The following is a 461373-nucleotide window of genomic DNA, read 5'->3' as shown; positions in this document are numbered from 1 at the left end:
GAACACCGACGCCGACGGCCTGGTGCGGCTGATTGCCGACAGGTTCTTCGCCTCGCACGTCGCCTGGCTGGTGCCGAAAATCATTCTGGTCGGCAACGATATCGATATTACCGATATCAATCAGGTGGTCTGGGCGCTGGCGACCCGCAGCCATCCGAAACGTGATTTCCATGATTTTAGCGACAGTCCCGGCATTCCTATGGTGCCGTACCTGGACACCGAGGATAAGCAGGCCGGCAGAGGCGGCAAAATGATTATCAACTGTCTGTTTCCGGAAGCATTCACCGGGCGGCAGCGCGCCGCCACCGCCAGTTTTGAACACTCCTTTCCTGAGACAATCAAGCAGCAGGTGAACCGCCGCTGGCGCGACTACGGCTTTTAGTGTTATGCCCGCCTAAAGGCGGCGCTCGATGTCCTGCACGCTGACAGTGTTGCCCCCCGCCGGCGGATCGGCGGGGAGAGCATGCCCGCCGTGACGCGTTCTTTTCGGCATCATATTGTTCATATCAATACCCGATGGCTTCTGATAAATGCCCAGCGCGAAATAGCGGGCCGTGGCGTACATGTATTCGAAAATTTCCGACTGCGTATCTTCGTACTCGCTCCAGAACACCTTGGAGGTAAAGCAGTACACCTCGATCGGCAGACCTTCTGAAGTCGGGCTCAGCTGACGCACCACCAGGTACATATCATTACGGATATCGTCGCGCGCCTTCAGGTATTCGAGCAGGTATTTACGGAACAGGCCGAGATTGGTGATGCCGTGGTGGATCAGCTGTTCGTCGGACAGCGTCTCCATCTTGGTGCTGAGATAGGCGCTCAGCCCGGCGAACTTCACCGGCGAGACCGTTTTCAGCCGCTCCAGCAGCGCGCCGTCGGCAAAGGTGATGCTGGACTGATCGATAAAGAAACTGCGCTTGATGCGCCGGCCGCCCGAGGAGAACATCGGCTGCCAGTTGGTATAGGTTTCGGTAATAAAGTTCTTGGTCGGCACCCGGGAGACAGTGTTGTCCCAGTTGCGGATGGTGATGGTATGCAGCGCAATATCCGTCACTTCACCGCTGATATTGCCCTGCGGCATCTCCACCCAGTCCCCCAACTGAATCACGTTGGAGGACGACAGCTGAATATTGGCCACCAGCGAAATCAGCGTATGCTGGAACACAAACATCAGCACCGCGGCAACCGCACCCAGGCTGGAGATAATGATCACCGGCGACTTGTTGGACAGCGTGGCGATCACCAAAATGGTGGCGATCGACGACACGATGATCTTGCCGATCTGCACATAGCCTTTGATCGAATGGGATTTTTCGCCGTGTTTGCGAATGTAGGCGCTGTTGCTGATATCCAGCAGTTCATTAATCAACATCGCCGAGTCGATAATAAACAGCACGCCGCAGATCGCCTGAATGGTTTCCAGCAGCCCCGGCGGCAGCCCCACCACCAGGCGCGACAGGAAATAAACCGTCACCACCGGCACAATATGGGCCAGCCGCTTGGCGACCCGCATATCCTTATCCAGCGGATCGGACTTGTGGGTGTGTAAGATAAAGCGTCTGACAATGCCCAGCAGGAACAGTTTACAGACTACAAAGGAAATGAAGCCGGCGAATAACAGAAAGACTATCGACATCAGCGAGTAAGTCAGCGGATTCGCCAGTAACCAGTTCCAGACAGATAACAGCTCTTGCATGTCAGAGATCTCAATCAAGGAAAAATGCCCTGCCACAAGAATAGCGATTCTCCGCCGCTTTTTTTCACCAATTATGTGGTCAGCTTATGATTCAGCCCGCCACCAGCGGCTGCCGGCGTGCGGCTGCGTCAGATCGAGACGCTCGCCCATCATCGGCGTTGACAGTGAGATCGCACGCTCGGCGGCCAGGCGCGTCACCCGATCGAACGGATCTTCCCAGAGATGCATGCTTAGATCAAAGGTGCCGTTATGGATCGGCACCAGCCAGCGCCCGCCCAGATCCTGATGCGCCTGCACCGTCTGCTCAGGGTGCATATGCACATAGGGCCACTGCTTGTCATAGGCGCCGGTTTCCATCAGCGTCACGTCGAATGGCCCGAACCGCCGCCCGATCTCGGCAAAACCGCTGAAGTAGCCGCTGTCGCCGCTGAAGAACAGCCGCATATCGTCGTCAATGATCACCCAGGAGGCCCACAGCGTACGATTGCCGTCGCGCAGGCTTCGGCCGGAAAAGTGCTGCGCCGGCGTGGCCGTCAGCTGCAGACCGTCCACCTCCGTTCCCTGCCACCAGTCAAACTGCTGCACCTTCTGCGGCGCAATACCCCAGTCGATCAGACGGTCGCCCACGCCCAGCGGCGCCAAAAACAGCGCCGTCTTGCCGTCCAGCGCGCGGATTGCGGCGGCGTCCAGATGATCATAATGATCGTGCGATAAAATCACCCCGCGGATCGGCGGCAGATCGGCCAGCGCAATCGGCGGCGCATGGAAGCGCTTCGGGCCAACGAACGACAGCGGCGAGGCGCGCTCGGAAAACACCGGATCGGTCAGCCACCACTGGCCGCGCAGTTTAATCAGCAGCGTCGAATGGCCCAGCCGGTACAGGCTGCGGTCCGGCGCCTGCCGCAGCATCTCCCGCGTCAGCGGGCTGAGCGGGATGTCGCCGTCCGGCACGGTGCCGCGCGGTTTATTGAAAAAGAAATTCCACCACACGCGTAGCGTCGAGGTCGGCAGTTCATCCGGCGCGGCGGCGCGGGCATTGCGAAAGCGTTGATCCACCGCCTGCGGCGACCACGAATAATCGCCGATAACGCGGCGGAAACGGGAAAATAGGCGCAATAGGGTTATCCTCAGGGCTACGGGCCGGCAACACGCGGGCAACACAGGATGTTAGTCCCTCGCCGCCTCCGCCACCAGAGGGAAATCGTGCTCTGCATCGGGCGCAGCATAGCGCTGCGCCCCCGCCCGCGTTACAGCGCCTCTTTGGCCCGGCGGCGCAGCGAGAACGGTCCGGGGCCGCTGAGGGTGAACGCCGACATCAGCGTAAAGCCCAGCGTGACCAGCCCCAGCACCAGATACGCGCCCTGGAAGCCGATGCTTTCATACATATTGCCTGCCAGCACCGACATAAAAATCATCGCCAGCTGTTTGAAGAAGCAGAAACATACCAGATAGACGGTGGCCGAAAAGCGCACCTCAAACTGACTGGTAATGTATTTGAAGCAGCCGACAATCAGGAACGGCACCTCAAACATATGCAGGGTTTTCAGGATCACCACTTCCAGCGCCGAGGTGGCGAACGAGGAGCCGATAATACGCACCGACATAATGGCGCCCGCCAGCAGCAGCGCATTCTTGCCGCCGATGCGGTTAACGATCAGCGGTGCAAAAAACATGATGGTGGCGTTCAACAGTTCGCCCAGCGTAGTGACATAGCCAAACACCCGGGTGCCCTGCTCACCGGAGGAGAAGAACGAGGTGAAAAAGTTGGCGAACTGCTGGTCAAACACATCGTAGGTACAGGAGACGCCCACCACATACAGCGACAGGAACCACAGTTTCGGCTGCCTGAACAGCTCCAGGGCCAGCTTCAGGCTGAAGGCGTTCTGGTTGGCGCCCACGGCATCCGCCACCGCCGCGGAAGAGTGCGTCTCAGTGCGCGAAAAGAACAGCAGCAGCGCCAGAATAACGGCGCAGCCGGATCCCAGCCAGAACACAAATTCATTATTGATGGTGAACATAACGCCGACGATCGAGGCGCACAGCGCCCAGCCCACGCAGCCGAACATGCGCGCGCGGCCGAATTCAAAACGGCTGCGGCGGCTGACCTTTTCGATATAGGCTTCGATCGCCGGCGCGCCGGCGTTGTAAATAAAGCCGAGATAGATCCCACCGACGATCGACCCCAATAAAATATTAAACTGTAATAACGGCCCGAAGATGTAAATAAAGAACGGGGCGAACATTACCAGCATGCCGGTGATCGTCCACAGCAGGTGTTTACGCAAGCCGAGCTTGTCGGAAAGCAGGCCGAAAACCGGCTGGAACAGCAGAGAAAACAGCGAAATACAGGCAAAAATCACGCCGGTGTCCCGCTGGCTGATATGGTTGATCTCGTGCAGCCAGATGGGGAAGAACGGGAAATAGGCCCCCATAATAAAAAAGTAAAAGAAGAAGAAAAAACCGAACATCCAAAAATTAGTATTTTTTAAATAATACATCATGGATTTCCTCAGTTAAAAAATAGGCAGGCCCAGGCCTGCCCGCTTATTATTGTTGGCCCCAGACCAGCTGGTAGCGATAGCGCCCGGCGCTGAGCAGGTATTCCGGCGCGACGGAAGGGCTCCAGGAGTCGTCGCCGCCAATCCCCATATGGAAGCCGTCAATATTCAGCCAGACGCCCTCCTCCGGCTGCAACAGATGGCGATGGCTGGTCTCCATCAGCTGCCGCTGGCCGTAACGGCTGATATTGAACTGGAAGTCGCCGCGCCAGCGGTGCGCGCCATACTGCAGCTCGCGAGTGCCGCAGCGCAGGCCGTTTTCACACGGGAAGACGTACGGGGTGTACATCGCCTCCAGCGGCTGTTCCCAGCGGTCGAAACAGGCGGAACTCAGGCGATCCGGGTAGTTCTCATGCGGCCCCAGCCCCAGCCAGCTCACGCGCGACGCACACTGCGCCAGCCGGCAGCTCAGGCCGATGCGCGCCGGCGGCGGCGTGCCGTTGGCGATCTCCACCTCCGCCGTTATCCGCATCTCGCCGAGGCCGTCAATACGGTAGGTTTTGCGGCTGATAAACAGCGTTTCGCCCTGATGCTTCCAGGCATGCGCGGTGGTAATCAGCACCGCGCGCGACAGCGCTTCGGCCTCGCACTGCAGCAGCACGGCTTCCGCCCGGTAGTGGCCGGCGGCCTTCCAGCGCTCGACCCAGGCGTTCGGGTCGATGCGGGTCACCTCGCTGACGCCAATATCATTATCCAGCGGCGCGCGGGTGAACTGATCAAGCAGCGGGCTAAGCAGCTGCGGCTCTTCATCCATCCAGTACTGCGTCAGCACGCCCTGCCGGCGGCAGAACGCCCAGCGCTGCCTGCCCAGCGTAATGCTGAACTGCGCCTCACTGCTGGAGAGCTGCGGCGCCTCGCCGGCGTGTACCACGGGCTGCGCGTCGAGTTTTTCTTCCAGCGCCCACTGCTGCCAGGCGCTGAGATGCCCGGCCGGCGACCATGCCGTCGCCTGCGGCTGCACCACCCGCACCGTCAGCCACAGCTGCCCCGCCGTTTCCGGCAGCGGCACCGCCGGCAGGGTAATTGTCTGACGTCCCTGCGGCGCGATGTCCAGCACCGCTTCTCCCGCGGCCAGCGGCCGGCCATCCTGTGCAATCGACCAGTGCAGCACTTCGTTATCGCTATGGCGGAACAGGTATTCGCTGGTGACCTCAATCCGCCGCTCCTCGCCCGGCAGCAGCGTAAACTGGAACAGCTGCTGCGCATGCTTGGCCTCATACAGCGAAGGATGCGGCGTGCGATCCGCAAACAGCAGCCCGTTCATACAGAACTGGCGATCGTTGGGCGTATCGCCAAAGTCGCCGCCGTACGCCGACCACGGCGTACCGTCTGCGTCATGCTTGATCAGCGACTGGTCCACCCAGTCCCAGACAAAGCCGCCCTGCAGCCGCGGATACTGACGGAAGGCCTGCCAGTATTTGGCGTAACCGCCCAGGCTGTTGCCCATCGCATGGGCGTATTCACAGAGGATCAGCGGGCGCTGCTCGCCCGGCATCGACAGCCACTTTTTGATCGACCACTTCGGCGCAACGGGAAACGGCTGATCCTGATCGACGCGCGCATACATCGGACAGATAATATCGGTCGCCGCGCTATTCGCGCCGCCGCCTTCGTACTGCACCGGGCGCGACGGATCGGCCGACTTCAGCCAGCGGTAAAGCGCGTCGTGATTGGCGCCGTGGCCGGACTCATTGCCCAGCGACCAGATAATAATGCTCGGGTGGTTGCGATCGCGCTGCACCATCCGCGTTACGCGCTGGCTCATGGCCGGCAGCCAGTGCGGATCGTCGCTCAGGCGGCTCATCGGCGTCATGCCGTGCGTTTCGATATTCGCCTCATCCACTACATACAGGCCGTAGCGATCGCAGAGCCTGTACCACAGCGGGTGGTTCGGGTAGTGCGAGCAGCGCACCGCGTTAAAGTTATGCTGCTTCATCAGCAGGATATCCTGCAGCATGGTCTCTTCATCCATCACCTGCCCGCGCTGCGGATGATGCTCATGGCGGTTGGTACCGCGGATCAGCAGCGGTTTGCCGTTCAGCAGCAGCAGACCGTTTTCAATACTCACCTGACGGAAGCCGACGTCGCAGGCTTCCGCCTCAATCAGCGTGCCGTCGGCGCGCTGCAGCAGCACCAGCGCGCGATACAGCTGCGGGGTTTCCGCACTCCACAGCGCCGGACGCTCCACCTCCAGCCGCAGCGTGGTGCGCTCGGCATAGGCGCCGCGCTCATCGATAAGCGCGCTGCCGAAAGGCGCGCTGGCCTCCGCGCTCAGGGCGTTGTCCCGCCACAGCTGCACGGTGACGCGTAAGTCATCACTCACTTCCCCCGCCATGCAGACCTCGGCCTCCAGCTGCGCGCGGCTGAAATCAGCATTAAAGCGGGTAGCGATATGCAGATCGCGGATGCATACCGCCGGTTTATGCAGCAGGGACACATCGCGGAAAATACCGCTCATCCGCCACATATCCTGATCTTCCAGATAGCTGCCGTCGCTCCAGCGCAGCACCATCACCGCCAGACGGTTTTCCCCCTGCTGCAGAAAATCGCTGAGATCAAATTCGGACGGCAGCCGACTGTCCTGGCCGTAGCCCACCCAGCGCCCGTTGCACCACAGGTGAAATGCGGAGTTAACGCCGTCAAAGATGATGCGGGTCTGCTCGCCGCTTACCGCCCGCTTGTCGAGACTAAATGTGAGCGAATAACAGCCCGTCGGGTTATCGGCCGGCACGCGCGGCGGATCGACCGGGAAAGGATAGGTGATGTTGGAGTAAATCGGTGCATCGTAACCGTCCATCTGCCAGTTGGAGGGGACGGTTACGGTGTCGGCATCGGGCAGATCGCTCAGGCGCCAGCTTTCCGGCACCGCCTCCGGCGCGGCAAACCAGTTAAATTTCCAGTCGCCGTTCAGGCTGCGCAGCCGATCGGAATGCTGGTCGCTGCGCGCCGCGTCGGCATTGCGCCAGCTGTAAAAAGGCGGGTGCGCCTCCAGACGGTTAAGCTGCGTCACGCCGGGATTTTCCCAGTCGCGGCGCGCCAGTACCGCAGCGAGTGAGTCCGTATTCAGGGTCATGGCCGTGTCCTATTACAAATTGATATCCGCTCACAATTAACCAAGAACATACGGAGACGGGACAAACACTGTAAAGGAGCGGCTGTTTAATGAGTGAGCCGACTCACATTAATGATGATTGACGACGAGAAATGTGAGCGCTTCGCCACACGGTTAACCCAGGTGATGGATGACGCCTGCGCTTACAGACGTGACACCTGCCGTGCAAGCTGCAACAGCGACTCGGCCAGCGCCTGGGGAGAGGAGGTCTGCGCGTCGGGCGGCAGGACGGTTTTGCGTTTGACCAGCGTGACCGGCAGCAGCTGGTTGCCGGTCACGGCTTCACCATGGGAGAGCTGCAGCAGCCTGTCGACGCTGCTCTGCCCCAGCTGCGGAAAATCCTGCTTGATAGTGGTCAGCGGTGGGATATAGCAGGAGCTGTCTTCGGTATCGTCATAGCCGATCAACGAGATATCGGTCGCGACGCGCAGGCCAAATTCGCTTATCGCACGCATCGCCCCCAGCGCCATCTGGTCGTTACCGACCAGTATCGCCGTGGGAAGCGTGCCATCATTCAGCATCTGCGACGTCTGCTGGAAACCGGACATTGCGCTCCAGTCGCCTTCGATTTGCGCCACGGGCTGCAGCTGATGTAGCGCCAGATACTTGTGCCACCCCGCCAGCCGCAGCCGCGCCGAGATGGAAGTCAGCGGCCCCGTCAGCAGCGCAATGCGTTGATGACCGTGCTGCAGCAGGTGCTCAACCCCCAGCCGCGCGCCGTCGTCATGGGAGAAAATAATACTGTTAACGGGATAACTATCGGAGACATCGAGGAACACCACCGGCACATTGCCGCAGGCCGCGGCCACCGCAACGGCGTCTTGTTCATCCAGCGGGTAGTTAACGATCAACCCGTTGACCCGCTGCGTCAGCAGGTTGTGCACCGCCGCCTGACACGCCTCTACGCCGCTGCGTTCCACCATGCCGACCACCACGCCGGCGCCGACGCGATCGGCGCGGGACTTAATGGCGGCGACAATCTGCGACGGCGCATGCAGCGCCAGGTTGGCGGTAACGACGCCGATCAGCGGCAGCTGCTTGCCCGCCAGCTGCTGGGCGACGCGGTTGGGAATGTAATTGAGCGCCGCCATCGCGGCTTCAACTTTCTCACGGGTTTTGGCGGAAACGTGGTTGGCCTGATTAACGACGCGGGAGACGGTCTGATAAGAGACGCCCGCGTGCGCTGCGACATCGTATAGCGTTACCGGTTTCACATTCATCCCCTGATTCCAAAGTGGTCCGCAGTATCATGCCACAGCCGGGAATATTTTTCGTCACCGGGCAAGGGAGCGCCGCACGCCCCCGTCGGTTTACGGCTCAATACGCACCGGCGTACCGGTCGGCACCAGCGACCACAGCTCCTTCATCTCGGCGTTGGTCACCGCAATGCAGCCATCGGTCCAGTCCAGACGCTGTAGCAGCGGCGCCAGCCATCCCCAGCCGTTGGGCTGGCCGTGGATCATAATATGACTGCCCGGAGAATAACCGCCCGCTTTGGCCCGTGCGCTATCGTCAGCATCCGGGTAAGAGATATGCAGGCTGAGATAATACTTGGAGCGGGAATTGCGCCAGTCGATGCTGTAGTCGCCTTCCGGCGTTTTCTGATCGCCCTCGCGCATTTTAGCGCCGCCGTCCGCCGCGCCGCCGAGCGCGACAGAATAGCTGGCCACCACCTGATTATCCTTCAGCAGGCTCAGCGTGCGCGACGCCTTGCGAATCAGCACCTGGTCAATCTGCTCTGCCGCGGCGCGCTGCGCCGGCGGATCGCCGTAGCCAAAGCGCGCCATCAGCCAGCTATAGGCCAGCGGACAAAGCACCAGCAGCGTGAAAAAAACCAGCAGGTAGCGGCCGACGCGGCCGGGACGCTTGAGGCGATGCATAACGGTGAAATCTCCATAAAATGGGCTGAACAAGGCGCTCAGCCGCTGTCCTTGCGCCCGCTTCTCCGCCGCCGTTCGGCATGCCACAACCGACATGTGCTGATAAACGCGCGGAAAAAATAACAACGGGCCTTGCCATGATAACAAATCAGGACATATATCCGCAGTCCTTAATCATAATATATATAAATCTTTTCCTATCAAAACGGATAAATAACAGCGTTGCGCTCTGAAGCAGAGCATAAAAACAGCCTTGCGATGTCAAAAAGCAAGTGAAAAACACTTAAGCGCAAGTATACTACGGAAGGCTATAAACGGGATTAACAGTAGCCATTTAAAATATCAATAAATTAGATTGCATCATTCAAAAAGGGAATATTTAATGAAGAAAATAATGACTGCCGGCATGTTGGGCATGGCATTTTTGTTATCAGGCTGTTCATCTGAGCCTTCAGAGAGTGACATCACCAAAGCGATACAAGAGTCTTACGATGAAAGCAATAAACAGCGCGAAGAACTGATTGGTGAACTTGCTAAAGAAGAAAGCAATAGAATCTCCCTTGTTTCTGCCAGAAAAATATCCTGTTCAAAATCCGGAGATACAAAATACAGCTGTGAAGTAGAAATGGAAACCAAAATGCCGCTGGTAGGCATATCGAAAACCATCAGCACGTTACAGTTTATCAAAGACAGCGGCAAGTGGAGGCTGGTCTTAGGCTAACGCGCAGTTAATGAAAATACTGGTCGTGTTTGGCCAGTATTTTTATTCCTGTAAGAAACCCCATAATTAAGATAAACCCTCTCGTTGCATTTTTACTTTATCACGTCCATATCAACCATATATGTTCCGTGATATAACAGTCGTTACCACCCTTTCAGTTTCACAATGTCGCTATTATCTTTTATCATATACCGCCCATTATTCACGGTGAAAAATACACTCCCCGCACGGTTATTACTCACAATAAGCACGGCATCTTTTTCAATGCAGTTCACATCTTTCTTCATCTCAGGAAAACAAAGCCTGTCGTATTTTTCTTTCTTTTTATAATCGTCACTAAAATCCCAAAAAGTAATGGAGAAACGCCCAGAATCAGGAGATGGGGTAGGTATACCATAGTTTTCACTTAACTTATTCTTATTCGCCAACCACCAGTTTATTTTACCTTTGTCAGTTAGCGGGAAATTGGTCACCAAGACGTCACTGAAGTTATCATTAGTATGAACTGCAGCAATCTCTGCCGTGCGTAACGATAAAGAGATCGCATATCCGACAAGCATGCAACCAACCAGCAATAATGATGCATAGCGTAAAATATTATGCCTTACTTTCATTACCTCCTCCATGTATGGCTTAACAGCAGCTAATAATTCCAACACTGGACGCCATATAAACTCTCTGTGTAACGTTCCTGTCTAACATGAAAGCTATCTCCTATGACAACCCTTTTCAATACTACCCCCCCCCCTGGAAAACACCGGATATACTATGGTTTGCCGTATGTTTTTGTTACCTTTTTATGATCATCGGTTATAAATTCAAATCGGTAATGCTGGTCACTAAGTGCGTAGATAAGCTCATAGCTCGTACTCTTCTTCAATAAGAATGGAATACAGGTATCAGGATATCTCTTTACGATCCCATCCTTCATCGCCAGTGGTTTTTCATAATTATTTTCTGATGATGTTAATGAGTAATACTCCAGCGTATTCCCAGGAGTAGAAGTTATGCATATGCGGTTTTTATCTACGGTAGCATCACCCTCCTGATGAAAAGTAAGCCTATCGCCGCCACATCCCGTTAGAAGGACAAACAAAAAACATAAAGAAAGATGTTTAATCATATTCACGCTTAATCTTGACCACTTCTCCCTTATCGTTCAGTGAATAACGTCCATCATATGTAATAAAGAGCAGGCGATCGTTCTTGATCTGTCTAACGGAAAACAGGGGGTTTTTATCGATACAATTATTCTTAGTTTTCATATCATCAAAGCACAGCCTGTCATATTTACCTTCTTCTTGATAACCGTTACCAAAGTCCCAGAAGGTTATGGTAAAACTGCCGTAACTTGCCGGCTTGGGAATGTTAAAGCGCTCCTTTAGCATGGCTTTATTGTTCAGCCACCAGTTTATTTTTCCGTGGTCCGTGAGAGGAAATTCTTTGACCAAAACATCACTAAAATTATCATTTTCATGAACAGCGAAAATTTCAACCGTACGCAGCGAGAACCAAAAGAAAGAGCCAACAAGGAGAAAGGCAATCATTGCCAGTATATAGAGCAGATTTTTATTTTTTACTTGCATTTCGTTCCCCGCAGATCTCTACTGTAGTTTCCATATTAGTCATAAATGGTCTGAAACCAAACTGGTTATAATGTTGTAACACAAACCAGATACGAAAAAAACGAAACTGTTTAAATTTCGCATTCAAAATATCGTTACTGTCTAACCCAAAGTGATCTTGTGCTCTGTAGTGTACTACAGCACGATAACGATCATTATCAAAAGATAGTGACTTTATCGTGATGTGCATAGACCAAATGTCATGAACTGTTATCCCCATACCATTAAAATTATCTTGAAACCTGTTAAACTTGGGTAATTTACCTCTAAGAATCGCTCCCTTCACCTCACTCAGTGATTCCATAGGATAACACTTATTACTCCAATCAATATAATAGTCAAAAGCATTTTTTAGTAATAGAAGTGTACTATTTTCTGTTCTATCGGTAAGTATCTGCTCTTTTAATGCGGCATTTAAATGTAGACTACTGAACGGCGCCCCGTTACCATTCTGCATATGAGTTATCATATTCTCAATCAAGTATTTATAAGGACCATAAAGTGCGAAGATACTTGATAGATAACGGAACTCATCAAAAAGAATTTTTGTACATGCCTGTTTGGTTAACTTTTCTCCCTCCCCACGCATGATAGGAAACATCGAATGGGAGTGGGTAAACGGAGATATTTTAGTCAACGTGTAAGGATTAGCTCTAGCAGAAACATCTAGCAAATTAAAATTCTTTTTCAGTTGAGACTCTGACAAATCCCCATACTGCATATCGTCTGCAGCATAGTCATCCATTATCTTTTTAGTTTTAAATATAACACAAGGGAATTGTAATGCGGCCATAGGTAGAAATCCTTATCATCGTACATTCCATTACTCACCGAACAGGAGTATCTACCAGCTAATTCCCATTAAGTAAATTACCCAAGAAAATCAATCTTTAATTAAGGAAAATTCTATTTAATATGTTCGCACATACAAGATTCAACTTAGAACATTCAAAAATATAATCATCGATGAGTACCATCCATAATGACCATACTACGAGTTACATTTACCTCAGCTATTAAAGCTAACGAATAAATCCAACCACTAACCAAATTCATTTAGCATAATTAAAAAACAGATAATAAAACAATACTTTTTGGTTAACTATTCTTTGTGGTAATCTTCTGAGAATAGAACAGAATAGGAAGGATCGGTGCTATTAGGTGGCTGAGAAACGAAACTAAATACCCTGAATACTCACCAAGTACTTTATATATATGACCTAGCAGAGACAGAGTCTATCTGTATGCATTATAATGCCGCTACGAACGCGACAAGAAATATGGGCCAGTAACGACAGATACCTTGAGGTGATTCAATGAATAAACTTTTACTGATTGCCGGGCTGATGTTCGCCATCTCTGCCGGAGCAGCATCCCCCGGCTGCACATCATGGCCGATGAACATGGCCGAAGTCTGGATGAAAAATGAAAAAATTGTTGATATCGCAGATATTGACGAGACGAAAACAGAATCCAAGCTGCTGGCTATTGAGAAGCATGACAAGGGAGAGTACACACAAATTTATCACTTTGTATTCCATGATAAAAATGGGAAAGAATACGAAGTGATCACGCAAAATGACGCATCGAGCGATGAGTGTTCTGTAAGTGACGTCACAGTGTTCTTGGTATCTAAAAGCACCCTCAACCATTGACAATATAAATGCTCTACAGGGCGCAAGATGCGCCCATTTCATTAAAATAAATCAGGAAACTAATACAGCTTGTAATTTTGCCGCAACGGTCAAAATAAATTGTTGTTGACCTTCCATTGAACCAGATAGTTCATAGTGGCCGTTGCCGACTTCTATTGATGATAAATTAAGATAAAAGCTATTAATGTTGCCAAAAACAGATTGGGGGTTCAGTGAACTTTAGTAGACTTGGGAGACGTTGAATGGTGCCGATAATAGGAGTCGAACCTACGACCTTCGCATTACGAATGCGCTGCTCTACCAACTGAGCTATATCGGCTTTGAGGGGGTGGATCTGCGGGGCAGATCGGCGTGCGTTGAACAACTTATGCAAAAGCCGGCGATGAGTCAATAGGCGGCTAATCGTTCGCTGAATATCTCATCAACCGTATACTTATTGTGGGCTAAATCCGGCGTTGGCGGCCAAAATAAACGGGGCGCAGCTGCTGCGCCCCGCCGTCTTGGTTAACCGCTGGGTTACGCGTCAGCCGCGCACCAGATCGTCACCGTAGCCGATCCACTTATAGGTGGTCAGCGCGTCCAGCCCCATCGGGCCACGGGCGTGCAGCTTCTGCGTGCTGACCGCCACTTCCGCCCCCAGGCCGAACTGGCCGCCGTCGGTAAAGCGGGTGCTGGCGTTGACGTACACCGCCGAAGAGTCCACCGCGCGGACAAAGTACTCGGCGTTGCGCAGCGAACGCGTCAGGATAGCGTCGGAGTGGTTGGTGCCGTGGCTGCGGATATGCTCAATCGCCTGGTCGATATCCTCCACCAGCGTCACGTTCAGGTCCAGCGACAGCCACTCGTCTTCGTAATCTTCCGCCTTCACCGCGGTAACCTGCGCCGGGCCGCCCTGCAGCAGCGGCATCGCGCTGTCGCTGGCGTGCAGCGTCACGCCGGCCTCCGCCATGCGGGCGCTGAGCGCCGGCAGGAAGCTGTCGGCAATGCTGCGGTTCACCAGCAGCGTTTCCACCGAGTTACAGGCGCTGGGGCGCTGAATTTTGGCGTTTTCAATCACCGTCAGCGCCTTGTCGTAATCCACATCGTCGTCAACGTAGATATGGCACACGCCGATACCGCCGGTAATCACCGGAATGGTGGACTGTTCGCGGCACAGCTTGTGCAGGCCGGCGCCGCCACGCGGGATCAGCATATCCACATAGCGATCCATCCGCAGCAGCTCGTTCACCAGCGCCCGGTCCGGGCTGTCGGTCGCCTGTACTGCCGCCGCCGGCAGGCCGCACTGCTCCAGCGCCTGCTGGATCACCTTCACCGTCGCCTGGTTGGTGTGGTGCGTCTCTTTACCGCCGCGCAGGATCACCGCATTGCCGGTTTTCAGACACAGGCTGGCGACGTCGATGGTGACGTTAGGCCGCGCCTCATAAATTACGCCGATCACGCCCAGCGGCACGCGGCGACGTTCCAGCTTCAGGCCGCTGTCCAGCAGGTTGCCGTCCAGCACCTGGCCGACCGGATCGTTCAGGCGGCACACCTGCCGCACGTCGTTGGCGATCGCCGTCAGGCGCGCCGGCGTCAGCAGCAGGCGGTCCAGCAGGGCTTCGCTCATCCCGCTGGCGCGCGCCTGCGCCATATCCTGTTGGTTAGCCTGTAAAATGATGTCGCTGTCGGCTTCCAGTCTGTCGGCCATCACCGACAGCACCTGATTCTTTTGCGCCGTGCTGAGCACCGCCAGTTGCCAGGAAGCCTGCTTGGCGGCCTTCCCCATCTGCTCGAGCATGCTTACTCCTTAACTTACGATCATATCGTCGCGGTGCACGGCCACCGGGCCGTATTCATAACCGAGAATATCACTGATTTGCTGCGAGTGATGTCCGGCAATCATGCGCATGGCGTCGCTGTTGTAGCGGCTGACGCCGTGGGCCAGATCGCGCCCCGCCAGGTTGCGGATGCGGATCACTTCGCCACGGGAGAAGTCCCCCTTCACCTCGCGGATGCCCTTCGGCAGCAGCGAGCTGCCGCGCGCCATAATGGCGTCAACCGCGCCGTCATCCACGGTGATTTCGCCGGCCGGCGGCGCGCCGAAGATCCAGCGCTTACGGTTCTCCAGCGGGGCTTCCAGCGCGTGGAAACGGGTGCCTACCGGGTTGCCGTCGATCACGTCGGCCACCACGCCCGGCTTGCCGCCGGCGGCGATCACCACGTCGATACCCGCGCGGCAGGCCACGTCGGCCGCCTGCAGTTTGGTGCCCATCCCGCCGGTGCCCAGGCCGGAAACGCTGTCGCCGGCAATCGCCCGCAGCGCATCGTCAATGCCGTGCACTTCACGAATCAGCTCCGCCTGCGGGTTGTTGCGAGGGTCGGCGGTGAACAGGCCCGGCTGGTCGGTCAGCAACAGCAGTTTGTCTGCGCCGGCCAGAATCGCCGCCAGCGCCGACAGGTTGTCGTTATCGCCGACTTTGATCTCCGCGGTGGCAACCGCGTCGTTCTCATTGATCACCGGCACGATGCGGTTATCCAGCAGCGCGTTCATGGTGTCGCGCGCGTTAAGGAAACGTTCGCGGTCTTCCAGATCGGCGCGCGTCAGCAGCATCTGCCCGACGTGGATGCCGTAAATCGAAAACAGCTGCTCCCACAGCTGGATCAGGCGGCTCTGCCCCACCGCCGCCAGCAGCTGTTTCGAAGCGATGGTGGCGGGCAGCTCGGGGTAGCCCAGATGCTCACGCCCGGCAGCAATCGCCCCGGAGGTGACAATAACAATGCGGTGACCCGCAGCATGTTGCTGTGCGCACTGGCGCACCAGCTCGACAATATGGGCGCGGTTCAGACGCAGCGATCCGCCGGTCAACACGCTGGTGCCCAATTTCACAACCAATGTCTGGCTGCCGTTCATAATCATTCGCCGTTGAAATAGAAGAAGTGCAGAGGTCTTTGTATCAGGAGAGACGCGTTATGCCAACAGGCACAACGCGAATTCAGTGCAATTGCCGGGGAAACCGCCTAAGCAGAAAGTTTGATCGGCTGCTCGTTAAAATCGTCAGCAGGTTCCAGCGACAGCTCCATCCCGTTCAGCAGCTCCGTCAAACGCTGATGGAAATCCCGCAGCGTGGTTTCCAGCTTGCCTTTTACTTCAGAATCTTTAATCTTTTCCGGCTGCCATACACCTTCTTTATTAAACAGCCCGAACTGATAGGTATAGGTAAAACGCGTATCGTCCGCCTGCAGCTCAATCCACCAGCCCCAGAACTCTCGCTTCTCCGGCGCGGGTTTCACGTTGACGCATACGGCCAGACAGTCAAAGAAAAACCGGTCGTTCTCACATTGCCCTTCACGCAGGTACGGCCCCAAGCTGGCAAATCGTTTCATTAGTCGGCTTTTAGGGTGACCACTCGGTAACGTCATACTTCAACCTCCTTAATGTAGACCCCTCTTTTTAACAAACTGTTAAAAATTAGCAACTATTTAACGCATTTTGTCGTGCAGCCAGCGGCTCATCTGCTGCAGCGCCTGATGGAAGCTGCGGTAAATCGGCGCGCGCGGGATCGCCAGCAGTTTACCGTCCAGTGAGGAAGAAACGATCAGCTGCGATTCCGCTTTCGAACTGAGCGGGTCCTGTTCCCAGAAGCCGGACAGCATCGGCGTGTAGCAACGACGGCCGAGCAGGCCCTGCATTTTCAGCGAGTAGCGGTTCAGCTCCATTTTCAGCACGTGATCGGATGCGTCGGCCATGCCCATCCGGCTGGCCAGCACGTCCATATACATGTCCGGCACCTGCTGCTGGTTGCGGGCATCGCACAGCACGCCGTGCACCACCGGCCCCAGGCAGGCGACGCCGCGCAGGCGCTGCGGCTCCAGATATGCCAGCCGCACCGCCACGTTGGCGCCAAAGCGGAAGCCGAAGGCGGTCACCCGCTGATGGTCTATCCAGGGCACGCCGGGCAGCTGGCTCAGCACCTGCTGGTGCAGGAAGCTGGAATCCTGCGTCAGCTTCCATTTGGCGGAAGCGCCGATCGACGGCATATCGATGGTCAGCATCGCAATGCCCAGCGGCGCCAGATAGTCGTTAAACAGGCGGTGATAGTCGGTCTGCAGCGTATCAAGGCTGCCGCACATCAGCACCGTCGGGAACGGCGCCTTGCCCTGCTCCGGCATATGCAGGAAGCCGGTGATCGGGCTGCCGCCGTCAATCTTGAACTCCAGCTCCTTGAGCTGATACGGCAGCAGCAGCGCCGCTTCCTCATAGGCGCGGTTGGCCAGCACTTCGGCCTGCTCCGCCAGTTCATCGCCTTTCAGGTGCGGATAGCCGGCGATGCTGTAAAAGTTGGCGGCGCGCAGCCAGTGTTTGCCCGCCAGCAGCGGATCCTGCTGCTCGAGCGCGCGCTGCTGCCACTGCATGCCCTGATGCACCCACTCGTAAATCCAGTTGCCGTTGCGGTAGCCGACCACGGTATCGAGCAGGCGCTCGTCGCTGTGCTCCGCCGCAGAGGCGGCAATGCGCGACAGCACCTCCACGATCTCCACCGCGTCCACGCCGCGCCACGCCCACAGCAGGCGGTTAAGCATGCGGTACCAGTTATTGGCGGTGTCGCCTTCCAGCGGCGAGTGCATGGTGGCGGAACGGGCGTGCGGCGCACGCCGGATCAGCGTCGACGTCTCGCGGTGCTTGAATGAGGGCTTGAATAAAATCTCGGAAAGGTTGGCTTGTGCCATGGTAACAACAGCCTCCGTAAATCGGACGCAGGCGAAAACGGCCTGATGACTACCCGTAGTGTACCTAACTCTGGCGCGGGAAACCAAACTATCTCATTGTTAAATAGGCGTTAATTTTACGCTTCACTGCGGCGACGACATCCGCTAGCGCACTGATAACTAATCCGTTTATTGGTAATAACGGCGGAAAGGCAGCGCCGGACGGCAGGAAAAAAACGGCGGGAATTTACAAAAATAAAGGCGGGAAATGACAACGCCCGCATTACCGGGCGTTGCTGCGGTCAGGCGCTTAGCGGCCGCCGATAGGCGGCAGGAAGCTAACGCCCATATCCCAAGGCTGTTCGATCCAGGTATCCTGCGGGATGTCGACCACATAGTCGTCCACCAGCGGACGTCCGGCCGGCTTGGCGAAAATGGTGACGAAGTGGGCTTTCGGGTACATCTCGCGAATGGCTTTCGCGGTGCCGCCGGTATCCACCAGATCGTCAACTACGATGAAACCTTCGCCGTCACCTTCAGCGCGCTTGAGGATTTTCATCTCGCGCTGGTTGTCGTGGTCATAGCTGGAAATGCAGACGGTATCGACGTGGCGAATCCCCAGTTCGCGCGCCAGCAGCGCTGCCGGCACCAGGCCGCCGCGGCTTACCGCGATAATGCCGGTCCATTTTTCAGCCGGCAGCAGGCGATGCGCCAGTTTGCGCGCTTGCATTTGCAACATATCCCAGGTAACAACGTATTTTTCGCTCATAAAAGGTGTCCCAGCCAGTGTAAAATCGGCTTACTCAAGTGTTCAGGGGAAAAAAGGTTGCGCGAGATTATAGAGATTGGGCGCGCTGAATACCAGTTGAACCGAGGAATTCATCGCGAATTCCTTACCAGGCTCTTCTGGTAATTGATGCTGTAAAAGTCGGCAACTTCCTATAAAACCGCGCCCTTTTGTCGATTATGCAGTGCGATAGCACGCGCGCACCGGCGCCAATAAAATGATATTCTCTGACTATCGTGCCGACGCGGCACACACTAGCCACGCTAACGGCAGCCGTCCCGGCCACGCGTTTATCTCCGCCGGGCATTGCCCTTAACTTAACCGCACGGCTTCCGCCATCCGAGCCGGAAACGCCGTCAACAGGAGACTCAACGTGTCTGAATTGTCTCAACTTTCACCACAGCCGCTGTGGGACATTTTCGCTAAAATCTGCTCAATCCCGCACCCTTCTTACCATGAAGAAGCGCTGGCGCAGCATATCCTCGACTGGGCCAAAGAGAAAAACCTGCACGCCGAACGCGACCAGGTCGGCAACATCCTGCTGCGCAAGCCTGCCACCAAAGGCATGGAAAACCGTAAGCCGGTCGCGCTGCAGGCGCACCTGGATATGGTGCCGCAAAAAAACAATGACACCGTACACGACTTCGCCAAGGATCCGATCCAGCCGTATATCGACGGTGAGTGGGTCAAGGCGCGCGGCACCACGCTGGGCGCGGACAACGGCATCGGCATGGCTTCCGCACTGGCGGTACTGGCGGATGACAGCGTTGAGCACGGCCCGCTGGAAGTGCTGCTGACCATGACCGAAGAAGCCGGCATGGACGGCGCATTCGGTCTGCAGCCGAACTGGCTGCAGGCGGATATCCTGATCAATACCGATTCGGAAGAAGAAGGCGAGATCTACATGGGTTGCGCCGGCGGGATTGATTTTATCACCACCCTGCCGCTGCAGCGTGAAGCGCTGCCGGCCGGCTACCAGACGCTGAAGCTGACCATCAAGGGCCTGAAAGGCGGCCACTCCGGCGCGGATATCCATCTGGGCCTCGGCAACGCCAACAAGCTGCTGGCCCGCTTCCTGTTCGCCCATGCCCCGCAGCTTGGCCTGCGTCTGCTGGAGCTGAACGGCGGCACGCTGCGCAACGCCATCCCGCGTGAGGCCTTTGCCACCGTCGCGGTCGCCGCGGACCAGGTTGCCACGCTGAAGGCGCTGAGCCAGGCGTTCCTGACGACGCTGCAGAACGAACTGGCGGCGAAAGAGAAAAACATCACCGTACTGCTGGAGCCAAGCGACAGCGCGCAGCAGGCGCTGACCGCCGACAGCCAAAAGCGTTTCCTGGCGCTGCTGAACGGCACGCCGAACGGTGTGATCCGCATGAGCGACGCGGTGCAGGGCGTGGTGGAAACCTCGCTGAACCTCGGCGTGGTCACCACCAGCGACAGCGAAGCGGAAATCATCTGCCTGATCCGCTCGCTGATCGACAGCGGCAAAGACTACGTGGTGGAAATGCTGACCGCGCTGGGCCAGCTGGCAGGCGCCAAAGTAGAGCCGAAAGGCGGCTACCCGGGCTGGCAGCCGGACGCCGATTCTCCGGTGATGCATCTGGTGCGCGAACTGTACCAGCGCCTGTTTAACAAGACGCCGAACATTATGGTGATCCACGCCGGTCTGGAGTGCGGACTGTTCAAGAAACCGTACCCGGATATGGATATGGTCTCCATCGGGCCGACCATCACCGGGCCGCATTCGCCGGACGAGCAGGTGCAGATTGAAAGCGTCGGTCTGTACTGGCAGCTGCTGACCGAACTGCTGAAAGCCATTCCGGAACGCGACTGATAACGCATCAGGGCCGGGTTCTCCGGCCCTAGCCATCCCACGGCAGCAGCAGCTGCCGTTCTATCTGCGGATCCAGCAGCGTCACATGCAGCCCCACCAGCCGGACGCCGCGCCCTTCGCGCCGCTCGCGCCACACCTGCTGCGCCACCGCCAGCAAATCCTCCCGGTTCAGCACCGGCCAGACGTGCTCCTGCGTTGTCAGCTGGAAATCCTGAAACTTCAGTTTTACCCCCTGGCGGGCAATATGCAGATCGGGTTTTACCTTACGCAGGCGCGCTTCCAGTTCGGGGTAGAGTTTGTCGACAATCAGCGCTTCGCACTCCGCCCAGTCGTGGATATCCTCCGCCAGCGTACGCTCCACGCCGACCGATTTACGCAGCCGCTCCGACGATACCTGTCGCTCGTCAATGCCCTGACTGCGTTCCCACAGCACCCGGCCGAACTTGCCGAAGCGCTTGAGCAGCGCGGCCAGATCGTAACGCTGCACGTCGGCGCAGGTGTGCAGCCCCAGCTCTTCCAGCCGCTTGGCGGTCACCTTGCCCACGCCGGGGATTTTGCCGAGCGGCAGCTGTTGCAGAAAGGCGCCCACCTGCGCCGGCGGGATCACATACTGCCCGTTGGGCTTATTCAGATCGGAGGCGATCTTGGCCAGAAACTTGATCGGCGCCACGCCGGCCGAGGCGGTCAGCTGCAGTTCATCAAAAATGGCCTGCCGGATCTCCTCCGCCATCAGCGTGGCCGAACCGTTGCACTGCGGGCTGTCGGTCACGTCCAGATAGGCTTCATCCAGCGACAGCGGCTCAATCAGCGAAGTATAGCGCGCGAAGATCTGGCGGATATGCAGCGACGCCTCTTTATAAGCCGCCATGCGCCCCGGCAGCAGCGTCAGCTGCGGGCACAGTTTCAGCGCCATGGCGGTCGACATCGCGCTGCGCACGCCGTAGCGGCGCGCCGGATAGTTGGCGGTGCTGATCACGCCACGCCGTTCGGCACTGCCCCCGATCGCCAGCGGAATATCCCGCAGGCTGGGATTGTCGCGCATTTCCACTGCGGCAAAGAAGCAATCCATATCGACATGAATGATTTTACGCATCGCGCCCTCCAACAATACTGGATAAGTATACAGCAAAATTGCGCACTCTCAAGACGGGCCTAGGCAATCTCCGAATACAGACGGCGGAGGTTAAAAAAAACGTCATTTTTCAGCCGTATAATAACGCCAGGTCAATTTCAGGAACGTTCTCATGCCGCTTCTCCGCGCCCTGCCCGCACTGCTGCTACTGCTGTGCGCCCCGCTGTATAACGCCGTCGCCGCGTCGCAACCGGCCATTATCGCCCACCGCGGCGGCACCGCCGATGCGCCGGAAAATACCGTGCCGGCCATCCGCAGCGCATTGGCTAACGGCGCCGACGCCGTGTGGATCACGCTGCAGCTGAGTAAAGACGGGGTGGTCGTTCTCTATCGCCCTGCCGATCTGCAAGCACTCACTAACGCCCGCGGCCCGGTCTCCGCCTATAGCGCAGCACAACTGGCGCAAACGGATGCCGGCTGGGCCTACACCCGTGGCGACGGCCACCCGTACCGTGCCCAGGGCATCGGCATTCCCCGGCTGGCAACGGTGCTGCAAACCTTTCCGCACGCCACCTTCTATCTGGACATCAAGTCGCCGGACGCCGATCCGGCCCGCTTCGCCGACGCGCTGCTGACGACGTTGGAAGAGCAGCACGCGCTGGCGCGCACCCGGATCTATTCCACCGATGCCCGCTACCTGCAGGCGCTACCGCCGCAGATCGCGCGCTTTGTCAGCCGTGATGAAACCCGCAGCCTGCTGGCTAACGTCGCCATGGCGCACCGCTGCCAGCTGCAGCCGCACGACGCGACGCCCCGCTGGTACGGGCTGGAGCTGACGCGCGAAGTCGAGGTGGTGGAGAAATACACGCTGGGCGAAGGACGCTCCAAGGCGCAGCTCAGCTGGGATGAGGAATCAATGGCCTGTTTCCGTTCGCAGGGTCCGGCGCGGATTGTGTTATTCGGCATTAACTCGCCGGAGGCTTACCAGCAGGCGCAAACGTTGGGGGCTGACGCGGTGATGGTGGATTCGCCCGAACAGGCGCAGCAGTGGCGGAAGAGGAATCGGGACGCGGCCAGCCGCGCCCCGGAATAAGAGTGAACGGTTATAAAATGCGGTGCTTTTCCAACTGTTCCCGGCGCAGCGCCTCTTTAGCCAGACGCTTTTTGCGCGCATCGCACGGTTCCGGGCAGTCGCAGACTTTCTCCATCCCCAGCGCGGTGATGCCGCCGCAGCTGCCCTGCAGGCTTTTGCGTTTGAACACATAGCCCAGCGACATGCCGCCGATAATCAGCAGAAACAACACAAAGGTGGCAACAAATACCGTCAGCATAGCGGCCTCACAGGATTTTATTCATATACGGTTTAAAGGCCTCGGAATAGCGCTCTTCAAAACCGTCGTCGGTTTTCACGATCATATAGACCGGGATCCCCAGCAGGTTGGCCAGCGCCATGCCACGTTCCGGCCCCATTACGTCCAGCCCGGTAGACAGGCCGTCGGCGGTCATGCAGGTCGGGCTGATCACGGTAATCGACGCCAGACGGTGTTCAATCGGCCGGCCGCTGCGCGGATCGATGGTATGCGAATAGCGTACGCCGTCCTGCTCGAAGTAGTTGCGATAATCACCCGAGGTGGCAATCGCCATATTACCGGGCTGAATCACCAGCTGCGCACGCTGCTCCCCGCCGCTGGCCGGCCGCTCAATGGCAATCCGCCACGGCTGCTCCTTGCCGTTCAGACCGCGGGTGCGCACCTCGCCGCCGATATCCACCATGTAGTTTCTTACCTGCTGGGAGTGCAGGTAGTTCACCACCACGTCAACGCCATAGCCCTTGGCGATTGACGACAGGTCGACATACAGCTCCGGGATATGCTTCACCAGCGCATTGCCCTGCACCGCCAGCTTGTCGATACCGGTCCAGGCGCGGCGCTGCGCCAGCTCTGCGGCGTCCGGCACCTGGCTTCTGCGCCCTTCCGGGCCAAAGCCCCACAGGTTGACCAGCGGCCCGACGGTGACGTCCAGCGCGCCGTCGGTCACGCGGTTAATGCGCAGCGCTTCGCTGACCACCTGCGCCGTCGCGGCGGAGACCGGGAACGGCGTGTCGACCGCGCGGCTGCGGTTAAAGCGGCTCAGCTCCGAATCCGGCCGGTAGGTCGACATCTGGTCGTTCACCAGCTCCAGACGTTTGTCGATCTCCGCCTGAATCTTGCTGGCCGACGGCGTATCGTCGCCGGGCAGATAGCGGATCGAGTAGGAGGTCCCCATGGTTTTACCATCAAGGTTCACCTGCGTCGGCCCGCATCCGCTTAACAGCAGGGTGGCGCCAAGCGCCACCAGCGTTATCCAGCCTTTCATCGCTGACGCGCGCATTTAGCCACCAAAGTCATCAAGCATGATGTTTTCATCTTCAACGCCCAAATCCTTCAGCATCTTGATCACCGCGGCGTTCATCATCGGCGGCCCGCACATGTAGAACTCACAGTCTTCCGGCGCCGGATGGTTCTTCAGGTAGTTCTCCAGCAACACGTTGTGGATAAAGCCGGTGTAGCCGGTCCAGTTATCCTCAGGCTGCGGATCCGACAGCGCCACGTGCCAGGTGAAGTTTTCGTTCTCTTCCTGCAGATGATTGAAGTCATCTTCATAGAACATTTCACGCAGCGAGCGGGCGCCGTACCAGAAGGTGATCTTGCGCTTCGAGTGCAGACGTTTCAGCTGATCGAAAATATGCGAACGCATCGGCGCCATACCCGCGCCGCCGCCGATAAAGATCATCTCGGCGTCGGTCTTTTTGGCGAAGAACTCGCCGAACGGCCCGGAAATCGTCACCTTGTCGCCCGGCTTCAGCGACCAGATGTACGACGACATAATGCCCGGCGGCACATCCGGATTGTTCGGCGGCGGCGTGGCGATACGCACGTTCAGCATGATGATGCCTTTCTCTTCCGGGTAGTTCGCCATGGAATACGCGCGCACCGTGGTGTCGTCCACCTTGGAGCGGTAGCGGAACAGGTTAAACTTGTCCCAGTCGCCGCGGTACTCTTCCGGCACGTCGAAATCGGCATAGCCGATATCGTGCGCCGGCGCTTCAATCTGAATAAAACCGCCGGCGCGGAAAGGCACATCCTCACCGTCCGGGATCTTCAGCTTCAGCTCTTTGATAAAGGTCGCTTTGTTGTCATTGGAAATGACTTCGCATTCCCATTTCTTCACGCCGAAGATCTCCTCCGGCAGCTCAATTTTCAGGTTCTGCTTCACGTTGACCTGACAGGCCAGACGGCAACCCTCTTTCGCTTCGCGCTTGGTGATATGCGACAGTTCGGTCGGCAGGATATCGCCGCCGCCTTCTTTGATCACCACCCGGCACTGGCCGCAGGAACCGCCGCCGCCGCAGGCCGAGGAGACGAAAATCCCCTGACCGGACAGCATATTGAGCAGCTTGTCCCCCGCCGGCGCGTGGAAGCTTTTATCCAGGTCGCCGTTGACTTCAACGGCCACGTCGCCCGTGTTCACCAGTTTGGACTTGGCAAACAGGATCAGTAGCGCCAGCACCATGACGATGCAGGTGAACATCGCTACGCCTAAAATAATTTCCATAAATTTTCCGCCTTTATCTCTGGGTTATTACAACTGAACCCCGGAGAAGGACATAAAGCCCAACGCCATCAGCCCGGTGGTAATAAAGGTGATGCCCAGACCGCGTAACCCTGCCGGCACATCGGCATACTTCAGTTTTTCGCGGATCCCCGCCATCGCCACAATCGCCAACATCCAGCCGGTGCCGGAGCCGAAGCCGTACACTACGGATTCCGCGAAGTTGTAGTCACGCTGCACCATGAAGGACACGCCGCCGAAGATGGCGCAGTTCACGGTAATCAGCGGCAGGAAGATGCCGAGGGCGTTGTACAGCGACGGGAAGAAGCGATCGAGGATCATCTCCAGAATCTGCACCAGCGCCGCAATCACCCCGATAAAGGTGATGAAGTTGAGGAAGCTCAGGTCCACGCCATCCATCAGCGCGCCGTCGCGCAGGATCAGGTTGTAGACCAGGTTGTTCGCCGGCACCGCGATGCCCAGCACGATGGTGACGGCAATCCCCAGACCAAAGGCGGTAGAGACCTTCTTCGACACCGCGAGGAAGGTACACATGCCGAGGAAGAACGCCAGCGCCATGTTTTCAACGAAAACGGCGCGAACAAACAGACTGATATAGTGTTCCATCGCCGATTACTCCTTTTCAACCTGCGCAGGCTTCAGCGTGCGCAGCGCCCAGATCAGCAGGCCGATAATAAAGAACGCGCTCGGCGCCAGCAGGAACAGACCGTTCGGCATGTACCAGCCGCCGTTCTGCAGCGTTTCCAGCACCGGCACGCCGAACAGCTTGCCGGAGCCGATCAGCTCACGCAGGAAACCGACCAGGATCAGAATCACGCCGTAGCCCAGCCCGTTGCCGATGCCGTCCATAAAGCTTTCGATCGGCGGCGACTTCATCGCATAGGCTTCGGCGCGTCCCATCACGATACAGTTGGTGATGATCAGGCCGACAAACACCGACAGCTGCTTGGAAATTTCAAACGCGTAAGCGCGCAGCACCTGGTCAACCACGATAACCAACGAGGCGATAATCGCCATCTGCACGATAATGCGCACGCTGTTGGGAATGTGGTGACGAATCAGGGAAATAAAGAAGCTGGAGAACGCCGTCACCAGCGTTACCGCAATGGTCATCACCACCGCCGTTTCCAGCTTGGTGGTCACCGCCAGCGCGGAACAGACGCCCAGCACCTGCAGGGCGATGGGGTTATTGTCAAACAACGGCCCCAGCAGGACCCGTTTAATCTCTTTGGAATCAGCCATTTTTCAGCGCTCCTTCACGGACTTTTTTCAGGAACGGGCCAAAACCGTGTTCGCCCAACCAGAAATCAAAAGTGTGCTGTACGCCGTTGGAGGTCAGGGTCGCGCCGGACAGGCCGTCCACGCCGTGAATATCCCCTGCGGGCGCGCCGCCTTTCACCACGCGGATCGCCGGCTTGCCGCCGTCGTCAAACAGCTTCTTGCCGATCCACTGCTGGCGCCAGGCCGGATTTTCCACTTCACCGCCCAGCCCCGGAGTTTCCCCCTGGTCGTAGTAGGTGATGCCTTTGACCGTGTCGCCGTCGCCGTCAACGGCGACAAAGGCGTACATCATCGACCACAGGCCGGTGCCGTACACCGGCAGCACGATTTTGCTGACCGCGCCGGCCTCATCGCGCACCAGATAAATTTCCGCCTGGTTGCTGCGACGTTTGATGCCCGCCGGATCCTGCGCCGCCGGCAAGGCGATGCTCTTGGCGTTATCGCGCAGCGCAGCGGCCCGATCGAACGATGCCGCATCGCCCTGCACGAAGTCGCCGCTGTTCAGATCCACCAGCCGCGCCTCGATACGCTTATCAAAGGTTTGTTTTACCTGCTCGCTGGGCATGGCCGGCTGCAGCAGCCCCGCCACGTCCAGGATATTGCGCTGCTTATCCAGCAGCTTTTGCTCCTGCTGTTTGGACTTCAGGCCGACGGCGGAGCCCGCCACCACCACTGAACACACCAGACACAGCAACAGTACTACCAGCAGCGTTTTACCGATGCCGTCATTTTTTGCTTCACTCGCCACGGGCTTTTCTCCGCTTGATGTTAGCCTGCACCACCAGATAATCGAACAGCGGCGCGAACAGGTTGGCGAACAGGATCGCCAGCATCATCCCTTCCGGATAGGCCGGGTTGACCACGCGAATCAACACGCACATCACGCCGATCAGGATGCCGTACCACCACTTCCCTTTGTTGGTGAAGGCGGCGGAAACCGGGTCGGTCGCCATAAAGATCATGCCGAAGGCGAAACCGCCCAGCACCATATGCCAGTACCACGGCATGGCGAACATCGGGTTGGTGTCGGAGCCGATCGCGTTAAACAGGTAGGCGGCGGCGATCATGCCGAGCATCACGCCGGCGACGATGCGCCAGGAAGCGATGCGGGCAAACAGGATTATCGCGCCGCCGATCAGGATCATCAGCGTGGAGACTTCACCGACCGAGCCTGGAATGTTGCCGAGGAAGGCGTCCATCCAGGTGATGGAGTGGCCGGTCGCCACGTTGCTCAGCCCCTGCGCGCCGCCGGCGCTCCACTGGGCCAGCGGGGTTGCGCCGGAGAAGCCGTCCGCCGAGGTCCATACCAGATCGCCGGAAATCTGCGCCGGGTAGGCGAAGAACAGAAATGCGCGCCCCGCCAGCGCCGGGTTGAGGAAGTTACGCCCGGTGCCGCCGAAGATCTCTTTGGCGACCACGACGCCGAAGGTGATCCCCAGTGCCGCCTGCCACAGCGGCAGCGTCGGCGGTACGATCAGCGCAAACAGAATCGAGGTGACGAAGAAGCCTTCGTTAATCTCATGTTTGCGGATGATGGAGAACAACACTTCCCAGAAACCGCCGACGATAAACACCACGGCGTAAATCGGCACAAAGTAGGTTGCCCCCAGCACCATTTTACTGACCCAGCCGGCATCCGGCGCCAGCGAGGCGCCCAGCCACTGCGCCAGCACGTAGTGCCAGTCGCCCGCCAGCACCTGTTGCAGCTGCTCGCCGCTGTACATCTGGTGCAGCGCGGGAATCGCCTGCTGGCCTACGTTGTACATGCCCCAGAACATCGCCGGGAATACCGCCATCCACACCAGAATCATCATGCGCTTCAGGTCGATGGCGTCGCGCACGTGCGAAGCGCCGTGCGTCACCGTGCCCGGCGTGTAGAATACCGTGGTGGTGGCTTCATATAACGGGTACCACTTTTCCAGCTTGCCGCCCGGCGTGAAGTGATGCTCGATTTTCTCAAAATAATTCTTCAGGCCCATGGGTTATCCTTCCAGCTCAATCTTGGTCAGCACGTCGCGCAGCACCGGAGCGTATTCATACTTGCCCGGGCAGACAAAGGTGCACAACGCCAGATCCTCTTCATCCAGCTCCAGGCAGCCCAGCGCCTGCGCGCTGTCGGTATCGCCCGCCAGCAGGTCGCGCAGCAGCAGCGTCGGCAGAATATCCAGCGGCATCACCCGCTCGTAGTTGCCGATCGGCACCATCGAGCGCTCGCCGCCGTTGGTGCTGGTGGAGAAGGCGAACAGCTTGTTCTTCAGGAAGTGCCCCAGCGTGGTGCGGGTAATGGTGAACTTGTTCGACGAAGGCAGCACCCAGCCGAGCAGCTCTTTTTCACGTCCCTCTTCCAGCACCGACACCTGGCTATGGAAACGGCCAAGATAGGCTTTCGGCCCCGCGGCATGCGCGCCGCTCAGCACCGAACCGCTGATAATACGGTTCTCGCCCGCTTTCAGGCGGCCGGCGGTCAGCTCTTCCAGGCTGGCGCCCAGACGGGTGCGCAGCAGCGTCGGCTGCTCCACCTGCGGCCCGGCCAGGGCGACCACGCGGCGCGTGTCGAGCTTGCCGGTGGTGAACAGCGTGCCGATGGCGATCACATCCTGATAGCCGATATGCCACACGGTTTTCTTGATGCTCACCGGCTCGATAAAGTGAATGTGAGTGCCTACTAGCCCCGCAGGGTGCGGACCGGCGAATTCGTTATAGGTGATTTGCGCGTTATCGGCGCCGGACAGTTTACCACCGGCCGCCTGGCAGACGTGCACCTTGCCGTCGGTCAGACGCGTCAGCACCGTCAGGCCGGCATTAAACGCCGCCAGCTGATCGGCGATGATCACCTGCGGGTCGGCGGCCAGCGGCTGGGTGTCGATGGCGGTGACAAAAATGGCGCGCGGCGTGCTGCCCGGGTGCGGCGTTTTGCTGAAAGGACGGGTGCGTAGCGCGGTCCACAGACCACTGCTCAGCAGCTCACCTTCCACCATGCCACGCTCCAGCTGCGCCAGATCGGCCGCCGAGTAATGGGCGAACTCCACCTGCTGCGCGTCGTCGTCAACGGCGATCACCACCGATTGCAGGACGCGGCGCTCGCCGCGGTTGATGGCGACAATCTTGCCGCCGGCCGGCGCGGTGAAGAACACGCCGGGATTCTTTTTATCTTCAAACAGCGCCTGACCAAGCTTAACGCTGTCGCCCTCCTGCACCAGCATGGAGGGACGCATGCCGATATACTCCTCCCCCAGCAGTGCCACATGCTTGAGATGCGGGCCGTCCTGAATCGCCTGAGTCGGTGCCCCGGCTATCGGCAGGTCTAACCCTTTTCTGATTTTAATCATAGGATTTATACGATGTTTTTATGGTTTCACATGTCGTCGTGGCCGGAGCCAGTACGGACAATGCCAGGATGATGAGACGCCACACGCCGCCTCCGGGTTGAATACCTGATACCGTATTCAACATAAATTCTCGCGTATTGACGCTATGAGCAGAAAACAGCATGTCCATTGTCAGTGACGCCCCCTTCCCTCGCCAACCCTGCAACCGGCGTAACGCTGCTTCATCGCTGGCGAAACGGCCGTTGAACGCGCACGGTTGGCTTGCTTGCCAATACCCGCCCCGCTGGCCACAGCCCAGCGGTATCAAGCCGAAGATGCTAACATTTTTCGCAACATTTTTCTCCATTCGTCAGTGACCTGAGTCAAGCAAACGGAATTAATTTGTTGCTTATTTTCCGTAGAAATCGTTAAAAATTGGCGGTTAATTCACTTTTATCGAGCTTTGTAGTTTTTTTATACATATCCTATATTGCTAAATATCAACACGCTGGTAATCTGGCGTGGCGTAAATGCAACAAAAAGTCAGTGGCACGCAGGCGGTGACTCACCGTCGGCACATATAATATTTACCCTGAATAATTCAAATCACTCCAGGAGGGCGGCCGCATATCGGTTCCGCAGCAGGCAACGGCCCGCGGCGGGGGCGCAACGGGATGGCCGGCACGGGAATGGCGCGACGTTATGACGGGGTATAGCAGGAATAATTGAATGAGCAGAATCGCGCTGTTATTTGCGATGCTGGTTTCTATGCCGATGATCACGGCCTGCAGCGCCAGCGAGCAGGTACCTGAAGCACCGGTTGTTAAACAGCAATTAATGGGTTCGCCGGTTTATATCCAGATATTTAAAGAAGAGCGGACGTTAGAACTTTACGCCAAGATGGGCAATGAGTTCCGTCTGGTGAATAGTTTTCCGATCTGCAACTATTCCGGCGGACTGGGTCCGAAACGCGTTCAGGGCGACTTTAAAAGTCCCGAGGGCTTTTACAGCGTCGACGTACGCCATCTGAAACCCGATAGCCGCTATTATCGGGCGATTAACATCGGCTTCCCGAATGAATACGATCGCGCGCAGGGCTATTCCGGCGCCTATCTGATGATCCACGGCGAATGTAAATCCATCGGCTGTTACGCCATGACCAACGGCTATATGGATGAAATCTATCGCTATGTAGAGGCGGCGTTCAACAACGGCCAGCGCTTGGTGGATATCAGCATCTATCCGTTCCGCATGACCGAGCAGAATATGATTCGCCACCGCTCATCGGTCTACGCCAGCTTCTGGCGTCAGCTGAAGCCGGGCTACGACTACTTTGCCAAAAACCACCAGCCGCCGACCGTGCACGTCGCCAACGGCCAGTATGTGCTGGGCCAGCCGCTGATGAGCGGCGGGCAGTCGAATACGCTGTTCGCCTCAACGACGCAGCCGGCAACCGGCACCAGCACCGGCGCGCAGTCCAGCAACCCGTTCAGCCAGTCACAGCAGCCGCTCACCGTAGTGAAATAAGGCAAACTCGCCTGGCGCAATCTTGTGCCAGGTTTCATTGCCGGTCAGCGGCTGGGTGGCAATCACCGTGACCACGTCGTTGGGCGTGGTCTGCTGCTGAAAATCAATTTCCACGTCCTGATCGAGCAGCGTCGCCTTGCCAAACGGCGCGCGACGCGTGATCCAGTACAGGTTGGTCGAGCAGAACGCCATCACGTACTGGCCGTCCGACAGCAGCATATTGAACACGCCCTTACTGCGCAGCTGCTGCGCCAGCAGTGCGATATAGCGAAACACCGCCGGCCACTGCCCCGGCGTACGCGGGTATTTCAGCGACAATTGATGCAGCAGCCAGCAGAACGCATATTCGCTGTCGGTCTGGCCGACCGGACGGAAGGTGCCGGTCTCCAGGCCGCGGTAGCCTTTCAACTGACCGTTGTGCGCATAGGTCCAGTTGCGTCCCCACAGCTCGCGGGTAAACGGGTGGGTATTTTCCAGCGCCACCTCGCCGCGGTTGGCCTGGCGGATATGCGAGATCACCGCGCAGGACTTGATCGGATAGTCCTGCACCAGACGAGCGATCGGTGAATTGAAGCTGGGCTGCGGATCTTTAAAGGTGCGGCAGCCGTTGCCTTCATAGAAGGTGATGCCCCAACCGTCTTTATGCGGCCCGGTGCGGCCGCCGCGCTGCACCAGGCCGGTAAAACTGAAACAGATATCGGTCGGCACATTCGCGCTCATCCCGAGCAGTTCACACATCGAAAACCACTCCTTCATAGTGGGCGCCGCGCGCCCCTACATCATGAATACGGGGGACGCGTGGCCCCCGTAGGCCCTTAAGCCTTAACCATCTCTTTTTCGATCAGCTGAATCAAGATATGAATCGCTTTAATGTGGATTTCCTGAATGCGGTCAGCGTAGCCGAAGTGCGGCACACGGATTTCCACATCGGCGGAGCCGGCCATTTTACCGCCGTCTTTGCCGGTCAGGGTGATCACTTTCATCCCTTGGGCGCGCGCCGCTTCAATCGCCTTGATGATGTTGCCGGAGTTGCCGGAGGTAGAGATGCCCAGCAGCACGTCGCCTTCACGTCCCACCGCTTCCACGTAGCGGGAGAACACGTAGTCGTAGCCAAAGTCGTTGCTGACGCAGGACAGGTGGCTGACGTCGGAAATAGCAATCGCCGGGTAGCCCGGACGGTTCTCGCGGTAGCGGCCGGTCAGCTCTTCGGCGAAATGCATCGCGTCGCAGTGCGAACCGCCGTTGCCGCAGGAGATCACCTTGCCGCCGGCTTTAAAGGAATCGGCCAGCAAAACGGCGGCGCGCTGAATGGCGTCGATGTTGGCGTCATCGCTGATAAATTTCGCCAGCGTATCCGCCGCTTCATTCAGTTCACTGCGAATCAGGTCGTGGTACATGAGATAGCCTCTTTTTATCGTCAATCTTCCGCCTTGCAGTGTAACGGATCGGGGAAAAACCGAGAAGCACTGCGCGCTAAACAGCGCATCGGTTGAGGACGTCCCGCGTTTTTTGACCTTTGGTGCTGTCAGTTTGTGACCTGAGTTGTAATTAAAGTGTAAATGCATTGATAAAAACAATCGCCTGAACTAAAACCAATCTATACACCAAACAGGTCAGACCTCTTACGACTTAGGAGCTGTAATCATGATGGTTCTTAGCATTGTTGTTTTACTGGCGCTTATCAGCGTGCTGTTTTACCACCGGGTAAGCCTGATGCTCAGCTGCCTGCTGCTGCTGGCCTATACCGCCGTCATGGGCGCCATCGGCCTGTGGAGTTTCTGGATGCTGCTGCCGCTGGCCGTAATCCTGCTGCCGCTGAACGTCACCTCGCTGCGCCGCGGCTGGCTGTCCGCGCCGGCGTTAAAAGCGTTCCGCAAAGTGATGCCGCCGATGTCCACCACCGAGAAAGAGGCGATCGACGCCGGCACCACCTGGTGGGAAGGCGACCTGTTCCGCGGCGCGCCGGACTGGAACAAACTGCACAACTACCCGCAACCGCAGCTGAGCGCCGAAGAGCAGGCGTTTATCGACGGCCCGGTGGAAGAAGCCTGCCGGATGGCCAACGACTTCCAGATCACCCATGAGCTGGCCGATCTGCCGCCGGAGCTGTGGGCATACCTGAAAGAGCACCGCTTCTTCGCCATGATCATCAAAAAAGAGTTCGGCGGGCTGGAGTTCTCGCCGTACGCTCAGGCGCGCGTACTGCAGAAACTGGCGGGCGTCTCCGGCATTCTGGCGATCACCGTCGGCGTACCGAACTCCCTCGGCCCGGGCGAACTGCTGCAACACTACGGCACCGAAGAGCAGAAAAACCGCTACCTGCCGGGCCTGGCGCGCGGCGAAGAGATCCCGTGCTTTGCGCTGACCAGCCCTGAGGCCGGCTCCGACGCCGGCGCCATCCCGGACGTTGGCACCGTGTGCATGGGCGAGTGGCAAGGCGAACAGGTGCTGGGCATGCGCCTGACCTGGAACAAGCGCTATATCACGCTGGCGCCGGTAGCCACCGTGCTCGGCCTGGCGTTCAAACTGTACGACCCGAATCACCTGCTGAGCGACAACGAAGCGCCGGGCATCACCTGCGCGCTGATCCCGACCAGCACGCCGGGCGTGGAAATCGGCAACCGCCACTTCCCGCTGAATATTCCGTTCCAGAACGGCCCGACGCGCGGCACCGACGTCTTCGTGCCGATCGACTACATTATCGGCGGGCCGAAAATGGCCGGTCAGGGCTGGCGCATGCTGGTTGAATGCCTGTCGGTCGGCCGCGGCATCACGCTGCCTTCCAACTCTACCGGCAGCGTGAAATCGCTGGCGCTGGGCATCGGCGCCTACGCCCATATCCGCCGTCAGTTCAAGATCGCCATCGGCAAGATGGAGGGGATCGAAGAGCCGCTGGCGCGCATCGCCGGCAACACCTATGTGATGGACGCCGCCGCCTCGCTGATTACCTATGCGCTGGTGCAGGGCGAAAAACCGGCGGTGCTGTCCGCTATCGTCAAGTATCACTGCACCCACCGCGGCCAGCAGTCAACGATTGACGCCATGGATATCGCCGGCGGCAAGGGCATTATGCTGGGCGAGTCCAACTTCCTGGCCCGCGCCTACCAGGGCGCGCCGATCGCCATTACCGTGGAAGGGGCCAATATCCTGACCCGCACCATGATGATCTTCGGTCAGGGGGCGATCCGCTGCCATCCTTACGTGCTGCAGGAAATGGCGGCGGCGCAGAACAACGATCTGGCCGGCTTCGACCAGGCGCTGTTCGGCCACCTCGGCCACGTCGGCAGCAACAAGGTGCGCAGCTTCTGGCTCGGCCTGACCAACGGCCGCACCAGCTTCTCGCCGACCAAAGACGCCACCCGCCGCTACTACCAGCAGCTGAACCGCCTGAGCGCCAACCTGGCGCTGCTGTCGGACGTTTCCATGGGCGTGCTGGGCGGCGACCTGAAGCGTCGCGAGCGGATCTCCGCCCGTTTGGGGGATATCCTCAGCCAGATGTACCTGGCCTCCGCCACGCTGAAGCGCTTTGAAGACGAAGGACGTCAGAAAGACGATCTGCCGCTGGTGCACTGGGGCGTGCAGGACTGTCTGCATCAGGCCGAACAGGCGCTGGACGATCTGCTGCGCAACTTCCCGAACCGCTTTATCGCCGGAGCGCTGCGGCTGGTGATCCTGCCGTTCGGCCGCGTGCACCAGGCGCCGTCCGATCGTCTGGATCATCAGTTGGCGAAGATCCTGCAGCAGCCTTCCGCCACCCGCAGCCGTCTGGGGCGCGGCCAGTACCTGACCGCCAGCGCGCATAACCCAATCGGCCTGCTGGAAGAGGCGTTGGAGGATGTGATTGCCGCCGAGCCGATTCACGCCCGCCTGTGTAAAGAAGCCGGCAAGAGCCTGCCGTTCACCCGGCTGGATCGTCTGGCGCAGCGCGCGCTGGAAGAAGGCAAAATCAGCGATGACGAAGCGCGCATCCTGACCAAGGCCGAAGAGAGCCGTCTGCGTTCCATCAACGTCGATGACTTCGCGCCGGAAGCGCTGGCGGCGCAGCAGCCGGAAAAGCCGCAGCCGCAGGAGAAACGCCGCCAGCATACTGAAGCGGCGTAAGCGTACTCTTCCTGAGAAAAAGGGGCGATCTTCGCCCCTTTGTTATTCCTGCCGCCGTTCCCTTAACTGTACTGGCGAATGCGCGCCAGCAGTTCATCGACGTTGGTTATCGGCGGCGCGTTAACGATCAGCGCCCGGCCCAGACTCAGCGCATTACGCTGACACTCCGCGCGCATCTCGGCATCCTCTATCGCATCCAGATCGGCGACGTGCGCCAGACCGATGGTGCGGCGAATCAGCTCGGTGCCGCAATAGCCCACCGCGTCCTGCCAGACCTGCTGCAGGAACTGCTCGGCATAGCCGGAGGCCGCCAGCGCGGCGTCTGCGGTTTTTTGCTGGCACAGCGCCAAAAAGCGATCGGCAAAAATCAGCCACAGCTCACGCACGTCCTGCAGCCGCTGTTCGCGGCCGGCGGCGGCGTCGCGCGGGCCAAGCAGCCCCGGCAGCCCGCAGTAGTTCAGCAGCAGGTTGCCCAGCGCGGTGCCCATGTCAAAGCCCATCGGCCCGTAGAAGCCGAACTCAGCGTCGATCGCCTTCAGCCGCCCTTCGGCGACAAATATCGACCCGCTGTGAATGTCGCCGTGCAATAACGCTTCGGCTTTGCTGAGAAAGCGGTGCTTCAGCCCGGCGACCGCCAGCTTCAGCGTGGCGTCGTGGCGCAGTTCGCGCACCAGCGGCAACAGCGCCTCATCAAACTGGTTGCGCTCGTGGTCGCAGTAAGGATCGCTGAAAAACAGGTCTTCAGTGATCTGGCACAGCTCAGGATTGGTAAAGCGGCTGACCTGCGCCTTTTTCTGCTGCGCGTCCTGGTAAAAATCAGAGGTGTGGAACAGCGTCTGCGCCAGATACTCCGCCAGCTGACCGACCGCCAGCGGATAATAATGCCCGGCGATCAGCGCCTGGCGCCAGATTTGGTGGTCGGAGAGATCTTCCTGCACCATCACCGCCAGTTCCGCATCATGATGCACTACGCGCGCGGTATGGCGCGGGCAGAACTCGCCGTGGGTCAGCAGCGTTTCCGCCTCGATGCGCGCCCGGTCGAGCGTCAGCGGCCAGGACTCGCCGACGCAGCGCACGTACGGCAGCGCCTGCTTGACGATAAGCCGGCTGACGCCTTCCCGATCGCGGATTTTAAACACCAGGTTCAGGTTGCCGTCGCCAATCTCCTCGGCGCTGACCAGCGTGTGCGGATCGGCCAGCTGTCCGAACTGGCGGGCGTATTCAACGGCATCGGCTGCCGTAAAGGTACGGTAAAGCGACATCTCAACCCCTCTGGTATCACTGACAAACAGGATCTTGTTTTTTTAGACGTAAAGGCATTTGGACATCTATACATCCGAAATTCATGTTGGCAGAATAGCGTTACAGATGCAATACGCTCGTAACAAGGATTTAACTGCTATGCGCCCTCTTAACACCACCAGTCTGACACTGCGCGACAACCGGCTGTGGATCCTCGATCAGCAGGCGTTGCCCCAGGAAAAACGCTGGCTGGCCAGCGACAGCGTCGAACAGCTCGTCGGCCATATCCACGCCCTGCGCGTACGCGGCGCGCCGCTGATCGGGCTGTCCGCCAGCCTGCTGCTGGCCCTGCTGGCCGAGCGCGGCCTGCCCCACGACGACGTGCTGCAGGCGCTGGGCACGCTGCGGGCGGCGCGGCCGACCGCCGTTAACCTGATGAATAATTTGGATCGTATCAAGCTGGCGCTGACGCAGCCCGACTGGCGCGCGGCGGTGGCCGAAGAAGCCTGGCGGCTGGTGGAAGAAGATCGCGCCCTGTGCGATCGCATCGCCGACCACGGCGCGGCGCTGGTCGCCCCCGGCAGCCGCCTGCTGACCCACTGCAACACCGGCGGGCTGGCGACCGCCGGCATCGGTACGGCGATTGGCGTTCTGCTGCGCGCCCACCAGCAGGGGAAAGTGGCGCAGGTATGGGTGGATGAAACCCGCCCGCTGCTGCAGGGCGGCCGCCTGACCGCCTGGGAGCTGGGCGAACTGCAGATTCCCTACCGGCTGATCTGCGATTCAATGGCCGCCAGCCTGATGGCGCAGGGCCAGGTTGATGCGGTGTGGGTCGGCGCCGACCGCATCGCCGCCAACGGCGACGTCGCCAACAAGATCGGCACCTACAGCCTGGCGGTGCTGGCGCATTACCACCGCATTCCGTTTTACGTCGCCGCGCCGCACACCACGCACGATCCGGCCTGCGCCGACGGCGCCGCCATTCCGATTGAGCAGCGCGCCGCCGAGGAGGTCACCGGCGTCAGCGGCAGCTTCGGTCAGTGCCGCTGGGCGCCGGATGACGCCGAAGTGTATAACCCGGCGTTCGACGTAACGCCGGCGGCGCTGATTAGCGGCTGGGTGCTGGACAGCGGCGTGATTACGCCGCAGCAGGTTGAGGCAGGGATGTTCCGGCGTACGCTGGGGTAACGGGGAAACGGGGAAACGGGGCCGCCGGCCCCGTTGATAACGCGGCGTCCTAATCCAGACGCGGAAATGCGCCGGCAATCGGGTCGCCGGTGAATTGCGCGATCCACCCTTCCGGGTTATCAAATACGCGGATGGCGGTAAAATGCGGCGCGGCCCCCATATCAAACCAGTGCGGCGTGTGGGCCGGTACCGAGATCAGATCGTTTTTCTCACACAGGATCTGGTATACCCGCTGGTTCAGATGCAGGCAAAACAGCCCGGCGCCCTCCACAAAGAAGCGGACCTCATCTTCGCCGTGGGTATGCTCCGACAAAAACTTCTGCCGCAGCGCCTCGCGCTGCGGATGATCCGGACGCATGGCGATCACATCCCAGCTTTGGTAGCCCTTTTCCGCCACCAGCCGATCGATGGCATGCTGATAGGCGGCGATCACCGCCTCCGGCTGCGGATCATCCCCTAACTCACGGTCGGCCTGCCAGCGTTCAAAGCGCACGCCGACCTGCTCCAGCTGCCGGCGTATCTGTTCGCCGTCGCGGCTCTGCCACAGCGGCTGCTGCGGCTGTTCATCGCTATAAATAGTCAAGGCGCTCATCAGCAAAACTCCCCTAAGTCGATGCGATCAAAACGGTTAACCTGCGGGTGGCGGCTGTCCGGATCCTCCTCGCCGCGAATCAGCTGGCAACCGTGCCAGCCGGCGTCGCACGCCGCATCCAGCTCCTGGCGGATATCGGACAGGAACAGCAGCTCCGACGGCGCCAGCCCGATGTCCGCGGCAATATTGCGGTAGGACCCCACCTCACGCTTGGCGCCGACGCGGGTATCAAAGTAGCCGCTGAACAACGGCTGCAGATCGCCGGCTTCGCTGTAGCCGAACAGCAGTTTCTGCGCTTCGACCGAGCCGGAGGAGTATACATACAGCCCGATGCCCTGCCGCTGCCACGCCGCCAGCTGTTCCGCCACCTCCGGATAGAGATGACCGCGAAAATCGCCGTTGTGATAGCCGCTGCGCCAGACGATGCCCTGCAGCGCCTTCAGCGCGGTGGACTTGCGATCTTCATCCATAAAACGGTACAGCGTGGCGATCAGCTGCTCGTCGTCGGCCTGCGGCTGGGCGATTTCAACCCGCAGCGCCGCCAGCGCGGCGGCCACTTCGTCACGATCCGCATGGCGGCGCACATAATCGGCCAGATGCCGGCGGGCATAGGGAAACAGCACCTGATGCACAAAGCGGATATCGCTGGTGGTGCCTTCAATATCGGTAACAATCGCGCGAATCATTGCGCCTCCAGTAAACGACGTTGCAGCTCACACTGGAATAAAAACTCCAGCCCTTCAAGATGGCGGCGCGCTTCCTGCACTTGCCGCCCCCAGCAGTACAGACCGTGGCCGCGCACCAGAAAACCGTACGCCAGCGGCGTCCGTTCGGCATAGGCCGCCACCTGCGCCGCCAGCCGGGGAATATCCTGATCGTTGTCGAAAATCGGGATGCTCACCACGTCCTGATGGCTGCGCTGGCCGCTGAGGGATTTTTGCATTTCATAGCCCTGCAACCGCAGCGCGTCGCCCTGTTCCACCCGCGACAATACCGTGGCATTCACCGAATGGGTATGCAATACCGCGCTCACCTGCGGGTAGAGCCGGTACAGCAGCGTATGCAGGCCGGTCTCCGCCGACGGCGTACGTCCGTCCGGCGCATGGTTGCTGGCGATCTCCACCGGCAGAAAATCCTGCTGCCGCAGGCTGCCCTTATCTTTGCCTGATTCCGTCACCAGACAGTATTCATGATTCAGGCGCAGCGACATGTTGCCGCCGGTAGCCGGGCACCAGCCCTTGTCGCCAATCCAGTGACAAGCGGCCAGCAGCGCGCTGAGTTGCTCATTTTCGCTCATGGGTATCCCGCAGTAGAAAAAGCATGGTGACGCCGGCGACCCGCACAAATAGCCATCTAAACGTCTTGATTGCCAGATACTAGCATCGTGCTATATTGTCAGCAACATCAGCATAATGGGGCACCACATCGCTTATGACGCTTTCCGCACCGACTCCCGACAGTAAACTGCCCGCTCTCGGCACCACCATTTTCAGCCAGATGAGCGCGCTGGCGCAGCAGCATCAGGCCATCAACCTGTCGCAGGGCTTTCCCGACTTTGATGGCCCGGCCTATTTGAAACAGCGGCTGGCCTGGCACGTTGAGCAGGGTGCCAACCAGTACGCGCCGATGACCGGCGTCGCGCCGCTGCGCACGGCCATCGCCGATAAAACCGCCGAACTGTACGGCTGGCGCCCGGACGCCGAGGCGGAAGTGACCGTCACCGCCGGCGCCACCGAAGCGCTGTTCGCCGCCATCAGCGCGCTGGTGCGGCCGGGGGATGAGGTAATCAGCTTCGACCCCAGCTACGACAGCTACGCCCCGGCGGTGCAACTGTGCGGCGGGGTGATGAAACGCATCGCCCTGCAGCCGCCGGCGTTTAACGTCGACTGGCAACAGTTCCGCGAGCAGCTGTCGCCGCGCACCCGGCTGGTGATCGTCAATACGCCGCACAACCCGTCCGCCACCGTCTGGCAGGCCGAGGATCTGCAGCAGCTGTGGCAGGCCATCGCCGGGCAGGAGATCTATGTACTCAGCGATGAGGTGTACGAGCACATCTGCTTTGCCGATGACGGCCACGCCAGCGTACTGGCCCACCCTCAACTGCGCCAGCGGGCTATCGCCGTCTCTTCCTTCGGCAAAACCTTTCATATGACCGGTTGGAAAGTGGGTTACTGCGTCGCCCCGGCCGCGCTGAGCGCCGAAGTGCGCAAGGTGCACCAGTATCTGACCTTTGCGGTCAATACCCCGGCCCAGCTGGCGCTGGCGGATATGCTGCGCGCCGAGCCGGAGCACTGGCGACAGCTGCCGGTCTTTTATCGCGCCAAGCGCGACCGCTTTGTGCAGGCGTTAAGCCGCAGCCGGCTGGAAATTCTGCCCTGTGCAGGTACATACTTCTTACTGGCGGATTACAGCGCCGTGTCGGATTTGGACGACGTGGCGTTTTGCCGCTGGTTAACGGAGCAGGCTGGCGTGGCGGCGATCCCGCTGTCGGTGTTCTGCGCCGATCCTTTCCCTCATAAATTGATCCGGCTATGTTTCGCCAAACAGGATGACACGCTGGATGCGGCTGCGGAGCGGTTATGTCGACTTTAAAAATTACCCTGTTGCAGCAACCGCTGGCATGGCGCGACGGGCAGGCCAACCTGCAGCACTTTGACCGGCTGCTGGCCGATATTCACGGCCGCGATCTGATCGTGCTGCCGGAGATGTTCACCACCGGCTTTGCGATGGACGCTGGCGCCAGCGCGCTGCCTGAACGTAAGGTGGTTAACTGGCTGCTCGGCTGGGCGATCAAAACCAACGCGGCCATTGCCGGCAGCGTGGCGCTGCAAACCGACAAGGCGGCGGTGAACCGTTTTCTGCTGGTAGAGCCGGGCGGCACGGTGCACGCATATGATAAACGCCACCTGTTCCGCATGGCCGGCGAGCACCAGCACTATCAGGCCGGCAAACGACGGGAAATCTTTGAGTGGCGCGGCTGGCGGATTTTGCCGCAGATCTGTTACGACCTGCGCTTCCCGGTGTGGTCGCGCTGTCAGCAGGATTATGATCTGGCGCTGTACGTCGCCAACTGGCCGGCAGCGCGCAGCCAGCACTGGCAGACGCTGCTGGCGGCGCGCGCCATTGAAAACCAGGCCTATGTCGCCGGCTGCAACCGGGTCGGCGAAGACGGCAACGGGCTGAGCTACAGCGGCGACAGCCTGATTATCAGCCCGCAGGGGGAAACGCTGGCCAGCGCCGAGTCCGGCGCGGCCGCCCGGCTGGACGCCGACCTGTCGCTGGAGAACCTGCAGCTCTACCATACCGCCTTCCCCGCCTGGCGCGATGCCGACGATTTTCTGCGCCACGATTAGCGCCCCGGCCACAACAAGACCTGTTAACAGGTCTTGTTGTGTGTATAATATGACCAGTTAAAGCGGTCATATGCGGAGGCAACGTGCCAAATATCATTCTGAGCGATACCAGCGCCAGCATCAGCGAACTGAAGAAAAACCCCATGGGGACGGTCAACGCCGGCGAAGGGTATCCGGTCGCCATCCTCAACCGTAATCAGCCCGCATTCTATTGCGTACCGGCAGCCCTGTACGAGCAAATGCTTGACGTGCTGGATGAGCAGGAACTGGTCAGGCTGGTCAATGAGCGTCGCAACGAAGCACTGATTGACGTCGATCTGGACCAGTTTACATGACCTACAAGGTCAAATTCCGCGAGTCTGCGCTGAAAGAGTGGAACAGGCTGGATAAAGCGCTACAGCAACAGTTTGCCAAGAAGCTGAAGAAATGCTGTGAAAATCCCCATATCCCCGCGGCGAAACTACGTGGCATGCCGGGGTGTTACAAAATCAAGCTGCGGGCCTCTGGATTTCGGTTGGTCTATGAAGTGATCGACGATTGTTTGGTGATAGCCGTCGTTGCCGTCGGTAAGCGGGAGCGAGGCAGCGTTTACCAATTAAGCAGCGAACGTCTGAAGTAAACGCCGCCAGCGATAATCTTCCCCACCAACAAGCCAACAAGCCAACAAGCCAACAAGCCAACAAGCCAACAAGCCAACAAGCCAACAAGCCAACAAGCCAACAAGCCAACAAGCCAACAAGCCAACAAGCCAACAAGCCAACAAGCCAACAAGCCAACAAGCCAACAAGCCAACAAGCCAACAAGCCAACAAGCCAACAAATTATTAGCTTAATAAGTCAATGGCAACATAAGCTTAAGCTCAGATACAAATAAGTTAATAGTTTATTAAGTTAATGGCACCAGATATAAATAAGGCCGATAACCCTATGTGTTATCAGCCTTATTCGCTTTTATAGCATTATTAAAATAATTACTTGTTAAGTTAATATCGCGCTTGTTTACGACGTTAGCACCAGTAAGCCATAAAGTTGACCGTGGAGCGATCCAGATCGCACTCGCCGATCAGATAGCGGCGCAGCGATTTCACCGTCGAGGATTCAGCGGCGACCCAGGCATAAAAGCTGCAGGCGCCCTCCGCCCTTTCCCACAGCACGTCGCCGCCCAGGCTGTTTTCCGCCAGCGACTGCGCCTCGGCGCGCGCCGAATCGGGAATGGTCACCCGACGGCGCACCGACTCCAGCAACAATGTGCCGTGCAGCTGCTGCGGCCCGACGTCGCGCGGCAGCCAGAACACCTCGGCAAACGGAAACTGCGCCACGCTGACGCAGTCGCCGGCCACTGGCACTTCAAAAAAGGCCTGCACCCGCGGCGGATTGTCCTGCTGCGCCAGCTGTTCGAGGATCCCCATCGCCGCCGGCAGCGCGGTTTCATCGGCAATCAGCAGCGCCTGGCGCATCTGCGCCGGCGGCGCCCATTCATAGCCGCCGCTGTCGCCGGCAAAATCGGCGTTGGGCGCCACGATCTGAATGGCGTCCCCCGGCTGCGCGTGCGTCGCCCAGGCCGAGGCCGGGCCGCCGTCGCCGTGCAGCACAAACTCAACGTCCATCTCCTGACGTTCGCGGCGCAGCGCGCGCAGGGTATAGGTGCGCATCACCGGCCGCTGCGCCTTCGGTATCGCCATATAGTCGCGATACCAATCATCGCCGTTCACCAACGGCGAAGCCTGCCCTTCCGCGCTCGGAAACAGCAGCTTGATACGCTGGTCCGGCGCTTCCAGCTTCATGCGGCTCACCTGCGGCCCGCTGAAAACACAACGCACCAGCGACGGGGAAATCTGGCGTTTTTCAATTAACTGCACATCAAAAATGCGATAGCTCGCGGACATCTGACTGCCTCTCCCGCTCGTTTATTTTTCTCGCCGGCGCCATAGCCAGCCGCTTACGCCGCCCAGCAGGACGGCCATCGCCAGCGCCGCCGCAATCAGCTGCGACTCGCCGTAAAATTTCGCCACCGCCGGCACCATCAGTGCGCTCAGCCCGTAGCCCAGCGTGTGGCTGGTGGCAATCACGCCGGAACCTTTGCCGGTAGAGAGTTTGTCATTCAGCAGCAGCTGGTAGCCCGGCGTGGCCATCGCCGCGCCGAATGACGTCAGCGCACAGCCCAGGTAAAACAGCGCCAGCGGCTGCACGCACATCAGCGCCAACCCTACCACCATCAGCGACGCGGCAATTAGCAGCAGCTGCGCCGGCGGAAAACGCTGCGGCCGCACCACCAGAAACTGCGCCAGCAGCGTACAGCCCGCCGCCACGCTCAGCAGGATCGCGACGTGGTGGCTGACCACCGTTGCAGAGTGCTGGAACAGCCGGGTCAGATGCGGCGCCAATCCCAGCTGCATCAGGCTGACCGCCGCCGCCAGCAGCAGAGCGCACAGCAGATACGGCAGCATATGCCACTGTAAACGGTTTTGCTGCTGCGCCACCGGCGGCAGCGGCGGATCGTTCTGCTGCCGGCACACCACCAGCAGGGCCAGCAACGGCGCCAACGCCATCAGCCACAGCGGCGCCATCGGATGCAGCGAGAGCGCCAGCGCCGCGCACAGCGGCCCCAATAGGCGGCCGCAGCTCAGCCCCGAGCTGATGGTGGCCAGCGCCGCCATGCGTCGCTCGTGACCGGCGCGCTGCAGCGCCCAGGTCTGGCTGGCGGGCACCATGCCGGATACCGTCAGGCCGTAAATGACGCGCGCCGCGACCAGCGCGCCCAGCCCCGCCAGCGAGGGCAGCCAGCCTGCCGCCAGCCCCCATACCGCCAGCGCCAGCAGTGCAAAGCTGAGCAGATAGCCGCCCAGCGCCATCAGCACCACATACTTGCAGCCGCGCACTTCGCACTGCCGTCCCCAGTAGGGAGAGCCGACTAAAAACAGCATCGAACCGAGCGTCAGTAACCCCGCCCAGACCGACAGTGACAGATGGGTCATGCTGACCAGCACCGGCAGCGCGACCAATAAACCATTTTGCCCGATGCCCAATAAACCGGCGCAAAACGCCAGGGGCCAGTTGGCTGGTGCGCTTTTGGCGCCGGCAAGGAGATCGGGTTGTGGGGATAGGCTCATGAAAAGTAAAGTAACCGTTAAGAAAGTAAGAGTTATATGTTTGGTTTATGATAAAAATTGTACCATGGGATTATTGTGAATGTTAACCATTCTTGATATAAGAATCATTCTCAATTGTTTCATAGTGAATCTGGGATCATGACTATTCAGTTTGCAACCGCAAAGACCGATGTGGCTGCGCAGTGTTTTCTCAACGCATTAATGCGCGAAACCCGGGATTGGCAAGTTATTCCGGCTACCGACCACCAGCAACATCCTCAGTTACATATTCCTCTTAATCAGCATCAGGCGATCCGCATTAATCTGCGCTACACCTCACCGACGCAGCACCACCACTACCTGTTCCCGGCCACACTGCATCAGTCAGATGACGGCCAGGCCACGACGCTCAGCGTTGAGCAACTGGTGGATCTGCTGCTGGCCAAGCCGGCGGTAAAAGGCGAACTGAACGACCAGACCGTGGCGCTGTTCCGCCAGCGCGTGCTGGAGAGCCACGACAATACGCAGCAGGCGATCGCCGTGCGCCTCGACTGGCCGACGCTGCGCGACCGGCCGCTGAACTTCGCCGAGGCGGAACAGGGGCTGCTGGTCGGCCATGCGTTTCACCCGGCGCCGAAATCCCACGAACCGTTTAACCCGCAGCAGGCGCGGCGCTATCTGCCGGACTTCGGCGCGCGCTTCCCGCTGCGCTGGTTTGCCGCCGATAAACGCGTGGTGTGCGGCGACAGCCTGACGCTGACGCTGCAGCAGCGCCTGCAGCGCTTTGCCGCCGAAAGCGCGCCGCAGCTGCTGGCGCACTTTACCGACGACGTCTGGCTGCTGCCGATGCACCCGTGGCAGGCCGACCATCTGCTGGCCCAGTCGTGGTGCCGTGAGCTGGTTGAGCAAGGACTGCTGCGCGATCTGGGCGAGGCCGGCGCGCGCTGGCTGCCGACCAGTTCGTCCCGCTCGCTGTACTGCGAAACCAACCGCGACATGATCAAATTCTCCCTCAGCGTACGCCTGACCAACTCGGTGCGCACGCTGTCGGTCAAAGAAGTCAAACGCGGCATGCGGCTGGCGCGGCTGGCGCAAACCGATCGCTGGCAAACGCTGCAGGCGCGTTACCCCACCATGCGCGTGATGCAGGAGGACGGCTGGGCCGGCCTGCGCGCCGCAGACGGCCAGATTCAGGAAGAGAGCCTGATGGCGCTGCGGGTCAACCTGCTGTTCGATCGCCCGGATACGCAAACCAACGTGCTGGTGACGCTGACCCAGGCCGCGCCGGACGGCGGCGATAGCCTGCTGGCGGCGGCGGTGCGCCGCCTGGCCGCCCGTCTTGATCTGCCGCTGGCGCAGGCCGCCCGCTGCTGGCTGGATGCCTATTGCCGACACGTACTGCTGCCGCTGTTCAGCGCCGAGGCGGATTACGGCCTGGTGCTGCTGGCGCACCAGCAAAATATTCTGGTGGAGATGCAGCAGGATCTGCCGGTCGGCATGCTGTACCGCGACTGCCAGGGCAGCGGCTTTACCTCCGACGCCACGCCGTGGCTCGATCAGATCGGCGAAGCCGAGGCGGAAAACCGCTTCAGCGAACAGCAACTGCTGCGTTACTTCCCTTATTACCTGCTGGTGAACTCTACGCTGGCGGTCACCGCCGCGATGGCCGCGGCCGGTTTTGACGACGAACAGCAGCTGATGACGCAGGTGCGCGACGCGCTGGCCGGCCTGCGCGCCACCGCGCGCAACACCCGTTGCCTGGACTACGTGCTGGACAGCAGCCACTGGAACTGCAAAGGCAACTTCTTCTGCTATCTGCACGATCACAACGAAAACACCATCGTCGATCCCGCGGTGATCTATTTCGACTTCACCAACCCGCTGCGCGCGCAGGAGGATAAATAATGTCGATCGCCAAACTGATGCATGCCGCCGGCGGCTTCCGCTGCGAAATGCTGGGGCAGAATCTGCCGCTGAGCCTCGGGCTGGACGGCAGCGCAGTGCTGCACCCGCCGGGCGTCGCCCTGCCCGCCGGCTGGCTGGTACAGGCGCTGGACCAGCTGCTGGTCGCCGCGCCGCAGCTGACCGGCATCGCCCTGCCGTATGCCGCATGGCGCGAAGAGCCGCAGGCGCAGGCGCTGTTCGCCCTGGCGCACGGCGACTATCTGGCGCGCGAAACCTTTTATCAGCTGCCGCTGTGGCTGACGGCGCCACGCGCGCCGGCTGACGGGCAGATGCAGTACGACGCCGAGCGCGAACTGTGGTTCCCGCAGCGCCCGGCGCGTCCGCAGGGCGAGGTCTACCGCCGTTTCGATCCGCAGATTAAGCACACGCTGAGCTTCCGCCTGCCGGACGTGGCGCAGGACGCCGAACGCTTCACCCGTTGGATGAACGCCCCGCGCGTCGCCGCCTTCTGGGAGATGGCCGGCCCGCTGGAGCAGCAGGCCGCCTACCTGCAGCGTCAGCTGGATTCCAGCTACTGTTATCCGCTGCTGGGCTGCTTCGACGATCAGCCGTTCGGCTATTTCGAAGTTTACTGGGCGGCGGAAGATCGCATCGGCCGCCACTACCGCTGGCAGCCGTTCGATCGCGGCCTGCATATGTTGGTGGGCGAAGAGGCATGGCGCGGCGCGCAGTTTATCCGCAGCTGGCTGCGCGGGCTGACTCACTATCTCTATCTGGACGAACCGCGCACCACCCGCGTGGTGGCCGAGCCGCGCGCCGATAACCAGCGCCTGTTCCGCCATCTGCCGGCGGCCGGCTATCAGACGGTGAAGGAGTTTGATTTCCCGCATAAGCGTTCGCGTCTGATCGTCAACCAGCGTCACGACTTCTTTCAGGGGCAAGCGGTATGAATCTCACGGAATACGCGGACTGGCAGCACGTTAACCGCCAGATGATCGCCAAGATCCTTGCGGAGCTTGAGTATGAGCGCACGCTGCGCGCCGAAGCCGAGCAAGACGGCTGGCGCATCACGCTGGGGGATGCGGTTTACCGCTTCCGCGCCCGGCGCGGCATCTGGGGCTGGCTGCATATCGACGCCGACTCGCTCTCCTGCGGCGACCAGCCGCTGGCGGCGGACCAGACGCTGCGTCAGCTGGCGCAGGTGCTGAGCATGAACGACGCGCAGATCGCCGAGCATCTGGAAGATCTGTACGCCACCCTGCGCGGCGATCTGCAGCTGCGGGCGGCGCGCCACGGCATGAGCGCCCAGGATCTGATTGCGCTCGATCCCGACGAGCTGCAGTGCCTGCTGGCCGGCCACCCGAAGTTTATCTTCAATAAGGGCCGCCGCGGCTGGGGTCTGGAGGCGCTGCAGCGCTATGCGCCGGAGTATCAGGGGCAGTTTCGCCTGCACTGGGTGGCGGCGCGGCGCGACAGCTTTGTCTGGTGCGCCGACGACGACTATCCGCTGGATAATCTGCTGGACAGCGCCATGGACGTCAGTGAGCGTCAGCGTTTCGACCGCCGCTGGCGTGAACTGCAGCTGACGCAGGATTGGATCCCGCTGCCGCTGCACCCGTGGCAGTGGCAGCAGAAGGTCGCCCTGCACTTCCTGCCGCAGCTGGCAAGCGGCGAACTGGTGGAACTGGGCGAATTCGGCGACGACTATCTGGCCCAGCAATCGCTGCGCACGCTGACCAACGTCAGCCGCCGCTCGGCCTTTGATATCAAGCTGCCGCTGACCATTTACAACACCTCCTGCTACCGCGGCATTCCCGGCAAATATATCGGCGCCGGCCCGGCGGCCTCCCGCTGGCTGCAGCAGATCTTCGCCGCAGACGGCACGCTGCGCGCCAGCGGCGCCCAGATCCTGGGCGAACCGGCGGCCGGCTACATGGCGCACCCGACCTACGCCAGCCTGCCGCAGGCGCCTTACCGCTATCAGGAGATGCTCGGCGTGATCTGGCGCGAGAACCCGTCCGGCTATCTGCAGGAAGACGAGCAGGCGATACTGATGGCGACGCTGATGGAAACCGACAACCACGGCCAGCCGCTAATCGCCGCCTATATCGAACGCTCCGGCCTCAGCGCCGAAGCCTGGCTGAGCCAGATGTTCCGGGCGGTGGTGATCCCGATGTACCACCTGATGTGCCGCTACGGCGTGGCGCTGATCGCCCACGGCCAGAACATCACGCTGGTGATGAAGGATCACGTGCCGCAGCGCGTGCTGCTGAAGGATTTTCAGGGCGATATGCGCCTGGTGGATCAGGAGTTCGCCGAAGCGGCGTCGCTGCCGCAGTCGGTGAAGGACGTCACCGTACGCCTGCCGGCCGACTACCTGATTCACGACCTGCAGACCGGCCACTTTGTCACCGTGCTGCGCTTTATCTCGCCGCTGATGGCCGCTTGTCAGCTCAGCGAGGAACGTTTCTATCAACTGCTGGCGACGGTGCTGCAAGACTATATGGCGCAGCACCCGGACATGGCGGAACGCTTTGCACTTTTCAGTCTGTTTAAACCACAAATTATTCGCGTGGTGCTCAACCCGGTGAAACTTACCTATTCAGAACACGATGGCGGCAGCCGTATGTTGCCGAACTATCTGCAGGATCTGGATAACCCGCTTTATTTGGTCACCAAGGAGTCTGCCCAATGAATCAGCCCCTCGATTTCATCGGCATCGGTATCGGTCCGTTCAACCTCAGCATTGCCGCGCTGGGTAGCGAAGTCGCCGGTTTCAACAGCCTGTTTCTTGAGCGCAAGCCGCATTTTTCCTGGCATCCGGGCATGATGGTGCCGGACTGCCATATGCAAACCAGCTTTCTCAAGGATCTGGTCAGCGCGGTGTCGCCGACCAATCCGTACAGTTTTCTCAACTACCTGGTGAAGCGCAAAAAGTTTTACCGCTTCCTGACCACCGAGCAGCGCACCGTATCGCGCGAAGAGTTTGCCGACTACCTCGACTGGGCGGCCAACGGCCTCGAGTCGCTGGCGTTCAGCCAGGAGATTGAACAGGTGGCCTTCAACGATAAACAGCGGCTGTTTGAGGTCACCACCCAGCGCGGCATGTTCCAGGCGCGCCACGTGTGCCTCGGCATCGGTAAAAAACCGCTGCTGCCGGCCTGCGTCAGCGAGCAGAACGATCGCTGCTTCCACGCCAGCGAAATGGCGCTGCGCAACCCGGATCTGGCCGGCAAACGCGTCACCGTGGTCGGCGGCGGCCAGAGCGGCGCCGATCTGTTCCTGAATATTTTCCGCGGTGAATGGGGGCAGCCGGTGCAGCTCAACTGGGTGTCGCGCCGCAATAACTACAACGCGCTGGACGAAGCGGCGTTCGCCAACGAGTATTTTACGCCGGAGTATGTGGAAAGCTTCTACACCCTGAACGACAGCGCCAAACAGCGCATGCTGACGGAGCAGAAGATGACCTCGGACGGCATTACCACGGAATCTCTGCTGGCGATTTACCGCGCCATGTATCACCGCTTTGAAGTGCTGCGCGAAACGCCTTGGGCGCGCCTGCTGCCGAGCCGTTCGCTGGCGGCGATGCAGCCGCAGGGCAACGGCTACCAGCTGGTGACCCACCACCATCTCGATCAGGGCAAAGAGACCTTTGACAGCGACGTGGTGATTTTCGCCACCGGCTATCAGCCGGAGCGCCCGGCGTTTCTGGCGCCGCTGGCTGGGCGGCTGCAGCTAACCGAGGATGACAACTATCGCGTAGCGCCGGACTTTACCCTGGCGTGGGACGGCCCGGCGGAAAACTGTCTGTTTGCCGTCAATGCCGGCATGCATAGCCACGGCATCGCCGAACCGCAGCTGAGCCTGATGGCCTGGCGCGCGGCGCGCATCCTCAACCGGGCGCTGGGCCGGGAAGCGTTTGATTTAACGGCAACCCCGTCGCTGATCCAGTGGCGCAGCCAGCAAGTCGGAGAAACCTCACGAAATAGTCAATCTATGCTGAATTATTCCGAATTTTAGTTTTTAATATCCATCCCTGCGGCGGACAAGACGCGCGAAGCCGCGTCGCCGCAGGGATGCGCAATAATCACAACCATGGGAAAGATTGGGAATAACGATGAAACGCAAGCACCTCTGGATACTGAATCCCTGCCTGCTGGCCATGCTGGCGCCGGCCGCCTGGGCAGACGATCAAAAAAATGAAGACCAGTTGGTGGTTTCCGCCAACCGTATGCACCGCAGCGCGGCGGAAATGGCGCAGACGACCTGGGTGATTGAAAGCCAGGAAATTGAACAGCAGGTGCAGGGCGGTAAAGAGATTAAAGAGATCCTCGCCCAGCTGATTCCGGGGATGGACGTCAGCAGCCAGGGGCGCACCAACTACGGCATGAACATGCGCGGCCGTTCGATGCTGGTGATGATCGACGGCGTGCGCCAGAACTCCTCGCGCACCGACAGCCGCCAGCTCGACTCGATCGACCCGTTCAACATTGACCATATTGAAGTTATTTCCGGCGCCACCTCGCTGTTCGGCGGCGGCAGCACCGGCGGCCTGGTGAATATCGTCACCAAAAAAGGCCAGCAGGAAAAACAGGTGGAGCTGCAAATCGGCGGCAAAACCGGCTTCGGCGGCCATAACGACCATGATGAGAACGTGGCGGCGGCGGTCAGCGGCGGCAACGAGCACGCCTCCGGGCGCCTGTCGGTCTCCTACCAGCGCTACGGCGGCTGGTACGACGGCAAAGGCAAAGAGGTATTGATCGACAATACCCAGACCGGCCTGCAATATTCCGACCGCATCGACGTGATGGGCACCGGCACCCTGAATATTGATGACCACCAGCAGCTGCAGCTGACCACCCAATATTACAAAAGCCAGTCCGACGGCGACCACGGCCTGTATCTGGGCGAAAATTTCTCGGCGGTCACCGGCAACGGCCAGGCCTCCAACAGCGGCAACCTGAATTCCGACCGTATCCCCGGCACCGAACGTCATCTGATTAACCTGCAGTACTCCAACACCGACTTCTGGGGCCAGGATCTGGTGGCGCAGGTCTATTATCGCGATGAGTCACTGACCTTCTACCCGTTCCCGACCCTGAGCAAACAGGGCGACGTCACCAGCATCGGCGCATCGCAGCAGAAAACCGATTTCTACGGCGGCAAGCTGACGCTGAACAGCAAGCCGGTCGACGGTCTGACGCTGACCTACGGCGTCGACGCCGAGCATGAAAGCTTCAACGCCAACCAGCAGTTCTTCGATCTGGACAAGGCGAAGCAGTCCGGCGGTATGGATCTGCAAAACAGCTACAACGTCGGCCGCTACCCCGGCTACACCACCACCAACCTGGCGCCGTTCCTGCAGGCCAGCTATGACATTAACCCGATCTTCACCCTGAGCGGCGGCGTACGCTATCAGTACACTGAAAACAAGGTGGATGACTTTATCGGCTACGCGCAGCAGCAGGGCATCGCCAACGGCCTGGCCAACTCCGCCGACGCCGTGCCGGGCGGTAAAACCAGCTACAACAATGCGCTGTTCAACGCCGGTCTGTTGGCGCACCTGACCGAGCGTCAGCAGGTGTGGTTCAACTTCTCGCAGGGCTTTGAGATCCCGGATATCGCCAAATACTACGGCTCCGGCAACTATGATCTGGTCAACGGCCACTATCAGCTGAAGAACAGCGTCAACGTCAATGACTCCAAGCTCGACGGCATCAAGGTCAACGCTTACGAACTGGGCTGGCGCTACACCGGCGACAATCTGCGCACCCAGGTAGCGGCTTATTACTCGCTGTCTGACAAGACCATTTCGATCAATAAGACCGATATGACCATCAACCTCGACGACGACAAGCGCCGGATTTACGGCGTGGAAGGGGCGGTGGACTACTTCTTCGACGACAGCGAATGGAGCACCGGCGCAACCTTCAACCTGATCAAGTCGCAAACCAAGGTTGACGGCAAGTGGGAAAAACTGACCGTCGACAGCGCCAGCCCGTCGAAAGCCACCGCTTACGTCGCCTGGGCGCCGGGCGACTGGAACCTGCGCGTGCAGTCGCAGCAGACCTTTGACGTTTCCGACGCCGACGGTAAAAAAATCGACGGCTATAACACCGTCGATTTCCTGGGCAGCTACCAGCTGCCGGTGGGGAAAGTCAGCTTCAGCGTCGAGAACCTGCTGGACAAAGACTACACCACCACCTGGGGCCAGCGGGCGCCGTATCTGTACAGCCCGACCTACGGCGCGCCTGAGCTGTATAGCTATAAAGGCCGCGGCCGCACCTTTGGTCTGAACTACTCGGTACTGTTCTGATCCCTGCCTGACCGGGGGCGCGCCGCGCCCCCGCATTTCCCTTATGACGAGATACCGGCGGTTTCGCCCTCGCCGCTTGCCTGACGGCCAATGCCCGGCTGCTCGACGCGAATCAGCGGACAGAGGAAAAACGCCAGCACGTACAGCGCCGTGTACGCCACTACCACGCCGATGGTGCTGAAGTACGGCAGCAGCACCACCGCAATCGCCGGCGCCAGGAAGTTCGACAGCCCGGCGGACAGGTTGTACACCGAAATCGCCGCGCCTTTATGCTTCGGCTCCAGCGCCGGGAACACCGCCGCCATCGGCACGAACGCCGCCACGAAGATCCCCAGCGCAATCGCCGGAATCAGCGCCATGGCGAAGTTATGGCCGAAATGCTGCGGAATGTAGTAAAACGCCAGGCTGGAGAGCGCCATCCCCACACAGCCGAACCAGCGCACCACCTTCATCCAGCCCATTTTCTCCGCCACAATGCCCCAGAATACGTTGGAGAAAATGGTGGTAAAGAAGAACACCGCCCACACCTGCAGCCACTCCGGCGTGGTGAAGCCCAGCTCATCGACGAACATCAGCGGCATGATGACCGCAAAACCGAACAGCGACAGCGTGTTGATGATGCGCACCATGCTGGAGAACAGAATGCTGCGGTTGGTGTACAGCAGCGTCACCGCGCGGCTCAGTTCGCCGAACTTTTCCCGGGTGGTGAGGTTGCGCATATGGCGCGGCGTTTCGGTATTGCGCAGCGCCACCATCGAGATAATGCCGCCGATCACGCAGAACACCAGCGCCAGCCACAGGGTGCCCAGTTCGCCGATCTGCGGAATGGTAAAGCTCGGGATATAGCTGCCGAGCACGCCGATGCCGATCGAATACACCGCCCAGAACCAGCCCAGCGCGGAGCTTGCCCTGTCGCTCGGCACGTTATGCACGATGGCGACGATAAACGCGTACAGGAACAGCGGATAGGCCAGCCCGCGGATACCGTAAAACAGCAGAATCAGCGGATAGTTGGCATTGCCCAGGCCGAACACCAGGAACAGCACGTGGAAAACGCACCACATGATGAAGCCGATCAGCATGGTTTTCTGCGGCGTGATAATCTCCGCCACCACGCCGGAGATCCAGGCGGCCAGCGCCGCCGCCAGTCCGTACAGGGTGAAGGCGAAAGAGGCCTGCGCCGGCGTAAAGCCCAGCTCTTTTATATAGTGCGACAGGAAGGCCAGCTCGAAACCATCGCCGGTCATAAAGACCGCAATGGCGATATATCCCCATATCAGGTTCAGGGGCAGTCCGAGCCACTGTTTGTTATTTACCGACATAATGACCTCGTTTTCAGGGTACTGAGGGCCGCTCTCCGCGAGCGGCCGCGATGTATTATTGTTATTAAAATCAGTGCTTACGGTAATTCAGGTCGTTGACATACAGCGCGTTGAACTGCGCATGGCGCGCCGTCAGCCGCTGATGCCGCGCCGGATCGGGACGCCAGGTCTGAAACACGTCCGGCTTGGCGCACACCGCCGCCAGCGGTTTGCCGGCCGCCAGACAGGCCAGACGCGCCGCGCCGAGCGCGCCGCCGGTTTCGCCGCCTTTATGCGTCACCACCGGCAGGTTCAGGGTATCCGCCAGCAGCTGCGCCCAGAACGGGCTGCGGGCGCCGCCGCCCACCAACGAGCACTGTTCGATTCGGGTGCCGCTTTGCGTAAGCACCCGCAGGCCGTCCGCCATGCCGAAGCTCACGCCCTCCAGCACCGCATAGCCCATCAGCGCGCGCTGGCTGGCGTGGTTCAGCCCCCAGAACATACCGCCGGCATCCGGGTCGTTATGCGGCGTGCGCTCGCCGGACAGGTACGGCAAAAACAGCGGTGCGGCGGCTTTTTCTTCCTCGCTCAGCTGGGCAATCTCTTCCAGCAGCGCGCTTTCCGTTACCCCCACCAGCCGGCAGAACCACTGCAGACAGCTGGCGGCGCTGAGCATCACGCTCATCTGATGCCACAGATTCGGCAGCACGTGACAGAAGGCGTGCACCGCCGACTGCGGCGCCGGCCGGTAGGCGTCGGTGACCACAAACAGTACGCCGGAGGTGCCTAGCGAGATAAACGCATCGCCCGGCGACACCGCGCCGACGCCGATAGCGCTGACGGCGTTATCCCCGCCGCCGCCGGCCACCGGCACGGACGGGTTCAGCCCCCAGCGCGCGGCCAGCTGCGGTTCCAGCGTGGCGGAAACCTCACAGCCTTCCACCAGCGCCGGCATATGCCGTCGCGACAGGCCGCACTTGGCCAGCAGCGCATCCGACCAGTCGCGACGCGCCACGTCCAGCCACAGCGTGCCGGCGGCGTCCGACATATCGGAGATTTTCTTACCGGTCATGCGATAGCGCAGGTAATCCTTCGGCAGCAGCACCGTCGCGGTGCGGGCAAAATTCTCCGGCTCATGGCGGCGTACCCACAGCAGCTTCGGCGCGGTGAAGCCCGGCATCGCCAGATTGCCGGCCACCTGATGCAGCTCCGGCGCAATCTCTTCCAACTCCACGCACTCCTGCGCGCTGCGGGTGTCGTTCCACAAGATGGCCGGGCGAATCACCTCGCCGCCGTCATCCAGCAGCACCGCGCCGTGCATCTGCCCGGACAGGCCGATCGCCTTGATGGCGGACCAGTGCTGACCGCACTTTTCCCGCAGCGTGGTCATCAGGTAATCCGTGGCTTCCCACCAGGCCTGCGGCGCCTGCTCCGACCAATGTGGCTGCGGCCGCTGAATGGTCAGCGGTGCTCTGTGGCTGGCGACAATCGCGCCGCTTTCATCCACCACCAGCGCCTTGACTTCGGATGTGCCAAGATCGATGCCTAAATACATAGCCGCCCCTCAGTTAATCAGCGCGTGAACCGCGGCAATCTTCTCACGCAACAGCGCGGCAAAATCGGCACGCTGCGTCAGTTCGCCAAACAGCGCGCTATCCTGCGCATAGACGGCGATCGGATCGTCCGCTTCGAACATCGCATGCACCGCCGGCGCATTGAGGATGCCGTCCTGGTATTCGTACGGCAGCGCGCCCTGATGCCACTTCTCCATAAACACGAAGAACAGCGCCGGCAGCATGGCGGTGGCCTCCGGCCGTACGCCGCGCTGGTAGCACTCCTGCAGAGTAGGCGCGATCATCGCCGGGATCTTGGAGAAACCGTCCGCCGCCACCCGCTGGTTGGTATCCTGAATATGGGGATTGGTGAAGCGCTTGAGCACCACGTCGCGGTAGGTCGGCAGATCGATGCCGTTGTCCCCCAGGCTGGGGATCACGTCCTGTGTGACGTAGCGGTCGGCAATGGCGTAAACCGCCGGGGTCAGCGTGCTCTCATGGATATATTGCTGGCCGAGCAGCGTGCCGGCCCAGGCGATGCAGCTGTGCGAGGCGTTAAGAATGCGGATTTTCGCCTCTTCGTAAGGGATCACCGACGCCACCAGCTCCACGCCCACCGCGGCCAGATCCGGGCATCCGGCGCGGAAGTTGTCTTCCACCACCCACTGGATAAAGCTCTCCCCCATTACCGGCGCCCGGTCGTCGATCCCGGTTTGCGCCTTGATGCGCGCCGGTAGATCCGCCGCCGGACGCGGCGTGATGCGGTCAACCATGGTGTTCGGGCAGCTGGCGTTGGCCGCCAGCCAGTCGCTGACCGCGCTTTTGCCGCTCAGCTGCAGGAACTCCGCCAGCCCGTCGCGGAAGCGGTCGCCGTTGTGGCGCACGTTATCGCAGCTCAGCAGCGTCAACGGCCCGGCGTTTTGCGCCATGCGCTGTTCCAGAATTTTGGTCACCGCGCCGTAAATGGTTTTGCAGCCGCCGTTCAGGTCGGCCGCCAAGTCGACATTGCCCACGTCCAGCCGGTGGCCGGTGTCCAGGTAGTAGCCGCCTTCGGTCACGGTGAAGGCAATCACCTTGGTCTGCGGCCGGGCGCCCTCGTCAATCAGCGGCTGCAGATCCGGTTGCCACGGCAGCAGTTTGCGGATCGAGGCGATCTCCTCATACTCGCGCTCGCCGTCCGGGCTGACGGTTTCCAGCACGTAGCGCCCGTCTTGCGCCGCCAGCGCCTGTACCACCTGTTCGGCATCGTTACGGATATTACCGGCGGCGATATGCCAGCGTTGGTCGCCGGCGGCGATCAGGCGGTGCAGATACCACGCCTGATGCGCGCGGTGAAAAGATCCCAGGCCGATATGCAGCCACGTGTTTTGCTCGTTCATGGTTCAACTCCCCAGTGCGGTTATGCCGCTCACTGTAGATGATCATTTGAGATGAATAAGAGCCGCAGATCACAAAAGAGCAAAAGACCAATAAAATTACATATGACCAATATCGAGCAAATAACTTGCCTGAAGACATTGCTACCGACACAATGAGGCTCTTATTTCGTCAGGCGTTGCCCGTTCGCATTGCGCGGCCATAGCTGCAGTACGGCGGCAGTTACTTGAGGCAGAGTTCGTGAGTAAAGAAGATGATATCCGGCTGGATCAGAAGGTCCGCGCCGCATGGATGTACTACATCGCCGGTCTTAACCAGAGCGAAATCGCCAGTCAGCTCGGCACATCGCGGCCCGTGGTGCAGCGGCTGATCGCCGCGGCGAAGGAAGAAGGCATCGTCTCGATCGGGTTGCACCATCCGGTGGCCAACTGTCTGGACTATGCGCAGCTGCTACAGGAAAAATACCGCCTGCTGGAGTGTAACGTGGTGCCGGCTTACGGCGGCGAAGGCACGCTGGACAGCGTCTCTTTCGGCTGTCAGCAGATTATGGCGCGCTATCTGCGCGACGCCCAGGCCAAGGTGATCGGCATCGGCTCCGGGCTGACGCTGAAAAAGACCATCCACCGCATCGACTTCGACAGCCAGAATACCCGCTGCGTCGCCCTGATCAGCGCCATGAACGAAAACGGCGAGTGCAACTATTACGACGACGTGCCGCTGCTGCTGGCGCGGAAAATCCAGGCGAAGTATTACCAATGGCCCGCGCCGCGCTATGCGCAGACCACGCAGGAGCACGCCATGTGGTGCGGCAGCCGTCTGTACCGCAACGTCTCGGCGGAGGCGGAAAACTCGGATGTGATTTTTGTCGGCATCGGCGCCCTGGGGACGCAAAGCCCGATCTTCAAAGACGGCTTTATCGATCGCCGGCAGTTGGATGAGCTGACCGCGCTCGGCGGCGTCGGTGAAATTCTGGGGCGCTTTATCCATGCCGACGGAGAGGTGCTCGACTGCGCGATCAATCGGCGCAACACCAGCTACGATATCCGCCGCAGCGATTGCCCGCGCATCGCCGCGGCCTGCGGCGAAGATAAGCGGCCGGCGATATTGGCGGCGCTGAAAGGCGGCTGGGTCAATGGGCTGGTGACCGACGAGCACAGCGCCCGCTGGTTGCTGACGCGCTGAGTCCGCGCTGCGCGGCCGGCGGGCCGTGCGGCGCAGTCCGGATGGCGGATGGCAAATACGAAAAAGCCCGATGTTATCGTTTGATAACATCGGGCCTGAATAGTGGCGGAACGGACGGGGCTCGAACCCGCGACCCCCTGCGTGACAGGCAGGTATTCTAACCAACTGAACTACCGCTCCGCGTCGTTCCCTCTTGCGGGGGAACGACGCGAATATTACGGATGAGCGCGCATTCCGTCAACGCCTTTTTTCCAGGAAAAATACCGTTTGCACAGTTTTTCAGCTAACCGGGCAAGCGGGTGATTTTGCAGTGCTTTTTTTCGCCGCGAAACGTCGTTATTCTGCGCGCCACAGACAGTTGCCGCCGCCCTTTTTCGCCACCAGATCCAGACGCGCCTCGTGGGCAACCAGCTCTTCATCGCTGGCGTACACCACTTTCATCGCATTGGCCGGACGCACGATGCGCTGCACCTCCTGCACCGAGTCGTTCTGCTGGGTGTCCCCTTCCATCTGGAATGCCATCGAGGTCTGGCCGCCGGTCATCGCCAGATAGACTTCCGCCAGGATCTCGGCATCGAGCAATGCGCCGTGCAGCGTACGCTTGCTGTTGTCGATTTCGTAACGGCTGCACAGGGCATCCAGGTTGTTGCGCTTGCCTGGGAACAGGCGGCGCGCCATCATCAGGCTGTCGGTGATGGTACAGAAGGTATCGGTATTCGGGATATTCCGCTGCAGCATGCGGAACTCGTGATCCATAAAGCCGATATCGAACGACGCGTTGTGAATGACAAGCTCACCGCCGCGGATAAAGTCGAGGAACTCGTCGGCAATCTGATCGAAGGTCGGCTTGTCGGCCAGGAATTCGTCGCTGATGCCGTGTACGCCGTAGGCTTCCGGATCCACCAGCCGGTCCGGTTTGACGTACACATGATAGTGGCGGCCGGTCAGGCGCCGGTTGATCACCTCTACCGCACCGATTTCGATGATGCGGTGCCCTTCATAGTGAACCCCTAGCTTGTTCATACCGGTGGTTTCGGTATCAAGAACGATTTGTCTGGTTGGTGTAGTGATCATATTGCAGTGCTCATCGCGCTCGTTTATGTCAGACTTGGCTTTTAAAACCTAATTAGGAAGAGTCTACCAGAGATGCTCAAACAGGTAGAAATTTTCACCGACGGCTCCTGCCTTGGCAACCCCGGCCCCGGTGGTTACGGCGCTATTTTGCGCTACAAACAGACGGAAAAAAGCCTCAGCGGCGGCTATCGGCTCACCACCAACAACCGGATGGAGCTGATGGCGGCGATTGTCGCGCTGGAAACCCTGACCGCCCCCTGCGCGGTGGTGCTCAGCACCGACAGCCAGTACGTCCGCCAGGGGATTACCCAGTGGATCCACAACTGGAAAAAGCGCGGCTGGAAAACCGCCGACAAAAAGCCGGTCAAGAACGTCGATCTGTGGCAACGGCTGGATCTGGCGATCGCCCGTCATACCGTGCAGTGGGAATGGGTCAAGGGCCATGCGGGCCACCCGGAGAACGAACGCTGCGACGTGCTGGCGCGCGAGGCGGCCGGCAACCCGACCCAGGAAGACAGCGGCTACCAGCCGGACGCCTGATTACGGCAGTTTGCGGTAACTCTTGGTCGCGCCGACCGCGCGGCCAAGGGACGGTTTGCGCGCCCCCATTTTCAGCGGCGTCGGCGTCAACGGCAAGGTCCGCTTGCGCGCCACAATCATGCTCATGCAACCCAGCGCCGGCAGATGGGTGCTGAGGAACTTCCCCCCCTTGCGGTGCCACGGCAACACGTGGAAGCGCGTCTGACACAGCACCTCATAATTCAGCAGGCTCAGCCAGTCCAGCAGCCGCATCTGGGTAAACATGCGGCTGGCGTACGGCTGCCGCTGACGCAGCCGCGGCACCAGCTTCGCCACCCCCAGCAGGCTGAGCGGGTTAAAGCTGCTGATCACCAGCCAGCCGTCGTCAATCAGAATGCGGTCCACCTCGCGCAGCATCCGGTGCGGATCGTCGGCGTAAGGCAGGCTGTGGGCCAGCAGGCAGGCATCCACCGACTTGGCGGCAAACGGCAGCTGATAAGCGTCGGCGCGCACCTGCAGCCCGGCGCCGCTCATCCCCACGTTGACCTGATGGGAAATGGCGCACTTGTCGGTGGTCAGCTCCGCGCTCAGGCTGCCGATTTTCAGCAGATGGAAGCCGAACAGTTTCGGCCACCAGGGTTGCAACTGCTGTTCCAGCGCGGCACGATAATATTCTCCCCATGGCAACTCGGCCCACGACTGCGGGCTTTGAAGCTTTTGTAGAGTGTGGGCTGGTTTCATGATTTATTATCTTCTTTCAAGCCGTTGCCAACGAGAGGTGTCCTATGAATCTTATCAGCATTCCTGCCTTCCAGGACAATTACATTTGGTTATTAGACGACCAGCAAGGCCACTGCGTCATTGTCGACCCGGGCGAGGCGCCGCCGGTGCTGGATGCGCTGCAGCGCCTGCAGCTGACGCCGGACGCCATCCTGCTGACCCACCATCACCGCGACCACGTGGGCGGCGTAGCGCAAATTGTCGCGCAGTATCCGGCGCTGCCGGTATACGGCCCGCAGGAAACCGCCGATAAAGGGACAACGCAGGTGGTTAAAGGCGGCGATAGCATCGATGTCGGCGGCAGACGCTATCAGGTGATGGCGGTTCCCGGCCATACGCTGGGCCATATCGCCTTTTACAGCGCCCCGTATCTGTTCTGCGGCGATACGCTGTTTTCCGCCGGCTGCGGACGCCTGTTTGAAGGCACCGCAGAGCAAATGTATCACTCATTGCAACAATTCGCGCAACTTCCCGATAACACTTTAATCTGCTGCGCGCATGAATATACGCTGGCAAATCTTAAGTTTGCGCGGGCTATTTTGCCGCAAGATCGACAAATAGAAACATATCAGCAACAGGTTGAGGCGTTACGGGCAAAAGGGCAACCCAGCCTGCCGACAACCCTGCAATTAGAGCGAAAAATAAACCTATTCTTACGTTGTCATGACACTGATTTACAAAAAGAATTAGGCTTTAACTCTCCGCCGAACGACCTTGCTTCAGCTTTTTCCGAATTACGCCGTCGGAAGGATACCTTTTAAAGCTTTTAGTTGTGTTGCCCGGCGAAGCACAGTATTATTGCTCGTCTTTTAAGCAACCATATTGACACACACATGAAGGCTAAAGCGATATTACTCGCCTCAGTCTTGCTTGTTGGTTGCCAGTCGTCCAAGCAGGACGCACCGGCTCCTGAACAGCATGCACAGAGTTTGTCTTCGGCAGGTCAAGAAAGTGAAGCAGGAAAGTACACAGCAAATAGTCGAGCGAGCTCGGCGCAGTGGCTGAATAAAAACGGCAACAGCGCCCAGCAGCAAGACCTGTGGAACTTCATTAGCGACGAGCTGAAGATGGAGGTTCCGGAGAATTCCCGGATCCGTGAACAAAAAAGAAAGTACTTAAAAAATAAGAGCTATCTCCACGATGTAACATTACGGGCTGAGCCGTACATGTACTGGATAGTCGAGCAGATTAAAAAACGCAATATGCCGATGGAACTGGTACTGCTACCCATAGTGGAGAGCGCTTTTGACCCACACGCCACATCGAGCGCCAACGCCGCAGGGCTTTGGCAGATTGTGCCGCAAACGGGTCGCAATTATGGTTTGAAAAACAACCAATGGTATGACGGACGTCGTGACGTCGTCGCCTCAACCACGGCGGCGCTGAACATGATGGAGTACCTGAACCGCATGTTTAAAGGCGACTGGCTGCTGACCGTTGCCGCCTATAACAGCGGCGAAGGTCGCGTTATGCGCGCCGTCAAGGCGAACCGCCGTCAGGGTAAACCGACCAACTTCTGGGCATTGTCGCTTCCGCGTGAAACGTCAATCTATGTCCCGAAAATGCTGGCGCTGAGCGAGATTATCAAGCACAGCAAAAAGTATGGCGTGCGCTTGCCGAAAACGGATGAAAACCGGGCGTTGGCGCGTATCGACGTCGGCCAGCAGATGCGCCTGACCCAGGCGGCCGAGCTGTCCGGGGTGTCGCTGACCAAGATTAAAGCGTTTAATCCGGGTTACAAGAAAGGCGTGACCGCACCTAACGGGCCCCATTACATCATGGTTCCCCAGGGGCATGCCGACCAGCTGAAAGGATCGCTGGCTAACCGCGACGTTGCCGTGACGCAGCCGACTACCCAGTTGGCGAAGAACAGCGGCCTGACCGGCGGCAGCACCTATAAAGTGCGCTCCGGCGACACGTTGTCGGGCATTGCCCAGCGGCTGAACCTCAGCACCAGCGATCTGCAGAGCTGGAACAACCTGCGCAGCAAGAGCACGCTGAAGGTTGGGCAAACGCTGCAGGTAGCCCGCAATGGCGGCAGCAACAGCAGTATCACCTACCGCGTACGCAAGGGTGACTCGTTGGCCAGCATTGCACGTCGTCACGGCGTTGAAATTAACGACGTGATGCGCTGGAACAGCGCGCTCGAACGCAAGAACAGCAGCTTGCAGCCGGGCCTGACGCTGACGTTGTTTGTCGACAACAATGTCTCGCCGGATACCTGACCGCGCGTAAACGTAAAAAAAGCACCTCTCGAGGTGCTTTTTTATTGCCCGCCGTCCGGCTAGCGCGCCGGCTGAAACTCCACCAGCAGCGGATTATGATCCGAAGCGCGCGTCACCAGCACCGAGGCCTCCGCCACGCCCAAATCGCGGTAGAACACAAAGTCCAGCGGGCGACCAAAGGCTTTGCGCCGATGATCGTCAGTAAAGTTAACTTCGCGCAGCGCCATATCGCCGGCAAACTGATACAGCGCATTGATGCGTCTGCGGCTCCAGGCGTTAAAATCCCCCGCCATGATCACTGGCCCGCGATGGCTGGCAATCTGTTCGCCGATCGGCCCCAGCTGCTTACTGTAAACGTCCACACCCAGGCTGAAATTAACCGCATGGATGTTCACCACCATCAGCAGCTCATCGTTAAACAGCGGGTAGACGGTGATCAGCGCCGACTTCGCCAGGCGCAGCAGCGGCTCCTTCTCACGCAGCGGGCAACAATACACCGGGTGCGCCGCCGCCAGCGTCATCACGCCGGAGGGATGCTGCGGCAGAGAAAAGGCCGGCACCTGATCGGCCGCCAGATAGTTGGAGGTGGCGAACTGCACCAGTTCCGGCGTGGTTTGCGCCTCCTGCAACAGTACCAGCTGCGCGTCCTTGCCGAAGCTTTTCAGCACCGACAGCCAATCGGCGCGCTGCTGTTTGAAGATATTCCAGACCATCACCCGCAGCGCGCCACCGGTGGGCAACGCGGCCCCCGGCGGCAATGGTGCGTTGTGGGCGCCAGGGAAAATCCGCTCTACCGGCTGGCCTGCAACATACCTCATGGCGTAAGTTCGTTTCGGCACGCTATTCGCCTATTTCCCATTAAAAGGACGGTAATTATTCCCGCCAACAATGAATTGATTATACGCCGCTCCTGGCCACTTGTTAGGCTTTCCGCTGCATAACCTTATCTGTTATAGGGGCGACGCGGCGGCTTTTCAATCGCCAAGGCGCTTTCCGTCTGTAAAGATAGCGCTGGTGGGCCGCTACGCCGGTTCAGATTGCTGACGCCCCTTATCCCCTTTATGCTTAACTGATAAAAATGCTCAAAGTTTTAAGTCAGCCTTGCTAGCGGAGCAACAATGAAAGCGAATTCGGACGAACTGATCACCTTTGTCACGGTGGTGGAAAACGGCAGTTTCAGCCGCGCGGCGGAACGCCTGGGGCAGGCCAACTCCGTGGTGAGCCGCACGGTCAAAAAGCTGGAAAACAAGCTGGGAGTGACCCTGCTCAACCGCACCACCCGCCAAATCAGTCTGACGCAGGAGGGGGAAAACTATTTCCGCCAGGTGCAAAAGGTGCTGACGGAGATGGCGGCGGCGGAAAATGCGCTGATGGAGAGCCGCCAGCGGCCGCAGGGGCTGCTGCGCGTCGACGCCGCTACGCCGGTGGTGCTGCACGTTCTGGCGCCGCTGGTGGCCGAATTCCGCACGCTGTACCCAGAGATGTCGCTGTCGCTGGTGTCGTCGGAAACCTTTATCAACCTGATTGAACGCAAGGTGGATATCGCCATTCGCGTGGGAGAGCTCACCGACTCCAGCCTGAAGGCGCGCAAGCTGATGAACAGTTACCGCAAAGTGCTGGCCTCGCCGGACTATCTGGCCAAACACGGCACGCCGACCACGGTGGAAGAGCTGCGTCAGCACTGCTGCATCGGTTTTAACGACCTGGTGGCGCTCAACCGCTGGCCGCTCTCCTGCGCCGACGGCCGTCAGCTGGAGATCGAACCGGGGCTGACCAGCAACAGTGGTGAAACCCACCGCCACCTGTGTCTGTATGGCAACGGCATCGCCTGCCTGTCCGACTTTATGAGTGATGAAGACGTCAGGCGCGGCGATCTGGTGCCGATCCTGACCGAACAGACGCTGCCGCTCGCCATGCCGATTAACGCGGTGTATTACAGCGACAGCGCGGTCAGCAACCGTCTGCGCAGCTTTATCGACTTTCTCAGCGCGCGTCTCGGCAGCGCTCAGCCGTAAAAAAGGCGCCTTGCGGCGCCCGTACGTCAATTGTCCAACCGGCGTTTAGTCCCACGCCGGCGCCAGCCCTTCCGGGCTGACCAGACGGCCGCCGCACTCCAGCGCAGCGATCTCGGCCATATCCTGCCCGCTCAGCGTCAGCTGCTGCGCCAGCAGGTTACTGGCCAGGTTGTCGCGCTTGGTGGATGACGGAATCACCGCATAGTCCTGCTGCAGCGCCCAGGCCAAAATCACCTGCGCCGCGGTGGCGTTATGGCGGGCGGCGATGGCGTTGATAACCTCATCCTGCAGCGCCTTACCGTAGGCCAGCGTCATGTAGGAAGTAATAGCGATGCCGTGCTGACGGGCAAACTCCACCACCTGACGGTTCTGCAGATACGGCGACAGTTCGATCTGGTTGGTGGCGATCTCCTCCGCCCCCACCGCGTCGATCGCCTGCTGCATCAGCGCCACGGTAAAGTTGGAAATACCGATCTGACGCGTCAGCCCCTGCCGCTTCGCCTCCAGCAGCTCCGCCATAAACTCCGCCACCGGCACCTCATCGTTTGGCGACGGCCAGTGGATCAGCGTCAGGTCGACGTAGTCGGTTTTCAGCTTTTGCAGGCTCTCCTGCAGGCTGGGGATCAGTTTTCCCTTTGCCAGGTTGGCGGTCCAAATCTTGGTGGTGATAAACAGCGCTTCACGCGCGACGCCGCTCTCGGCAATCGCCTCGCCCACCGCCGCTTCGTTGTCATAGATCTGCGCGGTGTCGATGGCGCGGTAACCCAGTTCAAGCGCGTTGCGTACGGAATCTTTCACCACCTGATCCTGCAGGCGGAAAGTGCCCAAACCAAATGCTGGAATGCTCATCATCTCTCTCTCAATTTGTTTAATGAAATACCACTGACGAGAGTATGACAGCGCTTTTGTTGATCAAAAACAGCAGGAAATGCAGAAGACTTTTAGCTGCAACGCAATAATGGCCGGAGATTGCTCCGGCCGGATGCGGCTACGCCCAGCGGCGCAGAATCAGCGAGGTATTGATGCCGCCGAAGGCGAAATTGTTCGACTGAACAAATTCGGTCTCGATGGCGCGGTAATCACCCATGATGTAATCCAGATCGCCGCAGGCGCTGTCCGGTTCCGTCAGGTTAATCGTCGGTGCAAACTGACCGTCGCGCATCATCTCCAACGCCAGCCAGGCCTCGAGCGCACCGCAGGCGCCCAGCGTGTGGCCGAAGTAGCTTTTCATCGACGAGATTGGCGTTTGGTTGCCGTAGATCGCCGCGGTCGCCAGACTTTCGGCAATATCGCCCCGGTCGGTGGCCGTGCCGTGCGCGCTGATATAGCCGATATCGCCAGCCGTCAGACCGGCGATATCCAGCGCCTGTTGGATGCAGATCTGCATGGTTTCACGCTGCGGCTGAGTAATATGCGCGGCGTCGCAGTTGGTGGCGAAGCCGACGATTTCGCCGTAAATCGTCGCGCCGCGCGCCTGCGCATGCTCCAGCGATTCCAGGATCAGCGTGGTGGCGCCTTCTCCGATCACCAGCCCGTCGCGCTGGCGATCAAACGGCCGCGGCGTCAGATCCGGCCGCTGGTTCTGCTGGCTGGTGGCGAACAGGGTATCGAACACCGCCGCTTCCGACGGGCACAGCTCCTCCGCGCCCCCCGCCACCATCACCGTCTGGTAACCGTGGCGGATGCTCTCATAGGCATAGCCGATCGCCTGACTGCCGGAGGTGCAGGCGCTGGAGGTCGGGATCACCCGTCCGCGCAGGCCGAAGAACAAGCCGGTGTTGACCGCCGCAGTGTGCGGCATCATCCGCACATAGGTGGTGCCGGTAATATTGTGGGTGTGCTTTTCGGTCAGCATGGTGGCGAATTCGCTGACCGAGTCGGTGCTGCCGCTCGACGAACCGTAGGCGATGCCGGTCGCGCCGCTGGTCAGCACCGCATCCTCCAGCAGGCCGGCCTGCTCCAGCGCCAGCTCCGTGGCGCGGGTCGCCAGCAGCGACACCCGCCCCATCGAGCGAATGCGTTTACGCGTGTAGTGATCCGGCAGGGCAAAATCGTCCACCGGCGCGCCCAGCCGCGCATTCAGCCCCAGGTACGCTTCCCACTGCGCCATATAGCGCACCGCGCTTTTCCCCTGCCGCAGTCGCGCATCAATCTGCCGCCAGTCGTTACCAAAGGCGGTGATGCCCGCCATGCCGGTGATCACCACCCGCTGCGTCATACCATGCCTCCGTTAATGGAAATCACCTGCCGCGTCACATAGCCGGCAATGTCCGACATCAGGTAGCTGGCGAGCCCGGCGACCTCCTCGGCCGTGCCCATGCGTTTTAACGGAATGGCGCGCATCGCTTCATCCCGCGCCAGCGGCTCCATATCAACCATACCGGTATCAATCAGCCCGGGGGCAATACAGTTCACGGTGATTTTGCGCTTCGCCAGCTCAACCGCCAGCGCCTTACAGGCGCCGATCACGCCCGCCTTGGCGGCGCTGTAGTTGACCTGCCCGCGGTTGCCCATCACGCCGGACACCGACGACAGCGCGATAATCCGTCCGCCTTTACGCAGACCGATCATCGGCATCACGCACGGGTGCAGCACGTTGTAAAAACTGTCGAGATTGGTATGGATCACGCCGTCCCAGTCGCCGTCGCTCAGCGCCGGGAAAGCGCCGTCGCGGGTGATGCCGGCGTTATTCACCACGCCGTAATAGGCGCCGTGGCGCTCGATATCCTGCTCCAGCCGCTCGCGGCACTGAACGCGATCGCTGATATCAAACTGAATCAGCCGCCCCTGACCGCCGGCCGCCGTAATCTGCTGCAGCGTCTGTTCTGCGCCGGCCCTGTCACGGTGATAATGCACCACCATATAAAAACCATCGGTCGCCAGACGACAGGCGATCGCCTGTCCGATTCCTTTGCTGGCGCCGGTGACTAAAACGGAACGCGTCATGCGTTGCCCCCTGGATTGGTTAGTTGAGTAATTTCCTGCTGGTCGGGCTGGTAGGTATTGAGCCTGCCGTGCGCAACCTGCTGCTCGTTCAGCGTCAGCGTGCATTCAAAGCAGGCCAGTTTCTCATCGCGGAACAGCTGCCGGGCGCTGACCACCAGCTCGCTGCCGGCGGCGAACGCCGGCTGCTCACAGCGAATGGCGCGGCCGCCCAGCAGCATGCCCAGCGCCGGCGGCAGACCGGACTGACGCCCGTGCCAGCCGCTCCAGACGCCAATGGTCTGCGCCATCAGCTCCACCGCATACCAGGCGGGCAATGCGCCCTGCTCATCGAGAAACGGCGCCAGCACGCCGCGATCGCTGACCCGGACCGTACAGCAGGCGCCCTCTTCATCCACGCTGATGACCTGCTCCAGCAGCACCATCGGCGCCGCATGCGGCAAATAGTATTCAGCAGCCTGATAACAACTCATGGCAGCGCTCCTAACAACAGGCAGGCATTGTTGCCGCCAAAAGCAAATGAATTCGACAAAATCGTCCGCCGCGTCAGCGCCTGCGGCGCGGTCAACAGATCGATCGCCGCCAGCTCGCCGTCACGCGGCGCCTGGCTGAAGTCCTGCGCCGGCAGCGGCAGATCTTCCGTCAGCAGCAGCCAGCTCAGCCCGGCCTCCACCGCGCCGGCGGCGCCCAGCGTATGGCCGGTCAGATGTTTGGTCGAGCTGCACGGCGTGGCGGCGCCAAACATACGCTGCACCACCTGCGCCTCCATCGCGTCATTCAGACGGGTCGCGGTGCCGTGCAGATTGATATAGCCAATATCCTGCGGCTGCAGCCCGGCGGTCTGCAGCGCCATCGCCATCGCCCGCTCCGCCCCCAGCCCCTGCGGATGCGGCGCCGACATATGCCAGGCGTCGGACGATTCCCCCACGCCCAACAGCGCCACCGGCGCCGGCTCGGCGCTCAACAGGATCAGCGCCGCGCCTTCGCCGATATTAATGCCGCTGCGCCCCTGGGCAAAAGGCGTGCAGCGCGTCGCCGACAGCGACTCCAGGCTGCGGAAACCGTTAATCGCCATCTGGCACAGGCTGTCGGCGCCGCCGACAATCGCCGCATCGACCAGCCCGGCGTCAATCAGGCGTTTGCCGCTGATGATCGCCCGCGCGCTGGAGGAACAGGCGGTCGACAGCGTATAGGCCGGCCCCTGCACGCCAAGCAGCGCGCTCAGGAACTGCGCCGGATCGCCCAGCTCCTGCTGAGCATAATCATAGCCCGCCGGCCACTCGCCGCGCTGCTGGTAATACTGCAGCCCCAGCTCCCCTTCGTGGATCCCCGAGGTGCTGGTGCCAAGGATCACCGCCACGCGCTCCGCGCCGTAGCGCGCTATCGCCTCTTCGACCTGCGGCGCGATCTGCGCCAGCGCCGCCAGCAACAGACGATTATTACGCGAGTCGTGACGGCGCAGCGCCGCCGGCAACGTCGGTAAATCTCCCGTCACCGCACCATACCATGACGGCTCGTCGCCCAGCAGCCACCGGGTTTGCGGCTGCATGCCCGGCGCGCGGCCGGTACGCAGGCTGTGCGCGGTTTGCGCCAGGGTCATGCCCAGCGCGCTGACCATACCCAGCGCGGAGAAATAAATCATCGCTTACTCCTCCAGATTCTCAATGGCGATCCGGTAGTGGAACGCCGACTGGCTGATGGACACCGGATGACGACGTTCTGCCGTCTGGTAGCGGATCTCGCTGATCAGCACCCCGCGATCGTCATACAGGCGGCGGCGATCGTCGCGATCCTCCAGCCGCCAGCCTGCCGGCAGCCGCGCCTGCCACTGCGCCTGCGGCCAGTAGCTCAGCATAATATCCGCCAGCACCTGGGCGGCCGGCGGCAGTTCGCCCAGCTTGATAAACTGCCGGCTGTGAATACCCTGCTCATCATAAACCAGATTAAACAGGCGAATGCCCAGCGGCGACATCCCCACCAGCGTCAGGCGCTGACCATCGGCATTGAGCAGCACCATCATCGTATGCCGCTGCCCTTTCACTTCGGCGGTCAGCAACTGTTGCTGGCTGAACGGTTCCGCCAGCGTCGGCGACGGCAGGGCCACCCGGGTGCCGGGCTTCAGCCAGGCGCTGGGCGCATCGGCCGTAGAAGATGAACCGGCGCAGCCGGTCAGCAACGCGCCAAGCAGCACGATCGGGAGCAATAGGCCGCGCATCAGACATTACCTCTTAACGTTTTTCTCAGGGTCAACGGCGCCAGCAGAAACGCCACCGCAATGCCGCCGCTCAGCACGATGCCAAAGCTGGCGATCGCCTGCGTATGGCTGAACACCAGCATGCCGAAGGTCAGCTGCGTGGTGAACACCGCCATAAAGATGGCAAACATCGAGGTGGTCGGCGTTCCGCGCGGATTGGTGAAAAACAGCGTGTAGTTAATCCCAATCCCCAGCACCAGCACCAGCGCCAGCAGTGAAAACAGATTCAGCGTATGGCCGCTTAACGCCAGCGCCGCAATGCCGCCGCCCAGCGACAGCAGGGTCGGCACCATACAGCGCAGCGCGTGACGCAGGCCGAAGCGCCACAGATAGATGACCGCGATAGCCGCCACCGACAGCATCAGTAAATAGGACAGGTACAGGCGGTAGTGGCCGAACAGCTCGCTGAACTCCGTTTTACGGTCGATCCAGCCGCCGCCGGGCACCTGCTGCGCCAGTTTCAGCATGGCGGCGCTGTCCTGCACGCCGCTGACGGGCACCAGCACCGCGCTGCGGCCGTCCGGCAGCGACAGCCATAATAGCCGCCACCCTTCGCTGACCACGCTGGTTAACCATTGTTCCGGCTGCACCCAGCGCGCCTGCAGATCGGGCGGAGCAACCTCAACGCCGGCCTGCTGCAGCTGCGCCGTTACCTGCGGGGCAACGCGCGCCAGCAGCGCCGCATCTTCACGCTGCTGGCGCAGGGAAGGCAGCGGCAGCAGGCGGTAATCCTCCAACAGCCCCCGCTGTTGCGCCTGCTGCAGTTTCGGCCGCAGCATTTCCAGCCGCTGCAGCGTCTGCTGGGCATTCTGCCCATACACCACCAGCCATTTCTGATCGTTATGCTGCCCGGTCAAGGCGGCGATCTGCCGTTCCTGCTGCTGCAGCGCGGCCGGCAGCGACTGCAGCTGGCCAATATCATCATCAATGCGCAGCTGGCCAATCCCCGCCGCCACCGTCACGGCGATCGCACCAGGCAGACCGAAGCGCAGCAGCGGCCGACGCCAGGCCCGCAGCCAGCGCATAATCAGCGTCAGTCCCGGCGCGCTACGCACCGGCAGGCGGCGCGACAGCTGCGGATACCAGCAGATTACCGTCATGCACGCCGCGCTCAGCCCCACGGCGGCAAATACCGCTAACTGCTGCAACCCGGGGAACGGTGCGATCAACAGCGCCAGATAGGCCACCACCGTCGTCAGCAGCGCCATCGACAGCGCCGGCAGCAGCTTGCGCAGGCTCTGCAACGGCGTCGACTGCCGGCCATGCACCATGCGTTCGCTGAGGAAGTACAGCGTATAGTCGGCGGAAATGCCGACGATGCTGATGCTCAGCACCAGCGTCATCAGGTGAATCTCGCCAAACGCCAGCAAGGTGGCGACCGTTCCCGCCAGCGCGCCGACGCCGACCGACAGCGCGCACAGCAGCAACGGCAGCGGCGAACGGAACATCAGCAGCACCAGCAAAAATACGCCGGCCACGGAGGCCAGCCCGATGGTGGAAATATCGTGCTCAGCCTGCTGGCTGGCATAGTCGCTGTAATACAGCGCGCCGCGCTTCAGTACTTTGCTGCCCGGAAAACGCTGCTGCAACTGCTGCTGCAACGCGTTCAGCGTCACCACCATCTGCCGCGCGCTGTGCATATCGTAAGAGGAGGCGCGTAATTCGCCATGCAGCAGGTACCAACTGCGCCCCTGCCGATCCTGCGCCGTCAGCCAGCCGTCCTGCAAACGCAGCGCGCCGCCGTTTTGCTGCTGCGCCAGCTGCGCGCCCCGCACCAGCAACAGCGGGTCGTGCGCCAGCTCTTTGCCGCTGACGCCGGCGAACGCCGAATACAGCTGGCCGAGGATCCACTGGCTTTGCGCCTCCGCGCCCTGCCGCAGGCGCTGGCGGGTGGCGTCATCCAGCAGCGCGTGGCGGTGCTGATAGAAAAACTGCCCCCACTGCTGCTGACGCCCGGCGTCCAGCGGGCCGGCGACCTGCTGCAACGCCGGCAGCGCCCGCAGCCGCTGATACCACCAGCTCACTGCGGCGTCGCCTTGCCCCGGCGCCGGGCTGACCAGCCACATCAGTTGGCGATCCAGGCGCTGGCTGAAGCCGTCCGCCAGCGCCTTCGGCACCTGAGACTGCGAGGAGTGCGGCAGCAGCGCCAGCACGCTGCTGTTAATCTGGCTGCGCGGCGCCAGCACGCACAGCGCCGCGAGTAATAATACGCAGACCGCCAGCCAGCCGTAGGCCAGCCGACGGTGGACGTTAGGGCGCAAAACGCTGCTGCTCCTCGGCGGTCAGCGTCGCCGGTTCGGTACGCTGATTAAAAAAGCGAATATGGGTGGCGTCGTTTTGTTTATCATCAATATCAATGGTGTTCAGGAAGCGGGCGCCGTTGAGCGTAATGCGCGTAAACAGCTTATCCAGCGGGGTGGTTTTCGGCGTCAGCACCAGACGCCAACGCTCGTCGCCCAGATCGCTGAACTGCAGGGTGAAGTTTTGCTCCAGCGCCTGACCGTCCGCATGAAACAGCGCGCTCAACAGATGGTTGAACTGAAACATCTGCGGGTTATTTTCCGCCGTCACCACCTGCGGCGCCTGCCCGGCCACGGTTTGCACCATGCGCCGATCGTCCAGCAGCAGCGTCAGCGGGAAGGGACGCTGCTGCGCCCACCACAACCCTTTCTGCTGGGAGATCAATAGTTCACCGCCGGACTGCAGCGGCTTGGCCATCCCGCTGATGCTGCGCTGCTGCTCAAATTCGGCGCGCAGCACCACCTGCTGGCTGAAGCGCTGTTGCAGCTGCGGCAGCGTAACGGCCTGCGCCCCTACGGCGAACAGACACAGCGCCATCAATAGCCACTTTTTCATCGCTTCTCCTCCAGCTTGTCCAGCAGCACCTGCGGCGCAACAAAACACATCTCCTGACTGCTCTCGTCCACCGCCACCTGAATGGTGTAACCGCTGGTGGTGCGCTGGCCGCTGTCCGCGTCCAGGATCTGGTAGCCGATACGCAGGCGATTCTCGTACTCCTGCAGCGTGGCGCAGACAATCACCCGCTGCTCAAAACGCAGCGGCGCGATGTATTTCACCCGCGTGTCCACAATCGGCCAGACGTAGCCTGAGGCCTGCATTTGCCGATAGCCGTAATCAAACTGCTTCAGCAGCGCTTCGCGCGCCACTTCAAAATAGCGGAAGTAGTTGCCGTGCCAGACCACGCCCATTGCATCGACATCGTGAAACGGCACGGTAATCTCCACCCGTACGGAAAAACGCGGATCGTCTTGCAGACTCATGCCTCAGGCTCCTGTCGTGCGGGCGGCTCAGCGGCCGCCAAGTGCCAGAAATCGAAAAAGTTAAACCAGTCGAGCGGCGCCAGCAGGCAGTAGTGCTCCAGCCGCGCCGCATAGCGATCCACCGCCTGCTGCAGCGCCCGCTGCCGATCGCCGCGCGGCAAAGGCAGCGGATCGGCGAAGGGTTCGAAATAGACCCGCAGCTCACCCTGCTGTTTAAGGCCGAACATCAGGAAAACCGGGCAGCGCAGCGCCGCGGCCAGCACGAACGGCCCTTGGGGAAACGGCGCCGCCTGGCCGAGAAACTCGCTCCAGACCACGCGCGGCTGCTCGCCGCGCTGATACTGCCCGGCGGAGGTGCGATCGCCGACGATGGCCACCCATTCACCGGCGTTCAGCTTATCCATCAGCCGCATGGCGGTTTCCGGCCCCAGCGAGGAAACCTGGATCAGGTTCAGATTGGCGCGCGGGTTTACCTCGCGCATCACCTGATTAAAGCGTTCGGCGTGTTCGGTAAACACCAACGCATTGACCTTAACCTCGGCGCCCAGCTCTCCCAGCGCGCGACAGGATTCGATATCGCCGAGGTGCGACGCCAGAATCAGCGTGCCCTTACCCGAGTTAATCTGCTGCTGGCAACGCTGGCGATCCACCAGCCGGATCCCCTGTAGCTCGCCCTGCCAGCTGGCTAGCTTATCCAGCATCGCGTCGCCAAAGCGCATAAAGTGGCGAAAGCTGTTCAGCGGCTGCGGCAACGGCCGCTGGCGCTGCTGCGCAAAATGGCGCAGGCGCTGCAGGTAATCGCGCGATGCCCGGCGCTGCGCCCGCCCGGTCAGCCAGAAATAGCCGATCACCGGGTACAGCAACAGTTGAAACGCCCGGCGGCCGAACAGTTTATAGACCTTGAGCATCAGACGGATGCCCCACAGCCCCTGACGTTCGCGCGCCGCCGACCAGTGCTGCGGCTCCGCCAGCCGCCGGCGCTGGCGTAATAGCCGCGGAATGCGCGGCAGCATGCCGAGAAACAGCCGGGTGTGCATCCAGGAAATACGCAGGTTGTCGCGCAGCGCGTCAAAATGGGAAATGCCGTCCGCCGGATAGGTCACGCGGGTGGGTAAAAAGCGGCTGGGCACGCCCCGCCAATACAGACGCACCATCACTTCGGTATCGAAATCCATACGCTGCCCCAGCCGGCGGCTGTTCAGCAGCGCCAGCGTTTCCGCCAGCGGATAGACGCGGAAGCCGCACATGCTGTCTTGCAGCGAAAAGGAGAGCGTCTCCAGCCATACCCAAAAGTGCGTGATATAGCGGCCGTACAGCCGCGCCTTCGGCACCGACGCATCGTAGAGCGGGCGGCCGGAGATCAGCGCCTGCGGATAGCGGCGAGCCTCATCCAGCATCGCGGGGATATCGCTTAACTGATGTTGACCGTCGGCATCCAGCTGCAGCGCATGGCTGAAGCCACGCTGCTGCGCCAGTTGCAGGCCGGCGCTCACGGCGCCGCCCTTGCCGAGGTTCTGCTCCAGCCGCTGCAGCGTCACCCACGGCCGCTGTGCCGCCAGGCGCTGTAACTCCGTCGCCGTGGCGGCATCGCTGCCGTCGTCAATCACCAGGCACGGCAGCTGATAGCCCGCCAGCTGATCCAGGACATCGGCCATCATCGCGCCGTGATTAAAACAAGGGACGAGCAAACAGGGTCGAAACTCATTATTCAGCGACATAGGGCAATCTTTCCGCTGCTGGCGATAACCTCACCGACGCGATAGCTGAACAACAGTTTCTGTCGGGTCGGCTGCCACTCCAGCGTCAACGTCACCGTTTCCAGCGGCAGGATCGGTCGCTGGAACTTCAGCACCTCCATACCCGAGAAGTCGCCCTCAATCGGCAGCAAGGCGGCGGCAAACTGCATCGCCCAGTTAACCTGCGCCACGCCGGGCAAAATGGGATGCAGAGGGAAATGACCGCGAAACCACGCCAGCTCGGCGGGCAGCCGCATCGTCACCACGGCATGGTTCGTCTCCGTTGTCTGTTGTTGCAGCACCTCGGGATGCATCATAAAAAGAGTTCCTGTAATTCGGCATAGGCGCGTTTACCCTGCGGATTGCGCGGGATCGCCGTGACAATCCGCCAGCTGCGCGGCAGCGCGACCGGCTCCAGCCACGGACGCAGCGCCTGATGTAAACGCCGGGTGAACAGACCTTCCGGCAGCGACTGACGCTCGGTGCGTCCCTGCGCGGACAGAACGATCACCGCGGCCAGGCTGGTGCGCCCCTTACGCCGCAGCGGCAATACCGCCGCATCGCTGATGGCCGGCAGCGCCAGCAGCCGTCGTTCAACTTCGCTGAGCGACAGGCGTTTTTCTTCAATTTTGATAATGCGATCGCTGCGCCCCAGCAGCTGAAAATAACGCGTATCCGCCGCCGGTTGCAAAATATCATTCAGCACCAGCGGTGCATCAAGTAGCGGAGAATCGATCTGCGCCAGCCCCTGCGCATCCACCTGCAGGGTGACGCCGTCAAACAGGCGCCACGGCGTCTCTGGCCGTTGCTGCTGCCGCCAGCCGATAACCCCGGTTTCCGTCGCGCCATAGATCTCCAACGGCAACGCGCCCAGCAAATGCTGTGAGCGCTGCGCCTCAGCGAACGTCAGCGGTCCGCCGGCGGAGAACACCTGCGCGCAATCCAGCGGGCTCAGCGCGCTATCCAGGCGTTTCAGCCAGGCCGGGCTGCTGATAAACAGCAGTTGTCCCACCTGACGTTTGGCAATCAGCTGTTCATGGTATTGCGTGAGCTGCGCGTCGAACGGCACGCCGCAGGCCATCGGCATAAACAGCCGGAAGCTCAGGCCGTATAAATGCTGATGAGAAACGGAGGCGACAATCCAGCGCCCCTGAAACTGCGGCAACCAGCAGGCAGCCAGCAGCGCGCATTCATCATCCAGCGCCGCAACCGACTTATGCACCTTCTGTGGCTCCCCCGTCGACCCGGAGGTATAGAGAACCAGACCGGCGTCCTCCGGCCATTCCGGCAATGCGGCGCGCGCTGTGCGTCCTTCTGTCACCGTCAGGCTCGGCACGCCAAGCATCAGCGGCAAATCACTCAACAACGCGTCAAAGTCCGCGCGCTGCTCTTGTAAAATGGCTTCCCGCTGATGACCAAAAATAATTGGCTCTTTACCGCAGTACAACGACGCTAGCAACGCGACCGTAAAACGGTAGCAGTCATCAAAACAGAGCGCCCAGCGCCGTTCCCTGCGCACATTCAGCTCGTGATACAGCCCGGCGACATCGCGACGCAGCTGGCCCAGCGTTATCCGCTGCTCGCCACGCCAGGCAACCACGCGATCGGACGCCTGCTCCTGCGCCAGCCAGCGGCTCATCGGCAAGGTCAGCGGCGTTTTATCCTTTGTCTCGCGATCCATTCTCCCCCCATCAGGGCGCCCATCAGCAGGTAACTGATCCCGCCGTTGTACAACGTCCATAGCTTGATATCCCCCAGTTGGCAGGTGATTAACGCTATTGAGGCGTTCACAATAAAGAACCCGCACCAAACCTGGGTGACCCGGCGCGTATAGGCTACGCCCGCAGCGGACAGATCCGGCTCGCGCAGGCGCGCCAACCGCTCGACCACCGTCGGGGGAAACCACAGGGAACCGGCGAACAGCGCCAGCAACAGCAGACTGACCAGCACCGGGTAATACAGCAGCCAGTGGGATTGCCCCAGCAGCCAGCTGCTCAGCGCCAGTACCATGCCGACCAGAGCCAGCATTTTCGCCAGGCCGCCGTGCTGACGCCACCCGCCGCGCAGTGACAGCAGACGCAGGGTGAACAGCACAGCCAGCAACGGCGCCAACAGCTGCGTGCCCCAGCGGCTAACGCCAAACCATATCGCAAACGGATACAGTACCAGCAATAGCCAGGTCAGCGCCTGCAACAGCGTTCGGCTACGCGCCAGCCAGCGTCTCACCGTACGCCGCCTGCGTCAGCTGCCCGGGTTGAGCAATTGATCGATTGCATCGACCACGTCTTGTACCGTACGCACCGACTTGAACATTTCCGGTTTGATCTTTTCGCCGGTGATCTTTTGCAGGTGCACTACCAGGTCAACGGCGTCGATGCTGTCCAGATCCAGCTCGTCATACAGGCCGGACTGCGGCGTAATCGTCTGGGCATCAAGCTCAAACAGCTTGGCCATCAACGTCTGAACCTCGACAAAAATCTGCTGCTTATCCATGAAAACCCCTTATTTGCTACGCCGTGCGGAAACAAACGCGGCCAGCGTTTCCACAGAATAAAAATGTTGACGCATATCGTCGCTTTCGGCCGACAACACAACGCCATAACGGTTTTTCAGCGCCAGACCCAATTCCAGCGCATCAATCGAATCCAGACCTAAGCCTTCGCCGAACAAAGGCGCCTGTGTGTCAATCTCATCCGGCGTCATACCTTCAAGATTGAGCGAGTCAATAATCAATTGCTTGATTTCGGTGCTCAATAAATGCATTCCACTATTTCTCATTATTTATAGAATCTGACTGTAAGGCGTCAGTTAAATGCTGGGTTAAACGTCTTGCTGCGCGGGCAGGAGAAACATCGTCCTCGTGCATAAAAGTGCGAGTGTCGATCTTATCCAGAACAGTTACGCGAAACTGCGGTTTTATCGCCGGGATATTATACCATTTGCCCTGTTTCGTCAGCATTGGCGGCTCGCAGCGGATCTGGACCAGCCGAATCGGACACTGGCTGCGAATCGCGATATTTGCGGCGCCGCGCTGCAGCGTCAGCGCACTTCCCGGTGTGGTGCGCGTTCCTTCGGGAAAGATAAGGATCGTGCCGCCGCTGGCCAGGCGTTGCTGACACAGCGCCAGCAGACGCTCGGACTCGGCATTAGCCAGATAGCCTGCCGCCTTGATCACACCGCGCACGAACACATTACGCAACAGCGCCTGTTTAACGATGCAGTCACAGCGCGGCATGCGCGAAGCCAGCAGCACATAGTCCAGCAGGCTGGGGTGATTGGCGATCACCAGACAGCCGGCATCCTCCTGCAGGCGCTCTTCATGTTCAAAAGCATAATCAAACACGCCGAAAAAACGGCAGGCGGACAGAAAAACGCGAAAGCTGTGGCGAATGGCATCCTGGGTTAGCTGGTGACGTCGGCCCGAGTCACGTACGACCAAGCGTAACAGGTTGAACCAAACGCAGGAGAGCAGCAAACCGCCGACGCCAAATAAGGCAAATAATCCGCCGGTTGCCAACACGCGCCAGCAGCGGTTCAGCCAGGATGAAGGGGCGGCCTTAGTTGCTGCGTTAGCCATGATGCGTCCAGCGCCAGTCGTGGCGCGGGCCTGGTACGATAAAATCGCGTTGCCCGCTTAGCCAGTTGCGCAGAAAGGATAAACTTTGCGGTAAGGGTTCCGCGGCCGGACGCCTGGCAACCGCCGCGCATTGCCATGACTCCCCCGCCTCCAACAGCAGCGCCAGCGCATAGGGCCGGGCGGTTAGCGCGACAAAAGGCTGATAGACCTCGGGCAGCGCGCCGTCAAAGTCCACCAACAAAACCCGTGTCGCCGCGCCGCTGGCTAATACCCCCTGCGCTTCAATCATTCCCTGCTGAAAGCTGTCTTCACCAGCCGCCAGCGAAGTGGTAGGTAACGTATTTTTAGCAATGATGGTTAACCAACCTGCGGCGGTATTATGCACCGACATGGCAAAATCGGTCGGCGATAGCGGCTGTTTCTGATGCAGGTGCTGCAGGATCTTATGGGTACGCTCCAGCTCACCGTGGCGGCTGGTAAAGATAGCCAGATCCACAGGCTGCTGCTCCAACAGAGTCAGCCCACATTCGACGGCCAATCGCGTACCTGCGCTCATGCGCCGTGAGGACATCATAGGGATATGCGGGCAAGGCGGTAACGCCTGCGGGGTGAGCTCAGCGAGCGGCTGGCTGGCCCATTGACGCCAGCTATCCGCGGTTTCATATCCGGCGGCCAACGCCCGCCAATTGAGTATCTTCATGCGACCCGCTTGTCACCAGAATATATCGTGCATAAATTTATGATATTTATCCTCGGATAACATGGTTAAAAGTCTGATTTTATAACCTGCGTTTATTTTAATGAAAATAAATTTTATTTATTAGTCAGTTAACTATATATCAACCGGCGGCGCGTTGCGCTAACGCATTAAAGTTAATCGAAGTGGCAATTAAATACGCGGATAGCCGCAGCTTTCTTCCAAAACCAGGTATTAAGCGTTTTAGCAGGCGGGGATTTTTGGCATATGAAAAAGCCCTGAGTCAGAGACTCAGGGCTTATCAATAAAGTGGCGGAACGGACGGGGCTCGAACCCGCGACCCCCTGCGTGACAGGCAGGTATTCTAACCAACTGAACTACCGCTCCACCGATTCTGTTACGTTGCTTTTTACAAAGCAGCAAGGTCTCTTCTCAACCTTGCGATTATCAGACGTCACGCTGATAACGTTTATTTGATGCCTGGCAGTGTCCTACTCTCGCATGGGGAGGCCCCACACTACCATCGGCGCTACGGCGTTTCACTTCTGAGTTCGGCATGGGGTCAGGTGGGACCACCGCGCTATTGCCGCCAGGCAAATTCTGTTTCATCCCGACCGCTACCTCGTAGCCATCAGAACCAATCTCGGAACTTCACTGAAAATTCAACCCGTCTCTCTAAAACACCTTCGGTGTTGTAAGGTTAAGCCTCACGGTTCATTAGTACTGGTTAGCTCAATGCATCGCTGCACTTACACACCCAGCCTATCAACGTCTTAGTCTTAAACGTTCCTTCAGGGGACTCGAAGTCCCAGGGAAGACTCATCTTGAGGCAAGTTTCGCGCTTAGATGCTTTCAGCGCTTATCTTTTCCGCACTTAGCTACCGGGCAGTGCCATTGGCATGACAACCCGAACACCAGTGGTGCGTTCACTCCGGTCCTCTCGTACTAGGAGCAACCCCTCTCAATCTTCCAACGCCCACGGCAGATAGGGACCGAACTGTCTCACGACGTTCTAAACCCAGCTCGCGTACCACTTTAAATGGCGAACAGCCATACCCTTGGGACCTACTTCAGCCCCAGGATGTGATGAGCCGACATCGAGGTGCCAAACACCGCCGTCGATATGAACTCTTGGGCGGTATCAGCCTGTTATCCCCGGAGTACCTTTTATCCGTTGAGCGATGGCCCTTCCATTCAGAACCACCGGATCACTAAGACCTGCTTTCGCACCTGCTCGAGCCGTCACTCTCGCAGTCAAGCTAGCTTATGCCTTTGCACTAACCTCACGATGTCCGACCGTGATTAGCTAACCTTCGTGCTCCTCCGTTACTCTTTGGGAGGAGACCGCCCCAGTCAAACTACCCACCAGACACTGTCCTCACCCCAGATTATGGGGCAGAGTTAGAACATCAAACATTAAAGGGTGGTATTTCAAGGATGGCTCCATGCAGACTGGCGTCCACACTTCAAAGCCTCCCACCTATCCTACACATCAAGGCTCAATGTTCAGTGTCAAGCTATAGTAAAGGTTCACGGGGTCTTTCCGTCTTGCCGCGGGTACACTGCATCTTCACAGCGAGTTCAATTTCACTGAGTCTCGGGTGGAGACAGCCTGGCCATCATTACGCCATTCGTGCAGGTCGGAACTTACCCGACAAGGAATTTCGCTACCTTAGGACCGTTATAGTTACGGCCGCCGTTTACCGGGGCTTCGATCAAGAGCTTCTCCTTACGGATAACCCCATCAATTAACCTTCCGGCACCGGGCAGGCGTCACACCGTATACGTCCACTTTCGTGTTTGCACAGTGCTGTGTTTTTATTAAACAGTTGCAGCCAGCTGGTATCTGCGACTGGCTTCAGCTCCATCCGCAAGGGACTTCACCTACGCGCCAGCGTGCCTTCTCCCGAAGTTACGGCACCATTTTGCCTAGTTCCTTCACCCGAGTTCTCTCAAGCGCCTTGGTATTCTCTACCTGACCACCTGTGTCGGTTTGGGGTACGATTTCGTGTTACCTGGAGCTTAGAGGCTTTTCCTGGAAGCTTGGCATCAACTACTTCTGCACCGTAGTGCATCGTCATCACGCCTCAGGGTTAACAGCGTTCCGGATTTACCAGGAACACCCCCCTACACGCTTAAACCGAGACAACCGTCGCTCGGCTAGCCTAGCCTTCTCCGTCCCCCTTCGCAGTAACACCAAGTACAGGAATATTAACCTGTTTCCCATCGACTACGCTTTTCAGCCTCGCCTTAGGGGTCGACTCACCCTGCCCCGATTAACGTTGGACAGGAACCCTTGGTCTTCCGGCGAGCGGGTTTTTCACCCGCTTTATCGTTACTTATGTCAGCATTCGCACTTCTGATACCTCCAGCAACCCTCGCAGGCCACCTTCAACGGCTTACAGAACGCTCCCCTACCCAACAACGCCTAAGCGTCGCTGCCGCAGCTTCGGTGCATGGTTTAGCCCCGTTACATCTTCCGCGCAGGCCGACTCGACCAGTGAGCTATTACGCTTTCTTTAAATGATGGCTGCTTCTAAGCCAACATCCTGGCTGTCTGTGCCTTCCCACATCGTTTCCCACTTAACCATGACTTTGGGACCTTAGCTGGCGGTCTGGGTTGTTTCCCTCTTCACGACGGACGTTAGCACCCGCCGTGTGTCTCCCGTGATAACATTCTTCGGTATTCGGAGTTTGCATCGGTTTGGTAAGCCGGGATGGCCCCCTAGCCGAAACAGTGCTCTACCCCCGAAGATGAGTTCACGAGGCGCTACCTAAATAGCTTTCGGGGAGAACCAGCTATCTCCCGGTTTGATTGGCCTTTCACCCCCAGCCACAAGTCATCCGCTAATTTTTCAACATTAGTCGGTTCGGTCCTCCAGTTAGTGTTACCCAACCTTCAACCTGCCCATGGCTAGATCACCGGGTTTCGGGTCTATACCTTGCAACTAGACGCCCAGTTAAGACTCGGTTTCCCTACGGCTCCCCTATTCGGTTAACCTTGCTACAAAATATAAGTCGCTGACCCATTATACAAAAGGTACGCAGTCACACCCCGAAGGATGCTCCCACTGCTTGTACGTACACGGTTTCAGGTTCTATTTCACTCCCCTCGCCGGGGTTCTTTTCGCCTTTCCCTCACGGTACTGGTTCACTATCGGTCAGTCAGGAGTATTTAGCCTTGGAGGATGGTCCCCCATATTCAGACAGGATAACACGTGTCCCGCCCTACTCATCGAACTCACGACCTGTGCATCTTCGTGTACGGGACTATCACCCTTTACTGTGCGACTTTCCAGACGCTTCCACTGACACACAAGCCGATTCAGGTTCTGGGCTGTTCCCCGTTCGCTCGCCGCTACTGGGGGAATCTCGGTTGATTTCTTTTCCTCGGGGTACTTAGATGTTTCAGTTCCCCCGGTTCGCCTCCTGCCACTATGTATTCATGACAGGATAGTGTGTCGAAACACACTGGGTTTCCCCATTCGGGTATCGTCGGTTATAACGGTTCATATCACCTTACCGACGCTTTTCGCAGATTAGCACGCCCTTCATCGCCTCTGACTGCCTAGGCATCCACCGTGTACGCTTAGTCACTTAACCTCACAACCCGAAGATGTTTCACTTCGCGTTGCAAACATTTGAGAGACTCTATGACAGGTTACTCCTTATCCCAAACTTCTACGGAGGGACAAGTTTCAGCCGTCATGTTTCAATTTTCAGCTTGTTCCAGATTGTTAAAGAGCAAATATCTCAAACATGACTCGCAAGTCAGTTTTGAGATATCGTTTGATACCGTCTTTCACCCGATATCAGCAAGTGGCGTCCCCTAGGGGATTCGAACCCCTGTTACCGCCGTGAAAGGGCGGTGTCCTAGGCCTCTAGACGAAGGGGACACGAAATTTTCTTAGCGAATCACTGATTCGCTAATTTCGTGTAAGGGTGAGATTTTCCCAGGAAAATCGAGCGACATTGTTATTTGTCACCGTACCCCCAACGCATCGACGCTTTGCTCGTTCTTTTCATCAGACAATCTGTGTGGACACTGCACAGTCAGGATATCTTTAGGTAAGGAGGTGATCCAACCGCAGGTTCCCCTACGGTTACCTTGTTACGACTTCACCCCAGTCATGAATCACAAAGTGGTAAGCGCCCTCCCGAAGGTTAAGCTACCTACTTCTTTTGCAACCCACTCCCATGGTGTGACGGGCGGTGTGTACAAGGCCCGGGAACGTATTCACCGTAGCATTCTGATCTACGATTACTAGCGATTCCGACTTCATGGAGTCGAGTTGCAGACTCCAATCCGGACTACGACGTACTTTATGAGGTCCGCTTGCCCTCGCAGGTTCGCTTCTCTTTGTATACGCCATTGTAGCACGTGTGTAGCCCTACTCGTAAGGGCCATGATGACTTGACGTCATCCCCACCTTCCTCCAGTTTATCACTGGCAGTCTCCTTTGAGTTCCCGGCCGAACCGCTGGCAACAAAGGATAAGGGTTGCGCTCGTTGCGGGACTTAACCCAACATTTCACAACACGAGCTGACGACAGCCATGCAGCACCTGTCTCAGAGTTCCCGAAGGCACCAATCCATCTCTGGAAAGTTCTCTGGATGTCAAGAGTAGGTAAGGTTCTTCGCGTTGCATCGAATTAAACCACATGCTCCACCGCTTGTGCGGGCCCCCGTCAATTCATTTGAGTTTTAACCTTGCGGCCGTACTCCCCAGGCGGTCGATTTAACGCGTTAGCTCCGGAAGCCACGCCTCAAGGGCACAACCTCCAAATCGACATCGTTTACGGCGTGGACTACCAGGGTATCTAATCCTGTTTGCTCCCCACGCTTTCGCACCTGAGCGTCAGTCTTCGTCCAGGGGGCCGCCTTCGCCACCGGTATTCCTCCAGATCTCTACGCATTTCACCGCTACACCTGGAATTCTACCCCCTCTACGAGACTCTAGCTTGCCAGTTTCAAATGCAGTTCCCAAGTTAAGCTCGGGGATTTCACATCTGACTTAACAAACCGCCTGCGTGCGCTTTACGCCCAGTAATTCCGATTAACGCTTGCACCCTCCGTATTACCGCGGCTGCTGGCACGGAGTTAGCCGGTGCTTCTTCTGCGAGTAACGTCAATTGATGAGCGTATTAAGCTCACCACCTTCCTCCTCGCTGAAAGTGCTTTACAACCCGAAGGCCTTCTTCACACACGCGGCATGGCTGCATCAGGCTTGCGCCCATTGTGCAATATTCCCCACTGCTGCCTCCCGTAGGAGTCTGGACCGTGTCTCAGTTCCAGTGTGGCTGGTCATCCTCTCAGACCAGCTAGGGATCGTCGCCTAGGTGAGCCATTACCCCACCTACTAGCTAATCCCATCTGGGTTCATCCGATGGTGTGAGGCCCGAAAGTCCCCCACTTTGGTCTTGCGACGTTATGCGGTATTAGCCACCGTTTCCAGTGGTTATCCCCCTCCATCGGGCAGATCCCCAGACATTACTCACCCGTCCGCCGCTCGCCGGCGAGGAAGCAAGCTTCCTCCCGCTGCCGCTCGACTTGCATGTGTTAGGCCTGCCGCCAGCGTTCAATCTGAGCCATGATCAAACTCTTCAATTAAAAGCTTGATTCGCTAAGTTAATAGCTGTTGCTCAAAGATTTACTGCATGAATTTTACTTCAGTTAGTCACTCTTCAAGACTTGATATTTTTTTGCATCCGAAGATGCTGGATATCGTCTTGTGAGTGCCCACACAGATTGTCTGATAAATTGTTAAAGAGCATCGCCGGAGATAATTCTCATCGGCGCGGGCTGCGTATACTACGCTTTTCACCCGGAGAGTCAAGCGTTTATTTCGCTTTCTTCTCACTGACCCGGCGCCTTGTCAGTCGTTGTTCCCGGTCAGTGGAGGCGCATTATAGGGAGTTCTCAGAACGCCGCAACCCCTAATTGCAAAAAAAATGCCAACCGAACAAAAAACACACAAAGACGCCATTTTAGGATATTTATTAGGCGGAAAAGGTGTGTTTTTCCTCCTATTCAGTAACAAACCCGGTAAAGCCCGCAAAAAGAAAAAGGAGCGGTTGCCCGCTCCTCTTTATAACTACCACTCGTGCCGCTTACTGTTTGGCGACAATATGGTCGTTTTCTACGTCCAGCGTCACCGGCTTGCCCGGTACCAGCTCGCCCGACAGGATTTGCTGCGCCAACGGGTTCTCGATCTCCTGCTGGATTGCGCGTTTCAACGGACGCGCGCCATAGACAGGGTCGTAACCGGTCTTGCCGAGCAGCTCCAACGCCGGTTCGGTAATGGTGACTTCGTAACCGCGCTCTTCCAAACGCTGATACAGACGGTCCAGCTGAATCTTGGCGATGGCGGCAATGTGTTTCTGCCCCAGCGGGTGGAATACCACGACCTCATCGATACGGTTGATGAATTCCGGACGGAAGTGGTGACCTACCATTTCCATTACCGACTCTTTCATCTGCGCGTAGTTCATCTGGCCAAAGTGCTCCTGAATCAAATCGGAGCCCAGGTTAGAGGTCATAATCACCACGGTGTTACGGAAATCGACGGTGCGCCCCTGGCCATCCGTCAGGCGACCATCATCCAGTACCTGCAGCAGAATGTTAAACACGTCCGGGTGCGCCTTTTCCACTTCATCCAGCAGAATGACGGAATAAGGACGACGGCGGACGGCTTCCGTCAGGTAGCCCCCTTCTTCATAACCGACATAACCCGGAGGCGCGCCCACCAGCCGAGATACTGAGTGCTTCTCCATAAACTCGGACATATCAATGCGCACCATCGCGTCGTCGCTGTCGAACAGGAACGATGCCAGCGCTTTACACAGTTCGGTTTTACCCACCCCGGTCGGGCCGAGGAACAGGAAGGAACCGATCGGCCGGTTCGGATCCGACAGGCCGGCGCGGCTGCGGCGAATCGCATTGGAGACCGCACTAACCGCTTCGTCCTGGCCAATCACCCGAGAATGCAGCTCTTGCTCCAGACGCAGCAGCTTATCGCGCTCGCCTTCCAGCATGCGCGCCACCGGGATACCGGTCGCTTTGGCCAACACTTCGGCAATCTCTGCGTCCGTCACGCGGTTACGCAACAGCTTCATGGTCTTGCCTTCGGCCTGCGTCGCCGCCGCCAGCTGTTTTTCCAGATCGGGGATCTTGCCGTACTGCAGCTCGGACATCCGCCCCAGGTCGCCAACGCGGCGCGCCTGCTCCAGTGAGATCTTCGCCTGTTCCAGTTCAGCCTTGATCGTCTGCGTACCGGACAGGGAGGCTTTTTCCGCCTTCCACTCTTCTTCCAGTTCAGAATATTCGCGCTCTTTCTGTTCCAGTTCGGTACTCAGCATTTCCAGCCGTTTCTTGCTGGCGTCGTCGGACTCTTTATTCAGCGCCTGCTGTTCCAGCTTCAGCTGGATAATGCGACGTTCCAGACGATCGAGCGATTCCGGTTTGGAATCCATCTGCATGCGGATGCTGGAAGCGGCCTCATCGATCAGGTCGATGGCTTTGTCCGGCAGCTGGCGGTCGGAAATATAGCGGTGCGATAACGTCGCCGCCGCCACGATCGCCGGGTCGGTAATCTGCACGTGGTGGTGCAGCTCATAGCGCTCTTTCAGACCGCGCAGAATCGCAATGGTGTCTTCCACGCTGGGTTCCGCCACAAAGACCTTCTGGAAACGACGTTCGAGCGCCGCATCCTTTTCTATATACTGACGGTATTCGTCCAGCGTCGTCGCCCCGACGCAGTGAAGCTCGCCGCGCGCCAGCGCCGGCTTCAACATATTGCCGGCGTCCATCGCGCCGTCGGCCTTGCCGGCCCCGACCATGGTGTGCAGTTCATCAATAAACAGAATGACGCTGCCTTCCTGTTTGGCGAGATCGTTCAGCACGCCTTTCAAACGCTCTTCAAACTCGCCGCGATATTTGGCGCCGGCAATCAGCGCGCCCATATCCAGCGACAGCACGCGTTTGTTCTTCAACCCTTCCGGCACTTCGCCGTTCACAATACGCTGCGCCAGCCCTTCGACGATCGCGGTTTTACCCACGCCTGGCTCGCCAATCAGCACCGGGTTATTTTTGGTACGACGCTGCAGCACCTGAATGGTGCGGCGGATTTCTTCGTCACGGCCGATTACCGGGTCAAGCTTGCCCTGTTCGGCGCGTTCGGTCAGGTCGATAGTGTATTTCTTCAATGCCTGACGCTGATCTTCAGCCCCTTGGTCTTCCACGCTGTCACCACCCCGCATTTGGTCAATTGCCTTGCTGATTTTGTCGCTCGTTGCGCCGGCGGCTTTCAGCAGTTCAGTCAGGGTGCCGCGATCTTCCAGCACCGCCAGAACGAATAATTCGGAAGAGATAAATTTATCGGCGCGCTTTTGCGCCAGTTTGTCGCACAGGTTCAGTACGCGCACCAGTTCGTGGGACGGCTGTACGTCACCACCGGTGCCTTCAACCTGTGGCAGGCGCGATAACGCCTGTTCGATATCAATACGTACGCGACCGGCGTCAATACCGGCGGACGTTAATAAAGGACGAACCGAGCCCCCTTCCTGATTAAGCAAAGCGCTCATCAGATGTAACGGTTCAATAAATTGGTTGTCGTGCCCAAGGGCGAGAGACTGGGCATCGGCGAGGGCCAGCTGGAATTTGTTGGTAAGACGATCCAGACGCATAACACCTCCAATATGGTCAAAATTGCTACTGGAGATTAAATGAGGTCATTCCTCAAATTTTCAAGGTTATTTCGACACTATATTATCGGTACTACGTTATGCGTCAGTGGATCGTCCTAATTCAATAGGTTATATCAGCCAGATTAAACTTGCCAGACGTCCGGTGACGCCGTCGCGCCGATAGGAAAAGAAATCGCTCTTTTCGCTAACGGTACAGCGGTCACCGCCGTAGACGGCGCTGACGCCGGCACGCTGCAAACGCTGGCGCGCCAGCAGATAGATATCGGCCAGGAATTTCTCCCCGTAGGGCGTAAAAGCCTGCTCAGCGTCGGAGTCCGCCGCGATAAATGCCGCCCGCACCTCTGCGCCGACTTCAAACCGGCGCGGACCGATCGCTGGCCCGAGCCAGGCGCTGATATCGCCCGGTGCAGCCTGAAACTCGGCGAGCGTCTGCTCCAACACGCCGTTACACAGCCCGCGCCAGCCGGCGTGGGCGGCGGCCACTTCGTCGCCGCGACGGGAGCAAAACAACACCGGCAGACAGTCCGCCGTCATCACCGCGCACACCTGCCCCGGCACACGCGTATACGCCGCATCGGCCTGCAGATCGGCGGGCGTCTGCCCGTCAAGGCGCACCACCCGCGTACCGTGCACCTGCTCCAGCCAGTGCGGCATCTGCGGCAGGCCGGCGGCGCTCACCAGGCATTCACGGTTCTGCTGCACCGACTGCGGCCGGTCGCCGACGTGCATGCCGAGATTCAATGAGTCGTAAGGCGGCAGGCTGACTCCGCCCCTGCGGGTCGTGCTGCAGGCCTGAACGCCCTGCGGCAGCGGCCAGTCGGGCAGAATCAACGTTTCCATCACCAATCCATCTGATCTTTAAATTCTTCGGTATCCGCTTTCAGCGCGTCGATCAGATCGACCATATCCTGCGGCAGCGGCGCATGCCACTCCATCTGGATGCCGCTGATCGGATGGTACAGACGCAGCATGGTGGCATGCAGCGCCTGACGGTCAAACCCGCGCAAGGTATGGATAAACGCTTCCGATGCGCCCTTCGGCGGACGCGGACGGCCGCCGTACAGCGGATCGCCCACCAGCGGGTGGCTGATATGCGCCATATGCACGCGAATCTGGTGCGTACGCCCGGTTTCCAGCCGCAGTCGCAGGCGCGTATGCGCGCGGAAGTGCTCCATAATGCGGTAGTGGGTCACCGCCGGTTTCCCCATCGGATGCACCGCCATATGGGTGCGTTTGGTGGAGTGGCGCGCAATCGGCTCTTCCACCGTACCGCCGGCAGTCATGGTGCCGATCGCCACCGCTTCATACTCGCGGGTAATCTCGCGCGCCTGCAGCGCTTCCACCAGACGCGTCTGCGCCGGTACGGTTTTGGCGACCACCATCAGGCCGGTGGTGTCTTTATCCAGGCGGTGCACGATGCCGGCGCGCGGCACGTCGGCAATCTCCGGATAGTGGTACAGCAAAGCGTTAAGCACCGTGCCGTCCGGGTTGCCCGCCCCCGGGTGCACCACCAGATCGCGCGGTTTGTTGATCACCAGAATATCGCCGTCTTCATAGACGATATCCAGCGGGATGTTCTGCGGTTCCCAACGCGCTTCTTCTTCAATCTGCGCATCAATGGCGACCGTCTCTCCTCCCAGCACCTTCTCTTTCGGTTTGTTTATCGTTTTGCCGTCGACCTGCACCCGATCGTCCAAAATCCACTCTTTTATGCGAGATCTTGAATAATCAGGGAACAATTCGGCCAAAGCCTGATCTAAACGTTGTCCGAGTTGAGATTCGGCCACCGTTGCGGTGAGTTGTACTTGTTGTGCCATATGCAGCTTCTTCGTTAACGTTGGGTTTTCACGGCGATGCCGTTTAATATAATGTGCTATTGTAACTGGTCTTTGTCGGGAGCTTAACGGACAGTCTCCCGGAATAACACCCTGAGGATAATCAAAACGTCATGACGCGTATGAAATATCTGGTGGCTGCAGCCACGTTGAGCCTGGCGCTGGCAGGTTGCTCCAGTTCCAAGGATGCGGTTCCCGACAACCCGCCTTCGGAAATCTATGCTAACGCCCAGCAAAAACTGCAGGACGGTAACTTCAAGGGCGCGATTACGCAACTCGAAGCGTTAGACAACCGCTATCCGTTCGGGCCTTACTCCCAGCAGGTACAGCTCGATTTGATCTATGCCTACTATAAATCGGCCGATCTGCCGCTGGCGCAGGCGTCCATCGATCGCTTTATCCGCCTTAACCCGACGCACCCGAACATCGATTACGTGATGTATATGCGCGGGCTGACGGATATGGCGCTGGATGACAGCGCGCTGCAGGGCTTCTTCGGGGTCGATCGTTCAGACCGCGATCCGCAGCACGCCCGTGCCGCATTCCGCGACTTCAGCCAGCTGATTCAGCAGTATCCGAACAGCCAGTACGCGACCGACGCGCAAAAGCGTCTGGTGTACCTGAAGAACCGTCTGTCCAAGTATGAGCTTTCAGTGGCGGAATACTACACTAAACGCGGTGCGTACGTCGCGGTTGTTAATCGCGTCGAGCAGATGATGCGTGAATACCCGGACACCAAGGCAACCCGCGATGCGTTGCCGCTGATGGAAAATGCATACAAGCAGCTGCAGCTGAACAGCCAGGCGGACAAAGTGGCGAAAATCATCGCCGCCAACCGCGCCTGATGCATCCAGCATGGCAGAACGACAAAACGGCAGCCCAGGGCTGCCGTTTTTTTTGGACGCACGCTCCACGCATGAGGAAAAATACGCCAGTGAAAACACGGCGTTAGCAAAGAACTTTCACCGGTTAACCTATCAATAATGCGCCATTGTGCGCCAAGACTCAAGCGCCAGTTAACGGTTTCCGAAAGCAAATCACAGATTGAACTAACTTTGCAAAAAGTGACAAAAAAAGGCGATTTTCCTCGCCCATTTACGCCAAAACGGGGGTATGCTGAATTCATCCAAAGACGGAAAGACAAGAGAGGTAAGTCATATGACAATCAACATTACCAGTAAGCAAATGGATATCACCCCCGCAATCCGTAGTCATGTCGAAGACCGTCTCACCAAACTGGATAAATGGCAGGCCCAGCTGATTAACCCGCATATCGTGCTGTCCAAAGAGCCGAAAGGGTTTGTCGCCGACGCCACCATCACCACGCCGAACGGCCCGCTGGTCGCCAGCGCCAAACATGAAGATATGTATACCGCCATCAATGACCTGCTCGCCAAGCTGGAGCGCCAGCTGAACAAGGTGCAGCACAAGGGCGAAGCACGCCGCGCCTACGCCAGCGTGAAAGATATCGTGCCGGAAGCGGCGCCGGAACAAGAATCATAAAATCAGGCAGAGACCACATCAAACGCGCCGGAAGGCGCGTTTTTTGTCTGTCGGTTTTTATTGACACAGGGAAAAGCCTGCGGTTACTTTAAAACCTGTTGGTTAAAGACTTGGATACCCAAATGCAGCGCACACCGTTCTTCTTCGCATTCTTTTTTACCTTCCCCTGATTGGGAGGCGTTTCGTCGTGTGATAAAGAATGCGAAGACGAACAGCAAAGCCTCCTGGAAACAGGGGGCTTTTTTTATGACTATTAGAAAAACATAAGGCAAACCTGATTATGACCGATAACCCGTTACTGGTGCTGCGCGAACGCATCAGCGCCCTGGATCTGAAACTGCTGGCGCTGCTGGCGGAGCGCCGTGAGCTAGCGCTGGAAGTAGGGAAAAGCAAGCTGCACTCCCACCGGCCGATTCGTGATAAAGAACGCGAGCGCGACCTGCTGGATGCGCTGATTGCCGCCGCCAAGCCTTATGACCTCGACGGTTTTTACGTCACCCGCCTGTTCCAGCTGATTATCGAAGACTCGGTGCTGACTCAACAGGCGCTGCTGCAGCATCAGCTGAACCAAACCAGCCAGCACTCCGCGCGCATCGCGTTTCTTGGCCCCAAAGGCTCCTATTCGCACTTGGCGGCGCGCCAGTATGCCGCGCGTCATTTCGACCAGTTAATCGAGCATGGCTGCCAGAAATTCCAGGACATCTTCACCCAGGTTGAAACCGGCCAGGCGGACTACGCAGTGCTGCCGATTGAAAATACCAGCTCCGGCTCCATCAACGACGTTTACGATCTGCTGCAGCACACCAGTTTGTCAATCGTCGGCGAGCTGACCAATCCGATAGACCACTGCGTGCTGACCGCCGGCAACAGTACGCTGGATCAGATTGAAACCGTCTACAGCCATCCGCAGCCGTTCCAGCAGTGCAGCCAGTTCATCAGTCGCTTCCCGCATTGGAAAATCGAATACTGCGAGAGCAGCGCCGCGGCGATGGAAAAAGTCGCCAAGCTCAATTCGCCAACGGCCGCAGCCCTCGGCAGCGAAGCCGGCGGCGCGCTGTATGGCCTGCAGGTTCTGGAGCACAACCTGGCCAACCAGCAGCAAAACATCACCCGCTTTATTGTGCTGGCGCGCAAGGCTATCGATGTCTCCGAGCAGGTGCCGGCGAAAACGACGCTGATTATGGCGACCGGCCAGCAATCCGGGGCATTGGTGGAAGCGCTGCTGGTGCTGCGCGAGAACGGCATTATCATGACCAAGCTGGAGTCACGCCCGATCAACGGTAACCCGTGGGAAGAGATGTTTTATCTGGACGTGCAGGCCAATATTCGTTCGGAGGCGATGCAAAAAGCGCTGCAGGATCTGACGCCAATCACCCGCTCGCTGAAGGTGCTCGGCTGTTACCCCAGCGAAAACGTGGTGCCGGTCAACCCGTCCTGACCCACATAAAAAAGGTCTGGCGCATGCCAGACCTTTTTTTCACCGAAACGTTTAACGGCGGCTGTCGTTCGCCTGTCGCAGCAACGAGCGGCTCTCCACCAGGAAACGCTGGGCATAATCGCCAAACCAGTGCTCGACCTTACGGAAGCTGTCGATAAACGCCTGCTTATCCCCCTGCTCCAGCAGCTGAATCGCCTCGCCAAAGCGGGCATAGTAGCGCTTAATCAGCTGCAGGTTATCGCCCGAGGACATAATAATATCGGCGTACAGCTGCGGATCCTGTGCAAACAGCCGCCCCACCATCGCCAGTTCCAGGCGGTAAATCGGCGATGACAGCGCCAGCAACTGCTCAAGCTGGACGTTCTCTTCCGCCAGATGTAATCCGTAAGCAAAGGTGGCGAAGTGGCGCAGCGCCTGAATAAACGCCATATTCTGGTCGTGCTCCACTGCGCTGATGCGGTGCAGCCTGGCGCCCCACACCTGCAGCTGTTCCAGCAGCCATTGGTAGGCCTCCGGCTGACGGCCGTCGCAGTACACCACCACCTGCTTGGCCACGCTGCCGACATCCGGGCCGAACATCGGGTGCAGGCCCAGAACCGGTCCGCTATGCGCCGAAAGCATCGCCTGCAGCGGCGGGTTCTTCACCGAGGCCAGGTCAACCAGGATGCAATCGTCCGGCAGTTTGGGCAGGCGGCCAATCACCTGCTCCGTCACGTGGATCGGCACGCTGACGATCACCATGCCGGCATCGCTAAGCAGGCTTTCCGCCTGCGGCCAGTCCTGCTGATCCAGCACTTTGACCTGATAGCCGGACAGCGTCAGCAGGCGGTTGAACAGACGCCCCATCTGCCCGTTGCCGCCGATAATTACGATGGGCCGCAGCTGCGGACACAGCGTTTTAAAGCCTTTGTCATTTTCGCTGGTGTACGATTCGCGCATCACCCGGCGCAGGATATCCTCAATCAGATCCGGCGGCACGCCGAGCGTTTCCGCCTCCTGCCGGCGCGACGCCAGCATGGCCGCCTCCCGCTCGGGGACATACACCGGCAGGCCGTAGCGGCTTTTTACTTCTCCGACTTCCGCCACCAGATGCAGGCGCTTTGCCAGCAGATCCAGCAGCGCCTTATCCACCTCATCAATTTGATCGCGTAATGCGGTCAGTTCAGCCACCATAACTTGCTACTCTCCAGTGCGGGTCATCAGCGCGGCGCCCAGTTGCTGGTGCATGTCTCGCAGCAGCGTTTCCGTGCTTTCCCAGTCGATGCAGGCATCGGTCACGGACACGCCGTAGCGCATATCCGCGCGCGGCTGTTCGGAAGACTGATTGCCTTCATGCAGGTGGCTCTCCAGCATAATGCCGGTAATCGAGCGGTTGCCCGCTTTAATCTGTTCAACCACGGAGGCGGCAACCGCAGGCTGACGACGGTAATCTTTGTTTGAGTTGCCATGGCTGCAATCTATCATCAGGGACGGGCGGAGTCCCGCATCGCGCATCTGTTTTTCACAGTCGGCGACATCCTCTGGGCCGTAGTTCGGCGTTTTGCCGCCGCGCAGAATCACATGGCCGTCCGGGTTGCCCTGCGTCTGCAGCAGACACACCTGCCCGGCCTGATTGATGCCGACAAAGCGGTGCGGCATCGCCGCGGCGCGCATGGCGTTAATGGCCGTACTCAGGCTGCCGTCGGTGCCGTTCTTGAAGCCGACCGGCATCGACAGACCAGAGGCCATTTCGCGGTGGGTCTGAGATTCGGTGGTGCGTGCGCCAATCGCCGACCAGCTGAACAGATCGCCCAGGTATTGCGGGCTGTTCGGGTCCAGCGCTTCGGTCGCCAACGGCAGCCCCATGTCCACCAAATCCAGCAGCAAACGACGGGCAATATGCAAACCCGCCTCAACGTCAAACGAACCGTTCATATGCGGATCGTTGATCAGGCCTTTCCAGCCGACGGTGGTTCTCGGCTTTTCAAAATAGACGCGCATAACGATATACAGCCGATCGCTCAAGTCGGCCGCCAGTGCTTGCAAACGGCGGGCGTAGTCCAGCGCCGCATCCGGATCATGGATAGAACACGGCCCGCAGACCACCAGCAGACGGGGATCGCGCCCCTGCAGAATATCGGCGATAGTTTTGCGCGCCGTAGCGATCCTGGCTTCATCCGCCACGCTGAGCGGGAACTGATTCTTCAGCTCTTCCGGCGTAATCAAAACCTGTTCTGCACTGATGTGCACGTTGTTGAGCGCGTCTTTTTGCATGGTGTTTATCCTGTCGTTTGCCGTTATGCATAAATGAAGTAAAACATTGAGCGTTTCGAGGACTACCTTATCATGCATTGTAAAGTTTTCAATCCATTTACTGTAAATAAAAAATTACCTCAATACAAAACAGGCAAGCAAAAACAAAAAATCAAATAAAAACAACAAGAAAAATAAATAAAATGTCCTGTAAGACATAGAATGAAAACAACTTAAAAACACACAATGCAAAGATATGTTTACACAAGAACGAGGTGAGTGAGTTAGCGGCAACGGCATAGATCAGTAGGAAGCAGCGCGTTATTATCACGTGCAAAGCACAAGATATAAATGTAATACATTGATTTTAAATAATTAAATAAGAAATGCATCAGTAATTACCGCCCACTGCTCGCATAAACATTGAGCTATCTCAAGATTTCATCCTCTCAATTCGTTAATGATACCGGTAAAACGGCTGATACCTCTTTCCGGTTAGCCCCATAAGATCGCCGGCGCCGACAGGTAACCGCATTTTTATTTAATGCTGCTCAGGGATTTGCATGATAACTCTGGAATTCATCATCATCATTGCCTGCCTATTGGTCGGCACGCGCTATGGCGGTATGGGGCTGGGATTAATCAGCGGCATCGGTATCTTTGTGCTGTGCTTTGTTTTTGGCTTACAGCCGGGTAAACCGCCCATTGAGGTGATGCTGACCATTCTGGCGGTCATTGGCTGCGCCTCGGTACTGCAAACCGCCGGGGGACTGAACGTACTGATGCAATACGCCGAACGTCTGCTGCGTCGGCACCCTCAGCACATTACGCTGCTTGCGCCGCTGACCACCTGGACGCTGACGTTTTTATGCGGCACCGGCCACGTGGTGTACACCATGTTCCCGATCATCGGCGATATTGCGCTGAAAAAAGGCATCCGCCCCGAACGCCCGATGGCCGTTGCCTCGGTCGCCTCACAAATGGCGATTACCGCCTCGCCGGTTTCCGTGGCCGTCGTCTCTCTGGTATCAATTATCGCCGCCGGGCACGGAATAGGCCGTGCATACTCCCTGGTGGAGATCCTGGCGATTTCCATCCCCTCCTCGCTGGTCGGCGTGCTGATCGCAGCACTCTGGAGCCTGCGGCGCGGCAAAGAGCTGGAGCAGGATGCCGACTTTCAGGCACGCATCCGCGATCCTGAACAGCGCGCCTATATTTACGGCGCCAGTGAGACCTTACTGGATCAGCGCTTTGCCAAATCTGCCTATGCGTCAACACTGATCTTTTTTGCCGCGATCGCCGTCGTCGTATTACTCGGCGCCTTCTCCGAGCTGCGCCCGTCCTTCACCGTCAACGGAGTGTTGAAGCCTCTCTCGATGAACCTGGTGATCCAAATGATGATGCTGATTGCCGGCGCCGTCATACTGATTAGCTGTAAGGTCAAACCGGGCGAGATCGCCAACGGCGCGGTATTTAAAGCGGGTATGGTCGCCATTTTCTCGGTATTCGGCGTCGCCTGGATGAGCGACACCTTTTTCCAGGCGCATATGGGGGAGTTAAAACTGCTGCTTGAAGACGTGGTCAAAAGCCAGCCCTGGACTTACGCCATCGTGCTGTTTCTGGTCTCGAAACTGGTGAACAGCCAGGCGGCCGCGCTGACCGCCATTGCGCCGATGGCGTTACAACTGGGCGTCGAACCGAAAATACTGCTGGCGTTTTTCCCGGCGGCCTACGGCTACTTTGTACTGCCCACCTACCCCAGCGATCTGGCCTGCATCGGTTTCGACCGCTCAGGTACGACGCGCATCGGGAAATTTATCATCAACCACAGTTTTATCATGCCAGGGCTGATCGGCGTGTCATCCGCCTGCGTTACCGGCTACCTGCTGGTCACCGCATTTTTGTAGGCCAACCTTTTATGCCTGCGGCGTCAGCGTCAGCCACACCATCCCCAGCGCCTTAACCGCATCGGTGCAGCACTGGAAATCGGCGCTGTTGCCGCTGACCTGCAGCTGATTGCCCGGTAAGCGGGCAATATCGTACACGTCCAGGTTACCGTCGATATCAAGCAGCCAGCGTCCGTTGGCGATATTCGTCACCGACAAATCCACCAGCCATGCGAGGCGGCCGCCGTCCACATACGCCGGCCGTTCAGCCGTGGACGGAATCAACGTTCGGTCGGCCACCCACTCACCGCCATCTTTCAGCTGACCGGCGATCAGTCGATACAGCGGCAGTACCCGCGCACCTTCAGCTTGTTTCGCCTGCGCCGATCCCGCCTCGAGCATTTCCCCCTCCCCGGTAGCCAGCCACTGCAGGGAAACGCCGGTATCCAACGCACAGGTCACCACGATATCCCCAGGGAAATAGTTGCGGCGCACCCAGGTGCTCATGGTGCCGGACGAAATCCCCAGTAAATCGCCCAGTTCTTTCTGTAGGCTGAAACCATAAGCGTCCAAAATGCGACGCAGCACGCCTTTACCACCGGATGCCAGCACGCGCTCGTACAGCGCTTTACCGTGAACCGCCGCCTGTTGTTTGGCCTTCGGTTTCACCGCGGTGGACTCTCCGGTCATTAACCAGGACAAATCAGCGCCGGTGGTCAATGAGCAATTGATAATGACATAGCCCGGTACGCTGCCGCGCTGCTGCCAACTGCTCACATTATTTGGCGCAATGCCCAAAATCTCACTCAACTCTTTCTGCGTCGTGATGCCGTAAGCGGACAGAATTCTTTCTATCACGGCCCCGACGGCGGCGCGCTCATTCACAGTATCTTCAGCCATATTTTCCCCGGTCACAATTAAAGCTTGCATAAGCAAGTCACACTTTACGACTTAGCCTGGATAAAATGCATTATCAACACCAGGCTAGCCTATTATTTAACCTATAGTTAAATGATGCGGTATGGACGCCGAAAATACAAATACCGTCACAGGCCACAAAAATCGGCCTATGATAATTAGTTGCCTATTTTGTCTGCACCGGAATGATAATTAAAGAAAAATATCAAGCTCGATTTTGCGAGAAATGACGGCATAAAATGCATGGCGGTCACTCTCTGCCTTGCCTCACATGGCTCAGAGCAGCAGTGCCCACTCACCGAGTGCTTTATCCCTCCTTATCATTTCAGATTAATCCGTATTTGCCGTCTTCAGCGTCAACAATTGGCGCGCAGAAGCATTGACCCATTTAGCATTTTGCTTAATACTGTATAAATACACAGTATATTTAAGCGAGGGCAAACACGGTGGAAATTATGGATAAACAACAACTAACACTGTCACGCATCCAGTTCATCGCCGATGTATCACAGGCTGCACAGTGCACCCCGTCCGAGTTCCTGGTCGCCATGTCACTGATTTCCGATCTGGCCGCGCAGGAACTCCCCGAGAACGATTATCAAACCGTCTACTATCCGGCAGACCAGCAACAGCGCTCCCGCTAGCCCCCGCGCCCTACATTTTGCTGCCAATTTTTACCCGCCGACCGGCGGGTATTTTTTTATCCGCACCACGGTAATTATCCCGATCCGTTGTGTCACTACGCCCACAACCCTATTGCATTGTGGCGACAAGACTCTGCCGGGAAACTACGGATAACCGGGCGCACTCCCTGCGTCCCTGACCAACAACCGCATCGCAGGATGGTAATGATGAAAATTTATGCACAACAAGGCGACACCATTGACGCGATGTGCTGGCGCTATTACGGCAGCACAGAAAACGTGGTGGAACAGGTTTATCGCGCCAATCGCGGGCTGGCGGCATACGGAGCACACCTGCCGCACGGCTATCCGGTAGAAATGCCCGAACTTAACGCCGCCGCCAGGCGGGAAACGGTGAAACTGTGGGACTAAACGATGGAAAAACTCACCTCAACGCTCTCCTACCTCTCCGCTGCCGCACTGGCATGGTTTGGCCGTTACTCAACGGCGGATATCACCACCATGCTCGGCGCAGCGGTCGGCGTAGGCACCTTCGCGGTGAACTGGTACTACCGCCATAAAAGCTACCAGTTACAAAAGTCGCTTAAAAAGAAAATTCTCAAACGGTGGAAAAACGATGAGCCCAACTCTTAAACGCTGCAGCGCCGTCGCCATTTTAGCGCTGGCCGCCACACTGCCGCAGTTCGGCCAGGTACGCACATCCGAACAGGGTTTACGCCTGATTGCCGACTTTGAAGGCTGTCAGCTGTCGCCCTATCAATGCAGCGCCAACGTCTGGACCAACGGCATCGGCCATACCGCGGGCGTAAAACCCAATACGGTGATCACTGAACGTCAGGCGGCAGCCAACCTGTTGGACGACGTACGCAACGTGGAAAAAGGCATCGCGCGCTGTATGAACGTGGACATGCCGCAACCGGTTTACGACGCGGTCAGCGCCTTTGCCTTCAACGTCGGCGTCGGCGCCGCCTGCCGCTCCACGCTGGCGGACTTCATCAAACAGCAGCGTTGGCAACAAGCCTGCGATCAACTGCCGCGCTGGGTATATGTCAACGGTGTCAAAAGTAAAGGGCTGGAGCGCCGCCGCCAGGCCGAGCGCGCTCTGTGTTTACAAGGGGTGTCGCCATGAACCGCTGGTTGCTCAGCCTCGGCGCGCTGCTGTTAGCCCTGCTCGCGGCATCACACTGGCAGAACCAACATCTGCAGCAGACGTTGGAGCATCAGCAGCAGCGTCTTGGCGCAGCGCAGGCCACGTTGACGGCACGCGACGCCCAAATCAGCCAACTGGAACAACAGCTCCAACAGCGTGAGCGCGCTGAACTGGCGCTGCGTCAGGCGCTGAGCGGCGCTCAGGGTTTAACGCTGCAACGTGAACAACGCTTACAGGGGTTACTCAATGAAAACAAAAAACTACGCGACTGGTATCGCACTGGGCTGCCTGATGATGTTATCCGGCTGCACCAGCGTCCCGCCTTCACCAAACCCGGAGATTACCTACGCTGGCTGTCCGAAAGTCAGCAGTTGCCCCATTCCCGGTAATCACCTCGCCACTAACGGCGATCTCAGCGCCGATATCCGTCAGCTCGAACACGCGCTCATACAGTGCGCATTACAGATAGAAGCGATTAAACAGTGTCAGGAGAAAACATGATGTTAAAACCCAACCAGCTGCGTGACGCCTTGTTCAAGGCGCTACCGGACCTGCAGGCCCAGCCGGAAAAACTGACGATGCAACTGGCGGACGGCCGGGTCGTCGCCACGCCGGGCCAATCGTTGTCATTTGAATACCGCTACTTGCTTAAGTTGACGCTGGCCGGACATGCGGCCGACTGCGACCTGGTGATGGTCACCGTATTGGCGTGGCTGCGTAGCCACCAGCCGGATCTGCTGGCTAATGTAGAAAAACGCAACAACGGCTTTGCGTTCAGCCTCGACGTTACAGAAAACGGCCAGCTCGACATTCAGCTGCAGCTTACCGAACGGATTTTGGTCGAGCAGCGTGAAGATGCATTGCATATCACGCCGCAGCCGGAACCGCCGGAGCCGCAAAACGTGCTGCGTTTTACCGACGTCTATCTGCATGGGGAACTCATCAGCCACTTGCAACATCCTTAACCCCGGACAGGGCGACGGGTTTTGTTGTGCTGTCAGCAGTCAAACCCCGCCGCGTTGCCGCCCTTTTCTCTTACCGGCATGGTAACCCTATGAACACATATAACCCCGATATTCAGCGCCTGGTGCGCAACCTGATCCGTATCGGCACCGTCAGCGAGATCGATCTCGAACGCGGACGCTGTCGCGTGACCACCGGCGGCAATCACACCGACTGGCTGAACTGGCTGACCAGCCGCGCCGGCAGCGCCCGCAGCTGGTGGGCGCCCAGCCTCGGCGAGCAGGTGCTGGTGCTGTCGCTGGGCGGCGAACTGGACACCGCTTTCGTGCTGCCCGGCATTTTCTCCCATGACTTCCCGCCGCCGTCGCATTCAGCCGAAGCGCTGCATATCGCCTTTGGCGACGGCGCGGTCATTGAGTACGAGCCGGCGCAAGGCGCCTTGACTGCCCGCGGCATCAAAAGCGCCACGCTGGAGGCAGCGGAAGCGGTAACGGTCAGCGCCGCCAACATTGTCTGCCGCGCCAGCAGCAAAATTACCCTGGATGCCCCGGAAGTGGAATGCACCCAACATCTGGTCACCGGTTCGCTCGCCGTCCGTCAGGGCGGTGATGTCACCGGCGACGTCACCCACTCCGGCGGCAGCCTCACATCTAACGGCATCGTGCTGCATACCCACACGCACGGCGGCGTACAAAACGGCGGAGGCCAAACGGATAAACCCTTATGAACAGTGAAAAATATATTGGCATGAACCGTAACTCCGGCCGTGCCATTAACGATATCGAACATATTCGCCAGTCGGTGAGCGATATTCTGATTACCCCGATTGGCTCACGCGTCATGCGTCGTCAATACGGTTCTCTGCTTTCCGAGCTGCTGGATCAACCGCAAAACGATGCGCTGCGGCTGCAAATTATGGCCGCCTGTTACAGCGCGCTGCTGCAGTGGGAGCCAAGGATTCGTCTGACCGATATCGCGATTAACACCACCTTTGACGGAAAAATGGTGGTCGACCTGACCGGCAGTCGTACCGACACCCCGGATAACTTTTCCCTTTCAGTTTCAGTGAGCTAATACCATGCCTACGATTGATTTGAGCTTATTGCCCGCCCCGACGGTGGTGGAACCGTTAAATTACGAAAGTTTACTGGCCGAACGTAAGGCCAGGCTGATCGCCCTGTCTCCTGAAGATCAGCGCGATGCTATTACCCGCACCCTGGCGCTGGAATCGGAGCCGCTGGTTAAGCTGCTGCAGGAAAACGCCTATCGCGAACTGATTTTGCGTCAACGCGTGAATGAAGCAGCGCAGGCGGTGATGCTCGGCTACGCCACCGGCAGCGATCTGGATCAGATCGGCGCCAATTTCCAGGTTGAGCGCCTGATGGTGCAAAAACCCGATAACAGCGTCGTGCCGCCGGTGCCGGCGATTATGGAGTCCGACAGCGACTTCCGCGTGCGTATTCAGCAGGCATTCGAAGGGCTGAGCGTCGCGGGTTCCAGCGGCGCCTATGAATACCACGGGCGCTCGGCGGACGGGCGCATCGCCGACGTTTCTGCCACCAGCCCCAGCCCGGCCACCGTTGTCATCGCCGTGCTGTCCCGCGAGGGTGACGGCACCGCCAGCGATGAGCTGCTGGCGATCGTCGAACACGCGCTGAACGACGAAGACGTGCGGCCGGTCGCCGATCGCGTAACGGTGCAGTCCGCCGCGATCGTCAATTACGCCGTTGATGCGACGCTGTACCTTTACCCCGGCCCGGAAGCAGAGCCAATTCGCCAGGCGGCCGAAGCCAAACTCAAGCAGTACATCAGCGCCCAGCACCGTCTGGGGCGCGATATCCGCCTGTCAGCCATTTACGCTGCGCTGCATGCCGAAGGGGTACAGCGCGTCGAACTGGCCAGCCCGAAAAATGACATCGTGCTGGACAAAACCCAGGCCTCTTACTGCAACAGCTATGCGCTGAAAGTCGGAGGATCGGATGAGTAGCCGCCTGTTGCCGGTCGGCACCTCGCCGTTGGAAGTTGCCGCAGCGCAGGCCTGCGCCGAGCTGGCCGAAACGCCGGCGCCGCTACGCGAACTGTGGAACCCGGCGACCTGTCCGCTCAATCTGCTGCCCTATCTGGCATGGGCATTCTCCGTCGATCACTGGGATGAAAGCTGGAGCGAAGAGACCAAACGCAGCGTCGTCTCCTCCGCGTTTTTCATTCACCGCCATAAGGGCACCATCGGCGCCATTCGCCGCGTCGTGGAGCCGCTCGGTTACCTGATTCGCGTCGCGGAGTGGTGGCAATCCGATGAACCGGCGGGAACGTTTCGTCTTGACGTCGGCGTACAGAATCAGGGGATTACGGATGAGATGTACCAGGAACTGGTGCGGCTGATCGACGATGCCAAACCGGTCAGCCGTCATCTGATCGGGTTGGCAATCAATTTATCCGTACACGGCCCAGCCAACGTCTTTGCCGGCTGTTACAGCGGCGATGAGCTCACCGTTTATCCCTACCTGCCTGAGCTTCTCAGCGTCAACGGCGGCAGCCATATAGGCGGAGCCATCCATATTATCGACAACCTAAGAGTAAACGCATGAATACCAAATTTATTGCCATATTAACCAATCAAGGTGCGGCCAAGCTGGCCAACGCCACCGCGCTGGGTACCCAATTGGAGATAACCCAAATGGCGGTCGGTGACGGCGGCGGCACGCTGCCCACTCCCAACCCTGAACAAACGGCGCTGGTGGCGGAAAAGCGCCGGGCCTTACTAAATTCCCTCAGCGTTGATGCCAATAACAGTGCGCAAATCATCGCCGAACAGATAATCCCCGAAAATGAAGGCGGCTGGTGGATCCGTGAAATTGGCCTGTTCGATAAAGAGGATACGTTGGTGGCCATCGCCAATTGTCCGGAAACCTACAAACCCCAACTGCAAGAAGGCAGCGGCCGTACACAGACCATCCGTATGGCGCTGATTGTCTCCAGCAGCGATGCCGTGACCTTAAAGATCGATCCTGCCGTCGTTCTGGCGACGCGTGCCTATGTGGATGATGAAATTCAAAAACATGCCAAGACCCGCAACCATCCTGACGCCAGCCTTGCGGATAAGGGATTTGTGCAACTGAGTAACGCAACGGACAGTACCGATGACACCTTGGCGGCAACGCCAAAAGCGATCAAAACAGTGAACGACGACGTTGCAAAACGCCTGCTGAGAACGGATATGCCCGTCGGTATTCCACTGCCATGGCCAACCGACACGCCGCCTGCAGGCTGGCTTAAATGCAATGGCGCAACATTTAATAAAACGAAATATCCGCTGCTGGCGCAGGCTTATCCTACATTGCAACTGCCTGACTTACGCGGGGAATTTATTCGGGGCTGGGATGATGGGAAAGGCGTTGATAGTGGGCGCAACTTACTCTCGTCACAAGCGGCGACGAGTATAGCAGTAGCACTTGGGGCGTTTAATCAGTACCACGGTATTGACACAGATAGTGCTGAGATAGGTGTATATAACCCTTCTTATGCTGTTTATAAAGCCCAGACAACACAGACATCAACGGGTACAACATACCGAGCCGTACGCCCGCGAAATATCGCATTTAACTATATCGTGAGGGCCGCATAATGGCTAAAGCAAAACTTACTAAAAAATTGATCGCGACCACCGCCGGGGATATTACCGTCTTTAACTACTCTGGTGATACGCGCGAATATCTCTCTTCATCCGTGGAATATCTTGCCGCTGGCGTTGGCCTGCCGGCAAACTCATGTATCGACGCGCCGGGAGACAAAAAAGACGGCTATGCCATCTGCAGAACGGCCGACCTCTTGGCCTGGGAATATCTGCCGGACCACCGCGGCGAAACGATTTACAGCACCCTCACCCGGGAGCCGCAGCTCATGACCACGATCGGTGATTACCCGCCCGACACCACGCCGGTTGCCCCTAGCTCGCCCTATGACAAGTGGAAACGGAAGAAATGGGTTACGGACAGCGCAGCGAAGCGCGACGGCAATATCGCCGCGGCAGAACAGCAGCGACAAACGCTACTGGCACACGCCGACGCCATCACCGCCGACTGGCGGGTTGAGTTGATGCTCGGTGACATCAGCGCCGGCAATAAAACAAAACTGTCAAAGTGGATGGCCTATAAAAAAGCGGTAAAAGCCGTCGATGTTTCGACTGCGCCGGATATCAGCTGGCCGGCACAGCCCAAACTGTAGGCCCGTTACCCGTTGACGTAACGTCACGACTCCATCACCAACAACGCCCCTCCCGGGGCGTTTTTTTTACCTTATTTTTCCTGATGTTGTGTCAGATTTGATACATACCCAATGACGTGCACGCCCGCCTTGAGAAGCGCATCCTACTCCTACCAACCAACAAACGGAGTAATACTATGGGTGACTATCACCACGGCGTACGTGTCCTTGAAATCAACGAAGGCACTCGCGTAATTTCCACCGTCTCAACGGCGGTCATCGGCATGGTTTGTACCGCAGAAGATGCCGATGCCAGCGTTTTTCCACTTAACCAACCGGTGCTGATCACCGACGTACTGGCCGCCAGCGGCAAAGCCGGTAAAAAAGGGACGCTGTCCGCCGCGCTGCTGGCCATCGCCGAGCAAGCCAAACCGGTCACCGTGGTCGTACGCGTCGCCGAAGGTCAGGACGAAGCGGAAACCACCTCCAACATTATCGGCGGCGCCGATGAGAACGGTAAATACACCGGCATGAAAGCCCTGCTGGCGGCACAGGCTGAACTGGGCGTGAAACCGCGTATTCTCGGCGTGCCCGGCTTCGATAATCTGCAGGTCGCCACGGCGCTGGCAGCCATTTGTCAGCAGCTGCGCGCCTTCGGCTATATCAGCGCCTACGGCTGTAAAACCGTTACGGAAGCCATTGCCTACCGTAAAAACTTCAGCCAGCGCGAGCTGATGCTGATTTGGCCTGACTTCGTCAGTTGGAACACCACCACCAACAGCAGCGATATTGCCTATGCCACCGCCCGTGCGCTCGGCCTGCGCGCCAAGATTGACCAGGAGACCGGCTGGCATAAGTCGCTGTCCAACGTCGGCGTCAACGGCGTCAGCGGTATTTCCGCCAGCGTCTTCTGGGATCTGCAAACGACAGGCACCGATGCCGACCTGCTGAATGAAGCCTGCGTCACCACGCTGATCCGCAAAGACGGCTTCAAATTCTGGGGTTCACGCACCTGCGCCGACGATCCGCTGTTCCAGTTTGAAAACTATACCCGCACCGCACAGGTGCTGGCAGACACCATGGCCGAAGCACACCTGTGGGCGGTGGATCGTCCCCTGACGCCAACGCTGATCCGCGACATGATCGACGGCATTAAAGCCAAATTCCGCGAGCTGAAATCCGCCGGCCTGATCATCGACGGCGACTGCTGGTACGACGAAAGCGCTAACGACCAGGAAACCCTGAAAGCCGGCAAGCTGTTCATCGATTACGACTACACCCCGGTGCCGCCGCTGGAAGACCTCACCCTGCGTCAACGCATTACCGATCGCTACCTGGCGAACTTCGCCGCGTCCGTAAACAGCTAAGGAGAACAACAAGATGGCATTACCAAAGAAATTGAAATACCTGAACCTGTTTAACGACGGCTTCAACTATATGGGCGTGGTTTCCTCGCTGACCCTGCCAAAACTGACCCGCAAGCTGGAGAAATACCGCGGCGGCGGCATGAACGGCGCGGCATCGGTCGACTTTGGCCTGGACGATGATGCGCTGGTGGTCGAGTGGACCATGGGCGGCATCGATGAACTGGTGCTGAAGCAATGGGGCCAGGTCGACGCGGTACCGCTGCGTTTCACCGGTTCTTTCCAACGCGATGACAGCGGCGACGTTTCCGCGTTGGAAGTGGTGATGCGCGGCCGCCACAAAGAGATCGACAGCGGTGATTTCAAGCAAGGCGAAGATACGGAAACCAAGGTCTCGACCGACTGTACCTACTTCAAGCTGAGCATCGACGGCAAAGAGCTGATTGAGATCGATACCGTCAACATGATCGAAAAAGTGGACGGCGTCGACCTGCTGGCCGCACACCGCAAGGCCATCGGCCTGTAATCGTTATACCGACGGCCAGCCGGGCGCTGGCCGCTTTACCCCATAGCCAACACAGTTAAGGAAAAAACAATGGAAATGAACACCTCTCAGGATACCAGCGTCGTACTCGATACCCCAATCAAACGCGGCGACAGCGAAATTAGCGAAGTCATGGTCACCAAGCCCACCGCAGGCAGTCTGCGCGGCATCGGCCTGGCGGCGCTGGCAAATGCCGACGTGGACGCGCTGATCACCATTTTGCCGCGCGTCACCTACCCGAACCTGACCAAAGAAGAGTGCGCCCGTCTGGAACTGCCGGACCTGATCGCGCTGGCTGGCATGGTGATCGGTTTTTTAGCGCCGAAGTCGGCGGAGTAAACATCGACCCGGTGCTGACCGTGGACGATCTGATGGCGGATATTGCGGTGATTTTTCACTGGCCGCCATCGGAGATGAACGGTATGGGGCTGGGGGAGTTGATCGACTGGCGCCAGCGGGCCCTTCAACGTAGTGGAGTAGAAACCGATGAGTAACCAACAGGCTGCCGACGATATTATTCTCAACGGCATTACGCTAAAAGCAGCCAACCGCGATGTCATTCTGTCGACCAAGCGGGTTCACTATGCGCAAAAACAGCTCGCACAGCTGAAAAAGTTGGCGGCGCTGAGGCGCCAGGCTGACGAGGTTCAACAACAGTTAAATCACAACCGGGCGGCGCGCGCATCGCAGCCCGCCACCATATCCTCTATGGAGGATATCAAAACTGGTCAGCAATTAATCTTCGATGCCGTCTTCCAACAGGCGCGGAGCAAAATGCTGTCCTTCCAGCAGGGCCGGCTGAGCAAAAAACTCGGAAAAAAAGGTGTCAACACCGCGCAACTGGATGAAGCCACGCAACAGCAAAGTAAGCGCCTGAATTGGGAGCAAATGTTGCTCGGGGCGAACAAATCCATACAAAACGACCAACGTCAGCGCAGTCGTGCACAAGTATTTGTTAACCAGGACCGCCGTCAGGGGCGTATTGATGCGCTGGGCAAATTTACCGAACCCGCAGCCGCAGTCAGCAATACGCTGTTCAGCGGCGGCAAGCAGCTATTTACGCCCGGCGTGCAGTTTGAGCAGCAGCTTTCTGCTCTGCAGGCACAGCTGGGATTGGCACAAAACGATCCGCACTTGCTGGCGCTGCAACAGCAGGCCAGCCAACGACAAAGCGGCGCCGATACGCCAGCCGATATACAGCAGGCACAGGCGGCGCTGGCAAACAGCGGCTATGACGCCAACGCAGTGCTGACCGCCGCGCCGGCCGCATTACGTTTAGCCAAGGCAAGCGGCAGCAGCATTGACGAGGCGGTAAAAGCGCTCACCGGCGTACAGCAGGCCTTCAAACTGCCGGTCGATCAGGCCAATAACATCGCCGACGTTATGGCCAAAGCCAGCAACAGCTATGCGCTCCCTCTGACGGACCTGAACAAACAGCTGGTCTCGGCAGCGCCCGACGCGCTCAGCCGGGGAACAGGCCTGGAACAAACGGCGGCGCAATTGGCTCCGGCCGGTAAACAGTTAGGCAATGTTGCCGGCGCCGCTCAGGCGATAGTGACGGTACGGGGCGACAACCTAGACGGCGATATACAAAAACTGTTCGCCAGCTGGGATCGCATCCGCATTGATCTGTTCGGCGGACAGAACAGCGCGTTGCGGGAGCTAACGCAAACGGCGACCAAGTGGCTGGATACGCTGCAGCAATGGGTAACCAATAACCCGGAACTGACCGCAACGCTGATCACCGTTGCCGGCGCTATAGCCGTACTGCTTGGCGGCCTTGCCGGCATCGGCACATTTATTGTTCCGGCCCTCAGCGCCATCAATATGCTGATGAGCGGCGCCGCACTGCTCGGCGGTATTTTCAGCGGTGTCGGCAGCGCCATCGCCGCCGCATTTGCCGCGCTTGGCCTCCCCATTGTTGCGGTCATCGCCGCTGTCATCGCGGGCGCGGCGGTCATTTATAAATATTGGGAGCCAATTTCCGCATTTATTGGCGGCATTATCGACGGTGTTCTTGAAGCACTCGCGCCGTTTAAAAGCCTGTTCGAGCCGATCGGTGAACTGTTCAGCTTCATCATAGGAAAAATCAAGGATTTCCTTACTCCGGTCAAAATGACGCAAGAAGGCTTAAACAAGATTTCAGACGTTGGGAGATCCATGGGGAAAGCCTTGGCTGAAGCCTTAACCGACCCGCTATCGCTCGTGAAAAGCGTCAGCGGTTACGTCGTCGGGTTGCTGGAGAAAGTGGGTTTGCTGAAGAAGGAGGCAAAACAGGAAAACAGCCTGCCACCGCCTGCCGCTCCCGTATTGGAACACGATACCCCCATTAACGCAGTGCGTTCTCCGCTAACGACCTATCAACCGGCCATAACGCCCGGCGTCGCTGCCACGGCCGGCAACAGAACGGTGACCAATAACGTGACGATTCATACCACGCCGGGCATGGACCGCGAGGAAATTCATAATATCTATTACCAACTCAATCAGGAGCAGCAGTGGGAAAGCGACCGTTTATCACAATCCCAATTTGCCCATAATTAAGGAGCCAACGCCATGATGCTAACCCTTGGGATCTACGTATTTAAGCTGCGTACGCTTCCCTACCAAACCATTAAACGTGATGTCACCTATCAGTGGCCGGAAAACAAACGCGTAGGCCAACGCGCGACTTCGCAATTCCTTGGCCCTGACGCCGAAACCATCACCCTGTCGGGGCAGCTGATGCCGGAACTGACCGGGGGCCGTATCTCACTCGCCGTTCTGCAGGCAATGGCGGACCAGGGGCGAGCCTGGCCGCTGATTGAAGGGAGTGGAACGATTTACGGCATGTTTGTGATTCAACGGTTAAGCCAGACCGGCACGCAGCTGTTCCCCGATGGCCAACCACGACAAATTAATTTTGATATCACGCTGAAGCGCGTGGATGAGTCGCTGCACGCCATGTTTGGCGATCTGCGTACGCAGGCGGAAGGCGTGTTGCATAAAGCCGGCGTGCTGTTGGACAAGGCAAAACAGGCGGCGGGACTTAACTCATGATCACCGACACCGCTTTGCCAATGGGGGGCAAGATTGCCCCTGATTTTATTATCACGTTGGATGACAAGGATATTACTGCGTCCATCGCACCTCGGTTGATTTCGCTGAAGCTTAAAGACGTCAGCGGCTTTGCCGCAGACTCTCTGAGCATCATTTTAGACGATAGCGACGGCCAGCTCATCATGCCCAGACGCGGCGCGCTGTTAACGCTTTATATTGGCTGGCAAGGTTCGGCGTTATTTGGACATGGCTCATTCGTCATTGACACCATTACCCATACCGGCGCACCGGACCAACTGACAATATCGGCTAACAGCGCTGATTTTAGACGCTCACTCAACCAATTACGCAGCCAGTCTTATTCTGATATTGCTCTGGGAGACATCATTAAACAAATATCGGAACGCAACCAGCTGCGCGCCCCGAATGTAGACACCGGGCTCAGCGAAATAACCATTCCGCATATCGATCAGACCAATGAGTCAGACCTGCAATTCCTGGTACGGCTGGCGACGCTCAATGGCGCCAAGGTGAGTTTACGCTTCCAGAGGATTTCATTCTTCAAGCCTGGAGTGGGCGGCGTCAGCAACGGTGAGCCTCTGCAAGTACAGGTTCTTACCCGCAATGACGGTGATAAGCATAGCTTCAACATCGCGGATAAAAACGCCTATAGCGGCGTCAGCGCCGTTTGGCTAAACACCGATAAACCTAACGACGCGAATAAAAAAATTCGTCTCGACCGCCAGTTGCCGGGAGGCTCCAAAAATACCGCCGGTTCACCACCAGCAAAACCTGGCGCTCAAACATCGCCAAACAACTATCTACTCGGTGCCGGAGACAACATATTTAATATCCCTAAGATCTTTCGGGATAAAGATGCTGCGATGCGCGGCGCCGAAGCCGTATTCAAACGAATACAGCAAGGATTGGCCAAGTTCACCATCAACCTGGCTATCGGGCGACCGGACCTGGTGCCAGGCACGCCAATCATCGTTCGCGGCTTCAAATCGCAGATTGATAGTCAGCGGTGGGCCATCAACACCATCACCCACATCCTGAGCAGCAGCGGATACACCTGCACTTTGGACCTACAGGTGATGCTTGATGACGTCACTTACCACACAACAGAAATGTGAACTCAATTACGAGTTAATATCTTGCATTTGCGAGATACGGATGTAATATAAATCACAGAGCTTGAATAAACGATAGAGGGATTTGATTATGATGCACTGTCCAGTATGCGGTAACGTCGCTCACACCCGTTCCAGCCGTTACCTGAGCGAATCAACCAAAGAACGCTACCACCAATGCCAGAACATTAACTGCAGCTGTACGTTTGCTACGCACGAGTCGGTTGCGCGCGTCATCGTTAAGCGTGGAGATAGCCCACAGGCACCGGCCGCAGTGGCCACGGGCAAAGCACGCTCGGCAACGCAAACCGCGGCCAAGGGGTAAACCATGCCACCGTTTGACGCCGATTTATTAGCAAATCAGGCAACCAACCGGCTGTTGCCGGTTGGTTCGACGCTGCTCGAAGTCGCCGCGGCGCAGGCCTGCGCCGAACTGGAACACGTATCGGTGTCACTGCGCGACTTATGGAACCCGGCAACCTGCCCGGTCAATTTATTACCTTACCTGGCCTGGGCCTTTTCCGTCGATCACTGGGATGAAACATGGCCGGAAGAGACAAAACGCAGCGTTATCGCCTCAGCCTTTTTTGTCCACCGGCATAAGGGCACGCTCGGTGCAATACGCCGCGTAGTTGAACCACTGGGCTACCTGATTAACGTTGACGAATGGTGGCACGGCGGCGATGACCCACCCGGCACCTTCCGGCTCAATATCGGCGTACTGGAAAGCGGCATCAGCGAAGACATGTACCTTGAGATGGAACGCATGATCGCCGATGCCAAACCCGTAAGTCGCCATTTACTTGGCCTGACAATTTCACAAGCCGTGGCAGGATACGTCTATACAGGCGCGGCGGCTCTTGACGGTGATGTCACCACCGTTTACCCCGGATAGAGATACCCAACATGACGAAATATAAAGCGATAATAACCACTGCCGGCGCAGCAAAAATTGCCGCCGCAACGGCCGGCGGGACACAGCTAAAGATTACGCATATGGCCGTCGGCGACGGCAATGGCACACTGCCCGAACCCACGCCAGAACAAACGAAGCTGCTTAATGAACAATACCGTGCTGCGCTCAACGCATTGGATATTGCCAATGCGTCGAAAGATCATATCGTCGCCGAACTGATCATACCGGCAAACGTCGGCGGTTTCTGGCTGCGTGAAATGGGGTTGTTCGACGAATCCGGCGAACTGATCGCCGTCGGCAATATGGCCGAAAGCTACAAACCCAAGTTGGAAGAAGGTAGCGGGCGTACGCAAACGCTGCGCATGATCCTGATCGTCAGCAATACCGACGCCATCCAGGTAATTGCCGGTGACGATACGGTGTTGGCGAGCAGAGACTTTGTCGAGAAAGCCTTATTGGATCATGAAGGCTCACGCCGCCACCCCGACGCCACCACCACGGCAAAAGGTTTCGTGATGCTGTCAAACGCCACTAACAGCCCGGATGAAAACAAAGCGATAACTCCGGCGGCGCTGAAACAGGTCAATGATGCCGGGTTGAAAAAAGCGTCAAACCTCAGCGACGTGCCAAATAAAGAAACGGCCCGACGTAATCTGCAGCTGGGTAGTGCAGCCACCAAAAACGTCGGTACCGAAAGCGGGCAGCTGATGGCCGTAGGCGCTTTCGGCCTGGGGGGAGCGGCAATTAACATCAGCGATGCTAATGCTGCCAGTAAAACCGGCTTTTACAAGTTAGCACCTGGAGCCGCAAATACACCTAATCCCGCAGCCAACTGGGAAATGCTGTGTATTAAATACGATGCAATATCCGCCAAACAGCTTTTTTGGCACGCTGGTGCAAATACTACCCGCACATATATACGCTACTGCACCTCTCCCGCAGGCGTATGGGGGCCATTTCAACAGTACTACAGCACGGAAAACAAACCGACGTCTGCGGATGTGGGAGCCTGGAGTAAAAATGAAGCGGATGGTCGTTACTTAATGAAGAGCGGCGGGCAGTTAACCGGCCCATTAAAAACCAGCGCTGAAATACAGTCAACGGTGCCTAATAATTACCGCTCAATCGGCGGTGACTATGGGACATTCTGGCGTAACGACGGCAATAGCCTGTATTTGATGCTGACAAATGCCAAAGACCAATATGGTGGATTCAACGATATGCGTCCACTGTACGTTAATATAAAAAACGGTGCGGTGACAATGGGGCACGACGTTTCCATCAACGGCACCCTGAACGTCGGCCCCGCGGTTCATGCCAGCGATGGTAATATTATGGGCAGTCGCTGGGGTAATAAATGGCTATGGGATGCAATAATTGAACAAGTCAATAGCCGTGTAGACTGGGAGTCGTTCAACCTACACGTCGGAGCCAGAGCCACTATTGATTGGGTTAATCAAAACTTTATTCAAAGTGTTAGGTACAGTGCTGAGAAGAAAGTTGGCGCCACAGGAATTTATACCTATCACGAAAACACCGTATTGACCGGATTTGATAACCGAGACGGCGACTATTCTGCTGAAAGTTTATTTTGGAGTTACATCCAAATATATAAAAATGGTCAATGGATAACTATTGGAAGATAAATCATGGTAAATATAAAAAACTTCAAATTAGGCGAACCAACGACGCCAGAACAGTTAAGCTTGCGCGAACAACATAATGCCATGTTTCTTTATGCCGAAGATGGTACCGAGTGGTATAGCTGCCAAAAAAACTTTGCCAAAGATAGTATCAAATTTGCTTACGACAAGCGTGGAGTTATTCGCAGTATAGCCGTAAACAAAGATGTATCTACATTATGGCCTGCCGATCTCAGCGTCGTTGAAGTCATGGATACTGAATATAATCGCCAAGCTGATATTTCCGGCGAATGGATATTTGATGGTGAAAAAATAAGCAAGCGGATCTATCTGCCACAAGAGTATCAAGAAAAAGCCATGGTGGAACAGGCTGCACGTTTAGCCACTGCCACTAAAGCCATCGCCCCGCTACAGGACGCCGTAGAGTTGAATATAGCGAATGAAACCGAAATCGCTTTATTAGCTGATTGGAAAACATACCGGGTCATGCTGAATCGCCTTGATCTCACTGCAGCTCCTAATATTGACTGGCCACCAGAGCCTCACTTGTAAAGAGTCGCCACCCAGCTTCGCGACACGACTGCCGACAAGCCTGCTCCTGCAGGCTTTTTTACCCTCAGCCACCAAAGTAGCAATTGCAAGCCAAGCTAAATAATCCGCAAAACAATAACTTACAGTATATTAAACTTACAATCAATCAGTTACCATGATGATAGTGTGGGAATAACATCATTCTCAACGCTCAGGCTTCGTTCAAAAATCACTCAGACAGGGAACATAGTCGAAATATGGCGGAACCGGATCCTCCCGCCCTTATCAATACTTCAATAAACTACACGCACAAAGAGGTTGTCATGCAAGTTAAAAAAACGCTGCTCGCCCTGGGGTTACTGCTGCCTATGGCGGCGATGGCTATGCCGAAAGGCTTTGTCGATCCCACCACCTTCAAAGGCAGCGAGGCGGAAAAACAGTCGGCGGTCAACTACATCAAAGCCAGAACGCAAAAAGATATGAAAACCATCGGGGTCGATAGCCCGGCCACATTACGCATGATGGAACAGAGCAATCTGGACGCCTTTAAACAGCTGACGGCGGCTACCGATAAGAAACTGCTGAAAAAAGTCATCAAGACGTATTGCGGCCAGATCGATATGTGCACCTATCAAAACCTGAAGATGATGTACGACCGCGATCTTGAGGCCAGCAAGCAGGACTTAAACTGGTAAGCTCCCTGTTTTTATTTGACCATAAAAAAAGGGTCTGCCATCAGGCAGACCCTTTTATCACTATTAACTTTCGGATGCAGCGTTAGCCGACGCGGTTCAGACGCTCTTTGATACGAGCAGCCTTACCAGTACGCTCACGCAGGTAGTACAGTTTGGCTTTACGAACGGCACCACGACGTTTCACAGTAATGCTGTCGATTACTGGGGAGTGAGTCTGGAATACGCGCTCAACACCTTCGCCGTTGGAAATCTTACGAACAGTGAATGCAGAGTGCAGACCGCGGTTACGGATAGCGATAACCACGCCCTCGAATGCCTGCAGACGTTTTTTGCTACCTTCAACGACCCATACCTTAACTTCCACGGAATCACCCGGACGGAACGCAGGTACGTCTTGCTTCATCTGCTCTTGTTCAAGTTGCTTAATAATGTTGCTCATAATATGTCTCTTACCCTAGGTAAACTGATATATCGGCGTCGTCTTAGACGTTGCCTTCATAGTCCTGTTGCGAAGCCCGGTGTTCCCGTTGGAACTCGGCCAGCAACACCTCTTGCTCGTCAGTCAGAGCTAGGCTTTCTAGAAGTTCAGGTCTTCTAAGCCAGGTTCGGCCCAGCGACTGCTTTAAGCGCCAGCGACGTATCTCGGCATGGTTTCCCGACAGTAAAACCGGCGGTACCTCCATCCCTTCCAACACCTCAGGCCGGGTATAGTGCGGGCAGTCCAGCAATCCGTCGGCAAAAGAGTCTTCTTCTGCTGACGCCTGACGTCCCAGCACGCCCGGGATAAATCGGGCGACCGAATCGATCAGGGTCATTGCCGGCAGTTCCCCGCCGCTGAGTACGTAATCGCCGATTGACCATTCTTCGTCAATTTCGGTTTGGATCACGCGCTCATCAATCCCTTCGTAGCGGCCGCACACCAAAATCATCTTTTGGTTGGCCGCCAGTTCGCACACGCCGGTTTGATCCAGCTTGCGCCCCTGAGGTGAAAGATAAATCACCTTTGCACCCTCGCCTGCCGCTGTTTTCGCCGCTGCGATGGCTTCCCGTAAAGGTTGCACCATCATCAACATTCCCGGGCCGCCGCCGTATGGGCGATCGTCCACGGTACGATGCCGGTCGTAGGTGAAGTCACGCGGACTCCAACACTGGACGCTCAGCAGGCCATTCTTTACTGCCCGGCCAGTCACTCCGTAATCGGTGATGGCGCGAAACATTTCAGGAAACAGGCTTACAATACCAATAAACACAAGCCAATCTCCGTACCGTTATTCCGCTTGCTTCGACCGTATAATCCGGAGGTCAAAAACCAGGATCCCAATCTGCCTCGATAACCTTGGCAGCGAGATCGACTTTCTTGATAACCTGCCCATGAAGGAATGGAATCAACCTCTCCTTCATACCGAATGCATCTTTCAGGTTTGCCCGCACGACCATCACGTCGTTTGAACCGGTCTCCATCATATCGATGACTTTGCCCAGATCGTAGCCGGAGGGGGTGACTACCTGGCAGCCCATCAGGTCTTTCCAGTAGTAATCATCCTCTTCCAACTGCGGAAGCTGATTGGAATCCACGACAATTTCGCAATTGGTCAACAGATTCGCCTCATCCCGATCGTCAATGCCTTTGACCTTAACGATCAGATCCTGATTGTGGCGACGCCAGCTCTCAAGCTCAACGTGCTGCCACTGACCCGCCTTCTGGATAAACCAGGGCTGATAGTCAAAAATGCTTTCGGCGTTTTCGGTGGATGAAAACACTCTGAGCCAACCACGAATGCCGTAACTGGAGCCCAGTTTGCCGAGTACAATCGGCTGCTCAGGCGCCAGCGGTTTATGTTGCTTGCTCATTGCCACCACCGCGACAGATTAAGCTGCTTTCTTAGCGTCTTTGATCAGCGCGTGAACGCGATCAGAAACGGTTGCACCCAGGCCGACCCAATGTTCGATGCGGTCCAGGTCCAGACGCAGTGCTTCAGCCTGACCAGAAGCGATCGGGTTGAAGAAGCCTACGCGCTCGATGAAGCGACCGTCACGAGCGTTGCGGCTGTCGGTCACTACTACTTGATAAAACGGACGCTTTTTAGCGCCGCCACGTGCCAAACGAATTGTTACCATAACATCCTCTTTAGTTAATAAAACAGCCGGGCCCCATTGAGGGACGGGGCCCGGTTGCAATATAAAAAGCCCGAAAATTTTACTCATTTTGGCGCAAAAAGCAATCTAAAGCGTAGATTGCCGCTAATTCGTTTTGTCACCATCACACTTTCGGACGTTTTTTTGCCGCAAGCGGCAATACGGTCAGCGTCGCAATCACTGAATAGCGGCGACGCTTAGCGGCCCGGGAAGCCCGGCGGCATCATGCCTTTCATGTTGCGCATCATCTTCGCCATGCCGCCTTTTTTCATCTTTTTCATCATGCGCTGCATTTCGTCAAACTGCTTGAGCAGACGGTTGACGTCCTGCACCTGCATGCCGGAACCCATCGCGATACGGCGCTTGCGCGACCCTTTGATGATTTCCGGTTTGGCGCGCTCTTTCAGCGTCATCGAGTTGATGATCGCTTCCATACGCACCAGCACTTTGTCATCCATCTGCGATTTGACATTATCCGGCAGCTGGCCCGCGCCCGGCAGCTTGCTCAGCATGCTGGCCATACCGCCCATATTGCGCATCTGTTTCAGCTGGTCCAGGAAGTCGGTCAGGTCGAAGCCGTCGCCTTTTTTCAGCTTGCTGGCCAGTTTCTCAGCCTGCTCGCGGTCAACCTTGCTCTCGATATCTTCGATCAGCGACAGCACGTCGCCCATGCCGAGAATACGTGACGCCACGCGGTCCGGGTGGAACGGCTCCAGCGCTTCGGTTTTTTCGCCGACGCCGAGGAATTTGATCGGTTTACCGGTGATATGACGGATGGAGAGCGCGGCGCCGCCGCGCGCATCGCCGTCAACCTTGGTCAGCACTACGCCGGTCAGCGGCAGCGCTTCATTAAAGGCTTTAGCGGTATTGGCGGCGTCCTGGCCGGTCATGGCGTCGACCACAAACAGCGTTTCCACCGGGTTGATCGCCGCGTGCACCTGTTTGATTTCGTCCATCATCGCTTCGTCGACGTGCAAACGGCCGGCGGTATCGACGATCAGCACGTCATAAAACTTCAGCTTCGCCTGCTGCAGCGCGCGGTTGACGATATCAAGCGGCTTGTCTTTGGCGTCAGACGGGAAGAAGTCGATGCCGACGTTTTCGGCCAGGGTCTCCAGCTGTTTGATCGCCGCAGGGCGATAAACGTCGGCGGACACTACCAGGACTTTCTTCTTCTGTTTCTCTTTCAGGAATTTGCCGAGCTTACCGACGCTGGTGGTTTTACCCGCGCCCTGCAGGCCCGCCATCAGCACCACCGCCGGCGGCTGGGCCGCCAGGTTCAGCTCGGTGTTCACCTCGCCCATCGCGGCGATCAGCTCGCCCTTAACGATTTTGACGAACTCCTGACCCGGCGTCAGGCTTTTGTTGACTTCATGACCGACCGCGCTCTCTTTTACGCGATTGATAAAGTCCCGCACTACCGGCAGCGCAACGTCGGCCTCCAGCAATGCCATCCGCACTTCGCGCAGGGTGTCTTTGATATTCTCTTCTGTCAGCCGCCCGCGGCCGCTGATATTGCGCAGTGTGCGCGATAATCGATCGGTTAAATTTTCAAACATCGTCTCAGGCTCAACGTAATGACAGGCCGCCATGGCGACACAATTGCGGCGATTATAACACGAAGCGTTAACGATCTCTGCCTCAGCGTTGGAGATCGGTTGGAGTGCGGCGCGCTCAACGCTATACTGACCTTTCGATTAACCACGCCGATGCCTAAAAATAACGCTATGCCAGTATTTTCCATCGTGGCTTTGATAGCCTACCTGCTCAGCCTTGGACTGATCATTCCCAGCTTGTTGCGGCAGAATAGCGCATACCGTCGGCTCGCCATCATTTCCGCCGTGGTGGCGCTGGTCAGCCACGCCATCGCGCTGCAGCAGCGGGTGTTCGACGTCAGCACCGGGCAAAACCTGAGCCTGCTGAACATCGGCTCGATTGTCAGCCTGATCATCTGCACCGTGATGACCATCGTCGCCTCGCGCAACCGCGGCTGGTTCCTGCTGCCGATCGTCTACAGCTTTGCCATGATCAACCTGACCTTCGCCAGCCTGCTGCCCGGCGAATTTATCACCCATCTGGAGGCCAGCCCCGAACTGATGGTGCATATCGGCCTGGCGCTGTTTGCCTACGCTACGCTGATTATCGCCGCGCTGTACGCGCTGCAGCTGGCCTGGCTCGATTATTTGCTGAAGAACAAAAAGCTCAGCTTTAGCGCGGATATGCCGCCGCTGATGAGCATTGAACGTAAAATGTTTCATATCACGCAGATCGGCGTCGTATTGCTGACGCTAACCCTGTGCACCGGGCTGCTGTATATGGATAATCTGTTCAGCAAGGAGAACGTGCACAAGGCGGTGCTGTCGATTATGGCGTGGTTTGTCTATATCGTCCTGCTGTGGGGCCACTACCACGAAGGCTGGCGCGGCCGCCGCGTGGTCTGGTTCAGTTTCGCCGGGGCGTTCTTACTCACGCTGGCCTATTTCGGCAGCCGGCTCATTCAGGAAATCATGGTGCGCTGAGCGCGCCATGCCTCATTCACCCATGAGGCTATTTTTCTCCATATATAAGGAATCTTGCGTTGGAGCACGTTTCGACCGCCACCCTAATCATCATTCTGGTGATCATGATTGTGGTTTCCGCTTATTTTTCAGCATCCGAAACCGGCATGATGACGCTCAACCGCTATCGTCTTCGTCACCTTTCCAAACAGGGCAACCGCTCAGCCCGCCGGGTAGAAAAGCTGCTGCAAAAGCCTGACCGCCTGATCGGACTGGTGCTGATCGGCAATAACCTGGTGAATATCCTGGCTTCTGCACTGGCAACCATCGTCGGGATGCGTCTGTATGGCGATCTGGGCGTGGCGATTGCCACCGGCGTGCTCACCTTCGCCGTCCTGCTGTTCGCCGAAGTGCTGCCGAAAACCTTTGCCGCCCTGTACCCGGAACGCATCGCGTTCCCCAGCAGTATGCTGCTGGCGCCGCTGCAAAAGGTCATGTTCCCGCTGGTATGGCTGCTGAACGGCATTACCAGCATCGTGCTGCGGCTGTTCGGCATCCGTATTAACCACCAGATCAGCGACGCCGTCAGTAAAGAAGAGCTGCGCACCATCGTCAACGAATCCCACTCGCAGATTTCACGCCGCTATCAGGACATGCTGATTTCGGTTCTCGATCTGGAAAAGGTCACGGTGGAAGACATCATGGTGCCGCGCAATGAGATCATGGGCATCGACGTTAACGATGACTGGAAGTCCATCATGCGCCAGCTGACGCACTCACCACACGGCCGCATTGTGCTGTATCGCGACTCGCTGGACGACGCTATCGGCATGCTGCGCGTGCGCGAGGCCTACCGCCTGATGACGGAAAAGAACGAGTTTAACAAAGAGAACCTGCTGCGCGCCGCCGATGAGATCTACTACGTGCCGGAAGGTACCCCGCTTAACGTGCAGCTGGTCAAATTCCAGCGTAATAAAGAGAAAGTGGGCATCGTCGTTGACGAATACGGCGATATTCAGGGGCTGGTCACGGTAGAGGATATCCTGGAAGAGATCGTCGGCGACTTCACCACCTCCATGTCCCCGACGCTGGCGGAAGAAGTTACGCCGCAAAGCGACGGCTCGGTGCTGATCGACGGCACCGCCAACGTGCGGGAGCTGAACAAAGCCTTTAACTGGAACCTGCCGGCCATTGAAGCGCGCACTATCAACGGGCTGCTGCTCGAAGAGCTGGGGGAGATCCCGGAAAGCGGCACCCGCATCCGCATCGGCCACTATGATTTTGATATTCTGGACGTGCAGGACAATATGATTAAGCAGGTGCGCGTCACGCCGATTAAACCGCTGCAGGAAAGCGTGCAAAACAGTTAACGCTCGCGCGGCATCCATAAAAAAGACGCGATAATCGCGTCTTTTTTATTGTCTGCGGCCGGCGCCTTATCAGATGTGCAGTTCCTGCAGCTTCTCTGCCGGCAGCGCCAGATCGTCGTTGCGGTTGACCACTACGTCGCGATCCAGAATATGCTTGGCAATATCCTGCGCTTCCTGCAGCGAGTGCATCTCATACGTCCCGCACTGGAATTCATTCAGCTCAGGGATTTTACGCTGGTCGGTCACCTTCAGCACGTCTGCCATCGCCGCTTTCCAGGCGTCGGCAACGCGTTGCTCTTCCGGCACGCCGATCAGGCTCATATAGAAGCCGGTGCGGCAACCCATTGGCGAGATATCGATAATCTCTACGCCCTGGCCATTCAGGTGATTACGCATAAACCCTGCGAACAGGTGTTCCAGCGTATGAATGCCGCGCTCTGGCATCACTTCTTTGTTTGGGATGCAAAAACGCAGGTCAAACACGGTGATGGTATCGCCATGAGGAGTTTTCATGGTTTTCGCAACGCGGACAGCCGGGGCTGCCATGCGAGTGTGGTCTACGGTAAAGCTATCCAGCAGTGGCATGTTGTCACCTCCTCGTAAAAGAAAAATTATTTAGGATTTTTTTTAGCGATCCAAGGAAACCTTTTCCCACCCTGCGGGTCTCAGTATATGAAAGACGCGCATTTGTTATCATCATCCCTGTCATCAGAGATGCATATTTGGCCACATTGATGTGGCCTTTTTCTTTTTCAGCCCCCGCCGTTTGCCTTCAGGAACTGTTCAAAGCTTAGCGTATCCGCCGCTTCTATGTCGCGCTGTCGTTGCCACGACTCGCGAGACTCCTGTGCAAACAGCTCGTCGCTGAGAATTTCCAGCGGTTCAGCGCGCAGCATCTGACGATAATGCTCCGCCAGTTCCAGCCCCACCTTACCGGTTCCGTCTTCCTGCATCGCCTTTAAGATGCGGGCGGAGAAGGTCTGCTCCGGATCGTCGAAAGCGGCGACCAGCCGATCGCACACCTGCTGATACGCCCGGTCGCCGGCTTCACTGTCCAGCACTTCCGCTACGCGCCGCAGATCGGCGAACAGCGCCTTGCCCACCTGGACCAGCGGCTTACGCGTATCGTTGCAGCCGATGCCGATGGTTTGTCCCGGCTTACGGCCTTCCAGAATCACGCGGTTCCAGTTTTTGCGCGTACACAGTAATTCATCGCTGTTCATTTCCGGCGCGTCCGCCAGGGTGCACCAGATCAGGAACAGGTCCAGGAAACGCGCCTGCACCGCATCAACGCCAATCGGCGAGAACGGGTTGATATCCAGCGAACGCACTTCGATATATTCAATGCCGCCGCGCAGCAAAGCATCGGACGGCGTCTCGCCGCTGCGGGTTACGCGCTTGGGACGAATCGGCGCATACAGTTCATTTTCAATCTGCAGCACGTTGGTATTCAGCTGCAGGTAATGGTCGCCCTGCTTCACCCCTAATTGCGCAAACTCTTCCGACGGCGTCACAATCGCCTTCTTCAGCCCTTCAACATAGCTGTGCAGGTCGTTGAAGGTAATCCCCAGATTGCTTTGCGACTTGTTGGTATAACCCAGGTCGCTCAGACGCAGCGAGGTGGCATACGGCAGATACAACATGCCGCGGCCGTTGCTTTCAAACGGCAGCGAGGTTTCCCGCCCCTTCAGGAACGAGGAGCAGATAGCCGGCGAGGCCCCGAACAGATAAGGGATCACCCAGCCAAAGCGGTAATAGTTGCGGATCAGGCGGAAATAACCGGCAGATATTTGCTCCTTACCGCTTTCCGCATCCTCAACCCCCGCCCAGGCCTGCCAGAACTCCATCGGCAGCGAGAAGTTGTAGTGAACGCCGGAAATCGTCTGCATCAAGGCACCATAGCGGTTTTTCAGCCCTTCGCGGTACAGCGTTTTCATCCGGCCGATATTCGATGAGCCGAACTGCGCCAGTTCAATATCCTGCTCGGCGCCGATAAAACACGGCATGCTCAGCGGCCACATGCGCTCTTCACCAATATTACGCGCCACATAGCGGTGGATATCGCGCAAGAACGTCAGCAGGTGATCGATATTGTCATCAACCGGCGTAATAAACTCTAACAGTGCCTCGGCAAAATCTGTGGTAATCCAATGGTGCGTTAATGCCGCCCCCAGATGTTCCGGATGTCCGGTCGTTGCCAGCTTGCCATCGGCCGTTACGCGTAGGGTTTCGCGCTCAATACCGCGGCGAATGCCTTTTAAGGCCTGAGGGTGGGCTTCCAGCCAAGAAAGCGCCTGTGATACGTCCGGGATCAAATTGACCTCCCGCTCCAAAAAACGATTACTCGTAAGCATACTGAAACCACGCCCGAAGAAGATTGTATTCATTCCCACCCATGCCGACCGCGGCAACGCGCACGTCGTTCACCGCCAGCCTGACAACGTTTAGGGTTATGTTTAACTTCGTTAGTGCCACCAGGAAATCCCCTGTAGCGTTATCATAGTCAAAATGACGTAACGCAGCGCTTTTCCGATCGTCAGAAACAGCACCACAGGTCCCCATGGCATGCGCAGCCAACCTGCCAACACGCACAACAAATCGCCCACTACCGGCAACCAACTGAGCAACAGCGCAGCCGGGCCAAAGCGTTGCAACCACTTCTGCGCCGTTTCCAGCCCGCGTTGCGGTTTCAACGCCGGTAACAGGCGCCCGATAATCACATTCGTCAGCCCGCCAAGCGTATTGCCCAACGTCGCCGCCAGCACTAACCATGCGGGGGCAACCAGACTTTTCGTCAGCAAGGCGACCAGAAGAATTTCTGAATTTCCCGGCAGCAGCGTCGCACTGAGAAAACTGCTGCCGAACAATGAAAGTAACGTTAGCGTACTACTCACAGCGTACGGACGTCTACCACCGCCATATTGGCGCTGCGTGCCGCCTGAATGCCAAAGTCCGCGTCTTCAAACACCACGCACTGTTCCGGCGCTACGCCTATCAGTTCAGCGCAGCGCAGGAACGTGTCCGGTTCCGGCTTGTGCCGTTGGACATCATCGGCACCGACAATCGCGTCAAAGCACTGATACAGCCCCAGATGGCGCAGCAGCCGCTCCGCCATGCGGTGTTCACTGCCGGTGCCCACCGCCATCGGACGACGGCCATGATAAGACTTCACCACCTCCGCCAGCGGCAACGGACGCACGCTGTCGAGCAGCATCGCTTCCACCGCGCGGGTTTTCTCCGCGGCGAGCTGATGAGGATCGAGATCGGCCTGATGAGCGGCAAGAATCGCTTCGGCGATGCGCCAGGCCGGCGAACCGTTCAGCGCCACCACGGCAGACTCGTCAAACGTCATGCCATAGCGCCCCAGCACGTCACGCCACGCCTGCCGGTGTGTGGGTTCGGTATCCAGAATCGTGCCGTCCATGTCAAAGATCAGACCTTGGTAGCGATCGTACATCGTTACTCCATGATCATTGCGGAAAGAAAACTACTTTATCGCAAAGCAGGGAAATTGTCGCCGATCGCGTGATGTCTGAAAATGCCGCGTTGTGGGTAAGGGCTTCATGGATGATGCGGAGAACAGAAAGCGAAAAACCCGCCGAGGCGGGTTTTTCTTAGAGGGTGCATCCGGGAGGATGATTCGGCTGCGCCTCCCCTGCGGGCCGTTGCTGACGCAACGTTGTCTCGCTGCGCTCGGCTCGAACCTCCAACCGCTCTCCTCGCGGTCGGAAAAGCGAAAAACCCGCCGAGGCGGGTTTTTCTTAGATGGTGCATCCGGGAGGATGATTCGGCTGCGCCTCCCCTGCGGGCCGTTGCTGACGCAACGTTGTCTCGCTACGCTCGGCTCGAACCTCCAACCGCTCTCCTCGCGGTCGGAAAAGCGAAAAACCCGCCTAGGCGGGTTTTTCTTAGATGGTGCATCCGGGAGGATTCGAACCTCCGACCGCTCGGTTCGTAGCCGAGTACTCTATCCAGCTGAGCTACGGATGCATTGTCTATTTTTTTGCTTTCCTGATAATCAGGTAAGACTTGAAGAATGGTGCATCCGGGAGGATTCGAACCTCCGACCGCTCGGTTCGTAGCCGAGTACTCTATCCAGCTGAGCTACGGATGCACAGTAATTCTTTTTGATACCGTATGGTATTTTGTTACTCACCCTACCATACTGCTCTATGGCGTGACACGGGTTCGAATTACGACGTTCAAACACATGTCTAAATATGGTGCATCCGGGAGGATTCGAACCTCCGACCGCTCGGTTCGTAGCCGAGTACTCTATCCAGCTGAGCTACGGATGCAAATGGCGGTGAGGCGGGGATTCGAACCCCGGATGCAGCTTTTGACCGCATACTCCCTTAGCAGGGGAGCGCCTTCAGCCTCTCGGCCACCTCACCAACACGCTTCTTTCGAATTGTGCCTAACTCGCTTTAGAGAAGCTCATCGGCACTGCGTGGCGCACATATTACTTTCCCCGACTTATAAGTCAAACAATTTTTCCCAACTTATTTTTGTTTGCACACTTCGCAGGCAATATGGGCAATTCGACGGCAAAAAGGGTGTTTTATCAACAGACAAACGGCAATAGGCCGGCAATAAAGTGAATAACGCCCAGAAGAAAAATTGTCAGCGAGAGAGGGAAAAACCAGAGGAAAGAGAGAAAAAAGGCAGAAGCGTCCCGTCAGAGGCAACGAGACGCTACGATTGAAATCAGTAAGTCGTCTGCTGAGACTTCTCGGCCTGGATACGTTGATAGATTTCTTCCCGGTGTACGGACACTTCTTTCGGAGCATTTACACCAATACGAACCTGGTTGCCTTTTACCCCTAGCACTGTGACCGTAACCTCATCGCCAATCATGAGGGTTTCACCAACTCGACGAGTCAGAATTAACATTCTTTGCTCCTTGAAAGATTAAAAGAGTCGGGTCTCTCAGTTTCCCCGCCATTATCCATCATATGTGGTGAAAAAGTAAGCCATAGAACCCACAATAAATGTAAGTAGACTTGGTATCACCCCAGTTAATGATAAGTTTAGCCGACCTGAAAAACTTTGTTCCCGTTATTATAACCGCATTGTTTTAGCACCCTGAAAAAACGCCATAATCAACAATAGGTTATGGCGTTCATCTGGGCTATTTATTTATATTCACAGTTTCGAAGCCACCCAGGCTTCTACGCTGCCTAATGCCGCAGGCAAGGCGTCGACGTCGCTTCCCCCCGCTTGCGCCATATCCGGACGACCACCGCCCTTGCCACCCACCTGCTGGGCGACGCTGCCGATCAGCTCGCCGGCTTTTACCCGGTCGGTCAGATCTTTGGTCACGCCAGCAATCAGGCTGACTTTACCGTCAGCAGCCGTAGCCAGAACGATGATTGCAGAACCCAGTTGATTTTTAAGATCGTCAACCATGGTACGCAGCATTTTCGGTTCAACGTTATCCAGCTGGCTAACCAGCAGCTTCACGCCGTTCACCAATTGCGCCTTACTGGACAGTGACGCGCTTTCCGACGCCGCCTGTTGGTCTTTAAGCTGCTGCAGCTCTTTTTCCAACACGCGGGAACGATCGAGCACCGCACGTACTTTGTCCGTCAGGTTGTTGCTGTCACCTTTCACCAGGTGGGCAACCTCCTGCAGTAAATCACTCTGCTGATGCAGCGAGGCTATCGCGCCTTCACCGGTCAGCGCTTCAATACGGCGGATCCCCGCGGCCGTACCCGACTCGCTCTGAATACGGAACAGGCCGATATCACCGGTACGGGACGCATGGGTACCGCCACACAGTTCGGTAGAGAAGTCGCCCATGGTCAGTACGCGCACATGGTCATCGTACTTCTCACCGAACAGCGCCATCGCGCCCTTCTCTTTTGCATCGTCCAGCGCCATCACCTCGGTCTGCACCGGCAGATTACGACGCACCTGCTGGTTGACCAGGTCTTCCACCGCACGCAGCTGTTCCGGCTTGATCGCCTCAAAGTGCGAGAAGTCGAAACGCAGATACTTATCGTTAACCAGAGAGCCTTTCTGCGCCACATGCTCACCCAGCACCTGGCGTAATGCCTCGTGCAGCAGGTGGGTCGCGGAGTGGTTCAGACGAATGCGGTTGCGACGCGCCTGATCGATCTCGGCATCAACGCTGTCGCCAACTTTCAGCGTACCTTGTGCCAGTTTGCCCTGATGACCGAGCGCCTGACCGTATTTTTGCGTGTCGGCGACGACAAATTCCGCCGCTGCCGCTTTCAACACCCCTTTATCGCCAACCTGACCGCCGGACTCACCGTAGAACGGCGTGCTGTCCAGCACCACCACGGCGTCTTCGCCGGCATGAATCGCCTCAACGGGCTGGCCGTCACGGAACAGCGCGGTCACCTTGGCCTGCAGCTTGTCATGGTCATAGCCGCAGAATTCGCTGGCGCCATCAACGCGGATCATACTGTTGTAATCAGCGCCGAAACCGCTGGATTCACGCGCACGGCGGCGCTGCGCTTCCATCGCCTCGTCAAAGCCAGCCTCATCAACCTTCAGGCCGCGCTCGCGGCAAACGTCTGCGGTTAAATCAACCGGGAAGCCGTAGGTGTCATACAGACGGAAGGCCGTTTCACCGTCCAGCGTATCGCCCAGCAGCTTGGACAGCTCTTCGTCCAGCAGCGCCAAACCACGCTCCAGCGTGCGGGCAAACTGCTCTTCTTCCGTTTTCAGCACCTGCTCAACCATCGCCTGCTGGCTCTTCAGCTCTTCAGCCGCCGGCCCCATCACTTCGATCAACGGCGCAACCAGCTTGTAGAAGAAGGTATCTTTTGCACCCAGCATATTGCCGTGACGTACCGCGCGGCGAATGATGCGACGCAGCACATAACCACGGTTCTCATTGGACGGGATAACGCCGTCGGAAATCAGGAAGGCGCAAGAACGAATATGGTCGGCGATAACGCGCAGGGACTTGTTATCCAGATCGGTCGCGCCGGTGACTTTGGCAACTGCCGCGATCAGGGTGCGGAACAGATCGATTTCATAGTTGGAATTAACGTGTTGCAGCACCGCGGTGATACGCTCCAGCCCCATGCCGGTATCGACCGATGGTTTAGGCAGCGGCAGCATCGTGCCGTCAGCCTGACGGTTAAACTGCATAAAGACGATATTCCAGATCTCGATATAACGGTCGCCATCCTCTTCCGGGCTGCCCGGAGGACCGCCCCAGATGTGATCGCCGTGATCGTAGAAAATTTCGGTGCACGGACCGCACGGGCCGGTATCACCCATCTGCCAGAAGTTATCGGAAGCAAACGGCGCGCCCTTGTTGTCGCCGATGCGAATGATGCGCTCAGCAGGGATACCGATTTCGTTCTGCCAGATAGCAAATGCTTCATCATCGGTTTCGTAGACGGTCACCCACAGCTTTTCTTTCGGCAGGTTAAACCAGTTTTCACCAGTCAGCAGTTCCCAGGCATAGGCAATGGCGTCACGTTTGAAGTAATCACCGAAGCTGAAGTTACCCAGCATTTCGAAGAAGGTATGGTGGCGCGCGGTGTAACCGACGTTTTCCAGGTCATTATGCTTACCACCTGCGCGTACGCAGCGCTGAGAGGTGGTCGCGCGGGTATAAGCGCGTTTATCCAGCCCCAGGAAAACATCTTTGAATTGGTTCATACCGGCGTTGGTAAACAGCAACGTCGGATCATTGTTAGGCACCAGGGAGCTGCTTGCTACGACCTGATGACCCTTACTATGAAAGAAATCGAGAAACGCTTGACGGATCTCAGCGGTGCTCTTGCTCATATTTTTCCCGGAAAGACTAGAATAACGATACGTGAGCAGGGCGCGCGTCATCCTTACGATGGCAGCCTGCTCACGAACTAAAGTGGGGATAAGATAAATTTTCTTCAGAGGGAAGTAAAACCCCGTGTGCGATGATTACGCAAAATCACGGTAAATCGACTGAATTTCTTCCTGGAAAAAGCCTCGATAAAGCAGATAACGCTGCACTTTGGCTTTGTCTTTCCACTCTTTCGGCAATGGTTCGCCAAATTTGCGCTGAGCAACCTCTTTGGCCTGTTCGCACCAGTCGATGTCACAGTCGGCCAACGCCGTCTGCACCACCTCTTTATCCACACCCTTTTGCATCAGCTCGGAACGAATGCGCTGCGCGCCGTAGCCCTTACGGCTGCGGCTGCCGATATAGCTCGTAGCAAAACGCCGATCGTCCAACCAATTATGCTGATAACAATAATCAATGACCTGTTCGACAACGGCTGGGTCGATGGGTTCATCGCAAGGTGGGGAGGAATTTTTGTCGGAGAATCTGGCGCGGGAGAAAAACGGCTGCGCCGCAAGCTTGCGGCGCAGTTCGTCTTCACTATGATCGCGTTGTGACAGCAAGCGCATCGCGCGGCTTAGCAGGTCATTCAGCGTGTTTCCGGTCTTTGGGGAAACCCGTTCGTTCATAGGATTACAACCTTGGCGTGCGGCGATACGCCAGAATCAGCACGTACCGCCACTGTCGCGATTAAAACTCTTCGCTGGTTTCAGCTTCGTCATCGAAGCCTTCATCCGCTTCAACGGCGCTGCTGTGCAGCAGCAGATCGCGCAGCTTCTTGTCCAGTTCGGCGGCAATTGCCGGGTTTTCCTTCAGGAAGTTGCAGGCATTCGCCTTACCCTGACCAATCTTATCGCCGTTGTAGCTGTACCAGGCGCCGGCTTTTTCAATCATCTTGTGCTTCACGCCCAGGTCAATCAGCTCACCGCGGCTGTTAATGCCTTCGCCGTACATGATCTGGAATTCAGCCTGTTTGAACGGTGCGGCAACCTTGTTCTTCACCACTTTTACGCGGGTTTCGCTGCCGACCACTTCATCGCCCTCTTTAATCGCGCCGATACGGCGGATATCCAGACGCACAGAGGCATAGAACTTCAGCGCGTTGCCGCCGGTGGTGGTTTCCGGGTTGCCGAACATCACGCCGATTTTCATACGGATCTGGTTGATGAAGATCAGCAGCGTGTTGGCATTTTTCAGGTTACCGGCCAGCTTACGCATTGCCTGGCTCATCATACGCGCCGCCAGACCCATGTGCGAATCACCGATTTCACCTTCGATTTCCGCTTTTGGCGTCAGCGCCGCAACGGAGTCGACGATGATCACGTCAACCGCGCCGGAGCGGGTCAACGCGTCACAGATTTCCAGCGCCTGCTCGCCGGTGTCCGGCTGAGAACACAGCAGGTTATCGATATCTACGCCCAGCTTTTTCGCATACACCGGATCCAGCGCGTGTTCGGCATCGATAAAGGCGCAGGTTTTACCTTCGCGCTGCGCGGCGGCGATAACCTGCAGCGTCAGGGTGGTTTTACCTGAGGATTCCGGCCCGTAGATTTCTACGATACGGCCCATCGGCAGGCCGCCGGCGCCCAGTGCGATATCAAGTGACAGTGAGCCGGTAGAGATCGTTTCCACATCCATGGAACGGTCTTCACCCAGACGCATGATGGAGCCTTTGCCGAATTGTTTTTCAATCTGGCCCAGTGCCGCAGCTAACGCCTTTTGCTTGTTCTCATCAATAGCCATTTTTGCTCCTTCGTTACGCAATGTCGGTGTTACCCCACACTGCCACTGAATGTATGTTGTGCAGGAAATGTCACTAATTATACTGTACAGTCATACAGTATCAAGCCTAATTTTATAAAAATTCGTCGAGCACGGTTTGCAGCGCGAAAACCGTCGCCTGCAGCCGGACGGCGTCGCGATCGCCACTAAAACGCCTCTCGCACGCCAGCACCCGCCCGGAACGTTCGGCAAAACCGAACCATACGGTGCCGACCGGTTTCGCCGCGCTGCCGCCGTCCGGCCCGGCGATGCCGCTGACCGACAGCGCGATATCGGCGTCGGCCGCATGCAGCGCGCCCTGCGCCATTTCACGCACCACCGCTTCGCTGACCGCGCCATGCACCTGCAGCGTGCTCTCGGAAACGCCCAGCAGCTGGTGCTTCGCCCGGTTGCTGTAGGTGACAAAACCGCGGTCGAAGTAGGCGGAGCTGCCGGCAATATCGGTGATCGCCTTGGCGATGCCGCCGCCGGTGCAGGACTCCGCCGCCGTGATCCAGCGCCCGTCGGCCTTCAGTTTTTCGCCGACGGCCACGCTAAGTTTACGCAGGTTTTCTTCGCTCATAACGCCCCTCAATGAATCATTGCTATATGCGTCCGATAGTAGCATTTATCAAGCGTCGGCGACGGCAGGATCGGCAAATTGCGCAGCGCAGCGCAAAAGCGGCGAGGTTTTAAGCTGCCAAGCAAACTGCTAGTATCAGAGGATGCGCCCAGGTAACGGGCAACACGCAATAGCGCACGCAACAAGGATGCTGGTGGCCGGCAATAATCAGCGCCGATGACTATAGGATGAGCGAGTGAAAAAGACGTTTGGCGTATTCTTTCCGTTATATACCACGACGCTGCTGATGCTGCTGGGATCCGGGCTGCTGACCACCTATATCTCCTTGCGTCTGACCTCGATTCACGTCACCGGCGGCCTGATCGGCGCCATCACCGCCGCCAACTATATCGGGCTGGTGGTCGGCGGCAAGGTCGGCCACTTTTTGATTGCTCGCGTCGGGCATATCCGCGCCTACGTCTCCTGCGCGGGCATTATTACCGCCGCGGTGCTGGGGCACGGGCTGACCGAATACATTCCGGTTTGGGTAGTGCTGCGCATGATTATCGGTCTGTGCATGATGTGCCAGTTTATGGTGTTGGAAAGCTGGCTTAACGATCAGGCCGAGTCCAATCAGCGCGGCGTGGTCTTCGGTTTCTACATGGCCGCCACCTACTTAGGCCTGTCCCTCGGCCAGGTGGTGTTGATGCTGCAGACCGATCTGGGCATCAGCACCCTGCTGATTATCGCCCTGTGCTTCGCGCTTTGCCTGGTGCCCATCGCCCTCACCACCCGCACCAACGTCCGCCATATGTCGCCAGCGCCGCTGGAGCTGCGCTACTTTATCCGCACCATTCCCAGCGTGCTGGCCAGTACGCTGGTGATCGGCATGGTGGTCGGCTCGTTTTACGGCCTGGCGCCGGTGTATACCAGCCAGCAGGATTTAAGCACCCAGCATACCGGCCTGTTTATGGCGCTGGCGATTTTCGCCGGCCTGGTGGCGCAGTTCCCGCTGAGCTGGCTGTCCGATCGCTACAACCGTACGCTGTTGATGCGTCTCAACGCCATTTTGCTGGTGCTGGCGGCGCTGCCGCTGGCGATTCTGCCGCACATCACTTTTCCGCTGCTGCTGGCTATCGGCTTTGTCGTCAGCATGCTGCAGTTTACGCTCTATCCGCTGGCGGTGGCGCTGGCCAATGACCTGGTCGAACCGGAGCGCCGCGTATCGCTGGCGGCCTGTCTGCTGATGGCCTTCGGCGTCGGCGCCAGCATCGGACCGCTGACGGTCGGCATGCTGATCCAGCCGCTGGGCGGCAATATTCTGTATGTGTTTTTCGCCCTGTGCGGCGTGCTGATTGTCGGCTTCAGCCGCACGGTGAAAGAGGACGAGTCGCAGTTCGTCGAGGATGCGCCGCTGCCGCATATTCCGATGCCGGACAGCCTGGTCAGTTCGCCGCTGTCGCCGGCGTTGAACCCGACCTTCGATGAACAAACGATTCATGACACCATGCCGCCGCCGGAAGCCGCGCCGGATCCGGTTGAAACAGAACCTGCCGAGGCCGAAGCGGAACCTGCCGACGTGGCAGCGGAGGAAGAGGAGCCGCCTGCGCAGGGGGCAGACCCGGATGAGGACACCGGGCTGAAGAAAGCCTACACCATGCTGTAAGCCAAAGAAAAAGGGCCGTCACCGGCCCTTTTTGCTGCTCAGAATACGCTGCCGCCGCGCCGCGCACGGCCGACCGCCTCACCCAATTGCCATACCGCCATCGCATAGTGCGTACTGTGGTTATAGCGGGTGATGGTGTAGAAGTTCGGCAACCCGTACCAGTACTGATAGTCGCTGCCCATATCCAGACGCAGCAGGCTCACTTCCTGATCGTGGCCCAGCCCGCCCTGCGGCGTCAGCCCCGCAGACTGCAGTGCGCCGACCGTATAGCGGGTCTTGAAGCCGTGCTCCATATATGGCGCCTGGCCGCTGGCCGGCACCGCAACCAGCGCATCGCGCTGCCAGCCGTGCGCGCGGAAGTAGTTTGCCACGCTGCCGATCGCGTCCTCAGGATCCCACAGGTTAATGTGCCCGTCGCCGTTAAAATCGACCGCGTAATCCTTGAAGGAGGACGGCATAAACTGGCCATATCCCATCGCACCGGCATAAGAGCCGCGCAGTTCCAGCGGATCGCGCTGCTCTTTACGCGCCATCAGCAGGAAGGTTTCCAGTTCGCCGGTAAAGTAGGTCGCACGGCGGGGATAATCGAAGGAGAGCGTCGCCAGCGCGTCGATAATGCGCGTTTTGCCCATCACCCGTCCCCAGCGGGTTTCCACCCCGATGATGCCGACAATGATTTCCGGCGGCACGCCGTAGACCCGGTGCGCGCGCTCCAGCGCATCGGCATACTGATTCCAGAAGGCTACGCCGTTGGGAATATTATCCGGAGTAATGAATTTATTACGGTACCGCAGCCAGGCGCCGTTCGGCCCGGAAGGCGGCTGGCCGGTCGGTCTTGGCGCCTGACGATCCATCAGCCGGATCACCCAGTCCAGTCGCTTGGTCTGCGCGAAAACATCATGCAGCTGCTGGCGATCAAAGCCGTGCTCGCGCACCATTTTGTCGATAAAGCGCTGGGCCGACGCGTTGTAGGCATAATCGCCGGACAGCATCGGATTGACGTGATCGGCTTCCAGCAGGAAACCGCCTTGCACCGCGCGGCCCTGCGGCGGCTGGGTGGTATTTTCCGGCTTGCTGCTGCAGGCGGAAAGTAAAACGACCAGGGGAATAAGAGGGGCAAATTGACGCATCAGGTATCCATACAGCCAGGCTAAAAATATTTTGGTTATGGTAAATCATAGACGGTGATGCACAAACAGGAATATCCGCGTCAAATAATCAGTCAAATACCGCCCATTTTTCCGCTACTGGCAGCCGTTATGCGAACGATTTAGCAGAAGCAGAGGAAAAAAGTGCCGGCGCTCGCAGATGCGTTTGAAACTGCGTTCTCACCTGTTAACATCTTCACTCTACAGAGCAGCCGGCATTTAGCCTTCTTGCAGGACGCTTCAACGTGGCTACGGTAAGCATCATGCTCATGACGCATAATCAGAACATAACGCAGTGAACATTATGGAAAACAAAGAATACGTCGAACACACGCCGATGATGCAGCAGTACCTGCGCTTAAAGGCACAGCATCCTGAAATTCTGCTGTTCTATCGGATGGGTGACTTCTACGAGCTGTTTTATGACGATGCCAAGCGCGCTTCACAGCTGTTGGATATCTCCCTGACCAAGCGCGGCGCCTCCGCGGGCGAACCTATCCCGATGGCCGGCGTGCCGCACCATGCGGTAGAAAACTATTTGGCCAAGCTGGTGCAGCTGGGCGAATCCGTCGCCATCTGTGAGCAGGTCGGCGATCCCGCCGCCAGCAAAGGCCCGGTGGAGCGCAAAGTGGTGCGCATCGTCACGCCCGGCACCGTCAGCGACGAAGCGCTGCTGCAGGAGCGGCAGGACAACCTGCTGGCCGCCATCTGGCAGGACGCGCGCGGCTTCGGCTACGCCACGCTGGACATCAGCTCCGGTCGTTTCCGCGTTGCCGAGCCGGAAGATGTGGAAACCATGGCGGCCGAACTGCAGCGCACCAACCCGGCCGAGCTGCTGTATCCGGAAAACTTTGAGCAGATGGCGCTGATCGAACAGCGCCACGGCCTGCGCCGCCGCCCGCTGTGGGAGTTTGAGCTGGACACCGCGCGTCAGCAGCTGAACCTGCAGTTCGGCACCCGCGATCTGACCGGTTTCGGCGTAGAGCAGTCGCAGCAGGCGCTGCGCGCCGCCGGCTGTCTGCTGCAGTATGTCAAAGATACCCAGCGCACCGCGCTGCCGCACATCCGCGGCATCACCATGGAACGCCAGCAGGACGGCATCATTATGGACGCCGCCACCCGCCGTAACCTGGAAATCACCCAAAGCCTGTCCGGCGGCAGCGAAAACACCCTGGCGGCGATCCTCGACCGCACCGTCACGCCGATGGGCAGCCGGATGCTGAAGCGCTGGCTGCATATGCCGACGCGCGACGTTAAGGTGCTGAACAACCGCCAGCAGGCGATTGGCGCATTACAGGATCTGACCGCCGACCTGCAGCCGCCGCTGCGCCAGGTGGGCGATCTGGAGCGTATTCTGGCGCGTCTGGCGCTGCGGACCGCCCGCCCGCGCGATCTGGCGCGCATGCGCCACGCCTTCCAGCAACTGCCGGATATTCGCGCGCTGCTGCAGGACGTTGAGGCAACGCACGTGCAGCAGCTGCTGGCGCAGGTCGGCCAGTTCGACGAGCTGCAGGACCTGCTGGAGCGCGCCGTGGTTGAAGCCCCGCCGGTGCTGGTGCGCGACGGCGGCGTCATCGCCCCCGGCTATAATGCCGAACTGGACGAATGGCGTGCGCTGGCGGACGGCGCCAGCGACTACCTCGATCGGCTGGAGATCCGCGAGCGTGAAAAGCTGGGCCTGGATACGCTGAAGGTCGGCTTCAACGGCGTACACGGTTACTACATTCAGGTCAGCCGCGCCCAGAGCCATCTGGTGCCGATTCATTACGTACGCCGTCAGACGCTGAAAAACGCCGAGCGTTACATCATTCCCGAACTGAAGGAGTATGAGGACAAGGTTCTCACCTCCAAGGGCAAAGCGCTGGCAATTGAAAAGGCGCTGTATGACGAGCTGTTCGACCTGCTGCTGCCGCATCTGGGCGAGCTGCAGCAAAGCGCCAGCGCACTGGCGGAACTCGACGTGCTCGCCAACCTGGCGGAGCGGGCGGAAACGCTCAACTATGCCTGCCCGACCATGAGCGAGCAGCCAGGCATCCGCATCACCGAAGGCCGCCACCCGGTGGTGGAGCAGGTGTTGAGCGAGCCGTTTATCGCCAACCCGGTCGCACTGTCGCCGCAGCGTCGCATGTTGATCATTACCGGTCCGAACATGGGGGGTAAAAGCACCTATATGCGGCAAACGGCGCTGATCGTGCTGATGGCGCATATCGGCAGCTACGTGCCGGCCGCTAAAGCCAGCATCGGCCCGGTCGACCGTATCTTTACCCGCGTCGGCGCGGCGGACGATCTGGCCTCCGGCCGCTCCACCTTTATGGTGGAGATGACCGAAACCGCCAATATTCTGCACAACGCGACCGAACATAGCCTGGTGCTAATGGACGAAATCGGCCGCGGCACCTCGACCTACGACGGTCTGTCGCTGGCCTGGGCCTGCGCTGAAAATCTGGCTAACCGCATCAAGGCGATGACGCTGTTCGCCACCCATTACTTCGAGCTGACTACCCTGCCGGAGAAAATGGAAGGCGTGGTTAACGTGCATCTGGACGCGCTGGAGCATGGCGACACCATCGCCTTTATGCACAGCGTGCAGGACGGCGCCGCCAGCAAGAGCTACGGGCTGGCGGTAGCCGCGCTGGCCGGCGTGCCGCGCGACGTCATCAAACGTGCGCGGCAGAAGCTGCGCGAGCTGGAAACGCTCTCCAACCACACCGCTGCCGGTACGGTAGACGCCACTCAGATGACGCTGCTGGCCGAAGAGACCTCGCCGGCGGTAGAGGCGCTGGAGACGCTGGATCCGGATTCACTCAGCCCGCGTCAGGCGCTGGAGTGGATTTACCGTCTGAAAAGCCTGGTCTAACCCGCCTTACCGGCCATAAAAAAACGGTGAGCGTTAGCTCACCGTTTTTATTTCATCCTCAGGCAACCGAGATTATTCGCGGAACAGCGCCTCAATGCTCAACCCTTGCGTCTGCAGGATTTCACGCAGGCGACGCAGCCCTTCCACCTGAATCTGGCGCACGCGCTCACGCGTCAGGCCAATCTCGCGGCCAACGTCTTCCAGCGTCGCCGCTTCATAGCCCAGCAGGCCGAAACGTCGCGCCAGCACTTCACGCTGCTTGGCGTTCAGTTCGAACAGCCATTTGACGATGCTCTGTTTCATATCATCGTCCTGCGTGGTGTCTTCCGGGCCGTTGTCCTTTTCGTCAGCCAGAATATCCAGCAGCGCTTTCTCCGAGTCGCCGCCCAGCGGCGTATCCACCGAGGTAATGCGCTCGTTCAGACGCAGCATGCGGCTTACGTCATCCACCGGCCGGTCCAGCTGCTCGGCAATCTCTTCGGCGCTCGGCTCATGATCCAGTTTATGGGAAAGCTCGCGCGCGGTGCGCAGATAGACGTTAAGTTCTTTGACGATATGGATAGGCAGGCGAATGGTGCGGGTCTGGTTCATGATCGCACGTTCAATGGTCTGCCGGATCCACCAGGTGGCATAGGTGGAGAAACGGAAACCACGTTCCGGGTCGAATTTTTCGACCGCGCGGATCAGGCCCAGGTTACCTTCTTCAATCAGATCCAGCAGCGCCAGGCCGCGGTTGCTGTAGCGACGGGCGATTTTCACCACCAGACGCAGGTTACTTTCGATCATACGACGGCGGGACGGCACGTCACCACGTAGCGCCCGCCGCGCAAAATAAACTTCTTCCTCTGCGGTCAGCAGAGGCGAATAGCCAATTTCTCCGAGATAGAGCTGCGTTGCGTCTAGCACACGCTGGGTTACCCCTTGAGACAGCAGCTCTTCTTCAGCTAAATCATTCTCGCTGGCCTCGGTTTCAGCCAGCGCTTTTTCATCAAATGATTCCGCCTCAACTCCGTTCTCGTCGAAATCTGCATCACTGTGTAACTCGTTAACTTTCAGCGTATTGTGGCTCATAAGCTGCTCCTACCCGTGATACCGCGAGCAGAATATCAGCATATTCTGCCCAATCTATCGCTGCGGAAGATAACGCAGCGGGTTTACGGATTTCCCCTTGTAACGAATTTCAAAATGCAAGCGTACTGAACTGGTTCCGGTGCTACCCATGGTGGCTATTTTTTGACCCGCCTTCACTTCTTGTTGTTCCCGGACCAGCATTGTGTCGTTATGAGCGTAGGCGCTCAGGTAATCATCATTATGTTTGATGATGATTAGATTACCGTAACCTCGTAAAGCATTGCCGGCGTACACAACGCGACCATCGGCGGTCGCAAAAATGGCTTGCCCACGAGTGCCAGCGATATCGACCCCTTTATTCCCACCGTCTGATGAGGAAAAGTTATCAATGACCTTACCGTCAGTCGGCCAACGCCAGGTACTGACTGGCGAATTATTACTGGCGGCGCTGCTCGCCGGAGGCGTAGCAACTGGCGCGGTAACAGGAGCAGTGGCGCTTCCCGCCGCGGCGGCTCCTGCTGCAGGTAACATCTTACCTACATTCTGTTTACCCGAATTGTCAGAATACGCGTTAGTTGGTTGAGAATCAACCGTTGCCGTTTGGATCTGACTGCTGGACGGTGGTTTAGGAATACCGCCAGCGGTGGCGTCCGTTGCCGCCACGACGCCGCCGCCGGCATTGGCTGAACCATTACCAAGTTGAATGGTTTGGCCAACATTCAGGCTATAAGGTTCAGGAATATTGTTGCGTTGTGCCAGGTCACGGAAGTCATTGCCGGTGATCCAGGCGATATAGAACAGCGTGTCGCCGCGCTTTACCGTATAGGTGCTGCCGTTGTAGCTGCCTTTTTGAATTGAGTCATAGCTGCGATTATAAACGATACGCTCTTGCGGCGTGGCCTGCGCAGCGGCACTGCCGCTGCCGGCCGTCATCGGGCTGCCGCCACCGCCGTTGACGCTGCTGATAGGGGCAGAAGACGAACCGCTGTTCGTACAACCCGCCAACCACATACCGATCATCGTACACACCGCTACCCGGCGAAAAGTAATCATTGGGCTTCCCGTGCTCATGCTTCCCCCATTACAGCATCTATAGCCAAAAAATATCCTATACAGCGTAGCTGAGCTTTAAGTCTTTTCTCAGTTTCTGGCTGGAAAGGTTCCCCTGACCGACGCCTGCATACCAGGCCATCTCCCGTCAGGGAGTCAAAAATGCGTTGTCAATGTAGCGGCCTCAACGCGTCCGCGCTATCAGATAACGCCGCAGAAAGGCAATTGTATTGAAAATTAGTCTTATTGGAACGCTAAAAACCGCTCCTGACGTATGAAAGTGCAACAGATTTTGCGTTTAGTCGATAAAACAGACAATCGGTTACGCCAGTTCGCCTTTTACCAGCGGAACAAAGCGCACTGCCTCCACCGCATCAATCACAAACTCGCTACCGCGACGTTGGATGCGCTTGAGAATCTGTGACTGGTCCCCCACCGGCAGCACCATAATGCCGCCGTCGTCCAGCTGCGCCATCAGCGCCTGCGGAATCTCCAGCGGCGCCGCCGTTACGATAATGGCATCAAACGGTCCGCGCGACGCCCAGCCTTGCCAGCCGTCGCCGTGGCGGGTGGAAACATTGTGCAGGTCGAGTTGCTTCAGGCGGCGCTTGGCCTGCCACTGCAGCCCTTTGATGCGCTCGACGGAGCACACGTGCTGAACCAGATGCGCCAGGATGGCCGTCTGGTAGCCCGAACCGGTGCCAATCTCCAGCACGCGCGAGGTCGGCGTCAGGTTCAGCAGTTCGGTCATGCGCGCCACCGTATACGGTTGGGAGATCGTTTGCCCCGACCCTATCGGCAACGCGGTATTTTCATAGGCTTTATGCTGGAGCGCTTCATCGACAAAGCGCTCACGCGGCACGGCCGCCATGGCCTGCAACAGTTTTTCGTCCTGGATCCCCTGCTGACGCAGCTGCGCCAACAATGTTTGCATTGGCTTACTCACCATTCCCCGCTGACCTCGGCTTTGGTTAACCATGTTTTTACCACATCCTGGGCGGCATACGCGGTTAAATCCACCTGTAACGGCGTCACCGCAACATAGCCCTGCTCAACGGCAGCAAAATCGGTATCCGGTCCGGCATCACATTGCTCCCCCGGCGGCCCAATCCAATAAATATCCCGCCCGCGCGGGTCCTGCTGACAAAATACCTGCTCCGCCGGATGGCGGCTGCCGCAGCGGGTCACGCGGATCCCTTTGATGTCAGCGAGCGGCACGTCCGGCACGTTGACGTTGAGAATTTTTCCGGTGCGCAACGGCTCGCGCAGCAATGCGCGCAACAGCCGGCAGGTCACGGCCGCCGCGGTCTCATAATGCTGGTGGCCGTTGAGCGACACCGCCAGCGCCGGCAGGCCCAAGTGCCGTCCTTCCATCGCCGCCGCCACGGTGCCGGAATAGATCACGTCGTCGCCCAGATTGGGGCCGGCGTTAATGCCGGAGACAACAATATCCGGCGCCGGGCGCATCAGGGCGTTTACGCCCAGATAGACGCAGTCGGTCGGCGTGCCCTGCAGTACGGCAATATCGCCGTTCGGCAACGTTTGGGTGCGCAGCGGCGCATCCAGCGTCAACGCATTGGAGGCGCCGCTGCGGTTGCGATCGGGCGCCACCACCATCACGTCGGCGAACTCGCGCAGCGCCGCCGCCAGCACCTGAATGCCCGGCGCGCTGACGCCGTCGTCGTTACTCAGTAATATCCGCATCACGGTTATCCTGCTGCATAATTTCGCGAACTACGCTGGTAGCGAAACTGCCGGCCGGCAGCCAAAAACGCAGTTCAACGGTGACATCATCCCACCAGTTCCATTGCATATTCTGCGGCTGCAACAGCAAAGCGCGTCTGGCGGGGTCTACGCGTTCGCGCTTTAAGAGACTAAGCAATTCCGGCTGTTGCGCCAAGCACTGTTGTTCAAAATCCAGCGCGGCGCCGGCGGTGCCAGGCTCGCCGTCGCCAGGTAACGGCGCAGTAATCAGCAGTTCGCCGTCATTCACACGCTGCTGTACGCTCTCCAGCTCGTCCGCCTTGGCGACAAACCAGCTGCCGCGTCCGCTCAGCTGCAGCGCGTCGCCTTCCAGCACGCTGCGCTGCTGCTGATTGGCCAGCCGCGCCGACGTCACCAGATTAAACAGGGCGCTGCGGCTGGCGGAGAGGTAAAAGCTACGCTTGTTGCGCTCTTTGACGCGGATTTCATCATTGGCCCAGCGGCGCGCCATCGTCAGGTTATTGCCGCCGTGACCAAAGCGCTGGCTGCCGAAATAGTTCGGCACGCCGTCCGCGGCAATCGCCTGCAGGCGCTGCTCGACGTCGTCACGATCGCTGATATGGCGCAGCACCAGCGTAAAGCTGTTGCCTTTCAGCGTGCCAATGCGCAGCTTACGGCGGTGACGGGCGGCGGCGAGCACTTCGCAGCCCTCCAGTTCGAAACGGCCGAGGTCGGGCGTCTCCTTGCCCGGCAGGTGCAGACAGAACCACTGTTCGGTCACCGCATGACGGTCTTTCAGGCCGGCATAACTGACCGCGCGGCCGTGAACGCCGGCAAAACGCGCCAGATAGTCGGCGACAAACTGCGTATTGCAGCCGTTTTTACGAATATTGACCAGCAGATGCTCGCCTTCGCCGTCCGGCGTAAAGCCCAGGTCTTCCACCACCACGAAATCTTCCGGGTTGGCCTTCAGCACGCCGCTGGCCTGCGGCTGACCGTGCAGCCAGGTCAGATTTGCCATATCCATCGGTTTACTCCTTGATTAACAAGGCAACCGCTTCGCAGGCAATCCCTTCGCCACGGCCGGTGAACCCCAGTTTTTCCGTGGTGGTCGCCTTCACGTTGACGTCGTCCATATGACACTGCAGATCTTCCGCCAGGAAAACGCGCATCTGCGGGATATGCGGCGCCATCTTCGGCGCCTGAGCGATAATCGTGACGTCCAGGTTGCCCAGGCGGTAGCCTTTGGCGCGAATCCGGCGCCAGGCCTCACGCAGCAGCTCACGGCTGTCGGCGCCTTTAAAGGACGGGTCGGTATCCGGGAACAGTTTGCCGATATCGCCCAGCGCGGCGGCGCCCAGCAGCGCATCGGTAGCGGCGTGCAGCGCCACATCACCGTCGGAATGGGCCAGCAAACCTTGTTCGTAAGGAATGCGGACGCCACCGATCACCAGCGGGCCTTCGCCGCCGAATTTATGTACATCAAAACCGTGACCGATTCGCATCAAGCCTGCTCCTGTTGGTTCAACTGGGTTAAATAAAACGCCGCCAGCCGTAAATCTTCCGGCCGCGTCACTTTAATATTATCGGCACGCCCCGCCACCAGCAGCGGATGGTAACCGCAATGCTCCAGCGCCGAGGCTTCATCGGTGACGTTCGCCCCTTCATCCATCGCCCGCTGCAGACAGTGCTTCAGCAACGCCAGCGGGAAAAACTGCGGCGTCAGCGCATGCCATAAATCCTGGCGCTCCACCGTATGGGCGATGGCCGCCACGCCGCTTTCCGCCCGCTTCATGGTATCGCGCACCGGCGCGGCGAGAATGCCGCCCACCTTGCTGTGTTCGGCGATCGCCAGCAGGCGCTCGAGATCGTCGGCATGCAGACACGGGCGCGCGGCATCATGCACCAGCACCCACTCGGCGTCGCCCGCCAGGTGCAGGCCGGCCATCACCGAATCGGCGCGCTGCCGGCCGCCGACCGTCACCACCACCCGCGGGTCGCGGGCAATCGGTAAACGGGCAAAATGGTCATCGTCCGGACCGATGGCCACGATCGCCTGACGGACACGCGGATGACGCAGCAACGCGTGGATCGCATGTTCAAGAATAGTTTGGTTGCCGATGGTGAGGTACTGCTTTGGGCAATCTGTTTGCATACGGCTGCCGATGCCTGCCGCCGGCAGCACGGCAACCACCTGCGGCAAGGAGCCTGCGGAGTGATTCATGTTTATTTTACGTTGTTTTGCGAGGAAGGCGTCACGCCGCGTCTGGCTTGGTCAGGAACCAGACGATAGAAAGTTTCTCCGGGCTTGATCATGCCCAGCTCGTTACGCGCGCGCTCTTCAATCGCTTCCTGACCACCGTTAAGATCGTCGATTTCGGCGAACAGCTGATCGTTACGCGCCTTCAACTTGGCGTTGCTGCCCTGCTGGACTGCAACATCGTCATTGACCCGCACGTAATCGTGAACCCCATTTTTGCCCAGCCACAGCGAATACTGTAACCAGCCAAGCAATGCCAACAATAGTAGCGTAAGTTTTCCCATCCGCGCCCCCTGAAAAACCGCCTAATCATCCCACAACTTTCCGTTGGACTCCACACTGAGAGCGGCATTTCGCCGCCAGTTTAAGAGTACGGATGAGAACTTATGTGCGTTTATAACCTAAAAATGCGCTGAAAGCGGCAAAAAAACCTTCGCGACCGGAAAAAACCGGATGAAAGCCCAACAACCGCGCACCCGCGGTGCATATTTTGTACAGAGCATAACACTGGCCGGGCGGCAAAGCCGCCACGGTTTCCACCAGCCAACCGCTGAAAATGAATATTTAACACCATAAACCAACAAAACCTACCGGTACGGTTGTAATTTTACCCTCGCATCATTATTTTTATGCAGCAAATATGAATAAACACCAACAAAGACAACCATAAACTTCCGGGGATCCACCATGTTAAAACACCTGCTGTTAATGGCAGCCTGCCTGACCGCCGGCTTTTCCGCCGCGGCTGAAACTACCTATGTCGTCGGCTCCGGCGGCACCTACCGCCCGTTCGAGTTCGAAAACAGCAATAAACAGCTGGAAGGCTTTGATATTGATATTATCAAGGCCGTCGCCGCGGCCGAAGGCTTCAAGATCAAGCTGGTCAATACGCCGTGGGAGGGCATTTTCGCCACGCTGAACTCCGGCGACCGCGACATCATCATCTCCGGCATCACCATTACCGATAAACGTAAACAGATGGTGGAGTTCTCCGCGCCGTACTTCCCGGCGGAACAGGCGATCGTGGTGCCGAAGGACTCGACGGTCGACGCCATTGCCGCACTGAAAACGCTGAAGGTCGGCGTGGTCAACTCCAGCACCGGCGATATCGTCGTCTCTGACGTGCTGGGGAAAAACAGCACCGCCATCAAGCGCTTCGACAACACGCCGCTGATGCTGCAAGAGCTGTATGAAGACGGCATCGGCGCTGCGGTCGGCGACGTCGGCGTCGCCAAGTTCTATATCAAAACGCATCCGGAAAAGCAGTTTAAGCTGGTGTCCGACGCCAAGTTTGAGCGGCAGTATTTCGGCATCGCCGTCGCCAAAGGCAACGATGAGCTGCGCGACAAAATCAACGCCGGCCTGAAGAAAATCATCGCCGACGGCACCTACGCCAACATCTACCAGAACTGGTTTGACAACAACGTCCCCACGCTGCCGGCCCAATAATCCGCTGCCTGATACGGGCCGGATGCCTCCGGCCCTGCAACTGCCAATAAGGAACTTACCGTGAATTTCCGCTGGGAGATCATCCAGGAATACGCGCCGCTGTTTATGGAAGGCGCCTGGATGACCATCAAATGCACCATTATCTGCGTGCTGCTGGGCACCACCTGGGGCCTGATCCTCGGTTTAGGCCGGCTGGCGCAGGCGCCGCACGGCGTCTGGAAACCCATTTTGCACTACGGCGTTCAATGGCCGGTGCGTATCTATATCAGCGCCTTCCGCGGTACGCCGCTGTTTGTGCAGATCATGGTGGTGCACTTCGCCCTGGTGCCGCTGTTTATCAACCCGCGTGACGGCCTGCTGGTCGCCTGGGGCATCATGAGCAGCGATTTCGCCCGCGAGCTGCGCGCCGACTACGGCGCCTTCCTGTCCTGCGTGGTGGCGATCACGCTCAACGCCGGCGCCTATGTGTCGGAAATTTTTCGCGCCGGCATCCAGTCCATCGACCGTGGGCAGATGGAGGCCTCACGCTCGCTCGGCATGAGCTACGGCAAAACCATGCGCAAGGTGATTTTGCCGCAGGCGTTCCGCCGTATGCTGCCGCCGCTGGGCAACAACGCCATCGCCATCGTGAAGGACTCCTCGCTGGCCTCCGCCATCGGCCTGGCCGATCTGGCCTACGCGGCGCGCACCGTGTCCGGCGCCTACGCCACCTATTGGGAGCCCTACCTGACCATCTCACTGGTCTATTGGGTCATCACCTTCTTGCTGTCGCTGATGGTGCAACATATGGAAAAGAGGTTCGGTAAAAGTGATTCGCGTACATAACCTGCAAAAACAGTTTGGCGCCACCCACGTGCTGCGCGGCATTGACTGCCAGATTGCCGCCAATGAAGTGGTGTGCGTTATCGGCCCGTCCGGCTCCGGTAAAAGCACCTTTCTGCGCTGCCTCAACGCGTTGGAAACGCTGTCCGGCGGTGAGATCGAGGTCAACGGCTTCGCCATCCACGATCAGAAGACCGATCTCAATAAAATGCGCGCCAGCGTCGGCATGGTGTTCCAGCGCTTTAATCTGTTCCCGCATATGACGGTGCTGGAAAATATCATTATGGCGCCGATGGACGTAAAGCGGCTCTCCCGCGCCGATGCCACGCAGCAGGCTGAAACGCTGCTGCGCAAGGTCGGCCTGCTGGATAAAATCGACGCCTATCCCGGCAGCCTGTCCGGCGGCCAGCAACAGCGGGTGGCGATTGCGCGCGCGCTGGCGATGGAGCCGAAAATCATGCTGTTTGACGAGCCGACCTCCGCGCTGGATCCGGAGCTGGTCGGCGAAGTGCTGGCGGTGATCAAGGCCCTGGCCCACGAAGGCATGACGATGGTGGTGGTAACGCATGAAATGGCGTTCGCCCGTGAAGTGGCGGATCGGGTGCTGTTTATCGATCAGGGTGTTATTCAGGAAGAAGGCACGCCGCAGCAGATATTTACCCAGCCGGCCAACCCGCGGACGCAGGCGTTTTTAAGCAAAGTTTTGTAACCTTCGGCACGGCTTTGCAATCAGTCGGCGCGCGCTGTGCGTCCGGCTGGTTACCAGCCGCTCAGCAGGCTGAACACCAGCCAGAACAGACAAAGCACCGCAACGCCGGTCAGCAGCAGCGTCAAAATCAGCCGTCCGCGCAGCAGCATGCTGAGCGTAATGCCGATCAGCACCGAAACCGGCATCAGCGCCAGGAAGAAAGGCCAGGTATACAGCAGGAAAAACAGCGTGTTGGAGCCATAGACCAGGAACGGCAGCGTAAACGCCAGCCAATAGAACACAAAGCCGCTGACGCCACCGAGAAACGAGTAAGAAGGCTCTTCTTTCTCTGATGTTGGATCAACCACGACGGGTGAGACATTTTGCATAGTAATCCCTGGTTATTCATCGCGCTCAGCACGCTCTGCGGCGTGTCAGAGTAAAAAGCGCATGGCAGATAACCGCCACACGCTTTTTGGGAACTCAGGGTTTGATAATAGCCTGACCACGCAGCACGTCTAACAATTGCGCAACCAAATTTGTTACCAATTGTTCGCCATCCAGGTGGATATCCGCCGCCTCCGGCGCCTGATAAACCGCGTCGATACCGGTAAAATTACGCAGCTCGCCGGCGCGGGCTTTTTTGTATAAGCCCTTCGGATCGCGCGATTCACAGATGGCCAGCGGCGTGTCGACAAACACTTCGACAAACTGACCGTCACCCAGCATCTCGCGCACCATTTGCCGTTCAGCGCGGTGCGGGGAGATAAACGCGGTCAGCACCACCAGACCGGCGTCCACCATCAGCTTCGCCACTTCACCAACCCGACGGATATTCTCGCGTCGGTCATCATCCGAGAAGCCCAGATCGCGGCACAGCCCGTGGCGTACGTTATCGCCGTCAAGCAGGTAGGTGCGCACGCCCATCGCGTGCAGCGCCTGTTCCAGCGCGCCGGCCACGGTGGATTTCCCCGAGCCGGACAGCCCGGTAAACCACAGCACCACACCGCGGTGGCCATTGCGCATTTCACGATCCGCACGCGTTACCGCATGCGGATGCCACACCACGTTTTCATCATCCGGCCCGGTCGGCCGTACTTCACGCTCGGCCACGCTTACCGGCCTCCGAGCAGGTCGCGCGCACCCCAGTGCGGGAAATGTTTACGCACCAGCGCATTCAGCTCCAGCTCAAAGGCGCTGAACTCGCCGGCAGCGGCGACGGTAGCCTGCTGCGCCTCGCGGATCAAGCCTGCGCCGACGGTGACGTTGCTCAGGCGATCGATAATGATCATGCCGCCGGTGTCCGGATTACTCTGGTAGCTGTCGAGCACCAGCGGTTCGTCAAAGGTCAGCTCCACCAGGCCGATGCCGTTCAGCGGCAGGCTGTCAGCCTGGTACTGCGCCAGAGAGTTGATTTCTACCTGATGGCGAATCGCCTCCACCCGGGCGCGGGTTTTCTTGCCGGCCACCTTGATATCGTAGCTTTGCCCCGGCTGCAGCGGCTGCTCCGCCATCCAGACCACGTCCACCAGCGCGCTCTGCGCCGCCTGCAGCGCGTCATCGGCCGCCACCAGCAGATCGCCGCGGCTGATATCGACTTCATCCTGCAGCACCAGCGTCACCGCCTCTCCCGGCACCGCTTCCTGCAGGTCGCCGTCAAAGGTGACGATGCGCGCGATGCTGGACTCCACGCCGGAAGGCAGCACTTTTACCCGCTGACCGACGTGTGCCTTGCCGGCAGACAGCGTGCCGGCGTAGCCGCGGAAATCCAGGTTCGGACGGTTGACATACTGCACCGGGAAACGCAGCGGCTGAGTGGCCGAACGGCCAACCACCTCGACGCTTTCCAGCACTTCCAGCAGCGTCGGGCCGCTGTACCACGGCATATGGACGCTCTGGCCGGCGACGTTATCACCGTCCAGCGCCGACAACGGCACAAACTTGATATCCAGATCGTTTGGCAACTGCTGGGCAAACGTCAGGTAGTCCTGCTTGAACTGTTCAAACACCTGCTCGCTGTAATTCACCAGATCCATTTTATTGACCGCCACCACCAGGTGACGAATGCCGAGCAGCGTGGCGATAAAGCTGTGGCGGCGCGTCTGATCCAGCACGCCTTTGCGCGCATCAATCAGCAGAATCGCCAGATCGCAGGTCGATGCGCCGGTGGCCATATTGCGGGTGTACTGCTCATGCCCCGGCGTATCGGCGATGATAAATTTACGCTTCTCGGTGGAGAAATAGCGGTAGGCCACATCGATGGTGATGCCCTGCTCGCGCTCCGCCTGCAGGCCATCCACCAGCAGCGCCAGGTCGAGCTTTTCCCCCTGCGTGCCCAGACGTTTGCTGTCGGTGTGCAGCGTGGACAGCTGATCTTCATAAATCTGGCGGGTATCGTGCAGCAGGCGACCAATCAGGGTGCTCTTGCCGTCATCTACGCTGCCGCAGGTCAGGAAACGCAGCAGGCTCTTATGCTGCTGCGCATGTAAATAGGCTTCCACCCCGCCCTGTTCGGCGATTTGTTGTGCAATTACGTTGTTCATCCGGTGGCTCCTCAGAAATACCCTTGACGCTTTTTCAGCTCCATCGAACCGGACTGATCGCGGTCAATCATCCGGCCCTGACGTTCGCTGGTGGTGGAGACCAGCATCTCCTCAATGATTTCCGGCAGCGTTTCCGCCGAGGATTCCACCGCGCCGGTCAGCGGCCAGCAGCCCAGCGTACGGAAGCGCACCATGCGCTGGCTGATCACTTCGCCCGGCTGCAGGTCGATACGGTCGTCGTCCACCATCATCAGCATACCGTCGCGCTCCAGCACCGGGCGCGGCTTCGCCAGATACAGCGGCACGATGTCGATATTTTCCAGGAAGATGTACTGCCAGATATCCAGTTCGGTCCAGTTCGACAGCGGGAAGACGCGGATGCTTTCCCCTTTGTTAATCTGGCCGTTGTAGTTGTGCCACAGCTCCGGACGCTGGTTCTTCGGATCCCAGCGGTGGAAACGGTCGCGGAATGAATAAATGCGTTCTTTGGCGCGGGACTTCTCTTCATCGCGCCGCGCGCCGCCGAAGGCGGCGTCAAAACCGTACTTGTTCAGCGCCTGCTTCAGGCCTTCGGTTTTCATAATATCGGTATGCTTGGCGCTGCCGTGTACGAACGGGTTAATCCCCATCGCCACCCCTTCCGGGTTTTTATGCACCAGCAGCTCAAAGCCGTACTCTTTCGCCGTGCGGTCGCGGAACTGATACATCTCCTGGAATTTCCAGCCGGTATCCACGTGCAGCAGCGGGAACGGCAGGGTGCCCGGATAGAAGGCCTTGCGCGCCAGATGCAGCATCACCGAGGAGTCTTTACCGATGGAGTACAGCATCACCGGGTTGCTGAATTCTGCGGCAACTTCACGGATGATATGGATACTCTCCGCCTCCAATTGCCGCAAGTGAGTGAGTCGTTTTTCGTCCATAACAGATCCTTTAAGCCAAATTCACTACGGCGGGACGCGCGGCCCCGTCCGTCTGAGGTTGATGCCCAAACCAGGCGATTTGATGGTGCAGTTCCACCACCTCGCCAATCACCAACAGCGCCGGCAACGGCGCCTGCTGGGCTAATTGTTCCAACTGCTGCAACGTGCCGGTCAGCACCTGCTGGTCAGCACGCGTGCCGCGGCTGATGACCGCCACCGGAGTCTGCGCCTCGCGGCCATGAGCAATCAGGCGCTGGCTGATATCCGCCGCCTTCATGGTGCCCATGTAAATCGCCAGCGTCTGACGCGCGCGCGCCAGGTCGGCCCAGTCCAGCCCGTCGCCGTCGGGACGACAGTGGCCAGTGATAAAAGTCACGCTCTGCGCATGGTCGCGATGGGTCAGCGGGATGCCGGCATAGGCCGTCGCGCCGGCCGCCGCCGTCACGCCCGGCACCACCTGGAACGGGATCCCCGCCGCCGCCGCAACCTGCAGCTCTTCACCGCCGCGGCCGAAGATAAACGGATCGCCGCCCTTCAGGCGCACCACGCGTTTCCCCTGCTGCGCCAGCTCCACCAGCAGGCGGTTGGTCTCTTCCTGAATCACCAGATGCGCGCCGGCGCGTTTGCCCACGCAGATGCGTTCCGCGTCGCGGCGCACCAGATCGAGGATCTGGTCGCTCACCAGATGGTCGTACAGCACCACATCGGCCTGCTGCATCACCTGCAGGCCGCGCAAGGTCAGCAGACCAACATCACCCGGCCCGGCGCCGACCAGGGCAATCTCGCCCTGCGTCGCCTCATCACCGGCGGCAAACGCGGCCAAATCCTGCTCCAGCTGCTGCTGCGCCTGCTGCGGCTGCTCATTAGCCGCCAGCGTGGCGAAGCGGCCGTTCAGGGACTTCTCCCAGAAACGACGGCGTGCGCCGATCGAACTCAGCTGCTGTTTTACCCGGGTGCGGAAACCGCCGGCCAGCTGCGCTATCGTGCCAAGACTGGCCGGTAGCAGCGCCTCCAGCTTTTCACGCAGCATCCGCGCCAGCACCGGCGCTTTGCCGCCGGACGACACCGCCACCACCAGCGGCGAGCGGTCGACAATCGATGGGAAAATAAATGAGCAGCGCGGCTGATCGTCCACCACGTTGGCCAGCACGCGGCGCTTATCCGCCTCGGCGTAAACCTGTGCGTTCAGCGCGGCGTCGTCGGTCGCGGCGATCACCAGAAACACCTCATCCAGCTGGTGCGGCGCAAACGCCTGCCCCAGCCAGTTGATGCCTCCAGACTGGCGACGTTGTTCAAGTTCAGGTGAAAGCGACTGCGCAACTATCCGTATTTCAGCCCCGGCGCGCGCAAGCAGTTCCACCTTGCGCGCAGCAACTTCACCGCCGCCAACGACCAGTACCGGACGCTGTTTCAGATCGGCAAATATTGGTAGATAGTCCACAACAGCCTTTTCATATAACGGAAAGATAGTGTGACTATACGGGCTGCGATTTAGCCCCTGAAATGACGAAAAGGAATGAGATGTGCATTTATGGAATATAGGCCGCAGCGCGGGCGCGGCAAGCACCATGCGCGCGCCGGGCAGAGGCGTCTTGCCAGCCGTTCAAAACAGGGCGAAGCGGCTCAGAACCACAGCTTGGCGGCGGTCATGCACAGTGCGGCAACGCCGAATATGCAGCTGACCATCCATTTGGTTTGGCTGACGACTTCTTTATTCACCAGCCCAATTTCCCGGTGCAGCAGAGCCACCTCCTTATGCAGATCGCCCTTGGTGACAAACTCCAGCGAACGCATATTCAGCGCCGCCAAATCCAGTTTAACCTGGCTGACATCCACCTCCACCCGTTCAACGCGCTTTTCCACGCCTTCAATACGCCGATCCATCCCCTCAATGCGCAGATCCATTCGCTCAACGTGCTGTTCCATCCGTTCGACACGTAGATCCATCTGTTCCACGCGCTGCTCCATCCGTTCGACACGCAGATCCATCTGTTCCACGCGCTGCTCCATCCGTTCAGCACGTTGATCCATGCGCTCAATCTGTTGCTCAACGACGCCCAGCCGGTTGTCCAGTTTATCCAGCATCATGCGCTCTCCCTGCCGTGAAAAATCATCTCGTCGGATAGTAGACCTATTATTCAGGCGGTTAAATAGCGATACCGCTAATTTGCCATACGTCTCGCAATCACCGCCGGCCCCTCCTTACCGCCACGTTCGCGGCATAAATTAAGAGCGGATGAAATTGTTTAATCCGGCATTGCGTTTCATACTAAGGCCGAAAAAAATAATCGGCGTGATTGAGCGCCTACGAGAAGGATTTTCCGCTATGTTTTCCCGCCAGAGTCTGAAAGCCGGTCTGTTGGCCGCGGCATTCAGCAGCGTTTTTTGCGCCTCCGCCGCCACTCAGCCCGGCCAGGACGCGCCACTGGGTAAATACGCCGCCGAAAAAATGCGTTATATCGCCACCTACTTCCCGGGACGTATGGCCGGCAGCCCGGCAGAGCAGCTGGCCGCCGACTACCTGAAACAGCAGTTCGGCCAGATGGGCTACCAGAGTAATATCCGCAGCATTAACAGCCGCTACCTCTACAGCAACAAAAACGGCAGCGAAAACTGGCGCAATATCCGAGTGAATTCGGTGATCGCTGCCAAAAGCGGCGATCAGCCGCAGCAGATCATCGTGATGGCGCACTTCGATACCTATACGCCGCGCAGCGATGCCGACGTCGACAACAACCTGGGCGGCCTGACGCTGCAAGGGGTCGACGATAACGCCTCCGGCGTCGGCGTGATGCTGGAGCTGGCGCAGCGGATGAAGGATATCCCCACCCGCTACAGCCTGCGCTTTATCGCCGCCAGCGGCGAAGAGCTGGGCTCGCTGGGCGCAAAAAATTATCTGCAGCGCATGAGCGCCGAAGAGCGGGCGAACACGCTGCTGGTGATTAACCTCGACAGCCTGATCACCGGCGACAAACTCTATTTCCACGCCGGCCGCAACACGCCGCCGAAGATCGCCAAACAGAGCCGCGATCGGGCGCTGGATATCGCCCACCGCTACGGTATCGCCGCCGCCCTTAACCCGGGCAACGACAAATACCCGCGGGGCACCGGCTGCTGTTCCGATCAGCAGGTGTTTGACGTCGCGCGCATCCCGGTGATGGCGGTCGAGGCCACCAACTGGACGCTGGGCAAAAAAGACGGCTATCAACAGCGTGCCGTCAGCCCCCACTTCCCGCAGGGCGTCAGTTGGCACCGGCCGCAGTACGACAACGTGCAATATCTGGATCGCCATCTGCCGGGGCGGATTGATAAACGCAGCCGGGACAGCGTGCAGGTACTGCTACCGCTGTTAAAAGAGCTGGCGCAGGCGCACCCGGCGGCCAAAGCGAAAAAATCATAAAAAAAGGGATGGCTGACGCCATCCCTTCCCGGTTATTCCGTGCGCATACTCAGCGCATCCGGTTTACTCATGCAGCCCGCATTCGCGTTTCAGGCCAAAGAAGCGCGTCTCTTCTTCATTCATGCCCGGCTCCCACTTGCGCGTGGTATGGGTATCGCCCACCGACAGGTAGCCCTGATCCCGCAGCGGGTGGTAGCTCAGCCCGTGCTCCGTCAGATACTGATAAATCTGACGGTTATCCCAGTCGATAATCGGCAGCACCTTAAAGACGCCGCGCTGCACCGCCAGCACCGGCAGATGGGCACGGCTGCCGGATTGCTCGCGGCGCAGGCCGGCGAACCAGGTGTTGGCGCCCAGCGTTTCCAGCGCACGGTTCATCGGTTCAACCTTGTTAAGCTGGTTATAGCGCTCAATGCCCTCAACGCCCTGCTCCCACAGTTTGCCGTAGCGCGCCTCCTGCCAGGCCGGCGAATGCTCGGCGCGGAACACCTGCAGGTTCAGGTTCAGCTTGTCGGTCAGCTGATCGACAAACTGATAGGTTTCCGGGAACAGATAGCCGGTATCGGTCAGGATCACCGGGATATCCGGCTGGATACGCGTCACCAGATGCAGACAGACCGCGGCCTGAATCCCGAAGCTGGAAGAGAGCACAAACGCGCCCGGCAGTTGCTCCAGCGCCCACTCGACGCGCTGCTGCGCGGAGAGCCGCTCCAGTTTGCCGTTGACCTCAGCCAGCGCCAACGCCTGCCCGGATTTCGGCAGCGCATTCAGCGCCGCCAGATCGAATTCAGCCATGTTGTCAGCCTCCACGGTTAGTCCCAGAAATCCTGCGCCGGATCCACCACCGGGCGAATAATGCCGGCGCGGATGGTGAAGTCGCCGAACCCTTCGCCCGCGTTGCGCTCTTGCGCCCAGCGGCCGACCAGTTGGTCGATCTCCTGCAGGATCTGCTCCTCATTGATGTTCTCGCGATACATGCGCGGAATACGCGTACCTTCACGGTTGCCGCCCAGATGCAGGTTATAACGGCCGACCGCCTTGCCCACCAGGCCGATCTCCGCCAGCAGCGCGCGGCCGCAGCCGTTCGGGCAGCCGGTCACGCGCAGCACCATGTGCTCATCGCCCACCCCGTGCTGATGCATGATGCCCTCAACCTTGGTGACGAACTGCGGCAGGAAGCGCTCGGCCTCCGCCATCGCCAGCGGACAGGTCGGGTATGACACGCAGGCCATCGAATTTTTACGCTGTTCGCTGACGCCGTCGTCGATCAGGCCGTGCGCGCGGGCGATGGCTTCAATATTGGCCTTCTCGCTTTCCGGCACGCCGGCGACGATCAGGTTCTGGTTGGCGGTCAGACGGAAGTCGCCCTGATGCACCCTGGCGATTTCCGCCACGCCGCTTTTCAGCGGACGGCCCGGATAGTCCAGCAGGCGGCCGTTTTCGATAAACAGCGTCAGGTGCCAGTGGTTATCCACCCCTTTCACCCAGCCGATGCGGTCGCCGCGGCCGGTAAACTCATAGGGCCGAATCGGCTCGAAGGTGATGCCGGCGCGTTTTTCCACTTCGGCGCGGAAGGTCTCCACGCCGACGCGCTCCAGCGTATATTTGGTTTTGGCGTTTTTACGATCGGTGCGGTTGCCCCAGTCGCGCTGGGTAGTGACTACCGCCTCGGCCACCGCCAGCGTATGCTCCAGCGGAATATAGCCGAACTCGCTGGCGTTACGCGCATAGGTTTTCTTGTTGCCGTGCTCAATCGACAGGCCGCCGCCCACCAGCAGGTTAAAGCCCACCAGCTTGCCGTTTTCCGCAATGGCGACAAAGTTCATATCGTTGGCGTGCAGATCGACGTCGTTCTGCGGCGGGATCACCACCGTGGTTTTAAACTTGCGCGGCAGATAGGTCGGGCCGAGGATCGGCTCCTCGTCGGTGGTCGCCACCTTCTCTTTATCCAGCCACACTTCCGCATAGGCGCGGGTGCGCGGCAGCAGATGTTCGGAGATTTTCTTCGCCCACTCGTAGGCTTCCTGATGCAGCTCAGACTCCACCGGGTTCGAGGTGCACAGCACGTTGCGGTTGACGTCGTTGGCGGTCGCCAGCGCGTCCAGCCCCAGCCTGTTCAGCAGCTGGTGTACCGGCTTCACATTGCCCTTCAGAATACCGTGGAACTGGAAGGTCTGACGGTTGGTCAGGCGAATGCTGCCGTACAGCGTGCTCTCTGCGGCAAACTTATCAATACCCAGCCACTGCTGCGGGCTGATAATGCCGCCGGGCAGGCGACAGCGCAGCATCATCGCATGGCGCGGCTCCAGCTTCTGCTCGGCGCGTTCGGCGCGGATATCGCGGTCATCCTGCTGGTACATGCCGTGGAAACGGATCAGCAGAAAGTTGTCGCCGTTAAAGCCGCCGGTCAGACCGTCGTTCAAATCGTCGGCGATGGTGCCGCGCAGGAAGTTACTCTCACGCTTCATGCGTTCGGCATCGGCCAGTTTGCCTTCTACAACCAGAGGGCCGGGGTGTTTATCACTCATCAGTAAACATCTCGCTGATAACGGCGCTCAAAGCGCAGCTCACTTAAAAATTCGTCGGCCTGCTCGGCATCCATTCCACCGTGCTCGGCGACCAGTTCCAGTAATGTATTTTCCACGTCTTTCGCCATGCGATTGGCATCGCCGCAGACGTAAATGTGCGCGCCTTGCTGGATCCAGCGCCACACTTCCGCGCCCTGTTCGCGCAGTTTGTCCTGTACATACACTTTGTGCTGCTGGTCACGTGACCAGGCCAGATCGATGCGGGTCAACAGACCGTCTTTCACATAGCGCTGCCACTCCACCTGATAGAGGAAGTCTTCGGTAAAGTGCGGGTTACCGAAGAACAGCCAGTTTTTACCGCCGGCGCCGTCGGCGTCGCGCTGCTGCATAAAGGCGCGGAACGGCGCAATGCCGGTGCCGGGGCCGATCATGATCACCGGCGTATCCGGGTTGGCCGGCAGGCGGAAATTGTCGTTGTGTTCGATAAACACCCGCACATCGCCGTCTTCCTCCAGGCGGTCGGCCAGGAAGCTCGAGGCGCCGCCGGCGCGCGCGCGGCCGTCAATGTCATAGCGCACTACGCCGACGGTCACGTGCACTTCGTTTTCCGTTTCCGCCTGCGAAGAGGCGATGGAATAGAGGCGCGGCGTCAGCGGACGCAGCAGGCCGAGCAGCTGTTCGGCGCTGAGTTCAACCGGCGCCTGACGCACCATATCGACGATCGGCGTATTGTGCGCATACTGCTGCAGCGCGGCTTTATCGGCCACCAGCGCCAACAGTTTTTCATCCCGCGCCAGCGCCGCATATTTTTCCACGATCGGCGTGGTGTTCTGGGTCAGTTCATAGTGGCTGCGCAATGCGTCGCTCAGCGACAGCGTTTTGCCGTCCACCTCGACCGTTTCATCGCCTTTCAGCCACAGCAGCTGCACCAGCTCGTCGACCAGCGCCGGATCGTTATCGAACCAGACGCCCAGGGCGTCGCCCGGCTGATAGCGCAGTCCGGAGTCCCCCAGGTCGATCTCGATGTGGCGCACGTCTTTATCGGAATTGCGGCCGGTGACCTTCTGGTTCACCGCCAGCTGCGCCGTCAACGGCTGCTCTTTGCTGTACGGGCTGCTGTCGAGCAGATCCACCGCACCGCCGGCCAGCACACCCGGCGCCACACTTTCCGTCGGCGCGCGATCTTTCAGCACCGTCACCACCTGCTTGCGCCAGGCGGTCGCGAGGTCCTGATACTCGACGTCGGCATCAACGCGCTCCACCAGACGCTCGGCACCCAGCTCCGCCAGTTTGGCGTCGAAATCCTTGCCGGACTGGCAGAAGTTTTCATAGGAGGTATCGCCCAGGCCAAACACCGCAAAGGCGGTCTCGTTCAGCTTCGGCGCTTTTTTGGAGTGCAGGAACTTATGCAGCGCCACCGCCTCTTCCGCCGGCTCGCCTTCACCCTGCGTGGAGGCCACCACGATCAGCAGGCGCTCCTGAGCGATCTGCTTGTATTTGTAATCTCCGGCACTGACCAGATTGACGCTCAGCTTGGCCGCCAGCAGATCGTCGCGCAGCTGCTCCGCCAGGCGGCGGGCGTTGCCGGTCTGCGAGGCGGAAATAATGGTAATGCTCGGCGCGGCAGCAGCGGCGGGCGCGGCCGGCAAGGCGACGGCTCCGGGCTGTTGGTTAACCATTCCCCAGAAGTAACCGGACAGCCACGCCAGCTGCGTCGGCGAATAGTCGCCAATCGCCGCCTGCAGGTTAGAGAGCTGTTCGGGCGTCAGCGGGAGCAAAGATGTTGGAGGAGCCTGAGTCGTCATTGCGGACATAATTCCTATGCTTAGCCAGTGTCATTCGCTGTCTTTTCGTTCAGTCTGATTTCCTGAAAAGATCAGGAGAGTTTGTAAGGTTACCGAGCCAAATAGCAACGAATAAATAAGGGATAGCAATAATTAATAACCAAAATGACTAAGCTGTTTTACTGGTAAGGCATAACGCTTAAAGCGCTAAGGATTCATTTTTATCACCATGAATTTAAAATGATTTTTTTGATGATTTTTGAATGAATCGCATTCAGCGGCTAACCGGCCCCGCCGATAAGGCCGCACTGCCGTCAATAAAAAAACGCAGAGGATGCATTGCGTGCGCAATCAGGTAGACCATAACGGTATAAATGGCAAGCGATGCGCCTTTCCGGTAGTATGCGTCGGTTTTTGAGTCAATGAGGCCGTAACAATGGCAACCACGCTGTTTAAAGATTTTCAATTTGAAGCCGCACACCGCCTGCCGCATGTGCCTGAAGGCCATAAATGCGGCCGTCTGCACGGGCATTCGTTTATGGTGCGTCTGGAAGTAACCGGTGAGGTCGATGCCCACACCGGCTGGGTAATGGACTTTGCCGAACTGAAAGCCGTATTCAAACCCGTTTGGGAGCGGTTGGATCACCATTATCTGAACGATATTCCAGGGCTGGAAAATCCGACCAGCGAAGTGCTCGCCGCCTGGATTTGGCAGCAGCTGAAGCCGCAGCTGCCGGAACTGAGCGCGGTGATGGTGAAAGAAACCTGCACCGCTGGCTGCGTATATAAAGGCTAACGGTGCGAAGATAACGGGCGCGCTGCGCCGCGTCCCGCTATCTGGCCCGACGGGCTCAGGCAATATTCAGATATTTATGCGTCTGCATCGACAAACGCCAGTTACGTTCAATGCAGGTGGCAATACAGAGTTTGGTCGCTTCATCTTTCTGACTGATCGGCTGCAGGGCGATCACCCGCCGTTTCTCATCGTGCAGCGTCGCCAGCAGCGCATCCAGCGCCTCAATATCCCGCTGACGCCCGACCGGGTGTTTGATCTCATCCGCGCGCGTTAGCGCCTGATCCAGCACTTTCATCCCGCCGCGCATATTCACCTTCGGTGAAACCGTCACCCAGGTATTCTCTGTACACCGCACTTCATGGGTGCCGCTGGTTTCAATTTGGCAACCGTAGCCGTGCGCTTCAAACAGACGGGTCAGCGGGAGCAAATCGTAAATGCACGGCTCGCCGCCGGTAATGACGATATGGCGCGCGCTGTAGCCCTGCTGGCCGATCACCGCCAGCAGCTGCTCGGCGCTGGCGCTGCCCCAGGCGTCGCTCTCTGAGGTTTTCACCAAAATGCGCTGCATGTCCACTTCCCGATGAGCATCCTTTTCCCAGGTGTGTTTGGTATCGCACCAGCTGCATCCTACCGGACACCCCTGCAGGCGGATAAAAATAGCCGGAACGCCGGTGAAATAACCTTCGCCCTGTAAAGTCTGGAACATCTCGTTAATCGGGTACTGCATGCATCTCTCAATTTAAACGGGTAAAACGCGATTATCTCAGATTCCCGTCCGGCGGCCAAATAACCTCATTGCCGCCCTTTTGCCGCACCGGCGCGCAACTTTCGATCCTGCGTCGCAAAAATAACAATTAGCCAACAAATAAGATAAATGTATTTGACATTAATCCCCGCAAACCTCACTGATGTATATACATGCAAGCACAAGCCGGACAGCCGTTCCGGCGCTAATCACAATAACCACCACCAGCACTTTTCGAGGGGACTATGGCTCATTCCACCAAGTTAAACATCCAGCAGGCGATCGACGACAGTAAGTTCTCGCTGTTCCACTGGACGCTGATTATTCTCGGTTTTTTGGTCCTGGCGATCGACGGTTTCGACACCGCCGCCATGGGTTATATTGCCCCGGCGCTGGCCGAGGACTGGGGGATCGTCAAGCAGGATCTGGGGCCGGTGCTGAGCGCCGCGCTGCTCGGGCTGTCGCTGGGCGCGCTGGTGGCCGGGCCGCTCTCCGACCGCATCGGCCGCAAGCGGGTGCTGGTGTTTTCCTGTCTGTTCTTCGGCCTGTCCAGCCTGGCGACCGCCTATGCCGGCTCGCTCGACAGCCTGACGCTGTGGCGTTTTCTCACCGGCCTTGGCCTGGGCGCCGCCATGCCCAACGCCATTACGCTGATTTCCGAGTATGCGCCGCAGCGCTGCCGTTCGCTGGCGATTAACACTATGTACTGCGGCTTTCCGCTGGGCGCCGCCGCCGGTGGCGCTATCTCCTCCTGGCTGATCCCCGGTTACGGCTGGCACAGCGTGCTGCTGCTCGGCGCCATCGCGCCGCTGATGCTGACGGTGCTGCTGGTGCTGTTGCTGCCCGAGTCGGTCAAATATCTGGTTAACCGCGGCAAGGATAGGCAGAAGATCAAACGCATTACCCAGCGCTTCAGCGGGAAAAACCTCGACGGCGTCGAACACTTCTATCTGTATGAAACGCCGCTGGCGGCGTCAAAAAGCAGCGTCGGCCTGCTGTTCAGCCGCCCTTATCTGCTCGGTACCCTGATGCTGTGGGTCACCTACTGCATGGGGCTGGTGATCTACTACATGCTGCTGAGCTGGATGCCGATTCTGATGCAGGGCCTGGGTTATCAGCTGGAGCAGTCCGCCATGCTGACTTCGCTGTTCACCTTCGGCGGCACCGCCGGCATCCTGATGGCCGGTTGGATGATGGACCGCTGGAACGCGCATAAGGTGGTCGCCGCCGGCTTTATCATCACCGCGCTGCTGATCGTCGGCATGGCTACCGAAGATCGCCATATCGTTCTGCTCGGCGGGTTTATTTTCCTGATGGGCATTACCATGAACGGCGCGCAGTCGGGGCTGCAGACGCTGGCTGCCACCTACTACCCGACCCACAGCCGCGCCACCGGCATCGCCTGGATGCAGGGCATCGGCCGTTTCGGCGGCGTGGCCGGCACGATGGTCGGCGCACAGCTGATGGCGATGCAGTGGGAAGTGCGCAGCATCCTGCTGTTCCTGTGCCTGCCGGCGGCCGTTGCCGCCATCGCCACGCTGGTCAAAATGGCGCGCCGCAAGACGCTGCAAACGGCCAGCTCATGACGCTGACGGGCGCGGCTGGCCGCGCCCGACTCTCCGGTCATAACGCTTTTTTATCCATCACGCCGACTTGTAATTCTTATGTAAATTAATTGTGATTTAACGCTCAAAAATGACGCGTTTTTTATTCATTTTTGCCTAGCAGCTCACTGTTCTGGCCCTTCCCCCCGGCCTGACAGCGCGCACAAAATCAAATAAAACACTGATTAATAACAAAAATAATTTTCTCTTATGCCACTTTTTCGCTTAAGCGATTCGCTATTGCATATGCTTGTACATACAAGTATATGTTAATAAAACCTGACGCACTATTCAGACGTGATAGGCAGGCAACAACGCCATCAATTCACACCGATTGAATTGCCATACTTCAAGTTGAGGAAAGAGCTGTGACTGCAAATAACAAAGTTCGCAATGTCGATGTACGCGCGCCTCGCGGCACACAATTAAACGCAAAAAGCTGGCTGACCGAAGCGCCGCTGCGCATGCTGATGAACAACCTCGATCCGGAAGTCGCAGAAAACCCGCATGAGCTGGTGGTTTACGGCGGCATCGGCCGCGCCGCCCGCGACTGGGACTGCTACGACAAAATCGTCGAAACCCTGAAAACGCTGGAAGAGGACGAAACGCTGCTGGTGCAGTCCGGTAAGCCGGTCGGCGTATTCAAAACCCACAGCAACGCGCCGCGCGTGCTGATCGCCAACTCCAACCTGGTGCCGCACTGGGCCACCTGGGAACACTTTAACGAACTGGATGCCAAGGGGCTGGCGATGTACGGCCAGATGACCGCCGGCAGCTGGATTTATATCGGCAGCCAGGGCATCGTGCAGGGCACCTACGAAACCTTCGTCGAAGCCGGCCGCCAACACTACGACGGCAACCTGCAGGGCCGCTGGGTGCTGACCGCCGGTCTGGGCGGCATGGGCGGCGCGCAGCCGCTGGCGGCCACGCTGGCCGGCGCCTGCTCGCTGAATATCGAGTGTCAGCAGAGCCGCATCGACTTCCGCCTGAAAACCCGCTACGTCGACGAACAGGCCAGCGATCTGGATGACGCGCTGGCGCGCATCAAGCGCTATACCGCCGAGGGTAAAGCGATTTCCATCGCGCTGTGCGCCAACGCCGCCGACATTCTGCCGGAGCTGGTCAAACGCGGCGTGCGTCCGGATATGGTTACCGACCAGACCAGCGCCCACGATCCGCTCAACGGTTACCTGCCGCAGGGCTGGAGCTGGGAAGAGTACCGCGAGCGCGCCCAGCGCGAGCCGGCGGTGGTGGTGAAGGCCGCCAAAAACTCCATAGCGGAACACGTCAAGGCGATGCTGGCGTTCCAGCAGATGGGCATCCCTACCTTCGACTACGGCAACAACATCCGTCAGATGGCCAAAGAGATGGGCGTCGACAACGCCTTCGACTTCCCGGGCTTTGTGCCGGCCTACATTCGTCCGCTGTTCTGCCGCGGCATCGGGCCGTTCCGCTGGGCCGCGCTGTCCGGCGATCCGCAGGATATCTATAAGACCGACGCGATGGTCAAGGAGCTGATCCCCGACGACGAACACCTGCACCGCTGGCTGGATATGGCGCGCGAGCGCATCAGCTTCCAGGGCCTGCCGGCGCGCATCTGCTGGGTCGGTCTGGGCCAGCGCGCCAAGCTGGGCCTGGCGTTCAACGAAATGGTGCGCCGCGGCGAACTGTCGGCGCCGATCGTCATCGGCCGCGACCACCTGGACTCCGGCTCGGTCGCCAGCCCGAACCGTGAAACCGAAGCCATGCAGGACGGTTCCGACGCCGTATCCGACTGGCCGCTGCTCAACGCCCTGCTGAACACCGCCAGCGGCGCCACCTGGGTGTCGCTGCACCACGGCGGCGGCGTCGGCATGGGCTTCTCACAGCACTCCGGCATGGTGATCGTCTGCGACGGCAGCGACGAAGCCGCCGAACGTATTGCCCGCGTCCTGCACAACGACCCGGCCACCGGCGTAATGCGCCATGCCGATGCGGGTTACGACATTGCTATCGACTGCGCCCGCGAGCAGGGTCTGAACCTGCCGATGGTCGCCGCCACTCAGGGGAAAAAAGCATGAAAAATCTAACCATCCGCCCTGGAAAACTGACGCTCGCCGAACTGCGCGACGTGTATCAACAGCCGGTCAAGCTGACGCTGGACGACAACGCCTATGCCGCCATTGAGCGGAGCGTCGCCTGCGTTGAGCGCATCGTCGAAGAGAACCGCACCACCTACGGCATCAACACCGGCTTCGGCCTGCTGGCCTCGACCCGCATCGCGCGGGACGATCTGGAGAATCTGCAGCGCTCCATCGTGCTGTCTCACGCCGCCGGCGTCGGCGCGCCGACCGACGACAACCTGGTGCGCCTGATTATGGTGCTGAAAATCAACAGCCTGTCGCGCGGTTTCTCCGGCATTCGTCTGGAAGTGCTGCAGGCGCTGATCGCGCTGGTGAACGCCGAAGTCTACCCGCATATTCCGCTGAAAGGCTCGGTGGGCGCCTCCGGCGACCTGGCGCCGCTGGCGCATATGAGCCTGCTGCTGCTGGGAGAAGGCAAGGCGCGCCATCAGGGCGAGTGGCTGTCCGCCGGCGACGCGCTGGCGAAAGCCGGCCTGAAGCCGCTGCAGCTGGCGGCCAAAGAGGGGCTGGCCCTGCTGAACGGCACCCAGGTTTCCACCGCCTTCGCGCTGCGCGGCCTGTTTGAGGCGGAAGATCTCTACGCCGCCGCCACGGTCTGCGGCAGCCTGAGCGTAGAGGCGGCGCTGGGTTCGCGCAGCCCGTTCGATCCGCGCATTCACGAGGTGCGCGGCCAACGCGGCCAGATCGACGCGGCAGCGGCCTACCGCCACCTGCTAGGCGAGCGCAGCGAAGTGTCCGACTCGCACCGCAACTGTGAAAAAGTGCAGGATCCGTACTCGCTGCGCTGTCAGCCGCAGGTGATGGGCGCCTGCCTGACGCAGATTCGCCAAGCCAGCGAGATCCTGGCGATTGAAGCCAACGCGGTGTCCGATAACCCGCTGGTGTTCGCCGAACAGGGCGACGTGCTGTCCGGCGGCAACTTCCACGCCGAACCGGTGGCGATGGCCGCGGACAACCTGGCGCTGGCGTTCGCCGAGATCGGCTCGCTGTCCGAACGCCGTATCTCACTGCTGATGGATAAGCATATGTCGCAGCTGCCGCCGTTCCTGGTGAAAAACGGCGGCGTTAACTCCGGCTTTATGATCGCACAGGTTACCGCCGCGGCGCTGGCCAGCGAGAATAAGGCGCTGGCGCACCCGGCCAGCGTTGACAGCATCCCGACCTCAGCCAACCAGGAAGATCACGTCTCCATGGCGCCGGCCGCCGGCCGTCGCCTGTGGGAGATGGCCGATAACGTGCGTGGCATTCTGGCGGTGGAGTGGCTGGCCGCCATTCAGGGGCTGGATCTGCGTGAAGGGCTGCACACCAGCGAAGGGCTGGAACAGGCGCGCCGCCTGCTGCGCGAGCAGGTCAGCCATTACGATCAGGACCGCTTCTTCGCGCCTGATATTGAAGCGGCCAGCCAGCTGTTGGCGGCCCGTCACCTGACAGCGCTGCTGCCTGCCGCGCTGCTGCCTAGTCTGGCATAACCCTACACTGACCACGCAGTTTGTTCTGCCCCGCCGGGTACGTTTCACCCGGCGAGGGCAGCATGTACCTGTTCCGCAAAACAACAACAACGGGAAGCAACATGCGTAGCGACACAACACAACTCAGACGCGGACTCAACGCGCGACATATCCGATTTATGGCGCTGGGCTCGGCGATCGGCACCGGCCTGTTTTACGGCTCCGCCGGCGCCATTCAACTGGCCGGCCCGGCGGTACTGCTGGCCTATCTGGTGGGCGGCGCGGCGGTGTTTATGGTAATGCGCGCGCTGGGAGAGATGGCGGTGCACCAGCCGGTTTCCGGCTCGTTCGGCCATTACGCCAGCCGTTACCTCGGCCCGCTGGCCGGCTTTCTCACCGGCTGGACCTATACCTTTGAAATGGTGATCGTCGCGCTGGCCGACGTCACCGCCTTCGGCATCTATATGGGGCTGTGGTTCCCGGACGTCGCCCAGTGGGTCTGGGTGCTGAGTATCATCCTCTTTATCGGCGCGCTGAATATGTGCAGCGTAAAAGTATTCGGCGAAATGGAATTCTGGCTGTCGCTGATCAAAGTGGCGGCGATCGTCGCCATGATTATCGGCGGCGCGGCGGTGATGATGTTTGGCTTCGGCCAGGCCCAGCAGGCCACCGGCCTCAGCAATTTATGGCAGCACGGCGGCTTTATGCCTAACGGCTTCGGCGGCGTGGTGGCCTCGCTGGCGGTGGTGATGTTCGCCTTCGGCGGCATTGAAATTATCGGCATCACCGCCAGCGAAGCGAAGGATCCCGCCAAGGTGCTGCCGAAGGCGATTAACGCCGTCCCGCTGCGCATCCTGCTGTTTTACGTGCTGACGCTGATGGTGCTGATGGCGATCTATCCGTGGAACAGCATCGGCCAGAACGGCAGCCCGTTTGTCGAGATCTTCAGCAGCCTGGGCATTGAATCGGCCGCCAACCTGCTGAACGTGGTGGTGATTACCGCCGCTATTTCCGCTATCAACAGCGATATCTTCGGCGCCGGACGCATGATGTACGGCATGGCGCAGGAGGGCCAGGCGCCGAAGAGCTTCACCAAACTGACCGGCAACGGCGTGCCCTGGATGACGGTGCTGGTGATGGCGATCGCCCTGCTGGTCGGCGTGGTGCTCAACTACCTGATCCCGAAACAGATCTTTATGATCATCGCCTCCATCGCCACCTTCGCTACCGTGTGGGTGTGGCTGATGATCCTGCTGTCGCAGATCGTGATGCGCCGCACCATCAGCAAAGAGGAAGCCGCCGCGCTGAGCTTCCCGGTGCCGTGGTGGCCGGTCGCGCCGGCGCTGGCGACGGCGTTTATGGTGTTTGTCATCGGCCTGCTCGGTTACTTTGAGGAGAGCCGCATCGCGCTGTATGTCGGGCTGGCCTGGGTGGCACTGCTCACGCTGGCGTACTGGCTGTGGGTACGCAAAAAAGGCGGGGGTTCACCCGTCGCGACCTTCTCCCAGAATATGTAGTCATCAGGCCCGCCGTTCCCGGGCCTTTATTCGTTACCCTCTACACAACGGGGAAATACTGCTATGCAAACAACAACATCGGGGTTGGTGAAAACACTGCGGCTACCGCTTATCACACTTGGACTGGCACTGGCCAGCGGCAGCGCCAACGCCGCCGGCTGGTGCGAAACCGGTAAACCGGTCAAGTTCGCCGGTCTGAACTGGGAAAGCGGCATGCTCCTGACCGACATCATGCAATACGTACTGCAAAAAGGTTACGACTGTAAAACCGACACCCTGCCGGGCAACTCGATCACGATGGAGCAGGCGGTCAGCACGGATGATATTCAGGTGTTTGCCGAAGAGTGGATTGGCCGCAGCGAGGTCTGGAAAAAGGCCGAAGCGGCCGGCAAGGTGGTCAGCGTCGGCGCCCCCATCGTCGGCGCTGAAGAAGGCTGGTACGTTCCGCGCTATGTGATCGCGGGCGATGCCAAGCGCGGTATCAAACCGGCGGCGCCGAACCTGAAAAGCATTGCGGATTTGACCCAATACGCCTCACTGTTCCGCGATCAGGAGGAACCCGATAAGGGTCGTTTCTATAACTGCCCCGCCGGCTGGACCTGCGAACTGGACAACACCGCCATCCTGAAAAAATTCAAGCTGGACGACAAGTTCACCAATTTCCGCCCCGGCACCGGCCCGGCGCTGGATACGGCAATTTTATCCGGCTACCGCCGCGGCGAACCCATTCTGTTCTACTACTGGTCGCCAACGCCGATGATGGGCCAGCTCGATCTGGTCAAACTGGAGGAGCCAGGCGCGGATAAGCAAATTCACATCAAAGTCGGCCTGTCTCAGGTCTTCAATCAGCAAGCGCCGGAACTGGTTACGGTGTTGAGCAAGGTAAACCTGCCGCTGGATCTGTTGAATCAGAATCTGGCGCTGATGAAACAAAAGCGCATCAGCTCAGAAAAACTGGCGCAGGCGTTCTTCAAACAGCATCCGGAAATTTGGCAAAAGTGGGTAAGCGACGACGCCGCGAAGAAAATTCAGGCGTCCTTGTAACACAGTCAAACCGATAACCATCGGGGCCATCCGGCCCCGCGCTCAGACAGGGGCTAACCATGTTTCCAGAACGCTTTACCTTCTCGATTGCCGATTGGATCAACGGCTGGGTTGAAACCCTGGTCAACAATTACGGCGATACCTTCCGCGCTATTTCCGACAACCTGCTGTGGGTCGTCATCCAATTGGAGAGCCTGCTACGCATGACGCCCTGGTGGCTGATGCTGGCGATCGTCGGCTTGCTGAGCTGGCATGCCACGCGCCGCTGGCTGCCGACGGCGGTCATGGTCGGCCTGACGCTGCTGGTCGGCGCCGCCGGCCTGTGGGATAAATTAATGCTGACGCTGGCGCTGGTGTTGGTCGCCACGCTGCTTGCCGTCATGATCGGCATTCCGCTGGGTATTCTGGCCGCCCGCAGCAACCGCGTGCGGGCCGTGATGATGCCGTTGATGGACGTGATGCAAACCATGCCCAGCTTTGTCTACCTGATCCCGGTGCTGATGCTGTTCGGGCTGGGTAAAGTCCCCGCGATTCTCGCCACGGTGATCTACGCCACGCCGCCGCTGATCCGCCTGACGGATTTAGGCATTCGTCAGGTCGATGCCGAAGTGATGGAGTCCGCCACCGCGTTCGGCGCCAACCGCTGGCAAAAACTCTTCGGCGTACAGCTGCCGCTGGCGATGCCAAGCATTATGGCCGGCATCAATCAGACCACGATGATGTCGCTGTCGATGGTGGTGGTGGCCTCCATGATCGGCGCCCGCGGGCTGGGGGAAGACGTGCTGGTCGGCATTCAGACGTTAAACGTCGGCATGGGGCTGGAAGCCGGGTTGGCCATAGTGATTCTCGCGGTAGTGATTGACCGTATAACTCAGGCCTATGGCCGCTCAGCCGTGGTTGCGGGGTAATGATGATGAACAAAATCGATATCAAAAACGTCTACAAGATCTTCGGCCATAAGACCGCAGCGGCGCTGGCGCTGAGCCGGCAGGGGAAAACCAAGCAGGAAGTGCAGGCGGAAACCGGCTGCGTGATCGGCGTGCACGATCTCTCCCTGTCGATCAAGGCCGGCGAGATATTCGTCATCATGGGACTATCCGGTTCTGGAAAATCCACTCTGGTGCGCCATATCAACCGGCTGATCGAACCCACCAGCGGAGAAATCCTGATCGATGGTGAAGACATTCTGCGTTACGACGAAAAACAGCTCGAGCATTTTCGTCGTCATCAAATCAGCATGGTCTTTCAGAGTTTCGGCCTGCTGCCGCATAAAACGGTGCTGGAAAACGTCAGCTATGGCCTGAAAATCCGCGGCGGCAAAAAAGAGGCCTATCAGGATCGCGCCCGCCACTGGATTGATACCGTCGGGTTAGCGGGATACGAGAAGTCCTATCCGCATCAGCTGTCCGGCGGTATGCGTCAGCGCGTCGGTCTGGCGCGCGCCTTGGCAACCGATACCGATATTATCCTGCTGGATGAGGCCTTCAGCGCGCTCGACCCGCTGATTCGCGCCGAAATGCAGGATCAGCTGCTGGCCCTGCAAAAAGATCTGCACAAGACGCTGGTCTTTATCACCCACGATCTGGACGAGGCGGTGCGCATCGGCAACCGCATCGCCATCCTGAAAGACGGCCGCCTGATCCAGGTCGGCACGCCACAGGAAATCCTGAGTAAGCCGGCGGACGAATACGTCAATCGTTTCGTCCAGCGCCGGCTGGCCCTGGATGAAAATATGCACAAACCCCGTCCGCATATCATGGCCAGCGCCTGAGGATACCGCCATGCATGATATTTCCGTTGTGGAGATCGGCAGCCAGCCCGTACGCTGGCAGGATGTCGTCGCCGTCGCCCGCGATGGCGCACGGCTGGCCCTCTCCGGAAGCGCCTGGCGGCGGATCGAAAACGCCCAGGCCATCGTGACGCATATCGTCGCCGGTGAACAGCGCGCCTACGGCGTCAACACCGGGCTTGGCGCCTTATGTAATCAGGCGCTGCACGGCGAACAGCTGGCGCAGCTGTCGCGCAACACGCTGATGAGCCATGCCTGCGGCGTCGGCGAACCGCTCAGCGTGCCGCAGACGCGGGCGATTATCTGCTGCGCCATCGTCAACTACAGCCACGGCAAGTCGGGGATTCAACGTCACGTCGTGGAGACGCTGCTGGCGTTGCTTAACCGGGGCATTACGCCGCAGGTGCCTTCACAAGGCTCCGTCGGCTACCTGACGCATATGGCGCATGTCGGCGTAAGCTTACTGGGCATGGGACAGGTCAGCTACCGCGGGCAGCTCGTCTCCGCCGCCCAGGCATTCGCCGCCGAAGGGCTCGAGCCGCCGTCGCTCGGCGCCAAAGACGGACTGTGCCTGGTGAACGGCACGCCATGTATGACCGGTCTGGCCTGCCTGGCGCTCGCCGATGCCTGGCGGCTGGCGCGCTGGGCCGACGTGCTGGGCGCCATGAGCTTCGAGGCGCTGCGCGGACAGATCGCCGCCTTCGACGCCGAGATCCTGGCGCTCAAAGCTCACCCCGGCATGCAACAGGTCGGCGGCAACCTGCGCGCATTGCTGGCGAACAGTGAGCTGATTGCCGCCAGCGAAGGCATCCGCACGCAAGACGCACTAAGCCTGCGCGCCATACCGCAGGTCCACGGCGCCTGCCGCGATCAGCTGGCGCACGCCACGCAACAGATTGAATGTGAACTGAACGGCGCGACCGATAACCCGCTGCTGCTCGGCACGCCGGAATGCTACCGCGTCGTATCGCAGGCCAACCCCCACGGCGAGTCCGTGGCGATGGCCGCCGATCTGCTGGCCATCGCCATCGCCGAACTGGGCGGTATTGCGGAACGGCGCATCGACAGGCTGGTCAATCCGCTGGTCAGCGGCCTGCCGGCATTCTTAGTCAGCGAACCCGGCGTCAATTCCGGCATGATGATCGCGCAATACGTCGCCGCCTCGCTCTGTGCGCAGAACCGCCAGCTGGCCCAGCCCTGCAGCGTGGATAATTACGTCACCTCGGCACTGCAGGAGGATCATCTCAGCCTTGGCACCAGCGCCGCGTTACGTGTGCATCAGATGCTGGCGAACTGCCAGCAGGTTCTGGCCATTGAATACCTGCTGGCGGCCCAGGCGTTCGAATTCCTAACCCCTTGCCGCTTCGGCGACGGGACGGATCGCGCCTGGCGCTATCTGCGGCAAAGCATCGCCCCGTATCACCAGGACCGCTGGCTCGCGCCGGATATCGCCCTCAGCGCGGCGTTAATCGCTGATGAACGCGCGCTGGCCGAGATTGCTCCCACCTTAACCTGACGCACAAGGCCCGCCGGTTACCGCGTGGGCCTGTTACTTTCACCTGCCGGCCCGCCTTATTGCACCAGCGCCTGCTCGATATCCGCCAGCAGATCGTCGGCGTCTTCCAGCCCGGCGGAAAGCCGAATCAGCCCGTCGCTGATATGGTGGCGCTGCCGCTCCTCCTCGCTATAGGACGAATGCGTCATGCTGGCCGGGTGCTGCGCCAGCGTTTCACAGTCCCCCAGGCTGACCGCCCGCAGGATCAGCTGCAGCGCATTGAGGAAGCGAATGCCCGCCGCCATGCCGCCCTTCAGCTCAAAGGCGATCATACCGCCCGGCCGCGCCATCTGCCGCTGCGCCAGCGCATGCTGGCGGAAGGCGGGCAGGCCCGGGTAATACACCTGCTCAACCGCCGGATGCTGCGCCAGCATTTCCGCAATGCGCTGGGCGGTGTCGCAGTGACGCTCCATCCGCAGCGGCAGGGTTTTCAGCCCGCGCAGCAGCAGCGCCGCATCCTGCGCCGACAGCACCGCGCCGTTCATATCCTTCAGGCCAATCAGGCGGATATCCTGCGCCAGCTCGGCGCGGGTCACCACCACCCCGGCCAGCAGATCGCCGTGCCCGCCCAGGTATTTGGTCGCCGAGTGCAGCACGATATCCGCCCCCAGCGCCAGCGGCCGCTGCAGATAAGGCGTACAGTAGGTGTTATCCACCAGCAGCAGCGCCGCATGGCGGTGGGTAATTTCCGCCACCGCCGCGATATCCACCAGCCGCATATTGGGGTTGGCCGGCGTTTCACAGTACACCAGCCTGGTGCTCGGCCCGATCGCCGCCGCCAGCGCCTCCGGCTGCGTCATATCGACGTGGGTCACCTTGACGCCAAAGCGCTCCAGCCCGTGATGGAAGTAGCTGAAGGTGCAGCCATACAGCGTCTCATCCACAATCAGTTCATCACCCGGGCCGAGCAGGGTCCAGCAGCAGGCGGTCACCGCCCCCATGCCGGACGAAAACGCCACCGCCGCTTCGCCGCCCTCCAGATTGGCGATGCGCTGCTCCAACAGGTTAAGCGTCGGGTTGGCGATGCGCGAATAGAAATAGCCGGGCTCGGTGCCGGCAAAGCAGGCGCCGCCGTATTCCGCCGAGGGAAAGGTGAAGGTGGAGCTCATAAACACCGGCGGGCAAAGTGCGCCATGGTACTGTTGCGGATCGTAACCATAATGGATGGCCCGCGTGGCGAAAGCCTGTTTGCTTGCTGACGACATAGTGACTCCTCGATATGGATAAGAACGATTATTCCGGTGTGACGTCCGCCGGTAGGTGCGCGGCGCGCAGGCGCCCGCCGATAATATTCAGCGTGCGCAGCACCAGCATCAGCCCGAGCAGCGTTTCCGGCTGACGCAGCAACGCATACAGCCCACGCAGGGTAGCCGGCTGTTCATTCTGCTGCAGTTCGCTATAGGCCATTTTCAGCGCCATTCCCCCTTCCCAGCCGGCGCTGGTCAGGTCGTCAAACAGCGCGGCCAGCTTGTCGACCAGCGCGTTATCGGCAATGTCGACCAAATCCGAGGTGAGCGAGAGCGCATCGACCACGTTATCCAGCCGGCCGCTCGCCAACAGCGGAGAGAGTTTTTCCATCAGCGCCGCCAGCGCCTCAGTCTGCGTATTTTCCATGCTCAGCTCCGTTATATCAGGCCGCGCACCGCGGCCCAGTACAGACCGCGGTTCACGCCGTTGCGTAACATCCCGCCCAGCTTGGTAGCCGGGGTCGGCACGACGTCGTGACGATAGTCATACACCAGCGGCATACCGCTGCTCAGGCCGAACTGCGCCACCGCCTGCACCTTGCCGTCGTAATGGCGCACCGGATGACCCAGCTGCATCTCCGCCACGATATTGTCGGCGATCACCGGCGCCTGATTGTGGCAGGAGCCGCCCGCCTTGCTGATGGGCAGGTCAACCGTATCGCCGATCACATATACCCCCTGCTGGTCATAGACCTGCAGCGTCTGCGGGTCGGTCGGCAGCCAGCCTTCGCCGTTGGCGATATCGCTCAGGCCGGTGTTGCGCACCATTTCCACCGCGCGAATCGGCGGCGTCGCCATCAATATGTCGAACGGCTGTTCTTCGCCCTCGGCGGAATAGGCGATACGCCGCTCGGCGTCCACCTGATCCAGCGTAAAGCCGCGCTGATGTTTGATGCCGCGTGCGGCAAAAATTTCCGGCAGCGCTTCACCGGTAGGACGCTGTAAAAACAGGCAGTTACGCAACAGCTGGGAAATGGTCGGGTAGGTATAAACGATCTCTATCTGCTTACGCACGCCGCGCTGGCGCAGGTACTCATCCAGCATCAGGGTGGTTTCAATCGGCGCGATGCCGCACTGGTGCGGAACGTTGGGGGTTTGCGGGAAGGAGACGGTAATAAAGATGCGCCCTTTTTCAATCGTCGCCAGTTTATCCGCCAGCCGGCGCGCCGCCTGATACTGATAAAAGTGGTCGCCCGCCTCGGCCAGGCCGGGAATTTTTTCCGTCCAGGGCAGACAGCCGGTAGCAAATACCAGGAAGTCATAATCATAATTATTGCCGCTGGCGGTGAATAGCCGACGCTGTTTAAAATCAACGCCCTCCGCCTTATCGACCACAAACTTAATTTCCGGACGTAACAGACTTTGCTGCGCACGCATTAACTCATGTTTAAAAAACGCGTTAAATGCGACATACATAAACGCCGGCTTGTAATAATGCGCCGCGGTTTGCGAGATCATTAATAACTCAACTTTATTATTAATAATTTCGCGATGCAGCTTGTGCGCCAGGATATTAGCCAGCATGGTGCCGCCGGTGCCGCCGCCGACAATTACGATTCTTTTCCGCATGATATCTCCGTTCCCCATGGCTCCAAGCCGGTGAGAGTGATGTGGAGTATCCCTACGGAATATAAGTCTAGTAATAAAAGGTTATAATACCAGCCCAAAAAGAATAAATAATTAACGCTATGGTTATTAACGATAAATATTCAGGCAGGTCGCTAAAAAAAATAAATGATACGCTAGTAATAAATAACCGGGATAGAGTTTCACTGTGGACAGACGTAAAAAAACCCGCCGCGGCGGGTTTTTATTATTTACGGCAGGACGCGAATCAATTCTGGCCTTTAACTTCTTTCAGACCGTTGAACGGCGCACGCTCGCCCAGCGCTTCTTCGATACGAATCAGCTGATTGTACTTGGCAACGCGGTCAGAACGGCTCATGGAACCGGTTTTGATCTGGCCTGCTGCGGTACCTACCGCCAGGTCGGCGATGGTAGCGTCTTCGGTTTCACCGGAGCGGTGAGAGATAACCGCGGTGTAGCCGGCATCTTTCGCCATTTTGATCGCCGCCAGAGTTTCGGTCAGAGAACCGATCTGGTTGAACTTGATCAGGATGGAGTTGGCGATGCCTTTTTCGATGCCTTCTTTCAGGATCTTGGTGTTGGTCACGAACAGGTCGTCGCCAACCAGCTGGATTTTGTCGCCCAGAACTTTGGTCTGGTAAGCGAAGCCGTCCCAGTCAGACTCGTCCAGGCCATCTTCGATGGAGACGATCGGATACTGTTTGGTCAGCTCTTCCAGGAAGTGGGTGAACTCTTCAGAGGTGAAGGCTTTGTTGCCTTCGCCGGCCAGCACGTACTTGCCGTCTTTGTAGAATTCGGACGCCGCGCAGTCCATCGCCAGGGTGATGTCTTTACCCAGCTCGTAGCCCGCTGCTTTTACCGCTTCAGCGATAACCGCCAGCGCTTCGGCGTTGGAGCCCAGGTTTGGCGCGTAGCCGCCTTCGTCGCCCACTGCGGTGTTCATGCCTTTGGACTTCAGCACTTTCGCCAGGTGGTGGAACACTTCAGAACCCATGCGCACCGCTTCTTTCAGGGTCTTCGCGCCAACCGGCTGAATCATGAATTCCTGAATGTCGACGTTGTTGTCAGCGTGCTCGCCGCCGTTGATGATGTTCATCATTGGCAGAGGCATGGAGAATTTGCCTGGGGTACCGTTCAGTTCAGCAATGTGCTCGAACAGCGGCATGCCTTTGGAGGCCGCGGCAGCTTTGGCAGCCGCCAGGGAAACCGCCAGAATGGCGTTGGCGCCGAACTTGGATTTGTTCTCGGTGCCGTCCAGCTCGATCATGATCTTATCGATGTTAGCCTGGTCTTTGGCATCTTTGCCCACCACGGCTTCAGCGATTGGACCGTTTACCGCGGCAACGGCTTTCAGTACGCCTTTACCCAGGAAACGAGACTTGTCACCGTCACGCAGTTCCAGCGCTTCACGGGAACCGGTAGAAGCACCTGACGGCGCAGCAGCCAGACCAACGAAACCGCCTTCCAGGTGAACTTCGGCTTCTACAGTTGGGTTACCGCGTGAGTCGATGATTTCACGGCCGATGACTTTAACGATTTTGGACATAGTAGGTTTTCCTCAAGTCACAAGTTAACTAAAACTCCAGACAAACAACGCGCGGTTCTCACCGCGCGTTGCCGCTAAAAACGTTTACTTCTCCTGACGCTTCTGCTGGTCAGCCGCCGCCTTCACAAAACCGGCGAACAGCGGATGCCCATCACGCGGCGTCGAAGTGAATTCCGGGTGGAACTGACAAGCGACGAACCACGGATGGTCCGGCAGCTCGATAATTTCAACCAACTTGTTGTCCGCAGAGCGACCGGCTACGCGCAGCCCGGCGGCTTCAATCTGCTTCAACAGCATATTGTTAACTTCATAACGGTGACGGTGACGCTCAACGATGGTCGGCTCGCCGTACAGCTGACGCACCAGGCTGTCATCGCTCAGATGACACTGCTGGCCGCCGACACGCATGGTGCCGCCCAGATCGCTCTCCTCGCTGCGCACTTCGACGTTGCCTTCTTCGTCGCGCCATTCGGTGATCAGCGCCACCACCGGGTACTTACAGTCTGGCTCAAATTCGGTGGAGTTGGCGTTTTCCATCCCGGCAACGTTACGGGCAAACTCCATCAGCGCCACCTGCATACCCAGGCAAATGCCCAGATAAGGGATGTTGTTCTCGCGCGCATAGCGGGCGGTCATCACTTTGCCTTCCACGCCGCGGTAGCCGAAGCCGCCAGGGATAAGGATAGCATCCAGCCCCTTCAGCAGTTCCACGCCGCGCGTCTCAACGTCCTGTGAATCAATCAGCTTGATGTTCACGGTCACGCGGTTTTTCAGGCCGCCGTGCTTGAGCGCCTCAATCACGGACTTATAGGCATCCGGCAGTTCAATATACTTGCCGACCATACCGATAGTCACTTCGCCGCCCGGATTGGCTTCTTCGTAAATCACCTGCTCCCATTCGGCCAGGTTGGCTTCCGGCGCGTTGAGGCTGAATCGTTTACAAATATAATCATCAAGCCCTTGAGATTTCAATAGGCCCGGGATTTTATAAATGGAATCAACGTCTTTCAGGGAGATTACCGCTTTTTCCGGCACGTTGCAGAACAATGCAATCTTCGCCCGCTCATTGGCAGGAACGGCGCGGTCGGAACGGCAGATCAGCACATCCGGCTGAATACCGATGGAAAGCAGCTCTTTAACGGAATGCTGGGTCGGTTTGGTTTTCACTTCACCGGCGGCGGCCATGTACGGCACCAGCGTCAGGTGCATGTACAGCGTGTGCTCACGGCCCACTTCCACCGCCATCTGACGGATAGCTTCGAGGAACGGCAGCGATTCGATATCGCCGACGGTGCCGCCGATTTCCACCAGCACCACATCGTGGCCTTCGCCGCCTTCGATGATACGCTCTTTGATCGCGTTGGTGATGTGAGGAATAACCTGTACGGTCGCGCCCAGATAGTCGCCGCGGCGTTCTTTACGCAGCACGTCGGAGTAGATGCGGCCGGTGGTGAAGTTGTTGCGGCGCGTCATTTTGGTGCGGATGAAGCGCTCGTAGTGACCCAAGTCCAGGTCGGTTTCTGCGCCGTCTTCGGTGACGAAAACTTCCCCATGCTGAATCGGGCTCATGGTGCCCGGATCCACGTTGATGTACGGGTCCAGTTTCATGATGGTAACGTTGAGGCCACGGGCTTCAAGAATAGCCGCCAGAGAGGCTGCGGCAATGCCTTTACCCAGAGAGGATACGACCCCGCCGGTCACAAAAATATAATTAGTTGTCATGCTGAACCTGAGAGTTTAGGTTTAAAGACGATGGAAGAACCAAGACGGGAAAGTAGTATACCCGAACCTGTCTTGACCTACAAACGATCGTTTTACTCTCCATCATCTCTGTCATCCCCGCGCGTTCCTCAGGTTTTGGCCGGTTACGGCTGTCTGGTCAGGCTTGTAAAACAAAGGGTTAGCGATAGAAACCGTCGATTAACAGCGCATTGAGCCGCTAAAACGCCTTAGATTTCAGTTTGTTGGCTTTTTAACGCCCGTTGTTTCCGCCTGTCCGCAACTGACGGCAAGCTTAACCGTTTCAGCTTGGGTAAACCTTGTCAGCGATCAACATTGCGGCCGCGGTTCGGTTTTCCTGGTTCACCCAAGCATTCAGATGAAGATTAAAAATTCTATCCGCAGACTTGATCATTTCAGGGCGATGAGCAACAAAAATACGGGTTATTGACAATCGCCCGATGGCACGGGTGATCCTTTTCTCATTATCAATATCAAGATCGCTGGTGGCTTCATCAAGCAGCAACACGCCAGGTTGCCTGTACAGCGCTCTGGCGATAGAAATGCGCTGTCGCTGTCCCCCCGAAAGTGTACTACCGATATCGCCGATCATCGAATCATACCCCTGCGGGAATGCGCCTATCTCTTCGTCAATGGAGGCGTGACCGGCGCACTCCACCATCAGCTCCACGTCCGGAGACGTGGTAAAGCCGGTGATATTCTGCCGTATGGTGCCGGCCAAGAGTTTGTCATCCTGCATGACAAAAGCGACATGTTCGCGGATGGCTGTTTTCCCTATGCCGGACATCGCCGCGCCATTAATAAAAACATCCCCTTCGCTGGCTTCATACAGTCCTGCCAACACATGGAGAAACGTTGACTTGCCACATCCGGATGGCCCGACAATGGCGATATTTTCTCCTGGCATGACTTCAAGATTGATCCCTTCAAAGATATTGCGCTCAGTTTCGGAGTGGCGGAATGCCAGGTTGCGGATCACGATATGCCCATTCAGCGGCGGCGGCGCGCGTTCCCCCTCATCACGTTCCACAGGCGAAACAGCCACATCGGTCAGACGCTGGCTATGCATGGATACCAGGCAAAAATCGGCAACGGCATTGACTAACTTCACGGTCCGGGTAATCACCATATCGGCATAAAGCATCACAGCTAACAAAACGCCGGTCGTGATGCCCTTATCAAATCCGATAGCCCCGACGCCAAGCACATACATCCCGGAAAAACCCACAAGCAGCACGGCCGCCGTATTGGTCAGCAGATCGAGTTTGAACAGTTGATTCCCAGCTTGAGTGCTGTTGACCACATGGTTGACCCATTCACGACGCCGCACCGGCGTCAGGTTCAACATTTTAATCGCGCCGATCGCTCTGACCGTCTCAAGAAAGTGAGAGGATTGCACCGCTTCAAAGGCGATATGTTCAATTTTACGATTGCGATATGTCGAAAATAACCCCGCCTTCAAGGCGGCATAGGCAGCGGCGGCAACAAGGGGGCCAAGAGCCAGCACGGGTGAATAGGTAAAAATGATCGCCATTGAAATGACTATCACGATGGCGTCAAGGAGAGAAGCAACCATGTCGGCCGTAAAGGCTTCCTGGATGGCAGTCAACGACTGGAAGCGTGACGCGATATCACCAGTATGGCGTTTCTCAAAAAATGACAGCGTGAGCCTGATAAGTCGATTAAAGAACATTTCTGCCCATTTTACGCCGAGCGTATAGCGGAGGTTCATCAAAATCCAGGCTCGCACCACCGCAAAGGCGGACTTAATCAGCAACGCGGCAATGACCACAAGGCCGACAAAAAATATCCCTTCGCGATCGGATGAACGCACCAGCGTATCAATAGTAAATTGTGACGCCGCGGGCACGGCAATAGACAGTAGTTCCACCAACAGCGAAAGCATGAGAACGCCGGTAAAAATGCGTCTCAACCCCCGTACGCCACGGAAAAGATCGGCTACGGTAACATTCATTTCCAGGGGTTGTTTGTCGAATGTCTCCGCAGGCCACGCCTCCACCAAAATGCCGGTAAATTTATCCGACAGTTCCCGCAATGAGATGCTGCGTCGTCCAATGGCGGGATCAAGGATCACTGCCCCTCGGCGCGTCACTTTCACCAACACCACGAAATGATTGAATGACCAGTGAAGAATGGCCGGACGGCTAAGAGAACGCAGTTCATCAAGCTCGACTCGCGAAGCACGGGCCGTCATCCCCATCCGTTCAAACGCCGTGATAAGATCCCGCAACGTCATCCCGTGGCTGCCTGCGCCGTGAAAAGTGCGCGCTGAGGCAAGATCGATGCGTTTACCAAAATAACCGGCCATCATGGCCACGCAGGCCAAGCCACATTCGTTGGTTTCCGACTGCAGGACCAGCGGTGTTTTCTGCCAGGAAAAAAACATGTGTCAACTCTCAAGTACGATGCGGCTAATTGTTTGTTTTAATGGTAAAAATAGCCATTGCCAGATGCGACGGCGCGTCGTCAATATATCCGCCTCAACGTCCACCCCCGCAGGCAGTGCCTGCGTGTCTGCATCGGGCGCTATCAGCACGCGAAAACGTCGATGATTTCCCGTCAGGGCCTCCGGACTCGCGCTGATGGCGGCAACCGTACCGGGCACTTTCCCAAACCACTCCCACGGCAATGACGCGACGCGCATGGAGACATGCTGACCTGTCTTCACCTCCTGCAGTGCAGAGGGCGGGATCCACATTTCAACCAACGGCCGCGCATTTTCCGGCACCAGCACGGCGGCAATGGCACCGGCCGTCACTCTCTGGCCTGCCATGATGCTCATTGAGGCGACGACGCCATCAAGCGGAGCAATAACGCGTGACTCCACCACGGCCGACGCACTAATCACCTGTTGTTGCAGCGTAACTTCCTGCTGCTGAATCTCTGTCAGCGCCTGCTTTTCCTGAGCTTCCGAGCGGGCCAATTCATCCACCAACTGCAGCCGTTCGCCCTGCACGCGTGCGATGTTGATGTGATGCATATTCAGTTGTGCAACGGAATCATGATATTCATTCTCCCGCTCAATTTTCTCTTGCACGGTCGCAACGCCTTTCTGGAACAGCTGTTGATAAAATCCCAAGCGTTTTTTCAAACCGCCGACGCGCTCTGATTCTGCTGCGGCTGCCGCTCGAATAGCCGCCATTTCCCGTTCTTTGGCGCTGACCTTTTCACGCAAGCGCCGGCGCTCTTCTTCTCCCTCGTTACGTCGTTCTTCGCCCCGCTTTTGCAACTCCACAAGCTGACGCTGCGACGTATCTTGCAACGCCTGATTCATTCCGCCCCCGGCGTAGGTAACATCGCGTGAAAACGTCGCAATGACGTCACCCTTTTTCACCTTTTCCCCCTGACGTACTTCGATACGGCCGATAATTCCCTCATGACTAAACACCGCCTCCGCAGCCGAGGGCGTATAGATCACTCGCCCACTCACGGGGACTCTTTTGGTATAGGTGGTAAATAGCAGGAGGGTGGCTAACAGCAAAACGCCGGCGGCGCTCCATAACGCAATCGGCAACGCCGAGGGCGCTGACACGGTGAAATCACCCAGCCAGGCGTTTTTTTTATGCTGCAACGCCTCCTGGCGAAAGAGAGAGTTTTCGTTGTCCATCGCACTAACGGCTGATATAAAGCAGGCGTCCAGGCATATCGATGATCACCTGATGCCCCCGCATAAATTTCATCCCCAACAGGCCGTCAAAATCCAATTCCTGAGGCGTTTCGCCAGAGGTAACGACGGCCAGGTCATCACGTGTTTTACCTTCACGATCCGTAACCGCTATTTTGGTCACCCGGCAGTCCAGGTTGGATGCTTCAGGTTCAATGTCGCGACACCCAGAGAAAAGCAGCCCTGACGGCAAGCGGTCAGAAAACAGGAGAGAATGGCTGGCGGCAGTATCGACAATTAAATGTAAAGGCGCATCGCCCGCAGATGCGGTAACACGTAATCCAGATGCACTTGGCTCCACAGGATAGGATGACCACTTTTTGATGTCAGCAGGCAAATCCGCCAATATTTGCAGCCGATCGTTTTTAAAATCCATAAGAACCCGACGTTGGCGAAAAAGTCCCAATCCCATAACTTCATTTACCGGGACATCGCCGCCGATGCTCAACCCCCACGGTTTAAAACTGACCGTTTCAACATTGTCAAAAGGAATATTGGAAACAAATAACCGGCTAATATTCCATGCCGAAACTTTATTTTCACCACCAGCAACATCCATCAGCCGGCGAGGCGTTTTTTCAGTCGCACTCAGACTCGGATTAGCCAGCAACTTGTCAAGTTCGTGTTGATAAAGATGCATCCCCTCCCCGCTGCCGGTATCCAGCATTAAGGTATGAAGACGCTTGTCAATCCAAACATCAATTAACGGCAAGCCACGTTCGTCATACCGCACCCGCCCAAAATCAGCGGGAGGGTTTGCCATGCAAATGCCGGAAAACAGGAATGCCCCCAAGAATAGTCGCCTGATCACGAATTAACCTCTAAGTTTTTCATGATAATGTCCTCCTCCACCCCTGACGCAATCAAATGCGAAGCCGCACGACTCATGATCTTTCTGATCGACGGGCAGTACACGCTTTCACGATTAAAATCATCTCCGGAGGAGTAGCGCTGAATATGGCGCCCACCACCGCAGACTTTTTGCCAGACGCAATCGACGCAAACGCTAGGCAGCTGATTATTTATAGCCACATATTTATTCACCTGCCATGAAGAGAGTGTTTCTGACAGCATTAAATGCCGGACATTTCCAATAGGTGTAAATATCGCGTCGTTCGTCGTTCTTAACGTATCATCCACATAAAGGTCGCCATCGGAGCTGACCGTGAAAGCGAAAGCGTCGCTACCGGCTTTACTTACCCCCATGACCGGGTTGAATTCTGAACTCAACATGGATTGCATGTGCGTATGGAAGTAGCGCACATATACGTCTTTATCCGCATCCCCAAAAAACTCATCCAGCGCTGAACAATAAAAGTCCGACAAACCTTCCGGATCGGTGCATGTATCATGACTTTCATCCGGAATGAGGAAATCAAACTTTTTGCATTTCAACACATCGACAAAATGACGATAGATTTCAGCCCCTTTGACCGATGGATTGGCAACGCACAGGATACCCGGCTCATCGTTTAATCTGCCTTCCCGCCAGGCCTCCTGCAGCATTTTCAAGCCTCTTACCGTACCTTCATAGGTGCTGCGGCCTTTTCTATCCAGTCGGTGTCTGTCGTTAATGTGCTTGGGCCCATCAATAGAAATACCAACACTGACATTATATTTAGAGAAAATATTAACCCACTCATTATCAATAAGAATAGCATTTGTCTGACAAGCAAGGTTAAGTCTGGCGCCGTTATAATCACCGGACATCAGCTCTTGGCATGCGCGATCAAACCTCGCCTTTCCCATCATGAGTGGCTCGCCGCCATGAAAGTCAACCTGAACGGTTTCTATTTCATATTCCTGACAGGCGCGTTCGAAGAACCCTCTTAGGTTAATAATGATATCATGATGAATAATTGGCTTTGAATTTATTGCCAAGTCATTTCCCATGTTGAATACATAGCAATACGTGCAGTTAATGTTGCATCGTTCACTAACCTTTAAAATTATTTCAAGATGCTTTATTTTTTTCTTACTCGCCATCGCCTGTACCACTGTTCAACAAAGAAAGATATGCAGGGTGGTCACCCACCCTGCACCAGGATCAATTAGAAGCTCTTAGACCAGCGCGCAAAGGCGTTGACCCAACCGCCAGAAACGCTATCCAGCATAGATTGAGTCAGGGCTTTCCGTGCCTCTTTTTTATCAGCAGCAACGGTTACCACAGCTTTGTTCATGATAATTTCTTTAGCTAACTTAGACATTTCATCATCCTTTTTATATGCACACCGGAATTGATGCGCCCGCAAACCTTTGCAGAAGCAGGGTTAAAAATAAAGAGTGAAAAACAAAAAGTGTTATGCAGGATAAATTTCCAATTATTATTTTTATAACCTAAAGACTATTTTAAAAAACTAAGCTATACATCCATGTCAAAATAAAACCAGAGAAGCAAGAAAATATGTCAGAATAAAGTTTAAATTTTATTTTCTGACACTTAAATTTAGATTCACAGACAATCAATAATATTAAGCATTGGAGGCGTATGAACGGTCAACGTATTGGCTACATTCGGATGAGTCACTTTGAGCGCAATCCGGAACAGCAATGGGAACAACTGGTGGTAGATAAAGTGTTTACAGATAACGCGTCAAACAAAGACGTCCAGCGCCCGGCACTGGATACGCTGTTCTCGACGGTATGCAACGGCGACACCGTCGTGGTTCCCAGTATGGATAGGCTGGCGCGCAACTTGACCGACCTGCAGCGCCAGGTGCGCAGACTGGTCGATAAGGGCGTGTGTATTGAGTTCGTGAAAGAGCGTTTAACTTTTAGCAATAACGGTTCATCAATGGCAAATCTGATGCTGGCCATGATGGGGGCATTTGCCGAATTCGAACGTGCTTTAAGGCGTGAACGTCAACGAGAAGGCATCGAGTCGGCCAGAATGCGCGGAGCTTATCGCGGTAGGAAAAAATCACTGTCTGCGGAACAACAGGCTGAATTACAACTGCGCGTTACCAACGGTGAGAGTAAAGCGCAGCTTGCCCGTGAGTTTGGCATCAGCAGAGAAACGTTATACCAATACCTGAAAAGATGCGGTTAACCCCCTTCGCCCACGGACACCCTAAACAGAAAGGCAGCGGTGAGTGAAAAAAACACGTTCATCGACGTTCTCATCCGCTCAGATTTCAGTTTTTTTCACCTGCTGCCAGGCCTCTTCCATCTGTTCCAGCGTCGCGTCGCTCATCGTCAGCCCCTGGCGGGCGATGATGCTCTCCACCTGACGGAAGCGCCGTTCGAACTTGCGGTTGGCGACCTGCAGCGCGTTTTCCGCCTTGTGGCCCAGGTGGCGCGACAAATTGACCGTGGCGAACAGCAGGTCGCCGATTTCCTCTTCCAGCTTTTGCTGGTCCACCACCGCCTGCTGCGCTTCGTGCATCACTTCGTCAATCTCTTCATGCACCTTGTCGAGCACCGGCCCCAGCGTATGCCAGTCAAAGCCCACCGCGGCGCAGCGCTTCTGGATTTTGTGCGCCTTCATCAGCGCCGGCAGCGCGTTGGGGATATCGTCCAGCGCCGAGTGCAGCGCCTTTTCCGCCCGCTCGCCGGCCTTCAGCTGCTCCCAGCGCGCCGCAATCGTCGCATTGTCCGCCGCGTCGGCATCGCCGAAGATGTGCGGGTGGCGCCGCTCCAGTTTGTCGCTGATGGCGCTGCACACGTCGTCAAAATCAAACAGCCCCTGCTCCTGCCCCATCTGGGCGTAGAACACCACCTGAAACAGCAGATCGCCCAGCTCGTCGCGCAGGTCGGCATAGTCCTGGCGCTCGATCGCATCCAGCACTTCATAGGTTTCTTCCAGCGTATACGGCGCGATGGTGGCAAAGGTCTGCTTGCGGTCCCACGGGCAGCCCGCCTGCGGGTCACGCAGCGTTTTCATAATATTCAGCAGACGCTGCAGCGGAGTGGATGAGGTCATGGCAAAATCTCGGCAAAAAAACGGACGCCCATTATGGCGCTACCGTATACTTCACATTCAACAAGTTACGGAAAGCAAAAACGTAACCACATAATATTCATACATTTTTTAATGCAGTATGAAAAACAAAGTGTCACACAAACTACCTACCATGACATTTGAGGATGGGCAGTAGAGGGCATCAATCTTTCTTAGGGGTAAACCTGTCGATCACGATAAGCAACAGGACACCAACAACAACAATCCCCAACGGGGCTATAATTTTCATGTTGCCGGGTTCCTCGTAGAAGTACGCAAAACTAAGAAGTGCAGCGCCCCCCATCACAGAGCCCACCAGACCGAAAAGCAAACGCATGAGGAAAATCATATATTCATCCTCTAAAATCTAGATTTTGTACAGAATTCTGCAACTGAGCCGGATTGTTTTGATACGTCTGGATGAGCTTAGTAATTTTGCCGATCGGCTTTTCAAACATAAAGTAAAGCATATCAAAGTCTTTGATGTAGAGCTTGCGATACAGGGCGGGGTTAGTCAACGCCAGTTCACGGGATGCATTAGCTGCATTAGCTAACAATCCTTGGGTCAGTATCAAACCTACCCCAGCGGTAAGGGTTGTACGGATCGTGAGCTTGAAAAATGCACTCATCATCACCCCCTCACAAAGCTGCTGCGCAAGGTAGGTAACGATTAAGTTTTGCATAACCCAACTGCTTTCCGCTTCCGTCTGCTTTTGCGTCACTGCACTATGCAGCCATTTCAGAACCGGCTCCGGAACCTTATCAATAACATCATTTAATATGATCTTGGCAATGTCGTATATCTGATTGCGGTTCTTCACAATCTTAATCATACCACGGGCAAAACGGGCATCTTCCGCCAGATTACGGCGCTGATAGTAGCTACGCCCATCACTCAGGTTTAGATCCTGCAATGTGCGCTCTAACCCTAAATATGCATCACGCGGAATGCTTGCAATACCTAACGCAATGGCTTTCCCTGCATCCATAACATCCATTTATAACTATCCCTATCAGTAAGTTTCCCTGATGTTAATGTCCAGAAGGTGACATATCAATAAGAGCTATCTGGCAGGAAGGCTATTTGTGCGAGGTGTAAACTTTTGAGGGTGAAAGGTGGGGAAAACATATGTCACACAGGCACTCTTTTAGCCCCAAAAAACCATCAAGAAATTGATTTTAAACAATTTTAAATTAATATCTTGCGCCCATTATGGCGTCCGTCTCCTTGATGGCTCAATAAGTTTTAACCATGCGGTTACCGCATCCAGGCGTCAGACACCTGAGTCCCCAATGGATTTCGCGCCGCATTCAAACGTCAGGCACCTGAATCCCCAATGGATTTCGCGCCGCATCTAGGCGGCAAAAACGTGAATCCCCGGGAGCTTAGTAAACTAAGCAACCGGGGTGAGCGTTTGCAGCCAACAACGAGGCGGTGTGAAAGACCCCGGGGATTCAGCTGCCGTGCAGACGCTTGGCGTCTATCACATCCGGCAGCTGGTTCAGCTTCGCCAGCACCCGGCCCAGCACCTGCTGGTTGTAGATTTCGATATCCATATCGATGGTCGCCATCTGCTTTTTGGTATCGCTGCGGCTGGCGACGCCCAGCACGTTCACCTTCTCGTTGGCGAGGATGGTGGTGATATCGCGCAGCAGGCCGCTGCGATCGTTGGCCATCACCCGCACCACCAGCGAATAGCCGCTGGAGTAGCTTTCCCCCCACACCGCGTCGACGATGCGCTCCGGCGCGTGGGACTGCAGTTCGGTCAGCTGGTCGCAGTCGGCGCGGTGGATGGAGATGCCGCGCCCCTGGGTGATAAAGCCGACGATATCGTCGCCCGGAATCGGCTGGCAGCAGCGGGCGATGTGGTGCATCAGGTTACCGACGCCCTCCACCACCACCCGGCCGTCATCCTTCTTACGGGTGGCCGGCGGCGCCTTGTGCTGCACCAGCTGACGCAGCGCTTCGCGGTCCTGCTCCTCGGCGCTCGGCTTGTTGAACTTGCTCTGCAGGAAGTTCACCATCTGATTGAGGCGGATATCCCCGCCGCCGATCGCCGCCAGCACTTCATCCAGCGAGTTCATGTTGTAACGCGGAACCAGTAGTTTCTCCGCCTCTTTCAGGCTGATGCCGAGGTGCTCCAGTTCGTTGTCCAGCATCTGGCGGCCGGCCAGAATGTTTTTATCGCGATCCTGTTTGCGGAACCAGTTATGGATCTTCGAACGCCCGCGGCTGGTGGTGACGTAGCCGAGGTTCGGGTTCAGCCAGTCGCGGCTCGGGTTCGGCTGCTTCTGGGTGATGATTTCAATCTGGTCGCCCATCTGCAGCTGATAGGTGAACGGCACGATACGCCCGCCAATCTTGGCGCCGATGCAGCGGTGGCCGACGTCGCTGTGAATATGGTAGGCGAAGTCCAGCGGCGTTGAGCCGGCCGGCAGGTCGACCACGTCGCCCTTCGGCGTAAATACGTACACCCGGTCGTCGAACACCTGGCTGCGCACTTCGTCGAGCATTTCGCCGGAGTCGGCCATCTCTTCCTGCCAGGCGATCAGCTTACGCAGCCAGGCGATGCGCTCCTCGTAGCCGGAGCGCACGGTGACGCCGGCGCCCTCTTTGTACTTCCAGTGCGCGGCGACGCCCAGCTCGGCGTCCTCGTGCATCTGGCGGGTACGGATCTGGATTTCGACCGTTTTGCCGCGCGGGCCGAGCACCACGGTATGGATCGACTGATAACCGTTAGGCTTCGGGTTGGCGACATAGTCGTCAAACTCGTCCGGCAGATGGCGGAAATGGGTATGCACGATGCCGAGCGCCGCATAGCAGTCCTGCAGCCGTTCGGCCACGATGCGCACCGCACGCACGTCGAACAGTTCGTCGAACGCCAGCGCCTTTTTCTGCATTTTGCGCCAGATGCTGTAGATATGCTTGGGGCGGCCGTAAATTTCCACCCGGATATCCTCGTCCGCCATCGCCTTGCGCAGCGAGGCGACAAAATCGTCGATAAACTGTTCGCGGTCGATGCGGCGTTCGTGCAGCAGTTTGGCGATGCGCTTGTATTCGTCCGGGTGCAGGTAGCGGAAGCAGAAATCCTCCAGCTCCCACTTCAGCTGGCCGATGCCCAGACGGTTGGCCAGCGGCGCATAGATATTGGAACACTCCTTGGCCGCCAGCACCCGTTCATCTTCCGGCGCGTCCTTCACTTCGCGCAGGTGGGCAATACGCTCCGCCAGCTTGATCACCACGCAGCGGAAATCTTCCACCATCGCCAGGAGCATGCGGCGCACGTTATCGACCTGCTCGGAGCCCATCGAGTCGTTGTGGGTCGCCTTCAACTGACGAATGGCGTCCATATCGCGCACGCCGTGCACCAGCGCAACGATATTGCTGCCGAACACCTCATTCAGGGTCGTTTCCTGCACCAGACCGGCGTCGGCCAGCGGGAACAGCAGCGCCGCGCGCATGCTGTCGTTGTCCATGCTGAGGGTCGAGAGAATTTCCACCATTTCCAGGCCGCGCCCCAGCAGTTTCGGCGCGTCCGGATGGTCTTTGGTCTGTTGTTCGCAATAGCGCCAGGTATCGGCCAGTCGTTCAACGGACTGTGGGTTGGGTAGCCCAAGACCGGCAAGCCACTCGTCAAGAGCGAATTCACCTGCCGTGTTCAAATGTGCACTTCTTACCGCAACCATACCTTCTCCCTACTATGCAGCGACCACAGGCGACCGTTATTCCTGACGAATAAACAGCGCCATTGATTCAAGATGCCCCGTGTGCGGGAACATATCCAGCATACGCACACGCGCAAGACGATAACCAGCGGACAGCAACGCTTTGCTGTCGCGCGCCAGCGTGGTGGGGTTACAGGAAACGTATACCACCCGCGCCGGCGCCAGTTTTACAATATGTGACATCACTCCAGCCGCGCCCGCCCGGGCAGGATCCAACATAACCTTATCAAATCCCTGTTGCGCCCAAGGCTGTCGCTCCACGTCCTCTTCCAGATTCTGATGAAAGAACGACGCATTACTCAGCAAATTCTTATGTGCATTATATTGCCCATTCGCTACCAGCGTGGCAACACCTTCAATGCCGACCACCGCTTTCGCCCGCCGCGCCAGCGGCAGGGTGAAATTGCCCATGCCGCAGAACAGGTCCAGCACCCGATCGTCGGGCTGAATCTCCAGCCACTCCAGCGCCTGCGCCACCATCTGCTGGTTGACCGCATCGTTTACCTGAATAAAGTCGCGCGGACTGAAGTCTAAGCGTAGCCCGTCAACCTGATAATACGGCGCGTCACCGCACAGTTTCTCCAGTTGTTCGCTGTCCGACGCCAAATAAATCGTTACGGCATTTTGCCGGGCAAATGCCAGCAGCGCTTCGCGGTCGGCCGGCCTGAGCGCATCCAAATGGCGCAGCACCAGCAGCGGCCCGTTGTCCGCCAGCACCAGTTCGGCATGCCCCAGACGCTTCACCGCCTGCAGACCGCTCAGGCAGGCGCGCAGCGGCGTCAGCAGCTGCTCCAGCTCCGGCGCCAGCACCGGACAGCGGGTGACCGTCACCAGTTCGCTGGAGCCGGACTGACGAAAGCCCATCTGCAGGGTCTGCTGCTTCGGCTGCCACATCAGCCCCAGACGCGCGCGCCGACGATAGCCGTATTGCGGCCCGGCGATCACCGCTTCCGGCGGCACGCTGACGCCGGTTTCGCGGGCAATCATCCGCCCCAACGCCGCCAATTTGCTTTGCTGCTGCAGGCTTTCATCCGCATGCTGCTGCTGGCAGCCGCCGCAGACGCCAAAGTGCGGACAGCGCGGCTCCACCCGCTGCGGGCTGCGGGTCAGCAGGCGTTTCAGCTTGCCTTTGGCGAACTGACGCTTGTCTTCCGTCAGCTGAATTTCCGCCTGTTCGCCCGGCAGCACGCCCGGGATAAACACCGCTTTACCGTTGTGGCGCGCCACGCCCTGGCCGAAGGGATCGAGGTCGCTCACCGTCACGGTGAAGATTTGTGTGTTCTGCCGGGTCGTCACGCGGCGTTTGGGAGAGTAGAATTGCGCCATAAAATTGTCGGTTGCTGGTTCATTAAGCTAGGATTAGCGCAATTCTCCCACATTGGAATCCCATGACCAAATACAGCCTGCGCGCGCGCATGATGATATTGATTCTGGCCCCTACATTATTGATCGGCCTGCTGCTCAGTACCTTCTTCGTCGTGCACCGTTATAATGAGCTGCAGGAACAGCTGGTGGACGCCGGCGCCAGCATTATCGAGCCGCTCGCCGTCGCCAGCGAATACGGCATGACCTTCCGCAGCCGCGAGTCGGTGCGCCAGCTGGTCAGCCTGCTGCACCGCCGTCACTCCGATATCGTACGCTCCATCACGGTGTTCGACGCGCAGAACAACCTGTTTGTCACCTCCAATTATCACCATAATTTCGCCCAGTTGCAGATCCCGAAAGGTGTGCCATTGCCCACCGATCTGATGCTGACGCGCCGCGGCGACTCGCTGATCCTGCGCACGCCGATCCTGTCGGAGAACCAATATCCCGACGAGTCAGCCGAAAGCAGCGCGCACGGCGACAATAACCTCGGCTATGTGGCCATCGAGCTGGACCTGCAGTCGGTGCGCCTGCAGCAGTACAAAGAGGTGTTTGTCTCCACGCTGCTGTTGCTGCTGTGCATGTGTATCGCCATCCTGTTCGCCTACCGGCTGATGCGCGACGTCACCGGGCCGATCCGCAACATGGTCAACACCGTCGACCGCATCCGCCGCGGCCAGCTCGACAGCCGGGTGGAGGGCTTTATGCTCGGTGAACTGCATATGCTGAAAAACGGCATCAACTCCATGGCGATGTCGCTGACCGCCTATCACGAAGAGATGCAGCAGAATATCGATCAGGCGACGTTCGACCTGCGTGAAACGCTGGAGCAGATGGAGATCCAGAACGTCGAACTGGATCTGGCGAAAAAGCGCGCGCAGGAAGCCGCGCGTATTAAATCCGAGTTTCTGGCCAATATGTCGCACGAGCTGCGCACCCCGCTGAACGGCGTTATCGGCTTTACCCGCCAGATGCTAAAAACCGAGCTGAGCGCCACCCAGAACGACTATCTGCAGACCATCGAGCGCTCGGCAAACAACCTGCTGACCATCATCAACGACGTGCTGGACTTCTCCAAGCTGGAGGCCGGCAAGCTGGTGCTGGAGCACATCCCGTTCGCGCTGCGCGAAACGCTGGATGAAGTGATCGTACTGCTGGCGCCGTCCGCCCATGAAAAAGGGCTGGAGCTGACGCTCGACGTCCACAACGACGTGCCGGAGCAGGTGATCGGCGACTCGCTGCGCCTGCAGCAGGTGATCACCAACCTGCTGGGCAACGCGGTCAAATTTACCGAAACCGGCAATATCGATATCCGGGTGGAGCTGCGCAACCAGCTGGAGCATCAGGTCGAGCTGGAGGTGCAGATCCACGACACCGGCATCGGCATCTCCGAACGCCAGCAGTCGCAGCTGTTCCAGGCGTTCCGCCAGGCGGACGCCAGCATCTCGCGCCGCCACGGCGGCACCGGCCTCGGGCTGGTCATCACCCAGAAGCTGGTGAAAGAGATGAACGGCGATATCTGTTTCCACAGCCAGCTCAACCGCGGCTCTACCTTCTGGTTCCATATTACCCTGGACCTGAATGAAGATATGCTGACCCGCCAGCCGTGCCTGCCGGAACTGAGCGGCAAGACGCTGGCCTATATCGAATCCAACCCGACGGCGGCGCAGGCGACGCTGAATATGCTTAACGCCACGCCGCTGGTCGTCACCCATTCGCCGACCCTCGGCCAGCTGCCCGGCGATAATTACGACTTTATGCTGGTGGGCGTGCCGATCCCGTTCCGCGACAACATGGCGCAGCATCAGGACAAACTGCTGAAGGCGCTCAACTACGCCGGACGGGTGATTCTGGCCCTGCCGTACCAGTCGCAGATCGACGCCGAACTGCTGAAAGAACAGGGCGCGGTGGGCTGCCTGGTCAAGCCGATCACCAGCACCCGCCTGTTCCCGCTGCTGCGCATGGAAACGCCGCGTCAGGAGCTGGCCGCCCCGGCGCGCAACCGCCTGCCGCTGACCGTGATGGCGGTGGACGACAACCCGGCCAACCTGAAGCTGATCGGCACCCTGCTGGCGGAACAGGTGGAAAAAACGCTGCTGTGCGAAAGCGGCGAAGAGGCCATTGCGCTGGCGCGCGACAACGTGCTGGATCTGATTCTGATGGATATCCAGATGCCGAATATCGACGGCATCCGCACCAGCGAGCTGATCCGCCAGCTGCCGCACCATAACTCCACGCCGATCGTCGCGGTCACCGCCCATGCGGTCAGCGGCGAACGCGAGCATCTGCTGCAGGCCGGCATGGACGACTATCTGGCGAAGCCGATCGACGAAGCGATGCTGACCCGCGTCCTGTCGCGCTACCACAGCGGCGCGCAGGAGGCAGAGGCCGCGACGCCGCCGGCGAACGCGGAGCCGCTGGCGTCGCTGGACTGGTCGCTGGCACTACGTCAGGCGGCCAATAAGCAGGATCTGGCGCGCGATCTGCTGCAAATGCTGCTCGACTTCCTGCCGCAGGTGAGAGAACGGGTGCAGGCGGTGCTGGACGGCGCGCAGGACGATACGCTGCTGGATCTGATCCACAAACTGCACGGCAGCTGCAGCTACAGCGGCGTGCCGCGGCTGAAACAGCTCTGCTTCTACATTGAACAGCAGCTGCGTCAGGGCGTCGCCATCGGCGATCTGGAGCCGGAGTGGCTGGAACTGCTGGATGAAATCGAACTGGTCAGCGAAGCGGCCAGAAAACACCTGGGCTAAGCGTCAGCGTGCGGCCTCTCCCCCACAGGAAGAGGCCGCCGTTACTGCCCCTGCGCCATCTTCAGCGTCGCGGCGATATTGCGCGCCGTCGCCCGCACGTTGTCGGCGGCGTCATGCAGCGCCTCCTCCAGCGTGCAGATGCGGTACAGCACGCTGAACACCGCGTCCACCCCGTGCTGATGCACCACGCCGACGTCGTCGCTCAGGCTGCCGGCGATGCCGATCACCGGCTTGCCGTAGCGTTTGGCGACCCGCGCCACGCCAATCGGCACCTTGCCTTTGATGCTCTGGCTGTCGATGCGCCCTTCGCCGGTGATCACCAGCGTCGCGTCGCGCACCAGCGCGTCCAGCCCCAGCGCCTCGGTGACGATCTCAATCCCCTGACGCAGTTCCGCCCGGCAAAACGCCAGCAGTCCGGCTCCCATGCCGCCGGCCGCACCGGCGCCGGGCACCTGCTCCACGTCCACCCCCAGCGTGCGCTTGATCACCTGCGCATAATGGCCCAGCGCGCCGTCCAGCTCCGCCACCATCTGCGGCGTCGCTCCCTTCTGCGGGCCGAAAATGGCGGAAGCGCCCTCCGGGCCGGTCAGCGGGTTGGTCACATCACAAGCCACCTCAAACCGGCAGCGGCCGATACGCGCATCCAGCCGGCTGAGGTCGATCTGCGCCAGCGTCGCCAGCGCGGCGCCGCCGAAACCGATCTCCTCGCCGCGCTCATCCAGCAGCCGCGCCCCCAGCGCCTGCACCATGCCGGCGCCGCCGTCATTGGTCGCACTGCCGCCAATGCCGATAATGCAGTGCCTGACGCCGTGCTCCAGCGCGCAGCGGATCAGCTCTCCGGTGCCGTAGGAGGTGGTTTTCAGCGGGTTGCGCTGCCCGGCGGGCAGCCGCTCCAGCCCGCTGGCCGCCGCCATCTCGATAAACGCGCTGCGTCCGTCGCCGGACAGGCCGAAAAACGCCGGCGTGACCTCACCGAGCGGCCCGGTCACATCTACCGTGATAATCCGCCCGCCGGTCGCCGCCACCATCGCTTCCACCGTTCCTTCCCCGCCGTCGGCCAGCGGCAGTTTAACGAACTCCGCGGCGGGGAAAATCTCGCGGAATCCCTCCTCAATGCAGTTGGCCACCGCCAGCGCGGATAAACTCTCTTTATATGAATCCGGCGCGATCACTATTTTCATAAGCTGCCTGCGCAATCCCTAACTGGTGACTTGGACTTTAGCCAATTTCTCGTAATAGCAGGCTAAAGCGCTGTGATCCGCCCCGCCCAGATCGTCGACCCGCAGCGCCTGCATCATCTCCATCACCGCCGAGGTCAGCGGCAGCTGCGCACCGATGCCGTGCGAGGTGTCCAGCGCGTTGGCCAGATCCTTGATATGCAATTCGATGCGGAACCCCGGTTTGAAATTGCGCGCCAGCACCATCGGCGCCTTGGCGTCCAGCACCGTGCTGCCCGCCAGCCCGCCGCGGATCGCCTGATAGACCCGCTCCGGGTCGACGCCGGCCTTGGTCGCCAGCACCAGCGCTTCCGACATCGCGGCGATGTTCAGCGCGACGATCACCTGGTTTGCCAGTTTGGTCACGTTGCCGGCGCCGATCTCGCCGGTATGCACCACCGAGCCGGCCATCGCTTTCATCACCTCATAGCAGCGGTCAAACACCGCCTTCTCGCCGCCGACCATCACCGACAGCGTGCCGTCAATCGCCTTCGGCTCGCCGCCGCTGACCGGCGCATCCAGCATCGCCACCTGCTTTTCCGCCAGTCTGGCGCTGATTTCCCGGCTGGCCAGCGGCGCGATCGAACTCATATCGATCACCACCGTGCCCGGCCGGGCGCCTTCGATCACGCCGTTTTCCCCCAGCACTACCTCCTGCACCTGCGGCGAGTTGGGCAGCATGGTGATCACGATGTCGCACTGCGCCGCAACCGCCTTCGGCGTATCGGCGCTCTCCGCGCCCAGCTCGGTCAGTTCCGCGGTGGTAGCCGCCCGATGATTCAGCACCACCAGCGCATAGCCGGCTTTCAGCAGGTTCTTGCTCATCGGTTTGCCCATAATGCCCAGGCCGATAAATCCAATTTTCATCTTCTGCTCCTTATTTCACACCAGATTTAAAACGGTCGCACAGCGCCTGCGTCGCACCACGCAGCACGCCCAGATCGCTGCCGACGGCGACAAAGGTCGCGCCCCACTCCAGGTAGCGGCGCGCATCGGCTTCGGCCGGCGCCAGAATGCCGCTCGGTTTGCCCGCCTCCGCCGCGCGCGCAAAGATATGCCGGATCGCCGCCTGTACCTCCGGATGGTTCGGCTGGCCGAGATAGCCCAGCGCGGCGGACAGATCGCCCGGGCCGACGAAAATGCCGTCGACGCCGTCCACCGCCGCGATGGCGTCCAGATGGTCGATGCCCGCCTGCGATTCGATCTGCACCAGCACGCTGATATGGTCATTCACGGTGCTGAAGTAATCGCTGACCGTGCCGTAGCCGTTGCTGCGGTGGGAGACCGACACGCCGCGGATGCCGGCCGGCGGGTAGCGCGTCGACGCCACCGCCTGCAATGCCTGCTCTTCGCTCTCGACAAACGGGATCAGAAAGTTAAAAAAACCGATATCCAGCAGGCGCTTGATAATCACCGGTTCATTGCAGGGCGGCCGCACCACCGCCGCGCTGCTGCTGCCCTTCAGCGCCATCAGCTGCGGCACAAAGGTGGTGATATCATTCGGCGCATGCTCGCCGTCCAGCACCAGCCAGTCGAAACCGGCCAGTCCCAGCACTTCGGTCGAGATCGGATTGCCCAGCGCCGACCAACAGCCGATCAGGGTTTCCCCCTGCTGCAGAGACTGACGAAAGCGGTTGTGACAACGGTTCATGGCGTATCCTTTACGTTAAGAGAGTGAAAAGACGGTTTAGCGCACCAGGCACGGGCGTTTGTTATCGAAGTCCCAGCCCGGCACCAGATACTGCATGCCCATGGCGTCATCACGCGCGCCGAGGCCGTGGGTTTTATACAGCTCATGCGCCTTCATCAGGCGATCGTGGTCCAGCTCAATGCCCAGCCCCGGCTTCTGCGGCACCGCCACGCGGCCGCCGGCGATGGTCAGCGGCTCGCGCGTCAGACGCTGGTTGCCCTCCTGCCAGATCCAGTGGGTATCGATGGCGGTGATATCGCCCGGCGCGGCGGCGGCCACGTGGGTGAACATCGCCAGCGAGATGTCAAAGTGGTTGTTGGAGTGGGATCCCCAGGTCAGGCCGAACTCGTGACACAGCTGCGCCACCCGCACCGATCCCTGCATCGTCCAGAAGTGCGGATCCGCCAGCGGAATATCCACCGACTGCAGCTGCAGCGTATGGTGCATCTGGCGCCAGTCGGTGGCGATCATATTGGTGGCGGTCGGCAGGCCAGTGGCGCGGCGGAACTCCGCCATCACTTCACGGCCGGAGAAGCCCTGCTCGGCGCCGCACGGATCCTCGGCGTAGGCCAGCACGTGGCGCAGCCGCTGGCCCAGCCGGATCGCCTCTGCCAGCGACCAGGCGCCGTTGGGATCGAGCGTAATGCGCGCCTGCGGGAAACGCTCCGCCAGCGCGGTGACCGCGTCGGCCTCCTCGTCGCCGGCCAGCACGCCGCCTTTCAGTTTGAAGTCGTTAAAGCCGTATTTCTCGTAGGCGGCTTCCGCCAGGCGCACCACCGCCTGCGGCGTCAGCGCCTCTTCATGGCGCAGCCGGTACCAGTCGCAGGCGTCGTCCGGCTGGCTCTGATACGGCAGCGGGGTTTTCCGGCGGTCGCCGATGTAGAACAGATAGCCGAGCATCTCCACCGACTCGCGCTGCTGCCCGTCCCCCAGCAGCGCCGCCACCGGCACCTCCAGGAACTGCCCCAGCAGATCGAGCATCGCCGCTTCGATGCCGGTCACCACGTGGATAGTGGTGCGCAGGTCAAACGTCTGCTGGCCGCGGCCCGCCGCATCGCGATCGGCGAAGCGCTGACGCACCGCCGTCATCACATTTTTATATTCGCCGAGCGTTTTCCCCACCACCAGCGGCTGCGCGTCCTCCAGCGTCTGGCGAATCTTTTCGCCGCCCGGCACTTCGCCGACGCCGGTATGGCCGGCGTTATCCTGCAAAATGACGATATTACGGGTGAAAAACGGCGCGTGGGCGCCGCTCAGATTCAGCAGCATGCTGTCATGGCCGGCAACCGGCACCACCTGCATGGCGATAATCTTTGGAGCGCTGTGAAACGTGGTCATAAGTCTGTCCTTTCAGAGTGAAATCAACGGCCGAACGCCGGGCGCTGGCGGTCAAAGCGCCAGCCGGGCACCAGGTACTGCATCGCCAACGCATCGTTGCGCGCCCCGCTCGGCAGCGTCTGGTGCAGCCGGTGCGCCTGTTCCAGCGCCTGCCAGTCCAGCTCAATGCCGAGGCCCGGCGCGTCAGGCAGCGCAATGCTGCCGTCGACGATTTGCAATGGGTTTTTGGTCAGATGCTGGCCTTCCTGCCAGATCCAGTGGGTGTCGATAGCGGTCGGGTGGCCCGGCGCCGCCGCGCCGACGTGGGTAAACATCGCCAGCGAGATATCGAAGTGATTATTGGAGTGGCAGCCCCAGGTCAGCCCCCATTCATCGCACAGCTGCGCCACCCGCACCGCGCCGGACATCGTCCAGAAGTGCGGATCCGCCAACGGGATATCCACCGCCTGCAGCTGCGTGGCGTGACGCATCTCCCGCCAGTTGGTGGCGATCATATTGGTCGCCACCGGCAGCCCGGTCGCCCGACGAAACTCCGCCATCACTTCGCGGCCGGAAAAGCCCTGCTCCGCGCCGCACGGATCTTCCGCATAGCTCAGGATGCCGTTCATGCCCCGGCACAGCGCGATGGCCTCATCCAGCCGCCAGGCGCCGTTGGGATCGACGGTGATGCGCGCCTGCGGGAAGCGCTGCGCCAGCGCGCGCACCGCCTCGATCTCCTGCTCGCCCGGCAGTACGCCGCCCTTGAGTTTGAAATCCTTAAAGCCGTAGCGATCCTGCACCGCCGCCGCCAGCTCGACGATCGCCGCCGCGTCCATCGCCGCCTGATGGCGCAGGTGATACCACGGGTGGCCGCCCTGCTCGCCGGCCTGATACGGCAAATCGGTGCGCCGGCGGTCGCCGATATAGAACAGATAGCCCAATACTGTCACCGCATCGCGCTGTTTGCCGGGGCCGAGCAGCTCCGCCACCGGTACGCCGAGACATTGCCCCAGCAGATCGAGCAGCGCGGCCTCCAGCGCCGCCACCGCATTGACCCGCAGCTCAAACGTCCAGGCGCCGCTGCCGAAGGCGTCGAAATCCGCCGACTGGTTACCGCCGTGCAGCGCGTGCACCAGGCTGTTCATCCGCGCCACCTGCTGCCCCACCACCTGCGGCATCGCCGCCGTCAGGGTCTGGTAAATCACCTCGCCGCCCGGCGCTTCGCCCACGCCGGTGTGGCCGGCGCTGTCGGTCAGCACCACGATATTGCGGGTAAAATAGGCGCCGTGGGCGCCGCCGATATTCAGCAGCATGCTGTCATAGCCGGCGACCGGGATCACGCGCATGGCGGTGATGGTTGGCGTACTCTGCGTATCGCTCATCATGCCTCCCGCGTCACTGGTTGCAGTTCGATGCGTTTGATTTCACCGACGATAAACAGATAGCTGACCACCGCCAGCAGCGCATGGATACCAACGTACAGCAGCGCGCCGTTGAATGAGCCGGTGGTGCCGATGATGTAGCCGATGGCGATCGGCGTAACGATGCCGGAAATATTGCCGAACATATTGAACAGCCCGCCGCTCAGGCCGCTGATCTCCTTCGGCGCGGTATCGGCCATCACCGCCCAGCCCAGCGCCCCCAGCCCCTTGCCGAAGAACGCCACCGCCATAATGCCGACCACCATCCATTCGGCACTCACGTAGTTACAGAAAATCATCGACATCGACAGCAGCATGCCGATCACGATCGGCGCCTTGCGCGAGAAGGTCAGCGAGTTGGTGCGGCGCATCAGATAGTCGGAGATCACCCCGCCCAGCACGCCGCCGGCAAAGCCGCAGATGGCCGGCACCGAGGCGACAAAGCCGGCTTTCAGGATCGACATGCCGCGCGCCTGCACCAGATAGACCGGGAACCAGGTGATAAAGAAGTAGGTCAGCGCGTTGATGCAGTACTGGCCGATATAGACGCCGACCATCATGCGCGAGCGCAGCAGCTGTTTGATCTGCTGCCATTTCTCACCTTTCACCGGCTGCGCCTGCGGCTGTTGCTGATCCATATTGGTCAACGCGCCGCCGGCCTCGATATAGTCGAGTTCAGCCTGATTGATGCGCGGATGATCCTTCGGGTTGTGCACCACCTTCAGCCAGACAAAGCTCAGTACGATCCCCAGCCCGCCCATAAAGAAGAACACGTGCGACCAACCGACGGCGTGCGTCAGCCAGCCCATAATCGGCGCGAAGATCACCGTGGCGAAATACTGCGCCGAGTTGAAAATCGCCACCGCGGTGCCGCGCTCATGGGCGGGGAACCAGGCGGCGACGATGCGGCTGTTGCCCGGGAACGACGGCGCCTCCGCCAGCCCGACCAGAAAACGCAGGGCGAACAGCGCCACCACAATGCCGAAGCCGCTGAAGATATCGACAAAGCCCTGCAGCAGGGTGAACAGCGACCAGATAAAGATGCTCCAGAAATAGACGCGCTTTGAACCGAAGCGGTCGAGCAGCCAGCCGCCGGGGATCTGGCCGATAACATACGCCCAGGAAAAGGCGGAGAAGATATAGCCCATCCCGACCGGATCCAGCCCGATATCCTGAGCCATTGACGAGCCGGCGATCGACAGCGTAGCGCGGTCGCCGTAGTTGAATGACGTGACGATAAACAGCATCACCACAATCCAATAGCGCGTATTGGTTCTTTTTATTGCGCCGGTTGCGGAACTGATTGTTGACATGGTGTTCTCCTGAATCTAGCGGGTGCTATCTTCATCCTGAACTGCATGAATATCTCAGAACGAATATGGGTTGAATTAAATAAACCTCACCTGTGAGCAGTGCGATTAATTCCGTTGCGGTAATATCAAAGCCCAATAATTTTGCTCTGCGAAAAGTATATGCAGCTCATTTACGAAGCTCATCGGGCAATATTCCAAGGATCGGCACGATATGGCCGTTAGTTTGGGGCATCTGCCCAAGATAACGCCGGACGGCTCACGAAACCCCGCCGGGCCGTGATCGGCCTCACGCGCCGTTGGCGCAATGCCAAAGAATTGAGCGCCGTCGCCGCGTAATACCGGTCATTTGCATAATGTCGCCGTCTGATAGCTAAACCTATACTGATTAGGTGAGCACATCTGCCGATTAATCTCGCAGCAAAAATAATAATGAAGGCAAGTGAGGTTGGAATGTCTGAAATAAATACCCGTCACGACGCGCCGTTATATATAAAGGTTCACGCCAATGATAATGTCGCCATCGTGGTTAATCCGCAGGGATTAGCCAAAGGAACGCTATTTCCCTGCGGCTTACGGTTAATTGAACACGTGCCGCAGGGACACAAGACGGCATTAATTAATATCGCCGCCGGCGAGGCGATTATTCGCTACGGCGAGACGATCGGCTATGCGCAGCGCGATATCCTGCGCGGCGGCTGGATTGATGAATCGCTGGTCACGCTGCCGGCGGCGCCGGCGCTGGACAGCCTGCCGCTGGCTAACCGCGTGCCGCCGCCATTACCGCCGCTTGAGGGCTACACCTTCGACGGCTACCGCAACGCCGACGGCAGCGTCGGCACGAAAAACCTGCTGGGGATTACCACCAGCGTGCACTGCGTCGCCGGCGTGGTCGACTTCGTGGTGAAAATCATCGAACGCGACCTGCTGCCGCAATACCCTAACGTGGACGGCGTGGTGGCGCTGAATCACCTTTACGGCTGCGGCGTCGCCATCAACGCGCCCGCCGCGGTGGTGCCGATCCGCACCATCCATAATCTGGCGCTTAACCCCAATTTCGGCGGCGAGGTGATGGTGGTCGGCCTCGGCTGCGAAAAACTGCAGCCGGAGCGGCTGCTGCAGGGCACCCCGGATGTGCAGCCAATTTCGCTGGACGCCGGGCAGATCGTGCGTCTGCAGGATGAGAAGCATATCGGCTTTAAATCGATGGTAGACGATATTCTGGCGCTGGCGGAACGGCATCTGCGCAAGCTCAATCAGCGCCGACGCGAGCCTTGCCCGGCGTCAGAGCTGGTGGTCGGTATGCAGTGCGGCGGCAGCGACGCTTTCTCCGGCGTCACCGCCAACCCGGCGGTGGGCTTCGCCTCCGATCTGCTGGTGCGCTGCGGCGCGACGGTAATGTTCTCGGAAGTGACGGAGGTGCGTGACGCCATTCATCTGCTGACGCCGCGCGTCGCCGACCAGGAAGTGGGCCGGCGCCTGCTGGAGGAGATGCGCTGGTACGACGATTACCTCAGTCAGGGCCAGACCGACCGCAGCGCCAATCCATCGCCCGGCAATAAAAAAGGCGGGCTGGCGAACGTGGTGGAAAAGGCGCTGGGGTCGATCGCCAAGTCCGGCGCCAGCGCGATTGTCGAAGTGCTCTCCCCCGGCCAGCGCCCGAGCAGGCGCGGCCTGATCTTCGCCGCCACGCCCGCCAGCGACTTCGTCTGCGGCACCCAGCAGCTGGCCTCCGGCATCACTCTGCAGGTGTTCACCACCGGGCGCGGCACGCCGTACGGCCTGACCGCCGTGCCGGTCATCAAAATGGCGACCCACAGCGCGCTGGCCGAGCGCTGGCACGATCTGATGGATATCGACGCCGGCAGCATCGCCAAGGGCGAGGCCACCATCGAGCAGGTGGGCTGGCAGCTGTTTGAGCTGATATTGGCCATCGCCAGCGGGCGCAAGAAAACCTGGTCGGATCGATGGGGATTACATAATGCGCTGGCGGTGTTCAACCCGGCGCCGGTCACCTGAGCTATTCGTCCAGCTGCAGGCCGATATACAGCAGCAAGCGGGCGTCAAAGCTCGACAGGTTGAGGCCGGTCAGTTCGGAGATGCGGTTCAGGCGGTATTCCAGCGTGTTGCGGTGAATGTACAGCGCCTTGGCGGTGGCGCTCGGCTGCACGTTATTCAAAAACCAGGCGCTGAGGGTGCGCCGCAGCAGGCCGTTGCCGTCCATCGCCTTCAGGCGCGCCAGCGGCCTGACCAGCTCGTCCGCCTGCCAGCCGCCGCGCAGGCTGTCTAACAGCACCGGCAGCATTAAATCCTGGTAGTAGTAGGCGCGCTGCTCGAACATGCGCTGCTTGCCCACCGCCATGGTGGTGCGCGCGGTGCGGTAGGAGCGGGCGATACTGCCCGGCCCGGTAAAGTAATTGCCCAGCGCCACCCGCACCCGCAGGCGGCTGCTCTCTTTCATGCGCGACAACAGGTTTTCCACCCGGCGGCGGTGGTCTTCGGCGTCCCAGCGGCCGTGGCCGTTAAGCGCCGGCTTCAGCACCACCATTTCACTGAGCGAGACGATGGCTATCAGGTTGTCGCGCTCCGGCAGCGTCAGCAGCGCCTGCAGCTGCTGCAGTTCCGCCATTGCGCTGTCGACGCCCAGCTGCCCGCTGTCCACCTCAACCACCGCCGCCACGCGCGGCTCCTCCGGATCGATACCCAGCCGCTGCGCCCACTCCATCAGCGCCGGCGACAGCGCCTCCGCGCGGATCAGGTTCAGCACCAGCTCTTCGCGGAAGCGGCTGTCCTGCGCCAGCAGGTGCATCAGCCGCGCCTGCTCCAGCATCATTTCGGCCGCCATGCACACCAGTTCGCCGTATTGGCGCAGCTGCGCCGGATTTCCGGTCAGGCCGATAACCCCGACGATGCTGCCGTCGATGCGCAGCGGCAGATTGATGCCCGGCCGCACGCCGTGCAGATGGCGGGCCACGGCCTCATCGATATCCACCACCCGGGCCTGCGACAGTACCAGCAGCGCCCCTTCGTGCAGCTCGCCGACCCGCTCACGGTCGCCGCTGCCGATGATTCTGCCGCGCGCGTCCATCACATTGACGTTGCCGTCAATGATTTGCATGGTGCGCGCCACGATTTCCTGCGCCAGCTTGCCGTCAAGATGGTATTCCGCCATTCAATTCGCCCCAACCCGATTTTAGATAATCGCCCAGCATACCGACGCGCCGGGAGCGGCACATTGTGCAGATGCCCAAAGCGTTTCGGCAGCGCCGGGAGTTGTGGCAGGCTTCACAATTTAGCAACACGAAAAAGGCACGCCGCAGCGTGCCTGTTTGAGAAGAGAACGGAGACAGATTACTGCATCAGCAGGTACAGCGTGCTGTCGCCGCGCAGGATGTTCAGCGCCAGAACCGGCGGCTTGCTGTCGATGATTTTGCGCAGCTCGCCCAGGTTCTGCACCGGCTGCTGGTTGACCCCCAGGATCACGTCGCCTTTCTTCAGGCCGATGCTGGCGGCGGCGCTGCCGGCCTTCACGCTGTCAACCCTGACCCCTTTATGGTTGCCGGCCTGCACGTTGCTCAGTTCGGCCCCCTCGATGCCGGCGTTGATATTGCCGGCGTCGACCTGCGTCTGTTTGCTCTGCTCCAGCGTCACATCCACGGTCACCGGCTTGCCGTCGCGGATAATCCCCAGCGACATTTTACTGCCGGCCGGCAACGTGCCGATCTGCGCGCGGAACGAGGCGAAGCTGGAGATGGCTTTACCGTTCATGGTCACGATCACATCGCCCGCCTTGATGCCCGCCTTGGCGGCAGAGGACTTCGGCATCACCTGGCTGACAAAGGCGCCGCGCTGGGCGTCAACCTTCATCGCCTGCGCCAGCTCCGAGTTCAGCTCGGTGCCCATAATCCCCAGCTCGCCGCGTTTGACCTGGCCGTATTGCACCATCTGCGCCGTCAGGCTTTTCACCATATTGCTCGGAATGGCGAAGCCAATACCGATATTGCCGCCGTCCGGCGCCAGGATCGCGGTGTTGATGCCGATCAGCTCGCCGTTCAGGTTCACCAGCGCACCGCCGGAGTTACCGCGGTTGATCGCCGCATCGGTCTGGATAAAGTTTTCGTAGTTTTCCAGGTTCAGGCCGCTGCGCCCCAGCGCCGAAACGATGCCGGAAGTGGCGGTTTCACCCAGACCGTAAGGGTTGCCGATCGCCACCGTGTAGTCGCCGACCCGCAGCCGATCGGAATCCGCCATTTTGATCGCGGTGAGGTTCTTGAAGTTCTTCAGCTGGATCAGCGCAATATCGGAACGCGGATCCTTACCGATGATCTTGGCATCAAAGCGGCGGCCGTCGCTCAGCTGCACCTGGATCTTGTTGGCGTTGTCCACCACGTGGTTGTTGGTCACCACGTAGCCCTTCGCCGCATCGATCACCACCCCGGCCCCCAGCGCCTTAAAGCTCTCTTTGGCGCTCTCACCGCCCGCCCCGCCCTGACACATCGGCGAGCCCTGGAACGGCGATCCATCCTGACAGAACGGCGAATCCTCGCCAAAGAACTGCTGGAACTGCTGCGGCATACGCGGCGTATTAACGGCGGCGCTGCCTTCCACGTTGATGCTGACCACCGACGGCATCACCTTTTCCAGCATCGGCGCCAGGCTTGGCAACTGCGTCGACGGCGTGCTGGCGGAGGCCGTCTCTGCGGCGGAAGCGTTTGCCGGGCCAAGGGCCATGCCCATACTGAAAGCCAGGGCGCTCAGAACTAATGCGGTTTTTTTCATCTGTGTGTCTCTATAAAGTCGGTCAATGCAGGGACATACCCCATTCAGCAGGCGCCGCAGGGTATCGCGCTTGTTGTACACAATGAGAACCTATTAATAACCTGAAGTTCAGCCGCGGAGTATTGAGAAGCGTAAAAAATTATTCCTCGTCTTTACACTTCTCTAAATAATAAACCGCGCCGGCAAGGACGCGGTCGGATAAGGAAGGGGGTGGCGCCAGCGTTATTCCGCCGCCATTAAACGGCGATATTCATCATAGGCGTAAAGGTCGGTCATACCGCTGATATAATCCTGCAGCAGCCGCGCGCGGAAATAATATTCGCGGATCTCCCGCTGCTCCGGGGATAAATACTGTATCCCCTCGACGGCTTCAATATAAGCCAGCCGATGCTTGGTGGAGAGTTTATGGAACAGCCGCGTCTCCATCCGGAAATCACGATGGCTGTCTTCCTGCACCAGTTGGCTGAAGTCTGCCTGCGACATCGCCAGCAGCGGGCTGTAGATATCCAGCAGGCCGCTGATAACGCGGTAGCCCTGCAGCTCCAGCTGCTCCACCTCCGGGTGGTTGAAGACGTATTTAGACGCCACCTTTTTAAATACTTTCAGCAGCCGGTACGCCGGGCTGAAATCCTCCAGCAGCGCCTGATTAAAGTTGCCCTGATAAATGGCGTCCAGATTATCAATAAAACGCCCGGCGGCATGAGGCACCAGTTTAGCAACGGTAAATACCCGCAGGTACATAAAGAACTGATCTTCCGAACTGCGCCGCGCGCCGCCCTGCGCTATTTTGCCAAACGCGCCGGCCACCGTTTTATCAAACAGATCGCCCGACTCTACCGTCCCCCACTCCTGGCTCAAATAGTGGTAAAGCTGCTCGACGGTGAAAATGTTTTTTTCCACCGCGTCTTCCAGATCGGCGATGCAATAAGAAATATCATCGGCGGCCTCCATGATATAGGTCAGCGGGAAACGGTCGAACTCCCCCATCTGCAACTCACGCCGCAGGCGGTCGACAAACGCCTCCTCCGCCAGATAAAAACCCGGCTTTTTCATCAGGTAGCTGTGGCTGGTGGGGATAGCCTGCGCCCAATACGCCGGGCGGGTATATTTCAGGATGCAGCCCACCTGGGCATAGGTCAGGTTCAGTTTCAGCAGCGTATGCACCAGCCGGATCGCCTGCGCGTTGCCTTCAAAATGGCTCAGATCGTGGCGGATGCGGCTGCGCAGCCGGTTCAGATCACCGTCCCCTTCACGCAGGCGCAGCACCTCAACCTGGCAGCCGTCCTGGCTGCTCGGCTCGCTGCCGCAGCTGTCCGGATCGAGCCGCTGGCTGAACCAGTCGTTGATCGCCGACTCGCCGAAGTGGCCAAACGGCGGGTTGCCGATATCATGCATCAGGCAGGCCATTTCAACGATGCTTTCAAACGGATCCAGCAGGTTGGTCAGGCCGAGCGCATCAATACGCTGCTCTTGCTTAAAGCGGTTGAGGATCTCTTTGGCAATGTGCCGCCCCACCTGCTGCACTTCCATCGAGTGGGTTAGCCGGCTGCGCACCGCCGCGTTGCGCTCCAGCGGGAAGACCTGGGTTTTCTGCTGCAGCCGGCGAATCGCCGCCGAGTTGACGATCCGTCCGCGATCGCTTTCGAACTGGCGGACAATATCGTACTCCTGCTCCGCCACGATCGGATTGCTGAACGGGCGCTGAAAGCTGATTTTCTGTTTAAAGTCGATCCCGGACATCTGCGGCTCTCCTGTTTTGGCCCTGGCGCGTCTGCCTCCGTGATAGCAATTCCGCACGGCGGATGCAATGGATTATCTCTGTTTAACAGCCATGATAGACTATGCGGCACTTCTTCCCCCTATCAGCGAGTATTATTTATGAAAGTAGGCATCATCGGCGCCATGGAGCAGGAAGTTACCCTGCTGCGCGATCAAATCGAAAACCGTCAGACCATCCAGCGCGCGGGCTGTGAAATTTACACCGGCCAGATCAACGGGGTGGAGGTCGCGCTGCTGAAGTCCGGCATCGGTAAAGTCTCTGCGGCGATGGGCACCACCCTGCTGCTGGAGCATTGCCAGCCGGATCTGGTGATCAACACCGGTTCCGCCGGCGGTCTGGCCGCCACGCTGAAAGTCGGCGATATCGTGGTGTCCGAAGAGGTCCGCTACCACGATGCCGACGTCACCGCGTTCGGTTATGAACCAGGCCAGATGGCGGGCTGCCCGGCGGCGTTCGTCGCCAACGATGCGCTGATCGCCCTGGCGGAACACTGCATCCGCCAGCTGGATCTTAATGCGGTGCGCGGCCTGATCTGCAGCGGCGACGCCTTTATCAACGGCGCCGAACCGCTGGCGCGCATTCGCGCCACCTTCCCGAGCGTGGCGGCGGTAGAAATGGAAGCGGCGGCGATCGCCCACGTCTGTCACCAGTTCGGCACGCCGTTTGTGGTGGTGCGCGCCATCTCCGACGTGGCCGACAGCGAATCGCACATGAGCTTCGACGAGTTCCTGACCGTGGCCGCCAAGCAGTCCTCGCTGATGGTCAACGCCATGCTGCAGATGCTGGCCAAGCGCGACTAAGGTGAAACGACGTTTTTGCTGCCTGCCGTGGCTGCTGGCGCTGGCGCTGTCCCTGCCCGCCGCGGCCGCGCAGCGGGTGATCAGCCTGGCGCCCAATACCACGGAGCTGGCGTACGCCGCCGGCATGGGGGATACCCTGCTGGCGGTCAGCGCCTTTTCCGATTATCCGCCGCAGGCCAAACGGCTTGAGCAGGTGGCATCGTGGCAAGGGGTCAACCTGGAGCGGATCCTGGCGCTCAAGCCGGATCTGATCCTGGCCTGGCGCGGCGGCAACCCACAGCGGGTGCTGGATCAGATCGCCGCGTTCGGCATTCCGATCTTTTACGCCGACGCCAAAACGCCGGAGGAGATCGCCGGCCTGCTGGACGATCTGGCCGCCTACAGCCCGCACCCGGAGCAGGCGCATCAGGCGGCCGCGCAGGTGCGCCAGCAGCTCGCCCGGCTGAAGACCCGCTATGCCGATAACCCGCCGCGCCGCGTGCTGCTGCAGTTCGGCACTCAGCCGTTGTTCACCAGCTCCGCCGCGACGCTGCAAAGCCGGCTGCTGAGCCTGTGCGGCGGCGAGAACATTTTTGCCGACAGCCGCGTGCCCTGGCCGCAAATCGGCCGCGAGCAGGTGCTGGCGCGTCGGCCGCAGGCGATCGTCATCAGCGGCGGCGCCGAACAGATCGCCAGCGTCAAGGCATTCTGGGCGCCGCAGCTGCAGGTGCCGGTCATTGCGCTGAATGAAGACTGGTTCAACCGCGCGGGGCCACGCATTATGCTGGCGGCGCAGCAGCTGTGCAGCCAGCTGGCGGAGATCCGCTGATGCTGGTGTTCTGGCTGGATATTCTCGGCACCGCGGTGTTCGCCATCTCCGGCGTGTTGCTGGCCGGTAAGCTGCGAATGGACCCTTTCGGCGTGCTGGTGCTCGGGGTGGTGACCGCCGTCGGCGGCGGCACCATCCGCGATATGGCGCTGGCTAACGGCCCGGTGTTCTGGGTGCAGGACCCCACCGATTTGGTGGTGGCGATGATCACCTGCGTGCTGACGCTGATGCTGGTGCGTCAGCCGCGTCGCCTGCCGAAGTGGGTGCTGCCGGTGCTGGATGCGGTCGGGCTGGCGGTGTTCGTCGGCATCGGCGTCGACAAGGCCTTTGCCGCCGGCAGCGGCGCGCTGGTGGCGGTATGCATGGGCGTAATTACCGGCGTCGGCGGCGGCATTATCCGCGACGTGCTGGCGCGCGAAATCCCGATGATCCTGCGGACGGAAATTTACGCCACCGCCTGCATTGTCGGCGGCATCGTGCACGCTACCGCGTTCTCCACCTTCGGCATGCCGCTGCAGCAGGCAATGATGCTGGGCATGACCATTACGCTGCTGATCCGGCTGGCGGCCATACGCTGGCACCTGAAGCTGCCGGCGTTTATTCTCGAACAATAGATTTAACCAATAAAAAACCCGCCGTTTGGCGGGTTTTTCTTTAGGTCAGACGGCCGATCAGATGCTGAACGACGAGCCGCAACCGCAGGTGGTCTTAGCGTTCGGGTTGGTCACCACAAAGCGCGACCCTTCCAGACCTTCGGTATAATCCACCGAGCCGCCAACCAGATATTGCAGGCTCATCGGGTCGACCACCAGAGCCACGCCCTGTTTTTCGATGGTCATATCGCCTTCGTTGACCTTATCGTCAAAAGTGAAGCCGTATTGGAATCCGCTGCAGCCGCCACCGGTGATGTAAACCCGCAACTTCAGGTTCGGATTTTCTTCATCAGCAATCAGGAATTTCACCTTGTTTGCTGCTGCCTCGGTAAATTGCAGGGGCAGTGCTGTCTCTTCACTCATACTCTTAACTCCCAACATGATTCAGCATCAGGCTCCCTGGTATGACTTCGGGTGGGTGCCGGCAACCTGATTAATACTCGTGATTATCCAATACCTGAGTGTTGCGTTCAAGTATTCACCGCATTTGTTGTATTTTCTTTGCCTGTTTTCTCCGCCACCCGCTGCTTTTCCAACGTGCGCGCCAGCAGCGACGAATACAGCGGCTGACCGCCGAGGAACTGCGCCACCAGCGTCGCGCCCAGGCAGGTAATGATCATCGGCAAAATCAGCTGATAGTTGTCCGTCATTTCCAGCACCAGCACGATGCCGGTCAGCGGCGCACGCACCGTCGCGGCGAACAGCGCCCCCATGCCGGCGATGGCGAACGTCCCCGGCTCGATGCCGTACTGCGGGAAAAGATGGCTGCTCGCCAGGCCAAAGGCGGTGCCAAACAGCGTGCCCAGCGCCAGCATCGGCGCAAAAATACCGCCCGGCGCGCCGGAGCCGAAGCACAGCAGCGTGGTGACGATCCGGGCGATAAAGATAAACATCAGCATGCCGACGGTATAGTTGCCCGCCGCCGCAATCGGAATCAGGCCGAAACCGCCGCCGGCGGCCTCCGGCTGAATCAGCGCCAGAACGCCGCACAGACCGCCCAGCCCGCCGCCCATCAGCACAATTTTACGCAGCTCGCCGCCGTGCAGGCGGGCGAACATGTCCTGCGTCCGGAAAATCAGCCGGTTAAACATCACGCCGACGCCGCCGAACACCGCTCCCAACACCAGATACAGCCACAGAGTGTTAGTGGGCGCCGCAGAAAGCTTGCCCACCTCAATCACCGCATGCTGGCCATTACACAGCTGGTAGACCACGGTCGACATAATCACGCCGATAAATACCGCCTTAATCGAGATCAGGTTATAGCGGAACTGCGGGCGCATCTCTTCGATGATAAACAGGATCCCCGCCAGCGGCGCATTAAACGCGGCGGACAGCCCGGCCGCCGCCCCGGTCGCCAGCAGCGAGTGGCGCGCCTCGGCGCCGCGAATGCGGAAGATATCCAGCACCATACGCCCGACGTTGCCGCCCATCTGCACCGTCGGCCCTTCCCGTCCCAGCACCATGCCGGCGCCCAGCGTGCCCATGCCGCCGACAAATTTTACCGGCAGCACCCGCCACCAGCGTACCGGCCGCAGCTCTTCCAACGCGCCCTCGATCTCCGGAATGCCCGACCCGCCGGCCTCCGGCGCAAAGCGTCGCACCAGATAATAGCCCAGCATCGCCAACGCGGCGGACAGCAGAAACGCCAGCGGCCACACCAGATACCAGGCATCGGCGACGTACGACAGCGCGGAAAAACGCTGCTGCTGCACCCAGTCCACCGACTTTTCAAACGCCACGCCCAACAGCCCGGCCAGCGCGCCCACCAGGGCCGCCATCAGCAGGATCGCCACCGGCGTTTTATCGCGACGAATAAATTGACGAACGCTGTCAACGCGCCTCACGCGCGGAGTAAGTACTAACGGGGGTTGTGATTGATGCTCGCTCATAAGGGGTTGATTACCACCGGCAAGAATAAGTCATAAATAGCCGCCATACTTCAAGCTGCAGGTTTGTTGGTGGTGCTCAGCCACCCGAATCACTTAGCCAAGTAAGCTCATCGGAATGCCTGCCCTTGCCGCCTTCCTGCAACTCGAATTATTTAGGGTATAAATCTCAGAACTTTCCATTTTAAACCCAAAGACGCGGGCGGCGCATCTCTGTAAACAAACCGCGAAACGCAGCATCCGCCCGTATTGCACAGCGGCGATCGTTTCATAACGGCGCGCACTCCACTAGAATAGCCCGGTAAAATACATTCAATATTCATTCCTGGAGCCGATTTATGAGCTTACACAGCAAGTCCGAAAGTCTGTACGCCGAAGCGCAACAGCTGATCCCCGGCGGGGTTAACTCCCCGGTGCGGGCATTTACCGGCGTCGGCGGGGTGCCGCTGTTTATCGAACGTGCCGACGGCGCCTACCTTTTTGACGCCGACGGCAAAGCCTATATCGATTACGTCGGCTCCTGGGGCCCGATGGTGCTGGGCCATAACCACCCTGCCATTCGCAACGCGGTGATTGCCGCCGCCGAACGCGGCCTGAGTTTTGGCGCGCCGACCGAAATGGAAGTAAAAATGGCCGAGCTGGTGACCGAACTGGTGCCGACGATGGATATGGTGCGTATGGTGAACTCCGGCACCGAAGCTACCATGAGCGCCATCCGCCTGGCGCGCGGCTTCACCCAGCGCGATAAAATCATCAAGTTTGAAGGCTGCTACCACGGCCACGCCGACTGCCTGCTGGTCAAAGCCGGTTCCGGCGCGCTGACCCTCGGCCAGCCGAACTCGCCGGGCGTGCCGGCGGACTTCGCCAAACACACCCTGACCTGCACCTATAACGATCTGGATTCGGTACGCAGCGCCTTTGAGCAATACCCATCAGAGATCGCCTGTATCATCGTCGAGCCGGTGGCGGGCAATATGAACTGCGTACCGCCGCAGCCGGACTTCCTGCCGGGGCTGCGCGCCCTGTGCGACCAATACGGCGCGCTGCTGATTATCGATGAGGTGATGACCGGTTTCCGCGTGGCGCTGGCCGGCGCGCAGGCCTACTACGGCGTAGAACCTGACCTGACCTGCCTGGGTAAAATCATCGGCGGCGGTATGCCGGTGGGCGCCTTCGGCGGCCGTCGCGACGTGATGGAAGCGCTGGCGCCGACCGGCCCAGTTTACCAGGCCGGGACGTTGTCCGGCAACCCGATCGCCATGGCGGCGGGCTTCGCCTGCCTGAGTGAAGTGGCGCAGCCGGGCGTCCATCAGACGCTGGGTGAGCTGACAGAAATGCTGGCGGACGGCCTGCGTCACGCCGCGCAGGCGGAGAACATCCCGCTGGTGGTGAACAACGTCGGCGGCATGTTCGGCCTGTTCTTCACCGACGCCGAGACGGTCACCTGCTATCAGGACGTGATGAAGTGCGATGCCGAACGCTTTAAGCGCTTCTTCCACCTGATGCTGGATGAAGGCGTGTATCTGGCGCCGTCGGCCTTCGAAGCGGGCTTTATGTCCGTCGCCCACAGCAAAGAAGATATTCAGCGCACCATCGACGCCGCGCGTCGCTGCTTCGCCAAGCTGTAACCGAGAACGCTGCGCATACAACAAGGGCTGAACCTGGGTTCAGCCCTTTTTACTGCGCGATAGCGGATTACAGCAGGGTGCCGTAAATGGTCAGCACCGCCACCACCACCACGATAATCATCGTCACCTTACGCGCCAGCACCACCGCGGCGCGCGGCGTCTGCACCGGATCGTCATGCGGTTCGCGCGCCAGTGCAAACTGCGCCAGACGCGTCAGCACCTGATACTGTGAAGTACGGCGGTCGCCCAGCGAGGCGAACCAGGCCGGCAGCGCCCTTTCTCCGTGGCCGATCAGCGCGTAGGCCACGCCCGCCAGCCGCACCGGGATCCAGTCCAGCCAGTGCAACAGCGCATCAATCCCCGACTGCGAACGCTCCAGCGGCGTATTGTGCCGCGCCAGCCAGGTTTGGTAAGCGCGCAGGAACGCATAGCCGGCCAACGCGATCGGCCCGTAGGGACCACAGGCCACAAACCAGAACAGCGGCGCCAGATAGTAGCGGTAGTTAATCCATAGCAGCGCATTTTGCAGTTCACGCAGACGCTCTTGCGCGCTGCAATCCACCGGCAGGCCGTGGATCAGCGCCAGCTCTTCCGCCATGGCATCCACCGCATGGCTGTCGCCCTGACGCGCCGCCTTCAGATAGGCGCGGTAATGCTTGCGCTTAATGCCCGCCCCGACGCACAGCAGCGCCACGGCAATCCACAGCAGCAGCGTCAGCAGGCCGAAAAACAGCCCGTGCGCCAGCCATAAAATTCCCCAGACCACCACCATCCAGCCGCAGGCCAGCGCCAGCGTCTGCAGCAGCGAAAAGCGGCGCAGACGGCGGAAAACCACTTCCAGCCGGTGATCCAGCTGCCAATGCTCGCCCAGCTTGAATAAACGTTCCCACGCCAGAACCAGTAACAGCGAAAACAGCGTCATTTGTTATGCCTCTCCCTTGTCATTGCGCCCGAGCGCTCGCCGGGGCAAACCACGTTGTTCCACAAATGCCAGATAATGCTCGCCACCGGTATCGGATAATACCTGATTCCTTGTTTAGCAACAGCGCATGCCGGCTATCACTGCCAGTGGTACTTGCCTGCACAACAGAGTAGCATGTTTCCTCCACATTCTTAGTTCCCTTTTCGGAGCCTTCTATGTCGACACGCCGCTACAGCGCAGACAGCCGTCGTACCGAACTTCTTGAACGAATTGAACATGATATCCCCTTTGCCGTCGCCCAGGCGCTACGGGAAGATCTGGGCGGCGAAGTCAATGCCGAACGGGATATTACCGCCCAGCTGCTGCCGGCGGACAAGCAGGCCGAGGCCACGGTCATCACCCGTGAAGACGGCGTATTCTGCGGCCAGCGCTGGCTCAATGAAGTCTTTATTCAGTTGGGTAATCAGGTACACGTGGAATGGCTGGTTGCCGACGGCGACGCGGTGACGCCGAACCAGCCGCTGTGCCGCCTGAAGGGCCCGGCGCGCACCCTGCTGACCGGCGAGCGCACCGCCCTTAACTTTGTACAGACCCTGTCGGGCGTGGCGACCGCCGTCAGCCGCTATGTCGCACTGCTGGAAGGCACGCAGACGCGCCTGCTGGATACGCGTAAAACGCTGCCGGGGCTGCGCACCGCGCTGAAGTACGCCGTACTGTGCGGCGGCGGCAGTAACCACCGGCTGGGGCTGTCTGACGCCTTCCTGATCAAGGAAAACCACATCATCGCCTCCGGTTCGATCAAAAACGCGGTGGAGAAGGCCTTCTGGCTGCACGCCGACGTGCCGGTCGAGGTCGAAGTGGAGTCGCTGGACGAACTGCAGCAGGCGCTGGACGCCGGCGCGGACATCATCATGCTGGACAACTTCAGCGTGCCGATGATGAAGCAGGCGGTGGAACTGACCCAGCACCGCGCGCAGCTGGAAGTGTCCGGCAACGTCACCAGCGACACGCTGCGTCAGTATGCCGAAACCGGCGTGGACTATATTTCGGTCGGTGCGCTCACCAAGCACGTTACCGCCCTCGACTTATCCATGCGCTTTAAATAACCGCCGGATCTCCCCGCGCCGCCGATCCGGCGGCGCCCTCCGCGTTACTACGCTGCGATCCGCGCCGCATTATGCGCTGCGAAAAAGGGTAACCGCCCACATTGTGCGGGAAGCCATACGCAGAGCGGCCAACCGATGCTCGCTCCCCTGCCGGCCAGGCGCTACCGTTGCGGCTCCACAACAGGAGGAAGCAACGTATGGAAACACAACGCGGATTTACCCTGATCGAACTGATGGTGGTGATCGCCATCATCGCCACCCTGAGCGCCATCGGCGTCCCCGCCTATCAGCGCTATATCCAGAAAGCGGCGATGACCGATATGCTGCAGGCGATGACCCCGTACAAGATGGCGGTGGAGCTGTGCGTGCTGGACAGCGGCGGCCCCGAGGCGTGCAACGCCGGCAGCCAAGGCATTCCGGCCGGCGCCGCTTCACGCTACGTCAGCGCCGTCAGCGTCAGCCAAGGGGTGATCACCCTCACCGGCGCCCAGACGCTGCAGGGGCTGACGGTCGCGATGACGCCGACGCCGGACAGCAACGGTCTGATGCGCTGGACGCGCAGCTGCAGCGCGGCGGACAGCAGCGCGCTGCAGGATACCTGCCGAGAAGTGTTCCGCTTTGACGATGCGGCGGAGCCATCCTGATGAGCCAGACTATCAACGCGGAAATACACGCCCTGTGCCAACGCTATCAGGCGCTGGCGCTGAGTGAAGACGAACAGAGCCTGACCGTCGCCCTGCACGGCGAACCGCCGGCGCCGCTGCTCAATGCGCTGCGCTTCGCCAGTGGGAAACGCATCACGCTGGAGCAATGGCCGCTGGCGCGGCTGGAACAGGCGCTGTTTCAGTCGCCGGCGCAGCAGCCGGCTCAGGAAGAGGCCGCCGAAGCGGGCGGCCCCACGCTGGATGACGATACCGATGCGCCAGCGGTCAACTTTATCAACCAAACGCTGCGCAGCGCGATTCAGCGGCGCGCCTCCGACATTCACTTTGAGCCTTACCAGCAACAGCTCAGCATCCGCCTGCGCATTGACGGCGTACTGCAGACGGCCTCTCCGCCGCCGCTGGCCCTGAGCCAGCGCATTATCGCCCGGCTGAAGATCATGGCGCAGCTGGATATCGCCGAACGGCGGCTGCCGCAGGACGGCCAGCTCGGCGTTCAGCTGGATCGCAGCCGCTACTCGATGCGCATCTCCACCCTGCCGACGCTGTACGGCGAAAAGGTCGTGCTGCGGATCCTGCAGACCGACCGTCAGGATCTGCCGTTGGAACAGCTGGGCATGACGGCGGACGATCGCGCGCAGTTCGCCGCCGCCCTCGCCGCCCCGCAGGGGATGATTCTGGTCACCGGCCCCACCGGCAGCGGAAAAACCGTCACGCTGTACAGCGGCCTGCATCAACTCAACGACCGGCAGCGCAACCTGTGTAGCGTTGAAGATCCCGTCGAGATCCCGCTGTTCGGCGTCAACCAGACGCAGGTCAACGGTAAAATCGATCTCAGCTTCTCCCGCGTGCTGCGGGCGTTGCTGCGCCAGGATCCGGACGTGATCATGATCGGCGAGATCCGCGACGGGGAAACCGCCGAGATCGCGGTAAAAGCCGCCCAGACCGGCCATCTGGTGCTGTCGACCCTGCACACCAACTCCACCAGCGAAACCCTGACCCGTCTGACCAATATGGGCATTCCCGGCTATCTGCTGGCCGCCAGCCTCCGCCTGGTGATCGCCCAGCGGCTGGTGCGGCGGCTGTGTCTGCACTGCCGCCGTCGGCAAACGGAAGCGCTGCACTTCCCCGCCGCGCTGTGGCCCCAGCCGTTAACGCCCTGGCGCGCCGAGGGCTGCGAGCACTGCTTCGGCGGCTATTACGGCCGCATCGGTATTTACGAACTCTTGCACATCACCAGTGAGATCCAGCACGGGTTGCTGCAGCACCAGACGGCAGAGCAGTTGGATGAGATCGCGCAGCGCCAGGGGCAAACCTCGCTGCTGCAGGCCGGGCTGGCGCTGGTTGCGGAAGGCACCACCTCGCTGCAGGAGGTTTATCGCGTAATAGGCCATATGGAGCAACAGCCATGACGTCGCGGCGGCTCTTTCTCTGGCAGGCGATTAACAGCCAGGGCGAGCTGACGCAGGGAGAGTCGCTGGCGGAACGTAAAGAGCAGGTTTATCAGCTGCTGATTGAGCAAAACCTGCAGCCCTATCAGGTCGCACGCGGCAAGGCGATTAGCCGACGTCAATGGCGCGGTGAAGCGCTGATCCTGTTCACCCGCCAGCTGGCTACGCTGCTGCAGGCCGGGCTGCCGCTGATGAACGCGCTGCAGCTGCTGGCGCAGCAGCACGCCTCCGCCCCTTGGCGCTGCCTGCTGCAGGAGATCGGCGAGCGCGTGGCCCAGGGCCAGCCGCTGTCCGAAGTGACGGCGGGCTATCACTACGTCTTTCCGCCGATTTACCGCCAGCTCATCACTCTGGGGGAACTGACCGGCAACCTTGACCGCTGCTGCCAACAGCTGGCGCAACAGCAGGAGGAACAGCAAAAACTGCGCAAGAAGGTGGTAAAAGCCATCCGCTACCCGCTGTTTATCTGCGCGGTGGCCATACTGGTCAGCCTGCTGATGCTGCTGATGGTGCTGCCCGAGTTCGCCAAGGTGTATCAGTCGTTCGACGCGCCGCTGCCCTGGTTTACCCAGGGGTTAATGACGCTGTCGGCGCTGCTGGTGAGCGCCGGCCCCTATCTATTGCTGGCCGGCGCCCTGCTGGCGGGCGGCTACTGGCGCTATTGCCATCCGTACGCCCGCTGGCGACGACGGGAGCAACGGCTCAGCCTGCGTCTGCCGCTGATTGCGCAGCTGATTAAAGGCGCCAGCCTGAGCCAGATCTTCCGCACGCTGCATATGACCCAGCAGGCGGGACTGACGCTGCTCGAAGGGCTGGACGCGGCGCTGCTGTCGATGGAGAACCTGTTTTTCCGTCAGGCGCTGGAGGCCGTCCGGCAACGGCTGAATCAGGGGCTGCCGCTGTATCAGGCGCTGGCGGAGCAGCCGCTGTTTCCGCCGCTGTGCCAACAGCTGGCGCGCGTCGGGGAGGAGTCCGGCACGCTGGACGCTCTGCTGGGCAAACTGGCGTTATGGCATGAACAACAGACACATGAGCTGGCGGACGCCCTGGCGCAAACGCTGGAGCCGCTGCTGATGTTGGTGATTGGCATTATCGTCGGCGGTCTGGTGATCGCCATGTATTTACCGATTTTTCAATTGGGGACGGTGCTGGGATAACACGGGAAGAAGAGGCGCCCCCGGCCGATGCCGGGGGCGGCAGGGAATTACTTACTGCCGAACACGCGGTTTTCCTGCTCCGCAACGCGGATAAAGGTGGTGCGCTTGGTCAGTTCTTTCAGACGCTCCGCCCCCACGTAGGTGCAGGCCGAACGCAGGCCGCCGAGGATATCGCGCACGGTGAACTCCACTTCTCCGCGCAGCGGCAGCTTCACGGTTTTGCCTTCTGCCGCGCGGTACTCCGCAACACCGCCCACGTGGCGCTTCATCGCGGATTCAGAGCTCATGCCGTAGAACAGCATAAACTTCTCGCCGTTCTCTTCCACCACCGTGCCTTCACACTCATCGTGGCCGGCCAGCATACCGCCCAGCATGACAAAGTCCGCACCGCCGCCGAAGGCTTTCGCCACGTCGCCCGGCACCGAACAGCCGCCGTCGCTGACAATCTGGCCGCCCAGGCCGTGCGCCGCATCCGCACACTCAATCACCGCGGACAGCTGCGGATAGCCGACGCCGGTTTTCACCCGCGTGGTGCACACCGAGCCAGGCCCAATCCCCACCTTCACGATATCGGCGCCGGACAGAATCAGTTCCTCAACCATTTCGCCGGTGACCACGTTGCCGGCGCAGATAACATGCTGCGGACAGGCTTCACGCGCTTTCTGCAGGAAGGCGACGAAGTGCTCCGAGTAGCCGTTTGCCACATCGATGCAGATAAACTTCAACGCCGGCGACAACGCCAGAATTTGCTTCATCTTCACGAAATCGGCATCGGAAGTGCCGGTGGAAACCATCACGTGGCGCAGCGTCTCTGCCGGCACGCGCTGAACAAATTCAGCCCACTGTTCAACCGAATAGTGTTTGTGAACCGCGGTCAGCACGTCGAAAGACGCCAGAGCCTCTGCCATGCGGAAGGTGCCGACCGTATCCATATTGGCGGCAATGATAGGTACGCCAGACCAGCTCCACCCCGAATGTTTGAAGGTAAACTGGCGCTCCAGTTCAACTTCAGAACGGCTTTTCAGCGTAGAACGCTTCGGGCGGATCAGCACATCTTTAAAACCTAACTTCAAATCTTCTTCAATACGCATGACAACGGATTTCCTGGTTTATGGCGACGGATCGCAAGGGTGATCGAATCTTCTATCCCACGGGTTTTCGCTAGCGCGACACCTGCGCAGAACAGCTTGATGCCAGTTCCAGTGACGTTATCATACGCCGGAATAATCACGCGGCAAGACTGCGATTTCGTCTTTATTTACGCTACAATCCCAGAAATTTACCTACGCAATTCCGATGTGATATTGCGCCCATTTTTCCCATTATGGCGACAGAAACGCCAGCCTGACGGCGCCGACTTGCACTTCTGCACGATCGCTTTATGATTCGTCTATTGTTTCTGGATAAATCTTAGGGTATCCCTGCACGCCATGACCTACATTGTTGCACTGACCGGCGGCATCGGCAGCGGGAAATCAACCGTCGCCAATGCCTTTGCGCGTCATGGCATCGTGATTGTCGATGCCGACATCATCGCCCGCCAGGTGGTAGAACCCGGCACGCCGTCATTAGCGGCCATCGCCGCCCATTTTGGCCAGGGAATACTACAGCCGGATGGCACCCTGGATCGCGCCACGCTGCGCCAGCGCATCTTCAGCCAGCCGGATGAAAAACGCTGGCTGAATCAGCTGTTGCACCCGGTGATACAGCAGGAGACTCAGCGCCAGCTGGCGCTGGCCGACAGTCCGTATGCACTCTGGGTGGTACCGCTGCTGGTGGAAAACCAGCTCCAGTCGCGCGCCGACCGGGTCGTGGTGGTGGATGTCGACAGCGAGACACAATTGCAAAGAACCATCGCCCGCGACGGCGTCAGCCGCCAGCAGGCACTCAATATTTTATCGGCCCAGGCGACGCGCGAGCAGCGTCTGGCAGCGGCGGACGACGTGATCGACAACGGCGGCGCCGCACAACAGATAGAATCACACGTAGCCGCCTTGCATCGCCGCTATCTGGACCTTGCGGCATCAGCAAAACGACAGGATTGAACTGAATGAGCGACGCTTCTCCAACCGTTCTCTTTGAACACCCGTTGAATGAAAAAATGCGTACCTGGCTGCGAATCGAATTTTTGTTGCAACAGTTACATGGCCACCGGACCTTGAGCGATACCGCCATCGCCCTGACCTTTTTCCGTACCGTCTCCGACCTGCTGGACGTGCTGGAGCGCGGTGAAGTCCGTACCGAGCTGGCGAAAGAGCTGGAACGCCAGCAGCAAAAACTGCTGCAGTGGGCCGACGTGCCCGGCGTTGATATGTCGCTGGTCGAGCAGCTGCGCAGCCAGTTAAAAGAGCTGTCCTCACGCCTGATCGCCGCACCGCGCATGGGCCAGCCGCTGCGGGAAGACAAGCTTATCAGCCTGGTGCGCCAGCGTCTGGGCATTCCCGGCGGCTGCTGCAGTTTCGATCTGCCGACGCTGCATATGTGGATGCATGTGCCCCAGTCAGAGCGCGACGCCGACGTCGCCCAGTGGCTGGAAACCCTGGATCCGCTGCATCAGGCATTGACGATGATCCTGAGCCTGATCCGTCAGTCCGGGCCGTTCCGCAATCAAATCAGTCTGAATGGCTTTTATCAGGACAATGCGGAAGAGGCCGATCTGCTGCGCCTGCGTATCGAGCTGTCGCATCAGCTGTATCCGCAAATTTCCGGCCACAAGACGCGTTACGCGATTCGCTTCTTGTCGCTGGACGGCGATCATACTCAGGTACCGGAACGCCTGACGTTCGATCTCGCCTGCTGTTAGTAATCAATAAAATGGCCCGTTGCAAAACCGGCTAAGGAAGAGTGATGACGACCGTAGTAAATTGCCCGACCTGTGGCAAAGACGTTGTTTGGGGAGAAGTCAGCCCGTACCGTCCGTTCTGCAGCAAACGCTGCCAGATGATCGATTTGGGCGAATGGGCGGCCGAAGAAAAGCGCATCCCAAGCAATGGCGATTTGTCCGACAGCGACGACTGGAGTGAAAAGGAAGACTTCTGACGCGCATGACGGCCTGGCAAGCCAGGCCGTTCGTTGGTTTACTGCGCCGCGCCAGCCTGCGCAACCAGCTGCCGGACAATGGCGGCATTGGCCGGCGGAAACTCATCTTCGCGCAGCTCCGCCTGTTTTACCCAGCGCATCGGCTGTCCTTCGCGACCAAACGGCTCGCCCTGCCAATTCTCCACCAGATAGAAATTCAGCGTCACGATACGGTCGGTAAAGCGGTGCTCCAGCACCTCCAGCAGCGCAGCCTGTCCGGCCTCGATGCCGGTTTCTTCCTGCAGCTCACGGTACAGCGCCTGCTCGGCCGTTTCACCCGCTTCAATCTTGCCGCCGGGAAACTCCCAAAAGCCTGCCATATGAGAATCCGCACCGCGGCGGGTAATAAAGATCTCCTGCCGGGCATTACGAATAATGCCCACGGCGATGTTCAGATGTTTCATCGCTAACTCCTAACTGATTCCTGAACTGCGCCACCGCTCGCGGGTAACGCCAGATATAACTGGGGCCGGACATGTCCGGCCCCACGAGGCATTGATCGCCTGTTTAACAACGGCTTACTTTTGCAGACGACCGTGGCACTGCTTGTATTTCTTGCCGGAACCGCAAGGGCACGGATCGTTACGTCCTACTTTACGCTCGGCTACCGCCGGCGCATTAGGATCGTTCGTTGCCAGCGCATTTTCATCCTGGTGGCTCAGCTGCTGCTGTTGCGCCAGACGCTCGGCTTCTTCGCGGCGTTGCTGCTCCAGCGCTTCCACCTCTTCCGGCATCCGCACCTGCACCTTGCTCAGCACGCTGATCACCTCATATTTCAGTGATTCCAGCATCGCGGCGAACATGGCGAACGACTCACGCTTGTACTCCTGCTTCGGATCCTTTTGCGCATAGCCGCGCAGGTGGATGCCCTGACGCAGGTAATCCATCGCCGCCAGGTGCTCTTTCCACAGCGAATCCAGCGTCTGCAGCATCACGCCCTTCTCGAAGTTGCGCATCATTTCGCTGCCAACCACGTCTTCTTTCAGCAGGTACTCTTCCTTGGCCTTTTCCAGAATGCGTTCACGCAGCGTCTCTTCGTGCAGCTCCGGCTCTTTGTCCAGCCACTCGGCGATCGGCATCTCCAGGTCGAAGTCGTTTTTCAGACGCTCTTCCAGACCCTGCACGTCCCACATTTCCTCCAGCGACTGCGGCGGAATGTAGTTGTCGATGGTGGCCTTGAACACGTCCTCACGGATGCTGGCGATGGTTTCGCTGATGTCGGAAACGTCCAGCAGTTCGTTACGCTGGGTGTAGATCGCACGGCGCTGATCGTTCGCCACGTCATCATATTCCAGCAGCTGCTTACGAATATCGAAGTTACGGCTTTCCACTTTACGCTGTGCATTGGCGATTGCCTTGGTCACCCACGGGTGCTCAATCGCCTCGCCCTCTTTCATCCCCAGCTTACGCATCATGTTGGAGACGCGGTCGGAGGCAAAGATACGCATCAGCGCATCTTCCATCGACAGGTAGAAGCGGGATGAACCGGCATCGCCCTGACGACCGGAACGGCCGCGCAGCTGGTTATCGATACGGCGGGATTCGTGACGTTCGGTGCCGATAATATGCAGGCCGCCGGCGGCCAGTACCGCATCGTGGCGCACTTTCCAGGCGTCTTTAATCGCCGCGATTTGCTCTTCGGTCGGTTCTTCCAGCTGTGCGACTTCCGTCTGCCAGCTGCCGCCCAGCACGATATCGGTACCACGGCCGGCCATGTTGGTGGCGATGGTCACCGCGCCGGCCTGGCCGGCCTGTGCGACGATATCCGCTTCCATGGCGTGGAATTTGGCGTTCAGTACCTTGTGGTCAACGCCGGCCTTGGTCAGCTCGCGGGATACCACTTCCGATTTCTCAATCGAGATGGTCCCCACCAGCACCGGCTGGCCGTTGGCGGTACGTTCGCGGATGTCTTCGATAATTGCCGCAATCTTCTCCTGCTCGGTCATGTAGACCAGATCCGGCATATCCTTACGGATCATCGGACGGTTGGTCGGCACCACAATGGTGTCCAGCTTGTAGATCGAGCTGAATTCAAACGCTTCGGTATCGGCGGTACCGGTCATCCCCGCCAGCTTCTCGTACAGACGGAAGTAGTTCTGGAAGGTGATCGACGCCAGCGTCTGGTTTTCGTTCTGGATTTCCACGTTTTCTTTGGCTTCCACCGCCTGATGCAGGCCATCAGACCAGCGGCGCCCCTGCATGGTACGGCCGGTGTGTTCATCAACGATGATCACCTCGCCGTCTTTCACGATGTAGTCAACGTCGCGGGTGAACAGCACATGTGCGCGCAGCGCGGCGGTCACGTGGTGCATCAGCATGATGTTGGTCGGCGAATACAGCGACTCGCCCTCTTCCATAATGCCCGCTTCCACCAGCATCTCTTCGATCAGGATCAGGCCGCGCTCGGTCAGGTGCACCTGACGCGCCTTCTCATCCACCGAGAAGTGGCCTTCACCCTGGAAGGTGTCGGAGTCTTCTTTTTCCTGGCGGATCAGTTTCGGGATCAGCTTGTCGACCTTGATATACATCTCGGAGCTGTCTTCAGCCGGGCCGGAGATGATCAGCGGAGTACGCGCTTCATCGATCAGAATGGAGTCAACCTCATCCACCAGCGCGTAGTGCAGTTTACGCTGCACGCGCTCTTCAGGGCTGAACGCCATGTTGTCGCGCAGGTAGTCAAAGCCGTATTCGTTGTTGGTGCCGTAAGTGATGTCGGCGGCATAGGCTTCACGCTTGGCCGGCGCCGGCATGCCCGGCAGGTTGATGCCGACGCTGAGGCCCAGGAACTCAAACAGCGGGCGGTTGTTTTCGGCATCGCGCTGCGCCAGGTAGTCGTTGACGGTCACCACGTGCACGCCGCGCCCGCTCAGGGCGTTCAGGTATGCCGGCAGGGTCGCCGTCAGGGTTTTACCTTCACCGGTACGCATCTCGGCGATGCAGCGATCGTTCAATACCATGCCGCCCAGCAGCTGCACGTCAAAGTGGCGCATGCCGAAGACGCGCTTACTGGCTTCACGCACTACCGCAAAGGCTTCCGGGATCAGGCTTTCTACCGTTTCGCCCTTTTTCAGGCGCTCGCGGAATTCGTTGGTTTTCGCTTTCAGCTCATCATCGGACAGTTTTTCCATGTCCGGTTCCATGCGGTTGATCTGCTCAACCACTTTGCGCATACGGCGCAGCGTACGATCGTTACGGCTACCAAAGACTTTGGTCAATAATTTAACTAACATGTGTTTAATATCTCGTTCATGACCGCCAAAACCGGCCGTCATCTTTGCTGTTTATTTATTGGTTATCGTTGCCCAGAGGGCGAAATCAGACCGCCACTGCGGGGCCGGCGCGAATGCCCTGCACCTGCGCCAGCCACAGCCCGACCTGGTGCCGGGCCAGCGGCGGATGAACGCGATGGTGCGTGTCGCGGATGATGGTCGGCGGCTTCGGCTCATGGGTTAACAGCGCATTGAGCGTAAACAGCAGCGCCAGCTGCGCCGCTTTTAGCGGCGGCTCGACGGGTTCAGCGTCGCTTTCCTGCACGCGCGCATACACCACCTGCGGCGCCAGAGCGAAAGAGAGGTGACGGATAACGGTGCGCAGCGCATGCTGCTGCCAATAGTCAACGCTGAAGTTCGGCCGGCGGTGAACGTCTTGCAGCAGAGCCAGGCCGCTGAAGGCATGGCTGATGGAATTTTGCCGGTTAAGGCTGGATGAGGTACTCGGCAGCGCGGCTTGATCGGGGCCGCCGGTCAGATTTTGCGGTACGCCAAGCGTAGCCGCTACCATCCCCAACAGGAGATGCGGCCAGAAATAACGTCTGCCAAATTGTCGCCAACGATTTAGAATACCGATCACGAGTTTGTTAATCCGCCGGAGCCATTATGCGCGATAGCCGTCCACAATTATTAGATGTCCTGTTCTCCGAGTCGTCATCCGCAGACAAAGGGCCGTTGCATAACGTCCAGCAACGCGCTGCCGCCTTGCTGAAACTCAACCGTGCAGTCCGCGGGCTTTTGCCGGCCCAACTGCATCCCTGGTGCCGCGTCGCCAACTTCAGACAGGGCGTATTAGTGCTGGAAACGGCCAATGCCAGCTGGATGATGCGCCTGCGCTACGAACAGCCGAGCTTATTATCCGCACTACGAGCGCAAATTCTACCATCATTGTCATCGATCGACATCAGGATTAATCCTGCGTTAATGGTAAAAGGCGGCAATCAGCAGCAGAATTCGCTGCAAAAAACAACAGATGAACCTGCAGCAGCGCCAATGCGTCAGCTGAGCGAGGAAAGTGCGGAACAGTTACGGGGAGTGGCCAGCCGCAGCCCGGAAAAACTGCGCAAGACGTTAGAACGACTGGCAGCCCTGGCCGGAGAGGGTGCCAACACTACCAGTCGTGAGAAGTAACCAGCGATTCAGGCTTATGCTTATGCCAGTACGGCGGACGGCGCTTTGAATGCCAACGGCATTTCGGCTTCGTCCTGGAACGTGACGAACTCCCACGCTTCCTGTTTAGCCAGTACCGCCTGCAGCAACTTGTTGTTCAATGCATGGCCGGACTTGTAGGCAGTAAATGCGCCAATGATGTTATGGCCGCACATAAACAGGTCGCCGATGGCGTCCAGCATTTTGTGACGAACGAATTCATCTTCAAAACGCAGGCCGTCTTCGTTCAGGACGCGGTAATCGTCCACCACGATGGCACAATCGAAGCTGCCGCCCAGGGCCAGGCCGCGGGATTGCAGGTATTCGATATCGCGCATAAACCCGAAGGTACGCGCACGGCTGATTTGACGCACGAACGAGTCGGCAGAAAAATCCAGACGGTAGCGCTGCGCGCTAGAGTCAATAGCCGGGTGGTTGAAGTCAATGGTAAAGTCCAGGCGGAACCCGTTATGCGGGGACAGCTCGGCCCATTTATCACCATCTTCAACGCGAACGGTGTCTTTCAGACGCAGGAATTTCTTCGCTGAGTTCAGTTCCTCAATGCCGGCGTCCAGCAGCAGGAACACAAACGGACTGGCGCTACCGTCCATGATTGGGATTTCGGCCGCGTCAACTTCAATAATGATGTTGTCGATGCCAAGCCCAGCCAGTGCGGCATTAAGATGCTCAACGGTAGAAATACGCACGTCATGCTCATTCACCAGGCAAGTACAGAGCATGGTATCACGCACGGATTTTGCATCAGCCGGAAAATCAACCGGTGGATTCAAGTCAGTGCGACGATAGATGACCCCGGTATTGGCCGGCGCTGGGCGCATCGTCAGCGTGACTTTCTTGCCGGTATGCAAACCGACGCCAGTCGCCTGAACGATACGTTTTAATGTCCTTTGTTTGATCATCGTTTTATCTCGCAATGTTATCCATCCTACCGGCCAAGCATACAGCATGGCCGGCGGGACAGTTTAGCACAAAGAGCGGAGATGCCAAATTCTCAGGAAATTCTTAGTCAGCTTGCTTACGCAAGAAGGCCGGAATATCCAGATAGTCAGGCTCTTTGTTAGGCTGCGCGTTCTGATCGTTCACTACCTTGGCGGCAGGCTTCACTTCCTGCGGCAGCGGCGACATACCGTGCTGCTGGTAACGATGATCCATCACCGGCTGGCTGACCTGCTGCTGCTTGTTGGTCACCAGAGTGATTTCCGGACGCTTGTCCATACCGATACCGGTCGCAACGACGGTTACGCGCAGTTCATCGTTCATTTCCGGATCCAGAGAGGTACCGATCACCACGGTGGCGTTGTCAGAGGCAAACGCACGGATGGTGTTACCCACGGTCTCAAACTCGTCCAGACGCAGGTCAAAGCCGGCGGTGATGTTAACCAGTACGCCGCGCGCGCCGGACAGGTCGATATCTTCCAGCAGCGGGCTGGAGATCGCCATTTCGGCCGCTTCTTCCGCACGGTCTTCGCCACAGGCAATGCCGGAGCCCATCATCGCGTAGCCCATTTCGGACATCACGGTGCGCACGTCGGCGAAGTCGACGTTCATCAGGCCCGGACGGGTGATCAGCTCGGCAATACCCTGCACCGCGCCTTTCAGCACGTCGTTGGCCGCGCCGAACGCGTCCAGCAGAGAAATACCGCGTCCCAGAACTTTCAGCAGTTTGTCGTTCGGGATGGTGATCAACGAGTCCACGTGTTTGGACAGTTCTGCAATACCCTGCTCAGCGAACGCCATGCGCTTCTTGCCTTCAAAATTGAAAGGCTTGGTAACCACGGCCACTGTCAGAATACCCAGATCTTTTGCTACTTCAGCCACCACTGGCGCGGCGCCGGTACCGGTGCCCCCGCCCATGCCGGCCGCGATGAAGACCATATCCGCGCCTTCCAGCGCGGTACGCAGGGCTTCACGGTCTTCTTCCGCTGAATTGCGACCCACTTCCGGGTTCGCGCCCGCCCCCAGACCTTTGGTAATGCAATTACCAATCTGGATGGTTTGGCCAACTGCCGTTTTACGGAGCGCCTGGGCGTCGGTATTTACGGCGAAGAATTCAACACCTTCGATGCGCTCGCGCACCATGTGTTCAACGGCGTTGCCGCCGCCACCGCCGACGCCGATGACTTTAATCACCGCGTCATTGGTTAGTTCCATTGGTTCAAACATAGTTTCTCTCCGTTTTGTGCCTGTCGCTGCGAGATCATAAAAATACGGATGCATGATCTCTTTGTTAAAACATTAAAACTCTTTTCTCAGCCAGCTGTTGATGCGTTTAAACCAACTGCCCACTGAGGCGCCTTTTTCTACTTCTGCCTCACCGCTCAGGTGAGACTCTTTTCCATAGTGCAGCAGACCTACCGCCGTCGAGTAGTAAGGCTCCTGCGCATAATCCGTCAGACCCGTGATGTTCAAGGGTTGGCCGATGCGTACCTGGGTGTGGAACACCCGTTGCGCACAGGCTGCCAGGCCATCAATCTGGGCGGCGCCACCGGTCAGCACGATACCCGCTGCCAGATGATGCTTAACCCCTTGCTGACGCAGTTGCTCCTGTAATTGCAAAATCTCATCGTTAACCAGATTCAGCAGTTCGGTGTAGCGTGGCTCAATAACTTCAGCCAGCGTCTGTCTTTGCAGACTGCGCGGAGGACGTCCCCCGACGCTAGGCACCTCTACACTCTCATCCTTGCTAACAATCGATCCAAGCGCACAACCGTGTCGAACTTTAATCGCTTCCGCATCCGTCGGCGGTGTGCCGAAGGCGTAAGCAATATCGCTGGTGACCACGTTACCGGCATACGGGATAACCTTGGTGTGACGCAGCGCGCCACCGGTGTACACCGCCATATCCATGGTGCCGCCGCCGATATCCACCACACAGACGCCGAGCTCGCGCTCATCTTCGGTTAACACCGCGTAGCTGGCGGCAAGACCGGCGAAAATAAGTTGGTCAACTTTCAGACCACAACGTTCAACCGCTTTAACAATGTTTTTTGCCATATCGTTATGGCAGGTGATCAGGTGCACCTTGGCCTGCATACGCACGCCGGACAACCCTACCGGGTTTTTGATGCCTTCCTGATAGTCGATGGCGTATTCCTGAGGGATCACGTGCAGTACGCGGTGTTCATCCCGCACACGCACCGATTTGGCGGTATGCACGACGTTTTCCACATCCTCCATGGTCACTTCCTCTTCGGAAATAGGAACCATCCCGATTTCATTCTGGCAACTGATGTGTTTGCCCGATAATGAGAGGTAGACCGAAGAAATCTGGCAATCCGCCATCAGTTCCGCCTGATCGATGGCGCGCTGCACGCACTTCACCACCGACTCCAGGTCATTAACGCCGCCCTTATCCATGCCACGGGACGGACAGCTGCCCACCCCGATAATGTTGACCATGCCATCGGGCAGAACTTCCCCTACCAGTGCGGCGACTTTCGCCGTACCGATCTCCAGTCCAACTACCAGTTTTCTGTCCGTCGACTTGATCATCGTTGTTTTGCCTGTGCCTGATTCTGTTGCTGATTACTGTTTTGCTGTCCACGTGCCGCCTGCGGGTCGATTAACACCGGGCTCCATCCCACCGAGGCGCCTGAGTCATAGCGCAGGTCGACGTAGCTGACACGTTTGTTTTCCGCCTGGCCCTGTTGCTCCAGCACCGGATACAGCTCGATAAAGCGTTGCAGGCGTCCCATGCGATCGTCACGCCCCAGTTCCAGCCGAACATCGTTGTCCAAGGCCAGTTGCCAGGAGTGGCGCGCCGTCATCGCCGCCATCTTCAACGTAAACTTGTTGGCAGCCAGCGTGCTGCTCATGGTCCGATAGCCGTCCAGCACATCCTGCTCGCTTCCTTCCGGACCATAAAGCAACGGCAATTTCTGCTTGCCGACGCGCTCTGCCGGCACGCTGAATGATTTGCCTTCGGCATCGACCATATGCAAATCATTCCAACGCGCCACCGGGACGTACTCCACCAGATGGATTTTCAGCTCGTCCGGCCATTGCTTGCGTACGCTGGCCTGCTTAATCCACGGCAAACGCTCAATCTGCTGCTGGATGACGTTCACATCCTGCGTCATAAACGTGCCCGGCGATCCCAGCGCCAGGACAGCCTGGCGAATATCATCGTTGGTGGTGTAGTGGCGTTCGCCGGTGACCACCAACCGGGAGAGCGGCAGACGGCTGGCGTCTTTCATCCAGCCAATCACCGCCCAACCACTCCACAACACGGTCCCCAGCACCATCAGCAGGAACAGGATTCCCGCCAGTTGGGTTCCATTGCTGCGCCGCGGGCTGTTGTTCTCCACCTCGCGGTCGCGTGCATTCAGGGCAGCTTGCGACATATCAGTCGGCCAATTCCAAAATTCTCGCCACCAGTTGCGAGAAGCTTAATCCATACTGACGTGCTGCCATCGGCACCAGGCTATGACTGGTCATGCCCGGCGAGGTATTCACCTCAAGCAGATAGAAGCTGCCATCGTTATCCTGCATTACATCGACGCGGCCCCAGCCGCTGCAGTCCAGCGCACGGTAGGCGCGTACCGCCAGCGCGGCCAGCTCGGCCTCCTGCTCGGCCGACAAACCGCTCGGGCAGAAATACTGCGTATCGTCCGCAATGTACTTCGCCTGGTAGTCGTAAAATACGCCGGCCGGCTGAATGCGAATCGACGGCATCACGCTGTCGCCGATAAACGCCACGGTGTACTCCGGGCCGCTCAGCCACTTCTCCACCAGCACGTCGTCGTCGTGACGGAAGGCTTCGTCCAGCGCCGCCTCCAGCGCGCCGAAGGCTTCCACCTTGCTCATGCCGACGCTGGAGCCTTCGCGGCTTGGCTTGACGATCAGCGGCAGCCCCAGGGCTTCGATGTCCGCCAGCGCCTGATGCTTGCCTGCGCCGTTAAACTGCGCGCGGTGCAGCGCCACGTAAGGGGCGATCGGCAGACCCAGCGACTGCCACACCAGCTTGGTGCGCCATTTGTCCATGGTCAGCGCCGAGGCCATTACGCCGCTGCCGGTATAGGGCAGATCCAGGAACTCCAGCATCCCCTGCAGGGTGCCGTCCTCGCCGCCGCGCCCGTGCAGCGCGATAAACACTTTGCTGAACCCCTGCGCCTTCAGCTGCGACACCGGGACATCGCGGGTATCGACGCCGTGCGCGTCGATACCGGCTTCGCGCAGGCCGGCCAGCACCGCCGCGCCGGACTGCAGGGAAACTTCACGTTCCGCCGAGGTGCCGCCCAGCAGGACGGCGACTTTATCAGTCATGCGGCTGCTCCTCTTTGCTCTGCGGCTGCAGCTTCAGCTCCGCCAGGTTACGGGCGATTTTGCCGACGTTGCCCGCGCCCTGCACCAGCACCAGATCGTCGTCCTGCAGCAGCTGCGCCAGCGTTTCCGGCACGGTATCCGCGTCGGACACCAGAATCGGATCCAGCTTGCCGCGGTTGCGGATGGTGCGGCACAGCGAACGGCTGTCCGCGCCCGGGATCGGCGCTTCGCCCGCCGGATAAACCTCCAGCATCAGCAGCACGTCCACCTGCGACAGCACGTTGGCAAAGTCGTCGTACAGGTCGCGGGTGCGGGTGTAGCGGTGCGGCTGGAACACCATCACCAGACGCTTGTCCGGCCAGCCGGCGCGCGCCGCTTTAATCGTCGCGTCCACCTCGGTCGGGTGGTGTCCGTAATCGTCCACCAGCATCGCGCTGCCCGCATTGCCGTTCACCGCATCCAGCGCGAACTCGCCCAGGAAGTCGAAACGACGCCCGGTGCCCTGGAAGCCGGCCAGCGCGCGCAGAATAGCCTCGTCATCAATGCCCTCTTCGGTCGCCACCGCCACCGCCGCCGCTGCGTTCAGCGCGTTGTGACGCCCCGGCGCGTTCAGGGTGACCGTCATCAGCGGCTTGTCCTGACGGCTCAGGGTAAAGTGCCCCTGCGGGCCGACCTGGCTGTAGCTCTCAATGCGCACGTCGGCATCGTCGCTAAAGCCGTAAGTGGTAATATGACGCCCGACGCGCGGCAGCAGCTCACGCACCACCGGGTCATCAATGCACATCACCGCACGACCGTAAAACGGCAGGTTGTGCAGGAAGTTGATAAACGTCTGCTTCAGGTTTTCGAAATCGCCATGGTAAGTGTCCATGTGGTCGGCTTCGATATTGGTGACAATCGCCACCATCGGCTGCAGATGCAGGAACGATGCGTCGCTTTCGTCGGCTTCCGCAATCAGGTAGCGGCTGCAGCCGAGGCGCGCGTGGGTACCCGCCGCTTTCACCAGGCCGCCGTTGACGAAGGTCGGATCCAGACCGGCCTCCGCATAAATACTCGATACCATCGCGGTGGTGGTGGTTTTGCCGTGCGTACCGGCCACGGCGATGCCGTGACGGAAGCGCATCAGTTCGGCCAGCATCTCCGCGCGGCGAATCACCGGGATGCGCGCTTCACGCGCCGCAACGATCTCAGGGTTGTCGGAAGCGATGGCGGTGGACACCACCACCACGCTCGCATCCAGCACGTTCTCCGGACGATGATTAAAGTAAATCGTCGCCCCCAGCGCGCTCAGCTGCTGGGTCACCGGATTGGGCGCCAGGTCCGAACCGCTGATTTGATACCCTTCGTTAGCCAACACTTCGGCGATACCACCCATGCCGGCACCACCGATGCCGACAAAGTGAATGTGCCGGACGCGACGCATCTCGGGCACGATTGTACGTAGTTTCGCCAGTTGTTGTGTATTCATACTCTCTCTAATCCAGGGCCAGCGTAGCGCCCGACACATGATATTTCTTTATCTACAGGCCCGGCGAACCGAACCCCTGCAATCTCTATTTCGCGACGCGGACAAGTTCCGCCGCCACCCGTTCGGTAGCATCGGTGATCGCCACCGCGCGCGCTTTCTCCGCCATGGCCAACAGGGCCGGACGATCCCAGCTCGCCAGCAGTTCGGCCACCGTATCGGCGTTGAACTGCGGCTGTTCGATAATCGTCGCCGCGCCGGCTTCTTCCAGCGGGCGGGCGTTCCAATATTGCTGACGGTCTTTATGCTGGAACGGCACAAAAATCGCCGGCAGGCCCGCCGCGGCAATCTCGCTGACGGTCAGCGCGCCGGAGCGGCACACCACCACGTCAGCCCAGGCGTAAGCCGCCGCCATATCATCGATAAACTCGGTGACCTTGTGCTGCGTCTGCCCGACGCGGGCATACTCACGCTGAACCGTGTCCAACGCGCCTTTGCCCACCTGATGCCAGAGCGTAATTTTATCGCCCAAACGCGCCGCGACTTCAGGAACTGTCTGATTCAGCACGCGCGCGCCCTGGCTGCCGCCGACCACCAGTACGCGAATAGGTCCTTCGCGTCCGGCCAGACGCTCAGCCGGCAGGGGCAGCGCCAGCACGTCGGTACGCACCGGGTTACCCACCACCGCCGCCTGCGGGAAGGCGCCGGGGAAAGCCTGCAGCACCGTGGTGGCGATGCGCGCCAGCCAACGGTTGGTCAGGCCGGCGATGCCGTTCTGCTCATGCAGCACCACCGGGACGCCGCACTGCCAGGCCGCCAGGCCGCCCGGGCCGGAAACGTAGCCGCCCATGCCCAGCACCACGTCCGGCTGATAGCTGCGCATAATCGCCTTCGCCTGACGCACCGCGCGCCAGATGCGCAGCGGCGCGCTCAGCTGCGCCATCACGCCTTTGCCGCGCAGGCCGGAAATACGAATAAAATCAATCTCGATCCCGTGCTTCGGCACCAGATCGGCTTCCATTCTGTCTGCGGTTCCCAGCCAGCGCACCTGCCAGCCCTGCGCCATCAGATGATGAGCAACCGCCAGCCCCGGGAACACATGCCCGCCGGTACCGCCTGCCATCACCATTAAACGCTTCGCTTTCCCGCTCATCCCTTACCTCTTAACAAACGCCTGGGCTTTCGCCAGACGCGTTTCATAATCAATACGCAATAACAGCACGATCGCCGTCGACATAATCAGCAGGCTCGAGCCGCCGTAACTGATCAGCGGCAGGGTCAGGCCTTTGGTGGGCAGCATGCCCGCCGCCGCACCGACGTTAACCAGCGCCTGGAAGCTGAACCACACGCCGACCGAGCAGGCGAGAAAACCGGAAAAACGCTGGTCGATCTCCAGCGCCCGGCGGCCAATCGACATCGCGCGAAAAGCGACGAAGAATACCATTAACAGCGCGAAAACCACACCGATATAGCCGAGTTCTTCACCTAAAATCGAGAAGATAAAGTCGGTGTGCGCCTCCGGCAAATATTCCAGTTTCTGCACCGAGTTGCCGAGCCCCTGTCCCCAGAATTCGCCGCGGCCGAACGCCATCAGCGACTGGGTCAGCTGGTAGCCGCTGCCGAACGGGTCGGCCCACGGGTTCCAGAATGAGGTCACGCGGCGCATACGGTACGGCTCGGCGATAATCAGCAGCACCACGGCGAACACGCCGGAGCCGATAATCGCCAGGAACTGCCACATCTTGGCGCCGGCCAGGAACAGCATCGCCAGCGTGGTGATAAACAGCACCACCACGGTGCCCAGATCCGGCTGCGCCAGCAGCAGCACCGCCAGCACCACCATCACGCCCATCGGCTTACAGAAGCCCCAGAAGTTGCTGCGCACTTCATCAACCTTGCGCACCAGATAGCTCGCCAGATAGCAGAACAGCGACAGCTTCGACAGCTCCGCCGGCTGAATACGCAGCGGCCCCAGAGCAATCCAGCGCGATGCGCCGTTTACCGAGCTGCCGACCACCAGTACGATCAGCAGCATAACGATCGACACCAGCAGCATCGCGGTGCTGTAGCGCTGCCAGACATCCATCGGGATGCGCAGCGTCACCAGCGACAGGCCAAACGCCAGCCCCAGATACAGCGCGTCACGCTTGGCGAACAGGAACGGATCGTCCGCCAGACGCTGACCGATCGGCATCGACGCCGAGGTCACCATCACAAAGCCGATAATCGCCAGACCGAACGTCAGCCACAGCAGCGTACGGTCGTACAGCACCAGCGTGGCGTTCTCGCTTTCACGCGAGCCCATCACCCAGTCTTTCAGTTTTTCCGCCAGGCCGAATGACGGCAGTCGTAGTTTCATCCGCCAAGCTCCTGTGCCAGACGGGCGAATTCGTCGCCGCGTACTTCAAAATTACGGAATTGGTCCAGGCTGGCGCAGGCGGGTGACAGCAGCACCATATCGCCGGAGCGCACGACGCCGGCAATCGCCCGCATCGCCTGTTCCATGGTTTCGGTCTGCAGCGCCGCATCGGGACGCAGCTGCGCCAGCTGTTCGCCGTCGCGGCCGAAGCAGTACAGACGGACATTGTCGCCCTGCAGATAGCGCGCCAGCGGCGAGAAGTCGGCCGACTTGCCGTCGCCGCCCAGCAGCAGGTGCAGCGTGCCGTCGACCTGCAGGCCGTTCAGCGCCGCTTCGGTGCTGCCGACGTTGGTCGCTTTGGAGTCGTTGATCCAACGCACCCCGTTGTGCTCCAGCACCAGTTGGAAGCGGTGCGCCAACCCGGCATAGGTGGTCAGCGCCTTCAGGCTGGAGGCGCGCGGAATATTCACCGCGTCGGCCAGCGCCAGCGCCGCCAGTGCATTGGTCAGATTGTGCTGGCCGCTCAGTTTCATCTCACGGGTGTTCAGCACTTTTTCGCCGCGCACCCGCAGCCAGGTCTCGCCCTGCTGACGGTTGAGGTGGTAATCCCCCACGTCCACGCCGAAGCTGATGCAGCGCTCATCGGCGCCGCGCACCGGCATGGTCAGCCCGTCGTCCGCGTTGACCACGCAGGTTTTGGCCTGTTCGTAGATGCGCAGCTTCGCCGCCCGGTACTGCTGCAGCCCCAGCGGATAGCGATCCATATGATCTTCGCTGACGTTAAGCACGGTGGCGGCAGCGGCGCGCAGGCTGCTGGTGGTTTCCAGCTGGAAGCTCGATAGCTCCAGCACGTACAGCTCGCACGCCTGACGCAGCAGGCTCAGCGCCGGTAAACCGATATTGCCGCCGACGCCGACCGCCCAGCCGGCCGCCTGCGCCATCTCGCCCACCAGGGTGGTGACGGTGCTTTTGCCGTTGGAACCGGTAATCGCCACGATCGGCGCCTGCGCCTCGCGGCAGAACAGTTCGATATCGCCGACGATTTCCACGCCGGCTTCCGCCGCGCTGAGCAGGGCCGGCGTAGACAGCGCCACGCCCGGGCTGGCGACGATCAGGTCCGCCGACAGCAGCCAGTCTTCACGCAGATTGCCCAGGTGGCGCTCGACGCTCTCCGGCAGTTGTTCCAGCCCCGGCGGAGAGATACGGGTATCCATAACGCGCGGCGTCACGCCGTGCGTTATAAAGAAATCAACACAGGACAGGCCGGTCAGGCCCAGTCCGATGATGACAACTTTTTTACCCTGATAATCCGCCATGATTAACGTACCTTCAGCGTTGCCAGGCCAATCAGCACCAGCATCAGCGAAACAATCCAGAAACGCACGATTACGCGCGGCTCCGGCCAGCCTTTCAATTCATAGTGGTGGTGAATCGGCGCCATGCGGAAAATACGCTGACCGCGCAGCTTGAACGACCCCACCTGCAGGATCACCGACAGCGTTTCAACCACAAACACGCCGCCCATAATCACCAGTAAGAACTCCTGACGCAGCAGCACCGCGATGGTGCCCAGCGCGCCGCCCAGCGCCAGCGAACCGACGTCGCCCATAAATACCTGCGCCGGGTAGGTGTTGAACCACAGGAACCCCAGCCCTGCGCCGACAATCGCGGTGCAGACAATCACCAGCTCACCGGCATGCCGCAGATACGGAATATGCAGGTAGTTGGCGAAGTTCATGTTGCCGGTCGCCCAGGCCACCAGCGCAAAACCGGCCGCCACCAGCACCGTCGGCATAATCGCCAGGCCGTCCAGACCGTCGGTCAGGTTGACCGCGTTGCCGGTGCCAACAATCACAAAGTAGGCCAGCAGTATGTACAGCAGCCCCAGCTGCGGCATCACGTCTTTAAAGAACGGCACCACCAGTTCGGTGGCGGGCGTATCTTTACCGACCATGTACATGCTGAACGCCACCGCCAGCGCAATCACCGACATCCAGAAATACTTCCAGCGGGCAATCAGCCCTTTGGTGTCCTTGCGCACCACCTTGCGGTAGTCGTCGACGAAACCGACAATGCCGTAACCCACCAGCACAAACAGCACGCACCAGACGTACGGGTTGGACGGGTAGGCCCACATCAGCACCGAAATGGTGATGGAGGTCAGAATCATAATGCCGCCCATGGTCGGTGTGCCGCGCTTGCTGAAGTGCGACTCCGGCCCATCGTTACGCACCACCTGACCAAAGGACATCTGCTGCAGGCGACTGATCAGCCGCGGCCCCATCCACAGAGAAATAAACAGCGCGGTCAGCAGGCTGACAATGGCGCGAAACGTCAGATAGGAAAAGACGTTAAAGCCGGAATAATATTTGACCAAATGCTCGGCCAGCCAAACTAACATGCTGCTTTCTCCTGTAACGCGCGTACTACCTGCTCCATCGCGGCACTACGTGACCCTTTGATTAACACGGTAATGACCGCATGTTCCTGCAGTAATTCCGCTACGCGCGCGATTGCTGCTGCTTTATCCTGAAAATGTTCGCCGTTGTTAGCGGCTGCGCTAAGCGCCTGGCTCAGTACGCCTACGCTCAGCACTTTATCCACGCCCGCCAGCCGGGCCGCTTCGCCGACCTGACGATGGCACTCTTCCGCGTCATCGCCCAGTTCCGCCATGTCGCCCGCCACCATCACCCGGTAGCCCGGCATCTCCGCCAGCACCTGCGCGGCGGCGGTCATTGAGCCGACGTTGGCGTTATAGCTGTCGTCCAGCAGCAGCTTGCCTTCCGCCAGCGCAATCGGGAACAGACGCCCCGGCACCGCCTGCAGCTGCTGCAGGCCGCAGCGCACCGCTTCCAGCGACGCGCCTACCGACATCGCCAACGCGGTGGCCGCCAGCGCGTTGGCCACGTTGTGGCGCCCCGGCAGCGGCAGCGTAATGTCCGTGCGGCCAAACGGCGTGTGCAGAGTAAACTGCGTGCCGTTGCCGTTCACCGTGATACCGCTGGCGAAAAAGTCCACGCCTTCCGCCGCCTGCGGCGAGAAGCGCCAGACGGTTTGATCCGTCAGCAGATTCTGCCAGCGCGGCCAGTCGTTGTTGTCCGCGTTGATAATGGCGACGCCATCCGCCGGCAAACCTTGAAAAATTTCACCTTTCGCCTGCGCCACGCCGGCCAGCGAGCCGAACCCTTCCAGGTGAGCCGCCGCCAGGTTGTTGACCAGCGCGCTTTGCGGGCGCGTCAGCGCGGTGGTGTAGGCGATTTCGCCGATATGGTTGGCGCCCAGCTCAATCACCGCGAAATCATGCTGCGGCTGCAGACGCAGCAGCGTCAGCGGCACGCCGATATCATTGTTAAAGTTGCCGGCGGTATACAGCACGTCCCCGCACTCGCGCAGGATGGTGGCGGTCATCTCTTTTACCGAGGTCTTGCCCGATGAACCGGTCAGCGCCACCACTTTGGCCGGCACCTGCTGACGCACCCAGCCCGCCAGCGCGCCCAGCGCCAGTCGCGTATCCGCCACCACCAGCTGCGGCACCTCTACCGGTAAGCGCTTGCTTACCAGCAAAGCGCCTGCGCCGGCGGCAACCGCGTCGGCGGCAAAATCATGCGCGTCAAAACGTTCGCCTTTCAGCGCCACAAACAGGCAGCCTGCGGTCACCTGGCGGGTATCCGTCGTCACTTCGTGAATTTGGCCGTCTGCGCCGATCAACTCGGCGTGCAGCACATCGGCCAGAACGTTGAGGGAAACGGAAATCATGCCATCACCCCCAGCAAACGCGCGACGGTGGTGCGGTCGGAATAATCCAGACGGCGATTGCCCACCAGTTGATAATCTTCATGGCCTTTACCGGCCACCAGCACCACGTCCTGCTCTTTTGCCTGCATCACCGAACTGGTGACCGCTTCGGCACGCCCGTGAATCACCTGCGCCCGGCCGGCGTCCAGCAAGCCGCTCAGGATATCGGCGATAATCGCCTGCGGCTCTTCGGTACGCGGGTTGTCGTCGGTGATCACCACCCGATCGGCAAACTGCTCGGCAATGGCGCCCATCAGCGGACGCTTGCCTTTGTCGCGGTCGCCGCCGCAGCCGAAGACGCACCACAGCTGCCCGCGGCAGTGCAGGCGCGCGGCTTCCAGCGCTTTCTCCAGCGCGTCCGGGGTGTGGGCGTAGTCGACCACAACCGTTGGCTTGCCCGGCGCGTTAAACACTTCCATACGGCCGCAGACCGGCTGCAGTTGCTTCGCGCTGGCCACCAGCGCCGCCAGCGGATAGCCCAGCGACAGCAGCGTCGCCAGCGCCAGCAGCAGATTGCTGACGTTAAACGCGCCCATCAGGCGGCTTTCAATCTCGCCGTCGCCCCAGCTGGAGCTGAAACGAAGGGTAGCGCCGTTGTCGTGATAGTCCACGGCGGTGGCCTTCAGCCAGCGGCCGTGGCAGCCCGGCTGCAGATTGTCCTGCATGGTGACCGCCACCGCATCCGGCAGCTGCGCCAGCCAACGCTGACCGACTTCATCATCGGCATTGATAATGGCCTGACCGACCTGATGGTCGGCAAACAGCGACCATTTCGCCGCTTCGTAGCTGGCCATGTCGCCGTGGTAATCCAGATGGTCGCGGCTCAGGTTGGTGAACACCGCCGCGGCAAACGGCAGCGCCGCCACGCGGCTCTGCACCAGGCCGTGGGAAGAGACTTCCATCGCCGCCAGCGTCGCGCCGCGCTCCGCCAGGTCATTTAACACATGCTGTACATCCACCGCCGAACCGGTGGTGTTCTCCGTCGGACACTCCTGGCCCAACAGGCCATTGCCGACGGTGCCCATCACCGCGCTGGTTTCGCCCAGCAGCTGCCCCCACTGCGCCAGCAGCTGGGTGGTGGTGGTTTTTCCGTTGGTGCCGGTCACGCCGATCAGACGCAGGCGCTCGGCCGGCTGGTGGTAAAAACGGCCGGCCAGCGCCGACAGACGCTGGTTCAGCTGGCCGAGATAAATCACCGGCACGCCGTGCATGGTACGAATTTCACCGTCTTCGGCGGCGCCTTCAGCTTCTGCGATCACTGCGGCGACGCCCTGGGCGATGGCTTGCGGAATATAGCGGCGACCATCCGTTTGGTGGCCGTTGACGGCGACAAACAGATCCCCGGCAGCCGCAATCCGGCTGTCTAATATCATTTCCCGCAGCGCGCGCTCGGGGGCCGTAGGCACCCACGGAGCGAGTAGGTCGCGCAAATTACGATCTGCCACCTGAACCCTCTTTTTTATTAATCACTAATTCGCTTTTATCACCGGTGGGCAACGCGTCCGGCTCAACGTTCATGGTGCGCAGTACGCCGCCCATGATGGCGCCAAACACCGGCGCGGAGATTGCGCCACCATAGTATTTCCCGCCCTGCGGGTCGTTGATGACCACCACCAGGGCAAAACGGGGCTGACTCGCCGGCGCAACGCCGGCGGTATAAGCGATATAACGGTTGACGTATTTGCCGTCCGGGCCGACTTTCTTCGCGGTACCGGTTTTAATGGCGATACGGTAGCCCTTGATGGCGGCCTTCACGCCGCCGCCGCCCGGCAGGGCCACGCTTTCCATCATGTGCACCACGGTGCGCACCAGCGGTTCAGGGAATACCCGGGTGCCGGCAACCGGCGGGTCAACCTTGGTAATCGACAGCGGGCGATAGACGCCCAGGCTGCCGATCGTTGCATAGACTCGCGCCAACTGTAACGGGGTTACCATTAGCCCGTAGCCGAAAGAGAAGGTGGCCCTCTCTATGTCAGACCACCGTTGTTTTTTTGGATATATGCCACTGCTTTCTCCGACCAACCCCAAATTGGTCGCTTTTCCCAGTCCAAAACGTGAGTAAGTATCTACTAACGCTGAGGACGGCATCGCTAACGCCAGCTTGGAAACGCCGACGTTACTCGACTTCTGCAAGATCCCGGTCACCGACAGTTCCGGATAACGCGCCACGTCTTTAATCTCGTGACCGTTAATGCGGTAAGGCACGGTGTTCAGCACGCTGTTTTCTTTCACAACGCCGTGCTGCAGCGCCGTCATCACCACCATCGGTTTTACGGTGGAACCAGGCTCAAAAATGTCGGTAATAGCACGGTTACGCATGGTCTCTTTCGGCGTACCGGCCATATTGTTCGGGTTATAAGACGGGCTGTTGGCCATCGCCAGCACTTCACCGGTGTTGACGTCAATCAGCACCGCGGTGCCGGACTCCGCCTTGTTGAACGCCACCGCGTTATTCAGCTCGCGGTAGACCAGCGCCTGCAGGCGCTCATCAATGCTCAGCGCCAGGTTGTGCGCCGCCTGGCTGTCGACCGAAGAGATATCCTCAATCACGCGGCCGTAACGGTCTTTACGCACCGTACGCTTGCCCGGCTGCCCGGTCAGCCAGTGGTCGAAACTCTTCTCAATGCCTTCAATGCCCTGACCGTCAATATTGGTCACGCCGATAATGTGCGAGGTGACCTGGCCGGCCGGGTAATAGCGGCGCGACTCCTGCCGCAGATAAATCCCCGGCAGCTTCAGCTTGTGAATGTACTCGCCGATCGCCGGATTAACCTGACGCGCCAGATAGACAAAGCGCCCGCGCGGGTTGGCGTTGATACGCTTGGACAGCTGATCGAGCGGAATGCCCAGCGCGTCCGACAGCGCCTTCCAACGGTTGTCCAGCGTGATGCCGCCGCGCTCGTTCAGCTCCTTCGGATCCGCCCAGATGGCGTTCACCGGTACGCTGACCGCCAGCGGCCGCCCGGCGCGGTCGCTAATCATGCCGCGTGCCGCCGGCACCTGCTGTACGCGCAGCGAACGCATATCGCCTTCTTTCACCAGCCGGTCCGGGCTAATTACCTGCAGATACGCCACCCGCAGCATCAGCCCGACCAGCGCCAGCAAAATACAGCCGCACAGCAACGCAAAACGCCAGCTGACAAAGCTGGCTTGATCTTCCTGGCGCTTCAACTTACCGGGGCGTGCTGCTTTCATGCGTTCCCTTTTTGCTCCGTTTCATTGCGTCGGTTAAACCACTCATTGTTTAACGATGATATTTTCTTGCGATGGATCGACGTGCTGCATCTGCAGCTTCTCAATCGCCGTGCGCTCCACGCGGCTGTGGTCGCCCAGCGCATTTTCTTCCAGGATCAGGTTGCGCCACTCGATATCCAGCGCATCACGCTCCAGCACCAGCTGCTCGCGTTCGGCGGTCAGCAGGCGGGTGCGGTGCGCGGTGGTCACCACCAAAATGGCGGAAACCAGCACGGCTATCAGCAAAATCAGCGGGATCTTGGCGTTACGCAGCAAATCGCCGCCGATAACCCCGACCAGCCCATGGCGCTCATTCCCAATCACTCGGACACCCTCTCGGCAATGCGCAGCACCGAACTGCGCGCACGTGGATTTTCAGCCACCTCTTCAGCCGGCGGCATCATCTTGCCCAGCGACTTCAGGCTGCGGCCGCCCAGTTCGCGCAGCTGCGCATCGGTCAGCGGCAGCCCCGCCGGCACCTGCGCGCCGCGGCTGTGGTGACGCATAAAGCGTTTTACAATCCGGTCTTCCAGCGAGTGGAAGCTGATGATCGACAAGCGCCCCTGCGGCGCCAGCACGTCCAGTGCGCCTTCCAGCGCGCGCTCGATCTCTTCCAGTTCGCTGTTGATATAAATACGGATGGCCTGGAAGCTGCGGGTCGCCGGGTGCTTGTGCTTTTCTTTGAACGGGCTGGCGGCGGCAATCAGCTCGGCCAGCTCTTTGGTGCGCGTCATCGGCTCGGTTTTATTACGCTCGACGATGGCGCGGGCGATACGCTTGGCGAAACGCTCTTCACCGAAGGTTTTCAACACCCAGGCGATATCTTCCGCTTCGGCTTTCAGCAGCCATTCCGCGGCGGACTGGCCGCGCGAGGGGTCCATGCGCATATCCAGCGGCCCGTCGCGCATAAAGGAGAAACCGCGCTCCGGATCGTCAAGCTGCGGTGAAGATACGCCCAGGTCCAGCAGGACGCCGTCGATCTGCCCTTCCAGTCCGCGCTCCCGCACATAATGCGACAACTCGGAGAACGGGCCATGTACGATGTTAAAACGAGGATCTTCAATAGATTTGGCGGCTGCAATCGCCTGCGGGTCGCGGTCAATCGCCAACAAGCGTCCTTCCGGCCCGAGCTGGGACAGAATCAGACGAGAATGGCCACCGCGACCAAAAGTACCGTCGATATATATGCCGTTACTGCGGATGTTGAGGCCGTTAACCGCCTCATCCAACAGTACGGTAGTGTGTTTATAATTTTCCAACATGCTTATAGTGACAAGTCCTGTAGCCGCTCAGACAACGGTTCCTGAGACGACTGTTCAGCGTCAATATCATCCTTGACTTGTTGATACCAGGTCTGTTCATCCCACAGTTCAAACTTGTTGAACTGACCGACCAGCATCACTTCTTTCGTTAGCCCGGCGTGTTGGCGCAGCGTACTGGCTATCAACAACCGCCCGGCGTTATCCATCTGACACTCACTGGCATGCCCCAACAGCAAGCGCTGTACGCGGCGCTCCGCAGGATTCATGCTCGACAGACGGGATAATTTTTGTTCAATCACTTCCCATTCGGGCAGCGGGTAAAGCAGCAGGCAGGGCTGATGGAGGTCAATGGTACAGACCATTTGGCCTTGCGATTCCTCGTTCAGCGAGTCCCGGTAACGGGTTGGTACGGCAAGCCGCCCCTTGCTGTCGAGGTTGACCGTCGTCGCCCCTCGAAACATTCCTGAGCTACCCCTTCGTGACCTTTTTCACCACTTTACCCCACAAATTCCCACATAAAGGAGTTTACGGAGGGTATTAAAACCTTGTCAAGCCAGAGCGGCGGTGCTTTGGCAATATTTCTCTGTCCGTTTTGGGAGCTGACTCGCGAAAGGAACTCTTTTTATTCGGCAATAAAAAATTAACACCATGATAAACGAGGAGAATTTTTTGAAAGGAAAGTAGACGGTTAACAATCTGACAAATTGGCGATTAATTAGCTCAATACTTTCTTCTGTAATCGAAGTCTCATTTTTCACTGATTATTTTTTCCCGCGGCCCTCTGCCCCAACCCGCGGCGGCGCAGGCCTGCGGCACGGCGCCTCCCCGTTGGCGCGGTCGCTAACGCCTGCTGCTAATTAACTCAGGTGTCAACAATCCGATCGCGGGGGCATTATTTTACTGCAATTAAACGGCGAATGCCGAGAGGGGAAAATAAAATAAATGTTTTGACGAATACCAGGCGGGCTAATTGCGATTTAAATCATATTGCTAAGATTATTCTCAAAAAACTTTACAACACGGCCGCATTTCCTTACATGTTTATTCCTATCGTTTTTGGCATTTCAATTAGAAAAATGCACGTAATTTACAACCTGTTGTTTTGTATGTAATTTATTTAAGCGTAGGGGCCGTTCGACCTGACGACAAGGGAACGGCGCGCCGCTCCCCTGCCTTGGCGGTTACTTTCTGCTCAGGCTGCCGCGACGGAACAGATTACGGCGAATGCGCGTCAGGCCCGGCTTCGGCTTACGCGGCTCATCCAGGCTGGCCAGCACCAGCTCCAGCACCCGCTCCGCCACGTCGCGGTGACGCTGCGCCACCGCCAGCACCGGGCACTCCAGGAAATCCAGCAGCTCATGGTCGCCAAACGTGGCGATCGCCAAATCGGTCGGCAGACGCCCCTGCTGCTTGAGGGTGACGTCCATTACGCCCTGCAGCAACGAAAACGAGGTGGTGAACAGCGCCTGCGGCATCGGGTGAGTTTGCAGCCAGTTGGCGAACAGCGCGCCCGCGGCTTCGCGCTCATAACTGTTGGCATACAGGTAATCCACCTGACGCTCATCGTCCTGCCAGGCCTGACGGAAGCCCTGCTCACGCAGGAAGCTGACCGACAGTTCCGGCAGCGCGCCCAGATACAGCACCGACTCTGCCGGGAAGGTGCGCAGCTCCTGCGCCAGGGTAAAGGCGTCTTCCTGATCGGCGCCGACAACGCTGATGAAATGTTCGCGATCCAGCGCGCGGTCCAGCGCGATGATCGGCAGCGAGCCGTTTGCCCAGCGCTGGTAGAAGGGGTGCTCCGGCGGCAGCGCGGTCGAGACGATAATCGCATCGACCTGACGCTGCAGCAGGTGCTCAATGCAACGCATTTCGTTGTCCGGCTGATCCTCTGAACAGGCGATCAGCAACTGGTAGCCACGCTGGCGCGCCTGACGCTCCAGATAGTTGGCAATGCGCGTGTAACTGGTGTTTTCCAGATCGGGGATCACCAAACCGATAGAACGTGTCCGACCGGCGCGCAGCCCTGCCGCCACGGCGTTCGGATGATAATTATGCTCCCTGACCACGGCCATCACTTTTTCGACGGTTTTATCGCTGACGCGATACTGCTTCGCCTTGCCGTTGATGACGTAACTGGCCGTAGTGCGCGAAACGCCTGCGAGACGCGCGATTTCATCCAGTTTCACGTTAACCCCTTACTGATGCTGAAAATAGAGAGTGAAGGCTGCCCTCAGCAAATATCGCAGCCATGCGATGATTCAATCCGGCTTCACGATCTAACAGCAGAAACCTCTACCGGGCAACCGATTTTGCCGCCGGACGCCGGTAAACAGGCAACTTTTACCGCCGGATAACCTGAAGCGGGGCGCCGATGCCCCGCTCCCGCCCTCTCAACGCATAATTTTATCGCCGCGCGAAACGCCGACCACCCCGGAACGCGCTACCTCGACGATTTCCGCCACCTCGCGCACCGTCCCGAGGAAAGCGTCCAGTTTGTCGCTGGTGCCCGCCAGCTGCACGGTATACAGCGTCGCGGTCACGTCGACAATCTGCCCGCGGAAAATATCGGCGCAGCGCTTCACCTCTTCACGGCCATAGCCGCTGGCCTGCAGCTTAACCAGCATGATTTCCCGCTCGACGTGCGCGCCCTGCGCCAGTTCGCTGACGCGCAACACATCCACCAGTTTATGCAGCTGTTTCTCAATCTGCTCCAGCACCTTCTCGTCGCCCACGGTCTGGATGGTCATGCGCGACAGCGTCGGATCGTCGGTCGGCGCCACCGTCAGGCTTTCAATATTGTAGCCGCGCTGGGAAAACAGCCCGACCACGCGCGACAGGGCGCCGGATTCATTCTCCAGCAATACAGATAAAATACGGCGCATGATCAGGTCCTCTCCGTTTTGCTCAGCCACATTTCGTCCATGCCGCCACCGCGGATCTGCATGGGGTACACATGTTCGGTTTCATCGACGGTCACATCGACAAACATCAGTCGTTCCTTCTCCGCCAGCGCCTGCGCCAGCTTGCTTTCCAGCTCATCCGGAGTGCGGATGGCGATGCCGACATGTCCGTAGGCCTCAGCCAGCGCGACGAAATCGGGCAGCGACTCCATATAGGACTGCGAATGGCGGCCGGAATAGATCATGTCCTGCCACTGCTTCACCATGCCGAGGTAGCGGTTGTTCAGGTTCACCACCACGACCGGCAGGTTGTACTGCAGCGCGGTGGACAGCTCCTGAATATTCATCTGGATACTGCCGTCGCCGGTTACGCACACCACGGTTTCCTCCGGCAGCGCCAGCTTCACCCCCAGCGCCGCCGGCAGGCCGAAGCCCATCGTGCCCAGACCGCCGGAGTTGATCCAGCGGCGCGGCTTGTCGAACGGATAATACAGCGCGGCGAACATCTGGTGCTGGCCGACGTCAGACGTCACATAGGCGTCGCCTTTGGTCAGGCGATGCAGCGTTTCGATCACCGCCTGCGGTTTGATGGTATCGCCGTTCTTGTCATACCCCAGACAGTCGCGCGCTCTCCACTGCTCGATCGACTGCCACCAGTCGCGCAACGCGTCAAAGTCCTGCTGCTTATCGCTCTGCGCCAGCAGCTCCAGCATCTGCGCCAGCACCTGCTTCGCATCGCCGACAATCGGAATATCCGCATCCACGGTTTTAGAGATGGAGGTCGGGTCGATATCAATATGCAGCACGGTGGCATCCGGGGAGTATTTCGCCAGGTTGTTGGTGGTGCGATCGTCAAAGCGCACGCCGACGGCAAAAATCACATCGGCGTGGTGCATGGTCTTGTTGGCCTCATAGGTGCCGTGCATCCCCAGCATGCCGACGCTCTGGCGGTGGGTGCCCGGGAAGGCGCCCAGCCCCATCAGCGTACAGGTGACCGGCAGATTAAGGCGCTCCGCCAGCGTCACCACCTCCGTATGGCACGCGGCATTGATCGCGCCGCCGCCGACATACATCACCGGCTTTTTCGCCGCCATCAGGGTATGCAGGGCGCGTTTGATCTGGCCGCGATGCCCCTGCACCGTCGGGTTGTAAGAGCGCAGGCTGACTTCCTGCGGATAGGCGTAAGGCATACGCACCGCCGGGCCGACAATATCTTTCGGCAGGTCAATGACCACCGGGCCGGGACGGCCGCTGGCGGCCAGATAAAACGCCTTTTTCAAGACGCCGGGAATATCTTCGGTGCGTTTGACCAGGAAGCTGTGTTTCACCACCGGGCGTGAAATCCCCACCATATCGCACTCCTGGAAGGCGTCGTAGCCAATCAGCGAGCTAGGCACCTGGCCGGAAAGCACCACCATCGGAATGGAGTCCATATAGGCGGTGGCGATACCGGTAATCGCATTGGTCGCCCCCGGGCCGGAGGTGACCAGCACCACGCCGACCTCGCCGGTGGCGCGCGCGTAGCCGTCGGCCATATGCACCGCCCCCTGCTCGTGGCGCACCAGTACGTGGTCGATTCCGCCCACCGTGTGCAGGGCGTCGTAAATATCAAGCACCGCCCCGCCCGGATAACCGAATACATGTTTAACGCCCTGGTCGATCAGCGATCGCACGACCATTTCGGCTCCTGACAACATCTCCATGGGTTTGCCTCCAGGCTTACTTATACTTGTCTGGCGCCGGAACGTGGCGCCTGCTCATCGGGTGATACCCGACGTAATACGTTTCTCGCTTAGCCATCGCCGCGCAGAATAGGGTTATAAATATAAAGCGGCCAACCGGCGCTCATGCCGGAAAATGGCGGGTACAGAATCCCTTAACATAACGTCAGTATATGAGGCAGGCAAACGACAATGCGGCGGCGAGAAACGGCAAAAATGGCTCTCGATCTGGCATTTGGCGGAGGGTTAAAACAATGCACTAGTCTACGGCGGATGTGGCTAGGCATTGTTTCATGAATGGCGGGAATTACAGAACTAAATCAGGCTGACTTTATGCCGGTTTTTTCAGCAACGACGGCGGTGCAACCACCGTCGGCCAGAAGATTTACTGATACATAGCCTCAATTTCATGCTGATAACGCTGGGAGATCACCTTACGCCGCAGCTTCAGCGTCGGCGTCAGCTCTCCCAACTCCATCGAGAACGCCGCCGGCAACAGGGTAAATTTCTTTACCTGCTCGAAACGGGCCAGCTCTTTTTGCATCTCACGCAGGCGCGCCTCAAACATCTCGATAATCTGGCTATGGCGCAGCAGTTCCAGGCGATCGTGATATTTGAGGTTGAGCGATTTGGCGTACTCTTCCAGCGATTCAAAACACGGCACAATCAGCGCGGATACGAACTTGCGCGCATCGGCAATCACCGCCACCTGCTCGATAAAGCGATCCTGCGCCAGCGCGCCTTCCAGCATCTGCGGCGCAATATATTTACCGCCGGAGGTCTTCATCAGATCCTTCAGCCGCTCGGTGATAAACAGGTTGCCCTGCTCGTCAACCGCGCCGGCGTCGCCGGTCTTCAACCAGCCATCGGCGGTAAACGTCTGCGCGGTTTCCAGCGGTTTATTAAAGTAGCCGCGCATGACGACCGGGCCGCGCACCTGAATCTCGTTCTCTTCCGCGATGCGCACTTCCACGTCAGGCAGCGGTTTGCCGATAGACCCGAAACGGAAGTCGTGCTCTTCCCAGCAAGAAACGGTGGCGCAGGTTTCCGTCATGCCGTAGCCGTATTTGATGTTTACGCCCAACGCCTGGAAGAACAGAATCACGTTATCGTCCAGCTTGGCCCCGGCGGCCGGCAGAAAGCGCACCCGCCCTCCCAGCAGGCCGCGCAGCTTGCTGAGCACCAGCTTATCGGCCCAGCGGTGCGTCAGGGCGGACAGCCGGCCGCAAGGCATGCCGGCGCGCTCCTGCAAGAACCTGCGCTCGCCGCAGCCAATCGCCCAGCGGAACAGGAGCCGACGCCACCACGGAGCACGAGCGACTTTCTCATGCACCGCGCTGAAGATCTTTTCATAAAAACGCGGTACGGCGCACATCACGGTCGGTCGCACCGCCGTCATCGCCTCACGCACCCAGTCGGTATTCGGCAGAAAAACATTCTGCGCGCCGGAATGCATGATAAAGAAGCTCCAGGCGCGCTCAAACACGTGCGACAGCGGCAGGAAGCTGAGTGAAACATCCTCTTCTCCCACCGTCAGACGCTCATCATGCTGGCACAGCTGAGCCGCCATATTGCGGTAGTCCAGCATCACGCCTTTTGGTTCGCCGGTCGTGCCCGAGGTATAAATCAGCGTGAACAGATCCTGCAGTTCACAGCCGTTGATGCGCTCATCCAGCTGTGTCTGATAACGTCCGACATCCGCATCGCGCTCCAGCTGGTTCAAATAGCAGGCAATCTCACACCCGTGCAGATCCACCGCCTCGTTAAACACGATGATCTTCACCAGCTGCGGACAAACGCCGCGCAGCGCAATGGCGGCATCCATTTGCGCCTGATCGCCGACAAACAGAATGCGGATATCCGCATCATTCAGCACAAACGCCGCCTGCGCTGGGGTATGCGTGGCATACAGCGGTACGCTGACCGCACGCAACTGCAAAATAGCCAGGTCGGTTAATGACCAGGCCATGCTGTTATTGGCAAAAATCGCCACGCGCTCTTGTACTTCAATGCCTAACGCCAACAGGGCGCTGGCGATGCGATCCATATGATCGCCGACCTGCCGCCAGGTCAGACTGGTTTCTCCCGCCGGCGTCCATTGACGAAAGGCGATGCAATCGGCGCGCTGGCTGCGCTGTTGCTGGATGCGCTGAATCAGATGGTAATGCTGCAGATTTCTGGTCATAGAGCCTTAAGCCTGAAACGGATCAATCGGTTAGCTGCGATGGGACATCGACGCCCCCAAATTTCAGCTTACACGTGTTTACTTTTTTCCGCGCAGTCTACCGGCTCTCTGATAAAGGGGGAAGAAATTTCAGCGTCGATCTGTGAGCTTAAACACATGCGAGATCCGCGGAATGTGACGCAAAGCTGGAGCCGGAAGCCCGGCGCTGACCGCCGTTTCATGCATAACACGATAAAAGGCGCGGCACGCCATCCCGCATCAGAATAAAACTCCATAAATTGATTAATATTTAGTTTTTAAATTTGAGAAAATTAAAATAAATCACCACGGCAAAAAACAAGAACATTCTAAATAAAAGACAAAAAATGACTTAATATACCCTCTGCCAGCGACAGAGAAAAAATTAACCCGAGGGCGATCCCTCGGGTTAATTATCCATGTCTTAACGCAAAACTTCTGATTCGCTCAGCACTGACTTCATCCACTGGTGCCCTTTATCGCGCTCGGCGGTTTCATGCCAGGAGAGATAACAGGTCACCTGTTTTTTATCCAGCGGCAGAGCCAGTAATTTCAGCTGCAGGCTCGACGCATATTGCTGGGCAAACCAGCGAGGGGCGATAGCCAGCATATCAGTACGGGAAACCAGGTTCATCACGCTATATAAATCTGTACACTGCTGTGAAACGATACGCTGCATGGCGTCTTCGATATAATGCGGCCGGCTGAAAGAACAGAACCGTTCCAGAGAAACCACCGCGTGCTGCTCCTGCATCAGCTGTTCACGCGTAACGCCGTTGATTATCCGCGGATGCGCTTGCGCAGCGACCACCACCAGCTCATCGTCAAACAATGCGTGGCGCTTAAATTCGCTGTGTTCAAAATGCGTATAGCCAATAACAAACTCCATCTCCTGATAACGCAGCTGATGTTCAATGTTATTGTTGAGATAAGATTTTATTTGCAGACGAACGTGGGGCGCCATTTCCTTCACGCTGTTGATGACTTTCGCCGTCAGGCGTAAATCTAACGGGCTACAAATGGAGATGGGGAAAATCCGCTCGCTGGTCAAGGCGTCAAACCCGGCCCCCGGCAGTTCATTCTGCACCAGCTGCAGCGCCTGGCGAATGGGACCGAACAGCTGTCTGGCGCGCATCGTCGGCTGGATGCCGCGGCCAAACCGCACGAACAGCTCATCGTTAAACATTACTTTCAACCGGGCAACGGCATTACTTACCGCAGGCTGCGACATGCCAAGCACATTTGCCGCACGCGTAATATTTTGCATTTGCATCACGGCGTCAAAAACGGTGAGCAGATTAAGATCGACGCTGCGCAGATGAATATCGCCGCCTTCTTTCCCTAAGACATTTCCCGAATCATATCCAGACATATCCAACTCCACTAAGTCCTATGTAGATAACTTCACCAACGCACCATTAAGAAACGGTGTAAGAAATAGCAATCCATTTTCTCGATCGGTAAAGTTAGTCCTCTTGGCAATTTATCCTGAAAAAGATAAAAGCCAAGAATCATCCAATATAAATACGACACTAAAATTTATGACAACAATTTTATCGACCAATTACGATACTGAAGATTTCTTCAATAGGAATAAGCCGAAATGGTGTTCAAAAAAACGCCCAACACCAGATGAATCAGAACATAAAAATAGACAATGGACAATCACGCAGTATTAAAAGCAGTGATTTTTAGGACAGTTTCATTTCACATTTAATAACTCTGTGCGCTGAATCATTAAAATATCAAATTTAATATAATTATAAATTATCCACATGAATATATCATTCTTTCAGCATGTATCAACCGCCTTATCTTGGTTGAACTTTACTCCAGCCCCACGCAGAATCAATGCTATATCTCACCACACGATTCACTTATGCTAACCGCCTCCCAATTCCAATATTTTTTTAAACTGATAAGCGCGTTTTTTTCAACATTTTCTGCTGAATGAGATTGTGATACCGCTTGCGGTTTCATTTATCCCGGGTTTTAAAATCAGATGTTGACATCGCCTTGGCGATAACGTATCAAATTAGACAACGCAAACATTGAGAGAAGTGGAATCACATGATCCGTATTACTCGTCTACCAGGCCTACTACTAAACGCATCTTCTTTGCGCGGTATGCCAGTGGGCGGCGATCGGTCCTGATTCAGCCACTCAGCTATAATAAACCCGCGCTACTGCGCGGGTTTTTTTTTGCCCGCTTAGCGTGAAAAACACGATAAGGAACCAAGCGATGAGCCAACAAGTCATTATCTTCGATACCACATTGCGCGACGGCGAACAGGCGCTGCAGGCCAGCCTGAGCGTAAAGGAAAAGATTCAGATCGCAATGGCGCTGGAAAGAATGGGCGTCGACGTCATGGAAGTTGGCTTCCCGGTCTCTTCACCGGGTGATTTTGAGTCGGTGCAAACTATTGCGCGCCAAATCAAAAACAGTCGCGTCTGCGGCCTGGCGCGCTGCGTCGACAACGATATCGACGTCGCCGCCGAGGCGCTGCGCGTCGCCGAAGCGTTCCGTATTCACGTTTTCCTGGCCACCTCGACGCTGCACATCGAGTCAAAGTTAAAGCGTTCGTTTGATGAAGTGCTGGAGATGGCCGTACGCTCGGTGAAGCGCGCGCGTAACTATACCGACGACGTCGAATTCTCCTGCGAAGACGCCGGACGCACGCCGATCGATAACCTGTGCCGCGTGGTTGAGGCTGCCATCAACGCCGGCGCCACCACCATCAACATTCCCGATACCGTCGGCTACACCACGCCGAACCAGTTTGGCGGCATTATCAGCACGCTGTACGACCGGGTGCCGAACATCGACAAGGCGATCATCTCCGTACACTGCCATGACGATTTGGGCATGGCGGTCGGCAACTCCATCGCGGCGGTGCAGGCCGGCGCCCGCCAGGTGGAAGGGACGATCAACGGCATCGGCGAACGCGCGGGCAACACCTCGCTGGAAGAGGTGATCATGGCGATTAAAGTGCGCCAGGACATCATGAACGTGCACACCAATATCAATCACCAGGAAATCTACCGCACCAGCCAGCTGGTCAGCCAGCTGTGCAATATGCCGATTCCCGGCAACAAGGCGATCGTCGGCTCCAACGCCTTTGCGCACTCCTCCGGCATTCATCAGGACGGCGTGCTGAAAAACCGCGAAAACTACGAAATCATGTCGCCGCAGACCATCGGTCTGAAAGACGTTCAGCTGAACCTGACCTCGCGCTCCGGCCGCGCTGCGGTGAAGCACCGCATGGAAGAGATGGGCTACCAGGATCAGGACTACAACCTGGACGATCTGTACGCCGCCTTCCTGAAGCTGGCGGACAAGAAAGGCCAGGTGTTCGACTACGATCTGGAAGCGCTGGCGTTTATCAATAAGCAGCAGGAAGAGCCGGAACACTTCAATCTGGGTTACTTCAGCGTGCAGTCCGGCAGCAGCATTATGGCTACCGCCTCGGTGAAACTGATCTGCGGCGATGAAGAAAAGGCCGAAGCGGCCACCGGCAACGGCCCGGTTGATGCGGTCTATCAGGCCATCAACCGCATTACCAACTTCCCGATCGAACTGGTGAAGTACCAGCTGACGGCCAAAGGTCAGGGCCGCGACGCGCTGGGCCAGGTGGATATCGTGGTGTCCTACAACGGCCGCCGCTTCCACGGCGTCGGTCTGGCGACCGATATTGTCGAATCCTCCGCCAAGGCGATGATCCACGCATTAAACAATATTTGGCGCTCCCAACAGGTAGAAAAAGAAAAACAGCGTCTGCAGCAAAACAAACAACAAAATAATCAGGAAACGGTGTGAACATGACGAAGAGTTACCATATTGCCGTCTTACCCGGAGACGGAATCGGTCCGGAAGTAATGGCCCAGGCGAAGAAAGTGCTGGAAGCGGTGCGTCAACGCTTTGATATCCGCATCACAACCAGCGAATACGACGTCGGCGGCATCGCCATCGACCGCCACGGCAGCCCGCTGCCGGCGGCGACGCTGAGCGGCTGCGAGCAGGCGGACGCCATTTTGTTCGGCTCGGTGGGCGGCCCCAAGTGGGAGCATCTGCCGCCGGCGGAACAGCCGGAGCGCGGCGCGCTGCTGCCGCTGCGTAAACACTTCAAACTGTTCAGCAACCTGCGTCCGGCTCGCCTGTACCAGGGGCTGGAGAATTTCTGCCCGCTGCGCGCCGATATCGCCGCCGCCGGCTTCGACATCCTGTGCGTACGCGAACTGACCGGCGGCATCTATTTCGGCCAGCCGAAAGGTCGCGAAGGCCAGGGCATGCAGGAACGCGCCTACGATACCGAGGTGTACCACCGCTTCGAGATCGAACGCATCGCGCGCATCGCCTTTGAGTCGGCACGTAAACGCCGTAACAAGGTCACCTCCATCGATAAGGCCAACGTGCTGCAAAGCTCGATCCTGTGGCGCGACGTGGTGAACGAGGTCGCCAAGGACTATCCGGACGTGGCGCTGTCGCACATGTATATCGACAACGCCACCATGCAGCTGATCAAAGATCCGGCGCAGTTTGACGTGCTGCTGTGCTCTAACCTGTTCGGCGATATTCTGTCGGACGAGTGCGCGATGATCACCGGCTCGATGGGGATGCTGCCTTCCGCCAGCCTGAACGAAGCGGGCTTCGGCCTGTACGAGCCGGCAGGCGGCTCCGCGCCGGATATTGCAGGTAAAGGCATCGCCAACCCGGTCGCCCAAATTCTGTCGCTCACCCTGCTGCTGCGTTACAGCCTGGGAGCCGATGAGGCCGCCGATGCGATTGAACGCGCAATCAACCAGGCGCTGGAACAGGGTTACCGCACCGCCGATCTGGCCGGCGACGGCCAGGCGATCAGCACCGATGACATGGGCGACATCATCGCCCGCTTTGTGGCACAGGGGGCATAACATGGCCAAGACGTTATATCAGAAATTGTACGATGCCCACGTGGTGTACGAAGCGCCGAACGAAACGCCGCTGCTGTATATCGACCGCCACCTGGTGCACGAAGTCACGTCGCCACAGGCCTTCGACGGCCTGCGCGCCATGGGCCGTAAGGTGCGCCAGCCGGGCAAGACCTTCGCCACCATGGACCACAACGTCTCGACGCAGACCAAAGACATCAACGCCAGCGGCGAGATGGCGCGCATTCAGATGCAGGAACTGATCAAGAACTGTGCGGAGTTCGGCGTCTCGCTGTACGACCTGAACCACCCGTTCCAGGGCATCGTGCACGTTATCGGCCCTGAGCAGGGCATGACGCTGCCGGGGATGACCATCGTCTGCGGTGACTCCCATACCGCCACCCACGGCGCCTTCGGCTCGCTGGCGTTCGGCATCGGCACCTCCGAAGTGGAGCACGTGCTGGCGACCCAGACCCTGAAGCAGGGGCGCGCCAAGACCATGAAGATTGAAGTCACCGGCGAAGCGGCGCCGGGCATCACCGCTAAAGACATCGTGCTGGCGGTGATCGGCAAGACCGGCAGCGCCGGCGGCACCGGCCACGTGGTCGAGTTCTGCGGCAAGGCCATCGAAGCGCTGAGCATGGAAGGCCGCATGACGCTGTGCAACATGGCGATTGAGATGGGCGCCAAGGCCGGGCTGGTCGCGCCGGACGACACCACCTTCGACTACCTGAAGGGCCGCCAGTTCGCGCCGACCGGCGATAACTGGGAACAGGCGGTCGCCTACTGGCGCACGCTGAAGTCGGATGACGACGCGCAGTTCGACAGCGTAGTGACGCTGCGCGCCGAAGATATCGCGCCGCAGGTGACCTGGGGCACCAACCCGGGCCAGGTGATCGCCGTTAATCAGATCATCCCGGCGCCGGAGTCGTTCAGCGATCCGGTCGAGCGCGCCTCCGCGGAAAAAGCGCTGGCCTATATGGATCTGCAGCCGGGTATCAAGCTGACCGAGGTGGCGATCGACAAGGTGTTTATCGGCTCGTGCACCAACTCGCGCATTGAGGATCTGCGCGCCGCGGCGGCCATCGCCAAAGGGCGTAAAGTCGCCAGCGGCGTCCAGGCCATTGTGGTGCCTGGCTCCGGCCCGGTTAAAGCGCAGGCGGAGGCCGAAGGGCTGGACAAAATCTTTATCGAAGCCGGTTTTGAATGGCGTCTGCCCGGCTGCTCCATGTGTCTGGCGATGAACAACGACCGTCTGAACCCGGGTGAGCGCTGCGCCTCCACCAGCAACCGCAACTTTGAAGGGCGTCAGGGACGCGGCGGACGCACCCATCTGGTCAGTCCGGCCATGGCCGCCGCCGCCGCCGTCAGCGGCCACTTCGCCGATATTCGTGAACTGCACTAAGGAGCATCACCGTGGCTAAATTTACTCAACATACCGGCTTAGTGGTGCCTTTGGATGCGGCCAACGTCGATACCGACGCCATTATCCCGAAACAGTTTCTGCAGAAGGTAACGCGCACCGGCTTCGGCCAGCACCTGTTTAACGACTGGCGCTTCCTGGACGATGCCGGCCAGCAGCCCAACCCGGACTTCGTGCTGAACAAAGCGCGCTATCAGGGCGCCAGCATCCTGCTGGCGCGGGAGAACTTCGGCTGCGGCTCCTCCCGCGAGCATGCGCCGTGGGCGCTGACCGACTACGGTTTCAAAGTGGTGATTGCGCCGAGCTTTGCCGATATCTTCTACGGAAACTCGTTCAACAACCAGCTGCTGCCGGTCACGCTGAGCGAACAGGACGTGGATACGCTGTTCAAACTGGTGGAAGCCAACGAAGGCATTGAGTTTACCGTCGATCTGGAGCAGCAGACGGTCAACGCCGGCGGTAACAGCTATCCGTTTGAGATCGACAGCTTCCGCCGTCACTGCATGATCAACGGTCTGGACAGCATCGGCCTGACGCTGCAGCACGACGCGGATATCGCCCGCTATGAAGCCAACCAGCCGGCGTTTCTGAACTGATACGGCGACGCTGAAAAACAACAGGGGCGGATATTCCGCCCCTGCATCATCACCGCGCTCCCGCCGCCGTTACCAATATCCCAGCCACTTCCACCAGGCCGCGCCAAGCGTCAGCCAAATCAGCAGGTTGACCACGCTCATCACCAGGCCGGTTTTCCACCACTCGCCCAGCGTACTGTAGCCGGAGCCGAAAATAATCGGCGCGGTGCCGGTGGCGTAATGGGTCAGCGACATCATCAGCGAAGAAGAGAACGCCAGAATCAGCCCGAGCAGCGCCGGCGGCGCCCCCAGCGCCACCCCTGCGGCGAAGAAAGCGGCAAACATAGCGGTCACGTGCGCCGTGGTGCTGGCGAAAAAGTAGTGAGAGTAGAGATAAACCAGCGTCAGCAGCAGCGTGCCGCCCACCCAGCTCATCCCCATATGGGCGATACCGGCGCCAACCGTCTGCGACAGCCAGTTGATCAAACCCAGCTTGCCCAGATAGGTCGCCATCATCACCAGCGCGGAGAACCAGACCACGGTATCCCAGGCGCCCTTCTGCCGCAGGATGTCATCCCAGCTCAGCACGCCGCTGGCCAGCAAAATCGCCAGACCGATCAGGGCGGCGGTGGTTGGGTTCACCGCCAGCGCCGGACCGAAAATCATCGCCGGAATACCGGCCCACAGCACCAACAGCAGCGCAAACACCGCCAGCGTAATCTTCTCCGGCAGCGTCACCGGCCCCAGCGCCTGCAGCTGCCGTTTGGCAAAGTCCGGCGCATCCGGGGTGCTTTTAATTTCCGGCGGATAGAGGAAATACACCACCAGCGGCATCACGATCAGCGAGCAAAGGCCCGGCACCAGCGCCGCCAGCGCCCACATGCCCCAGCTCAGCTCCACACTGTCGTGCGTACCTTTGGCGATCAGGCTGACTACCAGCGGGTTCGGCGCCGTGGCGGTGATAAACATCGCCGAGGTGATCGGGTTGATGTTGTAGTTAACCAGCGCCAGATAGCGGCCGATCTTGCCGCTGGTGTTCAGCCCGGGGCTGGAGCCGAAACTGTCAGCGATTGACTTCATGATCGGGTGAATAATCCCGCCGCCGCGCGCGGTGTTGCTCGGCGTCACCGGCGCCAGCGTGGTTTCCGCCAGCGTCAGCGCATAGGCGATGCCCAGCGTCTTTTTACCGAACAGCGAGATAAAGTAATAGCCGATACGCCCGCCCAGCCCGGTTTTATTCAGACTGAGGGAGATCATGATAGAAAAGCCGATCAGCCAGATCAGCGGGTTGGAAAAACCGCTCAACGCATCGCCGAGCGCCGCGCCCGGCTTACCGGGGTTAGTGACGCCGGTAACCGCCACCAGCCCGATGGCGACCACCGATACCGCGCCAATCGGCATCGCCTTACCGATAATGGCGATAATGGTGCCGATAAACAGCGCCAGCAGCTGCCAGGCATTGGGTTCGACGCCTTCAGGCACCGGAATGACAAACCAGATAAGCAGCGTGACGACAACGGCAATCAGGGAGGGAACAGGCTTGAGCGGCGTTAGTTTATCCATAACATACCCACGAAGTTCAATGGAAAGGCGCGGCGTTCATCCTGCGGCACCGGCGCCTAGTGTCCATTTAGCTTGCGGCGATGGGGTAATGTTCTCAATGATTTACATCAATGTTAACCAAAATAGTCATTAAACCTCCCGCACGCGGGCGCACAGCCACCAGGAAAGCGCCGCCAGCGCCGTCGCCAGCCAGTACACCGCGTAATGGCCCAGGTTCTCCACCAGCGCCCCCTGCAGCACCCCGGCCAGAATCACGCCGGTGGAGATACTGTTGGTGAACATGGTGGTCGCCGCGCCGGGACGTCCCGGCATCAGATCCTGAAAATAGAGCATGCCGATGCCGGCAATAATGCCGATAAAGATCGCGTTGAACAGCTGCAGGCCAATCAGCGCCGGTTTCACGCTGAACTGCGTCAGTCCGAGATAGAACAGCAGCCCCGCCGCGACGGCGAACAGCATCATCCGGCGCTTGCCGAAGCGCTTGACCACATAGCCCGCCAGCAGCATGGCCGGAATTTCCAGCCCGGCGGCGATGCCCATCAGAATACCGGCCAGCCGCTCCGGCAGCCCGAGATCGCGGGTGATATACAGCGGCATATCGATGATATACATGGTGTTGCAGGTCCACATCAGCGTCGAGGCGATAAACAGCCGGCGCACGTCGCGGTTGCGCCAGGCGCTGGGCGGCGCGATTGGCGTCACATTCAGGCTGCCGGTCTGCGCCTCGCGCGGCACCGAAGGCAGGCAGAACCCCACCAGCAGCGCGCTGACGACGAAGATCCCAGCGGCAATCAGAAACATGGTGGTAAAGCCGTAATTCAGCGCCAGCATAAACGACAGCGGCGGGCCGATCACCCAGGCCAGCGACAGCTGCGCGCGCATCACCGAACTGAACATCACCACTTCGCGGCCGCTGCTGTCGGCATATTCACGCGCCAGGGCAAAAATCTGCGGCATCGCGGTATTGGCCAGCGCCGCCATCAGCACGCCGGCGGTGATCAGCGTCAGGTAGTCGCGGTTAAAGGCGAACAGCAGGCAGTTGCCCACCGCCATCAGGCAGCAGCCTAAAATCAGCTTGCGCCTGTCGCCGCGGGTGTCCGAGCGTTTGGCCAGCATAAAGCTCACCACGATGCCGGCTACCGCATTGACGGTATAAAACAGCCCGACCCACAGCGGCCGCACTTTGACTTCCGAGGTCAGGAACAGGCTGAGCGTCGGCGTCTGCAGCGCCCCGGCGATGCCGGCCAGAAAGGCGACGGCGAGGAACGCGGCGAAAACGGGGTTAAAGCGGCGTAGCGACCAACGGTTATTCATAGCGGCATCCCGGAACAAGGCGAAAACGGCGCAGTAAAAAAATCAGCGTAGAAGAAACCCACGAATAGTAAAATTACCGTCTGAGCACGGCAATCACCCGACGCAAATAAAAATGCCAGTGGGTCGCCCCACTGGCTGGTGAAAAGCACCATTACTCAGAAACACTTGGTTTCCCCGGGCTTTCAGACCGGGTCTGAAAACCCACGGATAGCAGGATAAGATCAGAGGCGCTTGCGATAGGCTTCGTCGCTCAGCGTCGGCATATCCCACTGGGTGACGTGGGACAACATCTCCAGCCTGACCTGCTCCGGCACCAGCCGGGTCAGCCAGTCGGCGTGCTGGCGGCGAACGGCGGCGAAATAGCGCTGATAAAACTGTTTCGACAACAAAACGTTCATAAGCTCGCCCTCCTCTCTTTCATCTGGGGAAATTATCGGCGTAATATAGGGAAAGATAAATTGTCGGTTTACTGCCGGAGAGTTCCCCTTTTATGTCTACGCCACGCCTGCAACAGCAGTTTATCCGCCTATGGCAGCGCTGCCAGGGCGAAACCCGCGATACCACGCTGCAAGAGCTGGCCGACGCGCTCAGCTGTTCGCGCCGCCACGTGCGCTCGCTGCTGGGGGCCATGCAGCAGCAGGGCTGGCTGACCTGGCAGGCAGAGGCCGGACGCGGCAAGCGTTCGCGGCTGGAGTTTCACTACACCGGACTGGCGCTGCAGCAGCAACGGGCGGAGACGCTGCTGGAACAGGACCGCATTGACCAGCTGGTGCAGCTGGTCGGCGATAAAAAAGTGGTGCGCCAGATGCTGCTGTCCCAGCTGGGGCGCAGCTTCCGTCAGGGAAAACACATTCTGCGCGTGCTCTACTACCGCCCGCTGTCCAACCTGCTGCCCGGCTCGGCGCTGCGCCGCTCGGAAACCCACCTGGCCCGACAAATTTACAGCGGCCTGACGCGGATAAATGAGGAAAACGGGGAACTGGAATCCGACCTTTCTCACCACTGGCAGGCGCTGACGCCGCTGCACTGGCGCTTTTATCTGCGCCCCGCCATCCACTTTCACCACGGGCGCGAGCTGGAGATGGAGGACGTCATCCAGAGTCTGACGCGCCTGACGTCGCAGCCGCTGTTTGCGCATATCGCGCGCGTCGACTCGCCGACGCCCCATGTCATTGACGTGCATCTGCACAGCCCCGACTACTGGCTACCGTGGCTGCTGGGCAGCGTGCCGGCCATGATTCTGCCGCAGGAGTGGCGTAGCCTGCCGGACTTTGCCCGGCATCCGATCGGCACCGGGCCGTACAGCGTGGTGCGCAACCAGCAGAGCCAGCTGAAGATCCAGGCGTTTGACGACTACTTCGGCTATCGCGCGCTGATCGACGAGGTCAATATCTGGGTACTGCCGGACATCACCGAAGAGCTGATGCACTCCGGCGTGCAGCTGCAGGCTGACGATACCGGTAAAAACGAGCTGGAAAGCCGGCTGGAGGAAGGCTGCTACTTTCTGCTGTTCGACCGCCGCTCACCCGTCGGCGACGATCCGGACATCCGCAGCTGGCTGTGCGAACTGCTCAACCCCATCGCCCTGCTGAACCATTCCGGGCCGGTCAGCCAGCGCTACTGGTCGCCGGCCTACGGCATTTTGCCGCGCTGGCACCACAACCGCGAGCTGAACCAACGGCCCAAGCCCGCCGCGCTGCAACAGCTGACGCTGACCTACTACGGCGAACACTCGGAGTTTCACGCCATCCGCGAAGCGCTGGAACCGCTGCTGGCGCAGCACGGCGTGGCCCTGACGGTCAATGTCGTCGATTACGACGTCTGGCACCGGGGAGAGGCGCAGAGCGATCTGTGGCTCGGCAGCGCCAATTTCACGCTGCCGCTGGAGTTCTCGCTGTTCGCCACCCTGTATGAGCTGCCGCTGCTGCAACACTGTATGAGTGAGGATCTGGCGCAGGACGCCGCGCTGTGGCGCGACAACCGCCTGCCGCTGGCGGAATTCTGCCGCCGTCTGGTCAGCCAGCATCAGCTGCATCCGCTGTTCCACCACTGGCTGCAGCTGCACGGCCAGCGCAGCATGCGCGGCGTGCGGATGAACACCCTGGGCTGGTTCGACTTCAAATCCGCCTGGTTCGCGCCGCCGGAGGCATAAGCATCTTTCGCCAGCGGCGCTAACTCTTTACAATAGCGCCGTCTCAACGGGGTGCGGAACACGGTTTTCGCTGAGAGCAGACCCGTCGAACCTGAACCGGCTAATACCGGCGGAGGGATTTGAGTGCAGCCCCCCGGCTCCCCTGGAGCCCCTCAGATGCCTTTGCTGCCCTAACTATCAGGAGTGCAAAGTGATCAAGAAATTCCTGCCTTGCCTGTTGCTGCTGGCCGCCGCGCCGGCGCTGGCGAAAGAAACGCTGACGGTTTACACCTATGACTCCTTCGCCGCCGACTGGGGCCCCGGCCCGGCGATCAAAAAGGCCTTTGAGGCCGACTGCGGCTGCGAGCTGAAGTTTGTGGCGCTGGAAGACGGCGTCTCGCTGCTCAACCGTCTGCGGATGGAAGGGAAAAACAGCAAGGCGGACGTGGTGCTGGGGCTGGATAACAACCTGCTGCAGGCGGCGCGCCAGACCAAACTGTTCGCCGCCAGCGCGGTGGATACCACCTCGCTGAGCGTGCCCGGCGGCTGGCAGGACAGCACCTTTATCCCTTACGACTACGGCTACTTCGCCTTCGTGTACAACAAAAACACGCTGAAAAACCCGCCGCAGAGCCTGAAGGAGCTGGTGGAAAGCGACCGGCCGTGGAAAGTGATTTACCAGGATCCGCGCACCAGCACCCCGGGCCTCGGCCTGCTGCTGTGGATGCAGAAAGTCTACGGCGACGCCGCGCCGCAGGCCTGGCAGAAGCTGGCGAAGAAGACCGTCACCGTCACCAAAGGCTGGAGCGAAGCCTACGGCCTGTTCCTGAAAGGGGAAGGCGATCTGGTGCTGAGCTACACCACCTCACCGGCCTACCATCTGATTGAAGAGAAAAAAGACGCCTACGCCGCCGCCAACTTCAGCGAAGGGCACTACCTGCAGGTGGAGGTCGCCGCCAAATTGCAGGCCAGCCGCCATCCGCAGCTGGCGGAGCGTTTTATGCAGTTTATGCTGACGCCGGCGTTCCAGAACGCCATCCCGACCGGCAACTGGATGTATCCGGTCATCAAGACCACCCTGCCGGCCGGCTTTGCGCAGCTGCCGGTGCCGCAGACCGCGCTGCAGTACGGTGCGGATGAAGTAGCGCAACAGCGAGGCAACTGGATCCGTTCATGGCAAAGCGCCGTCAGCCGTTAATCCCCCACTGGCTGTGGCCCGGCCTGTTGGCCGCCGGCCTGATTCTGCTGGTGGCCGCGCTGGCCTTCGGTTCGCTGCTGCGCCACGCGCCGCACAGCGACGCCCTGTCGCTGTGGCAGGACGACTACCTGTGGCACGTGGTGCGCTTCACCTTCTGGCAGGCGCTGCTGTCGGCGCTGATCTCGGTGCTGCCCGCCATCCTGCTGGCGCGGGCGCTGTACCGCCGGCGCTTTCCCGGCCGCGCGCTCCTGCTGCGGCTGTGCGCCATGACGCTGGTGCTGCCGGTGCTGGTGGCGGTGTTCGGCCTGCTCAGCGTCTACGGCCGGCAGGGCTGGCTGGCGGCGCTGTGCGCCTGGCTGGGAGTCGACTACCAGTTCTCACCTTACGGCCTGCAGGGGATCCTGCTGGCGCATATGTTCTTCAACCTGCCGCTGGCGACCCGCCTGCTGCTGCAGGCATTGGAAAACGTGCCGGTCGAGCAGCGCCAGCTTGCCGCACAGCTGGGCATGAATGGCTGGCAGCAGTTCCGCTTTGTCGAATGGCCGGCGCTGCGCCGCCAGATCCTGCCGAGCGGCGCGCTGATCTTTATGCTCTGCTTCGCCAGCTTCGCCACCGTACTCTCGCTGGGCGGCGGACCGCAGGCCACCACCATCGAGCTGGCCATCTATCAGGCGCTGAGCTATGACTACGATCTCAGCCACGCCGCGCTGCTGGCGCTGATCCAGCTGGTCTGCTGCCTGGGGCTGGTGATGCTCAGCCAGCGGCTCAGCCAGGCGCTGCCGGTGGGCGCGACGCAGGCGCTGCGCTGGCGCAACCCGGAGGACAGCCGCCGCCGCCGTCTGACCGACGCGCTGCTGATCGCCGCCGCCCTGCTGCTGCTGCTGCCGCCGCTGCTGGCGGTGGTGGTCGACGGCGCCAATCAGGCGCTCGCCAGCGTTCTGCAGCAGCCGGCGCTGTGGCAGGCGCTGTTCACCTCCTTACGTATCGCCGTCGGCGCCGGCCTGCTGTGCCTGCTGCTGACCATGATGCTGCTGTGGAGCAGCCGCGAGCTGAAGCTGCGCCAGCAGCCACGCCGCGGCCAGGCGCTGGAGCTGAGCGGCATGCTGATTCTGGCGATGCCCGGCATCGTGCTGGCCACCGGCTTCTTCCTGCTGCTCAATGACACCGTCGGGCTGCCGCAATCGCCCTATGCGCTGGTGATCCTGACCAATGCGCTGATGGCGGTGCCCTATGCGCTGAAAGTATTGGAGAACCCGATGCGCGACGTGGCGGAACGCTATAACCCGCTGTGCCTGTCGCTGGGCATGCAGGGTTGGCGGCGGCTGCGCTGGATCGAACTGCGCGCCCTGCGTCGTCCGCTGGCGCAGGCGCTGGCCTTCGCCTGCGTGCTGTCAATCGGCGATTTCGGCGTGGTGGCGCTGTTCGGCAACGAACAGTTCCGCACCCTGCCGTTCTATCTGTACCAGCAGATCGGCGCCTATCGCAGCAATGACGGCGCGGTTACCGCCCTGTTACTGTTATTGTTGTGCTTCCTGCTTTTCACCCTGATTGAACGCTTACCGGGCCGCGATGATAGAACTTGACCAACTGACCTACCTGTATGAACACCTGCCGATGCGCTTTGACCTGCGCATCCGTCCGGGCGAACGCGTGGCGGTGCTCGGGCCGAGCGGCGCGGGGAAAAGCACCCTGCTCAGCCTGATCGCCGGCTTTCTCGCCGCGGACAGCGGCGGACTGCGCCTTGACGGCGCCGATCATACCCGCACGCCGCCGGCGCAGCGGCCGGTGTCGATGCTGTTTCAGGAAAACAATCTGTTTGCCCACCTGACGGTGGAGCAAAACATCGGGCTGGGGCTGGATCCCGGCCTCAGACTGAACGCCCGACAAAAACAGCAGTTGGCGCAGATCGCCGAACAGGTCGGCCTGACGGAACACCTGCCGCGCCTGCCGTCGCAGCTGTCCGGCGGCCAGCGTCAGCGCGCGGCGCTGGCTCGCTGCCTGATCCGCCAGCGGCCGATTCTGCTGCTGGACGAGCCTTTTTCGGCGCTCGACCCGGCGCTGCGCGGCGAGATGCTGCAGCTGCTGGATACGGTGTGCCGGCAGCGTGCGCTGACGCTGCTGATGGTGTCGCACAATCTGGACGACGCCGCGCGCATCGCCCCGCGCACGCTGCTGGTGGTGAACGGCCGCATCTATTATGACGGCCCGACGCAGCCGCTGCTGGACGGCAGCGCCCCCGAGGCCCGCGTGCTGGGCATCCGCGGAAAAGCGTGATCTATCGCGCGTTTTTTATGCTGCGGCAATAAAGCGGTTGTGCGAATTTCGCACCTGTGCTTTTATAAAATCCTGAATTTTTTTACTGATGATAAGGTTCCCTGTGATCGCATCCTCGCTGACTTCGACCCTACTAGTTACCGCGCTACCAGCCGCGGTGGTCGTCGTGCGTGTGGTGGTGGTCGTCGGCAATGCGCCGTAGGGTCCGAATCAACGCATCGATTCCCAAACCCCGCCGGCGCAAACCGGGCGGGGTTTCTTGTTTTAGTGCCCTGCCCGCCAAAGCTCACCGGCCTTGAGAAAGGACAGGAACATGGCAATTACGGGCACGCCTCACGCAGGCACACGCTTTACCGGCGCGCAGCTGATCGTTCATCTGCTGGAACGCCAGGGCATCACCACCGTCGCCGGCATTCCCGGCGGCGCCGCGCTGCCACTGTATGACGCGCTGAGCCAGAGCACCACCATCCGCCACGTGCTGGCGCGCCACGAGCAGGGCGCCGGCTTTATGGCGCAGGGCATGGCGCGCGCTACCGGTAAGGCGGCGGTATGCATCGCCTCCAGCGGCCCGGGCGCCACCAACCTGGTCACCGCCATCGCCGACGCCAAGCTCGACTCCATTCCGCTGGTGTGCATCACCGGTCAGGTGCCCTCCTCGATGATCGGCACCGACGCCTTTCAGGAAGTAGACACCTACGGCATGTCGATCCCAATCACCAAGCACAACCATCTGGTGCGCGATATCAGCGAGCTGCCGCAGGTGATCCACGATGCGTTCCGCATCGCCGAGTCCGGCCGCCCCGGCCCGGTATGGATCGACGTGCCGAAGGATATCCAAACCGCCGAGATTGAGCTGGATCGGCTGCCGCCGATAGCGCAGCCGGACGCCGCGCCGGCGTTCAGCCCCACCGACGTCGCCCAGGCGGCGGCGATGATCAATCAGGCCCAGCGGCCGGTGCTCTATCTGGGCGGCGGCATCATCTGCGCCGACGCGCACCGCGCCGCACTGCAGCTGGCCGAACGCGCCAATCTGCCGACCACCATGACGCTGATGGCGCTGGGCGCCATGCCGGTCGACCATCCGTTATCGCTGGGTATGCTGGGCATGCACGCCGCACGCAGCACCAACTTTATTCTGCAGGAAGCCGACCTGCTGGTGGTGCTGGGCGCGCGCTTTGACGACCGCGCCATCGGCAAGACCGAGCAGTTCTGCCCGAACGCCAAAATCATTCACGTGGATATCGACCGGGCGGAGCTGGGCAAGGTGAAGCAGCCGCAGGTGGCGATCCACGGCGACGTCGGACAGGTTCTGCAGCAGCTGCTGCCGCAGATCGACGCCCAACCGCGCAGCGCCTGGCTGAACACCGTCAACGACCTCAAGCGCGAGTTCCCGTTCAGCATGCCACACGCCGACGATCCGCTCAGCCATTACGGGCTGGTGCTGGCCGCCGCGCGCTGCGTGGATGAAAACGCCATTGTCACCACCGACGTCGGCCAGCATCAGATGTGGGTGGCGCAGGCCTACCCGCTGCGCCGTCCGCGCCAGTGGCAAACCTCCGGCGGCCTCGGCACCATGGGCTTCGGCCTGCCGGCGGCGATCGGCGCGGCGCTGGCCGAGCCGCAGCGCAAGGTGCTGTGTTTTTCCGGCGACGGCAGCCTGATGATGAACATTCAGGAGATGGCCACCGCGGCCGAGCATAATCTGGACGTCAAAATCATTCTGATGAACAATCAGGCGCTGGGGCTGGTGCACCAGCAGCAGACCCTGTTTTATCAGCAGCGCATCTTTGCCGCCGCCTATCCGCAGCGTACCGATTTCCTGACCATCGCCGCCGGCTTCGGGCTGGATACCTGCGATCTGAACGCCGCCGCCGATCCGCAGGCCGCGCTGGCGGAGGCCATTGCGCGTCCCGGCCCCTGCCTGATCCACGCGCTGATCGATACCAACGAAAAAGTATTCCCGATGGTGCCGCCGGGCGCCGCCAACATCGATATGATTGGAGAATAAGCCATGCTACACGCTCAACAGAAATCACAGGTCATTCTCGAACTGGCGGTTCGCAACCACCCCGGCGTAATGTCGCACGTCTGCGGCCTGTTCGCCCGCCGCGCGTTTAACGTGGAAGGGATTTTGTGTATGCCGCTGAAAGACGGCAAGCAGAGCCGCATCTGGCTGCTGGTGGCCGATGACCAGCGGCTGGTGCAGATGATAAGCCAGGTGGAAAAGTTGGAAGATGTGCTGCAGGTGAAGCGCCACAGCGAAGACCTGCCGGTCTTTGAACAGTTGGAAGCGTTTTTCCAATAACCGTGCGGGGCGGCCAGCGCCGCCCCTCCCGATCACCCGGCCAGCACCTGCCACAGCAGATGACGGTATACCGGCATCAGCGGCTGCTGGCTCATCAGGTAACCGCAGCCAACGGCGGCCATCCAGCCGAGCACGCAGACAACGCGCAGCCGCAGCGGCGTCAGCCAGCGGCTCAGCCGGTCGCTGCCGCGCTTCTTCTCCCGCCACCAGCGCCAACTGAGCCAGCCGGCCAGCCACAGCAGGACAATCGACCCGAACAGCAGCCATTTAAACAGCGCGCTGCCCTGCGAGGACGGAATATCAATCGCCACCCCCGCCAGAATGCCGGGAAAGAAATAGACCGGCGGCCAGGTGATGCAGCCGATAATATTCGGCAACGCGAACTTGAACGGCGGTAAATCAAGCATGCCGGCCACCATCGGCACCAGCGGCCGCGTCGGCCCGACGAAGCGCCCCAGCAGCACGGTAAACATGCTGTGCTGATGCAGCGCATGCTCGGTGCGATCGAGCATCGCCTTATGCTTTTTCAGGAATGACCAGCGGTGCAACGGCCCTTTAAACGCCCGGCCGATAAAATATGAAATCCAGTCGCCGAGGAAACAGCCGATGCCACCGGCCGCCCAGGCCAGATACAGGTCAACCTGGCCGCTGCCGATCAGGGCGCCGACGCTGGCCATCATCACGGTGCCCGGCAGCAACAGCCCTACCAGCGCCAGCGATTCCAGAAAGGTCACCAAAAAAATGACCATCAGAGTGAAAGCCAATGATTGAGCGATCAAATGTTGTAAATAGGCTTCCATCAAACCTCTGTTTATTGTCTAAAGCGCCTGGGCGAGGGATTGTCCGGTGAGGGCCAGAGTGAGTCAACTCCTGAATTGTATGCGTTTTTGGCAGCGCAACGGTACAGGACACAATACTGTATAAAAAACCATGTTATACTTGGGTTCTGACACCGCATCGGCGCAGCCCGCCCGATGCCTTCCTATTCGGCTACGCAGATAAATACCACCTTGAACGATAACGCCGCATCCCCGATGCAGGGTTTCCTGCTCACCCGCCACTGGCGCGATACGCCGGCCGGCACCGAAGTCGAATTCTGGCTGGCGACGGATCGCGGCCCGCAACGGCTGCGTCTGCCGCCGCAGACCTCGGTGGCGTTTATTCCCGCCGAGCAGCGCCAGCGGGCGGAGCTGCTGCTGCGCGGCGAACGGCTGTGGGAACTGAAAGCGTTGCCGCTACAGGATTTCCACGCACGGCCGGTGCTGGGGCTGTATTGCCGCCAGCATCGTCAGCTGATCAAGCTGGAAAAAATGCTCAGGGAGGGCGGCGTCAGCGTCTATGAGGCCGATATCCGTCCGCCGGAGCGCTATCTGATGGAGCGCTTTATCACCGCGCCAGTCTGGTTCAGCGGGCGGCCCGGCGGCGACGGCGTCTGGCTTGACGGCCAGATGAAGCCGGCGCCGGACTACCGTCCGCAGCTGAAACTGGCGTCGCTGGATATTGAGACCACCGCCCACGGCGAGCTGTATTCCATCGCGCTGGAGGGCTGCGGCCAGCGGCAGGTGTATATGCTCGGCCCGGCCAACGGCGGTGACGAACCGCTGGATTTCGCGCTGGAGTACTGCACCAGCCGGCCGCAGCTGCTGGAGCGCCTGAACCAGTGGCTGGAGCGCCACGACCCGGATGCCATTATCGGCTGGAACCTGATCCAGTTTGATCTGCGCGTGCTGCAAAAACACGCCGAACGCTACCAGATCCCGCTGCGCTTCGGCCGCGGCGGCAGCCCGCTGGAGTGGCGCGAACACGGCTTTAAGCAGAACCACTTCTTTTGCTCCGCCGCCGGCCGGCTGATTATCGACGGGATTGAGGCGCTGAAGTCCGCCACCTGGAACTTCCCCTCCTTCAGTCTGGAATATGTCTCGCAGACCCTGCTGGGGGAAGGCAAATCCATCGATAATCCCTACCAACGCATGGCGGAAATCGACCGGCAGTTTGCCGAGGACAAGCCGGCGCTGGCGCGCTATAACCTGAAAGACTGCGAGCTGGTGACGCGGATTTTCGCCGCCACCGAGCTGCTGCCCTTTTTGCTCGAGCGCGCCACCGTCACCGGGCTGGCGGCGGACCGCAGCGGCGGCTCGGTGGCGGCCTTCAGCCACCTGTATATGCCGCGCATGCATCGCCAGGGCTACGTGGCGCCCAACCTCGGCGAACTGCCGGAAGAACACAGCCCCGGCGGCTTTGTGATGGACTCGCAGCCCGGCCTGTATGACTCGGTGCTGGTGCTGGATTACAAAAGTCTGTACCCCTCGATCATCCGGACTTTCCTGATCGATCCGGTCGGCCTGGTGGAAGGCATGCTGCACCCGGACGATGCCGATTCGGTGCCCGGCTTCCGCAACGCGCGCTTCTCGCGCAGCAAACACAGCCTGCCGGCGATCGTCAGCCAGATCTGGCAGGGGCGCGAACAGGCGAAGCTGCATAACAACAAGCCGCTGTCGCAGGCGCTGAAAATCATTATGAACGCCTTCTACGGCGTGCTCGGCGCCAGCGGCTGCCGCTTCTTCGATCCGCGGCTGGCGTCGTCGATCACTCTGCGCGGCCATGAGATCATGCGGCAAACCCGATCGCTCATCGAAGCCCGCGGCTATCAGGTGATTTACGGCGATACCGACTCCACCTTCGTCTGGCTGAAACAGGCGCATGACGAGCAGCAGGCGACGCAGATCGGCCGCGAGCTGGTGCAATACGTCAATCAGTGGTGGCAGCAGCATCTGCAGCAGCAGTATCAGCTGACCAGCGCGCTGGAGCTGGAGTTTGAAACCCACTACAGCCGCTTTCTGATGCCCACCATCCGCGGCGCGGAACAGGGCAGTAAAAAACGCTATGCCGGCCTGATCGCCAGGCCCGGCGCCGAGCCGCAGATGGTGTATAAAGGGCTGGAAACGGTGCGCACCGACTGGACGCCGCTGGCGCAGCAGTTCCAGCAGCAGCTGTATCAGCGCATTTTCCTGCGTCAGCCGTATCAGGCGTTCGTGCGCGACTACGTCGCCAAAACGCTGGCCGGCGCCTTCGACGACCAGCTGGTGTACCGCAAACGCCTGCGCCGCAAACTGGACGACTATCAGCGCAACGTGCCGCCGCACGTCCGGGCGGCGCGCATCGCCGACGACTATAACCGCCAGCAGGGTCGCCCGCTGCAGTACCAAAACGGCGGCTGGATCAGCTATGTGATCACCCTGGCCGGGCCGGAGCCGCTGGAAACGCAAAGTTCACCGCTCGACTACCAGCATTACCTGGAGCGCCAGCTGCAACCGGTGGCAGACGCTATACTTCCATTCCTGCACGATGATTTCACCACCCTGATCACCGGGCAGCTTGGATTGTTCTGACGCGACGACGGAGCGAGAAGAAACCCTATTAAACGGGCGTGTTAGGACAGAATGCGGGAAGCGAAAATTCCTCCGGTTTTGCAGGTGACGAACGCGCCGCCTTCCATTACCATAGCGCCCTTCCCAAATTCTTAACCACTGGCCATGCCGTCTTGCGACGTCCGCATGGAGTGAACAGCTATTGCCCGCCCAATCAGAATAAACGGGTATGAACAGGCGCTGCGCCGCAGCGAGAAGACTTACTTAAAAGAATCGAGCCGATAATATATGCCTTTTACTCTTGGTCAACGCTGGATCAGCGATACGGAAAGCGAATTAGGTCTGGGTACCGTCGTGGCGCTGGATGCGCGCATGATCACCCTGCTTTTCCCCGCCACCGGTGAAAACCGTCTCTACGCCAGAAATGATTCCCCGATCACCCGCGTGATGTTCAACCCGGGCGATACCATCACCAGCCATGAAGGCTGGCAGCTTCAGGTAGAGGAAGTGAAAGAGGACAACGGACTGCTGACCTATATCGGCACCCGCACGGACACGCAGGAAAGCGGCGTGGCGATGCGCGAAGTGCTGCTGGACAGCAAACTCACCTTCAGCAAACCGCAGGACCGCCTGTTTGCCGGTCAGATCGACCGTATGGATCGTTTCGCGCTGCGCTTCCGCGCGCGCAAATACCTCAGCGAACAGTATCGCCTGCCGTTCGCCGGCCTGCGCGGCATGCGCGCCAGCCTGATCCCGCACCAGCTGCATATCGCCTATGAAGTCGGCCAGCGCCATGCGCCGCGCGTATTGCTGGCGGATGAGGTCGGCCTGGGCAAAACCATCGAAGCCGGCATGATTATCCACCAGCAGCTGCTGGCCGGCCGCGCCGAACGCGTGCTGATCGTGGTGCCGGAAACGCTGCAGCATCAGTGGCTGGTGGAGATGATGCGCCGCTTCAACCTGTACTTCTCGCTGTTCGACGACAGCCGCTATGCCGAAGCCAAGCTCGACAGCAGCAACCCGTTCGAGACCGAACAGCTGGTGATCTGCTCGCTGGACTTTGTACGCCGCAACAAACAGCGCCTGGAAGAGCTGTCCGACGCCCAGTGGGATCTGCTGGTGGTCGATGAAGCCCACCACCTGGCCTGGAGCGAAGACGCCCCGAGCCGTGAATACCAGGTTATCGAACAGCTGGCGGAACACACCCCCGGCGTGCTGCTGCTGACGGCGACGCCGGAACAGCTGGGGCAGCAGAGCCACTTCGCCCGTCTGCGCCTGTTGGATCCGAACCGCTTCCACGACTATCAGGAGTTCGTCACCGAGCAGCAAAAATACCGGCCGGTAGCCGATGCCGTCACCCTGCTGCTGAGCGGTGAGCATCTGGCGAACGACAAGCTGAACCTGCTGGGTGAACTGATCGAAGAACAGGATATCGAACCGCTGCTGCAAGCGGCCAATGGCGACGGCGAAAACAGCGAAGCCGCACGCCAGGAGTTGGTCACCATGCTGATGGACCGCCACGGCACCAGCCGCGTGCTGTTCCGCAACACCCGTCAGGGCGTTAAAGGCTTCCCGCACCGTAACCTGCACCAGATCAAGCTGCCGCTGCCCGATCAGTATCAGACGGCGATCAAGGTGTCCGGCATTATGGGGGCGAAAAAGAGCCTGGAGGCGCGCGCGCGCGACATGCTGTATCCGGAGCAGATCTATCAGGAGTTCGAGGGCGAAAACGCCACCTGGTGGAACTTCGACCCGCGCGTCGAGTGGCTGCTGAACTACCTGATCGCCAACCGTCATGAAAAAGTGCTGGTGATCTGCGCCCAGGCGACCACCGCCCTGCAGCTGGAACAGGTGCTGCGCGAGCGGGAAGCCATCCGCGCCGCGGTATTCCACGAAGGGCTGAGCATCATCGAGCGCGACCGCGCAGCCGCCTACTTCGCCTCCGAAGAGGATGGCGCCCAAGTGCTGCTGTGTTCTGAAATCGGCTCCGAAGGGCGCAACTTCCAGTTCGCCAGTCAGCTGGTGATGTTCGACCTGCCGTTCAACCCGGATCTGCTGGAGCAACGCATCGGCCGTCTGGACCGCATCGGTCAGCTGCACGATATCCAGATCATGGTGCCGTATCTGGAAAACACCGCACAGGCGGTGCTGGGCCGCTGGTTCCATGAGGGGCTCGACGCCTTTGAGCACACCTGCCCAACCGGCCGCACCATCTACGACAGCAGCTATGAGCGCCTGATCGGCTATCTGGCCGCACCGACCGAGCAGGCCGGGCTGGATGAATTTATCCACGAGTGCCGTCAGCAGCATGACCAGCTGAAAGCCCAGCTGGAACAGGGGCGCGACCGCCTGCTGGAGATGCACTCCAACGGCGGCGACAAGGCGCAGGCGCTGGCCGACGCCATCGCTGAGCAGGACAACGACGTCAATCTGGTGAGCTTTGCGCTCAACCTGTTTGATATTGTCGGCATCAATCAGGAAGACCGCAGCGATAACCTGATCGTGCTGACGCCGTCCGACCATATGCTGGTGCCGGACTTCCCGGGCCTGCCGCAGGACGGCTGCACCGTCACCTTCGACCGTGAGCAGGCGCTGTCGCGCGAAGATGCGCAGTTCGTCAGCTGGGAGCACCCGATTATCCGCAACGGGCTGGATCTGATCGTCTCCGGCGATACCGGCAGCTGCGCGGTATCGCTGCTGAAGAACAAGGCGCTGCCGGTCGGCACGCTGCTGGTGGAGCTGGTGTACGTGGTCGAGGCGCAGGCGCCGAAGCACCTGCAGCTGACGCGCTTCCTGCCGCCAACGCCAATCCGCATGTTGCTGGACCGCAAGGGCACCAACCTGGCGGGACAGGTGGAGTTTGAGAGCTTTAACCGCCAGCTGAACGCCGTGAACCGCCACACCTCCAGCAAGCTGGTTAACGCCGTCCAGCAGGACGTGCACGCCATGCTGCAGCAGGCGGAAAGCCTGGTAGAGGCCGAAGCGCGGACGCTGATCGAGCAGGCCAAGCAGGAAGCCGACGACAAGCTGAGCAACGAACTGGCGCGCCTGGAAGCGCTGAAAGCGGTCAACCCGAACATCCGCGACGATGAAGTCGAAACGCTGGAGTTCAACCGCAAACAGGTGCTGGCGAACCTGAACGACGCCGGCTGGCGTCTGGACGCCATTCGTCTGGTGGTTGTCACCCATCAGTAACGTCCACGCACGGGGAGCCGCCGCTCCCCGTACGCCTTTCTCCGCGGAGCCTATATGGAACCCTATAATCCCCCTACCGACCCGCTGCATATCCTGTATCAGGATGCGCATATTATCGTGGTCAACAAGCCCAGCGGGCTGCTGTCGGTGCCGGGACGCGCGCCGGAAAACAAAGACAGCCTGATGACGCGCATCCAGGCCGATTATCCCGAGGCCGAATCGGTGCACCGGCTGGATATGGCCACCAGCGGCGTGATCGTCGTGGCGCTGAACAAAGCGGCGGAGCGCGAGCTGAAACGCCAGTTCCGCGAACGCGAGCCGAAAAAATCCTACGTGGCCCGCGTATGGGGCCATCTGGCGCAGGATGAAGGATTAGTGGATTTACCGCTGATTTGCGACTGGCCGAATCGCCCGTTGCAAAAGGTGTGTTTTGACACCGGCAAGGCGGCGCAAACGGAATACCGGGTGCTGTCGCGCGACACCGACGGCAGCACGCGGGTACTGCTGACGCCGATCACCGGGCGCTCGCATCAGTTGCGGGTGCATATGCTGGCGCTGGGTCACCCGATCCTCGGCGACGGTTTCTACGCGCCGCCGGCGGCCAAAGCGATGGCGCCGCGTCTGCAGCTGCATGCGCAGGAGCTGCGCATCACCCATCCGGCGTTTCACACGCCGATGCACTTTCGCGCCGAAGCGGATTTCTGACGCGCTGCGCAGCTCCCCGGCGGCGGGCCAATCGTGCCCGTGCCGGAGAAACTGCGGCGGCGGTTACTTAAAGCCTTTCTCGCGCTTGATCAAATCGTACGCCGACTGAATCTCCTGCGCCTTCTGCTTGGCCATCTCCATCATTTCCGGCGGCAGCCCCTTCGCCACCAGCTTATCCGGATGGTGCTCGCTCATCAGCTTGCGGTAGGCGCGCTTGATGGTCGCCGCGTCGTCGCTGCTGTTGACCCCCAGCACCTTGCAGGCGTCTTCCAGCGTCGGGCCGCGCTGCGCCCGCTGGTAGCCACCGTGCGAATAGCCGCCCTGCTGCTGATAGCCGCCGCCGAACTGCTGGCCGCCCTCCATCATGCGCAGGAACTGGTCGAACTGGGCGCGCGAAATCCCCAGCTCTTCGGCGATCACATACAGCACCTGACGTTCATTGGGGTGCAGGGAGCCGTCGGCAAACGCCGCCTGGATCTGAATTTCCAGAAACATCCGAATCAGATCGAAACGGCCGAAACAGATGCTGCGGAACTGCTGCAGCGCCTCGCGCAGCGGGAAATTGCTCTCCTTGCCTTCACGGAACGCCTGCTGCGCCGCAGTGCGCGATTCGCCGTGCAGCTGCATGCGGTCCATAAACAGGCTGGCGACCTGAATATCGGCTTCGGTCACGCGCCCTTTTGATTTGGTAAGGTGCCCCATGACCTGAAAAGTGGTGCGGAAAAACAGCGTTTGCCGCGTTTGCTGACCGGCGAAAAAGCCCCGGCTGCGCTTATTGTTGCGCGCAGTATCGATCATATGGCCGATAATCAGCCCCAAAACTACGCCCCAGAAGCCCGCGCCAGCCCAAACGGCGACAATGACTCCGAGCAGTTTTCCCCAATACTGCATATACTCCTCAATTATATTACTTTCAGCACGCTGCCCGTCGCCGTAATCAGCTAAGGGTTAGGCGATTTTTCCCAAGATTTCGATTATCATACCTGTCATTTACTGCAGCACCTAACAACAGAGCAGTGAAACGGCAGGATTTAACAGTAGCGCAACGTAGATGAGTGATATAGTCTCTGACCGTTTGCCGGACATGACGCCTCTGATGACGGAACACCAAAACCGCGTATGAAAAAAAGTTTCCCAACACTGCTGGCCACGATGATTTGGACGGCACTTTACAGTCAGCACGCGCTGGCCGATCTCGCCGAACAGTGCATGCTCGGCGTACCGACGTATGACAAACCGCTCGTCAGCGGCGATCCCAACTCTCTGCCGGTCACCATCAACTCTGATGATTCCCGTGCCGATCAAGGCAACGCCGTCTTCAGCGGCGACGTCAAGATCGAACAGGGCAACAGCACGCTGACCGCCAAGCAGGTGGAGCTGAACCAGGTGCAGGCCTCCGGTCAGAAAGATCCGGTACGCACCGTCACCGCCACCGGCGACGTGCACTATGACGACAACCAGATCAAACTAAAAGGGCCGAAGGCCTGGTCAAACCTGAACACCAAAGACACCGATGTCTATCAGGGCGACTATCAGATGGTCGGCCGTCAGGGGCGCGGCGACGCAGACAAAATGAAGATGCGCGGCCAGAACCGCTACACCATTTTGGAAAACGGCTCCTTCACCTCCTGTCTGCCGGGCGACAACAGCTGGAGCGTGGTCGGTTCCGAAGTGATCCACGACCGCGAAGAGCAGGTGGCGGAAATCTGGAACGCGCGCTTTAAAATCGCCGGCGTGCCGGTGTTCTACAGCCCTTACCTGCAGCTGCCGGTGGGCGATAAACGCCGCTCCGGTTTCCTGATCCCGAATGCGAAATACGGCAGTAATAACGGCTTCGAATTTATGCTGCCGTACTACTGGAATATCGCGCCGAACTTCGACGCCACCATCACGCCGCACTATATGACCAAGCGCGGCCTGCAGTGGCAGAACGAATTCCGCTATCTGACCCAGCCGGGCATGGGCACCATCGAGTTTGACTGGCTGCCGAGCGATAACGAATACAACAAGGATCATCCGCAGGATGACGACACCCGTTGGTTGTTCTACTGGAACCACAGCGGCGTAATGGACCAGGTGTGGCGCTTCAACGTCGACTACACCAAAGTCAGCGACTCGCAGTATTTCAACGATCTGGACTCTCAGTACGGCTCCACCACCGACGGCTACGCCACGCAGAAATTCAGCGCCGGTTACGCCGATGAAAACTTCGACGCCACCATCGCCTCCAAGCAGTTCCAGATCTATGACGACGTCAACCGTACCAGCACCGAGTCCTACAAGGTGCTGCCGCAGATCGATCTGAACTACTACAAAAACGATCTGGGGCCGTTCGATCTGCGCGTGTATGGCCAGGCGGCGAAATTCATCAATATCAACCCGTACAGCCCGGACGCCACCCGTCTGCACCTGGAGCCGACGCTGACCTTGCCGATGACCAACGGCTGGGGTTCGCTGAACAGCGAAGTCAAACTGCTGGCGACCCACTATCAGCAGGATATTCCGGACGGCTTCAAGACTAACTATAAGAACCGCACCGGCCGCGACGCGCCGGAGCTGGATGATTCCGTCAACCGCGTGATGCCGCAGTTCAAGGTTGACGGCAAGATGGTGTTCGACCGCGATATGAACTGGGCGCAGGGCTACACCCAGACGCTGGAGCCGCGCATGCAGTACCTGTATGTGCCGTATCGCGACCAGAGCAATATCTACTCCTACGACTCAACGCTGCTGCAGACCGACTATTCCGGCCTGTTCCGCGACCGCAGCTACAGCGGCCTGGACCGCATTGCCTCGCAGAACCGTCTGGCGACCGGTTTGACCTCGCGCATTTATGATGACGCGCTGGTTGAACGTTTCAACGTATCCGTGGGTCAAATCTATTACTTCAGCCGTTCGCGTACCGGAGATAACAATTCCGGTTACGACAAGAATGATGACACCGGCAGCCTGGTATGGGCCGGTGACACCTATTGGAAGATCGACGATCGTTGGGGCCTGCGCGGCGGCGTACAGTACGATACCCGCCTTGACAGCGTAGCCCTCGGCGACGCGGTGCTGGAGTACCGTCAGGACAGTGAACGCATGGTGCAGCTGAACTACCGCTACGCCAGCCCGGAATATATTCAGGCCACGCTGCCGCAGGTCACCAGCCCTGGTTATCAGGACGGTATCTCGCAGGTGGGCGTCACCGCCAGCTGGCCGATTGCCGACCGTTGGGCCGTGGTTGGCGCGTATTACTATGATACCCGTGCGCAGCAGTCCGCCGATCAGCTGGTCGGCCTGCGTTATAACACCTGCTGCTGGGCGGTTAACATCGGTTATGAACGCAAGATCACCGACTGGGATCGCGGCAATCAAACCAGCAAATATGACAACAAAGTTTCATTCAACATCGAACTGCGCGGTCTGAGCAGCGACCACAGCCTCGGCACCGGCGAAATGCTGCGTTCAGGCATTCTGCCGTACCAGCGCGCATTCTGATGCTTTGTAATGCTTTGAAAAACGAGAACTTTAACCCGCAGTTGCGGATTACATAATGGGAAATGTATGAATAACTGGAGAACGCTTATTCTCGGATTGGTGGTCTGCGCCAATACCGCGTTCGCTGCACCCCAAGAAGTTGATAAAGTCGCCGCCGTCGTGGATAACGGCGTAGTACTCGAAAGCGACGTCAATGGTTTACTGCAGTCGGTCAAGCTCAATGCCCAACAGGCGGGGCAACAGCTGCCGGACGACAAAACGCTGCGTCATCAGATCGTTGAACGTCTGATCATGGATAACATCCAGCTGCAGATGGCGCAGAAGATGGGCATCAGCGTCAGCGATGCCGATCTGGACAAGGCTATCGCCAATATCGCGGCGCAAAACCGCATGACGCCGGATCAGCTGCGCAGCCGTCTGGCGTACGAAGGCCTGAACTACAACACCTACCGTTCGCAGATCCGCAAAGAGATGCTGATCACCGAAGTGCGCAACAACGAAGTCCGCCGCCGCGTCACCATCCTGCCGCAGGAAGTGGACTCGCTGGCCAAACAGGTCGGCGCGCAGAACGGCAGCGATACCGAAATGAACATCAGCCACATCCTGATCCCGCTGCCGGAGAACCCGTCTCAGCAGCAGGTTGACGAAGCAGAAACGCTGGCGAAACGCCTGGTGGGTGAAATCAACGGCGGCGCCGACTTCGGTAAGCTGGCGATCACCTACTCCGCCGACTCACAGGCGCTGAAAGGCGGCAATATGGGCTGGGGCAAACTGCAGGAGATCCCGACGCTGTTTGCCGAGCGTCTGGTTACCGCCAAAAAAGGCGATATCGTCGGCCCGATCCGTTCCGGCGTGGGCTTCCACATACTGAAGGTGAACGATGTGCGCGGCGCCAACCAGTCTATTTCCGTGACTGAAGTGCACGCACGCCATATTCTGCTGAAGCCGTCCGTGGTTATGACGGACGATCAGGCGCGGACCAAGCTGCAGGAAGTCGCCGCGGCGATCAGCAGCGGTAAAGCGAAGTTCGCCGACGAAGCCAAACAGCTGTCGCAGGATCCAGGCTCTGCCCTGCAGGGCGGCGATCTGGGCTGGGCGTCTCCTGACATCTACGATCCGGCATTCCGCGACGCGCTGCTGAAGCTGAAAAAAGGTGAAATCAGCAAGCCGGTGCACTCTTCCTTCGGCTGGCACCTGATTCAGCTGGTGGATACCCGCAAGGTAGACAAAACCGACGCGGCGCAAAAAGAGCGCGCCTACCGCATGCTGTTCAACCGCAAGTTTGCCGAAGAAGCGCAGACCTGGATGCAGGAACAGCGCGCGGCCGCCTATGTCAAAATTCTTGATGGCAGCAATGCACAATAAACGTATCGTTATAACCCCCGGCGAACCTGCCGGGGTGGGGCCGGATTTGGTCGTAGCACTGGCGCAACAGGCGTGGCCCGTTGAACTGGTAGTCTGCGCCGATCCGGCCCTGTTGCTTGAGCGCGCGCGGCAGCTGCGGCTGCCGCTGACGTTGCGCGACTATCAGCCGGACGCGCCGGCGCAGCCGCAGGCGGCCGCGACGCTGACCGTACTGCCGGTAACGCTGGCGACACCGGCGGTCTGTGGCCAGCTCAACGTCGCCAACAGCGCTTACGTAGTGGACACCCTGGCGCGCGCCTGTGACGGCTGCCTGAACGGGGAATTTGCCGCGCTGATTACCGGGCCGGTGCACAAGGGCGTGATCAACGACGCCGGCGTGCCGTTCAGCGGCCACACGGAATTTTTTGCCGACCGCAGCCGCTGCGATCGGGTAGTGATGATGCTGGCGACCGAAGAGCTGCGCGTCGCGCTGGCGACCACCCACCTGCCGCTGCTGGCGGTGCCGGGCGCCATCAGCGAGCAGAGCCTGCACGAAGTCATCACCATTCTCGACCATGATTTAAAAACCAAATTCGGCATCGCGCAGCCGTGCATCTACGTCTGCGGGCTGAACCCGCACGCGGGAGAAGGCGGCCATATGGGCCGTGAAGAGCTGGATGTGATTATTCCGGCGCTTGAAACGCTGCGCACGCGCGGCATTAACCTGATCGGGCCGTTGCCGGCCGATACGCTGTTCCAGCCCAAATATCTGCAGCATGCCGATGCGGTGCTGGCGATGTATCACGATCAGGGGCTGCCGGTGCTAAAATACCAAGGGTTCGGCCGCGCGGTGAATATCACCCTCGGCCTGCCGTTTATTCGTACCTCGGTGGATCACGGCACCGCGCTGGAACTGGCCGGTACCGGTACCGCCGATGTGGGCAGTTTTAAAACCGCCTTAAATCTCGCCATTAAAATGATAAATAACTGTAATGAACAATAGAGTCCACCAAGGGCATTTTGCCCGCAAACGCTTTGGACAAAACTTTTTAACCGATCAGTTTGTCATCGATAGCATCGTCTCGGCCATTCATCCCCAGCCGGGCGAAGCCGTAGTAGAAATCGGCCCCGGCCTCGGCGCCCTGACCGAGCCGGTCGGCGCGCGCATGGACCGCATGACGGTGGTGGAGCTGGACCGCGATCTGGCGGCGCGTCTGGAGAATCACCCGCAGCTGAAAGACAAACTGACCATTCGTCAGCAGGACGCCATGACGGTGAATTTCGCCGAGATGGCCGAGCAGGCGGGCCAGCCGCTGCGCGTGTTCGGCAACCTGCCGTACAATATCTCCACCCCGCTGATGTTCCACCTTTTCAGCTATACTCAGGCTATCCGCGACATGCACTTTATGTTGCAAAAAGAGGTGGTCAACCGCCTGGTTGCCGGCCCGAACAGCAAGGCGTACGGCCGTTTATCGGTGATGGCGCAATACTACTGCAACGTGATCCCGGTGCTGGAAGTGCCGCCGACCGCCTTCGCGCCGCCGCCGAAAGTCGATTCCGCCGTGGTGCGTCTGGTGCCGCACCGTGAGATGCCGCACCCGGTCGACGACGTGCGTATGCTGAGCCGCATCACCACGCAGGCCTTCAACCAGCGTCGGAAAACCATCCGCAACAGCCTGGGCGATTTGTTCACCCCGGAACAGCTGAGCGAGCTGGGGGTCGATCCGGCCCTGAGAGCAGAAAATATTTCTGTGGCGCAGTACTGTAAGCTGGCAAACTGGCTATCGGCCAATCCGGCGCCGCAGCAGTAAGGAGTAAGTGGTCATGATTGATTCACCCCGCGTATGTATTCAGGTCCAAAGTCTGTATGTGGAATCCCAGTCGCTGCCTGAGGAGGAACGCTACGTCTTTGCCTATACCATTACCATCCGCAATCTGGGGCGTTTCAACGTGAAACTGCTGGGCCGTTACTGGCTGATCACCAACGCCAACGGCCGCCAAACCGAAGTCCAGGGCGAAGGGGTCGTCGGCGAACAGCCGCTGATCCTGCCCGGCGGTGAGTTCCAATATACCAGCGGCGCGGTGCTTGAAACGCCGCTGGGCACCATGGAAGGCCACTATGAAATGGTTGACCATCTGGGTCAGCCGTTCCGCACTGCGATCCCGGTCTTTCGCTTAGCCATCCCAACGCTGATTCACTAATATGTCGACATATCTTATCGGCGACGTTCATGGCTGTTTCGATGAACTGCAGTCGCTATTAGCCCAGGCTTCTTTCGACCCGCAGCAGGACACGCTGTGGTTAACCGGCGACCTGGTGGCCCGCGGCCCGGACTCGCTGGACGTGCTGCGCTACGTGCGCTCGCTCGGACCGGCGGTGCGCATGGTGCTGGGCAATCATGATTTGCATCTGCTGGCGGTATACGCCGGCATCAGCCGCAACAAGCCCAAAGACCGCATTACTCCCCTGCTGGAAGCGCCGGACGCGGATGAGCTGGTCAACTGGCTGCGCCGTCAGCCGGTGCTGCAGGTCGATGAACAGCAGAAACTGGTGATGGCCCACGCCGGCATCACGCCGCAGTGGGATCTCGATACCGCCAGAATGTGCGCGCGTGAGGTGGAAGCCGTGCTCAGCAGCGACAGCTATCCGCTGTTCCTCGACGCCATGTACGGCGATATGCCGAATAACTGGACGCCGCAGCTGAGCGGCCTGGCCCGCCTGCGCTTTAGCACCAACGCGCTGACGCGGATGCGTTACTGCTTCCCGCACGGCCAGCTGGATATGATCAGCAAAGACGCCCCCGGCACCGCGCCGGCGCCGCTCAAGCCCTGGTTTGATCTGCCGCGCCTGCTGGATGAGCAGTACACCATTATTTTCGGCCACTGGGCGTCGCTGGAAGGCAAAGGTACGCCGGAAGGCGTTATCGCGCTGGATACCGGCTGCTGCTGGGGCGGCGATCTGACCATGCTGCGCTGGGAGGATAAACGCTACTTCACCCAGCCGTCGACGCGGCGCGCGGAGAAAGGCGGCGATAAGCGGGCAGCATCATAAAGAAAGGGCGGAAAAGATTCCGCCCTTTTATTTTGTCCGCCGTCAGGCGCCAATCACGCCGCCGTCTTTGCGGGTAATCATGATCACCGATGAGCGCGGCCGCGGGCTGTTATGCGGGAAGTGGGAGTCGCCCTCTTCGCCTGGGTGCTGCACATTGACGAACAGCGTTTTGTAGTCCTGGGCAAAGGTGACCCCGGTCAGCTCGCAGGACTTCGGCCCGACCATAAAGCGACGGATTTCACCGCTCTGCGGATCCCCCACCAGCATCTGGTTGTTCCCCTGCCCCTGATAGTCGCCCTTATTGCTGTACTTGCCGTCGGTCAGGATCCACAGGCGTCCCGCGCTGTCGAACCCCAGTCCGTCCGGGCTGTTAAAGGTATTCTCGGCGGTGATGTTCGGCGTGCCGCGATACATGCCTTCCGGGTGGGCAATCGGGTTACCGCACAGCGCGAACATATCCCAGGAGAAGTGCTCCGCGGTCGCGTCGCCGCCCTCATCCCAGCGGATAATCTGGCCGTAGATATTTTTCGGGCGCGGGTTGGCCGGGGTCAGCGGCATGCCTTCATCGCCGCGCTTGCTGTTGTTAGTCAGGGTGCAGTAGGCACGCCCGTCGTGCGGGTTCACCGCTATCCACTCGGGGCGATCCATCTTGGTGGCGCCGACCTGCGCCGCGGCCTTACGGGCAAAGATCAACACTTCAGCGGCATCGCGGAAGCCGTTTTCCGGCGTCAGGCCATTCTTGCCGAACTCCAGCGCAATCCAGCGTCCTTTGCCCTTCAGCGGCGTGCCGTTGGCGTCGCCGTCGAACTGCGCCACAAACAACGTGCCCTCATCCAGCAGGCTGCGGTTATTGGCCGGGTTAGCGCTGTCTACTTTGCCTTTGGAGACATATTTATAGATATGCTCGCCGCGCTCGTCATCCCCCATATACACCACTAGGCGACCGTTCTTCGCCACCGTAACCGCCGCGTTCTCGTGCTTGAAGCGCCCCAGCGCGGTATGTTTGATCGGCGTGGAAGTCGGGTTCAGCGGATCAATTTCCACGATCCAGCCGTGGCGATTAAATTCGTGCGGATTTTTCGCCACGTCAAAGCGCGGGTCAAAATCCGGCCAGTTGCGTTCCGGCTCGTTGGCCTTGAGCGTATAGCGCTGTTGCTCCGGCGTGGTTTGGTAATCCGCCTGTTGGGTGCCGAAGTAGGTATCGAAGTTCTCTTCGCAGGTCAGGTAGGTGCCCCACGGCGTTTTGCCGTTAGCGCAGTTGCCGAAGGTGCCCAGCACCTGGCGGCCGCTCGGGTCAGCGGCGGTTTGCAGCAGCGGGTGGCCGGCGGCCGGGCCGCTGAACTGCATCGGCGTATTGGCGGTAATGCGGCGGTTATAGCGCGATGGGCGCTCGACTTCCCAGCGTGGCGTATCACCAACGCGTTTTACCGCAACGATCGACACGCCGTGCGCCGCCTGCGATTTACGCACGTCTTCCAGACTGGTGGCCTTGTCGCCGCCGTGGGCGAACAGATACTGCTCGTTGACGTATTCGTTGTTAATCGCCATCACGCCGTGGTTATCGTCAATCGGAAAGAAGCTCATGCCGTCATTATTGTCGCCGAACTGCTTCTCCTGCTCGGCCGCGCTGTTGCCGCCGTTCGGATCGAACGCCGCCGCGCCGTCAACCAGCGGTTCACCCCAGGAAATCAGCACCTCGGCCTGGTAGCCTTCGGCAATGGCGATATCGTCCGCGGTCGAGGCGGCAATGCCTTTGAAGCCCAGCAGCTTGTTGGCTGGCAGATCCGCCGCCAGCGCCTCGCCGGAAACCGACCAAATCCCGCCGCCGAGAAAGCCCGCCAGCCCGACCGCGCCGGCGCTGCCCAATAATAATTTACGGCGGGTCGGATCGATCAGGCGGTCGGCATTTAATTGCTCAATATTATTCGTCATGATTTCGCTTCCTGTTAGCTGACGCCGCGGTCCAGGGTCACCAGAGTGGCCGGGCGCTCAAAGTTGGGCTTCATACTAATCAGGAAGTGTGACGAAAATGTTACAATCGCGGGGCGGTAAAAAATTTGCGCGCCAAAACCAGCCAGGGCGCAATACATTGCGCCCTGGCTGCGGAGGTCATCAGGTAGCGGGGAATTAACGGCGCTCTAAAATCTCGAAGCAGTAGCTGTGAGAATTCTGCGCGTCTGCATCATGGAATTCGCTGAATGAGGTTTCCCACTCGTCAGGCTCATAATCCGGGAAGTGCGTATCGCCGCCGATCTCAGCGTCAATATGCGTCAGGTACAGACGATCGGCGCGCGGCAAAAACTGGGTATAAATATGCCCGCCGCCCATCACCATCACTTCTTCCACATTGCCGGCCGCCGCCAGGGCCTCGTCCAGCGAGGTGGCCCAGGTCACGCCGCTTTCGCTGCCCGGCCGGCTGCTCAGCACAATATTGTGGCGGCCCGGCAGCGGGCGGCCAATCGACTCAAAGGTCTTGCGACCCATAATGACCGGTTTATTCAGCGTGTTACGTTTAAACCACGCTAAATCCGCCGGCAGGTGCCACGGCATGGCGTTTTCCATGCCGATTACGCGATCCGCCGCCAACGCAGCGATCAGGCTAATGATCATTATTTAACCCTGTATAAACCTAATGGATATTCTGCAGCAGGCCGGGAACAACGCGGTAAATCGCCGGCAATCAGCCGGTTATCTTCCCTGTCGTCTGCGCTTAACAAGCCCCAGCCGCTCAAATTGGACACACTATACGGAAAGCCCCATCGGCCGTCGATAGGGTAAACAAGCAATATGAATATATAAGATAGCTCTTATCAGAATTGCTAATGACACCGCATAATAAACTACACGCCGGGCCGTTTACGATATAACCACAGCCCCGGCAGCGACAGCCCGATCGATAGCGCCCCGACGATAAAGCAGGCCTTAAGAAAATGGCTGACCATCACGCCCATCAGCGCCTCGCTGTAGCCCTGATGGGACAGCTCCACCACCGAGATCATCGCGGTATAGGCCGGAATGCCGGGGAACATCGGGATCACCGCCGCCACGGTAAAGACTTTCGGGTGCGCCAGCAGCCAGCGCGACCAGGAGATGCCGATGATGCCGATCAGCACCGCCGCCAGAAACGAGGCCCACTCAATATTCATCCCCAGCCACATCAGCAGCATACGCGCGCCGTGGCCAACGCCCCCCAGCAGCGCACAATAGCGCAGCGCGCGGCGCGGCACATTAAACACCATCGCAAACCCCAGCGCCGGCACGGCGGCCAGCAGCATGTCCTGCGCTAACGCCCACAGCAAGCTTATGCCCATCCCCGCAGCCCCCACAGCGACATCGCCATCACCACGCCGATACCGGTCGCCAACGTCAGCAGGCTGGCCATCGCCCAGCGCGCCAGGCCGGTATTCACATGGCCCTTGAACATATCCGCCACCGCGTTGATCAGCGGGAAGCCCGGCACCAGCAGCAGCACGCTGGCGGCCATCGCCACCCCCGCGGTCTGGCTGAACAGCGGCAGGCGCAGCAGCAAGCCGGATACCGAGGTGGCGACAAACGCCGTCAGGCAGAAATTAATCAGCGGATTCATCTGCCGCTGCGTCAGCCACTGCCGCACCCACATCGCCAGCCCGCTGGCGAGAAAGGTGACGGCAAAGGCGTCCCGACCGCCGCCGTTCAGCATGCTGAAGCAGCCGCAGGACAGCGCCACCATCAGCACCACCAGCGGGCGCGGATAGCGCAGCGGCCGCAGTTTGGCAAAGCGCCGGGCCACGTCCTGCGCGTCCGCCAGCCGGTGCTCGGCCAATATCACAATATGCTGCACCTCGGTCACCATCTGCATATTGATGCCGCGATCGACGTTTTTACGCGTGCTGGTCAGGCACTCGCCGTGACTGATGGTGGTCAGGACGATGGCGTTCGCCGAGATCGAACTCTCCACCCTCTCCATCCCCAGCGCCAACCCCAGACGGCTGGATAACTGCTCCACCAGCATGCTTTCCGCGCCGTGCTGCAACAGCAGCAGCCCGCACTGAATGCACAGGCGCGTCACCTCCCGTTGTCGCTGCCCGCTTATCTTCTCTTCCTGTCTCATACCGCCCCGTTTACTCTGCACCATGAATATTCATCATATTGCTGAAGATAGCGGCGGTGGATTGATGCGCATCAGGGTCGGCGGCGTTATTATCGGCACTGTCCTCGTTTTTTCTTGAGATCGTGAACATGCTTGAAACCTCGTTATTTGTCGCCGGCATCGCCACGCTGGGCATGCTGTCGCCGGGGCCGGATTTCTTTCTGGTAATAAAAAATGCGGCGCGCTATCAGCGGTTGCCTGCGCTGCTCACCGCGCTGGGCGTGATCTGCGGCGTCGCCACCCATATGTCCTACTGCGTCGCCGGGCTGGCGGTGGTGATTACCACCACGCCCTGGCTGTTTAACCTGCTGAAGTACGCCGGGGCGGCGTATCTGATTTGGGTTGGCGTGCAGGCGCTGCTGTCGCACGGCGGCGGCAAGATGAACGTCGGCAATCTGCCGCAGCAGCAGGTCAGCCTGAAAAGCGCGTTTGTGCAGGGCTACCTGTGCAATCTGCTTAACCCCAAGGCAACGCTGTTTTTCCTGGCGGTGTTTACTCAGGTGCTGCAGATAGACTCCGGCATCGGTGAAAAGCTGTGGTACGCGGGGATTATTTTAGGGCTGTCGGTTCTGTGGTGGCCGCTGCTGGTGTTCTTGATCCAAAGTGGCCCGGTACGCCGCGGGCTGGAAAAAGCGCAGAAGATCGTGGATAAACTGCTCGGCGGCATGTTGATTGCCCTTGGCATTAAGGTGGCGCTCAGCTAAGCCGCCGCAGAGCGCGGAGGCCGCCGGATGGCCTCCGTCATGCTCATCGCGCGCGTTATGCCTCCGGTGGCCACTTCACCCCCAGCGCGATCATCTTGTCGCGTAGTCGCAGACAGTTCTGGTGGTATTCCGTTTCCGGCCGACTGTCTTTGATGCTGTCTTGCACCAGCGAAGCGAATACCCAGCCCAACTTATTTACCGGATTAGGGTCAGCACCGTGATCCAGCAGGTAGTTGACGTGTTCAAAACGGTTGCTAAGAAAGGCAGCCATTAACGGTGTTTCTTCTAATGAATTACGGGAATTTATATTGACCCCATGCTCTATTAATATAGCCAGAGTCGCCGTGTTCTTTGCTCTTAGCGTGTCAAAGATAATAGCGGTTCCCCACTGTTTATTTTTTGCATTTGCTGATAACCCACCATCCAATAGCGCCTGTAGCCAGAGATCCTTATCCCCCATAGCAACCATTTCAGCAGGACTGGCCATCCCATCAGACTGTGGCTTCAAGGGGTCGGCTCCCGCTTTAACCAACGCCGTCACAATTTGCAAACGTGGTCTGGGATTATTGTTGTAGTAGGTTTCATTCAGGGCAAAGTACAGTATGGTTAAGTCCTGCTCCCCCGGAGTATTCAGATCCGTTTCCGGCGCCAGTTGTTTTACCCTCTCCAGGTCGCCCGCCTGAATCGCCTTGGCCAATATCAGCTGTTGGCCGGTAAAGTAGTCTTCCGGTTCAATCTTTTTCATGCCGTTGCATCCAGCCAGCAAGATTAGCCCGCAAAAAACAGCGGCGATACCGATCTATGGGTTACGCATGTTCATCCTTTTGCCGAACGCCGGCCAGTTCATAGCCCAGTCCCCCTCTATGTCTCCGGCGGCCACTTCACCCCCAGCGCGATCATCTTGTCACGCAGTCGCAGGCAGTTCTGGTGGTATTCCGTTTCCGACCGGCTGTCTTTAATGCCGTCTTGCACCAGAGAAGCGAATACCCACCCCTTCTTAGTTACCGGATTTGGATCAGCGCCGTGGTCCAGTAAATAATTGGCGTGCTCAAATTTACTGCTGAAAAAAGCGACCGTTAGCGGTGTTTCACCTAAAGAATTACGGCTATTAATATCAGCCCCACGCATAACTAATAATGCTAACGTATCGGTAGTTTTGGCATTAATAGTTTCATAGATCATGGGATAGTCAGTGTCCTTATCTCTGGCATCCGGAGATAAACCACCGTCCAGCATTGCCTTCAGCCAGATATCCTTACTGGCCTTGGCCATCCATAAAGCTGGTTTGTCCCCCACCCCCCTCGGAAAAGGATCCGCACCAGCACTGACCAGCGCCGTAATAATTGCCAGTCGATTGGCCGGATTATCGTTATACATCGCCTCATTGAGGGCGAAAAACAGCGGGGTTAATCTCTGCTCGCCGGGGGTATTAAGATCCGTTTCCGGTGCCAGCTGTTTTATCCTACCCAAATCACCTGCCTGGATAGCCTTGGCCAAAACCAGCTGTTGGCCGGTAAAGTAGTCTTCCGGTTCAATTTTTTTCATGCCGTTGCATCCTGCCAACCAAATTATGCCAAACACCATTATGGCAACACCGATCCATCGTATTCGCATGGCTATAGTCTGCTAGTAATGGTGGTCATATCCGCCTCTTTCTGCTCCTCCAGGCTGTCGATCACCTGCTGCATACCATGTTTATCAATGGTGCCGCCCTCTCCGCCCGGCAGCCATTTCGCGTTGCCCGCCGCGCTGGGCAATAGCGTAGAGAGCTGATGCTTCACCATCAGCAGCGGAATGTTGTAATAAACGCTCTGTAAATCCTCTAACAGGTGGAACTCCTGCAGCCGCGTCAGCATCTCGCCCTGCACCCGGTAGGCGGCAATTTTTGAACCGTCGCCGATGGCCATGCCGCCATACTTTTCCACCGTGCCCGCATTAAGCCCCGCGGCATTAAACGTCCAGGCGGGCTTACCGCTGGCGATCGCCGCCGCAGAGGCAAGGCCACCGCCTAATGAATGCCCAACTATGCTAACGTTACCTGATGTTTTTTTTAAACGGTCACCTATAGCTACCGATTTTTCATAATAAGGCGAATGAAAATTAACGCCTTGCCCCAGATTGTTTTGCCAATCAACCAGTTTCTCCATCCGGGTTCCCCGGAATGCTACGGTTGGCTCCATAGCGTTACCAAACACCGTCGGATCTGGCGCATAGACCCTAGCGAAAAAATCTGGCTGATCAGCATGGTCATACAATAATTCCGGCCATAACCCCAACCGGTCTAAAGCATTTTTATTATTACTAATATCACGCCACCCTTCGGGCACGTTCGGTATCGTTTCCCGCGCCCTAATCGGTCGCCCGTCAACGCCGTAAACATTTTGCGCCAGCTTGGCCTTCTCAACGGCGATATTGTTCTCACCCAGGCGCGTCGCGGCGATGCGCGCATCGGGGTAGATGCTGCGCCGCCCGCGGCCGATCAGATTTTGCCGGGCCTGCCAGCGTTCGCGCTTGCTCATGGCGCGCATCGCGGCCAGCGGATCCCGGCGCACCGCCACCGCGGTGGCCGCCGCGGCGACTGCCGGCGCTTTCTGCTGCGGCCGATAGCTGGGGGGCAACACCGTCGCCGGCGGACGGACGCGATAGCGGGCAACCATCGCCTCATAGCGCTGGATTATCCGCTGCGTCGGGTAGAGCGGCGGCAAAATGGCCGGGTACTGCGCCAGCCGGCCGCTTTGGTCGATAAAGAACAGGTGCCGCGCCGGCGACCAGCCAAAACAGTCGTCATCGATGGCAAGCAGCTGCCCCGCATCCAGCTCGGCCAACACCTGCTTTTTTATCTGCCGGTCTTCCCGGTACTGCGACACGCCCACGCCGAAAATCTCGCAGCGGCTGACCGGATAGCGACGACAGATCGACGGCAGCGATGAGGCCCCGAACAGATATTTCGCCTCCAGCGCATATCGCGCCGAGCCGGGATTAAAAATACGGGAAAACTGATAAGGTTCGAGATCTTCCGTTGATAGTGCAATCAATCTCATTAGCGCCGTCCTGTGCTAAGTCTATTACCCGTCATACTTCCAGCGGCAGAGGCGTTGGCTGCGTTCAATCACCCGAATCACTTACCGCTGTAAGCTTATCGGGATGCCTTCCCTTGCCGTCTTGCTGCAATTCGAATTATTTAGGGTATAAAATTGATATCTGGCTTTAATTAAATATAAGCGGCCGCACGATGATCGTCTGACGACCATCGCCTGAGTGCAGAGCTGCTGCTTATTTCGTCCGATATTACACCATACGGAGCGGGTTTCCAGTTATTTCGGCTGATAAACACAAAAAATACCGGATATATTACTGGAATGCGTAACGTGTACGCCTAAATAATTCATGGGCGGGGCCGGGAAATTAATAAGGCAATTAAATAAAACCGCTAATAAAACATCCTTGTTATTTTTTAGCGTGGTTATTTCCCGTTAATTGATTCGTTAATAAAAAATCCTGATCGCCTTCTTTATTTTAGCGGCCCCTCGCCATCGCGGAGAGGGGCATAATGATTACCCTTTGGCTTCCACCACCTCATCTTCCGGCGCTTTACCGTCAATACTGCCGCGCCAGCCGGTCTCCTGCTCCCGCGACAGGCGCGAACGGTCCTGTTCGATGGCATTGCTGAGCATCTCTTTCGCGCGCTGCAGGCTGGCGATGCGGAATTCGGTGTCCTCGTAATGCTCCACCGTGCTTTCCAACATCTTATGGTTGTAACAGCGGAAGATATCCGCCTTTTCCCGCGCCTCATAGGCGTCCATTCCCAGCAGCTCCAGCGCTTCACGGCCGATGCGCAGCGAACTTTCAAAGGTTTCGCGCTCCGGTTTCTCCACCCCGAGACGCCGCAGCTGATACCAGTGGTCGACGTCGCGGGCGCGCGCCACCACCTTCAGGTGCGGGAAGTGGCGTCTGGCCAGCTCGGTCAGCTGCAGGTTGGCCTCAACGTCGTCAATGGCGTTAATCAGCACCTGCGCCTTTTCCGCCCCGGCGGCCTCGAGCAGGTCGGCGCGGGTGGCGTCGCCGTAAAACACTTTGGTGCCGAACTTGCGCAAGGTTTCGATATGGTCCGGATCGTGATCCAGCACCACGGTGCGCACGCCGTTGGCCAGCAGCATACGGCCGGCAATCTGGCCGAAGCGGCCGAAGCCGGCGACGATCACGCTGGCGTTCTCCTCGTCGATCACATCCGCCGGGCGATCGTCCTGCGGCGCACGCTTCTCCAGCCACGACGCCAGCACCAGCAGCAGCGGCGTCACGGCCATCGACAGCGCCACCGCCAGCGTCAGCGATTTGGTCCATGCCAACGGCAGAACGCCGGCCGTCTGCGCGGCGCCAAATACCACAAAGGCGAACTCACTGCCCTGCCCCAGTAAAATGGCAAACAGCCCGCGCTGACGCTTCGGCACGCCCAGCAGCGGCGCCAGCAGCCACAGCATCGCCGCTTTCAGCAGCATAAAGCCGAGCAGCAGAGTGGCGATCAGCAGCGGATGGCTGAACAGCGTGCCAAAATCGATCGACATGCCGACGCCGATAAAGAACAGCCCCAGCAGCAGCCCCTTAAACGGCTCAATATCGCTTTCCAGCGCATGACGGTATTCCGAACTGGCCAGCAGCACGCCGGCCAGAAACGCCCCCATCGCCATCGACAGGCCGGCCATCTCCAGCAGAATGCCAAAGCCGAATACCAGAAACAGCGCCACGGCGCTGAAGACCTCACGCATGCCAGAACGGGCGACAAAACGCAGCAGCGGCCGCGTGACATAGCGGCCGAGCAGCACCACCAGCGTCAGCGCGGCCACCACCTTGGCGGCGGAGATGGCAAAGGCGCCGAGCGACGTCGAGGCGCCGCTGTTGGCCAGCAGCGGGATCATCGCCACCAGCGGGATCGCGGCGATATCCTGAAACAGCAGCACCGCAAACGCGCTGCGTCCGGTCGGCGACGACGTCAGGTTACGCTCATTCATCGCCTGCATGGCGATGGCGGTGGAAGAGAGCGCCAGCGTCAGGCCAATCAGCAGCGCCACCTGCCAGCTCAGCCCGAGGAAGTAGCAAAAGGCGCAGAGCACCAGGCCGCAGCCGGCCATCTGCATGCCGCCGCCGCCGAAGACCGAGGCGCGCAGCGTCCACAGCCGCTTCGGATCCAGCTCCAGGCCGATGACAAACAGCATCAGCACCACGCCGATCTCGGCAAAGGTCAGGATCGATTCGGCGTCGGACACCAGCTTCAGCCCCCACGGCCCTATAATGCAGCCGGCGATCAGGTAGCCCAGCACCGATCCCAACCCCAGGCGCACCGCTATCGGCACCAGCAGCCCGGCCGAGCCCAGATAGATCAGCCCTTCGATCATCATGCTGTGGTTATCCATGCGGGTTCTCCTGTGTTTGCGGCGGCTGCGCCAGTAGATAATCGATCAGCCGCTGCCGGTAGGCCTCTCCCGCCTCCAGCAGCGCCGTCTCATTACAGGTAAAGGTGTTATGCAGCGCAAAGTAGGGCTGCCAGCGCATGCCGCAGTACAGCGCCGTCGCCTGCAGCGGCTGCCCCAGCACGGCGAAGTCCGGGTAGTCGCCCAGCTCAAAGTGGTGCCGGTCGCCGCCGCTGGTCACCGCCCACAGGCAGTCTTTCCCCACCAGCGCGTTGCCGTCATGGCCATAGGCCCAGCCGTGCTCCAGCACCTTATCGATCCACAGCTTCATCAGCGGCGGCAGGCCGTACCACTGCATCGGGTGCTGCAACACCACCATATCGGCGCGTTCCAGCGCCTGCTGCTCCGCATGGATATCGATGCTGAAATCGGGATACAGCTCATACAGCGAGCGGACTTCCACCTCGGGAATATCTTTCACCGCCTGCAACAGCCGCCGGTTGGCGTGCGAATGCCGGGGATAGGGATGCGCATAGATTATTAGAATCATGTTGATCTCGTCGTTCCTTGCCAATACATCAAGCATATACCAGTCGTCTAGCATGACAGCGGGCAAATAGATTGATAGCGGAAATTTTTAATCTGAACCAACAGGCAGGCTGAATAACTTTGGCCGGAATGCACGCATAAAAAAAGGCCCTGTATGCAGGGCCTTGTTCAGCGTAACGAGCGTGCGGCTTATTTGCCGATGCGCGCGTGCATCTCCTGCACCGAGGTGACCTGCTCGGTCGGGTCGGCCTTCAGCGCCATCGCGGTGGCAAAGCCGCCGTTCAGCGTGGTGTCGTAATGCACTTTATACTGCAGCGCGCTGCGGCGAATCAGCTTGGAGTCTTCAATCGCCTGGCGGCCGGCGGTGGTGTTCACGATGTAGGTGTACTCGCCATTCTTGATACGGTCCTGAATGTGCGGACGGCCTTCGTGCACCTTGTTAACCAGACGCGGGTTGATGCCCGCTTCCCCCAGCACCACCGCGGTGCCGTGGGTCGCATCCAGCTCGAAGCCCTGCTTCAGCAGGCTGGCGGCCAGATCGACTACCCGCGCCTTATCGCCTTCACGCACCGACAGCAGCGCGCGGCCCTGTTTGCGCATGCCGGAATTGCTGCCCAGCATCGCCTTGGAGAAGGCTTCGGCAAAGGTGCGGCCAACGCCCATCACTTCCCCGGTGGAGCGCATTTCCGGCCCCAGAATCGGGTCGACGCCCGGGAATTTGTTGAACGGCAGCACCACTTCTTTCACCGAGTAATACGGCGGGATCACCTCTTCCGTCACGCCCTGCTCGGCCAGCGTCTTGCCCGCCATCACGCGCGCCGCCACTTTCGCCAGCGGCACGCCGGTGGCTTTGGAGACGAACGGCACGGTACGCGCGGCGCGCGGGTTAACTTCAATCAGGTAGACTTCGTTGTCTTTCACCGCAAACTGCACGTTCATCAGGCCGCGTACCTGCAGCTCAAACGCCAGTTTTTCCACCTGCTGGCGCATCACGTCCTGAATGTCTTTGCTCAGGGTGTAGGCAGGCAGTGAACAAGCGGAGTCACCGGAGTGCACGCCGGCCTGTTCAATATGTTCCATGATGCCGCCAATCAGCACGCGCTCGCCGTCGCAGATCGCGTCGACGTCGACTTCAACCGCATCGTCCAGGAAGCGGTCCAGCAGTACCGGCGCATCGTTGGACACGCTGACCGCGGTCTGGAAGTAGCGGCGCAGGTCGGCTTCGTCATAGACGATCTCCATCGCGCGGCCGCCCAGCACGTAAGAAGGGCGCACCACCAGCGGATAGCCAATGCCCGCCGCTTTCTCTACCGCCTGCTCAATCGCCGTAACCGTGGCGTTGGCCGGCTGCTTCAGGCTCAGACGGTTCACCGCCTGCTGGAAGCGTTCACGGTCTTCCGCGCGGTCGATGGCGTCCGGGCTGGTGCCGATAATCGGCACGCCGGCCGCTTCCAGGTCGCGCGCCAGCTTCAGCGGCGTCTGGCCGCCGTACTGGACAATCACTCCTTTCGGCTGTTCGATGCGCACGATTTCCAGCACGTCTTCCAGCGTTACCGGCTCAAAGTACAGACGGTCGGAGGTGTCGTAGTCGGTCGAGACGGTTTCCGGGTTGCAGTTGACCATAATGGTCTCGTAACCGTCTTCACGCAGCGCCAGCGAGGCGTGTACGCAGCAGTAGTCAAATTCAATGCCCTGGCCGATACGGTTCGGCCCGCCGCCCAGCACCATCACCTTCGGCCGGTCGCTGTTCGGGTTGGATTCGCACTCTTCTTCATAGGTGGAGTACATATAAGCGGTGTCGGTGGCGAATTCCGCCGCGCAGGTATCCACGCGCTTGTACACCGGGTGCAGGCCGTAGCCCTGACGCAGTTTGCGCACCGCGCCTTCGGTCACGCCGGCCAGTTTCGCCAGGCGCGCGTCGGCAAAGCCTTTGCGCTTCAGCGTACGCAGGAACTCCGGCGTCAGGCCGTTGATGCCGCTCGCCGCCACTTCTTCTTCCAGACGCACCAGCTCTTCAATCTGCACCAGGAACCAACGGTCGATATTGGTCAGGTTGAACACGCCGTCCACGGACAGGCCGGCGCGGAAAGCGTCAGCGATATACCAGATGCGGTCCGCACCGGCGTCTTTCAGCTCGCGGCGGATTTTGGTCAGCGCTTCCGGGTCGTCCAGGCTGACTTTCGGGTCGAAGCCGGTGGCGCCCACTTCCAGACCGCGCAGCGCTTTCTGCAGCGACTCCTGCTGGGTGCGGCCAATCGCCATCACTTCACCGACCGATTTCATCTGCGTGGTCAGGCGGTCATTGGCGCCGGCAAACTTCTCAAAGTTGAAGCGAGGAATTTTGGTGACCACGTAGTCGATGGACGGCTCAAACGACGCCGGAGTACGGCCGCCGGTGATGTCGTTCATCAGCTCATCCAGCGTATAGCCGACCGCCAGCTTGGCGGCGATCTTGGCGATCGGGAAGCCGGTGGCCTTCGACGCCAGCGCCGAGGAGCGCGATACGCGCGGGTTCATTTCGATCACGATCAGGCGGCCGGTTTTCGGGTTCACCGCAAACTGCACGTTGGAGCCGCCGGTTTCCACGCCGATTTCACGCAGTACCGCCATCGAGGCGTTACGCATGATTTGGTACTCTTTGTCGGTCAGGGTCTGCGCCGGCGCGACGGTAATCGAGTCGCCGGTGTGGATGCCCATGGCGTCGAAGTTTTCAATCGAGCAGACGATGATGCAGTTGTCGTTCTTATCACGCACCACTTCCATCTCGTACTCTTTCCAACCGATCAGCGATTCATCAATCAGCAGTTCGTTGGTTGGCGACAGATCCAGGCCGCGCTCGCAGATCTCTTCAAACTCTTCGCGGTTATAGGCGATGCCGCCGCCGGTGCCGCCCATGGTGAAGGACGGACGGATGATGCACGGGAAGCCCACGTCGGCAGCCACCGCCAGCGCTTCTTCCATGGTGTGCGCAATGCCGGAACGCGCGGTGTCCAGGCCGATTTTCTTCATCGCCACGTCGAAGCGGCGGCGGTCTTCCGCCTTGTCGATCGCATCGGCGGTTGCGCCGATCATGGTCACGCCGAACTCTTCCAGCACGCCCTGACGCTCCAGCTCCAGCGCGCAGTTCAGCGCGGTCTGGCCGCCCATGGTCGGCAGCACCGCATCCGGGCGCTCTTTTTCGATGATTTTACGCACCACTTCCCAGTTGATCGGCTCAATGTAGGTCGCATCGGCCATTTCCGGGTCGGTCATGATGGTTGCCGGGTTGGAGTTCACCAGAATAACACGGTAACCCTCTTCGCGCAGCGCCTTACACGCCTGCGCGCCGGAGTAGTCAAATTCACAGGCCTGGCCGATAACGATCGGGCCAGCGCCGAGGATCAGGATGCTTTTTATATCAGTACGTTTTGGCATGGTTGTTATGGCTCCTGATTATTTAGCGTTGGAACGGTAAGACGCGATCAGCTCGATAAAGTGATCGAACAGCGGCGCAGCGTCGTGCGGGCCAGGGCTGGCTTCCGGGTGTCCCTGGAAGCTGAACGCCGCCTTGTCGGTACGGTGAATTCCCTGCACCGTGTGGTCGAACAGCGACTTGTGCGTCACGCGCAGGTTGGCCGGCAGGTTGTTTTCATCCACCGCAAAGCCGTGGTTCTGCGCGGTGATCATCACCGTGTTGTGGTCCAGATCCTTCACCGGGTGGTTGCCGCCGTGGTGGCCGAGCTTCATTTTCACCGTCTGCGCACCGCTGGCCAGCGCCAGCAGCTGGTGGCCCAGGCAGATGCCGAACAGCGGAATGTCGGTGGTCAGGAACTGCTGGATAGCGGTAATCGCGTAGTCGCAAGGCTCCGGGTCGCCCGGGCCGTTGGACAGGAAGATGCCGTCCGGATTCATTTTCAGCACTTCATCCGCCGGGGTCTGCGCCGGCACCACCGTCAGGCGGCAGCCGCGATCGACCAGCATGCGCAGGATGTTGCGCTTGGCGCCGAAGTCATAGGCCACCACGTGGAACGGCAGCTCGGATTCCGCTTTGGCTGCCGGCAGTTCACCGGCCAGCGTCCAGCTGCCCTGACGCCAGCCGTAGGCTTCCTGCGTCGTCACTTCTTTTGCCAGGTCCATACCCTTCAGGCCCGGGAAGGCTTTGGCCTTCTCCAGCGCCAGCGCGGCGTCCGGCGCGTCGCCGGCGATGATGCAGCCGTTCTGCGCGCCTTTTTCACGCAGCAGACGCGTCAGCTTGCGGGTATCAATATCGGCAATCGCCACAATATTGTTGCGCTTGAGGTAGTCGGACAGATTTTCTTCGCCGCGATAGTTGCTGGCAATCAGCGGCAGGTCGCGAATGACCAGGCCTTGAGCGTGAATAGCGGAGGATTCTGCGTCGGAAGCATTGGTGCCGACATTGCCGATATGAGGATAAGTAAGAGTAACGATCTGGCGGGAATAGGAAGGATCAGTGAGGATTTCTTGATAACCGGTCATCGACGTATTGAAGACCACTTCCCCCACTGCCGTACCCTCTGCCCCAATGGCCCGACCGTGGAATTGGGTTCCGTCTTCCAGAACCAATAGCGCTGACTTAATCAAAACACCCTCCGAGGAATAATAAATCACAATATTTGCATATTAATTCAGATATCGCGATCTAAATCAATGCAAAAACCGCCCTCAAGGCTAATTTTTGGCAAATTGGGCGCATTTTAATGATGGGCACCCCGTTTGTCTACTTAAAGTGCCTTTTTTTCGCTGTTTTTTACTGACTACACGGTTTAATAGGCTTCACAGCCATAAAAACAGGGCTAAACCCGGGTGAGTAAACGGTTGCCAAATGGCGAGAGTAAAAAACGGTGATTTAATAAGCGAAAAATAGGTTTGGATCGCTTAACAGTGCAAAAAACAGCGTTAAAAACAAGGAAGATAATGAAAAATAACAATCCTGACAAATAACCGTAGAAAGATTGTCATTTTCAATGTTAAAAAAAAGGACAATAAAAATATTGTCCTATTATCATAACCATACAACCAATATAACCACATCACACAGCTATAAAAACAATTATAAGCGGTCTAACTCCAGCACATCGCGCATATCAAACAGCCCATTTTGATGCTTAGACAGCCAAACCGCCGCACGAACGGCGCCATTGGCGAATGTCATCCGGCTGGAAGCCTTGTGGGTGATCTCCACCCGCTCGCCGATATCGGCGAACATCGCGGTATGCTCACCGACAATATCGCCGGCGCGGATGGTGGCAAAGCCGATGCTCTGCGGATCGCGCTCGCCGGTGTGGCCTTCGCGCGCATAGACGGCGCACTGCTTCAGGTCACGACCCAGCGCGTCGGCAATCGCTTCGCCCATTGCCAGCGCGGTGCCGGACGGCGCATCCACCTTGTGGCGGTGGTGAGCTTCAACAATTTCAATATCGGTATAGTCGCCCATCACTTTGGCGGCTTTTTCCAGCAGCTTCAGCACCACGTTCACCCCGACGCTGAAGTTGGCGGCGAACACGATGCCGATGTGCTGCGCCGCAGCGGCGATCGCCGCCTTGCCGGCGTCGTCAAAACCGGTGGTGCCGATCACCATCGCCTTGCGCTGTTGCACGCAAAACGCCAGATGCGCCAGCGTGCCTTCCGGCCGGGTAAAGTCGATCAGCACGTCAAAATCATCCGCCACCTTGGCCAGATCGTCGTTAACGATCACGCCAAGCGCGCCAACGCCGGCCAGTTCGCCCGCGTCCGCCCCGACCAGCGAGGAGCCGGCACGCTCCAGCGCCGCGCCCAGCACTACGCCCTGCGCCTGCTGCACCGCCTGAATCAATTGACGCCCCATACGGCCGCCGGCGCCCACAATCGCCATGCGGATCTGTGAATCAGTCATACTTCGCTCTCTTATCAATGAAATGCCTATCCCAGGCTATCGGATCAGGTTAACCGCCCCGCCGGTTCATCGCCAGAGGATTTCCATCATGATAAGAAATTTATGATATCGCCGGTTGGTTATCAGTAACGCTATATCCCCGCGGCTACATAATCATGCAGTTTGCGACGGCGCCGCCAGGGGCTTATTCACCCGCCCCGGCAGCGCGCTGCCGCTGAGGGTGAAGGCGGCAATCACGGTAAACAGCAGCGCAATGCCGCCCAGGATCAGGTAGGCGGTTTTAAAACCGTATGCCGCATACATCATCCCTGCCGCATAGGACATGCCGATGGCGGAAAACTGCTTAAAAAAGCAAAAGCCGAACAGATAAATAGAGGCGGACAGCTTCACGTCGAACTGGGTAGTGATGTATTTGAAAATGCCCACCAGCAGGAACGGCACCTCAAACATATGCAGCATCTTGAGCGCGATCACCGCCGTCACCGAGTCGGCAAACGAGGAGCCGATAATGCGCAGCGACATGATCGCCCCGGCGATCAGCAGCGCGTTCTTGCCGCCGATGCGGTTAATAATCAGCGGGGCGAAAAACATGATAAAGGCGTTGAGGAATTCGCCCAGCGTGGTGACATAGCCAAAGGCCTGCGTCCCGCTATGGCGATCGCGGAAGAAAGAGGTAAAGAAGTTGGCGAACTGCTGATCGAACACGTCATACACGCAGGCGACGCCGACGATATACATCACCAGGAACCAGAACTTGCGCATCCGCAGCAGCCGCAAGGCCGAACGCAGGCTGACCGGGTTCTTGTTCAGCGCCAGCCCTGCCGCCACGGTAACCGTGCCGCTTTTTTCCGGCCGGAACAGGCACAGCAGCAGCGCCAGAACCAGCGTACAGCCGGACGCCAGCCACAGCGAAAACTGATTATTGATGGTGAAGGTGTAGCCGACGATCGAGGCGCAAATCGCCCAGCCGATACAGCCGAACAGCCGCACGCGCCCGTATTCAAACTGGCTGCGCCGGCTGACCTTTTCCACATAGGCTTCAATCGCCGGCGAACCGCCGCTGGCCACCAGTCCCAGATAAAGGCCGCACAGCAGCGCGCCGGCGATAAAATGGCTCTGCAGCAGCGGTGAAATCACGTAGATAAACAGCGGCGCCAGAAACATCAGCAGTACGATGATCATCCACAGCAGGTGTTTCTTCAGGCCGAAGCGGTCGGTAATAAAGCCGAACACCGGCTGGCACACCAGCGCAAAGAACGCCATAAAGGAGAACACAATGCCGGTTTGTCGCTGGTCAAGCTGGTTGACGTCATGCAGCCAGAGCGGGAAGAAAGGCAGGACAGAACCCAAGATAAAAAAGTAGAAGAAGCAAAAGCCGCTGAATATCCAGAAATTCTTGTTTTTCAGATAAAACATAGCTCGCCATCCCTTTGTGCCCGGACGCGCCGCGCGCCCGGGATATTATTGGTGGAAGTGATGCTCCGAATAAATTAGTGGTAGGCCGGCAGCCAGTCGCCGTGCGCCTCGATCAGCGCATCGCACAGCCGGCGGGTATCGTCGATCGACAGTTCCGCCGAGGTATGCGGGTCAAGCAGCGCGGCATGGTAGATCGCCTCGCGTTTGTGCGTCACCGCCGCCTCAATGGTCAGCAGCTGCGTGTTGATGTTGGTGCGGTTGAGCGCCGCCAGCTGCTCCGGCAGGTTGCCCACGTAGCACGGCGTAATGCCCTGCCCGTCCACCAGGCAAGGCACCTCGACGCAGGCTTCGTTCGGCAGATTGGTGATAAGGCCGCTATTGAGCACGTTGCCGCCGATCTTGTACGGGCGGTCGGTTTCCATGGCTTCGATAATGTAAGAGGCGTATTCGTGGGTACGCGTATGGCTGAGATGGGCGTCGTGGGTCAATTCCTGCTTTTGCTGCTCCCACTGGGCAATCTGCTCAATACAGCGGCGCGGATACTCATCCAGCGGAATATTGAAGCGTTCGATCAGCTCCGGGTAGTTGCGCTTGATCCAGTACGGCATATATTCGGCGTTATGCTCCGAAGATTCGGTGACGTAATAGCCGAAGGTTTTCATGATCTCATGGCGCACCATATCGTCATGCTTGCCCTGCAGCGCCGCGGCGCGCCGTTTGATTTCCGGATAGAGATCCTGCCCGTGGCGGCGGATATCCAGCAGCCAGGCCATATGGTTGATGCCGGCGATATGGAACTGCACGTCGTCGGTCGGCATATCGACGCTTTTCAGCAGCGTATCGGCGCACACCTGCACGCTGTGGCACAGGCCGACGGTCTTTACGCCGGTATGGCGCAGCATCGCGCCGGTCAGCGAGGCCATCGGGTTGGTGTAGTTAAGCAGCCAGGCGTCCGGGCATACCTCTTCCATATCGCGGGCAAAAGAGAACAGCACCGGAATGGTGCGCAGCGCGCGGAAAATACCGCCAATCCCCAGCGTATCGGCGATGGTCTGCCGCAGGCCGAATTTCTTCGCGATTTCAAAGTCGGTGATGGTGCAGGGATCGTAGCCGCCGACCTGGATGGCATTCACCACATAGTTGGCGCCCTGCAGCGCCGCGCGGCGGTTCTCCTCCCCCAGATACGGGGTAATGATCGCCTTACCGTCGTTGACGTTCTGATTGATATTACTGAGCATCGTCAGCGACTCGTTCAGACGGTTGCTGTCGATATCGTACAGCGCAATATCCACTTCCCGCAGCGCCGGCGTACACATGATGTCGCCCAACACATTCTTCGCGAAAATTGTGCTGCCTGCGCCCATAAACGTCACTTTAATCATACTGTTTCTCCACATGCCTGAACGGGGTTAACGATAGGTCTGTAGTGAAAGTAGTGGCTGCACGCCGGGCTGTATATGTAGAAATGTGACCTCATTATGGGTAAAAACGACGGTCAAAAAAAAGTGTGAACTGGCTCCTACTCCCGGCCGGCATGCACGCTGCAAAAGCCAGAGCACTGCTATCCTGTAGCTAAATTAGGCGTAAAACGGCGGAAAACGGCGATGCACAAGAGCTTTACCCTGGCCAATACCTCAGGTATCGAACTGAACGTGTTTCAGTTCGGCCACGAGGATTGTGCGCCCGGCCACCGTTTCGGCCCGGCGGTGCGCCAGCATTACCTATTTCATTATGTGATATCCGGCTGCGGGACGCTGTATACCGACAGCGGCGAGTTTGTGATTCGCCCCGGCGAGGGCTTTCTGATCTATCCTCACGATGTCACCACCTATTGCGCGGACCCGCAGGATCCCTGGCACTACATGTGGATTGAGGTCGACGGCCTGATGGCCGCCACGCTGTTTCAGCAGTGCCGCCTTAGCCGCCTGAGGCCGGTTTACCGGCCGCAGCGCTACCGGCAGGATGCCGAGGAACGGCGCTGTCTGGCGGAGATTGTCGCCCACGAACAAAACGACGCCTGGCTGAAAATCATCGGCTTAAGCTACCAGTTCTTCGCCGCGCTGATCGCCAATGCCCAACAGGAGCAGCCGGCCGCGCCGGCGGAAAAGACCCGCCATCTCAGCAAAGCGGTGAAATACCTGGAAAGCCGCTACCACGAACCGCTCTCCATCGGCCAGCTGGCGGCCTACTGCAACCTGAACCGCAGCTATCTGAGCCGTCTGTTTAAAGCGGAGTTTGGCCTGGGGCCGAAAGAGTATTTGCTGCAGGTGCGCATGAGTGTCGCCGCCAGCCTGCTGCGCCACGGCAGCGCGGCGATTAAGGTGGTGGCGCTGTCGGTGGGCTATGACAACCAGCTGCACTTCTGCAAGGCGTTTCGCCAGTTTTACGGCGTCTCCCCCAGCGCCTGGCGCAGCGGTGAAGGCGACCTTACCCCCAGCATTGAGCCGCGCCTGATGGCTACGCTGCGTGTCGATAGCGACATCGCGCAGTCACGCGGCTAAAAAAAACGGGGAGCCGCAGCTCCCCGTTTCATCTGATAGCGTCAGTCTTAATCGACCTGCTTGATATCGACCCGCAGCTCTTTCGGCACTTCGAACACGATATTCTCTTCACGGCCGCTGATTTCCTGCACGTTCTTACCGCCCAGGGCCTTCAGCCGGCTGATGACTTCCTGCACCAGCACGTCCGGCGCCGAGGCGCCGGCGGTCACGCCGATATTGCTGGCATCCTTCAGCCACTGCTCCTGAATATCCATCGCTGAATCAATCAGGTAAGCCGGCTTGCCGACCCGCTGCGCCAACTCCGCCAGACGGTTGGAGTTGGAGGAGTTTTTCGACCCCACCACCAGCACCACGTCCGCATCGCCGGCCAGGTTACGCACCGCTTCCTGACGGTTGGTGGTGGCGTAACAAATATCGTCTTTGCGCGGCCCGATGATTTTCGGGAAGCGTTGACGCAGGGCGTCGATCACGTCCGAAGTATCATCCACCGACAGCGTGGTCTGCGTCATAAAGCACAGGTTGTCTTCGTTCTTGACCTGCAGCTTCCATACGTCGTCCGGCGATTCGACCAGATACATGCCCCCTTGCGGGTTGCTGTACTGGCCCATGGTGCCTTCAACTTCCGGGTGGCCCGCATGGCCGATCAGAATCGCTTCCACGCCTTTGCGACTGGCGCGCGCTACTTCCATATGCACCTTGGTCACCAGCGGACAGGTGGCGTCAAACAGCATGGTCAGATCGCGCGCCTTCGCCTCGGCGCGCACCGCCTGCGACACGCCGTGCGCCGAGAAGATCAGGATCGAGCCGTCCGGCACTTCCGCAATCTCTTCGATAAACACCGCGCCGCGCGCGCGCAGGCTGTCGACCACATAGCGGTTATGCACCACTTCGTGACGCACGTAGATTGGCGCGCCGTAAATCTCCAGCGCACGTTCAACGATGCTGATTGCGCGATCGACCCCGGCGCAGAAGCCGCGCGGGTTAGCCAGCAGTATTTGCATGCGTCTCCTCCTGCTGCGGATCGATCTCCAGCACTTCAATGTCGAAGGTGATCGGGTGCCCCGCCAGCGGATGGTTAAAATCAACGGTGACCGACTCTTCGGCCACTTCGCGCACGACGCCCGGCATCTCTTTGCCGTCCATCGAGGTGAACAGCATGATGGTGCCCACTTCCGGCACGCCGGTTTCGGCAAAGTCGCGGCGCAGGAAGAACTGGATCAAATCCGGGTTGTTGGCGCCGAATGCGTCTTCCGGCTGCAGCGTAAAGGCGCGCTTGTCGCCGGCGCTCAGGCCGAGCAGCTGCTGCTCCAGCGACGCCGACAGGCTGCCGTCGCCAAGGCGGAACAGCGCCGGTTTACCGTTGCCGCGGGTGGATTCCGCCGTTGAACCATCTTCCAGTTTCAGCGTGAAATGCACCAGCACTGCGCTGTTAGGTTGTACCTGGGCCGTCATGTTACTCACCTTTACTCGTTGCACGCTTGCCGGAAGGCAGGAAGCCTTCCAGTACGATCATCGCCGCCCCCACGCAGATAAAGCTGTCTGCGAGATTGAAGGTCGGGTAATGCCAGTTGCCGACATAGAAATCGATAAAGTCGACCACAAAGCCGTGCCACAGGCGGTCAAACAGGTTGCCCAGCGCGCCGCCGATAATAAACGCATAGGCGATGTTGTTCAGCTTTTGCTGCGCCTGGCTGCGGTACATCATCACCAGCAGCACCGCCACGATGGCGACGGCGATGCCGGCGAAGAACCAGCGCTGCCAGCCGCCGTGGTCGGCCAGGAAGCTGAACGCCGCGCCGTAGTTACGCGCGTAGTACAGGTTGAAGAACGGCACCAACGGCTGGGACTGGCCCAGCGCGAAATGGCTCAGAATCCACTGTTTGCTGACAAAATCCAGCGCCAGCACCACCACCACTAACCACAGCCAACGCAGGCCGGTCGAACAGATCGGTTTACTCATCAGGCAAATTTACGTTTTTCGCCGTCGCCGGCTACGTTGCTCACACAGCGGCCGCAAAGATCTGCGTGCTCCGCCACCTTGCCGATATCCGTGGTGTAATGCCAGCAGCGCGGACATTTTTCACCTTCAGCGCTGTCGAAGGCGATTTTCAGACCCTTCAGCTGTTCGCTCTGCTGCGCATCCGCCGGCGCATCCGCCAGCGGCGCAACGCGCGCGCCGGAGGTCAGCAGCACGAAGCGCAGCTCATCCTGCAGATTGTTCAGGTGCGCGGCCAGCGCATCGTCGGCGTACAGCGTGACCGACGCTTCCAGCGAACCGCCGAGACGCTTGTCGGCGCGCGCCTGCTCCAGCACCTTGTTGACTTCGCCGCGCACTTTCAGCAGCTCGGCCCAGAACTCGTCGTTCATGCTTTCGCCTTCGGCCAGGCGGAACAGACCGTCGTACCACTCTTCGGTAAACACGAACTGCGCGCGGTCGCCCGGCAGGAAGCCCCAGATTTCATCGGCGGTGAACGACATGATCGGCGCCATCCAGCGCACCAGCGCTTCCGCAATGTGGAACAGCGCGGTCTGGCAGCTGCGGCGCGCGTTGCTGTCGCTCTTGGCGGTGTACTGACGGTCCTTGATGATGTCCAGATAGAAGGAGCCCATCTCAACCGAGCAGAACTGCATCAGACGCTGCACCACTTCGTGGAAGTCGTAGTTGGCGTAGGCGTGCTCAATGTCTTTTTGCGCCGCCATGGCGCGGCCGACCGCCCAGCGGTCCAGCACCACCATATCTTCCGGATCCAGGCAGTCGGTGCTTGGATCGAAGCCGCTCAGGTTCGCCAGCAGGAAGCGTGCGGTGTTGCGGATACGGCGATACGAGTCGGCGGCGCGCTTGAGGATCTCATCAGATACCGCAATCTCGCCGGTGTAGTCGGTAGACGCCACCCACAGACGCAGAATGTCGCCGCCCAGCTTGTTCATCACGTCCTGCGGGCTAACGGTGTTGCCGATAGACTTGGACATCTTGCGACCCTGGCCGTCAACGGTAAAGCCGTGGGTCAGCACCTCTTTGTACGGCGCCTTGCCCTTCATCGCGGTGGAGATCATCAGCGATGACATAAACCAGCCGCGGTGCTGGTCGGAACCTTCCAGATACATGTCCGCGCCGTGGCCCTGGAATTCAGGACGCACGTCGACCACCGACGCATGGGTGGAGCCGGAATCGAACCAGACGTCCAGCGTGTCCGGCACTTTCATATAGTTGTCGGCGTCCGCGCCGAGGATGTCCGCCGGGTTCAGATCCCACCACGCCTGGATGCCGTCCTGCTCCACGCGCTTGGCGACCTCTTCCATCAGCTCCACGCTGCGCGGGTGCAGCTGTTCGCTCTCTTTATGCACGAACAGCGCCATCGGAACGCCCCAGGTGCGCTGACGCGAAATGCACCAGTCAGGACGGTTGACGACCATGGTTTCGATACGCGCCTGGCCCCAGTCCGGGATCCACTTCACGCCTTTGATCTCTTGCAGCGACTGCTGACGCAGCCCCTTCTGATCCATGCTGATAAACCACTGCGGCGTGGCGCGGAAGATGATCGGCGTTTTATGACGCCAGCAGCACGGGTAGCTGTGCTGCAGCTTTTCCACATGCAGCAGCGCGCCCTGCTCGCGCAGCATCTCGACGATCAGGTCGTTGGCCTTGAAGACGAATTTGCCATCCAGCTGCGGATGGGTGCCGGTCAGGTAGCAGCCGTTCGGGCCGACCGGGTTGGCGATCTCCAGACCGTATTTCTGGCTGATGACGAAGTCGTCCGGGCCATGGCCGCCGGCGGTGTGCACCGCGCCGGTACCGGCGTCCAGCGTTACGTGGTCGCCCATGATCGCCGGCACGTCAAAGCCCATAAACGGATGCTGGAAGCGCAACAGCTCCAGATCTGCGCCCTTGCAGCTGCCCAGCACCGTCCAGTCGGTGATGCCGGCGCGTTTCATCACGCTGGTCACCAGATCTTCGGCCAGGATCAGGCTCTGGCCGTCAACCTGCACCAGCTGGTAGGTGAATTCCGGGTTCAGCGAGATTGCGCGGTTGGCCGGCAGGGTCCACGGCGTGGTGGTCCAGATCACCAGCGAAATCGCGCCGCTGAAATTGCTGACGCCGAACTTGGCCGCCACCGCCGCCGCATCGCTGGCGTGGAAGGTCACGTCGATCGACGGCGAGGTTTTGTCGTAATACTCGACTTCCGCTTCCGCCAGGGAAGAGCCGCAGTCGGTACACCAGTGAACCGGCTTGGCGCCCTTCAGCAGGTGGCCGTTGTCGATGATTTTACCCAGCGCGCGGATGATGTTGGCTTCGGTCTTGAAGTCCATCGTCAGGTATGGGCGGTCCCAGTCCCCCAACACGCCCAGGCGGATAAAGTCCTTCTTCTGGCCTTCAACCTGCTCTTTGGCGTATTCACGGCACTTCTGACGGAACTCGGCGGCGCTCAGCTTCTCGCCCGGCTTGCCGTACAGCTGCTCGACTTTCAGCTCGATCGGCAGACCGTGACAGTCCCAGCCCGGCACATACGGCGAGTCGTAACCGGCCATCCCTTTTGACTTGATAATAATGTCTTTGAGAATCTTGTTAACCGAGTGACCAATGTGAATGTTGCCGTTCGCATACGGAGGGCCGTCATGCAGAATGAAGGTTTTTTTACCCTTTTTGGCAGCACGAATAATCCCGTACAGATCCTGTTCATACCAACGTTGCAGCATGCCAGGTTCGCGCTTGGCGAGATCGCCGCGCATCGGGAACCCTGTTTCCGGCAGGTTCAGGGTGTTCTTATAGTCACTCATGAGATTCTCGTTTCCGTTTTCGGCTATTTAGGTAGAGCGATTAAACCAGTGTCTTTGGCCCGAAGAATTCCCGGGCGCTCACCACATCATTGGCGATTTGCTGCTTCAGCGCGTCGAGCGAAGCAAAACGCTGTTCATTGCGCAGTTTTGCGCGGAGCACCACATCAATATGGCGCCCATAAAGATCCATTGTGACATCCAGCAGATGGACTTCCAGTTGCTGGCGCACGCCGGCGACGGTCGGGCGCGTGCCGATATTGGCCACGCCCGGCAACGGCTGCGGGCCAAGGCCGTATACCTCAACGGCATACACGCCTTTCACCGGCGCAACCAGCCGCTTCAGCGGCAGATTGGCGGTCGGGAAACCGATGGTGCGCCCCAGCTCATCGCCGTGCACCACGCGCCCGGAAATACTGTAGGGATGGCCCAGCAGCGTTTCCGCCAGCGGCAGATCGTCATCGCGCAGCGCGTTGCGGATCGCCGTGCTGCTGATGCGCTGCCCGCCTTCACGGAAGGTCGGGGTGCTGACCACCTCGAAGCCGTATTCCGCGCCGGCTTTCTGCAACAGCGGAAAATCGCCGAGGCGGTTGGCGCCAAAGCGAAAATCGTCCCCCACCATCAGGAACTTCACCCCCAGTTTTTGCACCAGCAGTTCGGCAACAAAGGACTGCGCGGTATGGGCGGCGAAACGCGGATCGAACTTGACGCACAGCAGGTAATCAACCCCGGCCTGCGCCAGATACTTCGCCTTGTCGCGCAAGCGCGTCAGGCGGGCCGGCGCCTTGTCCGCCGCAAACAGCTCCAGCGGCTGCGGCTCGAAAATCATGACGATCACCGGCAGCCCGAGGCGTTGGCCCTCTTGCTTTAGCTGCTCCAACAGCGCCTTGTGACCGCGATGCACGCCGTCAAAATTGCCGATGGTGAGCACGCAACCATGGTGGCGCGCCCGAATGTTGTGAATGCCGCGAATTAGCTCCATAGCTGGCTCAAAACAGTGGAAATCGGCGGATTATACCTTGTACAGCGGTTAAGGTTAACCCGCGATTGCTTCCTTGGATGTAATAGTCACACCATACCGAAGATTGTCGGCGGGAGAAACGCCTAAAGCGCAGTTTATCCGGCAAAGAACAGCCCGCGGAGCCGGGCGCGCGTCGCCTTGTCGCCGTCATGGCGCAAAAGCGGGCGAATTTTATCGTGAAACACTGTATTCCCATGGACGAAGCTGGTAAAATCCTGCGCCATCACAACGTAGCGAGTGCCGACCGTACAAACGGCGCTTATTTGCACAAATCCATTGACAAACGAAGGCTAAAAGGGCATATTCCTCGGCCTTTGAATTGTCCTCAATAGAATATATTTGGGAGTTGGACCTTGGCTAATATCAAATCAGCTAAGAAACGCGCCGTACAGTCTGAGAAACGCCGCAAGCACAATGCTAGCCGTCGCTCAATGGTGCGTACCTTCATCAAGAAGGTATATGCCGCTATCGCAGCCGGCGACAAAACTGCAGCACAAAACGCATTCAACGAAATGCAACCACTTGTGGACCGTCAGGCAGCTAAAGGCCTGATCCACAAAAACAAAGCAGCGCGTCATAAGTCAAACCTGACTGCGCAAATCAACGCAATGCAATAAGCATTACGTTGTCTGCTTGTTAAAAAAACCGGCTCTGGCCGGTTTTTTTACGTCTGCGTTCCGCCTCAGAGAGTAAACAGCGCGGAAAAATCCTTGTTGCACACCCGCTGCACCGCCGGATGCTGAATCATACGCTCGGCAAAAATAACGTAGTACTCTTCCTGCACGTTATCGATACGGCCAATCTCCACCACGTCATCATCATTGTAGGTATCCTGCGCATACAGCGTCGGCGCAACAAAAATGGCGTTATGGTACATGCCGAACGCTTTCATCAGCGCCGCGTCATCAAACTCTCCCAGTACCTCAACCTGAATACCCTGGCTGTTGAACCAGTTAAGCAGTTTGCGCCCCAGCATTGAACGGCGGCCGGGGATCAGCAGCTTACGCTGCTGCAGACAGGCGGGGAACGGCAGATCCGGCACCGGCTGACGGCAGAAGAAACTGATGCCGCACTCACCCAGCTTCAGCGAGAACAGCCCTTCCTGCTGGCTGGAGTCCACCGGACAGTCCGACAGGATCATATCCAGCTTGTGCTGACTGAGCTGCTCCAGCAGCATCTCATGCGTCGACTCAAAGCAGCGCAGGTGGATTTGCTCGTTCTCCACTACCGCCGTTTCCAGCACCTGGCTGACCAGCCGTTTGGATAATGCGTCCGCCACCCCGACGTCAAACAGCAGGTTGGACTCTTTGCGATAGTTGACGATATCCAGCATTTCCTGGCTGAGCATAAACATCTTGTCGGCGTAGCGGAACACCAGCTGCCCCAGCTCGGAAGGCACCAGCCCGCGCCCCTGGCGCTTGAACAGCTTGCCGTCCAGACGCTCTTCCAGCGCCTTGATCTGGCCGGTAATGGTCTGCGGAGTCAGGAACAGCGCTTCCGCCGCGCCCACCACCGAGCCTTCCTTGCAAACCTGCCAGAAGTAATACAGATGATTAAAGTTGATATGCGACATTCTCACGACGTTGTTCTCCTTACGCTTCGCTGCGGCAAACGGTCTGCCGTATTGAGCGACAAACTCCCTTTTCTTCCTGGCGACATATTTCCTACCTCTGATTTCGAGGCCGGAGCCGCCATCATGATACACAGCTCCGACCACAATTGTAGCCCATCATCGCGGTAAGGTAATCGCCTATTTGCCCCGGTGCGCCAGCGACAGACGCAGCAGCGCGTAACCCACCAGCGCCGCCGCGGTGGAACCTAACAGAATCCCCAGGCGCGAGTAGGTGCTGAACGCCTCGTCCGCACCGCTGAAGGCCAGCGAAGCGATAAAGATCGACATGGTAAAACCAATACCACACAGCACCGAAACGGCAAACACCTGTTTGAAGCCGATATCCTCCGGCAAGCGGGCGATGCCGGACTTCACCGCCAGCCAGCTGAAGATAAAGATCCCCAGCGGCTTGCCGATAAACAGGCCGGCGGCGATGCCCATCGGCAGCAGAGAGGCCAGACCGTTGAGGGAAACCCCCTCCAGCGACACCCCGGCGTTGGCAAAGGCGAATAGCGGCAGGATCAGGAATGCCACCCAAGGATGCATTTCATGCTCCAGCGTCTCTGAAGGCGACGGCCCCTTTTTGACCTTCAGCGGGATCATAAAGCCGACAATCACCCCGGCCAACGTCGCATGCACGCCGGATTTGAGGATCGCCACCCACAGCACCAGGCCGACAATCATATAGATAGAGGTTTTGCTCACCCCGCGCCAGTTCATCAGCGCCAGCACCGCAACGGCCGCCGCCACCACCCCCAGCGCCGCCAGCGACACCTCATGGGTATAGAACAGGGCGATAATCACGATAACCCCCAGGTCATCAATGATCGCCAGCGCCAGCAGGAATACTTTGAGGCTGGTCGGCACCCGGTTGCCCAGCAGCGCCATCACCCCCAGGGCAAAGGCGATATCGGTCGCGGCCGGAATCGCCCAGCCCTGACGCGCGATATCATCGCCGCCGTTGAACAACAGGTAAATCAGCGCCGGCGCCAGCATCCCGCCCAGCGCGGCAATCGCCGGGAACACCGCTTTATCGCGCCCGGCCAGCGAGCCTTGCATCAGCTCGCGCTTGACCTCCAGCCCGACCACCAGGAAGAAGATCGCCATCAGGCCATCGTTAATCCACAGCAGCAGCGGCTTGGCGATCTCCAGCGAGGAAATCTTTACCATCACCGGCAGGTTAAGGAATCCCTGATACACGCCCTGCAGCGGTGAGTTGGCCATCATCAGGGCGATCACCGCCGCCACAATCAGAATGATGCCGCCTGCCGCCTCCTGGCGTAAAAATTGACGAATAATATTGGTCATGCACTGTCACTCCCGACAAAAACGCAAAGCGTCTCCGCTTTGCATTCACCACGTATAGAGTGAGTATAGCCTGCAGGATGATTCGTAAAAACAAGATTATTAGTGCAAAATAACTCGGCAAAACCGACATGAAAGAGATCTTTCTGACGCTCAACCCGCCCGCTAAAAAAGAAAACCCCGGCGCCAGGGCCGGGGTTTGCGGACGATAAATACGGCGTTCGCGTTAACGGGTCAAATCATCGAAAAACTTTTTCACCCCGTCGAAGAAAGTCTTCGAGCGCGGGCTGTTTTTATCGCCGGAAGGGCCGCCAAGGCTCTCTTCCAGTTCTTTCAACAGCTGTTTCTGTTTGTCGTTGAGTTTGACCGGCGTTTCTACCACCACGCGGCACAGCAGGTCGCCCTGGCTGCCGCCGCGCACGGATTTCACGCCTTTACCGCGCATGCGGAACAGCTTGCCGGTCTGCGTTTCTGAAGGCACCTTCAGCTTCACGCGGCCGTCGAGCGTCGGCACTTCAATCTCGCCGCCCAGCGCCGCCATGGCAAAGTTAATCGGCACTTCGCAGTACAGGTTATTGCCTTCACGTTCGAAGATCGGGTGCGCCTTCACCTGCACCTGAACGTACAGATCGCCGGCCGGTGCGCCGTGCTCGCCGGCTTCCCCTTCACCCGCCAGGCGGATGCGGTCGCCGGTATCCACGCCGGCAGGAATTTTCACCGACAGCGTTTTGGATTTCTCTACCCGGCCGTGGCCGTGGCAGCTATTGCACGGATCTTTGATAATCTGGCCGCGGCCGTGACAGTGCGGACACGCCTGCTGTACGGTGAAGAAGCCCTGGCGCATCTGCACCTGGCCCTGACCGTGACAGGTCGGACAGGTCACCGGCGAGCTGCCCGGCTTGGCGCCGCTGCCGTGGCACACGTCGCACTCTTCCAGCGTCGGGATACGAATCTCTTTGGTGACGCCGCGCACCGCTTCTTCCAGCGTCAGCTCCATGTTGTAGCGCAGGTCGGAACCGCGGCTGGCGCGCTGACGACGACCGCCGCCGAAAATATCGCCGAATACGTCGCCAAAGATATCGCTAAAGTCGGCGCCGCCGCCAAAGCCGCCGCCGCCCATGCCGCCCTGTTCAAAGGCGGCATGGCCGTACTGATCGTAAGCGGCGCGCTTCTGATCGTCGCCCAGGATTTCGTAAGCTTCCTTGATCTCTTTAAAGCGGCTTTCGGCATCTTTTTCCTGGTTACGGTCCGGGTGGAACTTCATCGCCAGGCGCTTGTACGCCTTTTTGATTTCGCGCTCATCCGCCGTTTTGGCGACGCCGAGAACCTCGTAATAGTCTTTCTTCGCCATTGTCTTTATTAGCCCTAACATGCGTGCACGGGCGCAGAGTTGCCTCAACGCCCGTGCTGGTTTCCAGTAACGCGTGAGCGGCGTTACCGTGCCCGCTTAAGGGCGATTATTTTTTGTCTTTAACTTCTTCGAACTCGGCGTCAACTACGTCGTCTTCTTTCTTCGCCGCGTTGTCTGCCGCGCCCGCGTCGGCACCCTGCGCCTGCGCCTGAGCCTGCGCCATTTCCATCAGCTTGCCGGAAACCTGCACCAGCGCCTGGGTCTTCGCGTCGATCTCGGCTTTGTCTTCGCCTTTCGCCGCGGTTTCCAGTTCGCTCAGCGCGCTTTCGATAGCGGTTTTATCTTCCGCTGGCAGCTGCTCGCCGGCTTCTTCCAGTTGCTTACGCGTGCCGTGGATCAGGTGATCCGCCTGGTTGCGCGTCTGCACCAGCTCTTCGAACTTACGGTCAGATTCAGCGTTAGCTTCCGCATCGTTCACCATTTTCTGGATTTCAGCTTCGTCCAGACCGGAAGAGGCCTTGATGGTGATTTTCTGCTCTTTACCGGTGTTCTTGTCTTTGGCAGAAACGTGCAGGATGCCGTCGGCATCGATATCGAAGGTGACTTCGATCTGCGCCATACCGCGCGGTGCCGGCTGGATGCCGTCCAGGTTGAACTGGCCCAGAGACTTGTTGTCGCTGGAGCGCTTGCGCTCGCCCTGCAGCACGTGGATGGTTACCGCAGACTGGTTGTCTTCAGCGGTAGAGAACACCTGGCTGTGCTTGGTCGGGATCGTGGTGTTTTTGCTGATCAGCGAAGTCATCACGCCGCCCATGGTTTCGATACCCAGAGACAGCGGGGTAACGTCCAGCAGCAGTACGTCTTTCACATCACCGGCCAGTACGCCGCCCTGAACCGCAGCGCCGATAGCGACCGCTTCGTCCGGGTTCACGTCTTTACGCGGCTCTTTACCGAAGAAGTCAGCAACTTTCTTCTGCACCATTGGCATACGGGTCTGACCGCCGACCAGGATCACGTCCTGAATATCGGAGACGGACAGGCCTGCGTCGGTCAGCGCAACTTTCAGCGGCTCGATGGAGCGCGCCACCAGATCTTCAACCAGAGACTCGAGCTTCGCACGGGTCACTTTGATGTTCATGTGTTTCGGACCGGTCGCATCTGCGGTGATGTACGGCAGGTTAACGTCGGTCTGCTGTGCGGAAGACAGTTCGATCTTCGCTTTCTCAGCGGCTTCTTTCAGACGCTGCATCGCCAGCGGATCGTTACGCAGGTCAATGCCCTGCTCTTTCTTGAACTCTTCCACCAGGTAGTTGATCAGACGGCTGTCGAAGTCTTCACCGCCCAGGTGGGTGTCACCGTTGGTCGCCAGAACTTCGAAGGTTTTTTCGCCGTCAACTTCGTCGATTTCGATGATAGAGATATCGAAAGTACCGCCGCCCAGGTCATAAACCGCGATGGTGCGGTTGCCGACTTCTTTGTCCAGGCCGTAAGCCAGGGCAGCAGCCGTTGGTTCGTTGATGATACGTTTTACTTCCAGACCGGCGATACGGCCGGCGTCTTTGGTCGCCTGACGCTGCGCATCGTTGAAGTAAGCCGGTACGGTGATAACCGCTTCAGTTACCGGTTCGCCCAGGTAATCTTCCGCCGTTTTCTTCATTTTCTTCAGCACTTCGGCAGAGATCTGTGGCGGTGCCATTTTCTGGCCTTTCACTTCCAGCCATGCGTCGCCGTTGTCAGCGCCGATGATTTTGTACGGCATGATGTCTTTATCACGCTGTGCTTCTTCGTCCTGGAAGCGACGGCCGATCAGGCGCTTGATCGCAAACAGGGTGTTTTGTGGGTTAGTAACAGCCTGACGTTTAGCCGGCTGGCCAACCAGAGTTTCACCGTCCTGGGTATAAGCAATGATTGACGGCGTGGTGCGATCGCCTTCGGCGTTTTCCAGCACGCGTGCCTTGTTGCCATCCATAATAGCTACACAAGAGTTGGTAGTACCCAGGTCGATACCAATAATTTTGCCCATCTAAACATCTCCACTAATAAATTCGATTTCGGTCAAGTTGCTAACCTATATGCGGACGTTTTTTTACTTTTCAACTGCCCGATTTTTCCGCCTTGTATCCCCTGCGTTTCAACGCTCAAACCACGAGGTTGCGGGTGAAAGGCGAAGGTGATACCACGATCAGCAACTGCGGTTGAGAATAAGATGGGGGCATCTGGCCCGGCATCAAGGGGGAGAGTAAAAAAATTTCTTTGCCGGGCGGCAATGCCGCGCTCCACCGGCCATCTCTGACCGCTGCCCGCGTTGCCGCCCGGCGGCGCGCTACAGATCCACCAGCGAATCGGCGCGGGTCGCCAGACGGTCGCCGTCCAGATCGCGATGCAGATAGATCCCCAGCGCCAGCCCGAGCGCCGACAGCGCCAGCACATAATAGGCGGGCGCCAGCGGCGTCAGCTTCATCATCAGCGTGACGAAAATCGGCGTCAGGCCGCCGAAAATGGCGTATGACAGATTGTAGGAAAACGAAATGCCGCTAAAGCGCACCGCCGGCGGAAAGGCACGCACCATCACGAACGGCACCGCCCCCACCACGCCGACGCTGAAACCCACCAGCGCATAACAGGCGAACAGCATCTCTGCATGCTGCGCCACGGTCTGATAAAACAGCCAGCTGCAGCCGGCCAGCAGCAGGCTGCCGACGATAAAGGTTTTGCTGGCGCCAAAGCGGTCGGCCGCCAGCCCGGCGGCCAGACAGCCGAAAATCAGCATAATGGTGGCGATGCTGTTAGCCTGCAGCGTCAGCGCCGGCGCAATGCCGAACTGCTTTTGCAGGTAGGTCGGCGTCATCAGGATCACCACCACCACGCCGGCGGACAACAGCCAGGTCAGCAGCATCGAGACGACCACCTCTTTCTTATACTGCTTCACCACCGTTTTCAGCGGCAGCTCCTCCGCCAGCGCCTTGCGCGCCTGCATCTCGACAAACACCGGCGTTTCCTGCAGCCAGCGGCGCAGATACATGGCGATCAGGCCGAATATGCCGCCCAGCAGGAACGGCACGCGCCAGCCGCCGTCGGCGATGCTTTGCGCGCTCAGCGTCGTATTGATGATGGTGGCGACCAGCGATCCCAGCAGGATGCCGACGGTCAGACCGGCGGTCAGCGTGCCGCAGGCCAGACCGACGCGTTTACGCGGCACGTGCTCCGCCACAAACACCCACGCCCCCGGCACTTCGCCGCCGATGGCGGCGCCCTGCAGCAGCCGCATCAACAGCAGCAGCAGCGGCGCCGCGATGCCGATGCTGGCGTAAGTCGGCAGCAGGCCCATGCCCAGCGTGGGCAGCGCCATCAGCAGAATACTCAGGCTGAACATCTTCTTGCGCCCGACCCGGTCGCCAAAGTGCGCCATCACAATGCCCCCCAGCGGGCGGGCCAGATAGCCGGCGGCAAAAATGCCGAAGGTCTGCACCAGACGCAGCCATTCCGGCATCTCGGCCGGGAAGAACAGCTCGCCGACCACGGCGGCGAAGAAGACGAAAATAATGAAGTCATAAAACTCCAACGCCCCGCCCAGCGCCGCCAGCGTCAGAGTTTTATAGTCTTGCCGGTTCAGCCGGCGTTGAGTGTCATGATGCATAGGTTACCGTCAGAGGAAGCAGATAAAATCACGCACGCCCGAGGGAGCGCTGTAAATGAATTCCGTCATACTTCAAGCTGCAGGCGTGTTGGCTGCGCTTAGTCACCCAATTATCGGGATCCCTCCCTTACCGCTTGCCTGCAACTCGAATTATTTAGGGGATATATCGGCAATATTATTTCACGCCAGCCTGACGGAGGGCCGCCCGGCGTTAATCGTTCGCGTCGCGACGCGCGCTTTTCGGCCGGAAGGCGGTGACCACCGCGCCGTCCGTTTCCACATACGGCCCTTCAAGCAGTTGGATGCAGTACGGTACGCTGGCGAAAATGCCGTGCACCACCACGTTGCCCTGCTCGTCCTTCACCCCTTCCAGCGTCTCCTTGATCGACTTGGGCTGGCCCGGCAGGTTGATAATCAGCGCCTGCTTGCGGATCGCCCCGACCTGACGTGAAAGAATCGCCGTTGGCACATAGTGTAGGCTGATCTGGCGCATCTGCTCGCCGAAGCCCGGCATCACGCGGTCGGCAATCGCCAGCGTTGCGTCCGGCGTCACATCGCGGCGCGACGGCCCGGTGCCGCCGGTGGTCAGCACCAGGTGACAGCCCGTTTCATCCACCAGCTCGCACAGCGTATGTTCGATCAAGGTTTGTTCGTCCGGGATCAGACGCGTCTCCAGTTTATACGGCGTCGTCAAGGCGCTGCTCAGCCACGCTTCCAGCGCCGGGATGCCCTTGTCCTGGTAAACGCCGCCGGAAGCGCGATCGGAAATCGAAACCAAACCAATACGTAATGTGTCCATGCTTAACCTCTACAGCCTGACGAAATGCGGGCGGCGTCATTTCCCGCCCGGTGATCAATGCCGAGAGTATACGGCCTCCGCCCGCCGCAGGAAGCCACTGGCATAAAAAAAGGTGGCCTGAGCCACCTTTTTGTCATCTGCTACCTGCGCTGCTTACAGCAGGTCGGCGATCATTTTTTCCAGCTTGCCCTGGTCAACGGCGAACTTGCGGATACCGTCGGTCAGTTTTTCCACCGCCATCGGATCCTGGTTGTGCTGCCAGTAGAACTCAGGTTCAGTCAGCGCCGCAGGGCGTGCTTTCACTTCGCCGCTGTAGGCGAGCTTACGCTCAACCGCGCCTTCGCTTTCCGCCAGCTCTTTCAGCAGCGCCGGCGCGATGGTCAGACGGTCGCAGCCGGCCAGTTCGATGATCTCACCGACGTTACGGAAGCTGGCGCCCATCACCACGGTGTCGTAACCGTGCTGCTTGTAGTACTGGTAGATTTCGGTGACGGAAACCACGCCCGGATCTTCGTGCGGCGCGAACTCTTTCTTGTCGCCGTTGGCCTTGTACCAGTCGAGGATACGGCCGACGAACGGAGAAATCAGGTACACGCCGGCTTCGGCGCAGGCACGCGCCTGAGCGAAGGAGAACAGCAGGGTCAGGTTACAGTTAATACCTTCTTTCTCCAGGCGTTCCGCCGCGCGGATGCCCTGCCAGGTAGAGGCCAGTTTGATCAGAATGCGATCGTTGCTGATGCCGGCCTCGTTATACAGTTTGATCAGACGCTTGGCCTTGGCGACGCTGGCTTCGGTGTCATAAGACAGGCGCGCATCCACTTCGGTGGAGATGCGGCCCGGCACCAGCTTCAGGATTTCCAGACCAATGTTCACCGCCAGTTTGTCCGCCGCATCGGCGATCTGCTGTTCGCGATCGCCGCTCTGCTCGCGCGCCCATGCGATAGCTTCATCAATCAGCTTGCGATATTCAGGGATCTGGGCCGCATTGAGGATCAGCGAAGGGTTGGTTGTCGCATCTTGCGGCTGATACAGCTTCATGGCAGCAATATCACCGGTATCCGCAACCACCGTGGTCAGCTGGCGCAGGGAAGTTAATTTGTCGGTCATGTTGGCATTGTCTCATCGTTTGTGCATGAACTTTTGGCATCGTTCGATCTTGCCTTGCCCTGATAATAACACGCGCAAGGCGCGGCGCAAGGCACGAAAATGGCCCTGCGCCACTGCGGAATTTTTGCCGTAACGCCGGGTATCTTTCGATATTTACGAAATGAAAATGAGACATTAACGAAAGTTAACAACAAGTAATTGTGCTAACTTCCCAGCACGCCGGGTGCTGGCAACGTCATAAACTGCGAAAAATCTTAATTAACTCGCCCCGTATGACTTTCGTTAAGTACTGGTAATAATTAGAGCAAAATCATTTCCCGGGCGGAGGATTGCTCCGGGTATTTACGCCTTTTGACAAGGAGGGATCCGTGACGGATCTGATTAATTTTATTAACAATATCCTGTGGGGATCGGTACTTATCTATCTGCTGATCGGCGCCGGCCTCTATTTCACCATCCGCACCCGCTTTATCCAGTTACGCCATTTCACCCATATGTTTTCGGTGCTGAAAAACAGCAACAAAAGCGACAGTTCCGGCATCTCCTCATTTCAGGCGCTGTGCACCACGCTGGCGGCAAGGGTCGGCACCGGCAACCTGACCGGCGTCGCCATCGCGCTGACCGCCGGCGGCCCCGGCGCCATCTTCTGGATGTGGGTGGTGGCGTTTATCGGCATGGCCACCTCATTTATCGAAAGCACCCTGGCCCAGCTGTATAAAACCAAAGACGATCAGGGCAACTACCGCGGCGGCCCGGCCTACTACATGGAAAAAGGCCTGGGCATGCGCTGGATGGGCGTGCTGTTCTCCCTGTTCCTGATCCTCGCCTTCGGCCTGGTGTTCAACGCGGTGCAGGCCAACTCCATCGCCCAGGCCAGCGCGGCGGCGTTCAACTTCAACCCGCTGTACGTCGGCATCGGTCTGGTGCTGCTGAGCGGCACCGTGATCTTCGGCGGCATCCGCTCCATCGCCCGCGTGGCGGAATGGGTAGTGCCCGTGATGGCGGCCGCCTACCTGCTGCTGGCCTTCTGGGTGCTGGCGATGAATATTGAACAGCTGCCGGCCATTTTGCTGCTGATTGTCAAAAGCGCCTTCGGTCTGCAGGAAGCGGCCGCCGGCGCCGTGGGCTACGGTATTTCCCAGGCGATGACCCAGGGCGTCCAGCGCGGTCTGTTCTCTAACGAGGCCGGCATGGGCTCAGCGCCGAACGCCGCGGCCTCCGCCTCGCCGTACCCGCCGCACCCGGCGTCGCAGGGCTACGTGCAGATGCTCGGCGTGTTTGTCGATACGCTGGTGATCTGCAGCGCCACCGCCGCCATTATTCTGGCCTCCGGCGTGATGGATAACCCAACCGGCGAGATCAGCGGCATTGAACTGACCCAGCGCGCGCTGTCCAGCGCCGTCGGCAGCTGGGGTTCGCCGTTTGTGGCGCTGGCGATTTTCTTCTTCGCCTTTACCTCAATCATCGCCAACTACGCCTACGCTGAAAACAATCTGATCTTCCTGGAGCACAATCATCCGGCGCGGCTGGTTATTTTCCGCTGCGTGGCGCTGGGCATGGTGATGTTCGGCGCGCTGGCGGAGCTGCCGCTGGTGTGGAAAATGGCCGATACCGCCATGGCGCTGATGGCGATCACTAACCTGACCGCCATTCTGCTGCTGTCGCGCGTCGCCTTTAAACTGGCCCGCGACTACAACCGCCAGCGGGCGCTCGGCAAGCTGCCGACCTTCGACGCCAGTCAGTACCCGGAACTGAAATCCCAGCTGGAGCCCGGCGTGTGGGATAATCCGCGCAAGCCTGACTGACCAGCACTCCCTCGCCAAGGCGCGCTCTGCGCGCCTTGTTTTTTTACCCCTCGCCTATCAGACCCATCGCCGCTTTTTCTCCCGTTTTTTGCTAAAGTATCCTCACTTTGATCAACAGGATGTCGCCATGCTCGTTATTATCTCACCTGCCAAGACGCTTGATTACGAAACTCCTCTGGCGACGGCTCGCTTTACGCAGCCCGAGCTGCTGGAACAGTCTGCAGAACTTATCAACATCAGCCGCCAGCTGACGCCGGCGCAAATCGCCAGCCTGATGAAGATCAGCGATAAGCTGGCCGGGCTGAACGCCGCGCGCTTTGCCGAATGGACGCCGCAGTTTACTCCGGATAATGCGCGTCAGGCCCTGCTGGCCTTTAAGGGCGACGTCTATACCGGCCTGCAGGCGCAGGACTTCAGCGAGGCGGATTTCGACTTCGCCCAGCAGCATTTGCGTATGCTGTCCGGCTTATACGGCGTGCTGCGTCCGCTCGATCTGATGATGCCTTACCGTCTGGAGATGGGCATCAAGCTGGCCAACCCGCGCGGTAAAGACCTGTACAGCTTCTGGGGCGAGCGCATCACCGACAAGCTCAACGAGGTGCTGCAGCAGCAAGGCGACGACGTGGTGGTCAACCTGGCGTCGGATGAATACTTCAAGGCGGTGAAGCCGGCCAAACTGCACGGTCAGTTGATTAAACCGGTGTTCCTGGATGAGAAAAACGGCAAATATAAGGTGATCAGCTTCTACGCTAAAAAGGCGCGCGGCCTGATGAGCCGTTTTATTATCAAAAATCGCCTGACCAAAGCCGAGCAGCTGGCTGATTTCAATCTGGAAGGGTATGCCTTTGATGAGGCGGCGTCCAAGGCGGATGAACTGGTGTTCAAACGTCCTGAGCAGTAAGAGAAAGGGCCGGTAATCACCGGCCCTGAAGTTGATGACAACGTCGTCTGATGACCCGAGATACCCGGGCCTAGCGTAACGAGGGGCACTTCGGCGGCTAACGCCGCTACGACCCCATCGCCACGCTCTCCCTAATAACAGGCTTTGTCAGCAGTCTGAGGGCCGGTAATCACCGGCCCTCAATCATCACGTCACCTTAATCAGGCAGGCAGCGCCATCATAAACTGACGCAGCTGCGCGAAGTCGGCCGGCAGCGAATGCGACAGCAGCGGCAGCTCGGCGCGCACCGCCAGCGCCTTCGGCAACGGCAGCTCCTGCTGTAAAATCTCTTCCACGCTCTCTTTGAACTTCGCCGGATGCGCGGTGCCGAGGAACAGGCCAAACTCGCCGTCCTGCAGCTGGTCGCGCAGCAACCGGTAGGCGATGGCCGCATGCGGCTCGGAGAGATAGCCTAACGCCGCCAGCTCCTTCATCGTCTCTTTGGTGGTTTCATCGCTGACCGCCCCGTGCCCCAGCTCTTTCAGCTGCCAGATTTTGCGGCGGAACAGCTCTTCCACCCGCGGCCAGTTATTCGGCTGGCTGACGTCCATCGCGTTGGAGAGCGTCGCCACCGTCGCGTGCGGCTGCCATTTACCGTCGTCGAGGAAGCGCGGCACCGTATCGTTGGCGTTGGTGGCGGCGATAAAGCGCTTCACCGGCAGTCCCAGCGACTTGGCCAGCAGGCCGGCGGTCAAATCGCCGAAGTTGCCGCTCGGCACCGAAATCACCAGCTGATTGCGCGCTTCCTGCGGCAGCTGCGCCACCGCCTCGAAGTAGTAGCAGATCTGCGCCAGCAGGCGGCTAATGTTGATCGAGTTGGCCGAGTTCAGGTGCAGCGCCTCTTTCAGCTCCCGATCGTCAAACGCCTGCTTCACCAGCGCCTGACAGGCGTCGAAGTCGCCGTCCACCGCCACGGTATGGATATTGCCGCCCAGGGTGCAGAACAGCTTTTCCTGCAGCGGGCTGATTTTCCCCTGCGGATAGAGGATCACCACGCGCACGTTTTTCAGGCCGTAGAACGCGTGCGCCACCGCCGCGCCGGTATCGCCGGAGGTCGCCGTCAGAATGGTGACCGGCTGGTCGCCGGCCACTTCCGCCAGCATCTGCGCCATAAAGCGGCCGCCGAAGTCTTTAAACGCCAGCGTCGGGCCGTGGAACAGCTCCAGACAAGCGATGTCGTCTTCGACCTGCGCCACCGGCGCCGGGAACTCAAAGGCGGCCTGCACGCGTTTGTGCAGCGCTTCTTCGCTGATTTCCTCACCGATAAACGCCGACAGAATACGCGCGCTGCGGGTCACGAAATCCAGCTTCAGCAGCTGGTCGATCTCGGTCAGTTCAAATTCCGGCAGCTCCAGCGGGAAAAACAGCCCCTGCTGTTTGCCCAGCCCCTGCTTGATCGCCTGTGCAAAGCTGACCTGCTCATTGTGATCTTTAAGGTTGTACAGTTTCATGCGTTATCCCAGTAGTCGAGCGCCTGCGGTATCCAGACGGCAAATATGAACAAAACCTTCGTCGTTTTGCAGATAGTGATTCTTCAGCCAGTCGGCCATCCGCTGGGCGGTGGCGCTATCGTCGCACACCGCAAACAGCGTCGGCCCGGAGCCGGAAATGCCGCAGGCCAGGGCGCCGATATCCTGCGCCGCCTTGCGCGCGTCGGCAAAGCCCGGCAGCAGGCGGGTGCGGTACGGTTCGGCAATCACGTCCTGCATCAGCTTGGCGGCCAGCTTGGGCTGCTGAGTATGGCAGGCATGAATAAAGCCGGCCAGATAGCGCCCGTGGCTGATGCAGTCCTGGCGGCGGTACTGCGCCGGTAAAATGGCGCGCGCCTCCGCGGTGGAAACCTTGATGCCCGGGTACGCCATCACCCACAGCCACTCTTTAAAGCAGGGCACCTCCTGGCTGATATACCCCTCTTCCTCCAGCATCAGCTGCAGGCCGCCGAGATAGCACGGCGCAACGTTATCGTAATGCACGCTGCCGGAGATGCGTCCTTCCAGCTCGCCCATCAGCGCCAGCAGCTGCATCTTATCCAGCGGACGGTCGCAAAATTCATTCATCGCCATCAGGCCGGCCACCACCGAACAGGCGCTGGAGCCTAGCCCGGAGCCGATCGGCATATTTTTTTCCAGCCGCATCGCCACCGGCACCTCGCGGCCGATCGCCTGGCAGAAACGCTGCCAGCACTGATACACAATGTTGTCCTTCGGGTCGGCCGGCAGCTTGCCGACAAAACGCCCGGCGTTTTCCAGGCTGAACTGCCCGGCGGCCTCAACGCTGACGCAGTCGCCCAGCAGCGTGCCGTCGACCGGCGAAACGGCGGCGCCCAGCACGTCGAAGCCCACGCTGACGTTGCCGATCGAAGCCGGCGCATACACCTTAACCATATTAAACTCCCAACTTCCATGACAGCGTGCGCAGCAGGTCGGCAAACACCCCCGCTGCCGTCACATCATTACCGGCGCCATAGCCGCGCAGCACCAGCGGCAGCGGCTGATAATAACGGCTGTAGAACGCCAGCGCGTTCTCGCCGTTTTTCACTTTATACAATGGATCGTTGCCATCAACAGCGTCAATACGCACCTGGCAACGTCCCTCTTCAATCACCCCGACATAGCGCAATACCTTACCCTGCTCCGCCGCGTCGGCCACCCGGCGGTTAAACGCCGCGTCCAGCTCCGGCAGGCGCGCCAGGAAGCTGTCGGTATCGCCGCTGGCGTCAAACTCCGGCGGCAGCACCGATTGCACCTCAATATCGCTCAGCTCCAGGTTGTAACCCGCTTCACGCGCCAAAATCAACAGTTTACGGGCAACGTCCATCCCGGACAGGTCGTCACGCGGGTCCGGCTCGGTATAGCCGTTGCTTTTTGCCTGCAGCGTCGCCGCCGACAGCGACATGCCCTCATCCAGCTTGCCGAAGATAAACGACAGCGAGCCGGACAGAATGCCGGAGAAACGCGTCAGCTCATCGCCGGCGTTCAGCAGGTTCTGCAGGTTTTCAATCACCGGCAGCCCGGCGCCGACGTTGGTGTCATAGAGGAATTTACGGCGCGAGCCGGCCGCCGCCGCACGCAGCTGATGATAGAAATTCATCGACGAGGTGTTGGCCTTCTTGTTCGGCGTCACCACGTGGAAGCCGTCGGCCAGGAAATCGACGTACTGATCGGCCACCGCCTGGCTGGAGGTACAGTCGACAATCACCGGGTTAAGCAGGTGATACTCCTTCACCAGGCGAATCAGCCGCCCCAGGTTAAAGGTCTCCTGCGCCTCCGCCAGCCCTTCGCGCCAGCTGTCCAGCGCAATGCCGTGCACGTTGGTCAGCATGGCGCGCGAGTTGGCGATGCCGCACACCCGCAGGTCGATATGCTTTTGCTTCAGCCACTGCTGCTGGCGGTGGATCTGCTCGATCAGCGCGCCGCCGACGCCGCCGGTGCCGATCACAAACACTTCCAGCACCTGGTCGGTGTTGAACAGCATCTGGTGGCTGACGCGCACGCCGGTGGTGGCGTCGTCATTGCTGACCACCACCGAGATGGAACGCTCGGAAGAGCCTTGGGCGATGGCGACAATATTGATATTGGCGCGGGCCAGCGCGGAGAAGAAGCGCGCCGAAATGCCGCGCAGGGTGCGCATGCCGTCGCCGACCACCGAGATAATCGCCAGGTTTTCCGTGACGTCCAGCGGCTCCAGCAGGCCGTCTTTCAGCTCCAGATAGAACTCGTCGCCCAGCGCGCGGCGTGCACGCAGCAGCTCGCCCTGCGGCACGCAGAAGCTGATGCTGTATTCGGAGGACGACTGGGTGATCAGCACCACCGAGATGCCGGCTCGCGACATCACGGCAAACACCCGCGCCGCCATGCCGACCATGCCCTTCATACCCGGGCCGGAGACGTTGATCATCGCCATGTTATTCAGGTTGGTGATGCCTTTTACCGGCGTCTCTTCATCCGCGCACTCGGCGCCGATCAGCGTGCCGGGCGCCTGCGGATTGGAGGTGTTTTTAATCAGGCAAGGGATCTGGAACTGGGCGATGGGGGTAATGGTGCGGGGGTGGAGCACTTTGGCGCCGAAATAGGACAGCTCCATCGCCTCCTGATACGACATCGACTTCAGCAGTCTGGCGTCCGGCACGGTGCGCGGGTCGCAGGTATATACCCCGTCGACGTCGGTCCAGATTTCACAGCAGTCGGCGCGCAGACAGGCCGCCAGCACCGCCGCGGAGTAGTCAGAGCCGTTGCGCCCCAGCACCACCAGCTCGCCCTTGTCATTACCGGCGGTAAAGCCGGCCATCAGCACGACATGGTCGGCCGGGATGCCCATCGCGGCGATGCGCAGCGTGGATTCGGCGATATCGACGGTGGATTCCAGATAGTGCCCCTGCGCCAGCAGCTTCTCGACCGGATTGATCACCGTAACCGGGAAGCCTTTCGCCTGGAACACCGCTTCCATAATGGCAATCGACAGTTTTTCACCGCGGCAGATGATGCCGGCGTTGACGCTGTCCGGGCATGTCCCCAGCAGCGCCACGCCGTGCAGCACCTGCTTGAGCTGCGCAAACTCGTGCTCGACGCGCGCCTTGAGGCGGTCGTGAGCAAAGCCCGGCAGCGCCTGCGCCAGACCGTGCAGCAGCTCGGCGAAGATACGCTCCGCGTCGCTCATATTTGGCAGAATGTCTTGCCCGGCCAGCGTTTTCTCCACCATCGCCACCAGGTGGTTGGTGATCTTCGCCGGCGCGGACAATACCGCCGCTACCTGTCCCTGACGGGCGTTGCTTTCCATAATATCGGCGACGCGCAGAAAACGTTCCGCATTCGCCACCGAGGTTCCGCCAAATTTCAGCACTCGCATCTCTGTTATCTCCCGAATTTAAGCCAAAAAAAAGCCCGCACTGCTAAGGTGCGGGCTTTTTTCTTCTTGTTTCCTGTACGCGTCAGCCCGCCCCGTTACCTGTGGTATCGGTGGTGGTAATAATTGTGGTGTTCAGGCTGATGTATCGCATAACGTCTGTCTGTCTCATTTAATCCTCTGTCCCCTCTATTGGTTAAAGCAATCCCTACTCCAAGTCAAACTATTTCTTGTTTTTGCTCATTTTCCGTTCAGGAGGCAAATTGGGGGATGAAACGGACAAAAAGGCAAAATTGCAGCATAAAAAAACAGTCATGCGGCAATTTTGCAGACGATCACGCTAAACAATCCGCGTATTCACCGGCCTTCACTTCGTCAGTTTTTTTTCAATATCGTGTAACAACGTATGCAACATCATCGTATCGCGACGCGGCAGCGACCCCAGCCGCTGCTGCAGCCAGTCGCGCAGCTTTTGGTCGTCTTCAACCGCCAGATGATGCAACAACCGCTCGGCGCGCTGACGCAGCGCCTGCAGCTGCCCCGGGTCGGCGACGGCTTCCGGCGCCGGCGCCGCGACGTTCATCAGCGCGGACAGCTGGTAGCAGTACACCATCACCGCCTGTCCCAGATTCAGCGAAGGGTAATCGGCCTGCATCGGCACGCCCGTCAGCAGATCGGCCAGCGCCAGCTCCTCGTTGGTCAGCCCGGAATCTTCCCGGCCGAACACCAGCGCCGCCTGCCCGCACCACTGCCGGCGCTCTTCCAGTTGGCCAAGCAGCTCCTGCGGCGTGCTGTAGTAGTGGAAACGTGCGCGGCTGCGCGCGGTGGTGGCGACGGTGAAATCGACATCCGCCAGCGCCTGCTCCAGCGTGGCAAAGCGCTGCGCCGCATCCAGAATCTCGCCGGCGCCGTGCGCCACCCAGCGGGCCGCCGGCTGCAGATGCGCATCGCTGTCGACGATGCGCAGCGAGCTAAAGCCCATGGTTTTCATCGCACGCGCTGCGGCGCCGACATTTTCCGGCCGCGCCGGCGCCACCAAAATGATATGTAACTGCATAGTACTCCACGGCGTTAAACAGCATCACGCGTTTTGTTTTCACTGCCGCCAAAATCTTTACAACTTAGCAACAAAACCACCAACATTTAATTGTGAGATAACAAAACGGGCAATTGAGTAAATAAATTTAATGTAATCTATATAAATATAATTTATTTCTTGGCGAACTTAATTATCAAGGCGTTATTCACACCTCACGGCCAATCATTCGAAAATTGTAACCTATCGGCGTCAGCAATGCTGAATCGTTCACAGAATTTACCCTACGGCGACTTAAGCTGGCAGTTCTGTAAGTGTTTTTCACAAATCTGTTAACGTGCTACAATTGAATTTGATATATGTCAACAAAGCGTAGTTTTGTTGGGTGATGAATTCGGCATCTACTGTTATATTGCTGTTAATAGGGTTAGGATATGCGCCGTTTTGGCACCCTTGGGGTTAAAGGGAATAGCATCCCCACCAAGCTAGCGATCTTGTTGACATTAAGATGGAAAGTGCATCAAGAACGAGTTTCCGTACTTTAGTCATTTGGCATGAGGGAACGTGGCGATATCTCCGCCCTCCTCTGAGAAAACAAAGACTTCTGTACTTCCTGTTTTCTATTTTGTTGGCAATTTTAGGTAGCAAATATGCAGACCCCGCAAATTCTGATTGTCGAAGACGAGTTAGTCACTCGTAACACCCTGAAGAGCATCTTCGAGGCGGAAGGCTACATCGTGCATGAAGCCAATGATGGTGCAGAGATGCACAACATCCTGTCCGAAAATGACGTTAATCTGGTCATCATGGATATCAACCTGCCGGGTAAAAACGGCCTGCTGCTGGCGCGTGAGCTGCGCGAACAGGTCAGCGTCGCCCTGATGTTCCTGACCGGTCGCGATAACGAAGTGGACAAGATCCTTGGCCTCGAAATCGGCGCTGACGACTATATCACCAAACCGTTCAACCCGCGCGAACTGACCATCCGTGCGCGCAACCTGCTGTCACGCACCATGAACCTGGGCAGCGTCGGCGAAGAGCGCAAGCAGGTTGAAAGCTACAAGTTCAACGGCTGGGAGCTGGATATCAACAGCCGCTCGCTGATTGGCCCGAACGGCGAACAGTACAAGCTGCCGCGCAGCGAATTCCGCGCCATGCTGCACTTCTGCGAAAACCCGGGCAAGATCCAGTCGCGCGGTGAACTGCTGAAGAAAATGACCGGTCGCGAGCTGAAGCCGCACGACCGTACCGTCGATGTGACCATCCGCCGCATCCGCAAGCACTTCGAATCTACGCCGGATACGCCGGAAATCATCGCCACCATTCACGGCGAAGGTTACCGCTTCTGCGGCGAGCTGGAAGAGTAATTCTTACCGGCGGCAACATGGGAGGGGCCAGCCTGCTGTCCCCTCTTTTGCATGATTAGCGCGCGGCATTCCAGGGAATAATCGGCACGGCGCTGATGGCATTCTTCGGCGAACCGTCCACCACCTTGTCCGAATAGGTCAGATAAACCAACGCATTACGCGTTGCGTCGTAGAAGCGCACCACCTGCAGCTTTTTGAACACCAGCGACGTGCGTTTCTGGAACACCACGCTGCCCTTGTTCTTGCCGTTTTTAATTTTGTCGCTCAGTTCGATCGGCCCGACCTGCGAGCAGGAAATCGCCGCGTCTGCGGTATCTTCCGCCAGCCCCAGCCCGCCTTTGATGCCGCCGGTCTTGGCGCGGCTGATATAACAAGTTACATTTTTAACGTCCGGATCGTCGAACGCCTCAACCACAATCTTGTGGTCCGGACCAAACAGTTTAAACACGGTATCCACCGAGCCAATCTGTTCAGCCTGTGCGCTATTGGCCGAGACGCCGGCCAGGCAGAACAATAATATCCATAATTTTTTCATCTAGTTAACTCCGAAAAATCCCAAACGATACGCCAACTATTATTATTAGTTTTATTTATGCTTTGGAAGAAAAAAATAAGACCCTTCCATCATGCTTCGCCTTTGTAGCACAGAGCGTGAAAAAAATCTTTGAGAGTCTCGGAGGAAAAAAATTGTTATTATGCGGCGGCGTCATTTCTTTGCGCCTGCGAAGATGCCCTCAGCCTCAGCGTTTTATGCACCACGACACTCCCGAGGCCAAGCGCGCAACGCATGCCAAAATTATTCGACTTGTATCAGGCTACGGCCCGCTCGCCGGCACAGCGCCGAACGTGTGACAAGGCGTGACCAGACGCCGTCATGATACAGCTTGAAGTAGACCGGGATTTAACGGCAGGGAACTCGCCGTTGATCACCAGCACCCGCGTAATGACTTAACATACCCGGGTTCCGACCCCAAAGCTCTACGAGGACGATCTATGGATCAAGCCGGTATCATTCGTGATCTGCTTAGCTGGCTGGAAAGCCATTTGGACCAACCGTTGGCGCTGGATAACGTGGCTGCCAAGGCGGGATATTCGAAATGGCATCTGCAACGGATGTTCAAAGATATTACCGGTAACGCCATCGGCGCTTATATCCGGGCAAGAAGACTGTCGAAAGCGGCGGTCGCGCTGCGCTTGACCAGCCGCCCAATACTGGATATCGCCCTGCAATACCGCTTTGACTCGCAACAGACCTTCACCCGAGCATTCAAAAAACAATTCGCCCAGACGCCTGCGCTGTATCGCCGGGCCGAAGACTGGAACGCGTTCGGCATCTGTCCGCCGATCCGTCTGGGAGCCTTCACGCTGCCGCAGCCGGAGTTCGTCACCCTGCCGGAACAGCAGATGGTCGGCCTGACGCAGAGCTACTCCTGTACGCTGGAGCAGATTTCCAACTTCCGCACCGAGCTGCGCTCCCAGTTCTGGCGTCACTATCTGGGTGAGGCGAGCACGCTGCCGCCGGTGCTGTACGGCCTGCACCACTCCCGCCCGAGCCAGGAGAAGGACGACGAGCAGGAGGTGCTGTACACCACCGCGCTGGAGCCGCATCACGTGCCCGACACCGTCAGCGAAGGGCAGCCGATCACGCTGCAGGGCGGCGAATACGCGCTGTTCCGCTACGAAGGCCCGAGCGCCGGCCTGCAGGACTTCATCCTGACGCTGTACGGCACCTGTCTGCCGCTGCTGGAGCTGACGCGCCGCAGAGGCTATGACATCGAGCGCTTCCACCCGAAGGGCAGCCGTCTGCCGCCGCAGCCGCCGACCGAGATCAACTGCGAATACCTGATCCCGATTCGCCGTTAACGCTGCAGTTCGTCCAACGCGGGCATGTCGAGGTGTGATACATCGCCCGCCGTTTCCACGATCCAGCCGGAGGCCAGCCACGGGCTCTGCTGATGGTCAACGCGCGACAGCGAACAGTTGCGCAGCCGCAGACGACGTTCGGCATGCGCCGGCAGCCCCAGAATGGTGCCTATCAGGCAGCCAAGCGCGATACCGTGGCTGACGATCAGCGGCTTACTGCCTTCCGGCAGCATCAGGCAGCTCTCCAGCGCCGCGCGCATCCGCTCCGCCAGTTCGCTCATTGATTCCCCCTGAGGGATACGGGCGTCAGGCGTGCCGTCGACCATCTGTTTGCGCCACTGCTCTTCCTGCGGCGTCAGACCGTCGATAAGACGCTCTTCCAACACCCCCATGTGCAGCTCGCGCAGCCGCGGTTCAGCAATCACCTCACAGCCGCAGGCATCGGCGATAATCTGTGCGGTGCGGCGGGTGCGCCCCAAATCACTGGTAATCACATGCGTGATGCCTTCGCGGCTGACGCGCCTGGCGACCAGCTGCGCCTGATGTTCGCCCATTGCGGTTAACGGGCTGTCGGACTGACCCTGAATGCGGCGTTCCGCATTCCATTCCGTTTCGCCGTGGCGAACAAGGTATACCTGTAACATTTTTCTTTTCCGTTATACTGCGTGAAACTTGAGTTTATCTTTCAGGGACCGCGCCTGCGCGCGCCCGTGCGTAGAATAGGCTCTTAGCATAAGGATGCCAGACCCGTTATGTACCACGTTGTTGCTGCAACTACCAACCCGGTAAAGATCAAGGCTATTCAACAGGCCTTTGACGACACCTACGGCGCCGGCCAATGCCACATCGAACCCGTCGACGTCGCCAGCGGCGTCTCCGTGCAACCCATCGGCAATACTGAAACCCGCACCGGCGCGCGCCAACGCGTGATGGAAGCGCGTCAGGCACGCCCGGAGGCCGACTTTTGGGTCGGGGTGGAAGCGGGAATTGAAGACGCGATGACCTTCGCCTGGATAACCATCGAAAATCCGCAGGGACGCGGCGAATCGCGTTCCGCCAGCCTGATGCTGCCGGCGGCGGTGCTGCAGGGGATCCACGCCGGGCGCGAACTGGGCAGCGAGATGGCGGCCATCACCGGCAACGCCGACATCAAGCGCCAGGGCGGCGCCATCGCCATCTTCACCCACGGGCGGCTGAGCCGCACCAGCGTTTACCATCAGGCGCTGCTGCTGGCGCTGGCGCCGTTCATCAACCCGATTTATCAGCATCCCCAGCCACGCTAAGCGGACGGCGCTATGAGGCGTCGTTCAGCAGCTGTTGCTCCAGCCACTGCTTCAGCGCCGGCGGCGCCGCCTTCAGGCTGTTGGAGCCGCGGGTAATGGTTGCAATCCCGGCGCCCAGCTCATTTTTCAGCTCGCGCTGGCTCATCTCGCCGCGCATCAGCTCCTGGATAATCCGCACGCGCGTGCCGAGGGCGGCGCGCTCGTCCGGCGTCAGCAGCAGTTGCATCAACGGTTGGTGCAGATCCCGCTCGAAGGAACCCTGCAACAGCGCGACAAAACGCTGCCAGTCTTCATTGCCTTGTTCTGAAAGAGCAGGATCGTTGAGTGATAATTGCGTCATGGCGGCCACCATACTATTTAACTAGTACAGCAGCATACCATAACGCCCCGTAAATCAATAACGCCGCTGCCATTCCGCATCGGTCAGCACGTTGGACGGCTGATGCATGAAATAGCGATAAAATGCGTCATAGGCCAGCACGTTCTTCACATAGCCGCGCGTTTCTGAGAACGGAATGCTCTCGATAAACGCCACCGCGTCAATCCGCCCGCCGCTGTTGCCCAGCCAGGTGTTCACCCGCGACGGACCGGCGTTATACGCCGCCGACGACAGAATGCGGTTGCGGTCAAACTGCTGGAACACCGACTCCAGATAGCTGGTGCCGATGGTAATGTTGGTCTGCGGATCGAACAGCTGGCTGGCGCTGCTGTAACCCGGAATGCCGAACTTCTGCACCGTGTGCTGCGCGGTGCGCGGCATCACCTGCATCAGCCCCGCCGCCCCGACCGGCGACTGCGCCTTCGGGTTCCAGGCGCTCTCCTGGCGGGAAATCGCCATCGCATAGCTCTGCGTGATGCCTTTCCCGTCGGTGGCGCGGCGGTATTCATCCGGCCAGGCGATAGGGAAACGCTCTTCCAGGTGGTTCCACAGCTTACCGACGATGGTCGCCTGCACGCTCAGATCGGCCCACTTCTGCTCGAACGCGTAACGCGCCAACGCTTCCTGCTCCGGCTGGCTGCGGCTGGCCACGTAGGCATTCCACTCGCCGCGCGCCAGGTTATCCATATTCCAGTACATCAGTTCGCGCACCCGCGCGACTTCCGGGCCGCTCACCAGCGAGGTGCGCGGCGTAGCCGCCACCGCCACCATAATCGGATAGCTTACATTCAGCTTCTGCGCGGCCACCATCGGATAGAAACCGCGCTCATTCATCAGACGGCGCAGCATCTCTTCGCCTTCCTGACGCTTGCCCTCATCCATCAGCATCGCAGCGCGCCAGTAGCGCCATTCGTCTTTATTACGCGACTCTTCCGGCAGACGCGCCAGCCAGGTTTTCAGCCCGGCGCGGTCGCCGGTGCCGAGCGCCATGCGCACCCGCCGCTCCAGCAGCGACGGCGACTGGCTGCGCAGGATCACGCTGTCGCGCCACTGCGCCTGCTCGCCGGTCGCATCGTTGCCCATCAGGCGCCACGCCACCGCCTCTTCCAGCGCCAGTTGGTCGCTCTCGCTCATTTTTTGCAAACGCGCCAGCGTCGGAATCATCGCGCGCGCGTTCTCCGCGTCCTGACGCGCCAGGCGGGTGAAGGCGATCTGGGTGACCGAGCGGGTAAAGTCGGTCGGGCCGGCGCTGCGCGCAAACCCTTCCACGCTGGCCGGATCGTTTTGCAGGCTCACCAGCGCATCGCCCATGGTCTGATAGTCCGACGGCAGCTGCCGCGACAGGTGCGTCACCAGCCCGCCGTTGCCCTCTTTCAGCGCCAGTTTCATACGCTCCAGCGTAGCCAGCGGCGTTTGTTCACCGGACGACTGCCAGACGCTGAACAGTTTATCGCAGGCGTTCGGCAGCGATTTCCCCGACTGCCAAATCTCTTTCACCCCGCGCCAGGCGGCCTGCCGATCGCCGGTCGCCCACTGGGCGTAGTAGTAGTTACAGCGCGCGGCGATGGGTTTCGGCGCCTGCGGGCTGAAGGCCAGCAGGCCGCGCCAGTCTTCACGGCGCGCCAGTTCGTTGACAAAGCGCGACGACAGCGATTTGGCCGGCGGCAAGGTCGGATGCTGGCGAATAAACGTATCCACCTGCTGATAGCTGACGCTGCCAAGATCCTGCGTCAGCTGACGGTATTCCAGATACGGGTAAAGCGGATAGTCGCGCAGCGTCGGCATCAGCTGGGCCACCACATCCATTTGCTTATTGTCCCAGGCCTGTTTGACTTGCTGATAACGCTCGCGCTGGGCATCCAGCGAATCAGCCAACGCCGCGCCCGAGAAAGCCGTCAGACACACGCCAATTGCCAGAAGCCGCCACTTGTCCACCTTGACCATACTGATTCTTTCCTCGCTGGTTGTCTTGTCTTAAACCGCTTACCGCGGGCGAAGGGCGCTGCGCCGAACGCTATTGTCTAATCATAGACAGCATAAAACGCCATCCATTCACCAAAAGTTGCCGGCGCCGAGCGGGGCGCGGGCAAAACAGCTTTCTACCCTGTCCGTTCACGGCGGCGGAAACCACCTGATTATTCTGAATCGTTCCGCTTTCTGCCCGCCGTCACGTACGCTGTACGGCTTTTGCGGCGCTAAAAATCGCCTGCGTGGCAGGCCGCGTTTTTTCTTCATGCAAAAACAAGTAAGATAAATCTTATAAAACGCCATATAAACCGCACAACGGCGGCTGATTATAATACAATCCGCGCAAATTATAGGTTATATAATGTCCGTCAGAGTGGGCGATCATTCGCTTTTCATCATGATTTTTCTTTATTTTTTCAGGTAACGCTGCAGGAACAGGCGATATTGGCCCATGAAGAGATCTAAGCACGCCGGCAGCGCAACCCACACCGCCAGGGGCTTCTTCCGGAGCTTATTATTCTCTCGTCCTTACGTTCTCGGGCTGCTCCTGCTGATGTCATTTACCGGTCAGAGCGCCACCGAACCGGCAGAGCGGGTGCAGTCGCGCACCCAGGCCGTCACCACCGTGGTGCTGGGTATTATCAGCTATACCCGCTGGCCCGCGCCGCCCAATCCCGTCCGTTTATGCGTCACCGCACCAACGCACTACGCCGACGGTCTGTTCAGCCCGCTGCTGCTGCAGGCCCCGCATCCGATTAAAACGCAGCGTCTGCCGCTCGACAGCGACCAGCTGGCGCAGCAGTGCGACGTGATTTATCTCGGCGAAGTCAGCAATGCGCAGCGCCAGGCGCTGATCCCGCGCATCGCCGGCCATTCGGTGCTCGTCATCAGCGAGAACGACGCGGAGTGCAGCGCGGGCAGCGCGTTTTGTCTGCAGCCGCGCGGCGAACAGGTCAGTTTTAAAGTCAACCTGGATGCGCTGGCGCGCAGCGGCGTGCGCGTGCACCCTAACGTCCTGCAGCTGGCGCGTAAGCTGGAGTCGTCATGATGGGGCTATTTCGCAGAAAACGCGCCGCCCATGCGCGACCGACGCTGGGCCAGGTGCTGCAACGCATGAACCTGAGCCTGGCGCTGATCGCCGTCGGCACCGCCGGCGTCTTCCTGACGCTGGTCGCTCTGTTTGCGCTGCGCGCCTACGCCAACCACAATTTGCACCTGATCGCCCGCTCCATCAGCTATACGGTGGAGGCGGCGGTAGTGTTTGACGATCGCAGCGCCGCGCGCGAGGCGCTGATGCTGATCGCCTCCAATGAAGAGGTGTCGGAAGCCAAAATTCTGAATAAGGACGGCAGGCTGCTGGCCTACTGGCACCATCCCAAAGACGGCCCGCTGCACGGTCTGGAGCAGATGGTCGCACGCTGGGCGATGCCGGAGGCCATTGAACTGCCGATCACCCACGAAGGCAAGCAGGTCGGCAAAGTCTGGCTAAGCGGCCACGGCGGCAGCCTGCTGCGCTTTTTACTGCGCGGGCTGGCCGGCATTATCGCCTGTCTGGCGCTCAGCACCCTGTGCGCCCTGATCCTGTCGCGGCGCATGCTGCACGGCATCGTACGGTCGCTGAACGATATCGCCAACGTCGCCCACGTGGTGCGCAGCGATCGCAGCTTCGGCCAGCGGGTGCCGTCGGCGCCGATTGCCGAACTGCACGAACTGAGCAACGACTTCAACGGCCTGCTGGAGGAGCTGGAAACCTGGCAGGCGCACCTCAAGCAGGAAAATGATTCGCTGACCCACCGCGCCACCCATGACAGCCTGACCGGCCTGCCGAACCGCGCCTTTTTTGAAAGCCGGCTCAGCCATGCCCTGAACCATATCGCCCCCGCAGAAAAACTGGCGGTGCTGTTTATCGACGGCGACCGTTTTAAAGAGGTCAACGACAGCCACGGCCACGCCGCGGGCGACGCGGTGCTGACCGCTATCGCCGGCCGCATCCGCGCCCAGCTGCGCGACGGCGACGTGGTGGCGCGACTGGGGGGCGATGAGTTCGCCGTACTGCTGTCGCCGGTGCGCCGGCAAGCGGACGTCACGCGCATTGCCGACAAGATTATCGGCAGCATGGCGCAGCCGGTGCCGCTGCCAAACCAGGAACAGGTGATCGCCTCACTCAGTATTGGCATTGCCTTCTACCCCGATCATGCGGCAACGCCTCAGGGGTTGCTGCACGAAGCCGATGACGCCATGTATCAGGCGAAGCATCGTTATCACGGAGGTTGGCGGCTGGCGACCCAGAAATAGCCACCCCAACCGATCAAGAGGAAAACAGGGAATCATTATGATCAAGCAACGCTTAACACGACCTTTCTCACTGCTGGCGATGATGTTTATCGCCGTGCTGGCGCTGGCCGGCTGCCAGAGCAAACAGGGGCTCACGGCAGAGCAGATAGCGCTGCTGCAGGCGCAGGGGTTCAAGCTGACCGATAAAGGCTGGGAGTTCGGCATGTCCGACAAGGTGCTGTTCGGCAATAACGTCGGCAAACTCAGCCCGGAAAGCGCAGAGACGGTGCAGAAAATGGGGCGCGCGCTGCTGAGCGTCAATATCGTTAAATTCCGCCTGGACGGCCATACCGACAACTATGGCGAAGACAGCTACAACGACCAGCTGTCGCTGCGCCGCGCCAACACCGTCGCCGACCAGTTGGCCAGCGTCGGCATTCCGCGCGCCGATATCGAGACCCGCGGTATGGGCAAACGCGACCCGGTCGCCGATAACCGCACCGCGAAAGGCCGCGCCGAAAACCGCCGCGTTTCTATCATCGTCACGCCATAATCTGCCGTAAAATGCGCCTTTCCGGGCGCATTGCCATCATATACCTGACATAATTCGGGTTGCAGGCAGGCGAATCCCGATGCGCTTACGCAAGTCAGGAATTCAGCTGACTGAGCACCGCCAACACAGCTGCGGCTTGAAGTATGACGGGTAGACTTGGCGATTGTCATACGATAGCTGGGATCGAATGCAAAAACGGGCTACACTCCCGCCTCAGACATCCTGAATTAAATCCAGCGGCTTTCAAACGGCGGCCATCGGCGCGCCTCTTGAAAGCCCTCAACGGTAAACCGATATAGCGAGGCTCGAGCAACGTGGCTCAATACGTCTATACCATGCACCGCGTCGGCAAAGTAGTACCGCCGAAGCGTCATATACTGAAAAACATCTCCCTCAGCTTCTTCCCGGGGGCCAAAATCGGCGTACTGGGCCTGAACGGCGCCGGTAAGTCCACCCTGCTGCGCATTATGGCCGGCATCGATAAAGACATCGAAGGCGAAGCGCGCCCGCAGCCGGGCATCAAAATCGGCTACCTGCCGCAGGAGCCGCAGCTGAATCTGCAGCACACCGTACGCGAGTCGGTGGAAGAGGCGCTGTCAGAAGTGGTCGGCGCGCTGAAACGTCTGGACGAAGTGTACGCGCTGTACGCGGAAGAAGACGCCGACTTCGACAAGCTGGCCGCTGAGCAGGGCCGTCTGGAAGAGATCATCCAGGCGCATGACGGCCACAACCTCAACGCCCAGTTGGAGCGCGCCGCCGATGCGCTGCGCCTGCCGGAGTGGGACGCCAAAATCGAACATCTGTCCGGGGGTGAACGCCGCCGCGTGGCGCTGTGCCGCCTGCTGCTGGAAAAACCGGACATGCTGCTGCTGGACGAACCGACCAACCACCTGGACGCCGAATCCGTCGCCTGGCTGGAGCGCTTCCTGCACGACTTCGAGGGCACCGTGGTGGCGATTACCCACGACCGTTACTTCCTCGACAACGTCGCCGGCTGGATCCTCGAGCTGGACCGCGGCGAGGGCATCCCGTGGGAAGGCAACTACTCCTCTTGGCTGGAGCAGAAAGACGAGCGTCTGGCGCAGGAAGCCTCTGCCGAAGCCGCACGCCGCAAATCCATTGAGAAAGAGCTGGAGTGGGTGCGTCAGGGCGCCAAAGGCCGTCAGTCAAAAGGCAAGGCCCGTCTGGCCCGCTTTGAAGAGCTGAACAGCACCGAATACCAGAAACGCAACGAGACCAACGAACTGTTCATTCCGCCTGGCGCGCGACTGGGCGACAAAGTGGTCGAAGTCAGCAACCTGCATAAATCCTACGGCGACCGCGTGCTGATCGACGATCTGTCGTTCTCGCTGCCGAAGGGCGCCATCGTCGGCATTATCGGCCCGAACGGCGCCGGTAAATCCACCCTGTTCCGCATGCTTTCCGGCGCAGAGCAGCCGGACAGCGGCAGCATCGTGCTGGGCGACACCGTCAAGCTGGCCTCGGTCGATCAGTTCCGCGACAGCATGGACGACAAGAAAACCGTGTGGGAAGAAGTCTCCGGCGGTCAGGACATCATGCGCATCGGCAACACCGAAATGCCAAGCCGCGCCTACGTCGGCCGCTTTAACTTCAAGGGCGTCGATCAGGGCAAACGCGTCGGCGAACTGTCCGGTGGTGAACGCGGCCGTCTGCACCTGGCCAAGCTGCTGCAGGTTGGCGGCAACGTACTGCTGCTCGATGAACCGACCAACGACCTGGATATCGAAACCCTGCGCGCGCTGGAAAACGCCCTGCTGGAATTCCCGGGCTGCGCGCTGGTGATCTCGCACGACCGCTGGTTCCTCGACCGTATCGCCACCCACATCATCGACTATCAGGATGAAGGCAAGGTGGAGTTCTTCGAAGGCAACTTTACCGAATACGAAGAGTACAAGAAGCGTACGCTGGGCGCCGACGCGCTGGAGCCGCACCGCATCAAGTACAAGAAGATCGCCAAATAAGCGCCCTTCTCTTCGCTCAGGCCCGCTATTGCGGGCCTTTTTTATGGGCGCCGCTGACCGCCGTTCGGCCGGACAAAGGTTACGCACAGCGTCTGGCGCGGCGTCTGCGGGTCGGCCTGGAACGTCAGCTCCTGCCGCCAGTCAATGTGCAGCGACGGCCACTGCGTCAGCGCATCGTCAAAATGGCTCTGCGCACACGTCTCTCCCAGCCGGCCGAACAGCGCCACGCCGTGCCGCGCCAGCTGTGCGTCGTCCAGGCGGGCATTGTAGATATTCGGCTTCCGGGCGTTGGACCAGCGCGCAATCACCTGCGGACGGGAAGCGGCATACACCGTCATCCACTGCGACAAATAGCCGCCGCCGACGTAGCGCAGATCGACGCCGTAGCGCTGCCGCCAGCGCTGTTCTACCGCGGCGCTGAACGCCTTGACGCCCACCATCTTCTGCCCGGCGTTGCGCACGTTGCCCAACATCACCGCGGCGTAGCCCAGGTACACCGCCAGCGCGGCGCACAGCAGCGCTATCGTCGCCGTCCGCAGTGAGCGCGACGGCGGCCGGCGCACGCAGCCGACCAGCAGCGCCGGCGCCACGATAAAGAACGGCTGCAGCCATTCGGTCAGCCGGCCGCCGGCATGGAAGGAGAACCAGACGGCAATCAGCCCCAGCGGCAGCAGGCACACCCACAGCAACACCCGCGTCGGCAGCGCGCCCGGCCAGCCCAGCGTCGCGCCGCTGCGTCGCAGCAGCCACCACAGCGCCAGCAGCGGGTAAAACACCAGCAGCAGCGCGCGCAGAATGCCGACGTTCAGCTGCATGCGCGTCTGCGATCCCACCCATTTAAAGGCGGCGAAATCATGCTGCCATAGCCAGACCACATTCGGCAGCACCAGCGCCAGCCAGATCGCCACCGCCAGATAAAACGCCGGCTGGCGGTAACAGCGGCGGATTTGCGGCACCAGCAGCGTCGACAGCGCAATAAAATAGACAAAGGCGAAGGTGGAGTATTTCGCCATCATCGCCAGCCCGGCGGCCACGGCAAAGGCCGGCCACCAGTTGGCGGAGCGCTCGATCGCCAGATGAAAGAACAGCAGCATCCACGGCCACAGCATCACCAGCAGATAGTTGTCGTTGTAGGGGATAATGTCGAAATTGATAATGCCGGACAGGTTGAGCGTCAGCAGCGCCAGCCAGGCCAGAGAGCGGCTGCCGCTCAGCCGCCGCGCCAGCAGCCACACGCCCAGCATGCCGACGGCGATCGCCGCAAAGTGCCCGGCGTACCAGTAAACGTTCAGCGGCATGCCCGGCAGCCAAATCGCCGGGCGCATCGCCGCGCCCACCAGCCAGGGGTTCTTCGGCGAGCCCCATTCGGCGTTCAGGCCCCAGTTCAGCGCTTCAACGGCGTCGTAAGGCAGCGTAGGGTCGAGCTGCGCGCTGAGCAGCGTCCACGCCGCCGCGTAGCCCAGCAGCCAGAGAATAAGTAAACGATACGTCATGGTTTTACCGTCCTGGTGGTGACGAAAAACCTAACGTAATCAGCGCAGAGTGAACATTACGTCAACGGTGGCGCAGTTCGCGCCCGGCCGTTGCGGCGAGCGCACTATCGGCTAATTCAGCCCGCCTGCGGCACGTTTTTCACCCGGCCGACGTCCGCCGCCATCAGCTGCTGCACCAGCTCCACGCAGCGCAGGAAGCGCTCATCATAGTCGCTGGACTCAACGCGCACGTACTCGATGTTGTTGGCGCGCAGCATCGCCTCCAGCAGATCCTGAAAGGCCTTGCGTTCGCCGGGACTGCCCAGGCTGCGCAAGCCGTCCGCCACCCACGGCGTGTTGTTCTCCAGCAGGATCACCAGGTCGAAGCGGTACTCGTCGATCAGCGCCTGCACAAAGGGGTGCTCCCGCCCTTCATACTTTTTGCAGAACGCCTGGGTGGTGACAAAGTCGGTATCGATAAACGCCACCTTGTTGGCGTACTTCACCGCAAAGTCCACGTACTGCGCCTGCCCCAAGGCAATCTTGTCGTAGTCGGAGTACTGCAGCGCCATCTCGTCGCCCCCCAGATGGGAGAACACGTAATCGCGGCCGTACTCCCAGGCGCTGGTGGTATTGAAGATATTGGCCAGCTTGTTGACCAGCGTCGATTTACCGCTGGATTCGCCGCCCAGTATCGCCACGGTGCGCACAAAGAACGGCTTCACTTCGGTAGGAATATATTCCCAGTAGCGGAACGGATCCTGACGGATCTGCCGGCCGCTGATCTTCATAAACGAACGTTCGGGGTCGATCAGAATAGTTTCCGTCGCCAGATACTCGCGGTAGCGCGGCGCATCCTGCGTTTCGCTGGAGTAGATCACGCTCGGCATAATGCCCTGCTGTTCCATAAACTGCTTCATGCCGTTGCTCCACACGCCCCAGCCGTGCGGATAGGGTTCGATGCCCTGCTCGTCGAACGCGTGAATATGGATGTTCTTCTGATACTTGAAGGTTTGCAGCAGCCAGCGCAGCCGGTCGCTGACCGTCGGCTGCTGCGACATCGAACTGTTGTCGAACAGCTCGCGGTCACGCGGCTCGTCGTAACACAAAATCACATGCAGCTCGTCCACCTGGCTGCAGGCGCGCTGGATCAGATAGATATGGCCGGTATGCAGCGGGTAAAATTTACCAAACACTACGCCGACCTTTTTCTCCCGGCGCGGAAACTCCAGACCCAGGAAACGGTGCAGCGCCTCCAGCTTCTGCGCGCTGGGGCTCTTGATTTTGTCATTAAGCAGCTGGCTGAGGTAGCCTTTAGTCATGCCGCTGGCGTCCGCCACCTGTTGCAGTGTGCGCCCCTGCTGTTTAATCGCCGCTTTCAGATAATCAAATTGCCGCATCACGCCTCCTGTTCAATATGCTAAACACGTTAGCACAGATTCCTGATTTCGGCGGCCATTAAAACTCGTCCAGCACCGCCAGCGCATCCGCCAGCTTTTTCACGCCGAACACCTGCATATTGGCCGGCATCTTTTTCGGCACGTTGGCGTGCGGCACGATGGCGCGCTTAAAGCCGTGCTTGGCTGCTTCCGAAATGCGCTCCTGCCCGCTCGGCACCGGGCGGATTTCGCCGGCCAGCCCCACTTCGCCAAACACCACCAGATCCTGCGGCAGCGGCCGGTCGCGCAGGCTGGAGACCAGCGACAGCAGCAGCGCCAGGTCGGCGCTGGTTTCCGCCACCTTTACGCCGCCGACCACGTTGACGAACACGTCCTGATCCGCCATCTGCAGGCCGCCGTGACGGTGCAGCACCGCCAGCAGGATCGCCAGACGGTTCTGCTCCAGCCCCACCGCCACGCGGCGCGGGTTGGACATCATCGAGTGATCCACCAGCGCCTGAATCTCCACCAGCAGCGGCCGCGTGCCTTCCCACACCACCATCACCGAGCTGCCGGAGGTCACCTCGCCGCGGCTGAGGAAAATCGCCGACGGGTTGCTGACCTCACGCAGGCCCTGCTCGGTCATGGCGAACACGCCCAGCTCATTGACCGCGCCGAAGCGGTTCTTGTGGCTGCGCAGGGTGCGGAAGCGGGAGTCGGCGTCGCCGTCGAGCAGAATCGAACAGTCGATGCAGTGCTCCAACACCTTCGGCCCGGCCAGCGAGCCGTCTTTGGTGACGTGACCGACCATCACGATCGCCACGCCGCGGGTTTTGGCAAAGCGCGTCAGGTAAGCGGCGGTTTCGCGCACCTGCGCCACGCTGCCCGGCGAGGACTGGATGTCCGCCATATGCATCACCTGAATCGAGTCGATCACCATCAGCTTCGGCTGCTCCTGCTCGGCGATCAGGCAGATTTGCTCGATGCTGGTTTCCGACAGCATATTCAGGTTGCCGGTCGGCAGCCCCAGGCGGTGCGCGCGCATCGCCACCTGCTGCAGCGACTCTTCGCCGGTGACGTACAGCGTTTTCATCTGCTCGGACAGTTTACACAGCGTCTGCAGCAGCAGGGTACTCTTGCCGGCGCCGGGGCTGCCGCCGATCAGAATGGCGCTGCCCGGCACCACGCCGCCGCCGAGCACGCGGTCAAATTCCAGAAAGCCGGTGGAAAAACGCGGCAGCTCTTCCAGGCTGATCTCCGACAGCCGCTGCACCTTGCTGACGCCGCCGTTCTCGCCGGCATAGCCGCTGAAGCGCTCATTGCGCGCCGCGGCGGGCGAGGCGGCCAGACGGACCTCGGTAATGGTATTCCAGGCCTGGCATGCGCTGCACTGCCCCTGCCAGCGCGGATAATCCGCACCGCACTCATTACATACAAACGCCCGTTTTGCCGCTTTTGCCACGTCTTACCTCTTGAAAAATACTGATTTGCTGATTGATGCGGCCCGCGCGCGGCGGGCTGCGATTAGCGCACTTCGTGCTTCAGGCTGCCGCTCAGTACGCATAATACGCCGATCAGATCGGCATGACGAATCGCCACCTGCGCCTGACCATACACCGTCGGCTTGGCGTGATAGGCGATGCCCAACCCCGCCGCCTGCATCATTTTCACATCGTTGGCGCCGTCGCCGATCGCCACCGTCTGCTGCGGCGCAATGCCCAGCTTTTCCGCCAGCTGCGTCAGCGTATCGGCCTTGTACTGGGCATCGACAATCGGCCCCACCACTTCGCCGGTCAGCTTGCCGTCGCGGATCTCCAGCTCATTGGCGGCCACCGCCACCAGCTTCAGCGTGTCGCGCAGGTATTCGGCATAGTAGGTGAAGCCGCCGGAAGCGATGGCAACGTGCCAGTCGAGCGCCTGCAGCTTACGCACCAGATTAACCAGCCCCGGCATCAGCGGCAGGTTGTCGCGCACCTGTTTCAGGATATTGGCGTCGGCGCCCTTCAGCGTGCCGACCCGCTGCCGCAGGCTGTCGGAAAAATCCAACTCGCCGCGCATCGCCCGCTCGGTCACTTCAGACACCTGCTCTCCGACGCCCGCCAGCTTGGCGATTTCGTCGATGCACTCGATCTCGATCGCGGTGGAATCCATATCCATCACCAGCAGCCCCGGCGTGCGCAGATGCGGGATCTTGCCGAGCGGCGCCACGTCCAGCCCGCTTTCCGCCGCCAGCGTTTTGGCGCGCGCCGTCAGCGTGCCGGCCAGGCGCACCACCTGATAATCCTCCACCCGCCAGGCGGTGACGATCACCATCGCCGCGCCGAGCCGGCGCTGGAACTGCGTGATGCGCTCCTTATCCAGTTCTCTGCCATACAATAGCCAACCGGTGTGGCCCGCCCAATAATCCAGCGGCATCACTTCGTCACCGCTCAGCGAAAGGGGAAGGCCCGGCCATTGGGAGATCTCGGCCGGGAGGTCACAATAGGTCAAACTATTCGACATCATTAACTCCTGAAGGGGCAGCTTGGGTATACCCGCCTGATTCTACGTTGCGACGGCGTGAAACCAAAGCGGTGACGGCGGGCAAAGACAGGCAAGACGCGTGCTATACCCTCAATCATTCGCGTTGCAGGAAGGCGGCAGAAGAAGGCATGCCGGAGCGCGGGCTCAGGCCGGTGCTGCGCCCTGCAACGTGAAGCATCACGGGTATAAAACAGCCCACCAAGCTATCCTATCGGGCCGGCTTCTGGCAACATAAACTCTCTCTGAGATTAAGGAAGCCGTATGGCTAAAGCCAAACTAAAATTTCGCCTGCACCGCACCGCCATCATTCTGATTTGTCTGGCGTTATTAGTGCTGCTGATGCAGGGCGCCTCCTATTTTAGCCTGAGCCATCAGCTGGCGCGTTCCGAGCAGGTGGAGGATCTGGCGCAGACCCTGACGAAACAGGTCGCCTTCAGCCTGGCGCCGCTGCTCGACGACGACAGCGATATTGATAATCAGCGCATCGACGCCATCCTCAGGCAGATGACCGACCACAGCCGCATCCTGGACGCCAGCGTCTATCAGCTGGACGGCACGCTGATCGCCCACGCCGGGGAAACCATCAGCGTACGCGATCGCCTGTCGCTCGACGGCAAGCGCGCCGGCAGCTACTTCAATAATCAGCTGGTTGAGGCCATTCAGTGCAAAGACGGTCCGTGCGGTTTTATCCGCATCACCCTGGATACCCACGTGCTGGCGACCGAAGCCAAACAGGTGGATAACACCACCAACCTGTTGCGGCTGATGATGCTGCTGTCGCTGGCCATCGGCATTATCCTGGCGCGCTGCCTGCTGCAGGGCCGCCGCAGCCGCTGGCAGCAGTCGCCCTATCTGCTGACCGCCAACGCGCCGCTGGCCGACGGCGACGATGACAAGCAGGAGCAGGAAAGCGCCGCGCCGGCCTCCGGCGACGACGATGCGCGCAAGCCGTAGCGCCCGCTGCGCATAAAAAAACGCCGGTCGGGTTGGCCCCACCGGCGTTATTGTCACCACGGCGGCTGTACGCCGCCAGGCGGACACGCTTACTCTTTATCGCCCAGCAGCACGGACTCCAGCGCGATAACGATCATTTCGTTAAAGGTGGTCTGACGCTCTGCGGCGGTGGTCTGCTCGTGGCGCAGGATATGGTCGGACACGGTGCAGATGGTCAACGCTTTACAGCCGTACTCTTCCTGCATTTCCGCCACCACGCCGTAGATGCCGGCCGCTTCCATCTCTACGCCCAGAATGCCGTACTTTTTCAGCACCTGGAACATATCCGGATCCGGCGTATAGAACAGATCGGCGGAGAAGATGTTGCCGACGCGCGCCGGGATGTTCTGCGCGGCTGCGGCGTCAACCGCGTTGCGCACCATGTCGAAATCCGCAATCGCCGCGAAGTCGTGGTCTTTAAAACGCAGGCGGTTCACTTTGGAGTCGGTGCAGGCGCCCATGCCGATCACCACGTCGCGCAGTTTGATATCGTCGCGCACCGCGCCGCAGGAGCCCACGCGGATCAGTTTCTTCACGCCGAACTCCGCAATCAGTTCACGCGCGTAAATGGAGCAGGACGGGATGCCCATACCATGACCCATAACGGAAATTTTGCGGCCTTTGTAAGTACCGGTGAAGCCCAACATGCCGCGCACGTTGTTCACTTCCACCGCGTCTTCCAGGAAGGTTTCCGCGATATATTTCGCGCGTAACGGGTCGCCCGGCATCAGAACGACGTCTGCGAAATCACCCATTTCGGCGTTAATGTGCGGAGTTGCCATAATTATTTTCCTTCTACTATCGTCATGAATAAAAATGCGCCGGGGTATTCCCCCGGCGCCAACTGCGTATTAGAACATAGTCTTGCCATATTCCATTGGCGACAGCCCAAAATAATTCGCGACGGTCTGGCCAATATCGGCAAAGGTTTCACGGTGGCCCAGCGAACCCGGTTTCACGTTCGGGCCGTAGACCAGCACCGGAATGTGCTCACGCGTATGGTCGGTGCCGCCCCAGGTCGGGTCGCAGCCGTGGTCGGCGGTGAAGATGATCATATCGTCGTCTTTCACCAGCTTCAGCAGCTCCGGCAGGCGGCGGTCGAACAGTTCCAGCGCGGCGGCATAGCCCGCCACGTCGCGGCGGTGGCCGTAAGAGGAGTCAAAATCAACAAAGTTGGTGAACACGATGGTGTTGTCGCCGGCCTGCTCCATCTCTTTGACGGTGGCGTCAAACAGCGCGTCAATCCCGGTCGCCTTAACCTTTTTGGTGATGCCGACGTTGGCGTAGATATCGGCAATCTTGCCGATGGACACCACTTCGCCGCCCTTCTCATCCACCAGCTTTTTCAGCACGGTCGGCGCCGGCGGCTCCACCGCCAGATCGTGACGGTTGCCGGTGCGCTGGAAGTTGCCCGGCTTGTCGCCGACGAACGGACGGGCGATCACGCGGCCGATGTTGTAGCCGCCTTCGGTCAGTTCCTCACGGGCGATTTCGCACAGTTCATACAGGCGATCCAGACCGAAGGTTTCTTCATGACAGGCAATCTGGAAGACCGAGTCCGCCGAGGTGTAGAAAATCGGCTTGCCGCTCTTCATGTGTTCTTCGCCGAGCTGATCGAGGATCACCGTACCGGAGGAGTGGCAGTTGCCGAGGTAGCCCGGCAGCTTGGCGCGCTCCACCAGCTTATCCAGCAGTTCCTGCGGGAAGCTGTTGTGTTCGTCTTTAAAGTAGCCCCAGTCGAACAGTACCGGCACCCCGGCGATTTCCCAGTGGCCCGACGGCGTGTCCTTACCGGAAGAAAGCTCGCTGGCATAGCCGTAAGCGCCAATGATGTCGGCATTTTCGTCCAGTCCCGGCGGGAAGCTGCCGGTGGACTCCTGCGCCGCCTTGCCCAGGCCGAGACGGCTGAGGTTCGGCAGGGTCAACGGGCCGCTGCGGCCGTTGTCTGCTTCGCCGCGCGCGCACATTTCGGCAATGTGGCCCAGGGTATCCGAGCCTTTGTCGCCAAAACGTTCAGCGTCGGCGCTGGCGCCGATGCCAAATGAGTCCAGAACCATAATAAATGTACGTTTCATTGTTTTCTCCCGCGTGATTCCACGCTCTGACGGCGCAATACGCGCCGCCTCGATTAAATAAATGGCCTTACTGGGTGATGCGTTTATACACCACCGGCGTCGCTTCCGGCGCCTGGTCGCTCAGCGTCATCGCGCCGCGCACCGCGTCGGCCGCCTGCTGCCAGCTCTCTTCGTCGTTGGCGTGGATCACCGCCAACGGCTGTTTGGCATCAATGCGATCGCCCAGGCGCGCCATATCGGTCAGTCCGACGCTGTAGTCGATGCTGTCGGTGGCGCGACGACGGCCGCCGCCAAGGGTCACCACCGCCATGCCCAGTTCACGGGTATCCATGGCGCTGACGATGCCTTCACGCTCGGCGTACACCGGCTTGCTCAGCGTCGCCGTCGGCAGGTAGCTGTCGTAACGTTCAACAAAGTCGCTCGGACCCTGCTGCACCGCCACCATGCGGCCGAAGATTTCCGCCGCCTTGCCGTTATCCAGCACCGCCTGCAGTTTGGCGCGCGCATCGGCGTCATCCTGCGCCAGGCCGCCGGAGAGCAGCATTTCCACGCACAGCGCCATGGTGACTTCCAGCAGGCGCGGGTTACGGTATTCGCCGGTCAGGAAGCGCACCGCTTCGCGCACTTCCACCGCGTTGCCGGCGCTGGAGGCCAGCACCTGGTTCATATCGGTCAGCAGCGCCGTGGTTTTGCAGCCGGCGCCGTTGGCGACGCCGACGATGGCCTGCGCCAAATCTTCCGACAGCGCATAGGTCGGCATAAAGGCGCCGGAGCCTACTTTCACGTCCATCACCAATGCATCCAACCCCTCCGCCAGTTTCTTGGCCAGGATCGAACCGGTGATCAGCGGAATAGAGTCCACGGTGGCGGTAATATCGCGCGTGGCATAGAAGCGTTTGTCCGCCGGGGCCAGCGAACTGGTCTGGCCGATAATCGCAACGCCGACCTCTTTGATGATTTTACGGAAAGCGGCGTCATCCGGGAAGATATTAAAGCCGGGAATGGCTTCCAGTTTATCCAGGGTGCCGCCGGTGTGGCCCAGACCGCGGCCGGAGATCATCGGCACGTAGCCGCCGCAGGCCGCCACCATCGGGCCGAGCATCAGCGAGGTTACGTCGCCCACGCCGCCGGTGGAGTGCTTGTCCACCACCGGGCCGTTGAGATCCAGGCTCTTCCAGTCCAGCACCGTGCCGGAGTCGCGCATCGCCATGGTCAGCGCCACGCGCTCCGGCATGGTCATATCATGAAAATAGATGGTCATCGCCAGCGCGGCGATCTGCCCTTCGGAGACGACGTTATCGCGGATACCGTTAATAAAGAAGCGGATTTCCTCTTCGCTCAGCGGCTGACCGTCACGTTTCTTACGAATTATTTCTTGTGCCAGGAACAAAATTTCCTCCTGCAATATGCGTGTGCAGTGTTGTCAAAGACGCCCCGGACGCGCCGGGGCGAAAGCGAGAATCAGTAGCCGCTGCCGGACGTCTGCGCGCTGTAGCCCAGCGTGGTCAGCAGGCTGGCCAACAGGCTGGAGGCGCCGAAACGGAAGTGCCGTGCATCAGCCCAGTCTGCGCCCATGATACGCGCGGCAAGTTGCAGATAATGCTGCGCCTCTTCCGCAGTGCGTACGCCGCCGGCTGGCTTGAAGCCCACCTGCGCGCCGACGCCCATATCGCGGATCACCGACATCATCAGCTCAGCGCTTTCCAGCGTGGCGTTCACCGGTACTTTGCCGGTTGAGGTTTTAATAAAGTCCGCCCCGGCGTTGATGGAGATTTCAGACGCCTTGCGGATCAGCGCCGCGTCCTTCAGCTCGCCGGTTTCGATAATCACTTTCAGCAGCACATTCGCTTCGGCGCAGGCCTGCTTGCACTGTTTCACCAGATCGAAGCCGACCTGCTCATTGCCGGCCATCAGCGCGCGGTAAGGGAACACCACGTCCACTTCATCGGCGCCGTAGGCGATGGCCGCACGGGTTTCCGCCAGCGCGATAGCAATATCATCGTTACCGTGCGGGAAGTTGGTGACGGTGGCGATGCGGATATCCGGCGTGCCCTGCTCGCGCAGCGTTTTACGGGCGATCGGGATGAAGCGCGGGTAAATGCAGATGGCAGCGGTGTGGCCCGCCGGGCTGTTCGCCTGACGGCACAGCGCGATCACCTTCTCGTCGGTGTCGTCGTCGTTCAGGGTGGTTAAATCCATCAGGCTCAGCGCGCGCTGCGCTGCGGCGGTTAATTCGGTCATAAAACTCTCCAACTTGAGCTGCTTGCTGTTGGCGAGCGGACTTGGTTCCGTGAAGATAGCGCGGGGTAATCACTTCCCCGAGGGCAACTGAGGTCCTTCTCACCGCACATTAGGCTAGACGTGCAAACAGCCTGTAGTAACGATTAGAACACGCCGGTCATAGGCCGGGCCGCGTCCAGGTGTAAAAATCCAATAGGGGTAACGCTCTAACAGTTAGAGATTATATGTGAAAATAATCACAAAATAACGCGATATTGTTCACAGAATAACAAAAGCTTCACCGCGCACCCCGTCAGGCCGCGCCGGACGGGCTTTCTTCACCGCCGCCGGGCTGCGGCGGCGGCAAAGAAAAACGCTCTGCAAGTATAGTTTACAGCGCCAGGAAGAACCCGGCGATGGTCGCGCTCATCAGGTTGGACAGGGTGCCGGCCACCACCGCCTTCAGACCCAGACGCGCAATATCATGACGACGGTTCGGCGCCATGCTGCCTAACCCGCCCAACAGAATCGCCACCGAAGACAGGTTAGCGAAACCACACAGCGCGAACGAAATTATCGCCTTGGTGTGGGCGGACAGCACCTGCAGCCCGTCGGCGGTCACCGCCTCATCCGGACGCAGATAGGCGCCGAAGTTCATAAAGGCGACAAACTCATTGACGATAATCTTCTGACCGATAAAGGAGCCGGCGGTCATCGCCTCGCTCCACGGCACGCCGATCAGGAAGGCGATTGGCGAGAAGATCCAGCCCAGCAGCAGCTCCAGCGACAGCTGCGGATAGTTGAACCAGCCGCCGATGCCGCCCAGCATGCCGTTCAGCAGCGCGATCAGGGCGATAAACGCCAGCAGCATCGCGCCGACGTTCAGCGCCAGCTGCATGCCGGACGCCGCGCCGGAGGCCGCCGCGTCAATCACGTTGGCCGGGCGCTCCTCTTCGGCAATCAGCTTGGTCGCATCGTCCGTATCATGGGTTTTTTCCGTTTCCGGCACCATCAGCTTGGCGAACAGCAGACCGCCCGGCGCGGCCATAAACGAGGCGGCGATCAGGTATTCCAGCGGCACGCCCATCTGCGCGTAGCCGGCCAGCACCGAACCGGCCACCGACGCCAGGCCGCCGCACATCACGGCAAACAGCTCGGACTGCGTCATGGTGGCGATATACGGCCGCACCACCAGCGGCGCCTCGGTCTGGCCGACAAAAATATTGGCGGTGGCCGACAGCGACTCGGTGCGCGAGGTGCCCAGCACTTTCTGCAGGCCGCCGCCCAGCACGCGGATCACCAGCTGCATAATGCCGAGGTAATACAGCACGGCGATCAGCGACGAGAAGAACACGATCACCGGCAGCACGCGCAGCGCAAAAATAAAGCCGCCGCCGCCGAACAGTTCAAACATCTTGTCGGACACCAGCCCGCCGAAAATAAACGAAATGCCCTGGTTGCCGTAGGCAATCACATTGGCCACCCCTTCCGACATTCCGCCCAGAATGCGCCGGCCCAGCGGTACGTACAGCACCAGCGCGCCGATCGCGATTTGAATAATAAAGGCGCCGAGCACGGTGCGCAGGTTAATCGCCCGCCGGTTGCTGGAAAGCAGCACCGCGATCGCAATTAACACCGCCATCCCAATCAGGCTCATGATGAGTTGCATGCAAAGTATCCCTGTGGTGAAAAATAAAACAGATTCTGCCCGGCATCATTGTGGGCTAACTATTGGTAACGGAGCGGGATTATACTGAGCAATATTGCGCCAGACTCGTCTTACATCACAAATGTATACAAACAGGCGCAAACGAAAATCTTATAACGTGATGAGCATCACACTTTTACCGCTGTAACGGCGGTTACAGGGCAAACAGGGATTGGGTATTTTGCCAAAGCCGATCGGCAATCTGCTCGGGCGGTTCCGAACGCAGCTGACACAGCGCCTGAAACACCTCGGCGGCGCGTTCCGGGCGGTTAGGCTCGCCCTGGTGGCCGGCCAGCGGCATATCCGGCGCGTCGGTCTCCAGCAGCAACGCGCTGAGCGGCAGCTGCGCCATCACCGCGCGGGTTTTCTGCGCCCGCTGATAGCTGATGGTGCCGCCGACGCCGATAAAATAGCCCAGCCGCACAAACGCCTGCGCCTGCGACAGACTGCCGGCAAAGCCGTGCACCACGCCGCGGCGCGGCAGGTCGGCGCGGCGCAGCATGGCGGCCAGCGGGTCGTGGCTGCGGCGTGAATGCAGAATCACCGGCAAATCATGGCGCTTCGCCAGCTGCAGCTGGGCGCGCAGCAGCGTCTGCTGACGCTCGAACTGCGGCTCGGCCATGTACAGATCCAGGCCGATCTCCCCGACCGCCGCCAGCTTGGGCGGCCGCGCCGTCAGCCAGCCTTCCAGCTGCGCCAGCTGTTCGTCATGGTGCTGCGCGATATAGAGCGGGTGCAGCCCTAGCGCGGCGTACAGCGGCGGATAGCTCTCCGCCAGCTGCATCACGCGCGTAAAACGGTCGGCGGTGACCGAGGGCACGATAATGCGCTCTACGCCGGCCGCCGCCGCGCGCCGCAGGCTGTCCGCCTCGTGGCCGCTGAAGGGCGGGAAATCAAAATGGCAATGGGTGTCGGTAAACCGCAGGCTCACAGCGTCTCTCCCTTACCGTCCGGCAGCGCGTCCGGCGGCAAATGCATCTCCGCAGGCGCCAGCGCCGCCGGCTGCGTGATCTCGCTGACGATCGGCGACGGCATGCTCAGGCTTTCCGGCTGCAGCAGGCGCCGCGACAGCGGCCGCTTCACCGCCACGCCGTCGCCGCTTTCCGGCGTCTGCAGCCAGTGGCCGACGGTGGCCAGAAAATAGCGGCCGCAGCGTCGGCCGAGATGATAGTCGCGGTTAAGCGACGACAGGCGGCTGCCAAGCGCATTGCTCGCCAGCGGCTTCGGCGGGAAGATTTCGAAAATACGCAGGTCGCCCGGCGGTTTCTCAATAAACTGCTGGATGCGGTGATAGCTCTGCTCATGCTGCCGCATGATGCGCACCATCTGCTGCAGGCTGCTTTCGCTCAGCCACTGCTCCATCCGCTTCATCCACTGCGGCGTATAGTACATCTGCGACGGCACGGTGCGAATCACCACGATGGTGTCCGCGCCGCGGCGGTAGGCCTCCTCCACCGGAATCGCATCGCTGATGCCGCCGTCCTGATAGCTGACGCCGTCCAGCTCAACGCCCATGCGGTAAAAGCCCGGAATGGCGCTGGAGGCTTTAATCGTCGGCAGCCAGCTGGCGCGCCGGGCGGGGAAATAGGTTGGTTCGAAGTCGTCGCTGCGGCAGGCGCACATCAGGAACTCGCGCCCGTCGTGGAACTGTTTTTCCGCCGCGTCCATCGCCAGCGGCAGCTGCTGCGAGGTGATATTCACCAGCCAGTCGAGGTCAATCAGATGGCCGCCGCGCACAAAGCGCAGGGGATTAAAGAAATCGGCGGTGGTGGTATAGCGGGTGATCACCCGACGTGCGTAGCCCAGCTGTCCGCAGATAAAGGCGGAAAGGTTCTGCGCACCGGCGGAGGTGCCGATCATCAGTTCAAAAGGGTTGAAGCGGGCACGCTGGAACTCATCCAGCACGCCGGCGGTGAAAATGCCGCGCTGCCCGCCCCCTTCGCATACCAGCGCCAGTTTGCCCGGCCGGTATGGTTTATACGCCAGCGGCTCAATATTGCCGAGCGTAATGGGTATTCTGTAGCCCAACCCGGGTTCCTCAGTAAGACGTTTTTTCTGAGGATACCTCTTCTTGCTCTCTTCCGTAATCTTCTTGCAGTATGCCGGAGAGACAGTCGTTACTGCCGGTCAGCCATGCACAGTCGCTGCCGGAAAGTTCGGCCCAGGCCTGCCACAGCTGGCCTCTGAGCTGTTTCCAACGTCCGAGAATAATATCACTGTTCACGATCTGCCCTCCTACTGCCGGAAAAGGACTCAAGATTTGTTACACTTTGCCCGTCGGCTAAGGACGCCGGCGGCCGGTAAACAGGCTGATCAGGAACAGAATGATCCCAACCACAAAGACCACTTTCGCCGCCCAGGCGGCGGTGCCCGCCAGACTGCCAAAGCCCAGCGCCGCAGCAATCAGCGCAACCACCAAAAAGATAATGCCCCAACGAAACATAAGCCTCTCCTTACCGTAGAGGCGCAGCCTGCGCGCCCGTGATGAAACGCATCAAGGGGGCCGGATACCGGCCCCCTGCTGACAGAGTTCGCCGCGAAGGGCGGATTATGGTTTGACGGTCAGGTCGTTCTTCACGCTTTTCACGCCGTCAATCGCCTTGGCGATGCTTTCCGCACGCTCAGACTGCGCCTGTGACTTCACTTCGCCGGACAGCTGCACCACACCGTCGGTGGTTTCCACTTTCACGTTGCGGGAAGGCACGATGTCATCGGCCAACAGCTTGGCTTTCAGCTCCGTGGTGGTGGCGGCGTCACCGGCATAAGATTTCACCGACTGCTTGGCTTCATCTTTCACATGCAGCTTATCGCTGACGGATTTCACACCTTCCACTTTACCGGCCACGGCAACCGCCTGCTCAGCCAGCGCCTGGCTGGCGACAAAGCCGCTCAGCGTCACCACGCCTTTTTCGGTTTTCACCGAAATGTCGTTGCTGGAAATCGTTTTGTCTTCCACCAGCGCGCTTTTCACTTTTGCGGTAATCGCGCTGTCATCCATATAGCCGTCGACTTTCTTCATCGAACCGTCGACTTTTTGCATAGAGCTATCGATTTTGGCGCCAGTGCTATCAGCCACGCTGGATGCCTTATCGAGCAACGAACCTTCGGCCAGAGCGCTACCGCTCACCAAAACGGAACCCAATACGACAGCCATCATTGATTGTGCAAACTTGGTCTTTTTCATCGATCTCTTCCTTTTGTTGGTGAATCCCAAATGACTGCGGATTCTGTCGCCGCGATGCGCGCGGCTTTGATTCAGGGATACTTCACGATATCTGTTCGTTCGGCCATCCACGCCATGAATATTGCAACGGCCATGCCAACTTTATACAACCATTAAAAATCAATAAGATAACTATAACTGTCGAAAAAACAGGCTAAATACTGTCGCCATTTAACGACATCATCCTGACCCATCAGAGACACTTAGGTTAACTCACTGATTTTAAACCACTCAGGTTGTCTCCAATCGGCAACACCGCCGCATAAGACGCTGGTTTTTTAAGTAATCACAGAGATTTGGGCTATTCATTGCGCGATTATGCCCTGCTAAATATAGCGCATCAGGCAAAATCCGGCGGACGAAACGGCACAATCCGAAGAGCGGACAACGCGGGAAAGGATGAGAAAGGTTAATTAATAGCAGGCCCGGCCGCCAAAAGGCAGCCGGGCCGCGGCGGGCATCAGTGCTCGCGGGTTTTGCGGAAGGTGACGTCCGGATAACGCTCCTGCGTCAGATTGAGGTTCACCATGGTCGGCGCGATGTACGACAGGTTATCACCGCCGTCCAGCGCCAGGTTCTGCTCGTTCTTACGCTTGAACTCTTCGAACTTCTTCACGTCGTCGCACTCCACCCAGCGGGCGGTAGATACGTTGACCGACTCATACACCGCTTCCACGTTGTATTCGGTTTTCAGACGCGCCACCACCACATCGAACTGCAGCACGCCGACCGCGCCGACGATCAGATCGTTATTGGCGATCGGCCGGAACACCTGCACCGCGCCCTCTTCCGACAGCTGCACCAGCCCTTTCAGCAGCTGCTTCTGCTTGAGCGGATCGCGCAGGCGGATACGGCGGAACAGCTCCGGCGCAAAGTTCGGAATGCCGGTGAACTTCATGTTTTCACCCTGGGTAAAGGTGTCGCCGATCTGAATGGTGCCGTGGTTATGCAGGCCGATAATATCGCCCGGGTAGGCTTCTTCCACGTGCGAGCGGTCGCCGGCCATAAAGGTCAGCGCGTCCGAGATCACCACGTCCTTACCGGTGCGCACCTGGCGCAGCTTCATGCCTTTTTCATAGCGGCCGGACACCACGCGCATAAACGCCACGCGGTCGCGGTGTTTCGGATCCATATTGGCCTGGATCTTGAACACAAAGCCGCTGAACTTCTCTTCCGTCGCCGAGACTTCACGGCTGTCGGACTGACGCGGCATCGGCGTCGGCGCCCAGGACACCAGCCCGTCGAGCATATGGTCAACGCCGAAGTTGCCGAGCGCGGTGCCGAAGAACACCGGAGTCAGCTCACCGGCCAGAAACGCTTCCTGCTCAAACTCGTGTGAAGCGCCCTGCACCAGCTCCAGCTCTTCACGCAGCTGCGCGGCCAGCTCTTCGCCCACCGCTTGGTCCAGCTCCGGGTTATCCAGCCCTTTCACCACCCGCACTTCCTGAATGGTGTGGCCCATGCCGCTCTGATAGAGGTAGGTTTCATCCTTGTACAGATGGTAAACCCCTTTAAACAGCTTGCCGCAGCCGATTGGCCAGGTGATGGGCGAGCAGGCGATTTTCAGTTCGCGCTCGACTTCATCCATCACTTCCATCGGATCGCGGATATCGCGGTCCAGTTTGTTCATAAAGGTCAGGATCGGCGTATCGCGCAGGCGGGTGACTTCCATCAGCTTGCGGGTACGATCCTCAACGCCTTTCGCAGCGTCGATCACCATCAGGCAGCAGTCCACCGCGGTCAGGGTGCGGTAGGTATCTTCAGAGAAGTCTTCGTGCCCCGGGGTATCCAGCAGGTTGACCAGGCTGTCGCGGTACGGGAACTGCATCACCGAGGTGGTGATGGAGATGCCGCGCTGCTTTTCCATTTCCATCCAGTCGGATTTGGCGTGCTGGCTGGAGCCGCGGCCTTTTACCGTACCGGCGGTCTGGATCGCCTGTCCGAACAGCAGCACCTTTTCGGTGATGGTGGTTTTACCGGCATCGGGGTGCGAGATGATGGCGAAGGTTCTTCTTTTCGACACTTCGCGGGCAAATTCACTAGGAGACATGTTTTCACGTTTCTACGGTTAGTCCGCCCTGCGTCATCGTCATACGCCGTTGATGGCGTCAAAGCAAAGCGGTGAAATGAATATAATAGCGGGTTATTTTCGCTGATTTGCCAACCGGTGACAATCAACTTTCCCGGCTGGCGCAAACGGGCTAGCCGAGCGGCAGCGCCATCACGATCGCATCTTCGCGCCCGCCGGCGGCCGGGTAGTAGTTGCGGCGCACCGTGACTTCGTTAAAGCCCAGATCGTTATACAGCGCCAGCGCGCCGCGGTTGGAGGCGCGCACCTCCAGCCACAGCGTGACGACGCCGCGCGATTCCAGCTCGGCGATCAGCGCATTGAGCAGCGCGCGGCCATAGCCCCGGCGCTGATAGCGCGGATCGATGGCGATATTAAACAGCGTCGCCTCATCCAGCACGATCTGGGTAATGGCGAAGCCGGCCATCTGACCGTCGGCGTCCAGTTTCAGGTTAAGGTAGCGTTCCCCCTGATTGCTGGCAAAGGTGGCCTGCGTCCAGGGAAAGGCGTGGCTGGCCTGTTCAATCTTGAAGGCGGTGGCCAGATCGGCCGCCGTCAGGGTGGAAATGTTGTTCATGATGACAAATCTGCTGCCAGAGTGCGCGTTTCGCACCCGCATCGTGAGAAAGCTCGGCCAGCGCCGGGCTGTATAGCTGCGCGCCGGCCACCGCAAGCGGCTCCGTAACGCCCAGCCGCCAACTGTTGCATTCCGCGTCTTCCGGCAGCATCGCCGCCTGTTCAGGCGTCAGGCCGTAGGTTTGCGCCGGCGTCAGCCCCAGGCTGCGCAGCACGTCGCAGAACAATGCATCATCCGGCGCAGGCAATGACGCCGCCACCACCAACAGGCGCGTTTCCGCCGGCAGGCTGATCGCCACTTCGCCCTGCAACACGCCCGGGCGGCGCAATGTCCACTGCGTAATACCCAGTTGTTGTAACAGCCAGTCGCGTTGAGATGCCATGCCGATTCCTGTCAGGAGCTACCGTAAGCGCGCTATGCTAACAAACCCGCGCGGCCAACGCATCTGTCGCTTGAAGTATGACGGGTAAATTCGAGTTGCGGGAAAGCGGCAGGGGAAGGAGTCCCGATGCGCTGACTCCGGTCAATAACTCGAGTGACTCTCATCTGCAGCTCGAAGTATGACAGGGAGTTACCCTAAATAATTCGAGTTGCAGGAAGGCGGCAAGGGAAGGAATCCCGATGCGCTGACTCCGGTCAGTGATTCGGGTGACTGAGCGCAGCCAACGCATCTGCAGCTCGAAGTATGACGGGTAACGGGTATAAATTCATCGAACATCGCCACACAACCCTCTATAATCCCCCGCTTAATCTTGAGGAGCCAAAACCTGATGTCTGCATTAACCCCCGCCAGCGAAGTGATGCTGCGCCACAGTGATGAATTTACCGAACGCCGCGTACTGTTTGCCGGCGATCTGCAAGATAGCCTGCCTGCCCAGTTCGAGGCCGCGGACGTGCGGGTGCATACCCAGCAATATCATCATTGGCAGTTATTAAACCGGGCGATGGGCGACAACGTGCAGTTCGGCCTGACGGCCGACGCCGGGTTGGTGGCCGACTGCGATACGCTGGTGTATTACTGGCCGAAGAGCAAACAGGAAGCGCAGTTCCAGCTGTGCAATCTGCTGGCGCTGCTGCCGGTGGGCGCGGAAGTGTTCGTGGTCGGTGAAAACCGCAGCGGCGTGCGCAGCGCGGAACAAATTATCGCCGACCACGTGCAGCTGGTGAAAATCGACAGCGCGCGCCGCTGCGGCCTGTACCACGGCCGCATCGACAGCCGGCCGGTCTTTAACCTCGACGACTGGTGGCAGAGCTACGCGCTGCACGATCTGGAAGTGAAAACGCTGCCGGGCGTGTTCAGCCGCGACGGTCTGGACGTCGGCAGTTCGCTGCTGCTGTCCACGCTGGAACCGCATATGAAAGGCAAGGTGCTGGATATCGGCTGCGGCGCCGGCGTACTCGCCAGCGTGATGGCGAAGATGTCGCCGAAGGTGAAACTGACGCTGAGCGACGTCAACGCGGCGGCGGTAGCCGCCAGCCGGGCGACGCTGGCGGCCAACGGCATTGAGGGCGAAGTGCTGGTCAGCAACGTCTACTCCGATATCAGCGGCCGTTTCGATATGATTATCTCCAACCCGCCGTTCCACGACGGCCTGGCCACCAGCCTGACCGCAGCGGAAACGCTGATCCGCGGCGCGGTGAAGCACCTGCCGATCGGCGGTAAGCTGCGCATTGTCGCCAACGCCTTCCTGCCGTATCCGGATATTCTCGACGCCGTCTTCGGCAGCCACGAAGTGCTGGCGCAAAACGGCCGCTTCAAGGTGTATCAGGCGACCGTCGGCCGTCCGCCGCGCGTGGCGAAAAAGAAATAAACGCTTTGGGATAATGATGTCATGAAACATGGGCATCATTCTGTTTCTGTAAGTGATGTGTACGCGGAATTGCCGTAAACGTACGGCACTCTCCTGCTGCTTCCGTGAACGGCAATGGAAAACATGCTCACGCCCGCGCTTAGGCACGTTCTGCCTGTGCCGCCTCAACCGGACATCCTTGTCCGGTTGTCCCTGGCTCAGCTTCCTTGTTCGGCAGCCCGTGATGCGCGCTAAAGGTCAACACCCGAATCTGTTATCACCGGGTTACTTAACCTACGGTTTCCGTACTAGAAGCCAGATTCCACAAGGTCATTACGCTTATCAGCGGTTAACGTAGCCCATCGACTCCTGGCCGTAACGCGCCCCGGCTGCCGCCTGCTGCGGGAATACCGCCTCAATCGCCGCCAGCTCCTGCGCGCTCAGCGCCAGCGACGCCGCCGCCACGTTCTCCTCCAGATAGCGCCGACGCTTGGTGCCCGGAATCGGCACAATATGCTCGCCCTGCGCCATCACCCAGGCTAATGCCAGCTGCGACGGCGTAACGCCTTTGTCGTGCGCCAGCTCGCCGACCTTCTCCACCAGCGCCAGATTACGGGCGAAGTTCTCCCCCTGAAAACGCGGGTTGCTGCGGCGGAAATCGTCCTCGGCCAGATCTTCCGGCCGCTGGATGGCGCCGGTAAGGAAGCCGCGCCCCAGCGGGCTGTAGGCGACAAAACCGATGCCCAGCCGCGCGCAGGCCGCCAGCTGCCCCTGCTGCTCCACGTCGCGCGTCCACAGCGAGTATTCGCTCTGCAGCGCGGTGATCGGATGCACCTGATGCGCCCGCTCCAGCGTGGCCGCCGAGGCTTCGCTCAGGCCGATATGGCGGATCTTGCCTTCGCCGATCAGATCCGCCAGCGTGCCGACCACCTCTTCAATCGGCACTTCGGGATCCACCCGGTGCTGGTAGTAAAGATCGATCGTCTCCACTCCCAGCCGCTGCAGGCTGCCCTCCACCGCGCGGCGGATATAGTCCGGCCGGCTGCAGACGCCGCGCGCCTGCGGATCCGCCGGGTCGCGCACGATGCCGAACTTGGTGGCCAGGAACACCTGCTCCCGCTTGCCCTTGATCGCCTTGCCCACCAGCTGTTCATTGGTGTGCGGCCCGTACATATCGGCGGTATCCAGCAGGGTGACCCCCAGCTCCAGCGCCCGGTGCAGCGTGGCGATAGCCTCTTTTTCATCATAAGCGGTGGAGTAGAAATCGCTCATGCCCATGCAGCCTAACCCCAGAGCGGAAACGCTCGGGCCGTTGGAACCTAGTGTGCGCTGTTTCATCGTGTCTGCCTCGCGTTAGCTATTTTTCGTCACTGAGTGTGGTTGTTAGCGCCAGGAAGATAAATCATGCATATTGTTCATCACTGTTCAAAAATCGCTAACAATCACGACGGGGATAGGAATGGATCAGATTCAGGCCATGCGCGTTTTTACCCGCATCGTTGAGCTGGGCAGCTTCAGCCGCACGGCGGAGCGCCTGCAGCTGCCGCGCGCCACGGTCAGCAACGTGTTGAAGCGGCTGGAGCAGCAGCTGGGCGTACGCCTGCTGATCCGCACCACCCGTCAGGTGCAGGTCACCCACGAGGGCACGCTGTACTACCAGAGCTGTATTCAGCTGCTCGGCGCGCTGGAGGAGGCCAATACCCTGTTCCGTCAGCAGAAACTGCAGCCGTCCGGCCGGGTGCGCATCGATATGCCGCATTCGCTGGCGCGCGAAGTGGTGATCCCGGCGCTGGACGACTTCTACCGGCGCTACCCCGACATCACGCTGGCGCTGGGGGCCAACGACACGCAGGTCGATCTGCTGCGCGACGGCGTCGACTGCGTGCTGCGCGCCTGGAACAGCGAGGACGACACGCTGGTGGCGCGCAGTATCGCGCAGCTGCCGCAGCTCACCTGCGCCTCGCCGGACTATCTGCAGCGCTTCGGCACGCCGCGCTCGCCGGACGATCTGGCCGGCCATCAGGCGGTGGGCTACTTCTCGCTCAGCAACAATCAGGACTATCCGCTGGAATTCTGCCGCAACGGCCAGGTGGAGCTGCGCACGCTGCCCGCACGGCTGAGCGTCAGCGGCGCCGACGCCTACGCCAGCGCCTGTCAGGCCGGTCTGGGGCTGATTCAGGCGCCGCGCTACTCGCTGGCCCAGCGCCTGAGCCGCGGCGAACTGGTGGAAGTGCTGGCCGAAACCCCGCCGCCGCCGATGCCGCTGCACATTATGTATCCGCCCGGCCGCTTTCTGGCGCCGCGCGTACGGGTGCTGATTGACTGGCTGATTGAACTGTTTGCCGAGCGCCCGCTGCGCGATAAATAGACGAATGGCGGTCAGATGAAAGAAATATGACGCTTTTTACAGCGATCGCCCCAAAACACCGAAATAACTATTGACGTGTTCGCCAAAATCTCTAGAATTCGGCCCCGTGGTGACATTGCTGAAATCAATGTTTCTGGTATGCGAAGGTGGCGGAATTGGTAGACGCGCTAGCTTCAGGTGTTAGTGTCCTTACGGACGTGAGGGTTCAAGTCCCTCTCTTCGCACCAAATAACCACAAGATTTATATTGCACAGCATCTGTGCGAAGGTGGCGGAATTGGTAGACGCGCTAGCTTCAGGTGTTAGTGTTCTTACGGACGTGAGGGTTCAAGTCCCTCTCTTCGCACCACGCTGGTGATATAAATCGCAATCAAGCAGTAACATCGACTGTGCGAAGGTGGCGGAATTGGTAGACGCGCTAGCTTCAGGTGTTAGTGTCCTTACGGACGTGAGGGTTCAAGTCCCTCTCTTCGCACCAATTGATGTCTCTTCTCGTTGTTCCCCGCATAAAAAACACCAAGCAATAGCCAACAACAGCGAACACGCCCGTGCGTGGTTTTGTCGTTTCTGCTATTTGCCGCGCGCGGCTTACGGCGTCAGATCGAAATGCAGACTGACGGCGGCCAGGCCACCGGCCAGCGCCATGCAGGAAGGCAGCAGCAGATAGTGGCGCCAGCGGCTGTTAAACAGCATCACCATCGTCGCCAGCATGGCGATGGCGATCAGGCTGCGCAACTGCACCATATCCAGGTTAACCATCGCCAGCAGCGGCAACAGGGCGCAGGGCAGCAGCACGCCCCAGGCGCTGGATAAACGCTCCCCCAAACACCAGGTCACCCCCCACAGCCCACATGCGGTAATCATGGCGGCAATCATGACGGCTCACTCCGAAGTGATAATGATAACCAATATCATATAATACTTCTTCTCACCCTGCATCCCTTTCGCTAGCGACAGATGACAATCTGTTGGAAAAGTGATAATTTGACTTAAGAATAATCCTAATATAATAATTTTTTAATAATAACATTGGGAAATTATACCGCCGAGATACCTCATTAACGTTCGGGATATAATGACCTGCTGCTCAATGTCGACTGCACGGACAAACTAATAATGAATGCACGTTCTTATCAGGAACTGCTAAATAGCAAGCATCGATTAGCGATATTTCTATTCTTGCTAATGAATATAGCGTCTTCCCTTTTCACCCTATTAATGCCGTTGAAAAATACCCCGGCCGTTACGCCGCCGCTGTTCGGTATCCCCTTGTTTTGTCTGGCGGCGTTATTATTTACCTTACGCTCGCCAGGGAATTATATAAAACGGCTGGAGTTTTTCTCCTGCGTATTAGGTCTGCTGTGGGCCGGACATATTTATATGAAAAGCCAATACCTGCTGCCGAACGTACAAAACTATCTGATTATTAGTCTGTTCAGCATTTTTTTTATCAGCGCGATTACCCTGACCGACAATGTCATCGCCTTCTGCCTGCACGCCGTGCCCTCCGCGCTGACGATTCTGCTGCTCGATAACCAGCATAATACCCTGCGCATCCTGTTTATCAGCGTGCTGCCGATCATCGCCTTTTCCATCCACCATCTGATGCTGAAACGCAGTGAATCCTTCACCCACGCGCTGGTCGCCCGCCTGTATGAGGAGCGCGACAAGCTCAGCAACCTCAGCATGCTCGACCCGCTGACCGGCCTGTATAACCGGCGCGGGCTGGAAAACAAGCTGTCGCTGCTGACCACGCCGCACAACGGCCTGCACTTTGTGCTGCTGCTGGATATCGACCGCTTTAAAGCCTATAACGACCACTACGGCCACACCATGGGCGATCAGGCGCTGGTGAAAGTGGCCTGCGCCATCCGCGACGCGGTGCGCTCGCGCGATATCGTGGTGCGCTACGGCGGCGAAGAGTTTCTGGTGCTGCTGACCAACGTCAGTAAAGAGTACGCCGCCCAGCTGGCGGAGCAGATCCGCCTGCGGGTGCAGGCGCTGGCGATCCCACACGGCTTTAATCAGCTGGCCGCCACCCACGTCACCCTCAGCGCCGGTATTTCGCCGCTGGAGCAGTTGGACGTGGCGTCGGCCATCCGCGCCGCCGACAGCGCGCTGTATCAGGCGAAAAACAACGGCCGCAACAGCGTCCGGCTGGCGACGCCGCCGCCGACGTGAATCAGGCGCGGCGCTGGTGCATGCCGTACGCCAGCACCACGCCGAAACACAGCAGCGGCAGCCCGTAGGCCAGCGCGGTGCTGTAGCGGTCGGCGATGGCGCCCATAAAATACGGCATCACCGCGCCGCCGACGATGGCCATAATCATAAACGAGCTGGCGCGCTTGGTATGCTGCCCCATATTTTTCACCCCGAGGGCGAAAATGGTCGGGAACATGATCGACATAAAGAAGAACACTGCGATCAGCGCCACCACGGATACGCCGTCGATGCTCAGCATCACCACGCCGCACAGCCCGATATTAATCAGCGCGTAAACCGTCAGCAGCGTGGCGGGCTTCACCCGCCCCATCAGCCAGGTGCTGAAGAAGCGGCCGAGCATAAAGCAGATCATGGCGATCGACAGCAGGTAGGACGCGCGCTGGTTAGACACCTCCGCCCAATGCTCGGTGGCATAGTTGATAAAGAACGCGCCGACGCCGACCTGGGCCGCCACATAGAAAAACTGGGCGATCACCCCGCCGGTAAAGTGGCGCTGCCGCCACAGCCCCTGCGCCGCGGCGGCGTGCGCCGTCGGCGCCTGTTCCCGAATATCCGGCAGCCGGGTGCGGTGGAACAGCAGGGCAATCGCCAGCACCAGCACGGCAATCACCACGTAGGTCATTTTCACCGCGCCCTGATCGCCGCCGCCGTCGTTTTGCATCGCCGAGAAAAACAGCGTGCCGCCAATCATCGGCCCGATAAACTGCCCCAGCCCGTTGAAAGACTGCGCCAGATTCAGCCGCCGCTCCGCGCCGCCGGCGTCGCCGAGCACCGTGGCGTAAGGGTTGGCCGCCGTCTCCAGGCAGCCCAGTCCGCAGGCGATGACAAACAGTGCAAACAGGAACAGGGCAAAGCTGTTGGCCGAAGCGGCCGGCACAAATAACAGCGCGCCGACGGCATATAAACATAGCCCGACTAATATTCCCGCCTTGTAACCGCGTTTATCCATAAAATAACCGGCGGGCAGCGCCACCAGAAAATAAGCGCCGAAATAGGCCGCCTGTAATAATCCCGACTGCGCTTTGGTCACGTGCAGCGTTTCCTGAAAATGTTTATTCAGCACGTCCAATAATCCGTAAGATAAGCCCCACATAAAAAACAGGCTGGTAACCAGAATAAAGGCCCAGCGCAGATTGCTACGTGCGTTGGCGCCCGTCTGCGCAGGCGCAGCGGTTTTATCTGCAAGCATAATATTATCCCCGTGGTGTTAATTTGCCCGCCGCATGCGGTACGCGGCGGCGCGGCCTATTCATTGTTCGGTTAATGAGAATATCTGCTCCATCAGCACCCATTTTTCGCCCGCCGGCGTCCAGGGCGTCGCGACCTGATATTTCCACATCAGCGCTTCCCAGCGCTGAACATCGGGGTTTAATCGGCTGTCGCGGGCAAAACGTTCGGCGTCAAACCCGGCGCCGACCTCAACGATCATAAACAGCCGGGTGCCGAGGCGATAAATCTCCATCTCCAGAATGCCGTGCTGACGCAGATGCCCGGCAATCTGCGGCCAGATGCGTTGGTGATGACGCTGATACTCGGCAATCAGCACCGGTGAGTCGACCAGATCGAGCGCCTGACAGAAGCGCCGCCGCTGCCCCGCGCCGTTCACGTCAGCGCCCGGTCAAGGTGCAGATAGCCGCCGTCCACCGATAGCCACTGCCCGGTGGTATGGGACGAACGGCCGGAGAGCAGGAACAGCACGGTGTCGGCAATCTCCTGCGGCGTGGTCATCCGCTGCCCCAGCGGAATACGGGCGGTGATGGTCGCCAGCTGCTGCTGCGGGCTGGCGAAGGTGTCGATCCAGCGCTGGTACTGCGGCGTCATCACCTCCGCCGGCACCACCGCGTTGACGCGCACGTTACTGTTTCGCAGCGAGACCGCCCACTCGCGCGTCAGCGCCAGCACCGCGCCCTTGGCGGCGGTATAGCCGCTGGTGCCGCCCTGCCCGCTGAGCGCGGTCTTCGAGGCGATATTGACGATCGCCCCCTGGCTGTCCTGCAGCGCCGCCTGGCACAGGTGCGCCATCTGGTAGTAGTGCAGCAGGTTTTTCTCCAGCGAGCCGAGAAACGCCGCGCGCCCGGCCTCCAGCCCCACGCCGTCGTTCACGCCGGCGTTGTTCACCAGCCCGTCCAGCCGGCCGTAGCGTTCAAGCACCTGCGCCACCGCCTGCTGACAGTCGCTCTCGCGACACAGATCGGCCGTCACCACGCAGCTGCGCGGCTGCAGCGCCGTCAGCCGGGCGAGCAACGCCTCATCCGGCATCGCATTGGTGACAATCGCCGGCACCGCGCCCTCCTGCGCCAGCGTCAGCGAAATCGCCGCGCCGATGCCGGAACCGCCGCCGGTAACAATCACCACCTTATCGTCAAGATACAGATCCATCGTCAGACTCCGTTAAACCGTAAACCCGGCAGGCGGTGCCGCCCCAGATCGCAGCCTGCTGCGACGGACTCAGGGCGGCCAGCGCCTGCTCACACAGCCGGTAAACCTGCGGGTAGTCGCCCGCCAGCAGGCACACCGGCCAGTCGGAACCGAACATCAGCCGCTGCGGACCGAACGCCGCCAGAGCGGCCTCGAAAAACGGCAGCAGCTGCGCCGCCTGCCAGCGGCCGCCCGGCGCTTCGGTAATCAGGCCGGACAGCTTGCACGCCACGTGCGGCATCGCCGCCAGCGGCGCGATCTGCCGCGCCCAGTGCCGCGCGCCGGCGGCAATATCCGGCTTGCCCAGATGGTCCAGCACCAGCCAATGGTCATCATGGCGGGCGGCAAAGCGCGCCGCGTCGGCCAGATGGCGGTGCGTCACCAGCAGGTCGTAGACATAGCCCTGCCGCTGCAGCAGGCGCATACCCCGGTTCACCGCCGGCCGTTCCAGCCAGCCGCCCGGATCCGCCTCGTCCTGCACCAGATGGCGCACGCCGCGCAGCAGCGGATGGCGCGGCTCCAGCCGCTGCGCCAGATGCGGCGAGGCGATATCCAGCCAGCCGACCACGCCGCATACGCCGCCAAGCTGCGGCGCCAGCGCCAGCAGCCAGTCGGTCTCCCGTTCGCTCTGTCGCGCCTGCACCACCAGCGCGCCATCCAGCCGGTGCCGGCGCAGCCACGGCCGCAGCTGCGCCGGGCCGTAGTCGCGTTGCAGCACCGTCATGCCGTCGTCAATCCACGGGTAGTCGGCGGGCCGGTAGCGCCAGTAATGCTGATGGGCGTCGATGCGTAACATGCTGCCCGCCCCTACGCGCGAAAGCGGTACTGTTCGATCGAGGCCGCTTTCATCTCGATCGAATAGCCAGGCGCGCGCGGCGGCATATAGGCTGCGCCGCGGATCTCGCACGGCGTAACGAAGTGCTGATGCAGATGATCGACATACTCGATCACCCGCCCCTCGTGGGTGCCGGCGATGCACAGGTAGTCGATCATCGACAGGTGCTGCACGTATTCGCACAGCCCGACGCCGCCGGCGTGCGGGCAGACCGGCAGCCGGTATTTCGCCGCCATCAGCATCACCGCCAGCACCTCGTTCACCCCACCCAGACGGCAGGCGTCAATCTGCACCACGTCCAGCGCGCCGCGCATAATGAACTGTTTGAACACAATGCGGTTCTGGCACATTTCGCCGCCGGCCACCTTCACCGGCCGCACGCCGTCGCGGATGCGCCGGTGCCCCTCCACGTCGTCCGGGCTGGTCGGCTCCTCGATAAACCAGGGCTTGGCGAACGCCAGCTGGTTGACCCAGGCGATCGCCTCCTCCACTTCCCACACCTGATTGGCGTCGATCATCAAATGACGATCCGGGCCGATCGTTTCGCGCGCAATGCGCACCCGGCGAATATCATCCTGCAGATCGCGCCCGACCTTCAGCTTGATGTGGGAGAAGCCGGCGTCCACCGCCTGCTGGCACAGCCGCCGCAGCTTGTCGTCCGGGTAGCCCAGCCAGCCGGCCGAGGTGGTGTAGCAGGGGTAGCCGTGCTGCAACAGTTGCTCCCGCCGCTGCGCCTTGCCCTCCGCCCGCTCGCGCAGCAGCGTCAGCGCTTCCTGCGGCGTGATGCAGTCGGTGATGTAGCGAAAATCGATGCAGCGCACCAACTCTTCCGGCGTCATATCCGCCACCAGCTGCCACAGCGGTTTGCCCTCCGCCTTGGCCCACAGATCCCAGACGGCGTTAACCACCGCGCCGGTCGCCAGGTGGATCGCCCCTTTATCCGGCCCGATCCAGCGCAGCTGGCTGTCGCCGGTAAACTGGCGCCAGAACGCCCCCATATCGGCGGCAATCTCCGCCAGCCGCCGGCCGACGATCTGCGGTTCCAGCGCGCGGATCGCCGCGCAGCAGATCTCATTGCCGCGGCCGATGGTAAAGGTCAGCCCGTGGCCGCTCAGATCCGGCCGATCGGTCTCCAGGATCACATAGGCCGCCGAATAATCCGGGTCGGGATTCATCGCATCGGAGCCGTCCAGCTGCTGTGAGGTCGGAAAGCGGATATCCTCAACCCGCAGCGCGGTAATCGTCGTCATGGCATCCTCCCGTCAGGCCTGTACCGTGGTTTGTTGCTGCTCGCCCAGCCCGTCGATCCCCAGCCGCATCGTCTGACCGGCACGCAGGTAAACCGGCTGCGGCCGCTGTCCCATACCGACGCCCGGCGGCGTGCCGGTGGAGATCACGTCCCCCGGCTGCAGGCTCATAAAACGGCTCAGGTAGCTGATGATATGCGCGACGGAAAAGATCATGGTGCGGGTGCTGCCGTCCTGATAGCGCCGGCCGTCCACCTCCAGCCACAGGCGTAAATTCTGCGGGTCCGGCACCTCGTCGGCGGTCACCAGCCACGGGCCGGTCGGGCCGAAGGTGTCGCAGCCCTTGCCTTTATCCCAGGTGCCGCCGCGCTCAATCTGGAACTCGCGCTCGGAGACGTCGTTAATCACGCAGTAGCCGGCGACGTGGTTCAGCGCGTCCTGCTCGGCGATATAGCGCCCGCCCTGGCCGATCACCACCCCCAGCTCCACTTCCCAGTCGGTTTTCTGCGAACCGCGCGGGATCTCCACGTCGTCGTTCGGCCCGACCACCGCGCTGGTCCACTTGCTGAACACCACCGGCTCTGCCGGGATCTGCGCGCCGGTTTCCGCCGCGTGGTCGGCATAGTTCAGGCCGATGCAGATAAATTTGCCGATGCCGCCGACGCAGGCGCCAAGACGCGGCCGCCCTTCCACCCGCGGCAACGCCGCGATATCCAGCTGCCGCAGCCGGGCGAGGCCGTCCGGCAGCAGCGCCGCACCGCCGACGTCGGCAATATGCTGAGAAAGATCGCGAATATCTCCGTGCTCATCCAGCACGCCCGGACGTTCCTGCCCTACGGCGCCATAACGTAACAGTTTCATACAGTCCCCAATGTCAGAGAGAGATCGCACGCCGCAGCGGCGCGCAACGGATCAGTTGCTCCAGCCGCCGTCAATAATCTGCACGGTGCCGGTGGTATAGGCGCTGGCGTCAGAGGCCAGATACAGCGCCAACTGGGCGATTTCCTCGCTGCTGCCGATGCGTCCGATCGGCTGGCGCGCCACAAATGCCTGATACACTTCCTCTTCGCTGCGTCCCTGCTCGCGCGCCTGCTCGGCGATGCGCTGATGCAGCGACGGCGACGCCACCGTGCCGGGGCAGATAGCGTTGCAGCGGATGCCGTCGGCAACGTAATCCGCCGCCACCGATCGCGTCAGGCCGATCACCGCCGCCTTGCTGGCGCTGTAGGCAAAGCGGTTCGGCACCCCTTTCACGCTGGAGGCCACCGACGACATGTTGATAATCGTGCCGCGGCGCTGCGCCAGCATCGCCGGCAGAAACGCGCGGATGGTGTGGAACATAGCGCTGACGTTCAGATCGAGGGCGAACTGCCACTGCTGCTCGCTGCACTGCAGAATCGTGCCGCTGTGCACTACCCCGGCGCAGTTAAACAGCACATCGACCGTGCCCAGCGTTTCCGCCGCTGCGGCAATCGCCGCGCTGTCGGTCACGTCCAGCCGCAGCGGGGTGATGCCCGCCAGCCCCTGCAGCGCGTCGGTATTGATATCGCTGGCGATCACCTCCGCCCCCGCCGCGGCGAACAGTTTGGCGGTGCTGAGGCCGATGCCCTGCCCGGCGGCGGTAATCAGCGCGCGTTTCCCGGTGAGATCCATAGCAACTCCTTGGCTTAAAGGTCTAATGGTCAGGCCACTAAGGGCGGTTAAAGGTCAGGCCTTTACCATGACAAAAGACGCTTTACGCGTTATCGTTTGATGAGAAAGTAAATATACCCGTCATACTTCAAGCTGCAGGTGCGTTCAGTTACCCGAACCACTGACCGACGTAAGCGCATCGGGATTCCTTCCCTGGCCGCCTTCCTGCAACGCGAATTATTTAGGGCATAACAACGTTTTAAAACAACATTTCAATTAACTAATTTTTTACACCTGATTAACCAACACTCAAGCGGATTGAGCAATATTTGTGCGCTGAATCACTTAACGTCAACGTGCCGAAGGTGGAAAATGCCGATTACCCGACTGGAAAATCCAAGAATTTACAGACAGATAGCCGACCAGCTGAAGCGTCTGATCGAAAACAATGAATTTCCCCCCGGCAGCCGCCTGCCCTCCGAACGTGATTTGGCGCAGCAGCTGCAGGTCAGCCGCGCCTCGGTGCGCGAGGCGCTGATTGCGCTGGAGGTGATCGGCCTGGTGGATGTGAAGGTGGGCAACGGCGTCATCGTCAAAGCGCCGGCGGCGCTGGCGTCGCAGGAACCGGTGATGCAGCAGGCCGGCCGCGATCAGTGGGCCGATATCGACGACGAACTGAATATCGCGCTGGATTTCAACGCCGAGCTGCCGCCCTTCTCGCAGCTGCAGACCCGACTGCTGATTGAGCCGGAAACCGCCGCGCTGGCGGCCCGGCATGCCAGCGACGAGGAGCTGGCGGGCATCCGCGACGCCTACGAGCAGAACTGCCGCGACAACCGCGCCGGCTCCGCCACCCATCCCGGCGACCGGCTGTTCCATATCCGCATCGCCCAGGCCAGCGGCAACCCGGCCTACGCCTTTATCATCGCCCACCTGCTCGGCCACCGTTACGGCAGCATGTTCCGGGTGTTGCAGCACCACTACACGCCGGAGGATATGCCGCACCGCTCCGAACAGGAGCACCGGGCGATTCTCGCCGCCCTCGAGGCGCGCGACGTGCGCGGCGCGCGCAAGGCGATGAAGGCCCACCTGGACCAGGTGATCGCCATTTTTGCCCGGGCGCGCTAGGCCACAGCGGACACAGCGCAAACTTTACGCATCTGTGCACATTTTCCCCATGCGGCGAACGCGCGGGCGCATTACACTAAAGCCTGTCCCATCAGGCCGCCAGGCGCTGATTTTGCTCTTGATGCTCTATTTTGAAATGGATATGGACCGTTGAAGACTCTTTTCTCTGCCGTTTTAGTAACCCTGGGCCTCGGCAGCCTGCCGCTGCTGGCGCAGGCCGAGACGCCGCAGCTGACGTCGCAGATCGTTGACCAATACGCCGAGCATATTTTTTACAACAGCGGCGCCACCGGCATGGCGCTGGTGGCGATCGACGGCAACCAGGTGGTGAACCGCAGCTTCGGCGACACCCGGCCGGGCAACAACCAGCGCCCGCGGCCGGACTCGCTGATCCGCATCGCCTCCATCACCAAGCTGATGACCAGCGAAGTGATGGTGAAACTGGCGGCGGAAGGCAAACTCAAGCTGACCGACCCGCTGCGCAAGTACGCGCCGTCCGGCGCCTACGTGCCCGGTTATAATTCACGCCAGCCGATTACGCTGCTGAATCTGGCGACCCACACCAGCGGCCTGCCGCGCGAGCAGCCGGGCAAAAAGCCGCCGAAGACGCCGGTGTTCACCTGGCCGACCAAGGCGCAGCGCTGGCAGTGGCTGGCCCATGCGCAGGTCACCGTACCGCCGGGGGTGCATGCCTCCTACTCCAACCTGGCTTACGATCTGCTGGCCGATGCGCTGTCGCGGGCGGCGGGCAAACCCTACACCAAACTGCTGCGTGAGAAGATCACCGGGCCGCTCGGTATGGTCGACACCACGCTGACGCCGAGCGCCGAGCAGTGTTCGCGCCTGATGGTGGCCTCCGTCGGCCCCAGCGCCTGCGGCAATACCGTGGCGGCGGCCGGCAGCGGCGGCATTTACTCCACGCCGCGCGATATTCAGCGCTGGATGCAGCAGTTCCTCGACTCGCAGGCCAGCCCGCGTAAAGCCACCGCCGCCCGCGAGCAGACCATGTACTTCCAGCGCCGCGAACTGGTGTCGCTGAAAGGAATGGACGTCCCCGGCGATGCGGATGCGTTAGGCCTCGGCTGGATATATATGGCGCCGAAAGACGGACTGCCGGCCATTATTCAGAAAACCGGCGGCGGCGGCGGCTTTATCACCTATATGGCGATGTCGCCGCAGAACAATATCGGCGTGTTTGTGGTGGTGACCCGTTCGGACCTGACCCGCTTCACCAATATGAGCGATCCGGTCAATCGGCTGGTGGCCGATCTGGTGGCCAACAAGGGCTGATAATATCGGCAGCGTGGCCGTTTTCGAGGTTGAAAACGGATTCAGCCCTGCCTGAGCATAAACCGAGGGCACTGCCCTCGGCAGGCATCGCGGTTAGCTGCTCCGTCGCCAGGCGTGGTTACGCTCTTCAAACACCAGTTTCTCCATCGAGCTGGCGACGCCCGCCTGCGCCAGCATCCGCAGACAGGCGCCGACCCGGCTGCTTTCGTTAACGGATTCCAGATACAGCATGCGCAGCATCACGTCCGTCATGCGCGGTAAGCTGCTTTGCGCCTTTTCCCAACGGGCGACCGTTTGCACATCGACCCCCAGCAGCTCCGCCAGCGCCTTCTGCGACATATTCATTTCCACCCGCAAAAAGCGGATTTCATCCGCCTGCAACGGGCGCTCGCACGCCACCAGCGCCCGGGCGATGGAGCCGTGCAGCCCAGCAACGTCCTCAATGCTGACGTAGCTTTCACCTTCGATCTCCGTCCGATGAAAGCCATTCGCCAGCCAAATCGTGTTCAAACCGCTTTCGATATAGTGATACACCGTTATTTCCTCGCTAATGGATCATCACCGTCACCACCAGGGCGGCGGGATCGTTTGCCACCCGTTTCAACACCACGACCACCTCAATCCGCTCGGTGTGTGACGTCGCCAGCTGCTGCAGCAACGCTCTGGCCGCCGCCGGGCGCAGAGGAAACTCGCTGATGTTGTCAGGGGGTATAAAATCCATTTTATCACCTGTCAATTTGATAGCTATCATTTTGACAGATCGATAAACCACCGGCCAGGGAAGTTTGCGCGATTAATGCGGGGAAAGATCGGAGAGCGGCGCCAACGCGCCGCCCTCGGCGGGCATCATCAGAGAAGGCTTACGCCAGCGCCGCCATCTGGTGCATCACCGGGTGGAAGTTGCGTTTAAAGTAGATCAGGCCGTGGCCGCCGTCGCTGAGCGTAATCTGTTTGATCTCCACCAGGTACATCTGGTGGGTGCCGATGCTCTGCACCTGGGTGACCTCGCCCTCCAGGCTCGCCAGCGAGTGGCGCAGCATCGGCTGGCCGAGCGCGCCGGTCTGCCACTCATCCAGCAGGAAGCGCTCTTCCATGCTGACGTCGGTCATGCCGGCGAAGTGGCGCGCCATCATCTCCTGCTCATGGTTCAGCACGTTGACGCACAGCCGGCCGTTTTCCTGAAACACCGGGTTCATCGCGCTGTTGCGGTTAATGCACACCATCAGCGACGGCGGCGTATCGGTCACCGAACAGACCGCAGTGGCGGTAATGCCGCAGCGCCCCGCCGGGCCGCTGGTGGTGACGATATTCACCGCCGCGGACAGGCTGGCCATCGCATCGCGAAAACGCAGGCGGTGTTCATTTTCCTGAGACATAGCAACCTCCTCCAAAAAATCACTTCAGCAAATTATTCAGCTGATTAATATCATCATTGTTATGCAGGTGCGGCACCGTCCAACCGTTCTGGTCATAGTCGGACAAGCACTTGTCGACCATCTGCATCATCTGATCCATGGTGCCGGAACCCTGCGCGTGGCGCAGGCACTGCAGGCGGATCTCATCCTGACTGCCGGCATAGTTGATCTCATACAGCTCGTGGCGGCCACCGAACTCGCTGCCGATCGCATCCCACATCAGCTTGAGGATCTTGATGCGCTCAACGTGATCCATACCGTTGGATCCGCGCACGTACTGCGCCAGATATTTGTCGATCGCCGGGTTATTCATATCACGTACGCTGGACGGCAGATAGATCAGGCCGCTGGTGACGTTCTTCTCGATAATATGCTTCACCTTGGTGTAAGCCATCGGCGCCATCACGCGGTAAGTCTGCAGCGCGGCGGAATCCGGCAGATAAGCGCCGTTCTCCCACTGGGTGGCTTCGGCGCACATCGCATCGCTCAGCGACCAGAACAGGTTGCGCCAGGCCACCACTTCCCCCAGATCCGCCTGCACGCCGCGGAACTCCAGCACGCCGGTGCAGCCCAGGCTTTTTTGCAGCAGCGCAGTGATAAAGTCCATCTTCACCGCCAGACGCACGCAGGCCTGCAGCGGGAACAGGCGGGCAAACCCGCCCTGGGTGCTCCAGCGGCGACAGCGGTCGAAATCGCGATAAATCAGCACGTTCTCCCACGGGATCAGCACATGGTCCATCACCAGAATAGCATCGTTTTCGTCAAAGCGACTGGAGAGCGGGTAATCAAACGGCGATCCGGTGGCGCCGGCGGCCAGCTCATAGGAGGCGCGGGAAATCAGCTTCACCCCTTCGGCGTCCATCGGCGCGACGAACATCAGCGCAAAGTCCGGGTTATCGCCCATCACCTGCGCCGAGCCGAAGCCGATAAAGTTATAGTGGGTCAGCGCCGAGTTGGTGGCGACCACCTTGGCGCCGCTGACGATAATGCCGGCGTCGGTCTCCTTCTCCACCTTGATAAAGACATCCTTCACCTCGTTGACCGGCTTATGGCGGTCGATCGGCGGGTTGACGATGGCGTGGTTGAAGTACAGGCCGGTTTCCTGAATGCGCTGATACCAGTTGCGGGCATTGTCGGCAAACTGGCCGTAAAACTCGGGAAACGCCCCCAGCGCGCAGCCGAACGCCGCCTTATAGTCCGGGGTGCGTCCCATCCAGCCGTAGCTCTGGCGCGACCAGTCGGCGATGGCGTCGCGCTGCTGGCGCATCTCTTCCGGGCTGCGGGCATAGCGGAAAAACTTATGGGTATAGCCGCCGTTGCCGGTGTCGGTGCCCCAGCACAGGCGATCATGGCTGGCCGGATCGTGCAGCGCGTCGTACAGCTGGCCGACGGAGGCGGCGGCGTTGCGGAACGCCGGATGGGTGGTGATATCCTTGACCCGCTCGCCGTAAATATAGATTTCACGGCCGTCCTGCAGGCTTTTCAGGTATTCGGCGCCGGTGAACGGGCGTTTGTTGTCAGCGCGGAAGTCTTCTGGTTTCATTCGGGTGTCCCTCGTAATCGGTATTTTCACGGCCGCGATGCGGCACATTGTTAAAATAATGTTTTCTTTTGGTTGCTTAATTGAAGACCCCAACGCCGGTTTCGAGAAGAGACTTTTGCGGCAATCGTCGGTACTTTTCCGAGGGGAGTGCCGCTTTCGCGGCAAACTGTGATCCAGGCGATATTCCGCCGTTATGACAGGGCGTGTTGCGTGGCGCGGTAGCGGGTCGGCGAGCAGCCTTCCAGCCGGTTGAAAAAGCGGGCGAAGTAGGCCGGGTCCTTGAAGCCCAGGCTGTAGGCGGTCTCATGCACCGTGCAGGCGCTGAACAGCAGCAGACGCTTGGCCTCGCGCAGCAGGCGATCGAAGATCAGCCGTTTCGGCGAGCGGTTGGCGAAGCGCCGGCACAGGTCATTGAGGCGCGACTCGGTCACCCCCAGCGCCTGGGCGTACTCCGGCACCGGCAGGTGCTCGCGGAAGCGTTCATCCACCATCTTGTTGAAGCGCTGGAACAGCTTCAGCTCGCCGCGCACGCCGGTGGCCGCCGAATCCTCCAGCGCGGTATTGCGCAGCAGCAGGGTGAACACCGCCTGCGCCAGCAGCGCCAGCGTCTGTTCACGCCCCGCCAGCCCGGCGGAAAACTCGCGCCGGATCAGCGCCCAGTAGTGGCTGAGCGCCGCCAGCTCCTGCGGCGCGCTCGCCAGCGACATGCAGATGCCGGGCATATCCAACGCCAGGTTGCTGCCGGGGTACAGCCGCTCCAGCAGCGGCCAGATCAGCTCCTGGCGCACCGTCAACACGTGGCCGTCGCTGTCCGGTTCGGTAAAAAAGGCGTGGGGCACCGACGGCGGCGTCAGAATAAACAGCGGCGCCTGCACCGAATAGTGCTGGTCATCCAGCTGCAGCTCTATCTTGCCGGTTTCCAGAAAGTGCAGCTGGAAAAAGCAGTCATGCCAGTGCACCTGCATATCGCGGCCGAAAAACGCCGCCAGCCCGGCAAAGGTTTCATAATGCACATCGTCCGCGGCGTAACGCGCATCGTATTCTTTGCAAATATCGATGTTGGCGATAAAACCGGTACTTTTCTGCACGTCTTTCTCCTGTGTGGTCAGGGGGCCAGCTCATCCCCGGTCATCTTGACGCCGCGCGGCTGCGCCGCCTTCATCGGAATGCGCCATACCAGCAGCGCGCCGACGATCAGCAGCCCGGCGACGAAATAGAGCCCGGAGTTGAAACTGCCGGTCAGATCCTTCAGCCAGCCGATCAGCAGCGGGCTGACCGCCGAGCCGATATTGCCGGTGGCGTTGATCAGCGCGATCCCCACCGCGCGCGCCTCCAGGCTGATGGCGCGATCCGGCGTGGTCCAGAAGATGGCCATCGCGGTAAACGAGCCGACCGACGCCATAACGATCCCCAGCAGCTGGATCAGGCTGTGATGAGTGGCCGAGGCCAGCAGCCAGCCGGCGGCGGCGAACAGATACGGCAAGGCGGTATGGTGCTTACGCTCCTGCAGCCGATCCGATCGTTTGCTCCACCACACCATGCCGGCGATGGTGCAGATCTGCGGGATCGCCGCCAGAATGCCGATCACGATATTGCTGCTGCTCTGGTTAAAGCTCTGCAGGATCTGCGGCGTCCAGATATTGATCGCGCTCAGGGTATTGGTCAGACAGAAATAGGCCAGCGTATACATCAGCACGATCGGCGTGAACACCTCGCGCCACAGGCTGCGCGCCGCTGCCGGCCGCGGCGCGGCGGCCGTCTGCTGCCGTTTATCGGCGTCCATCATCGCCTGCAGGCTGCTTTTCTCCTCGGCGCTCAGCCAGCGGGCCTTGGCCGGGGTATCGTCCAGATAGAACCACACCACCACGCCCAGCAGCACCGACGGAATGCCCTCCAGCAGAAACAGCCACTGCCAGCCCTTCAGGTTCAGCACGCCGTCCAGCGCCAGAATGTAGCCGGACACCAGCGAGCCGATCGCCATGGTGACCGGCATGGCGATCATAAACAGCGCGTTGGCGCGGGCGCGGTAATAGGCCGGGAACCAGTAGGTGAGGTACACCAGGATCCCCGGCAGGAAGCCGGCCTCGGTGATGCCGACAATCATGCGCAGCACGTACAGGCTGGTCGGCCCGGTGGCGAACAGCGTGCAGGTGGAGGCGATGCCCCACAGCACCATAATGGTGGCGATCCAGCGTCGCGCGCCGACGATGCTCAGCATGATGTTGCTGGGAATGCCGAAAATCACATAGGTAACATAAAACAGCGTCGCCGCCAGGCCGAACATGGTGGAACTGAGGCCCAGATCCTGCCCCATGGTCAGCCCGGCGAAGCCGATGTTGATACGGTCGAGAAACGAAAAGACGAACAGAATAAACAGAAACACGATCAGACGCCGAAACAGCTTATTAATCACCGACTGCTCGGCGGCGCTCTGCGCTTTATGCGGCTGCGAATCGACCTGGTTCATGATGGCTCCGGTTAATAGACGCCCGGGGCTGCGGCCTGCGCCGTCCCCTGCTTAAACTCGGCGGCCAGCTGCTCCGCCGCCCGCGCCAGCAGGGTGGTGTCGACCCCTGCCGCCACAAACAGCGCGCCGGACGCCAGATAATGGCGCGCCAGTTCCGCCTGCGCCATCAGGATGCCCGGCGCTTTGCCGGCGGCGCGGATGCGCGCGATGGCGTCATCAATGGTCTGCTGCACCTCCGGGTGCTGCGGGTTGCCGGCAAAGCCCATATCGGCGCTCAGATCCGCCGGGCCGATAAACACCCCGTCCACCCCCTCGACCTGCAGAATCTCATCCAGATTGCTGACCGCCTCGCGGGTTTCAATCTGCACCAGCACGCACATCTGCGCGTCGGCATCATGCAGGTAATTCGGCACCCGGTTCCAGCGCGAGGCCCGCGCCAGCGCGCTGCCGACGCCGCGTATGCCGTGCGGCGGATAGCGCGTGGCGCGCACCGCTTCGCGCGCCTGCTCGGCGTTCTGGATCATCGGGATCAGCAGTGTCTGCGCCCCCACGTCCAGCAGCTGTTTGATCACCACCGGATCGTTCCACGGCGGGCGTACTACCGGATGGCTCGGGTAAGGCGCCGTCGCCTGCAGCTGGCCCAGCACCGTCTGCACGTTGTTGGGCGCATGTTCGCCGTCGATCAGCAGCCAGTCGAAGCCGGCGCCGGCCAGCAGTTCGGCGCTGTAGCTGCTGCACAGCCCGAGCCACAGGCCGATCTGCGGGCGTTTTTCCTGCAGCGCCTGTTTGAAGGTATTGATAAGCATCGCGTTCTCCCCTGGCCGCCGTTACACGAAGCGGCAGCTGATGCAGCCCAGCGGGCCGTAGTCCACGTGGAAGGTATCGCCGCGCCGCGCCGCCACCGGGCGGGTGAACGAGCCGCCGAGGATAATCTGCCCGGCCTCCAGCTCGACGTCGTGCGGAAACAGTTTATTCGCCAGCCAGGCCACGCCGTTGGCCGGGTGGTTCAGCACCGCGGCGGCGACGCCGGACTCCTCAATCACCCCGTTGCGATACAACAGCGCGCTGACCCAGCGCAGATCCAGCGCGTCCGGCTTGATCGGCCGCCCGCCCATCACCACGCCGGCGTTGGCGGCGTTGTCGGAAATGGTGTCGAACACTTTGCGCGGACGCTGGGTTTCCGGATCGACGTTGTGGCAGCGCGCGTCGATAATCTCCAGCGCCGGGATCACGTAGTCGGTGGCGTTATACACGTCAAACAGCGTGCAGTTCGGCCCGCGCAGCGGTTTAGCCAGCACAAACGCCAGCTCCACCTCCACCCGCGGCACGATAAAGCGATCGATGGGAATATCGCTGCCCTCGTTAAAGAACATATCGTCCAGCAGCGCGCCGTAGTCCGGCTCGCTGATCTGCGAGCTGACCTGCATGGCGCGCGAGGTCAGGCCGATCTTGTGCCCTTTCAGCGTCCGCCCTTCGGCGATCTTCAGCGCCACCCACTGGCGCTGAATGGCGTAGGCGTCCTCAATGGTGATCTCCGGGTGCTCGATCGACAGCGCGCGGATCTGCTCCCGGTTTTGCTCCGCCTGATGCAAGCGTTGTACCGCACGGCTCAACAGGTTTTTGTCCAGCATTTACCACCTCTCAGGATTGACGGAACAGCGCGTGAACATTGTTCTGTTTGTAATTCAGTACCGGATCCAGCTCTTCCATGGTGAAAGAGAGCGCCAGATAGCGGCTGGCCGCCAGCGCGGCAAAGTGTTCCTTAATCAGCGCAAACAGCATTTCGCCCACCTGCTGCCGGCTCTCCAGGCTGCGGCCGTGACCAATCTTCAGCGTCATATGCACAAAGGCGTAATCCTGCTTGCCGTCGGCCATCTGCCAGGTGTCCAGCCAGATGGCGCGGCTGCGCACGCCGCCGAGCGGAAAGATGCCGGTATCCGCCAGCGCCTGATTCACCCTGGCGAACAGCGCGGGCAGCTGCGCCTCTTCGCGGATATTGTCGGTACATTCAGCGTAAAAATGGGGCATGGTTTTTCCTCAGGCTTCTGCGGGGAGCGGGAACACGGCGTTGACCTGGCCGGTGCCGGAACTGGCGAACAGCGGGGTGATAAACTCCACCTTGCCGTCGTACTTATCCCAGCCGAGCAGCCCCAGCAGCATCACGGTGTCGTGCATATTGCCCTCGCCGTAGCAGTAATCGGCGTACTCCGGCAGCATCTCGCAAAACTCGCGGAAGCGCCCCTCGGCCCACAGCTTCACCACCCGTTCGTCCATCTGCTGGTCAAACTGGCGGGTGTAGCTGTTCATGCCCTCTTCGGCGCGCTGGTCGTCGATAAAGCGGTGCGACAGCGAACCGCTGGCGAGCACCGCCACGGTGCCGTCATATTTTTCGATGGCGGTGCCGATCGCCTCGCCCAGCCGGCGGCTGTCAGCAAAGTCGTGCACGGTGCAGAAGGCGGAGATCGACACCACCTTGAAGTGGCGATCGCCGTTCATATAGCGCATCGGCACCAGCGTGCCGTACTCCAGCTTCAGGCTGGGAATATTGTGCGCCTTGGCGCGCACGCCGAGCTTGCAGGCCTCATCGGCGATCAGCTGTCCCAGCTGCGGGTTGCCGTCGTACTCGTAGCCCATATCGCGGATAAAGTGCGGCAGTTCGTTGCTGGTGTAGACGCCGGCAAAATGGTCGCTGCAGTTGATGTGGTAGGCGCTGTTCACCAGCCAGTGGGTATCGAACACGATAATGGTGTCGACGCCCATTTCCCGGCAGCGCGCGCTGATCTCTTTGTGGCCGTCGATCGCCCCCTGACGGCAGCCGTGGTTTTTACCCGGCAGTTCGGACAGATACATCGATGGAACATGCGTAATCTTTGCGGCTAACGCTAACTTACCCATAAGTCCTCCTATCCCCCGTCTGGCCGCCATCCGCCGGCTATCGGGTATAGTCCTGTTTTTAATTCAAAAACATCAGGCTCAGACGCCCCAGCGCGGGATCGGATGGTCGCCCATTGAGATACAGACGTTCTTCATCTCGGCGAACACTTCAAAGCTGTACTCGCCGCCTTCGCGGCCGGTGCCGGAGGCCTTCACGCCGCCGAACGGCTGGCGCAGGTCGCGCACGTTCTGCGTATTGACGAACACCATGCCGGCTTCGATATTGCGCGCCAGGCGCATCACCTTGCTGACATCCTGGGTCCAGATATAGGACGCCAAACCGTATTCCACGTCGTTGGCCATCCGCAGGCCGTCTTCTTCCGACTTGAACGGCAGCAGGCAGGCCACCGGGCCGAAAATCTCCTCCTGCGCCACGCGCATGCGGTTGTCGACGTCCGCCAGCACCGTCGGCCGCAGGAAGTTGCCGTACTCCAGCCCCTGCGGCTTGTCCGGTCCGCCGGCCAGCAGCGTAGCGCCCTCTTCCACGCCCAGGCGGATATAGCCGGACACCTTTTCCCAGTGCTGCTGGCTGATTAACGCGCCGACCTGGGTCTGCGGATCGGTCGGGTCGCCCACCCGCAGGCGGTTGGCGCGCTCGGCGAAGCGTTTGACGAATTCCGGGTAGATGCTTTCCTGGATGAAGATGCGCGAACCGGCGGTGCAGCGTTCACCGTTGATGGAGAAGATAGTGAACAGCGCGGCGTCCAGCGCGCGCTCGATGTCGGCGTCCTCAAACACCAGCACCGGCGATTTGCCGCCCAGCTCCATCGAATATTTTTTCAGCCCGGCGCTCTGCATAATGCGGCGGCCGGTGGCGGTGCCGCCGGTAAAGGAGACCGCCCGCACGTCCGGGTGGCGCACCAGCGCGTCGCCGGCGGTGGCGCCGTAGCCCTGCACCACGTTCAGCACCCCGGCCGGAATGCCGGCTTCCAGCGCCAGCTCCCCCAGACGGTCGGCGGACAGCGGCGACAGCTCGGACATTTTCAGCACCGCGGTATTGCCCAGCGCCAGGCAGGGCGCGGTCTTCCAGGTGGCGGTCATAAACGGCACGTTCCACGGCGACACCAGCGCACACACCCCGACCGGCTGCACCAGGGTGTAGTTGAGCATCTTGTCGTCCACCGGGTAGGTCTTGCCGTTCATCTGCTGGCACACCTCGGCGAAGAACTCGAAGTTGTGCGAGGCGCGTGGGATCAGCACGTTTTTGGTCTGGTGGATCGGCAGGCCGGTGTCGGCGGTTTCCATCTCGGCAATCTGCGGCACGTTTTCATCGATCAGCTCACCCAGCCGGCGCATCAGGCGCGCGCGCTCCTTCATCGGCGTATTGGCCCACTTCGGAAACGCCGCCTTGGCCGCCGCCACCGCCTGCGCGATCTCCGCCTGCCCGCCGGAAGCCACCTCCGCCAGCACCTCGCCGTTGGCCGGGTTGGTGGTGGTGAAGTACTCGCTGCTGGCGACGTTTTTACCGTCGATCCAATGGTTGATGGTTTTCATCGCAGGCTCTCCTGATAATCGTGTTCGCTGATAATGTGGTTGACCAGGCGGCCGATGCCCTCAATCTCCACCACCACTTCGTCCCCCGGCTGCACGTCGGCCAGCCCTTTCGGCGTGCCGGTGGCGATCATGTCGCCCGGCTGCAGCGTCATAAATTCGCTGAGGTAGCTGATGAGATACGGGATATCGAAAATCATGTCGGCGGTGGTGCCGCGCTGGCGCAGCTCGCCGTTGATATAGGTGCTGAGCTGCAGGCGGTGCGGGTCGCCGATATCGTCGCGGTCGACGATATACGGGCCGATCGGCGTCAGCCCGTCGCGGCTTTTCACCCGCAGGTTCGGCCGGTAGTAGTTTTCCAGGTAGTCGCGGATGGCGTAGTCGTTGCACAGGGTGTAGCCGGCGACGTACTCCATCGCCTGTTCGCGGCTGACGTGACGGGCGGTTTTACCGATCACCGCCACCAGCTCGGCCTCGTAGTGCATATAGTCGACGCCGGCCGGACGCACCGAGACCTGGCGGTGGCCGGTCAGGGTATTGGCCGCCTTCAGAAACACCAGCGGCTCTTCCGGCGCTTTAAATTCCAGTTCGCTGGCGTGGTCGGCATAGTTCAGCCCCAGCGCGAACACCGTGCCCTGCGCCGGCGGCAGCCATTCGACGTCGGTTTCGTTGAGCTGCGTGCCGTCCGGCAGCGTCACCCGCAGCTGCTGGTCGACGCTGACGTTAAAGATCTGGCCGTGATGGCGAATGCGCGCGTGCTTCATGCTTGCCCTCCTTCCAAAACCGCAACATTGCTGAGCGCCGGCAGGCCGGCGGCGCGGATCGTCACCTCATCGCCCGGGTTAATCGCCACGCGCTGATGCGGCGTACCGATCAGCAGCACGTCGCCCGGCCGCAGGGTAATAAAGTCGCTGATGGCGGCCAGCAGTTCGGCGCCGGAGCGCACCAGATCCGCCGTTGACCAGCGGTCCTGCTCCACGCCGTTGATCTCGGTGACGATCTGCAGCCGGTCGATGTTATCCAGCTGCGCCATCTCCCCCAGCGGGCAGAAACCGTCGCGGCACTTGGCCTTGATCGCCGGGCGGTAAAAGCTGCTCTCCGCCAGGCTGACGTCGTTGGCCAGCGCGTAGCCGGCGATATGCGCCGCCGCCTGCGCCGCCGGCACCTGGCGGGCGGTATCGCCGATCACCAGCGCCAGCGTGCCGCCGCTGTAAACTTTTTCTGCCGCCGGCAGCGGGATCCGACCGCCGTGGCTCAGGTAGGTATTACGCGGTTTGATAAACCATACTGGGGTCTTCGGCGGGGTCTTATAGGGCGCGTCGCGGAACGTCTGGTCCCAGGCGTCCATCTGGCTGCGGTGGTTGAGCGCCACCGAAAATACGGTTCCTTTCATGCAAACTCCTATCGTCACAAATCAGGATATCCGGCATTCGTTAATATATTAATGATTACTTTTAACCGCTGCTCAGCATTTACGCAACGCCGTTAATTTGATTTGTGATCGTGATAACAAAATATTCACAATCTCAAAACATATTGGCGATAATTCAAAGAATTAGTGCTTTTCCGCGCTATTTTTCACCTCGGTAGGCATTTTCCCTTTATCCACGGCGCCAAATATGGCTACTATTAAGTTATTAATAAAAGACAAGCGGCCGGCGCCAGCACGCCGGATGCGCCAACACCTTGATAGCAAAGGCCAGACATATGCATGAATCCCTTACCATTGCCCTGTTGCAGGCGCGCGAAACCGCCATGGGCTTCTTCCGCCCGATTCTGAAAAGCCACAACCTGACCGAGCAGCAGTGGCGCATCATCCGCGTGCTGGCCGACCAGCGCTCCATCGAATTCCATGAGCTGGCGGCGCAGACCTGCATCCTGCGCCCCAGCCTGACCGGCATTCTGTCGCGCATGGAGCGTGACAAGCTGATCTTCCGCCTGAAGCCGGTTAACGATCAGCGCAAGCTGTACGTCTCGCTGACCCAGCAGGGCCAGGAGCTGTATGAAGTGGCGCGCCACCAGGTCGAGCAGGGCTACGGTGAGATTGAAGCGGCGTTCTCGCCGGAGAAAATGCAGCAGCTGATGACGCTGCTGGATGAGCTGATCACCCTCGGCGAGCAGCAGCCCGTCAGCCTGACTGCGCAGCCCGCCAAGAAGTAACGGCCTCAGGAGGCGGGCAGTTGGGCCTCCGGCAGCAGTGCGCCGCCGTCCACCACCAGCGTCTGGCCGGTGATATACCCCGCCGCCGCCGAGGCGAGAAACACCATCGCCGCGGCGATATCTTCCGGCTCCCCCAGCCGGCCGAGCGGCACCGCGCCGCCGATCGCCTGATTGAGCGAGGCATCCCCCAGGTTCGCCATCGCCGGCGTGCGGATCATGCCCGGCTCCACGCCGTTGACCGTAATGCCGTACGGCGCCAGCTCCAGCGCGGCGGCGCGGATAAAGCCGTTCACCCCGGCCTTGGAGGCGGCATAGTGCGCCAGTCCGGGATAGGCCACCTTCGGCCCGGTCACCGACGAGGTCACCAGAATGCGCCCGCCGCCCTGGCGGCGCATCCACGGCAGCGCCGCCTGCGCCAGATGAAACGGCGCCATCAGGTTGACGCTGAGGGTGCGCTGCAGCAGCGCGCGGTCAATCTCGGCAAACGGCGTCAGCGGAAAATAGGCGGCGTTGTGCACCACCACGTCCAGCCGCCCGCAGCGCTGCGTCACCTGCTCCACCAGCAGCGCAATCTGCGCCGCGTCGGACAGATCGCACGCCAGCGCCTGCGCCGAACCGCCCTGCGCCGTCAGCTGCTCCGCCGCCTGGCGCGCCTTGTCATGCTGGAGGTCGGCCAACACCACCGTGGCCCCCAGCCGGGCAAAGGCGCCGGCGATCGCCAGCCCGATGCCCTGCGCGCCGCCGGTCACCAGCACCACCTGGCCGCGGAACGCCTCCGCGGCGAAGGTCATGCCCCGCTCCGCGGATGACGGGTGGTGTTCAGCACCTGCGCGTGCGCGCCCACGGCGAAATTACTCAGCGCGCTGAAGTCGCTGCCCTGATAGCCGAGGATCTTGCCGTCGGTGCGCAGGGCCTGCAGATCGATCATCACCACGCCGAGGGTCGGAATGATCTTCTCGCGCCAGACAAACAGGTACAGCTGCTCCGCCACCTTGACGTAGTGGCAGCGGTCAACGTCCGCCAGCCCTTTTTCCACCCCGTCCAGGCACTGCCAGGCGTAGAAATTGTCGTTCAGGTAGATATGCTCGTAGCGCTCGGTGGGGCTGTAGGTGTACATATTGCGCATGCCGATCAGCTCGTCGGTAAACGCCGGCAGCGGCGCAGCGTTATCCGCCAGCCGGCCAAAGCGGAACTCGGCCGTCACCGCGGTCAGCGGCAGCCCCTGCTCCACCCGGCTGAAGGCGTCCAGCCGCGCCTGCGCCTCATCCGGCAGTTGGCCGTACAGCGCGGTAAAATTGCCCTGCGCCTGGTTGCAGACCAGCGTAATGCTGGCGTTGGCGCGCTGTGGGTCGAGGAAGTCGACAAACAGCACGCCGGGACGCAGCGCGGTGGCGCGATAGTCCGCCGGCTGTCCGCGCCAGTGCAGCGTCTGCCCGTCGACAAAGCACACCTCAAGGCGCTCGCCGTCGCTGAAGTGCAGGCTCAGCGTCTGCCCGGCCAAATCGTCCTGCCCGCGCAGGGTATGGCTGTCGGGGGCAAAGCCCTCCGCCAGCGCGCCAACCTGAATAAACACCGCTTCTGAACTCATAGGTCGCTCCTTATAAGGAAGTAAAAGCCAGGGTTGGGACATCCACCGCGCCGGCGCCGCCGTCGGCCACCAGCGTAGCGCCGGTGATGATCGACGCCTGCGGTGAACAGAGAAACCGGCACGCCTCGGCGATCTCTGCCGGGCTGGCCGGCCGCCGCAGCGGCACGTCGCGGCAGACCTCGCGGTAGGCCTGCTCCAGCGTCCAGCCGTGCGCCGCCATCAGCGGCTGCATCTCGTCATCGGCCATCGGCGTGGTCACCCAGCCGGGGCAGATGGCGTTGGCGCGCACCCCGAGCGGGCCGTAATCACGCGCGACGGAGCGCATCAGGCCGATCAGCCCGTGCTTGGCGGTCACATAGCCGCACGCCGCCGGGCCGGCGGCCAGCGAGGCGATCGACGCCACCAGCAGCAGGTTGCCGCCGCTGTTCACCAACGCCGGCAGGCAGGCGCGCACGCTGGCGAAGGCGCTGTTGAGGTTGCTGTCCAGCGCCTGCCGCCACTCGTCGTCCGTCATATCGCCCAGCGCCCCCAGCCCCATGCCGCCGGCGCTGGCAATCAGGCAGTCGATGCGCCCGGCCTGGCGCATAATCTGCGGCAGCAGCACGTCGCGCCAGCTGTCGCCGCTGGCGGCATCGCCCACCAGCGCCGTTGCGCCTGTCTCCGCCGCCAGCGCCTGCAGCGGCGCGGCGCGACGGCCGATAATAAACACCCGATCGCCCTGCCCGGCCAGCAGCCGGGCGCAGGCGGCGCCGATGCCGGTGCCGCCGCCGGTAATCACCACGCTTCTAGTCATTCATTTTCTCCATCAGTTGCGCCACCATCAGACAGGCGCTGAGCAGCAGACAGCGCTGCGCCGCGGTCAGGCGCAGATAGCGCCGCCCCGGCGGCAGGCGGCTGACCACCTCGCAGGCGGCAAAATGTTCGACGCTGAACTGCCAGCGCCCCGCCGCCAGCGTCAGCTGCGCATGGCGGAAATCCAGCTGCGCCAGCGTTGCGCCAATCTGCGGATAACGCGCCAGCCACTCCGTGATCCGCCGCGCGGCGGCCTTATCGCCCACGGTGCGGTAACGCACGCCGCGGCGCCGCAGCCAGCCGGCGCCGCGCACCGTCAGCCGGACGCTGCCGGGCAGTGAAGTGTCGCCGCCCAGGCAAAAGCGGTGGCTGACGATATGCGCCAGAAACAGCGCCTGCGGCCGCTCGCTGACCTCCAGCACCGGCCCCTGCGGCAGCGTCAGGCGTAAACGCCCGGCGGACAGCCGCTCGCAGTCATACGGGCGCAGGTCCGCCTGTAGCCGCTCAAGCGCGCCGCCGGCGCGGTAGCCGGCCGGCTCATGTCGCCAGAGGCGCTTAGCCGAGGGAGGTAAGGCGATCAAACGGCACCTCCTCGCGCTCGGATTTGTCCAGCGCCTGCGTCAGCACCTGCTCCACCGGCACCGGCTTAAACGGGTTGACCCGCTGCACGCACAGCGTCCAGAACAGGGCGTAGGCGGCGGTCAGGCCGATCATGATGCCGAACGGGATATACACCGCGCTGCGCGGCATGCCCGGCGGCGTGATATAGATAATCGCCAGTACGATGCCGATGCTGGACACAATCTGCGGCAGCGGGAACAGCGGCGACTTATAGGCGCGCGGCAGATCCGGCCGCCGGATGCGCAGCAGCACCACGGACAGCGTCACCAGCAGGTAGGCCACGCCCCAGGCGCATACCGCCGCCAGCACCATCGGGATAATGCGATCGAGATCGCCCTGAATGGCGAAGGCGTGCACGCAGGGGATCAGCACCGCCACGGCAATGCCGACCACCGGCGTTTTAAAGCGCGGGTGCAGGTAGGAGAAGGCCTTCGGCAGCGCGCCGTCCAGCACCATGCCGTACAGAATGCGCGGCACCGCGGCCATCAGCGTATTGATGGTCGCCGCGCCGGCCAGCAGCAGGCCGATGCCCAGCCAGTATTTGCCGAACTCGCCCATTACCTGGCCGGCGAACGCCGGGATCGCCATCGGCGTATCCAGCAGGCGTACATGATGCTCGGCGTCAACCACCACGTTCTCCACCTGATGGCTGAGCGCCGCGCCGTACAGCGCCATGCAGGCGGCGACGCCGCACAGCCCCAGCGCCATGGCGCGCGGGATCACCCACGCCGAGCGTTTGATCTCCGGCGCCATCGGCGTCACCAGTTCACAGCCGACAAACATAAACATCGCCATCCCCACCAGGCTGAACACCGCAAAGGGATCGCTGACGTCCAGCGCGCTGCCGAACCAGCCGGGCAGCGCCACCGCCGGCGGCGACAGCAGACCGGCGATGCCGAAAATCACCAGCGTGCTCCACATGCCGAAGGTCAGCACGATCTCCGCCTTGCCGAACGCCTCAATGCCGAACGCGTTCAGCAGGCCGAAGATCACCACCAGCCCGACGCCGACCATCCACGAGGCGTTGTGGCTGGCGGCCAGGGTATTGAGATGCTCAAAATTCACCAGCGCCATAATGCCGGCCAGAATGGTCTCCGCCGTGCCGGCGAAGATATGCACGATCAGATAGGCGGACAGCGCGCCGGTGATGGCGAAGAAGCGCCCCATGCCGCAGGAGATGTAGTCATACACCGAACCGGTGGTCGGCAATATCGCCGCCGCCTCGGCAAAAGTGGTGAGCTGCGCCTGCATCATCACAAAGGCGATCAGCATCGCCAGCGCAAAGGTATCGCCGCCGATGCCGAAACCGCTGGTTACGGTCAGGATCACCGGGCTGGCCATAATCACGCCGACCGAACTGGCCAGCGTGGTGGGGAAGCCCACCTTGCCTCGTTCAAGGTGGGCGGAAAGGCGCGACGACAGGTTCATCGGAATCTCCTCTGCGGGTTGGCTTAACGCACTATAGAGAGGAAAGGAAAACGCTGACTATCGTCCTTATGGATGAGATGACGCAGGCTGTGCGCTGCGCCACAGCGCCAGGCCGTCGGCGTCGCGCGAATAGTGCCGCAGCGGGGCCAGCACCTCGGAGAAAAAGGCGTAGTAGCCGGCGCACAGCCGGTTGTAGCCGTCCCGCCCCAGATGCGCCGGACAGCCGCCCTGACAGACCATCTTCACGCTGCAGCGCTGACACTCGCGCCGGACGCTTTTCCGGCGGCCGAAAGGCAGCGCGCGGGCGGCGTCGGCCAGCGCCGCCAGTTCGTCGCCGGCGTTAAAGCGCCCCAGACGGTGGGCGTCATCGATCAGATGATCGCAGGCGTAGACGCCGCCGTCCTGCTCCATCACCAGATTGCCGCCGCAGCGCGCCGCATGCACGCAGTCGGGGCTGACCTGGGTGAAATACTGGGCGTAGACGTGCTCGATATTCATGACAAAGACCCGCCCCACGTCGCCGCGCTGCCGCCAGCGGCGGTAGATATCGCGCATAAAGCGCCCCCAGTTGGCCGCGCTGAGGCGGTAGCCGCCCGCCGGCGCGTCGCCCTCCAGCATCAGCGGCTGAAACTGCAGAAAGCGCGCGCCCAGCGCCGTCAGCTGGTCATACAGCGCCGCGGCGCCGTCGGCGACGCCGTCATGCACCACCACCAGCAGATTAAACGCGACCCGGTGCTGCTGCAGCAGCGTGATGCCGCGCAGCGCGGCGTCATAGCTGCCGTTGCCGCGTCGGTCCGGGCGATGGGCGTCCTGCGTCTGGCGATCGCCGTCCAGGCTGACACCGATAATAAAATCATGCTCGCTGAACAGCCGGCACCAGGCGTCGGTCAGCAGCGTGCCGTTGGTCTGCAGGCTGTTGCTGATGGTCACGCCCGGCGGCGCATAGCGGCGCTGCAGCGCCAGCGCCCGCTTGTAGAAGCCGATGCCCGCCAGCAGCGGTTCGCCCCCCTGCCAGACAAAGTTGATCTCCCGGCTGTAGCGCGGCTGGGCGGCGATATAGCGGCGGATAAACGCCTCCAGCAGCGCATCGTCCATCGGCCTTGGCCGCTCGCCGCGCTGCGGGTAGTAGCAGTAGCGGCAGGCCAGGTTGCAGCCGGCGCCGACCGGTTTAACCAGCAGATGGAACGGCGCCGCGGCGCGGGCCGGGTCGCTGAGCGGAATTTGTCGCGCCCGCAGCGCGTCGATATTCATTGCGCCTCCGCCAGCGGTCGGCGGCTAGCCGGGTCGATGCCGATATAATGGCCGTCCGCATCCACCCCGAGGTAATCCACCATCTTCCCGTGCGCCTCAATCACCATCCCCTGACGGGCAAAGCGCTGATAGGCCGCGCTGAGACGCTTGACGATCTCCGGGTGCGCGGCGGCCAGGTCGCGGGTTTCCAGCGGGTCATCGCGCAGGTTGAACAGCCCCCAAGGGGCATCGGCGGCCTGCGGGCCGTTCTTCACCAGCCGGCGCAGTTTCCAGTCGCCGTCGACGTAGGCCGCCTGATTATGCAGCTCCACCGCGTAGCTGAACCGCGGCGCCGCCTTGGCCTCACCGCTGAAATAGCGTTTGAAGCTGACGCCGACCATCGGCAGCGGCTTCTGCGCCCGCAGCGGTTTGGCGGCGTCAATGCCGGCAAACTCGTACAGCGTCGGCGCTACGTCGTAAATCGCCATCGGCGTGCGGTCGATGGCGCCATGCTGCCTGAGCTGCGGGGCGGCAATAATAAAGTCGGTATTGATGCCGCCCTGCCCGCTGGTGGTTTTATGGTAGTTGGCGTACGGCGCGTTGCTGACGTTGGCCCAGTGCGGGCCGTACGCCACAAACGAGCCTTTACGGCCGATATTGGCGTAGCTGTTGTCAAACTGACGCCAATAGTCATCCTGCGAGCCGTAATAGAACCCCTGCGCCGGATTGGCGCCGTTATCGGTCAGGAACAGCACGATGGTGTTCTTATCGCGCCCGGTCTGCTTCAGGGTCTGCATCACCTTGCCGATCTGCGCGTCCATATTGGCGATCATCGCCGCATACACCTGCATGGTTTTCGCCGCGTACTGCTGTTGCTGCGGCGTCATCGCCTGCCATTCCTTCTCCAGCGCCAGCGACGGCAGCGGCGTGTTATCGCCGATGATGCCCAGCGCTTTCAGCCGCTTGATGCGCTGCTGGTAAATCGCCTGATAGCCGGCGTCGTATTTGCCGTCAAACCGGGCGATCCAGTCATCCGGCGCCTGCAGCGGATCGTGCGGCGCGGTGAATGCCAGGTAGGCGAAAATGGGCTGCTCCTGCGGCGTCTCGTCGATCCACTGCGTCAGCTGGCGCGCATAGGCCTCGCTGGAGTAGAAATCCGCCGGCAGCGCCACCCGCTTGCCGTTCAGGGTATAGAAAGTGTGGAACGCCTCCACGGTGCCGAGCGGCTTCGCATCGTTAAAATGGCTGGCCCCGCCGCCCATAAAGGCGAAGGCGCGTTCAAAGCCGCGATCGGTCGGCCGCGCGCCGTCGGTGTAGCCCAGGTGCCACTTCCCCGCCATCATGGTGGCGTAGCCGGCATCGCGGAAGCGCTCCGGCAGGGTGACGACCCGATCGGTCAGGCGCATCTCATAGCCCGGACGCGCAATGGTGTTCTCATACCACCACATGCCGCCCATGCCCGCCTGCTGGTTGGTGTTGCCGGTCATCAGCATCGAACGCGCCGGCGCCGACATCGGCGAGGTATAAAACTGGCTCATGCGTATGCCCTGCTCGGCCAGCGCCTGCAGATTGGGCGTCGGGATCTCGCCGCCAAACGGCGTGATATCGGAATAGCCCATATCGTCCGCCACAATAATCAACACGTTGGGCCGTTCGCCCGGCGCGCCGTGCGCCAGGCCGGACACCACGCTGCCCAGCGCCACCGCCACCACGTTTCTTTTCATCGCTATCCCCTTCTGAGCCATCATCATTTTTTCTTCTTAACGGCCTGCGGCACATAGCCGGTATACTTTTTCATCAACCGTAATTTTCGAGTGTAGAAAGCAAAAGAAATTTTTGGCTATCGTTCTTAAGGATGAGGGCAATGCGGCGCTGTCGGCCGCGGCGACGTCACGCGGCGCCTCGCGCGCCGGCGAGCGGCCAGGGGAAAATCAGATGAAAATTCAGAGAACAAGCAGCGGAAAGCTTTATTAATGTTTTAATAAAAAGCCGAAAAAACCGGGCGGAAAAAGTGACAAATATCGCTCTGGCGCGTTGTTATTTATGTAGTTTATTGCAAGCCACCTCACGTTGTTAATATGTTTTTATTGTGTTGCATAATTGCGACAACTATGCTGTTATCGTTCATATATTAAGCTATTCCCAACACGCACAACAGTGCCCGCAGCCCGGCCAGCGCGCCGGTGACCGAGGGCGATAAAGGGAGGGCAGGACATTATGCAGACACCATCAGGGCCCGCGGCTAACCATGCCTTTATTGCCAGCTGCCTGAACACCATCGCGCATCTTATTCCCGTATCCGCCGGCGTGTTTTATTTGGTGAATAACCAGTTAAAACCCGAGCATTATATTTTGCAGGGTATTTCCGCCAATACGCACCGGCAATATCTGGCGGACTTCCAGGATATTGATCCGATGAAACCCGCCAACTTTCATCAGCAGGATATTACCATGGTAAATATGACGCCGGCGGCAATCGCCAATAACCGCCAGTATTACCATGATTTTATGCTGCCGAATAATATGCGCGATATGACCGAGATCTTTATTCGCCAGCGCAGACGCATCGTCGCCGGGGTATCGCTGATTCGCGATACGCCGTTTACCGCACTGGAGCGCGGCCGGCTGCACGCGGTGCTGCCGCTGATTGAGCTGGCGACGCGCGACCTGCTGCCGGAGGGAGAAGCGCAGCTGCTGACCGCCAAAGAGCAGGAAATCGTCAATCTGGTGCGCGAAGGCGCCAGCAATAAACGTATTGCCTTAAAGCTGGGTATTTCCCTCTCCACGGTCAAAACCCATATGCGCAATATATTTTCTAAAACCGCAGTGGTAAACCGCACCGAATTGGTTTCCAGCGGATTTATCGCCCAGGGATAATCGTTCCTGCCGCCGCTCAGGCGGCGGAATATATTACCGTTAAGCACGTCATTCATTATTAATCGCCAGCCAGAAGGATATATTGATGTCCAGCGATGCCTTTTCCGCGCCTGCCCAGCGGGCGGCGCAGCCCTGCCCGCCGCTGCTGCTGACCGCCATTATCGTTTTCGCCGCCATTGCGCCCGGCGTGCTGATGACCGCGCCGGCGATCGCCGCGCAGCTGGCCGGCGAGTGGCGCCTGACGCCGACGCAGATCGGCCGGCTGTTCGCCGGTGAACTGGGGGCGATGAGCCTCGCCACGCTGCCGGCCTGGTGGTGGATGAGCCGCATCAGCTGGCGGCGGGTCGCCTGGCTGGCGGCCGGCGTCTTTATGCTGGGCAATCTGGCCTCGGCGCTGGTCAGCGACTTCGGCCAGCTGCTGGCGCTGCGCGTTGTCGCCTCGCTGGCGGGCGGCACGCTGATGATCCTGTGCATCACCTGCGCCGCCGGCGTCAGCAACGCCAGCCGGGTTTACGCCTGCTGGGTGCTGGGCCAGCTGGCGCTGGGGGCGATCGGCCTGCTGGCGCTGCCGCCGCTGTTCGCCCACTACGGCCTGATGGCGGTCTACCTGCTGCTGGCGGCGCTGATGCTGTGCTGCCTGCCGCTGATCGCCGCCTTCCCCGACGGCTACCGGCCGGCGCCGCAGCACACCGCACAGCGCCCGCCCGCCTCCCTGACGCGTAAGCTGTGCGCCGCGCTGGCGGTGCTGTGTTTTTATATCAGCCTGAGCGCGGTCTGGACCTTTATCGGCAATATCGGCGCCGCCGCCGGGCTGTCGGCGGTGCACGGCGGCCAGGTGCTGGCGATCGCCACGCTGTTCGGCATCGTCGGCGCCGGCGTTGCGGCGCTGACCGGCGCCCGCCGTCACCGGCAGCGGCTGATGGTCTTCGGCTACCTGCTGCTGTTGACCAGCATTGCGCTGCTGTACGCCACGCCGCAGCTGGCGCGCTTTGCCGCCGCGGCGCTGCTGTTCAAATTCACCTGGACCTTTGTGCTGCCGTTTGTGCTGGCGGCCGTCGCCGGGCTGGATAACGACGGCAAACTGATGAACAGCATCAACCTGACCATCGGCGGCGGTATGGCCATCGGCCCGCTGCTGGCCGGCTATCTGCTGCAATTTTTCGGCGGCTTCGGCGCGCTGCTCGGCGGTGCGCTAGGCTGCGCGCTGCTGTCGCTGCTGCTGATTTCGCTGGCATCCCCCGCGCCGCGCGCGCCATTTAATCAGGAGTCTGCAACGTGAAAAGAAACACCGGCTTTTTCTTCGATGAACGCTGTTTCTGGCACAGCACCGGGCTGCACGCCACCACGCTGCCGGTCGGCGGCTGGGTGCAGCCGCCCGCCGGCGCCAGCCATGCCGAATCGCCGGAAACCAAAAGGCGGATGAAAAACCTGATGGACGTCTCCGGCCTGTCGCGCCAGCTGCAGCTGCGCAGCGCCGAACTGGCGGACGAGCAGGATCTGCAGCGCATTCACCCGCCCCACTACCTGCAGCGCTTCAAGCAGCTGAGCGACAACGGCGGCGGCCTGCTGGGCGAGGAAGCGCCGCTCGGCCCGGGCAGCTATGAAATCGCCAAACTGTCCGCCGGCCTGGCCTGCAGCGCGCTGGAGGCGGTGCTGCGCGGCGAACTCGACAACGCCTATTCGCTGTCGCGCCCGCCGGGCCACCACTGCCTGCCGGAGCAGTCGATGGGCTTTTGCTTTCTGGCCAATATCCCCATCGCCATTGAACGCGCCAAACAGCGCTGCGGCCTCGGCCGGGTGGCGGTGATTGACTGGGACGTGCACCACGGCAACGGCACACAGCATATCTACTGGCGGCGCGACGACGTGCTGACCATTTCACTGCATCAGGACGGCTGTTTCCCCGCCGGTTATGCCGGTGAGCAGGACCGCGGCGCCGACGCCGGGCTGGGCTATAACATCAATATTCCGCTGCTGGCCGGGGCCGGCGACGACAGCTACCTGTACGCCATGCAGCGCATCGTCCTGCCGGCGCTGGCGCAGTTCCGCCCGGAGGCGATCGTTATCGCCTGCGGCTACGACGCCAACGCGATGGATCCGCTGGCGCGCATGCAGCTGCACAGCGACAGCTTCCGCGCCATGACCGCGCTGGTGCAGGAGGCCGCCGATCGGCTGTGCGGCGGCAAACTGCTGCTGGTGCATGAGGGCGGCTACGCCGAATCCTACGTGCCGTTTTGCGGGCTGGCGGTGATGGAACAGCTGAGCGGCGTCCGCACCGAGGTGCAGGACCCGCTGCTGACCTTTATCCGCCAGCAGCAGCCGCGCGCGGCGTTCAACCGCTTCCAGCGTGAGACTCTCGACCAGCTGGCGCGACAGTTCGACCTATAATCAGGGGGAATGCTAACGAGGGGATGATATGTCGCAACAACAGATCAGCATTATCAAAGGGCAGCGCGGCGATATCGCGCTGCACGACTGGCATCATGACGCACCGCGCTTTCTGGCGCTGCTGGTGCACGGCTACGGCGAGCATCTGGGGCGTTACCAGTACGTCGCGCGCACCCTACAGGATCTGGGCGCCCGCGTCTTCGGCCCGGACCATCTCGGTCACGGGCGGTCGCAGGGCGAACGGGTGCTGATTGAGGACTACGAGGCGGTGGTCGACGACGTGCAGCTGGCCGTCGCGCAGATCCGCGGCCAGCATCCCGACCTGCCGCTGGTGGTGATCGGCCACTCGATGGGCGGCATGATCGCCACGCGCTACGTGCAGCGCTTCGGCGACGGCGTGCGGGCGCTGGTGCTCTCCGGCCCGCTGCTGGGGGAACACACCGCCATCGGCGATCTGCAGGATCTGGAGACCATTCCCGACACGCCGCTGGACGTCAGCACCCTGTCGCGCGACCCGGCGGTCGGCGCCGCCTATCAGGCCGACCCGCTGGTGTGGCACGGGCCGTTTAAACGCCCGACGCTGCAGGCGATCCGACGGATACTGGCAACCATCGACGCCGGGCCGGGCTTCGGCGCGCTGCCGACGCTGTGGCTGCACGGCGGCGACGATCGGCTGGTGTTAAGCGAGGAGAGCCGCACCACCCTCGAACGGCTGCGCGGCAGCGATTTTCACGCCGAGATCCTGCCCGGCGCCCGCCATGAGATTTTTAATGAGATCGATAAAGATCGGACCTTGCAGCACGTCAGCGCGTTTATCCAACGCGTTCTGCGCTAGAAAAGCAACCGGCCCCGCAAGGGGCCGGTCTGTCAGCCGTTCACCACCGCCAGGTAGTGCTTCACAAAGCGGTCGGAGGTGATGTCCCAGCGCACCCTGGCGCCCTTGGGGGCAAACCAGGCGTCACCGGCCTGATACTGTACCGCCTCGCCGCTGGCTTCATCGGTCAGCGTCACCGTGCCTTCCCACACCGTCGCATGTTCGGCAAACGGATACTCCATCACAAAGCTGCCGCGGGTGCAGCTGAACACGCCGCAGCTCAGGTTGTCATCCGGCGCGCCGTGGATCATCGCCACGCTGACCGTCGGTTCGCCGGCAATCACCGTCGCCCCCAGGTTGCTGACGCTGCCGATCGCCGTCAGCGCCGGTAACGGCTGTTTAAGCAGGAGTGGTTTCATCTTGGTTTCCTCTGGTTAAGTTAACGGTTAACGGCGTCCCTTCCAGTAGCCGGACGTCTGGTGCCACACTTTGCCGGCGGTGGTCATCACCCGCCGCAGTTTGTCCTTGCCGAAGATATTCACGTGCGGAATGGAGCTCATCAGTTCATAGCGCTCGGAGCCTTCCGCCATGCCCTCCGCCAGCACCTTGCAGACGATATGGCTGGGGGTGACGCCGAAGCCGGAATAGCCCTGCACGTAAAACACGTTGTCATGCGCCGGCAGCGTGCCGATCTGCGGGAACAGATTAGCGCTGCAGCACAGCGGCCCGCCCCACGCCAGATCGATCTTCACGTCATGCAGGTACGGGAACACCTTCAGCATCAGGTTGCGGTTCCAGGCTTTCAGATCGGCGGGAATATACTCCAGCAGCCGCGTGGCGCTGCCGAACAGCAGGCGGTTCTCATTGGTCACCCGGTAGTAGTCGATCACCGGGCGGATATCGCTGTAAGCGCCGCGGATCGGGCTGATCCGGCGGATCAGCGCCTCCGGCAGCGGTTCGGTCGCCAGCTGAAACGCGTAGGTATTGATGGTTTTGCGGTGGATGGCCGGCTCCAGGCCGTTGAGAAAGCCGTTGCAGGCCCACAGCATTTTGTTGGCGCGCACCGAACCCATCGCGGTGCGCACCCGGATGCGCGGGCCGTACTCCACCTCCAGCACGCTGCTGTTTTCAAAGATCTTCACGCCGTAGTCGCCCAGCGCCTTGGCCTCTCCCAGCAGCAGGTTCAGCGAATGCACATGGCCGCCGCCCATATGTTTGAGCGCGCAGGTGTAGCTGTCGGAACCGACCACCTGCTTCACCTCCGCACCGGTGTACAGCTCAATCTCTTCGTCCGGCGCCACCGCCTGAAACTCCTTCAGCCAGGCGCGCAGCGTTTTCTCCTGCCGCGCATTGCTGCCCAGATAGCCGTAGCCGAAGCAGAAGTCGGCGTCGATGGCGTATTTGCTGATGCGTTCGCGGATGATGCCGGCGCCCAGATTGCTGATGCGGAAAATGGTTTCCAGCCCCTGCGGGCCGACGTGGCGTTTGATCTTCTCCAGATCGTGGCCGATGCCGGCCATCACCTGCCCGCCGTTGCGGCCGGTGCCGCCGTAGCCGAGGTGGCGCCCTTCCAGAATGGCGATATTGGTGATGCCTTTTTCCGCCAGCTCCAGCGCGGTGTTGATGCCGGAGAAGCCGCCGCCGACGATCACCACGTCAACGTCCAGATCCTCTTCCAGCGCCGGATAGCGCAGATCGTATTTTTTGGTCGCCGCGTAGTAGGTTAACGATTCAATATTGCTGTTCACTGCCGCTCTCCCCAGATCCAGACTCTGACTGCGGATTATCCGCAGGCGGCGGCGGAGCGGCCATGTCCCTTTAGGGATATTTTAACTATTTTTTAACATCATGCGCTGCGGGGCAGCGCGTGACCGAGCAGCAGGCTGAACAGTTCCGCCTGCGAGCCGATCCCCAGTTTGCCGTAGATGTTTTTACGGTGGTTTTTCACCGTGCCGAGGCTGATAAACAGCCGGGCGGCAATCTGCGGCGATCCCTGCCCGGCCAGAATCAAATCGACAATTTCACGCTCGCGCGGGGTCAGCATGGCGCGCGCCGCCGCACCGCGGTCGCACGGCGCGGCCGGGGCGGCGTCCGCTTCCCCTGCCGTGTCGCAGTGCAGTCGCGCCACGCTGCGCACCAGCATCAGCGCGTCGCGCAGCGTCTCCTGCTGCGGCTGACGCAGCGCCACCGTACGCTGCGAAGCGCCGAAAAACACCCCCAGCCGGCGCTGCGGCGTCAGCTGCAGCACCACGCCCGCCTCGTCGCGCCAGCCGGTTTTACGGTAAAAATTGCGGTAGTAGTCGCTGTGATAGAAGCCGCGCGGGGCCAGCTGGCGCAGGGTAAAAACATCTCCCTGCCGCCCGTCGTTCAGCGCGTGATAAAACGGGTCCTGCAGATAGGCGCCCTGCTGATACAGCGCGTTTACCCGGTCGCTGTTCTCCTTTTCCGCCTTCAGCAGACAGCGCGGCGGCCGATCCTGCTCAAAGGCGTACACGATGGCGTTGTCAAAGGCGAAGAAACGCTCCAGGTAGGCCAGCAGGTGCGGATAGAAGTGGCGGGTCGCCACGGCGTCAATCACCGTCGTCAGTCTGGCAAGCTGAATATCCATCCGGGCCTCCGAGCATTAACAGGTTAATAATCTGCGCCGGGCGCGGCCCGCAGCTCGACGGGCGGCCGGAAAGTAATAAAAAGCATCTCATTGTCTGAAATGCAAGCCGGCAAGCGCCGGCGTGTTAAATCAGTCACAACTTGTCCGCCCGGCAAAACGGAATTTTTGTTAATATATGAATGTTTTAACGGGTGCGCGCCACAGCTCAACACCCGAATCAGCCATTAGCGGGAAAATTGACGATGGCGTTTACGGTTAAAAAACTCGCCGTTGCCCGGTAAGAAATCGTGGTTCGCGCCGCCGGGCTGCATTATGCTGGCGTTTTGCCGTTCGCCAAGGAGCCTTGCATGACCCTCAGCCTCACGATCGCCAACCGCCAGACCTGGTTCGGCCAGGGCGCCATTTCGCAGCTTATCCCGCTGCTGACGCAGGATACGCAGCCTACGCTGCTGTTCAGCTGCCGCTCGTTTCTCAACGGCCCGGCCTACGCCGCGCTGGCGCCGCAGCTCGATCCGCTGCTGATCGGCCGGGAGATCGTCAGCCATGAGGCGTCGCCGCAGGAACTGGACCAGTGGGTCGCGCGCTGGCGCGGTCAGCCGACGCGGGTGGTGGCGATCGGCGGCGGCAGCGTGCTCGACGCCGCCAAGGCGTTTGCGGCACTGGTGGCGCACCCGCTGCCGACGCTGCGCTATATGGAAAAGGTCGGCGACACGGCGATCGGCGGCGACACGCTGCCGTTGATCGCCGTCCCCACCACCGCCGGCACCGGCAGCGAGGTCACGCAGAACGCGGTGATTACCGACACCCGCGTCAGTCAGGTGAAGGCCTCGCTGCGCCATGCCAATTTTGTGCCGCAGACGGCGATCCTCGATCCGCAGCTGCTGCAGGGCGCGCCCGACCACGTGCTGGCCTACTGCGCCATTGACGCCTTCACCCACCTGTTCGAAGCTTACCTGTCAAAAACCGCCAGCAGCCTGACGCGCGAGCAGTCGCTGACCGGCCTGCGCCTGTTCCTCGAGGCCTGGCCGGCGCTCAATAGCAGCGACGACGCGCGCGCGGCCATCATGCAGGCTTCCTATCTCGGCGGCCTGACGCTGAGCAGCGCCGGTCTGGGGGTGATCCACGGCATCGCCGGTGAAGTAGGCGCGCTGCGCGACTATCATCACGGCCAGGTGTGCGGCCGCCTGCTGCTGCCGTTCCTGCAATTGCTGGCGGAGAGCCGGCAGCCGCAGCAGCGCAGGCTGATGCAGGAACTGGCCGAACGGCTGTTCCCGCAGCATCAGGGCAGCCCCGAGCGCTACCTGAGCGACTTCATCACCGAACACGCCATCGCGCCGTTCTGGCAGGAGCCGCTGGCCCTGACGGCGGATGAGCTGCACATCAGCGTGGAGAAATCCAACAGCAAAAACTCGCTGCTCGACTACTCCGCCCCGCAGCGGCAACAGATGATAGAGGCGGCATTCCATATCGAATGAATATATAATTCGATCAAGGAAATAGCGGAGAAGTAACATGAGCATTATCGACTGGATTTTAACCGGCATCGCCGTGGGGCTGATTGTCGGCGCGCTGATCAAAGTCTTCGGCAAGAAGAAAGATCGGTAACCCTGAAGCCGGGCAACCAGGGCCGGACGCGCCGGCTCTGGTTACCCGCCAATGCCTCAGCCGCCCGGCCGCGGCGCCGGGTAATCCTGCTCAATGCGCAGCGCCGCCGCATACGGGCTGTCCCACAGTTGCTGATACAGCCGGTCCAGCCGCGCGGCCAACGCCTCGTTATTCAGCACCAGCTCCAGATTGCGTGAATTATCCAGATAGCCGCCGCTCCAGTTGCTGGTGCCCACCCAGGCAAGCCGCTCATCAATGGTCATGATCTTGCTGTGGATCACCCGGGCATAGGGAATAAAGCCGCCGTCGGCGACGGGAATGGTCACCACTTTCAGCTGTACGTTCGGCAGCAGCGCCAGACTCTTCAGATAGTCGATCTCCGGCTTTTTGGTGTTCCAGTCCGCCACCATCAGCTCCACCTGCACGCCGCGCGCCGCCGCGCTGCGCAGCGCGTTGTCGATCACAGCGTAATAGGGCCGGCTGCGCCCCGGCCCGAAGGAGAGCGGCGCATACTCCATCACCTGCACCCGCACCCGCCGCTGCGCCGCCGCCAGCAGCCGCGGCAGTTCGCTCTGCGTATCCGTTACCCCCGCCGGCAGGTAAGCGCGCGGGCTGGCGAGCAGATAGCCGGCCGCCGGCGTCACCGGCCGGTAGGTGAGCGGCGGCACCGGCTGCTGCGCCGCCAGCAGCGCCTGCGCCCGCCAGTCCTGCTCAAATACCGCCTGTATCTGGCGCACCACGCCGGCGTCGCTGACGCGCAGCCCGACCTCATGAATATGCTCCAGCGCCCGCCAGTCAAAGTTCTGGCTGCCGACAAACGCCTGTTCGCCGTCCACCAGCAGGTATTTGGCGTGCATAATGCCGCCGCTCAGCGGCTGATAGTCGAGCACGCGCAGTTCCAGCTGCGGGATCGCCGCCAGCTGCTCCAGCGTATCCGCCGCCGAATTACGCAGCCCTTTGCGCTCCAGCAGCAGGCGGATTTGCACCCCACGCTCACCGGCGCGGCGCAGCTCCGCCAGCACCGCATCCAGCCGGCTGCCGGGCCGGTTCATCACATAAAACTGGGCGATATCGATGCGCTGCCGCGCCTGGGCGAACATCTGCCGCCAGACCTCGGCGCTGTCGCGCAGGTCATCATTCTGTAACTGGGTTTCCAACGGCGCGCTGTACACCAGCTCATAGCCGGGCACCTCAAAACGCGCGTTGGCGACATGGTGGCTAACGTTCAACGGGTCACTCCATTACGGCATAAAACTGCGGCCATTAGGCATAACCTCCTCTTATTCTGTCAAGCCGGTCTGAATATTTATAGAGCAAATAGTTTCTTTATTACTAATCAAACGATGACAATTAAGGAATAGCACTCCGTATTATCAGCAATTCAACCGCATATCTAATAACAGGCTGAGATATTCCAATATTTCATCCTAGAGTAATTGATTAATTATTTTGATAAATTCGGTCAGGGCTAGAGCAAATAAAAAAATAGAACATCAGGTAAGAAACGATAAGGACTAAGGAAAAAGGATGAAAGAACATAACTCTGCCGTTACATCAGCGACTAACGCCTCTGCATTTGACAGAAAAATCGCCAGAGGGGTGGCCAGATACCAGAAACTCAACGGTGACTACTCATTTTTCTTCAGCAAAATAAACGGCTATGACGATAATAACGAAGCCTGGATCTACAGCGAAGAAAAACGGAAACTCAATTTTTGCACCTACTCCTACCTCGGCCTGTTAAAACACCCGGTCATTGAAGCCGCCGCGCAGCAGGCGCTCAAGAAATATGGCACCGGCACCCACGGCGTGCGCCTGCTCGGCGGCAACCTGGATATTCACGAGCAACTGGAACAGCGCATCGCCGATTTCTTCGGCCGCGAAGCCGCATTGACCTTCAGCTCCGGCTTTATGACCAACCTGACGGTGATCGACAGCCTGCTCGGTAAGGGCGACGTGATTTTTTGCGACGAGCTGAACCACGCCAGCATTATCGACGGCTGCCGCATCGGCAACGCGGAGGTGGTCAGGTTCCCCCATAACGATATGCAGGCGCTTGACCGGCTGCTGGCGGACGCGCCGCCGCAGGTGCGCAAGCTGGTGATTGTCGACGCCGTCTACAGCATGGAAGGCGATCTGGCGCCGCTGGATACGCTGATCGCCCTGCGCGACCGCCACCCGAACACCCTGCTGATGGTGGACGAAGCGCACAGTCTCGGCGTGCTGGGCGCCAACGGTAAAGGCATTGAAGAGCACTTCAACCGCCGCGGCCAGATCGACATTCTGATGGGCACGCTGAGCAAAACGCTGCCCGGTCAGGGCGGTTTTATCGCCGCCACGCAGGCGGTGATCCACTACCTGCGCATGACCGCCCGCGGCTTTATCTTCAGCGCCGCGCTCTCGCCGATCACCACCGCCGCCATGCTGGCGGCGTTCGACGTGCTGGAGCAGGAAGGCCCGCAGCGACGGCAGAAACTGATGGAGAACATCACCTACTTCGTCGCGGCGTTGCGCAGCGAGGGGTTTGAAGTCCGGGCGGAACAGGCGGCGATCGTGCCGATTATGATCTACAACGAAAGCAAGGCCTTTGCCATGGCGCAATACTGCCACCAGCAGGATATTTATGTGATGCCGGTCGGCTACCCGGCGGTGCCGAAGGGCCAGGAGCGTTTACGCATGAACGTCACCTACCACCACAGCAAGGAGGATCTCGATCTGGCGCTGCAGGTGCTGTGCGCAGCAAGAGAGGCGGTGGCGTCGTAAAGCCGGGCGTTTGCCCCATAAAAAAATGCCGGTCCGCTGACGCCGACCGGCATTCTCATCTCTGTCACTCAGTAAACGTTGCTCAGTTCACTTTCACCGGCATGCCGGAACGCGCCTTGATCGCCGCGTCGACTTCGCTCTGGTTGACGCCGCTGTCCATCAGCACCTTGCCCACCGCCGGCGACAGCATCACCGGCACCGGATCTTTCGACTTCAGCTGCTCTTCGTTGGCGGAAAGCGGGTTGTGCACTTCCAGATAGCGGCTGCCGTCCGGCTCGACTGAGGCTTTCACCGGCTCATTGATAAACTGTACGCGCGTGCCGACCGGCACGTTATCGAACAGGTATTTGATATCGTCGGCGCGCAGGCGCACGCAGCCGTGGCTGACGCGCAGGCCGATGCCGAAGTTGGCATTGGTGCCGTGGATCGCGTACAGGCGACCGATATACAGCGCATACAGCCCCATCGGGTTATCCGGGCCGGCCGGGAACACCGCCGGCAGGATTTCCCCTTCCGCCGCGTACTCTTCACGCATTTTGGCGGTCGGCGTCCAGGTCGGGCCGTCCTTCTTGCGCTGTACGCTGGTGATCCAGTTCATCGGCGTGTCTTTGCCCAGTTGACCGATACCGATCGGCAGCACCACCACGGTGTTGCTGCCCTTCGGATAGTAATACAGACGCATTTCCGCGCTGTTGATAATAATGCCCTGACGCGGCGCATCCGGCAGAATCAGCTGCTGCGGGATGGTCAGCGTGCTGCCGGCCTTCGGCAGGAAGGGATCGACGCCCGGGTTGGCTTCCAGCATATTGCTCAAACCCATCTGGTACTGCGCCGCAAAGCTTTCCAGCGGCAGCTTGCTGTCCTCAGGGACCTGGATCTGGATATTCTCCCCCACCAGACGGCTGTCTTTGGCCGGCAGAGGGTAAACAACGGCGAGGGCGGTCTGGCTGAACGCCACCAGGGCCGTAAACAGGGTTAATAACGCGCGAATGCTCATGTTTATCTTCGTGTTGGTTTGGTGGGCCGCACTGGCAGTATCGGTCTAAACGTTTTCCGACCCTTAACGGCCGGATGCGCATTATATGTTCACTTGAGCAAAAGTGTGAAATTTTCCCACCGATCGGCACGCATTTTTTCATCGCGTTCGGCCGCATAATCCCCGCTATCCCCCGCCGGACACCGTTTACACGCCGCGGCTCCGTTCCTCGGAAATTACCGCCTTGTTTGGTCAGCCTTCACCCAACAGGCATCCCGTGTCGGCAACGCTATCCGCTCATACCATTATCCCGAGCCGATATTCCGCTCACCAGCAAATCACTAACGGAGAGATAATGATGAGTACAGCCCTTGAAGAAAATACCGGTTACTTCTTGTCACCGGAAATGTTCGGCGCCGTGGGCGACGGCGTGCACGATGACAGCGATGCCATACAGACAGCCATCGACCATGCCCGCGTGAATAAATATCGTAAAGTTGTCGGCAAAGGCAATTACCTGATTAATAAAACGCTGTTAATCAGTTCTGATGGCAACGGTTTTGCGCTGCACCTGCAATCGCTGATTGTCGGCGAGCAGTTTCCCGCGCTGCCGGAAAAATGGTGGGACGCCGCACCGGCGCTCGCTCCCCATAAAGCCGCCGGCAGTCAAAACAACATCGACCTGCGCGTCGAATATTTCAATGGCGCCAATAAGGCGACCTGGTTCAGAAACTGGGGGAACGGCATCACCGCCTCCAGACTGTACTGCGGCAGCATGAAAAACTACATTATCGGCTACCGCTGCTACCGAGACACCCAGCGGGTAACGGGCATGAACGACCTCGCCGGCTGCAGCTGGCACGGGGGCTACCTGGGAGCGCTGATCGGCACCGGTGAAAGAGTGCCGGGCTTTACCACCGTCGCGGAGTGCCACTCATTTGATATTCAATGGTTCGCCTCCAACAAATATGGCGGGGTGATTCTGCTCTCCGGCGCGCAGTATGCCAATATCTACAAGGGTACCTACGACTACAACGGCAAGTTCTCGGTCTGGATGAACCTGGGCGCCAACAACCCGGATACGGAAAATAACGGCAAGGTTATCGGCTTCGGCGACACCATCAGCGACGGTGTGGTTACCGGCACGGTACTGACCGAACCCTCCTATCATCAGGGCAACTATTACATTCTGGTTACCGATACGCAGAATGCCCTGGACGGCAACAGCACCTGGACGGCGGGCAAGCCGCTGAGCACGCCGGACGGCAGCTGGAAGGCCAGCGCGGAGAAAATCATTACCTGCACCACCACCGAAGCCCGCTACTTTGACGTGGTCGCCAATATCCGCACCGGCGGTTTCGGCAAATGCATTATTGAGCCTGAATATATCGGCGGCCTGGTCGGGCATAATCTTTTCACCAGCCAGTACCGGGCGGCCAGCGCCACGTCCATCAACGATACCTCCAACTATCGCGGCCTGGGCGTCGCCAGCACGGCGGATCGCCTGGAGATGACGGCAACCAGCCACAGCAATACGCCGTTTATCAGCGCTTATAAGGACGAAACGCAGGTCAGAACCCATTTGCGCCTTTTCAATCAGAGCAAACTGCTGGGGTTAAATAAATCGGTTAATGTGCCCAATAACAGCCCGACCTGGATCTTCTCGCTGGGCGCGAACTCTTCAGCCACCATCGCCATGTGGAAGGTATACGTCACCTCCACCACGACGGGCATTTCAGGGGAAGCGAACGTCACCGTCCGGGGCAATGAAGCGTTTATCACCAACGTGGTGTATGCCGCCAATATGCAGTTCAAGGTCGACGGCCTGAAACTGCTGGTGCATCAAAGCACCGGCGCCAGCAGAAATATCTTTATGAACGCCATCCGCGTCGCCTGATCCGCAGCTTCAGATCGCGACATCATCCCACACCGCCGGCGCATCACGCGCCGGTTTTCATTGGCGGCACTCAGCGCGACGTCGGCAAACGGCGGATGGGTATCAGATACTCGCAGTGGATCGCCGCGCCGTCCTGATGGTAGAAGCCACCCTGCGCAGGGTAAAAACGCTCAATGTCGCTGCCCGGCCGCCGCACCACATTCAGCGCCGGCATCACGCTGTCGTAGACCCGGGCGATAAAGTTCTGGAACTCGTCCGCCTGCCCCTGGTAGACAAAGCTGGCGTACTCCCCCGGCTCAATCTGCACCACGTCCCCCGTCGTCTGCTCATCGTCCAGCGCGACGGTGTACGCCATGCACTGCCGGTCCTGCTGACGGCTGTCGACGTCCAGCCGGGTCAGGCCGTAGGCCACCGCCGGCGGCCCGGACAGCGGACAGCGCAGCGCGCTCCAGGCCCTCTGGCGCAGCTCTTTTTTCCGCCGGCTCAGCTCGTCCAGCGTCAGCGTGCGGCGCTGCGTGCGTCCCACCAGCCGCATCGCCGGCAGTTCGACAAAATCCGCCGCCGGCAGCGGCGGCGCGCTCAGACGCAGCGGCGGCTGCATGCCGTAGCCCGGCCACTCCGCGCTGCGGCGGTAGGCGGCCGGCGGCAGGCCGAACTGCTGGCGGAAACCGCGGGTGAAGGTCTGCTGGGAATCAAACTGGTACTTATCTGCAATAATCGCCACGCTGGTGCCCGTCAGCCGCAGCTCGCGCGCCGCGGCGGTCAGCCGTCTGCGGCGCACGTAGGTGCCCAGCACGTGGCCGGTCTGACGTTTGAACATCCGCTGCAGATGCCACTTGGAGTAGCCGGCTTTCGTCGCAATCTCGTCCAGCGTCAGCGTCTGTTCCAGATTCTGTTCGATCCACGCCAGCAGCTGATTAATCACCGCTCGTTGATGCATATTGCCCCCTGTCAGGTTCAGCAAAACCAAATTGCCGCCTACTTTATCGACAACGGCGCTAGACCACATTGCACAATCAGGACATACTATTTTTCATTTACGCCAAAATGAGAGTTATTCTCATGACTTTTGTAACCAAGAAGCCCTGTCTGGATATCGATAATGTGCCGCGCCCGGTGTTCGCCGTGCAGGGCGCGACGATTAATGAGAATTGGGAAGTGGAGCCGCACCGCCACCACAAGGCGCAGCTGATCTACACCGCGCGCGGCATGCTGCGCTGCGAGGTGGAAAACGGATTGTGGCTGGTGCCGCCGCAGTGCGCGCTGTGGATGCCCGGCAACGTGCTGCACAGCGCGCGCGGCACCGGCGCTACCGAGTGTTATGCGCTGTTTGTCGACGCCGCCACCGCCGGCGATCTGCCCGACAGCTGCTGCACCCTGACCATTTCACCGCTGCTGCGCGAACTGCTGCTGGCGGCCAGCCGCTTTACGCCGCTGTACGATCAGCAAGGGGCCGAAGGCCGGCTGGCGACGGTGCTGCTGGATCAGCTGGCGGCGGCGCCGGTGGAAAACCTGCACCTGCCGGTCTCCCAGGACGCACGTATCCGCCAGCTGATGGAGCAGATGCTGGCGGAGCCGGCGAATAAGCGCACGCAGGCGCAATGGGCGCAGCATATCGGCATGAGCACCCGCTCGCTGAGCCGTACGCTGCAGCAACAGCTGGGAATGAGCTTCGGCCACTGGCGGCGTCAGCTGCACGTGATGCTGGCGCTGCAGCGCCTGACGCAGGGCGTCAGCGTGCAGAGCGTGGCGCTGGATCTGGGCTATGAGAGCGCCAGCGGCTTTGTCACCATGTTCAGGAAAGCGGTCGGTAAACCGCCGGCGCGCTATCTGGCGGAAAAGGCGGCGGACGGCCCGCTGCCGTCCGCCCCCATCGCCATGTAGGCGGTCAGAAGTCGTAGAACACCGTCACCCAGGTGGAGTCCGGTTCGTTGTCGCTGCTGTTGGCCAGCGTGCGTTCAACGTACACCGACAGGCCGTAGCCGATGGTGGTGCCCGCCCCCAGATAGACGTGGTTGGCGTGATACGCCTCCTGCCCCTTCAACCGCAGCGAGTCCGCCGCCACATAAGGCTGGATCGATTTCAGGAACGGTTTGTCGATATTGAAGGTATAGCCGACAAAGCCTTCCAGCCCGTAACCGTCGCCGGCAAAGAAATGCGACAGGCTGCGTTCGCGGGTGCTGGGCACATAATCTTTATAGTAGCTGGCGGTGCCGACGATATACCAGTTGGTCGGCTGCCAGGTCAGTGCGGCGCCCGACAGCTGCTGATGGTATTGCTGTTCGTTATAACGCTCATCCTTCACCTTCGCGTCGGTGTAGCTGTACGCCGCGCTCAGCGTCAATGTCGGATCGATTTTATAATCGAACCCCAGCCCGCCGCCGCCGGAACGCCGGTAGCTGAGATTATTGGCGGTATGCAGATCGTCTTCCGGCAGCAAATAGTTGGCGTACAGGGTCAGCGGACCAAAATCATTGGTGTATTTCAGGCTGTTCTTCGGCTTATTACCGCCGTCATAGTCGCCGGAAATACCAATGCCGGTGCCGCCGGCGTGGCCATCGTTATCCCAGACGTCGCTTTTAATCCCGACCACGGAATAATAGATGCCGTACTGATGACCATAGGTGAGCGTGCCGTAACGGTCGTCTTTAAAACCGCCATACAGCTGGCGCTGATAATCGCGTTTGCCGTCTTCGTTGTAGTGTCCGTCCCAGCTCAGCGCGTGCGCCAGATCCACGCCCCATTCGTAATAACCAATGGCCGAGGTATGCTGGCTCAGGGCGTAATCGGCGCTGAAACGAAAGCGCGTGCCGCCGTCATGGCCGTTTTTATCATAGCCCGGTTCCGGGCCATTATTAAAAATCCATTCCGGCCGAATGCTGCCGCCGACCTGTAAACTCAGCGGCGCCAGCAACACATTGCTCTGCGGGTTTTTCTCCAAGATGGTAATTTCCGCCTGCGCGGCGCCGGATAACGCCGACAGCAGGACGCCGCCAATAATAATTGGCGTTTTTATCATTTTCATTACTACCCCTGTCTGAAATAAGTTTTTCTTATTATTAACTGCCATGGCTCTTGGCCATAAATTAATAATTACCCGATATAACAAAGCGACGCAAGGGATAAAATCTCATGACCTAATACATAAAAAGATAAATGGCAGCGGCGAAGAAATAAAAACGTATCAGAATGCTACCAACGGCAACAAAACAATAAATGATGTGCAAATAATCAGCATAAATGTCGTTCTCTAACCGATAATACGGCCGGCCATTAATATTTCATAACAAATCAGAAAAAATAAAACGGACGTTAAAATAGATGCATGGCGTGATAATTACCACAGGGAAATATTGGCTAACGGATGCCGTCGCGGCGGCATCCGCCGAAGCGTTATTTATTGCGCCAGCCAGCCGCCGTCCATATTCCAGGCCGCACCGCGCACCTGCGCGGCGGCGTCGCCGCACAGAAACAGTGCCAGCTCACCCAGCTGCTGCGGCGTCACAAACTCCTGCGACGGCTGCTTCTCCGCCAGCAGCGCATCACGCGCCTGCTGCGGCGACTCACCGGCCGCGACGCGCAGATCAATCTGCCGCTGCACCAGCGGCGTCAGCACCCAACCGGGGCAAATGGCATTGCAGGTGATCGCCGTACGCGCGGTCTCCAGCGCGATGGTCTTGGTCAGCCCCACCACGCCGTGCTTCGCCGCCACATAGGCCGACTTCTCCTTCGACGCCGCCAGCCCGTGCACCGACGCCACGTTGATAATCCGTCCCCAGCCGCGTGCGCGCATGCCGGGCAGCGCCAGCCGGCTGGTGTGATACACCGCAGAGAGGTTAACGGCGATAATCGCGTTCCACTGCGCCACCGGAAAGTCCTCCAGCGGCGCTACGTGCTGAATGCCGGCGTTATTCACCAGAATATCAACGCCGCCAAACCGCCGCCCGGCATACGCCATCATCGCTTCAATCTGCGCCGGATCGCTGAGGTCCGCATCGTGGTAGCCCGGCGCTTTTCCCCGCTGCGCGATTTGCGCCAGCGCCCGATCAACGTCGCCGAAACCGTTAAGGATCAGCTGCGCGCCGGCGGCGGCCAGACTATCGGCCAGCCCGAGTCCAATGCCGCTGGTCGAACCGGTCACCAGTGCGGTTTTACCGTGTAGATTCATGATTTTCACTCCGTTAAACGATGCCCGTCAGTGAGAACAGGCCGCGATATCGCCGGTGGTTTAAGGCTTCAGCGCAAAGCGCAACTGATGGGTACGCCGCTGCGCAATGCACGTCCTGCGCGCGTCGTCCCAGCGATAAAAGCCGTCGCCGCTGCGCAGGCCGGTCTGCCCTTGCTCCACCTTTTCCTGCACCAGCGTCATCATCCCGTCGCCGGCGGCCAGCGTCGGCAACAGATGGCGAGCGATATCCGCCACGGTGTCCAGCCCGGTCATATCGGCCGCCTCCAGCGGCCCGACCATCGCATAGCGCCGCCCCAGCGAGGCGCGCATCACCTGGTCGACCACCTGCGGGCTGGCGATGCCGCTTTGCACGATATGCAGCGCCTCGCGCAGCAGCGCAAACTGCAGGCGGTTGCCGACAAAGCCCGGCGCAGCGCGATCCAACACCACCGCCTCCAGATCCAGCGCCGTCAGCAGCCGTTCGACCGTCGCCAGATGACGCGGATCGGTGGCGCTGCCGGGCACGATCTCCACCAGCGGGATCAGATGCGGCGGGTTCCAGAAATGGGCGATCAGCAGCCGCTCCGGATGGCGCAGAGGCGCCGCCAGCTGGTCCGGCGGCAGGCCGCTGGTGTTGCTGGCGATAATCGCCGTGTCGGCGATCAGCGCTTCCAGCTGGGCGTACAGCGCATGTTTGAGCGCCAGCCGTTCAGGGATCGCCTCGATCAGCAGCTGCGCCGACGCCGCCTGCGCCAGCTCGTTCGTGGTGTGCAAACGCGCCAGCGTGGCCGCACTCTCCTGCGGATCGGCCAGTCCGGCCGCCGCCAGCTCCGCCAGAATGCTGCCCACCGCCGCCGGCACCTCCGCCAGACGTGCGGGGTCGGTGTCGTACAGCAGCACCTGCCGCCCGTGACGGGCAAAATGCGTAGCGATGCCGATGCCCATCAGCCCCGCACCCAGTACCATCGTGTTCATCTGCTGCATCTCGTGCTCCTCTGCTCAGGGGCGCGCCAGCGCCACGTCCGGCGCGCGTTCGCGCAGTACAACTGCGTCGTCTTCTCTTTCAAGATAGGCCAGATCGGTCAACACCCGCCATCATCGCCGGTGGGAGCAGCACGGTCAGTTTTTAGGAATATTTACCGTCCGCCGCGTGATCGGTCGCCGGGTATTGACCCTTTGAAAATGCTAGTTTTTCTGCGTCAACTACAGGGAGGTAGATACGAAGATGGCGACGCCAAACCGTAATATTGCACCGGGCTACTGTATTGCCCAACAGCCAGGATCATTGACTTATCATGCACATACGCTATTTGGCGGATATATTGCTGATACAACGGCAGATTTAATTTTTGGTGAATAATGAAAATTGCGATGCTGATTGTTGCTTCCCTGATCATAATTTGCGGGTTACTCAAATATCTATATTCACGCCAATATAAAAAAGAATTCGCCTCTCTGTACCAAACTTATATCGAGCATGGGCATTTCATTCCTCCCCATGTCGTTATTGCCGACCATTTTGGTAGCTTGGGTACCTCAATCAAAGCACAATGGTTCAGGTGGAACCTGAAAAATAAAGAAATAAAAATAACGCAGGGAAACTATCTGCCGCAGAAAAGTTATGATTTTTTGCAGTATGCGGCTTCGGGAAAATTAAAGTCATGGTTAATTAACGACGGTCGGTTTCTGCTGCTCGAAGGAGTTTTATTTATCGTGGCGCTGATTTTAACCGTGCTCGTTGATAAGTCATCATGACTCTGCCGGCAAGCTGCGTGAAAAACCTTATGCAACGTACAGCCACCGCATTACTTACCCTAAGCACGCTAAGCGGCTGCCAGCTGGAAAAACAGTGGTATTACCCGCTGCAGGTTTCGCTGCAAGATAACCAGCCCTGCTTCGCCATACCTGCCGACAGCGTCAGCCCTCACGATAGCCTGCAAAACCGCGGCATCATCGTCTCCCGGCAGTCATCGCAGCAATGGGATATTGTCTGGACCTCGCCTGACATTCATCCGCTGCCGGCACTGCTGCCCGGCCAGTGCGTCACATACCCGCAGGCCGCATGGCAGGCTGGCAACTATGCGGTGATGATGGGCGTCTCGCTTAATCACGACCAGGAACGACGTAAATATAGCCACGAATTCTCCCTTGCCAATACTCCCGACGGCCGGCTGATTCTGCGCCCCTGAGCGCTGCCGAGACGGCCCATCGGCGGACCTGCGGCAATAAAACCGCTCCCCTTTCGCATGAATAATGATTATTATTCTCAAATAATAACCGGCGCACGACGATGCGCCCGGCAGGCTGCTGTCTTTGAAGCCAATGTTGAGCCGTTCCGGCCGCTGCGCGGCAATAATAATTTTAACCATATGGAGATGTTATGAATGCTGTAATGACAACCGGCCGTCGCCTTGGCGGGCGCGCGGTTTTCCCTCTGGTGCTGCTGACCACCCTGCTGTTTGCCGGCGCTTCTCAGGCGCAGGCCGAATCCGAGCTGCTGCGCAAGCCGGTCGGTAAAGGCGCCTATGAGATGGCGTACAGCCAAAGCGCAAACGCGCTGTATCTGGCGACTTCGCAAAGCCGCAAGCTGGACAAAGGCGGCGTGGTGTATCGCCTGGATCCGACCACGCTGGACGTAACCCAGATTATTCACAACGATATCAAGCCGTTCGGCGCCGCCATCAATAACAAAACCAACACGCTGTTCTTCGGCAACACCGTCAATAGTTCCGTCACCGCCATCGACGCCGCCACTGGCGAGGTGAAAGGCCGGCTGGTGCTGGATGCGCGCAAGCGCGCCGAGGGCGTGAAACCGCTGGCGCCGCGCGAACTGGTGGCGGATGAAAGCAGCGATACCGTCTATATCACCGGCCTCGGCGAGTCCAGCGTGGTCTGGGTGGTGGACGGCAAGGATCTGACCCTGCGCGCCACCATTAAAGGCACCGGAAAATTCGGCACCGGCCTGGCGCTGGACGCCGCCGCCAAGCGCCTGTACGTCACCAACAGCGAAGGCGAGCTGGTCACCATCGACACCGCCGCCAATAAAGTGCTGACGCGCAAGAAGCTGGATGCGGCCAACGAGCACTTTTTCCTGAATATCAGCCTGGATACGGCAAACCACCGCGCCTTTATCACCGATTCCAAACAGCCGCAGGTGCTGGTGGTAGATACCCGCAACGGCGAGATCCTGCATAAAATCGACGCGCCGGAATCGCTGGCCGTGCTGTTTAACCCGGCACGCAACGAGGTGTACGTCACCCACCGCAAGGCCGGCGCCGTCAGCGTGATTGACGCCAATACCTATCAGGTGCGGGAAACCCTGAAAACGCCAACCCACCCGAACAGCCTGGCGCTGTCGCCGGACGGCAAAACGCTGTACGTCAGCGTGAAGCAGGCTTCCAGCCGCGATAAAGAGGCCAGCGCGCCCGACGATGTTATTCGCGTCAGCCTGAAATAACCCTGCGCCCCTGCAGCGCAGCTTGCATCATGGGCATTGTCGTTTACGGCAATGCCCTTATACCGTCGCCACACACACTCCCCGCTATTTACGCCATTTTTATCTCCCCGCCCGCAATCGTTACGGCGTTTTTACAGACGGTTTTACGCCCGCCGGATAACATCATCATGTCGCCGCTATGGCCTGATGAGAGCACTATCCATGCGTTTATCTCCGCACGTTACCACCGCCTTTTTCCGCGACCTCCCGCTGCACAACGGGGGCCGCCATGTACGCTAATATCATCGATTTTCATCCGCTGTTAACGACGCCCGCACCGGCGCCGCAGGCGCCGCTCGCCGCCGAGGTCGAGAGCTACCTGCGCCATTATCCCGACACCGAATTCGTCGATATCTATCTGCACGATCTGAACGCGCGCATCCGCGGCAAGCGCATCGCCGTCTCTGAGCTGTTCGCCCTGGAACAGGGCTGCTACTTCCCGCAGTCGGTGTATGCGATGGACCTTAACGGCCAGGTGGTGGAACAGCACGGTCTGGGTCAGCAGGCCGGCGAACCCGACAGGCTGTGCCTGCCGGTGAGCGGCACGCTGCGCCCCTGCGCCAAAGACCCGCATCATATTGCGCAGCTGCTGCTGACCATGTGCGAGGCGGACGGCGCGCCCTGCCCGCTGGAGCCGCGCGTGGTGCTGGCGCAGCTGCTTGAGCGTCTGCATCGCCTCGGCTATTACCCGGTGATCGCCGCCGAGCTGGAGTTTTATCTCCACGCGCCGCAGCAGCGCCCCGGGCAGCAAGAAGAAACGTTATCGCAGAACTTTGCCGTCGATGCCCCGGCGTGCCACGGCGCGCTGCTGGAGGATATCGCCCGCCACGCCAGGCTGCAGGCGCTGCCGCTGACCGGCGTGGTGGCCGAAGCGGCCGCGGGCCAGTACGAGCTGAACCTGCGCCACAGCGCCGAGGTGCTGACCAGCTGCGACCAGCTGCTGGCGCTGAAGCGGCTGGTGCGTCAGGTGGCGCAGCAGCACCGGCAGCACGCCTGCTTTATGGCCAAGCCGGACGCGCAGGCGGCCGGCAGCGGTCTGCACTTCCACATCAGTCTGCAGGATGCGCAGGGGCGCAACCGGCTGAGCGCGCAGGACGGCGCCCCCGGCGAGGTGATGCGCCAGGTGCTCGGCGGCATGCTGGCGCTGATGCCGGCGTCGATGGCGCTGCTGGCGCCCAACGTCAATGCGTTCCGCCGCTTCCGCCCCGAGATGCATGTGCCGCTGCGCGCCTCCTGGGGCTACAACAACCGCACCGTGGCGCTGCGGCTGCCCTGCGCCGATCGGGCCAACCAGCGCATCGAGTACCGGCTGGCCGGCGCCGACGCCAATCCCTATCTGGCCGTCGCTGCCATCCTCGCCGGCATGCTGTTCGGGCTGGAGCAGAACCTGCCGCTGCCGCCGTCCAGCTGCGGCAACGGCTATGACGACCCACAGGCGACGCCGCTGCCGCTCAGCCAGCCGCAGGCATTGGCGCTGTTTCAGCATTGCGCTGCGCTGCGTCGGCTGCTCGGCCCGGCGTTCTGCGAGCTGTGGCACGGCTGTAAAAGCGCGGAGCTGGCGCAGTTTGAACAGCTGATTACCGACGCCGAACGCGCCTGGCTGCTGTAACCCCGAATAATGACCAACAATAAGGAGCCCTTTGATGTCTCGTCTGGTTCTGCTTTCCAATAAACACTGCGACGCCAGCGATATTATCGCCGCCGTGCAGGACTACGCGCTGGACGCCCTGACCGATGCCGGACAGGGCCTGTGGCTGGGTTGGGACAGCAACGTGGAAAACTTCGCCGACGCGGCCGGTCGGCCGGTACAGGTGCAGCACAGCAACGGCTATGAACTGGTGACCTTCCCCTTTTCCACCCGCGAATTTCACTACCACTATCAGGGCTACTATCACGACGGACTGTGGCCGGTGTTCCACAACCGTCCCGAGCTGGCCCACTTCACGCCGGAAAACTATCAGGCCTACCGCCAGGTCAACCGACAGATCGCCGCCATCGCCAGCGAATATATCTGCCCGAGCGATTTAATCTGCATCGACGACTATCAGCTGCTGCCCTGCGGTGCGGCGCTGAAGGAGCAGGGGCTGCTTAACCCGTGCGGCTTCTTCTTCGCGCTGCCGTTCCCCGCCGTGCCGCTGCTGAAAAACATTCCCCAGCACCGCGAGCTGGTGGAGTCGCTGCTCTATTACGATCTGATTGGTTTTCGCAGCCTCAGCGACGCCAATAATTTCCACAACTATCTGGCGAACGAATACCAGGTCGAACCGCTGCCCGACAATCAGTATCAGGTCGACGGCCATATCTTCAGCACCGCCATCTTTCCCGACGCGCAGCACGCCAGCCGGCTGTGCTGACGCCCCCACCCGCCGCGCGTCCGGCGCGGCGGATCCGCTCAGCCGACAATTTCAACCGCTCGGCGGGCTATCGCACCGCTTAACCCATTTCATCTGTCATCGCTTTACGCCGCGCGCGATGATGAGCTGTTCCTAAACCTGCCCCTTGTTACCGGGGAAGTACCTGAGCACGCCATCCGCAGCCTAAAAATCTATAAGCGGATGCTTTTACACATTATTTTGCAGACTGGAATAAGGAATATCTCATGAAACAAACGGGGATTCTCAAACATCTCCCATGGATGCTGCTGGGGGTGATCGGCGCATCCTGTCTCGGCGTGGTGGCGCTGCGGCGCGGCGAGCATATCAGCGCACTGTGGATCATCGTCGCCTCGATCGCGGTGTATCTGGTGGCCTACCGCTACTACAGCCTGTATATCGCCACCAAGGTGATGAAGCTGGACGCCGGCCGCGCCACCCCGGCGGTGGTGAATAACGACGGCCTGAACTATGTGCCGACCAACAGAAACGTGCTGTTCGGCCACCACTTTGCCGCCATCGCCGGCGCCGGCCCGCTGGTGGGCCCGGTGCTGGCGGCGCAGGTCGGCTATCTGCCGGGCACGCTGTGGCTGCTCGGCGGCGTGGTGCTGGCGGGGGCGGTGCAGGACTTTATGGTGCTGTTTATCTCCTCCCGCCGCAACGGCGCGTCGCTCGGCGAGATCATCAAGAAGGAGATGGGCCCGGTGCCGGGCACCATCGCGCTGTTCGGCTGCTTCCTGATTATGATCATCATTCTGGCGGTGCTGGCGCTGATCGTGGTGAAAGCGCTGGCGGAAAGCCCGTGGGGCGTATTCACCGTCTGCTCCACCGTGCCGATCGCGCTGTTTATGGGCATCTATATGCGCTTCCTGCGCCCCGGCCGCGTGGGCGAGGTGTCGGTGATCGGCATCGTACTGCTGCTGGCCTCCATCTGGTTCGGCGGCGTGATCGCCCATGACCCGTACTGGGGTCCGGCGCTGACCTTTAAAGACACCACCATCACCTACACCCTGATCGGCTACGCGTTTATCTCCGCCCTGCTGCCGGTGTGGCTGATCCTGGCGCCGCGCGACTATCTGGCCACTTTCCTGAAAATCGGCGTGATCGTCGGGCTGGCGATCGGCATCGTGATCCTGAACCCGGATTTGAAAATGCCGGCGGTCACCCAGTTCGTCGACGGCAGCGGCCCGGTATGGAAAGGTTCGCTGTTCCCGTTCCTGTTTATCACCATCGCCTGCGGCGCGGTCTCCGGCTTCCACGCGCTGATCGCCTCCGGCACCACGCCGAAGCTGCTGGCCTGTGAAACCGACGCGCGCTTTATCGGCTACGGCGCAATGCTGATGGAGTCCTTCGTGGCGATCATGGCGCTGGTGGCGGCGTCGATTATCGAACCGGGCCTGTATTTCGCCATGAACACCCCGCCGGCAGCGCTGGGCATCACCATGCCGAACCTGCACGAGCTGGGGGGCGATAACGCGCCGCTGATTATGGCGCAGCTGAAGGATGTGACGGTGCATGCCGCCGCCACCGTCAGTTCCTGGGGCTTTGTCATCAGTCCGGAACAGATCCTGCAGACCGCAAAAGACATCGGCGAACCGTCGGTGCTGAACCGCGCCGGCGGCGCGCCGACGCTGGCGGTGGGCATCGCGCACGTGTTCCACAAGATTATGCCGGCGGCGGATATGGGCTTCTGGTACCACTTCGGCATTCTGTTTGAGGCACTGTTTATCCTTACCGCGCTGGACGCCGGCACCCGCTCCGGCCGCTTTATGCTGCAGGATCTGCTGGGCAACTTCGTGCCGTTCCTGAAAAAAACCGACTCGCTGGTGGCCGGCATTATCGGCACCGCCGGCTGCGTCGGCCTGTGGGGCTACCTGCTGTATCAGGGGGTGGTCGACCCGCTCGGCGGCGTGAAAAGCCTGTGGCCGCTGTTCGGCATCTCCAACCAGATGCTGGCCGCGGTGGCGCTGGTGCTCGGCAGCGTGGTGCTGATCAAGATGAAGCGCACCCGCTACATCTGGGTGACGGTGCTGCCGGCGGTGTGGCTGCTGATCTGCACCACCTATGCGCTGGGTCTGAAGCTGCTGAGCGATAATCCGCAGCTGGAAGGCTTCTTCTTCCTGGCGAACGAGTACAAGCAGAAAATCGCCGCCGGCGGCGACCTGAGCCCGCAGCAGATCGCCAATATGCAGCATATCGTGGTGAACAACTACACCAACGCCGGCCTGAGCATTCTGTTCCTGCTGGTGGTGTACGCCATTATCTTCTACGGGATTAAAACCGCGCTGGCGGCGCGCAAAAACCCGCAGCGCAGCGATCAGGAGACGCCTTACGTGCCGGTGCCGGCGCAGACGGCGTCCAACTCTGAGGGCGAGGTCAAAGTTTCACCCCAGCATTAACGGCAATTTGCCTGCATAATAGAGTAAGTCACGGGCGCTGCATGCGGCGCCCGTTATCCACGTTTTCCGGGAGTACAATCATGTTCGGCAATCTTGGTCAGGCGGGAAAATATCTGGGACAGGCGGCGCGGATGCTGGTCGGCGTGCCGGACTACGACACCTACGTCCAGCATATGCAGGACAACCATCCGGACAAACCGGTAATGAGCTACAAAGAATTCTTCCGCGAGCGCCAGCAAGCGCGCTACGGCGGCGACGGCAAAGGCGGCATGCGCTGCTGCTAGGCCCCGAGCATTAAGGACCCGCAATGAAACCCATCGCAGTCACCATTCTGACCGGCTTTCTGGGCGCCGGTAAAACCACCCTGTTGCGCCATATCCTGCAGGCCGACCACGGCCACCGCATCGCGGTGATTGAAAACGAGTTCGGCGAAGTGCCGATCGACAACGCGCTGATCGGCGATCGCGCCAGCCGCATCACCACGCTGAGCAACGGCTGCATCTGCTGCAGCCGCGCCAATGAGCTGGAGGACGCGCTGCTCGACCTGCTGGACGGCCTCGACCGCGGCGAGCTGGCCTTCGACCGGCTGATTATCGAATGCACCGGCATGGCGGACCCCGGCCCGATCGCCCAGACCTTCTTCGCCCACCCGACAATCTGCGAACGCTTTCTGCTGGACGGCATCATCACGCTGGTGGATGCGGTGCACGCCGGGCAGCAGCTGGATCAGTACAGCATCGCGCAGTCGCAGGTAGGCTATGCCGACCGCATTCTGCTGAGCAAAACCGACGTCGCCGGCGACAGCGAGGCGCTGATCCAGCGCCTGCAGCGCATCAACGCCCGCGCGCCGGTGCACCTGGCGCTGCACGGCGATATCGATCTCACGCTGCTGTTCGATATTGAAGGCTTCGTGCTGAACGACCGGCTGAATCTGAGCAAGCCGGTGTTCCGCCGCATCGCCGAGCCGCAGAACAGCATTCACTCGATCGTGCTCTACCACCAGCCGCCGCTGGAACTGGCGCAGATCTCCGCGGTGATGGAGGAGCTGCTGCTGCAGTTCGCCGACAACCTGCTGCGCTACAAGGGCATTTTATCGATCAAGGACGAACCGCGCCGCCTGCTGTTCCAGGGCGTGCAGCGGCTGTATAACGCCGACTGGGACCGCGACTGGCAGCCGGACGAGACGCGCCAGAGCACGCTGGTGTTTATCGGCATTGACCTGCCGGAAGCGGAGATCCGCGCACGCTTTGCTGCCCTGAGCTGAGCGCTGGCAGCGTCGCCGCCGCAAACAGGCTTTGACGAATCCCCGATCTGAGTACTTTAATCATGGAGTGGCGCGCTGACGCGCCGCCCCTATTTTGCGGCCGACGTACGGCCGCCATCACTCAGAGGATCATCATCGGTATGCGATTAACACCAACCACCCTGGGCCTGTTGCTGGCAGGCGCCGGCCTGCTGTCGGCCAATAACGCGCTGGCCGCCTCTGATACGCTGATTTACTGCACCGTCGCCTCGCCGGAGTCCTTCAACCCGCAGCTGTCCACCTCCGGTCCGACCTTTATCGCCACCTCGCAGATGCTGTACAACCGCCTGGTGACGCTGCGCGGCAGCGACAAAACGCCCGCCCCTTCGCTGGCGACCGACTGGACCATCAGCCCGGACGGTAAAACCTACACCTTCACGCTGCGCAAAGGGGTGAAGTTCAACAGCAATAAATTCTTTACCCCCAGCCGCGACTTTAACGCCGAAGACGTGGTGTTTACGGTGATGCGCCAGAAAGATCCCAACCACCCGTATCACAAGGTGTCCGGCGGCAGCTATGAGTACTTCACCGACCTGGGGCTGGACAAGCTGATCGCCAAGGTGGAAGTGTTGGACGACAACCACGTGCGCTTTACCCTGACCCAGCCCAACGCGGCGTTCCTCGCCGACTGGACGATGGACTTCGCCTCAATCCTGTCGGCGGAATACGCCGACGCGATGATGAAGAAGGGCACGCCGGAGAACGTCGACAACTGGCCGATCGGCACCGGTCCTTACGCGCTGCAGCAGTACAAGCAGGACTCACTGATCCGCTATATCGCCAACCCGCACTACTGGCAGGGCGAGGTGGCCAGCAAGCACCTGATCTTCTCCATCACCCCGGACGCGCAAACCCGGCTGTCAAAGCTGAAAACCAACGAGTGCCAGATTATCCCGGCGCCGCTGCCCGAGCAGTTCGCAGCGATTAAGCGCGACAAGAACCTGCAGCTGCACAGCATCGACGGGCTGAACGTCGGCTATCTGGCGTTCAACACCGCCAAAAAGCCGTTTGATAACCTGCTGGTGCGCCAGGCGCTGAGCTATGCGGTGGATAAAAAAGCCATCGTCGCCGCGGTATTTAAAGAGAGCGGCACGCCGGCCAGTTCACTGCTGCCGCCGGGCATGCTGGGCTACAACGATAAGCTGCCGGGCTACGAGTACAACCCGCAAAAGGCGCGCGAGCTGCTGAAACAGGCCGGGCTGGAAAAAGGTTTCACCACCGATATCTGGTCGATGCCGGTCGCCCGCCCGTATAACCCCAACTCGCGCCGCATCGCCGAGATGATTCAGAGCGACTGGGCGCAGGTGGGCGTCAAAGCCAACATCGTCACCTGGGAGTGGGGGCAGTATCTGGCCGGGCTGCGCAAGGGCGAGCAGCACAGCGCGCTGTACGGCTGGGTCTCGGATAACGGCGACCCGGACAACTTCGCCACCCTGCTGGGCTGCGACGGCGTGCAGAGCGGCGCCAACGTCGCCCGCTGGTGCGATAAGTCGTACGATGCGCTGATCAAGCAGGCGATTGCGGTCAATACCCCGGCCGAGCGCGGCAAACTCTATCAGCAGGCGCAGGAAGTGTTTGCCAAACAGGCCCCGTGGCTGCCGCTGGCGAACGGCAAGGTGTTTTACGCCACCCGCAACAACCTCAGCGGCTACGTGGTGGACGTCAACGGCAGCGATTTCTCCAAAGCGAAGCTGAATTAATCGCACCGTTCAGGGCGAGGCGCTCCCTCGCCCTGCTTCCTGCCCGCCGGCCACGGCCGCCACGCCAGCCCCAGCGCGCACAGGCTGCTCAGCGTAAGCACCGCGCCGGGCCGCTGCATCAGCCCGGTCAGCGCCAGCCCCGCCCCCAGCATCAAGTAATACATCAGGCCGAACAGCGCGCCGGCGGTGCCCATGCACGCCTTATAGTGACGCAGCGCGCGCGCCAGAATATTGGGAATGGCGATGCCGTACGCCATCACCACCAGCAGCATCGGCAGCGCGAAGCCGCGCGTCGCCTCCAGCAGCCATACCAGCACGCCGCCGCCCAGCGACAGCGCGCACGCCAACATCAGCAGCGCGTCAAAGCGCCAGCCGGCGGCCAACAGCCGCTTATTGCATGCCGCGCCGACGCCCGCTCCCGCCGCCAATACCAAGCCGCTGTAGCCGAACCACTGCGCCGGCAGCGCCAGCGCCGCAAAGCGGAACGGCGCCAGCTGGTAATAACTGAACATGCACAGATTGAACAGCGCCACCAGCAGCGCGCTGCGCCAGATATCGGCATCCTGCACCATGCGCCCCAGCGTGGCGAAAAACGCACGTTGCGCCACCTGCGGCGGCCGGGTTTCCGGCAGCCGCCAGGCCGCATAGGCCAGCAACAGCGCCGCCAGCAGCGCCAGCGCGCCGAATACGCCCTGATAGCCGCGGTAGTACGTCAACAGCGAGCCGCTCAGTACGCCGATTGCCGGGCTGAGCGCCATGGCAATCCCCATCAGCGAGAACACCCGCGCCAGCTGTCCGCCGTCGAAACGGTCGCGGATGACGGTCTGGGTGCCGACCGAACCTACCGCCGCGCCAAAGGCTGCGACGATACGCGCCGCCAGCAGCATGCTGAAGCTGGCGCTGAACAGCGCCGCCAGTGACGCCAGCAGATACAGCGTCAGCCCGGCCAGCATCGTGGGGCGACGGCCGATCAGGTCGCACAAATATCCCCACACCACCACGCCGACGGCAAAGGCAAAGAAATAACACGACAGGGTTTGCGCCGCCATTTCCGCACTCACCCGGAACCCGGCGGCGATATGCGTTAGCGCCGGGCTGTAAATCGTTTCCGCCAGCTGGGGAAACATCATCATTACGGTCGCCAGCGTCAGCGTCAGTTTGCGTTGCATCGCCTCTTCCCCCTTATCAAAAACCGGGGGACAAACTAGCATCTTCACGCCGCTGCCGATTACACTATAAAAGACAAAAAATTGATAAAATCGGACAGGTTATGACGTGGCTCAGCGCCCAGGACAGTTTTGACCCGGATACGCTCGACAATAGCGTGCTGGGCATCGCCGCCGAACTGGCGCGGCACGACTCCGGCCCGCACCAGCACGGTATGGGGCAGCTGCTGTTCAGCCAGCAGGGCAGCATGCGCATCACGTTGCATAACAGCATCTGCCTGCTGCCGCCGGCGCGCATCGCCTGGATCCCGCCGCGGGTGGAGCACCGCGTGCAGGTCAGCGGCGTCGTCGGCTACCGCTCGGTGTATCTCGATGAGGCGCGTTATCCCGGCCTGCCGGCGGGGCTGACGGTGCTGGCGGCAACGCCGCTGCTGCGCGCCGCTCTGGAGCGCATCGCCCTCGCCGGCTTCGACACCGACTGGCGGCAGGGGCCCGCCGCCAATATTCTGGCGGTCTGTCTGGATGAGATCGCGCAGGCGCCGCGTGAACTGACCCTGCTGCCGCTGCCCGCCGACCGGCGTCTGCGCCATCTGGCCGGCCTGGAAACGCTGCCGCCGCTGTATGAGCTGGCGCGCTACGTCGGCGCCTCGGAGAAGACCATCAGCCGCATTTTCCGCCGGGAAACCGGGCTGAGCTACCAGCAATGGCGACAGCAGTGGCGGCTGATTAGCGCCATCGAACTGCTGGCCGCCGGCCATCGCCAGTGCGAGGTCGCCGCCCGGCTGGCCTTCGCCAGCGACAGCGCCTTCGCCACGTTCTTCAAAACCATGACCGGCAGCGCGCCGCGCGCCTATATGGCGCTGCGGTGCTAACGCCCACGCCGGCATTTACGTTGAGAATACGCAAGAAATAAAATGCATGGCGCATTAACGCAACGCTGAAATATAAAGACCGCACCCTTTTTATTCTCCGCACGGAATAATAGCAGCATTAAAACAAACAAGTAACATTCGCAGTAAAAAACAAGAACACACTGATTTATTTACCCTCCAGTTACATCAATTATTCTCACGGGTATAATCCATCGGCTGATATTAATCAGGCAAGGACCCACATTTATATATCCCACATGAATATACAACCTACATTTAAATACAGGTTGTATATAAATTATTTATTATGGATGAGGAAATATTTTCTAATGAATAGAAAATCCAAAAAACAGCTGATTGCCAAATTATCCCCGATTTGTTTTTTCAGTCTGCTTTCCTGGGGCGCGGTCGCCCATGCGGCCATCACGCCGTCGGCGCCGATTAACGGCGGCCCTTCCGTCAGCGCCGGCGCCAACGGCAGCACCATTATCGACATCAACGCCGCGGGTAAAGGCGGGGTTTCTCACAATATCTATTCGGAATTCGACGTTAACCGCGGCGGCGTAGTGCTCAATAACAGCGCCGCCGGCTCCACCTCACAGCTGGCCGGTAACATTGCCGGTAACGCCAACCTGGCCGGCGGCTCCGCCTCCATCATCCTGAACGAAGTCAACTCCACCCGCGCCAGCCAGTTGAACGGCCTGATCGAAGTCGCCGGTGATAAGGCGCAGGTGATTGTCGCCAACCCGTCGGGCATCACCTGCAGCGGCTGCGGCTTTATCAACGCCGACCGCGCCACCCTGACCACCGGTAAAGCCCAGGTCGCCAACGGCACACTGCTGGGCTACACCGTGGATAAAGGCCGCGTGATCATCAATGGCGACGGCCTGAACACCACCGATGCCGACTATACCGATATCATTGCGCGCGCGGTGCAGATTAACGCCGATATCGTCGCCAAGGATCTGAAAATCACCGCCGGACGCAACAACGTCAACGCGGACAATACGCAGATCAATGAGCTGACGCCGGGCGGCGTCAAGCCGGCAATCAGCATCGACGTCGCCAAACTAGGCGGGATGTACGCCAATAAAATTACGCTGGTCAGCACCGACCATGGCGTCGGGGTTCGTAACGCCGGCACCATCGGCGCCATGACAGGCGACCTCAACATCACCACCGACGGCGTGCTGGAAAACAAAGGCGTCATCTCCGCACACCATGACGTCAATATCGACACCACGCGGGGACGCAATCGTCATGCCGGTTACTACTACGCCAGCGGCCGCGCGTTAAACAACACGGCAAACGGCGTGATCAGCGCCGGCAACGATCTCAACATCAATCTGGCCAAGAGCAAGCTGAACAACGTCGGCGGCGAACTGCTGGCGGATGGCGATATCAACCTCGTCAGTGGCCACATCGACAATAGAAACGGCAAGGTTCACAGCCAGGGCACCGTTAATATGCGTCACGATCCTTACCATTACGGTTTTAACCGAACGCTGGATAACATCAGCGGCGTTATCCACGGCAAAGAGGGCGTCGTTATTTCCTCTAACAGCCTGAATAACACCGGCGGCATGATCAAAAGTGAGCTGGGCGGCATTGATATTAATACCGGCGGCTACCACCTGAATAATACCCGCGGCAGCATTGAGGCCTGCTGTGAACTGACCCTGGACACCGGCACGCTGACAAATAACGCCGGCGTCATTCAGTCGACGGAAAACGTGACGATTAATACCCACCAACGCGCGCTGAACAACCAGTCCGGCGTCATTCGCGGCGGTAACGATGTCTCGATCCACAGCCTCGGCGTCAATAACAGCACCGGGCGCATCATGGCTGACAACCACCTGAATATCAACGCCAACGGCAGCAGCATCATTAATACCAACAACGCCAGAAACACCGACGAAGCCGGGCTGTTCAGCGGTAAGGGCGGTATGACGCTGGTTGCCAGTTCCATCAGCAACGGCAAAGGGAAAATTATCTCCAAGGGCAACATTATCACCCACGCCTCTTCAACCCTGAGCAACGTCGGCGGCCTGATTGAAAGCGACGGCAGCATCATGATGCGCGCTGCAACGCTCAATAACAGCACTGGCCTGATCAACGCGGCTGAAGACGTAGTGATTGACGCCCGTACGCTCACCAACACCGGCGGCGAAATCAATGCCGAAGGCGAAGCGACGCTGGCGCTGAGCAGCGGTTACGCCCACCGCGGCAAGCTGAGCGGCAAAGAGGGTATCCGCATTGACATCGAGAAAGGCGGCGTTGCCAACTACGGTACGCTGGCCTCCGCCAACGGTAAAACGGTGATTAACAGCCGCAGTTTTACCAACCACAAAAATGCGCTGGTCGACAGCCCTAACGGCGTTGAACTGGTGCTGGACAAGTCCGGCACCTTCACCAACAGCGGCGCAGTGAACGGCAATATCACCATTCACAAATAAGCGTCCATCAACGCAGGCGGCCTCGTTGAGGCCGCCTTGCGAACCCCAGCCCCAACGCTACCTCAATATTTTCGTCGGGCGACGCACTCCCGCGACAACAGGCCGCCAGATGGCGCACGGATGCTCTAAAAGTACAAAAGGATATGAACAACATGCGCGTTTATTTTTCCGCTCCCCTGCTATTGGCCTTTTTTATTCCCCTTGCTCAGGGTGCGGAAAGCGGACGGTTGATGGAACAGCAGAGCAGCCATCAGCAGGAACAGGAAAAAGCGCGCTACAGCCAGTTGGAAACGCAGGGGAAAGACGTGCGCGCATCCGACAGCGGCGAGGCGAAGAGTACGCAGATAAACTTCCCCCAGGAGGCCAACTGCTTCGCGATTGCGCAGGTAATACTGAATAAAGACGATAAAATTCCGCACTGGCTGCCGCTGCGTAAACTCAGCGCCCAGGCCGAGGGGCGCTGCCTCGGCATTCAGGGGGTCCGCACGCTGGCCGCCGCCCTGCAAAACAAGCTTATCCGCCACGGCTACATCACCACCCGCGTGGTGGCACCCCGGCAGGATCTCAACGCCGGCGTGCTGACGCTGACTATTTTACCCGGCGTAGTCGGCAATATCGCCTTCAGCGAAGACAGCGATAAATACGCCAACCTGTACACCACCTTCCCGGACCATAAGGGCGATATTCTGGATTTACGCGCCATTGAGCAGGGGCTGGAGAATATCCAGCGTATTCCCGGCGCCGACGCCAACGTGGTTCTGCGCCCCGGGGAACGTGAGGGGGAAACCGATATCGAGATCGCACGCAGCCAGCCTTCTTTCTGGCGGGTCGGCGGCTGGTTCGACGACGCCGGCAGCCGCTATACCGGGCGCTATCAGGGCGGTATGGCGTTCTATCTGGATAACCCGACCTCGCTGAACGATCTGTTTTATGTCTCCTTTGGCCGCGATCTGGCGGGGCAAAAGTGGCGCAACTCCAAAAACCGCTCGCTGTACTATTCGGTGCCTTATGGCTTCTGGTCACTGGATATGTACGCCAGCCGCAGTGAATATCTGCAGCGGATCAGCGGCACCTGGGCCGACCTGCAGTATCAGGGCAAAAGCCGCAACCTGAGCCTGAAGGTCAACCGCCTGCTGTACCGCAACGCCAGCCAGAAAACCACGGCCAGCGTTCAGCTGTTAAAAAACGACGCCAGTTATTTTGTCAATGACATCAAGCTGGGCATTCGGGAGCGCAAGGTCACCAAAGCGGTCGTCAGGCTGAATCACCGCCACTATATCGGCCGCTCCATCGTCGACGCGATGGTCAGCTACCAGCGCAACACCTCCTGGTTCGGCGCCAGGCAGCAGGCCGCCGCCAGCCCGCACAGCCGCGCCGTCAATCTGGATATCAGCGCCTCCGTGCCGTTTATTCTGCTCGGGCAGTCAATGAGCTATCAGCCGCGCTATCAGCAGCAGCACAGCCGCGACCGCCTGGCGACGCAGGATCAGTTCAGCATCGGCAACCGCTGGACGGTGCGCGGTTTCGACGGCGAATACAACCTGTCGGCCAACCGCGGCTACGTGCTGCGCAACGACCTGAACCTGAATCTGCCCAAATATAATCAGCAGCTGTACCTGGGGATGGACTACGGCCGGGTGAGCGGCGGCGATAACGATTTTTCCCGCGGGCATCTGGCGGGCGGCGTGCTCGGCCTCAGAGGTCGGATCGGCCGGGTCAGCTACGACGCCTTTGTCGGCGCGCCGCTCGCCAAACCCAAGGGGTTCGACACCAGCCCGGTTAACCTCGGCTTCACCCTGCAGTGGCAGTTTTAAGCGTCGTAATACTGACGTCATAGCCTGACGCCGGAAGGATAATGATCAACGACGGGTAAAGCGAAGACAACCGATATTGTCTGGCGTAGCACAGCGGCTGCTCATAGGCCGCGCCCCGGCGCTGCATGATGCCCGCCGCCGTCTGTCCCTGCAGCCTACCGAAGGTGTCGTAATCCCCCGACCAGCGCAGCCCGCCCTCGCCGTCCGTCACCTCCAGCGGCGCGCCGTTCTGCTCGCTGTGCAGTCAGAAGATATCCGCCTGCCAACTCTCCCCCGCCTGCTCGATGGCCGCTAGCGGCGTCCACGGGCTGTCCGGCTCGTAGCTCCAGCTGTCTGTAGACCCGAAAAGGTGCTCAACTAGGTTTAGCAAGAGGCTCTTAGTTAAATAAAATATCCAGAAGAATTATGGAACACTTTCGGCTATTTTTAACCACCTATAAAAAAGAAACACCAATTCTGTCTGGCGTAACCTTTACATAATTTGAATCAAGATACACATAGTCAAGTAATAACTCATCATCAAAAATAACACCATCTGTAATTAATTTGTTTTCTGACACAAACCCGACTATTTCATATGAAAAACCATCATCTATTCTCTTTATGGATATTTTTTTATCTTCCGACTCGACCATTGATTCATCATCGACAAAAGATAAATTTAGATCAATGAGATAAACGCAGCCTTCAACGAGTTTGTATGGAGCACTATCTATAAAGCAGCAAAGTTCCTTTTCTCCTAAAGACAATAAAACTTCCTCTTCAATATTATCACTCAATGAGATAACTTTTGCATAATATTTCATATTCTATAATCCTTCCGCATTTCTTGGAACAACGTTTATAACATTATCCTTAGCATTACCATTTAGAGTTTTCCAGATATCCTTTCCACTCTTAGTGTGAATCGTGGTTATATATCCATCAGAGTTGGTTCCAACAAAGCCAACTTTTGTTGCACCTTTTGATGTATTTCCCATATAAGAAACGTAACCAGTTCTTAGCTCACCTTTATAATTATATTGGACTTTATGACCATTTTTTATTATGTTACGACCAATATCTAAATATTCTTGATCTGATTTGGCTCTAAATTCTCCACCATGCTTTTTGAAGTGGGAAGTTAATTTATCTTTATCAGCAAAATTTTAACAACTGGTCAGTCCCAGCGGATCCACCCACCCATACGGATGAGGCGCATACTGGAGACGGCTAAAACAAAAAGCCGGAAGGATAAGGAAGATCTTTCCACTTTTATTATTCGTAGACTTTTGCAGCCATTAAAATATCTGCAAAAACTTTCCAGTTCGTATCCTTTGGTAACGGCTGGTTAGTATTTTCATAATACCCATCCATATCTTCTATCCATGAAGCTATAGCTTCAAGATAAGAACCGAGATCTTTATTTTCCCATTCATCTGGGTTGTCTTTAAGATCTTTCGCCAGAGCCAATATAAGTTTAACAAGTCCATCTTTACTGCTAACTGGTAATAAATAATCCAACATTTCAACCACCTATAATTCTCTTAATACCATCACCCATTTTAAGAATGACACCTTAACCATTCAGTTCTTGTGGTTATCTTCCACATTTGACCGGCAATTTCCTTCTCCGTAGCCCACTGAACCGGTACTTCTTTCAGCCCTGACAGCTTGAATGCGGCAAGCCTCTGGTGATCCAGAGTCCATAATTTTCCGCTCGAGTCTTGCCAGATCTTAATTGCCGGTAAATCGGTAGGCTTAAGAGTACCGTTTTTAAGAGCCGCTGCGTTATTGAGAACGGTATACTCACCCGTTTGATTATTGATTGAACTTTGCATGAAATGGATGTCGTCAGGATTCTTTGTAAAGCTCCCACAGCTCAACCCCAGCGGATCCACCCACCCATACGGATTAGGCGCATACTGGTACAAGTTCAGCCCGCCCTGCAACCTATCGGATCCTGAGTAGTAAAGCGACCAACCTCTACCACCGGCTGGTATTAATCACCCCCATTCAACCAACTCATAGTTATATTCAGTATATAGCTTACAGAACCCGAACGTCCCATTTACGGATACTAATATGCAGTCACTTTTTCCATTATTTCCGCCTTTCAACCTCCAAAAAAAAGCTGGATTAGATATGAAATATGAAATGTTAACTTTTATAACATGATAAGAATCTTCTTTCGATATATAAAAGTAAGCATCACCACTAACACGCTTCTCATTTAAAAAACAAACAAACCTATCAAATAATAATTTATCATCAACCTCAAACCCAATTGACTGAACATCATGCCCACACAAAGGGGACAACAGATCATTATAACTAACATCCACAAACGAGACATCCGAATCACAAATTAAAATCTCATCACAAATATCTTTAATGATTATCTTTTTTTGCTTTTCATTTTTGGCAACTTTAAGCCTTTCTTTAAGTGTCACGGACATATTTTACCTCCTTTATTTTTAATATCTTTTATACCTGAAAAGTCTTCAGGATAATGTCCTGGGTGTTGATTATATCTCATCCGTGGCTCTAATGGATCTCCATGCAAAGCATCAGCTGTATGCAAATGGGGACCTCGTCCAAACTTATCCTCTTCATGCATTATAATGTACTTTTTCTCACCATCGACCTCAAATGGCCACACTGTCCGATTTTCATAACGGTTATCAAAAACCTTCACAGGGCGAGGTGTATTTGTATTTTTAGGTATTTTTAGCGCTCTCTTAGCTGCTCTAAACTGTGCTTTAAATGATAGCGGAACAGTACTCAACCCCATAGGGTCGATCCAGTTCAGTGGATTCGGCGCATACTGGTACAGGTTCAGCCCACCCTGCAGCCCTATCGGATCCTGGGTAGTAAAACGCCCAACCTCCGGCTCATAGTAGCGGAACAGATTATAGTGTAGCCCGCTCTCGCAATCCTGGTACTGTCCGGCGTAGCGCAGCGGCTGCTCATAGGCTGCGCCCCGACGCTGCATGATGCCCGCCGCCGTCTGTCCCTTCAGCCTGCCGAAGGTGTCGTAATCCCCCGACCAGCGCAGCCCGCCCTCGCCGTCCGTCACCTCCAGCGGCGCGCCGTTCTGCTCGCTGTGCAGCCAGAAGATATCCGCCTGCCGGCTCTCCCCCGCCTGTTCGATGGCCGCCAGCGGCGTCCACGGGCTGTCCGGCTCGTAGCTCCAGCTGCGGCGCGTGCCATCGTCCCGCTGCTCCTGCAACAGCCGGTAGCCCTGCCACAGGAAACGCGTGCTCTGCGCCGCCTTGCCCTTGTAGTCCACCTGCTTGCGCGTACGCCTGCCCAGCGCATCGTAGTGATACTGCGCCCGGAACTCGCCCTGCGGGCCACGGCCGTGCGCCGCCGTCAGCCGGTTGTCCGCATCGTAGACATAGTGCTGCTCGTACAGCCCGTTGCGCCGGCTTATCAGGTTGCCCCAGGCGTCGTAACGGTAGAACAGCTGCTGCCAGTGCGTCAGCCGGTTGTCCCCCAGCGGCGCCGGCGGCAACTGCTCCTCCAGCGTGCGGCTGGCGCTCTGCGCGCCCAGCAGGTTATCCGCCATGTCGTACTGCAGGCGGTGGCCCGGCTTGCCCTGCTGCGCCTCGCGGTGCTGCAGCAGGCGTCCTTCCGCATCGTAGCCGTAGCGAATTTCTCCGCGCAGTTCATAGAACCAGAAAGAGCTGAAAAGATCTTTCTGGCGTTATACAATTAAGAACGGTTTAATTCTATTATTCATTCTTTAAAAATCCCCTAAGCATATAAATGTTTTATATCCGTGGATAGATAAATCTATCGCATCCAATGCCTCCAGAAAACTAGACATCAATGGTTCCAACATCCTTAAACAACCTTCTATATTAATTTATCATAAAAATAAATAGCATATTCCTCTTCATTGAAGGCTAACATCTGCGATGGTGATTCAATAAAAACAACCAGATCCCTATTACCATTTTCAAGATAAAGACTTACCAAAAAATCAAACACATTGAATAATTTCAATCTTACAAAAAAATAATCATTAATCTCAAATAACAAACTCTTTCCTATAACACTCTTTAGACAATCCGATTGCCATTGAACAATAGCATCATTAGAGTTATCTAAAGAAAAATCAGCTATTGGCTCAAGGTCACTATCATAACTGAAAATCTCTTTTTGTTTAGCACGATACGCCACTAAATCCAACACATCAACGTCAATGACTTCAACGTTACTGACACCATTAATTTTTCTCAAAAAAACCTTTGTTTTCTGTAAGGCAATCTTTTTCTTAAGAGCTTCATTTTTAGTCATAATCATAATATATGTGATGGTCTCCTGAACTATCCGCCGGAACCTTACCATACCTTTCGGTCTTAAAATCATAAGTGTGCGGTGATGTTTTTGCTCTGCCGGCATGGAAATGTGCATCACCAATCTTGTTTCTCGGATCGCTCGTATGTTCTACCACTACAACTTTATGCCCCTCAGCATTTCTATATTGGTAAAATTTCCCATGCTCTGCCGGGTTTTCAGAATAAATATAATTACTATACCCCTGCTTTCTACGATCATTACCTATCTGCCAATGACTTTCATGTTGCTGTGATCTAGGAATTCCAGCCGTATCCTTCGCTTTATTCATCGCCATTCGGCGATTACGTCCGGCCTTAATAGAACAAGCAGTCAACCCCAACGGATCCACCCACCCATACGGGTTCGGCGCATACTGGTACAGGTTCAGCCCACCCTGCAGCCCTATCGGGTCCTGGGTAGTAAAGCGACCTACCTCCGGCTCATAGTAGCGGAACAGATTATAGTGTAGCCCGCTCTCGCTATCCTGGTACTGTCCGGCGTAGCGCAGCGGCTGCTCATAGGCTGCTCCCCGGCGCTGCATGATGCCCGCCGCCGTCTGTCCCTTCAGCCTGCCGAAGGTGTCGTAATCCCCCGACCAGCGCAGCCCGCCCTCGCCGTCCGTCACTTCCAGCGGCGCGCCGTTCTGCTCGCTGTGCAGCCAGAAAATATCCGCCTGCCTGCTCTCCCCCGCCTGTTCGATGGCCGCCAGCGGCGTCCACGGGCTGTCCGGCTCGTAGCTCCAGCTGCGGCGCGTGCCATCGTCCCGCTGCTCCTGCAACAGCCGGTAGCCCTGCCACAGGAAACGCGTGCTCTGCGCCGCCTTACCCTTGTAGTCCACCTGCTTGCGCGTGCGCCTGCCCAGCGCATCGTAGTGATACTGCGCCCGGAACTCGCCCTGCGGGCCGCGACCGTGCGCCGCCGTCAGCCGGTTGTCCGCATCATAGACATAGTGCTGCTCGTACAGCCCGTTGCGCCGGCTTATCAGGTTGCCCCAGGCGTCGTAACGGTAGAACAGCTGCTGCCAGTGCGTCAGCCGGTTGTCCCCCAGCGGCGCCGGCGGCAACTGCTCCTCCAGCGTGCGGCTGGCGCTCTGCGAGCCCAGCAGGTTATCCGCCATGTCGTACTGCAGGCGGTGGCCCGGCTTGCCCTGCTGCGCCTCGCGGTGCTGCAGCAGGCGTCCTTCCGCATCGTAGCCGTAGCGGATTTCTCCGCGCAGCGCGTCGTCGACGCCGGCTATCTCGCCGCGGCCGCTGTAGTGGTACACCCGCCACAGTACGCCGTCTTCCGGTTTCGTCAGTTGCCCGTGGCTGAAACCGCTGCTCTGCCAGCTGCGGCGGCCCAGCGCGTCGTACTGCCGCCGCTGGTGCAGCGCCCCCTGCGTACGTCCGGTCTCCCGGTGCAGCCGGTCGCGGCTGAACTCGCTCACCAGCTGCTGATTGAACTTGATGGCGCTGGCGTGGCCGGAGCCGTAATAGAGCCACTGCAGCCGGTCGCCCTGCGGCAGCGTCAGCGCCTGCAGGTTGCCCAGCGCATCCCACTGATACTGCAGCTCGCCGTTGACGCCCTGCTCGCTCAGCAGGTTACCGGCGCGGTCGTAGCGCAGCCGGATGCTGTCCGGCTCGATGCCCAGCGCCGCACCGGCGGCGGTCGGCGTGCGCGTCAGCGTCGTCAGCCGCCCGCCGGCGTCGTAGTCGTAGCGCCATTCGGCGCTGTCGGTGGTGCGAGCCGTCAGCTGGCCCGCCTCATCAAAGCGGAAGTGCTGCCGCCGCTCTGCCACGGCGCCATCAGCGGCCGGTGCGCCGGTTTCCAGCAGCGTCGTCGGCAGCCCGTCGGCGCCGTAATGGTAGTAACGGCGCTGCCCGTCCGGCCGCTGTTCCACCTGCAGGCGGCCTGCCGCGTCGTAGCTGAACTGATAGTCGGCGCCGTTGCCGTTCTCCAGCCGCATCAGCCAGCCGCGCGGGCCGTAGTGATAACAACGCGTGCGGTTGATGCGGTCGGTGATGCTGTCCGGCAGGCCCAGCGGGGTGTACTGCCAGCGCGTCTCGCTGCCGAGCGGGTCCCGGTGCGCGGCCAGCTGGCCCTGCGCGTTCCAGTCAAACTGCTCGTCGCTGCCGTCCGGATGGAGCAGCTGCTGCAGCCGGCCGGCATCGTCCCAGCGGTAGCGGGTCAGGTGGCCTTCCGCATCGGTGCGATGCGTCAGCTGGCCCAGCGCGTCATAGGTGTAGGCGGTGACGCTGCCGGAACAGTCGGTATGGCGCGTCAGCTGCCCCTGTGCGTTCCAGACCAGCTGCACCTCACCGCCCAGCGCGTCGGTGATGCGCTCCGGCAGACTCTCTTCCGGGTCCGGGTAATGGTAATGCGTGCTCTGCCCCAGCGCGTCCGTCTGTCTGACCAGACGCCCCTGCTCGTCCCAGTGCTGGAACGCCTGGCTGCCGTCAGGCCAGGTGACCGAGAACAGGCGGCCGCTGTTGCGGGAATATTGGTAGGTGGTGGTGCGGCCCAGCGGGTCGGTCTCGCTCAGCATGCGGCCGTACGGATCCCACTCGCTCTGCCGCTGCGCACCGCCCGGCAGCACCACGCTGCACAGTTCGCCGCGCGCGTAGATAAGGCCGTAGCGACGGCTGTCATAGTCGGTGAACTGCGCGACGTTGTCGTCATCGTCCAGCTGCCACAGCGCCTGTTTGCCATCGTCACGCACCGCCCGGCGCGTCCCGTTGGCGAAATCATAATAGACGGACAGCTGCTCGCCGGCGCTGTTGCGGTAGGCCACCACCCGCGGCAGGCCGTCAATCTCCTGCCAGCGGTATTCGTTCAGCAGGCCGTTCTGGTCCTGATGGCTGACCATCAGCCCGTCCTGCCAGCCAAAACGCCGCGTCACCTCGCCGGCGCGGTTGCGGACGGTGACCAGCTGCCCCGCGTCGTCGTAGCCGTAGCTCGCCAGCACCTGTGCATCCTGGCCGTTTTGCCACGCTACCGCCGCCAACCGCAACGCACCGTTGGCCGTCGTCAGGTAGCGGCAGACCAGACGCTGCCCGGCGCTGTCCACCAGCTCGCTCAGTTGCCCCGCGTCGTTATAGAACAGCGAGGTGGCGTTGCCGACGGCGTCGGTCATCATGCTCAACCGGCTCGGCTGCTGCGCCTCCAGCCGCGGATAGTGCCACGCCTGTTCGCTGACGTCGAACACCTGCCAGCTGCCGTCGGCGTTGTGCATCAGCCAGCATTTTTCCGCTTCGCAGTAGGTCTTGTGGCCGCGCGGCACCATCGGGAAGGAGACATAATCGCCGGACGGCGCGCGCCACACCAGCCCTTCCTGCCAGATTTGCAGGCTGCTCTCCCAGAACAGGCTCCAGCCGCGCCCCAGCACGCCCTCCGCCGGGTTGCCGCTGCGCCAGTAGCGCTGCCACGCCACCGGCAGGCGCGACGGCAGCACAAAGTCCAGCTCGTCGTCGCCGTCGAGAAACTTCTGCCCGCTGACCACGTCCAGCGGCCGGGCGATAATGCCCGTCGCTGCGGTGGCGGTCATCAATGCACCGGCGCGGCAGGCCACGCGGCCAAGCTTGTTGATGCCCGGCGCCTTGCTGAGCATACGTCCGAGCGCCCCCAGCTTGCTGGCCGCGCCGCCGACGCCGCCTATCAGGCCGGCGAACAGCAGCGTCAGGTCGGAGATTTTATACAGCCAGTCGGGCACTTCCGGTTTGATGGGCAGCGTGGTGACGGTGCCGCCGCCGATGCGCACATCGGGCGAGCCGGCCATCACCTGCGCGTCGCAGTTGGTCTTGTCGCCGCTGCGCACCGCCGGGTAGCCGTTGATAAACACCTTGTCCGAGCCCTGCGCCATCTGCATGCTCGGGCCGTCATCCTCGCAGACCACGCGGCTGACGGTGGCGATGGCTGCCGGTTTGCCGTTGATAAACACGTTGCCGGAGCCGGTCAGTATCGTGCCCTTGGGCGACAGACTGCCGGCACCGGCGGCGGCAATGCCGTCGCGCGCCTTGGTGGCCAGCTCGCCGGAGAGGTAGCCCACCGCCAGGCTGGCGCCAATCAGCAGCACGCCGACGCCCACGCAGGAGGCCGCCAGCCCGGCGACAAACAGGGCGCCCGCCGCCACCGCGCCGGCGGCGGCAATCAGGCCGCCGATAAGCGTGCCGCCAATCATCCCTGCCAGCGCATGGGAGTGGCCGATGCTGTCCCCGACGCGCGCTGCTTCACCCATGTTCCTGCTCCTTTATTACGCCTGTGAGGCGGCGTCCGCCGCCGGCTGGTAGCTGGCTAATACCTGTTGCAACAGCGCTTCATCCTGCGCCGTCAGCTTGCGCGGCTGCGCCAGCGTAAAGACCAAAACCTGCCCCTGCGGCAGGGCAAACACCGCCTGACGCTGCCAGATGCGTTTGCCGTCGCGCATATAGCTGGCGTGCACGCATTCGCCGCTCAGCACGCCATTGCCCAGCGTCGCCGGCTCACGACTTTTTTGCACCCAGCCCTTCAGGCCGTCGGCCAGCGTCGCCAGCTGACGCGTTACGTAATCCGCCAGCGTTTCTTCCGCCAGCAGGGCATCACGGGAAATATTCAGAGAGGGGGAAATATCATCCCCGGCCAGCAGCACGTTAACGCTGCGATCGCGGTAGCCGTCAGGCAGCTTGACGCTGCCTTCGGTAAAGGCGCAACGGGAGAAATCAGGCATTACGCAAGGTCCTTTTACTTAACAGGGCGCCAAGGATGACATAAGCCGCCGCAGATGGAAATATTGGTTAGGCGTTCTGATTGTTTGTATAAGAAACAACCGATTAAAAGAAGTATCAACAGGTATTAAAAACACGACAAATAGGGGATTTTACCCTGAAGAAATACGTGAATTATCCTGATATAAATTTTCATCCCATGCTGCCAAAATCACGATGGTTAAAGCTGCAGCTCAGCAGCCGGTGCGATCATGCAAGCGCCCCCGCAAAGTTCACCCGACGGAAATGGTTGAACAGGCCGCAGAGGGAGGCGGTTGTTGATATCGGTATCATTCAGAGTAATGGAATAATTAAGAAGACAATTAACAACAGCAGAATATGGATTTTCCACATCCTGCCCCTGTTGACGTCAGGGCATCCCCTTACGGTTTACCGTCTATCGCAGGCAGATTCTCAATCCGGCGCTGACCATGTTGCTCGACGATTTTGAACCTGGCGATAAAAGTCCGGCCATAGCGCTCCTGCAGCTGCCGGCGCGCCTCTGCAGGTACAAAGTTCAGTCTCATGCTATAGGGCCGGTCTGCCTGAAAGCGGTAATCATGCGGAGTCACGCAAATGCCCTGCGCCAATGCCCGTCCGTCGACCTCCAACAGCTTGTCTTCCGCACCGCCCGCGATCAGCAGCGTATCCTGCTGCTCGCCATCTTTTGGCGGCGGATAAATGCAGACGTCTTGACCGGAGCGCAATGAAGCCTCGAGCGGCAAGTCAGGTGCATAACGCTGCTCCAACCTGTCGCCAAAACAACCGCTGAGTAAACCGATGGCGGCGACTACCAATATTAACTTCTTTCCCATTGCTTCCCCAATGCTACTTTTTTACATCCTTGTTTAATGCAATCATCGTTTTTAGTTGATCGACCGACAGAGTTCTATCTTTTCTACGATGGATAACACTGTGACAATTAGCACAAAGCGGTACTAAATCTGTTACAGGGTTTACCTCTTTCTCACCACCAAATTCCGACACAGGATGGATATGATGAATATGAATAAACCCTTCAGCATAATCACCATAAAACGCTTTAAAATTAAAACCGCAGGCGCAGCAAGTAACACCATGTAACTTCACTGCCGCACGCCGTAGTTGCGGATCGCGCTCATATTTTGTGTTAAAGTAGCTTATTTTTCCACCTTCTCGATAGCTAGCCGCTGATTCTAAGTGGGTGTTGTCGTCCGTATCAACATCTACTTCTGGCTGTATGACAGAGCCAAGGTGCGCATGCTCAATGATTGTTTGAAAGGTGCCTTGGTCGATGGGACGAACACCATCACGCCAGTAATTAGACTGCCGGTTAGCCGGTATCTTTTCAAAATAGCCTTGGTGGTTTTTGGCTAATAGCGGCTGAGTAAACGGTTGAAAATCTTTCACTATGGCGTACAACTCTCCCCGTTTTGCATTAGGATCGGGGTAAACATTGGCTATAGTGGCAATGGCAAAATAGTGCGGTTCATCAGAAAGGCGCTGCTCACGAAACCGCCGGTCTCTCAAACGACCTTTGTAGTAAACTACCCGAGTACCAGATATAAGCATTTTGGCGTAACGTTTCGGAAAATGGTACTCCTCTCCCGGCTTATCATCCCATTTCGATTCATCCATTTCTGCAATTACACTAAATAACATATAAAATCTCACACCAAAGAATTCATATGATATATAACAGAAACAAATCACAACAAGAAGTACAATATTATCCACATGATAAATTAATCGCTTTCTAACATGGCTAAGATATTATAACCATTAATTCTAAACTGATGGTTATATATTCGTTATATTACATCTTATCGTAGGAAATAACTCGGCATAGGCTACGGTCAACCAAACGGCACATCCCTCCAGAGGATTTTATGGCAAATACTCCAAACACCCCGCTCTTCCCCCCGACCTGGCAGCCGCTGCTGGAACAGGGCCGCCTTGAGCGGCAGCATATCGGTCGCTCCGATGCGGACGTCTTCCGCCTGCGGCGGCACGCTGGGGATCTGTTTTTAAAATCGGAACGGGCCGATGCGTTCAGCGAGCTGCCGGCCGAGGTGGAAAAGCTGAAGTGGATGCGTCGGCAGGGGCTGGCTGTGCCGGAGGTGGTGGAGTTTACCCGCCACGCCGAGCATCACTGGCTGCTGATGAGCGCCCTGCCGGGACGAGACCTGGCCTCAGAGCCGACGCTGCCGCCTGAACGGCTGGTCGCCATTATGGCGCAGGCGCTGCGCCGGCTGCACGCCCTGCCTTACCACGACTGCCCGTTCGACCAGCGCCTGAGCGTGCAAATCCCGCTGGCGCAGCAGCACCTGCAGGCCGGCCTGGTGGACGAGTCGGACTTCGACGCCAGCCGGCTGGGTAAATCCGCCGCCGAGCTGTTCGCCACGCTGCTGGCCGAGCGTCCCGCGCCGGAGACGGAAGATTGGGTGGTGACCCACGGCGACCCGTGCCTGCCCAACCTGATGGCGGACGGCGATCGCTTCAGCGGCTTTATCGACTGCGGCCGGCTGGGCTGTGCCGACCGCTATCAGGATCTGGCTCTGGCGTCGCGCAGCATTGGCTACAACCTGGGCAGCGACTGGGTGGCGCCGTTTTTCCGGGCGTACGGCATCGTGCCGGATGAGGCGCGGCTGGAGTATTACCGGCTGCTGGATGAGTTTTTCTAAGACAGCGGCGCGTGTGAAAGGTATAGCGCAGAGCGGCTGCCGACATGCCATATAAGGTGGAGTGCGTTAAGAACCGGGGAAAACGGGTAAAAGTATCAGCAGGATCAGTTATCCGTTCTCTTATTGCCCTCTTTCCGCACCCGCTCGATGTGAATGGTTAAAAACATAATCTCCTCCGTCGTCAGCTCGCGCTGATAGCCGGCGCGCAGATGGCGCGCAATTTTCTCCGCGCACTTCCAGGCCTTGGCGTAGTTGTCCTTCACCGCGCCATGCAGCGTGACGTCGTCATCCGGCACCACGGTGCGCGTCAGCATGCGCTGGGCAAAAAACTTCAGGTGAGTAACAAAGCGCTGGTAGCTGAGGGAATCCTCATCGTACTCCAGCCGCAGCTGATACTTCACCAGCTGCAGGATCTCCTGCATCACCCGGGTGACGTGCATCACCTCCGGCATGGCGCTGTTCAGCTGCGCGGTGACCAGATGCAGGGCGATAAACCCGGCCTCGTCCTCGTCCAGCTCCACGCCGAGCCGCCGGGCGATAATCGCCCGCGCCTCCTGCCCCAGCTCAAACTCCTTCGGATAGAGACGCCGGGTTTCCCACAGCAGCGCGTTCTTGATCGCCAGCCCGCTCTTCTGCCGCTCAATGGCGTAGTGGCAGTGGTCGGTCAGGGTGATATACAGGCTCTCCTGCAGCTTACCCAGCCGCGCGCGCGCCAGCTCGATAATACGGTCGCAGGCGGTCATCACCTCCAGCGGGATCTGGCTGAGCAGCTCGCCCAGGCGGCTGACCAGTTCGTCGCTCTGCAGCGCAAACACCTTTTCAATCTGAGCCGTATCCAGCACATCGCCCACGCGCTTCTGAAACGCCAGCCCGCGCCCCATCACCACCTGTTCACGCTGATGCTCACCCAGAACCACCACCACATTATTATTGAGTATTTTGGCGATTTTCATCTGAACCCCGGAAACAAAAAAACCTGACCCCGGCGAACGCCAGGAAATCAGGTTTTGCCTGCGTTTAGCAGTAACAATCCACGCCTGCAATTTACCATTTTCCCCCGCGCGCTGGCATTTGCAGCGGGAGAAACGTGAGCGGGATCGCGAATAAAAAACGCGCCGGCAGACAGGTAAAACCGCCGCCTCCCGGCGCTATCGCGTCCGGATCAGAACAGTTTGAATTTGTACTCGATAATCACCTCGGACGAGAGGGTGTGGGCACGCATATAGCGGCCGTCCTCGTTCAACAGCGGCGTTTTGCCGCGGGCCTTATACGACCAACCCGGGCCGAACATGGTCCACACGGTCAGGTTGTTGAGTTTGCCGTGGGAAGGCGCCCAGCGGGTAAAAGCGCTGACCTCGCCGCTGCGTACGTGATTGCCCCGGTAGCTGAACTGGCCGGCAATCGCGGCCAGGCCCACCACCAGCTCCGGCGTCAGCTTATAGTCCGAGATATTCGCCAGCATCACCTCGCCGTCGCGCATATAGTCATCGCCGGCGAACGCCATCGAACCGAAGGTGCCGCGGGAGTTTTTACTCATATGGCGCGGATAGAACCCCACCTCGTGCTCTTTTCTGGCCTGGGTGTAGCCCAACCCCCACTTGCTGCTCCAATTGTCCGCCCGCCAGCTGCCCTCCAGCGTGTAGTGCCAGGCGTTGCGATCGAAGTCACGCTTGCCGGCCGGCATCGCTTTGTACGCCTCCAGCGCGCGGGTGCCGTAAACCTGTGCGCCGACTTTCAGCCGTTTGCTCGGCATCAGCTGGGCTATCAGCAACTGGCGGCGCAGATAGTTATCGCTTTCACCGTAGCCGTACTGCAGGCTCAGTCCGTCGCTTTTCCACAGCAGGTCGCCGCTGGCGATGTGGTTGATATAGTTGCCGCTATTGGTCTGAAAACGCTTTTTATCCGGCGAGTTACGGTCCATGGAGCTTTCGATATAGGCGCCGCGCAGGGTCAGCGCATCATAGTTGACCGAGCCCAGCCAGCCCAGATAGGTAATGGGCGACAGGCGCGTAGAGTTGGAGATTACGCCGACGTTTTTCATCGTCTGCCAGCCCCAGCGGGCGTGCAGCTGCGCGCCCGCCAGCGAGGATTTCAGCTTCAGGTTGCGCTGGCCGAATTTGCTGTAGCCTTCGGCGTTACTTTTATCATTGCCGCTGCCGTTGTTATACAGCACGCCGCGGGTGTTGAAATAATCGCTGGCCCCCAGCTTGACCGCACCATAATAGGTGACGTCCACGCCAAGGGTATCGGCAAAATAGCCGGACTGATAATCCACGGCTACGCCCTGCCCCCAGGCGTTATGCACCTTTTTCGGATCGGTGTTGTCTTCCTTCAGATATTTCCAGTAATTTTTCAGCGACAGCGTCATCTGCGACTGATTAAAAAAAGGGTCCGCCAGCACCCGGTCAATAACATCCTTTTCCTGCATCCGCGTATCGACTGACGACCAGGCGCAGACGGGAATAACCCATACCGCTAACGCGATGGTTAATAAATTAAGTTTCATTATTAATCCCCAGAGTATAATCGTAGCAACCCCGGCCAGGAGTATTTCCCCTGGCCTATTCGTCCTTGTAATGTTTAATTGTATTTATAATTATTTATTATTATCTAACGCCTGCTTACCGGCTTCGACATATTTCATCGAGCCAATTTCCGGCACCGTATATTTACCGTTCTGATAAACCACTTTGACCACCGCGGCGTTGGACAGCGGCTTGTTTCTGGCCGGATCCGTGGTCAGGTCGGAAATCATAATCTGCATGGAGGTACCGGAGGAGATCGCCAGCACGTTCTTCTCACCGCGTGCCTTGGCGTTATCCACGATGGTATGCAGCGCCGCCTGCGTGCGCTGCTTCACCTGCTGGTAGTTTTCCGTCAGCCCTTTCGGGTCCGCCGCGGCCAGCGCGTTCTGACTCTGGTCCTGCGTCAGCTCGCCCGCCTTCATTTTACTGAACAGCTCGCCGCCGTCCTTCATCCCCAGCTGCCGCGCGCCGGCGTCCGCCATATCTTTATTCCAGCCGCCCTCAAAGCCGCCGAAGAAGGCCTCGCGCAGGCCGGGCAGCTCGATCAGCTGGTAATCCTTGACGCCCGCCTGGCGTAAAATCACCGCCATGGTTTCACGCTGGCGGCCGGCGTCGCTGGAGTAATAGCTGTCAAACTTGATGCCCTTCAGCCCCTCGCCCAGATAGCGCGCCACGCGGATGCCGTCTTCGGTCAGCGGCGAATCCGCCCAGCCCTGAACGCGGTCGAAGGTGTTAAACAGCGTTTTGCCATGACGGGCGAAATAGATGGTGATCGCCTCGTCAGTCTGCGGCGGCGTATTTTCCGCCGCGCCGACCGCCGTACTGGTGCATAAAATCAGTGCCGCTAACCATTTTTTCATTTTTTAATTCCTTCCTGAGGTAAAGTTTTCCCTGGTGCAGAGCAGAAACAAAAAAACCTACGCCGGATAGCGAAGGCCGGCAGGGTAACAGCGGCGGCATTCAGATATCCGGCGTAGGTTTTGCCTGTAAGAAACAGTAACAATCCAACTGGCGGCAAGTTAACACCAAGCGGAATAAAATAACACGCCATTTTTATGTCCTTGCGGCTGAAATGTGATCGTTCTCATATCATCCGCCCCCGGCTAGCGGCCCGTATAAAAATAACGCGTTAAAAGAATAGTTATTTATTTCCACCCTTGGTGACGTTAAAAAAAATAATAATACACGCCCGGAAAAATATCGGATATTTCTATTCACCCGCCGGTAATCGGCGCTCGTCCGCGATTATATCTTGATCCTCATCACAGAATAATGTTTTGCCCGCTGGACGCTAGACATGGCCGGGGGTATTTTGCTCCCATTCTGGGATTGTTACTGATTCAGGCAAAACCTAAGAGACCTGTCGCCATTACGGCGCGCAGGTTTCTTAGGTTTTTTTTTGCATTTTATTCAGCCTCAGCCAGGACTCACCAAGGAAACGCCCTGACGCGATGCCCGGGGCCAAGCAACAGGAATCACTATGAACTATCAGGAGTTGGCCGGCGACATTCTGCAAGGTGTCGGCGGGCGGGAAAACATCATCAGCCTGGTGCACTGCGCCACCCGGCTGCGCTTTAAACTCAGCGACCCGGCGCAGGCGGACGCCGCAGGGCTAAAAAATAACCCCGGCGTGATTATGGTGGTTGAAAGCGGCGGGCAATTTCAGGTGGTGATCGGCAACCACGTGCACGAGGTGTATCAGGCAGTCTGCCGCGCCGCGGGGCTGGACGACGAGCCGGCCGCCGCGCCGCCGTCGCAGGAAAAATCCGGGCTGCTGGCGCGCTTTATCGATGTGGTGTCCGGCATTTTCACCCCGTTCCTCGGCGTGATGGCGGCCTGCGGCATTCTGAAAGGCTGCCTGGCGCTCAGCCTGGCGGGCGGCGTGCTGAACGAGAGCAGCGGCGCCTACCGCATGCTGTTCGCCGCCAGCGACGCGCTGTTCTACTTCCTGCCGATCGTGCTGGGCTACACCGCCGGGAAAAAATTCGGCGGCAACCCGTTCCTGACCATGGTGGTCGGCGGCGCGCTGGTGCACCCGCTGATGCTGGAGGCCTTTCAGGCGTCCGCCGGTGGAGAATCCCTGAGCTTCTTCGGCATCCCGGTGGTGCTGATTAACTACGCCTCGTCGGTGATCCCGATTATCGCCTCCGCCTGGTTCTGCTGCTGGCTGGAGCGCCAGTGCAACAAGGTGATGCCGTCGGCGGTGAAAAACTTCTTCACGCCGCTGATCTGCCTGGCGGTGGTGGTGCCGCTGACGTTTCTGGCCATCGGCCCGCTGGCCACCGGGCTGGGCGAGCTGCTGGCCGCCGGCTTCCAGCGCGTCTACCACTTTGCGCCGTGGCTGGCGGGCGGCATTCTCGGCGCGCTGTGGCAGGTGTGCGTGATCTTCGGCCTGCACTGGGGACTGGTGCCGCTGATGATGAACAACGTGGCGGTGCTGGGCTATGACCCGATGATGGCGATCCTGCTGCCGGCGGTGTTCGGCCAGGTGGGCGCCGCGCTCGGCGTGTTCCTGAAAACCCGCGACCCGCGCCTGAAGACGCTGGCCGGCTCCGGCGCCGTCGCCGGCGTGTTCGGCATTACCGAGCCGGCGGTGTACGGCGTCACCCTGCCGAACCGCCGCCCGTTTATTTTCGGCTGCGTCGGCGGCGCGCTGGGCGGGGCGATTGTCGCCTTCAGCCAGAGCAAGGTGTACTCCCTCGGCCTGGCCAGCATCTTTGCGCTGGCGCAGATGATCCCGCCGAGCGGCCCGGACGCCACGGTATGGGGCGCGATGGCCGGCGTGGCGCTGTCGTTTACCCTCGCCGCGCTGCTGACGCTGTTTGCCGGCCTGCCGGCGCAGCCCGCCGCCGAGACGACGCCGACGGCGCTGGCCGACGCGGACGCAGTTCTGGCGCCGCTGACCGGCGTCGCCGTCGCGCTGGATACGGTGCCGGACCCGACCTTCGCCAGCGGCCTGATGGGCCAGGGCGCAGCGATCATTCCCGCCGAAGGGCGGGTGGTGGCGCCGTTCCATGGCGAGGTGGCGTCGCTGTTTTCCACCAAACACGCCCTCGGCCTGCTGAGCGACAGCGGCATCGAGGTGCTGATCCACGTCGGCATCGACACGGTAAAACTGAACGGTGAGCACTTTACCGCCCATATCAAAGAGGGCGACAAAATAGCCCCCGGCGATCTGCTGGTGGAGTTTGACCGCGAGGCGATCCTGCGCGCCGGCTACGATCTCAGCACCCCGGTGATTATCAGCAACAGTGAGGACTACGCCGGCGTGGAGAGCGTCAGCCCGACCCCTGATGTACGAGCGGGTGCGGCATTTCTGCACGTTACGCGCAACAACAAAGGAGATAACCATGACTAAGACATTCCCGGACGATTTTTTATGGGGCGGCGCGCTGGCGGCCAACCAGGTTGAAGGCGCCTATTTGGAGGACGGCAAAGGGCTGTCGACCTCGGACGTGATGCCGAACGGGGTGTTCGGCCCGGTGCGCGAACGCACGCCCGGCGACTTCAGTATTAAAGACGTCGCCATCGATTTTTATCACCGCTACCCGGAAGATATCGCCCTGTTCGCCGAGATGGGCTTCAGCTGCCTGCGGGTTTCCATCGCCTGGTCGCGTATTTTCCCGCAGGGCGACGAGCAGGAACCGAACGAAGCCGGCCTGGCCTGGTACGACAAGCTGTTCGATGAGCTGGCGCGCCACAATATTCAGCCGATGGTGACGCTGTCGCACTACGAGATGCCCTGGGGGCTGGTGGAGAACTACGGCGGCTGGGGCAACCGTAAAGTCATCGCCTTCTTTGAGCATTACGCCCGCACGGTGTTCAGCCGCTACCGCGACAAGGTCAAGCTGTGGCTGACCTTTAATGAGATTAATATGTCGCTGCACGCGCCGATGACCGGCGTCGGCCTGCCGGAAGGCAGCAGCCGCGCGGCGGTGTATCAGGCCATTCATCACCAGCTGGTGGCCAGCGGCCTGGCGGTGAAGGCCTGCCACGAGCTGATTCCGGACGCGCGCATCGGCAATATGCTGTTGGGCGGCCTGACCTATCCGCTCTCCTGCAAGCCGGAGGACGTGTTCGCCACGCTGCAGGACAACCGCAGCTGGCTGTTCTTTGGCGACGTGCAGTGCCGCGGCGCCTACCCCGGCTATATGCAGCGTTACTTCCGCGAGCAGGACATCAGCCTGCAGATTACCCCGGAAGATCTGGCGGCGCTGCGCCACACCGTCGACTTTATCTCCTTCAGCTACTATATGACCGGCTGCGTCACCGCCGATCCGGCGCTGGTGGAGAAGCTGCGCGGCAATATTCTGGATATGGTGCCCAACCCGCACCTGGCAAGCTCCGAGTGGGGCTGGCAAATTGACCCGCTCGGCCTGCGCACGCTGCTCAATACGCTGTGGGATCGCTACCAGAAGCCGCTGTTTATCGTGGAGAACGGCCTGGGCGCCAATGACCAGCCGGCCGCCGACGGCCAGATCCACGACGACTACCGCATCAGCTACCTGAACGACCATCTGGTGCAGGTGCGCGAGGCAATCGACGACGGCGTTGAGCTGATGGGCTATACCTCATGGGGACCGATAGATTTGATCAGCGCCTCCAAGGCGGAGGTCGGCAAGCGCTACGGCTTTATCCACGTCGACCTGAACCAGGACGGCTCCGGCACGCTGAACCGCAGCCGCAAGGACAGCTTCCGGTGGTATCAGCAGGTGATCAAAACCCACGGCGCGGCGTTAAAGGATTAAGGAATTCGCAGCCCGCCAGGGCTGCGTTGACTTGCATGGCTGACACGCCGCGAGTGATGCTATATCGATGGCGTCACGATCACCTCATAGGTTCCGCTATAGCTTCCCAGTGGGTAAGTTTCGCTGCGCTGGGCGGATGAAAAGCGCACCTTCACCCCTTTTTGCGGGTCGTCAATATCCTGCAGGGTTGGGTACACCTTTTGGTTATTCAGCGGATACGAGGTGGAAACCTCACCGCCGTCGACCCGGATCCAGGCGGTATTGATCTTCATGATGTCGTTATTTTCCGATACCAGGCCGCCGCTGGCCGGCGCCTGCAACGACAGGGACACGCCGCTGGCATTGCCGACAAACTGAAATACCGGGGTAACGCCGTACATATAGCCGGCTTTATCCTGCAGTTTGAGGGCGATAGCGTTGTTCGTGACATCTTTGCCCTCCACATATACGCGTACGCTGGTGCTGATTTCCGCCTGCACGTCGATGGAGGTTTTTACCGTTTCAGCCGCCAGGGGCGGGCTGATTAACATCACCGCCAGTATTACCGGCAAATATTGATATTGCATCCTGATGCTCCTTTTAGCTTCCCGGCGTAATCACCGCCGTCACCGTATCCAGCAGCCGTACGCCCGCCGCCAGCCCGCGGGTGGCGCGCCCCTGTAGCGAAAACTGCACGTCCAGGACGTCGGATGTCGCCTCTCCCGCCGGGATCTGTCCGTGGTAAGCGCTGTCCGGCGCCACTTCTTTGCCGCCCACGCTGATCTGGTAAGGGATATAAGCTTCACCGGACGACGCGCGCAGACGATATTGATTATCCTGCTGCTGGGCCGATTCGAAGGTCAGCGCATAGGGCAGCGCGGCCTCATCGGCCTGTCGCGTTTTGCTGATGCGCAACTGCGTCGAGGCATTCACATTATTCAGCTCACCGACCATGCCCAGCCGCATCTCCGGTTTGCTGAAAGCCGCCGTCACCGTGGCCGCCTGCGTCCGGAGCACGCTCAGGTCGAGGTACAGTGGATAGGTATCGGCGTCTCCGCCTTCCAGGCTGAAGCTGACGCTGCCCAGCGGCTGGCGCATTCCGTCGCCGAGATTCCCCCACCAGTCGACGCCGCGCGCCGTCGCATTATTCTCCACCCTGACGGCGACCCGCTGCGGTTGATCCGCCGCCGCCAGCTGCACCGGCTCACCGCACGACAGCCGCCGCCCGTCTTTGGCAAAACTAAACGTCAGCCGCAACGGATCCAGTGAGAGCACGCCGTCGGCGCAGCGCCCCGCGCCGGCGGGCATAATCTGTACCGCTAACGCCTTGCCCGCCGTTTGCGTAAAGCTCAGCACGTCTTTGGCGCCCGCGCCGGCGCTGCCCTCGGTAAACGTCATCAGGGTTCCGTCAGGCTGCGGCTGCAGCACCAGCGCGCCATCGGCCTGCGCCAGCGCAGGCAACAGCGCCAGTAATACATACCGGGTTCGCATTATGGCTCCTTACGCTGGCACTGTTCGTACACCTGCAGTTTGTTATTCAGTTCAAACGCCAGTTTGCGACTCACCGTCAGCTGGCGGCTGTGCCCCGGATAGACGTTAAACTGACCGACGGATTGACGCCCGTCGACCACCAGGTTGTGCAACTCACTGCGCACATTGCCGGTCGCCGTCAACGTCCACTGCCGCCCATTGCAGCTCAGCGTAACGCCCTGCCGATGCTCGCCGGTAGGCAGGTAACGCAGCAGGACGTCATAGCCGATCGCAAAACGCACCTTACCTTTATCCAGCTCCTGCTCCGGGTAGCTGGGGCGCACCCGCAGGCGATACACCTGCTCTTTATCCACCGGTTTCAGCGGCATAATGCGCACCTTACGCTCTTCGCCGTAAGGGACCACCAGCCGGGTCGGTGAAAACACCAGCTTCGGATCCGCCGAGCCCAACACCTTGACCCGCTGTTCTTCACCATCCCCCGGATTCGGCACATAGAACAGTTCCAGGGTGACAAACTCATACCTCTGCTTATTGGTATCGTTGCCCGTCACGCTGTCTTTGGCCTGATACATGGATTTCACGGTGATGTAATTATCACGCGGCGTCTCTTCGCGGATCTCTTTCACCACCGGGAAAACCTCAATCGCTCGCGCGCTGTTCAGCGCCGCCAGCCCCATCAACCCCAACGACACTGCCGCCCACTTACTGAACTTCACAATTAACCTCACGAATCTGCATAATGCCCTGGGTCATCCTGACGTTTTGCTCCAGCAACGGGCAAACGTAGTTCTGACCCTCTTTTTTAACGGTTAACGACGTCAGGCGTTCATCCGTCTTCAGAGTGAAATCCCCGACAAACAGCCCTTCCTCATCCGATACCGCATTGCCGCCCACCACTCTGGCATTCACCAGCGGCCGTCCATCCGCATAGAGCCGGCCGGTCGCCGTCTGGTTACGCGTGGCGGAAACCTTGACCCGATAAACCTGCCCCGGCATCACCCAGGTGGACGGCGCCTCAACGCTCAGGTTGTAGAACGCGTTGGTCTTACCGGTAAATACCTGTTCAACGCGCGGATCGACCTTCTGGTAGGGGTTCACGGTCAGCACCGTCTTTTGCCCCCCCTTCACCACCACCGGCTGCGCATTGCGGTTGCGCGCCTCAAAAAAGTCGCCTTCCGGCAACGCCGTCGCGTCAACAATCAACGCGGCCGCGCCGTCTCCCTGCCCCAGCGCTATCTCACCGTCGCCAACGGCAAACCCGCCGCGCTGCGAGAGGTAATATTGCTGATAATGATCCTGACCAAACGAACGGGAGAAACCGGCGGCGCTGTAGCCCAGACGATTGTTCACCATCATCCCCGCGCTGGCGTTGTTTTCGCCGTCGGGGCCATGGTTAACGCCTGCGTTCAGGGTGTATTTGCCGCCGCGATCGAAGCCCGGGTTGTCCAGATTCAGGGCATAGTCGGCGCTGTAGATATTGTTGTCGCCGCCATCGCCGCTGAGGCGGGAGCGTAAGTACAGAGACTGGTAGTGGTTATAACTGCGCTCGCGCATTCCCAGCGTAAACTGGGCAAAAACGCGATCCTCACTGCTGCTGTTGCGCGACTGACGATTAACAAAAGCATTAACGCCGCGGTGGTAGCCGAGATCCACCCGCAGGTTCATATCGTCCACCAGCGAAAAATCGCGGCTCAGGTTTACATCCCAGGTTTCAAATTTATTCTTATTCTGGCGGCCATAGTCCTGATAAAGCGTATTTATGCCGAAGTTCACACCCAGCCCGATATCCCAGGGTAGAAAAGTATTGGCGCTGAACTGCAGGTAGCTATAGTCATAGGCGGGCACGATGCCGAAACGGCGGAAGTCCTGCCGGTCGCCGTGAAAGCGGTTATCCCGGTAGCTCAGATTCAGGCCCAGTCGATAAAAGTTTTTCGTGATGCCGGCCTGATAGCCGTAACTGCCCCGATCGCCGTAAATACCGTCCAGGTAGAGCCGCTCGGCAATCCAGGTATTCACCGGGATATCAACGCTGGCATTGGCATAATTCAGGTCGTCATCCATCATCAGGCCGCCCCCCAGAGAGAGCGCAGACTCGGTGGTATAGCCCGCAATGGCGCTGACGAAATAGTTATCGGCGACGTCTTGCTCCCAAAAATTACACTGCCGGCAGTTGCCCGTGTATGTGCGGGAGGAGAGCCGCCCCTGACGCTGATCATAGCGCCCCCCCTGCACCAGATATTCCAGATCGCCCGAGCGGAACATCCCGTTGCGTTTGTAAAAGGGCTGCACTTTCTCTTCCCGCGCGCCGTTGGCCAGCCGGGACACCAGCACCACGTCATAGCCGCCGCTCGGCCAGCTGCGGGTATCCAGATACTGCAGACCGGCGGAGAACTGCTGCAGATCGATCATCCGCCCGTTGCGATAGACCTCAACCGTACCCGATTGCGGCAGATACAGGCTGACCGGCGAGGCGGCGCCGGAACCGGGATCCAGATAATTGTCCGCCATATAGCCCAGCGCGATGCCGTCAAAGCTGACTGAATTAAAGAAACTGAACGCCATGGAGGGCGTACTGGAAATCAGGTTATCATTCAGGCGCTGACGCCCCGCCTTAAAGCGCGTGTCCTGGCTTTCCAGATAGAGCGCCAGCTCGTCCAGGTTAAAGTCGATATCTTTCGAGTAACTCCAGGTGCCTTTGATATAGCTGTTGCCGGTCAGATTCAGCGTATCGTTGGCCGAGACGCTCAGGCTGTCTCCCCAGGAGTCCGACAGGTAGTTGATATTGTGGTTATGGACAAAGCCGGCTTGGCTGCGGTGCGGAATATAGGTTTTGTCATAGGTTTTACCGTCCGATTTAAAGTAATCGGCAGGAAAGATCAGACGCAGCACGCTGTTGGACTCATCAAGGTTGGCCACGATCCGATCGTCCGTGAACCCTTGCCGGTTGACCCGCTTTAACGGCGCTGACAGTTTCTTGAGCAGCTCTGCCGGCGTAAAGGCCAGCGGCGGCATATCGACGGCGGTAATCTGCTCGACAATCAGGTTCGGCGAAAGCAGCTGGACGTCATTGCGGTCATACTCGACGGCCAGTGATGCAATGGAGCGGTCGCCATAAATAATGTCAACGATGCTGTTTTGTTTGGCATCAAAGATATCCTCAAAGCCGGCGGGCACCGGCACGGAATTCGATGCCTTCAATGGCGGGATTCCCGTCGCCGCCATAACGCCACACATAACCATGCTGATTTTTATTTTTTTATTCATGACTCCCTGCTTATATTAAATCACTGGTCTGACAATCAACGTGAACGTATTGGAATAACTGCCCTGGCTATAGCTATCGATGGAATACTCGGAAGAGAAGCGCACTCTGATGCCATTTTCCTTATTACCCTGCGCAACGCTTTTTAATACCGGAATTCTCAATGGCTGGTTGGCCGGTTTGTCTGCGCCGTTAAATAAAAACGCGCCTTGCAGCGTCATGGGATTACCGCGGCCGCCGGCCGGCAGCAATTCAAACTTGTCGTCGACAAACAGCACTTCCGCCTGAGCAACATTGCCCACGGCATAAAAGTAACCGGCTTCCCGTTCAAACTTGCGCGACTGGCTGTTTATCGCCAACGGAAAATCAAACAGCTCCCCGGCGACGGGGAAGAATTTATAATAGAGCGTCACCCTGGCGACCGATTCCGCCGAGATCTCAATGGCTAGCTGAGAGTTAGGCAGACAAAGCGCCAACGGACTCCATAATAAAATCGCCGCGCCCAGCCCGGATAAATAATAATGAAGTCTCATAGAATAACAGGGGCAGCCTGACGGCTGCCCCATTCCAATATTAAGGTTTCGCGACTACGTTAGCGTATACCACGCCGGTATACATCCCCTGACCCAATTCGTCATAATTTTTGTCTGAGACAAATTTAAAGGCCACCGGCAGTTCACCGTGGGTGTTATTGGCCACCAGGGCGAAATCTTTGGAATCGCCGGAAGCCGCAAACTCCTGCGTACCGTTGCCCGTCACCGCGCTGATTTTATAGGTCATGTCGCTCAGCTTGCCGCCGCCGGTGCTGTACAGCGTAAATGCACCGCCGGTTGCCGACTGGCTGTCATCCAGCGTTAACGCAACGTTCAGCTGTTTGACATCGTTGTTCCACAGCTTCAGCGCCGCGGTTTGCGCTTCCATCTTGCCTGAGGCCGCCGGCACCAGTTCGACATCCATATCGGTAATCGGGCGGCCGCTTGGGTCGGTAATTTTGGCGCTGTCGGGCACGTTGGCGCTGACATTAAATTTAGTATCATAACTTGCCGGGCTGGCCGCCAGTGAAGAGGCGGACACCAGCAAACCCGCCAATGCGGTAATAATCACTTTAGTTTTCATATAAAATTCATTCCTTAAATCTTAAATTTTTAGATAACAGAGGCAGACCAGCGCCTGCCTTAATATCTGCATCACGGAGATAAACCGTCGGAATTTCCGCTTCAGCGCACAGAAATAACCTCCCGACGAGTTACGCCGAGCATAGTAATGCAGGAATTAAATAAACTCCTTAAAACGACCCTCATTTACTCTCACAAACTGGCAGCCACTATGATTAATAATCATCAGGCTATAACGGCCGTATAAAAAAGAAATACAGAGAGTGCGTCAGTCCTTCAGAATGTTATGGCCGACCTCTTCAAAAATGGCGCGGCGTAAATTATCTTCCAGTTGATTAACGTTATGCGGCAGGTAGAAGTTCTTTTCACCGACACACTGTTTCCAGTCATAGGTCGGCGCATAATTGATGCCGATAAAAGCAATCTTCCCCACCGATTCCGGCGTGCTGATCACCCGGCGTATTTTCTCGCACATTCCGGCAGCCATCAGTCTGGGAGTGATGCTGACTTCTCCCGGCGAATCCGTACCGTCGGAAACAATAATTAAAACTTTGCGCGACGCCGTTCCCCGCACCAGATAGGGAACGCCCATCAGCACCCCGTTGCTGACCAGGGTGGAACCGCCCGCCTGCATGCCTTGTATCTGGCTGATACTGGCTAAGCTGGAGGTTAACGGCACCTTCCAGCTGGTGCTTTCTTTCAGGCAGGTGCCTACGCCGGCCTTATCCAGCGGGATGTTGATATCGCGCACCGGACGCGGGATCGCCGCCACCGTGGCGTAAAAATCGACATAATTTTCCAGCGCGGGAGTTGCGCCATTCATCAGGATATCTTCCGGCACCGGTTGGTTGGTCACTAACGGGAAATCGCAATATCCGCCTTCCCGCCCTCCCCAGCTGAAAGGCACAAAGCCGATTTTATTATCGATATTGTACTGAAACAGTTCCGTGGACAGTTTCATGATAATCCGCTTCAGCTCCCCCAGCTTGGTGCCGCCGCCAAACGGCTCCGTCATTGAACCGGAAAAGTCCGTCACGAAAATCACGTCGATATTAGAACGGTACTTACGCGCGGCGCCGTTATCGCCAATCGTTACCTGTTTATCAAAGCTCGGAAACAGCGATGAGGCGAACCAGGAATCCTGCAGCGTCTGCCCGCTGACCCGGTACTCGACATAGCTTCGACCCGCAGCGCTCCCATTTTTTACCACCACCGTCGGCGTAAATACCTCCACATCGTGACGCATATAGGCGCGGAAGTAATCGCTGGATAAACTGTAATTACGCGCGGCGCCGGCGCCGTTATCCTCCGCCGTCAGCGCCAGCGCGGCCTGTTCCATCGCATCGGACAGGCGCGCCCGTTCGGTGATATAGCGCGGCCCTTCAATGGCGAAGGCGGCGATCGCCAACAGCGCGCCAGACATCAGCACAAAACTGATGGCGAAGGCGCCGCGCCGGTCGCGGCAAAAACGCGCCGGCCCGCTTAACAGGCGTGAGTACAAAGACATAGCTGCTCCTTTTTCTCAATTTCCATCCGCAGAATTTCCTTTTTCCCCTCCAGGCAGATCAGAAACGGCAGCGCATCCGGGCGATAGCGCGCCGCGCCCTGTCCGTGAGTATCCGGCACATAGTGCAACCCGCCGGAAAAAGGCGCGCCATGCGGATTAATGTCAAACACATCAACCGCCAGCTGCGCGCGCAGCGACGCGCTGTAGAACAGCATCTGATTCATCGCATTGACCAACTGCCCCTGCGCCGGCCGGGAAGAGTCGATAAACACCACCGCCCGCGTCTGCGCGGTCAATATGCCCGGCAACAACAGCAACATAAGACACAGCGTCTTCATCACTACCTCGCCATCACAATGGCGAACGACGACATCACCGGCCGTTCATCCAGCGCTTTGGTCAGGCGGGTAAACCAGCTGACGGTCGGCAGACAAACCGTGACCTGATACAGCGGCACCCAGCGGCCGTAGCTCCCTTTAGGCGTCAGCCTGGTCAGCTGATTCAGCGGCTGCGGCGCCTGACACTCACCTGCGCTGCCGCTGCGCCAGGCGCGATACAGCGACACGCCCTTACCGTCGTTGTAGTGGGCTTCTTCCACCTGAATGCGCAGTTGGGACAGATCGGCGCTGGCATGCATATCACGCAGCATTTTTTCCGCCAGCCGCCTGGTCTGCTCGATATCCTGCTGCTCGAGGGTTTCGCGCGCATCAAACAGCTGAATACGCTCGCGCAGCACCCCGGCCACCGAATAGGACACCCGGTCCAGCTTGCCGACCAGCGCCTGACGCATCACCAGATCCGTGATAAACAGCAGCATGAAAATCAACACGATGGCGATCACCACAAACTCCACCGCCACCGATCCGCGCCGATCACTCCATAAATTTGGAACGTTCAAATTCCTGAACAAAGATCACCTCACGATTCATTAAGTTATCGGCCCACATATGAGGGAAGGGAAAAAACATCGGATGGTAGCGGTAGGAGAGCTGATAACGCGCCAGCGGCCGATAGCGTGAGCTGCCGCCGCCGCCGGTCGCCACCATATCGTCAATCGAACGGGCGTAGCCGATGTTAATCGTCACCGCATCCGCACGTGTTAAAAATCCCCACAGTGAGCCGCCCTGTTCGGTCAGGCGTTTTTCAAACCGGGCGCGGTAACCGCCGGCCTGGGCGGCGGAGGCGTTTTTCGCCTCTTTCGCCGCCTCGGACACCGCCAGGTCGATAACCGAGGAGACATAGGCCAGCCGGGCGCTTTCAGCCATAAACAGCACCAGCATAATGAACAGCGCAACCGTCAGCGCAAATTCGATGGTCGCGACGCCGCGCCGGTCTTTAACCAGCGCCCAGCGCGACGCTTTGCTTTTCCAGCCGGCCAGCATTACCCCACCTCCCGACCGGTCGGCGTTACGCCTGACAGCGCATCAATCAGTTCATCCGGGCTGCGGGACAGGTGCTCGCTTTCAATAATCGCGCGGGCATAGCGGCGGTCGCCGACTTTCACCAGCGACAGCACCAGATTACGCAGCATCTGCTGCTGTTTTCTGCCGCGCAGATATTGCGGCAGCAGCAGCCCCACCGAGTCCTGGTAACGTCCGTCCATCATCGCCACCATCGCCAGGTTATTCAGCGCCACATCGTCCGCAATAAATAACGCGCGCGATTTCTCTATCGCCCGCTGGCCTTCGTTCAGCTTGCCGGACAGCGCCAGCGCCACGCCGCGCAGGTTATACGCCTCTGCGCTCTGCGGATCGTGCTGCAGCATTTTATCCGTGACCCGCAGCGCCGGGCCGTAATCGCCCAGCGCGATCATATTCTGCGCCTGCAGGATATACACTTTCAGATCCGGTTTGGCATTCAGCGGCTGTAAATAATACAGCGACGATTTATAGTCGCCGGCCAGATAATAATATCGCGCCAGCTTCAGCCTGATGTCCGGGCGGTCGTTATTCTTCAGCCAGCTTCGGTACAGCGTAATCAGCCCGCTGTAATTTTTCGTTTTCAGCAGAATATCTTCCTGATACACCACCTCATTGCTATCTTTCGGCGCATGGGGCGCACAGCCTGAAAAAATTAAAGCGCACAGCGTCAGCAAAACACATTTGTTAAAACATCGCATTTTTCATTATCCTTAAAATGCCGGGGGCAGCGATTAATACGGTTATCGGGAACATAATAAACAGGATCAGCGGCACGCTCATTTTGGCCGAGAGACTGCCGATCTTTTCTTCCGATTCGAGCAGTTGCAGATCGCGAATATCCTTCGACAGCTCCATCAGGTTTTCATACAGCGAGGTGCCGTAATGCACGCTCTGCTGCAGCGCCGAGCAGAACATGCGCATTTCGGTCATATCCATCGCGCGATACAGCTCCAGCAGCGCCTCTTCCAGCCCGCTGACGCCCGCGCGCTTCACCAGATAGCGCATCAGCGACGCCAGGTTTTCATCCAGATCGTCAGAGCGCTCGCCGATAAACTTAATCGCGCTTTCCACCGTCATCCCCGCCTGAATGCATACCGCAATCAAATCGACGAAATAGGGCAGCGCGTCCAGCATCAGCTTCACTTTTGTCTTAACCATCGGCCTGATAAGCATCGCCGGCGCGACAATGACCAGCACCATCACCAGCAGCATTATCATCGCCAGGCCTTTAGCGCCCACCGGGAATAAACCCAGCAGTTTGGCCGCCAGCAGCAACGCGCCGCATCCGCCCCACAGACGTAATTTAATCGACAGGTTGTCGTCAATGCGCTGCAGGCTGCGCATCAGCGCGTTATTGCTGATAATAATGGCGCGGTAATCCAATAACGGATTTTCGCCCTTTTTATTACCGCTTTCCTCCGCTTCAATAACCTTGCGTCTTTTTCCCCACACCTGGAATTTGAACAGCGCCAGCAAGAACAGCAATACGCCCGGCAGCAATACCATTGCATAAAACAGCATATTCATCAGGTGGCCCTCTTCACCAGAACCCAGATAATGCCCATGCCAATGGCTTCACTGCCGATGACGTAATACAAAATCAGGCGTCCGACGGGATCGTTAATAATGAAATCGAAATTCTCCGGGCTGAAATACTTCATGCCGCATAAAAACAGCAGCGGAATGGCGGCGACGATTTTGGCCGACATCCGCGCTTCGGAGGTCATCGCCGCCTTGCGCCGCGCCATATTCTTGCTGTTGGTGATAATGCGCGACAAACGCCCGACCAGCACCCGCAGCTGACCGCCGCGCTGCAGGCTGACCAGCATCACGATCACAAAGAAGTAGAACTCGCGGTAGCGGTATTCCAGCCAGGCGTCTTTAAACACCCGTTCCGGCTCCTCGCCCAGATTCAGCCGGCGGTCAATGCGCTTGAACACCGCGCCCAGCTCGCCGTCCACCCCGTCGCCGCAGCGGTGCAGCGCCTGGTGAATACTGTTCCCCGCCGAGATGGCGGCGTTAATCACCGCCAGCACCTCCGGGAAGCGGTTGTCAAAATAGCGGCGGCGCAGCGCGCGGCCGATGCTGATCTGCGCGTAGAACACGCTCAGCAAGACGGCCGGTAAAAAAAACGCCAGACTGAAGCCGAGCCAGTTGGCATTCAGCAACAGCAGCAGCGCGACAACGATAGAGGCGGTGACGGCTCCTTTACGCCCCCGCCAGGTGCCATTGCCCAGCGCGTACCGCTGCCATTCCCGCCATAAAGGTTTTAGATGCCTCTGCAGCAGCGAGGGACGCGCATTGGCCGTCTCATGCGCAACGCTAATTGAGCCGGACAGCTTTTTCAGGCGATAGTAATTCACCAGTAAAAGCGCCAGGCCAAGTACCAGAATCAAATAGGGCATTCGCTACTCCATGCCGAAAATTTGTTTTAACTCTTCGTTTAAATTAAACATAATGGCGTTACGCATCACGGCAGAGCGCATCAGCAGACCGTGATTCACAAACTCTCCCTGTATTCTTCCCTGTTCATCACGTTCCGACTGGCTTTGGAAGGAAAAAATATCCTGAAGAATAACGCGGTCGCCTTCAATGCCCATTACCTCACTAATGTTCATTATTTTTCGCGAACCATCATTTAATCTCGTCGACTGAATAACGATATTGATGGCGGAAACAATATTGCGCCGGATGGAATCAATAGGAATATTCATCCCCGCCATCATCACCATATTTTCCAGACGCGAAATGGCATCGCGCGGGTTATTGGCGTGCAGCGTCGACATGGAGCCATCGTGGCCGGTATTCATCGCCTGCAGCATTTCAAACGACTCCTCGCCGCGGCACTCGCCGACAATAATGCGATCCGGTCGCATCCTCAGGGAGTTGATCAGCAGCGCGCGCATCGTCACCTGCCCGGTGTTCTCCACCCCCGCCAGACGAGTTTCCATCCGCAGCACATGCGGCTGCATCAGACGCAGCTCCGCCGCATCCTCCATGGTGATGATGCGCTCCGTCGGATCGATATATTTGGACAGGGCGTTCAGCAGCGTGGTTTTCCCTGAGCCGGTACCGCCGGAAATAATGATGTTCAACCGGCAGCGGGCGGCGATAATCAGAAAGTTGGCCATCTGACCGCTCATGGCACCGAAGCGGATCAGATCCTCCAGCTCAATATTGCTCTTGCCGAACTTACGGATGGAGATCGCGGTGCCGTCCAGCGCAATCGGCTGGATGGCGACGTTCAGACGGCTGCCGTCCGGCAGACGGGCGTCCACCAGCGGCTGGCTTTCATCCAGGCGACGGCCGACCCGCTGCACCAGACGTTTGGCGATATCCGTCAGTTGGGCGTTGTTGATAAACCGCAGCTCCGTCTGCTCCAGTTTGCCGCGCCGCTCGACGAAGATTTTTTCCGGGCCGTTGACCAGAATATCGTTGACGGTGTCGTCTTCCAGCAGCGGACGCATCGGGCCGAACCCCATGATTTCATCCGCCATACACTCCGCCATACGCTGCTGATCGTGGCCGTTCAGATAGAGGTTCTGCTGCTCTATCACCCGCTCCAGCAGCCGGTTCATCTCCACCAATAGCTGGCTGCGGTCATGCATCAGATGTTCGAGTTTATTAATTTCGATATTCTTGATGACGCCTTCACGCAATATTTCCTGTAGCTCAATGCTCATATCCATTTACGACCTCCTTTTTATTTCCGGTAACCAGCGAAAACGCGGGCCTTTCGGCTGAGGAAATTCGCCCAACACCTGCTGCAGCAGCGTTTCCAACTGCTCTTTTTTCGGCCGGAATCTCAGCGCGGAGAAGCGGGTGTCCGTGCGCGCATTGCGCCAGGGAAAAACAATATCCACCTTGCGCCCCAGCAACAGCTGCAGGTCCTCTATCCCCAGCATCTCCGAGGTCACCGGACGGCTGTCGTTCAGGCAAATAAACAGACGCCGCGGCGTATTTTGCGTCCGGCAGATAACATCGTGGATTTCGGCGATCTGTCGCACCGTCCGCACCGACGACATGGAGCGGTCCAGCATCAGAATCAGGCAGGAGGTGCGCTCGACGATGCGCCGCAGCTGTTCCTTGTCGGCGGAGTTGATCGACTCTTCAAAAATAACGAAGTTATATTTTTCAAAGGATTCACTGTCGAGATCCGGGAAGCTCGCGTCCGTCCAGCTCATCGCGTCCAGATACCGGCTGATGGGCATCAGGCTCTGGGTAAACTTTTTATCGAACAGCAGATCAAGATCGCGTGAACCGGATTTCCCCTGGATAAACAGCGTCGGTTTCTGGCGTAGCTGCACCAAACGATTCACCAGCTGATAGGCGATCGTGGTGTTGCCGATACCGCCCTTACAGCCCAGAATGCCGATATTGACCGACGCGCGCCGCACCTTCGCCGCGGTGCCCGCGGCGGCGGCCTGCACCAGTTCATCCGCCTGCGCATGCAGATAGAAATAGTGAACGCCGTGGCGGGCGAACGCCTGCGCCAGCGAGATGGAGTCGCTGTCGCCCACCGCGCAGCACCAGACGCCGCGCGGTACGATGCCCTGAATCGACAGGACAATATCGTCAGCCTGCTGCAGCGCGCCGATATCAATAATCACGCCCCAGGCGTGGGAGGAGAGCGTCATGTCGCTCGGCTGCCCCGGCGCCCAGGTCACCGTCTCCACCTTGTTGAAACCGGCCTGGCTGAGCTGCTGAGTTAATTGTTTATTCACTGCGTCACGCGCGGAAAGGATATAAAAGACCTTATCCGTCTGCGCCGATTTTTCTTCTTTCTGTTGGGGGAATAACAGCATCGTCATTATCCTTAAAAATAAAACTTGTTCGGATTGCTAATAATGGCGCTGCGGGTATTGTTCAGCGCGCACCCCAGGTCATCGCGATAGTCAAAGCGATAATTTTGCTCGGCGTAATGACAGTCCGGTAAGCGCAGCACAATCTGACGGATTCTGATCTCCAGCCCGCTGACGGCCTGCCGTTGGTAGCCGCCGCTTTCCGGCGCCAGCACCACCCGTTCCGGCGCGATGCCTTTGCCAATCAGCATGCTGCGCAACATTCTGGCGCTGCTGGCAAAACCGTCGTCGACCCAGACCAACCGGATGCTGCCCGAGAAACGCGGGCCGGTCAGCGACAGGATCTGCCCGGCCATAATCTCCAGCGCAACCTGGCCGGTATCGCTTAATTGCAGTTGACGCTCATCAACGCGCGGCATACGCCATGACTCGGCATGGGCGGCCGATGCCAATGCAACGACCGCCAATAACAGGCAACACAGCGTTTTCATTTAATAAATCCTCCCTGTTCAATAAACTCCTGGGCCAGCTTGCGGTCGCGCAGATTGCTGATGCCGTCAACGTTGAAAAAACGCGCCCAGGTAGAACTGCGCTGAAAATCAGGCAACACCACGTCCCGTGCGCCGACGGGCTTCACCAGATTCACGGTCGCCACCACCATCAGTTCTCCACGTTTGCGTGACGTACTGGCATTGCGGAACAGCGCGCCCAGAATCGGCACGTCGCCGATAAACGGCACCCTGGACAACGCCTCGCGTTCGTTACTGCTGATCAGACCGCCGAGCAGGAAACTCTCGCCGTCCGCCAGTTCCACGGTGGTGCGCGCCCGGCGCGTCTGGAAGGTGGGGAAACTGTTGCCGGCGGAGGTGCTGAAGGTGTCGTCGACGTTGCTGACCTCTTCGCCCAGCATGATGCGGATACGGTTGCTGCTGCTGACCTTGGCGCCGACATTGAGCTTGATGCCGAATTCCTTGTACTGCACGTTGGTGCCGTTATTGTTGGAGGTGGTGACGACCGGAATCTCACCGCCAACCAGAAATTCAGCCGTTTCGCCGGACAGCACCGAGAGGTTCGGCTCCGCCAGCACCCGCGCCACCGAGTCATTGCTGATGGCGTGCACCAGACCGGTCAGGGTATTGGCGTCGAATTTAATAAAACGGAAGGTGCCGGTCGCCGAACCGACGGTTGACCAGTCGATCCCGACGTTATCGGTAAAGTCCTTGGTCACCTCCACCACCGACAGCTTGACGTTGACCTGATTGGTCGACGGCAGCTGCAGCTTATTGATCACCCCCTTATAAACCACCTCATTGAGCCAGTTGCTGCCATTTTGCCCTTCTCCGCCGCCGCCGCTGTTGCCGCTGACATCGGCGATCTCTTTTTTCGTGACCTGTTGCTGGGCGCCCACGCCCTCCCCGACGATTTGATACACTTTGTCGCGGTCCTCTTCTGTCGCCACGGTGCCGCTGATGACGTAGCTTTTGCCCATTTTCTGGATGGTGACCTGGCTGTCCGGCGCGATTTCGGTAATATGCTTTTGCAGTTCGCTCAGCAGCGCATCCACCACCAGCGTCGCCTTCATAATTTGTTCGCCATCCTTATCAAACGCCACCAGCTCGGCGCGCCCGCTGTCGCGCGCATAAATAATCAGCCCGCGGTCGCCAATGACTTCATAGTCGACAACCTCAGGGGCCGAGATAAAGACCGTATCGATATCGCCCTTAACCTGAATATTTTGCGTCGCGCCTGGGTTCATATAAATTTCCTGCGCATAGCTGCAGTGCGCCAGGAAAATCCCGGCCAATGTCAGCGCACAGCGCAGTGCGCCCGCCAGCGCGGCGGACCAGCAGACGGCCTTATTCTGAGCTTTCATCAAAAGAATCACTTCTCACCCCGTAACTCTTTAATTGTTTTAAATTGAGGCAAAACCTCATCCATGTTTATCTTTTGTTTATTACCCATACCGTCTTCTGCGGGGAATAATAAAATCTCTCCCGATTTCTCAACGACCCTCAGGTCTGCTAATTGTTTCTGATCCATACGCAGCACAATTTTCCCTACGTATTTATCACTATCAAAAGCGTTCGTTTCTCCTTTTTTCTCCTCACGCTGAACATCAAGAATGCTCAACGGCCCGCTAATTCTTCCCAAGGCATATTTTTTATTTGTTGACCCCGTACCGCTGCCTACGCCGTCCGGCGTTGCCGCACCGGCTTTTGCATCGCGGCTTTTATCAACCTCGGCAATCCTGATATACAGGGCAACCTTGTCGCCAACAGACAGTGAGGAGAGCAAATACTCCTCCTGAGGGCGAACCAGATAGCCATAAGGCAATTCATTTTTTTTAAGACTGTGTAATAAAAAAGTTTTACTCAGCGGCGACTCAACCGCTTTGGCAACAATGGCGCTATGTTTAGCAATATGATTACGCACTAAAAAACCGTTGAGATCGGATGAGCCCATGGCGGCGATATCTCTCTCATCCTGGCTGTCTTGCGCAACCTCAATCGTTCTCAACCGATAATCTTTAACCTCAATAATGTCGTGAGGCTTAAGATCGCGTAATGTTTCCGCAATCGTGATGGATTTAGTTTTCACGCCGGCAGACACCGTTTGCGGCGCCCCGACGTCATCAGCATGTCGGCCCTGTATAAAAATGCCCGCCAGCCCGATCACAATGACCGTGACAGACAGGAAAAATAAAACGCGATGATTCATTAAAATATCCCTTTCAATCAACTGTTATAACGGGGTTTTAAACGGCAAAGTCAAAACAAAGGCTAATGAGATGGCAACGCCATAGGGAATGCCTTGCAGGCGCGTTGCCCGGTTAAAAAATATCAGGCCGGCAACAGCGATAAGACCGCCGATACATGCGGTCATAAATAAAAATGCCGCCAGCGATGAATCGGAGAGCAGCAACGACAGTAAGGCCATCAGCTTTACATCGCCGCCGCCAATGACGTTGAAACAAAAAAGAAGATAGCCGACAAACAGTATGCTGATTGCGGCGATAAAGTTGGGGTATATCTGCTGCATGACCGCCAGAGGCAACATGATAATCAACAGCAATAACAGGCTGCCATGAGGGATCACCCGGAAGAGAATATCTTGCCAGGAAATAAATACCAGCACGCAAACCAACAGCATAAAATTGATAGATAGTAAGCAGCTCATGGGCATCACTGTTTATTTAACAGGGTTAAAAGTGCAAGGCCATCGAAATGCCTTGCACTTTTAATGATAAAAATAACTTAGAGGACGTTAGCTTTTTGAGATTGTGACGCTCTTAATCGCATCCGCAATTTTATCAAACGTCTCTTTCAGCGCCCCGAGGAAGCCGGAGTTCTGATCGCCCAAAACGAAAGCCAGTAACGTCGCCATCGCTACGCCAATCAGCGCATACTCAATTGCCGTAACGCCGCGCCGATCCCGGGCAAACTTC

Annotated in this window: 421 protein-coding genes, 11 tRNA genes, 3 rRNA genes, 2 other RNA genes, 4 pseudogenes, 1 riboswitch and 2 other annotated features (2 of these 444 running past the window's edge); of the genes and pseudogenes, 151 read left to right on the top strand and 290 right to left on the bottom strand. The window is 59.4% G+C overall.

Features of this window, described 5'->3' with window-relative positions:
• Window positions 1-382 carry the end of a UbiD family decarboxylase gene (locus I6G83_RS11710; protein ID WP_054306545.1) on the top strand. It extends 1106 nt beyond the left edge of the window, so 382 of the gene's 1488 nt are visible here — the last part of the coding sequence; the start codon falls outside the window, past its left edge; the stop codon is at window positions 380-382.
• Window positions 383-394: 12 nt separating this feature from the next.
• Here the strand turns inward: I6G83_RS11710 and I6G83_RS11705 are convergent, their stop codons facing one another.
• The 6 genes from I6G83_RS11705 to I6G83_RS11680 all read right to left on the bottom strand — a co-directional run bounded on the left by I6G83_RS11705 (window position 395) and on the right by I6G83_RS11680 (window position 9246).
• On the bottom strand, window positions 395-1696 hold the full coding sequence (locus tag I6G83_RS11705) for a mechanosensitive ion channel family protein (protein ID WP_054306544.1): 1302 nt from the start codon (window positions 1694-1696) through the stop codon (window positions 395-397).
• An 84-nt stretch (window positions 1697-1780) separates the two neighbouring features.
• Window positions 1781-2812: an MBL fold metallo-hydrolase gene (locus tag I6G83_RS11700; protein WP_054306543.1), complete on the bottom strand. Its 1032-nt coding sequence runs from the start codon at window positions 2810-2812 to the stop codon at window positions 1781-1783.
• A 131-nt stretch (window positions 2813-2943) separates the two neighbouring features.
• Window positions 2944-4194 (bottom strand): MFS transporter, encoded by a 1251-nt coding sequence (locus I6G83_RS11695; RefSeq protein WP_054306577.1) that lies wholly within the window; start codon window positions 4192-4194, stop codon window positions 2944-2946.
• A gap of 49 nt (window positions 4195-4243) precedes the next feature.
• Window positions 4244-7327, bottom strand: a complete 3084-nt coding sequence (locus tag I6G83_RS11690) for a beta-galactosidase (protein ID WP_054306542.1) — start codon at window positions 7325-7327, stop codon at window positions 4244-4246.
• 182 nt (window positions 7328-7509) lie between these two features.
• Window positions 7510-8580: a LacI family DNA-binding transcriptional regulator gene (locus I6G83_RS11685; RefSeq protein WP_054306576.1), complete on the bottom strand. Its 1071-nt coding sequence runs from the start codon at window positions 8578-8580 to the stop codon at window positions 7510-7512.
• Window positions 8581-8676: 96 nt separating this feature from the next.
• On the bottom strand, window positions 8677-9246 hold the full coding sequence (locus I6G83_RS11680) for a L,D-transpeptidase family protein (RefSeq protein ID WP_054306541.1): 570 nt from the start codon (window positions 9244-9246) through the stop codon (window positions 8677-8679).
• 382 nt (window positions 9247-9628) lie between these two features.
• Here I6G83_RS11680 and I6G83_RS11675 point away from each other — a divergent pair, with 382 nt between their 5' ends.
• The gene (locus I6G83_RS11675; RefSeq protein WP_138111354.1) at window positions 9629-9967 is read left to right on the top strand and encodes a hypothetical protein; all 339 of its coding nucleotides are present in this window, start codon (window positions 9629-9631) and stop codon (window positions 9965-9967) included.
• Between the two features lie 143 nt (window positions 9968-10110).
• Here the strand turns inward: I6G83_RS11675 and I6G83_RS11670 are convergent, their stop codons facing one another.
• The 4 genes from I6G83_RS11670 to I6G83_RS11655 all read right to left on the bottom strand — a co-directional run bounded on the left by I6G83_RS11670 (window position 10111) and on the right by I6G83_RS11655 (window position 12385).
• Window positions 10111-10581, bottom strand: a complete 471-nt coding sequence (locus I6G83_RS11670; RefSeq protein WP_054306575.1) for a DUF943 family protein — start codon at window positions 10579-10581, stop codon at window positions 10111-10113.
• Window positions 10582-10733: 152 nt separating this feature from the next.
• On the bottom strand, window positions 10734-11090 hold the full coding sequence (locus tag I6G83_RS11665; RefSeq protein ID WP_331254614.1) for a putative T6SS immunity periplasmic lipoprotein: 357 nt from the start codon (window positions 11088-11090) through the stop codon (window positions 10734-10736).
• Window positions 11083-11553, bottom strand: a complete 471-nt coding sequence (locus tag I6G83_RS11660) for a DUF943 family protein (RefSeq protein WP_054306540.1) — start codon at window positions 11551-11553, stop codon at window positions 11083-11085. Before I6G83_RS11660 ends, I6G83_RS11665 begins: the two co-directional genes overlap by 8 nt.
• Entirely contained in the window at window positions 11537-12385 is an 849-nt protein-coding gene (locus I6G83_RS11655) for a YPO3983 family protein (RefSeq protein ID WP_054306539.1), read from the bottom strand. The genes I6G83_RS11660 and I6G83_RS11655 overlap by 17 nt, the downstream gene beginning before the upstream one ends.
• 523 nt (window positions 12386-12908) lie before the next feature.
• Between I6G83_RS11655 and I6G83_RS11650 the strand changes: the two genes are divergently transcribed.
• Window positions 12909-13247, top strand: a complete 339-nt coding sequence (locus I6G83_RS11650; RefSeq protein WP_054306538.1) for a Hint domain-containing protein — start codon at window positions 12909-12911, stop codon at window positions 13245-13247.
• Window positions 13248-13490: 243 nt separating this feature from the next.
• On the opposite strand, the gene I6G83_RS11645 is transcribed toward I6G83_RS11650, so the two are convergent.
• From I6G83_RS11645 to gpt, 6 genes are all read right to left on the bottom strand, one after another.
• Window positions 13491-13566, bottom strand: a tRNA-Thr gene (locus tag I6G83_RS11645).
• A 204-nt stretch (window positions 13567-13770) separates the two neighbouring features.
• On the bottom strand, window positions 13771-15024 hold the full coding sequence (gene proA / locus I6G83_RS11640) for a glutamate-5-semialdehyde dehydrogenase (RefSeq protein WP_054306537.1): 1254 nt from the start codon (window positions 15022-15024) through the stop codon (window positions 13771-13773).
• A gap of 9 nt (window positions 15025-15033) precedes the next feature.
• Window positions 15034-16137 (bottom strand): glutamate 5-kinase, encoded by a 1104-nt coding sequence (gene proB, locus I6G83_RS11635; RefSeq protein ID WP_054306574.1) that lies wholly within the window; start codon window positions 16135-16137, stop codon window positions 15034-15036.
• A 107-nt stretch (window positions 16138-16244) separates the two neighbouring features.
• Entirely contained in the window at window positions 16245-16646 is a 402-nt protein-coding gene (gene crl / locus I6G83_RS11630) for a sigma factor-binding protein Crl (RefSeq protein ID WP_054306536.1), read from the bottom strand.
• Between the two features lie 60 nt (window positions 16647-16706).
• A complete protein-coding gene (gene frsA / locus I6G83_RS11625; protein ID WP_054306535.1) occupies window positions 16707-17954 on the bottom strand; it encodes an esterase FrsA in 1248 nt (415 codons plus the stop codon).
• Between the two features lie 289 nt (window positions 17955-18243).
• Entirely contained in the window at window positions 18244-18702 is a 459-nt protein-coding gene (gene gpt / locus I6G83_RS11620) for a xanthine phosphoribosyltransferase (RefSeq protein ID WP_015671097.1), read from the bottom strand.
• A 391-nt stretch (window positions 18703-19093) separates the two neighbouring features.
• Here gpt and pepD point away from each other — a divergent pair, with 391 nt between their 5' ends.
• A complete protein-coding gene (gene pepD, locus I6G83_RS11615; RefSeq protein ID WP_054306534.1) occupies window positions 19094-20554 on the top strand; it encodes a beta-Ala-His dipeptidase in 1461 nt (486 codons plus the stop codon).
• Window positions 20555-20582: 28 nt separating this feature from the next.
• On the opposite strand, the gene dinB is transcribed toward pepD, so the two are convergent.
• Entirely contained in the window at window positions 20583-21647 is a 1065-nt protein-coding gene (dinB, locus tag I6G83_RS11610) for a DNA polymerase IV (RefSeq protein ID WP_054306533.1), read from the bottom strand.
• A 151-nt stretch (window positions 21648-21798) separates the two neighbouring features.
• Here dinB and I6G83_RS11605 point away from each other — a divergent pair, with 151 nt between their 5' ends.
• Window positions 21799-22719, top strand: coding sequence for a glycerophosphodiester phosphodiesterase family protein (locus I6G83_RS11605; RefSeq protein ID WP_054306532.1), 921 nt, complete (start codon window positions 21799-21801; stop codon window positions 22717-22719).
• A 10-nt stretch (window positions 22720-22729) separates the two neighbouring features.
• Here the strand turns inward: I6G83_RS11605 and nqrM are convergent, their stop codons facing one another.
• The 9 genes from nqrM to I6G83_RS11560 are packed head-to-tail and all read right to left on the bottom strand — an operon-like array spanning window position 22730 to window position 30194.
• Window positions 22730-22957, bottom strand: a complete 228-nt coding sequence (gene nqrM, locus I6G83_RS11600; protein WP_015671093.1) for a (Na+)-NQR maturation NqrM — start codon at window positions 22955-22957, stop codon at window positions 22730-22732.
• Between the two features lie 7 nt (window positions 22958-22964).
• Window positions 22965-23996: an FAD:protein FMN transferase gene (locus I6G83_RS11595; protein ID WP_054306531.1), complete on the bottom strand. Its 1032-nt coding sequence runs from the start codon at window positions 23994-23996 to the stop codon at window positions 22965-22967.
• Window positions 23997-25220: an NADH:ubiquinone reductase (Na(+)-transporting) subunit F gene (nqrF, locus tag I6G83_RS11590; protein ID WP_054306530.1), complete on the bottom strand. Its 1224-nt coding sequence runs from the start codon at window positions 25218-25220 to the stop codon at window positions 23997-23999.
• Between the two features lie 27 nt (window positions 25221-25247).
• A complete protein-coding gene (gene nqrE / locus I6G83_RS11585; protein ID WP_015671090.1) occupies window positions 25248-25844 on the bottom strand; it encodes an NADH:ubiquinone reductase (Na(+)-transporting) subunit E in 597 nt (198 codons plus the stop codon).
• 6 nt (window positions 25845-25850) lie between these two features.
• A complete protein-coding gene (locus I6G83_RS11580; protein WP_054306529.1) occupies window positions 25851-26480 on the bottom strand; it encodes an NADH:ubiquinone reductase (Na(+)-transporting) subunit D in 630 nt (209 codons plus the stop codon).
• A complete protein-coding gene (locus I6G83_RS11575) occupies window positions 26473-27267 on the bottom strand; it encodes a Na(+)-translocating NADH-quinone reductase subunit C (protein WP_054306528.1) in 795 nt (264 codons plus the stop codon). Before I6G83_RS11575 ends, I6G83_RS11580 begins: the two co-directional genes overlap by 8 nt.
• Window positions 27257-28498 carry an NADH:ubiquinone reductase (Na(+)-transporting) subunit B gene (locus I6G83_RS11570; protein ID WP_054306527.1) on the bottom strand — a complete coding sequence of 414 codons (1242 nt, stop codon included), beginning with the start codon at window positions 28496-28498 and terminating at the stop codon, window positions 27257-27259. The genes I6G83_RS11575 and I6G83_RS11570 overlap by 11 nt, the downstream gene beginning before the upstream one ends.
• A gap of 3 nt (window positions 28499-28501) precedes the next feature.
• Window positions 28502-29848: a Na(+)-translocating NADH-quinone reductase subunit A gene (locus I6G83_RS11565; RefSeq protein WP_054306526.1), complete on the bottom strand. Its 1347-nt coding sequence runs from the start codon at window positions 29846-29848 to the stop codon at window positions 28502-28504.
• On the bottom strand, window positions 29841-30194 hold the full coding sequence (locus tag I6G83_RS11560; protein WP_138111350.1) for a hypothetical protein: 354 nt from the start codon (window positions 30192-30194) through the stop codon (window positions 29841-29843). Before I6G83_RS11560 ends, I6G83_RS11565 begins: the two co-directional genes overlap by 8 nt.
• Before the next feature lie 362 nt (window positions 30195-30556).
• Between I6G83_RS11560 and dpaA the strand changes: the two genes are divergently transcribed.
• On the top strand, window positions 30557-31354 hold the full coding sequence (gene dpaA / locus I6G83_RS11555; protein WP_054306525.1) for a peptidoglycan meso-diaminopimelic acid protein amidase: 798 nt from the start codon (window positions 30557-30559) through the stop codon (window positions 31352-31354).
• On the opposite strand, the gene I6G83_RS11550 is transcribed toward dpaA, so the two are convergent.
• Both I6G83_RS11550 and lpcA read right to left on the bottom strand, forming a co-directional pair.
• Window positions 31325-32092 (bottom strand): class II glutamine amidotransferase, encoded by a 768-nt coding sequence (locus tag I6G83_RS11550; protein WP_054306524.1) that lies wholly within the window; start codon window positions 32090-32092, stop codon window positions 31325-31327. The two genes, dpaA and I6G83_RS11550, sit on opposite strands and share 30 nt — an antisense overlap.
• Window positions 32093-32169: 77 nt before the next feature.
• Complete coding sequence (gene lpcA / locus I6G83_RS11545; protein WP_054306523.1) at window positions 32170-32751, bottom strand: D-sedoheptulose 7-phosphate isomerase; 582 nt, start codon at window positions 32749-32751, stop codon at window positions 32170-32172.
• Between the two features lie 247 nt (window positions 32752-32998).
• On the opposite strand from lpcA, the gene fadE reads away from it, so the two are divergent.
• Window positions 32999-35455, top strand: coding sequence for an acyl-CoA dehydrogenase FadE (fadE, locus tag I6G83_RS11540; RefSeq protein WP_054306522.1), 2457 nt, complete (start codon window positions 32999-33001; stop codon window positions 35453-35455).
• Window positions 35456-35517: 62 nt separating this feature from the next.
• Here the strand turns inward: fadE and mtnK are convergent, their stop codons facing one another.
• Complete coding sequence (gene mtnK / locus I6G83_RS11535; RefSeq protein ID WP_054306521.1) at window positions 35518-36717, bottom strand: S-methyl-5-thioribose kinase; 1200 nt, start codon at window positions 36715-36717, stop codon at window positions 35518-35520.
• Between the two features lie 139 nt (window positions 36718-36856).
• On the opposite strand from mtnK, the gene mtnA reads away from it, so the two are divergent.
• Window positions 36857-37885, top strand: a complete 1029-nt coding sequence (mtnA, locus tag I6G83_RS11530; protein ID WP_062779215.1) for an S-methyl-5-thioribose-1-phosphate isomerase — start codon at window positions 36857-36859, stop codon at window positions 37883-37885.
• Window positions 37886-37934: 49 nt separating this feature from the next.
• Here mtnA and I6G83_RS11525 read toward each other — a convergent pair whose 3' ends face one another.
• Genes I6G83_RS11525 through I6G83_RS11515 form a run of 3 tightly spaced genes read right to left on the bottom strand, consistent with a single transcriptional unit; the run spans window position 37935 to window position 39774 of the window.
• Entirely contained in the window at window positions 37935-38477 is a 543-nt protein-coding gene (locus I6G83_RS11525; protein ID WP_015671079.1) for a 1,2-dihydroxy-3-keto-5-methylthiopentene dioxygenase, read from the bottom strand.
• Entirely contained in the window at window positions 38477-39163 is a 687-nt protein-coding gene (gene mtnC / locus I6G83_RS11520; RefSeq protein WP_054305336.1) for an acireductone synthase, read from the bottom strand. The genes I6G83_RS11525 and mtnC overlap by 1 nt, the downstream gene beginning before the upstream one ends.
• Window positions 39160-39774 carry a methylthioribulose 1-phosphate dehydratase gene (locus I6G83_RS11515; protein WP_054305337.1) on the bottom strand — a complete coding sequence of 205 codons (615 nt, stop codon included), beginning with the start codon at window positions 39772-39774 and terminating at the stop codon, window positions 39160-39162. The genes mtnC and I6G83_RS11515 overlap by 4 nt, the downstream gene beginning before the upstream one ends.
• A 134-nt stretch (window positions 39775-39908) precedes the next feature.
• Here I6G83_RS11515 and I6G83_RS11510 point away from each other — a divergent pair, with 134 nt between their 5' ends.
• The 4 genes from I6G83_RS11510 (at window position 39909) to I6G83_RS11495 (ending at window position 42449) form a co-directional block, all read left to right on the top strand.
• Window positions 39909-41069 carry a pyridoxal phosphate-dependent aminotransferase gene (locus I6G83_RS11510; RefSeq protein WP_054305338.1) on the top strand — a complete coding sequence of 387 codons (1161 nt, stop codon included), beginning with the start codon at window positions 39909-39911 and terminating at the stop codon, window positions 41067-41069.
• Complete coding sequence (locus tag I6G83_RS11505) at window positions 41057-41830, top strand: amidohydrolase (RefSeq protein ID WP_054305339.1); 774 nt, start codon at window positions 41057-41059, stop codon at window positions 41828-41830. The genes I6G83_RS11510 and I6G83_RS11505 overlap by 13 nt, the downstream gene beginning before the upstream one ends.
• 83 nt (window positions 41831-41913) lie before the next feature.
• Window positions 41914-42165, top strand: coding sequence for a type II toxin-antitoxin system Phd/YefM family antitoxin (locus I6G83_RS11500; protein ID WP_054305340.1), 252 nt, complete (start codon window positions 41914-41916; stop codon window positions 42163-42165).
• Window positions 42162-42449 (top strand): type II toxin-antitoxin system RelE family toxin, encoded by a 288-nt coding sequence (locus I6G83_RS11495; RefSeq protein ID WP_054305341.1) that lies wholly within the window; start codon window positions 42162-42164, stop codon window positions 42447-42449. Before I6G83_RS11500 ends, I6G83_RS11495 begins: the two co-directional genes overlap by 4 nt.
• A gap of 387 nt (window positions 42450-42836) precedes the next feature.
• Here the strand turns inward: I6G83_RS11495 and I6G83_RS11490 are convergent, their stop codons facing one another.
• A complete protein-coding gene (locus I6G83_RS11490) occupies window positions 42837-43715 on the bottom strand; it encodes a siderophore-interacting protein (protein ID WP_054307424.1) in 879 nt (292 codons plus the stop codon).
• Between the two features lie 21 nt (window positions 43716-43736).
• Window positions 43737-44939, bottom strand: a complete 1203-nt coding sequence (locus I6G83_RS11485) for an MFS transporter (RefSeq protein WP_054307425.1) — start codon at window positions 44937-44939, stop codon at window positions 43737-43739.
• A gap of 138 nt (window positions 44940-45077) precedes the next feature.
• On the opposite strand from I6G83_RS11485, the gene I6G83_RS11480 reads away from it, so the two are divergent.
• The 5 genes from I6G83_RS11480 to I6G83_RS11460 all read left to right on the top strand — a co-directional run bounded on the left by I6G83_RS11480 (window position 45078) and on the right by I6G83_RS11460 (window position 53139).
• Window positions 45078-46823, top strand: coding sequence for an IucA/IucC family protein (locus I6G83_RS11480; RefSeq protein WP_054307426.1), 1746 nt, complete (start codon window positions 45078-45080; stop codon window positions 46821-46823).
• Complete coding sequence (locus I6G83_RS11475; RefSeq protein ID WP_054307427.1) at window positions 46823-47773, top strand: GNAT family N-acetyltransferase; 951 nt, start codon at window positions 46823-46825, stop codon at window positions 47771-47773. The genes I6G83_RS11480 and I6G83_RS11475 overlap by 1 nt, the downstream gene beginning before the upstream one ends.
• A complete protein-coding gene (iucC, locus tag I6G83_RS11470) occupies window positions 47770-49518 on the top strand; it encodes an IucA/IucC family protein (RefSeq protein ID WP_054307428.1) in 1749 nt (582 codons plus the stop codon). The genes I6G83_RS11475 and iucC overlap by 4 nt, the downstream gene beginning before the upstream one ends.
• Window positions 49515-50843: a lysine N(6)-hydroxylase/L-ornithine N(5)-oxygenase family protein gene (locus I6G83_RS11465; RefSeq protein WP_054307429.1), complete on the top strand. Its 1329-nt coding sequence runs from the start codon at window positions 49515-49517 to the stop codon at window positions 50841-50843. The genes iucC and I6G83_RS11465 overlap by 4 nt, the downstream gene beginning before the upstream one ends.
• A 97-nt stretch (window positions 50844-50940) precedes the next feature.
• Window positions 50941-53139, top strand: a complete 2199-nt coding sequence (locus I6G83_RS11460; protein WP_054307430.1) for a TonB-dependent siderophore receptor — start codon at window positions 50941-50943, stop codon at window positions 53137-53139.
• A gap of 41 nt (window positions 53140-53180) precedes the next feature.
• Here I6G83_RS11460 and I6G83_RS11455 read toward each other — a convergent pair whose 3' ends face one another.
• The 3 genes from I6G83_RS11455 to dalD all read right to left on the bottom strand — a co-directional run bounded on the left by I6G83_RS11455 (window position 53181) and on the right by dalD (window position 57372).
• Entirely contained in the window at window positions 53181-54461 is a 1281-nt protein-coding gene (locus tag I6G83_RS11455) for an RbtT/DalT/CsbX family MFS transporter (protein WP_054307431.1), read from the bottom strand.
• 70 nt (window positions 54462-54531) lie between these two features.
• A complete protein-coding gene (gene xylB / locus I6G83_RS11450) occupies window positions 54532-55995 on the bottom strand; it encodes a xylulokinase (RefSeq protein ID WP_054307432.1) in 1464 nt (487 codons plus the stop codon).
• Window positions 55996-56004: 9 nt separating this feature from the next.
• Window positions 56005-57372, bottom strand: a complete 1368-nt coding sequence (dalD, locus tag I6G83_RS11445) for a D-arabinitol 4-dehydrogenase (RefSeq protein ID WP_054307433.1) — start codon at window positions 57370-57372, stop codon at window positions 56005-56007.
• A 238-nt stretch (window positions 57373-57610) separates the two neighbouring features.
• Between dalD and I6G83_RS11440 the strand changes: the two genes are divergently transcribed.
• Complete coding sequence (locus I6G83_RS11440) at window positions 57611-58552, top strand: sugar-binding transcriptional regulator (RefSeq protein WP_054307434.1); 942 nt, start codon at window positions 57611-57613, stop codon at window positions 58550-58552.
• Window positions 58553-58655: 103 nt separating this feature from the next.
• Here the strand turns inward: I6G83_RS11440 and I6G83_RS11435 are convergent.
• Window positions 58656-58732: transfer RNA gene (locus I6G83_RS11435), tRNA-Asp, on the bottom strand.
• A gap of 156 nt (window positions 58733-58888) precedes the next feature.
• Window positions 58889-59626: a DNA polymerase III subunit epsilon gene (dnaQ, locus tag I6G83_RS11430; protein WP_054307133.1), complete on the bottom strand. Its 738-nt coding sequence runs from the start codon at window positions 59624-59626 to the stop codon at window positions 58889-58891.
• 72 nt (window positions 59627-59698) lie between these two features.
• Here dnaQ and rnhA point away from each other — a divergent pair, with 72 nt between their 5' ends.
• Window positions 59699-60166 (top strand): ribonuclease HI, encoded by a 468-nt coding sequence (rnhA, locus tag I6G83_RS11425; protein ID WP_054307134.1) that lies wholly within the window; start codon window positions 59699-59701, stop codon window positions 60164-60166.
• Here the strand turns inward: rnhA and I6G83_RS11420 are convergent, their stop codons facing one another.
• Window positions 60167-60886: a class I SAM-dependent methyltransferase gene (locus tag I6G83_RS11420; RefSeq protein WP_054307135.1), complete on the bottom strand. Its 720-nt coding sequence runs from the start codon at window positions 60884-60886 to the stop codon at window positions 60167-60169.
• 44 nt (window positions 60887-60930) lie between these two features.
• Between I6G83_RS11420 and gloB the strand changes: the two genes are divergently transcribed.
• Together gloB and mltD are read left to right on the top strand one after the other, a co-directional pair.
• On the top strand, window positions 60931-61686 hold the full coding sequence (gene gloB, locus I6G83_RS11415) for a hydroxyacylglutathione hydrolase (RefSeq protein ID WP_054307136.1): 756 nt from the start codon (window positions 60931-60933) through the stop codon (window positions 61684-61686).
• A gap of 72 nt (window positions 61687-61758) precedes the next feature.
• Complete coding sequence (gene mltD / locus I6G83_RS11410; protein WP_126530519.1) at window positions 61759-63150, top strand: murein transglycosylase D; 1392 nt, start codon at window positions 61759-61761, stop codon at window positions 63148-63150.
• A gap of 59 nt (window positions 63151-63209) precedes the next feature.
• On the opposite strand, the gene I6G83_RS11405 is transcribed toward mltD, so the two are convergent.
• Window positions 63210-63989, bottom strand: a complete 780-nt coding sequence (locus tag I6G83_RS11405) for an endonuclease/exonuclease/phosphatase family protein (protein WP_015671058.1) — start codon at window positions 63987-63989, stop codon at window positions 63210-63212.
• Between the two features lie 279 nt (window positions 63990-64268).
• Here I6G83_RS11405 and yafC point away from each other — a divergent pair, with 279 nt between their 5' ends.
• Window positions 64269-65165 carry a DNA-binding transcriptional regulator YafC gene (gene yafC, locus I6G83_RS11400; RefSeq protein WP_054307137.1) on the top strand — a complete coding sequence of 299 codons (897 nt, stop codon included), beginning with the start codon at window positions 64269-64271 and terminating at the stop codon, window positions 65163-65165.
• Between the two features lie 45 nt (window positions 65166-65210).
• Here yafC and dkgB read toward each other — a convergent pair whose 3' ends face one another.
• From dkgB to rluD, 25 genes are all read right to left on the bottom strand, one after another.
• Complete coding sequence (gene dkgB, locus I6G83_RS11395) at window positions 65211-66014, bottom strand: 2,5-didehydrogluconate reductase DkgB (RefSeq protein WP_041411997.1); 804 nt, start codon at window positions 66012-66014, stop codon at window positions 65211-65213.
• 139 nt (window positions 66015-66153) lie between these two features.
• Complete coding sequence (locus I6G83_RS11390; protein WP_054307138.1) at window positions 66154-67383, bottom strand: beta-ketoacyl-ACP synthase; 1230 nt, start codon at window positions 67381-67383, stop codon at window positions 66154-66156.
• The gene (locus tag I6G83_RS11385; RefSeq protein WP_054307139.1) at window positions 67380-68111 is read right to left on the bottom strand and encodes a 3-ketoacyl-ACP reductase FabG2; all 732 of its coding nucleotides are present in this window, start codon (window positions 68109-68111) and stop codon (window positions 67380-67382) included. The genes I6G83_RS11390 and I6G83_RS11385 overlap by 4 nt, the downstream gene beginning before the upstream one ends.
• Complete coding sequence (locus I6G83_RS11380) at window positions 68108-68581, bottom strand: ApeP family dehydratase (protein WP_054307140.1); 474 nt, start codon at window positions 68579-68581, stop codon at window positions 68108-68110. Before I6G83_RS11380 ends, I6G83_RS11385 begins: the two co-directional genes overlap by 4 nt.
• The gene (locus I6G83_RS11375; RefSeq protein ID WP_054307141.1) at window positions 68578-69750 is read right to left on the bottom strand and encodes a beta-ketoacyl-[acyl-carrier-protein] synthase family protein; all 1173 of its coding nucleotides are present in this window, start codon (window positions 69748-69750) and stop codon (window positions 68578-68580) included. The genes I6G83_RS11380 and I6G83_RS11375 overlap by 4 nt, the downstream gene beginning before the upstream one ends.
• Before the next feature lie 3 nt (window positions 69751-69753).
• Window positions 69754-70323 carry a DUF3261 domain-containing protein gene (locus I6G83_RS11370; RefSeq protein ID WP_054307142.1) on the bottom strand — a complete coding sequence of 190 codons (570 nt, stop codon included), beginning with the start codon at window positions 70321-70323 and terminating at the stop codon, window positions 69754-69756.
• Window positions 70323-72623 (bottom strand): MMPL family transporter, encoded by a 2301-nt coding sequence (locus tag I6G83_RS11365; RefSeq protein WP_054307143.1) that lies wholly within the window; start codon window positions 72621-72623, stop codon window positions 70323-70325. The genes I6G83_RS11370 and I6G83_RS11365 overlap by 1 nt, the downstream gene beginning before the upstream one ends.
• On the bottom strand, window positions 72613-73218 hold the full coding sequence (locus I6G83_RS11360) for a LolA family protein (protein WP_054307144.1): 606 nt from the start codon (window positions 73216-73218) through the stop codon (window positions 72613-72615). The genes I6G83_RS11365 and I6G83_RS11360 overlap by 11 nt, the downstream gene beginning before the upstream one ends.
• Window positions 73215-73643, bottom strand: coding sequence for an acyl-CoA thioesterase (locus I6G83_RS11355; protein ID WP_054307145.1), 429 nt, complete (start codon window positions 73641-73643; stop codon window positions 73215-73217). The genes I6G83_RS11360 and I6G83_RS11355 overlap by 4 nt, the downstream gene beginning before the upstream one ends.
• Entirely contained in the window at window positions 73640-75361 is a 1722-nt protein-coding gene (locus tag I6G83_RS11350) for a glycosyltransferase family 2 protein (protein ID WP_054307146.1), read from the bottom strand. Before I6G83_RS11350 ends, I6G83_RS11355 begins: the two co-directional genes overlap by 4 nt.
• Entirely contained in the window at window positions 75352-75696 is a 345-nt protein-coding gene (locus tag I6G83_RS11345) for a 3-hydroxyacyl-ACP dehydratase FabZ family protein (protein WP_054307147.1), read from the bottom strand. The genes I6G83_RS11350 and I6G83_RS11345 overlap by 10 nt, the downstream gene beginning before the upstream one ends.
• Window positions 75693-77060 carry an AMP-binding protein gene (locus tag I6G83_RS11340; protein WP_054307148.1) on the bottom strand — a complete coding sequence of 456 codons (1368 nt, stop codon included), beginning with the start codon at window positions 77058-77060 and terminating at the stop codon, window positions 75693-75695. Before I6G83_RS11340 ends, I6G83_RS11345 begins: the two co-directional genes overlap by 4 nt.
• Window positions 77027-77605: a COG4648 family protein gene (locus I6G83_RS11335; protein ID WP_054307149.1), complete on the bottom strand. Its 579-nt coding sequence runs from the start codon at window positions 77603-77605 to the stop codon at window positions 77027-77029. The genes I6G83_RS11340 and I6G83_RS11335 overlap by 34 nt, the downstream gene beginning before the upstream one ends.
• A gap of 15 nt (window positions 77606-77620) precedes the next feature.
• Window positions 77621-77872 carry an acyl carrier protein gene (locus I6G83_RS11330; RefSeq protein ID WP_015671043.1) on the bottom strand — a complete coding sequence of 84 codons (252 nt, stop codon included), beginning with the start codon at window positions 77870-77872 and terminating at the stop codon, window positions 77621-77623.
• 9 nt (window positions 77873-77881) lie between these two features.
• A complete protein-coding gene (locus I6G83_RS11325) occupies window positions 77882-78142 on the bottom strand; it encodes a phosphopantetheine-binding protein (protein WP_015671042.1) in 261 nt (86 codons plus the stop codon).
• A gap of 4 nt (window positions 78143-78146) precedes the next feature.
• On the bottom strand, window positions 78147-78956 hold the full coding sequence (locus tag I6G83_RS11320; RefSeq protein ID WP_054307150.1) for a lysophospholipid acyltransferase family protein: 810 nt from the start codon (window positions 78954-78956) through the stop codon (window positions 78147-78149).
• Window positions 78949-79656 carry a beta-ketoacyl synthase chain length factor gene (locus tag I6G83_RS11315; RefSeq protein WP_054307151.1) on the bottom strand — a complete coding sequence of 236 codons (708 nt, stop codon included), beginning with the start codon at window positions 79654-79656 and terminating at the stop codon, window positions 78949-78951. Before I6G83_RS11315 ends, I6G83_RS11320 begins: the two co-directional genes overlap by 8 nt.
• A 307-nt stretch (window positions 79657-79963) precedes the next feature.
• Window positions 79964-80040: transfer RNA gene (locus tag I6G83_RS11310), tRNA-Asp, on the bottom strand.
• Window positions 80041-80131: 91 nt separating this feature from the next.
• Window positions 80132-80247: ribosomal RNA gene (gene rrf, locus I6G83_RS11305) — 5S ribosomal RNA — on the bottom strand.
• Window positions 80248-80349: 102 nt separating this feature from the next.
• A 23S ribosomal RNA gene (locus tag I6G83_RS11300) occupies window positions 80350-83256 on the bottom strand.
• A 217-nt stretch (window positions 83257-83473) separates the two neighbouring features.
• Window positions 83474-83549: transfer RNA gene (locus I6G83_RS11295), tRNA-Glu, on the bottom strand.
• A 173-nt stretch (window positions 83550-83722) separates the two neighbouring features.
• A 16S ribosomal RNA gene (locus I6G83_RS11290) occupies window positions 83723-85263 on the bottom strand.
• Together the 16S, 23S and 5S rRNA genes with 2 tRNA genes alongside form the textbook arrangement of a ribosomal RNA operon.
• A gap of 500 nt (window positions 85264-85763) precedes the next feature.
• A complete protein-coding gene (clpB, locus tag I6G83_RS11285; RefSeq protein ID WP_054305788.1) occupies window positions 85764-88337 on the bottom strand; it encodes an ATP-dependent chaperone ClpB in 2574 nt (857 codons plus the stop codon).
• Window positions 88338-88466: 129 nt separating this feature from the next.
• Entirely contained in the window at window positions 88467-89198 is a 732-nt protein-coding gene (gene yfiH / locus I6G83_RS11280; RefSeq protein WP_054305789.1) for a purine nucleoside phosphorylase YfiH, read from the bottom strand.
• Window positions 89198-90175, bottom strand: coding sequence for a 23S rRNA pseudouridine(1911/1915/1917) synthase RluD (gene rluD / locus I6G83_RS11275; protein WP_054305790.1), 978 nt, complete (start codon window positions 90173-90175; stop codon window positions 89198-89200). Before rluD ends, yfiH begins: the two co-directional genes overlap by 1 nt.
• 131 nt (window positions 90176-90306) lie before the next feature.
• Here rluD and bamD point away from each other — a divergent pair, with 131 nt between their 5' ends.
• The 4 genes from bamD to pheA all read left to right on the top strand — a co-directional run bounded on the left by bamD (window position 90307) and on the right by pheA (window position 93134).
• A complete protein-coding gene (gene bamD, locus I6G83_RS11270; protein WP_015671036.1) occupies window positions 90307-91038 on the top strand; it encodes an outer membrane protein assembly factor BamD in 732 nt (243 codons plus the stop codon).
• A gap of 313 nt (window positions 91039-91351) precedes the next feature.
• Window positions 91352-91696, top strand: coding sequence for a ribosome-associated translation inhibitor RaiA (gene raiA, locus I6G83_RS11265; RefSeq protein WP_015671035.1), 345 nt, complete (start codon window positions 91352-91354; stop codon window positions 91694-91696).
• Window positions 91697-91817: 121 nt separating this feature from the next.
• Window positions 91818-91944 (top strand) — a sequence feature (Phe leader region).
• Window positions 91819-91866: a pheA operon leader peptide PheL gene (gene pheL / locus I6G83_RS11260; RefSeq protein ID WP_102024999.1), complete on the top strand. Its 48-nt coding sequence runs from the start codon at window positions 91819-91821 to the stop codon at window positions 91864-91866. It overlaps the preceding feature by 48 nt.
• A gap of 32 nt (window positions 91945-91976) precedes the next feature.
• Window positions 91977-93134, top strand: coding sequence for a bifunctional chorismate mutase/prephenate dehydratase (gene pheA, locus I6G83_RS11255; protein WP_054305791.1), 1158 nt, complete (start codon window positions 91977-91979; stop codon window positions 93132-93134).
• Window positions 93135-93185: 51 nt separating this feature from the next.
• Here pheA and tyrA read toward each other — a convergent pair whose 3' ends face one another.
• The gene (gene tyrA, locus I6G83_RS11250) at window positions 93186-94307 is read right to left on the bottom strand and encodes a bifunctional chorismate mutase/prephenate dehydrogenase (protein WP_015671033.1); all 1122 of its coding nucleotides are present in this window, start codon (window positions 94305-94307) and stop codon (window positions 93186-93188) included.
• Between the two features lie 6 nt (window positions 94308-94313).
• Window positions 94314-95387 (bottom strand): 3-deoxy-7-phosphoheptulonate synthase, encoded by a 1074-nt coding sequence (locus tag I6G83_RS11245; protein ID WP_015671032.1) that lies wholly within the window; start codon window positions 95385-95387, stop codon window positions 94314-94316.
• Between the two features lie 542 nt (window positions 95388-95929).
• Here I6G83_RS11245 and I6G83_RS11240 point away from each other — a divergent pair.
• A complete protein-coding gene (locus I6G83_RS11240; protein ID WP_054305792.1) occupies window positions 95930-97273 on the top strand; it encodes an anaerobic C4-dicarboxylate transporter in 1344 nt (447 codons plus the stop codon).
• Window positions 97274-97282: 9 nt separating this feature from the next.
• Here the strand turns inward: I6G83_RS11240 and I6G83_RS11235 are convergent, their stop codons facing one another.
• A complete protein-coding gene (locus tag I6G83_RS11235; RefSeq protein WP_054305793.1) occupies window positions 97283-98182 on the bottom strand; it encodes a phage repressor protein CI in 900 nt (299 codons plus the stop codon).
• Window positions 98183-98616: 434 nt separating this feature from the next.
• Here I6G83_RS11235 and I6G83_RS11230 point away from each other — a divergent pair, with 434 nt between their 5' ends.
• The 25 genes from I6G83_RS11230 (at window position 98617) to I6G83_RS11115 (ending at window position 114995) form a co-directional block, all read left to right on the top strand.
• Window positions 98617-98814, top strand: a complete 198-nt coding sequence (locus I6G83_RS11230; RefSeq protein WP_015671029.1) for a hypothetical protein — start codon at window positions 98617-98619, stop codon at window positions 98812-98814.
• Window positions 98815-99021: 207 nt separating this feature from the next.
• Window positions 99022-99225, top strand: a complete 204-nt coding sequence (locus I6G83_RS11225) for a tail protein X (protein ID WP_054305794.1) — start codon at window positions 99022-99024, stop codon at window positions 99223-99225.
• A 3-nt stretch (window positions 99226-99228) separates the two neighbouring features.
• Window positions 99229-99447 (top strand): HP1 family phage holin, encoded by a 219-nt coding sequence (locus I6G83_RS11220; protein WP_054305795.1) that lies wholly within the window; start codon window positions 99229-99231, stop codon window positions 99445-99447.
• The gene (locus I6G83_RS11215; protein ID WP_054305796.1) at window positions 99431-99943 is read left to right on the top strand and encodes a lysozyme; all 513 of its coding nucleotides are present in this window, start codon (window positions 99431-99433) and stop codon (window positions 99941-99943) included. The genes I6G83_RS11220 and I6G83_RS11215 overlap by 17 nt, the downstream gene beginning before the upstream one ends.
• Complete coding sequence (gene lysB / locus I6G83_RS11210) at window positions 99940-100353, top strand: Rz-like lysis system protein LysB (protein ID WP_054305797.1); 414 nt, start codon at window positions 99940-99942, stop codon at window positions 100351-100353. Before I6G83_RS11215 ends, lysB begins: the two co-directional genes overlap by 4 nt.
• On the top strand, window positions 100256-100465 hold the full coding sequence (gene lysC, locus I6G83_RS23560) for an Rz1-like lysis system protein LysC (RefSeq protein ID WP_232238959.1): 210 nt from the start codon (window positions 100256-100258) through the stop codon (window positions 100463-100465). The genes lysB and lysC overlap by 98 nt, the downstream gene beginning before the upstream one ends.
• Window positions 100465-100929 (top strand): phage tail protein, encoded by a 465-nt coding sequence (locus tag I6G83_RS11205; protein WP_054305807.1) that lies wholly within the window; start codon window positions 100465-100467, stop codon window positions 100927-100929. The genes lysC and I6G83_RS11205 overlap by 1 nt, the downstream gene beginning before the upstream one ends.
• An 89-nt stretch (window positions 100930-101018) precedes the next feature.
• Window positions 101019-101654, top strand: coding sequence for a phage baseplate assembly protein V (locus I6G83_RS11200; protein WP_054305798.1), 636 nt, complete (start codon window positions 101019-101021; stop codon window positions 101652-101654).
• On the top strand, window positions 101651-102001 hold the full coding sequence (locus I6G83_RS11195; protein WP_015671021.1) for a GPW/gp25 family protein: 351 nt from the start codon (window positions 101651-101653) through the stop codon (window positions 101999-102001). Before I6G83_RS11200 ends, I6G83_RS11195 begins: the two co-directional genes overlap by 4 nt.
• Window positions 102002-102005: 4 nt before the next feature.
• Window positions 102006-102914, top strand: a complete 909-nt coding sequence (locus tag I6G83_RS11190) for a baseplate assembly protein (protein ID WP_054305799.1) — start codon at window positions 102006-102008, stop codon at window positions 102912-102914.
• Window positions 102907-103515, top strand: coding sequence for a phage tail protein I (locus tag I6G83_RS11185; RefSeq protein ID WP_054305800.1), 609 nt, complete (start codon window positions 102907-102909; stop codon window positions 103513-103515). The genes I6G83_RS11190 and I6G83_RS11185 overlap by 8 nt, the downstream gene beginning before the upstream one ends.
• Window positions 103512-104552 carry a phage tail protein gene (locus tag I6G83_RS11180; RefSeq protein WP_054305801.1) on the top strand — a complete coding sequence of 347 codons (1041 nt, stop codon included), beginning with the start codon at window positions 103512-103514 and terminating at the stop codon, window positions 104550-104552. The genes I6G83_RS11185 and I6G83_RS11180 overlap by 4 nt, the downstream gene beginning before the upstream one ends.
• Window positions 104552-105151: a tail fiber assembly protein gene (locus tag I6G83_RS11175; RefSeq protein WP_054305802.1), complete on the top strand. Its 600-nt coding sequence runs from the start codon at window positions 104552-104554 to the stop codon at window positions 105149-105151. Before I6G83_RS11180 ends, I6G83_RS11175 begins: the two co-directional genes overlap by 1 nt.
• Before the next feature lie 176 nt (window positions 105152-105327).
• Complete coding sequence (locus I6G83_RS11170; RefSeq protein ID WP_015671016.1) at window positions 105328-106497, top strand: phage tail sheath protein; 1170 nt, start codon at window positions 105328-105330, stop codon at window positions 106495-106497.
• 13 nt (window positions 106498-106510) lie between these two features.
• Window positions 106511-107020, top strand: coding sequence for a phage major tail tube protein (locus I6G83_RS11165; protein ID WP_015671015.1), 510 nt, complete (start codon window positions 106511-106513; stop codon window positions 107018-107020).
• Between the two features lie 69 nt (window positions 107021-107089).
• Window positions 107090-107377: a phage tail assembly protein gene (locus I6G83_RS11160; protein WP_054305803.1), complete on the top strand. Its 288-nt coding sequence runs from the start codon at window positions 107090-107092 to the stop codon at window positions 107375-107377.
• 20 nt (window positions 107378-107397) lie between these two features.
• Window positions 107398-107532, top strand: a complete 135-nt coding sequence (locus I6G83_RS11155; RefSeq protein WP_054305808.1) for a GpE family phage tail protein — start codon at window positions 107398-107400, stop codon at window positions 107530-107532.
• Window positions 107525-109582, top strand: coding sequence for a phage tail tape measure protein (locus I6G83_RS11150; protein ID WP_054305804.1), 2058 nt, complete (start codon window positions 107525-107527; stop codon window positions 109580-109582). Before I6G83_RS11155 ends, I6G83_RS11150 begins: the two co-directional genes overlap by 8 nt.
• Window positions 109583-109594: 12 nt before the next feature.
• A complete protein-coding gene (locus I6G83_RS11145; protein WP_054305805.1) occupies window positions 109595-110077 on the top strand; it encodes a phage tail protein in 483 nt (160 codons plus the stop codon).
• Complete coding sequence (locus I6G83_RS11140) at window positions 110074-111213, top strand: contractile injection system protein, VgrG/Pvc8 family (RefSeq protein ID WP_054305806.1); 1140 nt, start codon at window positions 110074-110076, stop codon at window positions 111211-111213. The genes I6G83_RS11145 and I6G83_RS11140 overlap by 4 nt, the downstream gene beginning before the upstream one ends.
• A gap of 88 nt (window positions 111214-111301) precedes the next feature.
• A complete protein-coding gene (locus I6G83_RS11135; protein WP_072186101.1) occupies window positions 111302-111535 on the top strand; it encodes an ogr/Delta-like zinc finger family protein in 234 nt (77 codons plus the stop codon).
• Window positions 111536-111538: 3 nt separating this feature from the next.
• Window positions 111539-112105, top strand: coding sequence for a phage tail protein I (locus I6G83_RS11130; RefSeq protein ID WP_062779167.1), 567 nt, complete (start codon window positions 111539-111541; stop codon window positions 112103-112105).
• A gap of 11 nt (window positions 112106-112116) precedes the next feature.
• Complete coding sequence (locus tag I6G83_RS11125; protein WP_054307975.1) at window positions 112117-113772, top strand: phage tail-collar fiber domain-containing protein; 1656 nt, start codon at window positions 112117-112119, stop codon at window positions 113770-113772.
• A gap of 3 nt (window positions 113773-113775) precedes the next feature.
• Window positions 113776-114321, top strand: a complete 546-nt coding sequence (locus tag I6G83_RS11120; protein ID WP_054307974.1) for a tail fiber assembly protein — start codon at window positions 113776-113778, stop codon at window positions 114319-114321.
• A 302-nt stretch (window positions 114322-114623) separates the two neighbouring features.
• A complete protein-coding gene (locus I6G83_RS11115) occupies window positions 114624-114995 on the top strand; it encodes a hypothetical protein (protein ID WP_054307973.1) in 372 nt (123 codons plus the stop codon).
• An 82-nt stretch (window positions 114996-115077) separates the two neighbouring features.
• Here I6G83_RS11115 and rplS read toward each other — a convergent pair whose 3' ends face one another.
• The 5 genes from rplS to ffh all read right to left on the bottom strand — a co-directional run bounded on the left by rplS (window position 115078) and on the right by ffh (window position 118690).
• Window positions 115078-115434 (bottom strand): 50S ribosomal protein L19, encoded by a 357-nt coding sequence (gene rplS, locus I6G83_RS11110; protein WP_004932484.1) that lies wholly within the window; start codon window positions 115432-115434, stop codon window positions 115078-115080.
• Window positions 115435-115477: 43 nt separating this feature from the next.
• Window positions 115478-116245, bottom strand: coding sequence for a tRNA (guanosine(37)-N1)-methyltransferase TrmD (trmD, locus tag I6G83_RS11105; RefSeq protein WP_015671005.1), 768 nt, complete (start codon window positions 116243-116245; stop codon window positions 115478-115480).
• Window positions 116246-116297: 52 nt separating this feature from the next.
• Window positions 116298-116846, bottom strand: coding sequence for a ribosome maturation factor RimM (gene rimM, locus I6G83_RS11100; RefSeq protein ID WP_054307972.1), 549 nt, complete (start codon window positions 116844-116846; stop codon window positions 116298-116300).
• Window positions 116847-116864: 18 nt separating this feature from the next.
• Window positions 116865-117113: a 30S ribosomal protein S16 gene (gene rpsP / locus I6G83_RS11095; RefSeq protein WP_004932501.1), complete on the bottom strand. Its 249-nt coding sequence runs from the start codon at window positions 117111-117113 to the stop codon at window positions 116865-116867.
• A gap of 215 nt (window positions 117114-117328) precedes the next feature.
• A complete protein-coding gene (gene ffh / locus I6G83_RS11090) occupies window positions 117329-118690 on the bottom strand; it encodes a signal recognition particle protein (RefSeq protein WP_054307971.1) in 1362 nt (453 codons plus the stop codon).
• Window positions 118691-118858: 168 nt separating this feature from the next.
• Here ffh and I6G83_RS11085 point away from each other — a divergent pair, with 168 nt between their 5' ends.
• Entirely contained in the window at window positions 118859-119650 is a 792-nt protein-coding gene (locus I6G83_RS11085; RefSeq protein ID WP_054307970.1) for a cytochrome C assembly family protein, read from the top strand.
• A gap of 59 nt (window positions 119651-119709) precedes the next feature.
• Window positions 119710-120999 carry an HlyC/CorC family transporter gene (locus I6G83_RS11080; RefSeq protein ID WP_015671001.1) on the top strand — a complete coding sequence of 430 codons (1290 nt, stop codon included), beginning with the start codon at window positions 119710-119712 and terminating at the stop codon, window positions 120997-120999.
• 69 nt (window positions 121000-121068) lie between these two features.
• Here I6G83_RS11080 and luxS read toward each other — a convergent pair whose 3' ends face one another.
• The 15 genes from luxS to pncC form a co-directional block, all read right to left on the bottom strand.
• On the bottom strand, window positions 121069-121584 hold the full coding sequence (gene luxS, locus I6G83_RS11075) for an S-ribosylhomocysteine lyase (protein ID WP_015671000.1): 516 nt from the start codon (window positions 121582-121584) through the stop codon (window positions 121069-121071).
• Between the two features lie 167 nt (window positions 121585-121751).
• Window positions 121752-123353, bottom strand: a complete 1602-nt coding sequence (gene gshA, locus I6G83_RS11070; protein ID WP_174545401.1) for a glutamate--cysteine ligase — start codon at window positions 123351-123353, stop codon at window positions 121752-121754.
• Window positions 123354-123464: 111 nt separating this feature from the next.
• A complete protein-coding gene (locus tag I6G83_RS11065) occupies window positions 123465-123893 on the bottom strand; it encodes a YqaA family protein (protein WP_054307968.1) in 429 nt (142 codons plus the stop codon).
• Complete coding sequence (gene yqaB, locus I6G83_RS11060) at window positions 123890-124456, bottom strand: fructose-1-phosphate/6-phosphogluconate phosphatase (RefSeq protein WP_054307967.1); 567 nt, start codon at window positions 124454-124456, stop codon at window positions 123890-123892. Before yqaB ends, I6G83_RS11065 begins: the two co-directional genes overlap by 4 nt.
• A gap of 162 nt (window positions 124457-124618) precedes the next feature.
• Window positions 124619-124737: non-coding RNA, RtT sRNA (locus I6G83_RS11055), on the bottom strand.
• A 28-nt stretch (window positions 124738-124765) separates the two neighbouring features.
• Window positions 124766-124884, bottom strand: a non-coding RNA gene (locus tag I6G83_RS11050) — RtT sRNA.
• A 28-nt stretch (window positions 124885-124912) separates the two neighbouring features.
• A tRNA-Arg gene (locus I6G83_RS11045) sits at window positions 124913-124989 on the bottom strand.
• A gap of 47 nt (window positions 124990-125036) precedes the next feature.
• Window positions 125037-125113, bottom strand: a tRNA-Arg gene (locus I6G83_RS11040).
• A 107-nt stretch (window positions 125114-125220) separates the two neighbouring features.
• Window positions 125221-125297, bottom strand: a tRNA-Arg gene (locus tag I6G83_RS11035).
• A gap of 3 nt (window positions 125298-125300) precedes the next feature.
• A tRNA-Ser gene (locus I6G83_RS11030) sits at window positions 125301-125393 on the bottom strand.
• 313 nt (window positions 125394-125706) lie between these two features.
• A complete protein-coding gene (gene csrA, locus I6G83_RS11025; protein WP_004091602.1) occupies window positions 125707-125892 on the bottom strand; it encodes a carbon storage regulator CsrA in 186 nt (61 codons plus the stop codon).
• A 252-nt stretch (window positions 125893-126144) separates the two neighbouring features.
• Window positions 126145-128772 (bottom strand): alanine--tRNA ligase, encoded by a 2628-nt coding sequence (gene alaS / locus I6G83_RS11020; RefSeq protein ID WP_054307311.1) that lies wholly within the window; start codon window positions 128770-128772, stop codon window positions 126145-126147.
• 135 nt (window positions 128773-128907) lie between these two features.
• A complete protein-coding gene (gene recX / locus I6G83_RS11015; protein WP_054307312.1) occupies window positions 128908-129402 on the bottom strand; it encodes a recombination regulator RecX in 495 nt (164 codons plus the stop codon).
• A gap of 97 nt (window positions 129403-129499) precedes the next feature.
• Complete coding sequence (recA, locus tag I6G83_RS11010; RefSeq protein ID WP_015670993.1) at window positions 129500-130552, bottom strand: recombinase RecA; 1053 nt, start codon at window positions 130550-130552, stop codon at window positions 129500-129502.
• Between the two features lie 112 nt (window positions 130553-130664).
• A complete protein-coding gene (gene pncC, locus I6G83_RS11005) occupies window positions 130665-131153 on the bottom strand; it encodes a nicotinamide-nucleotide amidase (protein ID WP_015670992.1) in 489 nt (162 codons plus the stop codon).
• Window positions 131154-131388: 235 nt separating this feature from the next.
• Between pncC and I6G83_RS11000 the strand changes: the two genes are divergently transcribed.
• Window positions 131389-132798, top strand: coding sequence for an MFS transporter (locus I6G83_RS11000; protein WP_054307310.1), 1410 nt, complete (start codon window positions 131389-131391; stop codon window positions 132796-132798).
• Between the two features lie 38 nt (window positions 132799-132836).
• Here the strand turns inward: I6G83_RS11000 and mltB are convergent, their stop codons facing one another.
• On the bottom strand, window positions 132837-133928 hold the full coding sequence (gene mltB / locus I6G83_RS10995; protein ID WP_015670990.1) for a lytic murein transglycosylase B: 1092 nt from the start codon (window positions 133926-133928) through the stop codon (window positions 132837-132839).
• A gap of 322 nt (window positions 133929-134250) precedes the next feature.
• Here mltB and mutS point away from each other — a divergent pair, with 322 nt between their 5' ends.
• The gene (mutS, locus tag I6G83_RS10990; RefSeq protein WP_062779164.1) at window positions 134251-136803 is read left to right on the top strand and encodes a DNA mismatch repair protein MutS; all 2553 of its coding nucleotides are present in this window, start codon (window positions 134251-134253) and stop codon (window positions 136801-136803) included.
• Window positions 136804-136875: 72 nt separating this feature from the next.
• Here the strand turns inward: mutS and rpoS are convergent, their stop codons facing one another.
• The 8 genes from rpoS to ftsB all read right to left on the bottom strand — a co-directional run bounded on the left by rpoS (window position 136876) and on the right by ftsB (window position 143172).
• Entirely contained in the window at window positions 136876-137874 is a 999-nt protein-coding gene (rpoS, locus tag I6G83_RS10985) for an RNA polymerase sigma factor RpoS (RefSeq protein WP_015670988.1), read from the bottom strand.
• 54 nt (window positions 137875-137928) lie between these two features.
• Window positions 137929-138927, bottom strand: coding sequence for a murein hydrolase activator NlpD (gene nlpD, locus I6G83_RS10980; protein WP_054305168.1), 999 nt, complete (start codon window positions 138925-138927; stop codon window positions 137929-137931).
• Between the two features lie 319 nt (window positions 138928-139246).
• Window positions 139247-139873, bottom strand: a complete 627-nt coding sequence (locus I6G83_RS10975; protein WP_015670986.1) for a protein-L-isoaspartate(D-aspartate) O-methyltransferase — start codon at window positions 139871-139873, stop codon at window positions 139247-139249.
• Complete coding sequence (surE, locus tag I6G83_RS10970; protein ID WP_054305167.1) at window positions 139867-140628, bottom strand: 5'/3'-nucleotidase SurE; 762 nt, start codon at window positions 140626-140628, stop codon at window positions 139867-139869. The genes I6G83_RS10975 and surE overlap by 7 nt, the downstream gene beginning before the upstream one ends.
• Window positions 140609-141655 carry a tRNA pseudouridine(13) synthase TruD gene (gene truD / locus I6G83_RS10965; protein ID WP_054305166.1) on the bottom strand — a complete coding sequence of 349 codons (1047 nt, stop codon included), beginning with the start codon at window positions 141653-141655 and terminating at the stop codon, window positions 140609-140611. The genes surE and truD overlap by 20 nt, the downstream gene beginning before the upstream one ends.
• 4 nt (window positions 141656-141659) lie before the next feature.
• Window positions 141660-142133 carry a 2-C-methyl-D-erythritol 2,4-cyclodiphosphate synthase gene (ispF, locus tag I6G83_RS10960; protein ID WP_015670983.1) on the bottom strand — a complete coding sequence of 158 codons (474 nt, stop codon included), beginning with the start codon at window positions 142131-142133 and terminating at the stop codon, window positions 141660-141662.
• A complete protein-coding gene (gene ispD, locus I6G83_RS10955) occupies window positions 142133-142852 on the bottom strand; it encodes a 2-C-methyl-D-erythritol 4-phosphate cytidylyltransferase (protein WP_054305165.1) in 720 nt (239 codons plus the stop codon). The genes ispF and ispD overlap by 1 nt, the downstream gene beginning before the upstream one ends.
• A 2-nt stretch (window positions 142853-142854) precedes the next feature.
• Window positions 142855-143172 (bottom strand): cell division protein FtsB, encoded by a 318-nt coding sequence (gene ftsB, locus I6G83_RS10950; protein WP_015670981.1) that lies wholly within the window; start codon window positions 143170-143172, stop codon window positions 142855-142857.
• A 403-nt stretch (window positions 143173-143575) separates the two neighbouring features.
• Here ftsB and I6G83_RS10945 point away from each other — a divergent pair, with 403 nt between their 5' ends.
• The 3 genes from I6G83_RS10945 to I6G83_RS10935 all read left to right on the top strand — a co-directional run bounded on the left by I6G83_RS10945 (window position 143576) and on the right by I6G83_RS10935 (window position 145868).
• On the top strand, window positions 143576-144337 hold the full coding sequence (locus I6G83_RS10945; RefSeq protein ID WP_054305164.1) for a basic amino acid ABC transporter substrate-binding protein: 762 nt from the start codon (window positions 143576-143578) through the stop codon (window positions 144335-144337).
• Between the two features lie 105 nt (window positions 144338-144442).
• Window positions 144443-145162, top strand: coding sequence for an amino acid ABC transporter permease (locus I6G83_RS10940; RefSeq protein ID WP_051032616.1), 720 nt, complete (start codon window positions 144443-144445; stop codon window positions 145160-145162).
• The gene (locus I6G83_RS10935) at window positions 145146-145868 is read left to right on the top strand and encodes an amino acid ABC transporter ATP-binding protein (protein WP_054305163.1); all 723 of its coding nucleotides are present in this window, start codon (window positions 145146-145148) and stop codon (window positions 145866-145868) included. Before I6G83_RS10940 ends, I6G83_RS10935 begins: the two co-directional genes overlap by 17 nt.
• Window positions 145869-145918: 50 nt before the next feature.
• Here the strand turns inward: I6G83_RS10935 and I6G83_RS10930 are convergent, their stop codons facing one another.
• The 6 genes from I6G83_RS10930 to I6G83_RS10905 form a co-directional block, all read right to left on the bottom strand.
• Window positions 145919-146236, bottom strand: a complete 318-nt coding sequence (locus I6G83_RS10930; RefSeq protein WP_054305162.1) for a DUF3561 family protein — start codon at window positions 146234-146236, stop codon at window positions 145919-145921.
• 94 nt (window positions 146237-146330) lie between these two features.
• Window positions 146331-146960: an adenylyl-sulfate kinase gene (cysC, locus tag I6G83_RS10925; RefSeq protein WP_054305161.1), complete on the bottom strand. Its 630-nt coding sequence runs from the start codon at window positions 146958-146960 to the stop codon at window positions 146331-146333.
• Between the two features lie 2 nt (window positions 146961-146962).
• Window positions 146963-148390, bottom strand: a complete 1428-nt coding sequence (gene cysN, locus I6G83_RS10920; RefSeq protein ID WP_054305160.1) for a sulfate adenylyltransferase subunit CysN — start codon at window positions 148388-148390, stop codon at window positions 146963-146965.
• An 11-nt stretch (window positions 148391-148401) separates the two neighbouring features.
• Window positions 148402-149310 carry a sulfate adenylyltransferase subunit CysD gene (gene cysD, locus I6G83_RS10915; RefSeq protein ID WP_015670974.1) on the bottom strand — a complete coding sequence of 303 codons (909 nt, stop codon included), beginning with the start codon at window positions 149308-149310 and terminating at the stop codon, window positions 148402-148404.
• A 10-nt stretch (window positions 149311-149320) separates the two neighbouring features.
• Window positions 149321-150751, bottom strand: coding sequence for a siroheme synthase CysG (gene cysG / locus I6G83_RS10910; RefSeq protein ID WP_054305159.1), 1431 nt, complete (start codon window positions 150749-150751; stop codon window positions 149321-149323).
• 182 nt (window positions 150752-150933) lie between these two features.
• A complete protein-coding gene (locus tag I6G83_RS10905; protein ID WP_054305158.1) occupies window positions 150934-151398 on the bottom strand; it encodes a hypothetical protein in 465 nt (154 codons plus the stop codon).
• 238 nt (window positions 151399-151636) lie between these two features.
• Between I6G83_RS10905 and I6G83_RS10900 the strand changes: the two genes are divergently transcribed.
• On the top strand, window positions 151637-152710 hold the full coding sequence (locus I6G83_RS10900; RefSeq protein WP_054305157.1) for an aminopeptidase: 1074 nt from the start codon (window positions 151637-151639) through the stop codon (window positions 152708-152710).
• A gap of 63 nt (window positions 152711-152773) precedes the next feature.
• On the opposite strand, the gene I6G83_RS10895 is transcribed toward I6G83_RS10900, so the two are convergent.
• From I6G83_RS10895 to cysJ, 3 genes are read right to left on the bottom strand one after another with little or no spacing between them, the layout of a single operon-like run.
• Complete coding sequence (locus I6G83_RS10895; RefSeq protein WP_015670970.1) at window positions 152774-153505, bottom strand: phosphoadenylyl-sulfate reductase; 732 nt, start codon at window positions 153503-153505, stop codon at window positions 152774-152776.
• A 17-nt stretch (window positions 153506-153522) separates the two neighbouring features.
• On the bottom strand, window positions 153523-155238 hold the full coding sequence (cysI, locus tag I6G83_RS10890) for an assimilatory sulfite reductase (NADPH) hemoprotein subunit (RefSeq protein WP_054305156.1): 1716 nt from the start codon (window positions 155236-155238) through the stop codon (window positions 153523-153525).
• Window positions 155238-157043, bottom strand: coding sequence for an NADPH-dependent assimilatory sulfite reductase flavoprotein subunit (gene cysJ, locus I6G83_RS10885; RefSeq protein WP_054305155.1), 1806 nt, complete (start codon window positions 157041-157043; stop codon window positions 155238-155240). The genes cysI and cysJ overlap by 1 nt, the downstream gene beginning before the upstream one ends.
• A gap of 415 nt (window positions 157044-157458) precedes the next feature.
• Between cysJ and queD the strand changes: the two genes are divergently transcribed.
• Window positions 157459-157818, top strand: coding sequence for a 6-carboxytetrahydropterin synthase QueD (queD, locus tag I6G83_RS10880; RefSeq protein ID WP_015670967.1), 360 nt, complete (start codon window positions 157459-157461; stop codon window positions 157816-157818).
• 55 nt (window positions 157819-157873) lie between these two features.
• Here queD and queE read toward each other — a convergent pair whose 3' ends face one another.
• On the bottom strand, window positions 157874-158545 hold the full coding sequence (queE, locus tag I6G83_RS10875) for a 7-carboxy-7-deazaguanine synthase QueE (protein WP_054305154.1): 672 nt from the start codon (window positions 158543-158545) through the stop codon (window positions 157874-157876).
• A gap of 263 nt (window positions 158546-158808) precedes the next feature.
• Between queE and I6G83_RS10870 the strand changes: the two genes are divergently transcribed.
• From I6G83_RS10870 to I6G83_RS10835, 8 genes are all read left to right on the top strand, one after another.
• On the top strand, window positions 158809-160149 hold the full coding sequence (locus I6G83_RS10870; protein WP_054305153.1) for an MFS transporter: 1341 nt from the start codon (window positions 158809-158811) through the stop codon (window positions 160147-160149).
• A 386-nt stretch (window positions 160150-160535) separates the two neighbouring features.
• Window positions 160536-162227 (top strand): urocanate hydratase, encoded by a 1692-nt coding sequence (gene hutU / locus I6G83_RS10865; RefSeq protein WP_054305152.1) that lies wholly within the window; start codon window positions 160536-160538, stop codon window positions 162225-162227.
• Window positions 162224-163759, top strand: coding sequence for a histidine ammonia-lyase (gene hutH / locus I6G83_RS10860; protein ID WP_054305151.1), 1536 nt, complete (start codon window positions 162224-162226; stop codon window positions 163757-163759). Before hutU ends, hutH begins: the two co-directional genes overlap by 4 nt.
• 101 nt (window positions 163760-163860) lie before the next feature.
• Window positions 163861-165255, top strand: coding sequence for an amino acid permease (locus tag I6G83_RS10855; protein ID WP_054305150.1), 1395 nt, complete (start codon window positions 163861-163863; stop codon window positions 165253-165255).
• 63 nt (window positions 165256-165318) lie between these two features.
• Window positions 165319-166299 carry an ABC transporter substrate-binding protein gene (locus I6G83_RS10850; protein WP_054305149.1) on the top strand — a complete coding sequence of 327 codons (981 nt, stop codon included), beginning with the start codon at window positions 165319-165321 and terminating at the stop codon, window positions 166297-166299.
• A 59-nt stretch (window positions 166300-166358) separates the two neighbouring features.
• On the top strand, window positions 166359-167207 hold the full coding sequence (locus tag I6G83_RS10845) for an ABC transporter permease (RefSeq protein WP_054305148.1): 849 nt from the start codon (window positions 166359-166361) through the stop codon (window positions 167205-167207).
• The gene (locus tag I6G83_RS10840) at window positions 167207-168070 is read left to right on the top strand and encodes a quaternary amine ABC transporter ATP-binding protein (protein ID WP_054305147.1); all 864 of its coding nucleotides are present in this window, start codon (window positions 167207-167209) and stop codon (window positions 168068-168070) included. Before I6G83_RS10845 ends, I6G83_RS10840 begins: the two co-directional genes overlap by 1 nt.
• Window positions 168071-168080: 10 nt before the next feature.
• Window positions 168081-169604 (top strand): HAL/PAL/TAL family ammonia-lyase, encoded by a 1524-nt coding sequence (locus I6G83_RS10835; RefSeq protein ID WP_054305146.1) that lies wholly within the window; start codon window positions 168081-168083, stop codon window positions 169602-169604.
• A gap of 56 nt (window positions 169605-169660) precedes the next feature.
• On the opposite strand, the gene I6G83_RS10830 is transcribed toward I6G83_RS10835, so the two are convergent.
• The 10 genes from I6G83_RS10830 to xyeA all read right to left on the bottom strand — a co-directional run bounded on the left by I6G83_RS10830 (window position 169661) and on the right by xyeA (window position 181655).
• Complete coding sequence (locus I6G83_RS10830) at window positions 169661-170848, bottom strand: methionine gamma-lyase (protein ID WP_054305145.1); 1188 nt, start codon at window positions 170846-170848, stop codon at window positions 169661-169663.
• A gap of 28 nt (window positions 170849-170876) precedes the next feature.
• Window positions 170877-171257, bottom strand: coding sequence for a hypothetical protein (locus tag I6G83_RS10825; RefSeq protein ID WP_054305144.1), 381 nt, complete (start codon window positions 171255-171257; stop codon window positions 170877-170879).
• Window positions 171258-171268: 11 nt separating this feature from the next.
• Window positions 171269-172459 (bottom strand): NAD(P)/FAD-dependent oxidoreductase, encoded by a 1191-nt coding sequence (locus I6G83_RS10820; RefSeq protein WP_054305143.1) that lies wholly within the window; start codon window positions 172457-172459, stop codon window positions 171269-171271.
• 265 nt (window positions 172460-172724) lie between these two features.
• A complete protein-coding gene (gene eno, locus I6G83_RS10815) occupies window positions 172725-174023 on the bottom strand; it encodes a phosphopyruvate hydratase (protein ID WP_015670958.1) in 1299 nt (432 codons plus the stop codon).
• 84 nt (window positions 174024-174107) lie between these two features.
• Window positions 174108-175745: a glutamine hydrolyzing CTP synthase gene (gene pyrG / locus I6G83_RS10810; protein WP_054305142.1), complete on the bottom strand. Its 1638-nt coding sequence runs from the start codon at window positions 175743-175745 to the stop codon at window positions 174108-174110.
• Between the two features lie 301 nt (window positions 175746-176046).
• Window positions 176047-178170 (bottom strand): peptidase domain-containing ABC transporter, encoded by a 2124-nt coding sequence (locus tag I6G83_RS10805; protein ID WP_072186069.1) that lies wholly within the window; start codon window positions 178168-178170, stop codon window positions 176047-176049.
• 3 nt (window positions 178171-178173) lie between these two features.
• Window positions 178174-179391 carry an HlyD family secretion protein gene (locus tag I6G83_RS10800; RefSeq protein ID WP_054305141.1) on the bottom strand — a complete coding sequence of 406 codons (1218 nt, stop codon included), beginning with the start codon at window positions 179389-179391 and terminating at the stop codon, window positions 178174-178176.
• A gap of 4 nt (window positions 179392-179395) precedes the next feature.
• Complete coding sequence (locus I6G83_RS10795) at window positions 179396-180211, bottom strand: hypothetical protein (RefSeq protein ID WP_232238957.1); 816 nt, start codon at window positions 180209-180211, stop codon at window positions 179396-179398.
• Between the two features lie 44 nt (window positions 180212-180255).
• The gene (gene xyeB, locus I6G83_RS10790; protein WP_054305139.1) at window positions 180256-181434 is read right to left on the bottom strand and encodes a cyclophane-forming radical SAM/SPASM peptide maturase XyeB; all 1179 of its coding nucleotides are present in this window, start codon (window positions 181432-181434) and stop codon (window positions 180256-180258) included.
• 65 nt (window positions 181435-181499) lie between these two features.
• Window positions 181500-181655 carry a XyeA family cyclophane-containing RiPP triceptide gene (gene xyeA / locus I6G83_RS10785; protein WP_072186068.1) on the bottom strand — a complete coding sequence of 52 codons (156 nt, stop codon included), beginning with the start codon at window positions 181653-181655 and terminating at the stop codon, window positions 181500-181502.
• 281 nt (window positions 181656-181936) lie between these two features.
• Here xyeA and I6G83_RS10780 point away from each other — a divergent pair, with 281 nt between their 5' ends.
• On the top strand, window positions 181937-182497 hold the full coding sequence (locus I6G83_RS10780) for a recombinase family protein (RefSeq protein ID WP_054305138.1): 561 nt from the start codon (window positions 181937-181939) through the stop codon (window positions 182495-182497).
• 78 nt (window positions 182498-182575) lie between these two features.
• Here I6G83_RS10780 and mazG read toward each other — a convergent pair whose 3' ends face one another.
• The 5 genes from mazG to rlmD form a co-directional block, all read right to left on the bottom strand.
• Window positions 182576-183370, bottom strand: coding sequence for a nucleoside triphosphate pyrophosphohydrolase (gene mazG / locus I6G83_RS10775; RefSeq protein WP_054305137.1), 795 nt, complete (start codon window positions 183368-183370; stop codon window positions 182576-182578).
• A 181-nt stretch (window positions 183371-183551) separates the two neighbouring features.
• Window positions 183552-183737 carry a hypothetical protein gene (locus I6G83_RS10770; protein ID WP_054305136.1) on the bottom strand — a complete coding sequence of 62 codons (186 nt, stop codon included), beginning with the start codon at window positions 183735-183737 and terminating at the stop codon, window positions 183552-183554.
• Window positions 183738-183741: 4 nt separating this feature from the next.
• Window positions 183742-184386, bottom strand: coding sequence for a hypothetical protein (locus I6G83_RS10765; protein ID WP_054305135.1), 645 nt, complete (start codon window positions 184384-184386; stop codon window positions 183742-183744).
• 457 nt (window positions 184387-184843) lie between these two features.
• Entirely contained in the window at window positions 184844-187075 is a 2232-nt protein-coding gene (gene relA, locus I6G83_RS10760; protein ID WP_054305134.1) for a GTP diphosphokinase, read from the bottom strand.
• A gap of 36 nt (window positions 187076-187111) precedes the next feature.
• Window positions 187112-188440 (bottom strand): 23S rRNA (uracil(1939)-C(5))-methyltransferase RlmD, encoded by a 1329-nt coding sequence (gene rlmD / locus I6G83_RS10755; protein ID WP_015670954.1) that lies wholly within the window; start codon window positions 188438-188440, stop codon window positions 187112-187114.
• Between the two features lie 62 nt (window positions 188441-188502).
• Between rlmD and barA the strand changes: the two genes are divergently transcribed.
• Window positions 188503-191235 (top strand): two-component sensor histidine kinase BarA, encoded by a 2733-nt coding sequence (gene barA, locus I6G83_RS10750; RefSeq protein ID WP_054305133.1) that lies wholly within the window; start codon window positions 188503-188505, stop codon window positions 191233-191235.
• 41 nt (window positions 191236-191276) lie between these two features.
• Here barA and I6G83_RS10745 read toward each other — a convergent pair whose 3' ends face one another.
• From I6G83_RS10745 to I6G83_RS10720, 6 genes are read right to left on the bottom strand one after another with little or no spacing between them, the layout of a single operon-like run.
• Window positions 191277-192416: a glycerate kinase gene (locus I6G83_RS10745; protein ID WP_054305132.1), complete on the bottom strand. Its 1140-nt coding sequence runs from the start codon at window positions 192414-192416 to the stop codon at window positions 191277-191279.
• Between the two features lie 18 nt (window positions 192417-192434).
• Window positions 192435-193319: a 2-hydroxy-3-oxopropionate reductase gene (garR, locus tag I6G83_RS10740; protein ID WP_054305131.1), complete on the bottom strand. Its 885-nt coding sequence runs from the start codon at window positions 193317-193319 to the stop codon at window positions 192435-192437.
• Between the two features lie 10 nt (window positions 193320-193329).
• On the bottom strand, window positions 193330-194103 hold the full coding sequence (gene garL, locus I6G83_RS10735) for a 2-dehydro-3-deoxyglucarate aldolase (protein WP_054305130.1): 774 nt from the start codon (window positions 194101-194103) through the stop codon (window positions 193330-193332).
• A gap of 36 nt (window positions 194104-194139) precedes the next feature.
• A complete protein-coding gene (gene gudD, locus I6G83_RS10730; RefSeq protein WP_054305129.1) occupies window positions 194140-195480 on the bottom strand; it encodes a glucarate dehydratase in 1341 nt (446 codons plus the stop codon).
• Between the two features lie 23 nt (window positions 195481-195503).
• Window positions 195504-196841, bottom strand: a complete 1338-nt coding sequence (locus I6G83_RS10725; protein ID WP_054305128.1) for an enolase C-terminal domain-like protein — start codon at window positions 196839-196841, stop codon at window positions 195504-195506.
• Window positions 196841-198193 carry an MFS transporter gene (locus I6G83_RS10720; RefSeq protein WP_054305127.1) on the bottom strand — a complete coding sequence of 451 codons (1353 nt, stop codon included), beginning with the start codon at window positions 198191-198193 and terminating at the stop codon, window positions 196841-196843. The genes I6G83_RS10725 and I6G83_RS10720 overlap by 1 nt, the downstream gene beginning before the upstream one ends.
• A gap of 450 nt (window positions 198194-198643) precedes the next feature.
• Here I6G83_RS10720 and garD point away from each other — a divergent pair, with 450 nt between their 5' ends.
• Window positions 198644-200209, top strand: a complete 1566-nt coding sequence (gene garD, locus I6G83_RS10715) for a galactarate dehydratase (protein ID WP_054305126.1) — start codon at window positions 198644-198646, stop codon at window positions 200207-200209.
• A 1-nt stretch (window position 200210) separates the two neighbouring features.
• Here garD and I6G83_RS10710 read toward each other — a convergent pair whose 3' ends face one another.
• The 3 genes from I6G83_RS10710 to dgt all read right to left on the bottom strand — a co-directional run bounded on the left by I6G83_RS10710 (window position 200211) and on the right by dgt (window position 204709).
• Window positions 200211-201362 (bottom strand): CdaR family transcriptional regulator, encoded by a 1152-nt coding sequence (locus I6G83_RS10710; RefSeq protein WP_054305125.1) that lies wholly within the window; start codon window positions 201360-201362, stop codon window positions 200211-200213.
• Window positions 201363-201541: 179 nt separating this feature from the next.
• Window positions 201542-202969, bottom strand: a complete 1428-nt coding sequence (gene degP / locus I6G83_RS10705) for a serine endoprotease DegP (protein ID WP_062779161.1) — start codon at window positions 202967-202969, stop codon at window positions 201542-201544.
• A 222-nt stretch (window positions 202970-203191) separates the two neighbouring features.
• A complete protein-coding gene (gene dgt, locus I6G83_RS10700) occupies window positions 203192-204709 on the bottom strand; it encodes a dGTPase (RefSeq protein WP_054306254.1) in 1518 nt (505 codons plus the stop codon).
• A gap of 138 nt (window positions 204710-204847) precedes the next feature.
• On the opposite strand from dgt, the gene mtnN reads away from it, so the two are divergent.
• From mtnN to I6G83_RS10685, 3 genes are read left to right on the top strand one after another with little or no spacing between them, the layout of a single operon-like run.
• Window positions 204848-205549, top strand: a complete 702-nt coding sequence (gene mtnN / locus I6G83_RS10695) for a 5'-methylthioadenosine/S-adenosylhomocysteine nucleosidase (protein WP_015670942.1) — start codon at window positions 204848-204850, stop codon at window positions 205547-205549.
• A gap of 1 nt (window position 205550) precedes the next feature.
• Window positions 205551-206357, top strand: coding sequence for a vitamin B12 ABC transporter substrate-binding protein BtuF (btuF, locus tag I6G83_RS10690; protein WP_054306255.1), 807 nt, complete (start codon window positions 205551-205553; stop codon window positions 206355-206357).
• Entirely contained in the window at window positions 206357-206971 is a 615-nt protein-coding gene (locus tag I6G83_RS10685) for a TRIC cation channel family protein (RefSeq protein ID WP_054306256.1), read from the top strand. The genes btuF and I6G83_RS10685 overlap by 1 nt, the downstream gene beginning before the upstream one ends.
• 57 nt (window positions 206972-207028) lie before the next feature.
• Here I6G83_RS10685 and erpA read toward each other — a convergent pair whose 3' ends face one another.
• The gene (erpA, locus tag I6G83_RS10680) at window positions 207029-207373 is read right to left on the bottom strand and encodes an iron-sulfur cluster insertion protein ErpA (RefSeq protein WP_015670939.1); all 345 of its coding nucleotides are present in this window, start codon (window positions 207371-207373) and stop codon (window positions 207029-207031) included.
• A 107-nt stretch (window positions 207374-207480) separates the two neighbouring features.
• Window positions 207481-208902 carry a H(+)/Cl(-) exchange transporter ClcA gene (clcA, locus tag I6G83_RS10675; RefSeq protein ID WP_054306257.1) on the bottom strand — a complete coding sequence of 474 codons (1422 nt, stop codon included), beginning with the start codon at window positions 208900-208902 and terminating at the stop codon, window positions 207481-207483.
• A gap of 335 nt (window positions 208903-209237) precedes the next feature.
• On the opposite strand from clcA, the gene hemL reads away from it, so the two are divergent.
• Window positions 209238-210527 carry a glutamate-1-semialdehyde 2,1-aminomutase gene (hemL, locus tag I6G83_RS10670; protein ID WP_054306258.1) on the top strand — a complete coding sequence of 430 codons (1290 nt, stop codon included), beginning with the start codon at window positions 209238-209240 and terminating at the stop codon, window positions 210525-210527.
• A gap of 67 nt (window positions 210528-210594) precedes the next feature.
• Here hemL and ampE read toward each other — a convergent pair whose 3' ends face one another.
• Entirely contained in the window at window positions 210595-211449 is an 855-nt protein-coding gene (ampE, locus tag I6G83_RS10665; RefSeq protein WP_054306259.1) for a beta-lactamase regulator AmpE, read from the bottom strand.
• A 215-nt stretch (window positions 211450-211664) separates the two neighbouring features.
• On the opposite strand from ampE, the gene nadC reads away from it, so the two are divergent.
• The 4 genes from nadC to hofC all read left to right on the top strand — a co-directional run bounded on the left by nadC (window position 211665) and on the right by hofC (window position 215825).
• A complete protein-coding gene (nadC, locus tag I6G83_RS10660; RefSeq protein WP_054306260.1) occupies window positions 211665-212555 on the top strand; it encodes a carboxylating nicotinate-nucleotide diphosphorylase in 891 nt (296 codons plus the stop codon).
• A 197-nt stretch (window positions 212556-212752) separates the two neighbouring features.
• Window positions 212753-213199: a prepilin peptidase-dependent pilin gene (ppdD, locus tag I6G83_RS10655; protein WP_015670934.1), complete on the top strand. Its 447-nt coding sequence runs from the start codon at window positions 212753-212755 to the stop codon at window positions 213197-213199.
• Window positions 213199-214629 (top strand): type II secretion system protein GspE, encoded by a 1431-nt coding sequence (gene gspE, locus I6G83_RS10650; RefSeq protein WP_054306261.1) that lies wholly within the window; start codon window positions 213199-213201, stop codon window positions 214627-214629. Before ppdD ends, gspE begins: the two co-directional genes overlap by 1 nt.
• Window positions 214626-215825, top strand: a complete 1200-nt coding sequence (hofC, locus tag I6G83_RS10645) for a protein transport protein HofC (RefSeq protein WP_054306262.1) — start codon at window positions 214626-214628, stop codon at window positions 215823-215825. Before gspE ends, hofC begins: the two co-directional genes overlap by 4 nt.
• 47 nt (window positions 215826-215872) lie before the next feature.
• Here the strand turns inward: hofC and I6G83_RS10640 are convergent, their stop codons facing one another.
• Complete coding sequence (locus I6G83_RS10640) at window positions 215873-216916, bottom strand: GMP reductase (RefSeq protein ID WP_015670931.1); 1044 nt, start codon at window positions 216914-216916, stop codon at window positions 215873-215875.
• A gap of 339 nt (window positions 216917-217255) precedes the next feature.
• Here I6G83_RS10640 and coaE point away from each other — a divergent pair, with 339 nt between their 5' ends.
• Genes coaE through yacG form a run of 3 tightly spaced genes read left to right on the top strand, consistent with a single transcriptional unit; the run spans window position 217256 to window position 218864 of the window.
• Complete coding sequence (coaE, locus tag I6G83_RS10635; protein WP_054306263.1) at window positions 217256-217870, top strand: dephospho-CoA kinase; 615 nt, start codon at window positions 217256-217258, stop codon at window positions 217868-217870.
• A 5-nt stretch (window positions 217871-217875) separates the two neighbouring features.
• Window positions 217876-218628 carry a cell division protein ZapD gene (zapD, locus tag I6G83_RS10630; RefSeq protein ID WP_054306264.1) on the top strand — a complete coding sequence of 251 codons (753 nt, stop codon included), beginning with the start codon at window positions 217876-217878 and terminating at the stop codon, window positions 218626-218628.
• 44 nt (window positions 218629-218672) lie between these two features.
• Window positions 218673-218864 (top strand): DNA gyrase inhibitor YacG, encoded by a 192-nt coding sequence (gene yacG, locus I6G83_RS10625; RefSeq protein ID WP_015670928.1) that lies wholly within the window; start codon window positions 218673-218675, stop codon window positions 218862-218864.
• A 38-nt stretch (window positions 218865-218902) separates the two neighbouring features.
• Here yacG and mutT read toward each other — a convergent pair whose 3' ends face one another.
• The 3 genes from mutT to secM form a co-directional block, all read right to left on the bottom strand.
• A complete protein-coding gene (mutT, locus tag I6G83_RS10620; protein WP_054306265.1) occupies window positions 218903-219307 on the bottom strand; it encodes an 8-oxo-dGTP diphosphatase MutT in 405 nt (134 codons plus the stop codon).
• Window positions 219308-219421: 114 nt separating this feature from the next.
• Window positions 219422-222133, bottom strand: a complete 2712-nt coding sequence (gene secA / locus I6G83_RS10615) for a preprotein translocase subunit SecA (RefSeq protein ID WP_054305896.1) — start codon at window positions 222131-222133, stop codon at window positions 219422-219424.
• An 85-nt stretch (window positions 222134-222218) separates the two neighbouring features.
• On the bottom strand, window positions 222219-222752 hold the full coding sequence (gene secM / locus I6G83_RS10610; RefSeq protein WP_054305884.1) for a secA translation cis-regulator SecM: 534 nt from the start codon (window positions 222750-222752) through the stop codon (window positions 222219-222221).
• A 26-nt stretch (window positions 222753-222778) separates the two neighbouring features.
• Here secM and I6G83_RS10605 point away from each other — a divergent pair, with 26 nt between their 5' ends.
• A complete protein-coding gene (locus tag I6G83_RS10605; protein ID WP_015670924.1) occupies window positions 222779-223303 on the top strand; it encodes a DUF721 domain-containing protein in 525 nt (174 codons plus the stop codon).
• A 20-nt stretch (window positions 223304-223323) separates the two neighbouring features.
• Here the strand turns inward: I6G83_RS10605 and lpxC are convergent, their stop codons facing one another.
• The 21 genes from lpxC to leuO all read right to left on the bottom strand — a co-directional run bounded on the left by lpxC (window position 223324) and on the right by leuO (window position 248918).
• Window positions 223324-224241 carry a UDP-3-O-acyl-N-acetylglucosamine deacetylase gene (gene lpxC / locus I6G83_RS10600; RefSeq protein ID WP_015670923.1) on the bottom strand — a complete coding sequence of 306 codons (918 nt, stop codon included), beginning with the start codon at window positions 224239-224241 and terminating at the stop codon, window positions 223324-223326.
• A gap of 103 nt (window positions 224242-224344) precedes the next feature.
• Window positions 224345-225505, bottom strand: a complete 1161-nt coding sequence (gene ftsZ, locus I6G83_RS10595; protein WP_015670922.1) for a cell division protein FtsZ — start codon at window positions 225503-225505, stop codon at window positions 224345-224347.
• A 72-nt stretch (window positions 225506-225577) separates the two neighbouring features.
• Window positions 225578-226834: a cell division protein FtsA gene (gene ftsA, locus I6G83_RS10590; RefSeq protein ID WP_015670921.1), complete on the bottom strand. Its 1257-nt coding sequence runs from the start codon at window positions 226832-226834 to the stop codon at window positions 225578-225580.
• Complete coding sequence (gene ftsQ, locus I6G83_RS10585) at window positions 226831-227685, bottom strand: cell division protein FtsQ (protein ID WP_015670920.1); 855 nt, start codon at window positions 227683-227685, stop codon at window positions 226831-226833. Before ftsQ ends, ftsA begins: the two co-directional genes overlap by 4 nt.
• Window position 227686: 1 nt before the next feature.
• On the bottom strand, window positions 227687-228607 hold the full coding sequence (locus I6G83_RS10580) for a D-alanine--D-alanine ligase (protein WP_054305885.1): 921 nt from the start codon (window positions 228605-228607) through the stop codon (window positions 227687-227689).
• Complete coding sequence (murC, locus tag I6G83_RS10575) at window positions 228600-230075, bottom strand: UDP-N-acetylmuramate--L-alanine ligase (RefSeq protein ID WP_054305886.1); 1476 nt, start codon at window positions 230073-230075, stop codon at window positions 228600-228602. The genes I6G83_RS10580 and murC overlap by 8 nt, the downstream gene beginning before the upstream one ends.
• A gap of 85 nt (window positions 230076-230160) precedes the next feature.
• On the bottom strand, window positions 230161-231225 hold the full coding sequence (gene murG / locus I6G83_RS10570; RefSeq protein WP_015670917.1) for an undecaprenyldiphospho-muramoylpentapeptide beta-N-acetylglucosaminyltransferase: 1065 nt from the start codon (window positions 231223-231225) through the stop codon (window positions 230161-230163).
• Window positions 231226-231228: 3 nt separating this feature from the next.
• A complete protein-coding gene (ftsW, locus tag I6G83_RS10565) occupies window positions 231229-232431 on the bottom strand; it encodes a cell division protein FtsW (protein ID WP_015670916.1) in 1203 nt (400 codons plus the stop codon).
• Window positions 232428-233747, bottom strand: coding sequence for a UDP-N-acetylmuramoyl-L-alanine--D-glutamate ligase (murD, locus tag I6G83_RS10560; RefSeq protein WP_054305887.1), 1320 nt, complete (start codon window positions 233745-233747; stop codon window positions 232428-232430). The genes ftsW and murD overlap by 4 nt, the downstream gene beginning before the upstream one ends.
• 2 nt (window positions 233748-233749) lie before the next feature.
• The gene (mraY, locus tag I6G83_RS10555) at window positions 233750-234832 is read right to left on the bottom strand and encodes a phospho-N-acetylmuramoyl-pentapeptide-transferase (RefSeq protein WP_054305888.1); all 1083 of its coding nucleotides are present in this window, start codon (window positions 234830-234832) and stop codon (window positions 233750-233752) included.
• A complete protein-coding gene (gene murF / locus I6G83_RS10550) occupies window positions 234826-236187 on the bottom strand; it encodes a UDP-N-acetylmuramoyl-tripeptide--D-alanyl-D-alanine ligase (protein ID WP_054305889.1) in 1362 nt (453 codons plus the stop codon). Before murF ends, mraY begins: the two co-directional genes overlap by 7 nt.
• Window positions 236184-237671, bottom strand: a complete 1488-nt coding sequence (gene murE / locus I6G83_RS10545; protein WP_054305890.1) for a UDP-N-acetylmuramoyl-L-alanyl-D-glutamate--2,6-diaminopimelate ligase — start codon at window positions 237669-237671, stop codon at window positions 236184-236186. Before murE ends, murF begins: the two co-directional genes overlap by 4 nt.
• Window positions 237658-239421, bottom strand: a complete 1764-nt coding sequence (locus I6G83_RS10540) for a peptidoglycan glycosyltransferase FtsI (protein ID WP_015670911.1) — start codon at window positions 239419-239421, stop codon at window positions 237658-237660. Before I6G83_RS10540 ends, murE begins: the two co-directional genes overlap by 14 nt.
• Window positions 239422-239463: 42 nt before the next feature.
• Window positions 239464-239784, bottom strand: coding sequence for a cell division protein FtsL (ftsL, locus tag I6G83_RS10535; protein ID WP_015670910.1), 321 nt, complete (start codon window positions 239782-239784; stop codon window positions 239464-239466).
• Window positions 239781-240722, bottom strand: a complete 942-nt coding sequence (rsmH, locus tag I6G83_RS10530; RefSeq protein ID WP_015670909.1) for a 16S rRNA (cytosine(1402)-N(4))-methyltransferase RsmH — start codon at window positions 240720-240722, stop codon at window positions 239781-239783. The genes ftsL and rsmH overlap by 4 nt, the downstream gene beginning before the upstream one ends.
• Before the next feature lie 2 nt (window positions 240723-240724).
• Window positions 240725-241183: a division/cell wall cluster transcriptional repressor MraZ gene (gene mraZ / locus I6G83_RS10525; RefSeq protein WP_015670908.1), complete on the bottom strand. Its 459-nt coding sequence runs from the start codon at window positions 241181-241183 to the stop codon at window positions 240725-240727.
• 720 nt (window positions 241184-241903) lie between these two features.
• On the bottom strand, window positions 241904-242908 hold the full coding sequence (cra, locus tag I6G83_RS10520; protein ID WP_054305891.1) for a catabolite repressor/activator: 1005 nt from the start codon (window positions 242906-242908) through the stop codon (window positions 241904-241906).
• Between the two features lie 204 nt (window positions 242909-243112).
• Window positions 243113-243604 (bottom strand): acetolactate synthase small subunit, encoded by a 492-nt coding sequence (gene ilvN, locus I6G83_RS10515; protein ID WP_015670906.1) that lies wholly within the window; start codon window positions 243602-243604, stop codon window positions 243113-243115.
• A 2-nt stretch (window positions 243605-243606) separates the two neighbouring features.
• Window positions 243607-245325 (bottom strand): acetolactate synthase 3 large subunit, encoded by a 1719-nt coding sequence (gene ilvI, locus I6G83_RS10510; protein WP_054305892.1) that lies wholly within the window; start codon window positions 245323-245325, stop codon window positions 243607-243609.
• 403 nt (window positions 245326-245728) lie between these two features.
• Window positions 245729-247528 (bottom strand): AMP-dependent synthetase/ligase, encoded by a 1800-nt coding sequence (locus I6G83_RS10505; RefSeq protein ID WP_054305893.1) that lies wholly within the window; start codon window positions 247526-247528, stop codon window positions 245729-245731.
• A 442-nt stretch (window positions 247529-247970) separates the two neighbouring features.
• Window positions 247971-248918 carry a transcriptional regulator LeuO gene (gene leuO, locus I6G83_RS10500; RefSeq protein WP_054305894.1) on the bottom strand — a complete coding sequence of 316 codons (948 nt, stop codon included), beginning with the start codon at window positions 248916-248918 and terminating at the stop codon, window positions 247971-247973.
• A gap of 698 nt (window positions 248919-249616) precedes the next feature.
• On the opposite strand from leuO, the gene leuL reads away from it, so the two are divergent.
• From leuL to leuD, 5 genes are all read left to right on the top strand, one after another.
• Window positions 249617-249700 (top strand): leu operon leader peptide, encoded by an 84-nt coding sequence (leuL, locus tag I6G83_RS23735; RefSeq protein WP_126533491.1) that lies wholly within the window; start codon window positions 249617-249619, stop codon window positions 249698-249700.
• 88 nt (window positions 249701-249788) lie between these two features.
• The gene (gene leuA, locus I6G83_RS10490) at window positions 249789-251363 is read left to right on the top strand and encodes a 2-isopropylmalate synthase (protein WP_054305895.1); all 1575 of its coding nucleotides are present in this window, start codon (window positions 249789-249791) and stop codon (window positions 251361-251363) included.
• 2 nt (window positions 251364-251365) lie between these two features.
• Window positions 251366-252457 (top strand): 3-isopropylmalate dehydrogenase, encoded by a 1092-nt coding sequence (gene leuB, locus I6G83_RS10485; protein ID WP_061324988.1) that lies wholly within the window; start codon window positions 251366-251368, stop codon window positions 252455-252457.
• A 1-nt stretch (window position 252458) separates the two neighbouring features.
• Window positions 252459-253859, top strand: coding sequence for a 3-isopropylmalate dehydratase large subunit (leuC, locus tag I6G83_RS10480; protein WP_054305291.1), 1401 nt, complete (start codon window positions 252459-252461; stop codon window positions 253857-253859).
• A gap of 11 nt (window positions 253860-253870) precedes the next feature.
• Window positions 253871-254473, top strand: a complete 603-nt coding sequence (gene leuD, locus I6G83_RS10475; RefSeq protein WP_054305290.1) for a 3-isopropylmalate dehydratase small subunit — start codon at window positions 253871-253873, stop codon at window positions 254471-254473.
• A gap of 69 nt (window positions 254474-254542) precedes the next feature.
• Here the strand turns inward: leuD and I6G83_RS10470 are convergent, their stop codons facing one another.
• From I6G83_RS10470 to sgrT, 3 genes are all read right to left on the bottom strand, one after another.
• A complete protein-coding gene (locus tag I6G83_RS10470) occupies window positions 254543-256015 on the bottom strand; it encodes a DASS family sodium-coupled anion symporter (RefSeq protein ID WP_054305289.1) in 1473 nt (490 codons plus the stop codon).
• Between the two features lie 129 nt (window positions 256016-256144).
• The gene (locus tag I6G83_RS10465; RefSeq protein WP_054305288.1) at window positions 256145-257329 is read right to left on the bottom strand and encodes an MFS transporter; all 1185 of its coding nucleotides are present in this window, start codon (window positions 257327-257329) and stop codon (window positions 256145-256147) included.
• A 221-nt stretch (window positions 257330-257550) separates the two neighbouring features.
• The gene (gene sgrT / locus I6G83_RS10460) at window positions 257551-257727 is read right to left on the bottom strand and encodes a glucose uptake inhibitor SgrT (protein ID WP_071889362.1); all 177 of its coding nucleotides are present in this window, start codon (window positions 257725-257727) and stop codon (window positions 257551-257553) included.
• A 92-nt stretch (window positions 257728-257819) separates the two neighbouring features.
• On the opposite strand from sgrT, the gene sgrR reads away from it, so the two are divergent.
• The 7 genes from sgrR to ilvN (I6G83_RS10425) all read left to right on the top strand — a co-directional run bounded on the left by sgrR (window position 257820) and on the right by ilvN (I6G83_RS10425) (window position 265237).
• Complete coding sequence (sgrR, locus tag I6G83_RS10455; protein ID WP_054305287.1) at window positions 257820-259481, top strand: HTH-type transcriptional regulator SgrR; 1662 nt, start codon at window positions 257820-257822, stop codon at window positions 259479-259481.
• A gap of 37 nt (window positions 259482-259518) precedes the next feature.
• Window positions 259519-259617, top strand: a riboswitch (TPP riboswitch).
• A 54-nt stretch (window positions 259618-259671) separates the two neighbouring features.
• Entirely contained in the window at window positions 259672-260658 is a 987-nt protein-coding gene (thiB, locus tag I6G83_RS10450; RefSeq protein ID WP_054305286.1) for a thiamine ABC transporter substrate binding subunit, read from the top strand.
• On the top strand, window positions 260634-262241 hold the full coding sequence (gene thiP / locus I6G83_RS10445; protein WP_054305285.1) for a thiamine/thiamine pyrophosphate ABC transporter permease ThiP: 1608 nt from the start codon (window positions 260634-260636) through the stop codon (window positions 262239-262241). Before thiB ends, thiP begins: the two co-directional genes overlap by 25 nt.
• Window positions 262228-262932: a thiamine ABC transporter ATP-binding protein ThiQ gene (thiQ, locus tag I6G83_RS10440; protein WP_054305284.1), complete on the top strand. Its 705-nt coding sequence runs from the start codon at window positions 262228-262230 to the stop codon at window positions 262930-262932. The genes thiP and thiQ overlap by 14 nt, the downstream gene beginning before the upstream one ends.
• A gap of 88 nt (window positions 262933-263020) precedes the next feature.
• Window positions 263021-263134: an ilvB operon leader peptide IvbL gene (ivbL, locus tag I6G83_RS10435; protein ID WP_154747116.1), complete on the top strand. Its 114-nt coding sequence runs from the start codon at window positions 263021-263023 to the stop codon at window positions 263132-263134.
• 111 nt (window positions 263135-263245) lie between these two features.
• Window positions 263246-264940, top strand: coding sequence for an acetolactate synthase large subunit (ilvB, locus tag I6G83_RS10430; protein WP_054305283.1), 1695 nt, complete (start codon window positions 263246-263248; stop codon window positions 264938-264940).
• Window positions 264941-264943: 3 nt separating this feature from the next.
• Window positions 264944-265237: an acetolactate synthase small subunit gene (gene ilvN, locus I6G83_RS10425; protein ID WP_054305282.1), complete on the top strand. Its 294-nt coding sequence runs from the start codon at window positions 264944-264946 to the stop codon at window positions 265235-265237.
• A 32-nt stretch (window positions 265238-265269) separates the two neighbouring features.
• Here the strand turns inward: ilvN (I6G83_RS10425) and I6G83_RS10420 are convergent, their stop codons facing one another.
• Window positions 265270-266037: a DedA family protein gene (locus tag I6G83_RS10420; protein ID WP_054305281.1), complete on the bottom strand. Its 768-nt coding sequence runs from the start codon at window positions 266035-266037 to the stop codon at window positions 265270-265272.
• Window positions 266038-266271: 234 nt separating this feature from the next.
• Between I6G83_RS10420 and I6G83_RS10415 the strand changes: the two genes are divergently transcribed.
• From I6G83_RS10415 to rluA, 3 genes are all read left to right on the top strand, one after another.
• Entirely contained in the window at window positions 266272-268626 is a 2355-nt protein-coding gene (locus tag I6G83_RS10415; protein ID WP_054305293.1) for a DNA polymerase II, read from the top strand.
• Between the two features lie 267 nt (window positions 268627-268893).
• Window positions 268894-271800: an RNA polymerase-associated protein RapA gene (gene rapA, locus I6G83_RS10410; protein WP_054305280.1), complete on the top strand. Its 2907-nt coding sequence runs from the start codon at window positions 268894-268896 to the stop codon at window positions 271798-271800.
• 54 nt (window positions 271801-271854) lie between these two features.
• Window positions 271855-272505, top strand: coding sequence for a bifunctional tRNA pseudouridine(32) synthase/23S rRNA pseudouridine(746) synthase RluA (gene rluA / locus I6G83_RS10405; RefSeq protein ID WP_054305279.1), 651 nt, complete (start codon window positions 271855-271857; stop codon window positions 272503-272505).
• Window positions 272506-272568: 63 nt separating this feature from the next.
• On the opposite strand, the gene djlA is transcribed toward rluA, so the two are convergent.
• Window positions 272569-273396: a co-chaperone DjlA gene (gene djlA, locus I6G83_RS10400; protein ID WP_015670885.1), complete on the bottom strand. Its 828-nt coding sequence runs from the start codon at window positions 273394-273396 to the stop codon at window positions 272569-272571.
• A 228-nt stretch (window positions 273397-273624) separates the two neighbouring features.
• On the opposite strand from djlA, the gene lptD reads away from it, so the two are divergent.
• The 6 genes and pseudogenes from lptD to apaH all read left to right on the top strand — a co-directional run.
• The gene (lptD, locus tag I6G83_RS10395; protein ID WP_054305278.1) at window positions 273625-275988 is read left to right on the top strand and encodes an LPS assembly protein LptD; all 2364 of its coding nucleotides are present in this window, start codon (window positions 273625-273627) and stop codon (window positions 275986-275988) included.
• 66 nt (window positions 275989-276054) lie between these two features.
• On the top strand, window positions 276055-277353 hold the full coding sequence (gene surA / locus I6G83_RS10390) for a peptidylprolyl isomerase SurA (protein ID WP_015670883.1): 1299 nt from the start codon (window positions 276055-276057) through the stop codon (window positions 277351-277353).
• Window positions 277343-278335 (top strand): 4-hydroxythreonine-4-phosphate dehydrogenase PdxA, encoded by a 993-nt coding sequence (gene pdxA, locus I6G83_RS10385; RefSeq protein WP_054305277.1) that lies wholly within the window; start codon window positions 277343-277345, stop codon window positions 278333-278335. The genes surA and pdxA overlap by 11 nt, the downstream gene beginning before the upstream one ends.
• Window positions 278325-279143, top strand: a complete 819-nt coding sequence (gene rsmA / locus I6G83_RS10380) for a 16S rRNA (adenine(1518)-N(6)/adenine(1519)-N(6))-dimethyltransferase RsmA (protein ID WP_054305276.1) — start codon at window positions 278325-278327, stop codon at window positions 279141-279143. Before pdxA ends, rsmA begins: the two co-directional genes overlap by 11 nt.
• 13 nt (window positions 279144-279156) lie before the next feature.
• Window positions 279157-279534 carry a Co2+/Mg2+ efflux protein ApaG gene (gene apaG, locus I6G83_RS10375; protein WP_015670880.1) on the top strand — a complete coding sequence of 126 codons (378 nt, stop codon included), beginning with the start codon at window positions 279157-279159 and terminating at the stop codon, window positions 279532-279534.
• A gap of 1 nt (window position 279535) precedes the next feature.
• Window positions 279536-280333, top strand: a pseudogene (apaH, locus tag I6G83_RS10370) (bis(5'-nucleosyl)-tetraphosphatase (symmetrical) ApaH); the annotation flags it as partial.
• 93 nt (window positions 280334-280426) lie between these two features.
• Here apaH and I6G83_RS10365 read toward each other — a convergent pair.
• The 4 genes from I6G83_RS10365 to I6G83_RS10350 form a co-directional block, all read right to left on the bottom strand.
• Entirely contained in the window at window positions 280427-282316 is a 1890-nt protein-coding gene (locus I6G83_RS10365) for a PhoX family protein (RefSeq protein ID WP_054305274.1), read from the bottom strand.
• A 195-nt stretch (window positions 282317-282511) separates the two neighbouring features.
• The gene (gene folA / locus I6G83_RS10360; protein ID WP_171020784.1) at window positions 282512-282991 is read right to left on the bottom strand and encodes a type 3 dihydrofolate reductase; all 480 of its coding nucleotides are present in this window, start codon (window positions 282989-282991) and stop codon (window positions 282512-282514) included.
• 233 nt (window positions 282992-283224) lie between these two features.
• Entirely contained in the window at window positions 283225-283695 is a 471-nt protein-coding gene (locus I6G83_RS10355) for a threonine/serine exporter (RefSeq protein WP_015670875.1), read from the bottom strand.
• Complete coding sequence (locus I6G83_RS10350; protein ID WP_054305273.1) at window positions 283686-284474, bottom strand: threonine/serine exporter family protein; 789 nt, start codon at window positions 284472-284474, stop codon at window positions 283686-283688. Before I6G83_RS10350 ends, I6G83_RS10355 begins: the two co-directional genes overlap by 10 nt.
• Before the next feature lie 128 nt (window positions 284475-284602).
• Between I6G83_RS10350 and I6G83_RS10345 the strand changes: the two genes are divergently transcribed.
• Window positions 284603-285217: a LysE family translocator gene (locus I6G83_RS10345; RefSeq protein ID WP_054305272.1), complete on the top strand. Its 615-nt coding sequence runs from the start codon at window positions 284603-284605 to the stop codon at window positions 285215-285217.
• A 55-nt stretch (window positions 285218-285272) separates the two neighbouring features.
• Here the strand turns inward: I6G83_RS10345 and I6G83_RS10340 are convergent, their stop codons facing one another.
• From I6G83_RS10340 to melA, 10 genes are all read right to left on the bottom strand, one after another.
• Entirely contained in the window at window positions 285273-285962 is a 690-nt protein-coding gene (locus I6G83_RS10340; protein ID WP_054305271.1) for an ankyrin repeat domain-containing protein, read from the bottom strand.
• Between the two features lie 116 nt (window positions 285963-286078).
• Window positions 286079-286762 carry an ankyrin repeat domain-containing protein gene (locus I6G83_RS10335; protein WP_232238956.1) on the bottom strand — a complete coding sequence of 228 codons (684 nt, stop codon included), beginning with the start codon at window positions 286760-286762 and terminating at the stop codon, window positions 286079-286081.
• A gap of 71 nt (window positions 286763-286833) precedes the next feature.
• The gene (locus I6G83_RS10330; RefSeq protein ID WP_054305269.1) at window positions 286834-288258 is read right to left on the bottom strand and encodes an Mbeg1-like protein; all 1425 of its coding nucleotides are present in this window, start codon (window positions 288256-288258) and stop codon (window positions 286834-286836) included.
• A 513-nt stretch (window positions 288259-288771) separates the two neighbouring features.
• Window positions 288772-290625: a glutathione-regulated potassium-efflux system protein KefC gene (gene kefC / locus I6G83_RS10325; RefSeq protein ID WP_054305268.1), complete on the bottom strand. Its 1854-nt coding sequence runs from the start codon at window positions 290623-290625 to the stop codon at window positions 288772-288774.
• Window positions 290618-291172: a glutathione-regulated potassium-efflux system oxidoreductase KefF gene (gene kefF, locus I6G83_RS10320; protein WP_054305267.1), complete on the bottom strand. Its 555-nt coding sequence runs from the start codon at window positions 291170-291172 to the stop codon at window positions 290618-290620. The genes kefC and kefF overlap by 8 nt, the downstream gene beginning before the upstream one ends.
• 188 nt (window positions 291173-291360) lie before the next feature.
• Complete coding sequence (gene carB / locus I6G83_RS10315) at window positions 291361-294585, bottom strand: carbamoyl-phosphate synthase large subunit (protein ID WP_015670862.1); 3225 nt, start codon at window positions 294583-294585, stop codon at window positions 291361-291363.
• A gap of 18 nt (window positions 294586-294603) precedes the next feature.
• Complete coding sequence (gene carA, locus I6G83_RS10310) at window positions 294604-295752, bottom strand: glutamine-hydrolyzing carbamoyl-phosphate synthase small subunit (RefSeq protein WP_072186082.1); 1149 nt, start codon at window positions 295750-295752, stop codon at window positions 294604-294606.
• Between the two features lie 469 nt (window positions 295753-296221).
• The gene (gene dapB, locus I6G83_RS10305) at window positions 296222-297043 is read right to left on the bottom strand and encodes a 4-hydroxy-tetrahydrodipicolinate reductase (RefSeq protein WP_015670860.1); all 822 of its coding nucleotides are present in this window, start codon (window positions 297041-297043) and stop codon (window positions 296222-296224) included.
• 153 nt (window positions 297044-297196) lie between these two features.
• Window positions 297197-298459 carry an MFS transporter gene (locus tag I6G83_RS10300; protein WP_062779158.1) on the bottom strand — a complete coding sequence of 421 codons (1263 nt, stop codon included), beginning with the start codon at window positions 298457-298459 and terminating at the stop codon, window positions 297197-297199.
• 74 nt (window positions 298460-298533) lie between these two features.
• Window positions 298534-299841 (bottom strand): alpha-glucosidase/alpha-galactosidase, encoded by a 1308-nt coding sequence (melA, locus tag I6G83_RS10295; protein WP_054305909.1) that lies wholly within the window; start codon window positions 299839-299841, stop codon window positions 298534-298536.
• Window positions 299842-300063: 222 nt separating this feature from the next.
• Here melA and I6G83_RS10290 point away from each other — a divergent pair, with 222 nt between their 5' ends.
• Window positions 300064-300960 carry an AraC family transcriptional regulator gene (locus I6G83_RS10290; RefSeq protein WP_054305908.1) on the top strand — a complete coding sequence of 299 codons (897 nt, stop codon included), beginning with the start codon at window positions 300064-300066 and terminating at the stop codon, window positions 300958-300960.
• A 47-nt stretch (window positions 300961-301007) separates the two neighbouring features.
• Here I6G83_RS10290 and ispH read toward each other — a convergent pair whose 3' ends face one another.
• Genes ispH through ribF form a run of 5 tightly spaced genes read right to left on the bottom strand, consistent with a single transcriptional unit; the run spans window position 301008 to window position 306715 of the window.
• Window positions 301008-301961, bottom strand: coding sequence for a 4-hydroxy-3-methylbut-2-enyl diphosphate reductase (ispH, locus tag I6G83_RS10285; protein WP_054305907.1), 954 nt, complete (start codon window positions 301959-301961; stop codon window positions 301008-301010).
• Window positions 301942-302412 carry an FKBP-type peptidyl-prolyl cis-trans isomerase gene (gene fkpB / locus I6G83_RS10280; RefSeq protein WP_054305906.1) on the bottom strand — a complete coding sequence of 157 codons (471 nt, stop codon included), beginning with the start codon at window positions 302410-302412 and terminating at the stop codon, window positions 301942-301944. The genes ispH and fkpB overlap by 20 nt, the downstream gene beginning before the upstream one ends.
• 1 nt (window position 302413) lies before the next feature.
• Entirely contained in the window at window positions 302414-302920 is a 507-nt protein-coding gene (lspA, locus tag I6G83_RS10275) for a signal peptidase II (RefSeq protein WP_054305905.1), read from the bottom strand.
• Window positions 302920-305736, bottom strand: a complete 2817-nt coding sequence (ileS, locus tag I6G83_RS10270; protein ID WP_054305904.1) for an isoleucine--tRNA ligase — start codon at window positions 305734-305736, stop codon at window positions 302920-302922. The genes lspA and ileS overlap by 1 nt, the downstream gene beginning before the upstream one ends.
• 40 nt (window positions 305737-305776) lie before the next feature.
• Entirely contained in the window at window positions 305777-306715 is a 939-nt protein-coding gene (gene ribF, locus I6G83_RS10265; RefSeq protein ID WP_054305903.1) for a bifunctional riboflavin kinase/FAD synthetase, read from the bottom strand.
• 392 nt (window positions 306716-307107) lie between these two features.
• Here ribF and rpsT point away from each other — a divergent pair, with 392 nt between their 5' ends.
• On the top strand, window positions 307108-307371 hold the full coding sequence (gene rpsT, locus I6G83_RS10260; RefSeq protein WP_015670851.1) for a 30S ribosomal protein S20: 264 nt from the start codon (window positions 307108-307110) through the stop codon (window positions 307369-307371).
• Between the two features lie 65 nt (window positions 307372-307436).
• Here the strand turns inward: rpsT and nhaR are convergent, their stop codons facing one another.
• The 7 genes from nhaR to tal all read right to left on the bottom strand — a co-directional run bounded on the left by nhaR (window position 307437) and on the right by tal (window position 316565).
• On the bottom strand, window positions 307437-308333 hold the full coding sequence (gene nhaR / locus I6G83_RS10255) for a transcriptional activator NhaR (RefSeq protein ID WP_015670850.1): 897 nt from the start codon (window positions 308331-308333) through the stop codon (window positions 307437-307439).
• Window positions 308334-308504: 171 nt separating this feature from the next.
• Window positions 308505-309674 carry a Na+/H+ antiporter NhaA gene (nhaA, locus tag I6G83_RS10250; protein ID WP_054305902.1) on the bottom strand — a complete coding sequence of 390 codons (1170 nt, stop codon included), beginning with the start codon at window positions 309672-309674 and terminating at the stop codon, window positions 308505-308507.
• A gap of 223 nt (window positions 309675-309897) precedes the next feature.
• Window positions 309898-311022 carry a molecular chaperone DnaJ gene (gene dnaJ, locus I6G83_RS10245; protein WP_054305901.1) on the bottom strand — a complete coding sequence of 375 codons (1125 nt, stop codon included), beginning with the start codon at window positions 311020-311022 and terminating at the stop codon, window positions 309898-309900.
• A 106-nt stretch (window positions 311023-311128) separates the two neighbouring features.
• Window positions 311129-313045, bottom strand: coding sequence for a molecular chaperone DnaK (dnaK, locus tag I6G83_RS10240; RefSeq protein ID WP_015670847.1), 1917 nt, complete (start codon window positions 313043-313045; stop codon window positions 311129-311131).
• Window positions 313046-313345: 300 nt separating this feature from the next.
• A complete protein-coding gene (locus I6G83_RS10235) occupies window positions 313346-314659 on the bottom strand; it encodes an MFS transporter (protein WP_054305900.1) in 1314 nt (437 codons plus the stop codon).
• Between the two features lie 211 nt (window positions 314660-314870).
• A complete protein-coding gene (gene mog, locus I6G83_RS10230) occupies window positions 314871-315458 on the bottom strand; it encodes a molybdopterin adenylyltransferase (RefSeq protein ID WP_054305899.1) in 588 nt (195 codons plus the stop codon).
• A 153-nt stretch (window positions 315459-315611) separates the two neighbouring features.
• Window positions 315612-316565, bottom strand: coding sequence for a transaldolase (gene tal, locus I6G83_RS10225; RefSeq protein ID WP_015670844.1), 954 nt, complete (start codon window positions 316563-316565; stop codon window positions 315612-315614).
• Window positions 316566-316933: 368 nt separating this feature from the next.
• On the opposite strand from tal, the gene I6G83_RS10220 reads away from it, so the two are divergent.
• The gene (locus I6G83_RS10220) at window positions 316934-318370 is read left to right on the top strand and encodes an alanine/glycine:cation symporter family protein (RefSeq protein WP_054305898.1); all 1437 of its coding nucleotides are present in this window, start codon (window positions 316934-316936) and stop codon (window positions 318368-318370) included.
• A gap of 127 nt (window positions 318371-318497) precedes the next feature.
• Window positions 318498-319271: a peroxide stress protein YaaA gene (gene yaaA, locus I6G83_RS10215; protein WP_054305897.1), complete on the top strand. Its 774-nt coding sequence runs from the start codon at window positions 318498-318500 to the stop codon at window positions 319269-319271.
• A gap of 200 nt (window positions 319272-319471) precedes the next feature.
• On the opposite strand, the gene thrC is transcribed toward yaaA, so the two are convergent.
• The 5 genes from thrC to I6G83_RS10190 all read right to left on the bottom strand — a co-directional run bounded on the left by thrC (window position 319472) and on the right by I6G83_RS10190 (window position 325209).
• Window positions 319472-320761 carry a threonine synthase gene (gene thrC, locus I6G83_RS10210; RefSeq protein WP_015670841.1) on the bottom strand — a complete coding sequence of 430 codons (1290 nt, stop codon included), beginning with the start codon at window positions 320759-320761 and terminating at the stop codon, window positions 319472-319474.
• 3 nt (window positions 320762-320764) lie between these two features.
• Window positions 320765-321694 carry a homoserine kinase gene (gene thrB, locus I6G83_RS10205; RefSeq protein WP_015670840.1) on the bottom strand — a complete coding sequence of 310 codons (930 nt, stop codon included), beginning with the start codon at window positions 321692-321694 and terminating at the stop codon, window positions 320765-320767.
• Window position 321695: 1 nt separating this feature from the next.
• Complete coding sequence (thrA, locus tag I6G83_RS10200; protein WP_054307761.1) at window positions 321696-324155, bottom strand: bifunctional aspartate kinase/homoserine dehydrogenase I; 2460 nt, start codon at window positions 324153-324155, stop codon at window positions 321696-321698.
• A 24-nt stretch (window positions 324156-324179) separates the two neighbouring features.
• Window positions 324180-324299: a sequence feature (Thr leader region), on the bottom strand.
• Entirely contained in the window at window positions 324238-324306 is a 69-nt protein-coding gene (gene thrL / locus I6G83_RS10195; RefSeq protein WP_126533494.1) for a thr operon leader peptide, read from the bottom strand. Its footprint overlaps the feature before it by 62 nt.
• Window positions 324307-324519: 213 nt before the next feature.
• A complete protein-coding gene (locus I6G83_RS10190) occupies window positions 324520-325209 on the bottom strand; it encodes a tRNA/rRNA methyltransferase (protein WP_054307760.1) in 690 nt (229 codons plus the stop codon).
• A gap of 629 nt (window positions 325210-325838) precedes the next feature.
• Between I6G83_RS10190 and arcA the strand changes: the two genes are divergently transcribed.
• On the top strand, window positions 325839-326555 hold the full coding sequence (gene arcA, locus I6G83_RS10185; RefSeq protein ID WP_015670837.1) for a two-component system response regulator ArcA: 717 nt from the start codon (window positions 325839-325841) through the stop codon (window positions 326553-326555).
• 55 nt (window positions 326556-326610) lie between these two features.
• Here the strand turns inward: arcA and creA are convergent, their stop codons facing one another.
• On the bottom strand, window positions 326611-327090 hold the full coding sequence (gene creA / locus I6G83_RS10180) for a protein CreA (RefSeq protein WP_054307759.1): 480 nt from the start codon (window positions 327088-327090) through the stop codon (window positions 326611-326613).
• Between the two features lie 458 nt (window positions 327091-327548).
• Here creA and robA point away from each other — a divergent pair, with 458 nt between their 5' ends.
• Window positions 327549-328418, top strand: coding sequence for an MDR efflux pump AcrAB transcriptional activator RobA (robA, locus tag I6G83_RS10175; protein ID WP_054307758.1), 870 nt, complete (start codon window positions 327549-327551; stop codon window positions 328416-328418).
• On the opposite strand, the gene gpmB is transcribed toward robA, so the two are convergent.
• Window positions 328415-329062: a 2,3-diphosphoglycerate-dependent phosphoglycerate mutase GpmB gene (gene gpmB / locus I6G83_RS10170; RefSeq protein ID WP_054307757.1), complete on the bottom strand. Its 648-nt coding sequence runs from the start codon at window positions 329060-329062 to the stop codon at window positions 328415-328417. The genes robA and gpmB overlap by 4 nt on opposite strands.
• A gap of 108 nt (window positions 329063-329170) precedes the next feature.
• On the opposite strand from gpmB, the gene yjjX reads away from it, so the two are divergent.
• Window positions 329171-329701, top strand: a complete 531-nt coding sequence (yjjX, locus tag I6G83_RS10165; protein WP_054307756.1) for an inosine/xanthosine triphosphatase — start codon at window positions 329171-329173, stop codon at window positions 329699-329701.
• 10 nt (window positions 329702-329711) lie between these two features.
• Here yjjX and trpR read toward each other — a convergent pair whose 3' ends face one another.
• Both trpR and sltY read right to left on the bottom strand, forming a co-directional pair.
• Window positions 329712-330041 carry a trp operon repressor gene (trpR, locus tag I6G83_RS10160; protein WP_054307762.1) on the bottom strand — a complete coding sequence of 110 codons (330 nt, stop codon included), beginning with the start codon at window positions 330039-330041 and terminating at the stop codon, window positions 329712-329714.
• Window positions 330042-330095: 54 nt separating this feature from the next.
• Entirely contained in the window at window positions 330096-332015 is a 1920-nt protein-coding gene (gene sltY, locus I6G83_RS10155) for a murein transglycosylase (protein ID WP_099050093.1), read from the bottom strand.
• A 484-nt stretch (window positions 332016-332499) separates the two neighbouring features.
• Between sltY and I6G83_RS10150 the strand changes: the two genes are divergently transcribed.
• The 4 genes from I6G83_RS10150 (at window position 332500) to ettA (ending at window position 336857) form a co-directional block, all read left to right on the top strand.
• Window positions 332500-333096, top strand: a complete 597-nt coding sequence (locus I6G83_RS10150) for a YfiR family protein (protein ID WP_054307754.1) — start codon at window positions 332500-332502, stop codon at window positions 333094-333096.
• Window positions 333093-334343, top strand: coding sequence for a diguanylate cyclase domain-containing protein (locus I6G83_RS10145; RefSeq protein ID WP_371851010.1), 1251 nt, complete (start codon window positions 333093-333095; stop codon window positions 334341-334343). The genes I6G83_RS10150 and I6G83_RS10145 overlap by 4 nt, the downstream gene beginning before the upstream one ends.
• Window positions 334344-334380: 37 nt before the next feature.
• On the top strand, window positions 334381-334875 hold the full coding sequence (locus I6G83_RS10140; protein WP_054307752.1) for an OmpA family protein: 495 nt from the start codon (window positions 334381-334383) through the stop codon (window positions 334873-334875).
• 314 nt (window positions 334876-335189) lie between these two features.
• Window positions 335190-336857, top strand: coding sequence for an energy-dependent translational throttle protein EttA (ettA, locus tag I6G83_RS10135; protein WP_054307751.1), 1668 nt, complete (start codon window positions 335190-335192; stop codon window positions 336855-336857).
• A gap of 41 nt (window positions 336858-336898) precedes the next feature.
• Here the strand turns inward: ettA and I6G83_RS10130 are convergent, their stop codons facing one another.
• The 4 genes from I6G83_RS10130 to serB all read right to left on the bottom strand — a co-directional run bounded on the left by I6G83_RS10130 (window position 336899) and on the right by serB (window position 342210).
• Complete coding sequence (locus I6G83_RS10130) at window positions 336899-338350, bottom strand: glycosyltransferase family 39 protein (protein WP_054307750.1); 1452 nt, start codon at window positions 338348-338350, stop codon at window positions 336899-336901.
• Window positions 338351-338466: 116 nt separating this feature from the next.
• Window positions 338467-339729, bottom strand: a complete 1263-nt coding sequence (nadR, locus tag I6G83_RS10125) for a multifunctional transcriptional regulator/nicotinamide-nucleotide adenylyltransferase/ribosylnicotinamide kinase NadR (protein ID WP_054307749.1) — start codon at window positions 339727-339729, stop codon at window positions 338467-338469.
• A 58-nt stretch (window positions 339730-339787) separates the two neighbouring features.
• Entirely contained in the window at window positions 339788-341170 is a 1383-nt protein-coding gene (radA, locus tag I6G83_RS10120) for a DNA repair protein RadA (RefSeq protein WP_015670824.1), read from the bottom strand.
• Between the two features lie 62 nt (window positions 341171-341232).
• A complete protein-coding gene (serB, locus tag I6G83_RS10115; protein ID WP_054307748.1) occupies window positions 341233-342210 on the bottom strand; it encodes a phosphoserine phosphatase in 978 nt (325 codons plus the stop codon).
• A 282-nt stretch (window positions 342211-342492) separates the two neighbouring features.
• Here serB and I6G83_RS10110 point away from each other — a divergent pair, with 282 nt between their 5' ends.
• Window positions 342493-343185 (top strand): YtjB family periplasmic protein, encoded by a 693-nt coding sequence (locus tag I6G83_RS10110; RefSeq protein ID WP_054307747.1) that lies wholly within the window; start codon window positions 342493-342495, stop codon window positions 343183-343185.
• A gap of 89 nt (window positions 343186-343274) precedes the next feature.
• Here the strand turns inward: I6G83_RS10110 and deoD are convergent, their stop codons facing one another.
• The 13 genes from deoD to I6G83_RS10045 all read right to left on the bottom strand — a co-directional run bounded on the left by deoD (window position 343275) and on the right by I6G83_RS10045 (window position 355477).
• Window positions 343275-344006: a purine-nucleoside phosphorylase gene (gene deoD / locus I6G83_RS10105; protein WP_054307746.1), complete on the bottom strand. Its 732-nt coding sequence runs from the start codon at window positions 344004-344006 to the stop codon at window positions 343275-343277.
• A gap of 69 nt (window positions 344007-344075) precedes the next feature.
• Window positions 344076-345299 (bottom strand): phosphopentomutase, encoded by a 1224-nt coding sequence (deoB, locus tag I6G83_RS10100; RefSeq protein WP_054307745.1) that lies wholly within the window; start codon window positions 345297-345299, stop codon window positions 344076-344078.
• A 67-nt stretch (window positions 345300-345366) separates the two neighbouring features.
• Window positions 345367-346689 (bottom strand): thymidine phosphorylase, encoded by a 1323-nt coding sequence (deoA, locus tag I6G83_RS10095; RefSeq protein ID WP_054307744.1) that lies wholly within the window; start codon window positions 346687-346689, stop codon window positions 345367-345369.
• Between the two features lie 71 nt (window positions 346690-346760).
• Window positions 346761-347540, bottom strand: a complete 780-nt coding sequence (deoC, locus tag I6G83_RS10090) for a deoxyribose-phosphate aldolase (RefSeq protein ID WP_015670818.1) — start codon at window positions 347538-347540, stop codon at window positions 346761-346763.
• Between the two features lie 370 nt (window positions 347541-347910).
• Window positions 347911-349176: a NupC/NupG family nucleoside CNT transporter gene (locus tag I6G83_RS10085; RefSeq protein WP_174545398.1), complete on the bottom strand. Its 1266-nt coding sequence runs from the start codon at window positions 349174-349176 to the stop codon at window positions 347911-347913.
• Window positions 349177-349381: 205 nt separating this feature from the next.
• Entirely contained in the window at window positions 349382-350158 is a 777-nt protein-coding gene (locus tag I6G83_RS10080) for a TatD family hydrolase (RefSeq protein WP_054307742.1), read from the bottom strand.
• Window positions 350155-351255: a patatin-like phospholipase family protein gene (locus I6G83_RS10075; RefSeq protein WP_054307741.1), complete on the bottom strand. Its 1101-nt coding sequence runs from the start codon at window positions 351253-351255 to the stop codon at window positions 350155-350157. The genes I6G83_RS10080 and I6G83_RS10075 overlap by 4 nt, the downstream gene beginning before the upstream one ends.
• A 10-nt stretch (window positions 351256-351265) precedes the next feature.
• A complete protein-coding gene (locus I6G83_RS10070; RefSeq protein ID WP_071889366.1) occupies window positions 351266-351451 on the bottom strand; it encodes a CsbD family protein in 186 nt (61 codons plus the stop codon).
• A gap of 57 nt (window positions 351452-351508) precedes the next feature.
• The gene (locus I6G83_RS10065) at window positions 351509-351670 is read right to left on the bottom strand and encodes a DUF1328 domain-containing protein (protein WP_015670813.1); all 162 of its coding nucleotides are present in this window, start codon (window positions 351668-351670) and stop codon (window positions 351509-351511) included.
• Between the two features lie 105 nt (window positions 351671-351775).
• Window positions 351776-352411 (bottom strand): molecular chaperone OsmY, encoded by a 636-nt coding sequence (osmY, locus tag I6G83_RS10060; RefSeq protein WP_054307740.1) that lies wholly within the window; start codon window positions 352409-352411, stop codon window positions 351776-351778.
• 499 nt (window positions 352412-352910) lie between these two features.
• Window positions 352911-354500 carry a peptide chain release factor 3 gene (prfC, locus tag I6G83_RS10055; RefSeq protein WP_054307739.1) on the bottom strand — a complete coding sequence of 530 codons (1590 nt, stop codon included), beginning with the start codon at window positions 354498-354500 and terminating at the stop codon, window positions 352911-352913.
• 151 nt (window positions 354501-354651) lie between these two features.
• Window positions 354652-355095: a ribosomal protein S18-alanine N-acetyltransferase gene (rimI, locus tag I6G83_RS10050; protein ID WP_015670809.1), complete on the bottom strand. Its 444-nt coding sequence runs from the start codon at window positions 355093-355095 to the stop codon at window positions 354652-354654.
• Complete coding sequence (locus I6G83_RS10045; protein WP_015670808.1) at window positions 355040-355477, bottom strand: DNA polymerase III subunit psi; 438 nt, start codon at window positions 355475-355477, stop codon at window positions 355040-355042. The genes rimI and I6G83_RS10045 overlap by 56 nt, the downstream gene beginning before the upstream one ends.
• A gap of 388 nt (window positions 355478-355865) precedes the next feature.
• Here I6G83_RS10045 and rsmC point away from each other — a divergent pair, with 388 nt between their 5' ends.
• A complete protein-coding gene (gene rsmC / locus I6G83_RS10040) occupies window positions 355866-356906 on the top strand; it encodes a 16S rRNA (guanine(1207)-N(2))-methyltransferase RsmC (RefSeq protein ID WP_054307873.1) in 1041 nt (346 codons plus the stop codon).
• Window positions 356907-357227: 321 nt separating this feature from the next.
• Here rsmC and I6G83_RS10035 read toward each other — a convergent pair whose 3' ends face one another.
• On the bottom strand, window positions 357228-358223 hold the full coding sequence (locus I6G83_RS10035; protein WP_054307920.1) for an aldo/keto reductase: 996 nt from the start codon (window positions 358221-358223) through the stop codon (window positions 357228-357230).
• A gap of 121 nt (window positions 358224-358344) precedes the next feature.
• On the opposite strand from I6G83_RS10035, the gene I6G83_RS10030 reads away from it, so the two are divergent.
• From I6G83_RS10030 to I6G83_RS10015, 4 genes are all read left to right on the top strand, one after another.
• Window positions 358345-359253, top strand: a complete 909-nt coding sequence (locus I6G83_RS10030) for a LysR family transcriptional regulator (protein ID WP_054307919.1) — start codon at window positions 358345-358347, stop codon at window positions 359251-359253.
• A 140-nt stretch (window positions 359254-359393) separates the two neighbouring features.
• A tRNA-Leu gene (locus I6G83_RS10025) sits at window positions 359394-359480 on the top strand.
• Between the two features lie 34 nt (window positions 359481-359514).
• A tRNA-Leu gene (locus I6G83_RS10020) sits at window positions 359515-359601 on the top strand.
• Window positions 359602-359643: 42 nt separating this feature from the next.
• Window positions 359644-359730 (top strand) — tRNA-Leu (locus I6G83_RS10015).
• Between the two features lie 110 nt (window positions 359731-359840).
• Here the strand turns inward: I6G83_RS10015 and I6G83_RS10010 are convergent.
• Window positions 359841-360128, bottom strand: coding sequence for a DUF1435 family protein (locus I6G83_RS10010; RefSeq protein ID WP_015670803.1), 288 nt, complete (start codon window positions 360126-360128; stop codon window positions 359841-359843).
• A gap of 240 nt (window positions 360129-360368) precedes the next feature.
• Between I6G83_RS10010 and I6G83_RS10005 the strand changes: the two genes are divergently transcribed.
• The gene (locus I6G83_RS10005; protein WP_054306958.1) at window positions 360369-361433 is read left to right on the top strand and encodes a GGDEF domain-containing protein; all 1065 of its coding nucleotides are present in this window, start codon (window positions 360369-360371) and stop codon (window positions 361431-361433) included.
• A gap of 1 nt (window position 361434) precedes the next feature.
• Here I6G83_RS10005 and fucP read toward each other — a convergent pair whose 3' ends face one another.
• From fucP to I6G83_RS09970, 7 genes are read right to left on the bottom strand one after another with little or no spacing between them, the layout of a single operon-like run.
• Window positions 361435-362664 (bottom strand): L-fucose:H+ symporter permease, encoded by a 1230-nt coding sequence (gene fucP / locus I6G83_RS10000; protein WP_015670801.1) that lies wholly within the window; start codon window positions 362662-362664, stop codon window positions 361435-361437.
• 60 nt (window positions 362665-362724) lie between these two features.
• Entirely contained in the window at window positions 362725-363081 is a 357-nt protein-coding gene (locus tag I6G83_RS09995) for an L-rhamnose mutarotase (protein ID WP_054306957.1), read from the bottom strand.
• On the bottom strand, window positions 363078-363854 hold the full coding sequence (locus I6G83_RS09990; protein WP_054306956.1) for an L-fucose dehydrogenase: 777 nt from the start codon (window positions 363852-363854) through the stop codon (window positions 363078-363080). The genes I6G83_RS09995 and I6G83_RS09990 overlap by 4 nt, the downstream gene beginning before the upstream one ends.
• Entirely contained in the window at window positions 363838-364689 is an 852-nt protein-coding gene (locus I6G83_RS09985; RefSeq protein ID WP_054306955.1) for an amidohydrolase family protein, read from the bottom strand. The genes I6G83_RS09990 and I6G83_RS09985 overlap by 17 nt, the downstream gene beginning before the upstream one ends.
• Before the next feature lie 11 nt (window positions 364690-364700).
• Window positions 364701-365978: an L-fuconate dehydratase gene (locus I6G83_RS09980; protein ID WP_054306954.1), complete on the bottom strand. Its 1278-nt coding sequence runs from the start codon at window positions 365976-365978 to the stop codon at window positions 364701-364703.
• 12 nt (window positions 365979-365990) lie between these two features.
• Window positions 365991-366836, bottom strand: a complete 846-nt coding sequence (locus I6G83_RS09975; RefSeq protein WP_015670796.1) for a fumarylacetoacetate hydrolase family protein — start codon at window positions 366834-366836, stop codon at window positions 365991-365993.
• Between the two features lie 51 nt (window positions 366837-366887).
• Window positions 366888-367628 (bottom strand): SDR family oxidoreductase, encoded by a 741-nt coding sequence (locus I6G83_RS09970; protein ID WP_054306953.1) that lies wholly within the window; start codon window positions 367626-367628, stop codon window positions 366888-366890.
• A gap of 351 nt (window positions 367629-367979) precedes the next feature.
• Between I6G83_RS09970 and I6G83_RS09965 the strand changes: the two genes are divergently transcribed.
• Together I6G83_RS09965 and ampH are read left to right on the top strand one after the other, a co-directional pair.
• Complete coding sequence (locus I6G83_RS09965) at window positions 367980-368735, top strand: FadR/GntR family transcriptional regulator (RefSeq protein ID WP_054306952.1); 756 nt, start codon at window positions 367980-367982, stop codon at window positions 368733-368735.
• A 150-nt stretch (window positions 368736-368885) separates the two neighbouring features.
• On the top strand, window positions 368886-370025 hold the full coding sequence (gene ampH / locus I6G83_RS09960; RefSeq protein ID WP_054306951.1) for a D-alanyl-D-alanine-carboxypeptidase/endopeptidase AmpH: 1140 nt from the start codon (window positions 368886-368888) through the stop codon (window positions 370023-370025).
• A 93-nt stretch (window positions 370026-370118) separates the two neighbouring features.
• On the opposite strand, the gene I6G83_RS09955 is transcribed toward ampH, so the two are convergent.
• The 13 genes from I6G83_RS09955 to I6G83_RS09895 all read right to left on the bottom strand — a co-directional run bounded on the left by I6G83_RS09955 (window position 370119) and on the right by I6G83_RS09895 (window position 381268).
• Window positions 370119-370559 (bottom strand): helix-turn-helix domain-containing protein, encoded by a 441-nt coding sequence (locus I6G83_RS09955; protein ID WP_054306950.1) that lies wholly within the window; start codon window positions 370557-370559, stop codon window positions 370119-370121.
• A gap of 13 nt (window positions 370560-370572) precedes the next feature.
• Window positions 370573-370746 carry a hypothetical protein gene (locus I6G83_RS09950; protein ID WP_164844192.1) on the bottom strand — a complete coding sequence of 58 codons (174 nt, stop codon included), beginning with the start codon at window positions 370744-370746 and terminating at the stop codon, window positions 370573-370575.
• Between the two features lie 139 nt (window positions 370747-370885).
• Window positions 370886-371401: a 4-hydroxyphenylacetate 3-monooxygenase, reductase component gene (gene hpaC, locus I6G83_RS09945; protein WP_015670790.1), complete on the bottom strand. Its 516-nt coding sequence runs from the start codon at window positions 371399-371401 to the stop codon at window positions 370886-370888.
• 19 nt (window positions 371402-371420) lie between these two features.
• Window positions 371421-372983 carry a 4-hydroxyphenylacetate 3-monooxygenase, oxygenase component gene (gene hpaB / locus I6G83_RS09940; RefSeq protein ID WP_015670789.1) on the bottom strand — a complete coding sequence of 521 codons (1563 nt, stop codon included), beginning with the start codon at window positions 372981-372983 and terminating at the stop codon, window positions 371421-371423.
• 191 nt (window positions 372984-373174) lie between these two features.
• Complete coding sequence (gene hpaA, locus I6G83_RS09935; RefSeq protein WP_015670788.1) at window positions 373175-374071, bottom strand: 4-hydroxyphenylacetate catabolism regulatory protein HpaA; 897 nt, start codon at window positions 374069-374071, stop codon at window positions 373175-373177.
• Between the two features lie 17 nt (window positions 374072-374088).
• Window positions 374089-375450, bottom strand: a complete 1362-nt coding sequence (hpaX, locus tag I6G83_RS09930; protein WP_054306949.1) for a 4-hydroxyphenylacetate permease — start codon at window positions 375448-375450, stop codon at window positions 374089-374091.
• 11 nt (window positions 375451-375461) lie between these two features.
• Window positions 375462-376256 carry a 4-hydroxy-2-oxoheptanedioate aldolase gene (hpaI, locus tag I6G83_RS09925; protein ID WP_054306948.1) on the bottom strand — a complete coding sequence of 265 codons (795 nt, stop codon included), beginning with the start codon at window positions 376254-376256 and terminating at the stop codon, window positions 375462-375464.
• Between the two features lie 21 nt (window positions 376257-376277).
• A complete protein-coding gene (gene hpaH / locus I6G83_RS09920) occupies window positions 376278-377081 on the bottom strand; it encodes a 2-oxo-hept-4-ene-1,7-dioate hydratase (protein WP_015670785.1) in 804 nt (267 codons plus the stop codon).
• Window positions 377082-377091: 10 nt separating this feature from the next.
• Window positions 377092-377478, bottom strand: a complete 387-nt coding sequence (locus I6G83_RS09915) for a 5-carboxymethyl-2-hydroxymuconate Delta-isomerase (protein WP_015670784.1) — start codon at window positions 377476-377478, stop codon at window positions 377092-377094.
• A 9-nt stretch (window positions 377479-377487) separates the two neighbouring features.
• A complete protein-coding gene (hpaD, locus tag I6G83_RS09910) occupies window positions 377488-378345 on the bottom strand; it encodes a 3,4-dihydroxyphenylacetate 2,3-dioxygenase (RefSeq protein WP_054306947.1) in 858 nt (285 codons plus the stop codon).
• A 78-nt stretch (window positions 378346-378423) separates the two neighbouring features.
• The gene (gene hpaE / locus I6G83_RS09905; RefSeq protein ID WP_015670782.1) at window positions 378424-379878 is read right to left on the bottom strand and encodes a 5-carboxymethyl-2-hydroxymuconate semialdehyde dehydrogenase; all 1455 of its coding nucleotides are present in this window, start codon (window positions 379876-379878) and stop codon (window positions 378424-378426) included.
• Window positions 379875-380639, bottom strand: a complete 765-nt coding sequence (locus I6G83_RS09900) for a fumarylacetoacetate hydrolase family protein (RefSeq protein WP_054306946.1) — start codon at window positions 380637-380639, stop codon at window positions 379875-379877. Before I6G83_RS09900 ends, hpaE begins: the two co-directional genes overlap by 4 nt.
• Window positions 380636-381268 carry a fumarylacetoacetate hydrolase family protein gene (locus I6G83_RS09895; protein ID WP_054306945.1) on the bottom strand — a complete coding sequence of 211 codons (633 nt, stop codon included), beginning with the start codon at window positions 381266-381268 and terminating at the stop codon, window positions 380636-380638. The genes I6G83_RS09900 and I6G83_RS09895 overlap by 4 nt, the downstream gene beginning before the upstream one ends.
• Before the next feature lie 314 nt (window positions 381269-381582).
• Here I6G83_RS09895 and hpaR point away from each other — a divergent pair, with 314 nt between their 5' ends.
• Window positions 381583-382035 (top strand): homoprotocatechuate degradation operon regulator HpaR, encoded by a 453-nt coding sequence (hpaR, locus tag I6G83_RS09890; RefSeq protein WP_015670779.1) that lies wholly within the window; start codon window positions 381583-381585, stop codon window positions 382033-382035.
• A 5-nt stretch (window positions 382036-382040) separates the two neighbouring features.
• Here hpaR and I6G83_RS09885 read toward each other — a convergent pair whose 3' ends face one another.
• The 7 genes from I6G83_RS09885 to I6G83_RS09855 all read right to left on the bottom strand — a co-directional run bounded on the left by I6G83_RS09885 (window position 382041) and on the right by I6G83_RS09855 (window position 389418).
• Complete coding sequence (locus tag I6G83_RS09885; RefSeq protein WP_015670778.1) at window positions 382041-382826, bottom strand: SDR family oxidoreductase; 786 nt, start codon at window positions 382824-382826, stop codon at window positions 382041-382043.
• Window positions 382823-383623: a molybdenum cofactor biosynthesis F family protein gene (locus I6G83_RS09880; protein ID WP_054306944.1), complete on the bottom strand. Its 801-nt coding sequence runs from the start codon at window positions 383621-383623 to the stop codon at window positions 382823-382825. Before I6G83_RS09880 ends, I6G83_RS09885 begins: the two co-directional genes overlap by 4 nt.
• A 10-nt stretch (window positions 383624-383633) precedes the next feature.
• Window positions 383634-384416: an SDR family NAD(P)-dependent oxidoreductase gene (locus I6G83_RS09875; protein WP_062779152.1), complete on the bottom strand. Its 783-nt coding sequence runs from the start codon at window positions 384414-384416 to the stop codon at window positions 383634-383636.
• A complete protein-coding gene (locus tag I6G83_RS09870; RefSeq protein WP_054306987.1) occupies window positions 384409-384996 on the bottom strand; it encodes a DUF3156 family protein in 588 nt (195 codons plus the stop codon). The genes I6G83_RS09875 and I6G83_RS09870 overlap by 8 nt, the downstream gene beginning before the upstream one ends.
• Complete coding sequence (locus tag I6G83_RS09865; RefSeq protein WP_015670774.1) at window positions 384971-386464, bottom strand: APC family permease; 1494 nt, start codon at window positions 386462-386464, stop codon at window positions 384971-384973. Before I6G83_RS09865 ends, I6G83_RS09870 begins: the two co-directional genes overlap by 26 nt.
• Before the next feature lie 66 nt (window positions 386465-386530).
• Entirely contained in the window at window positions 386531-387715 is a 1185-nt protein-coding gene (locus I6G83_RS09860; RefSeq protein ID WP_054306988.1) for an anaerobic sulfatase maturase, read from the bottom strand.
• The gene (locus tag I6G83_RS09855) at window positions 387712-389418 is read right to left on the bottom strand and encodes an arylsulfatase (RefSeq protein WP_054306989.1); all 1707 of its coding nucleotides are present in this window, start codon (window positions 389416-389418) and stop codon (window positions 387712-387714) included. Before I6G83_RS09855 ends, I6G83_RS09860 begins: the two co-directional genes overlap by 4 nt.
• A gap of 493 nt (window positions 389419-389911) precedes the next feature.
• Here I6G83_RS09855 and I6G83_RS09850 point away from each other — a divergent pair, with 493 nt between their 5' ends.
• From I6G83_RS09850 to I6G83_RS09835, 4 genes are all read left to right on the top strand, one after another.
• A complete protein-coding gene (locus tag I6G83_RS09850) occupies window positions 389912-390571 on the top strand; it encodes a response regulator transcription factor (RefSeq protein ID WP_015670771.1) in 660 nt (219 codons plus the stop codon).
• Between the two features lie 85 nt (window positions 390572-390656).
• On the top strand, window positions 390657-391850 hold the full coding sequence (locus tag I6G83_RS09845) for an MFS transporter (RefSeq protein WP_054306990.1): 1194 nt from the start codon (window positions 390657-390659) through the stop codon (window positions 391848-391850).
• Complete coding sequence (locus I6G83_RS09840; protein ID WP_054306991.1) at window positions 391847-392959, top strand: class II histone deacetylase; 1113 nt, start codon at window positions 391847-391849, stop codon at window positions 392957-392959. The genes I6G83_RS09845 and I6G83_RS09840 overlap by 4 nt, the downstream gene beginning before the upstream one ends.
• Window positions 392960-392987: 28 nt before the next feature.
• Window positions 392988-393794 carry an alpha/beta hydrolase gene (locus tag I6G83_RS09835; RefSeq protein ID WP_054306992.1) on the top strand — a complete coding sequence of 269 codons (807 nt, stop codon included), beginning with the start codon at window positions 392988-392990 and terminating at the stop codon, window positions 393792-393794.
• Window positions 393795-393826: 32 nt separating this feature from the next.
• Here I6G83_RS09835 and I6G83_RS09830 read toward each other — a convergent pair whose 3' ends face one another.
• The 3 genes from I6G83_RS09830 to I6G83_RS09820 form a co-directional block, all read right to left on the bottom strand.
• Window positions 393827-394192: a cupin domain-containing protein gene (locus I6G83_RS09830; protein ID WP_015670767.1), complete on the bottom strand. Its 366-nt coding sequence runs from the start codon at window positions 394190-394192 to the stop codon at window positions 393827-393829.
• Window positions 394193-394219: 27 nt separating this feature from the next.
• Window positions 394220-395521 carry an NAD(P)/FAD-dependent oxidoreductase gene (locus I6G83_RS09825; protein WP_015670766.1) on the bottom strand — a complete coding sequence of 434 codons (1302 nt, stop codon included), beginning with the start codon at window positions 395519-395521 and terminating at the stop codon, window positions 394220-394222.
• Between the two features lie 98 nt (window positions 395522-395619).
• Entirely contained in the window at window positions 395620-396381 is a 762-nt protein-coding gene (locus tag I6G83_RS09820; RefSeq protein ID WP_054306993.1) for a helix-turn-helix transcriptional regulator, read from the bottom strand.
• Between the two features lie 347 nt (window positions 396382-396728).
• Between I6G83_RS09820 and I6G83_RS09815 the strand changes: the two genes are divergently transcribed.
• Window positions 396729-397856, top strand: a complete 1128-nt coding sequence (locus I6G83_RS09815; protein WP_054306994.1) for an iron-containing alcohol dehydrogenase — start codon at window positions 396729-396731, stop codon at window positions 397854-397856.
• A gap of 186 nt (window positions 397857-398042) precedes the next feature.
• Here I6G83_RS09815 and I6G83_RS09810 read toward each other — a convergent pair whose 3' ends face one another.
• Complete coding sequence (locus I6G83_RS09810; RefSeq protein WP_054306995.1) at window positions 398043-399215, bottom strand: phospholipase D-like domain-containing protein; 1173 nt, start codon at window positions 399213-399215, stop codon at window positions 398043-398045.
• Between the two features lie 298 nt (window positions 399216-399513).
• Between I6G83_RS09810 and I6G83_RS09805 the strand changes: the two genes are divergently transcribed.
• Window positions 399514-400749: an aminotransferase class I/II-fold pyridoxal phosphate-dependent enzyme gene (locus I6G83_RS09805; RefSeq protein ID WP_054306996.1), complete on the top strand. Its 1236-nt coding sequence runs from the start codon at window positions 399514-399516 to the stop codon at window positions 400747-400749.
• A gap of 82 nt (window positions 400750-400831) precedes the next feature.
• Here the strand turns inward: I6G83_RS09805 and I6G83_RS09800 are convergent, their stop codons facing one another.
• Window positions 400832-401752: a L,D-transpeptidase family protein gene (locus I6G83_RS09800; RefSeq protein WP_054306997.1), complete on the bottom strand. Its 921-nt coding sequence runs from the start codon at window positions 401750-401752 to the stop codon at window positions 400832-400834.
• Window positions 401753-402080: 328 nt separating this feature from the next.
• On the opposite strand from I6G83_RS09800, the gene I6G83_RS09795 reads away from it, so the two are divergent.
• Entirely contained in the window at window positions 402081-403622 is a 1542-nt protein-coding gene (locus I6G83_RS09795; protein ID WP_054306998.1) for a glycosyl hydrolase family 28-related protein, read from the top strand.
• 70 nt (window positions 403623-403692) lie between these two features.
• Here I6G83_RS09795 and I6G83_RS09790 read toward each other — a convergent pair whose 3' ends face one another.
• Complete coding sequence (locus tag I6G83_RS09790) at window positions 403693-404562, bottom strand: helix-turn-helix domain-containing protein (protein WP_054307007.1); 870 nt, start codon at window positions 404560-404562, stop codon at window positions 403693-403695.
• Between the two features lie 122 nt (window positions 404563-404684).
• Here I6G83_RS09790 and I6G83_RS09785 point away from each other — a divergent pair, with 122 nt between their 5' ends.
• A complete protein-coding gene (locus tag I6G83_RS09785) occupies window positions 404685-405506 on the top strand; it encodes an AraC family transcriptional regulator (protein ID WP_054306999.1) in 822 nt (273 codons plus the stop codon).
• 4 nt (window positions 405507-405510) lie between these two features.
• On the opposite strand, the gene I6G83_RS09780 is transcribed toward I6G83_RS09785, so the two are convergent.
• The 3 genes from I6G83_RS09780 to I6G83_RS09770 form a co-directional block, all read right to left on the bottom strand.
• Window positions 405511-406647: a porin gene (locus I6G83_RS09780; RefSeq protein ID WP_054307000.1), complete on the bottom strand. Its 1137-nt coding sequence runs from the start codon at window positions 406645-406647 to the stop codon at window positions 405511-405513.
• A gap of 372 nt (window positions 406648-407019) precedes the next feature.
• Entirely contained in the window at window positions 407020-407790 is a 771-nt protein-coding gene (locus I6G83_RS09775) for a 3-hydroxybutyrate dehydrogenase (protein WP_054307001.1), read from the bottom strand.
• A 60-nt stretch (window positions 407791-407850) separates the two neighbouring features.
• Window positions 407851-408774, bottom strand: a complete 924-nt coding sequence (locus I6G83_RS09770; protein WP_054307002.1) for a 3-hydroxyacyl-CoA dehydrogenase family protein — start codon at window positions 408772-408774, stop codon at window positions 407851-407853.
• Between the two features lie 241 nt (window positions 408775-409015).
• On the opposite strand from I6G83_RS09770, the gene I6G83_RS23650 reads away from it, so the two are divergent.
• From I6G83_RS23650 to I6G83_RS09725, 10 genes are all read left to right on the top strand, one after another.
• Window positions 409016-409150, top strand: a complete 135-nt coding sequence (locus tag I6G83_RS23650) for a hypothetical protein (protein WP_255265497.1) — start codon at window positions 409016-409018, stop codon at window positions 409148-409150.
• Window positions 409150-409545, top strand: coding sequence for a hypothetical protein (locus I6G83_RS09765; RefSeq protein ID WP_072186158.1), 396 nt, complete (start codon window positions 409150-409152; stop codon window positions 409543-409545). Before I6G83_RS23650 ends, I6G83_RS09765 begins: the two co-directional genes overlap by 1 nt.
• Window positions 409546-409574: 29 nt before the next feature.
• Window positions 409575-409979 carry a putative T6SS immunity periplasmic lipoprotein gene (locus I6G83_RS09760; protein ID WP_138111315.1) on the top strand — a complete coding sequence of 135 codons (405 nt, stop codon included), beginning with the start codon at window positions 409575-409577 and terminating at the stop codon, window positions 409977-409979.
• Window positions 409980-410170: 191 nt separating this feature from the next.
• Window positions 410171-411247, top strand: a complete 1077-nt coding sequence (gene yncE, locus I6G83_RS09755; RefSeq protein WP_054307005.1) for a 7-bladed beta-propeller protein YncE — start codon at window positions 410171-410173, stop codon at window positions 411245-411247.
• Window positions 411248-411515: 268 nt separating this feature from the next.
• Window positions 411516-412895, top strand: coding sequence for a glutamine synthetase family protein (locus tag I6G83_RS09750; protein ID WP_054307006.1), 1380 nt, complete (start codon window positions 411516-411518; stop codon window positions 412893-412895).
• 34 nt (window positions 412896-412929) lie between these two features.
• A complete protein-coding gene (locus I6G83_RS09745) occupies window positions 412930-413640 on the top strand; it encodes a trehalose-6-phosphate synthase (protein ID WP_015670751.1) in 711 nt (236 codons plus the stop codon).
• A 245-nt stretch (window positions 413641-413885) separates the two neighbouring features.
• Entirely contained in the window at window positions 413886-416057 is a 2172-nt protein-coding gene (locus tag I6G83_RS09740) for a carbon starvation CstA family protein (protein ID WP_062779149.1), read from the top strand.
• 80 nt (window positions 416058-416137) lie between these two features.
• Entirely contained in the window at window positions 416138-416341 is a 204-nt protein-coding gene (locus I6G83_RS09735; RefSeq protein ID WP_015670749.1) for a YbdD/YjiX family protein, read from the top strand.
• A gap of 23 nt (window positions 416342-416364) precedes the next feature.
• Window positions 416365-417321 (top strand): GTPase, encoded by a 957-nt coding sequence (yjiA, locus tag I6G83_RS09730; protein ID WP_015670748.1) that lies wholly within the window; start codon window positions 416365-416367, stop codon window positions 417319-417321.
• A 140-nt stretch (window positions 417322-417461) separates the two neighbouring features.
• Entirely contained in the window at window positions 417462-419060 is a 1599-nt protein-coding gene (locus I6G83_RS09725; protein ID WP_054307281.1) for an ABC transporter substrate-binding protein, read from the top strand.
• On the opposite strand, the gene I6G83_RS09720 is transcribed toward I6G83_RS09725, so the two are convergent.
• Window positions 419057-420229 (bottom strand): MFS transporter, encoded by a 1173-nt coding sequence (locus I6G83_RS09720; protein WP_054307280.1) that lies wholly within the window; start codon window positions 420227-420229, stop codon window positions 419057-419059. The genes I6G83_RS09725 and I6G83_RS09720 overlap by 4 nt on opposite strands.
• A 101-nt stretch (window positions 420230-420330) precedes the next feature.
• On the opposite strand from I6G83_RS09720, the gene I6G83_RS09715 reads away from it, so the two are divergent.
• From I6G83_RS09715 to I6G83_RS09705, 3 genes are all read left to right on the top strand, one after another.
• Window positions 420331-421098: an AraC family transcriptional regulator gene (locus I6G83_RS09715; protein ID WP_054307279.1), complete on the top strand. Its 768-nt coding sequence runs from the start codon at window positions 420331-420333 to the stop codon at window positions 421096-421098.
• 329 nt (window positions 421099-421427) lie between these two features.
• Window positions 421428-423557 carry a two-partner secretion domain-containing protein gene (locus I6G83_RS09710; RefSeq protein ID WP_054307278.1) on the top strand — a complete coding sequence of 710 codons (2130 nt, stop codon included), beginning with the start codon at window positions 421428-421430 and terminating at the stop codon, window positions 423555-423557.
• A 230-nt stretch (window positions 423558-423787) separates the two neighbouring features.
• Window positions 423788-425371 (top strand): ShlB/FhaC/HecB family hemolysin secretion/activation protein, encoded by a 1584-nt coding sequence (locus I6G83_RS09705; RefSeq protein ID WP_054307277.1) that lies wholly within the window; start codon window positions 423788-423790, stop codon window positions 425369-425371.
• 73 nt (window positions 425372-425444) lie between these two features.
• On the opposite strand, the pseudogene I6G83_RS23730 reads toward I6G83_RS09705, so the two are convergent.
• From I6G83_RS23730 to I6G83_RS09655, 11 genes and pseudogenes are all read right to left on the bottom strand, one after another.
• Window positions 425445-425714, bottom strand: a pseudogene (locus I6G83_RS23730) (RHS domain-containing protein); the annotation flags it as partial.
• Between the two features lie 91 nt (window positions 425715-425805).
• Window positions 425806-426177, bottom strand: coding sequence for a hypothetical protein (locus I6G83_RS09695; RefSeq protein ID WP_054307942.1), 372 nt, complete (start codon window positions 426175-426177; stop codon window positions 425806-425808).
• A 451-nt stretch (window positions 426178-426628) separates the two neighbouring features.
• Window positions 426629-426877 (bottom strand): DUF7660 family protein, encoded by a 249-nt coding sequence (locus tag I6G83_RS09690; protein WP_072186202.1) that lies wholly within the window; start codon window positions 426875-426877, stop codon window positions 426629-426631.
• A gap of 353 nt (window positions 426878-427230) precedes the next feature.
• A pseudogene (locus I6G83_RS23725) lies at window positions 427231-427352 on the bottom strand (RHS repeat-associated core domain-containing protein); the annotation flags it as partial.
• A 4-nt stretch (window positions 427353-427356) separates the two neighbouring features.
• Window positions 427357-427809: a YxiF family protein gene (locus tag I6G83_RS09685; protein WP_054307941.1), complete on the bottom strand. Its 453-nt coding sequence runs from the start codon at window positions 427807-427809 to the stop codon at window positions 427357-427359.
• A pseudogene (locus tag I6G83_RS09680) lies at window positions 427800-429020 on the bottom strand (RHS repeat-associated core domain-containing protein); the annotation flags it as partial. The gene I6G83_RS09685 and the pseudogene I6G83_RS09680, both read right to left, overlap by 10 nt.
• Before the next feature lie 191 nt (window positions 429021-429211).
• Window positions 429212-429655, bottom strand: coding sequence for a hypothetical protein (locus tag I6G83_RS09675; RefSeq protein WP_062779143.1), 444 nt, complete (start codon window positions 429653-429655; stop codon window positions 429212-429214).
• Window positions 429648-433910: an RHS repeat-associated core domain-containing protein gene (locus I6G83_RS09670; RefSeq protein ID WP_062779140.1), complete on the bottom strand. Its 4263-nt coding sequence runs from the start codon at window positions 433908-433910 to the stop codon at window positions 429648-429650. The genes I6G83_RS09675 and I6G83_RS09670 overlap by 8 nt, the downstream gene beginning before the upstream one ends.
• Window positions 433911-433925: 15 nt before the next feature.
• The gene (locus I6G83_RS09665; RefSeq protein ID WP_054307633.1) at window positions 433926-434378 is read right to left on the bottom strand and encodes a DcrB-related protein; all 453 of its coding nucleotides are present in this window, start codon (window positions 434376-434378) and stop codon (window positions 433926-433928) included.
• Between the two features lie 420 nt (window positions 434379-434798).
• The gene (locus I6G83_RS09660) at window positions 434799-435230 is read right to left on the bottom strand and encodes a putative T6SS immunity periplasmic lipoprotein (RefSeq protein WP_054307634.1); all 432 of its coding nucleotides are present in this window, start codon (window positions 435228-435230) and stop codon (window positions 434799-434801) included.
• A gap of 13 nt (window positions 435231-435243) precedes the next feature.
• Window positions 435244-436056 carry an HNH endonuclease gene (locus I6G83_RS09655; protein WP_072186182.1) on the bottom strand — a complete coding sequence of 271 codons (813 nt, stop codon included), beginning with the start codon at window positions 436054-436056 and terminating at the stop codon, window positions 435244-435246.
• Window positions 436057-436283: 227 nt separating this feature from the next.
• Here I6G83_RS09655 and I6G83_RS09650 point away from each other — a divergent pair, with 227 nt between their 5' ends.
• Window positions 436284-437078 carry an APH(3') family aminoglycoside O-phosphotransferase gene (locus I6G83_RS09650; protein WP_054307635.1) on the top strand — a complete coding sequence of 265 codons (795 nt, stop codon included), beginning with the start codon at window positions 436284-436286 and terminating at the stop codon, window positions 437076-437078.
• Window positions 437079-437182: 104 nt separating this feature from the next.
• Here I6G83_RS09650 and licT read toward each other — a convergent pair whose 3' ends face one another.
• From licT to I6G83_RS09635, 3 genes are all read right to left on the bottom strand, one after another.
• Window positions 437183-438031: a BglG family transcription antiterminator LicT gene (gene licT / locus I6G83_RS09645; protein ID WP_054307636.1), complete on the bottom strand. Its 849-nt coding sequence runs from the start codon at window positions 438029-438031 to the stop codon at window positions 437183-437185.
• Between the two features lie 209 nt (window positions 438032-438240).
• Window positions 438241-439584: an OprD family outer membrane porin gene (locus I6G83_RS09640; protein WP_054307637.1), complete on the bottom strand. Its 1344-nt coding sequence runs from the start codon at window positions 439582-439584 to the stop codon at window positions 438241-438243.
• Window positions 439585-439674: 90 nt separating this feature from the next.
• Complete coding sequence (locus I6G83_RS09635) at window positions 439675-440463, bottom strand: histidine phosphatase family protein (RefSeq protein ID WP_054307638.1); 789 nt, start codon at window positions 440461-440463, stop codon at window positions 439675-439677.
• 620 nt (window positions 440464-441083) lie between these two features.
• On the opposite strand from I6G83_RS09635, the gene bglF reads away from it, so the two are divergent.
• Together bglF and I6G83_RS09625 are read left to right on the top strand one after the other, a co-directional pair.
• Window positions 441084-442961, top strand: a complete 1878-nt coding sequence (gene bglF / locus I6G83_RS09630) for a PTS beta-glucoside transporter subunit IIABC (protein WP_062779138.1) — start codon at window positions 441084-441086, stop codon at window positions 442959-442961.
• On the top strand, window positions 442954-444351 hold the full coding sequence (locus tag I6G83_RS09625) for a glycoside hydrolase family 1 protein (RefSeq protein WP_054305210.1): 1398 nt from the start codon (window positions 442954-442956) through the stop codon (window positions 444349-444351). Before bglF ends, I6G83_RS09625 begins: the two co-directional genes overlap by 8 nt.
• 59 nt (window positions 444352-444410) lie before the next feature.
• Here the strand turns inward: I6G83_RS09625 and I6G83_RS09620 are convergent, their stop codons facing one another.
• From I6G83_RS09620 to I6G83_RS09525, 20 genes are all read right to left on the bottom strand, one after another.
• Window positions 444411-444917, bottom strand: coding sequence for a hypothetical protein (locus I6G83_RS09620; RefSeq protein ID WP_054305211.1), 507 nt, complete (start codon window positions 444915-444917; stop codon window positions 444411-444413).
• A gap of 13 nt (window positions 444918-444930) precedes the next feature.
• Complete coding sequence (locus I6G83_RS09615; protein ID WP_054305212.1) at window positions 444931-445821, bottom strand: hypothetical protein; 891 nt, start codon at window positions 445819-445821, stop codon at window positions 444931-444933.
• Entirely contained in the window at window positions 445821-446537 is a 717-nt protein-coding gene (locus I6G83_RS09610) for a fimbrial biogenesis chaperone (protein ID WP_054305213.1), read from the bottom strand. The genes I6G83_RS09615 and I6G83_RS09610 overlap by 1 nt, the downstream gene beginning before the upstream one ends.
• Window positions 446524-449019: a TcfC E-set like domain-containing protein gene (locus tag I6G83_RS09605; protein ID WP_232238955.1), complete on the bottom strand. Its 2496-nt coding sequence runs from the start codon at window positions 449017-449019 to the stop codon at window positions 446524-446526. Before I6G83_RS09605 ends, I6G83_RS09610 begins: the two co-directional genes overlap by 14 nt.
• An 81-nt stretch (window positions 449020-449100) precedes the next feature.
• On the bottom strand, window positions 449101-449649 hold the full coding sequence (locus I6G83_RS09600) for a hypothetical protein (protein ID WP_138111307.1): 549 nt from the start codon (window positions 449647-449649) through the stop codon (window positions 449101-449103).
• A gap of 7 nt (window positions 449650-449656) precedes the next feature.
• The gene (locus tag I6G83_RS09595; RefSeq protein WP_054305216.1) at window positions 449657-450199 is read right to left on the bottom strand and encodes a hypothetical protein; all 543 of its coding nucleotides are present in this window, start codon (window positions 450197-450199) and stop codon (window positions 449657-449659) included.
• A gap of 267 nt (window positions 450200-450466) precedes the next feature.
• Window positions 450467-451705, bottom strand: a complete 1239-nt coding sequence (locus I6G83_RS09590; protein WP_054305217.1) for a vWA domain-containing protein — start codon at window positions 451703-451705, stop codon at window positions 450467-450469.
• Window positions 451681-452025 carry a hypothetical protein gene (locus tag I6G83_RS09585; RefSeq protein WP_138111305.1) on the bottom strand — a complete coding sequence of 115 codons (345 nt, stop codon included), beginning with the start codon at window positions 452023-452025 and terminating at the stop codon, window positions 451681-451683. Before I6G83_RS09585 ends, I6G83_RS09590 begins: the two co-directional genes overlap by 25 nt.
• A gap of 20 nt (window positions 452026-452045) precedes the next feature.
• Window positions 452046-452564: a tight adherence pilus pseudopilin TadF gene (gene tadF / locus I6G83_RS09580; RefSeq protein WP_232238954.1), complete on the bottom strand. Its 519-nt coding sequence runs from the start codon at window positions 452562-452564 to the stop codon at window positions 452046-452048.
• Between the two features lie 13 nt (window positions 452565-452577).
• A complete protein-coding gene (locus I6G83_RS09575) occupies window positions 452578-453087 on the bottom strand; it encodes a TadE/TadG family type IV pilus assembly protein (protein ID WP_054305220.1) in 510 nt (169 codons plus the stop codon).
• Window positions 453087-453824 carry a tetratricopeptide repeat protein gene (locus I6G83_RS09570; RefSeq protein WP_071889226.1) on the bottom strand — a complete coding sequence of 246 codons (738 nt, stop codon included), beginning with the start codon at window positions 453822-453824 and terminating at the stop codon, window positions 453087-453089. Before I6G83_RS09570 ends, I6G83_RS09575 begins: the two co-directional genes overlap by 1 nt.
• Window positions 453811-454653 (bottom strand): type II secretion system F family protein, encoded by an 843-nt coding sequence (locus I6G83_RS09565; RefSeq protein ID WP_054305221.1) that lies wholly within the window; start codon window positions 454651-454653, stop codon window positions 453811-453813. Before I6G83_RS09565 ends, I6G83_RS09570 begins: the two co-directional genes overlap by 14 nt.
• On the bottom strand, window positions 454653-455531 hold the full coding sequence (locus I6G83_RS09560; RefSeq protein ID WP_054305222.1) for a type II secretion system F family protein: 879 nt from the start codon (window positions 455529-455531) through the stop codon (window positions 454653-454655). The genes I6G83_RS09565 and I6G83_RS09560 overlap by 1 nt, the downstream gene beginning before the upstream one ends.
• A gap of 3 nt (window positions 455532-455534) precedes the next feature.
• Window positions 455535-456815 carry a CpaF family protein gene (locus I6G83_RS09555; RefSeq protein WP_054305223.1) on the bottom strand — a complete coding sequence of 427 codons (1281 nt, stop codon included), beginning with the start codon at window positions 456813-456815 and terminating at the stop codon, window positions 455535-455537.
• Complete coding sequence (locus I6G83_RS09550) at window positions 456816-457931, bottom strand: hypothetical protein (RefSeq protein ID WP_071889227.1); 1116 nt, start codon at window positions 457929-457931, stop codon at window positions 456816-456818.
• Window positions 457932-457942: 11 nt separating this feature from the next.
• Window positions 457943-458419, bottom strand: coding sequence for a hypothetical protein (locus I6G83_RS09545; protein ID WP_054305224.1), 477 nt, complete (start codon window positions 458417-458419; stop codon window positions 457943-457945).
• Entirely contained in the window at window positions 458416-459801 is a 1386-nt protein-coding gene (locus I6G83_RS09540) for a type II and III secretion system protein family protein (RefSeq protein ID WP_225365667.1), read from the bottom strand. The genes I6G83_RS09545 and I6G83_RS09540 overlap by 4 nt, the downstream gene beginning before the upstream one ends.
• Before the next feature lie 8 nt (window positions 459802-459809).
• On the bottom strand, window positions 459810-460646 hold the full coding sequence (locus I6G83_RS09535) for a hypothetical protein (RefSeq protein WP_054305225.1): 837 nt from the start codon (window positions 460644-460646) through the stop codon (window positions 459810-459812).
• A gap of 24 nt (window positions 460647-460670) precedes the next feature.
• Complete coding sequence (locus I6G83_RS09530; protein WP_054305226.1) at window positions 460671-461105, bottom strand: prepilin peptidase; 435 nt, start codon at window positions 461103-461105, stop codon at window positions 460671-460673.
• An 87-nt stretch (window positions 461106-461192) separates the two neighbouring features.
• Window positions 461193-461373, bottom strand: the 3' portion of a protein-coding gene (locus I6G83_RS09525) for a Flp family type IVb pilin (protein WP_054305227.1). Its footprint extends 50 nt past the window's final position; 181 of the gene's 231 nt are visible here — the last part of the coding sequence; its start codon lies beyond the right edge, outside the window; it ends in the stop codon at window positions 461193-461195.

It is taken from the genome of Serratia rubidaea (assembly GCF_016026735.1).
Lineage (GTDB): Bacteria > Pseudomonadota > Gammaproteobacteria > Enterobacterales > Enterobacteriaceae > Serratia_B > Serratia_B rubidaea.
The sequence above is the reverse complement of the archived record's forward strand: the minus strand, read 5'-3'. Positions and strand labels throughout refer to the sequence as shown.

What these genes read in the sequence shown, in the direction of transcription:
- I6G83_RS11705 (WP_054306544.1), bottom strand. Translation starts at nt 1,696, where the DNA reads ATGCAAGAGCTGTTATCTGTCTGGAACTGGTTACTGGCGAATCCGCTG.
- I6G83_RS11695 (WP_054306577.1), bottom strand. Translation starts at nt 4,194, where the DNA reads ATGTATTATTTAAAAAATACTAATTTTTGGATGTTCGGTTTTTTCTTC.
- I6G83_RS11690 (WP_054306542.1), bottom strand. Translation starts at nt 7,327, where the DNA reads ATGACCCTGAATACGGACTCACTCGCTGCGGTACTGGCGCGCCGCGAC.
- I6G83_RS11680 (WP_054306541.1), bottom strand. Translation starts at nt 9,246, where the DNA reads ATGCATCGCCTCAAGCGTCCCGGCCGCGTCGGCCGCTACCTGCTGGTT.
- I6G83_RS11675 (WP_138111354.1), top strand. Translation starts at nt 9,629, where the DNA reads ATGAAGAAAATAATGACTGCCGGCATGTTGGGCATGGCATTTTTGTTA.
- I6G83_RS11670 (WP_054306575.1), bottom strand. Translation starts at nt 10,581, where the DNA reads ATGAAAGTAAGGCATAATATTTTACGCTATGCATCATTATTGCTGGTT.
- I6G83_RS11665 (WP_331254614.1), bottom strand. Translation starts at nt 11,090, where the DNA reads ATGATTAAACATCTTTCTTTATGTTTTTTGTTTGTCCTTCTAACGGGA.
- I6G83_RS11660 (WP_054306540.1), bottom strand. Translation starts at nt 11,553, where the DNA reads ATGCAAGTAAAAAATAAAAATCTGCTCTATATACTGGCAATGATTGCC.
- I6G83_RS11655 (WP_054306539.1), bottom strand. Translation starts at nt 12,385, where the DNA reads ATGGCCGCATTACAATTCCCTTGTGTTATATTTAAAACTAAAAAGATA.
- I6G83_RS11650 (WP_054306538.1), top strand. Translation starts at nt 12,909, where the DNA reads ATGAATAAACTTTTACTGATTGCCGGGCTGATGTTCGCCATCTCTGCC.
- proA (WP_054306537.1), bottom strand. Translation starts at nt 15,024, where the DNA reads ATGCTCGAGCAGATGGGGAAGGCCGCCAAGCAGGCTTCCTGGCAACTG.
- proB (WP_054306574.1), bottom strand. Translation starts at nt 16,137, where the DNA reads ATGAACGGCAGCCAGACATTGGTTGTGAAATTGGGCACCAGCGTGTTG.
- crl (WP_054306536.1), bottom strand. Translation starts at nt 16,646, where the DNA reads ATGACGTTACCGAGTGGTCACCCTAAAAGCCGACTAATGAAACGATTT.
- frsA (WP_054306535.1), bottom strand. Translation starts at nt 17,954, where the DNA reads ATGGCACAAGCCAACCTTTCCGAGATTTTATTCAAGCCCTCATTCAAG.
- gpt (WP_015671097.1), bottom strand. Translation starts at nt 18,702, where the DNA reads ATGAGCGAAAAATACGTTGTTACCTGGGATATGTTGCAAATGCAAGCG.
- dinB (WP_054306533.1), bottom strand. Translation starts at nt 21,647, where the DNA reads ATGCGTAAAATCATTCATGTCGATATGGATTGCTTCTTTGCCGCAGTG.
- I6G83_RS11605 (WP_054306532.1), top strand. Translation starts at nt 21,799, where the DNA reads ATGCCGCTTCTCCGCGCCCTGCCCGCACTGCTGCTACTGCTGTGCGCC.
- nqrM (WP_015671093.1), bottom strand. Translation starts at nt 22,957, where the DNA reads ATGCTGACGGTATTTGTTGCCACCTTTGTGTTGTTTCTGCTGATTATC.
- I6G83_RS11595 (WP_054306531.1), bottom strand. Translation starts at nt 23,996, where the DNA reads ATGCGCGCGTCAGCGATGAAAGGCTGGATAACGCTGGTGGCGCTTGGC.
- nqrF (WP_054306530.1), bottom strand. Translation starts at nt 25,220, where the DNA reads ATGGAAATTATTTTAGGCGTAGCGATGTTCACCTGCATCGTCATGGTG.
- nqrE (WP_015671090.1), bottom strand. Translation starts at nt 25,844, where the DNA reads ATGGAACACTATATCAGTCTGTTTGTTCGCGCCGTTTTCGTTGAAAAC.
- I6G83_RS11580 (WP_054306529.1), bottom strand. Translation starts at nt 26,480, where the DNA reads ATGGCTGATTCCAAAGAGATTAAACGGGTCCTGCTGGGGCCGTTGTTT.
- I6G83_RS11570 (WP_054306527.1), bottom strand. Translation starts at nt 28,498, where the DNA reads ATGGGCCTGAAGAATTATTTTGAGAAAATCGAGCATCACTTCACGCCG.
- I6G83_RS11565 (WP_054306526.1), bottom strand. Translation starts at nt 29,848, where the DNA reads ATGATTAAAATCAGAAAAGGGTTAGACCTGCCGATAGCCGGGGCACCG.
- I6G83_RS11560 (WP_138111350.1), bottom strand. Translation starts at nt 30,194, where the DNA reads ATGGAGAAAAATGTTGCGAAAAATGTTAGCATCTTCGGCTTGATACCG.
- dpaA (WP_054306525.1), top strand. Translation starts at nt 30,557, where the DNA reads ATGAGCAGAATCGCGCTGTTATTTGCGATGCTGGTTTCTATGCCGATG.
- I6G83_RS11550 (WP_054306524.1), bottom strand. Translation starts at nt 32,092, where the DNA reads ATGTGTGAACTGCTCGGGATGAGCGCGAATGTGCCGACCGATATCTGT.
- lpcA (WP_054306523.1), bottom strand. Translation starts at nt 32,751, where the DNA reads ATGTACCACGACCTGATTCGCAGTGAACTGAATGAAGCGGCGGATACG.
- fadE (WP_054306522.1), top strand. Translation starts at nt 32,999, where the DNA reads ATGATGGTTCTTAGCATTGTTGTTTTACTGGCGCTTATCAGCGTGCTG.
- mtnK (WP_054306521.1), bottom strand. Translation starts at nt 36,717, where the DNA reads ATGTCGCTTTACCGTACCTTTACGGCAGCCGATGCCGTTGAATACGCC.
- mtnA (WP_062779215.1), top strand. Translation starts at nt 36,857, where the DNA reads ATGCGCCCTCTTAACACCACCAGTCTGACACTGCGCGACAACCGGCTG.
- I6G83_RS11525 (WP_015671079.1), bottom strand. Translation starts at nt 38,477, where the DNA reads ATGAGCGCCTTGACTATTTATAGCGATGAACAGCCGCAGCAGCCGCTG.
- mtnC (WP_054305336.1), bottom strand. Translation starts at nt 39,163, where the DNA reads ATGATTCGCGCGATTGTTACCGATATTGAAGGCACCACCAGCGATATC.
- I6G83_RS11515 (WP_054305337.1), bottom strand. Translation starts at nt 39,774, where the DNA reads ATGAGCGAAAATGAGCAACTCAGCGCGCTGCTGGCCGCTTGTCACTGG.
- I6G83_RS11510 (WP_054305338.1), top strand. Translation starts at nt 39,909, where the DNA reads ATGACGCTTTCCGCACCGACTCCCGACAGTAAACTGCCCGCTCTCGGC.
- I6G83_RS11505 (WP_054305339.1), top strand. Translation starts at nt 41,057, where the DNA reads ATGTCGACTTTAAAAATTACCCTGTTGCAGCAACCGCTGGCATGGCGC.
- I6G83_RS11495 (WP_054305341.1), top strand. Translation starts at nt 42,162, where the DNA reads ATGACCTACAAGGTCAAATTCCGCGAGTCTGCGCTGAAAGAGTGGAAC.
- I6G83_RS11490 (WP_054307424.1), bottom strand. Translation starts at nt 43,715, where the DNA reads ATGTCCGCGAGCTATCGCATTTTTGATGTGCAGTTAATTGAAAAACGC.
- I6G83_RS11485 (WP_054307425.1), bottom strand. Translation starts at nt 44,939, where the DNA reads ATGAGCCTATCCCCACAACCCGATCTCCTTGCCGGCGCCAAAAGCGCA.
- I6G83_RS11480 (WP_054307426.1), top strand. Translation starts at nt 45,078, where the DNA reads ATGACTATTCAGTTTGCAACCGCAAAGACCGATGTGGCTGCGCAGTGT.
- I6G83_RS11475 (WP_054307427.1), top strand. Translation starts at nt 46,823, where the DNA reads ATGTCGATCGCCAAACTGATGCATGCCGCCGGCGGCTTCCGCTGCGAA.
- iucC (WP_054307428.1), top strand. Translation starts at nt 47,770, where the DNA reads ATGAATCTCACGGAATACGCGGACTGGCAGCACGTTAACCGCCAGATG.
- I6G83_RS11465 (WP_054307429.1), top strand. Translation starts at nt 49,515, where the DNA reads ATGAATCAGCCCCTCGATTTCATCGGCATCGGTATCGGTCCGTTCAAC.
- I6G83_RS11460 (WP_054307430.1), top strand. Translation starts at nt 50,941, where the DNA reads ATGAAACGCAAGCACCTCTGGATACTGAATCCCTGCCTGCTGGCCATG.
- I6G83_RS11455 (WP_054307431.1), bottom strand. Translation starts at nt 54,461, where the DNA reads ATGTCGGTAAATAACAAACAGTGGCTCGGACTGCCCCTGAACCTGATA.
- xylB (WP_054307432.1), bottom strand. Translation starts at nt 55,995, where the DNA reads ATGTATTTAGGCATCGATCTTGGCACATCCGAAGTCAAGGCGCTGGTG.
- dalD (WP_054307433.1), bottom strand. Translation starts at nt 57,372, where the DNA reads ATGAACGAGCAAAACACGTGGCTGCATATCGGCCTGGGATCTTTTCAC.
- dnaQ (WP_054307133.1), bottom strand. Translation starts at nt 59,626, where the DNA reads ATGATCACTACACCAACCAGACAAATCGTTCTTGATACCGAAACCACC.
- rnhA (WP_054307134.1), top strand. Translation starts at nt 59,699, where the DNA reads ATGCTCAAACAGGTAGAAATTTTCACCGACGGCTCCTGCCTTGGCAAC.
- I6G83_RS11420 (WP_054307135.1), bottom strand. Translation starts at nt 60,886, where the DNA reads ATGAAACCAGCCCACACTCTACAAAAGCTTCAAAGCCCGCAGTCGTGG.
- gloB (WP_054307136.1), top strand. Translation starts at nt 60,931, where the DNA reads ATGAATCTTATCAGCATTCCTGCCTTCCAGGACAATTACATTTGGTTA.
- mltD (WP_126530519.1), top strand. Translation starts at nt 61,759, where the DNA reads ATGAAGGCTAAAGCGATATTACTCGCCTCAGTCTTGCTTGTTGGTTGC.
- yafC (WP_054307137.1), top strand. Translation starts at nt 64,269, where the DNA reads ATGAAAGCGAATTCGGACGAACTGATCACCTTTGTCACGGTGGTGGAA.
- dkgB (WP_041411997.1), bottom strand. Translation starts at nt 66,014, where the DNA reads ATGAGCATTCCAGCATTTGGTTTGGGCACTTTCCGCCTGCAGGATCAG.
- I6G83_RS11390 (WP_054307138.1), bottom strand. Translation starts at nt 67,383, where the DNA reads ATGACGCAGCGGGTGGTGATCACCGGCATGGCGGGCATCACCGCCTTT.
- I6G83_RS11385 (WP_054307139.1), bottom strand. Translation starts at nt 68,111, where the DNA reads ATGACGCGTTCCGTTTTAGTCACCGGCGCCAGCAAAGGAATCGGACAG.
- I6G83_RS11380 (WP_054307140.1), bottom strand. Translation starts at nt 68,581, where the DNA reads ATGAGTTGTTATCAGGCTGCTGAATACTATTTGCCGCATGCGGCGCCG.
- I6G83_RS11375 (WP_054307141.1), bottom strand. Translation starts at nt 69,750, where the DNA reads ATGATTTATTTCTCCGCGCTGGGTATGGTCAGCGCGCTGGGCATGACC.
- I6G83_RS11370 (WP_054307142.1), bottom strand. Translation starts at nt 70,323, where the DNA reads ATGCGCGGCCTATTGCTCCCGATCGTGCTGCTTGGCGCGTTGCTGACC.
- I6G83_RS11360 (WP_054307144.1), bottom strand. Translation starts at nt 73,218, where the DNA reads ATGAAAAAGTGGCTATTGATGGCGCTGTGTCTGTTCGCCGTAGGGGCG.
- I6G83_RS11355 (WP_054307145.1), bottom strand. Translation starts at nt 73,643, where the DNA reads ATGAGTCTGCAAGACGATCCGCGTTTTTCCGTACGGGTGGAGATTACC.
- I6G83_RS11350 (WP_054307146.1), bottom strand. Translation starts at nt 75,361, where the DNA reads ATGTCGCTGAATAATGAGTTTCGACCCTGTTTGCTCGTCCCTTGTTTT.
- I6G83_RS11345 (WP_054307147.1), bottom strand. Translation starts at nt 75,696, where the DNA reads ATGATGCATCCCGAGGTGCTGCAACAACAGACAACGGAGACGAACCAT.
- I6G83_RS11340 (WP_054307148.1), bottom strand. Translation starts at nt 77,060, where the DNA reads ATGGATCGCGAGACAAAGGATAAAACGCCGCTGACCTTGCCGATGAGC.
- I6G83_RS11330 (WP_015671043.1), bottom strand. Translation starts at nt 77,872, where the DNA reads ATGGATAAGCAGCAGATTTTTGTCGAGGTTCAGACGTTGATGGCCAAG.
- I6G83_RS11325 (WP_015671042.1), bottom strand. Translation starts at nt 78,142, where the DNA reads ATGCATTTATTGAGCACCGAAATCAAGCAATTGATTATTGACTCGCTC.
- I6G83_RS11320 (WP_054307150.1), bottom strand. Translation starts at nt 78,956, where the DNA reads ATGGCTAACGCAGCAACTAAGGCCGCCCCTTCATCCTGGCTGAACCGC.
- I6G83_RS11315 (WP_054307151.1), bottom strand. Translation starts at nt 79,656, where the DNA reads ATGAAGATACTCAATTGGCGGGCGTTGGCCGCCGGATATGAAACCGCG.
- clpB (WP_054305788.1), bottom strand. Translation starts at nt 88,337, where the DNA reads ATGCGTCTGGATCGTCTTACCAACAAATTCCAGCTGGCCCTCGCCGAT.
- yfiH (WP_054305789.1), bottom strand. Translation starts at nt 89,198, where the DNA reads ATGGAAACGTTGATTCTGCCCGACTGGCCGCTGCCGCAGGGCGTTCAG.
- rluD (WP_054305790.1), bottom strand. Translation starts at nt 90,175, where the DNA reads ATGGCACAACAAGTACAACTCACCGCAACGGTGGCCGAATCTCAACTC.
- bamD (WP_015671036.1), top strand. Translation starts at nt 90,307, where the DNA reads ATGACGCGTATGAAATATCTGGTGGCTGCAGCCACGTTGAGCCTGGCG.
- raiA (WP_015671035.1), top strand. Translation starts at nt 91,352, where the DNA reads ATGACAATCAACATTACCAGTAAGCAAATGGATATCACCCCCGCAATC.
- pheA (WP_054305791.1), top strand. Translation starts at nt 91,977, where the DNA reads ATGACCGATAACCCGTTACTGGTGCTGCGCGAACGCATCAGCGCCCTG.
- tyrA (WP_015671033.1), bottom strand. Translation starts at nt 94,307, where the DNA reads ATGGTGGCTGAACTGACCGCATTACGCGATCAAATTGATGAGGTGGAT.
- I6G83_RS11245 (WP_015671032.1), bottom strand. Translation starts at nt 95,387, where the DNA reads ATGCAAAAAGACGCGCTCAACAACGTGCACATCAGTGCAGAACAGGTT.
- I6G83_RS11240 (WP_054305792.1), top strand. Translation starts at nt 95,930, where the DNA reads ATGATAACTCTGGAATTCATCATCATCATTGCCTGCCTATTGGTCGGC.
- I6G83_RS11235 (WP_054305793.1), bottom strand. Translation starts at nt 98,182, where the DNA reads ATGCAAGCTTTAATTGTGACCGGGGAAAATATGGCTGAAGATACTGTG.
- I6G83_RS11225 (WP_054305794.1), top strand. Translation starts at nt 99,022, where the DNA reads ATGAAAATTTATGCACAACAAGGCGACACCATTGACGCGATGTGCTGG.
- I6G83_RS11220 (WP_054305795.1), top strand. Translation starts at nt 99,229, where the DNA reads ATGGAAAAACTCACCTCAACGCTCTCCTACCTCTCCGCTGCCGCACTG.
- I6G83_RS11215 (WP_054305796.1), top strand. Translation starts at nt 99,431, where the DNA reads ATGAGCCCAACTCTTAAACGCTGCAGCGCCGTCGCCATTTTAGCGCTG.
- lysB (WP_054305797.1), top strand. Translation starts at nt 99,940, where the DNA reads ATGAACCGCTGGTTGCTCAGCCTCGGCGCGCTGCTGTTAGCCCTGCTC.
- lysC (WP_232238959.1), top strand. Translation starts at nt 100,256, where the DNA reads ATGATGTTATCCGGCTGCACCAGCGTCCCGCCTTCACCAAACCCGGAG.
- I6G83_RS11205 (WP_054305807.1), top strand. Translation starts at nt 100,465, where the DNA reads ATGTTAAAACCCAACCAGCTGCGTGACGCCTTGTTCAAGGCGCTACCG.
- I6G83_RS11200 (WP_054305798.1), top strand. Translation starts at nt 101,019, where the DNA reads ATGAACACATATAACCCCGATATTCAGCGCCTGGTGCGCAACCTGATC.
- I6G83_RS11195 (WP_015671021.1), top strand. Translation starts at nt 101,651, where the DNA reads ATGAACAGTGAAAAATATATTGGCATGAACCGTAACTCCGGCCGTGCC.
- I6G83_RS11190 (WP_054305799.1), top strand. Translation starts at nt 102,006, where the DNA reads ATGCCTACGATTGATTTGAGCTTATTGCCCGCCCCGACGGTGGTGGAA.
- I6G83_RS11185 (WP_054305800.1), top strand. Translation starts at nt 102,907, where the DNA reads ATGAGTAGCCGCCTGTTGCCGGTCGGCACCTCGCCGTTGGAAGTTGCC.
- I6G83_RS11180 (WP_054305801.1), top strand. Translation starts at nt 103,512, where the DNA reads ATGAATACCAAATTTATTGCCATATTAACCAATCAAGGTGCGGCCAAG.
- I6G83_RS11175 (WP_054305802.1), top strand. Translation starts at nt 104,552, where the DNA reads ATGGCTAAAGCAAAACTTACTAAAAAATTGATCGCGACCACCGCCGGG.
- I6G83_RS11170 (WP_015671016.1), top strand. Translation starts at nt 105,328, where the DNA reads ATGGGTGACTATCACCACGGCGTACGTGTCCTTGAAATCAACGAAGGC.
- I6G83_RS11165 (WP_015671015.1), top strand. Translation starts at nt 106,511, where the DNA reads ATGGCATTACCAAAGAAATTGAAATACCTGAACCTGTTTAACGACGGC.
- I6G83_RS11160 (WP_054305803.1), top strand. Translation starts at nt 107,090, where the DNA reads ATGGAAATGAACACCTCTCAGGATACCAGCGTCGTACTCGATACCCCA.
- I6G83_RS11150 (WP_054305804.1), top strand. Translation starts at nt 107,525, where the DNA reads ATGAGTAACCAACAGGCTGCCGACGATATTATTCTCAACGGCATTACG.
- I6G83_RS11145 (WP_054305805.1), top strand. Translation starts at nt 109,595, where the DNA reads ATGATGCTAACCCTTGGGATCTACGTATTTAAGCTGCGTACGCTTCCC.
- I6G83_RS11140 (WP_054305806.1), top strand. Translation starts at nt 110,074, where the DNA reads ATGATCACCGACACCGCTTTGCCAATGGGGGGCAAGATTGCCCCTGAT.
- I6G83_RS11135 (WP_072186101.1), top strand. Translation starts at nt 111,302, where the DNA reads ATGATGCACTGTCCAGTATGCGGTAACGTCGCTCACACCCGTTCCAGC.
- I6G83_RS11130 (WP_062779167.1), top strand. Translation starts at nt 111,539, where the DNA reads ATGCCACCGTTTGACGCCGATTTATTAGCAAATCAGGCAACCAACCGG.
- I6G83_RS11125 (WP_054307975.1), top strand. Translation starts at nt 112,117, where the DNA reads ATGACGAAATATAAAGCGATAATAACCACTGCCGGCGCAGCAAAAATT.
- I6G83_RS11120 (WP_054307974.1), top strand. Translation starts at nt 113,776, where the DNA reads ATGGTAAATATAAAAAACTTCAAATTAGGCGAACCAACGACGCCAGAA.
- I6G83_RS11115 (WP_054307973.1), top strand. Translation starts at nt 114,624, where the DNA reads ATGCAAGTTAAAAAAACGCTGCTCGCCCTGGGGTTACTGCTGCCTATG.
- rplS (WP_004932484.1), bottom strand. Translation starts at nt 115,434, where the DNA reads ATGAGCAACATTATTAAGCAACTTGAACAAGAGCAGATGAAGCAAGAC.
- rimM (WP_054307972.1), bottom strand. Translation starts at nt 116,846, where the DNA reads ATGAGCAAGCAACATAAACCGCTGGCGCCTGAGCAGCCGATTGTACTC.
- rpsP (WP_004932501.1), bottom strand. Translation starts at nt 117,113, where the DNA reads ATGGTAACAATTCGTTTGGCACGTGGCGGCGCTAAAAAGCGTCCGTTT.
- ffh (WP_054307971.1), bottom strand. Translation starts at nt 118,690, where the DNA reads ATGTTTGAAAATTTAACCGATCGATTATCGCGCACACTGCGCAATATC.
- I6G83_RS11085 (WP_054307970.1), top strand. Translation starts at nt 118,859, where the DNA reads ATGCCAGTATTTTCCATCGTGGCTTTGATAGCCTACCTGCTCAGCCTT.
- luxS (WP_015671000.1), bottom strand. Translation starts at nt 121,584, where the DNA reads ATGCCACTGCTGGATAGCTTTACCGTAGACCACACTCGCATGGCAGCC.
- gshA (WP_174545401.1), bottom strand. Translation starts at nt 123,353, where the DNA reads ATGCTTACGAGTAATCGTTTTTTGGAGCGGGAGGTCAATTTGATCCCG.
- yqaB (WP_054307967.1), bottom strand. Translation starts at nt 124,456, where the DNA reads ATGTACGATCGCTACCAAGGTCTGATCTTTGACATGGACGGCACGATT.
- csrA (WP_004091602.1), bottom strand. Translation starts at nt 125,892, where the DNA reads ATGTTAATTCTGACTCGTCGAGTTGGTGAAACCCTCATGATTGGCGAT.
- alaS (WP_054307311.1), bottom strand. Translation starts at nt 128,772, where the DNA reads ATGAGCAAGAGCACCGCTGAGATCCGTCAAGCGTTTCTCGATTTCTTT.
- recA (WP_015670993.1), bottom strand. Translation starts at nt 130,552, where the DNA reads ATGGCTATTGATGAGAACAAGCAAAAGGCGTTAGCTGCGGCACTGGGC.
- pncC (WP_015670992.1), bottom strand. Translation starts at nt 131,153, where the DNA reads ATGAGCGAAGAAAACCTGCGTAAACTTAGCGTGGCCGTCGGCGAAAAA.
- mltB (WP_015670990.1), bottom strand. Translation starts at nt 133,928, where the DNA reads ATGCGTCAATTTGCCCCTCTTATTCCCCTGGTCGTTTTACTTTCCGCC.
- mutS (WP_062779164.1), top strand. Translation starts at nt 134,251, where the DNA reads ATGGAAAACAAAGAATACGTCGAACACACGCCGATGATGCAGCAGTAC.
- rpoS (WP_015670988.1), bottom strand. Translation starts at nt 137,874, where the DNA reads ATGAGCCACAATACGCTGAAAGTTAACGAGTTACACAGTGATGCAGAT.
- nlpD (WP_054305168.1), bottom strand. Translation starts at nt 138,927, where the DNA reads ATGATTACTTTTCGCCGGGTAGCGGTGTGTACGATGATCGGTATGTGG.
- I6G83_RS10975 (WP_015670986.1), bottom strand. Translation starts at nt 139,873, where the DNA reads ATGGTGAGTAAGCCAATGCAAACATTGTTGGCGCAGCTGCGTCAGCAG.
- surE (WP_054305167.1), bottom strand. Translation starts at nt 140,628, where the DNA reads ATGCGGATATTACTGAGTAACGACGACGGCGTCAGCGCGCCGGGCATT.
- truD (WP_054305166.1), bottom strand. Translation starts at nt 141,655, where the DNA reads ATGGATATGGCAAATCTGACCTGGCTGCACGGTCAGCCGCAGGCCAGC.
- ispF (WP_015670983.1), bottom strand. Translation starts at nt 142,133, where the DNA reads ATGCGAATCGGTCACGGTTTTGATGTACATAAATTCGGCGGCGAAGGC.
- ispD (WP_054305165.1), bottom strand. Translation starts at nt 142,852, where the DNA reads ATGAATCACTCCGCAGGCTCCTTGCCGCAGGTGGTTGCCGTGCTGCCG.
- ftsB (WP_015670981.1), bottom strand. Translation starts at nt 143,172, where the DNA reads ATGGGAAAACTTACGCTACTATTGTTGGCATTGCTTGGCTGGTTACAG.
- I6G83_RS10945 (WP_054305164.1), top strand. Translation starts at nt 143,576, where the DNA reads ATGTTAAAACACCTGCTGTTAATGGCAGCCTGCCTGACCGCCGGCTTT.
- I6G83_RS10940 (WP_051032616.1), top strand. Translation starts at nt 144,443, where the DNA reads ATGGAAGGCGCCTGGATGACCATCAAATGCACCATTATCTGCGTGCTG.
- I6G83_RS10930 (WP_054305162.1), bottom strand. Translation starts at nt 146,236, where the DNA reads ATGCAAAATGTCTCACCCGTCGTGGTTGATCCAACATCAGAGAAAGAA.
- cysN (WP_054305160.1), bottom strand. Translation starts at nt 148,390, where the DNA reads ATGAACAACGTAATTGCACAACAAATCGCCGAACAGGGCGGGGTGGAA.
- cysD (WP_015670974.1), bottom strand. Translation starts at nt 149,310, where the DNA reads ATGGACGAAAAACGACTCACTCACTTGCGGCAATTGGAGGCGGAGAGT.
- I6G83_RS10905 (WP_054305158.1), bottom strand. Translation starts at nt 151,398, where the DNA reads ATGATGCTGGATAAACTGGACAACCGGCTGGGCGTCGTTGAGCAACAG.
- I6G83_RS10900 (WP_054305157.1), top strand. Translation starts at nt 151,637, where the DNA reads ATGTTTTCCCGCCAGAGTCTGAAAGCCGGTCTGTTGGCCGCGGCATTC.
- I6G83_RS10895 (WP_015670970.1), bottom strand. Translation starts at nt 153,505, where the DNA reads ATGGCTGAATTCGATCTGGCGGCGCTGAATGCGCTGCCGAAATCCGGG.
- cysI (WP_054305156.1), bottom strand. Translation starts at nt 155,238, where the DNA reads ATGAGTGATAAACACCCCGGCCCTCTGGTTGTAGAAGGCAAACTGGCC.
- cysJ (WP_054305155.1), bottom strand. Translation starts at nt 157,043, where the DNA reads ATGACGACTCAGGCTCCTCCAACATCTTTGCTCCCGCTGACGCCCGAA.
- queD (WP_015670967.1), top strand. Translation starts at nt 157,459, where the DNA reads ATGGCAACCACGCTGTTTAAAGATTTTCAATTTGAAGCCGCACACCGC.
- queE (WP_054305154.1), bottom strand. Translation starts at nt 158,545, where the DNA reads ATGCAGTACCCGATTAACGAGATGTTCCAGACTTTACAGGGCGAAGGT.
- I6G83_RS10870 (WP_054305153.1), top strand. Translation starts at nt 158,809, where the DNA reads ATGGCTCATTCCACCAAGTTAAACATCCAGCAGGCGATCGACGACAGT.
- hutH (WP_054305151.1), top strand. Translation starts at nt 162,224, where the DNA reads ATGAAAAATCTAACCATCCGCCCTGGAAAACTGACGCTCGCCGAACTG.
- I6G83_RS10855 (WP_054305150.1), top strand. Translation starts at nt 163,861, where the DNA reads ATGCGTAGCGACACAACACAACTCAGACGCGGACTCAACGCGCGACAT.
- I6G83_RS10850 (WP_054305149.1), top strand. Translation starts at nt 165,319, where the DNA reads ATGCAAACAACAACATCGGGGTTGGTGAAAACACTGCGGCTACCGCTT.
- I6G83_RS10845 (WP_054305148.1), top strand. Translation starts at nt 166,359, where the DNA reads ATGTTTCCAGAACGCTTTACCTTCTCGATTGCCGATTGGATCAACGGC.
- I6G83_RS10840 (WP_054305147.1), top strand. Translation starts at nt 167,207, where the DNA reads ATGATGATGAACAAAATCGATATCAAAAACGTCTACAAGATCTTCGGC.
- I6G83_RS10835 (WP_054305146.1), top strand. Translation starts at nt 168,081, where the DNA reads ATGCATGATATTTCCGTTGTGGAGATCGGCAGCCAGCCCGTACGCTGG.
- I6G83_RS10830 (WP_054305145.1), bottom strand. Translation starts at nt 170,848, where the DNA reads ATGTCGTCAGCAAGCAAACAGGCTTTCGCCACGCGGGCCATCCATTAT.
- I6G83_RS10825 (WP_054305144.1), bottom strand. Translation starts at nt 171,257, where the DNA reads ATGGAAAATACGCAGACTGAGGCGCTGGCGGCGCTGATGGAAAAACTC.
- I6G83_RS10820 (WP_054305143.1), bottom strand. Translation starts at nt 172,459, where the DNA reads ATGCGGAAAAGAATCGTAATTGTCGGCGGCGGCACCGGCGGCACCATG.
- eno (WP_015670958.1), bottom strand. Translation starts at nt 174,023, where the DNA reads ATGTCCAAAATCGTTAAAGTCATCGGCCGTGAAATCATCGACTCACGC.
- pyrG (WP_054305142.1), bottom strand. Translation starts at nt 175,745, where the DNA reads ATGACAACTAATTATATTTTTGTGACCGGCGGGGTCGTATCCTCTCTG.
- I6G83_RS10805 (WP_072186069.1), bottom strand. Translation starts at nt 178,170, where the DNA reads ATGTTTTTTTCCTGGCAGAAAACACCGCTGGTCCTGCAGTCGGAAACC.
- I6G83_RS10800 (WP_054305141.1), bottom strand. Translation starts at nt 179,391, where the DNA reads ATGGACAACGAAAACTCTCTCTTTCGCCAGGAGGCGTTGCAGCATAAA.
- I6G83_RS10795 (WP_232238957.1), bottom strand. Translation starts at nt 180,211, where the DNA reads ATGGCAAACCCTCCCGCTGATTTTGGGCGGGTGCGGTATGACGAACGT.
- xyeB (WP_054305139.1), bottom strand. Translation starts at nt 181,434, where the DNA reads ATGGCGAGTAAGAAAAAAATAAAGCATCTTGAAATAATTTTAAAGGTT.
- xyeA (WP_072186068.1), bottom strand. Translation starts at nt 181,655, where the DNA reads ATGTCTAAGTTAGCTAAAGAAATTATCATGAACAAAGCTGTGGTAACC.
- I6G83_RS10780 (WP_054305138.1), top strand. Translation starts at nt 181,937, where the DNA reads ATGAACGGTCAACGTATTGGCTACATTCGGATGAGTCACTTTGAGCGC.
- mazG (WP_054305137.1), bottom strand. Translation starts at nt 183,370, where the DNA reads ATGACCTCATCCACTCCGCTGCAGCGTCTGCTGAATATTATGAAAACG.
- I6G83_RS10770 (WP_054305136.1), bottom strand. Translation starts at nt 183,737, where the DNA reads ATGATTTTCCTCATGCGTTTGCTTTTCGGTCTGGTGGGCTCTGTGATG.
- I6G83_RS10765 (WP_054305135.1), bottom strand. Translation starts at nt 184,386, where the DNA reads ATGGATGTTATGGATGCAGGGAAAGCCATTGCGTTAGGTATTGCAAGC.
- relA (WP_054305134.1), bottom strand. Translation starts at nt 187,075, where the DNA reads ATGGTTGCGGTAAGAAGTGCACATTTGAACACGGCAGGTGAATTCGCT.
- rlmD (WP_015670954.1), bottom strand. Translation starts at nt 188,440, where the DNA reads ATGGCGCAATTCTACTCTCCCAAACGCCGCGTGACGACCCGGCAGAAC.
- barA (WP_054305133.1), top strand. Translation starts at nt 188,503, where the DNA reads ATGACCAAATACAGCCTGCGCGCGCGCATGATGATATTGATTCTGGCC.
- I6G83_RS10745 (WP_054305132.1), bottom strand. Translation starts at nt 192,416, where the DNA reads ATGAAAATAGTGATCGCGCCGGATTCATATAAAGAGAGTTTATCCGCG.
- garR (WP_054305131.1), bottom strand. Translation starts at nt 193,319, where the DNA reads ATGAAAATTGGATTTATCGGCCTGGGCATTATGGGCAAACCGATGAGC.
- garL (WP_054305130.1), bottom strand. Translation starts at nt 194,103, where the DNA reads ATGAACCGTTGTCACAACCGCTTTCGTCAGTCTCTGCAGCAGGGGGAA.
- gudD (WP_054305129.1), bottom strand. Translation starts at nt 195,480, where the DNA reads ATGACCACGTTTCACAGCGCTCCAAAGATTATCGCCATGCAGGTGGTG.
- I6G83_RS10725 (WP_054305128.1), bottom strand. Translation starts at nt 196,841, where the DNA reads ATGAGCGATACGCAGAGTACGCCAACCATCACCGCCATGCGCGTGATC.
- I6G83_RS10720 (WP_054305127.1), bottom strand. Translation starts at nt 198,193, where the DNA reads ATGTCAACAATCAGTTCCGCAACCGGCGCAATAAAAAGAACCAATACG.
- garD (WP_054305126.1), top strand. Translation starts at nt 198,644, where the DNA reads ATGTCTGAAATAAATACCCGTCACGACGCGCCGTTATATATAAAGGTT.
- I6G83_RS10710 (WP_054305125.1), bottom strand. Translation starts at nt 201,362, where the DNA reads ATGGCGGAATACCATCTTGACGGCAAGCTGGCGCAGGAAATCGTGGCG.
- degP (WP_062779161.1), bottom strand. Translation starts at nt 202,969, where the DNA reads ATGAAAAAAACCGCATTAGTTCTGAGCGCCCTGGCTTTCAGTATGGGC.
- dgt (WP_054306254.1), bottom strand. Translation starts at nt 204,709, where the DNA reads ATGTCCGGGATCGACTTTAAACAGAAAATCAGCTTTCAGCGCCCGTTC.
- mtnN (WP_015670942.1), top strand. Translation starts at nt 204,848, where the DNA reads ATGAAAGTAGGCATCATCGGCGCCATGGAGCAGGAAGTTACCCTGCTG.
- I6G83_RS10685 (WP_054306256.1), top strand. Translation starts at nt 206,357, where the DNA reads ATGCTGGTGTTCTGGCTGGATATTCTCGGCACCGCGGTGTTCGCCATC.
- erpA (WP_015670939.1), bottom strand. Translation starts at nt 207,373, where the DNA reads ATGAGTGAAGAGACAGCACTGCCCCTGCAATTTACCGAGGCAGCAGCA.
- clcA (WP_054306257.1), bottom strand. Translation starts at nt 208,902, where the DNA reads ATGAGCGAGCATCAATCACAACCCCCGTTAGTACTTACTCCGCGCGTG.
- hemL (WP_054306258.1), top strand. Translation starts at nt 209,238, where the DNA reads ATGAGCTTACACAGCAAGTCCGAAAGTCTGTACGCCGAAGCGCAACAG.
- ampE (WP_054306259.1), bottom strand. Translation starts at nt 211,449, where the DNA reads ATGACGCTGTTTTCGCTGTTACTGGTTCTGGCGTGGGAACGTTTATTC.
- nadC (WP_054306260.1), top strand. Translation starts at nt 211,665, where the DNA reads ATGTCGACACGCCGCTACAGCGCAGACAGCCGTCGTACCGAACTTCTT.
- ppdD (WP_015670934.1), top strand. Translation starts at nt 212,753, where the DNA reads ATGGAAACACAACGCGGATTTACCCTGATCGAACTGATGGTGGTGATC.
- gspE (WP_054306261.1), top strand. Translation starts at nt 213,199, where the DNA reads ATGAGCCAGACTATCAACGCGGAAATACACGCCCTGTGCCAACGCTAT.
- hofC (WP_054306262.1), top strand. Translation starts at nt 214,626, where the DNA reads ATGACGTCGCGGCGGCTCTTTCTCTGGCAGGCGATTAACAGCCAGGGC.
- I6G83_RS10640 (WP_015670931.1), bottom strand. Translation starts at nt 216,916, where the DNA reads ATGCGTATTGAAGAAGATTTGAAGTTAGGTTTTAAAGATGTGCTGATC.
- coaE (WP_054306263.1), top strand. Translation starts at nt 217,256, where the DNA reads ATGACCTACATTGTTGCACTGACCGGCGGCATCGGCAGCGGGAAATCA.
- zapD (WP_054306264.1), top strand. Translation starts at nt 217,876, where the DNA reads ATGAGCGACGCTTCTCCAACCGTTCTCTTTGAACACCCGTTGAATGAA.
- yacG (WP_015670928.1), top strand. Translation starts at nt 218,673, where the DNA reads ATGACGACCGTAGTAAATTGCCCGACCTGTGGCAAAGACGTTGTTTGG.
- mutT (WP_054306265.1), bottom strand. Translation starts at nt 219,307, where the DNA reads ATGAAACATCTGAACATCGCCGTGGGCATTATTCGTAATGCCCGGCAG.
- secA (WP_054305896.1), bottom strand. Translation starts at nt 222,133, where the DNA reads ATGTTAGTTAAATTATTGACCAAAGTCTTTGGTAGCCGTAACGATCGT.
- I6G83_RS10605 (WP_015670924.1), top strand. Translation starts at nt 222,779, where the DNA reads ATGCGCGATAGCCGTCCACAATTATTAGATGTCCTGTTCTCCGAGTCG.
- lpxC (WP_015670923.1), bottom strand. Translation starts at nt 224,241, where the DNA reads ATGATCAAACAAAGGACATTAAAACGTATCGTTCAGGCGACTGGCGTC.
- ftsZ (WP_015670922.1), bottom strand. Translation starts at nt 225,505, where the DNA reads ATGTTTGAACCAATGGAACTAACCAATGACGCGGTGATTAAAGTCATC.
- ftsA (WP_015670921.1), bottom strand. Translation starts at nt 226,834, where the DNA reads ATGATCAAGTCGACGGACAGAAAACTGGTAGTTGGACTGGAGATCGGT.
- ftsQ (WP_015670920.1), bottom strand. Translation starts at nt 227,685, where the DNA reads ATGTCGCAAGCTGCCCTGAATGCACGCGACCGCGAGGTGGAGAACAAC.
- I6G83_RS10580 (WP_054305885.1), bottom strand. Translation starts at nt 228,607, where the DNA reads ATGACTGATAAAGTCGCCGTCCTGCTGGGCGGCACCTCGGCGGAACGT.
- murC (WP_054305886.1), bottom strand. Translation starts at nt 230,075, where the DNA reads ATGAATACACAACAACTGGCGAAACTACGTACAATCGTGCCCGAGATG.
- murG (WP_015670917.1), bottom strand. Translation starts at nt 231,225, where the DNA reads ATGAGCGGGAAAGCGAAGCGTTTAATGGTGATGGCAGGCGGTACCGGC.
- ftsW (WP_015670916.1), bottom strand. Translation starts at nt 232,431, where the DNA reads ATGAAACTACGACTGCCGTCATTCGGCCTGGCGGAAAAACTGAAAGAC.
- murD (WP_054305887.1), bottom strand. Translation starts at nt 233,747, where the DNA reads ATGGCGGATTATCAGGGTAAAAAAGTTGTCATCATCGGACTGGGCCTG.
- mraY (WP_054305888.1), bottom strand. Translation starts at nt 234,832, where the DNA reads ATGTTAGTTTGGCTGGCCGAGCATTTGGTCAAATATTATTCCGGCTTT.
- murF (WP_054305889.1), bottom strand. Translation starts at nt 236,187, where the DNA reads ATGATTTCCGTTTCCCTCAACGTTCTGGCCGATGTGCTGCACGCCGAG.
- I6G83_RS10540 (WP_015670911.1), bottom strand. Translation starts at nt 239,421, where the DNA reads ATGAAAGCAGCACGCCCCGGTAAGTTGAAGCGCCAGGAAGATCAAGCC.
- rsmH (WP_015670909.1), bottom strand. Translation starts at nt 240,722, where the DNA reads ATGTTGGAAAATTATAAACACACTACCGTACTGTTGGATGAGGCGGTT.
- mraZ (WP_015670908.1), bottom strand. Translation starts at nt 241,183, where the DNA reads ATGTTTCGAGGGGCGACGACGGTCAACCTCGACAGCAAGGGGCGGCTT.
- ilvN (WP_015670906.1), bottom strand. Translation starts at nt 243,604, where the DNA reads ATGCGCCGTATTTTATCTGTATTGCTGGAGAATGAATCCGGCGCCCTG.
- ilvI (WP_054305892.1), bottom strand. Translation starts at nt 245,325, where the DNA reads ATGGAGATGTTGTCAGGAGCCGAAATGGTCGTGCGATCGCTGATCGAC.
- I6G83_RS10505 (WP_054305893.1), bottom strand. Translation starts at nt 247,528, where the DNA reads ATGACCAGAAATCTGCAGCATTACCATCTGATTCAGCGCATCCAGCAA.
- leuO (WP_054305894.1), bottom strand. Translation starts at nt 248,918, where the DNA reads ATGTCTGGATATGATTCGGGAAATGTCTTAGGGAAAGAAGGCGGCGAT.
- leuL (WP_126533491.1), top strand. Translation starts at nt 249,617, where the DNA reads ATGATCCGTATTACTCGTCTACCAGGCCTACTACTAAACGCATCTTCT.
- leuA (WP_054305895.1), top strand. Translation starts at nt 249,789, where the DNA reads ATGAGCCAACAAGTCATTATCTTCGATACCACATTGCGCGACGGCGAA.
- leuB (WP_061324988.1), top strand. Translation starts at nt 251,366, where the DNA reads ATGACGAAGAGTTACCATATTGCCGTCTTACCCGGAGACGGAATCGGT.
- leuC (WP_054305291.1), top strand. Translation starts at nt 252,459, where the DNA reads ATGGCCAAGACGTTATATCAGAAATTGTACGATGCCCACGTGGTGTAC.
- I6G83_RS10470 (WP_054305289.1), bottom strand. Translation starts at nt 256,015, where the DNA reads ATGGATAAACTAACGCCGCTCAAGCCTGTTCCCTCCCTGATTGCCGTT.
- I6G83_RS10465 (WP_054305288.1), bottom strand. Translation starts at nt 257,329, where the DNA reads ATGAATAACCGTTGGTCGCTACGCCGCTTTAACCCCGTTTTCGCCGCG.
- sgrT (WP_071889362.1), bottom strand. Translation starts at nt 257,727, where the DNA reads ATGAACGTTTTGTTGTCGAAACAGTTTTATCAGCGCTATTTCGCCGCC.
- sgrR (WP_054305287.1), top strand. Translation starts at nt 257,820, where the DNA reads ATGTCTACGCCACGCCTGCAACAGCAGTTTATCCGCCTATGGCAGCGC.
- thiP (WP_054305285.1), top strand. Translation starts at nt 260,634, where the DNA reads ATGGCAAAGCGCCGTCAGCCGTTAATCCCCCACTGGCTGTGGCCCGGC.
- thiQ (WP_054305284.1), top strand. Translation starts at nt 262,228, where the DNA reads ATGATAGAACTTGACCAACTGACCTACCTGTATGAACACCTGCCGATG.
- ivbL (WP_154747116.1), top strand. Translation starts at nt 263,021, where the DNA reads ATGATAAGGTTCCCTGTGATCGCATCCTCGCTGACTTCGACCCTACTA.
- ilvB (WP_054305283.1), top strand. Translation starts at nt 263,246, where the DNA reads ATGGCAATTACGGGCACGCCTCACGCAGGCACACGCTTTACCGGCGCG.
- ilvN (WP_054305282.1), top strand. Translation starts at nt 264,944, where the DNA reads ATGCTACACGCTCAACAGAAATCACAGGTCATTCTCGAACTGGCGGTT.
- I6G83_RS10420 (WP_054305281.1), bottom strand. Translation starts at nt 266,037, where the DNA reads ATGGAAGCCTATTTACAACATTTGATCGCTCAATCATTGGCTTTCACT.
- I6G83_RS10415 (WP_054305293.1), top strand. Translation starts at nt 266,272, where the DNA reads ATGCAGGGTTTCCTGCTCACCCGCCACTGGCGCGATACGCCGGCCGGC.
- rapA (WP_054305280.1), top strand. Translation starts at nt 268,894, where the DNA reads ATGCCTTTTACTCTTGGTCAACGCTGGATCAGCGATACGGAAAGCGAA.
- rluA (WP_054305279.1), top strand. Translation starts at nt 271,855, where the DNA reads ATGGAACCCTATAATCCCCCTACCGACCCGCTGCATATCCTGTATCAG.
- djlA (WP_015670885.1), bottom strand. Translation starts at nt 273,396, where the DNA reads ATGCAGTATTGGGGAAAACTGCTCGGAGTCATTGTCGCCGTTTGGGCT.
- lptD (WP_054305278.1), top strand. Translation starts at nt 273,625, where the DNA reads ATGAAAAAAAGTTTCCCAACACTGCTGGCCACGATGATTTGGACGGCA.
- surA (WP_015670883.1), top strand. Translation starts at nt 276,055, where the DNA reads ATGAATAACTGGAGAACGCTTATTCTCGGATTGGTGGTCTGCGCCAAT.
- pdxA (WP_054305277.1), top strand. Translation starts at nt 277,343, where the DNA reads ATGCACAATAAACGTATCGTTATAACCCCCGGCGAACCTGCCGGGGTG.
- rsmA (WP_054305276.1), top strand. Translation starts at nt 278,325, where the DNA reads ATGAACAATAGAGTCCACCAAGGGCATTTTGCCCGCAAACGCTTTGGA.
- apaG (WP_015670880.1), top strand. Translation starts at nt 279,157, where the DNA reads ATGATTGATTCACCCCGCGTATGTATTCAGGTCCAAAGTCTGTATGTG.
- I6G83_RS10365 (WP_054305274.1), bottom strand. Translation starts at nt 282,316, where the DNA reads ATGACGAATAATATTGAGCAATTAAATGCCGACCGCCTGATCGATCCG.
- I6G83_RS10355 (WP_015670875.1), bottom strand. Translation starts at nt 283,695, where the DNA reads ATGGGCATAAGCTTGCTGTGGGCGTTAGCGCAGGACATGCTGCTGGCC.
- I6G83_RS10350 (WP_054305273.1), bottom strand. Translation starts at nt 284,474, where the DNA reads ATGAGACAGGAAGAGAAGATAAGCGGGCAGCGACAACGGGAGGTGACG.
- I6G83_RS10345 (WP_054305272.1), top strand. Translation starts at nt 284,603, where the DNA reads ATGCTTGAAACCTCGTTATTTGTCGCCGGCATCGCCACGCTGGGCATG.
- I6G83_RS10340 (WP_054305271.1), bottom strand. Translation starts at nt 285,962, where the DNA reads ATGAAAAAGATTGAACCGGAAGACTACTTTACCGGCCAACAGCTGATA.
- I6G83_RS10335 (WP_232238956.1), bottom strand. Translation starts at nt 286,762, where the DNA reads ATGAAAAAAATTGAACCGGAAGACTACTTTACCGGCCAACAGCTGGTT.
- I6G83_RS10330 (WP_054305269.1), bottom strand. Translation starts at nt 288,258, where the DNA reads ATGAGATTGATTGCACTATCAACGGAAGATCTCGAACCTTATCAGTTT.
- kefC (WP_054305268.1), bottom strand. Translation starts at nt 290,625, where the DNA reads ATGGATAACCACAGCATGATGATCGAAGGGCTGATCTATCTGGGCTCG.
- kefF (WP_054305267.1), bottom strand. Translation starts at nt 291,172, where the DNA reads ATGATTCTAATAATCTATGCGCATCCCTATCCCCGGCATTCGCACGCC.
- carB (WP_015670862.1), bottom strand. Translation starts at nt 294,585, where the DNA reads ATGCCAAAACGTACTGATATAAAAAGCATCCTGATCCTCGGCGCTGGC.
- dapB (WP_015670860.1), bottom strand. Translation starts at nt 297,043, where the DNA reads ATGACTGATTCACAGATCCGCATGGCGATTGTGGGCGCCGGCGGCCGT.
- I6G83_RS10300 (WP_062779158.1), bottom strand. Translation starts at nt 298,459, where the DNA reads ATGTTTTATCTGAAAAACAAGAATTTCTGGATATTCAGCGGCTTTTGC.
- melA (WP_054305909.1), bottom strand. Translation starts at nt 299,841, where the DNA reads ATGATTAAAGTGACGTTTATGGGCGCAGGCAGCACAATTTTCGCGAAG.
- I6G83_RS10290 (WP_054305908.1), top strand. Translation starts at nt 300,064, where the DNA reads ATGCACAAGAGCTTTACCCTGGCCAATACCTCAGGTATCGAACTGAAC.
- ispH (WP_054305907.1), bottom strand. Translation starts at nt 301,961, where the DNA reads ATGCAAATACTGCTGGCTAACCCGCGCGGCTTCTGCGCCGGGGTCGAT.
- fkpB (WP_054305906.1), bottom strand. Translation starts at nt 302,412, where the DNA reads ATGACGGCCCAGGTACAACCTAACAGCGCAGTGCTGGTGCATTTCACG.
- lspA (WP_054305905.1), bottom strand. Translation starts at nt 302,920, where the DNA reads ATGAGTAAACCGATCTGTTCGACCGGCCTGCGTTGGCTGTGGTTAGTG.
- ileS (WP_054305904.1), bottom strand. Translation starts at nt 305,736, where the DNA reads ATGAGTGACTATAAGAACACCCTGAACCTGCCGGAAACAGGGTTCCCG.
- ribF (WP_054305903.1), bottom strand. Translation starts at nt 306,715, where the DNA reads ATGGAGCTAATTCGCGGCATTCACAACATTCGGGCGCGCCACCATGGT.
- nhaA (WP_054305902.1), bottom strand. Translation starts at nt 309,674, where the DNA reads ATGACCAATATTATTCGTCAATTTTTACGCCAGGAGGCGGCAGGCGGC.
- dnaJ (WP_054305901.1), bottom strand. Translation starts at nt 311,022, where the DNA reads ATGGCGAAGAAAGACTATTACGAGGTTCTCGGCGTCGCCAAAACGGCG.
- dnaK (WP_015670847.1), bottom strand. Translation starts at nt 313,045, where the DNA reads ATGGGCAAAATTATTGGTATCGACCTGGGTACTACCAACTCTTGTGTA.
- I6G83_RS10235 (WP_054305900.1), bottom strand. Translation starts at nt 314,659, where the DNA reads ATGCATCATGACACTCAACGCCGGCTGAACCGGCAAGACTATAAAACT.
- mog (WP_054305899.1), bottom strand. Translation starts at nt 315,458, where the DNA reads ATGGACACATTACGTATTGGTTTGGTTTCGATTTCCGATCGCGCTTCC.
- tal (WP_015670844.1), bottom strand. Translation starts at nt 316,565, where the DNA reads ATGACCGACAAATTAACTTCCCTGCGCCAGCTGACCACGGTGGTTGCG.
- yaaA (WP_054305897.1), top strand. Translation starts at nt 318,498, where the DNA reads ATGCTCGTTATTATCTCACCTGCCAAGACGCTTGATTACGAAACTCCT.
- thrC (WP_015670841.1), bottom strand. Translation starts at nt 320,761, where the DNA reads ATGAAACTGTACAACCTTAAAGATCACAATGAGCAGGTCAGCTTTGCA.
- thrB (WP_015670840.1), bottom strand. Translation starts at nt 321,694, where the DNA reads ATGGTTAAGGTGTATGCGCCGGCTTCGATCGGCAACGTCAGCGTGGGC.
- thrA (WP_054307761.1), bottom strand. Translation starts at nt 324,155, where the DNA reads ATGCGAGTGCTGAAATTTGGCGGAACCTCGGTGGCGAATGCGGAACGT.
- I6G83_RS10190 (WP_054307760.1), bottom strand. Translation starts at nt 325,209, where the DNA reads ATGCAGTTACATATCATTTTGGTGGCGCCGGCGCGGCCGGAAAATGTC.
- arcA (WP_015670837.1), top strand. Translation starts at nt 325,839, where the DNA reads ATGCAGACCCCGCAAATTCTGATTGTCGAAGACGAGTTAGTCACTCGT.
- creA (WP_054307759.1), bottom strand. Translation starts at nt 327,090, where the DNA reads ATGAAAAAATTATGGATATTATTGTTCTGCCTGGCCGGCGTCTCGGCC.
- robA (WP_054307758.1), top strand. Translation starts at nt 327,549, where the DNA reads ATGGATCAAGCCGGTATCATTCGTGATCTGCTTAGCTGGCTGGAAAGC.
- gpmB (WP_054307757.1), bottom strand. Translation starts at nt 329,062, where the DNA reads ATGTTACAGGTATACCTTGTTCGCCACGGCGAAACGGAATGGAATGCG.
- yjjX (WP_054307756.1), top strand. Translation starts at nt 329,171, where the DNA reads ATGTACCACGTTGTTGCTGCAACTACCAACCCGGTAAAGATCAAGGCT.
- trpR (WP_054307762.1), bottom strand. Translation starts at nt 330,041, where the DNA reads ATGACGCAATTATCACTCAACGATCCTGCTCTTTCAGAACAAGGCAAT.
- I6G83_RS10150 (WP_054307754.1), top strand. Translation starts at nt 332,500, where the DNA reads ATGAAGAGATCTAAGCACGCCGGCAGCGCAACCCACACCGCCAGGGGC.
- I6G83_RS10145 (WP_371851010.1), top strand. Translation starts at nt 333,093, where the DNA reads ATGATGGGGCTATTTCGCAGAAAACGCGCCGCCCATGCGCGACCGACG.
- I6G83_RS10140 (WP_054307752.1), top strand. Translation starts at nt 334,381, where the DNA reads ATGATCAAGCAACGCTTAACACGACCTTTCTCACTGCTGGCGATGATG.
- I6G83_RS10130 (WP_054307750.1), bottom strand. Translation starts at nt 338,350, where the DNA reads ATGACGTATCGTTTACTTATTCTCTGGCTGCTGGGCTACGCGGCGGCG.
- nadR (WP_054307749.1), bottom strand. Translation starts at nt 339,729, where the DNA reads ATGCGGCAATTTGATTATCTGAAAGCGGCGATTAAACAGCAGGGGCGC.
- serB (WP_054307748.1), bottom strand. Translation starts at nt 342,210, where the DNA reads ATGTCGAATAGTTTGACCTATTGTGACCTCCCGGCCGAGATCTCCCAA.
- I6G83_RS10110 (WP_054307747.1), top strand. Translation starts at nt 342,493, where the DNA reads ATGGCTAAAGCCAAACTAAAATTTCGCCTGCACCGCACCGCCATCATT.
- deoD (WP_054307746.1), bottom strand. Translation starts at nt 344,006, where the DNA reads ATGGCAACTCCGCACATTAACGCCGAAATGGGTGATTTCGCAGACGTC.
- deoB (WP_054307745.1), bottom strand. Translation starts at nt 345,299, where the DNA reads ATGAAACGTACATTTATTATGGTTCTGGACTCATTTGGCATCGGCGCC.
- deoC (WP_015670818.1), bottom strand. Translation starts at nt 347,540, where the DNA reads ATGACCGAATTAACCGCCGCAGCGCAGCGCGCGCTGAGCCTGATGGAT.
- I6G83_RS10085 (WP_174545398.1), bottom strand. Translation starts at nt 349,176, where the DNA reads ATGAGCCTGATTGGGATGGCGGTGTTAATTGCGATCGCGGTGCTGCTT.
- I6G83_RS10065 (WP_015670813.1), bottom strand. Translation starts at nt 351,670, where the DNA reads ATGTTTCGTTGGGGCATTATCTTTTTGGTGGTTGCGCTGATTGCTGCG.
- osmY (WP_054307740.1), bottom strand. Translation starts at nt 352,411, where the DNA reads ATGAAAAAGACCAAGTTTGCACAATCAATGATGGCTGTCGTATTGGGT.
- prfC (WP_054307739.1), bottom strand. Translation starts at nt 354,500, where the DNA reads ATGTCTCCTAGTGAATTTGCCCGCGAAGTGTCGAAAAGAAGAACCTTC.
- rimI (WP_015670809.1), bottom strand. Translation starts at nt 355,095, where the DNA reads ATGAACAACATTTCCACCCTGACGGCGGCCGATCTGGCCACCGCCTTC.
- I6G83_RS10045 (WP_015670808.1), bottom strand. Translation starts at nt 355,477, where the DNA reads ATGGCATCTCAACGCGACTGGCTGTTACAACAACTGGGTATTACGCAG.
- rsmC (WP_054307873.1), top strand. Translation starts at nt 355,866, where the DNA reads ATGTCTGCATTAACCCCCGCCAGCGAAGTGATGCTGCGCCACAGTGAT.
- I6G83_RS10035 (WP_054307920.1), bottom strand. Translation starts at nt 358,223, where the DNA reads ATGAAACAGCGCACACTAGGTTCCAACGGCCCGAGCGTTTCCGCTCTG.
- I6G83_RS10030 (WP_054307919.1), top strand. Translation starts at nt 358,345, where the DNA reads ATGGATCAGATTCAGGCCATGCGCGTTTTTACCCGCATCGTTGAGCTG.
- I6G83_RS10010 (WP_015670803.1), bottom strand. Translation starts at nt 360,128, where the DNA reads ATGATTGCCGCCATGATTACCGCATGTGGGCTGTGGGGGGTGACCTGG.
- I6G83_RS10005 (WP_054306958.1), top strand. Translation starts at nt 360,369, where the DNA reads ATGAATGCACGTTCTTATCAGGAACTGCTAAATAGCAAGCATCGATTA.
- fucP (WP_015670801.1), bottom strand. Translation starts at nt 362,664, where the DNA reads ATGCTTGCAGATAAAACCGCTGCGCCTGCGCAGACGGGCGCCAACGCA.
- I6G83_RS09990 (WP_054306956.1), bottom strand. Translation starts at nt 363,854, where the DNA reads ATGGATCTGTATCTTGACGATAAGGTGGTGATTGTTACCGGCGGCGGT.
- I6G83_RS09985 (WP_054306955.1), bottom strand. Translation starts at nt 364,689, where the DNA reads ATGTTACGCATCGACGCCCATCAGCATTACTGGCGCTACCGGCCCGCC.
- I6G83_RS09980 (WP_054306954.1), bottom strand. Translation starts at nt 365,978, where the DNA reads ATGACGACGATTACCGCGCTGCGGGTTGAGGATATCCGCTTTCCGACC.
- I6G83_RS09975 (WP_015670796.1), bottom strand. Translation starts at nt 366,836, where the DNA reads ATGAAACTGTTACGTTATGGCGCCGTAGGGCAGGAACGTCCGGGCGTG.
- I6G83_RS09970 (WP_054306953.1), bottom strand. Translation starts at nt 367,628, where the DNA reads ATGGATCTCACCGGGAAACGCGCGCTGATTACCGCCGCCGGGCAGGGC.
- I6G83_RS09965 (WP_054306952.1), top strand. Translation starts at nt 367,980, where the DNA reads ATGCCGATTACCCGACTGGAAAATCCAAGAATTTACAGACAGATAGCC.
- I6G83_RS09950 (WP_164844192.1), bottom strand. Translation starts at nt 370,746, where the DNA reads ATGGATTTTATACCCCCTGACAACATCAGCGAGTTTCCTCTGCGCCCG.
- hpaC (WP_015670790.1), bottom strand. Translation starts at nt 371,401, where the DNA reads ATGTCTCAGGAAAATGAACACCGCCTGCGTTTTCGCGATGCGATGGCC.
- hpaB (WP_015670789.1), bottom strand. Translation starts at nt 372,983, where the DNA reads ATGAAACCAGAAGACTTCCGCGCTGACAACAAACGCCCGTTCACCGGC.
- hpaX (WP_054306949.1), bottom strand. Translation starts at nt 375,450, where the DNA reads ATGAACCAGGTCGATTCGCAGCCGCATAAAGCGCAGAGCGCCGCCGAG.
- hpaI (WP_054306948.1), bottom strand. Translation starts at nt 376,256, where the DNA reads ATGCTTATCAATACCTTCAAACAGGCGCTGCAGGAAAAACGCCCGCAG.
- hpaH (WP_015670785.1), bottom strand. Translation starts at nt 377,081, where the DNA reads ATGCTGGACAAAAACCTGTTGAGCCGTGCGGTACAACGCTTGCATCAG.
- I6G83_RS09915 (WP_015670784.1), bottom strand. Translation starts at nt 377,478, where the DNA reads ATGCCCCATTTTTACGCTGAATGTACCGACAATATCCGCGAAGAGGCG.
- hpaD (WP_054306947.1), bottom strand. Translation starts at nt 378,345, where the DNA reads ATGGGTAAGTTAGCGTTAGCCGCAAAGATTACGCATGTTCCATCGATG.
- hpaE (WP_015670782.1), bottom strand. Translation starts at nt 379,878, where the DNA reads ATGAAAACCATCAACCATTGGATCGACGGTAAAAACGTCGCCAGCAGC.
- I6G83_RS09900 (WP_054306946.1), bottom strand. Translation starts at nt 380,639, where the DNA reads ATGAAGCACGCGCGCATTCGCCATCACGGCCAGATCTTTAACGTCAGC.
- I6G83_RS09895 (WP_054306945.1), bottom strand. Translation starts at nt 381,268, where the DNA reads ATGAAAGGAACCGTATTTTCGGTGGCGCTCAACCACCGCAGCCAGATG.
- hpaR (WP_015670779.1), top strand. Translation starts at nt 381,583, where the DNA reads ATGCATGAATCCCTTACCATTGCCCTGTTGCAGGCGCGCGAAACCGCC.
- I6G83_RS09885 (WP_015670778.1), bottom strand. Translation starts at nt 382,826, where the DNA reads ATGACCTTCGCCGCGGAGGCGTTCCGCGGCCAGGTGGTGCTGGTGACC.
- I6G83_RS09880 (WP_054306944.1), bottom strand. Translation starts at nt 383,623, where the DNA reads ATGAGTTCAGAAGCGGTGTTTATTCAGGTTGGCGCGCTGGCGGAGGGC.
- I6G83_RS09875 (WP_062779152.1), bottom strand. Translation starts at nt 384,416, where the DNA reads ATGACTAGAAGCGTGGTGATTACCGGCGGCGGCACCGGCATCGGCGCC.
- I6G83_RS09865 (WP_015670774.1), bottom strand. Translation starts at nt 386,464, where the DNA reads ATGAACCTGTCGTCGCGCCTTTCCGCCCACCTTGAACGAGGCAAGGTG.
- I6G83_RS09860 (WP_054306988.1), bottom strand. Translation starts at nt 387,715, where the DNA reads ATGAATATCGACGCGCTGCGGGCGCGACAAATTCCGCTCAGCGACCCG.
- I6G83_RS09855 (WP_054306989.1), bottom strand. Translation starts at nt 389,418, where the DNA reads ATGAAAAGAAACGTGGTGGCGGTGGCGCTGGGCAGCGTGGTGTCCGGC.
- I6G83_RS09850 (WP_015670771.1), top strand. Translation starts at nt 389,912, where the DNA reads ATGCAGACACCATCAGGGCCCGCGGCTAACCATGCCTTTATTGCCAGC.
- I6G83_RS09845 (WP_054306990.1), top strand. Translation starts at nt 390,657, where the DNA reads ATGTCCAGCGATGCCTTTTCCGCGCCTGCCCAGCGGGCGGCGCAGCCC.
- I6G83_RS09835 (WP_054306992.1), top strand. Translation starts at nt 392,988, where the DNA reads ATGTCGCAACAACAGATCAGCATTATCAAAGGGCAGCGCGGCGATATC.
- I6G83_RS09830 (WP_015670767.1), bottom strand. Translation starts at nt 394,192, where the DNA reads ATGAAACCACTCCTGCTTAAACAGCCGTTACCGGCGCTGACGGCGATC.
- I6G83_RS09820 (WP_054306993.1), bottom strand. Translation starts at nt 396,381, where the DNA reads ATGGATATTCAGCTTGCCAGACTGACGACGGTGATTGACGCCGTGGCG.
- I6G83_RS09815 (WP_054306994.1), top strand. Translation starts at nt 396,729, where the DNA reads ATGACCCTCAGCCTCACGATCGCCAACCGCCAGACCTGGTTCGGCCAG.
- I6G83_RS09805 (WP_054306996.1), top strand. Translation starts at nt 399,514, where the DNA reads ATGAAAGAACATAACTCTGCCGTTACATCAGCGACTAACGCCTCTGCA.
- I6G83_RS09795 (WP_054306998.1), top strand. Translation starts at nt 402,081, where the DNA reads ATGATGAGTACAGCCCTTGAAGAAAATACCGGTTACTTCTTGTCACCG.
- I6G83_RS09790 (WP_054307007.1), bottom strand. Translation starts at nt 404,562, where the DNA reads ATGCATCAACGAGCGGTGATTAATCAGCTGCTGGCGTGGATCGAACAG.
- I6G83_RS09785 (WP_054306999.1), top strand. Translation starts at nt 404,685, where the DNA reads ATGACTTTTGTAACCAAGAAGCCCTGTCTGGATATCGATAATGTGCCG.
- I6G83_RS09780 (WP_054307000.1), bottom strand. Translation starts at nt 406,647, where the DNA reads ATGAAAATGATAAAAACGCCAATTATTATTGGCGGCGTCCTGCTGTCG.
- I6G83_RS09775 (WP_054307001.1), bottom strand. Translation starts at nt 407,790, where the DNA reads ATGAATCTACACGGTAAAACCGCACTGGTGACCGGTTCGACCAGCGGC.
- I6G83_RS09770 (WP_054307002.1), bottom strand. Translation starts at nt 408,774, where the DNA reads ATGCAGCAGATGAACACGATGGTACTGGGTGCGGGGCTGATGGGCATC.
- I6G83_RS23650 (WP_255265497.1), top strand. Translation starts at nt 409,016, where the DNA reads ATGGCGACGCCAAACCGTAATATTGCACCGGGCTACTGTATTGCCCAA.
- I6G83_RS09765 (WP_072186158.1), top strand. Translation starts at nt 409,150, where the DNA reads ATGAAAATTGCGATGCTGATTGTTGCTTCCCTGATCATAATTTGCGGG.
- I6G83_RS09760 (WP_138111315.1), top strand. Translation starts at nt 409,575, where the DNA reads ATGCAACGTACAGCCACCGCATTACTTACCCTAAGCACGCTAAGCGGC.
- yncE (WP_054307005.1), top strand. Translation starts at nt 410,171, where the DNA reads ATGAATGCTGTAATGACAACCGGCCGTCGCCTTGGCGGGCGCGCGGTT.
- I6G83_RS09750 (WP_054307006.1), top strand. Translation starts at nt 411,516, where the DNA reads ATGTACGCTAATATCATCGATTTTCATCCGCTGTTAACGACGCCCGCA.
- I6G83_RS09745 (WP_015670751.1), top strand. Translation starts at nt 412,930, where the DNA reads ATGTCTCGTCTGGTTCTGCTTTCCAATAAACACTGCGACGCCAGCGAT.
- I6G83_RS09740 (WP_062779149.1), top strand. Translation starts at nt 413,886, where the DNA reads ATGAAACAAACGGGGATTCTCAAACATCTCCCATGGATGCTGCTGGGG.
- I6G83_RS09735 (WP_015670749.1), top strand. Translation starts at nt 416,138, where the DNA reads ATGTTCGGCAATCTTGGTCAGGCGGGAAAATATCTGGGACAGGCGGCG.
- yjiA (WP_015670748.1), top strand. Translation starts at nt 416,365, where the DNA reads ATGAAACCCATCGCAGTCACCATTCTGACCGGCTTTCTGGGCGCCGGT.
- I6G83_RS09725 (WP_054307281.1), top strand. Translation starts at nt 417,462, where the DNA reads ATGCGATTAACACCAACCACCCTGGGCCTGTTGCTGGCAGGCGCCGGC.
- I6G83_RS09720 (WP_054307280.1), bottom strand. Translation starts at nt 420,229, where the DNA reads ATGCAACGCAAACTGACGCTGACGCTGGCGACCGTAATGATGATGTTT.
- I6G83_RS09715 (WP_054307279.1), top strand. Translation starts at nt 420,331, where the DNA reads ATGACGTGGCTCAGCGCCCAGGACAGTTTTGACCCGGATACGCTCGAC.
- I6G83_RS09710 (WP_054307278.1), top strand. Translation starts at nt 421,428, where the DNA reads ATGAATAGAAAATCCAAAAAACAGCTGATTGCCAAATTATCCCCGATT.
- I6G83_RS09705 (WP_054307277.1), top strand. Translation starts at nt 423,788, where the DNA reads ATGGAACAGCAGAGCAGCCATCAGCAGGAACAGGAAAAAGCGCGCTAC.
- I6G83_RS09695 (WP_054307942.1), bottom strand. Translation starts at nt 426,177, where the DNA reads ATGAAATATTATGCAAAAGTTATCTCATTGAGTGATAATATTGAAGAG.
- I6G83_RS09690 (WP_072186202.1), bottom strand. Translation starts at nt 426,877, where the DNA reads ATGTTGGATTATTTATTACCAGTTAGCAGTAAAGATGGACTTGTTAAA.
- I6G83_RS09685 (WP_054307941.1), bottom strand. Translation starts at nt 427,809, where the DNA reads ATGTCCGTGACACTTAAAGAAAGGCTTAAAGTTGCCAAAAATGAAAAG.
- I6G83_RS09675 (WP_062779143.1), bottom strand. Translation starts at nt 429,655, where the DNA reads ATGACTAAAAATGAAGCTCTTAAGAAAAAGATTGCCTTACAGAAAACA.
- I6G83_RS09670 (WP_062779140.1), bottom strand. Translation starts at nt 433,910, where the DNA reads ATGGGTGAAGCAGCGCGCGTCGGGGACAGCATCGGCCACTCCCATGCG.
- I6G83_RS09665 (WP_054307633.1), bottom strand. Translation starts at nt 434,378, where the DNA reads ATGCCTGATTTCTCCCGTTGCGCCTTTACCGAAGGCAGCGTCAAGCTG.
- I6G83_RS09660 (WP_054307634.1), bottom strand. Translation starts at nt 435,230, where the DNA reads ATGGGAAAGAAGTTAATATTGGTAGTCGCCGCCATCGGTTTACTCAGC.
- I6G83_RS09655 (WP_072186182.1), bottom strand. Translation starts at nt 436,056, where the DNA reads ATGTTATTTAGTGTAATTGCAGAAATGGATGAATCGAAATGGGATGAT.
- I6G83_RS09650 (WP_054307635.1), top strand. Translation starts at nt 436,284, where the DNA reads ATGGCAAATACTCCAAACACCCCGCTCTTCCCCCCGACCTGGCAGCCG.
- licT (WP_054307636.1), bottom strand. Translation starts at nt 438,031, where the DNA reads ATGAAAATCGCCAAAATACTCAATAATAATGTGGTGGTGGTTCTGGGT.
- I6G83_RS09640 (WP_054307637.1), bottom strand. Translation starts at nt 439,584, where the DNA reads ATGAAACTTAATTTATTAACCATCGCGTTAGCGGTATGGGTTATTCCC.
- I6G83_RS09635 (WP_054307638.1), bottom strand. Translation starts at nt 440,463, where the DNA reads ATGAAAAAATGGTTAGCGGCACTGATTTTATGCACCAGTACGGCGGTC.
- bglF (WP_062779138.1), top strand. Translation starts at nt 441,084, where the DNA reads ATGAACTATCAGGAGTTGGCCGGCGACATTCTGCAAGGTGTCGGCGGG.
- I6G83_RS09625 (WP_054305210.1), top strand. Translation starts at nt 442,954, where the DNA reads ATGACTAAGACATTCCCGGACGATTTTTTATGGGGCGGCGCGCTGGCG.
- I6G83_RS09620 (WP_054305211.1), bottom strand. Translation starts at nt 444,917, where the DNA reads ATGCAATATCAATATTTGCCGGTAATACTGGCGGTGATGTTAATCAGC.
- I6G83_RS09615 (WP_054305212.1), bottom strand. Translation starts at nt 445,821, where the DNA reads ATGCGAACCCGGTATGTATTACTGGCGCTGTTGCCTGCGCTGGCGCAG.
- I6G83_RS09600 (WP_138111307.1), bottom strand. Translation starts at nt 449,649, where the DNA reads ATGGGGCAGCCGTCAGGCTGCCCCTGTTATTCTATGAGACTTCATTAT.
- I6G83_RS09595 (WP_054305216.1), bottom strand. Translation starts at nt 450,199, where the DNA reads ATGAAAACTAAAGTGATTATTACCGCATTGGCGGGTTTGCTGGTGTCC.
- I6G83_RS09590 (WP_054305217.1), bottom strand. Translation starts at nt 451,705, where the DNA reads ATGTCTTTGTACTCACGCCTGTTAAGCGGGCCGGCGCGTTTTTGCCGC.
- I6G83_RS09585 (WP_138111305.1), bottom strand. Translation starts at nt 452,025, where the DNA reads ATGTTGCTGTTGTTGCCGGGCATATTGACCGCGCAGACGCGGGCGGTG.
- I6G83_RS09575 (WP_054305220.1), bottom strand. Translation starts at nt 453,087, where the DNA reads ATGCTGGCCGGCTGGAAAAGCAAAGCGTCGCGCTGGGCGCTGGTTAAA.
- I6G83_RS09570 (WP_071889226.1), bottom strand. Translation starts at nt 453,824, where the DNA reads ATGCGATGTTTTAACAAATGTGTTTTGCTGACGCTGTGCGCTTTAATT.
- I6G83_RS09565 (WP_054305221.1), bottom strand. Translation starts at nt 454,653, where the DNA reads ATGAATATGCTGTTTTATGCAATGGTATTGCTGCCGGGCGTATTGCTG.
- I6G83_RS09560 (WP_054305222.1), bottom strand. Translation starts at nt 455,531, where the DNA reads ATGCCCTATTTGATTCTGGTACTTGGCCTGGCGCTTTTACTGGTGAAT.
- I6G83_RS09555 (WP_054305223.1), bottom strand. Translation starts at nt 456,815, where the DNA reads ATGGATATGAGCATTGAGCTACAGGAAATATTGCGTGAAGGCGTCATC.
- I6G83_RS09550 (WP_071889227.1), bottom strand. Translation starts at nt 457,931, where the DNA reads ATGCTGTTATTCCCCCAACAGAAAGAAGAAAAATCGGCGCAGACGGAT.
- I6G83_RS09545 (WP_054305224.1), bottom strand. Translation starts at nt 458,419, where the DNA reads ATGAAAACGCTGTGTTGCCTGTTATTGGCGGTCGTTGCATTGGCATCG.
- I6G83_RS09540 (WP_225365667.1), bottom strand. Translation starts at nt 459,801, where the DNA reads ATGAAAGCTCAGAATAAGGCCGTCTGCTGGTCCGCCGCGCTGGCGGGC.
- I6G83_RS09535 (WP_054305225.1), bottom strand. Translation starts at nt 460,646, where the DNA reads ATGAATCATCGCGTTTTATTTTTCCTGTCTGTCACGGTCATTGTGATC.
- I6G83_RS09530 (WP_054305226.1), bottom strand. Translation starts at nt 461,105, where the DNA reads ATGAGCTGCTTACTATCTATCAATTTTATGCTGTTGGTTTGCGTGCTG.